The 461373-nt window shown below is 33.2% G+C and carries 383 protein-coding genes and 1 tRNA gene (2 of these 384 only partly in view); 178 read left to right on the top strand and 206 right to left on the bottom strand.

Going from position 1 to position 461373, the window contains the following annotated elements; translation table 11 throughout:
• Positions 1–855 carry the 3' portion of a membrane dipeptidase gene (locus tag P0R33_RS14305; protein ID WP_276171858.1) on the top strand. 216 nt of this gene lie to the left of the window's left edge, so only the last 855 of its 1071 coding nucleotides appear in the window; the start codon falls outside the window, past its left edge; it ends in the stop codon at positions 853–855.
• Here the strand turns inward: P0R33_RS14305 and P0R33_RS14300 are convergent.
• Positions 852–1628, bottom strand: coding sequence for a DeoR/GlpR family DNA-binding transcription regulator (locus tag P0R33_RS14300; protein ID WP_276171857.1), 777 nt, complete (start codon positions 1626–1628; stop codon positions 852–854). The genes P0R33_RS14305 and P0R33_RS14300 overlap by 4 nt on opposite strands.
• 157 nt (positions 1629–1785) lie before the next feature.
• On the opposite strand from P0R33_RS14300, the gene P0R33_RS14295 reads away from it, so the two are divergent.
• Complete coding sequence (locus P0R33_RS14295; protein WP_276171856.1) at positions 1786–4077, top strand: family 20 glycosylhydrolase; 2292 nt, start codon at positions 1786–1788, stop codon at positions 4075–4077.
• Between the two features lie 279 nt (positions 4078–4356).
• Here P0R33_RS14295 and P0R33_RS14290 read toward each other — a convergent pair whose 3' ends face one another.
• Genes P0R33_RS14290 through P0R33_RS14280 form a run of 3 tightly spaced genes read right to left on the bottom strand, consistent with a single transcriptional unit; the run spans position 4357 to position 7832 of the window.
• Positions 4357–5103: a succinate dehydrogenase/fumarate reductase iron-sulfur subunit gene (locus P0R33_RS14290; RefSeq protein WP_111287192.1), complete on the bottom strand. Its 747-nt coding sequence runs from the start codon at positions 5101–5103 to the stop codon at positions 4357–4359.
• A 51-nt stretch (positions 5104–5154) separates the two neighbouring features.
• Positions 5155–7155: a fumarate reductase/succinate dehydrogenase flavoprotein subunit gene (locus P0R33_RS14285; protein WP_276171855.1), complete on the bottom strand. Its 2001-nt coding sequence runs from the start codon at positions 7153–7155 to the stop codon at positions 5155–5157.
• A gap of 11 nt (positions 7156–7166) precedes the next feature.
• Positions 7167–7832, bottom strand: a complete 666-nt coding sequence (locus tag P0R33_RS14280) for a succinate dehydrogenase cytochrome b subunit (RefSeq protein WP_276171854.1) — start codon at positions 7830–7832, stop codon at positions 7167–7169.
• Between the two features lie 355 nt (positions 7833–8187).
• Here P0R33_RS14280 and P0R33_RS14275 point away from each other — a divergent pair, with 355 nt between their 5' ends.
• On the top strand, positions 8188–9549 hold the full coding sequence (locus P0R33_RS14275) for a hydroxymethylglutaryl-CoA synthase (RefSeq protein WP_276171853.1): 1362 nt from the start codon (positions 8188–8190) through the stop codon (positions 9547–9549).
• Between the two features lie 193 nt (positions 9550–9742).
• Here the strand turns inward: P0R33_RS14275 and P0R33_RS14270 are convergent, their stop codons facing one another.
• The 4 genes from P0R33_RS14270 to P0R33_RS14255 all read right to left on the bottom strand — a co-directional run bounded on the left by P0R33_RS14270 (position 9743) and on the right by P0R33_RS14255 (position 12330).
• Complete coding sequence (locus tag P0R33_RS14270; RefSeq protein ID WP_276171852.1) at positions 9743–10297, bottom strand: hypothetical protein; 555 nt, start codon at positions 10295–10297, stop codon at positions 9743–9745.
• Between the two features lie 101 nt (positions 10298–10398).
• Entirely contained in the window at positions 10399–11139 is a 741-nt protein-coding gene (locus tag P0R33_RS14265; protein ID WP_276171851.1) for a LytTR family DNA-binding domain-containing protein, read from the bottom strand.
• A 162-nt stretch (positions 11140–11301) separates the two neighbouring features.
• Positions 11302–11739: a GNAT family N-acetyltransferase gene (locus tag P0R33_RS14260; RefSeq protein WP_276171850.1), complete on the bottom strand. Its 438-nt coding sequence runs from the start codon at positions 11737–11739 to the stop codon at positions 11302–11304.
• Between the two features lie 21 nt (positions 11740–11760).
• On the bottom strand, positions 11761–12330 hold the full coding sequence (locus P0R33_RS14255; RefSeq protein ID WP_276171849.1) for a hypothetical protein: 570 nt from the start codon (positions 12328–12330) through the stop codon (positions 11761–11763).
• A gap of 431 nt (positions 12331–12761) precedes the next feature.
• Here P0R33_RS14255 and P0R33_RS14250 point away from each other — a divergent pair, with 431 nt between their 5' ends.
• On the top strand, positions 12762–14054 hold the full coding sequence (locus P0R33_RS14250) for an aminopeptidase P family protein (protein ID WP_276171848.1): 1293 nt from the start codon (positions 12762–12764) through the stop codon (positions 14052–14054).
• 289 nt (positions 14055–14343) lie between these two features.
• Here the strand turns inward: P0R33_RS14250 and P0R33_RS14245 are convergent, their stop codons facing one another.
• The gene (locus P0R33_RS14245) at positions 14344–14862 is read right to left on the bottom strand and encodes a ferritin (protein ID WP_276171846.1); all 519 of its coding nucleotides are present in this window, start codon (positions 14860–14862) and stop codon (positions 14344–14346) included.
• A gap of 89 nt (positions 14863–14951) precedes the next feature.
• Positions 14952–15305 carry a hypothetical protein gene (locus tag P0R33_RS14240; RefSeq protein ID WP_276171845.1) on the bottom strand — a complete coding sequence of 118 codons (354 nt, stop codon included), beginning with the start codon at positions 15303–15305 and terminating at the stop codon, positions 14952–14954.
• A 177-nt stretch (positions 15306–15482) separates the two neighbouring features.
• On the opposite strand from P0R33_RS14240, the gene P0R33_RS14235 reads away from it, so the two are divergent.
• On the top strand, positions 15483–16286 hold the full coding sequence (locus P0R33_RS14235; RefSeq protein ID WP_276171844.1) for a TIGR00266 family protein: 804 nt from the start codon (positions 15483–15485) through the stop codon (positions 16284–16286).
• Positions 16287–16346: 60 nt separating this feature from the next.
• Here P0R33_RS14235 and P0R33_RS14230 read toward each other — a convergent pair whose 3' ends face one another.
• The 3 genes from P0R33_RS14230 to P0R33_RS14220 form a co-directional block, all read right to left on the bottom strand.
• Positions 16347–18206: a RagB/SusD family nutrient uptake outer membrane protein gene (locus P0R33_RS14230; protein ID WP_276171843.1), complete on the bottom strand. Its 1860-nt coding sequence runs from the start codon at positions 18204–18206 to the stop codon at positions 16347–16349.
• 4 nt (positions 18207–18210) lie between these two features.
• On the bottom strand, positions 18211–21537 hold the full coding sequence (locus P0R33_RS14225; RefSeq protein WP_276171842.1) for a TonB-dependent receptor: 3327 nt from the start codon (positions 21535–21537) through the stop codon (positions 18211–18213).
• 226 nt (positions 21538–21763) lie between these two features.
• Positions 21764–22903, bottom strand: coding sequence for a FecR family protein (locus P0R33_RS14220; RefSeq protein ID WP_276171841.1), 1140 nt, complete (start codon positions 22901–22903; stop codon positions 21764–21766).
• 163 nt (positions 22904–23066) lie between these two features.
• Between P0R33_RS14220 and P0R33_RS14215 the strand changes: the two genes are divergently transcribed.
• Together P0R33_RS14215 and P0R33_RS14210 are read left to right on the top strand one after the other, a co-directional pair.
• Positions 23067–23609 (top strand): sigma-70 family RNA polymerase sigma factor, encoded by a 543-nt coding sequence (locus tag P0R33_RS14215; protein WP_276171840.1) that lies wholly within the window; start codon positions 23067–23069, stop codon positions 23607–23609.
• Positions 23610–23637: 28 nt separating this feature from the next.
• On the top strand, positions 23638–24414 hold the full coding sequence (locus P0R33_RS14210) for an alpha/beta hydrolase (RefSeq protein ID WP_276171839.1): 777 nt from the start codon (positions 23638–23640) through the stop codon (positions 24412–24414).
• A 78-nt stretch (positions 24415–24492) separates the two neighbouring features.
• Here P0R33_RS14210 and P0R33_RS14205 read toward each other — a convergent pair whose 3' ends face one another.
• Both P0R33_RS14205 and P0R33_RS14200 read right to left on the bottom strand, forming a co-directional pair.
• On the bottom strand, positions 24493–24867 hold the full coding sequence (locus tag P0R33_RS14205; protein WP_276171838.1) for a hypothetical protein: 375 nt from the start codon (positions 24865–24867) through the stop codon (positions 24493–24495).
• Positions 24868–24890: 23 nt separating this feature from the next.
• A complete protein-coding gene (locus P0R33_RS14200; RefSeq protein ID WP_229354062.1) occupies positions 24891–25211 on the bottom strand; it encodes a hypothetical protein in 321 nt (106 codons plus the stop codon).
• Positions 25212–25501: 290 nt separating this feature from the next.
• Between P0R33_RS14200 and P0R33_RS14195 the strand changes: the two genes are divergently transcribed.
• Complete coding sequence (locus P0R33_RS14195) at positions 25502–25645, top strand: hypothetical protein (RefSeq protein WP_276171837.1); 144 nt, start codon at positions 25502–25504, stop codon at positions 25643–25645.
• 6 nt (positions 25646–25651) lie between these two features.
• On the opposite strand, the gene P0R33_RS14190 is transcribed toward P0R33_RS14195, so the two are convergent.
• From P0R33_RS14190 to P0R33_RS14160, 7 genes are all read right to left on the bottom strand, one after another.
• Entirely contained in the window at positions 25652–26323 is a 672-nt protein-coding gene (locus P0R33_RS14190; RefSeq protein WP_276171836.1) for an ATP-binding cassette domain-containing protein, read from the bottom strand.
• A gap of 296 nt (positions 26324–26619) precedes the next feature.
• Positions 26620–29382: a PD-(D/E)XK nuclease family protein gene (locus P0R33_RS14185; RefSeq protein ID WP_276171835.1), complete on the bottom strand. Its 2763-nt coding sequence runs from the start codon at positions 29380–29382 to the stop codon at positions 26620–26622.
• 63 nt (positions 29383–29445) lie between these two features.
• Positions 29446–30909: an OmpA family protein gene (locus tag P0R33_RS14180; RefSeq protein ID WP_276171834.1), complete on the bottom strand. Its 1464-nt coding sequence runs from the start codon at positions 30907–30909 to the stop codon at positions 29446–29448.
• A gap of 113 nt (positions 30910–31022) precedes the next feature.
• Positions 31023–32216: a glycine C-acetyltransferase gene (gene kbl, locus P0R33_RS14175; protein WP_276171833.1), complete on the bottom strand. Its 1194-nt coding sequence runs from the start codon at positions 32214–32216 to the stop codon at positions 31023–31025.
• An 82-nt stretch (positions 32217–32298) separates the two neighbouring features.
• Entirely contained in the window at positions 32299–35457 is a 3159-nt protein-coding gene (locus P0R33_RS14170; protein ID WP_276171832.1) for a UvrD-helicase domain-containing protein, read from the bottom strand.
• A gap of 139 nt (positions 35458–35596) precedes the next feature.
• Positions 35597–36196, bottom strand: coding sequence for a lipoprotein signal peptidase (locus tag P0R33_RS14165; RefSeq protein WP_276171831.1), 600 nt, complete (start codon positions 36194–36196; stop codon positions 35597–35599).
• Between the two features lie 120 nt (positions 36197–36316).
• Positions 36317–36535 carry a hypothetical protein gene (locus P0R33_RS14160; RefSeq protein ID WP_223710523.1) on the bottom strand — a complete coding sequence of 73 codons (219 nt, stop codon included), beginning with the start codon at positions 36533–36535 and terminating at the stop codon, positions 36317–36319.
• Between the two features lie 182 nt (positions 36536–36717).
• On the opposite strand from P0R33_RS14160, the gene P0R33_RS14155 reads away from it, so the two are divergent.
• Together P0R33_RS14155 and P0R33_RS14150 are read left to right on the top strand one after the other, a co-directional pair.
• Positions 36718–37074 carry a roadblock/LC7 domain-containing protein gene (locus P0R33_RS14155; RefSeq protein ID WP_091494460.1) on the top strand — a complete coding sequence of 119 codons (357 nt, stop codon included), beginning with the start codon at positions 36718–36720 and terminating at the stop codon, positions 37072–37074.
• Between the two features lie 38 nt (positions 37075–37112).
• Positions 37113–37493 (top strand): hypothetical protein, encoded by a 381-nt coding sequence (locus tag P0R33_RS14150; protein ID WP_276171830.1) that lies wholly within the window; start codon positions 37113–37115, stop codon positions 37491–37493.
• A gap of 262 nt (positions 37494–37755) precedes the next feature.
• Here the strand turns inward: P0R33_RS14150 and P0R33_RS14145 are convergent, their stop codons facing one another.
• From P0R33_RS14145 to gdhA, 9 genes are all read right to left on the bottom strand, one after another.
• Positions 37756–38136, bottom strand: coding sequence for a TraR/DksA C4-type zinc finger protein (locus P0R33_RS14145; protein WP_012022792.1), 381 nt, complete (start codon positions 38134–38136; stop codon positions 37756–37758).
• Positions 38137–38143: 7 nt separating this feature from the next.
• Positions 38144–41545: an isoleucine--tRNA ligase gene (ileS, locus tag P0R33_RS14140; RefSeq protein WP_276171829.1), complete on the bottom strand. Its 3402-nt coding sequence runs from the start codon at positions 41543–41545 to the stop codon at positions 38144–38146.
• A gap of 203 nt (positions 41546–41748) precedes the next feature.
• Positions 41749–43668 (bottom strand): hypothetical protein, encoded by a 1920-nt coding sequence (locus P0R33_RS14135; RefSeq protein WP_276171828.1) that lies wholly within the window; start codon positions 43666–43668, stop codon positions 41749–41751.
• Between the two features lie 56 nt (positions 43669–43724).
• Entirely contained in the window at positions 43725–45614 is a 1890-nt protein-coding gene (locus P0R33_RS14130) for a PQQ-binding-like beta-propeller repeat protein (protein ID WP_276171827.1), read from the bottom strand.
• A gap of 119 nt (positions 45615–45733) precedes the next feature.
• Positions 45734–46447 (bottom strand): DNA repair protein RecO, encoded by a 714-nt coding sequence (gene recO / locus P0R33_RS14125; RefSeq protein WP_276171826.1) that lies wholly within the window; start codon positions 46445–46447, stop codon positions 45734–45736.
• Positions 46448–46554: 107 nt separating this feature from the next.
• Entirely contained in the window at positions 46555–47586 is a 1032-nt protein-coding gene (locus P0R33_RS14120; RefSeq protein ID WP_276171825.1) for a hypothetical protein, read from the bottom strand.
• Positions 47587–47589: 3 nt separating this feature from the next.
• Entirely contained in the window at positions 47590–49026 is a 1437-nt protein-coding gene (locus tag P0R33_RS14115; protein ID WP_276171824.1) for an MBOAT family O-acyltransferase, read from the bottom strand.
• A 49-nt stretch (positions 49027–49075) separates the two neighbouring features.
• Positions 49076–51358: a T9SS type A sorting domain-containing protein gene (locus P0R33_RS14110; RefSeq protein WP_276171823.1), complete on the bottom strand. Its 2283-nt coding sequence runs from the start codon at positions 51356–51358 to the stop codon at positions 49076–49078.
• A 129-nt stretch (positions 51359–51487) separates the two neighbouring features.
• Positions 51488–52831 (bottom strand): NADP-specific glutamate dehydrogenase, encoded by a 1344-nt coding sequence (gene gdhA / locus P0R33_RS14105; RefSeq protein WP_276171822.1) that lies wholly within the window; start codon positions 52829–52831, stop codon positions 51488–51490.
• A gap of 322 nt (positions 52832–53153) precedes the next feature.
• Here gdhA and P0R33_RS14100 point away from each other — a divergent pair, with 322 nt between their 5' ends.
• Positions 53154–53945, top strand: coding sequence for a glutamate dehydrogenase (locus tag P0R33_RS14100; protein ID WP_276171821.1), 792 nt, complete (start codon positions 53154–53156; stop codon positions 53943–53945).
• Positions 53946–54030: 85 nt separating this feature from the next.
• On the opposite strand, the gene P0R33_RS14095 is transcribed toward P0R33_RS14100, so the two are convergent.
• A complete protein-coding gene (locus P0R33_RS14095; RefSeq protein ID WP_276171820.1) occupies positions 54031–55173 on the bottom strand; it encodes a cystathionine gamma-synthase in 1143 nt (380 codons plus the stop codon).
• A 104-nt stretch (positions 55174–55277) separates the two neighbouring features.
• Here P0R33_RS14095 and P0R33_RS14090 point away from each other — a divergent pair, with 104 nt between their 5' ends.
• Entirely contained in the window at positions 55278–56021 is a 744-nt protein-coding gene (locus P0R33_RS14090; RefSeq protein ID WP_276171819.1) for a DUF3298 and DUF4163 domain-containing protein, read from the top strand.
• A gap of 105 nt (positions 56022–56126) precedes the next feature.
• Here the strand turns inward: P0R33_RS14090 and P0R33_RS14085 are convergent, their stop codons facing one another.
• From P0R33_RS14085 to P0R33_RS14075, 3 genes are all read right to left on the bottom strand, one after another.
• Positions 56127–57272 carry an ATP-binding protein gene (locus P0R33_RS14085; protein WP_276171818.1) on the bottom strand — a complete coding sequence of 382 codons (1146 nt, stop codon included), beginning with the start codon at positions 57270–57272 and terminating at the stop codon, positions 56127–56129.
• A 108-nt stretch (positions 57273–57380) separates the two neighbouring features.
• A complete protein-coding gene (locus P0R33_RS14080) occupies positions 57381–58136 on the bottom strand; it encodes an SDR family NAD(P)-dependent oxidoreductase (RefSeq protein WP_276171817.1) in 756 nt (251 codons plus the stop codon).
• A gap of 278 nt (positions 58137–58414) precedes the next feature.
• On the bottom strand, positions 58415–59290 hold the full coding sequence (locus P0R33_RS14075; protein WP_276171816.1) for an aldo/keto reductase: 876 nt from the start codon (positions 59288–59290) through the stop codon (positions 58415–58417).
• A 212-nt stretch (positions 59291–59502) separates the two neighbouring features.
• On the opposite strand from P0R33_RS14075, the gene P0R33_RS14070 reads away from it, so the two are divergent.
• From P0R33_RS14070 to P0R33_RS14035, 8 genes are all read left to right on the top strand, one after another.
• The gene (locus tag P0R33_RS14070; protein ID WP_017497457.1) at positions 59503–60507 is read left to right on the top strand and encodes a MoxR family ATPase; all 1005 of its coding nucleotides are present in this window, start codon (positions 59503–59505) and stop codon (positions 60505–60507) included.
• Between the two features lie 79 nt (positions 60508–60586).
• The gene (locus P0R33_RS14065; RefSeq protein WP_276171815.1) at positions 60587–61450 is read left to right on the top strand and encodes a DUF58 domain-containing protein; all 864 of its coding nucleotides are present in this window, start codon (positions 60587–60589) and stop codon (positions 61448–61450) included.
• A 64-nt stretch (positions 61451–61514) separates the two neighbouring features.
• Complete coding sequence (locus tag P0R33_RS14060) at positions 61515–63149, top strand: hypothetical protein (protein ID WP_276171814.1); 1635 nt, start codon at positions 61515–61517, stop codon at positions 63147–63149.
• Positions 63149–64150 carry a VWA domain-containing protein gene (locus P0R33_RS14055; RefSeq protein ID WP_276171813.1) on the top strand — a complete coding sequence of 334 codons (1002 nt, stop codon included), beginning with the start codon at positions 63149–63151 and terminating at the stop codon, positions 64148–64150. The genes P0R33_RS14060 and P0R33_RS14055 overlap by 1 nt, the downstream gene beginning before the upstream one ends.
• 50 nt (positions 64151–64200) lie before the next feature.
• Complete coding sequence (locus P0R33_RS14050; RefSeq protein WP_276171812.1) at positions 64201–65235, top strand: VWA domain-containing protein; 1035 nt, start codon at positions 64201–64203, stop codon at positions 65233–65235.
• A 38-nt stretch (positions 65236–65273) separates the two neighbouring features.
• Complete coding sequence (locus tag P0R33_RS14045; RefSeq protein ID WP_229354006.1) at positions 65274–66041, top strand: tetratricopeptide repeat protein; 768 nt, start codon at positions 65274–65276, stop codon at positions 66039–66041.
• Positions 66042–66149: 108 nt separating this feature from the next.
• Positions 66150–67895 (top strand): BatD family protein, encoded by a 1746-nt coding sequence (locus tag P0R33_RS14040; RefSeq protein WP_276171811.1) that lies wholly within the window; start codon positions 66150–66152, stop codon positions 67893–67895.
• 101 nt (positions 67896–67996) lie between these two features.
• Positions 67997–68743, top strand: a complete 747-nt coding sequence (locus P0R33_RS14035; protein ID WP_276171810.1) for a tetratricopeptide repeat protein — start codon at positions 67997–67999, stop codon at positions 68741–68743.
• A gap of 83 nt (positions 68744–68826) precedes the next feature.
• Here the strand turns inward: P0R33_RS14035 and P0R33_RS14030 are convergent, their stop codons facing one another.
• The 3 genes from P0R33_RS14030 to P0R33_RS14020 form a co-directional block, all read right to left on the bottom strand.
• Positions 68827–70377 (bottom strand): VWA domain-containing protein, encoded by a 1551-nt coding sequence (locus P0R33_RS14030; protein WP_343593415.1) that lies wholly within the window; start codon positions 70375–70377, stop codon positions 68827–68829.
• Between the two features lie 493 nt (positions 70378–70870).
• Positions 70871–71443 carry a 5-formyltetrahydrofolate cyclo-ligase gene (locus P0R33_RS14025; RefSeq protein WP_276171809.1) on the bottom strand — a complete coding sequence of 191 codons (573 nt, stop codon included), beginning with the start codon at positions 71441–71443 and terminating at the stop codon, positions 70871–70873.
• Positions 71430–72407: a succinylglutamate desuccinylase/aspartoacylase family protein gene (locus tag P0R33_RS14020; RefSeq protein WP_276171808.1), complete on the bottom strand. Its 978-nt coding sequence runs from the start codon at positions 72405–72407 to the stop codon at positions 71430–71432. The genes P0R33_RS14025 and P0R33_RS14020 overlap by 14 nt, the downstream gene beginning before the upstream one ends.
• Positions 72408–72541: 134 nt before the next feature.
• Between P0R33_RS14020 and uvrC the strand changes: the two genes are divergently transcribed.
• The 15 genes from uvrC (at position 72542) to P0R33_RS13945 (ending at position 91555) form a co-directional block, all read left to right on the top strand.
• Entirely contained in the window at positions 72542–74341 is a 1800-nt protein-coding gene (gene uvrC, locus P0R33_RS14015) for an excinuclease ABC subunit UvrC (RefSeq protein WP_276171807.1), read from the top strand.
• 6 nt (positions 74342–74347) lie between these two features.
• On the top strand, positions 74348–74884 hold the full coding sequence (locus tag P0R33_RS14010; RefSeq protein WP_276171806.1) for a hypothetical protein: 537 nt from the start codon (positions 74348–74350) through the stop codon (positions 74882–74884).
• Positions 74885–74936: 52 nt separating this feature from the next.
• Positions 74937–77219: a patatin-like phospholipase family protein gene (locus P0R33_RS14005; protein ID WP_276171805.1), complete on the top strand. Its 2283-nt coding sequence runs from the start codon at positions 74937–74939 to the stop codon at positions 77217–77219.
• Positions 77220–77534: 315 nt separating this feature from the next.
• The gene (locus tag P0R33_RS14000) at positions 77535–78692 is read left to right on the top strand and encodes a homogentisate 1,2-dioxygenase (protein WP_276171804.1); all 1158 of its coding nucleotides are present in this window, start codon (positions 77535–77537) and stop codon (positions 78690–78692) included.
• A 211-nt stretch (positions 78693–78903) separates the two neighbouring features.
• Positions 78904–80064 carry a 4-hydroxyphenylpyruvate dioxygenase gene (gene hppD, locus P0R33_RS13995; protein ID WP_276171803.1) on the top strand — a complete coding sequence of 387 codons (1161 nt, stop codon included), beginning with the start codon at positions 78904–78906 and terminating at the stop codon, positions 80062–80064.
• Between the two features lie 299 nt (positions 80065–80363).
• Positions 80364–81134, top strand: a complete 771-nt coding sequence (locus tag P0R33_RS13990; protein WP_276171802.1) for a DUF3108 domain-containing protein — start codon at positions 80364–80366, stop codon at positions 81132–81134.
• Positions 81134–82075: a tryptophan 2,3-dioxygenase family protein gene (locus P0R33_RS13985; protein ID WP_276171801.1), complete on the top strand. Its 942-nt coding sequence runs from the start codon at positions 81134–81136 to the stop codon at positions 82073–82075. Before P0R33_RS13990 ends, P0R33_RS13985 begins: the two co-directional genes overlap by 1 nt.
• 24 nt (positions 82076–82099) lie before the next feature.
• Positions 82100–83320 carry a peptidoglycan DD-metalloendopeptidase family protein gene (locus tag P0R33_RS13980; protein WP_276171800.1) on the top strand — a complete coding sequence of 407 codons (1221 nt, stop codon included), beginning with the start codon at positions 82100–82102 and terminating at the stop codon, positions 83318–83320.
• 40 nt (positions 83321–83360) lie between these two features.
• Entirely contained in the window at positions 83361–83981 is a 621-nt protein-coding gene (locus tag P0R33_RS13975) for a hypothetical protein (protein WP_276171799.1), read from the top strand.
• 98 nt (positions 83982–84079) lie between these two features.
• Positions 84080–84235 (top strand): hypothetical protein, encoded by a 156-nt coding sequence (locus P0R33_RS13970; RefSeq protein ID WP_205334627.1) that lies wholly within the window; start codon positions 84080–84082, stop codon positions 84233–84235.
• A gap of 3 nt (positions 84236–84238) precedes the next feature.
• Positions 84239–84775, top strand: a complete 537-nt coding sequence (locus P0R33_RS13965; protein WP_276171798.1) for a hypothetical protein — start codon at positions 84239–84241, stop codon at positions 84773–84775.
• Between the two features lie 423 nt (positions 84776–85198).
• Complete coding sequence (gene pgi / locus P0R33_RS13960; RefSeq protein WP_276171797.1) at positions 85199–86842, top strand: glucose-6-phosphate isomerase; 1644 nt, start codon at positions 85199–85201, stop codon at positions 86840–86842.
• Between the two features lie 318 nt (positions 86843–87160).
• Complete coding sequence (locus P0R33_RS13955; RefSeq protein ID WP_276171796.1) at positions 87161–90442, top strand: TonB-dependent receptor; 3282 nt, start codon at positions 87161–87163, stop codon at positions 90440–90442.
• 106 nt (positions 90443–90548) lie between these two features.
• Positions 90549–90971 carry a hypothetical protein gene (locus P0R33_RS13950; protein ID WP_095953867.1) on the top strand — a complete coding sequence of 141 codons (423 nt, stop codon included), beginning with the start codon at positions 90549–90551 and terminating at the stop codon, positions 90969–90971.
• Between the two features lie 92 nt (positions 90972–91063).
• Entirely contained in the window at positions 91064–91555 is a 492-nt protein-coding gene (locus P0R33_RS13945) for a septal ring lytic transglycosylase RlpA family protein (RefSeq protein ID WP_276171795.1), read from the top strand.
• 33 nt (positions 91556–91588) lie between these two features.
• Here the strand turns inward: P0R33_RS13945 and P0R33_RS13940 are convergent, their stop codons facing one another.
• The gene (locus tag P0R33_RS13940) at positions 91589–92044 is read right to left on the bottom strand and encodes a DinB family protein (RefSeq protein ID WP_276171794.1); all 456 of its coding nucleotides are present in this window, start codon (positions 92042–92044) and stop codon (positions 91589–91591) included.
• Positions 92045–92123: 79 nt separating this feature from the next.
• Between P0R33_RS13940 and P0R33_RS13935 the strand changes: the two genes are divergently transcribed.
• The 4 genes from P0R33_RS13935 (at position 92124) to nadD (ending at position 94825) form a co-directional block, all read left to right on the top strand.
• The gene (locus P0R33_RS13935; RefSeq protein ID WP_276171793.1) at positions 92124–92471 is read left to right on the top strand and encodes an ArsC/Spx/MgsR family protein; all 348 of its coding nucleotides are present in this window, start codon (positions 92124–92126) and stop codon (positions 92469–92471) included.
• Positions 92472–92565: 94 nt separating this feature from the next.
• A complete protein-coding gene (locus P0R33_RS13930) occupies positions 92566–93426 on the top strand; it encodes a YicC/YloC family endoribonuclease (protein ID WP_276171792.1) in 861 nt (286 codons plus the stop codon).
• A gap of 132 nt (positions 93427–93558) precedes the next feature.
• Positions 93559–94131 carry a guanylate kinase gene (gene gmk / locus P0R33_RS13925; RefSeq protein ID WP_276171791.1) on the top strand — a complete coding sequence of 191 codons (573 nt, stop codon included), beginning with the start codon at positions 93559–93561 and terminating at the stop codon, positions 94129–94131.
• A gap of 112 nt (positions 94132–94243) precedes the next feature.
• Positions 94244–94825: a nicotinate (nicotinamide) nucleotide adenylyltransferase gene (gene nadD, locus P0R33_RS13920; RefSeq protein ID WP_276171790.1), complete on the top strand. Its 582-nt coding sequence runs from the start codon at positions 94244–94246 to the stop codon at positions 94823–94825.
• A gap of 186 nt (positions 94826–95011) precedes the next feature.
• Here nadD and P0R33_RS13915 read toward each other — a convergent pair whose 3' ends face one another.
• The 5 genes from P0R33_RS13915 to P0R33_RS13895 form a co-directional block, all read right to left on the bottom strand.
• A complete protein-coding gene (locus P0R33_RS13915) occupies positions 95012–96481 on the bottom strand; it encodes a nicotinate phosphoribosyltransferase (RefSeq protein ID WP_276171789.1) in 1470 nt (489 codons plus the stop codon).
• Positions 96482–96487: 6 nt separating this feature from the next.
• A complete protein-coding gene (prs, locus tag P0R33_RS13910) occupies positions 96488–97321 on the bottom strand; it encodes a ribose-phosphate diphosphokinase (protein WP_276171788.1) in 834 nt (277 codons plus the stop codon).
• Between the two features lie 75 nt (positions 97322–97396).
• Positions 97397–98089, bottom strand: coding sequence for an NUDIX domain-containing protein (locus P0R33_RS13905; protein WP_276171787.1), 693 nt, complete (start codon positions 98087–98089; stop codon positions 97397–97399).
• A 111-nt stretch (positions 98090–98200) separates the two neighbouring features.
• On the bottom strand, positions 98201–98572 hold the full coding sequence (locus tag P0R33_RS13900; RefSeq protein ID WP_276171786.1) for a PKD domain-containing protein: 372 nt from the start codon (positions 98570–98572) through the stop codon (positions 98201–98203).
• Positions 98573–98655: 83 nt separating this feature from the next.
• On the bottom strand, positions 98656–99561 hold the full coding sequence (locus P0R33_RS13895; protein WP_276171785.1) for a LysR family transcriptional regulator: 906 nt from the start codon (positions 99559–99561) through the stop codon (positions 98656–98658).
• 85 nt (positions 99562–99646) lie between these two features.
• On the opposite strand from P0R33_RS13895, the gene P0R33_RS13890 reads away from it, so the two are divergent.
• The 3 genes from P0R33_RS13890 (at position 99647) to P0R33_RS13880 (ending at position 103041) form a co-directional block, all read left to right on the top strand.
• On the top strand, positions 99647–100408 hold the full coding sequence (locus P0R33_RS13890; RefSeq protein ID WP_276171784.1) for a type 1 glutamine amidotransferase domain-containing protein: 762 nt from the start codon (positions 99647–99649) through the stop codon (positions 100406–100408).
• Between the two features lie 147 nt (positions 100409–100555).
• A complete protein-coding gene (locus tag P0R33_RS13885; RefSeq protein ID WP_276171783.1) occupies positions 100556–101713 on the top strand; it encodes an iron-containing alcohol dehydrogenase in 1158 nt (385 codons plus the stop codon).
• A 332-nt stretch (positions 101714–102045) separates the two neighbouring features.
• Positions 102046–103041, top strand: a complete 996-nt coding sequence (locus tag P0R33_RS13880) for an NAD(P)H-dependent glycerol-3-phosphate dehydrogenase (protein ID WP_276171782.1) — start codon at positions 102046–102048, stop codon at positions 103039–103041.
• Between the two features lie 143 nt (positions 103042–103184).
• On the opposite strand, the gene P0R33_RS13875 is transcribed toward P0R33_RS13880, so the two are convergent.
• The 3 genes from P0R33_RS13875 to P0R33_RS13865 form a co-directional block, all read right to left on the bottom strand.
• Positions 103185–103592, bottom strand: a complete 408-nt coding sequence (locus P0R33_RS13875) for a hypothetical protein (protein ID WP_276171781.1) — start codon at positions 103590–103592, stop codon at positions 103185–103187.
• A 91-nt stretch (positions 103593–103683) separates the two neighbouring features.
• Entirely contained in the window at positions 103684–104703 is a 1020-nt protein-coding gene (gene pheS / locus P0R33_RS13870; protein ID WP_184159214.1) for a phenylalanine--tRNA ligase subunit alpha, read from the bottom strand.
• A 134-nt stretch (positions 104704–104837) separates the two neighbouring features.
• A complete protein-coding gene (locus tag P0R33_RS13865; protein WP_276171780.1) occupies positions 104838–105194 on the bottom strand; it encodes a hypothetical protein in 357 nt (118 codons plus the stop codon).
• 243 nt (positions 105195–105437) lie between these two features.
• Between P0R33_RS13865 and P0R33_RS13860 the strand changes: the two genes are divergently transcribed.
• The 4 genes from P0R33_RS13860 (at position 105438) to P0R33_RS13845 (ending at position 109365) form a co-directional block, all read left to right on the top strand.
• The gene (locus tag P0R33_RS13860) at positions 105438–105986 is read left to right on the top strand and encodes a CvpA family protein (protein WP_276171779.1); all 549 of its coding nucleotides are present in this window, start codon (positions 105438–105440) and stop codon (positions 105984–105986) included.
• A 384-nt stretch (positions 105987–106370) separates the two neighbouring features.
• Positions 106371–107465 (top strand): helix-turn-helix domain-containing protein, encoded by a 1095-nt coding sequence (locus tag P0R33_RS13855; protein WP_276171778.1) that lies wholly within the window; start codon positions 106371–106373, stop codon positions 107463–107465.
• 224 nt (positions 107466–107689) lie between these two features.
• Positions 107690–108673 (top strand): alpha/beta hydrolase, encoded by a 984-nt coding sequence (locus tag P0R33_RS13850; RefSeq protein ID WP_276171777.1) that lies wholly within the window; start codon positions 107690–107692, stop codon positions 108671–108673.
• Positions 108674–108690: 17 nt separating this feature from the next.
• Positions 108691–109365: a hypothetical protein gene (locus tag P0R33_RS13845; protein WP_276171776.1), complete on the top strand. Its 675-nt coding sequence runs from the start codon at positions 108691–108693 to the stop codon at positions 109363–109365.
• A gap of 172 nt (positions 109366–109537) precedes the next feature.
• On the opposite strand, the gene P0R33_RS13840 is transcribed toward P0R33_RS13845, so the two are convergent.
• The 11 genes from P0R33_RS13840 to P0R33_RS13790 all read right to left on the bottom strand — a co-directional run bounded on the left by P0R33_RS13840 (position 109538) and on the right by P0R33_RS13790 (position 132914).
• Positions 109538–111934, bottom strand: coding sequence for a glycoside hydrolase family 95 protein (locus tag P0R33_RS13840; RefSeq protein WP_276171775.1), 2397 nt, complete (start codon positions 111932–111934; stop codon positions 109538–109540).
• A gap of 266 nt (positions 111935–112200) precedes the next feature.
• Positions 112201–114147 carry a sialate O-acetylesterase gene (locus tag P0R33_RS13835; protein ID WP_276171774.1) on the bottom strand — a complete coding sequence of 649 codons (1947 nt, stop codon included), beginning with the start codon at positions 114145–114147 and terminating at the stop codon, positions 112201–112203.
• A 113-nt stretch (positions 114148–114260) separates the two neighbouring features.
• Positions 114261–115751, bottom strand: a complete 1491-nt coding sequence (locus P0R33_RS13830) for a cellulase family glycosylhydrolase (RefSeq protein ID WP_276171773.1) — start codon at positions 115749–115751, stop codon at positions 114261–114263.
• A 96-nt stretch (positions 115752–115847) separates the two neighbouring features.
• Positions 115848–118085 (bottom strand): glycoside hydrolase family 3 C-terminal domain-containing protein, encoded by a 2238-nt coding sequence (locus tag P0R33_RS13825; protein WP_276171772.1) that lies wholly within the window; start codon positions 118083–118085, stop codon positions 115848–115850.
• A gap of 96 nt (positions 118086–118181) precedes the next feature.
• Positions 118182–119747: a glycoside hydrolase gene (locus P0R33_RS13820; protein ID WP_276171771.1), complete on the bottom strand. Its 1566-nt coding sequence runs from the start codon at positions 119745–119747 to the stop codon at positions 118182–118184.
• A 144-nt stretch (positions 119748–119891) separates the two neighbouring features.
• Complete coding sequence (locus tag P0R33_RS13815; protein WP_276171770.1) at positions 119892–121898, bottom strand: glycoside hydrolase family 97 protein; 2007 nt, start codon at positions 121896–121898, stop codon at positions 119892–119894.
• Positions 121899–122170: 272 nt separating this feature from the next.
• A complete protein-coding gene (locus tag P0R33_RS13810; protein WP_276171769.1) occupies positions 122171–124570 on the bottom strand; it encodes an alpha-xylosidase in 2400 nt (799 codons plus the stop codon).
• Between the two features lie 152 nt (positions 124571–124722).
• Complete coding sequence (locus P0R33_RS13805) at positions 124723–127209, bottom strand: glycoside hydrolase family 2 TIM barrel-domain containing protein (protein ID WP_276171768.1); 2487 nt, start codon at positions 127207–127209, stop codon at positions 124723–124725.
• 137 nt (positions 127210–127346) lie between these two features.
• Positions 127347–128216, bottom strand: coding sequence for a hypothetical protein (locus tag P0R33_RS13800; RefSeq protein WP_276171767.1), 870 nt, complete (start codon positions 128214–128216; stop codon positions 127347–127349).
• A gap of 18 nt (positions 128217–128234) precedes the next feature.
• Entirely contained in the window at positions 128235–129812 is a 1578-nt protein-coding gene (locus tag P0R33_RS13795) for a RagB/SusD family nutrient uptake outer membrane protein (protein ID WP_276171766.1), read from the bottom strand.
• A gap of 12 nt (positions 129813–129824) precedes the next feature.
• On the bottom strand, positions 129825–132914 hold the full coding sequence (locus P0R33_RS13790) for a TonB-dependent receptor (RefSeq protein ID WP_276171764.1): 3090 nt from the start codon (positions 132912–132914) through the stop codon (positions 129825–129827).
• 577 nt (positions 132915–133491) lie between these two features.
• Between P0R33_RS13790 and P0R33_RS13785 the strand changes: the two genes are divergently transcribed.
• From P0R33_RS13785 to P0R33_RS13770, 4 genes are all read left to right on the top strand, one after another.
• Positions 133492–134208 carry an NUDIX domain-containing protein gene (locus tag P0R33_RS13785; protein WP_276171763.1) on the top strand — a complete coding sequence of 239 codons (717 nt, stop codon included), beginning with the start codon at positions 133492–133494 and terminating at the stop codon, positions 134206–134208.
• Between the two features lie 57 nt (positions 134209–134265).
• Positions 134266–134967 (top strand): NUDIX domain-containing protein, encoded by a 702-nt coding sequence (locus P0R33_RS13780; protein ID WP_276171761.1) that lies wholly within the window; start codon positions 134266–134268, stop codon positions 134965–134967.
• Between the two features lie 162 nt (positions 134968–135129).
• The gene (gene lepA, locus P0R33_RS13775; RefSeq protein ID WP_276171760.1) at positions 135130–136926 is read left to right on the top strand and encodes a translation elongation factor 4; all 1797 of its coding nucleotides are present in this window, start codon (positions 135130–135132) and stop codon (positions 136924–136926) included.
• Between the two features lie 228 nt (positions 136927–137154).
• Complete coding sequence (locus tag P0R33_RS13770; RefSeq protein ID WP_276171759.1) at positions 137155–137769, top strand: outer membrane beta-barrel protein; 615 nt, start codon at positions 137155–137157, stop codon at positions 137767–137769.
• A gap of 51 nt (positions 137770–137820) precedes the next feature.
• Here P0R33_RS13770 and P0R33_RS13765 read toward each other — a convergent pair whose 3' ends face one another.
• The 3 genes from P0R33_RS13765 to P0R33_RS13755 are packed head-to-tail and all read right to left on the bottom strand — an operon-like array spanning position 137821 to position 140148.
• Positions 137821–138018 (bottom strand): hypothetical protein, encoded by a 198-nt coding sequence (locus tag P0R33_RS13765; protein WP_229353918.1) that lies wholly within the window; start codon positions 138016–138018, stop codon positions 137821–137823.
• Between the two features lie 5 nt (positions 138019–138023).
• The gene (locus P0R33_RS13760; RefSeq protein WP_276171758.1) at positions 138024–139415 is read right to left on the bottom strand and encodes a radical SAM protein; all 1392 of its coding nucleotides are present in this window, start codon (positions 139413–139415) and stop codon (positions 138024–138026) included.
• Positions 139405–140148, bottom strand: a complete 744-nt coding sequence (locus P0R33_RS13755) for a prolipoprotein diacylglyceryl transferase family protein (protein WP_276171757.1) — start codon at positions 140146–140148, stop codon at positions 139405–139407. The genes P0R33_RS13760 and P0R33_RS13755 overlap by 11 nt, the downstream gene beginning before the upstream one ends.
• 204 nt (positions 140149–140352) lie before the next feature.
• Between P0R33_RS13755 and P0R33_RS13750 the strand changes: the two genes are divergently transcribed.
• Positions 140353–141312, top strand: coding sequence for a YafY family protein (locus P0R33_RS13750; RefSeq protein WP_276171756.1), 960 nt, complete (start codon positions 140353–140355; stop codon positions 141310–141312).
• Positions 141313–141376: 64 nt separating this feature from the next.
• On the opposite strand, the gene P0R33_RS13745 is transcribed toward P0R33_RS13750, so the two are convergent.
• Positions 141377–141856 (bottom strand): DinB family protein, encoded by a 480-nt coding sequence (locus tag P0R33_RS13745; protein WP_276171755.1) that lies wholly within the window; start codon positions 141854–141856, stop codon positions 141377–141379.
• Between the two features lie 281 nt (positions 141857–142137).
• On the opposite strand from P0R33_RS13745, the gene P0R33_RS13740 reads away from it, so the two are divergent.
• Positions 142138–146193 carry a choice-of-anchor L domain-containing protein gene (locus P0R33_RS13740; RefSeq protein ID WP_276171754.1) on the top strand — a complete coding sequence of 1352 codons (4056 nt, stop codon included), beginning with the start codon at positions 142138–142140 and terminating at the stop codon, positions 146191–146193.
• A 62-nt stretch (positions 146194–146255) separates the two neighbouring features.
• The gene (gene thiL / locus P0R33_RS13735; protein WP_276171753.1) at positions 146256–147302 is read left to right on the top strand and encodes a thiamine-phosphate kinase; all 1047 of its coding nucleotides are present in this window, start codon (positions 146256–146258) and stop codon (positions 147300–147302) included.
• Positions 147303–147379: 77 nt separating this feature from the next.
• On the opposite strand, the gene P0R33_RS13730 is transcribed toward thiL, so the two are convergent.
• The 5 genes from P0R33_RS13730 to P0R33_RS13710 form a co-directional block, all read right to left on the bottom strand.
• Entirely contained in the window at positions 147380–148078 is a 699-nt protein-coding gene (locus P0R33_RS13730; protein WP_276171752.1) for a response regulator, read from the bottom strand.
• Complete coding sequence (locus tag P0R33_RS13725; protein WP_276171751.1) at positions 148068–150125, bottom strand: tetratricopeptide repeat protein; 2058 nt, start codon at positions 150123–150125, stop codon at positions 148068–148070. The genes P0R33_RS13730 and P0R33_RS13725 overlap by 11 nt, the downstream gene beginning before the upstream one ends.
• Positions 150126–150222: 97 nt before the next feature.
• A complete protein-coding gene (locus P0R33_RS13720; protein WP_276171750.1) occupies positions 150223–150531 on the bottom strand; it encodes a hypothetical protein in 309 nt (102 codons plus the stop codon).
• A gap of 176 nt (positions 150532–150707) precedes the next feature.
• A complete protein-coding gene (locus P0R33_RS13715; RefSeq protein ID WP_276171749.1) occupies positions 150708–151523 on the bottom strand; it encodes a LytTR family transcriptional regulator DNA-binding domain-containing protein in 816 nt (271 codons plus the stop codon).
• 274 nt (positions 151524–151797) lie between these two features.
• Positions 151798–153336 (bottom strand): glycine--tRNA ligase, encoded by a 1539-nt coding sequence (locus P0R33_RS13710; protein ID WP_276171748.1) that lies wholly within the window; start codon positions 153334–153336, stop codon positions 151798–151800.
• Between the two features lie 98 nt (positions 153337–153434).
• Between P0R33_RS13710 and P0R33_RS13705 the strand changes: the two genes are divergently transcribed.
• Positions 153435–154115, top strand: a complete 681-nt coding sequence (locus P0R33_RS13705; RefSeq protein ID WP_276171747.1) for a ComF family protein — start codon at positions 153435–153437, stop codon at positions 154113–154115.
• A 200-nt stretch (positions 154116–154315) separates the two neighbouring features.
• On the opposite strand, the gene P0R33_RS13700 is transcribed toward P0R33_RS13705, so the two are convergent.
• Complete coding sequence (locus P0R33_RS13700; RefSeq protein WP_276171746.1) at positions 154316–156997, bottom strand: reprolysin-like metallopeptidase; 2682 nt, start codon at positions 156995–156997, stop codon at positions 154316–154318.
• A gap of 197 nt (positions 156998–157194) precedes the next feature.
• Here P0R33_RS13700 and P0R33_RS13695 point away from each other — a divergent pair, with 197 nt between their 5' ends.
• The 3 genes from P0R33_RS13695 (at position 157195) to P0R33_RS13685 (ending at position 159681) form a co-directional block, all read left to right on the top strand.
• Positions 157195–158124 carry a bifunctional riboflavin kinase/FAD synthetase gene (locus tag P0R33_RS13695; protein ID WP_276171745.1) on the top strand — a complete coding sequence of 310 codons (930 nt, stop codon included), beginning with the start codon at positions 157195–157197 and terminating at the stop codon, positions 158122–158124.
• A 114-nt stretch (positions 158125–158238) separates the two neighbouring features.
• Complete coding sequence (locus tag P0R33_RS13690) at positions 158239–158676, top strand: hypothetical protein (RefSeq protein WP_276171744.1); 438 nt, start codon at positions 158239–158241, stop codon at positions 158674–158676.
• A 138-nt stretch (positions 158677–158814) separates the two neighbouring features.
• Positions 158815–159681, top strand: coding sequence for a cupin-like domain-containing protein (locus P0R33_RS13685; RefSeq protein ID WP_276171743.1), 867 nt, complete (start codon positions 158815–158817; stop codon positions 159679–159681).
• A gap of 59 nt (positions 159682–159740) precedes the next feature.
• Here the strand turns inward: P0R33_RS13685 and P0R33_RS13680 are convergent, their stop codons facing one another.
• The 3 genes from P0R33_RS13680 to P0R33_RS13670 form a co-directional block, all read right to left on the bottom strand.
• Positions 159741–163052, bottom strand: coding sequence for a T9SS sorting signal type C domain-containing protein (locus tag P0R33_RS13680; RefSeq protein WP_276171742.1), 3312 nt, complete (start codon positions 163050–163052; stop codon positions 159741–159743).
• A 423-nt stretch (positions 163053–163475) separates the two neighbouring features.
• Positions 163476–167339, bottom strand: a complete 3864-nt coding sequence (locus P0R33_RS13675; protein ID WP_276171741.1) for a T9SS sorting signal type C domain-containing protein — start codon at positions 167337–167339, stop codon at positions 163476–163478.
• Positions 167340–167482: 143 nt separating this feature from the next.
• Positions 167483–172207 carry a GEVED domain-containing protein gene (locus tag P0R33_RS13670; protein ID WP_276171740.1) on the bottom strand — a complete coding sequence of 1575 codons (4725 nt, stop codon included), beginning with the start codon at positions 172205–172207 and terminating at the stop codon, positions 167483–167485.
• Between the two features lie 280 nt (positions 172208–172487).
• Here P0R33_RS13670 and P0R33_RS13665 point away from each other — a divergent pair, with 280 nt between their 5' ends.
• Positions 172488–172970, top strand: coding sequence for a regulatory protein RecX (locus tag P0R33_RS13665; protein ID WP_276171739.1), 483 nt, complete (start codon positions 172488–172490; stop codon positions 172968–172970).
• A gap of 426 nt (positions 172971–173396) precedes the next feature.
• Positions 173397–177485, top strand: coding sequence for a T9SS sorting signal type C domain-containing protein (locus P0R33_RS13660; RefSeq protein WP_276171738.1), 4089 nt, complete (start codon positions 173397–173399; stop codon positions 177483–177485).
• Positions 177486–177529: 44 nt separating this feature from the next.
• Here the strand turns inward: P0R33_RS13660 and P0R33_RS13655 are convergent, their stop codons facing one another.
• The 4 genes from P0R33_RS13655 to P0R33_RS13640 all read right to left on the bottom strand — a co-directional run bounded on the left by P0R33_RS13655 (position 177530) and on the right by P0R33_RS13640 (position 181089).
• Positions 177530–178144, bottom strand: coding sequence for a hypothetical protein (locus tag P0R33_RS13655; RefSeq protein ID WP_276171737.1), 615 nt, complete (start codon positions 178142–178144; stop codon positions 177530–177532).
• Positions 178134–178637 (bottom strand): RNA polymerase sigma factor, encoded by a 504-nt coding sequence (locus P0R33_RS13650; protein WP_184159136.1) that lies wholly within the window; start codon positions 178635–178637, stop codon positions 178134–178136. The genes P0R33_RS13655 and P0R33_RS13650 overlap by 11 nt, the downstream gene beginning before the upstream one ends.
• Before the next feature lie 7 nt (positions 178638–178644).
• Positions 178645–179508 (bottom strand): TraB/GumN family protein, encoded by an 864-nt coding sequence (locus P0R33_RS13645; RefSeq protein WP_276171736.1) that lies wholly within the window; start codon positions 179506–179508, stop codon positions 178645–178647.
• A gap of 444 nt (positions 179509–179952) precedes the next feature.
• Entirely contained in the window at positions 179953–181089 is a 1137-nt protein-coding gene (locus P0R33_RS13640) for an 8-amino-7-oxononanoate synthase (protein ID WP_276171735.1), read from the bottom strand.
• Between the two features lie 174 nt (positions 181090–181263).
• Between P0R33_RS13640 and P0R33_RS13635 the strand changes: the two genes are divergently transcribed.
• Positions 181264–182094 (top strand): DUF2975 domain-containing protein, encoded by an 831-nt coding sequence (locus P0R33_RS13635; protein ID WP_276171734.1) that lies wholly within the window; start codon positions 181264–181266, stop codon positions 182092–182094.
• 2 nt (positions 182095–182096) lie between these two features.
• Entirely contained in the window at positions 182097–182309 is a 213-nt protein-coding gene (locus P0R33_RS13630) for a helix-turn-helix transcriptional regulator (protein WP_184159126.1), read from the top strand.
• A gap of 57 nt (positions 182310–182366) precedes the next feature.
• Here P0R33_RS13630 and P0R33_RS13625 read toward each other — a convergent pair whose 3' ends face one another.
• The 8 genes from P0R33_RS13625 to P0R33_RS13590 all read right to left on the bottom strand — a co-directional run bounded on the left by P0R33_RS13625 (position 182367) and on the right by P0R33_RS13590 (position 194297).
• Positions 182367–183005, bottom strand: a complete 639-nt coding sequence (locus P0R33_RS13625) for an NAD(P)H-binding protein (RefSeq protein ID WP_276171733.1) — start codon at positions 183003–183005, stop codon at positions 182367–182369.
• Between the two features lie 189 nt (positions 183006–183194).
• Positions 183195–183476 carry a F0F1 ATP synthase subunit epsilon gene (locus P0R33_RS13620; protein WP_276171732.1) on the bottom strand — a complete coding sequence of 94 codons (282 nt, stop codon included), beginning with the start codon at positions 183474–183476 and terminating at the stop codon, positions 183195–183197.
• 83 nt (positions 183477–183559) lie between these two features.
• Positions 183560–185071, bottom strand: coding sequence for a F0F1 ATP synthase subunit beta (gene atpD / locus P0R33_RS13615; protein WP_057115305.1), 1512 nt, complete (start codon positions 185069–185071; stop codon positions 183560–183562).
• Between the two features lie 235 nt (positions 185072–185306).
• Complete coding sequence (locus P0R33_RS13610; RefSeq protein WP_276171731.1) at positions 185307–186878, bottom strand: G-D-S-L family lipolytic protein; 1572 nt, start codon at positions 186876–186878, stop codon at positions 185307–185309.
• A 51-nt stretch (positions 186879–186929) separates the two neighbouring features.
• Positions 186930–189701, bottom strand: a complete 2772-nt coding sequence (locus P0R33_RS13605) for a TonB-dependent receptor (protein WP_276171730.1) — start codon at positions 189699–189701, stop codon at positions 186930–186932.
• Between the two features lie 308 nt (positions 189702–190009).
• Entirely contained in the window at positions 190010–191860 is a 1851-nt protein-coding gene (glmS, locus tag P0R33_RS13600) for a glutamine--fructose-6-phosphate transaminase (isomerizing) (protein ID WP_276171729.1), read from the bottom strand.
• A gap of 9 nt (positions 191861–191869) precedes the next feature.
• Positions 191870–193468: a DUF4270 domain-containing protein gene (locus P0R33_RS13595; RefSeq protein ID WP_276171728.1), complete on the bottom strand. Its 1599-nt coding sequence runs from the start codon at positions 193466–193468 to the stop codon at positions 191870–191872.
• Positions 193469–193490: 22 nt separating this feature from the next.
• Positions 193491–194297 carry a glycogen/starch synthase gene (locus P0R33_RS13590; RefSeq protein WP_134138658.1) on the bottom strand — a complete coding sequence of 269 codons (807 nt, stop codon included), beginning with the start codon at positions 194295–194297 and terminating at the stop codon, positions 193491–193493.
• 77 nt (positions 194298–194374) lie between these two features.
• On the opposite strand from P0R33_RS13590, the gene panC reads away from it, so the two are divergent.
• From panC to P0R33_RS13565, 5 genes are all read left to right on the top strand, one after another.
• Positions 194375–195253, top strand: coding sequence for a pantoate--beta-alanine ligase (gene panC, locus P0R33_RS13585; protein WP_276171727.1), 879 nt, complete (start codon positions 194375–194377; stop codon positions 195251–195253).
• Between the two features lie 14 nt (positions 195254–195267).
• Positions 195268–195618 (top strand): aspartate 1-decarboxylase, encoded by a 351-nt coding sequence (gene panD / locus P0R33_RS13580; RefSeq protein ID WP_008465481.1) that lies wholly within the window; start codon positions 195268–195270, stop codon positions 195616–195618.
• Positions 195619–195821: 203 nt separating this feature from the next.
• Complete coding sequence (locus P0R33_RS13575; protein WP_276171726.1) at positions 195822–196973, top strand: alpha/beta hydrolase-fold protein; 1152 nt, start codon at positions 195822–195824, stop codon at positions 196971–196973.
• A gap of 3 nt (positions 196974–196976) precedes the next feature.
• Positions 196977–198338: a DNA repair protein RadA gene (gene radA / locus P0R33_RS13570; protein WP_276171725.1), complete on the top strand. Its 1362-nt coding sequence runs from the start codon at positions 196977–196979 to the stop codon at positions 198336–198338.
• 21 nt (positions 198339–198359) lie between these two features.
• Positions 198360–200324 (top strand): transglycosylase domain-containing protein, encoded by a 1965-nt coding sequence (locus P0R33_RS13565; protein ID WP_276171724.1) that lies wholly within the window; start codon positions 198360–198362, stop codon positions 200322–200324.
• 162 nt (positions 200325–200486) lie between these two features.
• Here P0R33_RS13565 and P0R33_RS13560 read toward each other — a convergent pair whose 3' ends face one another.
• The 5 genes from P0R33_RS13560 to P0R33_RS13540 all read right to left on the bottom strand — a co-directional run bounded on the left by P0R33_RS13560 (position 200487) and on the right by P0R33_RS13540 (position 204192).
• Positions 200487–201524 (bottom strand): aldo/keto reductase, encoded by a 1038-nt coding sequence (locus tag P0R33_RS13560; RefSeq protein ID WP_276171723.1) that lies wholly within the window; start codon positions 201522–201524, stop codon positions 200487–200489.
• Between the two features lie 199 nt (positions 201525–201723).
• Positions 201724–202017, bottom strand: coding sequence for a type II toxin-antitoxin system RelE/ParE family toxin (locus tag P0R33_RS13555; RefSeq protein ID WP_276171722.1), 294 nt, complete (start codon positions 202015–202017; stop codon positions 201724–201726).
• Entirely contained in the window at positions 202010–202261 is a 252-nt protein-coding gene (locus P0R33_RS13550; RefSeq protein ID WP_276171721.1) for a hypothetical protein, read from the bottom strand. Before P0R33_RS13550 ends, P0R33_RS13555 begins: the two co-directional genes overlap by 8 nt.
• Before the next feature lie 121 nt (positions 202262–202382).
• Complete coding sequence (locus P0R33_RS13545; protein WP_276171720.1) at positions 202383–203327, bottom strand: OmpA family protein; 945 nt, start codon at positions 203325–203327, stop codon at positions 202383–202385.
• Between the two features lie 103 nt (positions 203328–203430).
• Positions 203431–204192 carry an exodeoxyribonuclease III gene (locus tag P0R33_RS13540; protein ID WP_276171719.1) on the bottom strand — a complete coding sequence of 254 codons (762 nt, stop codon included), beginning with the start codon at positions 204190–204192 and terminating at the stop codon, positions 203431–203433.
• A 118-nt stretch (positions 204193–204310) separates the two neighbouring features.
• On the opposite strand from P0R33_RS13540, the gene P0R33_RS13535 reads away from it, so the two are divergent.
• On the top strand, positions 204311–206119 hold the full coding sequence (locus tag P0R33_RS13535) for a lysophospholipid acyltransferase family protein (protein WP_276171718.1): 1809 nt from the start codon (positions 204311–204313) through the stop codon (positions 206117–206119).
• A gap of 75 nt (positions 206120–206194) precedes the next feature.
• On the opposite strand, the gene P0R33_RS13530 is transcribed toward P0R33_RS13535, so the two are convergent.
• The 4 genes from P0R33_RS13530 to P0R33_RS13515 form a co-directional block, all read right to left on the bottom strand.
• Complete coding sequence (locus tag P0R33_RS13530; protein WP_276171717.1) at positions 206195–206455, bottom strand: TM2 domain-containing protein; 261 nt, start codon at positions 206453–206455, stop codon at positions 206195–206197.
• Positions 206456–206662: 207 nt separating this feature from the next.
• A complete protein-coding gene (locus tag P0R33_RS13525; RefSeq protein ID WP_276171716.1) occupies positions 206663–206935 on the bottom strand; it encodes a TM2 domain-containing protein in 273 nt (90 codons plus the stop codon).
• An 81-nt stretch (positions 206936–207016) separates the two neighbouring features.
• Positions 207017–207664: an RDD family protein gene (locus P0R33_RS13520; protein ID WP_276171715.1), complete on the bottom strand. Its 648-nt coding sequence runs from the start codon at positions 207662–207664 to the stop codon at positions 207017–207019.
• A 167-nt stretch (positions 207665–207831) separates the two neighbouring features.
• Positions 207832–208779: a 2-hydroxyacid dehydrogenase gene (locus P0R33_RS13515; protein ID WP_276171714.1), complete on the bottom strand. Its 948-nt coding sequence runs from the start codon at positions 208777–208779 to the stop codon at positions 207832–207834.
• Between the two features lie 257 nt (positions 208780–209036).
• On the opposite strand from P0R33_RS13515, the gene nhaA reads away from it, so the two are divergent.
• Both nhaA and P0R33_RS13505 read left to right on the top strand, forming a co-directional pair.
• Positions 209037–210194: a Na+/H+ antiporter NhaA gene (gene nhaA, locus P0R33_RS13510; protein WP_276171713.1), complete on the top strand. Its 1158-nt coding sequence runs from the start codon at positions 209037–209039 to the stop codon at positions 210192–210194.
• Complete coding sequence (locus tag P0R33_RS13505) at positions 210191–210664, top strand: hypothetical protein (RefSeq protein ID WP_276171712.1); 474 nt, start codon at positions 210191–210193, stop codon at positions 210662–210664. Before nhaA ends, P0R33_RS13505 begins: the two co-directional genes overlap by 4 nt.
• A 301-nt stretch (positions 210665–210965) precedes the next feature.
• Here the strand turns inward: P0R33_RS13505 and proC are convergent, their stop codons facing one another.
• The 11 genes from proC to P0R33_RS13450 all read right to left on the bottom strand — a co-directional run bounded on the left by proC (position 210966) and on the right by P0R33_RS13450 (position 220956).
• On the bottom strand, positions 210966–211742 hold the full coding sequence (gene proC, locus P0R33_RS13500) for a pyrroline-5-carboxylate reductase (protein ID WP_276171711.1): 777 nt from the start codon (positions 211740–211742) through the stop codon (positions 210966–210968).
• 111 nt (positions 211743–211853) lie between these two features.
• Positions 211854–213203, bottom strand: a complete 1350-nt coding sequence (mgtE, locus tag P0R33_RS13495; protein ID WP_276171710.1) for a magnesium transporter — start codon at positions 213201–213203, stop codon at positions 211854–211856.
• Positions 213187–213972: a 16S rRNA (adenine(1518)-N(6)/adenine(1519)-N(6))-dimethyltransferase RsmA gene (rsmA, locus tag P0R33_RS13490; protein ID WP_276171709.1), complete on the bottom strand. Its 786-nt coding sequence runs from the start codon at positions 213970–213972 to the stop codon at positions 213187–213189. Before rsmA ends, mgtE begins: the two co-directional genes overlap by 17 nt.
• Before the next feature lie 103 nt (positions 213973–214075).
• Positions 214076–214552, bottom strand: a complete 477-nt coding sequence (locus P0R33_RS13485) for a nucleotidyl transferase AbiEii/AbiGii toxin family protein (RefSeq protein WP_276171708.1) — start codon at positions 214550–214552, stop codon at positions 214076–214078.
• 1 nt (position 214553) lies between these two features.
• Positions 214554–214739 carry a hypothetical protein gene (locus tag P0R33_RS13480; RefSeq protein WP_276171707.1) on the bottom strand — a complete coding sequence of 62 codons (186 nt, stop codon included), beginning with the start codon at positions 214737–214739 and terminating at the stop codon, positions 214554–214556.
• Between the two features lie 37 nt (positions 214740–214776).
• The gene (locus P0R33_RS13475) at positions 214777–215088 is read right to left on the bottom strand and encodes a DUF4286 family protein (protein WP_135223888.1); all 312 of its coding nucleotides are present in this window, start codon (positions 215086–215088) and stop codon (positions 214777–214779) included.
• Between the two features lie 77 nt (positions 215089–215165).
• Positions 215166–216947 (bottom strand): tetratricopeptide repeat protein, encoded by a 1782-nt coding sequence (locus P0R33_RS13470; protein ID WP_276171706.1) that lies wholly within the window; start codon positions 216945–216947, stop codon positions 215166–215168.
• A gap of 47 nt (positions 216948–216994) precedes the next feature.
• Positions 216995–217834, bottom strand: a complete 840-nt coding sequence (lgt, locus tag P0R33_RS13465) for a prolipoprotein diacylglyceryl transferase (RefSeq protein ID WP_276171705.1) — start codon at positions 217832–217834, stop codon at positions 216995–216997.
• An 84-nt stretch (positions 217835–217918) separates the two neighbouring features.
• On the bottom strand, positions 217919–219190 hold the full coding sequence (gene serS / locus P0R33_RS13460; protein ID WP_276171704.1) for a serine--tRNA ligase: 1272 nt from the start codon (positions 219188–219190) through the stop codon (positions 217919–217921).
• 156 nt (positions 219191–219346) lie between these two features.
• The gene (locus P0R33_RS13455) at positions 219347–220267 is read right to left on the bottom strand and encodes a hypothetical protein (RefSeq protein ID WP_276171703.1); all 921 of its coding nucleotides are present in this window, start codon (positions 220265–220267) and stop codon (positions 219347–219349) included.
• A gap of 149 nt (positions 220268–220416) precedes the next feature.
• A complete protein-coding gene (locus P0R33_RS13450) occupies positions 220417–220956 on the bottom strand; it encodes a hypothetical protein (RefSeq protein ID WP_276171702.1) in 540 nt (179 codons plus the stop codon).
• A 254-nt stretch (positions 220957–221210) separates the two neighbouring features.
• Between P0R33_RS13450 and P0R33_RS13445 the strand changes: the two genes are divergently transcribed.
• Entirely contained in the window at positions 221211–221660 is a 450-nt protein-coding gene (locus P0R33_RS13445) for a hypothetical protein (protein WP_276171701.1), read from the top strand.
• 4 nt (positions 221661–221664) lie between these two features.
• Here the strand turns inward: P0R33_RS13445 and P0R33_RS13440 are convergent, their stop codons facing one another.
• The 3 genes from P0R33_RS13440 to P0R33_RS13430 all read right to left on the bottom strand — a co-directional run bounded on the left by P0R33_RS13440 (position 221665) and on the right by P0R33_RS13430 (position 225336).
• Entirely contained in the window at positions 221665–223221 is a 1557-nt protein-coding gene (locus tag P0R33_RS13440) for a patatin-like phospholipase family protein (protein WP_276171700.1), read from the bottom strand.
• A gap of 144 nt (positions 223222–223365) precedes the next feature.
• Entirely contained in the window at positions 223366–223593 is a 228-nt protein-coding gene (locus P0R33_RS13435) for a CDGSH iron-sulfur domain-containing protein (protein WP_109191044.1), read from the bottom strand.
• Between the two features lie 240 nt (positions 223594–223833).
• Positions 223834–225336, bottom strand: a complete 1503-nt coding sequence (locus P0R33_RS13430; RefSeq protein ID WP_276171699.1) for a family 43 glycosylhydrolase — start codon at positions 225334–225336, stop codon at positions 223834–223836.
• Positions 225337–225593: 257 nt separating this feature from the next.
• Between P0R33_RS13430 and P0R33_RS13425 the strand changes: the two genes are divergently transcribed.
• From P0R33_RS13425 to P0R33_RS13375, 11 genes are all read left to right on the top strand, one after another.
• Positions 225594–226481, top strand: a complete 888-nt coding sequence (locus P0R33_RS13425; RefSeq protein ID WP_276171698.1) for a DUF1080 domain-containing protein — start codon at positions 225594–225596, stop codon at positions 226479–226481.
• Positions 226482–226659: 178 nt separating this feature from the next.
• The gene (metG, locus tag P0R33_RS13420) at positions 226660–228795 is read left to right on the top strand and encodes a methionine--tRNA ligase (RefSeq protein WP_276171697.1); all 2136 of its coding nucleotides are present in this window, start codon (positions 226660–226662) and stop codon (positions 228793–228795) included.
• A 122-nt stretch (positions 228796–228917) separates the two neighbouring features.
• Positions 228918–229805 carry a DMT family transporter gene (locus P0R33_RS13415; RefSeq protein WP_276171696.1) on the top strand — a complete coding sequence of 296 codons (888 nt, stop codon included), beginning with the start codon at positions 228918–228920 and terminating at the stop codon, positions 229803–229805.
• A 154-nt stretch (positions 229806–229959) separates the two neighbouring features.
• On the top strand, positions 229960–230667 hold the full coding sequence (locus P0R33_RS13410) for an HAD family hydrolase (RefSeq protein WP_276171695.1): 708 nt from the start codon (positions 229960–229962) through the stop codon (positions 230665–230667).
• The gene (locus tag P0R33_RS13405) at positions 230667–231296 is read left to right on the top strand and encodes a chloramphenicol acetyltransferase (protein WP_276171694.1); all 630 of its coding nucleotides are present in this window, start codon (positions 230667–230669) and stop codon (positions 231294–231296) included. Before P0R33_RS13410 ends, P0R33_RS13405 begins: the two co-directional genes overlap by 1 nt.
• Before the next feature lie 35 nt (positions 231297–231331).
• Complete coding sequence (locus P0R33_RS13400) at positions 231332–232720, top strand: hypothetical protein (RefSeq protein ID WP_276171693.1); 1389 nt, start codon at positions 231332–231334, stop codon at positions 232718–232720.
• Between the two features lie 144 nt (positions 232721–232864).
• Positions 232865–233995 carry an OmpA family protein gene (locus P0R33_RS13395; protein WP_276171692.1) on the top strand — a complete coding sequence of 377 codons (1131 nt, stop codon included), beginning with the start codon at positions 232865–232867 and terminating at the stop codon, positions 233993–233995.
• A 124-nt stretch (positions 233996–234119) separates the two neighbouring features.
• On the top strand, positions 234120–235568 hold the full coding sequence (locus tag P0R33_RS13390; protein ID WP_276171691.1) for a hypothetical protein: 1449 nt from the start codon (positions 234120–234122) through the stop codon (positions 235566–235568).
• A gap of 84 nt (positions 235569–235652) precedes the next feature.
• Positions 235653–236171 carry a ferritin gene (locus tag P0R33_RS13385; RefSeq protein WP_276171690.1) on the top strand — a complete coding sequence of 173 codons (519 nt, stop codon included), beginning with the start codon at positions 235653–235655 and terminating at the stop codon, positions 236169–236171.
• A gap of 82 nt (positions 236172–236253) precedes the next feature.
• Positions 236254–236439: a hypothetical protein gene (locus P0R33_RS13380; protein ID WP_091489749.1), complete on the top strand. Its 186-nt coding sequence runs from the start codon at positions 236254–236256 to the stop codon at positions 236437–236439.
• A gap of 83 nt (positions 236440–236522) precedes the next feature.
• Positions 236523–237215, top strand: coding sequence for a DUF2461 domain-containing protein (locus P0R33_RS13375; protein ID WP_276171689.1), 693 nt, complete (start codon positions 236523–236525; stop codon positions 237213–237215).
• 98 nt (positions 237216–237313) lie between these two features.
• Here P0R33_RS13375 and ssb read toward each other — a convergent pair whose 3' ends face one another.
• Entirely contained in the window at positions 237314–237637 is a 324-nt protein-coding gene (gene ssb, locus P0R33_RS13370) for a single-stranded DNA-binding protein (RefSeq protein WP_276171687.1), read from the bottom strand.
• A 177-nt stretch (positions 237638–237814) separates the two neighbouring features.
• On the opposite strand from ssb, the gene P0R33_RS13365 reads away from it, so the two are divergent.
• The 5 genes from P0R33_RS13365 to P0R33_RS13345 are packed head-to-tail and all read left to right on the top strand — an operon-like array spanning position 237815 to position 243366.
• Entirely contained in the window at positions 237815–239344 is a 1530-nt protein-coding gene (locus P0R33_RS13365) for a bifunctional GNAT family N-acetyltransferase/carbon-nitrogen hydrolase family protein (RefSeq protein ID WP_276171686.1), read from the top strand.
• 19 nt (positions 239345–239363) lie between these two features.
• A complete protein-coding gene (locus P0R33_RS13360; protein ID WP_276171685.1) occupies positions 239364–239690 on the top strand; it encodes a hypothetical protein in 327 nt (108 codons plus the stop codon).
• A gap of 15 nt (positions 239691–239705) precedes the next feature.
• A complete protein-coding gene (locus P0R33_RS13355) occupies positions 239706–240053 on the top strand; it encodes a hypothetical protein (RefSeq protein WP_276171684.1) in 348 nt (115 codons plus the stop codon).
• A gap of 16 nt (positions 240054–240069) precedes the next feature.
• Positions 240070–242460: a M28 family peptidase gene (locus tag P0R33_RS13350; RefSeq protein ID WP_276171683.1), complete on the top strand. Its 2391-nt coding sequence runs from the start codon at positions 240070–240072 to the stop codon at positions 242458–242460.
• Between the two features lie 36 nt (positions 242461–242496).
• Positions 242497–243366, top strand: a complete 870-nt coding sequence (locus tag P0R33_RS13345; RefSeq protein ID WP_276171682.1) for a tetratricopeptide repeat protein — start codon at positions 242497–242499, stop codon at positions 243364–243366.
• A 62-nt stretch (positions 243367–243428) separates the two neighbouring features.
• Here P0R33_RS13345 and P0R33_RS13340 read toward each other — a convergent pair whose 3' ends face one another.
• A complete protein-coding gene (locus P0R33_RS13340; RefSeq protein ID WP_276171681.1) occupies positions 243429–243824 on the bottom strand; it encodes a rhodanese-like domain-containing protein in 396 nt (131 codons plus the stop codon).
• A 141-nt stretch (positions 243825–243965) separates the two neighbouring features.
• Here P0R33_RS13340 and P0R33_RS13335 point away from each other — a divergent pair, with 141 nt between their 5' ends.
• From P0R33_RS13335 to P0R33_RS13290, 10 genes are all read left to right on the top strand, one after another.
• Positions 243966–244868 carry a LysR family transcriptional regulator gene (locus tag P0R33_RS13335; protein ID WP_276171680.1) on the top strand — a complete coding sequence of 301 codons (903 nt, stop codon included), beginning with the start codon at positions 243966–243968 and terminating at the stop codon, positions 244866–244868.
• Positions 244853–245302 carry a GNAT family N-acetyltransferase gene (locus tag P0R33_RS13330; RefSeq protein ID WP_276171679.1) on the top strand — a complete coding sequence of 150 codons (450 nt, stop codon included), beginning with the start codon at positions 244853–244855 and terminating at the stop codon, positions 245300–245302. Before P0R33_RS13335 ends, P0R33_RS13330 begins: the two co-directional genes overlap by 16 nt.
• A gap of 169 nt (positions 245303–245471) precedes the next feature.
• Complete coding sequence (locus tag P0R33_RS13325) at positions 245472–246287, top strand: NAD(P)H-binding protein (protein ID WP_276171678.1); 816 nt, start codon at positions 245472–245474, stop codon at positions 246285–246287.
• Between the two features lie 157 nt (positions 246288–246444).
• On the top strand, positions 246445–246921 hold the full coding sequence (locus P0R33_RS13320) for a methylated-DNA--[protein]-cysteine S-methyltransferase (RefSeq protein WP_276171677.1): 477 nt from the start codon (positions 246445–246447) through the stop codon (positions 246919–246921).
• 160 nt (positions 246922–247081) lie between these two features.
• Complete coding sequence (locus P0R33_RS13315) at positions 247082–247795, top strand: 3'-5' exonuclease (protein WP_276171676.1); 714 nt, start codon at positions 247082–247084, stop codon at positions 247793–247795.
• Positions 247796–247885: 90 nt separating this feature from the next.
• Positions 247886–248956, top strand: coding sequence for a winged helix DNA-binding domain-containing protein (locus P0R33_RS13310; RefSeq protein ID WP_276171675.1), 1071 nt, complete (start codon positions 247886–247888; stop codon positions 248954–248956).
• A 341-nt stretch (positions 248957–249297) separates the two neighbouring features.
• Entirely contained in the window at positions 249298–250737 is a 1440-nt protein-coding gene (locus P0R33_RS13305) for a nucleoside recognition domain-containing protein (protein WP_276171674.1), read from the top strand.
• A 418-nt stretch (positions 250738–251155) separates the two neighbouring features.
• Entirely contained in the window at positions 251156–251506 is a 351-nt protein-coding gene (gene tnpA / locus P0R33_RS13300) for an IS200/IS605 family transposase (RefSeq protein ID WP_276171673.1), read from the top strand.
• A 37-nt stretch (positions 251507–251543) separates the two neighbouring features.
• On the top strand, positions 251544–252281 hold the full coding sequence (locus P0R33_RS13295; RefSeq protein WP_276171672.1) for a hypothetical protein: 738 nt from the start codon (positions 251544–251546) through the stop codon (positions 252279–252281).
• Positions 252282–252356: 75 nt separating this feature from the next.
• Positions 252357–253961: a fumarate hydratase gene (locus P0R33_RS13290; RefSeq protein ID WP_248728721.1), complete on the top strand. Its 1605-nt coding sequence runs from the start codon at positions 252357–252359 to the stop codon at positions 253959–253961.
• 143 nt (positions 253962–254104) lie between these two features.
• On the opposite strand, the gene P0R33_RS13285 is transcribed toward P0R33_RS13290, so the two are convergent.
• Together P0R33_RS13285 and dinB are read right to left on the bottom strand one after the other, a co-directional pair.
• The gene (locus tag P0R33_RS13285) at positions 254105–254605 is read right to left on the bottom strand and encodes a PAS domain-containing protein (RefSeq protein WP_276171671.1); all 501 of its coding nucleotides are present in this window, start codon (positions 254603–254605) and stop codon (positions 254105–254107) included.
• A gap of 99 nt (positions 254606–254704) precedes the next feature.
• Positions 254705–255787: a DNA polymerase IV gene (gene dinB, locus P0R33_RS13280; RefSeq protein WP_276171670.1), complete on the bottom strand. Its 1083-nt coding sequence runs from the start codon at positions 255785–255787 to the stop codon at positions 254705–254707.
• 139 nt (positions 255788–255926) lie between these two features.
• Between dinB and P0R33_RS13275 the strand changes: the two genes are divergently transcribed.
• Positions 255927–256661 carry a metallophosphoesterase family protein gene (locus tag P0R33_RS13275; RefSeq protein WP_276171669.1) on the top strand — a complete coding sequence of 245 codons (735 nt, stop codon included), beginning with the start codon at positions 255927–255929 and terminating at the stop codon, positions 256659–256661.
• Between the two features lie 50 nt (positions 256662–256711).
• Positions 256712–257242, top strand: coding sequence for a DUF6646 family protein (locus P0R33_RS13270; protein WP_276171668.1), 531 nt, complete (start codon positions 256712–256714; stop codon positions 257240–257242).
• Positions 257243–257323: 81 nt separating this feature from the next.
• Here P0R33_RS13270 and P0R33_RS13265 read toward each other — a convergent pair whose 3' ends face one another.
• From P0R33_RS13265 to ricT, 6 genes are all read right to left on the bottom strand, one after another.
• Positions 257324–257758: a hypothetical protein gene (locus tag P0R33_RS13265; protein ID WP_276171667.1), complete on the bottom strand. Its 435-nt coding sequence runs from the start codon at positions 257756–257758 to the stop codon at positions 257324–257326.
• Between the two features lie 157 nt (positions 257759–257915).
• Complete coding sequence (locus P0R33_RS13260) at positions 257916–258572, bottom strand: 3-oxoacid CoA-transferase subunit B (protein WP_276171666.1); 657 nt, start codon at positions 258570–258572, stop codon at positions 257916–257918.
• 103 nt (positions 258573–258675) lie between these two features.
• Positions 258676–259377: a CoA transferase subunit A gene (locus tag P0R33_RS13255; protein ID WP_276171665.1), complete on the bottom strand. Its 702-nt coding sequence runs from the start codon at positions 259375–259377 to the stop codon at positions 258676–258678.
• A gap of 169 nt (positions 259378–259546) precedes the next feature.
• Entirely contained in the window at positions 259547–261850 is a 2304-nt protein-coding gene (locus tag P0R33_RS13250; RefSeq protein ID WP_276171664.1) for a transglycosylase domain-containing protein, read from the bottom strand.
• A 10-nt stretch (positions 261851–261860) separates the two neighbouring features.
• Positions 261861–262340 (bottom strand): gliding motility lipoprotein GldH, encoded by a 480-nt coding sequence (locus P0R33_RS13245; protein ID WP_276171663.1) that lies wholly within the window; start codon positions 262338–262340, stop codon positions 261861–261863.
• Complete coding sequence (gene ricT / locus P0R33_RS13240) at positions 262324–263718, bottom strand: regulatory iron-sulfur-containing complex subunit RicT (RefSeq protein WP_276171662.1); 1395 nt, start codon at positions 263716–263718, stop codon at positions 262324–262326. Before ricT ends, P0R33_RS13245 begins: the two co-directional genes overlap by 17 nt.
• 377 nt (positions 263719–264095) lie before the next feature.
• On the opposite strand from ricT, the gene P0R33_RS13235 reads away from it, so the two are divergent.
• The 4 genes from P0R33_RS13235 (at position 264096) to P0R33_RS13220 (ending at position 268231) form a co-directional block, all read left to right on the top strand.
• Positions 264096–265277, top strand: coding sequence for an ankyrin repeat domain-containing protein (locus P0R33_RS13235; protein WP_276171661.1), 1182 nt, complete (start codon positions 264096–264098; stop codon positions 265275–265277).
• A gap of 185 nt (positions 265278–265462) precedes the next feature.
• Positions 265463–266815 carry an ankyrin repeat domain-containing protein gene (locus tag P0R33_RS13230; RefSeq protein ID WP_276171660.1) on the top strand — a complete coding sequence of 451 codons (1353 nt, stop codon included), beginning with the start codon at positions 265463–265465 and terminating at the stop codon, positions 266813–266815.
• Positions 266816–266827: 12 nt separating this feature from the next.
• Positions 266828–267370, top strand: coding sequence for a hypothetical protein (locus P0R33_RS13225; protein WP_276171659.1), 543 nt, complete (start codon positions 266828–266830; stop codon positions 267368–267370).
• Between the two features lie 108 nt (positions 267371–267478).
• On the top strand, positions 267479–268231 hold the full coding sequence (locus P0R33_RS13220) for a hypothetical protein (RefSeq protein ID WP_276171658.1): 753 nt from the start codon (positions 267479–267481) through the stop codon (positions 268229–268231).
• A gap of 42 nt (positions 268232–268273) precedes the next feature.
• On the opposite strand, the gene P0R33_RS13215 is transcribed toward P0R33_RS13220, so the two are convergent.
• The 4 genes from P0R33_RS13215 to P0R33_RS13200 form a co-directional block, all read right to left on the bottom strand.
• A complete protein-coding gene (locus tag P0R33_RS13215) occupies positions 268274–268504 on the bottom strand; it encodes a ferredoxin (protein ID WP_276171657.1) in 231 nt (76 codons plus the stop codon).
• On the bottom strand, positions 268504–269745 hold the full coding sequence (locus tag P0R33_RS13210; protein ID WP_276171656.1) for a peptidase U32 family protein: 1242 nt from the start codon (positions 269743–269745) through the stop codon (positions 268504–268506). Before P0R33_RS13210 ends, P0R33_RS13215 begins: the two co-directional genes overlap by 1 nt.
• 242 nt (positions 269746–269987) lie before the next feature.
• Positions 269988–270422, bottom strand: a complete 435-nt coding sequence (gene tnpA / locus P0R33_RS13205) for an IS200/IS605 family transposase (protein ID WP_276171655.1) — start codon at positions 270420–270422, stop codon at positions 269988–269990.
• A 24-nt stretch (positions 270423–270446) separates the two neighbouring features.
• Positions 270447–271805 (bottom strand): rhodanese-related sulfurtransferase, encoded by a 1359-nt coding sequence (locus P0R33_RS13200; RefSeq protein WP_276171654.1) that lies wholly within the window; start codon positions 271803–271805, stop codon positions 270447–270449.
• A gap of 274 nt (positions 271806–272079) precedes the next feature.
• Here P0R33_RS13200 and P0R33_RS13195 point away from each other — a divergent pair, with 274 nt between their 5' ends.
• From P0R33_RS13195 to P0R33_RS13185, 3 genes are read left to right on the top strand one after another with little or no spacing between them, the layout of a single operon-like run.
• A complete protein-coding gene (locus tag P0R33_RS13195) occupies positions 272080–273234 on the top strand; it encodes an efflux RND transporter periplasmic adaptor subunit (RefSeq protein ID WP_276171653.1) in 1155 nt (384 codons plus the stop codon).
• 3 nt (positions 273235–273237) lie between these two features.
• Positions 273238–276384, top strand: coding sequence for a multidrug efflux RND transporter permease subunit (locus tag P0R33_RS13190; RefSeq protein WP_276171652.1), 3147 nt, complete (start codon positions 273238–273240; stop codon positions 276382–276384).
• Entirely contained in the window at positions 276381–277748 is a 1368-nt protein-coding gene (locus P0R33_RS13185; RefSeq protein WP_276171651.1) for an efflux transporter outer membrane subunit, read from the top strand. Before P0R33_RS13190 ends, P0R33_RS13185 begins: the two co-directional genes overlap by 4 nt.
• Positions 277749–278145: 397 nt before the next feature.
• On the opposite strand, the gene P0R33_RS13180 is transcribed toward P0R33_RS13185, so the two are convergent.
• Together P0R33_RS13180 and P0R33_RS13175 are read right to left on the bottom strand one after the other, a co-directional pair.
• On the bottom strand, positions 278146–278556 hold the full coding sequence (locus P0R33_RS13180) for a BrxA/BrxB family bacilliredoxin (protein WP_276171650.1): 411 nt from the start codon (positions 278554–278556) through the stop codon (positions 278146–278148).
• A gap of 151 nt (positions 278557–278707) precedes the next feature.
• The gene (locus P0R33_RS13175) at positions 278708–279877 is read right to left on the bottom strand and encodes a lycopene cyclase family protein (protein ID WP_276175659.1); all 1170 of its coding nucleotides are present in this window, start codon (positions 279875–279877) and stop codon (positions 278708–278710) included.
• A gap of 210 nt (positions 279878–280087) precedes the next feature.
• On the opposite strand from P0R33_RS13175, the gene P0R33_RS13170 reads away from it, so the two are divergent.
• A complete protein-coding gene (locus P0R33_RS13170; RefSeq protein WP_276171649.1) occupies positions 280088–281494 on the top strand; it encodes an MAC/perforin domain-containing protein in 1407 nt (468 codons plus the stop codon).
• Between the two features lie 161 nt (positions 281495–281655).
• Here the strand turns inward: P0R33_RS13170 and P0R33_RS13165 are convergent, their stop codons facing one another.
• The 5 genes from P0R33_RS13165 to P0R33_RS13145 all read right to left on the bottom strand — a co-directional run bounded on the left by P0R33_RS13165 (position 281656) and on the right by P0R33_RS13145 (position 287617).
• Positions 281656–282720, bottom strand: coding sequence for a glycosyltransferase (locus P0R33_RS13165; protein WP_276171648.1), 1065 nt, complete (start codon positions 282718–282720; stop codon positions 281656–281658).
• A gap of 450 nt (positions 282721–283170) precedes the next feature.
• Positions 283171–283635: a thioredoxin fold domain-containing protein gene (locus P0R33_RS13160; protein ID WP_276171647.1), complete on the bottom strand. Its 465-nt coding sequence runs from the start codon at positions 283633–283635 to the stop codon at positions 283171–283173.
• Positions 283636–283843: 208 nt separating this feature from the next.
• Positions 283844–286096 (bottom strand): TonB-dependent receptor, encoded by a 2253-nt coding sequence (locus tag P0R33_RS13155; protein ID WP_276171646.1) that lies wholly within the window; start codon positions 286094–286096, stop codon positions 283844–283846.
• Positions 286097–286351: 255 nt separating this feature from the next.
• Complete coding sequence (locus P0R33_RS13150; RefSeq protein ID WP_276171645.1) at positions 286352–287260, bottom strand: NAD(P)/FAD-dependent oxidoreductase; 909 nt, start codon at positions 287258–287260, stop codon at positions 286352–286354.
• A gap of 3 nt (positions 287261–287263) precedes the next feature.
• Positions 287264–287617, bottom strand: a complete 354-nt coding sequence (locus P0R33_RS13145) for a MerC domain-containing protein (protein WP_276171644.1) — start codon at positions 287615–287617, stop codon at positions 287264–287266.
• 93 nt (positions 287618–287710) lie between these two features.
• On the opposite strand from P0R33_RS13145, the gene P0R33_RS13140 reads away from it, so the two are divergent.
• The 3 genes from P0R33_RS13140 (at position 287711) to P0R33_RS13130 (ending at position 290784) form a co-directional block, all read left to right on the top strand.
• Positions 287711–288103: a transcriptional repressor gene (locus tag P0R33_RS13140; protein ID WP_276171643.1), complete on the top strand. Its 393-nt coding sequence runs from the start codon at positions 287711–287713 to the stop codon at positions 288101–288103.
• A 74-nt stretch (positions 288104–288177) separates the two neighbouring features.
• Positions 288178–290046 (top strand): Nramp family divalent metal transporter, encoded by a 1869-nt coding sequence (locus tag P0R33_RS13135; protein WP_276171642.1) that lies wholly within the window; start codon positions 288178–288180, stop codon positions 290044–290046.
• 84 nt (positions 290047–290130) lie between these two features.
• Positions 290131–290784: a metal-dependent transcriptional regulator gene (locus P0R33_RS13130; protein ID WP_276171641.1), complete on the top strand. Its 654-nt coding sequence runs from the start codon at positions 290131–290133 to the stop codon at positions 290782–290784.
• 38 nt (positions 290785–290822) lie between these two features.
• Here the strand turns inward: P0R33_RS13130 and P0R33_RS13125 are convergent, their stop codons facing one another.
• The 7 genes from P0R33_RS13125 to P0R33_RS13095 form a co-directional block, all read right to left on the bottom strand.
• Complete coding sequence (locus P0R33_RS13125; protein WP_276171640.1) at positions 290823–291344, bottom strand: hypothetical protein; 522 nt, start codon at positions 291342–291344, stop codon at positions 290823–290825.
• Between the two features lie 33 nt (positions 291345–291377).
• A complete protein-coding gene (locus tag P0R33_RS13120; protein WP_276171639.1) occupies positions 291378–291779 on the bottom strand; it encodes a hypothetical protein in 402 nt (133 codons plus the stop codon).
• Positions 291780–291898: 119 nt separating this feature from the next.
• Positions 291899–292681 carry an enoyl-CoA hydratase-related protein gene (locus P0R33_RS13115; protein ID WP_276171638.1) on the bottom strand — a complete coding sequence of 261 codons (783 nt, stop codon included), beginning with the start codon at positions 292679–292681 and terminating at the stop codon, positions 291899–291901.
• Between the two features lie 10 nt (positions 292682–292691).
• Positions 292692–294107 carry a HAMP domain-containing sensor histidine kinase gene (locus P0R33_RS13110; RefSeq protein WP_276175658.1) on the bottom strand — a complete coding sequence of 472 codons (1416 nt, stop codon included), beginning with the start codon at positions 294105–294107 and terminating at the stop codon, positions 292692–292694.
• A gap of 224 nt (positions 294108–294331) precedes the next feature.
• Positions 294332–294880, bottom strand: a complete 549-nt coding sequence (locus P0R33_RS13105; protein WP_276171637.1) for a CopD family protein — start codon at positions 294878–294880, stop codon at positions 294332–294334.
• 85 nt (positions 294881–294965) lie between these two features.
• Positions 294966–295979 (bottom strand): ferrochelatase, encoded by a 1014-nt coding sequence (gene hemH, locus P0R33_RS13100; RefSeq protein WP_276171636.1) that lies wholly within the window; start codon positions 295977–295979, stop codon positions 294966–294968.
• A gap of 217 nt (positions 295980–296196) precedes the next feature.
• Positions 296197–297072, bottom strand: coding sequence for an AraC family transcriptional regulator (locus P0R33_RS13095; RefSeq protein WP_276171635.1), 876 nt, complete (start codon positions 297070–297072; stop codon positions 296197–296199).
• Between the two features lie 227 nt (positions 297073–297299).
• On the opposite strand from P0R33_RS13095, the gene hemA reads away from it, so the two are divergent.
• From hemA to P0R33_RS13040, 11 genes are all read left to right on the top strand, one after another.
• Complete coding sequence (gene hemA / locus P0R33_RS13090; RefSeq protein ID WP_276171634.1) at positions 297300–298550, top strand: glutamyl-tRNA reductase; 1251 nt, start codon at positions 297300–297302, stop codon at positions 298548–298550.
• A 187-nt stretch (positions 298551–298737) separates the two neighbouring features.
• A complete protein-coding gene (hemC, locus tag P0R33_RS13085; RefSeq protein ID WP_276171633.1) occupies positions 298738–299661 on the top strand; it encodes a hydroxymethylbilane synthase in 924 nt (307 codons plus the stop codon).
• Positions 299661–300326: a uroporphyrinogen-III synthase gene (locus tag P0R33_RS13080; protein WP_276171632.1), complete on the top strand. Its 666-nt coding sequence runs from the start codon at positions 299661–299663 to the stop codon at positions 300324–300326. The genes hemC and P0R33_RS13080 overlap by 1 nt, the downstream gene beginning before the upstream one ends.
• Before the next feature lie 128 nt (positions 300327–300454).
• Positions 300455–301480, top strand: coding sequence for a uroporphyrinogen decarboxylase (hemE, locus tag P0R33_RS13075; protein WP_276171631.1), 1026 nt, complete (start codon positions 300455–300457; stop codon positions 301478–301480).
• 85 nt (positions 301481–301565) lie between these two features.
• Positions 301566–301946: a hypothetical protein gene (locus P0R33_RS13070; protein WP_276171630.1), complete on the top strand. Its 381-nt coding sequence runs from the start codon at positions 301566–301568 to the stop codon at positions 301944–301946.
• Between the two features lie 5 nt (positions 301947–301951).
• Positions 301952–302854: an oxygen-dependent coproporphyrinogen oxidase gene (gene hemF / locus P0R33_RS13065; RefSeq protein WP_276171629.1), complete on the top strand. Its 903-nt coding sequence runs from the start codon at positions 301952–301954 to the stop codon at positions 302852–302854.
• 155 nt (positions 302855–303009) lie between these two features.
• Positions 303010–303948 carry a DUF4421 family protein gene (locus P0R33_RS13060; RefSeq protein WP_276171628.1) on the top strand — a complete coding sequence of 313 codons (939 nt, stop codon included), beginning with the start codon at positions 303010–303012 and terminating at the stop codon, positions 303946–303948.
• Positions 303949–304035: 87 nt separating this feature from the next.
• Complete coding sequence (locus tag P0R33_RS13055; protein ID WP_276175657.1) at positions 304036–304923, top strand: fructose bisphosphate aldolase; 888 nt, start codon at positions 304036–304038, stop codon at positions 304921–304923.
• A 309-nt stretch (positions 304924–305232) separates the two neighbouring features.
• Entirely contained in the window at positions 305233–306225 is a 993-nt protein-coding gene (hemB, locus tag P0R33_RS13050) for a porphobilinogen synthase (protein WP_276171627.1), read from the top strand.
• Positions 306226–306277: 52 nt separating this feature from the next.
• On the top strand, positions 306278–307192 hold the full coding sequence (locus tag P0R33_RS13045; protein WP_276171626.1) for a hypothetical protein: 915 nt from the start codon (positions 306278–306280) through the stop codon (positions 307190–307192).
• Between the two features lie 10 nt (positions 307193–307202).
• Positions 307203–307601 carry a c-type cytochrome gene (locus P0R33_RS13040; protein WP_276171625.1) on the top strand — a complete coding sequence of 133 codons (399 nt, stop codon included), beginning with the start codon at positions 307203–307205 and terminating at the stop codon, positions 307599–307601.
• A gap of 349 nt (positions 307602–307950) precedes the next feature.
• On the opposite strand, the gene P0R33_RS13035 is transcribed toward P0R33_RS13040, so the two are convergent.
• A complete protein-coding gene (locus P0R33_RS13035) occupies positions 307951–310011 on the bottom strand; it encodes a M13 family metallopeptidase (protein ID WP_276171624.1) in 2061 nt (686 codons plus the stop codon).
• Positions 310012–310178: 167 nt separating this feature from the next.
• The gene (locus tag P0R33_RS13030) at positions 310179–312236 is read right to left on the bottom strand and encodes a M13 family metallopeptidase (RefSeq protein ID WP_276171623.1); all 2058 of its coding nucleotides are present in this window, start codon (positions 312234–312236) and stop codon (positions 310179–310181) included.
• Between the two features lie 226 nt (positions 312237–312462).
• On the opposite strand from P0R33_RS13030, the gene P0R33_RS13025 reads away from it, so the two are divergent.
• The 4 genes from P0R33_RS13025 (at position 312463) to P0R33_RS13010 (ending at position 315702) form a co-directional block, all read left to right on the top strand.
• On the top strand, positions 312463–313128 hold the full coding sequence (locus tag P0R33_RS13025; RefSeq protein ID WP_276171622.1) for an SCO family protein: 666 nt from the start codon (positions 312463–312465) through the stop codon (positions 313126–313128).
• 103 nt (positions 313129–313231) lie between these two features.
• Positions 313232–313471, top strand: a complete 240-nt coding sequence (locus tag P0R33_RS13020) for a FeoA family protein (RefSeq protein WP_144216515.1) — start codon at positions 313232–313234, stop codon at positions 313469–313471.
• Positions 313471–315570, top strand: a complete 2100-nt coding sequence (gene feoB, locus P0R33_RS13015) for a ferrous iron transport protein B (RefSeq protein WP_276171621.1) — start codon at positions 313471–313473, stop codon at positions 315568–315570. The genes P0R33_RS13020 and feoB overlap by 1 nt, the downstream gene beginning before the upstream one ends.
• A 6-nt stretch (positions 315571–315576) precedes the next feature.
• A complete protein-coding gene (locus P0R33_RS13010; protein WP_115887728.1) occupies positions 315577–315702 on the top strand; it encodes a FeoB-associated Cys-rich membrane protein in 126 nt (41 codons plus the stop codon).
• A 317-nt stretch (positions 315703–316019) separates the two neighbouring features.
• On the opposite strand, the gene P0R33_RS13005 is transcribed toward P0R33_RS13010, so the two are convergent.
• The 3 genes from P0R33_RS13005 to P0R33_RS12995 form a co-directional block, all read right to left on the bottom strand.
• Positions 316020–316673: an HD domain-containing protein gene (locus P0R33_RS13005; protein WP_276171620.1), complete on the bottom strand. Its 654-nt coding sequence runs from the start codon at positions 316671–316673 to the stop codon at positions 316020–316022.
• A gap of 260 nt (positions 316674–316933) precedes the next feature.
• On the bottom strand, positions 316934–317926 hold the full coding sequence (locus tag P0R33_RS13000) for an acyl-ACP desaturase (protein ID WP_276171619.1): 993 nt from the start codon (positions 317924–317926) through the stop codon (positions 316934–316936).
• Positions 317927–317971: 45 nt separating this feature from the next.
• Positions 317972–318718 (bottom strand): lysophospholipid acyltransferase family protein, encoded by a 747-nt coding sequence (locus P0R33_RS12995; protein WP_276171618.1) that lies wholly within the window; start codon positions 318716–318718, stop codon positions 317972–317974.
• A 125-nt stretch (positions 318719–318843) separates the two neighbouring features.
• Between P0R33_RS12995 and rnpA the strand changes: the two genes are divergently transcribed.
• From rnpA to P0R33_RS12980, 3 genes are all read left to right on the top strand, one after another.
• Positions 318844–319248: a ribonuclease P protein component gene (gene rnpA, locus P0R33_RS12990; RefSeq protein ID WP_276171617.1), complete on the top strand. Its 405-nt coding sequence runs from the start codon at positions 318844–318846 to the stop codon at positions 319246–319248.
• Between the two features lie 70 nt (positions 319249–319318).
• Entirely contained in the window at positions 319319–320164 is an 846-nt protein-coding gene (locus P0R33_RS12985) for a DUF4349 domain-containing protein (RefSeq protein ID WP_276171616.1), read from the top strand.
• Positions 320165–320166: 2 nt separating this feature from the next.
• Positions 320167–321804: a S41 family peptidase gene (locus tag P0R33_RS12980; protein ID WP_276171615.1), complete on the top strand. Its 1638-nt coding sequence runs from the start codon at positions 320167–320169 to the stop codon at positions 321802–321804.
• 57 nt (positions 321805–321861) lie between these two features.
• On the opposite strand, the gene P0R33_RS12975 is transcribed toward P0R33_RS12980, so the two are convergent.
• The 17 genes from P0R33_RS12975 to P0R33_RS12895 form a co-directional block, all read right to left on the bottom strand.
• Positions 321862–322311, bottom strand: coding sequence for a GNAT family N-acetyltransferase (locus P0R33_RS12975; protein ID WP_276171614.1), 450 nt, complete (start codon positions 322309–322311; stop codon positions 321862–321864).
• A gap of 157 nt (positions 322312–322468) precedes the next feature.
• Positions 322469–323110: a DUF1579 domain-containing protein gene (locus P0R33_RS12970; RefSeq protein ID WP_276171613.1), complete on the bottom strand. Its 642-nt coding sequence runs from the start codon at positions 323108–323110 to the stop codon at positions 322469–322471.
• 191 nt (positions 323111–323301) lie between these two features.
• Positions 323302–324270, bottom strand: coding sequence for a DUF4837 family protein (locus P0R33_RS12965; protein ID WP_276171612.1), 969 nt, complete (start codon positions 324268–324270; stop codon positions 323302–323304).
• Between the two features lie 47 nt (positions 324271–324317).
• On the bottom strand, positions 324318–326138 hold the full coding sequence (locus P0R33_RS12960) for a LysM peptidoglycan-binding domain-containing protein (protein ID WP_276171611.1): 1821 nt from the start codon (positions 326136–326138) through the stop codon (positions 324318–324320).
• Between the two features lie 110 nt (positions 326139–326248).
• Positions 326249–327436 (bottom strand): phosphoglycerate kinase, encoded by a 1188-nt coding sequence (locus P0R33_RS12955; protein ID WP_276171610.1) that lies wholly within the window; start codon positions 327434–327436, stop codon positions 326249–326251.
• Positions 327437–327692: 256 nt separating this feature from the next.
• Positions 327693–328199, bottom strand: coding sequence for a hypothetical protein (locus P0R33_RS12950; protein ID WP_276171609.1), 507 nt, complete (start codon positions 328197–328199; stop codon positions 327693–327695).
• Positions 328196–328900: a hypothetical protein gene (locus tag P0R33_RS12945; protein ID WP_276171608.1), complete on the bottom strand. Its 705-nt coding sequence runs from the start codon at positions 328898–328900 to the stop codon at positions 328196–328198. Before P0R33_RS12945 ends, P0R33_RS12950 begins: the two co-directional genes overlap by 4 nt.
• Positions 328901–328921: 21 nt before the next feature.
• Positions 328922–329674 (bottom strand): intradiol ring-cleavage dioxygenase, encoded by a 753-nt coding sequence (locus P0R33_RS12940; RefSeq protein ID WP_276171607.1) that lies wholly within the window; start codon positions 329672–329674, stop codon positions 328922–328924.
• Positions 329675–330002: 328 nt separating this feature from the next.
• Positions 330003–330692 carry a LytTR family DNA-binding domain-containing protein gene (locus tag P0R33_RS12935; protein ID WP_276171606.1) on the bottom strand — a complete coding sequence of 230 codons (690 nt, stop codon included), beginning with the start codon at positions 330690–330692 and terminating at the stop codon, positions 330003–330005.
• Positions 330689–331555 carry a sensor histidine kinase gene (locus P0R33_RS12930; RefSeq protein WP_276171605.1) on the bottom strand — a complete coding sequence of 289 codons (867 nt, stop codon included), beginning with the start codon at positions 331553–331555 and terminating at the stop codon, positions 330689–330691. Before P0R33_RS12930 ends, P0R33_RS12935 begins: the two co-directional genes overlap by 4 nt.
• Positions 331556–331945: 390 nt before the next feature.
• Positions 331946–332926 (bottom strand): type IX secretion system membrane protein PorP/SprF, encoded by a 981-nt coding sequence (locus P0R33_RS12925; RefSeq protein WP_246453307.1) that lies wholly within the window; start codon positions 332924–332926, stop codon positions 331946–331948.
• Positions 332927–332970: 44 nt separating this feature from the next.
• Entirely contained in the window at positions 332971–349251 is a 16281-nt protein-coding gene (locus P0R33_RS12920) for a T9SS type B sorting domain-containing protein (RefSeq protein WP_276171604.1), read from the bottom strand.
• A 125-nt stretch (positions 349252–349376) separates the two neighbouring features.
• Positions 349377–353642: a PorP/SprF family type IX secretion system membrane protein gene (locus tag P0R33_RS12915; RefSeq protein ID WP_276171603.1), complete on the bottom strand. Its 4266-nt coding sequence runs from the start codon at positions 353640–353642 to the stop codon at positions 349377–349379.
• A 1-nt stretch (position 353643) separates the two neighbouring features.
• Complete coding sequence (gene sprC / locus P0R33_RS12910) at positions 353644–355110, bottom strand: gliding motility protein SprC (protein ID WP_276171602.1); 1467 nt, start codon at positions 355108–355110, stop codon at positions 353644–353646.
• On the bottom strand, positions 355107–355514 hold the full coding sequence (locus tag P0R33_RS12905; RefSeq protein ID WP_276171600.1) for a hypothetical protein: 408 nt from the start codon (positions 355512–355514) through the stop codon (positions 355107–355109). Before P0R33_RS12905 ends, sprC begins: the two co-directional genes overlap by 4 nt.
• A 102-nt stretch (positions 355515–355616) precedes the next feature.
• A complete protein-coding gene (locus P0R33_RS12900) occupies positions 355617–356906 on the bottom strand; it encodes a hypothetical protein (protein WP_276171598.1) in 1290 nt (429 codons plus the stop codon).
• A gap of 193 nt (positions 356907–357099) precedes the next feature.
• Positions 357100–357552 carry a hypothetical protein gene (locus tag P0R33_RS12895; RefSeq protein ID WP_184158860.1) on the bottom strand — a complete coding sequence of 151 codons (453 nt, stop codon included), beginning with the start codon at positions 357550–357552 and terminating at the stop codon, positions 357100–357102.
• 435 nt (positions 357553–357987) lie between these two features.
• Between P0R33_RS12895 and P0R33_RS12890 the strand changes: the two genes are divergently transcribed.
• The 4 genes from P0R33_RS12890 to recA all read left to right on the top strand — a co-directional run bounded on the left by P0R33_RS12890 (position 357988) and on the right by recA (position 361350).
• Positions 357988–359136, top strand: coding sequence for a DNA polymerase III subunit delta' (locus P0R33_RS12890; protein ID WP_276171596.1), 1149 nt, complete (start codon positions 357988–357990; stop codon positions 359134–359136).
• Between the two features lie 6 nt (positions 359137–359142).
• A complete protein-coding gene (locus tag P0R33_RS12885; RefSeq protein ID WP_276171594.1) occupies positions 359143–359526 on the top strand; it encodes a DoxX family protein in 384 nt (127 codons plus the stop codon).
• A gap of 149 nt (positions 359527–359675) precedes the next feature.
• Complete coding sequence (locus P0R33_RS12880; protein ID WP_111284243.1) at positions 359676–360185, top strand: acyl-CoA thioesterase; 510 nt, start codon at positions 359676–359678, stop codon at positions 360183–360185.
• Between the two features lie 157 nt (positions 360186–360342).
• Entirely contained in the window at positions 360343–361350 is a 1008-nt protein-coding gene (gene recA / locus P0R33_RS12875; RefSeq protein ID WP_223706460.1) for a recombinase RecA, read from the top strand.
• A 547-nt stretch (positions 361351–361897) separates the two neighbouring features.
• Here recA and P0R33_RS12870 read toward each other — a convergent pair.
• Both P0R33_RS12870 and P0R33_RS12865 read right to left on the bottom strand, forming a co-directional pair.
• On the bottom strand, positions 361898–362641 hold the full coding sequence (locus P0R33_RS12870) for a lysophospholipid acyltransferase family protein (protein ID WP_276171592.1): 744 nt from the start codon (positions 362639–362641) through the stop codon (positions 361898–361900).
• A gap of 149 nt (positions 362642–362790) precedes the next feature.
• Positions 362791–363168: a GxxExxY protein gene (locus tag P0R33_RS12865; protein ID WP_276171590.1), complete on the bottom strand. Its 378-nt coding sequence runs from the start codon at positions 363166–363168 to the stop codon at positions 362791–362793.
• A 210-nt stretch (positions 363169–363378) separates the two neighbouring features.
• Between P0R33_RS12865 and trpS the strand changes: the two genes are divergently transcribed.
• Positions 363379–364353 carry a tryptophan--tRNA ligase gene (gene trpS / locus P0R33_RS12860; protein WP_276171588.1) on the top strand — a complete coding sequence of 325 codons (975 nt, stop codon included), beginning with the start codon at positions 363379–363381 and terminating at the stop codon, positions 364351–364353.
• A gap of 251 nt (positions 364354–364604) precedes the next feature.
• Here trpS and dprA read toward each other — a convergent pair whose 3' ends face one another.
• Positions 364605–365705: a DNA-processing protein DprA gene (gene dprA, locus P0R33_RS12855; RefSeq protein WP_276171586.1), complete on the bottom strand. Its 1101-nt coding sequence runs from the start codon at positions 365703–365705 to the stop codon at positions 364605–364607.
• Between the two features lie 238 nt (positions 365706–365943).
• Between dprA and P0R33_RS12850 the strand changes: the two genes are divergently transcribed.
• On the top strand, positions 365944–366915 hold the full coding sequence (locus P0R33_RS12850; protein WP_276171584.1) for an SPOR domain-containing protein: 972 nt from the start codon (positions 365944–365946) through the stop codon (positions 366913–366915).
• Between the two features lie 125 nt (positions 366916–367040).
• Complete coding sequence (locus tag P0R33_RS12845; protein ID WP_276171582.1) at positions 367041–367478, top strand: hypothetical protein; 438 nt, start codon at positions 367041–367043, stop codon at positions 367476–367478.
• A gap of 259 nt (positions 367479–367737) precedes the next feature.
• Here P0R33_RS12845 and P0R33_RS12840 read toward each other — a convergent pair whose 3' ends face one another.
• The 8 genes from P0R33_RS12840 to P0R33_RS12805 form a co-directional block, all read right to left on the bottom strand.
• Positions 367738–368499: a hypothetical protein gene (locus P0R33_RS12840; protein ID WP_276171581.1), complete on the bottom strand. Its 762-nt coding sequence runs from the start codon at positions 368497–368499 to the stop codon at positions 367738–367740.
• A gap of 76 nt (positions 368500–368575) precedes the next feature.
• Positions 368576–370855 (bottom strand): helix-turn-helix domain-containing protein, encoded by a 2280-nt coding sequence (locus tag P0R33_RS12835; protein ID WP_276171579.1) that lies wholly within the window; start codon positions 370853–370855, stop codon positions 368576–368578.
• Between the two features lie 103 nt (positions 370856–370958).
• Positions 370959–371543, bottom strand: coding sequence for an OmpH family outer membrane protein (locus tag P0R33_RS12830; protein WP_111368309.1), 585 nt, complete (start codon positions 371541–371543; stop codon positions 370959–370961).
• Between the two features lie 234 nt (positions 371544–371777).
• Positions 371778–372626 carry a class I SAM-dependent methyltransferase gene (locus P0R33_RS12825; protein WP_276171577.1) on the bottom strand — a complete coding sequence of 283 codons (849 nt, stop codon included), beginning with the start codon at positions 372624–372626 and terminating at the stop codon, positions 371778–371780.
• Between the two features lie 78 nt (positions 372627–372704).
• Complete coding sequence (locus tag P0R33_RS12820; RefSeq protein ID WP_276171575.1) at positions 372705–373175, bottom strand: hypothetical protein; 471 nt, start codon at positions 373173–373175, stop codon at positions 372705–372707.
• Between the two features lie 107 nt (positions 373176–373282).
• Positions 373283–375154 (bottom strand): tRNA uridine-5-carboxymethylaminomethyl(34) synthesis enzyme MnmG, encoded by a 1872-nt coding sequence (mnmG, locus tag P0R33_RS12815; protein WP_276171573.1) that lies wholly within the window; start codon positions 375152–375154, stop codon positions 373283–373285.
• Positions 375155–375590: 436 nt separating this feature from the next.
• Entirely contained in the window at positions 375591–376010 is a 420-nt protein-coding gene (gene ybeY / locus P0R33_RS12810; RefSeq protein ID WP_276171572.1) for an rRNA maturation RNase YbeY, read from the bottom strand.
• Positions 376007–379408, bottom strand: a complete 3402-nt coding sequence (locus P0R33_RS12805; protein WP_276171570.1) for a DUF4175 family protein — start codon at positions 379406–379408, stop codon at positions 376007–376009. The genes ybeY and P0R33_RS12805 overlap by 4 nt, the downstream gene beginning before the upstream one ends.
• Positions 379409–379573: 165 nt before the next feature.
• Between P0R33_RS12805 and gltX the strand changes: the two genes are divergently transcribed.
• The gene (gltX, locus tag P0R33_RS12800) at positions 379574–381079 is read left to right on the top strand and encodes a glutamate--tRNA ligase (protein ID WP_276171568.1); all 1506 of its coding nucleotides are present in this window, start codon (positions 379574–379576) and stop codon (positions 381077–381079) included.
• A 134-nt stretch (positions 381080–381213) separates the two neighbouring features.
• Complete coding sequence (locus tag P0R33_RS12795; protein WP_276171566.1) at positions 381214–382197, top strand: SPFH domain-containing protein; 984 nt, start codon at positions 381214–381216, stop codon at positions 382195–382197.
• A gap of 20 nt (positions 382198–382217) precedes the next feature.
• Here P0R33_RS12795 and P0R33_RS12790 read toward each other — a convergent pair whose 3' ends face one another.
• The 5 genes from P0R33_RS12790 to P0R33_RS12770 all read right to left on the bottom strand — a co-directional run bounded on the left by P0R33_RS12790 (position 382218) and on the right by P0R33_RS12770 (position 386775).
• Positions 382218–382472 (bottom strand): DUF6327 family protein, encoded by a 255-nt coding sequence (locus tag P0R33_RS12790; RefSeq protein ID WP_276171564.1) that lies wholly within the window; start codon positions 382470–382472, stop codon positions 382218–382220.
• Positions 382473–382477: 5 nt separating this feature from the next.
• Positions 382478–382828, bottom strand: coding sequence for a competence protein (locus P0R33_RS12785; protein ID WP_276171562.1), 351 nt, complete (start codon positions 382826–382828; stop codon positions 382478–382480).
• 77 nt (positions 382829–382905) lie between these two features.
• Complete coding sequence (locus P0R33_RS12780) at positions 382906–383232, bottom strand: YtxH domain-containing protein (RefSeq protein WP_276171560.1); 327 nt, start codon at positions 383230–383232, stop codon at positions 382906–382908.
• Positions 383233–383326: 94 nt separating this feature from the next.
• The gene (locus P0R33_RS12775; RefSeq protein WP_276171558.1) at positions 383327–383806 is read right to left on the bottom strand and encodes a hypothetical protein; all 480 of its coding nucleotides are present in this window, start codon (positions 383804–383806) and stop codon (positions 383327–383329) included.
• Between the two features lie 851 nt (positions 383807–384657).
• Complete coding sequence (locus P0R33_RS12770) at positions 384658–386775, bottom strand: glutamine--tRNA ligase/YqeY domain fusion protein (protein WP_276171556.1); 2118 nt, start codon at positions 386773–386775, stop codon at positions 384658–384660.
• A 151-nt stretch (positions 386776–386926) separates the two neighbouring features.
• On the opposite strand from P0R33_RS12770, the gene P0R33_RS12765 reads away from it, so the two are divergent.
• From P0R33_RS12765 to P0R33_RS12750, 4 genes are all read left to right on the top strand, one after another.
• The gene (locus tag P0R33_RS12765; protein WP_276171554.1) at positions 386927–387148 is read left to right on the top strand and encodes a hypothetical protein; all 222 of its coding nucleotides are present in this window, start codon (positions 386927–386929) and stop codon (positions 387146–387148) included.
• The gene (locus P0R33_RS12760) at positions 387148–387444 is read left to right on the top strand and encodes a hypothetical protein (RefSeq protein WP_276171552.1); all 297 of its coding nucleotides are present in this window, start codon (positions 387148–387150) and stop codon (positions 387442–387444) included. The genes P0R33_RS12765 and P0R33_RS12760 overlap by 1 nt, the downstream gene beginning before the upstream one ends.
• A 2-nt stretch (positions 387445–387446) precedes the next feature.
• Positions 387447–387806, top strand: a complete 360-nt coding sequence (gene folB / locus P0R33_RS12755; RefSeq protein WP_057115457.1) for a dihydroneopterin aldolase — start codon at positions 387447–387449, stop codon at positions 387804–387806.
• A 94-nt stretch (positions 387807–387900) separates the two neighbouring features.
• Positions 387901–387971 (top strand) — tRNA-Cys (locus tag P0R33_RS12750).
• 430 nt (positions 387972–388401) lie between these two features.
• Here P0R33_RS12750 and P0R33_RS12745 read toward each other — a convergent pair.
• From P0R33_RS12745 to rnr, 3 genes are read right to left on the bottom strand one after another with little or no spacing between them, the layout of a single operon-like run.
• On the bottom strand, positions 388402–389082 hold the full coding sequence (locus P0R33_RS12745; RefSeq protein WP_276171549.1) for a LysE family transporter: 681 nt from the start codon (positions 389080–389082) through the stop codon (positions 388402–388404).
• A gap of 14 nt (positions 389083–389096) precedes the next feature.
• Positions 389097–389765, bottom strand: coding sequence for a head GIN domain-containing protein (locus tag P0R33_RS12740; protein WP_276171546.1), 669 nt, complete (start codon positions 389763–389765; stop codon positions 389097–389099).
• 25 nt (positions 389766–389790) lie between these two features.
• Positions 389791–391974 carry a ribonuclease R gene (gene rnr, locus P0R33_RS12735; protein ID WP_276171545.1) on the bottom strand — a complete coding sequence of 728 codons (2184 nt, stop codon included), beginning with the start codon at positions 391972–391974 and terminating at the stop codon, positions 389791–389793.
• Between the two features lie 110 nt (positions 391975–392084).
• On the opposite strand from rnr, the gene P0R33_RS12730 reads away from it, so the two are divergent.
• Together P0R33_RS12730 and rpiB are read left to right on the top strand one after the other, a co-directional pair.
• On the top strand, positions 392085–392318 hold the full coding sequence (locus tag P0R33_RS12730; protein ID WP_276171543.1) for a DUF2007 domain-containing protein: 234 nt from the start codon (positions 392085–392087) through the stop codon (positions 392316–392318).
• A 780-nt stretch (positions 392319–393098) separates the two neighbouring features.
• A complete protein-coding gene (gene rpiB, locus P0R33_RS12725) occupies positions 393099–393530 on the top strand; it encodes a ribose 5-phosphate isomerase B (RefSeq protein WP_213258659.1) in 432 nt (143 codons plus the stop codon).
• Between the two features lie 142 nt (positions 393531–393672).
• Here the strand turns inward: rpiB and P0R33_RS12720 are convergent, their stop codons facing one another.
• On the bottom strand, positions 393673–393942 hold the full coding sequence (locus P0R33_RS12720) for a DUF1294 domain-containing protein (RefSeq protein ID WP_276171540.1): 270 nt from the start codon (positions 393940–393942) through the stop codon (positions 393673–393675).
• Between the two features lie 115 nt (positions 393943–394057).
• Here P0R33_RS12720 and P0R33_RS12715 point away from each other — a divergent pair, with 115 nt between their 5' ends.
• Positions 394058–396181, top strand: a complete 2124-nt coding sequence (locus tag P0R33_RS12715; protein ID WP_276171538.1) for a Tex family protein — start codon at positions 394058–394060, stop codon at positions 396179–396181.
• A 228-nt stretch (positions 396182–396409) separates the two neighbouring features.
• Here the strand turns inward: P0R33_RS12715 and P0R33_RS12710 are convergent, their stop codons facing one another.
• A complete protein-coding gene (locus P0R33_RS12710) occupies positions 396410–396589 on the bottom strand; it encodes a twin-arginine translocase TatA/TatE family subunit (RefSeq protein WP_008465789.1) in 180 nt (59 codons plus the stop codon).
• 212 nt (positions 396590–396801) lie between these two features.
• On the opposite strand from P0R33_RS12710, the gene P0R33_RS12705 reads away from it, so the two are divergent.
• From P0R33_RS12705 to P0R33_RS12675, 7 genes are all read left to right on the top strand, one after another.
• Complete coding sequence (locus tag P0R33_RS12705) at positions 396802–397308, top strand: peptidase (RefSeq protein WP_229353625.1); 507 nt, start codon at positions 396802–396804, stop codon at positions 397306–397308.
• Positions 397309–397319: 11 nt separating this feature from the next.
• Positions 397320–398813, top strand: a complete 1494-nt coding sequence (locus P0R33_RS12700) for a GH3 auxin-responsive promoter family protein (RefSeq protein WP_276171531.1) — start codon at positions 397320–397322, stop codon at positions 398811–398813.
• Between the two features lie 62 nt (positions 398814–398875).
• Positions 398876–399472 carry a transposase gene (locus P0R33_RS12695; protein WP_276171529.1) on the top strand — a complete coding sequence of 199 codons (597 nt, stop codon included), beginning with the start codon at positions 398876–398878 and terminating at the stop codon, positions 399470–399472.
• 74 nt (positions 399473–399546) lie between these two features.
• A complete protein-coding gene (locus P0R33_RS12690) occupies positions 399547–401235 on the top strand; it encodes a hypothetical protein (protein ID WP_276171527.1) in 1689 nt (562 codons plus the stop codon).
• Positions 401236–402231, top strand: coding sequence for a hypothetical protein (locus P0R33_RS12685; protein ID WP_276171525.1), 996 nt, complete (start codon positions 401236–401238; stop codon positions 402229–402231).
• A gap of 14 nt (positions 402232–402245) precedes the next feature.
• Entirely contained in the window at positions 402246–402761 is a 516-nt protein-coding gene (locus tag P0R33_RS12680) for a hypothetical protein (RefSeq protein WP_276171522.1), read from the top strand.
• Positions 402762–402790: 29 nt separating this feature from the next.
• Positions 402791–404002 (top strand): hypothetical protein, encoded by a 1212-nt coding sequence (locus tag P0R33_RS12675; protein ID WP_276171520.1) that lies wholly within the window; start codon positions 402791–402793, stop codon positions 404000–404002.
• Here P0R33_RS12675 and P0R33_RS12670 read toward each other — a convergent pair.
• Positions 403933–405129 (bottom strand): O-antigen ligase family protein, encoded by a 1197-nt coding sequence (locus tag P0R33_RS12670; RefSeq protein ID WP_276171518.1) that lies wholly within the window; start codon positions 405127–405129, stop codon positions 403933–403935. The genes P0R33_RS12675 and P0R33_RS12670 overlap by 70 nt on opposite strands.
• Before the next feature lies 1 nt (position 405130).
• Positions 405131–406369: an oligosaccharide flippase family protein gene (locus tag P0R33_RS12665; RefSeq protein WP_276171516.1), complete on the bottom strand. Its 1239-nt coding sequence runs from the start codon at positions 406367–406369 to the stop codon at positions 405131–405133.
• Positions 406370–406483: 114 nt separating this feature from the next.
• Here P0R33_RS12665 and P0R33_RS12660 point away from each other — a divergent pair, with 114 nt between their 5' ends.
• The 3 genes from P0R33_RS12660 (at position 406484) to P0R33_RS12650 (ending at position 409669) form a co-directional block, all read left to right on the top strand.
• Complete coding sequence (locus tag P0R33_RS12660) at positions 406484–407494, top strand: glycosyltransferase (protein WP_276171514.1); 1011 nt, start codon at positions 406484–406486, stop codon at positions 407492–407494.
• Positions 407495–407496: 2 nt separating this feature from the next.
• A complete protein-coding gene (locus P0R33_RS12655; RefSeq protein WP_276171512.1) occupies positions 407497–408615 on the top strand; it encodes a glycosyltransferase in 1119 nt (372 codons plus the stop codon).
• 70 nt (positions 408616–408685) lie between these two features.
• A complete protein-coding gene (locus tag P0R33_RS12650; protein ID WP_276171510.1) occupies positions 408686–409669 on the top strand; it encodes a UDP-glucuronic acid decarboxylase family protein in 984 nt (327 codons plus the stop codon).
• A gap of 55 nt (positions 409670–409724) precedes the next feature.
• Here the strand turns inward: P0R33_RS12650 and P0R33_RS12645 are convergent, their stop codons facing one another.
• The 6 genes from P0R33_RS12645 to P0R33_RS12620 form a co-directional block, all read right to left on the bottom strand.
• Complete coding sequence (locus P0R33_RS12645; protein WP_276171508.1) at positions 409725–410912, bottom strand: glycosyltransferase family 4 protein; 1188 nt, start codon at positions 410910–410912, stop codon at positions 409725–409727.
• A complete protein-coding gene (gene wecB / locus P0R33_RS12640) occupies positions 410912–411997 on the bottom strand; it encodes a UDP-N-acetylglucosamine 2-epimerase (non-hydrolyzing) (protein ID WP_276171506.1) in 1086 nt (361 codons plus the stop codon). The genes P0R33_RS12645 and wecB overlap by 1 nt, the downstream gene beginning before the upstream one ends.
• Positions 411998–412235: 238 nt before the next feature.
• Complete coding sequence (locus P0R33_RS12635) at positions 412236–412766, bottom strand: ORF6N domain-containing protein (protein ID WP_276171505.1); 531 nt, start codon at positions 412764–412766, stop codon at positions 412236–412238.
• A gap of 42 nt (positions 412767–412808) precedes the next feature.
• Positions 412809–414119, bottom strand: a complete 1311-nt coding sequence (locus tag P0R33_RS12630) for a phenylacetate--CoA ligase family protein (RefSeq protein ID WP_276171503.1) — start codon at positions 414117–414119, stop codon at positions 412809–412811.
• The gene (locus tag P0R33_RS12625) at positions 414119–414421 is read right to left on the bottom strand and encodes a HigA family addiction module antitoxin (protein WP_229353605.1); all 303 of its coding nucleotides are present in this window, start codon (positions 414419–414421) and stop codon (positions 414119–414121) included. Before P0R33_RS12625 ends, P0R33_RS12630 begins: the two co-directional genes overlap by 1 nt.
• 13 nt (positions 414422–414434) lie before the next feature.
• Entirely contained in the window at positions 414435–414716 is a 282-nt protein-coding gene (locus tag P0R33_RS12620; RefSeq protein WP_276171501.1) for a type II toxin-antitoxin system RelE/ParE family toxin, read from the bottom strand.
• Between the two features lie 97 nt (positions 414717–414813).
• Between P0R33_RS12620 and purD the strand changes: the two genes are divergently transcribed.
• Positions 414814–416088 (top strand): phosphoribosylamine--glycine ligase, encoded by a 1275-nt coding sequence (gene purD / locus P0R33_RS12615; protein WP_276171499.1) that lies wholly within the window; start codon positions 414814–414816, stop codon positions 416086–416088.
• Between the two features lie 40 nt (positions 416089–416128).
• Here purD and P0R33_RS12610 read toward each other — a convergent pair whose 3' ends face one another.
• Positions 416129–416359: a uracil phosphoribosyltransferase gene (locus P0R33_RS12610; protein WP_276171497.1), complete on the bottom strand. Its 231-nt coding sequence runs from the start codon at positions 416357–416359 to the stop codon at positions 416129–416131.
• A 141-nt stretch (positions 416360–416500) separates the two neighbouring features.
• Between P0R33_RS12610 and P0R33_RS12605 the strand changes: the two genes are divergently transcribed.
• The gene (locus tag P0R33_RS12605) at positions 416501–417430 is read left to right on the top strand and encodes a DUF6427 family protein (protein ID WP_276171495.1); all 930 of its coding nucleotides are present in this window, start codon (positions 416501–416503) and stop codon (positions 417428–417430) included.
• Here P0R33_RS12605 and upp read toward each other — a convergent pair.
• Positions 417425–418078 (bottom strand): uracil phosphoribosyltransferase, encoded by a 654-nt coding sequence (upp, locus tag P0R33_RS12600; protein WP_276171493.1) that lies wholly within the window; start codon positions 418076–418078, stop codon positions 417425–417427. The genes P0R33_RS12605 and upp overlap by 6 nt on opposite strands.
• A gap of 111 nt (positions 418079–418189) precedes the next feature.
• Here upp and P0R33_RS12595 point away from each other — a divergent pair, with 111 nt between their 5' ends.
• Both P0R33_RS12595 and P0R33_RS12590 read left to right on the top strand, forming a co-directional pair.
• Positions 418190–418795, top strand: a complete 606-nt coding sequence (locus tag P0R33_RS12595) for a DUF4254 domain-containing protein (protein WP_184158772.1) — start codon at positions 418190–418192, stop codon at positions 418793–418795.
• Positions 418796–418838: 43 nt separating this feature from the next.
• A complete protein-coding gene (locus P0R33_RS12590; RefSeq protein WP_276171491.1) occupies positions 418839–419846 on the top strand; it encodes a glycosyltransferase family 9 protein in 1008 nt (335 codons plus the stop codon).
• Between the two features lie 191 nt (positions 419847–420037).
• On the opposite strand, the gene P0R33_RS12585 is transcribed toward P0R33_RS12590, so the two are convergent.
• The 3 genes from P0R33_RS12585 to P0R33_RS12575 all read right to left on the bottom strand — a co-directional run bounded on the left by P0R33_RS12585 (position 420038) and on the right by P0R33_RS12575 (position 422148).
• Positions 420038–420472 carry a hypothetical protein gene (locus P0R33_RS12585; RefSeq protein WP_276171489.1) on the bottom strand — a complete coding sequence of 145 codons (435 nt, stop codon included), beginning with the start codon at positions 420470–420472 and terminating at the stop codon, positions 420038–420040.
• A gap of 139 nt (positions 420473–420611) precedes the next feature.
• Positions 420612–420920: a hypothetical protein gene (locus P0R33_RS12580; RefSeq protein WP_276171487.1), complete on the bottom strand. Its 309-nt coding sequence runs from the start codon at positions 420918–420920 to the stop codon at positions 420612–420614.
• A gap of 175 nt (positions 420921–421095) precedes the next feature.
• Positions 421096–422148: a ferredoxin--NADP reductase gene (locus P0R33_RS12575; RefSeq protein ID WP_276171485.1), complete on the bottom strand. Its 1053-nt coding sequence runs from the start codon at positions 422146–422148 to the stop codon at positions 421096–421098.
• A 128-nt stretch (positions 422149–422276) separates the two neighbouring features.
• Between P0R33_RS12575 and P0R33_RS12570 the strand changes: the two genes are divergently transcribed.
• The 18 genes from P0R33_RS12570 (at position 422277) to P0R33_RS12485 (ending at position 441198) form a co-directional block, all read left to right on the top strand.
• A complete protein-coding gene (locus tag P0R33_RS12570) occupies positions 422277–423737 on the top strand; it encodes a DUF5687 family protein (protein ID WP_276171483.1) in 1461 nt (486 codons plus the stop codon).
• Between the two features lie 81 nt (positions 423738–423818).
• Positions 423819–424514, top strand: a complete 696-nt coding sequence (locus P0R33_RS12565; protein ID WP_276171481.1) for an ABC transporter ATP-binding protein — start codon at positions 423819–423821, stop codon at positions 424512–424514.
• 89 nt (positions 424515–424603) lie between these two features.
• Positions 424604–427216 carry a tetratricopeptide repeat protein gene (locus tag P0R33_RS12560; RefSeq protein WP_276171479.1) on the top strand — a complete coding sequence of 871 codons (2613 nt, stop codon included), beginning with the start codon at positions 424604–424606 and terminating at the stop codon, positions 427214–427216.
• Between the two features lie 12 nt (positions 427217–427228).
• Complete coding sequence (locus P0R33_RS12555) at positions 427229–427627, top strand: polymer-forming cytoskeletal protein (RefSeq protein ID WP_276171477.1); 399 nt, start codon at positions 427229–427231, stop codon at positions 427625–427627.
• Positions 427608–427835, top strand: a complete 228-nt coding sequence (locus tag P0R33_RS12550) for an AtpZ/AtpI family protein (protein WP_276171475.1) — start codon at positions 427608–427610, stop codon at positions 427833–427835. Before P0R33_RS12555 ends, P0R33_RS12550 begins: the two co-directional genes overlap by 20 nt.
• 567 nt (positions 427836–428402) lie before the next feature.
• On the top strand, positions 428403–429554 hold the full coding sequence (atpB, locus tag P0R33_RS12545) for a F0F1 ATP synthase subunit A (RefSeq protein WP_276171473.1): 1152 nt from the start codon (positions 428403–428405) through the stop codon (positions 429552–429554).
• A gap of 103 nt (positions 429555–429657) precedes the next feature.
• Positions 429658–429849, top strand: a complete 192-nt coding sequence (atpE, locus tag P0R33_RS12540; RefSeq protein ID WP_207298407.1) for an ATP synthase F0 subunit C — start codon at positions 429658–429660, stop codon at positions 429847–429849.
• A 127-nt stretch (positions 429850–429976) separates the two neighbouring features.
• Positions 429977–430477 carry a F0F1 ATP synthase subunit B gene (locus P0R33_RS12535; RefSeq protein WP_184158751.1) on the top strand — a complete coding sequence of 167 codons (501 nt, stop codon included), beginning with the start codon at positions 429977–429979 and terminating at the stop codon, positions 430475–430477.
• 4 nt (positions 430478–430481) lie between these two features.
• Complete coding sequence (atpH, locus tag P0R33_RS12530) at positions 430482–431015, top strand: ATP synthase F1 subunit delta (protein ID WP_276171471.1); 534 nt, start codon at positions 430482–430484, stop codon at positions 431013–431015.
• 38 nt (positions 431016–431053) lie between these two features.
• The gene (gene atpA / locus P0R33_RS12525) at positions 431054–432631 is read left to right on the top strand and encodes a F0F1 ATP synthase subunit alpha (RefSeq protein ID WP_057115505.1); all 1578 of its coding nucleotides are present in this window, start codon (positions 431054–431056) and stop codon (positions 432629–432631) included.
• A 90-nt stretch (positions 432632–432721) separates the two neighbouring features.
• Positions 432722–433582 carry an ATP synthase F1 subunit gamma gene (atpG, locus tag P0R33_RS12520; protein ID WP_276171469.1) on the top strand — a complete coding sequence of 287 codons (861 nt, stop codon included), beginning with the start codon at positions 432722–432724 and terminating at the stop codon, positions 433580–433582.
• A 569-nt stretch (positions 433583–434151) separates the two neighbouring features.
• Complete coding sequence (locus tag P0R33_RS12515) at positions 434152–434601, top strand: GNAT family N-acetyltransferase (protein WP_276171467.1); 450 nt, start codon at positions 434152–434154, stop codon at positions 434599–434601.
• 95 nt (positions 434602–434696) lie between these two features.
• Complete coding sequence (locus P0R33_RS12510; RefSeq protein ID WP_276175656.1) at positions 434697–436157, top strand: oligosaccharide flippase family protein; 1461 nt, start codon at positions 434697–434699, stop codon at positions 436155–436157.
• 28 nt (positions 436158–436185) lie between these two features.
• Positions 436186–436620, top strand: a complete 435-nt coding sequence (dut, locus tag P0R33_RS12505; RefSeq protein ID WP_276171465.1) for a dUTP diphosphatase — start codon at positions 436186–436188, stop codon at positions 436618–436620.
• A gap of 84 nt (positions 436621–436704) precedes the next feature.
• A complete protein-coding gene (locus tag P0R33_RS12500; protein WP_276171463.1) occupies positions 436705–437721 on the top strand; it encodes a sugar phosphate nucleotidyltransferase in 1017 nt (338 codons plus the stop codon).
• A 51-nt stretch (positions 437722–437772) separates the two neighbouring features.
• Positions 437773–439125, top strand: a complete 1353-nt coding sequence (locus P0R33_RS12495) for a tetratricopeptide repeat protein (protein ID WP_276171461.1) — start codon at positions 437773–437775, stop codon at positions 439123–439125.
• 13 nt (positions 439126–439138) lie between these two features.
• Entirely contained in the window at positions 439139–439921 is a 783-nt protein-coding gene (locus P0R33_RS12490) for a DUF4292 domain-containing protein (protein ID WP_276171459.1), read from the top strand.
• 23 nt (positions 439922–439944) lie between these two features.
• Positions 439945–441198, top strand: coding sequence for a peptidoglycan DD-metalloendopeptidase family protein (locus P0R33_RS12485; protein WP_276171457.1), 1254 nt, complete (start codon positions 439945–439947; stop codon positions 441196–441198).
• A 31-nt stretch (positions 441199–441229) separates the two neighbouring features.
• On the opposite strand, the gene P0R33_RS12480 is transcribed toward P0R33_RS12485, so the two are convergent.
• On the bottom strand, positions 441230–441649 hold the full coding sequence (locus tag P0R33_RS12480; protein WP_276171455.1) for a CBS domain-containing protein: 420 nt from the start codon (positions 441647–441649) through the stop codon (positions 441230–441232).
• Between the two features lie 123 nt (positions 441650–441772).
• Between P0R33_RS12480 and rbfA the strand changes: the two genes are divergently transcribed.
• From rbfA to P0R33_RS12465, 3 genes are all read left to right on the top strand, one after another.
• Positions 441773–442165, top strand: coding sequence for a 30S ribosome-binding factor RbfA (gene rbfA / locus P0R33_RS12475; protein WP_276171453.1), 393 nt, complete (start codon positions 441773–441775; stop codon positions 442163–442165).
• A 1-nt stretch (position 442166) separates the two neighbouring features.
• Entirely contained in the window at positions 442167–443366 is a 1200-nt protein-coding gene (locus tag P0R33_RS12470; protein WP_276171451.1) for an FtsX-like permease family protein, read from the top strand.
• 165 nt (positions 443367–443531) lie between these two features.
• Positions 443532–444959, top strand: coding sequence for an MATE family efflux transporter (locus tag P0R33_RS12465; protein WP_276171450.1), 1428 nt, complete (start codon positions 443532–443534; stop codon positions 444957–444959).
• A gap of 196 nt (positions 444960–445155) precedes the next feature.
• Here P0R33_RS12465 and dusB read toward each other — a convergent pair whose 3' ends face one another.
• From dusB to P0R33_RS12390, 15 genes are all read right to left on the bottom strand, one after another.
• The gene (gene dusB / locus P0R33_RS12460) at positions 445156–446148 is read right to left on the bottom strand and encodes a tRNA dihydrouridine synthase DusB (RefSeq protein ID WP_276171449.1); all 993 of its coding nucleotides are present in this window, start codon (positions 446146–446148) and stop codon (positions 445156–445158) included.
• Positions 446149–446297: 149 nt separating this feature from the next.
• On the bottom strand, positions 446298–447587 hold the full coding sequence (locus tag P0R33_RS12455) for an AMP-binding protein (protein ID WP_276171448.1): 1290 nt from the start codon (positions 447585–447587) through the stop codon (positions 446298–446300).
• Positions 447584–449248 carry a C45 family peptidase gene (locus P0R33_RS12450; RefSeq protein ID WP_276171447.1) on the bottom strand — a complete coding sequence of 555 codons (1665 nt, stop codon included), beginning with the start codon at positions 449246–449248 and terminating at the stop codon, positions 447584–447586. Before P0R33_RS12450 ends, P0R33_RS12455 begins: the two co-directional genes overlap by 4 nt.
• A gap of 7 nt (positions 449249–449255) precedes the next feature.
• Positions 449256–450773 carry an NAD(P)/FAD-dependent oxidoreductase gene (locus P0R33_RS12445; protein WP_276171446.1) on the bottom strand — a complete coding sequence of 506 codons (1518 nt, stop codon included), beginning with the start codon at positions 450771–450773 and terminating at the stop codon, positions 449256–449258.
• Entirely contained in the window at positions 450773–454447 is a 3675-nt protein-coding gene (locus tag P0R33_RS12440) for a 1-acyl-sn-glycerol-3-phosphate acyltransferase (protein ID WP_276171445.1), read from the bottom strand. The genes P0R33_RS12445 and P0R33_RS12440 overlap by 1 nt, the downstream gene beginning before the upstream one ends.
• A 167-nt stretch (positions 454448–454614) precedes the next feature.
• Entirely contained in the window at positions 454615–455790 is a 1176-nt protein-coding gene (locus P0R33_RS12435; RefSeq protein ID WP_276171444.1) for a DUF2062 domain-containing protein, read from the bottom strand.
• A 16-nt stretch (positions 455791–455806) separates the two neighbouring features.
• Positions 455807–456292 carry a hypothetical protein gene (locus P0R33_RS12430; protein WP_276171443.1) on the bottom strand — a complete coding sequence of 162 codons (486 nt, stop codon included), beginning with the start codon at positions 456290–456292 and terminating at the stop codon, positions 455807–455809.
• 2 nt (positions 456293–456294) lie between these two features.
• The gene (locus P0R33_RS12425; protein WP_276171442.1) at positions 456295–456666 is read right to left on the bottom strand and encodes a 3-hydroxyacyl-ACP dehydratase; all 372 of its coding nucleotides are present in this window, start codon (positions 456664–456666) and stop codon (positions 456295–456297) included.
• Between the two features lie 5 nt (positions 456667–456671).
• Complete coding sequence (locus P0R33_RS12420; protein WP_276171441.1) at positions 456672–457280, bottom strand: outer membrane beta-barrel protein; 609 nt, start codon at positions 457278–457280, stop codon at positions 456672–456674.
• 3 nt (positions 457281–457283) lie between these two features.
• On the bottom strand, positions 457284–457883 hold the full coding sequence (locus P0R33_RS12415) for a porin family protein (protein WP_276171440.1): 600 nt from the start codon (positions 457881–457883) through the stop codon (positions 457284–457286).
• Positions 457884–457920: 37 nt separating this feature from the next.
• Positions 457921–458556 (bottom strand): hypothetical protein, encoded by a 636-nt coding sequence (locus tag P0R33_RS12410; protein WP_276171439.1) that lies wholly within the window; start codon positions 458554–458556, stop codon positions 457921–457923.
• On the bottom strand, positions 458522–459148 hold the full coding sequence (locus P0R33_RS12405; RefSeq protein ID WP_276171438.1) for an outer membrane lipoprotein carrier protein LolA: 627 nt from the start codon (positions 459146–459148) through the stop codon (positions 458522–458524). The genes P0R33_RS12410 and P0R33_RS12405 overlap by 35 nt, the downstream gene beginning before the upstream one ends.
• Before the next feature lie 78 nt (positions 459149–459226).
• Positions 459227–460009, bottom strand: coding sequence for a polysaccharide deacetylase family protein (locus tag P0R33_RS12400; RefSeq protein ID WP_276171437.1), 783 nt, complete (start codon positions 460007–460009; stop codon positions 459227–459229).
• Complete coding sequence (locus P0R33_RS12395) at positions 460006–461067, bottom strand: beta-ketoacyl synthase N-terminal-like domain-containing protein (protein WP_276171436.1); 1062 nt, start codon at positions 461065–461067, stop codon at positions 460006–460008. Before P0R33_RS12395 ends, P0R33_RS12400 begins: the two co-directional genes overlap by 4 nt.
• Positions 461067–461373 carry the 3' portion of a beta-ketoacyl-[acyl-carrier-protein] synthase family protein gene (locus tag P0R33_RS12390; RefSeq protein ID WP_276171435.1) on the bottom strand. The gene runs 893 nt beyond the window's last position, so only the last 307 of its 1200 coding nucleotides appear in the window; its start codon lies off the right edge, out of view; its stop codon occupies positions 461067–461069. Before P0R33_RS12390 ends, P0R33_RS12395 begins: the two co-directional genes overlap by 1 nt.

Raw genomic sequence — 461373 nt, 5'->3', positions numbered from 1 at the left:
ATCATTCCGGGTTGGAATTCGCCAGAACAAGCTTGGGCACAAACACAAGGACAACTTTCGTGGTACAAAAGCATGGAAGAAGCCGGAGAAATGACGCAGATTACAGATAAAAAATCGCTTTTAAATCATTTTGATTTATGGAATGACGGAACTCCAAACGACAAAAAACCAATTGGATATATTTTAAGTTTGGAAGGAGCAGATTCAATAATCGATATTTCTTATTTAGAAAGAGCTTTTAATTACGGATTACGCGCAATTGGACCTGCACATTACGGACCAGGAAGATATGCCAACGGAACCGATGCAACTGGAAAAATGAATCAGAACGGAATTGATTTATTGAAAGAAATGGAGCGTTTGAATATTATTCTCGATGCCACACATTTGTGCGACGATGCTTTTTGGCAGGCTTTGGATCATTTTAACGGTGCAGTTTGGGCAAGTCATAACAATTGTAGAGCTTTAGTAGATCATAATCGTCAATATAGCGACGAGATGATTAAAGCTTTAGTTTCAAGAGGAGCTGTTATTGGTGGCGCTTTAGACGCATGGATGATGGTACCAAATTGGGAAAGAGGAATTTCTGATCCAAAAAAAATGAATTGCAGTTTGGAAACCGCTTTTCAGCACATGGATCATATTTGCCAGCTTGCAGGAAATGCAAATCATATCGGAATTGGTTCTGACTTGGATGGCGCTTTTGGAACAGAACAATGTCCTTACGATTTAGATACAATTGCTGATTTGCAGAAATTAGTTCTGATACTTAAAAATCATGGTTATTCTGAAGAAGATTTAAAGAAAATTTTTCATCAAAATTGGATTGATTTTTTAGTGAAACATTGGGATTAAATCACAATTAGACTTGGAACTGCATTTTTGTAAGGTTGCAATTTTTCGTGATTCGGTTCTTCTTCAGTAATTACATAATTCACTTCAGATAAACTAGCTATTTTCATTTTAAGAACGGTGTTTAATTTCTCCGTAATGGTTAAAACCGCTGTTTTTTTAGAAGCCTGAATCATTGCTTTTTTTACCTGAACAGTTTCCCAATCAGAATCAGAATAACCGCCATCTATATCTAAAGCATTTGTTCCTAAAACCAAAAGATCTGCTTTTATATTAGCCAATTGATGAAAAGCTTCGCCGCTCACACACATCTGACTGTAAGAAGAAATGCTGCCGCCAATCATGATCGTTTTGATATTTGGTTTATCTAAAAGCTGAACCGCAGTTAAAGCCGTAATAGTAAAAACAGTCAAATTAAGATCGTTTGGAATTAATCGGATGAACTCACGAATCGTTGTTCCACCGTCAACAATTAAAACCATTCCGTCATGAAGAAGACCGACTGCTTTTTGAGCAATAACCTGTTTTGCTTCGACAGCATAAGTCTGGTTAGATGAAGAATAGTGATATCCTTTGGTCATAGCGCCGCCTTTTACTTTAATTAAAAGTGCGTCTGCATCAAGTTCATTAATATCACGGCGAACAGTATCTTCAGAAACACCAAGTTTAGCCGAAAGAGTTTCGAAACTCACACGCGTGTGCAAATTGATTTCTTTTAGAATATGATTTTTACGTTCTTCTTTACTGTAATTTAAAACTTCATTTTCAGTGCTCATGCCGATTGTTTTTTTCTAATTACAAAAATAAACATTTCAGCAAATAATTCATCGAAACTAAAAGTCGTATTGACAATAAATATTTTCAAAATCCAGTTTTAAAAGCATTTATTTATCTTTAAAACTCCATTTTAATAAAATCTAAAGTTTTTCAATTATGAAAAAAATCCTTTTTCTAATTTTCGTCCTTTCTTTTTTAATTGTAAATGCTCAAAATTCCCAACAGAACAATTCTATAATTCCATCTCCTAATTTATATAAATTGACTGGAGACAGTATTCGCATAAATGGAAAAGTTCAAGTGAGTTTTGCGAATAAAAATCACAGCGAAAAAGAATCAAAAACGGCAAAAATTTTAGAATCGGCTTTTAATTCTCAAAACAATTCAAAGAAATCAAATATTAAAATTGAGTTTAATACAGATATAAATTTCAAATCGAAAGAAGGATATAAAATCGAAATTTATTCGAACAAAATTTCAGTTTCAGGAAAAGAAGAAGGACTTTTTTATGCCGTGCAAACTTTATTACAATTGCTTCCAAACAAAATTTCAGGTGAAATAAAATTACCATGCCTAATTATCGAAGATCAACCGAGATATTCTTACCGAGGCTTACATTTAGACGTCTGCCGCCATTTTTTCTCTGTTGCTGTTATAAAAGATTTTATTGCACAAATGTCTAGCTATAAATTAAATAATTTTCATTGGCATTTAACCGACGATCAAGGCTGGCGAATTGAAATCAAAAAATATCCAAAACTTACTGAAGTTGGTTCAAAAAGAGCGCAAACTTTAGTCGGAAATAAATTCGAAAGATCACCATTTTTTTTCGACGGAAATCCATACGGTGGATTTTATACTCAAGAAGATATTAAAGAAGTTGTAAAATTTGCCGAAGATAATTATGTGAATGTAATTCCAGAAATCGAAATGCCAGGTCATGCTTCTGCAGCAGTTACGGCTTATCCAAATCTAGCTTGTTTTCCAGATCGAAATTATAAAGTTGTAGAATCTTGGGGTGTTTTTGAAGATGTTTTTTGTGCTGGAAAAGAAGAAACTTTTTCTTTTTTAGAAGATGTTTTGACCGAAGTTATGGCGCTATTTCCAAGTAAAAACATTCATGTTGGCGGAGACGAATGTCCAAAAACCAGATGGAAAGTTTGCCCGAATTGCCAAAAACGAATCGCAGCTTTAGGTTTAAAAGACGAGCATGAACTGCAAAGTTATTTCATTAAACGAATTGAAAAATTCCTAAATGCAAATGGAAGACAGATTTTTGGCTGGGATGAAATTCTAGAAGGCGGACTCGCGCCAAATGCAGCTGTTATGTCTTGGCGCGGAGAATCGGGCGGAATTCACGCTGCTAAACTCAAACATCCGGTTGTAATGACTCCAGAACAAACAGTTTATTTTGATTACAATCAAGGTTATTCGCCAAACGAACCACTTACTGTGGGAAGATTAAGCACATTAGAAAAAGTTTACAATTATAATCCAACTCCAGTTGATAGTTTAAATATAGAAGAACACAAATATATTATTGGTGTTCAAGCAAATCTTTGGTCGGAATATTTAACGACTCCTGCAAAATTAAATTATATGCTTTATCCGAGAATTTTCGCTTTAGCAGAAATTGCCTGGACAGAAACTCCGAATAAAAATTACAATCATTTTATTCAAAATCAATTACCCTATCATTTAGAAAAATTAGAAGCAGAAAAAAGATTGTATAAAGTTCCAACTCCTTTTGGTTCAGAAGAAACAGCTTTAATTGCATCAAAATATATTTTAGATCTAAAGCCAACCATAAAAAACGGAAAAATATTTTATACAATTGACGGATATAATCCCGATGAAACAGCAAATTTGTATAAAAATCCTATAAGGATAAATATTCCGAAAGGAGAATATCGAATTATTAAAACCATTCAAATCAGCGAAAGCGGAAAAAGAAGTTCCATTAATAAAATTATTGTTCGAAATCCAGATTTAAAATCAGCTTTAGCCATTCAACCAAAGAAAAATGGTTTGAAATACGAATATTTTACGGGCACATTTAAGCAACTTCAGGATTTAGAACTTTCAAAGCCTGTTAATTCTGGTATTTTAGAAGGCAAAATCAGCGCTGAAAAATGGAAAACTAAATTAGAGCGTTATATCGGCTTAAAATTCAACGGATATATATTTATTCCAGAAACGGGAAATTATACTTTTTCGACACTTTCAGACGACGGATCAAAGCTTTTTATTGATGAAGAATTAATTGTAGACAACGATGGCATTCATTGGATGAATGAAGCTTTTGGAGCTGTAAAACTGGAAAAAGGATTTCATAAAATAAACATCAGTTATTTTGACTTAACTGGCGGTACAATTTTAAATTGTTTTATTCAGAAAGAAGGAAAAGAAAAACAGGAAATTAGTGCATCACAATTGTATTATGAATAGAAAACAAAAATAATAACTCTTTTTATTGGATAGAATTTATAAAAACCGCTTTATTCTCAAGACCCCAGCGGGGTAAAATATTTATAGAATATTAATTAAGAAATATAAAAAAAGCTCCAGCGGAGCGACATGTTTTTGTAACATAATATATGTCGCTCCGCTGGAGCTTTATGTTGTAAACGTTTATTCTTTGCTACAAATATTGAGCTTCTCCGAAGCTTATAACAAAAAGGAGTTGTCCTTTTGAGACAACTTCTTTTAATTTTATATAAAAAGCTATTAACCTTTTAAACTTGCCGCTAAATATTCACGGTTCATACGTGCGATATTTTCAAGTGAAATTCCTTTTGGACATTCGATTTCACAAGCTCCTGTATTTGTACAGTTACCAAAACCTTCTAAATCCATTTGGTGAACCATGTTCAATACACGATCCGTTGCTTCCACTTTACCTTGCGGTAATAATGCATATTGAGAAACTTTTGCAGAAACGAATAACATTGCTGAAGAGTTTTTACAAGTTGCAACACAAGCTCCACAACCAATACAAGCTGCAGCATCAAATGATTTGTCTGCATCGTCTTTTGGTACAGGAATCGTATTTGCGTCGATTGTATTTCCTGAAGTGTTTACAGAGATAAACCCTCCAGCGTGTTGAATTCTGTCAAAAGAACTTCTGTCAACAACTAAATCTTTAATTACTGGGAAAGCTTTTGCTCTAAATGGCTCGATAAAAATCGTATCACCATCTTTAAACATACGCATGTGCAACTGGCAAGTTGTAACACCTCTGTCTGGTCCGTGCGCTTCACCGTTGATAAATAAAGAACACATTCCGCAGATTCCCTCACGACAATCGTGGTCAAATGCTACAGGCTCTTCACCTTTGTTAATTAAACCTTCGTTAAGAACGTCTAACATTTCAAGGAAAGACATATCTGGTTCGATTCCATCAATAGGATATTCTACAATCCCTCCTTTATCTTGAGCGTTTTTTTGACGCCATATTTTTAATGTAAGTTTCATTTTGTATAAGTATTAAGTATTAAGAAAAAAGTATTAAGACTTTTCTAAATACTATTTATAGCTTCTTTGAACTAATTTAATGTTTTCGTAATTAAGAGGTTCTTTGTGTAATACTGCATCACTTGGTTTTCCTTTGTATTCCCAAGCTGCAACATATGCAAAGTTATCATCGTCACGAAGTGCTTCTCCTTCTTCTGTTTGGTATTCCTCACGGAAGTGACCTCCACAAGATTCGTTGCGGTGTAAAGCATCTTTCGCGAACAATTCTCCTAATTCTAAGAAATCGGCAACACGAGTCGCTTTTTCCAATTCCTGATTAAATTCGAAAGCGCTTCCAGGAACTTTTACATCTTTATAAAACTCTTCACGTAAAGCAGCAATTTCTTCGATAGCTTCAGTTAAACCTTTAGCATTACGAGCCATACCTACTTTATCCCACATGATTTTCCCTAATTTTTTGTGGAAATAATCTACAGAATGTTTACCGTTGTTGTTGATGAATTTATTGATTTGATCTACAACCGCTTTTTCAGCTTCAACGAATTCTGGTAAGTCTGTCGAAATTTCTCCCATTTTAATATCTGGAGCTAAATAATCTCCGATAGTATATGGCAATACAAAATATCCATCAGCTAAACCTTGCATTAAAGCAGAAGCTCCAAGTCTGTTTGCTCCGTGGTCAGAGAAGTTAGATTCTCCAATTGAGAAACATCCAGGAATTGTAGTCATTAAGTTATAATCAACCCAAGTTCCTCCCATTGTGTAGTGAACCGCTGGGTAAATCATCATTGGTGTAGTATAAGGATCTTCGTCAACGATTTTGTAATACATTTGGAATAAGTTTCCGTATTTACTTTTCACGATAGCAGCTCCTAATTTAGTTACAAGAGCAGTATCTTTATCATCTAAACCTTTTACATAAGCATCTTCAGTTCCGTAACGCTTGATAGCTGCCGCGAAATCTAAATAAACCGCTTCTCCAGTTTTGTTAACACCAAAACCAGCGTCACATCTTTCTTTAGCTGCACGAGACGCAACGTCACGAGGAACTAAGTTACCAAACGCAGGGTATCTTCTTTCTAAGAAATAATCTCTTTCGTCTTCAGATAAATCTGTTGCTTTTTTCTTTCCTTCACGGATAGCTTTTGCATCCTCAAGGTTTTTTGGCACCCAAATACGACCGTCATTACGCAAAGATTCAGACATCAAAGTCAATTTTGACTGGTGATCTCCTGAAACTGGAATACATGTTGGGTGAATTTGTGTGTAACAAGGATTCGCGAAAAACGCTCCTTTTTTATGAATTTTCCAAGCTGCTGTTGCGTTACTTCCCATAGCATTTGTAGAAAGGAAAAATACGTTTCCGTATCCTCCAGAACCAATTACTACCGCGTGAGCAGAATGTCTTTCTATTTTTCCTGTAATTAAGTCACGAGCGATAATACCTCTCGCTTTTCCGTTCACGATTACAATGTCAAGCATTTCGTGACGGTTGTACATTTTAATTTTTCCACGACCAATCTGACGGTTCATTGCAGAATAAGCTCCTAACAATAATTGCTGTCCAGTTTGTCCTTGTGCGTAAAATGTACGAGAAACTAAAGTTCCTCCAAAAGAACGATTATCTAAAAGTCCGCCATATTCACGAGCCAACGGTACACCTTGAGCCACACATTGGTCAATAATATTTGCAGAAACCTCAGCCAAACGGTGAACGTTTGCTTCACGTGCACGGTAGTCACCACCTTTTACAGTATCGTAGAACAATCTGTAAACTGAGTCACCGTCACCTTTATAGTTTTTTGCTGCGTTGATACCTCCTTGTGCCGCGATAGAGTGCGCACGACGTGGAGAATCTTGGAAGCAGAATGCTTTTACGTTATATCCTAACTCAGCCAAAGTAGCCGCAGCCGAACCTCCAGCCAAACCTGTACCAACTACGATAATATCAAGATTACGCTTGTTAGCAGGGTTTACTAAATTAATATGATCTTTATAATTTGTCCATTTGTCCGCTATAGGACCATTTGGAATTTTTGAATCTAATGCCATTATAATTTATATTAATTATTGAAATGATGAAATAATGCGATAATTACAAAAAGAGCCGGCACAACAACTGCGAACCAGTAACCTACTTTTGCTAAAAATCTTGAGTATTTGTTGTGCATCCCTACAGATTGAAGAGAAGATGCGAACCCATGCCATAAGTGAAATCCTAAAAGGATAAAGGACACGCAGTACAATGCTGTACGAATTGGGTCATGAAATTTGTGAACTAACTCACCATAATACCTTGTAGCATCTGGCGCTGTACCTGCTATGTATTTGTAGCTAACTTCAGGAAACCAGAAATCATAAAAATGCAATCCTAAGAAAGCTAAAATAACCAATCCAGAAATAATCATATTTCTAGAACTCCAAGAAGCGTTTGCAGCTCCGTTGTATTTAGCGTAAGCAATTGGTCTTGCCGCGCTGTTTTGTGCCGTAAGTACAAATCCCATTACGAAATGGAAAATTACTCCAAATGCCAAAACTGGCTGCATTACATACTGAATCAGCGGATTGTATCCCATAAAGTGAGAAGCTTCATTGAAAACGTCTTCACTAAGAATAGAAATAAAATTTAAGGAAACATGCAGCGCTAAAAACGTGATTAAGAATATTCCCGAAAGAGCCATAGCCACTTTCTTTAAGATGGAAGCATTCAACTGTGCAGATTGTGCCATAAGTGTTAAGTAGTTTGTTTTAAAAAATTAGACAAAAATAACTCAATTACAAAAGAACTACAACCATTTCGCTGTTATTTATAATGATTTTAAAATAGCGCATTACTAAGTATTTTTACGTACAAAAATTAAATTCATTAAAAATAATTTAGTATAAAATTTTTAAGAACCTGCTTCTTAAGCCTTAAAATCAAAATGGCACTCTAAGTAGATTAGGAAATTTTTATCATATTGTTATTTTATTCAAAGTTTTGATTTGTTTTCTTTAAAAGTTTCATCGCACATAAATTTTGTCTGAGTAAAAAATTGTCATTCCACAACATAGTTTTACCTTTAGCCGCTCAAAAAAATAAGAATGAAAACAGGAATTGATGCTATTTCTTTTGACGTAGCAAACATACATTTACCCATAAAAACTTTGGCTATTGCCAGAAATATAGAACCAGAAAAATTAGAAAAAGGTCTTGGCTTACTAAAAATGACTTTTCCAGACGTTCATCAGGATGCAGTTGTTTTTGGAGCAAACGCTTTGACAAAACTTATCATTGACAATAAAATTGACTTAAAAGAAATCAGCAGAATCTATGTTGGTACTGAAAGTGGAATTGACAGTTCTAAACCAATTGCTTCTTATTTAATAAGTCTAATAGAACAGAAATTTGGCGAAGATTCTTTAGCAGAATGTGATGTTGTAGATTTTACTTTTGCTTGTATTGGCGGAGTTGACGCGATGCAAAACTGTCTTGATTTCGTAAAATTAAATCCAACTAAAAAAGCAATTGTAGTTACTTCTGATTTTGCAAAATATGATTTAAACTCAGGTGGAGAATATACACAGGGCGCCGGAGCTGTCGCCATGTTAATTGCTGCAAACCCAAAAATTATTGCTTTTGATGACAATTGGGCAACAAGTACAAAAGGTGTTTTCGATTTCTTCAAACCTTACAGAACAATTTCTAAAGAAGAAATCACAAAAAACACAAACAACGATTCTTGGCTTGACAATTTAGAAGCCGAAATTGAAATCCACAAAGATCAGCCAGTTTTTGACGGACAATATTCGAACCAATGTTATATGGATCGTACGCGAAATGCTTACTTTTCATTTAAAAAATTAAAAAACACTACCGAAACTTTATACAACACTTGGCATAGTATCGTTATGCACTTGCCATATTCTTTTCAAGGAAGAAGAATGTTATCTGAAATTTATGCTTTAGATAGTGCTGAAAAAATCATTGCTGATGATATTGCACCTGCAGATTATCAGACAAAAATTAAAGAAGTGGCAAAATCTGACGATTATAGAAGTTTTGTAACTAAGAAATTGCAACCTGCAGAATTGGCTTCTTCTTTAATTGGAAACCTATATACAGGTTCCATTTTCATGGGATTATTATCGACTCTGGCTCATTTTTATGATACGGAAAAAGAAGTTTCTGGAACTAAATTTGGTTTCTTAGCTTATGGAAGCGGATCTAAATCGAAAGTTTTTGAAGGAACGATTCAGCCCGAATGGAAATCGGCTTTAGAAAACGTGAAGCTTTTTGAAAATTTAGAAGAAAGCGTAGAAATTAATTTCAATACTTACGAAAGTCTTCACAAAAAAGAACAAAAACAAAGCGTAAGAACTCCGAAAAACGAATGGGTTTTAGATCGAATTGAAAAAGAGATTCCGGTTTTGATTGGGGCTCGTTATTATAAATGGGTTGATTAAATTCCAATAAAGAAATTCCAAATTCCAATAAGAAAACCGAAGCTTGATGCTTCGGTTTTTTGTTTTATATACATATAGTTTGTCATCCTGAGCAAAGTCGAAGGATACATTAGTAGCTCTGCAAAGATTGTCAATTTTACATGCGGAGTTGCTCGTGAGTCCTTCGACTTCGCTCAGGATGACAAGATTGTGTTTAAAACTTTGACAAAGATCGTGGCACATAAAGCAACAATCCCAATCCAAAAACAAAAATAAAACAACTTAAAAACATCCAAATTCCATCCTTCAAAACAAAAAAAGAAATTCCCACAGCGATCGAACCAATAATCACCATTAAAGATTTTACCATTTCTTTCTTTATAAAAGAAAAAGCATGAATTGCTAAACCAACAAAAAGTAGAGACGGACCGACAGCCACAAATGGATAAAAAATTAATGGTGAAATTGTAATTTGATGGCTTAATGCCTCTTTTGCAATTTCGTTATTTCCGTAACTTGACATAATAAAATCGATTGTGCAAAGTCCGATGTGAGCAATGACGCCTAAAGTTGTCAGCGCAGAAGCGACAGCATTTATTCTGTTTTTAGGAAATGCATCATTAAACGAAAGTAAAAAACAAGCTCCAATTAAATTAAACCAATGCGCAAAATCTATTGATTCGCTAAGACTTGGTAAAAGGTTAGAAAAAAATAAATAACTGGTTAAAAAAAACAGCAATCCGATGAGGCAAAAATGTTTCGTTTTCATAGTTTGTTTTAAAAATTGATGAAGCAAAACTAAAATGAAAATTTTCCTAAAAGACCAATTTTATTGGCTTTGGTACGAAATGCATTGTTTTAGGTACGAAATTACAATGCCAATAAAACATCTTTATAATTTCTCGAAACTGGAAGTTCTATTTGAGTCAAAATAATTGTATTTGCATTTCTCCAAGATTTAAAATGCATCGGATTGATTAAATGTGAACGATGAATTTGTATTAAAAAATTGAAATCATCTTGTACTTTTTTGAGTGATGACCGAATGAGTTTTGCCTGAAGTTTATTATTTTCGAGATAAAAAATCTCAACATAATTCTGTGCATTCGAAATACAAACCAAATCCGTTTTATTGATTTTTAGAATATCTAATCTGTTTTCTCCTTTAAATACTAAAACATCGTCTTTTAATGGAATTAGTTTGATTAAATATCTTCTTGCTAGAATAATTACCGGAGTAACAATTAAAACGACTTTTATAAATATTACCGAAAAGAATTCAGAGAAAGCATAACCACCATTTAAAATTGGACTTTTATAAAAGGCAAAAACTCCAATTAGATATAGCAAATGAAAGAGCAAAATGGCTGTTATTTCTAAACTGATATTCCATTTTCTTATTTTTTGATAAAAGCTTTTTTGAATAATTGCCAAAAGACCATAGCATAAAAACGCCATAAAACTAAAGCTAAAACTTAGAAAAAACCAGGCTCTTAAATTTATTGTTCCGTCGTCAAAAGGTTTAATGATGAAAGCAAAAACAAAAAGCCATAAAGCAATCAGCAAACCTACTACAAGATTATGTTTTATGGAAATATTAAGCTGTTTCACTTTTTAGTATGGATTTTAAAGTTTCAGCTATAATCTTGTCATTTCGACCGAAGGGAGAAATCACACTAGAAACTCCGCAAGCTAAAACGCCAATCTTTGTCGAATTACTATTGTGATTTCTCCCTTCGATCGAAATGACAAACTACACTGAAAGCTCAATGATTATTTATAAATCGTAAACTTATTATGACTCAAAGTAAAACCAAGATTTTCATAAATCGCCACATTTTCAATTCTTTTTTTATTTGTCGTTACTTCGATACTTTTTAGATTATTCTGATGTGAAAAATTTAAAATTTCATTTATTAATACTCTTCCAACGCCTTGACCTCGATATTTTTGACGAATGAAAAACTCCTGAATTTCTCCTACCAATCCGCAATGATGCAACAAATTTTGTGTATGAAAGCTAATAAATCCTAAACCTTCTGTTTCGTTTTCTGCGATGAGATACAGATTTTTTGGGTTTGAAATATTTTCATTGAAGATTCCTTTGAAAACTTCGAAATCTAAAATTTCATTTTCTAGTTCGCAGATTGCTTTATAAACCAAGTCTAAATCTTGGTTTTGTATTTTTCTGATTTTGACTTTTGAGTTCATGAATTTTACATCAATTTAAGCTTACAGCCATTCTAAAGTTATAAATTTATCACAATCATCTTTCATATCAGAAGCCCAATCAATAAGTATAGCAGCGCCACCTTTTCTAATTTCATTTCTAACTATATTGTAGTTTTCTTTTGCATCAACAGGTCCTAATCCAGCTAACTCAAAAACTATATATTTTGTTTTAGAGAATGTTGCGTATAATGAAAGTAATCTTTTAGAATTCCAGTAAAGTTCTTTTATTTTAGTCTTTTTTTTAATCCATGGAATTTCATAAATTTTCTGGATAAATTCACTTTCTAGATTTGCTCTTTTCTTTAAATATTCACCAACTCTAATTGGAAAAAACAACCTTCTAAATTTTGATTCTTTAAAATAATCTACATAAGTCAAGGACTTAGTAACAATCACATTTTCATTTTTTATTTTTCCAGTAAAAACGTTAACCAATTCCGTTTTGATATCTTGAAAATGAGATCCTCCATATAAATACAAAATAACCAACTCTCCTTCTCTTAACTCAAAGGGCGGTATAAAATACTTATCCGTTCTTATTCCATTACTTTCAATTAACAATTCTTTCATTTTTATCCAAGTAATTCATCACAAGATACAAAATTGGATAATTAAACCTTATTTCAACCATTAAATTTCTTTTGAAACCGTAAGCGTGACGGATAGAGGCGGTATCCTTTTATGCAGCGGAGCGGAATAAAAGATATAGCCGAAAGCCCGATTCGCCACGGCGAACACGCCCAAATTAAGATTCTGAGATTCTAAGTTGCTAAGATTTTCCAATCTTTGTCGAGTTACTTCTGAAGATTTCTCGTTACTCGAAATGACAAGATTATGTAGAAGCTTTGCGAACCTTGCGTAAAACCTTAGCGCTCTTTGCGGTTAAATAAACACTGAAAAAATAGAACCAAAACAAATAAGAAAACTTTAATAAAATCAATTATACGTCATTACTTCAAATTCACTAATTTTGAAATTCGAAGTTCAAAAACGAAATAATTATGAAATATCATCAAATAAACAGCTCTCTTTTTGTAAAAAACCGCAGAAAGTTTATGGCTGAAATGAAACCTAATTCTGTTGCAGTATTCAACTCAAACGACATTTACCCAATTAGTGCCGACAGTACTTTGCCATTTGCTCAACACAGAGATATCTTTTATCTAAGCGGTGTAGATCAAGAAGAAAGCGTTTTGCTTTTGTTTCCAGATGCGCCTTATGAAAGTCAAAGAGAAATTCTTTTTTTGAGAGAAACTAATGATCATATTGCAGTTTGGGAAGGTGAAAAACTGACTAAAGAACGTGCTTTTCAGGTTTCGGGAATTAGAACGGTTTATTGGTTGCAAGATTTTCATAAAGTTTTGAACGAAATGATGACGTATGCTGAAACGATGTACATCAATACTAACGAACATTATCGTGCAACTGTTGAAACTGAAACACGTGAAGCTCGTTTTGTAAAATGGTGGAAAGAACGTTATCCAGCTCATAATGTTGCGAAAAGCAACCCAATTCTTCAAAGAATTCGTTCTGTAAAAGAAAGTGAAGAAATCGATTTGATTCAGCATGCTTGTGATATTACAGAAAAAGGTTTCCGCAGATTATTAGGTTTTGTAAAACCAAATGTTACAGAATATGAAATCGAAGCCGAATTGGCTCACGAATTCATCAGAAACCGTTCTAAAGGTTTTGCTTACACACCAATTATTGCTTCTGGAAATAATGCTAATGTTTTACATTATATCGAAAACAATCAGCAATGTAAAGCTGGAGATTTGATTTTATTGGATGTTGCGGCAGAATATGCTAATTATTCTAGCGACATGACAAGAACAATTCCAGTTTCTGGACGTTTTTCAGATCGTCAGAAAGCGGTTTACAATGCTGTTTTGAGAGTTAAAAACGAAGCAACTAAAATGCTTACTCCTGGAACACTTTGGAAACAATATCATATTGAAGTGGGTAAAATCATGACTTCTGAATTGCTTGGTTTAGGTTTATTAGACAAAGCAGATGTTCAGAACGAAAATCCAGAATGGCCTGCTTACAAAAAGTATTTCATGCACGGAACTTCTCACCACATGGGATTGGACACGCACGATTACGGTTTGCTTCACGAACCAATGAAACCAAATATGGTTTTCACGGTTGAACCTGGAATTTATATTCCGGCAGAAAAGTTCGGAATCCGTTTAGAAGATAATGTTGTGGTTCAGGAAAAAGGAGAACCTTTCAACTTAATGAGAAATATTCCAGTTGAAGTTGATGAAATTGAAACTTTGATGAATGAATAAAAAACAAAAGGCTGTCTACTAATTTTTAGACAGCCTTTGTTTTATCAACTTTTCTTTATTGCCCTAGCAGGGCAAATATTTATAGCTTAAATCACATACATGGCCACAGAAGAGCTCCAGCGGAGCGAAATATAATAGCATAAAAATATGTCGCTCCGCTGGAGCTTTATCCTTTATAATAAATAAAAATTTCTATAAATATTTAGCTTCTCCGAAGCTGATCTTCTAAAACAATAAAAAAGCCCTTAATAAATTATTAAGGGCTTTTTTAAATTTATAAATCGGTTAATTATCCGATTTTTGCTATTTGCACATCTAATTGGAATTTTCCGTCAGGTGCGTTTTCGTTGATCAATTCAAAAAGTTCTAAAGCTCTTCTTGCATTTTTCTCTTCTTCTCTTTGCTCAGCTACATACCACATCATAAAATCTTCTGTAGCATAATCATTTTCAGCTCTACATTTTGCGATTACTTTATTGATAGCTTGAGTAACTGCAATTTCGTTTTGTAAAGCGATTTCAAATACTTCTCTTAAAGAAGCAAATTCTTGCTGCACTTCTGGAATAGATGGCGTAATGGCAATCCCTCCCATATCTGTAATATATTTAAAAACTTTTAGAAAATGCTCTCTTTCTTCTTCGGCTTGTTTGTACAAATAAGATGCTGTATTAGCATAACCGTTTCTATCTAACCATGCAGCCATAGCTAAATATTTGTTAGAAGCATCGCTTTCTAATTTTGCTTGTAAGTTCAATATATTTTCTACACCTTCAACTAATGAAGTACGTGTTCTAAGTAAATCTTTCATAACCTTTAATTTTTATACGTGTAAAATTACTAAAATTAAAGGAGACAGCTCTAACTGCCTGAAAATTTGGATTTAATCTAAGTAAGAATCTAAATAAGCTCTACGTTTACAATATTGCAAAGCATTGAATGTAAGTTGAGTGTAAATTTAGTTCCGTTTAATAAATCTCTTAACTGCACTATTTCGCAAATGGTAAGATTTCTGGAAAAATTTCTTTTTGTAGTTTCAATCAGCTGTGCGTCTGAGTAGTCGGATAAGTCATAAAGCATATTAAGAATGTCAACGCTATTAACCTTTCTTTGAAAAATCAAAAAATCTTGAATCTTATAACTTGACACTGTATCAACAAAATTGATGATTATACTATTGGTCAAATCACATTGATAACTGTATCCTTTTTCGGTTTCAAATAATACTTTGGTGGTCAAATCACTAACTAACATTCTGATAAAATATGATAACGGTGCAAAAGTATATAATTTAATGCAATTAAACACGTAATTAAGACTAATTTAAAATAACAAAATTACTTAATGTTTTTAAAAACAGCTGAAACACACTAAACTCTGTAACATTTGACAGAATTATTAGTCTAATTTTAAAAACAAAATTTATAAATTATGCAAGCGCACGAAATAGATTATCAGATTTTTGGAGAAGAAATGCAGTATGTTGAAATAGAATTAGATCCACAAGAAATTGTAATTGCCGAAGCAGGCAGTTTTATGATGATGGAAAACAATATCCAAATGGAAACGATATTTGGAGACGGTTCTCAGCAACAAGGATCAGGTTTGTTTGGAAAACTTTTAAATGCGGGTAAAAGAGTTCTTACCGGAGAAAGTTTGTTTATGACCGCATTTTTAAACCAAGGCAACAGCAAAAGCAAAGTTTCATTTGCATCACCCTATCCTGGAAAAATCCTTCCAATTGATTTAACGGAATTTCAGGGTAAATTTATCTGTCAAAAAAGTTCCTTTTTATGTGCTGCGAAAGGTGTTTCTGTTGGAATTGAATTTTCTCAAAAACTCGGACGCGGTTTATTTGGCGGTGAAGGTTTCATTATGCAAAAAATTGAAGGAGACGGAATGGCATTTGTACATTCTGGAGGCACAATGGCTAAAAAAGTATTAGGTCATGGCGAAGTCTTAAAAGTAGATACAGGATGTATTATTGGTTTTACCAAAGATGTAGATTATGATATTGAATTTATTGGTGGCATCAAGAATTCTATTTTTGGTGGCGAAGGATTATTTTATGCTACTTTAAAAGGTCCAGGAACGGTTTACATTCAGTCACTTCCTTTCTCTAGATTGGCTGACCGTATTATTGCTTCTGCACCAAGATCTGGCGGAAACAGCCGTGACGAGGGAAGTCTTCTCGGCGGATTAGGAAATCTATTAGATGGAGATAATCGCTTTTAATTTATAAAAAAACAAGGGCAGATCTTTCGACCTGCCCTAAAACACCTAACCAAAAGTGTTCTAATATCCGTTATTACCAAATTCTTTAGAATTTGAAATGGCATCCAAAAATGATCTCGGAATTGGTCTTACTATATGTTTACCATCAACAAAATTTGTTCCCGCAATTGGATTTGTCTGATCTAAATATGTCTTCGTTAATTTTCCAGTACGTTTTAAGTCAATCCATCTTGTATGTTCGCCAGATAATTCTCTTGCTCTTTCTTTTAAAATAAAATCGATATTCATCTGTCCACTTGATACTAACATTTCGCTTTCTCTAGACGTTATCGCTGCTCTTTTTCTTAAAGTATTTACATAACCCAAAGCTTTCGTTTGATTATTATCGTTTAAAATAGCTGCTTCTGCTGCAATTAAATAAACTTCACCCAAACGAATAATCGGAATATCTCCCAGCCAATATTGGTTACTTTGACAATATAATGCGGCAGAAAATTTTCGCATGGCAGGAAACATATTGATAAGATTTGGATCGTTTGGATACATCGCTGGATCTTTATATTTATTTGTTCCGGGTTCGAAGATATCACTTGGATCTGCCACAAGTGCTGGCATTTTACTTTTCACAACTGGATCAATATTCCAGTTTGGAGTAAATACAGCCAAACCTTCATCATTATTCATATTAATTTGCTCTTCGATTCTTTGAGAATAAAAATTAACCGTTGGAAGTGCCTGAGCCAAAGTATTTTTAATCGTATACCCCACTACAGAAGCATCTTTCTTGTAAGCCGTCGCCATTGTTTGTGTAATTGTTTTATTGGCTGCGGCATAAAACTTAAAAGTAAAGGTTTCTGCAAAACGAGTATCTGCAGGTGATGGCACTGGCGAAAAGACCTCTGTCAACAAATATTTACTTGGTTTCAGCATTCGGCTGTTCGCTCTTCCATAGAGAATACTCGTTGCTCCGGCTCCCCATTCTGCTCCTCTGGTTGCTAAATCTGGCAAATAATATTGTCTTGTTCTTCCTCGGTTGAAACCTTCCGGATTAAGTCCCCCGGGATCAATTCCTTGCGTAAACAAAAATTCTGTGTTTTTCTTGTTGTTGTTGCCATCCCAAAGTTTCTTGAATCCTGAACTTGTGTTATCACTTAAATACAAAGCCGTATTGTATTTTCCAGCATTGTTAATTAATTCTTCAGCAGTTTCTAACGCTAGTCGGGCGTATTCAGAAACCTCTCCTAATCTTGTTCTTTGCAAATAAACTTTCGCTAATAATCCATAAGCCGCTTTTTTTGCAACTCGTCCCTGTAAAGTCTGCTGAACTGGCAGATGTGCACAAGCAAATTTTAAATCTTCTATAATTAGATCGTAAAATTCTTTCTCAGAACTGCGAACTGGCGCGTTATCTGCTCCTTCAATAATAGACGATTTTGTTCTTAAAACAACTCCTCCAAATTGCTCCACTAAAATAAAATTACTGAAAGCTCTTAGAAAATACGCTTCAGCCAATTTAGCATTCAATTCTTCTGGAGAAGCATAACCGTTAACGTCTTTTGAATAATAAATTGCCGTATTGCATAGATTTATTGTAGTATATGCCGTTCCCCAGATCACTTTTATATTTCCATCATCTGGATTTAACTGACTGGCGTATTGTGCATAACCAATTCCGCTAGTGCTTACATTTTCCCAAGAGTCTGTTCCTGCTTCTGTTGGCGCTATATAATCTACTTTTCCGTGAAGGAAATAAAGATTCTCGTAACAACTATTAATTAATCCTTCAAATCCTGGCCTTTCACTATAAGACTTATCTAAAGAAACAGTGGTCAGGTTTTTTTCGTCTAAGCTGCATGATTGTAATCCAACCATAAAAGACATTAAGACAATTGCTGATTTTAAATTTATATACTTTTTCATGATATTATAATGATAAATTAAGACCGAAAACAACTTGTTTAAATAATGGGAATGAATCCGATCCTCCACTTTCTGGATCTACATTTTTCAATAAATGACTGCGGCTAAAAACAAAAGGATTATAAGATGTAACGTAAAGCCTCATTGTATTCAAACCTGTTTTTTTAAGAAAATCTTCTGGCATAGTATACCCCAAAGTAATATTCTTGATTTTGATGTAAGATGCATCTACAAGCTCCAATCCCGACTGAAATTGTGTATTAAAACTACCTCCAGGTCTAGGAAAATCGTTCGTTGGATTATCTTGTGTCCAATAGCTGTAAGTTTCTGGCTGTGCTTCTTTGTTCCAATAACCAAGAACCTGAGCACGCATCATACCGCCGTATCTTCCGTTTACAAAAACAGTACAATCAAAATTTTTGTATTTGAAGGTATTCTGGAAACCAAAGAAAAAATCAGGAACATTGTTTCCTACAATCATTCTGTCTTTTGTAGAATAAACATGCACTCCATTATCAGATACACCGTTGGCATCAAACTGCGGAACCGTTTGTAGTTTTATATCTCCAGGTTTTGCTCCATACAAAGCTGCTTCGGTTTCTTGACCTAATTGCCAAATTCCTATTTTTTTATAATCATAAAAAACACCGCCAGAAGCTGGAGTTTGCCCTATAAATAGTCCTTCTGAAATTAATTCATTTACTGTTAAGTTTCCTAAATCAATATTGGTCAGCTTTTCTGTAGCGTGAGTGTAGGTGAAAGAAGTATTCCATTTGAAATTTTCAGTATCAATATTTTTAGTGTTTATAGAAAGTTCAAAACCTCTATTTTGAGAAGTGGCAATATTAGAAGTCTTTTTATAAGGGGTTTTAGCATCATAACCTCCTGAACTAGTAGGCAGACGGCGATCCCATAAAATACCATCAGTATTTGTCCAATAATATTCGGCCACAAGATCGATTCTATTTTTCAAAACAGAAACATCTAAACCTAAGTTCGTATTTGTAGAACGCTCCCAAGTTAAATCTGGATTTGAAATATGCTCCGTTGGCACGTACATTGGCAAAGCCGTACCGCCGCCAAGAGAAAGACTGCTCGTTTTGGTTGATGTACGAGTCAAACTAGAATACGGATCGATATTTGCAGATCCAGAAACACCATAACCTAATCTAAGTTTCAAGTTATTCAACCATGAACTCGTTCCTTGCATAAAACTTTCATCGCTTATACGCCAAGCCAAAGATGCCGATGGGAAAGATGACCACTTATTTCCTTCAGCTAAAGGAGAAACTCCATCCCAACGATTGGTTAATTGAAATAAATACTTTCCTTTAAAACTATAATTAAAACGCCCTGCAAATGACATTCTGTTAAACTGGCTGTAAGCATTCATTCTAGTAGTTAGATTTTTTACCGCTCCCATATTATAAAACTGAAAGTCGTCGTAATCGATACCGTTACCGCCTAAATAAGCTCCTTCAGATCTGCTGTCTGCCCATGAAGTAATACCTGTTAAACCAAAATCATGATCTTTGCCCAGTTTAAAATTATAGTTCAAAATATTTTCCCAGATATAACTATAAGCCAACTCATTATTATAAGTAGCTTCGCTTGCCGTTCTACCTTCTGTTAGTAAATTGTATGAATTTTTGTTTTGAAAAGTTCCTGCTCTACTTCCTGAAAATCGAGTTCCTAAATTAGATCTTAGCTTCAAATTTTTAGCAAATTCAAACTCCAGATAAGGATTGAATTGTACATTATAACTTAAAGATTCATTAGCAAAAGCGCCTGGATAATTGTTTGCCAAAATACTAATGTTGTTTGGATCTCCTTCAATTGGATAAAGATTTACAATACCATTTTCATCAAAAGGAACTCCAAGAGGATAAACGCTGTACGCTTTATTAATTCTACTATTTGTTGTGCTGTTTTTACGATAGTTTAAAATCAATTGAAAACCTGTTTTAAATTTATCGCTAAATTTAATATCAACTCCGCCTCTAGAATTAAAGCTATTTACTTTATCATTTTGATAAATTCCTTCTTCGCCTACATATCCTAAAGAAAAATAACCTTGCACTTTCTCAGATCCGCCTCTCATAAAAAGATTATGATTCTGCTGCGTTCCTACTTGTAAGGTTTCATCGATCCAATTTACATATTGTCCTTTTTCGATGGCAGCAACTGCCGAAGCATTCAGTCCTAAATCGGTTAAGTTTGTAGCTTCGTATCCATTGTCTAGAAAAAATCGGTCGCGTTTATAATTCAGCCATTTTTCTCCTGTAAGCGGAGCAGGAAAAGAAGAAAAACCATTCAAGCCGAAATAAGTGTTAAAGTCAATTTGTGTTTTTCCTGCTTTTGCTTTTTTAGTGGTCACAATAATAACTCCGTTGGCTCCTGAAGAACCATATATTGCAGTTGACGAAGCATCTTTTAAAACATCGATACTTTCAATGTCATTCGGATTCAAATTATCAATACTCGAAGGAATTCCATCCACGATATACAAAGGATTCTGACTTGCAGTCAAAGATCTGTTTCCTCTTAATAAAACTTTTGGAGACGTTCCTGCTTTTCCTGATCCGCGTTGAATATCTAAACCAGAAACTCTTCCTTGAAGTGCTTCCATCGGACTTAAAACGGGACTCAAAACAATATCAGTTGATTTTACTGTTGCTACAGCACCTGTCAAATCTTTTTTCTTTACTGCGCCATAACCTACAATTACAACTTCATTTAAAGCTGAATTTTGCTCTTGCAGAATGACGCTCAAAGATTTGCTTTGACCTACTTTTACTTCAGAATTCTCAAATCCAATAAAAGAAAAAACTAAAACACTATTTGTTCCGTTTACCCGAATTGTAAACTTTCCGTCTAAATCGGTTTGCACGCCATTTTTAGTTCCTTTTTCTATAACATTTGCTCCTGGTATTGGCATATTTCTAGAGTCGGTCAGCACTCCTGTAATTTCAATACCTTGCTCAACAATTATTTTCTGAACTGTGTTTTTTTCCTGAATATTTACTTGCAGTTTTTTCTTTACCAAAATAATCTGACGATCATTTACAGTATAAGAAATATCAGTTCCTTTAAATACTTCTTCCAGTATTTCAGTTATTCCTTTTTTCTTTACATTAATTGTCACCTTTCTGTTTAGGTCGATTATACTGCTTTCGAAAAGAAATCTGTATTCTGAAACAGACTCCACTTTGTTAAACAGTTTCTCTACCGGTGCATTCTTTATGTTTAAGGTCAATTTTGTATTTTGCGAATAGACACTTGCTTGAATTTTGATCAAAGAAAGCATCAGTAATAATGTGGTTAGTTTCATTCTTAGACTAATTTTAGGCAAATAAGGACTAAGCCAATTCCTCTTAATTATTTTTTTCATAATTTTGGATTGATTTTAAATGATTTAATTCGATACGTCGTTTAAAAACACATTACTGAATCGGGAAATATTGGTAGTATTTTCCGATTTTTTTCTTCTTGTGTTTTTCAAAAAAATAAGACTCTCACTTCATAAATTTGGTTTTGTTGGTTTGGTTAATAAATAGTTAGTTTATTTTTATAAGCTTTCCTTGTTTTGTATAAGTAAAGCTTTGAATTTTACTCATTGTTTCTAATACCTTTTCTATACTTTCGATATTCTTGTTGAAACTGGCATTAAATTTTTTATCTAAAATGTCGGTTCTGTTATTTTCTATAGTGACATCGTAAGTACGTTCCAGTTTTATTATGATATCTCTAAAAGCTGTTTTTCTAAAAACAATTTCTCCGTTAATCCATTCTGTGTAAAAACGAGTATCAACTTTATCAATCTTTATTTCAGTATTTTTACTATTCCAAGATCCTTTTTCGCCTGGAGTCAGCATTGCTTTTTTATCGGCATTTTCAAGACCAGACAAACTAACCGAACCTTCAACCAAAACCGTATTGATATCTAAATCTTCTTTATAAGAACTAACATTAAATTTGGTTCCTAAAACTTGAACATTGACACCTCTGGTTTTTACAATAAAAGGATGTATTTTGTCTTTTGCCACATCAAAAAAAGCCTCTCCTTCTAAAACAACTTCTCTATTATGTCCTTTAATAAATTGAACCGGATATTTTAAAGATGAACCCGCATTTAGATTTACTGAAGTACCATCAGACAACATCACTTTAAAAGTTTTACCGTAAGGAATTTGAATTTCATTATAAACCAATTTATTCGCGGAATTCACCGAACGATAATTAATTTCATTCTCTTTTTGAGAAGCAACCACTTCTCCATTTTTTTTGATAATCTGCTGTTCTCCATTTGGATTTAAAACCTGAATATCTCCATTTTCTAAAACCAACTGAATTGCATCTGATGGAATTTCAGTTTTATCTTGTTTTACATTCTTATATTGAAAAACATAAACCAAGCCCAACAAACAAACGACGATTGCCGCATATTGAAGCATTTTTTTCCAATTAATGACAACTGTCTTTTTGTTAATATTTAATTCTTCTTTTAATTCCTCCCAGCTTTCATCTACATCTATAGATTCTGCATACAATAATGCTTCTTCTAGCATACCATTACTTTGAAGGTTTTCTATTAATTCCTTCTCTTCAGGAGAAAGCGATGCCATTTTCGAAGCATCTAAGTGTCCATCAGAGGTTATTTTCCTCAGAACGTTAATCAATTTAAAATTTGGAGTCATTGTTTTTTATATAGTGGTTTTCTATATGTTAGAAAAAAAGTTTTTTAGGGTGACAACAAATCAAAAAATTTTGATTTTTTTTACACATAGTGAAAAAAAACTAACTTTTTATTTTACATTTGGCACTGTGTAATCCATTACAAAACAATAAATGCTATTTTAAATGTTAAATCATAAAGATTTTAAAATATTTGAAGCTTTATACAAAGAGCATTTTGTCTTTTTCTCTCTAGTGTCTTTTAATATCGTTAAAGACAAAGATGTAGCAAAAGACATTGTGCAAGATTTTTTTACTTATTTATGGGAAAAAGAGGAAGCCTTAAACGTAACCAGCACATTTAAAGCTTATGGCACAAAAGCAATAAAAAACTTAAGTCTGCAATATTTAGAAAAAAACAAAACAATAAGCCTGCAGCATAACAAAATAGCGGTTCCTAAATCAGAAGAACAAATTACTTTTGAGGGTACAGAAGAAAATAAGAAACCGAAAATTCAAACCTTAATAGAAAAAATTCCTCAAGCTAGAAGAGAAATTTTCATGCTTCATGTTGTTGAAGGTCTCAGTTATCAAGAAATTGCAGAAGACAATAATATCTCAATAAATACTGTAAAAACACAAATGAAAAGAGCTTATGCCTCTTTAAGAGAATCCCAAAATATCTCTCAGTTAAAATTCATTCTGTATTTCATATGGCTAATAAAATAGCGTATTTTTGCTATTTAAAATTTCCATTTTGAGTCAAATATTATACAAAAACACAAAAATATCCTATTCTGATAACGGAAAAGGAAATACGATAGTTTTACTTCACGGCTTTTTAGAAAACAAAAAAATGTGGACGGAGTATGTAGAACTTTTTTCGAAAAAATATCGCGTTATTACCATTGATTTATTAGGTCATGGCGAATCCGATTCTTTAGGTTACGTTCATGAAATGGAAGAAAATGCCAATGCCGTTAATGAAGTTTTGGAATTTCTAAAAATCGAAAAAGCAATAATTTTAGGACATTCAATGGGCGGTTATGTCGGTTTGGCTTTCGCCGAATTATATCCAAAAAAAATCGAAAAATTAGTTTTACAGAATTCAACTTCTAAAGAAGACAGCGAGGAAAAAAAGACAAACAGAACACGCGCCATTAAAGCCGTAAAACAAAATTATATCAGTTTTGTGAGTTTAGCCATTGCAAATTTATTTAGCGAAAATAACAGAACTAGATTAGCAGAAGAAATTGAAAAGGTAAAAACAGAAGCCTTAAAAACACCGTTACAAGGAATTGTAGCTTCTTTGGAAGGAATGAAAATACGAAAAGACAGAGAATGGCTTTTGCAAGAAAACAGATTTCCGGTCTTATTGATTTTAGGCAAAAAAGATCCTGTTTTAAATTATGAAGAAAGTCTTGCACAAATTGAAGACACAACTGCCGAACTTGTTTCGTTTGAAGATGGACACATGAGCCACATCGAAAATAAAGAAGAACTGAAAAACATTTTACTGGATTTCTTCGAATAAATGATTTATAAAATCAAAAAAGGCCATTTCTAACCTAGGTTGAAATAGCCTTTTTCTCATTTTTGGGGGCAAATGTTATTATAATTTAGATGTAATATCTTTTTTGTATTTAGACAAAGTCGCTCTTGTTAAACCAAGATTTGCTTTTGTAGAATCTACAGCTAAATAAATAAAATATCTTCCATCTTCAGATAAATCAATAATATGAATCTGATCTGTTAATGTGATCAAGATATCATTAATTTTTTGATCTAATCCCAAAGCTCTAATCGCGTTCAATTTAGCTTTTACAACTTCTAAATTGTAAGCCGAAGCCAATTCTGGATCAAAATCAGGTTTAACAGTTAAGGAGCAATAAGACATTCCTGTTTCAACTTCAGTTACCGAAACAGCAATAAATCCGTTTACATTATCTCTTAAATCGTTTTGAAAATTTTGTAAAAAGTCTGACATGTGTATTTTAATATTGGTTAAATTTAATTATTGAAAACAGAATCCATTCTACGAAGTAATAGTCCCATTTTACTTAGATCTTTAGAAAGCAGCGCAATGCAGTTATCATCTTGATTTTTTGTTGCTACCACAATCCCGTCGTTATTCTTAATCATAACTTGTTTAAGATCGCCATTGTTTACGTCTTCAGACATTTCTAAGCACATTTTCAAGATCATTCCGATCATTGCTGCAACATTTCCGTCGTATTCTAAATTAACAGACTCATTTAAGATTCCATCAATATTAAAACTCAAGCCAGATTCTGCCCCAGTTTCTTCTACTAGTGTTTGTAAATCAATCATATTCTATTATTTTGTCATGTTTTTGGAAGCGCCAAAGATATTTTTAATCTCAAGATTTATAAGCTAAACACTTGTTAAAAAAATAACAGATATAACCTCCTGTGTCACTTTTATTTATCACACAATTAAACCTATTTTTTTGCAAAAATTCTGCAATAAAAATTAACATAAAAAACATATTATATTAAAAACATAACTTTTCTTTTCATAAAGTTCATTTCTAAAATTAACATTTACAGAATGTTGCATTTACATAAAGTTTTTATATAGCTTTGCAAAAAATTGTACAAATGAAAACTGTTGACGAATTACGCTTTGACTTAAATGTAAAACTGCTGAAGTTTAGAAGATTTCGTATTGAAAACGGCCCAATAAACAATACGAGTTCTGAAGGAAGTTCTAAAAAAGGTTTCTTCAAAAAAATATTTAGCTAAAAGCACTCAAAAAATTGCCGGACTTATCAAATATTCTTTTTGAAAAAGTTCGGCTTTTTCATTGATTTTATGCAACTTTCCATCTTTTAACAATAACAAATCTGTTGCAATATCCATTACATTTCTATAGTTATGATCGGTAATAAAAATTCCTTTCTGTAGTGCATTTTCTTTAATTAATTCAACCACTATTTCTATCATTTTTGGAGATAAACCACTAAAAGGTTCATCGAGAAGCGCAAATTTTGAATTACTAAAGAGTATTAATTTGACCTCCAAATAACGTAATTCTCCAAAAGATAAGTCTCTAATTTTTTGATTTAAAAGCGGTTTCAAAAAATCATCTTCACAAAAAAGAGCCACATTTTGTTTATCGATTGATAATGATATTGTTTTAAAAATCGAAAAATGATTTGGAATAAATTGATTTTGACACAGATAACTAATTTGATTTAATACAGATGAATTATTCTTCGAAATTCTATCAATAAAAATACTTTTACCTGAAGCGGGAATAATTCCAAAGATAATTTTCAGCAATGTAGATTTCCCAGAACCATTTCGTCCAAGCAAACCAATTATTTCCCCAGTTTGAATTTTCAGATAAATATCTGAAAGCAACAATTTATTACTGAAGCTTTTCTGAATACCACCTATTTCTAAAATATGTTTATTCAAAATATTTTCGTGTCAAAAAGAATATAAACATTAGAAAAAGCACCAAAATAGAGTTCATCAAAAAACTCCAAAACAAAAGTCTTCTTTTTGAAATTCCGTTGTTATTATAAAACAAATATTCATTTTTACGGTACATTTCTTTAAATAAAATACTAGCCATGAAACCAATTGTAGCCATCGTAAATAAAAAGTGACCTATTCCTGCAAAAAAAAATGCAATTGTAGAAATAGGAAAATTTACAAGCAGAGTTGTTTTATAAAATTCAAATATGTTTAAAAGTTTTCTAATAGGTCTTTTACATTTTTTCCTCAAAAGGCATATTAACATCAAAGATTTCGCTTAACAAATTAGCAATTTCCTCCAAATAAGAAGCCAATATTTCTGATGTTACAATACTATCTAAATCTTTTTCTGGCTTAAAACCAAAAGGTAAAAAACCTGATTTTAAATTTTTAAAAGAAATAATTCCAACTTCGATCGGATAATTGCCAGCTTCTTTTTCAAACATAAAAGCATACGCTAAAACCTGAATAATTTTATCATTTTTAAGCTCTTGTGTCAAACCATTCCATGTTTTCAATACAACATTCGATTTCTCCACTTTTCCTGTCTTATAATCGATAATTCTTATTTTACCGTCGCGCTGCTCTATACGGTCGACATTTCCTTTAATTAAAATTGGAAAAGGCAATTTAGGATGAACAAATTCTCTCTGAAACGTTTGCTCTAAAGCAATAATTTTAATCGCTTCATCATTTTTTATCGACTCGAGCTCCATTCTTAAAAAATTCGAGATATTCCGTTTTGCAACTTCAAAAGCCAAAAGATTTCTTCCTTTCTTGATTTCACCTTCTTTGTAAACCAATTTAAATTGCTTCAACACTTCATCATCTAAGAGTTTAAAACAATTCAGAATATCATTTTCGGAAATAAATTTACCGATGAACGGTTCGTACAAAGCCTTTAAAGTTTCATGAATAATAGTTCCTAAAGTATTTAAAGCGATATTTTCTTCCACTTCCTCAACTTCGCGAATTCTTAATATTTTTTGAAAATAAAACTCAATCGGATTTCTAATGTAAGAAGTCAAAGCAGAAGGAGAAAAACCAACTTCGGCAATTTCCTTTAAACGTTCCATTACCGCTTCAGATTTCTCTACAGAAATAGGTTCATTAGCTGTATTTGGCAGCATTGGATTGTAAATATCAAAACTAATATTATGATTCGATTTTTTCTCTACTTCCAATTGTGTTACAAAACGGCTCCTCTCACCAGCATCTAATCCATCATTTTCTGTGTTATAAATCAAATAAATATTTTTTGCCCTTTGCAGTAAATGATAAAAATGATAGGTATAAATTGCATCTTTTTCTTTAAAAGTCGGAAGCCCTAATTCTTTCTTCACATCATACGGAATAAAAGAATTTTGCGATTTACCAGCAGGAAACTTACCTTCATTCATAGAAGTTATAATAACCGTTTCAAAATCAAGAACTCGACTTTCTAAAACTCCCATAATCTGCAAACCTCGCAATGGCTCTCCTTCGAAAGAAACTTCCGCCAAATCAATAATCTGCTTGTAAATAGCATGAAGCGTATCAATATTATCAATATGATTATGTTTCGAATAATAATTTATAAGCTTATTAATCACTTTAAAAACGCCATAAACAAATGCTTTTGCTATTTTTTCTTCTTCGTTATCATTATTGAAATGTTGCTTAATCAGAATTAATAGAGAAGAAATATTCTTCAAAACAGCAACAGAGCCACTCTCCCATTTTTCAAACAATAAATTAAAAAATGAAGAATAATCCGGATGAAGTTCTAGAATTTTCTGGTGAGTAATAAAAGTGTAATTATTCTCTTTAATAATTTTCACTAATTTTTCAGCATGAGCATACGGCTCAACCAATGGATGCGTTAAAATATCAAGCACATCTTTGTAATAAAAAACATAATTCGTACCCTTTCGCGAAAGCGCATTAGTATGCATTTTAAACAATTTAGCAACAAAAATCTGCGATGGATTATTCTTTCCTGAATATCCCATTGTAATATTTAAAGCTCCAACAGAAGAAGGTAATGAATATAAAACCGGAACCAATAAATTCTCTTCACCAAGCACAACCGCGACTTTATCTAAAGATGCATTGGGGTTTTGATCAATTAAATTTTCAATAATACTTCCCGCCAGTTTTGCCTGTCCGATTGTTTTTGGAGTTCCGATAATCTGAATGTTTTTTGACTGCGAAAAATCATCTACAATCCAATCAAAAACATTTGTTTTATAGTATTTCCAACTTTCCTTAAAACGTCTTAAAAAAAGTCCTGCATCATGATAAGGATCGTTTAAAAATGCGCGATCTGCATCCCAATAAATTTTTGCTTGATCTAAAGCCAATAAATGCTGCACTATTTTTTCCTCTGCGGCATTTAAGGCATTAAATCCTGCAAAAACAAAAATTCGATTACCAATTGTATTCGAAAAATGATTTAAATTATTAACCGCTTCTCTGTAAATTAATCCTTGGTAACCTATCGATTTAAACAATAAATGATTGTAAAACGAATCGTAATAAAGAGGAAGTAATTTCCAAAAATCAATATAATTTTCTAGAAGTTTGGTTTTCTGATCTACTTCTAAGCCCCATTTTTTTATATCCTCAATATCTTTAAGATAAGACAATACGTGAGAAGGATCTAAAAGATAGCGATCAATTTCGTTAAAATCCTGCAAAAGTGTTTTTGCCCAATTTGCAAATAACTCAAAAGATTGCTGATTCTTTTTTTCTGTAATTGATAAATAAACTTCATAAAATTCAAACAGCAATTCAATCGAATCAATAGATCGAATTGACGCAACATCTTGTACGAAATCTTCAATACTTGTAATTTCTGGAGCAATAATAGTTTTATTAATCTCTTTTTTAAGCGCTTCAATCAAAAAAACTTTCGCTCTTTTATTCGGAAGAATTATGGTTATTTCAGAAAGCTTATCTGCATAATCCTGAATTACAACACCAGCTAGTTTTTGAAGAAAAGAATCATTTATCATAGTATAAAAATAAAAAAAGCCATTCAATTAAGAATGGCTTTTCATATTTATTTAGAAACTAAATTATAGTTTTCCTTGGTATTTAGAACCAATGTGTCTAATTTCAGTTCTTCTGTTTTGTGCTTTACCTGCAGCAGTTTTGTTACTTGCAACTGGTTGGCTAGCTCCAAATCCTTTAGCTTCTAAGTTCTCTGGGTTAACACCTCTTTGAACTAAAGCATCTAATACAGCTTTCGCTCTATCTTCAGAAAGTTTTTGGTTGATTTTAGCAGAACCTGTACTATCTGTGTGTCCTTCGATAGAGAATTTCGCGTTTGGATAGTTTTTAAGGATTTCTTTAATAGCATCTAATCTAGCTGGAGTTTCTTTGTCACCAGTTTTGAAAGTAGCTTTTCCTGAGTTGAAGTAGATTGCTCTAGCTTGAACTTTAAGATCTTCTAATGCAGCAGAAGTAACTTCTGGACATCCTCTGTTGCTTGCAGGACCTGGAACTGTAGGACAGTCATCATCTTTATCAGCAACACCGTCTTTATCAGCGTCTAAGAATGGGCAACCACCGTTTTCTTTAGGACCAGCAACTGTAGGACATTTGTCATCTTTATCAGCGATTCCGTCACCGTCAGTATCAGGACAACCTTTTAAAGCAGCTAAACCAGCAACATCTGGACAAGCATCATCTTTATCAGCAATTCCGTCTCCGTCAGTATCAGGACATCCGTTTAATGCAGCTAAACCAAATACATCTGGACAAGCGTCAGAAGCGTCAACGATTCCGTCACCGTCAGTATCAGGACATCCGTTGAATTGTTTTAAACCAGCAACATCTGGACAAGCATCGTCTTTGTCATAGATTCCGTCTCCGTCAGTATCTTTACCTCCGAATTTGAAAACTAAACCTGCAGTGTGTTGGAAGTGAGATGGAGCATCTGGAGTTCCAGAAGCATCAACTCTATCTCCGCTAACAGCCCATTTGTATCTTGTAGCTAACTCAAGACCAATAGCATCAGTAAACCAGAAAGTTAAACCAGCACCTGGGTTAACAGTTCCGTAGCTGCTATCTCCAAAGAAAGTGTAACCTCCACCAACAGATAACGAAGGATCAATCACTTTAGATTTGATTAATTCTTGGAAGCTGTATTTGATAGTAGCATCAATCCCATAGTACATTAAGTCTCCAGGATTTGTTACAACATTACCTCTTGAATCGTGCCCTGGAGCTGTTGGAGAAAAAGAAACGAATTTATCTATTTTGTTTACAGATCCTTGTAAACCAACAGAGAAACCGCTACCTACATATCTATTTACACCAATGTAAGATAGAGAAGGAAGAATATTCCAGTTGTCTTTTACTGCGAATGGCTGAGAGAAGTGCTGATCAAAAAATCCACTACCCGCTCCAGAACTTGTTCTAGTATCCACAGCATTAACCCCGAAAGAGATCGCCCATGGATTGTTACTATCTTGCGCGTGAGCATTTAAACCCATCGCCATCAATACAGCAACTAAAAGTTTGTTAAGATGTTTCATACTTAATTTTTTTAATTACAATTTAGTTAATTACAAGCAAAAGTAACACCAAATTTTTTAAATACAAAATGAAATGTTAAAAAAAACCTACAAAAATTTGACCAAAGTGGTAATTATATAACTTTTAACATTTTACCGACAACTGTGAAAGCATTTATCGCTTTGTCTAAATGTTCTTTTTCATGCGCTGCAGATAGCTGTACACGTATTCTGGCCTTATCTTTTGGCACTACTGGAAAGAAAAACCCAATAACATAAATTCCTTGTTTTAACAATTCATTTGCCATAGTTTGTGACAATTTTGCATCATATAACATAACAGGAACGATTGCAGAATCTCCATCAATAATATCAAATCCTGCTTTTTTCATACCTTCTTTAAAATAATTGGTATTCCATTCCAATTTATCACGAAGCGCTGTATCTTTTTCAAGCAATTCAAACACTTTTATTGATGCACCCACAATAGCAGGCGCTAAAGAATTCGAAAACAAATAAGGTCTCGATCTTTGACGTAATAATTCTATTATTTCTTTTTTTGCAGTTGTATATCCACCCATAGCTCCACCTAAAGCTTTACCAAGAGTTCCTGTAATAATATCAACTCTTCCCATTACTCCTTTTGCCTCAAGAGTACCTTTTCCTGTCGCACCAATAAAACCTGCTGCATGGCATTCATCAACCATAACAAGTGCGTCGTATTTATCAGCTAGATCACAGATTTTATCTAGTGGCGCCACAAGACCATCCATAGAAAAAACACCGTCTGTAACAATCAATTTAAAACGAGCACCAGACTCATTTGCCTTAATTAATTGCTGTTCCAAATCTTCCATATTATTATTTTCATAACGATATCTTGCTGCCTTACAAAGACGAACTCCATCAATAATAGAAGCGTGGTTTAAACTGTCTGAAATAATAGCATCATTTTCACCTAACAAAGGCTCAAATACTCCTCCGTTTGCATCAAAGGCTGCCGCGTACAATATAGTATCTTCTGTACCATAAAAATCAGCAATCTTTTTTTCTAAAGTTTTATGAATATCTTGAGTTCCGCAAATAAAACGCACCGACGACATTCCAAAACCATGTGTATCTAATGCATCTTTAGCCGCTTGAACCACTTCTGGATGAGAAGAAAGCCCTAAATAATTATTAGCACAAAAATTTAAAACCTTTTCTCCAGTCGAAATAGTGATTTCTGCTCCTTGAGGAGAAGTAATAATTCTCTCCTTTTTAAAAATTCCATTTTCTTCGATTGTCTGCAGCTCACTTTGCAGATGTTCTTTTATTTTACCGTACATTTTTTATTTATTTAAAACATTAAAAATTAACAAGTTAACAATACTTAAGCTTCGTTATTTCTTTAACATCTGATTAATTTTTTCACAAATTTACTACTTCAATTTCCGCTCCTATATACACCAAAGCCTTTTTTAACACTTTGTACCCTAAATCTTCAATTGCATCTTGATATGCTTGAATTTGCTGCTGATATTTAGCATTTACAGCTCCCGTTTTATAATCCAGCAAAAAAGCTTCCTTATTTTCCAAGAAAACAACTCGATCTGGCTTTAAAATTCTTCCTTCTTTTTGAACAATTGTCTGCTCATTCAAAACAGTATCATCTCCATTAAAACAAATTGCCAGCTCTGGATGATTTACAATTTCTCTTAAAGTCTGCGATACTTGATCAATTTGATCATAAGTTATCAAACCATTTTCTAGCGACTTTGTAACCGCCAAATCAATATCTGATTTATCTTTTACAAAAGCCAAAATCTCGTGAACAATATTTCCGTAAGAAATCGCTTCTTGCTGATGCGTTCCCCACATTAAGGCCTCTCGCTGCGCTATTTTTATATTTTTAGGATTCAAAACTTCCCTTACAACAGGAATTGATTTTACAAGATCAACAGTCTTTGAAGCTTTAGAAAGCCTTGTTTTACTTCCAAATTCATAATTCAATTTTTCTTCATCATAAACTCCTTCATTAATTAAAAATTTAATAAAAAAAGAAGCCATATTATTTGGATATTCTCCGTCATTTTTTGCTTTTAAAGACTGAGAAATAACATATAATTGTTCTTCCGCACGGGTTAACGCCACATACAAAACATTAATATTATCTAAAAGCTCTTCTTGTTTTTTCAAATTGAAAACAGCCGATGCACTTTCTCCAAAACTCTCAACCGCACTACTATTATCAACCAATGCTTTCGGAACCCCTAAATCAATTTCTTCTGTATCGAGCCATAGCTTATCTTTTGGTTTTCTATTATAATCTTCATCTGCAAAAGGCATAATTACAACAGGAAATTCTAATCCTTTTGATTTATGAATGGTCATAATTCGAACAGCATTATTTCCTTCGGGAGACGGAATACTAAATTTTTCTGCGTTTTTATCCCAAAAAGACAAGAAATCTGAAACTCCTGCCTGATTCCGAATATCTCTTTCTAAAACTATATCCAAAAAGAATTGCACATAGGCATTTCCCTCAGAAGGAAGAATAAATTTAGAAATAATAATTTCAACAGCTTCGTAAAGTGATTTTTTACGAACATCTTCAAACGAAAAAGCAACATCAAAAGTTAAAAGCCAATTTTCAAATTCTTTTTCCAATTTATAACTCATCCCTAAAGCTATAAAATCATGAACCGGCATTGACAAATCTTTATTTGAAGCCAAATAATGCAAAAAATTAGCTTTCGATTCTAAATTGGCACTATTATTTAAATAACGAAGTAGATGAACAATAAAACGGACTTCTGCCGCATTTTGAATCATTAAGGTTTCTGACGATAAAAGCGGAATTCCTTGTTCTGTCAAATAATTAGCAATCGCAATTCCCTGATCTCTTTTTCGCGTTAGAATTACAATGTCTTTATATTCGAAACCTTGTTTTACAACCTCAAGAATTGTATTCAAAGTTGCCAAAACATATAAATCAGATTTCTCAACAACTTCATCTTCATCTCCAAATTCATTTTTATCGACCACAGGAAGAAAAGAAATATTTACATAACCGCCTTTTTTTGAATTGGTATTTTGAAAACTATGATTTTCATACAAATCTTTATAATCTTCATTTGAAAATTCTGCCGAAATAAGCTTAAAGAAAGCGTTATTAAATTCAATAACTCCACTATAACTTCGGTAATTGGTATTTAGATGTTTAAGCTGTTTATCTGGATTATTAAATGGATTTACATCTTTACTTAATTCGATAAATTGCTCTGCTTTTCCTCCGCGCCAGCGATAAATAGATTGTTTTGGATCGCCAACAATCATCAAAGTTCCTTTATTTCCAAAATCATCTAAACCAGAAAGCGAATTGTCGATTAGCGGAATCAAATTCTGCCATTGCATTTCTGAAGTATCCTGAAATTCGTCTATAAAAAAATTACGATAACGCTCTCCCAAACGCTCATAAATGAATGGCGCCGGCTGATTCTGAATTTCGCGATGAATTATGGCATTAAATTCTGAAATTGACAATACATTCTGTTCAGATTGAATTTTAGCCAATTCATTGCTTACCGTATTCAACAAAGAAAGCGGCGTTATGTTTTTCAGAAAGGCTTTATAAAAATCTCTTTTTTCAAAATTCTGATAAACCTCTTTTAAGATTTGAAGTAATTCTGGAATAATATTTTCAATTAAAGCGCGGTCTTTTGCCGTTTTGTTAATCGCAATATCATCGAACTCATGGAAAGTTTTATTTTTTGGATTGAATTTTCCGCCACGAATACTTTCTAAATGATTCGGAAAAGTTCCTCTAGAAAATGATTTAGAATCAATTCCGTTTTTATCAATTAATTCAATTGCTTTAACGGCAAGTTCTTCATTTGTCTTTTCTAATTCTTTACAAAGCGCTTGCATTTTCGCCTTAATCTCAACAAATTCTCCGATTGTTTTATCTTGAAAATGAAGAATTTCATTTCGATTATTTTCATTCAAAATCAATCTTCCAGTATCCAAAATTTCTCTTGAAACATCCCAGCTTTTATCGTCATCGGTTTTTTCCATTGTAAAATCGATGAGCAGTTTAGTCAATGTTTCATCTTCTCCCGCTTGCGCAATTATGGCATCGACGGCTTCGACTAATAAATTTTCGGTATCTAAAGTAACCTCAAAAGTCATCGGAAGATTCAAGTCATGTGCAAATGCACGAATAACTTTATGGGTAAATTTATCAATAGTAGAAATATCAAAAGCAGCATAATTATGAATTAAGTGCTTTATAATCTGTTGCGATTTTGTTTTGATTTTAATGACCGAAAGTCCCGTATCACGAGAAATATCTTCCATTAAATCATATGCTTTTGAAGAGGGTTCGTCTTTAGCAAATTCAGACAAATTTCCAACAATACGGCTTTTCATTTCATGAACCGCTTTGTTGGTAAAAGTTATCGCTAAAATATTTCGGTATGCATCATTTTTTGGAGAAGAAAGAATAATTTTCAAATATTCTTTTACCAATGTATACGTCTTTCCTGATCCTGCAGAAGCATCATAAATAGAAAAAGACGGACTTTGCATGGTTTTGATTTTTTATATCGTAAAAATAACATAAAATATTAAACCCTAAAAATGAAAAATTCCAAATTCCAATATCTTTTTGTTGCGAATGCCTCAAATATTGGAATTTGGAATTTTGAAAATTTTGAAACTTTTAAATTTATTCGTGTTTTGGAAAAGCTCTCTTATTGAAAACCAAAAGTATACCAACTCCAGTAGAAATTGCTACATCGGCAACATTAAAAATAGCATTGAAAAAAGCAAAATGATTTCCTCCAAAAATTGGCAACCAAGTCGGAAGATCTCCTTCCCATAGAGGAAAATAGAACATATCGACAACCAAACCATGAAACCAAGTTCCGTAAGGTTCGGGAGAAAAAATTGTTGCTAGATTATTAGTGCTGTCATCAAAAATAACTCCGTAGAAAACAGAATCGATGATATTTCCTGCAGCACCTGCAAAAATTAAAGCAATCGCTACTATTAAATAATTTGAATGGCGTTTTTTAACAGAGTCAGCAAGCCACCATCCAATTCCGAATACGGCAAAAATCCTAAAAACAGTCAAAATCAATTTTCCATATTCTCCAGGGATTTTTGTTCCCCAAGCCATTCCTTCATTTTCTATGAAATGAATCTTAAACCAACTAAAAACGGGATACTCACCTCCAAGAACAAAATTTGTTTTGACATAGATTTTAGAAAGTTGATCCACAATTAAAACTAAGAATATAAGGAAATACGCTTTTCGTAATGACATTTTATAATTTTTTGATGGGCAAAAATAACAATTTAAACAAAAAAAACGCTCCTAAGGGAGCGTTAATTGTTTTCTAATAAACTAAACTTAAGTTTAAGTGCTAATCCAAACCAGATAAGTTTATTTTTTCACAGGAGCTTTCGCAGCAGTTTTCGCTGGACTGTCGGAGAAAAAATCAGAAATTGATTTGAAGATTCCTTTGCTTTCTTTTCCGGCAGCCAATTTTTTAGCTTCTCCCTTTTTAACGTCGGCTTTAAACTTAACGCGCAGTTTTTCAAAATCTTTCATTCTACGCTCTACGTCAGAGTTTACTTCTTTGAATTTCAGTACTTTAGCCATAATGTAAGTTTTTTACAGTAAATAATTTAAATTATTAATGATTTGGTATTACAATGATACATAATTTAATTTATATTTGTTTACGAAAATTAACACTTGTTTAGGTTGATTCAATATTTAGTTTTCAAAAATAAATCCAAAACAAACTGAATTTAACAATTCTCCCAAAATCCTACAAAATCATGAATGAAATTACTACTACACTCAATGACTTTCTAGTCAGCACAAAATCAACTGCTGCTTTAATTTTAAATGGTAAAGGAAAGCTAATCACTTCTTTAAATTTAGACTACGGAGACAGCATTGCTGCCATGAGCGCAGCTATTTTATCTATGAGCGAAAAATTCTTAATTGACTTAGAAAAAGGCTCTCTTAAACAATTATACCTTAAAAGTGCCGAAGGCGTTATAGTTGGAAACAAAATTAGCGGTTCCAATTTTATTGTTGCTTTTTCTAAAGAAGGAAGCAATTTAGCGCTATTGATGCGTTCGACAGAAGAAGTATCTGCTGAGTTAAGCAAAAATTCCCTACTGAAATAAGAAAATAAATTCTATTAACAATCAAACCCAAATGAACTATGAGCAATGATTTTTTAAACGTGTTTTTAACTGAAATGAAAACAAACGTAAACGGCTTTATCGCTGTCGCTGTAACAGAAATTGAATCTGGACTAAGCTTTGGAAACTTAACTATCGATCCTTCTTTTGATCCAGAACTTGCTGCTGCTTACAATTTAGAAGTTGTAAAAGCCAAACTAAATGCCGTAAAAGCTTTAGGCTTGAATCAAGATATTGAAGATATTTTGATCACACTTTCTAATCAAATTCACATTATCGATATTTCACCAAACAAAAAATTTATGATCTACTTAGCTGCTGATGCAACAAAAGCTAATTTAGGTATGACTAGAGCTATTTTAAGAAAGCACAAAGCTGACGTTGAAAAAAACCTAGCGTAATCATAATCATTCGCAAATTTCACAAAATAAAAACCGCTTTAAAAAGCGGTTTTTTTATGCAATTATCGATCAAAAGTACAGTTAATCAGTTGCTTTTGTTTCTTACAAAATAAACTATCCAGAAATAAAAATTATTTTTAATAATTATAAATAATTTCTCTCAAAGTAAAAATATAACAATACGAATTCAAGCAGTTAAACCTTAAACAAAAAATGCGCCCTTAAAAGAGCGCATTTTTTATTTAGATATTTTTTTGTGAATTTATCTCTGCAAGTTTTTAGCTTCGATACTCATTGTTGCATGAGGAACGATTTTAAGCCTTTCTTTGCTAATTAATTTACCTGTTACTTTGCAAATACCATATGTTTTGTTTTCAACACGGAATAAAGCGTTTTTTAAGTCACGAATAAACTTCTCTTGTCTGATAGCCAATTGAGAGTTTGCTTCTTTAGACATTGTTTCACTTCCTTCTTCAAAAGCTTTGAATGTTGGAGATGTATCGTCTGTTCCGTTATTTAAATCATTCATATAGGCACTTTTGATCAAATCAAGATCTTCTTGTGCTTTTTTAATTTTTGCTTGTATTATTTCTTTGAACTCCGCTAAGTCAGCATCAGAGTATCTTGTAATTTCATCTATCATTTTCTAACTATTTTGAAATTAATATAATGGTTTTAATATCATCAAACTCAATTTCTGTGCCGTTTTCTAAAACGTCTACAAAAACCAGTTCATCTGTTAATGTTTCAGACTTAATATAGTCCTCATTTTTCGAAACAGCATTTTCTAAAACACCGTCTCTTTTTATTTGTACCTTAATCTTATCAGTAACTTCGAATCCTGAATCTTTACGGATATTCTGAATTCTGTTTACTAATTCTCTCGCGATACCTTCATTTTTTAATTCTTCAGATATTGTGATGTCAAGCGCAACTGTAATTCCGTTTGAATTTGCAACTAGCCATCCTTCGATATCTTGCGATGTTATTTCGACGTCTTCTAAGGATAAAGTTACATTATTTCCAGAAATAACAATATCTAGCGTTCCTTGCTTGTCCAACTGATTAATTTGATCTGGAGAAAAACCTTGTATCTCCTTAGAAATCAACCCCATATCTTTTCCAAAACGTGGTCCTAATGCTTTAAAATTAGGTTTAATTTGTTTTACTAAAATACCAGAAGCATCATCTAAAAGTTCGATTTCTTTCACGTTTACTTCGGCTTTCACAAGGTCAGAAATCGCTTCGATTTCGGCACGCTGATTCTCGTCAAGTACTGGAATCATTACCTTTTGCAGAGGCTGGCGAACTTTAATCATCTCTTTTTTACGTAGTGATAAAACTAGAGAAGAGATCGTTTGCGCCTTCTGCATTTTGCTTTCCAACGTTTTATTAACAAAGTTTTCGACAAATTTTGGGAATTCAGCCAAGTGAACACTAGCAAAATCCTCAGTTCCCGTAGAAGCTGTTAAATCTCTGTACAATTTATCCATAAAAAACGGAGCTACTGGAGCACTCAATTTACTGATTGTTAGCAAACAAGTATAAAGTGTTTGGTAAGCTGCAATTTTATCTTTTGCATATTCTCCTTTCCAGAAACGACGACGGCATAAACGAACGTACCAGTTACTTAAGTTTTCCTGAACGAAGTCAGAAATGGCTCTTGTCGCTTTTGTTGGTTCGTAATCTTCATAACATTCATCAACAAATTTGATTAATGTATGTAATTCAGAAATAATCCATTGATCGATTTCTGGTCTTTCGTTTAACGGAATTTCAGCTTCTTCGTATTTAAATCCGTCAATGTTTGCGTATAACGAAAAGAAAGAATACGTATTGTATAATGTTCCAAAGAATTTACGGCGAACCTCAGCAATTCCTTCAAGGTCAAACTTCAAGTTATCCCAAGGATTTGCATTCATAATCATATACCAACGTGTGGCATCAGGACCAAATTCTTCGATGGTTTTAAACGGGTCTATAGTATTTCCTTTACTCTTAGACATTTTAATTCCATTTTTATCTAAAACCAAACCGTTAGAAACCACGTTTTTATACGCTACTTTATCAAAAACCAAAGTTCCGATTGCATGCAAAGTATAAAACCATCCGCGAGTTTGATCTACTCCTTCTGCAATGAAATTTGCAGGGAAATCTTTATTCTCATCAATTTTGTCTTGATTTTCAAAAGGATAATGCCATTGTGCATAAGGCATCGCTCCAGAATCGAACCAAACGTCAATTAAATCACTTTCGCGTTTCATTGGCTGGCCTGAAGCCGAAACTAAAGTAATTTGATCAACAACATTTTTGTGCAAATCAATTAAATCATAATTTGATTCAGACATGTTTCCGATTTCAAAACCTTTAAACGGATTTTCTTTTTGAAAACCAGCTTCGATAGATTTCTCGATCGCATTGTATAATTCTTCAACAGAACCAATAAGAACTTCTTCTTTTTTATCTTCAGTTCTCCAAATTGGCAACGGAATTCCCCAATATCTAGAACGAGATAAGTTCCAGTCGTTGGCATTTTTAAGCCAGTTTCCAAAACGTCCTTCACCAGTAGATTTAGGTTTCCAATTGATAGTTTCGTTCAGGTCGAACATTCTATCTTTTACATCGGTTACTTTGATGAACCATGAATCTAGAGGATAATATAATAACGGCTCGTCTGTTCTCCAGCTGTGTGGATAACTGTGCACGTATTTTTCAACTTTAAATGCTTTATTTTCTTCTTTAAGGCGAATAGCGATTTCAACATCTACAGATTTCTCTGGAGCTTGTCCTGCATCGTAATATTCGTTTTTAACATATTTACCAGCTAAATCTCCTAAATGAGAAGTGAATTTTCCTTGTAAATCAACCAATGGAACTGCATTTCCTTCTTCATCTAAAACCAACATTGGCGGCACTTCTGGTTTTGCTTCTTTTGCCACTTTAGCATCATCTGCACCAAAAGTTGGAGCCGTATGTACGATTCCGGTTCCGTCTTCTGTAGTAACGAAATCTCCAGAAATTACTCTAAATGCATTTTCAGCATTTTGATATGGCAATACGTAAGGCAATAATTGCTCGTAACGAATTTCTACTAAATCTGCTCCTTTTGCTTCGGTTAAGATTTTGTATGGTAATTTTTTGTCGCCATTTTTCACATTGTTAAAATCAGCATCATCTTCGCTTAAGAAAAATCCTTTACCGAATTGTTTTCCAACTAAGTTTTTAGCCAAAACAACATTGATTGGCTCAAAAGTATACTGATTGAATGTTTTTACTAAAACATAATCGATTTTTGGTCCAACTGTCAACGCTGTATTCGATGGCAATGTCCAAGGAGTTGTAGTCCAAGCTAAAATGTGGATATCTCCAAAACCTTGTAAAAAGCTTGGAAGCGTTTCTGGCAAAGTTTTGAATTGCGCTACAATTGTAGTATCTGTAACATCACGATAAGCTCCAGGCTGATTTACTTCGTGAGAAGATAATCCTGTTCCTGCTTTTGGAGAATATGGCTGAATCGTGTATCCTTTGTACAACAAACCTTTATCGTAGATTTGTTTCAAAAGCCACCAAACAGATTCCATATATTTTGGTTTATAAGTCACATATGGATCTTCCATATCTACCCAATATCCCATTTTTTCGGTCAAATCATTCCATACGTCCGTATAACGCATAACGGTTCTTTTACACGCTTCGTTATATTCTTCGATAGAAATTGTTTTACCAATATCTTCTTTTGTAATTCCTAATTCTTTTTCGGTACCTAATTCAACAGGCAAACCGTGAGTATCCCATCCGGCTTTTCTTTTAACCTGAAAACCTTTTTGAGTTTTATATCTGCAAAAAATATCTTTAATCGCACGCGCCATTACGTGGTGAATTCCTGGTAATCCGTTTGCTGAAGGCGGACCTTCAAAAAATACGAAAGGCTCTGCACCTTCGCGAGTTGCAACACTCTTTTCAAATATATTTTCTTTCTTCCAAAAATCAAGAACTTCTGACGCTACTGTAGGCAAGTCAAGTCCTTTGTATTCAGTAAATTTTGTACTCATTTTATCCTTTTCTTAAACGAGGTGCGAAAGTAAGAAATTTTGAACTATTGACCACCAATTTCTTTAAATTTCACAAACTTTTGTTGAGATAATAGATACAAAAACAGAAGAATTGGTTACTTTCTGACATTATTCTCATTTTTTTGAGCTAATAAATCAAAAAATAACCAATTCTAAAAACAGCTTTTGATAAGCTTAAAATCTTATTTAAATCCTCCGAAATAGACTTCTTTCATAAAAATTCGATTTCCAAAAACAGGATTTATTTCTACTTTTTCACGAGTTTCCTGATAAAAAGTTTCTCCGTTAAAATCTTCAATTTCGTAATTAATCTTATGCGGAATTTTTCCAGAATTCAAACTCGTAACAGGACGATAATCGCCAAACAGTTTTCTTTCGAAAAAGCTTTTGTTACCGTTATCAAATTCTGTTTTTTCTGTAGAAACGATATTGAAATTTTCCTTATCGATAAAGACGTGATAATCTGTTTTCGGAATTGTTCTGTTTCCAGAACTTAGTGTTTTTTCAAAATAATTTAAATGATAACACATTTTTCCTTCATACATTTCATCAGCCAAAACCTCAAAATTATTCCACAAATCAAGCCTTAAATCAGTTAGAAAGTTTACCAAATCTACATTCTTAGACAAATTACTGTAATCGTAAGCCGTTAGCTTTGCCCATTTTGCATTTATGCCCGTTTCACGATCGTCATGACTCCAAGCTTCTGCTCCGTTTACGATTTCATAATAAGTTTCTGGCATTTTTTTCTTAAGAAGATAATGCGATGTTGTCGCCCATTTTTCTTCCGTTTGAGGAATATTAGTTCCTTCTATAGAAATTTTAGAAAACAAATGTACTTTTTCTACTTTTTTCAAAGCTTGACTTCCTCCGAGATTTTCGACAACTTTTGCCAAAAGATTAGCATTTAACTGATAAGGTATGGAATCGAGCAAATTAAATCTTTGCGTTTTAATTTTTTCTAAATATGCTTCACGATTCGTTTTTTCGGTTTCCCATTCTGCTTCTTGCTGCTGAATCTTTTCAAAAAACGCTAACCTTTTTTCTTCTTTTTCTTCTGCAATTTTAAGCCCTAACTTTTTAAGTTCAGCAAAACGTGGCGTATGAGCTCTTAATCTTTTATCTGCAAAATTGGTTTTATTTATTCGATCAATAATGGCAGTTCCGCGCGAATCCTGTTTGTCGTTTTCTACAAGTAAATTTGCGTACAGTAATGCTTTTTCTTTATTTTCTAGCAAAAGATACGTTTCAGCCAAATTATTTGTAACAATAAATCTAATGTTAACATTTGTTGGCGAAGCCGGATATTTTACTAATAAACTTTCAAGATATTGCAAATGTGGTGTCAGTAATTTTTCGTCTAGACCTTTTTCAAGTGTTATCTTCTGCATCTGAGCTGTAATTTCGTTCTCAAATGCCAACATTTGATTGTATTCAGAATGTCCTTTTGAGGTTACAAATTCGAATCTAATCTTTGCTTCACTGGTGGTATACCCCAATTTATAATTTAAAAACTCCTGAATTCTTAACGCTGTTTTATAAATAGCATTGTCAAATCCAAGTCCAACATCGCTGTAATCTGAATCCTTAACGGCTGTTCTAATTTTTTTGTCATGTTCTGAAGCAGCAACTTTCACAGCACCAAGACTGCTTCCAACAGTCATTGAATAGGATTCTGAACCTCCAAAATCTTTCGATAATATAATTTTATCTCCAACTTTAACATCTAGTTTTACATTTGTAATGTAATTAGAATGTGCACCATAACTCCACTTGTTTTCTTTTTTATCATAAACACTATCAATCTGTGTTTCAGTATATCTTGGCAGTGCAAATGTCAAATAAAGTTTTAATTTACCATTTTCAGGATCAGTTATATACCCGTCAATATTAAAAAAACGCTTCTTGAGATTAGATTCTTCTTCTTGCAACGATTTATCCATTTGATAAAAAGCTGTTTGCGTCAGCACATTATCAAGAGCAGGGAATTCTGAATATTTGATTACCGGTATATAAAACTTCTTTTTTTTCGAGCTTATTTTTTCTTGTGCTTGGATTGAACCAATTATAAGCAAAGCAATTAAGAGTAGTATTTTTTTCATAGGCAAAAAAAAGCCATCAGAATCAGATCCTGATGGCTTTGGATTTTGTTATATTCTTATTTCTTGTTGAAGATCTGAATTGACTTATCAGAAACATAAAAAATATTCTGAGTAGCCGGATCAATCTCATAAAGAGGTTTATTGTTGGTGAAGATGATTTTATCAATCTCTTTTCCTTCAGCTTTACTAACTTTAACTAAAACTTTTTCTCCTGTATCTGCTTTTGCAAAAATATAGGAGAAATCTCTGTTTTGTTTCATCGCATTAAAACGAGAATTAAATTTAGCCGCCACAATTCCTAAAGCTGCAGATCCTGCTGCATAAGCTTGCGCCTGATCCTTATTTGTTTGATCTCCTTTTGCAACTGCAGTTCTCATGTTACCTTCAGAATCACGATATGTCATAGTTAAATCAGCACCTTTAACTGAACTTGCTACAGAACCAACACCTAAACCGATACTTCCTACAATTGCAGCACTTTTAATTAAACGTCTTCCTGTTTCACCTGGTTGATTGTAAGTCAAATGGTATTTTACAGTTCCATCCATATTAACTCCCATTACTTCAAGTGGACCTGAAAGCACAACTCCCCAAGGAAACTGCTCGATACTGTTTAATTCCTTTTCTCTTTTGATATTTACTTTAGCAAAAGGTTCTGGTTTATCGTTGATGCTTGGATCGAATTTGTATAATTTCTCATCGTTATACACTAAGTAAGAATTTGTAGCTTCGTCATAAGTTGGTAAAACTGGACGGCTTTTTTCAAACTTAATATTACGTTTCCAAAGTTTAACTCCAGTTTTGTAATCTACCATATTTCCGTAAGTTCCTGTAAGATACATTACCTTTTCACCAACTTTTCCTAAGTAGTAAATTGGATCTTCTTTATCATCAGAAATTTCGATAAATTTTTTCCAAAGCTTTTCTCCATCTTTGTTGATCAACATCATTTCATTTTCTGCAACATATAAGAAATCTTGATCAATTGGAATTACTCTTTTCAAACCGCCTCCACGAGCATCTTTTTTCCAGATTTTTTCTCCTGTTTTTAAGTCAAAAAAGTTGAAACCGCTATCATGAGCAATTAATAATTTTGTTCCCCAATCTTCTAAATAAACAACATATTTAGTTTTAATAGATTCTTTCCAGATGCTTTTTCCATCTTCTGTACTCAAAACATTAATATATTCTTTTGTTGAAAGAAGTCCAGCAGAATTAACTACCACAATATTCTTATCATTTTGTGTTTCGTAAAATCTTGTGTAATCTTCGTCTGCTTTCCAGTTTAATTTTCCATTTTCTTTATTAAAAGAGTATAGTTTTCCATAAAGCAAATAATAAACTGTGTTACCATGAATCTTTGCTTTGTTTGTTAAACTTGAAGCTTTAGTTGAAAAACTTATTAACGATTTTGCTTTATCAACCGTTGTATTCCATTTAAGCTCACCAGTTGCCAAGTCTAGCAATGCAACTGCCATTTCTCCGTCTTTTTTAAGAGTAAGAAGATATTCGTTTGTTTCAGGAATAAAATCTGATTGAAAAACCCAAAAAGATTCTTTTGAAGAATTGTAAACAATTTTACCTGAATCGGTATTGATAATCAAATATTTTGAATTGATGTATGCCTCAACATAAGGGCTTCCTGGAACTGTAGACAAATCTCTTTTTTCTTTAAAAAGATTTCCAAAATCAGGATCACTTAAGACATCTTTTGAAGTAAGAGTTCCAAAATCATCTTTTGTTAAAGTCCAAATAACTTTTTTTGTTTCGGGATCTAAACCCTTTACTGTTCCGCCTTCTTTAAAGACAATAACTCCTGTAATTTCATTCTGAACCAAGTCCTGAACAGCATTTTCTGTTGTAACTATTTCATCATATTTTCTTTGGGCAATTGATGAAACCGTTACCGACAGAAGCAAAATAATCGAAAACGTAATTTTCTTCATGGTAGATTTTTTTTAATAATTGGTATTAGATATTAATGAGAATTTGCATTCCTAACCAAAAATACGGGGGACTTTTTAGTAAAAAAATACTGAGCAAATATATAAAAATAGAAATGTGATTATGAAAAAATTTCTTTCAAAATATCTAAAGATTTTGGTCTTTTAAAACCCTCTAAATGAGCATAATAAAAATCAATTAGAATTTTTAGCAGTATTTGCCTTTCGATTACATGGAAGATTTTTTGACTATTATCGAACTTCAAATCGATAAGTTTTTTAAACAAGGCTGTTTCGTGTTCGGATAGTGCTGTAGAAGTGTGGAAAACCGTAAAAATTCCTTCGTTCATTTCAAAAAAAGGAAGATCAATATCAGTAAGATCTGGATAGAAACCCAGATATTTTGTAATTTCTAAAAGTAAAATTAAATGAAAATTTGAAATTTCATTGTGATGATCCAGCCAAGTCAGCGCTGTTTCTAAAAACAGAAAAAGCTGTTCGTTTTTTTCTTCTTCTTGAATCGAATGATGAAGCATTTCAGATAAAAACATCACCATTGTACTTTTTACAATATCGGTATGAATACTTTGAAAAGGAACTGCGCTTTTAATTTCTTTAAAATTTTCTAAAGTGCCTTTGTTTTTATGAACCGCTTCTATTTCTAAAATAGAAAATGGCTGAAAATAGGCTATTTTTTGACTCGCTTTTCGGCTCGAAAAAGCATCACGAACGAAGTAAGATTTCAGCCCGCTAGAAAGCGTAAAGCATTTTACTATCAAGCTTTTTTCTTGAAATTTTAAAGATGAAATTACTATGGCCTTTGTTTTAACGAGCACGGAATAATTTTAGATTGAAGATTTTAGATCTTAGATCTTAGATTTTTTTGACTTTTGACTTTTGACTTTCGACTTTCAGACTATCGAATAATCATTACTTTTTTGACTTAATTTATTGCTTTTTTTATTTCATTAGAAATAATTTTAGAAGCAACTGGAGACCAATGGCTGTCATCATAAAAATAAATATCTTTTTCAACTTCTAAATGAGCAGATAAAATTTTCTTTGAATCTATATAAATGTAATCTTTTTTAAGAACACTTAGATGATTAAAAAATAATGGTCTAGGAAACTTTGTTTTATCAGCAATATAATCATAGTAAAGACCATATTTATCGGGTGCTGGTAAAACAATAAGCTTTACTTTTTTACTTTTCAACTTATTGGACAAATCATTTAAAATATTATTTAGTTTTTGAACGCTTGAAAAATCATTGTTTCCTTCAAGATTAGATAAATCTTTAAACAAAAACAACAAATTATTTTCATTAACACTAAACAAATTATCCTTTTTCAGAACAACATTATAAGCATATTTATTAGACAAATAGTTTTGACTTACATAATACCGAAGCATTGATAAAGGAAATTGGATCGTTTTTTTTGAAAAAAAAGGATCTACATTATCTATTTCTGAAGGCTTATGATTACGAACTAAATCATCTAATTGAGATGTCATCATTACTTTTGAAGTATCTATCTTTTTTGCATTTACAATAAAATATCTCTCTACATTTTCCAGTATCACATATTCAATATTGTGTTTTTCGAAAAAATCTCCATTTGACAATTCGTATAAGGTTTGAATTTGATTTCCAGAAAGAAATCTATCAATGTGTAAAATACTACTTTGCTCTGCAAGATAATTTTTATACCCATAATTATCCTGCTCAGAAAATGAATCTCCAATAGTGAGAATTTTTTCATTTCTATTTTTTCTTTCTGAATATTTATTAAAATAAATTTTACGATTAAATTCATCATGAAATACACCTCTATATTCTTTAAAAACATTCGGAAAACAGCCTAAACGAATTAAATCTGGCGATTCAGCATCACTATAAAATAGAACCGTAATCGCATAAAGAAATAGGAATGGAGCTATGAAAAAGGATGCTTTAAAGATAAATTTTTTCATAAATTAAAACTGAAAATAAATAAATTGCTGTTTCTCTCCACTAAATACAAAAATTGCAACTATAATAATATAATAAAATAGATATCTAAGTGGTGATTTCCATTTTACACTAAGTTTCGCCAAAGCAAATTCTTCCTCTCTTCCAAGCCATTCAATTAAAATAAATAATAAAATTATAACCAACAAAACTACAGGTGTAATTGTTGGCATTGAAAACAGTGAACTAGAAAATATTTGTGAAATATAACCCATTGCATGTTCTAAATTATTTGCCCTAAAAAATATCCATGCAAAAACCGTTAAACTAAATGTCGAAACTATTTGAAAAACTTCCTTAATACTTGGCAAATATTTGCCTTGAGCTACGACATCTAAATTTTTTCGATTTGTATTCAAAACAATAGAAGGCATTATGTAGAGTGCATTCAATAATCCCCAAACAATAAAGGTCCAATTTGCTCCATGCCAAAATCCACTTACCAAAAAAATAATAAAGGTATTTCTAATTTTTATCCATACACTTCCTTTGCTCCCTCCTAATGGAATGTATAAATAATCCCTAAACCATGTTGAAAGAGAAATATGCCATCTTCTCCAAAATTCTGCAATATCTCTTGAAAAGTAAGGAAAAGCAAAATTTTTCAGCAAATCTATACCTAAGAGACGTGCAGTTCCTATTGCAATGTCTGAATATCCTGAAAAATCGCCATAGATTTGAAATGAAAAAAATAGTGCTCCTAATAAAAGTGTGCTTCCTGATTGTTCTGAAGAATTATTAAAAATTGTATCAGCGTATTGAGCACATTGATCAGCTATTACAATCTTTTTAAATAATCCCCACAAAATTTGCCTTAAACCGTCTACTGCTTTTTCATAATCAAAAACTCTCTTTTTCTTAATTTGAGGCAATAAATGTGTAGCACGTTCTATTGGTCCAGCGACAAGCAAAGGAAAAAAACTAACAAACAAAGAATAATCAACGATATTCTTTTCGGCCGATATCCTCCCTTTATAAATATCAATTACATAAGACAGGCCGTGAAAAGTATAAAATGAAATCCCTACAGGTAATAACACATCTAATGTTAAAGGATTTACATTTAAACCAAAATTAGCAACACCTTCTACAAAAGATTTAACAAAGAAATTATAATACTTAAAAACACCTAGAAAACCAAGATTTATAGATGTACTAAGCCAAAACCAAAACTTTCGCATATTTTGATTGCTAGATTCAAATATTTTAATTCCAGAAAAATAATCTAAAGCTGTAGAAAACACTAATAGAAACAAAAACCTCCAATCCCAACAGGCATAAAAAAAATAACTTGATAAAAGCAGTAATATGTTTTGAGCTCTAAGTGATTTATTTACTACAAACCAATAAATAATAAAAACTAGTGGTAAAAAAACTGCAAAATTTAGGGAATTAAAGAGCATTAGTTATATTTATGATATTATAATTTGGATTGTTATTTATATATTTTCCCTATCGAATAATCATTACTTTTTTGACTTTGGTTTCGCCTCCATCTTGAGCAGAAATAAAAACCATGTATACGCCAGAAGCGACTTTATATTTGCCAAAAGCGGTTGTATCCCATTCTACAGTTCCTCCAGAAGAAGTTATTTCGTAAACTAAATTTCCTTCGATATCTGTTATTTTTACATTTGCTTTATCGATTAATCCGGCAACTTTTACCGTTCCAGAATAATTAGGACGAACAGGATTTGGATACACATAAGCATTACTTAAATCATCGTTTGCTGCTGTTGCAACTCCATTAAACGAAATCATTCCTTTATTGGTTGCGATAAATACTTCGCCAGTTTTGCTATTTATTTTAATATCGTTAATCACATTACTTGGCAGCGGCGAATTATTTATGGTAAAATGATATTTGGTTTCCTGACCGTTTGGAGAAACCATAAACACACCAGAATCTGCCGTTCCGATCCATTTATTATTGGCGCCGTCAACGACAATAGAAGTAATAAATTGCTCGTACATTAATTCCTGAGCCAAATTATCTTCCATTATAATAATCGGATTTGCCTTTAATTGGTTTTCTGATTGAAAATTTCCAATATTAGACAAAACCCTTAAACCTTTGATAGTTCCGATCCAAAGCTGGTTTTTCGTATCTAAAGCGATACTTCTAACATCTGCAACAGGAAGATTTCCTGCATCAGTACCGAAAGTCATTTTTTTGAAAGTATTAGTCGCTTCATTAAAACCTACAACGCCGTCTCTATAAGTTCCCATCCATTTTACATTATTACGGTCTACAACTATACTCGAAAAACTTCCTGCTTCTGCATTATCAAGAATCGAAGTCATAGCATAACTTCCCCATTGTCCATTAGTTTTTAGAACTTTCAAACCGTTTTTAACACGACTATTAGTAACCCAGAGATTTCCTGTTTTATCAAAAGCGGTTGCATTAATACGAACGTCAATGTAATTTGGACCTTCTGTTGTAATAGATTCTAATCCGCTATTTTTTTCATTATATAATAAAGTCGGAACATCGTTTTCAATCTTTAATAATCCTGAAAAGAAAGAACTAGCATAAACTTGTTTTTCATTACTTGGATTAACAGTAATTCGCGTAATTGATTTTGCATCAAAAACTTCAGAATATGGAATATTCAACCAACCAGAAGTACTAAATTTACTAATTCCATAACTATCTAAATCATACGGATTGTAAGATGCATCGTAATCTCCATAAACAGCCCATAAAGCATTTTGTGTTGCATCAAGAGAAAAAATATTATTTCGAGATGGTCCAGCTGGTGTAATATTTTCAAAAGTTGATGCATTGCTAAGTGACGAAACAAATAATCCTTTTTCTTTTGTTCCAATAAAAAACTGATCACCAACAGCCGTTGCACAACTAAAATTTAGCGTATTATCTAAAACCTGAGTGTTTGCAATTTGTCTGTTTAAAACCAGCTGATTATTATAAACATAAACCGTATTTGCAGTTGTAACAAACAAATTATGATTCTTAGCTCTCATATCTACAGCAGCTTGCGGCAATTGAGAAAAACCAACAAATGTATTAGCATTGAATCGGTGAATATAACCAGTATCATTTATTGCTATCAGTTCTGTATCTAAAGTTTCTACGCTAGACCAACTTCCAGAATTTACAACTATCCATTGGTTATAATCTATTAAGTTGCCATTTGTAATATCCGCTCTTCTTATTCCGCTTGAAGTTGCAGCAAAAATAAATCCGTTAAAAAGCACTGTTTGTTTTACACTAATTTCAGCACCGTTGTCTCCAATAAAATACGTATCACCAAATTTTGAAGTATTCAAATTAAACTGCACAATTCCAAAATCGCACGAAACATAAACCAAACCATTATATTCCATTAAATGATTGATTTTTTTAAGATTTGCAGGAAGCTGTTTATTGATAATATCAACGACCTTCAAAATACTTCCATCCGTTTCATTTACCAAAATCATCAATCCGTTTTCGTAACCAATTATTGTTTTCTTAAAAGCTTCACTATAATAAACCGCCGAAATAGTCTGACCTGATAAACCATCAACAGTTGTTGTTGTTTTAAGAACGTTTGTCGCTACATTTTTAGAAAACAAAGCATTTTCTGAAGCGGCAAAAACACTAGTCGATGATTCTGAAATATCTTTAATTTCGTTAAACGAAAAATATCCTTGCCATGACAATTTATTCTGCGCTTGACTAAATTGAAATAGTATTAAAAATAAAACGTAGAAAAATGTATTTTTCATCCTTTAAAGTATTCGAATAGACAAATATACTACAAACGGGATTATTTACTTTTTGATACCAATAAAAAAGCCTCCAAATTATCTTATAAAGATAAATAGAGGCTATTCTATTTTTAAAATCAATAAACTTTATACCACACCTTGTGCAAGCATAGCATCTGCTACCTTAACAAATCCGGCAATGTTTGCTCCTTTTACGTAGTTTACATACCCGTCTTCTTCGGCACCGTATTTTTTACATTGATTATGAATTCCGATCATGATTTCTTTCAATCTTAAATCTACTTCTTCGCTAGTCCAGTTTAAACGAATAGAGTTTTGTGTCATTTCTAATCCAGAAGCGGCAACACCACCAGCGTTTGCAGCTTTTCCTGGAGCGAACAATACTTTATTGTCTAAGAAAAGTTTAATAGCGTCTAATGTAGAAGGCATATTAGCAGCTTCAGTTACACATAAAACTCCATTATCAATAAGTTTTTGCGCATCTTCTCCATTCAATTCATTTTGCGTAGCACATGGAATTGCAATATCAACTTTTACTTCCCACGGACTTTTTCCTTTGTGGAAAATTGCATTTGGATATTTCTCTAAATATCTTTCTGCTCTATTATCACCTGTAGCTCTCATTTCTAACATGTGGTCGATTTTCTCTCCAGAAATTCCATCTTCATCATAAATATAACCATCAGGACCAGAAATGGTAACTACTTTTCCGCCTAATTCGTTTACTTTTAAAGCCACACCCCAAGCCACATTTCCGAATCCAGAAATAGCAACTCTTTTTCCTTTAATTTCATGACCAATAGTACGAAGCATTTGATCTGTAAAATACACAACTCCGTATCCTGTAGCTTCTGGTCTAATTAATGAACCACCGTAAGCCAAACCTTTTCCAGTTAAAACTCCAGTAAATTCATTTCTGATTCTTTTATATTGACCAAATAAATAACCAATTTCTCTTGCTCCAACACCGATGTCTCCAGCAGGAACGTCAAGATCTGGACCGATATGACGACACAATTCTGTCATGAATGACTGGCAGAAACGCATAATTTCTCCGTCTGATTTTCCTTCTGGATCAAAATCAGAACCTCCTTTTCCACCACCCATTGGAAGTGTTGTCAAACTGTTTTTGAAAACTTGTTCAAATGCCAAAAATTTCAAAACAGATAAGTTTACAGAATGGTGAAATCTAATTCCTCCTTTGTAAGGTCCGATTGCAGAGTTCATCTGGATTCTAAAACCTCTGTTTACAATAATTTCTCCTTTATCATCTACCCACGGAACTCTAAAGATTATAGATCTTTCTGGCTCAGCAATTCTTAAAAGAATATTCTTTCCATCATATTTTTTACGCTCAGATATAAACGGAATTACTGTTTCTGCAAATTCTCTAACAGCTTGAAGAAATTCTGGCTCGTTTGGATTTTTTGACTCAATAAGAGCCATAAATTCATTTATTTTTTGTTCCATATTTGAAATAAATTATTCAGATAAGTTGATTTATTTTCTGTTTTAAAATTAAGAAATCACGTTTAAGAAAACGTTTTCGTTTCAACAAGCAAAGATATATCAAATTCTTATTCGTTGTTATATTTTTCACTTTTTTGAATCGATTTATACATTTTTCAAACAATCCAAAAAATTACATTTTACATGTAGGGGTTTACACGCAAATAACTCCGTAAATGTTAGCAAATTAAGTATTTTGTTACTTATTTTTTAATAGAACGATTTAATATTTTGAATCGAATATGTTTTTTATATATTTGCCAAGATTTGTAAGCCCAACAAAATGTCTAAGCACCTCTTTATCACACTATTTGCCATCTTTGGTATATCAACTGCGGCATCTTCCCAGTCAAACCTTGCTCAAGAGATCGGAATCTACGCAGGACCAGTTACTTTACAGTCAGATTTTGGCCAAAGAAATAACTTTGATACAAATGCAGGAAACACAGGTTTTGGTATCGGAGTAATGCATTTCATCAACTTTTCTTCTGCTAGTAATAGAGAAACTTTTTTTTCAGAACACTTTAAAGTGAGATCTGACTTAACTTTTAGCAGAACAAACTTAAAACATTTTGGAGAATGGGTTGAAAGGAAACCTGATGGGGTATTCGCTCAACAGTTAAGAAATATGCATGGAAGTTCTACCATAGTAGGTATAGGTTCACAGTTATTATTTCATCCTATTAAAATTCACGATTTTGAAAATACTATTGGTAGTTTTAGCCCGTACGGAAGTGTAGGTTTTCAAGTAAGTTATTATTCCGCAAAAGTTGGATCACATTTAGGAGATATTACGCTTCCGAATGTTACTCCAGGAAAATATTTAACTCCTTCTGATGGACGAGCACATGGCTTTTCTACAGAAACTGGCGTAGTTTTGTCTGCAACCGCTGCTATCGGTGTTCAATATAAACTGACAAAAATGAGCGATTTAATGTTTGAAACTCGTTTTCAAATGTATAATTCGGATTGGATTGACGGTTTAAACCCAAACAAAAATCTTTATACAGAAAATAAATATAATGACTGGCAAGTTTGGTTTAACTTTGGTTATATCTATTACTTAGAGTTCTAAAATTAAAATTTACAATATAAAAAATCCCAAATTCCAATTTTACTTATTTTGGAATTTGGGATTTTTTATATTGTAAATTTTAATTTTAAGCTAAAGCCTGTTCTAAATCGGCAATTAAATCTTCTGCATCTTCAATACCAACACTTAGTCGAACTAAATCATCAGTAATTCCAACTTCCGCTCTTTTATCTGCAGGAATTGATGCATGTGTCATCAAAGCTGGATGATTTGCCAATGATTCTACTCCACCTAAAGATTCTGCCAAAGTAAATACTTTCAGCTTTTCTAAAAAAGCGATAGAATCTTCTTTTTTTCCTGATTTAAAATCGAAAGAAACCATTCCGCCAAAAGCTTTCATTTGCTTTTTGGCAATTTCATGAAATGGATGATTCTTTAAACCTGGATAATAAACTGTCTTAATCTTTGGATGTTTGCTTAAATATTCAACCACTTTTTCTCCGTTTTCACAATGTCTCTGAACTCTTAAAGCCAAAGTTTTGATTCCTCTTAAAACCAAGAAACTATCCATTGGTCCAAGAGTTGCTCCTGTTGCAAATTGCTGAAAGTGCAATTGATCGCCAAGTTCTTTGTCTTTTACAATTAATGCACCAGCAATAACATCAGAGTGCCCTCCTAAATATTTTGTTGCAGAGTGCATTACGATATCTGCGCCTAAATCTAAAGGTTTTTGCAAATAAGGCGTCGCAAAAGTATTGTCCACAGCCAAAAGAATATTTTTCTCTTTTGTGATTTTCGCGATTTCTTCAATATCAGCCAATTTCATCAACGGATTTGTTGGCGTTTCTACCCAAATTAATTTCGTGTTTTCATTGATCAAACTTTTCAATTTTTCGATATTCGTCATATCAACAAAATGGAATTTAATTCCAGAATCTTTATAAACGCGAGAAAACATTCTGTAAGTTCCGCCATATAAATCGTCCATTGCAATAATTTCATCTCCCGCTTTAAAAGATCTTAAAACGCAATCTGTCGCCGCAAGACCAGATGAAAATGCCAATCCACGAGTTCCGTTTTCAATACTAGCCAAAGCTTCTTCTAAAGCTGTACGAGTTGGATTCGAAGCTCTACTATATTCGTAATCTGCCAACGGTTTTCCTGGACTTGTCTGAATAAAAGTTGACGTTTGATACACTGGCGGCATAACGGCGCCTGTACTTGGATCATGATGCTGTCCACCGTGAATTACTTTTGTATTGAATTTCATATAGTTATAAATTTTAATTCTATAATTGTTTTACAAATTTACCGCTTAATTTATTTTATCGTGATACAACTACTTATCTTTGTAGATAATTAACACTTTTTGATATGAAAAATTACATATTTATAATCTTTTTGTGTTTGATTTTTACAAGTTGCAAAAAAGAGCTTTCATTTGAGAATGAAAGGTTTGAAGAAAAGTCTACTATTACGTGCAAAAATGATTGTCCGCAAATCACAATAGAAGTTCCAATTGCCAAAAATGGCCGAGTAATATCAGACAGCATTAATAAGAGAGTTTTTGCCGTTATAAAAGAAATTGTCTTTTTTGAAGAAGATTCAGTAAAAGTTGATGATTATAAATCATTGGCAAAATCTTTTATTGCTTCTTACGAAGAAATGCGTCAAAAATTTCCAGAAGACACTTTTGGCTGGGAAGCAAAAATAATCGGAGACGTTGAGTTTCAATCTGAAGATATTTTAAATCTAAAAATTGATCATTATACTTTTACTGGAGGCGCTCACGGTTATCAAGGTTATCGCTCCTTATTATTTAATGCAAAAACTGGAAAAGCTATAAACAATAATCAATTATTTAAAAACGAAAAAAAATTTAAGGCTTTCGCCGAAAAAACATTTCGAAACAAATACAAAATTCCTGAAAAAGCCAATATCAATGCAACAGGTTTGATGTTTGAAAATGATAAATTCCAGTTACCACAAAACATCTTTTACACCTCCGAAGGTTTACTTTTGTATTACAATTCATACGAAGCCGCTTCTTACGCAGACGGTCCAAAAGAAATTATATTTCCGTACGAAGAAGTAAAGAAGTATTTAAATTTTCAATAATTTTAAACACAATCTTTGTTAATATGCTGGATGTAGACGCACTGCGGTTGCGTCTCTACAGAAAAACCTTTGTTGCTTTGAACCTCTGAACCTTTGCAACTCTTTTCACTGAACATCATATTTCATCTTACGCAAAATCCTTAAAGCCTCTTTAAAAGAAGAATAAATATGTTTATAAGGTTTTAAAAGCAGTTTGGCATCAATTAATTTTTGTCGTGCATCTTCAAAACCATTCAAATAACAAATCATAAAAGTAGAAGGCAGATTTTCTAAATCTTTCATTTCACGTTCTGATAATGCAATTTCTTTTTGAAGCTTGCTCAGTAATGCCGTATTCGAATTATAAATATGATACAGCATTTTTCGGTTAAACTCTGGCGGCTGAAAAAGCATTTGGCGATCTATTTTATAATACCCATTATCAAAAAAATGAATCGTTTGCTCTTCTAACGGATAATAACTCGTTTTATCATTCAACCCCAAAGGAACATATTCTGTAATGGTAAAAGTATCATCGTTAAATTCGATAGTCACAACATCTTGAGCAGAATAAAAAAGTTTAATTTGTTCGTTGATTAATTCGATATCAACACGCGAAAGAAAAGTTTTATCGCGCATTGTTTTAGGAACTCCCGCCCAGCAAATCACAAACAATTCTTTAAAAACATAGTATTTCGGAGACATATCTTTATGCCTGAAATTCATAAAATCGATAACGCCGTCTAAAGTGTATTGAATACTGTTTCGAGAACTATTTTCTATACCAATAACGGTTTCTGTATTTTGATTGCTTTTTTCGATTTCTTCGTGTTCTTCAAGTGGAATCGAATTACTGCCGCGTCTTATAAAAACACTATTGGAAAGAATGGTGTGAATTCCTTTTTTAAAATAAGAGATTTTACTTTTAGGTTTAATGGTAACCAGACCGATTACTTTATCTTTTGGAAGGTTTGGAAATGGGACGTTTTCGTATTGAATTTTAGGTGGATTTTCTAAAAAAGCATTTACGAGATTCTGAATTCGGCTATCATCGAAGAAATCATCGCCGACAATTTCATTATCTTGGTCTTCTACTCCAACTACGATATAAGAATTATTGTTTGGATTGGAATTGGATAACGCACAAATGTGTTTCAAGAATTTTCCTTTTCCTTCTCGGGAATGAAGATTCAACTGCCTTTTTTTATCATAAAAACTGCTTTCATCATTATGAGCTAGAAGATTTTTAATTAAAAGGCGTTTATTAATCATGTCGATTTTATTTTGCCACGAATTGCACTAATTCGCACTAATTTAATTTATTAAAACTTAAAATTAAAAAAAAGACGCACTACTGTGCGTCTCTACAATCAATTTTATTTAAATATTTTTCTTTACAATTGTCGAAGAAGCTTGCGCAGTACTCATGACAACCAAATCTGCAATGTTTACATGATAAGGCCTTGAAACCACAAAATGAATAATATCGGCAATATCTTCTGCCTGAAGCGGATCAAATCCTTTGTAGACATTTGAAGCTCTTTCAACATCTCCCTTAAAACGAACTTCGCTGAATTCTGTTGCAACCATTCCTGGATGAATTCCGCCCACTCTAATTCCGAACGGATTTAAGTCAATTCGCATTCCTGCTGTAATCGCATCAACTGCATGTTTAGAACCGCAATACACATTTCCGTTTGGATACACTTCTTTTGCAGCCGTCGAACCAATATTAATAATATGTCCCGCTTGTCTTTCGACCATTTGTGGAATTATTGCTTTTGAAACATATAAAAGTCCTTTTACATTAATATCGATCATGGCGTCCCAATCGTCCAAATCTCCATTTTGAATTGGATCTAAACCATGCGCATTTCCAGCATTATTAATTAAAACGTCGATTGCAGCAAAATCATTGGGCAAAGAACTTATTTTTTCTAAGACATCTTGTTTATCACGAACATCAAAAGCCAAAGAATGCACTTCTGTAAAAGCTGAAAGTTCTTTTTCAAGTTCTTCCAAACGGTCTTTACGTCTTCCGCAAAGTACAACTTTATAATTGTTTTTTGCCAAAATCTGAGCGGTTGCTTTTCCAATTCCGCTTGTAGCACCAGTAATTAAAACTGTTTTTTTCATTGTTAACTATTTTGTTTTAACACATAGATATATAGTTCAACTTTGCTTTAAAAGGCATTTCATTTACATCAACACACATAGCTATGTGTAAGTGAAACGCTAAAATCTTCTTTAAAAAGCATAAAAGAATCTATGTTTCTATGTGTTTATTTCTTTGCCACAGATTAAAAGGATTTTCACAGATTTAAAAAATCCTTTTAATCATTATAATCTGTGGCAAATATTTTTTGATTTTGCATTTAACTGAATACTAAAAACTGCAAACTGAACACTAAAATTTAAGGCACATCATCGCCCATACTTTCTGTCCAGATCGCGAACCAATCTTCTGTATCCATTTCTAATTCAATTGCTTTTGACAGAGATTGAATTCTAGCAATATTTACAGTTCCTGCAATTGGAATTATTTTTGCCGGATGTTTTAAAATCCATGACAATAAAAGTGTATCTGCACCTAAATGGTATTTCTCTAATAAAGTAGAAAACAGTTTTTTCAAACGACGCGTTTGTTTTGTATCTTCTCTAAAAACAGTTCCAAGCGGATTCCAAGACAACGGACGAATTCCGTTAGTCTGCATATAATCTAAACTTCCGTCAGTCATTGCTTCATAATGCGTTGCCGAAAATTGTACTTGATTGTAACTAACTTCCGTTTTCTGACGAATTAATTCTGTTTGTGAGCTTGTAAAATTTGAAAGTCCAAAATCAATGATTTTTCCTTCTGCTTTTAATTTCTCCACCGCTTCTGCAATTTCGTCTGCCTGCATTAACGGGCTTGGTCTGTGCAGTAAAAAAACATCTACATAATCTGTTTTCAAATTCTTCAACGAACCTTCAACCGACTTAATAATATAGTCTTTAGAATAATCGTAATGTTTGATTTTGTTTTCTGGGCGTTTATCAGCAATCATCTGAATTCCGCACTTAGTAATTAATTGTAATTTTTCACGGTCAATTTTACTTGCGTGAAAGGCTTTTCCAAAATCGGCTTCGGTCGTATACGAACCGTAAATATCCGCGTGATCAAAAGTCGTAATTTTGTTTTCGATACTCACTTGTATCATGTTTTCCATTTCTTTGGTTGTAAGGTTTTTATCCCAAACTCCCCAATTCATAGTGCCCGAAATTATAGGCGATAAGACTGTTTTGCTCATAATTGTTATGCGTTATTTTTGGTAATAATTATGCTTTAAAAAAACATAATCATCAAAGTTCTTAAAAATATAAAAATAGATTCACAATTAGTCCTTAAAATTAGGTCATTGGTCGAAGTTTTAACCATTCTTTAACATCTTACTTCTTAAAAAATATTCAATTTGCACTCTCAAAAATAAGGCGTAAAAATCAAGGTTTTAAAAATATTTATATGGAAGAAAATACAACGACTTTAGACATTAGAGCGATAAATGAAAAAATTGAAAGAGAAAGTGCTTTTATAGACCTTCTTACAATGGAAATGAACAAAGTTATTGTGGGCCAGAAACATATGGTCGAGCGTTTATTAATCGGATTGCTTGGACAAGGACATATTTTACTGGAAGGAGTTCCAGGTCTTGCAAAAACTTTGGCTATTAATACGCTTTCTCAAGCGGTTCAAGGTTCGTTCAGCCGTATTCAGTTTACGCCCGATTTATTACCTGCCGATGTTATCGGAACCATGATTTACAACATTAAAGCAAACGAGTTCTCTATTAAAAAAGGACCAATTTTCGCCAATTTCGTACTTGCCGATGAGATTAACCGTGCTCCAGCAAAAGTTCAGTCAGCACTTTTGGAGGCGATGCAGGAAAAACAAGTTACTATTGGCGATACTACTTTCAAACTAGATCGTCCGTTTTTAGTATTAGCAACACAAAACCCAGTTGAACAAGAAGGAACATACCAACTTCCTGAAGCGCAAGTTGACCGTTTTATGTTGAAAACCGTAATCGACTATCCAAAAATTGATGAAGAACGTTTTGTAATTCGTCAAAACTTAAAAGGATCTTACGAAAAAGTAAATCCAGTTGTTTCTGTTGAACAGATTTTACGTGCTCAAGAAGCTGTTCGTGAAGTTTATATGGACGAAAAAATTGAAAAATACATCTTAGATATTATTTTCGCTACGCGTTACCCAGAAAAATACAAATTAGCCGATTTAAAACCGCTTATCAGTTTTGGAGCTTCTCCTCGTGGAAGTATCAACTTGGCTAATGCTGCAAAATGTTATGCTTTCATCAAACGTCGTGGTTATGTAATTCCAGAAGACGTTCGTGCCGTTGTTCACGATGTTTTACGTCACAGAGTTGGAATCACTTACGAAGCAGAAGCAGAAAACATTACTTCTGTAGACATTATCAACAAAATCGTTAACGAGATTGAAGTACCTTAAAAAGTTGATGGTTGATAGTTTTTTGTTGATGGTTTATACGCCATCAACCAACAACCATAAACCATAAACCAAACAAAAAATGGATACAAAAGAGCTTTTAAAAAAAGTACGGAAAATAGAAATCAAAACGAAAAGGCTGAGTAATCATATCTTTTCGGGAGAATACCACTCTTCATTTAAAGGACGAGGAATGACGTTTAGCGAGGTACGTCAATACCAATACGGAGATGATATTCGTAACATCGATTGGAATGTAACCGCACGCTACAACGAAGCTCACGTTAAAGTATTTGAAGAAGAACGCGAATTGACTATGGTTTTAATGGTTGATATTTCGGGTTCGGAATCTTTTGGTTCTAAAAATCAATTCAAAAAAGACATCGTAACCGAAATTGCGGCAACGATGGCTTTTTCGGCTACACAAAATAATGACAAAATTGGTTTAATCTTATTTTCTGATACTGTAGAATTATATATTCCGCCTAAAAAAGGACGTTCGCACGTACTTCGTATCATTCGTGAATTAATCGAATTTGAACCAAAGAGTCATAAAACAGATATTGCTCAAGCTTTGAGGTTTTTGTCTGGAACTCAAAAAAAGAAAGCCATCATTTTCATGATTTCAGATTTTATGTCTGATTCTTACGAGCATACTTTAAAAATTGCTTCTAAAAAACATGATATTACTGGAGTTCGCGTTTATGACATGCGCGAAGAAAAAATTCCAAATTTAGGAATGGTTTCTATGCTGGATTCTGAAACAGGAAAAATACAGTTGGTTGATACAAGTTCTAAAACAGTTCGATTGAATTATGAGAAACATTATCAAGAAAAATTGAATTATTTTAAAGATACATTCCGTAAATCTGGAGCAGGAATTGTCAACACCAGAGTTGACGAAAATTACGTTACTAAACTATTAGGCTATTTCAAATCACGATAAAAATTTGGCAATTTTGATTAACAAATCAAAAATCGTTAATCTAAAATCAACAATCGTTACTCAAATGAAATTTAAACTTTATATATTTTTATTGCTTTTTTCTACTATGATTTTTGCACAGCAGAAACAGGTAGAAACAAGTATTGACACCACCAAAAATAAGATTGGTGCTGAGTTCAAACTGACGCTTAAAACGGTTGTAACTTCAACATCGAAAGTTGAATTTCCGAAACTTAAAAATATTGGTCCGTTAGAGGTTATTCAATCTTATCCAATTGATACTGTTAAGAAAGACGGAACTTACGAACTTATAAAAAAATATGGTTTAACACAGTTTGATTCTGGTCGTTATACTATTCCGAGTGTCAAAATTTTAATCGACAAAAAACCTTTCTTTTCTGATTCTATTAAAGTTGAAGTTGCTAACGTAAAAGTCGATACTTTACAGCAGAAAATGTATGACATCAAAGACATTTCTTCTGTTGATGAAGGAATGGGAAATTGGTGGATTTACCTTTTAATTGTTTTAGCTATTCTAGGAATTGGCGCTTTCGTTTATTGGTATGTAAAAAAACGCCAGCTGAAAAAAATCGAAGAAGAAGTTTATAAAACTCCAATCGAAAAAGCAACAAGTTTATTGAATAATCTGGAACAAAAAGAACTGGTTCAAAAAGGAGAAATCAAAGAATATTATAGCGAATTAACCGATATTGCGAGAAATTATATTGAAGAAGCCATTCATATTCCTGCAATGGAAAGCACAACTTCTGAGTTAATTACAGCTATTAGAGAAGCATCAACCAAAAAGAAAATGACGCTGACTCCAGAAACTGTAGAAAACCTAGAGCGCGTTTTACGCCAAGCCGATTTGGTAAAATTTGCGAAATCGAAACCGCTTGAATTTGAAATTACTGAAGATAGAAATAAAATCCAGAAAGTCATTTTAACGCTTGATAACGCAATTCCGACGGAAGCTCCTGAAGATATCGAAGATCAGTTATTGAATGAGGCTCAAAGACAAAAGCAAATTAAGGAACAACTTCGCAAAAAACGTAATGCCAGAATTGGTTATTCTATTGCAGCTGTAATCTTATTGTTGTTTGTAACTACAACTTATTTTGTGGTTACCAAAGGTTTCACTTACGTCAAAGACAATTTAATCGGACATCCTTCTAAAGAATTATTAGAAGGAGAATGGGTAAAAAGTGCGTACGGAAGTCCAGCTGTTTTAATTGAAACACCTAAAGTTTTAAAAAGAATGGACACTGAAAAAGTCCTTCCAAAAGAAACAATGGCTTTAATTAAAGAAATGCAGCTTTTCACATACGGAAGTATGATTGATAATTTCTATATCACCGTTTCTACTGCCAAGTTTAAACAGCCAACTGATATCGATTTAGCAAAAGCGCTGGAAGGATCTTTAAAAGTAATGGAAGCTCAAGGAGCGCAAAATATTATTGTAAAACAAGAAGATTTTCAAACAAACGAAGGCATTCAGGGAGTTAAAGGTTACGGAACAATGACTATTCTAAATCCTGCAACTAAAACGAGTACAAAAGCATATTATGAATTGTTGCTTTTCAAACAAGATCAAGGTCTACAGCAAATTTTGATTTTACATGAAGAAGGCGACACTTATGCCAACGACATTACAGCCCGAGTATTAAATTCTGTTGAACTTCAAAGAGCAAGCAACTAATGAGTAAGATGAGTTTTTTAAATCCAGAATTTCTTTGGTTGTTTCTATTGATTCCAGTTGCGATAGGTTGGTATTTCTGGAAACGCAATCAGCAGTCGGCTACTTTAAAAATGAGTTCGACGGCAGGTTTCCAAAATAGTGAATCGTTTTGGACAAAGTTCAAACCTGCTTTATACGTTTTTAGAATACTTGCTTTATGTTCTTTGATTATTGCATTGGCTCGACCAAGAACGGTAGATATTAGCAATCAGACTAAAACAACAAAAGGAATAGATATTGTAATGGCAATTGACGTTTCTGGTTCTATGTTGGCAAAAGATTTAAAACCAAATCGTATGGAAGCTTTGAAAAGAGTTGCCGCCGATTTCGTTGAAGAAAGACCAAATGACAGAATTGGATTGGTTTTGTATGCATCTGAAGCGTACACAAAAACTCCAGTTACGAGCGATAAAGCGATTATTCTTGAAGCAATAAAAGGTATTAAATACGACACAACGCTACAAGACGGAACTGGAATCGGAATGGGATTGGCAACTGCTGTAAATCGATTAAAAGATAGTAAAGCAAAAAGTCGCGTTATTATTTTACTTACCGATGGTGTAAACAATGCTGGTTTTATTGAACCAGAAACTGCTTCTGACATTGCAAAACAATACGGAATTAAAGTTTACACAATCGGACTTGGATCGAATGGAATGGCAGAATCTCCATACGCATACGGGCCAAATGGTAATTTGTTATTCAAAATGCAAAAAGTTGAAATCGACGAAAAACTAATGAGAAGCATTGCTCAAAAAACAGATGGAACGTATTTTAGAGCAACAAGCAATGACAAGTTAGCGCAGATTTACAATTCAATCAATAAATTAGAAACAACAGAAATTCAAGAATTAAAATTCTATGATTATGATGAAAAGTACAGAATTTTTGTTTTGTTTGCAGCCTTTTTGTTATTGCTTGAAGTTGGATTAAGAAATACAGTTTACAGAAGCTTTATTTAATTTTAGATAACAAAAATCTAAAATCTAAATTCAGAAATCTAAAATTAAAAATGGAATTAGACGAAAAAAAATATTTATATCTCTTATTACTAATCCCGATTGTGGTGTGTATTTTTCTTTTCAATATGTATTGGAAAAGAAGAACACAACGTGAATTTGGTGATTTGGAAATGGTGAAAAGATTGAGTCCTGAGAAATCGGTTTTTAAACCTGTTTTAAAAATTGTGGTGATTCTCTTGGCGCTTACTTGCTTGATTATCGGTTTGGTAAATCCGAAAATCGGAACCAAAATGGAAACCGTAAAACGAGAAGGTATAGATATTGTTTTTGCTGTCGACGTTTCGAAAAGTATGCTTGCTGAAGATGTTGTACCAAGCCGTTTGGATAAAAGTAAACAATTGGTTTCTCAAATCATCAATAACTTAGGAAGCGACAGAATTGGTATTGTAGCTTATGCTGGAAGCGCTTTTCCTGTTTTACCTATTACATCAGATTATAGCGTTGCTAAAATGTTTTTGCAAAGTATGAGTCCTGGAATGGTTTCTTCTCAAGGAACATCTTTGGATGAAGCGATTAAATTGTCTTCAACTTATTTTGATGAAAAAAGCAAAACCAGCAAATTATTAATCCTTATTTCCGACGGAGAAGACCATTCTGAAGGCGCGGCTGCTGCGGCAGAAGAAGCCAATAAATTAGGAATGAAAATCATCACAATTGGTGTTGGAACTGAAAAAGGAGGAACAATTCCGTTGAAAGAAAATGGCGTTGTCAGAGGATATCAAAAAGATCAAAACGGAGAAACGGTAATCACAAAATTAAATCAAGAAGGTTTAAAAACGATTGCAAAAGCGACTAAAGGCGGTTACGTTTACGGCGGAAGCACCAAAGAAGTTTTAGAATATGTAAAAAATGCTTTGAACAACATTCAAAAAACAGAATTTGAAGCTACGCAAATGGCAGAATTTCAATCGCAATTTCAATGGTTTATCGGGTTTGCTTTTTTACTGTTGTTTATTGATATTTTCTTATTAGAAAGAAAAACAAACTGGATCAAAGAGTTGGATTTATTTAACGAAAAGAAATAAATGCTCAGATGAAATTCAGAACAGAAAACAAAATTAGAATGAAAAATTTACTTCTTTATATTTTACTAACGGTTTCTTTTGCAGTTTCTGCACAAGAGAAAGACAAAACATTGCCTGCTGCGAATGAAGAATATAAACAGAATAAATTTGTTGATGCTGAGGCAAACTATAGAATTTCGGAATCTAAATTTCCAAAACGATCTGCGGCGCCATACAATTTAGGAAACACCATTTATAGACAAAATCAAATTTCTGAAGCTAAATTCGCTTACGCGAAAGCAATAAAAAATGCCAAAACAAGACCCGAAAAACATAAAGCTTTTCACAATCTTGGAAACGTTTTCATGAAAGAGAAAGATTATACGCAGGCGGTTGAAGCATACAAACAAGCTTTACGTAACGATCCGACAGATGAGGAAACGCGCTATAATTACGCTTACGCAAAACAAAAATTAAAAGAAAATCCTCCGAAAAACGATAACAAAGACAAGAATAAGGATAAAGACAAAGACAAGGATAAAAATAAAGATAAAAACAAGGACAACAATAAAGACAAAGATAAAGACAAGGATAAAAAAGACGACAAAGGCGATAAAGATAAGGACAAAAAAGATGGTAAAAACGATCCGAAGAAAGATGATAAGTCTGATAATAAAGGAGAGCCAAAACCACAGCCTGGCGGAATATCGAAAGAGCGCGTTCAGAACTTGTTAGATGCTGTTAATAATGAAGAGAAGAAAATTCAGGATAAAGTTAACGCACAAAAAGTAAAAGGAAGTCCTAAAAAATCTGAAAAAGACTGGTAAAATTTTGGTTAATCGTTTAACCGTTAATTTGTTTATTTGATCCAAACAAAACGATTAAACAAAATGACGATTAAACGATTAAACATTAAAAAACGATTAAAAACTTAAATGAAAAGATATTTAATTCTATTTCTAATCACATTTCAAGGACTTATAGCTCAAGTACAATTTGAAGCCAGAGTCAGCAAAAATACACTTGGAGTAAACGAAAGACTTCGTATAGATTTCATTATGAATGTTGACGGAGATAACTTCGAACAGCCTTCTTTTGACGGATTTAGAATGGTCGCTGGGCCAAGCCAACAAATCAGTCAGTCTTGGGTAAACGGACGAAGCTCTTTTCAAAAAATATATTCTTATATCTTACAACCTGAAAGGAAAGGAGTTGTAATGATTAAACAGGCCGCTATAGAATATAATGGTCAAGTTTACAAAACAAATCCGATAAAAGTTACGGTTACCAATGCCGTTGCACAAGAAAGAGATCCAAACGACAGACCTCCAGGATCTCCTAATGAATTATTGACTTTAGTTGCAGAAATTTCTAAAACAAATCCGTATCTAAACGAACCGATTACAGTAGTTTACAAACTATACTTTAATAATATTGGGGTAAACCGTTTTAAAGAGCTTGCGAAACCTAAATACAATGATTTCTGGAATCAGAATATCGAAATTAAACAATTACAGATTGAAGAAGGAAGTTATCAAGGTCAGAGATGTTATTCTGTAATCTTGAAAAAAACCGTTTTATATCCGCAAAAGTCCGGAAGATTGACAATTGATCCTCTTTCGTTAGATATTGAAATAGAAATGGCTTCCAATCGTCGTGATATGTTTGGTCAAATGATTACGACACAAGGTAACAAAGTGGTTTCTGCTGGAGCAAAAACAATCAATGTAAAACCGCTTCCTGAAACTGGAAAACCAGAAGGTTTTACTGGAGCTGTTGGAAAATTGAATTTTACAGTTACTCCATCAAAAACTACACTTAAAAACGGTGAAGGACTTGACTTAATTGTGAGCGCGCAAGGAACTGGAAACATGAAGTTATTTACGCTTCCAAAACCAGTTGTTCCAAATGCATTAGAAATGTATGATCCTGTCCATGATGAAAGTGTAACCACTTCTTTGGCTGGAATGTCTGGAAGAATTACAGATAAATACACAATTGTTCCGCAATACAGGGGAAAATATGCGATTAAACCAATGCAGTTTTCTTATTTCGATTTAAGTACAGGTTCATACAAAACCATTACTTCAAAAGAAATTATGATTGACGTTTTAGATGGACCAACGCCTGCAGAAGCAAATACAGGATCGGCATCTAAAAATGCAGTTGCTCAAACAGATCATTTCAAAAACATTAAATCTAAAACAGTTTTAATTCCAATTACTAAAAAAGAGTTTTACGGTTCTAATTTGTATTTAGGATTATTATTTGCTCCGTTCATCATTATTCCGCTTATTATTTTAGCTAAGAAAAGAAAAGAAGCCATTGACAGTGATGTTACTGGAAATAGAATTAGAATGAACAATAAACTGGCGAAGAAATATTTATCGCAAGCGAAGAAACATCTTAACAACAAAGAGCCTTTCTATATTGCATTAGAAAAAGCGATGCATAATTTCTTAAAAGCCAAACTGCATATTGAAACTTCAGAAATGAGTAAAGACAATATCAGAGAATTATTATTGTCAAGAAATGCAAATGCAGAGACGGTTCAAGACTTTATAACTTTGACTGAAAACTGCGAATTTGCACGTTATGCACCAGCATCAAGCGCTTCGATTCAGCAAGATTATGACAAAGCCGTTTTGATTATTTCTGCATTAGAAAAACAAATTGTTTAATTTTTTTAACGCAATCCCGATAGCTATCTGGAGCTAAGAAATAATGATCTAGCTTTCGCTGAATTTTAAGTTCACAAAGTGAAAATTTATACATCATAAAAATGAAAAATATACTCTATCTCTTTTTATTAATCTCGCAGGTTTTCTTTGCGCAAGGACGCTTTGCATCGGCAAATGCGCTTTACCAAAAAGGGCAATATAAAGAAGCCGTTCAGGTTTACGAAAACATAGTGAAAGAAGATAAATTACATTCTGCCGAACTGTATTTTAATCTTGGTAATTGCTATTATAAATTAAATCAAGTAGCGCCTTCGATTTATAATTATGAAAAAGCTTTAGTGCTAAAACCAAACGATCCTGAGACTTTAAACAATTTAAAGTTTGCCAAAAAATTGACTATTGATGAAATTAAAGAAGTTCCAAAAGTTGGTTTTGCAAAACTGATTCAGAACTTTACTTCTATTTTTGACTATAACGAATGGGCAAAAATTGCAGTTGCTATCGGTTTTATCTTTTTACTGAGTTTTATTGGCTATTATTTTTCAAAAGCTACACTTGCCAAAAGAATTTACTTTGTCGCAATGTTTATTTTTTTAGTTGCTTTTGCTTTAAGCATATCTGCTGCTGTTTCTGAAAAACGTCATTTTGATAACGATCGTGTAGCCATTGTTTTTTCTGAAATGAGTCAAGTTCGGGCAAAACCAGAAAAATCTGCAAATGGCATTATTTTATTGCATGAAGGGGCAAAAGTATATGTTTTAGAAAGTGTTGCCGGTTGGAGAAAAGTAGAATTAACAGACGGAACTCAAGGCTGGATTGATTCTTTGACAATTAAAGAAGTGAAGTAAAAGTTCAAAATATTTAAATAAAGAAATCCCAAACTCCAAAACTTAAATTGGAATTTGGGATTTTCATTTTTTGGAATTTAAGATTAATTCACTGCATCAACTAATCTTATAAATTCAGATCGATAACCTTCTTCATCATTAGATAATCCTGATTTTGCCAAATTTTTAATATCAGAACTTGAGCTGTTTGCAATATATTTTGAATCACGCAATTTCAGTCCGAACCACGAAACAGCAGTTGTAAATTTGAAATCTGGCGAGCTGTTTTTCAGCTCTGTTTTCTTATCTGCAATAACATTTATTATTTCATTGCTTTTATTGCCATCAGGTTTTTTATATCTAAATTTCACTGTTGCCAATTCATCACTGTAATTTCCTTCGCTTTTCTTCGTTTTGGTATATTTCAAATCAGATGGAATATAATCACTTTCTACACCTGTCGGAATAACTTCATACAAAGCTGTAACCGAATGTCCGCTGCCCAATTCTCCTGCATCAATTTTATCATTTTTAAAATCTTCTGCATTTAATTTTCGGTTTTCATATCCAATCAATCGATACGCCTTAACATGTTTCGGATTAAATTCGATTTGAATTTTTACATCTTTCGCGATAGCAAACATTGAGCCTTTAAATTCTTTTCCAAGAAAACGATTTGCTTCTTGAATATTATCAATATAAGCGTAATTTCCGTTTCCTTTATCAGCTAGAATTTCCATTTTACTGTCTTTGTAATTTCCCATTCCAAATCCTAAAACGGTTAAGAAAACACCAGACTCTCTTTTTTGTTCAATTAATTTCAACATATCATCGTCGCTTGAAGCACCAACATTAAAATCACCATCAGTAGCTATCACTACTCTATTATTTCCTCCTTTGATAAAATTCTGCTGTGCTAATTTGTACGCTAATTCGATTCCTTCTCCTCCTGCCGTACTTCCGCCTGCATGCAAATCATCAAAAGCATCCATAATTTCATCTTTATTTTCTCCAGAAGTTGGCTCTAAAACTACACCAGCCGAACCTGCATAAACCACAATCGAAACTCGGTCTGTACTGCGAAGTTCTTTTACCAAAATTTTCATTGATTCTTTTAATAATGGTAATTTATTTGGTTCATCCATTGAACCCGAAACATCCACCAAAAAAACCAAATTAGTAGCCGGCAAATTTTCCATTGGAACGTCCTTTCCCTGCAAACCAATTTTTAACAATCGGCTGTTTTTATTCCACGGACAATCGCTATATTCTGTATTTATAGAAAATGGATGCGGACCATCTGGCTGCGGATATTTGTATTTAAAAAAGTTGATCATTTCTTCAACACGAACGGCATCTTTAGGAACTTTTTGCCCTTCGTTTATAAATCGGCGAATATTGGTATACGATGCATTATCGACATCAATAGAAAAAGTAGAAAGTGGCGCTTTAAGCGGAGATTCAAATGGGTTTTCTTCTAATCCTGCGTAGCTTTCTGAATTAGTATCAGGAATGTAATTTTCTTCTTCAACCAAATCGGTTGTTGTTACTGCGATTTCTGTCGAATCAGCAGCTTCGTCTGGTGCATACGCTTTCTTACAGCTGAAAATAGTAAGTACGAGGAATGCCATCATAAAGAAATTCAGATTTCTCATAAAGTAAATTTTTAAATATTAATAAATAGGTTATTAGCTTCAAATAAGGACTAGCATTCCGGATGTACTAGAAGCGATTATTTGCAATTTTCGAGTATGCAAAATCGTGCCAAAAACTTTACAAATATTTTTCTTACGAGAAAATAAAATTAGAACCCTTGATTTTAAAGGCATTTGATGCGGAAGATTTTTTTTTAAATGTTAAGATTTTTTTGCCTCTCCCGATAGCTATCGGGATAAAATGATTAAATGGATTAATCTTTTTGAATCCTTTAATCTGTGGCATTAATTTTTTATGCATTTAAATTGTAGAGACGCACTGCAGTGCGTCTACGTACAGCATATCGACAAAGATTGTGTTAGACGCACTGCAGTGCGTCTCTACAGAATATTGGAATGTAAAAATTAAATGTGTTTTTTGCCACAGATTAAAAGAATTAAATGGATTATTTTTTTGAAATCATTATAATCCTTTTAATCTGTGGCATTAATTTTATTCAAACTGATAAATTTTCTCCGGCGTAACGCAAAAATCTAATTTAATATCCGATTCAAAAACATCATCAATCTGATTTACAGCTTCAAAAAATGAAAGTCCGATTTTGATGGTTTCAGGTTTACATTCGGCAAGGAATTTATCGTAAAAACCTTTTCCATATCCAATTCGGTTTCCGAAAACATCAAAACCCAAAAGCGGTACAAAAACTACTTCAACTTTAGAAGAAGGAACTTCAATTCCGTCAACAGGTTCTGGAATATTATATTCATTTTTTTTGATTTTAGTATTATCTGTAAGAAGAAAATGAGTCATTTTTCTGGTGTCAAAATCACTTTTAGAAATTAAGATTTCTTTGTCTTTTCCTGAAAGCAAATGCAAAATAAATTCGGTATTAACTTCTTTTTGTTCTTCTATTGGAAGAAAAACATGATAATAAATTTTATCCCAAATTGGCATTTGGATTAATTGATTGGCGATCGCCAGACTTTTTTCTTCTATTTCATCAAAAGAAAGTGCTTTACGGAATTTTTTATATTCTATTCGAAGTTCTTTTTTATTCGTCGGCATTGTCGGGCGTTTTAGATAAATGATAAATAGCGTCGCCTTCATAAACAATTGGCGAATGGTTGGCATTAATTACATAGCCATCATGAGGCGCTTTGACTTTCTGTTCAAATTTCCCAAACGGATCTGTAATAATCGCTAAGATAGTGCCTTTGGTTACATATTTTCCAACCAAATTAAAATCATGCAGCAAACCCGAACACTTTGCACGAAGCCAAACCGATTGTTTTATATAAATAGAAGACGTCAAAGCTGGCTCAGCAATCTGTTTTGGATCGAGCATATCTAAATAACGAAGCAGACGTTTAGTTCCTAAAACACCTTGATTTGCTATTTCGTTATTAATGTCTAAAGATTTTCCGCCTTCAAAAAGAAGCATTTTTACATTCGCATTTTCAGAAGTTTTTCTGAATGAACCATTTATATTTTTAGAATAAAGTGTAAAAGGCGCATTAAAAATATCTGCCAAAACTTTTAATTCAGGGTTATTTTCGGTAATTCTAATTTGAGGCGCATTAAAACGACTCGCTCCACCTGCATGAAAATCGACAGCATAATCTAAAATTGGCAGAATTTCTTCAACAATATGATACGCAAATCGGCTGGCAAGCGAACCTTTTTTACTTCCTGGAAAAACGCGATTTAAATCGCGTCCGTCCGGAAACTCACGAGATTTATTGACAAAACCATACATATTGATGACAGGAATGCAGATTATGGTTCCGCGAGAAGGCCTATTTATTTTCTTGCTGATAATCTGACGAACAATTTCAACACCGTTTATTTCGTCGCCATGAATTCCGGCAGAAAATAAAATTGTCGGACCGTCATGCTTGGAACGGCGCACGATTACAGGAATATTCAACTTGGTTGTAGTATGCAGTCGAGCAATTTCGACGTTTATGGTTCTGTGTTCTCCCGGCAAAATCGATTCGCCAAAAATAACCAATGGAGTACTATTTTTCATGTAGAATTATAAAATCTAAATATAGAAATTATTCTTTTGATTTCGTAAATTTGAAACTAATTCAATGTTAAGCTTCATTTAGAAATCGGAATGGTTTTTGAAAAGCTTTACAAACATCTTCAGAAACAAAAAGAATGCAAAAACCGGCTTTAGATCTTCAAATTTTAACCTTGCCAGACAATCCAGGTGTTTATCAATATTACGATAAAGATGGAAAAATCTTGTACGTTGGAAAAGCAAAAAATCTAAAAAAAAGGGTTTCATCTTATTTTAATAAAATTCACGATACCGCTAAAACAAACGTTTTGGTCAAAAAAATCGTGACTATAAAACATATCGTTGTTCCCACAGAAACCGATGCGCTTTTATTAGAAAATAATTTAATTAAAACGCTTCAGCCAAGATATAATGTGCTGTTGCGCGATGACAAAAGTTATCCGTGGATCTGCATTAAAAAAGAACCTTTTTCGAGAATATTTTTAACTAGAAGAATGGTTAAAGATGGTTCTGAATATTTTGGACCTTATACCAATTTCAAAATGGTGCACACTATTTTGGATTTAATTAAAGAATTGTATCCGCTTCGAACTTGCAATTATGATTTAAGCGAATCGAATATCAATTCTGGAAAATTTAAAGTGTGTTTAGAATATCACATTGGAAATTGTAAAGGTCCGTGCGAAGGTTTAGAACCTTTGGAAGAATATCAAAGACAAGTCAATGCGATTCGTGAAATCTTGAAAGGAAATTTTAAAGAAAGTTTAAAAGATTTCAAGAAATTGATGAATACTTACGCGCAAAATTTACAATTTGAAGAAGCGCAAAAAATCAAAGAAAAGATTGAAGTTTTAGAAAATTACCAATCCAGATCAACCATCATCAATCCAAAAATCACCAACATTGACGTTTTCTCAATTGTTTCTGACGAAAGTGCCGCTTATGTCAACTTTTTGCAGATTTCTCATGGTTCGATTATTCGTTCGCATACTTTAGAAATAAAGAAAAAACTCGATGAAAGCGACGAAGAATTATTAGAATTAGCGATTGTAGAATTGCGTGAGCGTTTTCAATTGTTATCAAAAGAAATCATTGTTCCGTTTGAATTGGATTTAGGCGAAAATATTAAAGTAACTGTTCCGCAGCTTGGAGACAAAAAGCAGATTCTGGACTTATCGATTCGAAATGCCAAATTCTATCGCATTGAACAATTGAAACAATTGCAAATCGTAGATCCAGATCGTCATGTAAATCGAATTATGGCGCAAATGCAAAAAGATTTACGTCTTCCTGTTGAGCCTCGACATATAGAATGTTTTGATAACTCGAATATTCAGGGAACAAATCCGGTTGCGGCTTGTGTTGTTTTTAAAGACGGGAAACCAAGCAAAAAAGATTATCGCCATTTTAATGTGAAAACCGTTGAAGGCCCAGATGATTTTGCTTCGATGACTGAAATTGTAGGCCGACGCTATAAAAGATTGTTGGAAGAAAACGAACCTTTACCTCAATTAATTATCATTGACGGTGGAAAAGGACAGCTTTCTGCCGCATTAAAAAGTATTGACGAATTAGGCTTACGCGGAAAAGTGGCCATTATCGGAATTGCAAAACGTCTCGAAGAACTTTTTTATCCTGGAGATTCGATTCCGTTATATTTAGATAAAAAATCTGAGACTTTAAAAGTAATTCAGCAATTGCGAAACGAAGCGCATAGATTCGGAATCACTTTTCATAGAGATAAAAGAAGCAAATCGGCTCTTAATTCTTCGGTAGAAAGCATTCCTGGAATTGGCGAAAAAACAATGTTGGCTTTAATCCAACATTTTAAAAGTGTTAAAAGATTAAAACTGGCTACAGAAAAAGAAATTTCAGACGTTGTAGGTGTTTCGAGAGCCAAGAAAATTGTTGCATTTTATCATCCAAAAGAAAACTAATTCGTTTTGAAAAAAAGCCTTTTACATATTATTATCTGTTTATTTTTTTCTATTTCATATAGTCAAAACGATATTTCTTTTGTACAAAAAGACAAAAGCAAAATCGAGATTAGTTATAAAAATAAAATTGGAACGAGCGAAGAAGAGTACGAACAAGCGGTCAAAATAAAAAATATTCAAACAGGAAAAACTCAAATTATAAACAACATAGAAGTTTCGATAACTGGAAAACCATCCCATTTAGAAATAAACGATTATAATTTTGATGGTTACACCGATTTTTCCAGTTTTCATACCGATGACGGAATGGGAGTTTACACGATTTATCAGATTTTTATCTTTAATCCGAAAACTAAAAATTTTGAAAGTTTAGAATTTCCATCGAATTTTAATCCAAAATGTGATATGTTTTGCGACGTGAAAATCGATAAAATAAAAAAGACACTTACCTCAAGCTGTCGCGGCGGCGCTAAGACTCATAACGACATTTGGAAGTACGATCAAAATAAAAAATTAATACTTTTAAAAACAACATCATATTAGGAATAAACCCGAAAAAATTGCCGACTTTTACAAAACTAACTTGCAGATTTTTATGCGCCAAAATCTATTTTCAATTTTAAATATCAAATCAAAAGGGTTCTCTCCAAATACACTTTGGAAAGAAATTTCTATGATATTTGTATTGCTGATGCTTTTTTCGCAAAACTCTTTTTCGCAAGAAACAAAAAAAGACAGCATTAAAAGGCCAAAAATTGGTTTGGTTTTGAGTGGCGGCGGCGCGAAGGGTTTTGCACATATTGGTGTTCTGAAAGTTTTGGAAGAAGCTGGAATCAAAATTGATTATATTGGAGGAACAAGCATGGGATCTGTCATTGGCGGACTTTACGCATCTGGTTACAATGCCTCTCAAATTGATTCTATTTTTAAGAAAACCAATTTCGACGAATTAATAAACGATTATATACCAAGATCTTCTAAGAATTTTTACGGTAAAAAGAATGACGAATTGTATGCGATAGTTTTGCCTTTTAGCAATTTTAGAGTCGGTATCCCTGAAGCGCTTTCAAAAGGAATGTACAATTATAATTTATTGAGCAGTTTAACCAGAAATGTTCGTCACATTCGTGATTTCAACAAACTGCCAACTCCTTTTTTATGTATCGGAACTAATATTGAAACTGGAGAAGAAGTTTTATTGAATAAAGGAAATCTCGTTCAGGCTATGATGGCAAGTGCGGCTTTTCCTTCCTTATTTACTCCAGTAGAAATTGACGGGAATTTATTGGTCGACGGCGGAGTTGTAAACAATTATCCTATTGAAGAAGTACGAAAACTTGGAGCCGATATTATTATTGGAGTTGACGTTCAGGACGATTTAATGAAGAGAAAAAACCTGAAAAATGCTACTCGAATTTTGGTTCAGATTACCAATCTTCAGTCGATTGATAAAATGAAAAACAAAATAAAAAACACCGATGTCTACATTAAACCAGACATTCGTGACTTTGGTGTAATTTCATTTGATCGAGGTGAAGAAATTATTCGAAAAGGTGAAGAAGCTGCTTTTGCTGTTTATGAAAAAATTAAAGCATTAGCCGACGAAACTACTTTTTATAAAAAACCAAAATTAAAAGTTGCGTCAGACACGATTCAAATTCAAAAAATCAATACCGATAAACTAGATAATTATACCAAAGAATATATTCGCGGTAAACTTCGTTTTAAACCCGGAAGCACTATTACATATAATGGTCTTAAAACTGGAATTAACAATTTGAATGCCACACAAAACTTTAGCACTATTTCGTATTGTCTGCAGCCAGATGGCGAAAAAGATGATTTGGATTTGGTTTTAAAAGAAAATCCAACACAGACTTTTTTAAAGCTCGGACTTCATTACGACGGACTTTATAAAAGTGGTATTTTATTGAATTTGACTCATAAAAAAACATTCTTAAAAAACGATGTCACTTCGCTGGATATAATTTTAGGAGATAATTTCAGATATGATTTCAATTATTATGTCGAAAATGGTTTTAATATCAGTTTTGGTTTTCGTTCGAGGTTGAATCAATTTAATAGAAATGTAACCACGAGTTTAAGTAATTTGGTAACGCAAAATCCAAATGTCAACTTAATTAATGTTGATTTTATGGATGTGAATAATCAAGCTTATTTTCAGACTATTTTTGTTCAGAAATTTTTAATGGGCGGCGGTTTAGAATATAAATATTTAAAAATAAATTCGCCAACACTTGCCAATGAAGATAATATAATAGACAAAAGCAATTATTTTAGCGCTTTTGCCTATCTAAAATACGATTCGTTTGATGATAAATATTATCCAAGTTCAGGTTTGTATTTTTCTACAGATTTGCAAACCTATCTAGCATCTTCAGATTACACTAAAACTTTTAAACCTTTTTCTATTGCAAAAGCCGAAGTGTCTTTTGTGAATACTTTATTTAATAGAGCAACTTTTAAGATTGATGCCGATGCAGGATTTACTTTCGGAAACTCAAGTGTTCCTTTCTTTGATTTTATTTTGGGCGGTTACGGTTACAGCAAAATAAATAACTTCAATTATTTTTATGGCTATGATTTCTTGAGCATTGCAGGAAATAGCTACATCAAAACAGGAATTACGTTGGATTACGAAATTTTAAGAAAAAACCACATTAATCTTTCTGCCAATTTTGCCAATCTTGGAAACAATATTTTTTCTGATGTTGACTGGATTTCAATGCCAAAATATACCGGTTATGCTGTAGGTTATGGATTAGAAACCATTATTGGTCCAATCGAAATTAAGCAATCTTGGTCTCCAGAAATGTCTAGAAGCTTTACTTGGTTTAGCATTGGCTTCTTGTTTTAGTATTATATTAGTGAATAGTTCAATAAAATCGTATTATTTTTTTGCTTCGTGAAAATTATATCAAAAAACATTAAATTATTTTAGTTATAATTAATATAATTTTTATTTTTACTTCGAAAAAATTACGACATTTGTTATAATGAAAACAAAATGGACAGGTTTATTAGAGTATCTTCAATTCCTCATCAAGAGAAATCCTGAGTAAGCTTTCGAATTGAGATAATTAGGTCATTCAAAAAAAGAATGATCAGATTGTCTGTTCAAACAATTCAATTTTCGAATTATCTAATTTACAAATTATCTAATTGAAAAGCCATGCCATTATATCACAAACTCGGAGATTTTCCGCAAAAGCGACACACCCAATTTGAAAAACCAAACGGAGGTTTTTACTACGAACAATTGTTTGGAACAGAAGGTTTTCACGGACATTCTTCACTTTCATATCATGTTCACAGACCAACGCAGGTTAAAGAAATTTTAAACTCTTATTCGGTTGAACCAAAAATTGCAATCGGAAAAAACATAAAATCATTACTTTTTAAAGGTTTTGAATTAAAACCAGAAAACGACTTTTTGGATAGTAGAAAAGCAATGTTGGTCAATAAAGACTGTATTATTGGTTTGGCTGCGCCAAAAGAATCCCTTCGAAATTATTTCTACAAAAATGCCGATGCCGATGAAATGCTTTTCATCCATAAAGGAAAAGGAAAATTGAGAACCATGCTTGGGAATATTCCATTTGAGTATGGCGATTATTTGATTATTCCGCGCGGTATTATTTACCAAATAGAATTTGAAACGGAAGAAAACCGACTATTTTATGTAGAATCTTATTCTCCATTTTACACTCCAAAACGATATAAAAACCAATCAGGTCAGCATTTAGAACATTCTCCATTTTGCGAGCGTGATTTTATTTTGCCAAGCGAATTGGAAACTCACGACGAAAAAGGTGATTTTTTAATTAAAATCAAAAAAGAAGGCATGATTCACGAAGTGGTTTATGCAACACATCCATTTGATGTTGTGGGTTGGGACGGATATAATTTCCCATACGGATTTTCGATTCACAATTTTGAACCTATAACGGGGCGTGTTCACCAACCGCCTCCGGTACACCAAACTTTTGAAACGGCTACTTTTGTCGTTTGTTCTTTCTGCCCAAGACTTTACGATTATCATCCGAAAGCAATTCCGGCGCCATACAATCACAGTAATATAGATTCTGACGAAGTTCTATATTATGTAGATGGCGATTTTATGAGTCGTAATAATATCGAGCAAGGTCATATTACTTTACATCCAAAAGGAATTCCGCATGGACCAGCGCCAGGCGCAATGGAACGTAGCATTGGTCACAAAGAAACTCAGGAATTAGCCGTAATGGTTGATACTTTCCGTCCGCTTATGGTTACGGAAGAGGCTATGGGATTGGATGATGGAAAATATTACAAATCTTGGACGGAATAACTAAACTTATTTAAACGCAAAGTTCGCAAAGGATTTTTCGCAAAGTTTGCAAAGATTTTAATGAAGTTTTACTTCAATGAGTTCGCAAAGCTTTGCGTCCTTAGCGATTTTACAAAATCATTCTCAAAAAACTCTTTGCGCCCTTTGCGTTAAAACAAAATTAAACACAACATTCGGTTTTTCTAAATAACCGACAAAACAAATAAACATCATGTCAAAAGAAGTAAAATCAGTAGAATACGGATTAGAGAAAATATTTGAAGGAGCACAAGATTTCCTTCCACTATTAGGAACAGATTATGTAGAATTTTATGTAGGGAATGCAAAACAATCTGCACATTATTACAAAACTGCTTTCGGGTATCAGTCATTGGCTTATGCTGGATTGGAAACTGGAGTAAAAGACAAAGCGTCTTATGTTTTAAAGCAAGATAAAATCAGAATTGTTTTGACAACGCCTTTAACAGCAGATTCTCCAATAAACGAACACTTGAAAAAACACGGTGACGGAGTAAAAGTGGCAGCGCTTTGGGTTGAAGATGCTACAAAATCTTACGAAGAAACTATGAAACGTGGCGCGCGTTCTTTTATGGAACCAACTGTTGAAGAAGATGAATTTGGACAAGTTGTTCGTTCTGGAATTTATACTTACGGAGAAACCGTTCATATTTTTGTAGAAAGAAAAAACTATAACGGAGTTTTCTTGCCTGGATATAAAGAATGGAAATCAGATTACAACCCAGAACCAACGGGATTAAAATATATCGATCACATGGTTGGAAATGTGGGTTGGAACGAAATGAATACTTGGGTAAAATTCTATGAAGAAGTTATGGGATTTGTAAATTTCCTTTCTTTTGATGACAAGCAAATTACTACAGAATATTCTGCTTTAATGAGTAAAGTAATGTCTAACGGAAATGGAAGAATTAAATTCCCAATTAACGAACCAGCCGAAGGAAAGAAAAAATCGCAAATTGAAGAATATTTAGATTTTTATGGCGGACCTGGAATTCAGCATATCGCTATTGCAACTGATGATATTATTAAAACTGTATCACAATTAAGAGCTCGCGGTGTTGAATTTTTATCTGCTCCTCCTCATACTTATTATGAAGCAATTCCAGAAAGATTGGGTGTTCATATGGATATGATGAAAGAAGACATTAATGAAATTGAAAAACTAGCCATCATGGTAGATGCCGACGAAGACGGTTACCTTTTACAGATTTTTACTAAGCCAGTTCAAGACAGGCCGACGCTTTTCTTCGAAATTATCCAAAGAATGGGTGCAAAAGGATTCGGTGCAGGTAACTTTAAAGCTCTTTTTGAGTCAATTGAAAGAGAGCAAGAATTGAGAGGAACACTATAAAATGTTAATTTCCATGCACAAAACAGCATAATTCTCTAAAAAACGATGCTTTTTTTGCAAATGATATGTTAAACTTGACTTTGGCTATTTGTTTTTTGAACTTTCTATCTATCTTTGCACTCGCAAATAAGGAAGGGGTGGTTTCCTTCCGAATTGATATAAATTTCATAATTTATAGTTTTTTGGTTAGTTAATAGCATAAAAACTCAGTCATCTTTTGACTGAGTTTTTTTGTTTTGGTACATTTGGAATAGAATTTGCATTTATTTACCTTTATAATGAAATGTAAAAATTGTACTATGAAAAAGTATTTCCTCATCATATTAGCACTAACAACACTAGCGTTCGACACTCAAAAAGAGGACGCTTTTGATACTGGAGAATATTTCAAATTTAGAATTCATTACGGAATTGTAAATGCAGGTTACGCCACTCTCGAAGTAAAAGATGCTACAATTAACAATAAAAAGGTATATCACTCTGTTGGAAAAGGTTACACCACCGGAATGTCAAAATTTTTCTTCAAAGTAGAAGATTTGTACGAAAGTTATTTTGACAAAGAAACAGGAAAACCATATCGTTATGTCCGAAAAATTGACGAAGGTGGTTACACTAAAAACCAAGAGGGGTTTTTCAATCAAGGAGAAAATAGAGTTTTAGTAAAAGATTATAAAAGAAAATCAGAAAAAACAATTGTTGTCACAGAAGAAGTGCAAGATATTGTTTCGGCATTTTACTATTTAAGAAATCATCCAAATATTGACAAATTAAAATCTGGCGAAGCCATCACAATTGACATGTTTTTTGATGATGAAATCACAAAATTTAAGTTAAAATATGTAGGTCGTCAAGATATTACAACTAAATTTGGAACCGTTTCTACAATGGTCTTCAAACCATTGGTGCAAACAGGAAGAGTATTTAAAGAAAAAGAAAGTTTAACACTCTGGATAACAGACGATGTAAACAAAGTTCCGATAAGAATAAAAGCAGATTTGGCTGTAGGATCTCTTAAAGCCGATCTCGATGAATATAAAGGATTAAAAAGTCCACTAAAAGCAAAAAAATAATGAACCCTACAGATAATTCTGAAGCAATCTTAAAAGAAATTGATCTAAAATTTCAAGCCATAAATCAAAAAACTGATGTTCAATTAGAAGGATTGCTTTGGGCTAAACCAATCACATATTGGGATTATATTCAGACTGATGCACTTTTAAATTTACAAATTCAACGTACCACACTTCCTGACGAAATGGTTTTTATCATGTATCATCAGGTAAACGAATTAATTTTCAAAATGATTTTGTGGGAAATTGATCAAATCGCAGAGAAAGAAAACATTCAGGTAGATTTTTTTAGTGAAAGATTATCAAGAATTACTCGATATTTTGACATGCTTACCAATTCGTTCAGCATTATGGAAAATGGCATGGAAGTAGATCAATATATGAAATTTAGAAATACACTTACTCCGGCAAGCGGTTTTCAAAGTGCACAATATAGAATGATTGAATTTGCTTCTACAGATGTAATTAATTTAACAGACAGAAGATACAAAGCAAACTTTGATGAAAATACCGATTTGGAAACCAGTTTTGAACATTTGTATTGGCAAGCTGCTGGAAAAGATTATCACACAGGCGAAAAATCATATTTGCTTCAAGAATTTGAGAACAAATACAAAGTTCAATTTCTGAGACAAATGTCTACTTTTAAGACAAAAAACATCTGGCAGAAATTTTCTCAACTTCCAGAAAAAGATCAGCAAAATCCAGAATTAATTGCGGCAATGCGTCATTACGATAAAACGGTGAATATCACTTGGGTTATGCAGCATCTTAATACTGCAAGAAAGTATATTTTAGAAAGCGGAAAAGGTAACGGCGAAGCAACTGGCGGAAGCGACTGGCAAAAATATATGCATCCAAAATACCAAAGACGCATCTTTTTTCCTAAATTGTGGACCGAAGAAGAATTGTCCAATTGGGGAAATGAAACCGCAGAATAATTTCACCACAAAAAAACAAAAAGTTTGAAAAAAGCAGTCGTAATTTTAATTGTCTTGTTTTCTATTTTTTCATGTAAAAAAGCTGAAGAAAAAGTAGAAACAAAAATTACTAAACCAGCAACCAAAAAAATAGAATTCGGTTTTAATTACGCAGATTTCAATGTTGTTAACGATACAATTTCAAAAGGAGATTCTTTTGGCTCAATCGTTCAAAGTCAAAATATTGGAGACAAAAAAGTTTTTGACATTGTAGAGCAAGTAAAAGATTCTTTTAATGTAAGAAGTATTCGTTACGGCAAACCTTTCACCTTACTTCGTTCAAAAAACAAAACCAATAATTTACAGGTTTTCATTTACCAGCCCGACGCTTTAAGTTATTATGTTATTGATTTAAGAGACAGCATTGCAAAAGCTTACAAAAAAGTAAAACCCGTTACTTTAAAAAGAAAAATTATTGGAGGCGTTTTAAAAACTTCATTATCTGAAACTTTAGGAGGCGAAGATGTTGAAACGGCTTTGGCAAGCAGAATTACAAAAGTATTTTCTTGGTCTATTGACTTCTTCAAACTTAAAAAAGGAGATCGTTACGGATTAATTTTCACAGAACGTTTCATCAACGGAAAAACGTATGATGGCGTTGAAGATCTTGAAGCAGCATTTTTTGAATATAAAGGTAAAATCATTTATGCTTTTCCTTTCGAAAGAGATACGACTTCAGGAAAAATCGAATATTATGATGATGAAGGAAAAACACTTAAAAATTTCTTTCTGAAAACCCCAATCAAATTCAGCAGAATCACTTCTAGATTCACAATGAATAGATTTCACCCAGTTCAACACACTTGGAAAGCACACAAAGGAACCGATTATGCGGCTCCAACTGGAACTCCAATTTCTACTACAGCTTCAGGAGTTGTAGAAACGACAGGATACACCGCTGGAAACGGAAACTTTGTAAAAGTAAAACACAACGGAACCTACTCTACTCAATATTTACATATGTCCAAAATACTGGTTCGCCGCGGACAGCGCGTAACGCAAGGACAGACAATTGGTTTGGTTGGAAGTACCGGTTTAGCTTCTGGACCTCACGTTTGTTACCGTTTCTGGAAAAATGGCGTACAAGTTGATGCCCTTCGATTGAATCTTCCAACGGGAGAGTCTTTGACTGGAAATGACAGAACTCGTTTTATGAAACAGATTGAACCGTTGAAAAGAGAATTGGATAGCATTGGGAATTTGTAAATAATTCACTTTTAAAATTTTAGATTTTAAATCGAAAACCATGAAGAATACGCGTCTTAAAACCATGTATAATGAAACTTTTTCTGGTTTAAAATTGTTTTACAGAGACACCAATCTTTCAGAGAATTTAATTTCAAATTATAAAATTGGACAGATCATTCAGGAAAAGGGTTTTACCGATATGAGTTCGATTGGCGGCGGACTTTCTGGAAATTTCAGGTATTTAATTGCAAGTGCTCACGCCAAAGATTTGTCAAAGTTTAATCCTGATTCAGCAAAAATTGGGCATTTTCTATTAGATTCTATTTCATATTTTAAGGTCTTGGACATTCAGAAAATTGGTGATAAAACACAGGTTTTTCTTTTAAATATTCCAGACAATTCGATTTCACTTTTCAAAAATTCAACTTCAAATTTAGAGGAAGAAATTATAGAAAAAGCACAAAAACGCTTTCGCGAAAAAATCGATTCACCTTTAATTTCAGAATTACAAACCGAAAACTGGAAAGAGAGAACAAAATCTCCGCTTGGAATGAGTGATACTGGCGAATTATTTTTTGATGATTCGAAAATCAAAACAGAATCCTCAAAAAGAATTGATGTCGATATTACAAAGAAAGTTATTGAAATCAACAAAAAGCCTTGGTGGAAAATTTGGTAAAGAAAATTTCATCTTTTTATAAAAAAGTTAAAATTTGAAATTCAGTCAAAAAATACTTACATTTGCAACATAATTATTACTTTATTAAAATCTAAAAAATGGCAACAACAATTAAAATTACTCCAGTAGTAAAAGGTAAGGAATCTGAAAGATTCAATGCTGCCATTTCCACAAGTAAAACAAATAAGATTTCTGAAGAAAAAAAAGCTAGAATATTTTCTTTAGTAAGCAAAGTAATGTCGAAAAAGGCATGATGAATGGATTTATCTGATTTTGTTTTTTCAGCTTTAAATAATGATGACGTTTTAGAAAATTTTGATTGTGAAGACGACGAAATAAATGAATTTTTACTTGAAGATTCTAAAAATTTTCAAAACGAAAAAATCACAAATACTTACTTATTTAAGCAAAATAGTAGTGTTGCAGCTTTCTTCTCTATTTCAAATGATTGCTTAAATGATCTAGGTTACGAAAATTCTATTTGGAACAAACTTCATCGAAAAATAAAATTGCCAAACGAAAAAAGAATTAGACAATATCCTGCTGTAAAAATTGCAAGATTAGGAATTGATAAAAATTATAAAGGCAAAGGATTATCTCATCAACTTCTTGATTTTATAAAAGGATGGACATTTATTGAACACAAACCTGCATGTCGATTACTTATACTAGATGCGTACAACAAACCTGTACAACTTTCTACTTATCAAAAAAATGATTTTATCTTTTTATTAGATTCAGATAAAGAAGAAAAACATAGATTTATGTATTTTGATTTAATGAGGCTGGAATAAATTCCCTAATTCACTCTAATGATCAATTTCAAAAATAGCAAAAAAATATGATCTTATTATCTTGCGGACCAATACTACAACCTCTAATTGGTATGCTCTGTTCAGGGGCAATTTGCATTATTCTTTTTTTCTATTCCATAAAAAGAGTAAAACAAACCGATTTCTATCAGGAAATATATTCAGAATCTTCACCACTTAGTAAATTTGGCTATATCATTGCTTTTCTAATTGCCAGCTTATGTTTATTATACCTAATATTTATAATTCTAGCACTTTTTATTGCTGATATCGTTTTTAGTTTCATAAAATAAAATTCATAAAACGTTTTCGTAACTAATTGTTATATAATCGTGAACCGTTCTCCTTTTAAAAGTTATTTCAGTATTTTTGTGTTTCAAAGAACAAACTCAATTATAGATAAAAATGGCTTTAAACACAACAAACCCAACCGGGACTGAAGCGTGGAAAAATCTCCAAAACCACTATAACGCAATTCACGAAACCACCATACAAGAATTGTTTCAACAAGATAGTGCCCGCGCCGAAAAATTTAATTTGCAATGGAACGATTTCCTTGTAGATTATTCTAAAAATAATATTAGTCAGGAAACTATTTCGCTTTTATTAGAATTGGCAAATTCAATCGGATTAAAAGATGCAATTGCTGATTATTTTGGAGGGGAATTAATAAATAAAACAGAGAATCGTGCAGTTCTTCACACGGCTTTACGTGCTCCAGAATCGGCAGTTATTAAAGTGGATGGAGAAAATGTAATTCCAGAAGTTTACGAAGTAAAAAATAAAATCAAACAATTTACCGAAGAAATCATTTCTGGACAAAGAAAAGGTTACACAGGAAAAGCTTTTACCGATGTTGTAAATATCGGAATTGGTGGTTCTGACCTTGGTCCAGTTATGGCGGTTGAAGCTTTACAGTTTTACAAAAATCATTTAAATCTTCATTTCGTTTCAAATGTTGATGGCGATCACGTAAACGAAATCATTAAAAAATTAAATCCTGAAACTACTTTATTTGTAATTGTTTCTAAAACTTTTACAACTCAAGAAACGCTTTCAAATTCTGAAACTATTAAAGAATGGTTCTTGAAATCGGCTACTCAAGAAGATATTGCAAAACACTTTGCAGCGGTTTCTACAAACATTAAAAATGTAACAGAATTCGGAATTAATCCAGACAACGTTTTTCCGATGTGGGATTGGGTTGGAGGAAGATTTTCTCTTTGGAGCGCCGTTGGTTTAAGTATAGCTTTGGCAATTGGTTTTGAAAACTACAACCAATTATTAGTTGGAGCAAACGAAATGGATGAGCATTTTAAATCAACAGAACTAGATCAAAACATTCCAGTAATTTTAGCTTTATTAAGCGTTTGGTACAATAATTTTTATGGTGCAGAAAGTGAAGCTTTGATTCCGTACACACAATATTTATCAAAATTAGCTCCGTATTTGCAGCAAGCAACTATGGAAAGTAACGGAAAAAGTGTTGGACGCGATGGAAAACCTGTTAATTACCAAACTGGAACTATTATTTGGGGAGAACCAGGAACAAATTCGCAACATGCTTTCTTCCAATTAATTCACCAAGGAACAAAAAGAATTCCAACAGATTTTATTGGATTTGTAAAACCACTTTACGGAAACGAAGATCATCATGACAAATTGATGTCGAACTTTTTTGCTCAAACAGAAGCTTTAATGAACGGAAAAACTCCAGCGCAAGTTCAAGCAGAATTTGATAAACAAGGACTTTCTGCAGAAAAAGCCTCTTATTTATTGCCTTTTAAAGTTTTTACAGGAAACAAACCAACGAATACAATATTAATTCAAAAACTGACTCCAAAAAGTTTGGGTTCGTTAATTGCTTTATACGAACACAAAATTTTCACTCAAGGAATTATCTGGAATATCTTCAGTTTTGATCAATGGGGAGTTGAATTAGGAAAACAATTGGCTAATTCTATCTTAGATGAGATTAATTCTAAAACTGTTAAATCACATGACAGTTCGACTTCATTTTTGCTAAATCACTTTTTGAAAAATAAGTAAAAAGTAAAATTTAAAAATTTCATAACACTTTGGAACGTCTTAATTTAACCTAAATTAAGACGTTTTTTTCATAAAATACCGACAAAAGCGTGAAAAATATCGGCAATTTGCACGTTTAAGCTTACAACATAATTCAAATAATTACATAATTAACAAAAAAGCTTTGCATAAATTCAAAAAAACAACGTTTTTTTTATCTAAAAAAGAAAAATTCATTTTAATGCGCAACACAAAAGACAAAACTTATTTTTCTTAACATTTCGATAACATTATCTGAGTTAATTGTTATAATTTTGCCAAAAACAAATAACAAAACAGATGAAAAAATTGTCAAAGTTTCTCTTACTGCTTTTAGCGTTTATTTATGCAGGAGATATTTATGCGCAAGGTAATACAACTTCTTCTATCAATGGAGTTGTAAATGATTCGCAAAACAAGTCCCTTCCAGGAGCAACGATTCTTGCAGTTCATGAGGCTTCAGGTAGCCGTTACTCAACCACAACGGATTTTGATGGTCACTTTAGAATCTCTAACATGCGTGTTGGTGGTCCTTACAAAATTGAAGTAACCTTCATTGGTTTCACAACCTACACAGAATCAGGAGTTTATTTACAACTTGGTGATTCAAAAAATTTAAAAGTTGTTTTAAAAGACGAAACAAGCCAACTTAGCGAAGTTGTAGTTGTTGCTAAAAAAGATCCAACTTTTAACTCTAAAAAGACTGGAGCTCAAACAATTATTGATCACGACAAGATCAACGAATTGCCATCTTTATCAAGAAATATTGCTGACTTTGCAAGACTTACACCACAAGCACAATTACGTGGAGATGATGTAATCTCAATCGGCGGACAAAATAACAGATTCAACGCAATTTACATTGATGGAGCTGTAAACAATGACGTTTTCGGATTAGCTGCAAACGGAACAAACGGTGGACAAACAGGAGTTTCTCCAATTTCATTAGATGCGATTGAGCAATTTCAAGTGAGTGTTTCTCCTTACGACGTAAAATTATCAGGATTCGCTGGAGGAGCAATTAGTGCTATTACACGTTCTGGAACAAATAACTTTGATGGTTCTGCTTATTTCTTATACAGAGATCAATCTTTAGCTGGAAAAACTCCACAAAGATCAAGCAGTACTGCTGAAAGAAAAAAATTAGCTGACTTTACAGCTCAAACTTACGGTGTAAGAGCTGGAGGAGCAATTGTAAAAGATAAATTATTTTACTTCATCAATTACGAAAGACAAGACAACCAGACACCAGCTCCATTTGATATCAACAACTATACTGGAAACATTGGTGTAAATGGTTCAACTCCTTACAGTGGGGCACTTGCTCAACAAAGAATTGATGCATTAACTAACTACTTAGGAACTACTTACAACTATAACCCAGGTGGTTTTACTAACAACACAAGTAGTTTAGTATCTGACAAATTAATTGCAAAAGTTGACTGGAACATTAACGACAATCACAAGATTTCGGTTAAAAACAGTTATGTTAAAGCAGTAAACTTCTCTCCATACCGTTCAACTGCAACGGCAATTAACTTTACTAATGGAGCTCAAGAATTTACTTCTGTTACAAACTCTTCTTCACTTGAATGGAATGCTAGAATTAGCAATAAATTCTCAAACAACTTAGTAGTTGGTTATACTTCAGTAAATGACGATAGAGATCCTTCTGGAAACCCGTTCCCTACTGTAGAAATTAGAGATGGTTCTGGTACAATTTACTTTGGAGCAGAAACGAACTCAACTGCAAACTTATTGAACCAAAGAGTTCTTACAGTTACAGATAACTTTGAGATCAATACTGGTAGACACAATATTCTTATTGGTACTCACAACGAATTTTCTTACGCTAAAAACGTATTTATTTCAAGAAACTTCGGTTACTACCAATACAACAACTTAAATGACTTCATGAACAATGCTAAACCAATCAGATTCCGTTTAGGATACTCATTGTTTGGTGGTTCAGGAGATGATTCTCAAGGAGCTGCAGAATTCAACATGAACCAATATGGTTTATATGTTCAAGATAACATTAGAGTTACTGACAACTTTAGAGTTTCTGTAGGTGTACGTGCTGATATGCCAGTTTGGGAAGACGGAAACGTGAATGCTGATTTCAACAACAGAACTATTCCATTATTACAAGCTGCTGGAAAAGATTTAAAAGGAGCTAAAGTTGGACAAGCTATCGATAATACTGTTCATTTCTCTCCAAGAGTTGGATTCAACTATGATGTAAATGGAGATAAAGAAACTCAAGTACGTGGAGGTATTGGTGTATTTACATCAAGAGTACCTTTAGTATGGCCAGGTGGAGCTTACAACAACAATGGTGTTTCTCAAAATGCTATCGACATCAGAACTACTGCTGCTGCTCCATTCTTCAACCCAAATACTAATGTTGATAGCCAACTTTACAGTAATGGTGTTGCTTTAGGACCACTTCCAGGAAGCGGACAGACAGGTGGAAACATCGATTTATTTGCTAAAGATTTCAAATTACCACAAGTATTAAAAGCAAGTCTTGCTTTTGACCGTAAATTACCAGGTGGATTAGTATTAACTGCTGAGGCAATCTATAATGATAACCTTAATGCAATTCAATACCAAAACTTAAACGTAGCTGGTCCTCAATCTTACACTACAGGTGCTGATGTTAGACCAAGATACAATGGTGTACTTGTAGACAGCAAATACCAAGGTATCTACTTAGCTTCTAACAAGAAAGCTGGTAGCGCTTGGAACACGAATTTAACTTTGACTAAATACTTCACATCTGACTTTATTGATGCAAACATTTCTGCAACTTACTCTTACGGAGAATCTAATGTTTGGATGGATGCTACAAGTTCTCAAAACAGTTCACAATGGGCTTACATGGAAACAGTTAACGGTTCTAACGTAATTCCTGGTGTAACTAGATCAGATTTTGAACAAGGTTCTAGAGTTATGGCTAACTCTTCTATCAAATTCAAATGGAACAAAAACATGAAAACTACTCTTGGTTTATACTACGAAGGTGCTCAAGGAACTCCATTTAGCTATGTATACAATGACAACGGTAGAATCTTAGGTGATACATTCCAAAACTCTGCTTTAGCTTATATCCCAGCTAACAGAAGTGAAATTAACTTAGTAACTGTAACTGGTAACACTTTAACTCCAGATCAACAATGGGAAGCTCTTGACAAATTTATCTCAGGAAACAAATACTTAAACAGTAGAAGAGGTAAATATGCAGAACGTAACGGTGATCGTTTAGATTGGAGCCATGTTATTGACTTAAAATTAGCTCAAGAATTTAAAATTAATGTAGGTAACAAAAGCCATAAATTAGAGTTTACAGCTGATGTTTTCAACTTTACAAACATGCTAAACAAAAACTGGGGAAGAAGATACTTTGCTTCAAACGACCAAGCATTATTACTTCAACAAGTTGGTTTCTTAGCAAACGGAACTACTCCAACATTCAACTTCAACCCGAATGTTGCTAACAGTATTAACCAAATTGATGACGTAGGTTTACAATCAGCAAGATGGCAAATGCAAGTTGGAGCTAGATACTCTTTCAACTAATAAAGAAACATCCTAAATAACAAAAACGGCATTGACTTTTTAAAGTTTAATGCCGTTTTTTTATAGCCTTTTTTGTTATATTTGTTTCAAACAAAAAACACCGTTTATGTATAATTTTCTACAAAAATTTCACTCTGGATGGGCGTATTTAGCACTACTGCTTTTGCTCGTTGCGGTTGTTAACGCAATCATCGGAGTAACATCAAAAAAAGAGTTTACAGCTAAAGATCGAAAAATTGCTTTATTTGCTTTAATTGGAACTCATACTCAGTTATTAATTGGTTTAATACTATATTTTGTTTCTCCACTAGGAAAAGCTGCTTTTGGTCAAATGTCAAATGCAGAACTTAGATTAACATCATTAGAGCACCCTCTTATTAATCTTATTGCAATCGTCCTAATTACAATTGGATGGTCTAAACATAAAAAATTAATCAACAGCGAAGCTAAATTTAAAACCTTTGCTATATTTTACGGATTAGGATTATTACTTATTTTAAGTAGAATTCCATGGAACCTTTGGTTCTAGAAAAAACCAATTAAGAGCCCTTTCAACAGGGCTTTTTTTATCTCGGCATATTATTTGTACAAACTCCCCCCAAGTCTGAAAAAAAATAACCCATGAGAAATAAAAAAATTATTTTATTCGCCACAATCGCTTTCACTTTAATTAGTGGTTTCACCTATGTTATAAGTCAAACAAAACCTGCAACAGACCCAAAAATCACTCAAGACACTGTAAAAAATGCAAGACCAAATATTATTGCATTACCTATAGATTCGGTATTTACTGACAAAGGATTAAAACTTAGACCATACAAAAAAAACGCTCATGCCTCCTACTACGCAGATCGTTTTAATGGAAAAAGAACCGCTAACGGAAGCAGATTTAACAACAACAGTTATACCGCAGCTCACAAAAAACTTCCTTTTGGAACTAGAGTAAAAGTAACCAATGAAGCAAACGGAAAGTTTGTTATTGTAAAAATTACCGACCGCGGCCCATTTGTAAAAACCCGCGAGATCGATTTATCCAAAAGAGCTTTTATGGATATCACCAAAAATAAAGGTGCTGGAGCAATGAAAGTTACAATCGAAACTATAGTAGAATAAAAAAATCCCGCTTTAAAAAGCGGGATTTTTATTTTAAACCAATTTTCTTAACGTCATCACGATTCCAGTATGAATTCCTTCGTGGTAATTATTAAAATCTAATGCGTCTTGAACGTTGCTTAATGTAAATCCCATACTCGTGGTATATTCATTATAATCTACAAAAAGACCGCTTTCAAAATCATTTTTTGTTTTTTCAAATGTGTTTAAAAGCAAAGTTTTAATTTCATTCACTTCTTCTTGCGAAACATCTCCTTCTGGTTTTGTTCCTTTTCTGTATTTCAAAATAAATTCTTCTGAAACCATTGTTGGAAGTCCCGATAATTTGTAAATCAATGTCTGCTGTGCTGCGACACAATGCCCTACATTCCAGATAATATTATTATTAAAACCTTGCGGAATTTCGTTTAATTGTTCTAAAGAATGTCCATCTAAGATTTTTAAGAGAATTTCTCTGATTGTTTTTTGCGTTTCAAAAACCGAGCTCATATTATTATTTTTTTTCTAAAATTAATCATTTTTAAGTTCCAAATGATTTTTCTTTGTAGTCTAATACAATTCAAAAATCATGGACAAAATATATTATCTAGCTTCTTGCGATACGTGCAGAAAAATTATCAAAAGCTTACCAGAAAACAATTTAGTTTTTCAAGACATCAGACAAGATCCAATTACTGAAGATCAGCTTGAAGAAATGTACAAACTTTCAGGAAGTTACGAAGCTTTATTCAGCAAAAAAGCACAGCTATACAAATCAATGGATTTAAAAAACAAATCTTTGACCGAAGCTGATTTTAGAAAATACATTTTAGAACATTACACTTTCTTAAGCCGTCCAGTTTTTATTATTGACGGTAAGATTTACATCGGCAACAGCCAAAAAAATGTCGCAGAAGTTATAAAAGCGTTATCATAAGAATCGTATTGAAATATTTGTACGAAACTGATTTACAATTTACAACGCAAAGCAGCAAACTTTTAATTATCTTTGCGCCTTTATACTCAATTCTATGATACAATCTATGACAGGGTTTGGCAAAGCTTCTTTGCAATTGCCTACAAAAAAAATTACTGTTGAAGTAAAGTCCTTAAACAGCAAAGGTTTAGATCTAAATGTAAGAATGCCATCGCTTTACCGCGAAATGGAATTAGGATTACGCACCCAGATCTCGACTAAATTAGAGAGAGGAAAAATTGATTTTGCGATTTACGTCGAAAATACCGCAGAACAAACTACAACTAAAGTAAATGTGCCTGTTGTAAAATACTATATCGCGCAGTTAAAAGAAGTTAATCCTGATGCTGATGAAACTGAATTAATGAAAATGGCGGTTCGTATGCCAGATACATTAAAAACAGAACGTGAAGAAATTGACGAAGATGATTGGGATCAAATTCAGGTTATCATTGACGAAGCACTTCAAAATATCTTAAATTTCCGTAGAGACGAAGGTGAATCTTTAGAAAAAGAATTCAATCTAAGAATCGGAAATATTCGCCAATTTATGAATGATACTTTAGCGCTTGATCCAGAACGTGTTCAAGCTATTAAAGATCGTTTGCAAACGGCAATCTCAGAATTACAAGTAAATGTAGACGAAAACCGTTTTGAACAGGAATTAATCTATTATTTAGAAAAATTAGATATCACGGAAGAAAAAGTACGTTTAGGAAACCATTTAGATTACTTTTTAGAAACTTTAAACGGTTCTGAAGCTAATGGTAGAAAGCTTGGTTTTATCACTCAAGAAATGGGCCGTGAAATCAATACAATGGGTTCAAAATCTAACCATGCTCAAATGCAGAAATTGGTTGTGATGATGAAAGATGAATTGGAGAAGATTAAGGAACAAGTATTGAATGTTTTGTAAAAGCTATAGGCTTTACGCAATAAGCTGTAAGCAAAATAACTACATCAAAATAGAGCCTAAGGCTTATTGCCTAAAGCTTAAAGCATAAATAAAAGCTTAAAGCATATTGCTTGAAGCCTAAAGCATAAATTAATGAACAAAGGAAAATTAATTGTTTTTTCGGCACCTTCTGGCTCAGGAAAAACAACTATCGTAAAACATTTGTTAGGTCAAGAAGATTTAAATTTAGAATTTTCAATCTCAGCGGCTTCACGTGATCCGCGTGGAGAAGAAGTTCACGGAAAAGATTATTATTTTATTTCGCTGGAAGAATTCAAAAAACACATTAAAGCGGAAGATTTTCTTGAATGGGAAGAAGTTTACCGTGATAATTTCTACGGAACTTTAAAATCGGAAATTGAGAGAATCTGGGCTTTAGGAAAAAACGTCATTTTTGACATTGATGTTGCGGGTGGACTTCGTATTAAACATAAATTTCCTGAACAAACTTTAGCCGTTTTTGTAAAACCTCCAAGCGTAGACGAACTTAAACGTAGATTAAAAGAACGTTCTACCGAAAGCGAAGATAAAATCAATATGCGTATTGCTAAAGCTTCTGTTGAATTAGCTACTGCTCCACAATTTGATGTGATTATTAAAAATTATGATTTGGAAGTTGCTCTTGAAGAAGCACATCAATTGGTTAAGGATTTCGTAAATAAATAAATTCTATTCCGCAGAGAATCACAAAGAAAAATACACAAAGATTCGCAAAAGCTTTTTTTAATCTTTGCGAATCTTTGTGCTATCTTAGCGAATCTCTGTGAAACTAAAAAAAATGAAAGTAGGTCTTTATTTCGGAACATATAATCCTATTCATGTTGGTCATTTAATCATTGCCAATCATATGGCAGAATTTGCAGATTTAGATCAAATTTGGATGGTTGTTACGCCTCATAATCCATTAAAAAAGAAAGCGACTTTATTAGACGATCAGCAGCGTTTGCAAATGGTTTTTCTGGCTACAGAAGATTATCCAAAAATTAAACCTTCTGATATTGAATTTAAACTGCCTCAGCCGAGTTATACAGTAATTACATTGGCACATTTACAAGAAAAATATCCTACTCATGAATTTTCATTAATCATGGGCGAGGACAACCTGAAAACGCTTCATAAATGGAAAAATTATGAGGTGATTTTAGAAAACCATGATATTTATGTCTATCCGCGTATTTCTGATGAACCTGAAAATGTTCAGCTAAAATCGCATCCAAAAATTCATGTTATTGATGCCCCGATCGTAGAAATTTCTTCGACTTTTATTCGAAAGAGCATTAAAGAAGGAAAAAATATTCAGCCTTTATTGCCACCGAAAGTTTGGGAATATATTGATCATAATAATTTTTATAAGAAGTAAACAAACAAATTATACCCAATATTGTCATTTCGACGAAGGAGAAATCTTCGTTAGAAACTCTACAAAGATTGGACATTTGTTGCGGAGTTACTTACGAAGATTCCTCGTTCCTCAGAATGACAAACTGAATGGAAAAAACAATCATAAAAAAAGCCTGAATTTAAAATTCAGGCTTTTCTTTTATAATTATGCTTCGATACTTACTTCACTTTTTACTCTTGTTCTAATCTCACTAAGTGATTGATCTACTAAAAGTTTTCCATCTCTAAAAACCTCTTTCAATTCACCTTGTTTTTCTTCTTCCCAAGAAACATTGTCAGTCAAATGATACTTTCCGTCAATCAAATCAATTTTCATTAATCCCTTGGCAGATTTTTTAGTTCCGTCGTCAGTGATTGGATCTTTGAAGATAGCTCTTCCCTCTCCGTTTACTTCTCCGTAAGTTGCTTTCATCGCAAATCCGAAAGTATCTCTGGTATTGTATTGATAAGTAAAAGATCCAATTCCTAATACGACATTCGTAGAAGCAAATCCTTTAGCTTTTAATCGTTCGCAGATTTGAGTTGCACGTGCCACGGTAATACTATCTCCATAAATGGCACCAATTTGAGGCACTAATTCTTTAAACCCTTTTGTATTTGTAGAACCTCCAAAAACATCCCAAAGCAATTCAATAACACCTTTCTTTTCTTGTTCTGTTTTTCCGTTCGGATTTCCGCAGATGATATCAACTGGATCACCGCTATCAGGACGAATTACCACTTTTCCTTCTCTAGAAACAATTTCTTCTTTTAATCTTGGAAGATAATCGGTTAGTACTTTCCACAGATCCCAAGTATCAGAAACGATAGAAACAATTCCTTTTGGATAAACTTGCGTAATCAATCTTTTGAACGTTTCGTATTCGCCTTCTGTGGTTCCCATACACATTACAGAATGTTCTGTCGCCGCTACTGAACCCGCTACAAGTTCCAAATCTGAATTGGCATTGTAATATTCTTCTAAGAAATCGATAGCCGGAATAGTATCAGATCCTGTAAAACTTAATAAATGTCCCGCTGCAGAAGTCAAAGCTGCTTCAATTCCGCCCATTCCTCGCATTGAGAAATCGTGCGCTTGCCAATCTACGAATTCTGGTACAGAAGACGTTTCTGCTGCATATTTATCTAGTACTTTTCTGTATTGTTTTGCCAAAGTCGCAGAATTACACGGAAGCCAAACCACAGCAGAAAGTAAAGTCTCGAAATAATTTGTCAACCAGAAAAATTCAGGAATGGTGTTGTACATCGTAAACATCGGCACACGTAACGGAACACTTGCTCCTTCTGGCAACGCTTTGAAAACCATCGGAATATAACCTAAATCATGTAAATCTTCGATGTGTTTTGTTCCGACTAAATTTTCACCTAGATAGTTATTGATTCTTTTCGCGTATTTGTTAACGACTTCTTCTTTTGGTTTTTTGAAGAAATATTCTTCAAAATCATGAATGATATATTTTTTAATGAAATATTGCAATCCGAAAAACACAACTTCGTCTAGTTCTTCGATTCTAGATTTTCTTGGCGTCCAGTTAGAATAAACAATTGTTGTTCCGTCTGGGTATTGTCTTCTGTGGTCAACTTTGTAACCGTCGGTTAATAGTAGTGGGTTCATATATTTTTATATTAATTTTTCTAATTTTATTTGAATAACATCTTGATCCTCAAAATCTTTTACAGAATCCGTTGTGAAAATTCCGTCAAAGCAGTTTAAAACCTCAAAACCTTTATTGAAAATTCCGTGACTTACGGCTAAGTACAATTTTCCGGCGTTTTTCTTTTTCAATTCCTCAGCCAAACCAACAAAAGTTCCTCCTCCGTCACAAATATCATCTACAATTAAACAATCCATTCCGTTTAAATCGTCTTCATAAACTTTAAAACCAGATAATTTTCCTGTTTTCACATCACGACTTTTACTGCATTCTACCACTTCTACTCCGCCTAAAAATTCAGAAACTTTGTAGATTTTTTTAAGAGCTCCTCCATCTGGAGAAATCAATTTTACGTTTTCACCAATTCTATTTAAAACTTCTTTGATAAAAGTATAATTTGGAATAACGGTACTATTGTTCAATAAAGCTGGAGTAACTTCTGAGTGTGCATCAAAAACATAAACTTTGCTCAATTGCAAGGCATTAATAATATCAGCATATACTTTTACAGAAAGTGGTTCGCCTGGAATCATAACGCGATCTTGTCTTGCCGCTGGAAAATACGGAATAAAAAGATCGATAATTTTAACGTCCATTCTTCGTAAAGCATCAACTGTAACACACAATAAACCTAAATCGTTGAATGAATTTAATCGATGTGTGATCGTGATTTTTCTGTTTGGATCAAAATCTGGATTGATTTTAATATGTGGCTCTCCACCAGAAAATGTAAAACTTTGAAATTTGATTTCTTCCTGATTTTGAAAAGGAGCGAATTTTGTGTCAAGATTTAGTATCATAATTTTTTAGTTTGCGTTAATTATACGCAAATGTAGAATTTAATTTTGAATAAACAATTTTATTTTGTGTAAAATTTACGCAAACTTTATTTCGAAGTGAAAACCTTTTTCAACTAACTCTTTGTATTTTGACTTATTAAATCTAAAAATTTTAGCTGGACGCCCAGTTTTTACAGGAGAAATTTTCTCGGTTTGTTCTAAAATATCAAAGCTTAGTATTTTTTTGCGGAAGTTACGGCGGTCGATTTCTTTTTCTAAAATAGTACAATAAAGGTTTTCAAGATCTGAAAACAAGAAATCTTCTGGAAGTAAATCAAAACCAATTGGTTCGTAAGTTAATTTTGCTTTTAGTCTTTCTATTCCTTTTTTTAGAATCAAATTATGATCGAAAGCCAAAGACGGAATTTCGTTAATTTTAAACCATTGCACTCTTTCAGCATCTGTATTAGCTTTAATTTCTAGATTAGAAGCATCAACTAAAGCGTAATAAGCAACCGAAATAACGCGGTTTCTGGAATCTCTATGAATGTCATCGCCAAAAGTGTACAATTGTTCCATAAAAGTAAGCTGTACGCTTGTTTCTTCATGCAATTCGCGAATAACGGCATCGTTTAAAGATTCGTCATCTTTCACCAAACCTCCTGGTAAAGCCCAATATTTATCAGAAGAACCGAATTGCTGTTCAATCAATAACGCATACAAACCGCCGCTTTTATATCCAAAAACAATTGCATCGACAGCAATTCTAATATTTTGCAATTTTTCCATATTTAAAAATCATATCGAACAAATATAACGAATGAGGATCAACTTTGTAATCTATGCATACGCAATAAATTACAAAGTTGATCCTCATTATTATTTTTTACTTGTAGTGTTTTAGTTCACTGTTACACTTTTCTTTGGACTAACAGTACAGCTTCCGCCTCCTTTTTTAAGCGTTACATCTGCTTTAACTTCAAAAGTTCCTGCGGCACTGTAAGTATGAGAAACCGCACCGGTCGCACTATTTATTGTTTGAGCTGGAGTTCCGTCGCCAAAAGTCCATTTTACAGAGGTTACGGTATTCTCTCCGCTATATTGAATGGAGTAATTAATTATTTTTGAATTTGTTCCGTCAGCAGTGTGCTTTAGTTCGGTTAATATTGAATCACCAAAACAATCTACTATTGCTTCATCATCGCTTTTACTGCAAGAATTGCTCATAAAAAACACGATGGTAATCATCAAAACTGTCGCGATCTTTTTCATAATTTGTTTGTTTAGGAATTTACTTATCAAAGTTATTCTTTTTTCAATAAAAAAAAAACAAACTACTGAATTACAATAAGTTATTACAATCTATTACCGAAAAACAGTTTTAACTCTTTAGCAATGGTTTCGAAAAAAGAATTTGAATTGGTATTCTTTGCCGTTAATAAATACACAAATTCCTCTGGAACGTGAAAACTATTCCAAACCAATTGCAATTTATTTTCTTTAATTAATTTTCTGGCGTTACAATTCCATGTTGCCGCAACTCCTTCATTTTTAGCCAAAAGTCGCAACATTTCAGATTCTGAAGGAATAATATAATTGGGAACCATAGAAGGTCTTTTTTTATTAAAAGCGTGAAGCCAAAATACTTTTATGTGCGGAATACGAGCGTCATGACTATACCATTTTTGCCCGTTAAGCCATTGCTCTATTTCTGTATAATTATCAGCTTTTAGCCTTTGGCGAAATTCTGTTATATCCAAAGTTGTTGGCGCGACCAATATCAATTTGATTTTTCCAACAATTTCGTAAGTAGTATCAAAAGTATCGAACCTTTTTGTCGTAATGGCAAAATCGAGTTTTTTAGCGTCTACTAATGAAAAAAGTTCTTCATTTTCTGCGAAAGTGAAATCGATTAAATCAAATTTCGAAATAAGGAGATCGCCAACACAATCAAAAAGATGTTTTGAAATACCCACCGAAATTAATCGATTGGCATCTTCAGCTTTGGTTCGAAAGCTAGTTTCTACATTTTCAAGCCTTTCCAACGCGTCTATTATCAAATTATTCAGTAACTTAGCATATTCGGTTGGCTCAACTCCTTTCGATTTCCGGTTAAATAATTTATTTCCGACGTGCGCCTCAAGCATTGAAATCTGCTGACTAACCGCTGGCTGACTCATAAATAATTCCTTCGCAGCCACTGAAAAATTACCGTTTTTGTAAACTGCCTTAAAAGTTCTGTACCATTCTAGATTTACCATGATATAAATATATTTATAACAAACATAGTTTATTTTATTTTTACTGATATCACATAAGACGTAAATTTGTTGAAAATTTAATCTTATGAAGAAAATAGCATTACTCGCAATAATTGCATTTACAGCCGTAAGCATTTCTGCTGAGGCTCAAAAGTCTAATAAAAAAAGTATGAAAAAAGTCTTATTTGTTGTTACCAGTAATGATAAACTGGGCAATACAGGAGAAAAAACAGGATTTTGGTCAGAAGAATTTGCTGCACCATATTATGAATTACTGGATCAAGGCGTTGAAATAACAATTGCTTCTCCGCTTGGAGGACAACCGCCAATTGATCCAAAAAGTGCCGATCCGGCTTCGGCAACCGAAGACACCAAACGTTTTGATACTGACAAAGTTTTGCAAGAAAAATTAAAAAATACTTTAAAGCTTTATACAGTTGATCAAAAAGATTACGACGCAGTATTTTATCCAGGAGGTCACGGTCCGCTTTGGGATTTGGTTGAAGACAGAAGTTCGATTGCTTTAATTGAATCTTTCTACACGCACAAAAAACCAGTTGCTTTTGTTTGTCACGCTCCTGCCGTTCTGAAAAACGTAAAAGTTGATGGACAATATCTAGTAAAAGGTAAAAAAATAACTGGTTTTACTAACGAAGAAGAAGAAGCTGTAGGTTTGACAAAAGTAGTTCCGTTTTTATTGGAAGATGCTTTAGCATCAAACGGAGGAATTTTTTCTAAAGGTCCAAACTGGCAACCGCACGCTGTTGAAGACGGACTTTTAATTACAGGACAAAATCCAGCTTCATCGAAATTAGTGGCTGGAAAATTGCTTCACAAATTGAATTAAAAAAGATGCTAAGATTCTAAGTTGCTAAGAAACTAAGTTTTTCTTTTGGTAATTTAGATTTTATCAAAAAATTAAAATAATAAAATCACCCGATGCTAAAAAACTTACTAACTCAGTTTCTTAGCATCTTAGAAACTCTAAAAAAAAATGCTAAACTTTGAATTATATAATCCGACAAATTTAATCTTCGGAAAAGGACAAATTGAAAAACTTTCGACTTTAGTTCCAAAAAATGCTAAAATATTATTGGCTTATGGTGGTGGAAGTATTTTTAAAAACGGAATTTACGATCAAGTAATCCAAAATCTTAAAGGTTTTGAAATTGTAGAATTTGGCGGAATTGAACCAAATCCGAGATTCGAAACTTTGATGAAAGCTGTTGAAGTTATCAAAACAGAAAAAATTGATTTTATTCTGGCAGTCGGTGGCGGATCAGTAATTGACGGTGTGAAATTTATTTCTGGAGCCGTTAATTTTGAAGGAAATCCGATTGACATTCTACAAAAAAGAATTTTAATTAAAGAAAATGCATTGCCGTTTGGAACTATTTTGACACTTCCAGCAACAGGAAGCGAAATGAATTCTGGATATGTGGTAACAATTGAAGCGACTCAAGAAAAATTATCTTCTGGCGGAAGCGCTTTGTTTCCGCAATTCTCCATTTGCGATCCAACTGTAATTGCTTCTTTACCGAAAAGACAACTTGAAAATGGTGTTGTAGATGCATTTACTCACGTTATGGAACAATATTTAACATATCCAACAGATGCTTTTCTACAAGACAGAATTGCAGAGGGAATATTGCAGACTTTAATTGAAGTTGGTCCAGGCGTTGTACAAAATCCGACAGATTATACTTTGGCATCTAATTTTATGTGGAGCTGTACAATGGCGTTAAACGGATTAATTCAGAAAGGTGTTCCAAGCGATTGGGCAACTCACATGATTGGGCATGAATTGACGGCTCTTTACGAAATTGATCACGCTAGAACTTTGGCGATTATCGGTCCGAGTTTGTACACGGTAATGTTTGAAAGTAAAAAAGGAAAATTAGCACAATACGGAAGACGAATTTTCAACTTAACAGGTTCTGATGAAGAAGTTGCAAAAGAAGCAATCAACAAAACCGTAGCATTTTTCCATACAATGGGAATGGACACGAAACTTTCACAATATACAAACGACTATTCTAACACAGCAGATTTTATTGTAAATCGTTTTGAAGAAAGAGGTTGGAAAGGTTTAGGAGAAAAGCAATTAGTAACTTTAGATAAAGTGAAATCTATTGTTGAACTTAGTTATTAAAGGATAAATTCCAAATTTTTAAAATTCCAAATTCCAATCTCAGTATATTGGAATTTCATAAAAAAAGGCGTTCTTAATAAATTTAGGAACGCCTTTTTAAAATACTAAAACAAAACTAACTAACTCAATTCCTTCTAAATTCATTAAAATTCTAATTTATAAAGTATTACAACGTATGCTGCATAAATTTATTGCATGGTATTGAAAAAAAATATTTAAAAAGTAAAATATCTTGAAAGTCATTGTTATTAAAGGCTTTTTTCAAATTTCTTAAATGAGGTTTTGCTTTATTAGCACATTATTAAGTACTTTTGTTTTAAATTATTAAAATAATGAGCGAAAAATTAAAATTTGCAGTGATTGGTGGTGGAAGCTGGGCAACGGCAATTGCGAAAATGTTATGCGTTAATCTTTCAGAAATTGCATGGTATATGCGTAATGATTCGGCAATCGAGCATATACAGAAGTACAAACACAATCCGAACTATTTAAGTTCTGTTGAATTTGACACCAAAAAACTCAAATTAACCAATAATATAAACGAAGCGATAGAATATGCAGATTATATCATTTTTGCAATTCCGTCTGCTTTCTTAGATGCCGAATTAAAGAATATGACGGTTTCTTTAGCAGATAAAATTATTTTTTCTGCTATTAAAGGAATTGTTCCTGAAACTAGTTTAATTGTTGGTGAACATTTTCATATTCAATATGATATTCCATATTACAATATCGGAGTAATTACAGGTCCGTGTCACGCTGAGGAAGTGGCATTAGAAAGACTTTCTTATCTAACAATTGCCTGTGGAGATCCCGACAAAGCAAAAACGGTTGCTAAAACACTTTCTGGAAATTACATTAAAGCAAAAATTTCAGACGATATTATCGGAACTGAATATGCGGCAATGCTAAAGAATATTTACTCTATCGCTGCCGGAATTGCTCATGGTTTAGGTTATGGCGATAACTTTCAATCCGTTTTGATGAGTAATGCGATTCGCGAAATGAAGAAATTCATTAGAAAAGTACATAAAATGAAGCGTAACATTAATGATTCGGCTTATTTGGGCGATTTATTAGTGACAGGATATTCTGTTTTCTCTAGAAATAGAATGTTCGGAAATATGATCGGAAAAGGTTATACCGTAAAAAGTGCCATGATGGAAATGAGTATGGTTGCAGAAGGTTATTATGCTACCAAAAGTGCTTATAAATTAAATCAAGGTTACGGAGCTAAAACGCCAATTATCGACGCAGTTTATGCCGTTTTATATGAAGGAAAAGATGCAAAATCTGTTTTCAGAAAATTGACTGAATCTTTGGATTGATTTTTTTTAGTGAAAAGAATCAAGAACTAAGACTTATCTTAAAAATAAAAAAAAGAGCCAAACTGAATTTCAGCCTTGGCTCTTTCTTCTTTATTCTATTTAAGTCTAGTCTAGTCTTTTCTCTTTCTTCTTGCCTCTTTTCCCTACTTCACCATAACCCCATCCACAAACAAAATCGGCACTTCTTCCATTTTATTTTCGTCAAGCGAATTGGCTTTAAAAATGAACTTCTTATCGTACAAAGTATTTCCGATGAAAAACGTTACCATGAATTCGTTGTTAAGTACTAAAAGGCTTTTCTCGACCAATTCTATTTTTACAACAGAAACCGAAGGAACCTCAACAAATGCATGACGCAGAATTGAAGTCTTTTTCATTTCACCATCAATAGTTCCAAAAGCTTTAGAAACTACCATTACGCTGTCTAAATTAAAATCACTATCGTTTACTAAATAAGCGTACCACACTTTTTCCATAAAATCGTCGCTCCATTCCTGCACTGCGGCTAGAAATACATTTTCGACTTCTGGAATTACTATATCTTTTTTCATATGAGTCAAAAGTTTTAAAGTCGAAAGTCGAAAGTCAAAAACCATCACTCTGAGACTTTTGACTTTCGACTTTACAACTTTATGACTTAAATTAAATATTTGCTTTAAACTGCTCTAAGAAACGAACATCATTTTCATAAAACATACGGATATCGCCAATTTGGTATAAAAGCATTGCAATACGCTCTACTCCCATTCCGAAAGCAAATCCGTTGTATTCATCTGGATTGATGTCACAGTTTTTAAGAACATTTGGATCTACCATTCCGCAACCTCCAATTTCTAACCAGCCTGTTCCTTTAGTGATACGATAATCGGTTTCAGTTTTTAAACCCCAATAAATATCAATTTCAGCACTTGGTTCTGTAAATGGGAAATAAGACGGGCGGAGACGAATCTTAGATTTTCCGAACATTTCTTTTGTGAAATAAAGCAAAGTCTGCTTCAAATCGGCGAAAGAAACATCTTTATCAATGTACAATCCTTCCACTTGATGGAAAATACAGTGCGAACGAGATGAAATCGCTTCATTACGAAAAACACGTCCTGGAGAAATCGTACGAATTGGCGGTTTATGATTTTCCATATAACGCACCTGAACTGATGATGTATGCGTACGCAACAAAACATCAGGATTGGTCTGAATGAAAAACGTATCCTGCATGTCTCTTGCCGGATGATATTCTGGCAAATTCAATGCTGTAAAATTATGCCAATCGTCTTCGATTTCTGGTCCTTCAGAAACGTTGAATCCGATATTGGCAAAAATATCTATAATCTGATTTTTAACGATAGAAATTGGATGACGAGAACCAATAATTACAGGTTCTGCCGCACGAGTTAAGTCTCCAAAAATTCCTTTTGACTCTTCTTTGCTTTCTAAAGTTTCAACAATCGACTTAACTTTTTCTTCAGCTGCATTTTTCAATGCATTTATAACTTGTCCAAATTCTTTTTTCTGATCGTTTGGAACGTTTTTAAATTCTGCGAAAAAATCATTTAAAACACCTTTTTTTCCTAAGAATTTTATACGGAATGCTTCTAGTTCTTCTTTGTTTTCAGTTGAAAAAGATTGGGCTTCCCCAATATAATCTTTAATCTTATCTATCATTTTCATTCAGTTCTTGAGAATACAAATTTAAATAAAAAAGTGAGATGTTAGGAGTGAGAAGTCAGAAGTATTTTAAAAGAATACGATTATCTTCGATCCATAATCTAAAATCTGCACTCTAAAATCTAAAATTGCTATTCTATCAGTTTTCTTTCTAAAAAATAATTTACAATCGCTTCTTTCATTAAAACCGATTGTTCGCCCGCTTTTAAAGCTGGTAATTGTTCTTTTACTTTGTAATGTGGCCAACCTTCTGCGTCAAAAAAGTCGAATTCGTAAAACCCGTAAGGCTCTAATAATCGGCAGATTGCAATATGCATTAGGTTTAACTTTTCATCCTTTTTGAATTCGCGGTGTACTTTTCCAAGTTCCTGCACTCCGATTAGGTAAATTATGGCATCCAAATCTAGATCTTCGCCTTGCGAAAATTGATTGGAAAGTATATCAACGAGCTTTTCCCATCGCTCTTTTAATTGTGTATCTCTAGACATTATATGATTTTAGATTGTTGTTTTTAGATTTTAGATTGCCGAAAATACAATTCTGAAGGGGCAGAATCGCAATCTGAACTCTAAATTTTGATTTGCAAAGATACAGAGTTCAGATTCAATGTCCCTAAAAAATTTAAACACATAAAATTACATCTGCTATAAAACCTCAGAACCTTTGCCACTATGAGCCTTTGAACCTAAAAAAAGATATATATTTGCGCCTCATAAAACACCAAACTAAACATGAGTTTTTTTGATATTATTGTTGCCGCGCTTTTGGCTTTTAGTTTATACAAAGGCATTAAAAATGGACTTTTTGTAGAAGTCGCTTCTTTTGTTTCGTTGTTATTAGGAATTTATCTTGCTATTAAATTTTCTTCATTAATGACAGGGATGATTTCTAAACATGTTTCTTGGAACCCAACTAATATTCAGATTACGGCTTTTATATTGACTTTTATTTTAGTTGTAATTGGTGTTTATTTTTTAGCTAAAATATTGACAGGAATTGCAGATTTTGCTATGTTAGGCTGGATGAATAAACTTGGAGGCGGATTTTTCAGAGTTTTAAAAACCATTCTTATTCTGAGTATTTTTATCGCTTTGTTTGAGAAAATCAATTTCAATAATACTTTCGCTAAAAAGGAAACTTTAGATAGTTACATTTTTTATAATCCAGTAAAGAAAGTTGCTGCATTTGTATACCCGTCGATTGAAAAATGGTATGAGACTTTTAAAAAAGAACATTCTCAAAAGCCACAAGAAAAAGAAGAAACTACAAACAAAGAATAATTCATTTTGTCAGGCTGAGGGAAGTCGAAGTCTTTTTATAAACGAGAGGCTTCGACTTCGCTCAGCCTGACATTCGTTTTCAAATAATTAAACCCGACAGGTTTTAAAAACCTGTCGGGTTTGTTATTAAAAAGCTTCGGAGAAGCAATACATTTATAGAAATTAAATTATACGAATGTAAAAAAGCTCCAGCGGAGCGACATATATTTCGCTCCGATGGAGCTTTATATTGTAAATGTCTGTATTATTCTATAAATACATCGCTCTCCGAAACTCATTTTTTAATAATCTTTAGAAAACATTTCATTTTCAAATATTTGCAGGAAATAAATTATCTTGCCTCGTATTTTCAACAAACCGATTTAACCAAAAATCAAAACCAATATGTTGTATTTAACGGGCATTATAATCACCTTTTTCTTGGTTGTTATTCTCGCAAGCAAAAAAAACAAAAGTGAAGCCGATACAATTTTGGCATTTTGGTTGTTTTGCACCGGATTTCATTTGTTTTTGTATTATCTGCATTATAAAAACGATTTTGCCTCATTTCCTCTTTTATTAGGTTTAGAACTTCCAATGCCTTTAGTACAAGGTCCGTTTTTGTATTTGTACACTTCAGCTTTAACCAATCAAAATCAGAATAAAAAATATTCGTTTTTACATTTTTTACCTTTTGCAATTGCGGTTTTATCTTTAATTCCATTTTTCTCGCTTTCTTTTGAAGAAAAATTAAAAGTCTTCCAGAATGAAGGAAAAGGATACGAAAACCTAATTCTAATATTGTACAGCGCTATTTTAGTTTCTGGAATTGTGTATGCTTTGCTTTCGCTGACAAAGCTTTCAAAACACCAAAAAAACATTTCAGAAGCTTTTTCTTCTACCGAAAAAATTAATTTACGCTGGCTTCAGTATTTAATTTTGGGTTCGAGCATTATTTGGATCGTTGTCATTTTTTATGAAGACGAATACATTTTTTCAGTCGTTGTTTTTTATCTGATGTTTATCGGCTATTTCGGCATCAAACAGGTTGGTATTTTTACCAATCAAACAATTGCTGAGAATGTAGTTTTAAATATTCCTTCCAATCAAAATATCGAAAACTCATCAGAAAAAGTCAAATATGAAAAATCCAGTTTAAGTTCAGAGGAACTTCAATCCATTCATCAAAAATTAACTGAAATTATGGAAACTGAAAAACTCTATAAAAATCCTGATTTGACTTTGGCAGAATTATCTCAAAAACTAAATATTCATCCGAATGTTTTGTCTCAAGTTATTAATTCAGCGGAAGGAAAAAACTTTTACGATTACATCAATTTACAACGCGTAGAAGAATTTAAAAACCTGATTTCATTACCCGAAAATCAAAAATTCACTTTGCTTTCCATTGCATTTGAATGCGGATTTAATTCGAAAACCGCTTTCAACCGAAATTTCAAAAAAGCGACAGGACTTTCTCCTTCTGAATTTTTAAAATAAAGTCGTGGATTTTTTTTAATCTCGCAAAGACGCAGAGTCGCAAAGTCTTATTTTAAAAAAACTTTGCGACTTCGCGTCTTTGCGAGCAAATTTCCAAATAAAAAAAGCTTAGCCACTTAGAGTCTTAGTAACTTAGCCTCTTAAAAAAAGAACCACCTTACAAGTTGGGGCGACCAGCATAATACTGGAACACATCTTTGCAGAAATTTTAATCAATTCTTGCAATGAAAACCAAAACACTTTACTCAGCCGTAATCGCTGTTTCCATTTTCTTTTTTATGGGATGCGAAAACGAAAATGACATTAATGAATCTGGATATTTAGTTCCAAAAACGGTGGATGAAGATCCAACAATTCCTTCGATTTTTGTAAACGGAACACAATTACATTCTGAAACTTTTGGAAATCCTACCGATCCAATGTTAATCTTTTTGCATGGCGGTCCAGGCTCCGATTATCGAAACGGATTAAACGTGCAACAATTAGCAAAAGAAGGTTATTATGTCATTTTTTACGATCAACGCGGTTCGGGATTATCAAAAAGACATGACAAAAAAAGTTATTCAATTCAGTTAGTTTTAGATGATTTAAGCGAAGTCATTAAATACTACAAAACTTCCTCCAATCAAAAAGTATTTCTATTCGGGCATTCTTGGGGCGCCATGCTGGCATCTGCTTACGTCAATCAATATCCGAATTCTATAAACGGAGTAATTCTCGCAGAACCCGGCGGACTGAATAAAAAATTGCTTGATGAATATGGCGAAATGAGCCGAAAAATCAACATCTTTTCTGAAGTCACGAGTAACTTATTATACGTCGATCAGTTTTTGACGGGAAAAGAAAATCAGCACGCCATTTTAGATTATAAATACGGAATCTCTTCGAGTTTTACTTATGCGAAAGGAAATGATGAAGGCATTCCTGGACCTTCTCCTTTTTGGAGAATTGGCACAACGGTTTTAGAAAGTTTTATAGATATTTCTGAAAATGATGGTTTTGATTTCACCACAAATCTCGATCAATATAAAATCAAAGTTTTGTTTTTATACGGAGAATTGAATAAATCTTACGGATTGAGTTTTGCGCAAAAAGAAGCTTCTTATTTTCCCCTTTCTGAAATTGCAGAAGTAAAAGGAACGGGACACGAAATGATTTATTTCAAATGGGAAAATGTCGAGCCTTTGGTGTTGAATTATTTAAAATAATCTAAAATAATTCGGTCATGAAAGCAATAATAGCACTAATCGCATTTCTCATTTCGCTTCTTACTTCTCACATTTCACAAGCACAAACCATTAACTGGGAAAGTCTTCAAGAAAATCAAAAACATATTTTAAATGTAAATGCCGGCTGGGATTATAGTTTTGTTTACGGATTGAGTTATGGTTATCATTTAAAAACCAAAATGCCAATTATTCTGGAAAGTTCTATTTCTCTAGCATCAGGCGAAGTTATTTTTGATGATTTTAAAACCAAAATTGGAGGACAGCTAAATCTATATCAAATTGAAAATTTCCGTTTTAATGCTTCTCTTCACGGAATTTACAGGCGTTACGGAAATCCGTTAGTAACACTTCAGAATTTTGGTGTCGATGCTGGAATTGTTATTGGGTATTATAAATCAAAATGGTTTGTTGCAGGAGAATTTGGTTTTGATAAAGCAATCGTTACCCATTTTAAACATTCTGATATTTACAGAGAAGTTTATCCTGATGTAAAAAATGGTTGGTTTGAACCTACAACAGGAGGAAATTTCAACTTCGGAATTCAAGGCGGTTATTCTTTTAATAAAAGTGATTTGACTTTAAGAATTGGAAAAGCCATGAATGAAGATTTTAAAAGTACGCCACTAATTCCGTTTTATGTGCAATTTGGATATAATTATAAATTGGATTGATAATAAGAAAGCTCCAGAGGAGCAATATCTTTATAGAAATTAAATCGCACGAATGTAAAAGAGCTCCAGCGGAGCGACATATAATTTTCTCAATCAAATAATGTCGCTCCGCTGGAGCTTTATATTGTAAATGTCTATTTTTCTATAAATATTTCGCTTCTCCGAAGCTTTTCTAAAACTTGATTTCTATACTTTCTCCTTTTTTCAAAACAATTTCTTGTTTTTTATCGCCGAAAATCAACATTGTTTTTCCTCCATTTTTAGAAGAAACAATTACTTTTTCAGGTTTTTTATTATTCCACGTCATTTCAATTTCAAATCCACCTCTTGCACAGATTCCTTTTACCGAACCTTCTGACCAAGCGTCTGGTAAAGCTGGAAGTAATCGAATTTCATTTTCATTTGACTGAGCTAACATTTCAGCAACAGCTGCTGCGCCTCCAAAATTACCATCAATTTGAAATGGCGGATGCGCGTCGAATAAATTCGGATACGTTCCTCCTCCTCTTCTTGGTTTTTCTGTTTTCTTTCCGTCGGGATCAACATAGCGAAGTAATTCTCGGAACATTTTATAAGCGCGATTTCCGTCCCAAAGTCTTGCCCAAAGATTGATTCTCCAGCCTTTTGACCAGCCTGTAGTTTCATCTCCTTTTATTTCTAATGTTTTCTTTGAAGCTTCTGCTAAATCTGGAGTTTTTAATGGCGTAATATGATCGCCAGGGAAAAGTCCGAATAACTGTGATTGATGACGGTGTTTTGGATCATTATCATCCCAATCAAAATACCATTCCTGCAGATTTCCTTTTTTACCAATTTGATATGGATATAACTTTGAAAGCGCCGTTTCTATTTTTTTTCTAAAATCAGCATCAGTATTCAGCACTTTTGATGCCTTTATAGTTTTATCAAAACATTCGCGGATCATAGCCAAATCAGCAGTTCCGCCGTAAAGTGTTGCGCCAACAAAACCATCTGAAAGTTTATATTGATTTTCTGGTGAAGTCGAAGGCGATGTAATTAAATTACCATTTTTATCTGGAACAAGCCAGCCTAAACAAAATTCAGCCGCGCCTTTCATTAACGGATAACCTTCTTTTTTTAAATAATCTTTGTCTTGGCTAAAAATATAATGTTCCCAAATATGCGTGCTCAGCCAAGCGCCTGCCAACGGCCAACATGCCCACATTGGATCTTCTTTTCCAAACTGTCCAACCGGATTGGTCATTGCCCAAATATCCGAATTGTGCGCTGCCGCCCAGCCTTTATCAACTCCGTAAAAAGTCTTCGCTGTAACTTTTCCGGTTACCGAAAGATTTTTAATAAAGCTCAAAAGTGATGAATGCATTTCTGAAAGATTCGTGTTTTCTGCAAGCCAGTAATTTTCTTCCAGATTGATATTCATCGTATAATTACTGCTCCAAGGCGGACTTAAATGCGGATTCCACAATCCTTGCAAATTGGCAGGAACGCCCAAAGTTCTTGACGAACTGATTAACAAATAACGTCCAAAATTGAAATAAAGAATTTCGAGGTTTTTGTCTTCTTTTCCGTCAGCGTAGCGTAGTAATCGTTCGTCGGTTGGTAAATCTGGAGCGACTGTTTTTCCTAAATCCAAATCGACACGATTGAAGAATTTTTGATAATCTGAAATATGAGATTCTTTAAGTTTATCAAATGGTTTTGCATATGCATTGTTCAGATTTTGCAAAGCAATTGAAACATCGTCTAAACCTTCTGATGCTGGATTCTTATCAAAACCATTAAAACTTGTTGCAACAGAAACAAAAATAATCGCCTCGGTCGCATCTTTTAAAGTTAGCGTTTCTCTCGAACTGGTAATTTTTCCGTCCGTTTTTTTAATTTGAACTAAACCTGTAAATCGTGTTCCTCTATCTTTTAAATTTAGATATTTTGGCACAACATTATATCCTGCATTTTCATGAATTGGTGCAGAACCTTTTAAAACCAAAATATTGTTTCGCACTTCAACATTTGATTGTAAAAGGCTTTTTAGATTTATATCAAAATTTAAAGCTCCTTTTTGATCGGCTGTCAATTTGATAATCATAACCTTATCTGGAGCCGAAACGAAATATTCTCGTGTATATTTGATACCCGCCATTTCGTAACTTACTTTTGAAATGGCATTCGAAAGATCCAATTCTCTATGATAATTAACCGCTTTTCCTTTTTCGGAATTATTGATTTCTAATGTTCCTAAAGGCGCATAAGATTCGGAGTTTTTTCCCTGAACTTTTTTGTTGAGTTCTTCTGCCAGTTTGTAGTTTTCGTTCTGTAAAGCTTCGCGAATTGCGGGAATGTTTTTGTAGGCTTCCGGACTCATATTGGCATTTACAGGTTCGCCCGACCAAAGCGTAATGTCATTCAAATAAATTTTGTCTGAATTGGCTCCTCCAAAAACAGTTGCTCCCATTTTTCCGTTTCCTAAAACCAAGCTTTCTTCAAAGAATTCTGCGGGTTGTTTGTACCATAAAACATTCTTGGATTGCGCCGAAATGTTTGTATAATAAGATGTGAGAAGTAAAATGAGAAATGTTTTTTTTATCATATTGTGTTATCTTATCCTAACAGGTTTTTAAAACCTGTTAGGTATTTATTGAATATCTAAAACTAATAAAAATCTATGCTATACCTAACAGGTTTTAAAATCCTGTTAGGATAAAAAACGGTACCAAATCAGATGTTCCTACGGAACATTTTTTTGTTATATACATTTTATTCAACGCATTTCTGTTGCTACCGACGAAATGTTCCTAGCGGAACATCTATCGTTGTGTATTATCTAGCTCTTTACTAGGGACTAATTACTAATAACTATTTACTCACTTTATACTTCTCATTCGCTGTAATCATCTCCCAATTGTCCGTTCTAAATGGCGATGCAGGGAATTTTTCTTTATTGAAAAGATTAATTGCCGTATCATCATCTGCCCAGCCGTAATGCACTGCAACGGGATTTTGAACTTTATCGCTGGAAACGATTATTTTATTGTCTTTAATTATCGCTTTCGTGGAATGAAAAACTTTGTCTGCACCTGCAATTTCAAAACCTTTTAATTCATCGTTATTTGGCGTTGATAATCCGCTGCCGATGTTATCGAAAGTGAGGATAATTTGGTTTCCTTTTATTTGCTGAGATTTATACGTTGGTCCGCTGTGAACTTGTTTTTTACCATAAATATTGTTTAACGCTGTTGCTGCCAAACGCAAACCAATATCTTGTTTGTTGGTTGGGTGAATGTCTTTTGCGTTTCCAATATCTGTGGTTACGGCCATTCCAGTATTCTTTAATTTAAGCGTTTCAGATTGTGCTTCTCGAAGTTCTGCCCAACGGCTTCCTTTTTGGCTGTTGCCTCCAAATTCGTCGAAAGTCGATAATTGAACGAAATAAAAAGGAAAGTCTCCTTGTTTAAATTTGGTTCTCCAATCGTTGATCATTAATGGAAATGATTTTTTGTATTGATTGGCTCTCCAAACATTTGCTTCACCTTGATACCACAATACGCCTTGCATCGCATACGGAACCAACGGATTGACCATGGCATTGTACAATAATGATGGATAACTGTTTGGTGACAATGCTGTTTTTACAACGATAACTTTGAATTTCCATTTTCCGTCAAGCGGAATAATTTTGCTGCCAATAGTAAGTTTCAAATCTTCTGATTCTCCGTAAATTCCACCGCCACCGCTGTTATCGACAATTCTTACTGCGATTACATTTTTACCTATTTTTAAAACATTCGCTGGGACTGAATAAACTCTTTTAAAATCCCATTGCGTATTTCTTCCAACTTCAATTCCGTTGACGTAAGTAATGTCTTCGTCGTCGATTTTTGCCAGACTTAATGTTGCTTTATTTTTAATGTCTTCTGCCGAAAGTGTAATTGTTTTTCGCATCCAAACTATACCGTCTAAATCTCCGAGAGGTTGATTTTCCCATAAACTTGGCGTGTTTAAATCGCCCCAAGAAGTATCTTCAAATGATAAATCTTTAAAGCTATTTTCATTATCTATACTTACCGGAGTTCCCTGAATTTTTTCTACTCTTTCTTTCATTCTTGTGGCATACAATTTTGAAATAGAATCGACATTCATAACTGGAACATCAGCAATCATGGCTTTAAATTCTGGACTATTTTGAAATGCTTCACGGCTTGTCCAAGTTTCTACATTGGTTCCTCCCCAAGAAGTATTGATAATTCCGATTGGGATTTTTAATTCTGTATATAATTTTCTGGCGAAATAATATCCGACTGCTGTAAAGTTGCCTACATTTTCTTTATTGGCTACTTCCCATTTTCCTTGTTTTAAATCGTCTTTTGGTTTTCCGCTTAAATCTTGTGCGACACCAAAATGACGAATCATTGGATAATCAGAATTGGCAATTTCTTTTTCGGCATTCATGGTTTTGATAACCTGAAATTCCATATTCGATTGTCCGCTGCAAATCCAAACTTCACCAACCAAAACATTTTTGATGGTGATTTTATTTTTTCCGATAATTGTCAATTCGAAAGGTCCGCCGGCTTTTTCTGGACTTAAATTTATCGTCCATTTTCCATTTTTATCGGCTTGCGTTTTCTTAATTTGTTTGTTGAAATGAATTTCTACACTTTCATTCGCATCTGCAAAACCCCAAATCGGAATTTGTTTGTCTCTTTGGAGTACCATTCCGTCAGAGAATATTAAAGGCATTCTCACATTAGCATTAGATAAAATACTAATTATCAAAAAAATAAATACTAAACTTTTTTTCATTTTTTCTAATTTAAATATTTTAAAACCATATAAATGATATAAGTAAATATAAATTCTTAAATAGATCAAACTTAAATTATCTTATATCACTTATATGGTTTAACTTCATTTTTTTACTTTAATCCATCTATTAAAGCGTTTAAAGCTTGTGTATCGAAGACGGTATTATTGCTTCTATTTATGATTCCGAAACCGTTTTTTCCTAGACTTCCTTCGTCCCAATAAAAAGGTAATAATCCGTTTGCTTTTGCTGTTTTCACCACCGTTTTTAAATAATAGGCTCTTGAATTTAAATGTAAAGTTAAAGCATCCCCTGTTAAAGTCGTTCTTCGAATTGCTCCAAATTCGCCCAATAAAACTGGAATTCCTTTATCTACAAATTGGGTTTTCATCAATTTGAAATTCTTCTCTAAATCTGCTTCTTCGCCCCAAGTTGCATTACGTTCTGTATCGGTTGTCGAATGAAATCCTGCTCCCCAATAATAAAACATTTTACCCCAAGTTTCGTCTTTGGTTAAACCAGCAAAATTCCACGGAGAATAATAATGTACTTCGACCATCATTCTGCCTGCAAATTTATCTGTTGGCAATGTAGTCATTAATTTGTTTGTTTTTTCAATATCTGTCGTTGGACCTTGGACGACCAAAACACGAGACGCATTTTTTCCTCCTGTAGAACGAACCGCATCGATAAAAGTTTGATGATATGAAGTTAAAACTACCATTTGCGTTGCATCTTCAACTGCTGGTTCGTTGGCGCTTGCAAAAAGTAAATGCTCGTCGAAACCTCTTAAATGTGTAGCGATTTGTTCCCAAAAAGCTTTTTGTTTGGCGTTGTTTTCTACTTTTTTGGCTTCGGTAATATTGTTTTCCAGCCAGCCGCCGTCCCAGTGAATGTTTACTACAACGTACATATCATTATCAACGCAATATTGTACCACTTCTTTCACTCGGTTCAACCAATCGGTTTTGATTTTTGCTGTTGCTGTATTTTCTAAATTCTGATTCCAAGAACACGGAATTCTGATCGCATTAAAACCATTTGCTTTTACGGCATCAATTAAAGCTTTTGTTACTTCCGGATTTCCCCAAGCGGTTTCGCCTCCAGTTGCTTCTAATGTATTTCCGATATTCCATCCTAATTTAATTTTTGCTGCCAATTCAACAGCAGAACTTCCCATTCCGGAAGCATCGGCTGCAATTGGATTTGTGTTATAACTTGGATATAAACTTCCTGCTGCCTGAGAAACTGAAATTGCCTCAGAAGCAACTTCACCGCCAGTTAAATTAATCACGGCATTTCGCAACGCTGTAGTCGTGTTTTCTAACGCAGTAATTTTTACCACCGTTCTTCCCGATGTTCCAGTAGTCTGACTTAATTTTATCCAATTGTCAGAATTACTCAAAGTCCAAGTGACACCATTAGAATTAATCGTTATTTCAATTGTATTTTCTTTGCTTTCAAAATCAATTTTGTCCGTAGTAGAAGAGAGCGTTTTTATAGTTGGAGGAGTCTCTTCTTTATCTGAACTGCAAGCTGAAACTCCTAAAAAAGCAAAGCAGAGAATAAAAGATAAAAAATAATCTTTGATTGGTTTTTTCATTTGGTTTGGTTTAAGTTAAGTGTAAGTTTTTTAAAATCAACGCCAGCTTTTTATGGGCTGGCGTTGAGAGTTTGGTTATTTTATAGCAATAACAATTTATTTAACTGTTATCTGAATTTCTTTTTTGATGTCTCTAGAAGAAGTTCCTACTTTTAAAGTATATTTTCCTGGTTCAACTGCCCATTTTTTAGAAGCAACATCATAATATGCCAATTCTTTTACAGGAACTTTAATCGTTATTTTTTCTGAACTTCCAGCTTTAACAGCAACTTTTTTGAAACCTTTTAATTCTTGTGCTGCACGTGTAATCTTAGAATCTGATTTTGAAGTGTATAATTGAATTACTTCTTTTCCGTCTACTTTTCCTGTGTTTTTAACGTCAACTGTAACTTCGATTACATCGTTTTGAGCGTATGAATCTTTATTTGCTTTGGCATTATCAAGCGCAAATGTTGTGTATGATAATCCGTAACCGAAAGGATATAATGGCGCTACGTTTTTCGTGTCAAACCAACGGTATCCAATTAAGATTCCTTCAGCATAATTTACCGCTTTGTCTCCAGGAAAACTATTTGTTGCGTGTGCAGGAGAATCTTTCAACTGTTTAGGCATTGTCCAAGGTAATTTTCCTGACGGATTTACTTTTCCTAAAATAACATCAGCCAAAGCATTTCCACCTTCAGAACCGTTGAACCAGCTCCAAACTAAAGCAGAAGATTTTTGGCTTACTTCGTTAATATCAAACGGAGCGCCCGCAATCATAACTACAATTGTTTTAGGATTTGCAGCGGTTACTTTTCTAATTAATTCTTCTTGTCCAAAAGGCAAATGTAAATCTCTGCGGTCTGAAGCTTCTGTTTCATAATCACGGTTTGAACCTGCAAAAATGATGGCAACATCTGAGTTTTTAGCTGCATCAACAGCTTCTTGTACTTTTGCCGGATCTAATTCATCAATTGTAACTGGACCATTAGCCGTAATATTTCCTAAGTTTCCTCTGTTCTTTTTATCGTAACGTTCCAAATATCCTTCAGCATAATTGATTTTAACTGTTGAAGGAAGTCTGTTTTTAAGACCTTCAAGAGGCGTAACTTCTCTTTTTGTTTTTACTCCGGCTCCAAATCCGCCAAGAGCGTTTTTCTTTGTTGCGTTGTTTCCAATAACAGCGATAGATTTAACTCCGTCTAGTTTTAATGGCAATGCACTATTTTCGTTTTTCAACAATACAATTGCTTCTGCCGCAATTTTGTAAGCGTCTTGGTAATGTGCTTCGGTTGCGATGCTTCCTTTTGTACGTGTTCCGCCGCCCATTGCTTTTACCTGAAATAATGTTCTTAAAATGCGTTTTACATGCAGATCAATTTCTTTTTCTGAAACTTCTCCAGATTTAACGGCAGCGATTAATTTATCGGCTAAGAAAAATTCATTGAACGGTTTTGGTGTTCCCATTTCAATATCCAAACCATTTTTCAAAGATTTTGCTGTAGAATGAACCGCAGCCCAGTCAGAAACTACGATTCCTTTAAATCCCCATTCGTCACGAAGGATTTTATTCAGCATATAATCGTTTTCACATAAATATTCACCTCTAAATTTATTGTAAGCTCCCATGATACTGTATGCTTTTGCTTCTTTTACAGTAGCTTCAAAAGCTGGAAGATAAATTTCGCGAAGTGTACGTTCGTCAATTTGTACATCTACAAAATCACGATTCGTTTCCTGATTGTTTGCTGCGTAATGTTTTACGCATGCCATTACATCTTTTTCTTGTAAACCAACAACCAAAGGCACTGCGATTTTTTTGTTCAAAAACGGATCTTCCGACATGTATTCGTACGTTCTTCCTCCAAGCGGTGTTCTTACCATATTGATGGCTGGCGAAAGCAACATGTCTTTGTCTCTTGCACGTAACTCTTCTCCTAAACTGGTTCCGAAAGTATGTGCCATTTCTGCGTTCCAAGTTGCTGCCAAAGCGCCGCCTGCTGGATAATAAGTAGCAAAATCGTTTGTCCATCCTGCTGGAGCCCAATTGTCTCTTGAAATTTCTTCACGAACTCCCAACGGACCATCGGCCATTTTTAATTCTGGAATTCCTAAACGTTTAACGCCTGCATTGGCAAACATGCTGTTTCCGTGGAGCATTCCGATTTTTTCTTCTAATGTCATCTGCGAAATCAATTTGTCGATTTCGGCGTCATGATCTGTGCTTATTTCTTTTCCAACGTATTCTTCAGTTTCCGCCGAATTTGAAGCTAATGTCTGTGCATCGTTTTTACAAGAAGTAAACAATGCAAAAACAAGGGCTGCCGAAAGGAATATCATTTTGTTTTTCATAGATAGTTAGGTGTTTTTTGATTTAAAGATTCTGAGCCTCACAAATTCTCTTTAAATACCGTTAATACTATTTTTATGTTTGTGGTTTTCTCTCAATTATTGTTTGATTAAATTCAGCATAACAACGTCATTTTCGTTGATTTTGAATTCTCTGCTGAAAGTTCCTTTTGCGTCAATTGTAATTTTTTCTGTCGAAATTGGCGCGCCGTTATTTTTCTCTTTTATAGAATTGACTTGTTCACGTGTTAACTGACTCGGCTTTTTCATCGCAAGATAATCCGCGTAAGCGTCGTTCACTCTATAACCTACTTTGTAAATTTCTAAAAGGTATTTTCCTTTTTGAATTCCGTCAATCTCCACTTTTACTTTTCCTTTTTCTTTTGATGGAAGATCTTTTATGTAATACGTTTGATTCAATTCTTTATCGCCTGGATGTGTATTGGTAAAATCCCACAATAAAACTTGTACATCACCTTTTGCATTTTTGCAAGTCCAAGAAGCTTTATCGCTGTTTTGAAGTTCTGTTTCTCCTAATTTATTCATTAAATAATAAGAGAAATAAGCTGGCTTTTTAATTCCCTGTGTATTCAATAATCCGAAACCACCGTGAAAAGGCGTAAATCTTGGTCCTGCTTCTTCAAAAATATCCGTGAAAACCCAATATGACATAGAGTTTGCAGCATTGCCAACTTGTTTTATTTTTTGCAGAATATACGCTGCCGAATGATAACTGTCGTGAATTGGATCTGCTGGCGTATAAGATGTACTCCATTCCGTATAATGCAATTCTAAATTCGGTTTTGCTGAAGCTGCAATTTGTTTTCTTGAATTTAAAATATCGCCGCTTACGCCGAATTCATCCCGACTTAAGATAGTTCCCGAAGTTCCAAATTCGTCCAGATATCCGTGTTTCACTCCGTAAGTATGTGTCGAAACAAAATCCATTGGAACATTGTTTTTCACACAAAAATCAATTGTTTCAGGAACCCATGCTGCTCCTGCCGTTGCTGGACCGCCGACTTTGTATGTAGGATTTACGGCTTTTACGCCACGAGCTGCGTAATCGTATAATTTAAAATAATCTGCTTGCGTTCCTGTCCAAAAACCTGGTGATAAATTCGGTTCGTTCCAAACTTCAAAATACCACGTTTTTACTTCTTCGTCTCCGTAACGTTCCTTAAAATGCTGAGTCAAATTTCGAATTAAATCTTCCCATTTTTTATAATCTTTTGGAGGCGTTACGTTTCCTTTCCACCAAAAAATAGTTTCTTTTCCGCTTGCCAATGCATTCGGCATAAAACCTAATTCCACAAACGGCTTCATTTTCAGACTAACAATATAATCGAACAAAACATCTACATATTGATAATTGTATTCTGGATTTCCTTTTTCGTCTTCGCGATAAACGGCCATATCATCAGACAATAAACCGTGAAAACGGATGTATTTAAAATCGCATTCTTTTTTCACCAATGCCAATTGTTGCTGCCAGTCGGCTCTCAAACCTTCGTTTGCTCTTCCTGCGCCGATGCATTCTTTAAACATGGTGTTTAATTTTCCTGCTTCTTTTTTGAAATCTACTTTGATTATTCTGTTTTCAGCGGTTTGTCCAATGATTTGGATTGAATGAATTAAAACTAGGAGTATAAAAATTCTTTTCATCTGAAAATGTGTTTTTTGTTATCCTAACAGGTTTCCAAAACCTGTTAGGTATTTATTTTACTCAATCTAATAATTTGATTATTGTGACTTGATATTTGATACCTAACAGGTTTTGGAAACCTGTTAGGATATTAAAACCAATAATTATATTTTTTTGAATCTCACTGCTCCACCGCCAGCTCCGCCTAATTTCAGTTTTAATTTATCTGAAGCTTTTACGATTTTCTTCGAAATTGCCACTGCTTCTGGATTGTGCGTTTGATCTGTTCCTTCAGCATCTACATAAATCTGAGCTTCGTAAGTTGCACTTGGATCTAAGAATGATAATGAAACTTCTACGTTTCTTGGTTTTTCATTTGTCAAAGTTCCTAAATACCAGTCTGCGTTATTTCTGTCTTTTCTTGCTGTTGTGATATATTCGCCAATTTTTCCTTCTAAGATTTTAGTGTCTTCCCAATCTGTTGGAACATCTTTTAAGAATTGTAAAGCTGGTTTTCCTTCGTAATTTTCTGGGAGATCGGCCAACATCTGGATTGGAGAATAAATCGTAACATACAATGCCAATTGCTGTCCAACTGTTCCTTGAATTCTTTTTCCTGGATAACCTTGTTTTACTTCAACATCAAAAATTCCAGGCGTGAAATCCATTGGTCCAGAAAGCAATCTTGTAAACGGAATAATCGTTAAGTGATTTGGTGGATTTCCTTCGCTCCAAGCGTTATACTCTTGTCCGCGAGCTGCTTCTCTCGAAACCATGTTTGGGAAAGTTCTTCTTTCTCCCGTATCTTTTATTGATTCGTGGTATAAAACCGCTAAATCATATTGCGCTGCTTTTTCTAAAATGTATCTGAAATAATTTACTCCAAATTGCCCGAAGTGCATTTGTTTCATATTCAATTTAGAACCTACGTGACCGATTTTCACGGTATGAATTCCAAGTTTTTTATATAAAGCAAAACCTTCGTCAACTTCTTTTAAATAGTTGATTAAGTTTGAACCTGTTTCGTGGTAACCGATTAATTCGATGTTCTTTTTCTTTCCGTATTCCACTACTTTTTCTAAATCGAAATTGTCTGCGCTTTTTGTAAAACTGAACATGTGCATACGGTTTTCATACCAACCCGGTGTCCATCCTTTATTCCATCCTTCGATCAATAAATGGTTGAAACCTTCTTTTGCTGTAAAGTCGATATAGGTTTCAGCATTTTTGGTTGTTGCACCTTGTTTGTCGCTTTCCCAAAAAGTATATTTTCCAATGTGCATTCCCCACCAAATTCCTAAATATTTATACGGTTTGAAATAGCTGTTTGTATTTTTTAATTTGTTTGGTTCGTTTAAGTTTAAAACCAAGTAAGAAGTAATCAATTCACCTGGATTTTCTCCAATTTGAAGTGTTCTCCAAGAAGAAGTAAACGAGTCTTTTACACGAACTTTTACTCCATCAGGCCAAGGCACTAAATCTGATTTTAATTCTGTTCCTTTATTGTTCACCAAAGTCATACTTGCAAAATCGATCAAGTTTGCTTCGTGGAAACTTAAGGCTAATCCGCTTTTGCTTTCGATTGTTAATGGAGTCAAAACGGTATCCAAAGTGCTTACCGGCGCATCTTTGAAAAGATATTCGTCACGGTTTTCTCTGTTGGCTGGAATCCACCACGCTTTCCCGTCTTCTTTTAAATTGAAAGTCGTTTTTTCGTCTGTAATGAAAATACTGTCTTTTACATTTTGTTTTGGATAAACGTATCTAAAAGCAACTCCGTCATCGAAAGCACGAAACTGAATTTGTAATTTTCTTTTATTTCCAGTCTTTTGCTGTAAATCAACTACTAATTGATTGTAGTGATTTCTAATATTTTTCTTTTCTCCCCAAACTTGTTCCCAAGTTTCGTCAAAAGTTGAAGTTTTTGCTCCTTTTATTTCAAAGTTTGAACTTAAGTCTTCATTTCCTTTCAATACAAATCCCATTTCTGATGGCGAAATCACTTCTGTTTTTCCGTGAGAAACGGCATATTTTGGAGCATTTTTTACCAGCTCAAATTTGATTTTGTTTTTTCCGTTGGGCGATGCCAATTCGTAAGCGTTTTTCGTTTTTTGACTGTAGCCTATTGTCATCGAAAACAATATGGCTGGGAGAATTAGATAGTTTTTCATGTTTTTTGGAATTATATTTTTTGCCTAAATGCTGGCTATATTTTTTAAACACATAGAATCATAGTTCTTTGGAAGCTTCAAAAAAGGCGTTTCACTTGTTTAAATTCACATAGCTATGTGTGAGAAACTAGTTTCTTTCCATTTTCCTTTTATTCACAAACAAAAACCTATGTTTCTATGTGTTTAAATATTTTTTATTTTTTTGCCACGAATTCCACGAATTTCCACGAATTAAATTTGTGCTAATTCATGCAATTCTTGGCTAACTTTTTTTATTTAATCCACTCTGTTTTAAAAGTGGTTTTTCCGTTTAATGGGTTTGCAGCTACTTCAAAATTGTTTCCAGTTTTGTTCACTTTTATTTCTTGTACTGCATCACCGTTTGGTAAAAATACTTTGGCTGTTGCCGAAGTAGTTTTGTCGCTTGCATACACTTTTAATGTTAATTTGCTCCAATCCATATCTTTTGTAGACTGCGCCAAACCGATATGTGGAATTGCAGTTCCGTCTTTGATTAAAACGATAATCGGCACTTCGCCCGCTTTAATTTTATGCCAACCTGCTTGGTACACTTTTTTAGTTTGGTAATCAATCCAAGTTCCTTCTGGAAGATAAATATCTCTTTCTTCAACCTCTTCAAAAAGTGGTGCAACCAACATACTTGAACCAAATAAATATTGATTATCAACTAACCAAGCTCCCGGATCGTTTGGATATTCTACAAATAAAGCACGCATCATTGGTAAACCTTTTTGAGAACTTTCTTTTGCTTGAGCGTAGATGTATGGCATTAATTCGTAACGCATATTATCTGCTTTTCTAAATCCTTCCAAGAAATCTTTGCTGTACAACCAAGGTTCGCGAGGCGGTTCTCCGTGGCTTCTTACGTGTGAAGTCAACATTCCGAATGGTGTCCACCTTCTGTAAATATTCTCAGGAGATTTAGTTGCGAAACCTCCAACATCATGACTCCAGAAACTGAATCCGCTTAAACCTAATGAAAGTCCGCCGCGTAATTCTGCAGACATTGCTCCATTTGTAGTTTCAGAATCTCCTCCCCAATGTAAAGGATAACGCTGAGATCCTGCCCAAGTACTTCTTGCCCAGATTAAAGTATATCCTTTTTCTTTTTGAGTGATTTCTGCAACTGCTTTGTTGTATCGTAATGGATATAAATTATGCTCGTAGAAACCTGTTCTTCCCGAATGGTAAATTCCGTCTGGCGGAGCAGCTTCTCCAAAATCTACTTTGAAAACCGCAACGCCTTCATCAAATAATTTTTTCAATTTTCCTTGGTACCAAGTTACCGTTTCTGGGTTTGAGAAATCTAAAACAGCATCTTCGTATGGAAGATTTCCTTTCCTATCTCTTACCGCTAAATTTTTGTCCATGATTTCAGGGAACAATGTATTCTTTGGCGTGAAATAAGGCAATTGCCAAAGACAAACTTGGAAACCGTCTTTCTTTAAATCAGACATCATTTTTGTCGCGTCTGGGAAACGAGATTTTGCAAACTCATAATTGTTTCTCCAATCTACATCAAACCAACCTGTATCAAAGTGAATAACATCTGTTGGGATTTTGTATTTACGCAAATCCCTTGCTACTTCTCTTCCTTCTTTTTCAGAGAAATAAGTAATTCTGCTCATCCAAAAACCGAAAGACCAAAGTGGTGGCATTGCCGCTTTTCCAGTCAAATTCGTGTATTGATCTAAGATATCTTTTGGTTCTCCGATAAAGAAAAACAAATCGGCTTCGTCATCTCCAATGTACATTTCGTTGGCACTTGAAAAGTATTTTCCAAAGTCCACTGTAATTGGTGTTGAATGGTGCATGAAAACTCCGTAACCACGACTACTCATGTAAAACGGAATCGGTTTGTACATCGTTTCATTTTGAATTCCGTTGGCGTCATCCGTCCATAGAACTACTTTTTGTCCACGTTTGTTGAATTGTGTGAATGATTCTCCACAGCCAAATATTTTTTCATCTGGTTCTAAACTGAAAGCCGCGCCCATACTTCTTGAATAATCGCTGTTTCTGCGAACGTAAGAAAACGGAAGTGTCGGTGTGTATGTATTTTTAAAGTCGGTATCGTGAAGTGTACTTGTCAGTAATTTTCCTTTTTCATCGTAGATTTTTACGTGCCAAGGCTTTGTCAAAATTTCAACTCTTCCGTGTTTGCTTGTGTAACTATGACCGCCTTCGATTTTAGAGTATTTCCATAATTCAGGATGATTTGGCGCAACGCCATCGACTAACATTAAAGATTCTTTCTGCGGATGAAACTGCGGACCAGAAGTCGTTTTGATACGAACTGTTCTATCTGATACAAACTGAATTTCGAATGGCAAAACAGGAGATTCTGCGTATTCTGTTGTTGGAAATTCGTTTGCTTTTTCTACATCAGGTTTCATCATCATGTTGTTGAAAGCCTGACGCGTTTTATAATTGTATCTCAAATATTTAATGGTTCCTTTTCCCGTTGCAGGATCAAAAGAAGCCAGTTCGTCTGCGAAATAAAAAGTATTCAGATAGTTCTGAAAATCTTTGCTGATATCTATTGGTGCATTTAATACATCTGCATTTTGGATTTGCGCATTCGCATTTGGAACTGCCAAAAATCCAAACATAAGAGCAGAAAATAATGCGGTTAGTTTTGAGTTTTTCATTGGTTAATAATCTAGATGTTAGTTTATCCTAACAGGTTTCCAAAACCTGTTAGGTATTTTATTTTAATACTTTAATAAAAATATTTTAATACCTCAAAAATCTATTGATACCTAACAGGTTTTGGAAACCTGTTAGGATAGATCGTAACTTATTATTCTGTTGTAATTACAATTGTGGATTGTTTCAATCCGTTTGCACTTGCGGTTAATTCCAATCTTCCCGATTTATCTCCTGATTGTACAATAACCAAACATTTTCCAGCCAAAGCGGTATGTTTATTTCCTTTATACGATTCATGACTAACTGGATCTCCACTGCAAACGCCTACGATTTTTCCGTTTCCTTTTAAAGAGAAATTAATTTCGTTATTTGCATTTGGAGCCAAAGTTCCTTTATCATCTAAAATATCTACGGTTACAAAAGACAAATCATTTTTATCAGCTTTGATGGTACTTCTGTCAGCAGTTAATTTTAGTTGCGAAGGATTTCCAGCTGTTTTAATTTCTTTTTCTAAAACCACTTTTCCACCTTTACGAGAAATGGCTTTTAAAGTTCCTGCTTCAAAAGGAATTCTCCACATTACGTGTAAATCTTCGCCTTTTTTACTTCTTTTTCCAACAGATTTTCCGTTTACGAAAAGTTCCACCTCATCGGCTTTATTGTAGTATGCCCAAACATCAACTGTTTGTTCAGCTTTCCAATTCCAATGCGGAAAAATGTGAAGAACGGTTTTATCTGTCCATTCACTTTGGTACATATAATAAACGTCTTTCGGGAAACCGGCTAAATCTACAATTCCGAAATAAGAACTTACAGATGGCCATTCGTACGGAGTTGGTTCTCCGATATAATCGAAACCTGTCCAAATGTACATTCCTGAAAGGAAATCATGTTTTTTAATGACTTTCCAAGTCGCTTCGTGAGTTGAACCCCAAGGCGTTTGCACTTGATCGTAAGCTGAAACGGTATTTCCAGGATTGCCTCCATCAAATTTTTTATCCCAGCTAACTGGCCATTTTTTAATGGTGTCTGAAATGGCATCGTAATATCCTCTTGTTTGTAAACCTGAAGTCGTTTCGGTTGCAATAAATGGCGTATTCGGAAAGTTTTTTAAATGATGTTCATACGTTTGATGTGCATAATTGTATCCGATTAAATCTAAAACTCCAGATTTTGCAATGGCATTAAACTGAACATTTTTTTTCTCGAATTGTAAAGTCACTTCATCAATATTCATATTTACCGGCGGATTCATCGCTGCGGTTAACGGACGTGTTTTATCGTACTCACGTGTAATCGTCGCCAATTCTTTGGCAATTTCAACACCTTTTTCATTCCATTGTTCTGGGATTTCATTTCCGATACTCCAAACAAAAATACTTGGATGATTTCGGTCGCGAAGCAATTGATCAATTAGGTCTTTTTTGTGCCATTTGTCCCAATCATTAGCATAATCGTATTTCGTTTTGTTTTGTTTCCACATGTCGAAAGCTTCATCCATGACAATGAAACCCATTTTATCACAAAGATCTAAAAGTTCTGGAGCTGGAGGATTATGAGAAGTTCTGATTCCGTTTACGCCCATTTCTTTCATGATTTCCAATTGACGTTCGATTGCACGAGTATTAATCGCCGAACCTAACGGACCTAAATCATGATGCATACAAACTCCTTTTATTTTAACTTGTTTTCCATTCAAAATAAAACCTTTATTCAAATCGAATTTAAAATCTCTGATTCCGAAATTGGTTTTGTATTGATCGATGATTTTATCGTCAAGCGAAATTTCCGTAACTGCTGTGTACAATTCTGGTTTTTCAACCGACCATAAAATCGGCGTTTCAACTTCTGCCGATTGTTTTAGAGTTTGATTGGCATTGGCATCAATTGTTATATTTTGAGTAACTGATGTTACTTTAGTATCTTCTTTAAAAATAGTAGTGGTTACCGTTGCTTTCTTTTCTTCAGCATATTGGTTTTGAATAGTTGTTTCAAAATTAACAGAAGCTTTTTCGGCCGTAACTTTTGGAGTTGTAATATACGTCCCCCATTGTCCTACGTGGAGTTTATCTGTAGTTTCGATCCAAACATTTCTAAAAATTCCTGAACCCGAATACCAACGTGAATTAGGTTGTTTTGAATTGTCAACCTTAACAATGATTTCGTTGGTTTTATCTCCGTAATTTAAATAAGGCGACATGTCATATTGAAAACCAATATAGCCATTTGGACGTTTTCCTAAATGATGTCCGTTTATCCAAACTTCACTGTTTCTGTAAACGCCGTCAAAAGTGATTGAAGTTATTTTTGTACTGTCTTCATACTCAACTTTAAATGTTTTTTTGTACCAGCCCAGACCTCCGTTAAGCGATCCTCCGCCATAACCTGCTGGACTTTTTTCATCAAATTTTCCTTCGATACTCCAATCGTGCGGAACATCTAAAGTTCTCCATTTTGTTGAAGCTCCAATAGTATCTTTATCGATAATACTATCATTAAGATGAAAACTCCAATCTGTATTAAAAGAAACTTTTCGGTTTATAAATGCATCCTCCTTTTTTGAACAAGAATTCAAGAAAAAAACTCCAGCTACAACTGCCCATAAACTTATGTTTTTTATGTTTTTTTTAATTTGCATAGGTACTTTTTTTGTTTTTGGAATTTGAAGATAGAAATAAAAATCGATATCGTTTATTTCTGAATAAAATAATTTAAGTCTCAGTCTTAAAGAACATTACAAAATGCTTTTAGGACTGAGACTTCAAACTAACTAACTTATGATTTTGGAACTAAATGATAAATTAAATAATCGCCATCTGCTCTAATAGCGATAAAGCATAAACTTGTCTCTGTAAGTTCTACAATTTTTACATTTGTAAAACTGAAAGAAGGACTAAAATAACTTGGCTCGTTTGGATGCAGCATTTCTGTTCCTCCATTAAAAGAAATTCTATCATTTGTTTCGCCTGTTGTAAGGTTGAAATTGAATGTTCCTACTTTGGTTGTTTTTTGCGTACTTCCTAAAGTTGGGTTGGTTTGTGTTACCGAAACATTATAACCTCCATTAAGATTAAATGTAATTTCTCCCCAATCTTTGTTCTCTAAACCTGCCCAAGAAATGTCTGAAAGATTTGGCCACCATCCTGGACCGCTTACAGCTCTGTTCACATAGCTTGGCGTGTTTCCAATAAACTCTAATGGAGCAGTCATGTACAAAACCCAAGTTTTTCCTGCTTGTCCGTTGGTTAGTTTATTCCATCTCGGATCACTGAAAAAAGTATTATCATTTTGAGGAACATCTACTGTTACTGGGGCAGCTTCTACTGAACCTCCTCTAACGAAGGCCGTATAAAAGACTGTATATTTTCCAGCAAAAGGAAAAGTTATTTTGTCATCACTTTTATTAGAATGTCCAAGTTCGTTTCCGTTACTGTCAACATATCTCCAATATGGAATTACGGCAGGATCTTCATTTTTTAAAATTACTTCATTCTTTTTTGCTGCATTTTGAGTTATCGAAAACTCAAGTGTTTCTGGCGTAAGTGTTACTGCCGGTAAACTTTCACGGTCTTCAACAGGCTCGCAAGAGAATAAAAACGAACTGATTGTTACAGCCGCTAATACTATATATAATATACGTTTCATAATCAATTTGTTTTAGAGTTAATTCCAGCCTGGATTTTGAGTAATAGTTCCGTTTGAAAGTATTATTTGCGATTGTGGCAAAGCAAACCATCCTTGAGTTTCTGTTCTAAAAGTTACAGCAAACTGAGAATCTCCCGTGTTATCTATAGCTGCTTTCATTGCAGGCATTCCTTGTCTGATTAAATCAAAATAACGTAATCCTTCCAACGCAAATTCTAAACGACGTTCTTCCATAATACGAGCTTGAGTTATAGGAAGTCTGTGCAACGTATTTTTGAAAGCGCGATCACGAACTCTATCATAATCTGTTTGCGCCAACGCTGCATTTGTTGTTAAGTTTAGTTCGGCAGCCATTAATAATACATCTGAAAAACGAATAATAGCGTAATCCTGATAGTTATCAATTTGGAAATTTCCTCCGTTAGCTTCTACAACTGCTGTTCCTGCCTCATTTGTAATCGGACAATATTTTTTCCAAGAATAACCTGTGTATTGACGCTGCTCTCTCGCTTGAGCATCAAAATTTAAACCTTCGCCAACATAATCAATAAATGATGCAGCTTTTCTAGTATCGGCATTATCATAAGCTGCAACCAATTTAGGGTTTACAGTTGCTCCTCCCCATCCTGTTGCATATCTTCCGATAGAACCTCCACGTGGTGCAATGTTAACCTGAAAACGGTTTCCTTCGTGAAGATCCCAGTTTCCTTTTCCTGAACCGTTGAAACGAACTGCCCAAACCATTTCTGTATTATCTTCTCCTGCAAAATTCGCAAAAGAAGCTGCTAGCCAAAGATTAGCAAAATCAGCAACTAATCCGTGTCCACTATTGTTAACAGCATCATTGATGTAATTTACTGCCTGAGCTTTTGTAACTACTCCGGCTAAATCTGTTTTACCATAAGTTCCAGTGTAGAACAAAAATGTTCTAGCCAAATAAGCTTCTGCAGCCCATTTTGTAATACGTCCGTAGTTGGCATTTCCTGCTTGCGAATAGTTTTCTGGCCCTAAATTGTCTGCAGCAAATTTTAAATCGTTTGCAATTAATGCATACGTAACTTCTGGTGCTTGTCTTGGCAATTCAAATTCGCTTGTAGTCACAGTGTGATCTAACGGAATAATATCTCCAAACATTTTTGCTGCCTGAAAATGAAAGTGTGCTCTTAAGAAACGTGCCTCTGCTTCGTATCTCGTTTTTAAAGCAGTATCTGAACCCCAGTTTACTTTGTTTAAGTTTTCTAGTAAAATGTTAGCTCTGTAAATTCCAAGATAAGAGTTTGTCCAAGTTAAGGCATTCATATCTTTATCTGTAGTATACTGAAAGCGATCCCATTGTAAATCTACCGTTGGATCTGCAATACCAAATCCGCCAAAACAGTTATCAGAAGCTTGTTCACTCACAATCAATTGTGTTCCGTAAGCTTCTCTTTGCAATACGTCGTAAACGGCTACCAAACCTTCAAAAGCATCAGAAGGAGTTTTATAAAAATTCTCTGTTACTTTATCTGTGTAGGGTTCGTTTTCTAAAAAATCTTCCGAACAAGAACCTAAAACAAGTAAGCTTGAAAGGGCAAATAATTTTATATATGTTTTCATCGTTTTCAAAATTTAAAAGTTAACATTTAAACCCATCATGTAGGTTCTTGGCTGTGGGTAATATCCAACATCAATTCCTTTAGCCCAAGATTGATTTACGTTTCCGAAACCAATTTCCGGATCCATTCCTTTGTATTTAGTGAATGTGTAAATGTTATTTCCTGCAACGTAAACTCTGAATTTAGAGAAGAATTTTAATTTGTCTGTTAACTTCGTTAAATCACATCCGATTGTAGCATTTTTAATTCTGAAGAAATCTGAATCTTGAATGTACAAATCAGAGAATTTAGTGTAGTTACCATTATCATCTGTTCCGTAAGTTACTCTTGGAACTCTGTTTGAAGTTCCTTCACTTGTCCATCTGTTTAATACATCTGTTGTATTGTTTGTGTACGCACGAGTGTAATCGTGAATCCCGAAAACGTTTTGTCCGCCAGCAGTACCGTAAGTGTTAATTGTCAAATCAAAAGCTTTGTATGAAATATCCAAATTGATACCATAGTTAAAATCTGGATTCGGATCTCCTATTTGCGTTTTATCATTTGCATCAATTTGTCCGTCACCATTCAAGTCTACGAAACGAACATCTCCAGGTTGTGCATTTGGCTGAACTCCTGCAGCAACTTCAGCTGCATTTTGGAAAATTCCAGCAGTTTTTAATCCGTAGAAATAACCCATTGGTTTTCCAACCTCAACACGGTTCATCTCGTCTAAACCTTGGAATAAAACGTTAGATTCTCCGTGAATAATTCCTTCGTTGTTAGCAATTCTCAAGACTTCATTTTTGTTTTTAGAAAGGTTGGCATTAATACCAAAATTCCAGTCTTTTCCAAAATGAGTTCTGTATGCTAAACCAATTTCAAAACCTTTATTGCTTACGTCACCACCATTAATGTAAGGTGCAGTTGCTCCCGCATAAGTTGGGATTGAAGCTAATACTAACCAGTCTTTAGTTTTCTTATCGTAGTAATCAAAAGTCAAAGTAAAGTTGGTAAACAAAGTAGCATCAAAACCTAAATCTAACTGCTCAGAAGTTTCCCATTTTAAGTTGCGGTTTGCTAACTGATCTGGGCTTGAACCTACTAAAAGAGTTTCATCTCCAGTTCCGAAATGATAAGTTTTGTCTGTTGAATTTACAGTTGACAAATACGCAAACCTTCTGCCAAATTGGTCGTTACCGTTTTGTCCCCAGCTCGCTCTTATTTTAAAAGTATTTAAAACTTTATTTTCTTTAAAGAAAGCTTCTTTATCTAAATTCCAACCAGCAGAAAACGAAGGGAAAATAGCATATTTGTTGTCTGGACCAAATTCTGATGAACCATCACGACGAACTGTTGCAGAGAATAAATATTTGTTATTATAATCATACAACAAACGTCCGAAGTAAGACTGAATCGCATAATCTCTACGATTTCCTTTTACCACATTTGATGTTGGATCTTTTGCATTATCTAAATAAGCGTGTGCAAAATCATCAAAAATCAAGTTTCTTCCTTGTCCTTCCATATAATCAGAAGTATTCTTTTTAGCAGAAGTACCTACTAAAACATCGAAATTATGAGAAGAGGCTAAATTGAATTTGTATTGAAGTGTATTCTCAAAAATCCATCCTAAAGATTTTGTACCACTTTGTGTAACGCTCGAAACCGTATTATTATCATTTGAAGAAAGAGAATAAACTGGTCTAAAAGAACGATAGTTACTGTCTGTCATATCAACACCAAAACTAGTTCTGAAAGTCAGATCTTTTATAATTTTTAATTCGGCAAAAATGTTACCTACATAACGGTTTGTTTTTGTCTGATTGAAGTTGTTGTAGTATAAAGATCCAACAGGATTTGTTACGTCATTAGAAATAATTGAACGAGCAAAATCTCCATTTTCATCATAAGCAGCATCAATTGGAGCAGCATTTAAGAAAGCTCTAATAGCATTATTATAAATACCGTCGTCGGCAATACCGCTTGATTTTACATTTGAAAATGTAAAGTTTTCTCCAATTTTCAAATAGTCTTTAATCACTTCTGACGTAGAATTTACTGTAAAAGTCACACGATCATATTGAGACTGACTTGTAGAACCTCCAATCATACCTTCTTGTCCGTAGTAAGACAAACCAGTTGCAATAGTCGATTTTTGGTCACCGCCAGTAATCAATAAAGAATGATTCTGTTTCATTGCTCCTTCGTTGAATAAATCATTTTGCCAATCATGATTTGGAAATGTGGCAATTTGAGCTTTTGTATATAATGGAGAATATCCAGAATTTACACGAGCTTCATTGATAATAGTTGTATACTCTTGTGTATTCATCAAATCCAGTTTTTTAGCAATCTGCTGAAAACCTGTATACGAACTGAAAGACACATTCATTTTACCATCTTTTCCTTTTTTTGTTGTAACCAAGATAACTCCGTTTGCTGCTCTTGCTCCGTAGATAGAAGCTGCCGAAGCATCTTTTAAAACGTCAACCCTTTCAATAATAGAAGGATCAAGATATCCAATTCCGTTATCTACCACAACACCGTCTACAACATAAAGCGGATCACTGTTTCCTGCTGTACCTGCACCACGAATATTTACCACCATATTCGCACCCGGCTGACCAGAAGATGAGGTTACAGAAACTCCAGAAGCTTGACCTTGTAAAGCATTTGTAACATCAAGACTCGCAACTTGCTGAATGTCTTTTCCTGATACCAAAGAAGTTGCAGCGGTATTTACTTTCTTCTTCTGAGTACCGTAACCAATTACAACAATTTCCTTAAGTTCTGAAGTTTCTGGTTGTAAAACTACATTGACAACTTTTTCGGTGCCAACTTTAATATTTTGTGTTTTAAATCCCACGAAAGTGATTACTAAAACATCGCCTGTTTTGGCTTCCACTTTATATTTTCCATCAAAATCGGTAACAGTACTCGATTTTGTTCCCTGTACAAGTACAGTTGCTCCCGGAACTCCCAATCCGTCTTCAGACGAAGTGATTGTTCCACTTACAGTTTTAGATTCTTGTGCCAATCCAAACTGCATCATAAATACGCTAAGCAGCACCGTCATAAAGCATGACAGCTTTGTTGTTTTAATACAATTTTTGCTTTTCATAATAAGAAATGATTAAGTTTAAGTTATAGTTAGTAATTTTTACCCTAAGAGAAATCTGGAAAACTTCCCAAGCAGGTCATGCCAAAAATGAGGGCCTGAATCTCATTTCCAACATTTAGTACTTGCAGACTATAAGCAGTTCTTTCGAACATCAAAATCAATCCTAAAATCAATTTGTAAAAAAACAATTGTGGTAAGTTTAAGTTAAGTTGTAGCTTTGCCTTTTTTACTTATGGTCAATTTGAATTTATCTTATGGTAAATTTGACTACAAGTGTAAAACAAATTTTCTATATTAACAAAATATTAGGGTTAATTTTTTTCTATTCTAATAATTTCTATTTCATTTTTATGAATGCCATAAAATTTGAATTAGATTTGAAATAAAAAATAAAGAAAATTTAGTGTTTTATAAAATTGACAATCAACCACTTAAGAATCAGTCTAATTAAGAGCGTTTTTTTATCAGATTTTAACCCGTTGATTATCAATTTCTTGTTTCGTTAAAAAAAATATAAAGCTTTTAAGAAGCTTCTTAATCATTTTATTTATTTAATTTGTCAAAATTTATCTCGAGTATGATTGAAAATGTAGATGACAAACCTGCATCAAAAAACGAACACAGTGCCATGAATGCAATCACAATTGACTGCGTTATATTTGGTTTTGATAAAGGAAGTTTAGAAGTGCTTTTGGTACAGCATGGCGAGGGAATCAGTAAAGGAAAATGGGGGTTGCCTGGAGGATGGATTTACAAAAAAGAAAGCACAGATGCCGCTGCCCATCGTTTATTGCACGAACTTACAGGTCTTGAAGATATTTATCTAGAACAGTTGAAAGCATTTGGAGATCCAGATCGTTTTCCGCTACGTCGTGTTATTACCATTGGATATTATGCTCTGGTAAAAAGAGAAGATTACAACATTAAGGCTGGTTTTACAGCTTCTGATGCAAAATGGTATAAAATCAACGAAATTCCAGATTTGATTTATGATCATAATGAAATTTTAGATTACAGCATAAAACATCTTAGAAATAAAGTTCGCCAGACGCCAATTGGTTTTAATTTATTACCAGAAAAATTCACTTTATTGCAATTGATGCATTTGTATGGAGAAATTTTAGGAATTGAAATGGACAAACCAAACTTTAGACGAAAAATTCTTCATATGAAATTATTGGTTGCTTTAGACGAAAAACAGCAAGATGTATCGCACAGAGCGGCTCAATTGTACAAATTTGATCCAGAAATTTATACCAAATTAACTGAAAAAGGATTCAATTTTGAATTTTGATTTTCATCTAAAATGAATTAGAAAAATACTTTTTGCACTTCGAAACAACATAATACATTGACAGAAATAACTACTCAGCAACAAAAACCAGCCGTAGACGGAATCACGATTGACTGTGTTTTCTTCGGTTTTAACAAAGAGAGTCTCGAAGTTCTCTTAGTTCAGCACGCCCAAGGTGAAAGCATTGGAAAATGGGGACTTTTAGGTGGATGGCTTCAGCTTGATGAAAGTGCAGATGATGCCGCACAACGTATTTTACAGGAACTTACTGGTCTTGAAGATATTTATTTGGAGCAGTTAAAAGCATTTACAAATCCTAAACGTGTTCTAGAAAGACGCGTTGTAACTATTGGTTATTATACTTTAGTGAATCGCGAAGATTATAATATAAAAGCGAGTTTAAAAGTTATAGAAGCAAAATGGTATAAGATTAATGAAATTCCGGATTTGATTTTTGACCACAACGAGATTTTAAATTTCAGTTTATTGCAACTTCGAAATCGTGTACGTCAGGCTCCAATTGGTTTTAACCTTCTTCCCGAAAAATTTACTTTATTGCAATTAATGCATTTGTATGAAGAAATTCTAGGAATCGAATTGGATAAATCCAACTTTAGACGAAAAATTCTGCACATGAAACTTTTGACAGCATTGGATGAGAAACAACAAGACGTTTCACACAGAGCAGCCAAACTTTATAAATTTGATGACGAGATGTACAAAAAATTAACTGAAAAAGGGTTTAATTTTGAATATTAATCGCATTTTTAATTCACATCTCTCAACTATCTGAGATCAGGATTCCAGAATCCAAAACTTTGCGCTATCTTTGCGCCTTAATAACACGCTTTAAGGCAATTGTTTTGGCGTGAAATTATTCCCAAAAAAAGATTAAATCGATTAGAGAACCGATATATTAAAATGAAGAAGATACGTAATTTTTGCATTATTGCACACATTGACCACGGTAAAAGTACATTAGCGGACAGGTTACTTGCCGCAACACAAACCGTTACAGCACGTGAAGAAAAAGCGCAATTGCTTGACAACATGGATCTGGAGCGCGAGCGTGGAATTACCATTAAGAGTCATGCCATTCAGATGGAATACAAATACAAGGGAGAAGAATATATTTTAAACCTAATTGATACTCCAGGACACGTTGACTTTTCATACGAAGTTTCAAGATCTATTGCTGCCTGCGAAGGTGCTTTATTAATTGTTGACGCCGCCCAAAGTATTCAGGCACAAACAATTTCAAACTTATATTTAGCACTTGAAAACGACTTGGAAATTATTCCAGTTTTGAACAAAGTCGATTTGCCAAGTGCAAATCCAGAAGAAGTTAGCGACGATATTATCGATTTATTAGGATGTAAACTAGAAGATATTATTCATGCTTCTGGAAAAACTGGTTTTGGTGTTGAAAATATCTTAGCAGCCATTATCGAAAAAATTCCTGCTCCAAAAGGAAATCCAGAAGAACCATTACAAGCTTTAATTTTTGACTCGGTATATAATCCGTTTCGTGGAATTGAGGTAATCTTTAGAGTTGTAAATGGAGAAATCAAAAAAGGCCAGAAAATTAAATTCATGGCTACAGACAACGAATATTTTGCTGACGAAATTGGAACTTTAAAATTAAATCAAGTTCCTAAAACTGTAGTTTCGGCTGGAGATGTTGGATATTTGATTTCTGGAATTAAAGAAGCTCGCGAAGTAAAAGTTGGTGATACAATTACGGATGCAAAAGTTCCGACAACAAATATGATTACTGGTTTTGAGGATGTAAAACCAATGGTATTTGCCGGAATTTATCCTGTTGATACAGAAGATTACGAAGATTTACGTTCTTCGATGGAGAAACTACAATTAAATGATGCGTCATTAGTTTTTACTCCTGAAAGCTCTGCGGCATTAGGATTTGGTTTCCGTTGCGGATTCTTAGGAATGCTTCACATGGAAATTATCCAAGAACGTTTAGAGCGCGAGTTCGACATGACTGTAATTACAACTGTTCCTAACGTTTCGTATTTAGCTTACACTAAAAAAGAACCTGAAAAAGCCTTAATTGTAAACAATCCTTCAGATTTACCGGAACCTTCAAAACTAGACAGAGTTGAAGAGCCGTTTATTAAAGCTACTATCATTACAAAAGCTGATTTCGTTGGAAACGTAATGAGTTTATGTATCGAAAAACGTGGTTTAATTACCAACCAAACATATTTAACAACTGAACGTGTTGAATTAAATTTTGATATGCCTTTGGCGGAAATTGTATTCGATTTTTATGATCGTTTAAAAACAGTTTCTAAAGGTTATGCTTCTTTTGATTATTCTCCAATCGGAATGAGAACTTCGAAATTAGTTAAACTTGACGTTCTTTTAAATGCACAAACAGTTGATGCACTTTCTGCATTAATTCACGAAGACAACGCATATAATATCGGTAAAAAAATGACCGAAAAATTACGCGAATTGATTCCGAGACAACAATTTGACATTCCGATTCAAGCTGCAATTGGAGCAAAAATTATCGCTCGTGAAACGATTAAAGCACTTCGTAAAGACGTTACCGCAAAATGTTACGGTGGAGATATTTCGCGTAAGCGTAAACTTCTTGAAAAACAGAAAAAAGGTAAAAAACGTATGCGTCAGGTAGGAAACGTTGAGATTCCGCAAGAGGCGTTTATGGCTGTTTTGAAATTGAATGATTAATTCTTTTTAGAAAAAAGATACAAGATAGAAGAATAAAGACCAACCCAATGACATAAAAGTTGTTGGGTTTTTTATTGTTTTAAATCAAATAATTAAAAAGATAAAACCTACAAAATTATACAAATATTAACGTAATAAATTGAATTTTAACCCTTTTGACTAAAAACAATGCCTTTTAAAACAAGGAAATGTATTTTTAATCTTACAAACAATTAAATATGTAAGATTATGAAAACCAAATTTTCAGTTATTTTAGCCCTTTTTGCATTTTGTTTTGCAAATGCTCAGCAAGATCAAGCTGATGCAGAAATGAATTCTGCTAAAGGTGTAACTTTTTCACAAGGCGATATGTTTCTTGAAGGTTCTATAAAAATTAGCACTGGCGGCGAAGAGGATTATTACGGTTTTAGTCCAAAGTTTGGCTACTTCCTGAATGATAAATTTGCTGTTGGAGCAAAACTAAACTATGCGAGTATTAAACAAGAAACTCCGTATGAGAAAACAAATGTATTTGGAGCTGGGGCATTTGCACGTTACTATTTCTTAGAATTAGATAAAAAACGTTTTAAAACTTATGCTGAAGTAGGTTTAGGATTTGGAAGAAATAAATACGAAAGCGACCTTATAGACGATACTACAAATAGCATAACGGCAGACGTAAATGTCGGATTAAACTATTTTATTACCAAAAATGTTGCTGTGACTTTTGTTCTAGCCAATATGCTTTCTTATAACAGTGTCGCTCCAGAAAACGGTCCATCATCAGATACTTTTCAGTTAAATATCAATTTATTTGAAAATATCTTCGATCAGCCACAATTCGGATTATTATATAGATTTTAACCAACTAATAATTGTGCTTAAAAAACCCCAAATATTTATTTGGGGTTTTTCTTAAGACAATAATGTTCCGCATATTCCCAATCCGATAAGTAAATATAGTGCGCCTATAATAAAACAAACTTTTGCTCCATTAGGATGGTTTTTCTTCACTGCAAAACCAATGATTGTCATTAAAATTGGAGGTACGATCATAATCGCTACAAAAAAAGCGACTAAACCACCTAAATTACCTACTTCTAGCGCTGTCATATTCTTTATATGTTGGTTCTTAATTCTTCTAATCTTTTTACTTTATCATCTCTATAAAACAAATTCATAGTTTCAAAAGGAATTATTTTATTATCCTTATTGACAATATGCACACATGATTTTTTTATTGCTCTCACATCAAAATTATAAGCATCAATAAACTGCATTATAATAATTCTGAACAGATTATCATATCCTAATTCTGGCGCATCAATATTAGGAAGACAGCATAATATCGATTTCAAGTTTTCTTGTGCTACTTCTACAGAATTTCCTGTACTAAACAAATCTATCATTTTACCTCGAAGTACTTCGTCCTGCTCATAAATAATAGTGTTTTTGCTATTGTCCAATAGATCATTTGGATTTATATATCGAGTCAACGGAAAAACTTCGTCACCTAATTTCAATGCATAACCCATTACCAAAGCGTCAGGATTACAGGGAACTGGAAGTAAATCATCTGAATTGAAAACTGTAGTTTGCTCCAGAATTTTTCTTCTTACTTCTGTTAATGTCATCCGATCGGTTTCTAAGTTAAAATTCTCCAGTCGGCCTGCAATTTGAGTCGGTTGAAATGTAACGCCTCGAACGCATTTTTGCTTTAGTGCAAACTCAACAATTTTACCTATTTCATGATCGTTTAATCCTTTCTGAAGTGTAACAACCAAAGTGGTCGATAAATTAACTTCATTCAGATTTTCTAAAGCTTGTCTTCGTATTTCGCTTAAATCGGCTCCACGCAATTCCTGTAATACACTATCTTCAAAAGAATCAAACTGAAGATAAATTTCAAAATCTGGAGAATAGCTTTTTAGTCTCTGAACAAATTCTTTGTCTTTTGCAATTTTAATTCCGTTTGTATTCAGCATTAAGTGCTTTATTGGAGTTGATTTTGCGTAATCTAAAATTTCAAAAAATTGCGGGTGTATAGTTGGTTCGCCTCCGCTAATCTGCACCACATCAGGTTCTTTTTCGTTTTTAACAACCGTATCGAGCATTGCTTTTATTTCTTCAAGAGTTCTGTGTCGGCCATAATTAGGCGACGAACCTGCATAACAAGTCGGACATGTCAGATTACAGCGATCTGTAACCTCAATAACTGTCAAACAGGAATGCTGTTCATGGTCTGGACATAAACCACAATCGTAAGGACAACCATAATGCGTTTTTGTATTAAAAGTATACGGCATCTCAGATGGTTTATTATAGTTTCGGATATTCTTGTAATACTGAATATCATCGGCTATTAAAACCTTAGAATTTCCGTGTTCCGGACATCTTTTGAGCATGTAGACATTCTCATCTTCAAAAACAATTTTGGCGTCAATTCTCTTTAAGCATTCTGGACAAAGGCTTAATGTAAAGTCATAATATGTATATTTTCTAACCGGCATTTTTTACAAATAAATTTAAAATTGTTTTTTTATAATAGATCAGACAAATCAAGCATAAAATCTGAATTGAACTAATTCCTAAAATCAGGAAATAATTTGGTTTTAAAAACTCAACAAAAAAACGAAAACCAAAATAGGCAATCATAAAATACTGAAATAACAATCCATTTTTAAGATTTCTCTTTTTTAATTTCTTCAAAACAAAAAACAAAAAAATCAGAAATAGTAATTCGTATAAAGCAATTGGATGTCTTATAATGTTATCGCCAAGATTCATACCTAAAAAAAAGGTCGTTTGTTTTCCATAAGTAAACTCATTTGTGCCTGATAAAAAACAGCCAATTCTCCCTATAAAAATTCCTAGAATAATCGGAAAGGTAAATAAATCGCCAGATGATTCTTTTTCTCCAATAATCTTCTTCGAAATTTCAACCCCTAACAGTCCGCCAAACAATCCTCCCATAATTGTTTTTGCATTAAAGAGTTCTAAAATTGATTTTACATCAAGATGAAAAACAGGATTTTCGAGAAAACCCATAATTCTAGAACCCAAAAAAGCTCCAATTGCAGCTCCCAATATGATTGATAATCTGTTAGAAGAAACAATAATATCATTCGTTCTTTTTCTTAAAAAAACATAATATCGATATCCTAAAAAAAATGCCAGATATTCTAAAATTAAATGGATATTTATTTCATAACCATAAACAACTGGCTCAAAGGGAATCTTCATTCTTTACATTAGAATTTAATACTATAATTCTGTAAAGATGCAAAAAAATGTTTAAATTCATTCCACTTAATAAAGTAAAAGCTGTTTCAATTTGGAACAGCTTTTTTATTTCGAAAAACATTTAACCTTTGTAACTTTGGCTTTTTAAATCAAGAAAAAAACTTAGAACCTCAGCAACTTAGAACCTTAGAATCTTAAAAAAAAATGCTCGACGAAACACCTAAACGATTTGACCGAATTGTTGCAATCCTTATTCAATTGCAATCTAAAAAGATTGTAAAAGCACAAGAATTAGCCGATCGTTTTGATTGCAGTTTGCGAACTATTTACAGAGATATTAGAACTTTAGAAGCATCTGGAGTTCCTATTTACAGTGAAGCTGGAGTTGGTTATGCTTTAATGGAAGGCTATAGACTTCCGCCTGTTATGTTTACGCGCGAAGAAGTCAGCAGTTTTATTGCGGCAGAAAAATTGATTCAGAAATTTACCGATCCTGTTTTAGGAAATCATTATGCAAGCGCGATGTTCAAATTAAAATCGGTTTTGAAAAACAGCGACAAAGATTGGCTTTCGAACATAGAATCGAGAGTGATTATGCAAACTGCTGAACCGATGTTTCATGATAATTCTCCAAATACATTGACGGTTTTATTTGAAAGTATTGCCGAAAAAAAACAAATTTTACTTTCGTATAAAACTTTCGGAAAAGACGAATTAACAGAACGAAATTTAGAACCTGTAGGCGTTTTTCACGATAATAACAATTGGTATTTTCTTGGTTTTTGCCATTTGCGAAAAGATTACAGACAGTTTAGAACCGATAGAATTCAAAACCTAAAAAAAACCGATTTCGATTTTACAATCGAACACGATGCTTTAGAAACCTATTTGAATAAAACAGAAACCTGTCCGACAACAAAAGTTCGTCTTTTGGTAGAAAAGAAAATTGCTCGATATTTGGCTTTCGAAAGAAAATATCATGGTTTTGTTTCCGAAAAAGAAATTGGAGATCATTTAGAAATGACTTTTATGTGCCGTGATATCGAAAGCGGTTTTCCGAGATGGTTTCTTATGTTTGGAGATTATGCCACTATTTTAGAGCCAGAAATTCTGAAAACAAAAGTTTTAGATTTAATCGAAATCAATAAAAAAAGACTTTCATAAAAAAAACTCCCAAAGAGAATTTCGATTCGATCTTTGGGAGTTTTTTTGTTCCATTTTTAGAGAATTATCTTTCCCAGAAAAATGGAGGTTCAATATTTAATGCTCTTAAATATACATAACCTTGCCCGCGGTGATGCACTTCATTATCAATAAAATAAAGAATATTATGAATAATTGGAAATTCATATTGTCCAAATAAATTGAAAGTTTCGTTGAAATCTTCAATCGATAATTGTTCCCAATATTTATTAATTTCTTCTGTAGCTTGATCCCATTTTTCTAAATATTGCGCTTTGAAGATTAATTTTTCTGTTCCTTCTTGATAAGGCTGAGCGTCTCTATTTACAATTCCTTTCATTGCTGGAGCTCCAATCGCTAAAAGTTCGTCAACTAGTTTTGCAAAAGGTCGCATTCCTCCAATAGAAAATTCGAAGAAATCTTTCTCAGGAAAAATTTCAATTACACGACGCGTTAAAGCGCGGTGACCTTGCCAATGTTTCAATAAATCTTCTGAACTGATTACTTGTGCTTCTAATGTTTTCATGATTTTTAAGGTTTTAAATTTCTATACATCAAAGGTAAAATGGGCTGGTGACAACAGTTTGTCAGCAGGAAAAAATAATTTTTAAGAAAATTTATTTTTCTTTCTTCATCCTCAATTTCTAATTTAAGCACTGATTAAATCTTTTTAGAATTTAACACAATGCAACGTTTTATTCCTTTTTATTCAAACAACTTCAAAAAAATCATAAAATACTGACAATCATAATTTTAATAAGAAACAATTTCGTAATTTTAAGTAACCCAACTAATAAAATATGAAATATGAGATCTGCTCTACTTCTACTTTTATTATTTTATTCGGCCATATCTTCATCACAAGGAATTATAGTCGACACTACAACTTTGGGCATACCTGAACTGATCCGACAAGAATTAATGCAAAACGGCTGTTCGAACGAAACTAATTTCAAATTCTCTTCACATCAAGGAATCGGCAAATTCACAAACACAAATCCAAACTTTCCTATTTCAAGCGGAATTATTATAAGAAACGGAATTGCTAAATATACCGAAGGTTCTTATACTGGCAACAACGAAAGCAGCAGACTGAACAATGCTACAGATAGCGATCTGCAGGTTATTAGTGATAGCAACGGACAAATTGTACCTGTTACAGATGTTAGTTATCTACAATTTGATTTTACGCCTTTGTCTAGTAATTTCAGTTTTGATTTTCTTTTTGCTTCGAATGAATATGGCGAGTTTCAATGCGGATTTAGCGATGTTTTTGCCTTTATTTTAACTGATTTAACAACTGGAATTTCTATAAATCTCGCCGTTGTGCCTGGAACTACTACACCCGTTTCTGTTAAGAATATTAGAGATCAGCAATATAATTCGTCTTGTTTGTCTGCCAATGCTAATTTATTTGACCATTATAATGTTTCGAATCCTTCTCAATCGGCAATCAATATGAGAGGTGAAACCAAAGTTTTAACGGCTTCATCAACAGTAATTCCAAACCGAACTTATCGCATTAAATTGGCAATTGGAGATTATAATGACAGTAACTACGATTCGGCAGTTTTTATAAAAGGCGGCAGTTTTATGACCACTATGGATTTAGGTCCTGACAGAACCATTTGCCAAGGCGAAAAAATTACGCTTAAATCTGATCTAGTCGGTAATTACAGTTATGTTTGGACGCTAAATGGATCTACAATTCCAAATGAAACCAGTAATTCTTTGACAGTTGAAAAAGCGGGAACTTATGGCGTAACGGCAACACTTTCTGGCTGTGTGGTTAAAGATGAAGTTGTAATCCAAGATTTGATTATTAAAAACCCAAAAAACTTAACAGCTTGCTATAACGCAAGCGGGACTTATCAATATGACTTAACTCAAAATAATGTAACTGAATTAGGAATTGATCCCACCAAATTTGCCATTTATTATTTTGATTCCTTAACCTCAGCCAATGCAAATGGTCCGACGATACCCGAGGATCAATTAAAATCTTATGCAAGTTCTGGCAATCAGACCATTTATATAAAAGCGGTTCCTGTTGACGATAAAAGCTTTTTTTGCAATAATTTAGTTTCGTTTAATTTATTGACAACTCAGCCAATCAATGCTGCAAAGCCACCAGATTTAAATACTTGTGATACTGTTTCTAAAAACGTACTCGTCGATTTAACTGTTAATGAAGCTATTATCTTAAATGGATTAAATTCTTCAGAATATAAAATCACTTATTATAACAGCGAAACGGATGCTAATAATGGAAGAAACAACATTGCTGATCCAAAAAAATTCATTACATCTTTAGCACAATCACCGAAAACGATTTGGGTTCGCATTGAAAATAATCCCAACTCGGTTTGTTATACAACAGTCAATTTCAATATTAATATTAATTCGCTTCCCACAGTAGATAAGATTCCAAGTGTTATCGCTTGCAATAGTTACACTCTGCCTCCACTTACAAATGGAGAATACAATACGTCAGTAAATGGAACAGGAGCCAAACTAAATCCCGGAGATGTCATCACCAAAAGCGGCACCATATATATTTACAAAGCTTCAACCGAAAACAATTGTACAAATGAGAGCAGCTTTAATATAACACTGATTTACGAAATTGATTTTAAAAAAGAAGCTTGCGGTCAATATATTGTTCCGCGTGTTGCTGCGGGTGGTTTTTTCACCCAGCCTGGAGGACGAGGAGATTCAATTCCAGAAGGAACAGCATTTACAACCAGTCAAACTATTTATTATTACGCCGTTATCGACGGATCTGTTTGTCGTGATATTCCAGTATCTTTTACCGTTTATCCTTTGCCAGAAATAGACAAACCCGAAAATGTCGTGACTTGTGATTCTTATACATTACCTACTTTAGCAAATGGAAAATATTTTACTTCTCCTGGAGGTTTAGGAAATACTCTTAATGCGGGAGATAAAATAACTTCGAGCCAGACATTATATATTTTTGCAAATGATGGAAGATGTACCAATGAACATTCTTTCAAAATCGACATTGTTAATTCTCCCATTTTCGTTCCGATTTCGCAATGCGGAAGTTTTACTTTACCACCCATTTCCATTGGAGGTTATTATGAAAATCCGGGTGGTCAGGGTAAAAATATTCCAGCTGGAACTGTTATTACTAGCTCGCAAACTGTGTATTATTTCGCAGCAACTACAACTTCTCCAAATTGCACCGCAAATCTAAAATATGTCATAACTATAAAACCGTTGCCTTTGGTAGATAAGCCTGTTAATAGATTGGAATGTGCTCGTTATGTGTTACCGCCATTGACAAACGGTAATTATTTTACAAAAACCAATGGTGGAGGAACACCATTAAAAGCAGGCGACATTATTACCTCAACACAAACTCTTTATGTCTATTCTGTTGGTCCTGAATGTACAAACGAACATAGTTTTGTTGTTGAAATAAGACCTCTTCCGCCTGTTGACAGTTTTACAGATGTGGTAACTTGCACGGCTTTTCAACTTCCAAAACTAAAAAACGGAAAATATTATACCGCAACAGGAGGACCAAACGGTTTAGGAACTCAAATTGCCGAGGGAACGGCCATCAATACAACACAGACAATTTATATTTATAACGAATGGGCAGATTTTAAGTCTTGCAGTAATGAAACATTTTTCAAGGTAAATTACAACGGAATTGATGTTGGCGAGTTTAATAACATAAATGTTTGCGACAGTTATACTTTACCTCCATTAAAACTAGGCAATTATTATACACAGCCAGGCGGAAAAGGTGCTGTTATTTCTGCAGGAACGATTTTAAAAACATCACAAATCGTCTATGTTTATGCCGTTTCAGGTACACGTCTGACTTGTGTAAGCGAAAAAAGTTTTTCAGTCACCATTTCTCAAACTCCTGTGCTAACAAACACTCCAGATGTTGCTATTTGCGGAAGTTATACTTTGCCTCCTTTGGCTATTGGAAATTATTATAGCGGCCCTAACGCAACTGGAGTTCAATATACAGCAGGGCAGAAAATAAATAGCAGTCAACAAATGTATATTTATGCGACGGCGGCTACAAATTCAGCTTGTTTTACTCAAGATGATTTTTACATTACCATTTATCCGTTAAAAAATTTCACAGTTCAAGACGGAGCCATCTGTGTAGATTATCAAACGGGAATTTTGCAACATTCGGTCGTACTAAATTCAGGAATTAATTCTCCAGATTATACTATAGAATGGTATTTAAACAATACAAAAATGGGTACAGGATCAACTTATACTGCTACACAAGACGGAATTTATACTGTTGTACCCGTCAAAAATGTACCAGATGTTGGTAACGACTGCGGTTATAATCCAGCCAATGTCACTGTCGGAAAATCTAGTCCAGCAATTGCAACTGTAACCGTTTCTGGTGAATTTGAAGACATTGTAGATATTACTGTAAATCTAATTAATGGTTTCGGAAATTATGAATACCAACTCGACGATGGAGATTTTCAAACCAACAATGTATTTCAGAATGTTGATTCGGGAGAACATGCTATTACAATAAAAGATACAAAAGCCAATTGCGACAACCTTATTCTATTTGCCAAAGTGCTCAAATACCCTAAATTTTTCACTCCAAACAACGATGGTTACCACGACACTTGGAATATTCCAGATCTCGCTGATCAGCCTGATGCTGTCATTACTATTTTTGACCGTTACGGAAAATTCATAAAAATGATAAAACCTTCTGGTGCTGGTTGGGATGGTAATTTCAATGGCAATCCACTTCCTTCAACAGATTACTGGTTTCTGGTAACTTATACCCAAAATGGCGTAATTCAAGAATTCAAAGCTCATTTCAGTATGAAACGATAAGCATCAAAAAGAAAAAAAACCTTTGTACCTTTGCAACTTAATAACTTTGGAACTTTACAAAAATGATAGAAGATAAAAATCAGCAGAGAACTAGTATAGCACAGTTGGGAGAATTTGGTTTAATTGAGCATTTAACCAAAAATTTTGACGTTACGCAAGAATCGACTTTAAAAAGCATTGGCGATGACGCAGCTGTTCTTGATTTTGCAGCAAAAAAAGTAGTCGTTTCTACTGATTTATTGATTGAAGGAGTTCACTTTGATTTGGCTTATATGCCTTTAAAACATTTAGGATACAAAGCAGTTGTGGTAAATGTTTCTGACATTTGCGCCATGAATGCAAAACCTACTCAAATTACGGTTTCTGTAGCGGTTTCTAATCGTTTTCCGCTTGAGGCTTTAGAAGAATTATTTGCAGGAATTACACATGCAGCAAAAGAATATAAAGTAGATGTTATTGGCGGTGACACAACATCATCTCAAAAAGGTCTGATTATCAGCATAACTGCAATTGGAGAAGCTGATGAAAATGAATTAGTATACAGAAATGGTGCTAAACAAACTGATTTATTAGTAGTTACAGGAGATATTGGTGCGGCTTACATGGGCTTGCAGGTTTTAGAAAGAGAAAAGCAAGTTTTTCAGGTTAATCCAAACAATCAACCAGATTTAGATCCTTATACTTATTTGGTAGAACGTCAGCTAAAACCAGAAGCACGAAAAGATGTTCGTACTTTACTTCATGCATTAGACATAAAACCAACGGCTATGATTGATATTTCAGACGGATTATCTTCTGAGATTATTCATATCTGTAAACAATCTAAAGTTGGTTGTAATTTATATGAAGACAAACTGCCTTTAGATCCTCAATTTATTTCGACTTGTGAAGAATTTAATATAGACAGCACAACGGTTGCTATAAACGGCGGCGAAGATTATGAACTTTTATTTACAATTGATATTAATGATTTTGATAAAATAAAAGGAAATCCGAATTTCTCTGTTATTGGACATATGGCCGAAGAAAATGAAGGAATTCATCTAGTAACGCGTGCAAATACAAAAATCGCTTTAAAAGCGCGTGGTTGGGATGCATTGAGCGAGTAAATTTTAAAAAATTCCAAATTCCAACTGTTACTTTAGTGATTGGAATTTGGAATTTATTTTTTATTGGAATTTTCATTTTAAAATAGCCCCTTACTTTTTGCCTCTTTAAGCAAATCGTCATCAGAATTGTTTTTGATCTTCAGCAATTCTTTTAAATGTTTTTTCCTTTTTTCAATTGCATTTAAAGAAATGGGAATGTACTGCAACATATCTTGATTTGAAATTCCCTTAGATAAATGAATTAATATCTGCTTATCGTACTGATCAATTTCAATGGCATTATGAGTAGACTGATTCAGCATTTTAACGACAGACTGACTGTAATATTTTTCGTTTTTTATCACTTTATCAAATGCTAGAAGAAGCTCATCAAAAGTAAGATCGTTTTTTATAATTAATCCGTTTGGTTGGATAGTTCTGATAATTGTCTTGATTTTCAGCAATTCGGTATACATGGTTAAAAGAATAATCTTGCACGAGGGCATTCTCTTAAGCAAAAGTGTAGCCAAATCTTCACCAGAAAAAATTTCTTTTTCTTCATAAGGAGGCATGCTTATATCTAAAAAAGCAATATCAAATTGAGGTGAATTATGATTTTCAATTATTTCGTAACCCGATCTACAATCTTGTGCCTGAAAAATTGAAAATTCATATTGCTGGGGATTGTACCGCGTAATAGCATTCTTGTATCCTTCAATAATAAATGGATGATCATCTACTATTAAAATGTTCTTTTTAACTAGTTGTGAGGCTGAGGCTGTTAAATCAAATGTCATTATTATGCTGGTAAGTATTAGGAATTATGGGGATTTTTACGGTGAGCTTTGTTCCTTCTCCTTTAACAGATTTGATACTGACTGTTCCTTTACATTCTTTAGCTCTATATTCTATATTATGCAAACCGATTCCGTTTTTGGTCTTTTTGGTATTAAATCCTATTCCGTCATCTTCAACAATTAAGACCAAAACATTATTTACATTTTTAAGCTCCACTTTAATAATATCTGCGTTAGCATATTTATTACAATTCTGAAGACCTTCCTGAATAATTCGATATAAATTGATTTTGACCATATTACTTATTTGCTCCCATTTTATTTCGGAATCAAAATTGGTAATCAATTTAGAATTATACGTATTTATTTGATTTTCAAATAGTTTGTTTAAAATCGCAATAAAATTATTAATTAATTCTGATTTTTCTCTATTTAAATCATGAGAAATTTCTCGAATATCTTGTTCTATATTTTTTAGCTCTGCAAGATATTTTTTTCTTTTAGAAGCTGCCTCTGCTTCATCAAGTTTATCTAAACTATCCAAACTAATTCTAATTCCGAACATTCGGCCTAAAACCCCATCGTGCAATTCTTGGGCAACATTTTTCTTTTCCTTAATTCTCGTTAGTTCAATTTCATTTTGCTGAGAAATCATCAAATTATAAATATCTTCGTTTGCAATCTGCTGTTGCTGTTTAAATAAAAGCTCGCGATTTTTAGCCTGCTGTGTTTTATAAACATAAAAAAACAATCCGAGCAATGTACAAATACTAAAAACATAAACCAAAGTTTTGTTTTTTTCCTGAAGATTAGAGTTTTGATCTTTTATTTCGTTGGTTTCGTAGGCGATTCTAGAGAATTTTTCTCCCATTTTTCGCTCGTCTTTCAACATTTTATCGTTAAGCTTGATATATTCTCTAGAATAAATAGAAGCATTTCTCGGGTCAACAGCTGCCGTCTGTTTTAAAGCTTCTAAAGTATTTATAGATTTTGCCGTAGTTCGCGAAAGAGCCAGTGCTTGTTTGGATAATTCTAATGCTTTGGCCGTATCTCTATTAAAAGCGTAATATTGAGATAAATGAATTTTACTAGATACAATTCCAGAAACCAAATCAAGCTTCTCCCTAATCTCTAAAGATTGATAAAACAAATCTGGCAATTGGTATGAGTCATTCATTTTGAATCTAGAATATCCCAAATTATCTAATAAAATCGCATATAAAGTTGCTCTCTGTTCGAAAAGATTTTTTTGTTTAAGCCCTTCTTCAAAATATTTTTCTGCCTCTTTATACTCATTCATATTCATATATATGAAACCGATATTATTTAAAGAAGCCGCCTTATATTGAAATTCCGAAGCTATATCTTTATCTTGGAGAATTTGCAAAGCCTTGTTCTGAAACTCCAAAGCTTTTTTATATTCCTCTCTTTCATTGTATAAAACACCGAGTAAATTGTAGCTTTCATACAGAATTTCATTGACATTTTTTTCTTTTTTTAAGATACTCAAAGTCTTAAAAACATTTATTTCGCTTTCAAAAAAATCTCCTTCATTGTACTGTAAATTGGCTTTACTCAAAAATGTTTTCGCCAAATTTATTTGATCTTTTATTTTCAAATAGGTCTTTTCTGCTTTAAAATAATTCATAAAGGCACTATCAGAAACAGATTGAGAAACATAATAATCTCCTAAATAAGTATAAGCCTTGGCCATATTAACAGAATCTCTAGACTTCTCTGAGCGCTCTAAAATTAACTTTGTAGTGTTCAAATAAGATTTCCAGTTGCTCATGTTATAGTAACGATTGGCAACTTTAAAAAGATTTACTTTATTTATAGAGTCGTCTTTTTGGTTTAAAATGATGTTTAAAGCCTTAAGATTGTAATTCTGTCTGAATTTGAGAGGAATACTATCCTCGTTTGCAAGAGAAAGATAGACAGGAAGACTATCTACTGAAGAAATTGTATTAGTATCTAGCCCTGTTTTCTTGGTACAACCCAACAAAACCAAGAGTATAAGGAATACTATTTTGCTTGCGTCTTTCAATTATATTTTTGGAATTTTACCAAAAATACTAAAAAACTTGAGACACAAAAAAAAAGCTGTCATTTCTGACAGCTTAAATATATATTTCGATTGTAGATTAGTCTACTTTTTTATCATTTCCGATAGATTGATTAACACTAGCGAAGTTTAAATTTCTAGAGTTCATTTCAGATGCATTAACATCTTTTTTTCTGATAATTCCACCAGCAGCGCCACCATCAATTGGCAACATTGCAACATCTTTTTTTCTAATAATTCCACCAGCAGCACCACCATCAATTGGCATAAATGCAACATCTTTTTTTCTGATAATTCCACCTGCAGCACCACCATCAATTGGAGCGCTAAAAGAAGTTGCTAATACTACTAAAGAAAATAATCCGAATGTTAAAGCTGTTTTTTTCATGACCTGAGGTTTTAAAATGTTTGTTTACGTTTTTGGAAATTGACCGCTGTTTACCGCGAATCATGGTGTAAAACTAACACGAAGGCCGAAAAAAATTTATACGAAAAATTGAGTTTGTGGTAGATCATACCCAATTGATAGTCAATGGGTAGCAAATCCGAGTAAACGTCTACTTTTTAGATTTCTAGATAATTACCTGCTGCGAAATCAGCAATTATCTGATCTACATTTGCTTTATAAGTCTTAGAAAACGGGATTTTCTTTGAAGAGTTTTTAAGATAACAGATAGAATTTCCGCTATGAATTCTAGAAATGTAATTTCGATTGATTACATAACTATTATGAATACGGATAAATGGATAAGTTAAAACACTCTCAAAATGCTTTAACGTTTTAAATGCCGTAATCATTTCACCAGTATTCAAATAAATATCGGTAGAATTGTTATCTGCTTGAAAATAACAGATATCTTCAGCATTTAAATACCGATAATCTCCATAAGATTTTATACAGATTGTAAGTGGTCTTTCTACATTCTGAGGAATTTCTGCTCTATCATTATCAATAACGATAGAAACTGGTTCTTGTTGCAACGAAGTATTTTTTAACTCTAAATTGGCCTTATTCAGCTTTAAAATTGTCTTTCGAAGATCTATTGGCAAAACGGGTTTTAATAGATAATCGTAGACACCATACTGAATGGCATCAAAGGCTTTGTCTTTAAGTTTTGTGGTAACAATAATTTTAGGAATTTCTTGAAAAAATCGGTGCAATTCGCTTATAAAAGTCAAAGACAACTGACTTGAAGTATTTTTTGGATCGATTTCGAGAAAAACCAATTCGGGTTTATATTCTAAAACCAAATTCAAACCATCTTGAAAATTTGATGCCGATGCAATAAAAGATAATTCTGAAAATCCCGCCGCGGTTGTTTTGGTTTTCAAAATACTTTCAGCATCATCATCAACAATAATATACGAATATTTCTTCAATTTTTGGTTTCGTTGATTTCCTCCATACTCCGATCACAATCAAAAATTAAACTTCTTAATTTAATGTACTGGCGAAAAAATTGGTTTTGACATTTTACCCGAATTTAAAAATACGGATTTAAACATTTTAAGCCGTTCATTGTTAACACATTACATCCAAATGTTAATACAAAATGATGAAATGCAAAAAACATCGATAAAATGCGTGTTTTTTAAAATCAAAAATCCCAAACTCCTTAACGGAATTTGGGATCAATACTATAATTTGTAAATATTACATTTTCATTAACCAGTTTTTCATCGAAACTTCATTTTCGATAATCCCTCTTAATTCAGCAATTTTTACGCGATTTTGTTTCATGGTATCTCTATGACGAATTGTTACCGTTTCGTCTTCTAGAGTTTGATGATCTACTGTAATACAGAAAGGCGTTCCTAAAGCATCTTGTCTTCTGTAACGACGTCCTACAGCATCTTTTTCATCATAAGCTACATTGAAATCCCATTTCAAATCTTCAATGATTTTTCTTGAAATTTCAGGTAAACCATCTTTTTTAACTAATGGTAAAACCGCTGCTTTAGTTGGCGCTAAAACTGCTGGTAATTTTAAAACTGTTCTTGTAGAACCGTCTTCTAATGTTTCTTCTTGTAAAGAAGTAGCAAAAACTGCTAAGAACATACGATCTAAACCTACAGAAGTTTCTACTACGTAAGGAACATAGTTTTCATTTAATTCAGGATCAAAATATTGTAATTTTCTTCCAGAATATTCTTCGTGTGCTTTCAAATCGAAATCGGTACGAGAGTGAATTCCTTCCAATTCTTTAAATCCGAATGGGAAATTGAATTCGATATCTGCCGCCGCGTTTGCATAATGCGCTAATTTTTCGTGATCGTGAAAACGATAATTTTCTTTTCCTAATCCTAAAGACAAATGCCATTTAAGACGCGTTTCTTTCCAATGGTGGTACCATTTCATTTCTTCGCCTGGACGAACAAAAAATTGCATTTCCATTTGTTCGAATTCACGCATACGGAAAATAAACTGTCTTGCAACAATTTCATTTCTAAAAGCTTTACCCGTCTGAGCAATTCCAAAAGGAACTTTCATACGACCAGATTTCTGAACATTTAAGAAGTTTACGAAAATACCTTGCGCCGTTTCCGGACGTAAATATAAATCCATTGCAGATTCTGCAGAAGCTCCAAGTTTAGTTCCGAACATTAAGTTGAACTGTTTTACATCAGTCCAGTTTTTAGAACCTGTTTCAGGATCAGCAATTCCTAATTCTTCAATTAACGCTTTCACGTCTTGAAGATCATCAGTCATACCTTTTGCCAGCCTTTCAAGAATTTCTTTTCTCTTTGAAAGATATTCTACAACGCGTGCATTTGTTGTAATAAATTCTTCTTCATTAAAAGCATCACCAAAACGAGCTTTTGCTTTTTCGATTTCTTTTTGAGCTTTTTGATTAATCTTTTCAGCGAATTCTTCAACTAAAACGTCAGCTCTATATCTTTTTTTAGAATCTTTATTATCAATTAATGGATCATTGAACGCATCAACGTGGCCTGAAGCTTTCCAAGTTGTTGGATGCATTAATATTGCAGCATCAAGGCCGACAATATTTTCATTCATCTGAACCATTGATTTCCACCAATATTCACGGATATTCTTTTTTAACTCGACTCCATTTTGTGCATAATCGTAGACTGCACTTAATCCGTCGTAAACTTCGCTTGACGGAAAAATAAATCCGTACTCTTTTGCGTGCGAAACCACATTCTTAAATATATCTTCTTGTTTTGCCATAGTGATGCAAAAATATAAAAAGTACCTTTAAAAAAAAGAAAAATTATAAAGTTTGAAGCAATGATTTTGTTTTATTTGTAAATAAAATCTTTCTTTTTATGATTAATTATCTAATAAATCTGTTTTTCCCTAAAGTCTGCGACGGATGCCGCGGAATTTTACTTCAAAATGAAAATGTCTTTTGCACCGTCTGTCGACATGAAATGCCTCTTACTCAATATCATTTAGATGCAAAAAATGAAGCTGTAAAAAAGTTTTATGGCAAGATTGATATTCAATTTGCATCGGCATTTTTATATTTTAATAAAAAAGGAATGGTTCAGGAATTAATTCACAACTTAAAATATAAAGGTCACGAAGAAATTGGAACCGCTTTGGGAAATTGGTATGCCGAAGATTTAAAAGAAGTTTCTTTTGAAATTCCGTTTGATGTTGTTATTCCCGTTCCGCTTCACAAAAGAAAATTTAAAGAACGAGGTTATAATCAAATAACGACTTTCGGAAAAGCAATTGCAGAAGGTTTTAATATTCCATTTAATGAAAATCTTTTATTTCGAAAAGTATATTCTAAAACTCAATCTAAAAAAAATCTTTTAGGAAGATCCGAAAATATTGAAAATATCTTTGATGTAGAATTTACCGAAACAGATCACAACAAACATTTTTTAATTGTTGATGATGTTCTTACCACAGGCGCAACAATCGAAGCTTGTTCGCGCGCTTTGTTGAAAATTCCAGGCGCCAAAATAAGCACAATCTGTATTGCAATGGCGCACTAGAAATTTAGTTTAACCTGATGGATGAGATTTTTAAAAAAAAGTTTTAACACATAGAAACATAGATTTTGTTATTTAAAAAGAAATCAAAAGAAACCAGTTTCCACAGATAGCAAAACTATGAGCTTTTAAATTAGTGAAACGCCTTTTTAAATCATCTAGAAACTATGTTTCTATGTGTTGAAAATAACTAAAGCCATAAGTTAATTAACTATTATTTTTCTTACTGTTCTTTTCTCGCCATCAGTTATGGTCACAAAATAGACTCCAGATGGAATTCCTGGCAATTGAATATCTTGAATAAAATATCCAGAACCTGTAAATGTTTTATCGTACACGTATTTTCCTAAGATATCATGAACATAAACTTTAATATCTTTAACCGAATCACGTTGAAACTGAATTGTAAAGTTTCCTTTATTCGGATTTGGATATAAGGCAAAATCTACATTTTGAAAATCTCCTGTATCTAATGTAAAAGTCTTATTGCAAATATTTATTGAAGCCGAATTAATAGTTCCTAACATTCCCGTAACCGCATCACGAACTCCAAAAGTCCAGTTTCCTTGCGGATTTTCGCCATTAAAAGCGCTTAACGCACTGGCAGGAATTACAATTTGACTCGTTGTTGCATTACAATTTAAAGCTGCGCCACTATCATCAAACTGAAGCGTAAGTGTAGAATTGGTACTTGCACAGCTTTTATTAAATAAACTTACCACCGTACCGCTTGGACTAACAATTTGCATTTCGAGATCAGAAAATCTTGCGTGAGTCACATTCACAGTAACATTTACATCCGAAACCGTTCCTGTTGATGACGGTACTGAAACTGTTTTATTGATAAAAGTTGAACTATTTCCTGTTGAATAACCTCCTTCAAAATTATATGTCGCACAGCTTGTTGAAGCCGAATAGCCAATTGAAAATGGAGTTCTATTTACAGCATAATAAATATTATTTACTGGTTCAATCAGAATTCTGCAATTTGTAGCTGGGGTAATTCCAGACGGAATTAGAATTGTTTCTGATCCATCATTTAATGTATTTGAAGCTAGAATGGTAGGAAACGTCAAACCTCCATCTGAAGATAATCTGATATTAACATTTGACGATCCTGGAAGGCTATTCGTATTATTTACACTCCATGTAATGGTTTGAGCCGAACCTCTTTCCCATGAGACATTTTCTGTATTTTGCGATGTTACAGCAAATGTTCCAGCCGCAGCGCTCACGGTAACTACCATAGCATCTGTACTTGTTTGCGCGGTTCCTTCGGCTGCAATATCTCTTCCCGTCAAGGTAAAATTCATAGTTTTAGCAATAGACGAAACAGATTCCCAAGTCGTTGTTAGCTGATTATTTAAAACAGAATTTAAAGCTGGCATATAACGAACTGGAGAAGAAGTTGGTTTAAAAGATCTAAACATTGGCCCATCTGGCTTTGTTGCATAAGCAATACTATTTGCTCCGGTTGTAGTAACTGCACTGTCAAATTGTTCCCAAGTATATGTTATGGCATTTCCTTCAGGATCTGAACCTGTTCCAGTTAAGACAAATGGCGTGCTAATTGGAATTGTATAATCTAATCCAGCATTAATTACAGGAGGATTATTTGTTATAGCTGTCGTGACAGCACAAGTTTTACCTGCTAAATTATTTTGTATCTGATTAATACTTCCGTACGAAAAATAATCATCTGAATTATTCTGAATATCATAATCGTCTGTCACACCCGCATAAGCCATAATCGTAGAACCACTTCCCGGCTCATACTGTGTTCCAGTTCCTTCTGCTTTATAAGAAAAAGTATGAGTTCCTCCAAGCTGATGTCCCATTTCGTGAGCCACAAAATCAATATCAAAAGTATCTCCAAGCGGCCTTCTATCTGCTGGAGAAGTATAAGCGCTTCCTTTTCCTAACGGAACACTAGTCGTTGGATTTACACAAACACAACCAATACAGCCTGCATTTCCACCTCCGCCAGATGCTCCAAACAAATGTCCAATATCATAATTTGCATTTCCAATTACGGTTGTCAATGTCGTTTGCACTTCTTGCCCCCAAGTTCCTCCAGGATCTGCGGTTCCTTGAGCGGCGTTAGAATACGGATCTGTAGATGCATCTGTATAAATTACAGCATCATTATTGGCAATTAAAATTAATTTTACAGAAAGATCTTTGTCAAAAACTCCGTTTACTCTTGTCATTGTAGCATTCATTCCTGCCAATGCGCCCGCTTTAGTACCTCCAAAAAAGGTTGTATATTCTCCTGTACAAGATAATGCTAGACGGAATGTTTTATATTGTTTGGTACTTGAAGCTGTTTTTCCTGTAATTGAAGATTTATTTTCGGTAATTAAGTCGGTTGTTTTACAATCCAGGCGCATTTTAGAATCTGATTTATCTGCCGATTTAAATAATACATATTCGAAATTGTTATCAGGATTTTGCTCAATAAATTCAGTTTGTTTCTCTAAACGAAAAACCATCGTCTGCATTCCGATTGGAGCAACACTAAAATAGATTTTAGCATTTTTATCATCTATTCCTGTTCCTTGATAAGCTCTGATTTCTGGATATTTGGCCTGCAATTCTGGATCAAAATTAGAAGATTCCCAAACCGAAAAACGTTCTAAATTTCCTTCTGCATTTGGAATTGTTATCTCTGTGGAACTACTTTTTGCAGTTTTACTCGTTGCAGAAACTAATTTTGCACTTAAGAGTTCTGCATTTAATTTAAAATATAACACATTTGAATCTGAAGCGCTTACCTTTCGCGTAAGCGAAGAAGACGAATTTACTTTTTGCCACAAAACATCGCTTTGGGCGTTAACATTAGCACAGCAAAAAATAAAAAATATAAAGAGTAATTCTTTTTTCATATTCGATCGGGATATAATATCAAAATTAATCCAATTAATTTGAAATCATACAAGATATAAGACAATTAACGCATTTTAATCGACGAGTTGGCATGTTTTTACAAAAAGAAATTGTCAGAAATAGTTAAAATTCGATTTAGCCAGTATTAAATTTAAGACAGAATAGTATAAATTTGCAGCATCTTAAATAATTTGTTTTGAAGCTCTTTCATTCTATAAACGATTTTCAGTCAACCAAGAAAACTATTTTAACTCTTGGTACTTTTGACGGCGTGCATATTGGTCACAAAAAAATTCTGGAAAGAATTACCCAAAATACTGAAAATGGAAAATATGAAAGTCTGGTTCTTACCTTTTTCCCGCATCCGCGAATGGTGCTTCAGGAAAAATCAGAAATTAAATTATTAAACACCATCAACGAAAAAACAAAACTGCTGGAAGCAACCGGAATTCAAAATTTAGTTGTTCATCCGTTCAACGAAAGTTTCTCAAGACTAACCGCAGAAGAATTTGTTCATACTATTTTGGTCGACAAATTTCAGATTCAAAAAATAATTATCGGTCACGATCACCGTTTCGGACGCAATCGAACTGCCAATATTGATGATTTAATCGCTTTTGGAATTGAATATGGTTTTGAAGTTGAACAAATTTCAGCACAAGAAATTCAAGATGTTTCGGTTAGTTCTACAAAAATCAGAAAAGCCTTGAATGAAGGCAATATGGCTTTGGCAAATGAATATTTAGGTTATGATTATTTCTTAAATGGAACTGTTGTTAAAGGAAAACAATTAGGAAGAACCATTGGATTCCCGACGGCAAACATTCACATTGAAGAAGATTATAAACTGATTCCAAAAATTGGCGTTTATATTGTAAAAGCTGTCGTAAACGAAGAAACTGTTTTTGGAATGATGAATATTGGTTTTAATCCGACCGTAAATGGCGACAAACAAACCATCGAAGTGCATCTTTTTAATTTTGATAAAGACATTTACGATCAAAATATTGAAGTTTCGCTTTTGCATTATATTCGCGAAGAGCAAAAATTTGGTTCTGTTGACTCGCTAAAAGAGCAACTTAATAACGATAAGAAAGTTGCTGTGAATTATATAAATCTGCTGTAGAAAATCGCAATACAGTTTTTGCTCGTTTTTAAATCATCGTAGTTATTTTTTTAGTAAATTTGATAGAACACTGTTTTTCAAATATTTACTATTAACTTCTAAAAAATAACCACTATGAAAGTACCTAAGGAAATTACCAATGGTTTTTTGATTTTTCTCGGAATTGGCATTTATTTTTTATTGATGAATGTATTAGGTTTGGCAGATTTGTTTTATCTAAGGACGCTTAATGTTTTCTTTATTTTCTACGGAGTTAACAGAACAATGCAGATGAATCTTCATGAAGGAGAAACCAATTTTGTTACAAATGCCGTTTCTGCCATGACAACTTCTGTGGTCGGCGTATCGATGAGCGTTTTTGGTTTGTTGGTCTATAGTTATGCCCGAGGCGGAGATGCTTACGTAAAAACACTTTCTGAAACATTTATGTTTGGAGGAAATCCATCAGTGCCAACTTATTGCATTTGCTTATTATTTGAAGGGCTTGCTTCTTCGGTAATTGTTACTTTAATGATGATGCTGTACTGGAATAACAAATATGCTGCAGATTAATTTTTTATGAGTTTCGCAGATTACATCATTTTAAATTCGATTAAATCAAAAATTTAGTTAAAAGAGATCATTAATCTCGATAAATATTTTTAAATTGCTTATAGCTCAGAGCTATAAGCAATTTTTTTATTCAGCAAAATGAAATTAAAACAAATCGAAAGGGTAAAAAAAATCTCCAAGGCTGATTTTATTTCCCAATATGTAAAAAAACAAATTCCTGTTGTTATAGAAGAACTGACCGAAGATTGGCCAGCTTACAATAAGTGGAAATTATCTTATATGAAAGAAATAGCAGGTGATGCTATTGTACCTTTATACGATGACAGACCTGTCAATCACGAAGATGGCTTTAACGAAGCTCATACCAAAATGAAAATGAGCGACTATATTGATTTATTAGAAGAAAAACCTACCAACTATCGTATTTTTCTTTATAATTTGATGAAAGAAGTTCCTTCGTTAAAAGACGACTTTTTATGGCCTGATATAGGTTTAAAATTAGTCAAACAAATGCCAATGCTGTTTTTTGGAGGCGAAAATTCTAGAGTATTTATGCATTACGACATTGATTATTCTAATATTCTTCATTTTCATTTTCATGGAGAAAAACAATGTATGCTTTTTGCTCCAGACCAGTCAAAATATATGTACAAAGTGCCTCATGCATTGATTTCAAGAGAAGATATTGATTTTGATAATCCCGATTACGAAAAATTTCCAGCGCTCAAAAATGCGGAAGGTTATATTACTAACTTGAAACATGGCGAAATGCTTTACATGCCAGAAGGCTATTGGCATTATATGAAATATTTAACTCCTGGATTTTCAATGAGTTTGAGATCCTTCCCAAAAAACATTGTTAATTTATCAAAGGCTGCCTATAATGTTTTTATAATGCGCCATTTCGATATTATGATGCGAAAAATACAAGGTCAAAAATGGATTGATTATAAAAACGAAAAAGCAATAACTAAAACGAATGAAAATCTACAACGTACATTCTAAATAAAAAAAAGCGGTTGAATTAAAACTCAACCGCTTTTTTATTCTATTCAAAATCTAATCTAGAAGATTATTTTTTTAGTAACCGTATATCCATTGCTTAATGTTACTTTCACGAGTAAAACTTGATGCGTTGGCGGTAAATTTGTAATTAGTAATTCTTTATTATTAATATTCTCTTTTTGATATAGCAATTTCCCTCCAATATCATAAATCGTCGTTTCTTTAAGATTTTCGTTATCAGATATTGCTTGCAGTTTGATATTTTTATCTTTTACTGAAACAAATACATTTTCATCAAGACCAGCAAAATCATTCGTTCCTAAATTTTTATTGGTGTAGCGCAATACGAAACGTTCATTAAAAACACCTATAGCGGTAGTAAAGGTATAAGCCCCCGCTTTAAGATCATGAATCTTATTTGTCGTCTTATCTTCTAAATATATCGATTGTGTACTCAGATTGCCATCTGTACGTTCTATTGCAATACTAAAATCTCCCGCAATTGAAGATTTATATCCTAACGGAACTGTATCAGATTCTTCAAAAGGTAATGAGCGTCCTTGAATTGTCAACTTATTAATTCCATTGATACTATAAAAATCAAGCAATGGATTTGCGTCTAACGTTTCTGCATCATAATTGTCATCCCATAAATCTGTAGCACCTTCTATATAACCAACCAATAATTGTTTAAAAGCGGCTTGAGCGTTGGTCAAATTAAGCCAAACACGATGTCTTTCTAGTTCACCTTGAGATTTATAAAACTGACTATTATTGCTTGATACTCGCATTGAATTTGTAAAAACAGCTTTTTGTCCTGTTTTTGATGTTGCAAAAAAACCTTGTCCTGCTGCAATATATCTTGATGGGGCTTGTGTATTTCCTGGAGTAGTTGCTCCAGTTCCTGTCATTGAGCCAACTGTTGTGCTTCCAGAAAGGTTATAAATTGCAAAATCGTTATTATTATAATACGATTTTCCATCGACTGGATTGTATACTGGAGATGAATTATGAGTCCAAAAGTAAAGTGTTCCATAATAATTCGCCTGATTATCAACAATAAATCTATCAGCATAAATAGCAGAAGGATACGGATTTCCAAGCAAATTAGATCTTTCAGCTACTGCAACTGGACCTAAAATAGTTCCGTTATTGGGCACTCCTATAAATACCCCACCAAAAATTGCAGTATTATTTATATCGTAAGGTTGAGGAGCTCTAATATTATAACCGTTTCCTTTAACCATTTCTTCGGTTCCATTTAATATAGCAGCCCAACTCGTAATTGGATCATATTTATAATATTTATCTAAAAGAGTATTAGGAGAAAGATCGTGCAGCGTAAAAGCTGGCACACGAGTTACCGGCGAAGACCAATATGTCGCATCATATCTTCTTATTGGTTTTGAGTCTCTTTTGTAAGTAATATTTCCAGTATTAACAGCTTCTGAAATTTGGACTAAACTAGAATTATTCTCAAAAACAAGAGAACCAGTTCCTAACACATTTACTTCATTGGTAATCGTTAGAGTGTTGCTGCTTTGCACAATTAAAGAACCATTATTTTCTATAGTTATACGGTTTGCAAAAAAAACTCCATCTGTTCCTGAAATAATTGGACTTGTTGCTATTGCAGGAATATCTACACAGTCAGATGCTAAAGGAACTCCTGCTGGGGTCCAATTTGCCGATACAGCCCAACTTGCATTAATACTACCATTCCATGTTTTAACGACTACCGGATTTATAATTACCGTGGTTGATGGTGACTGACAAAGTGTGCTGTTATTTCTAACCCTTACGTTATAAGAACCTGTGGCCAAACCTGTAAATACTCCCGTCGTATTAAAATTCGTTCCATCAATAGTATAAGAAAAACCCGTTCCCGAAGCAGGAGATGTAACTGTTATAATTCCTGTATTATTAGCACAAGTTGGTTGTTGAGTGGCAGAAGCCGTTGGTGCAACAGGTGAAGCAATAACTGGTACTGTAAACGGATAATTTATCGATATACAACCTGCATTAGTTACCGTCAGTGTACCTGTATAATTTCCTGCCGCTGTTCCTGCTGGCACTGCAATACTTATTTGATTTGCTGGTAAAGCCACATTGGTAACTGCCACAAAACTATTTGCAGGAGTGGTATTCCATGTAATACTGTAATTTGTTGGCGCATTTGTAGTTGCTGTGTAAGGTAAATTGACATTTTGAGCACTCGCACTATTACATACTGAAGCAATAGAGCCAAGTGTTATTGTGGGACGATCAGTAATTGAAATAGTAACCGTATTATTAGTAGTAATTGCGGAAGTACAATCTACTGATTTTAGACTTGTAATTGTGATTGTGCTACTTCCAACAGAAGTAAATCCAGTTGCTGTAAAACTTCCTGTACCAGCAGTTGTTACTGTAAAATTAGTTGTTTGTCCTGTTGCTGAAGGACTGCTTCTATTGTAAGTAACCGTATAATTTCCTCTTGGTAAACTTGCAGCAGTACCTGTTATAGTAACTACTGATGAATTTCCAATAGCAGTACAAACATTTGCCGCATTTGTTATACTAAGACCATAGGTTTTACACGTATAAGTTGCCGTAAGATAACCTTGTGCTCCGCTTCCACCATTTTGCACAGCTCCTGAGCTTATTGCACCGCCGCCGCCGCCGCCGTAAGGGTTCCCATTATTTCCAGGAGAGATCGCTATAGCTAACGAACTAAGTGGTAGTCCACCTGTACCTCCCGCACCTGTTCCAAGATTAGCTGCATTACCTCCTCCTCCCGAAACGAGAAGTAATCCCGCAGCTGAACTTCCTCCAACTGTTCCGTTTTGTCCGTTAGTTGCTGTGATATTTCCAGTAGCGATTCCTCCATTTCCACCGCTAGGAACAGCAGTATCAGTAAGATTGGCATTACCTCCTGTGCCACCACCTGCATTAAAAGAACCTGTGAAACCAGTTGCATAAGATGCTCCTCCATTAGCTCCATTTCCAGATCCTCCAGCTGTAACTCCACCTACTACAAGAGTTAAACTTTGCACTGCAGATGTATTAATCGTTCCTTTTGCATAGGCTCCACCGCCGCCGCCGCCGCCACTTCTACCTATCAAAAAACCAGAAATTGCGGCTCCTCCAGCTCCTCCGGCTCCCCAGCCTTCTAAAGTTACTTGATCCATTCCCGCAGGAAGATTTAAAGTTCCTCCAGTCGTAAAGGGATGTGTTATCGTTTGCGCTTTTGAAGAACTATAGAATAATGATAGAATTAAAATCAGAAAAAATTTTGATTTAGAAATGGATCTAAATTGTAGTCGTTCTTTAAAAAAATTTAAAGTTGAAGAGCCGAAAAAGCTCGAGTGAATATGTAAAGTTCTTTTCATCTTGTGGTATTTTAGTAATTGAAAAATAAATTCGAACTCTAACAAGATTAATTGCAAAATTTAGATTGGGGGAGTCTATATAAATTTTACTTTTTACAATCAATTTTGAGGCAGATAAGAAATAATGACATTTTGTTCTTTTAAAAATTATTATTTTATAAAAAATACTTTTATCGATTATAACACGCATTTAATCGACAAAAAACAACAACAAGGTACGATTTTATTTACATACAAATATTGCTTGTAGTATTAAACTTTAATATTTAACACCAAAAATGGCTTTTTTATAAAAAATAAGAAAAAACTGTTAAAATGTAAATTCACAAAACATAATAACTTGTTATACTGATACTTAACTAACAAAAAAAAGCCTTTTGCATAATTTAGCAAAAGGCTTGAATAAGTTGTTAATACATACATTTAGAAGAGTATCTTTTTAGAACTATCACTTCCATTTTCTAAAATTGTTTTCACAAATAATACTTGATTTGAAATGCCTAAATTTTCAATAGATATTCTCTTGTTATCAATTCCATCTTTTTTATACAGTTGATTTCCTAAAACATCATAGATGCGAACTTCTTTAAGATTTTCATTTGATGATTCTATTGAAATAATACGCTCTTTTACAGAAACAAAAACTTTTTCTCGGTTTATTGACCATTCCTCATTTTTAAGCATTTCATTAGTATAAACAATAGTAAAACGTTCATTAGCTATTCCGCTTTCAGATTCAAATTGATAGGATTCTTCGCTTAGATTATGAAGTTTATTTAAGAGCCGATCTTTTAAGAAAATGCTTTTTCCATTAAAAAAATTATCTTGATGATCTATTTCTAGAATTAAAAAACTTTTGTCTGCTAATTTATATCCTAAAGCAATCGAATCGCTTTCGGTAAAAGGCAATTCTCGACCTTGGATTACAAGCTTTATATTCTCTTCAACAAGACTATAAAAATCCATCTTTGGATTGGAATCAAGAGATTCTGCATCGTAGGCAGCATCCAGATTATTGGAGGCTCCATCGACATAACCAAGCAAAATTTGCTTAAATACTTCTTCTCCTTGGCTTTTAAGATTTAACCAAAAACGATGTTTTTCAGGTTTGCTCTTGGTTACTTGTTCATCCTTGTAAGGTTTAAAAAAAGAACTGTTACTGCCCAAAATTCGCATACTGTTATTAAATTCGAGAGTGCCTGCTAAGTTCGTTCTTAAAAAGAAAGCTTGTCCTGAAGCAATAGTACCGTCTGGCGTCGAGGTGCTTACTCCCGAACTTAAAGCCGAACTTGTTCCTACTCCGCCTAAAAGATTATAAACCGCAAAATCATTTTTAGAATAATAGCCATTTAAAGGCGGTGTATTGTGTGTCCAAAAACACAAAACGCTATTAATCGTAGGCATATTAGTCTCTATAAAAATATCGGCATCAATAGCGCTTGGATACGGATTACCGATTAAATATGACTTATTTGCAAATGGAAGATCAACATTTATTTTTCCATTATTTGGAACACCCTTAAAAATCCCTTCAAATACAGATCTTTCGGTAATAGAATAATTCTGTGGTGCCCTGATACTGTAGCCTTGGCCAGGATTCATAGTCATTGTTCCATGCAAATCTGCATTCCAACTCGAAATCGGATCGTACCAATAATATTTATCTAAGAGTGTTTCTGGCGAAAAATCAAACATTTTCTGACCTTTAACTGGTGAAGACCAATAGGTAGCATCATATCTTATAACCTGATTTGTTTTTCTTTTCAAATGAACGATTCCAGTATTAATCATATCATCATCTGATTGGTAAAAGCTAGCCGAATCTTCCAAAACCAAAGTTCCAAAACCAGTGTAAGTAAACTCAATATTTAGCGTGTTTTTCTCGAGAAGAGTTACAATTTTATCTTTAGCGATATAGCATCCGCAAACATTAGCAGAAGTGAGATTTGGGAAGCTTTCGTTAAAATAAACATCTTTACCAGCAGAAGGAAAACCGGCTGACCACGAATTTCCATTCCAAATTGTAGTGTTTACGCAAAGTTTTAAACGCGCAATTCTATGTTTTGAAATTCTAGATACAGAGTTAAAAATTCCGCCTATCAACAATCTGTAGTTTTCTGTAAAATTCATTGCGTTAAGTGTATTATTTAACGATGCAGAAAAGGAATCATCAAAAGCTCCAGACGGCAATAATCTGATTAATCTTAACGCCGAAACATTTTTATAAGTTCCCGAAAATGCTCCTCCAACTAAAATTCTATCATCTGGCTGAATTAAAATCGTACGAACATCTCCTTTACTAAAACCTGCCCCAGAATTGAATGCAGTATCTAAACTTCCGTCTGCATTTAAACGAACAATTCTTTTTTGTGAGACTCCGTCAAAAGTTAAAAACGATCCTCCAACTATAATCTTTTGATCGCTTTGTAGTGCAATTGAATAAACATATTTATCAAAACCCTGTTTTATATTAAAACCTAAATCAATTGTTCCATCAGAATTTAAACGAACTAATCCCGCAAATGGCAATCCGTTAAATGTTTTAAAATGACCTCCAATAAGAATCTTTCCATCAGATTGCAATACTACTGCTTCAACAATACCATCGGCACCAGAGCCAATATTAAAACTAAAATCTTTTGAACCGTCTGGCAATAATCTTATAACTCTATTTGTATTAATTGTAGATCCATTGTATTTTGAAAATGCTCCAACAGCTATTATTTTTTGATCTGATTGAATGGCTAATGCGTAAACCTGACCATTAAAACCTTCTCCGCTAGAAAAAGAATAATCTATTTCTCCGTCTTGAAAAATCCTTACTATTCTATTATTGGCAATATCGTTGTATTTAGTAAAGCTTCCGCCAATAATTATCTTTTGATCTTCTTGCAATGCGGATGTTTTTACCAAATTATTTGCTCCAGATTTTCCAGTATTAAAAGAAATGTCATTAGCGCCATTTTCTAAAAGACAGTTAATCTTAGAAACTAAATTTCCATTAAACTTTTTAAAATTACCTCCAACAATAGTCTTCTTGTTTGGAAGAGGCAAAATTGTCAAAACAGCATTGTCAAAACCAATACCAGAAGACAAATAAGCCGCATCAAGTTCTCCATCATTATTAATTTTTGCTAATCTTCCTTGATTCTGTCCATTAAAAACCGCGAAAGAACCAGCAACATACCAAGAAGTTTCTTCATCAAATTCTATAGCCAGTACAGAAGCAGCAGGCCCAGAACCGATATCAAAATCTGTCTTTACAGTACCGTCTGAATTAAGATAAATTAATCGATTTGCTGGATTATTATTATAAAAACCCGTAAATGATCCTCCTACCATAATCTCGCCAGATTTGTTAATTTTGATTACCTCTACTGCTCCTTTACTAAAACCTGATCCAATTAAAAAACTTTCATCTCGAGTTCCATCTTCATTTAAACGGATAATTCGGTTGGCTGTATTAGAATTGTATGTTGTAAAATCACCTCCCAAAACGATTTTCCCGTCTGCTTGCAAAGCAATCGCATTTACATTGCTGTCAAAACCAGTACCTGTATTGAAACTTGCGTCATAACTTCCATCTCTATTTAATCGGATAATTTTATTTGCTTCAGTACTATTAAAAAGAGTGAAATTTCCAGCAAGTATTATTTTTTCGTTTGGTAAAATTTTTACTTGCGTAATATTTACAGAAGATCCGGAATTGGTAATAAAAGAAGTATCCAGTGCGCCATTTGGAAGTAAGCGTGCCACGCGATTTACCGTAGTCGAGTTGTATTTGGTAAAACTGCCGACAATAATAATTTTTCCATCTGATTGCAACGCAATATCGTGGACAATTCCTGTTGTTGCTCCTGTAGAAGTATTGAAACTACTATCGTAAGAGCCGTCTGGATTAAGGCGAATAATTCTTCCTGCATTAATTCCGTTGTAAGTTGTGAAATTTCCTCCAAGAATTATTTTACCATCTTCCTGTAAATAGGACGAGTAAATTTTTCCATTAAATCCAGTTCCAGTATCGAAACTTTCATCTATAGATCCATCTTGATTTAAACGAGTAAGATAAGAAACAGGAATTCCGTTTAGTGTTACATATTCTCCTCCAACAATTAAATTTCCATCTCTTTGAATTTGAAGCGTTTGAACCGTGGCATTAAATCCGTCGCCAAACTCTCCATTATCAATAGTGTTAAACGAATTGTCAACCTTCCCTTGCTGAGCAAGAAGCAATGTTTCTACAGGAAGAAAGAACAAGATTAGCAAATACAGTACTTTTTTAATCAAAACAATATAATTTAAGTTAAGTCATGAAAGAATTAACCTAAGTTATAAAGGCAAAATCAATAGCACAATACCTAGATTTAGGGATTTTTAAAATAAAAAAGCCCATCTTTTTCAAGATGGGCTTAAAATATATTTCTTGTCGATTATAAGTTAGAATAGACAACTTTTTTTGTTACAGTATGTCCGTTTTCTAAAGTTACTTTAACTAATAAAACTTGATCAGCTGAATTTAGATTCGAAATCTGTAATTCTGACGAATTGACATTGTCTTTATTGTATAACAACTGAGCTCCGATATTATAAATATTTACAGTTTTTATCGTTTCTTTTGAAGAAGCGATTTTTACAACTTTATTTCTCAAAGAAATCACGACACTATTCTCCAGATCTTCAAAATCTCCTGTACCTAAGGTTTTAGAAGTGTAACGAAGATTGAAACGATTTGCAAATGTTCCGATTGCTGAAGTAAATTTATAATTTTCAGTACGAAGGTTTACTGTTTTTTCCGTCACTAAATCTTCTAAATAAACTTCCTGAGTATCAAAGAATCCGTCTGCATGGTCAATTGCAATGGTGTATTCTCCTGCAGTTGCAACTTTGTAGCCTAAAGGAACGACTTCTTTATTATCAAAAGGAAGTGCACGCCCTTGAATAGTCAGATATTCAGATTCATTTATACTGTAAAAATCAGCGCTGCTATTAGATCCTAAAGTGCCGGCATCAAAGTTAATGTCAAAACTATTGGTAGCTCCTTCAATATAGCCAACTAAAACCTGTTTGAACGCTCCATAATCGTTAGAAAGATTAAGCCACAAACGGTTTCTTTCCAATTCACCTGATTCTTCTGATTCTCCAGTTTTGTAGAATTGAGAATTATTATTACTTCTACGCATTCCATTGGTAAAATTAAGCGTTGCTGTTTTTGGGTTAGCCATGAATCCCTGTCCTGCTGCTATATACCCCTGAAAAGGCTGACCATTTAGTAGCGCTCCCGAACTTGTTTCTGTAGATCCTGAAAGGTTAAATGCTGCAAAGTCGGCATTATTATAATAAGATTTGCCATCAACCGGATTGTATACCGGAGATGAATTGTGAGTCCAAAAATAAAGCGTACCTAAGTTTGTATTTCCATTGATCAAAGCAGTGGCACTAATTGCAGAAGGATAAGGATTCCCCACTAAATTGTATCTATTTGGCACTACAACAGGACTGATATTACCATTATTAGGAACACCCACAAATACTCCATTAAATGGAGCTGGCGTTGTAGGATCAAAAGGCTGTGGAGCTCTAATGCTGTAACCTTTTCCAACTTCCATTGGCATTATTCCATTTAGACTGGCAGCCCAACCTGTATTTGCATCATAATAAAGGTACTTATCAAGTAATGTATTTGGAGATAAACTAGCCATGGTAAAACTTGCATTTGTAACTGGCATTGACCAATATGTAGCATCATAACGTCTTACACTTGCTGTTCTTTCATAATTAATCTGCCCAGTGTTTGTAGCATCTGTTGTTTGCATCAAACTTGAACCACTTCTAAATGTTAACTGTCCGTCTGGAGTGCTTACTCCATTTGTGATTACTAATGTAACCCCACTTTGAACAATTGCGCTTGCGCCTGTATTTACTGTAAGTGAGCAACCATACACAATCGGAGTTCCCGTTGGGAAAGGTGTACCTAAACTTGAATTAATTATGATTCTTTTCGTACTATCTGGAGCACCGCCTACCCACATTGAACCATTCCAAGTTGCAGAAGGCGAAGGATCAATAACAACCGTCGCAGAAGAAGCCGAAACACAAGATGTTGCAGTTTCGACGGTAAAAGTATAAGATCCAGCGACTAAACCGGTTACTTGATATGAAGTTCCTGTGCCATTTATAGTTGCAGTTGCTTGCCCAGACTGATTAATTTGCCAGTTCCCAGAAGGAAGACTTCCGATAGTTACTTTTCCTAACTCTGCACAAGTAACATTAATTTTACCGCTTGTTGATGGAGTAGCCTCTATTGGGTTAACGGTAACCGTTACAGTAAATGGAATACCTGTACAACCTCCCGAAACTGGGGTAACTGTATAAGTAGCTGTTTGAGGTGTTGTTATTCCTGCATTTAAAGTTAGTACTCCCGTTGTGATACTGTTCGGATTTCCTGAACTTGCCGCTCCTCCAGACAATCCAGCTGTCCTAACTGGAACTGGCCAAGTATAGGTTGTGCCTGATGGAACTGAATTTCCTGTGATAGTTGCAGGATTTATAGTAAGTGATGCAGCTCCACTACAAGTTGTTCTCGTAATCGGACTAATTGTTGCCGATGTTACATCAACCATTACTGGTGCTGAATAATTAGTTGTTGAACCACAACTTACCATTACGCGATAAAATGTTTTAACTGTTTGTGTAGTTGTAAATGTCGGACCTGCCCCAACTGGATCAACATATCTAATTAATAGATTATCTATTAAATGTCTGTCATATGAAGCTCCTGTTCTCGCTGAAAACTTAAATCTCCAGTTTGATTTAGTTGCTGCAAGATATCCTGCTGGCAACTGTAAATCTGCGACTATAACCGAACCATTAACTGACAAACTAAGCCTTCCTCTAGCATCTACATTTAGAATTACAGGAGTATTTCCAGTAGTTGGTCTTAAAGATGGAGCATTAATTGCAGTATTGTAAATAGTATTACCTGCATATTTTATTCTAATACGGCTACCTGCTTGAACTCCTTCGTTATCATAAGTATCAAATTGCACAATTATTCCAGTCCCTGAACCATCTTCTCCTCCAGCAGCATCATTTGCAACATCACTAGCGTAACTTAAACTAAAACCATCTGCACCTCCTGTGGTTGGAATCTGATAATCAAAGTTTACATTAAAGGCGTCATAATTTACACCTGGCGTCTTCTGAATCACATACGCACCATACAAACTACTAACCGCTCTTGTTAACTGTAGTTGTCCACCAACCAAAACAGCATCTCCATATAGATTTGCCTGCGCATTTGCAGCATCGAAAGTTTCAAGTCCAAAAAAGTTACTAGTTGGAGTTGAAGCACTAGTCCAAGATCCTGGTGTTCCATCTGGTGAAGTTTGCCAAGTATAGGTTACTCCATCTTGCAATGTATTTTGTAATGACAATGTAAATGGACTGTAAGGACAAACAGTAGTTGCTGTACTAAAAGTATTCCCTGGAGTAAGATTACCTGTACAAGGATCTTGCAAGGTAATACTATGATCTTCTATTTGCCCTGTATTTCCTAAAGATGCACATGGTGAATTGTTATAATTACCTGTACGGCTCATAACTCTCACCTTTATCGTACCTGTAGAAGCACCCGCAGGCACTGTCACATATACTGATGCTGATTTACCATCTGCGGTAGTTCCTACTGAATTTCTGATTGTTCCTATTCGAACATATTCCGAAGTTTCAAATGTTCCATTATTATTCCAATCAAAATAAGCGTCATAATACACATTTTGATCGCCGCCTGTATTACCTCTTACAACCAAAGCATAACTTTGCCCTTTTACAACTGATGTTAAAACTGGCGTAGTAAGATCTTCATAACTTCCAGTTCCTGAACTTGTTCGCGCTTGGTTATTATAGGAAACACTTACAATTGGTACACCGGCATTAAAATTAGTACAAGTGCTTGATGCAACATTAACAATTCCGGTCGTTGCTGTAAAAAAAGTATCATCTTTACGCAAAGATGAAGAAATGGTATTCCCCCAAGAACTAGGAACAACTTGATTTGCCCCTAAAGTCAGTGTAGCTGCTGTATGAGTTAATCCTGTGCCTAAATTTGCATTTACGCTTGTATTTATGGTTAAGGCTCCGCTAATTGTTGTTGCAGCTGTAAAACTTTTTGTTCCAGTTCCAGCTAAAGTTAAGTTATTGAAAGTTAACACATTTAAAGATTGTGTATCTCCGTTTAATGTAACAGTTCCTGATCTTGGATTAAATGTTCCTGCACTTGTAAAATCACCTCCTATAGAAACTGCATAATTATTAGCATTTGTAACATCTAGCGTAGTCCCAGTTCCAATACTCACATTCCCTCCTGCGACTAAAGCTCCAGATAAAGATTTTGTTCCACTGCCTGAAGTTGTTAAATTAGTATATGCAGTATTATAAATTGTCTGATTTCCCCCTCTTTCGTAATTTACTGTAGCTCCAGTACCGTTGAATATAATATTATTTGTCCCGTTTCCAGATAAAGCGAAAGGATTTGCCCCTCCATTATAACCTAAAAATAAAGTTCCGGTTTGTGCTCCAGAAGCCATACTAAATGTAGAAGTACATGAAGTATTATTAGCATTTGAAGAGGAGATTTGCCCAGTTAAATCCAAATTACCACTTTCTAATATAAAGCTTGCATTATTATTTTGTCCACTATTTCTTGTACTATTTAAAGTTAAATTACCAGAGTTAAAATTTGCTACATTTGAAGTTAAAACTGTACTTAAAGCAATATTGGGGCTTGAGGACGTCTGACCAATTACAATAGATGTAGTAGTCAATGTTCCTGCTCCGAAAATATTTATACTTCTCGAGCTACTATTCGATGAATTTACTGTCAATGCTCCCGCTGTAAGTGTTACTGCTGAATTAACAGTTAGCGTCCCTGTATTGCCAGTAAAAGTAATTGATCCACAACTGGTTGTTGCCGTTACGATCGGATTCGTACTTACCGCTGGTATAATTACAGCAGTTGTAGGACCAGGAACACCACTAGTCCAATTCCCCGCAACGTTCCAAGTTGAGCTTGTATTTCCTGTCCAAGTTGTTTGTCCAAAACTGTTGAACTGCAAAAAAATGAAAAATAAAAACGAGTAAAGTAATTTTCTCATCATATCAATGTGGTATTTATTTTAAATTTGTTTTTGGTTGCTAAAAAAGCAAAAAGGGCATTCCTAATCTGAAAAAAGACATTCTTTTGTGAATTTTCAGTTCAATTTGAATGTTAAAATCTTGTTTTACAGCAAGATTACAAATCCGTTAAATTATCGTACAAAAATATTGAAATTCGGCACATACACAACATTTTACAATGTTTCTTTTCTGTTAATATTAACAAATTTTAGAAGTTTTTTGTAAGTAAATGCCCGTTTTTGAATTTAATCGTTAAAAAGCATGAAAAACCCGACGAAATGCACTTTCACTATAAAAGAAGCTTTACAAAAATTAGAACACTTTTGTGCTTATCAAGAACGATGTCATGAAGAAGTTGTGTCTAAATTATACAGCTTAAAAATGACTTCAGATGAGATTGACACTATCATTGTAAAACTTATTGAAGATAATTTTTTGAATGAAACTCGTTTTGCCTGCAGTTTTGCACGCGGTAAGCATCGCATTAAACATTGGGGGAAAATTAGAATTACAAACGAACTTAAAGCCAGACAAATTTCTTCGGCAAATATCAATTTGGCTTTAAAGGAAATTTCTACAGAAGAATATTTTGAAGCTTTCGAAAATCTAGCTGATAGATGCTGGAATAATTTATCAGAAAGCAACGCTTTAAAAAAACGTAAGAAATTTTGCGATTACATGCTTCGAAGAGGTTATGAAAGTAATTTAGTTTATGAAAAGGTAAAAGAACTAGAAGTAAACTAATTCTTAAAAATATAAAAATTACAATCCTTTCATAATCATCATTTCGATTCTAAGATTATACTAAATTCCGCACAAAACCATCTTACAACATCTGGTTGTAATTTATTCCCATTTTGATGATTTTATTGCTAAACTCGCGTTTTTTAGTCTAAAAAATCAAAACCAACTCTAAAAAAACGTGATTTTTTGCGATTATTCTTATAATATTTTTTCGCGTTTTATAAGAATATCCGCAAAATGCTATTTTTTTTCATGCATTTCGTCGAGTATTTTAACAATTCATCGAATATATAGGGGTATTGAAAACCCTACTTATTTCTAGCTCGTAGATGTATATATCTTTGCTTTGGCTAAAAAGTCCTATGCCAGCATAACAAACTGATAGAAAACATTTAAGCATGAAAAAAAACTCTACTTTTATTTTTATTGTTACCTTTTTTTGGATTTGCTCAAGCTGAATTGAGTGGTGATATTGTCATTAGCTCTGCAAATCCACTTACAAATTTTAGGACTCTTGCACTTGCACTTGACCAAATACATGCACGTGGAGTTAGTGGTCCAGTGAGATTTTTGCTTGATGAAGATCAGAATTTAACATCTTTGCTTTCAATCAATACCATACCATATTCAAGTGCAACTAACACGCTTACCATTAAACCAAATACTGGAAAGAACATTACTATAACCACTACAATGCCTAGTTCATCAACTGGTATTCCTGCAGTTATTAGATTTAATGGTACTAGCAACGTAATTATTGACGGAAGTAATTCGACTTTAAATACAAAAAATTTAACACTGATAAATACAGACAATTTAAACGGCACAGCAAGATCAGTCATTTGGGTTGCGAGTAATGGTTCAACCGGTTCAACAAATGTCACTGTTAAAAACACCAACTTACGTTTTACAAATCGAAATCAATTACTTACACTTTTAACTGGAGTTTATTCAGGAGGAAATGGTCTTGGAAATAATAATAGTATTGCAGAAAACTCAAATAATGGTGCTAATTCCAACATTTCGATTATTAACAACGAAACGTTCAATGTTAAAGATGTTGTTAATATTAATGGAAACGCTAATGCCACTCAATCTCCATCAGGTTGGAAAATTCAAGGAAACAAAATTGGTACTACAACCGCTTCAGAAAAACCTGTAAGAGGAATGTATATTAACAACGCTTTAAATTACGAAATCTCAGGAAATACAATATCTGGAGTTAACAATACTTTAAACCAGAGCAATCATACAGCTGCAATTATTTTGGAGGGAACGAGTAGTGGAACAATTTCAGGAAATAAAATCAATGATATTGTTAATACAGTATACAATAACGGTTACTGGACAGCCGCTATTTTAGTTAGGTCTAGCGGCGCTACTAATATTTACAATAACATTATCAATAATATTTACAATACAACAAGAGACAATTCCAACTGGGATTATTACAAAAAAGGAATGGGTATTTTTATCGCTTCCGGCTCTACAGTAAACATTTATTATAACACTGTTATTATGGATTATGCCAATGGAGGCTCTTACTCAGCATGTTTATATACAACTGGAGGTAATACCATTAATGTCAGAAACAATATCTTTGTCAATTCTCAACCTGTTGCTGCTTCACCTGATAATAAACAATATGCCATATTTAAAAATGGCGGAAATTTCGGTATAATAAGTAATAATGATTATTATGTTACAAATGTTTCGAATAACTTTCTAAATAGAATAGATGGTAATGAATACTCAGCGACAGTAGCAGGAACAGTACCTAACTGGAATACACCTGCAGGAGATTCAGGTTCTAAAACCTTCTTACCAACATTTGTTACACCAGGAACAGACTTCCATTTGCAGGATGTTACCATTAACAACGATTTAACTGGTGTAGCTTTATCAACACCTTACACAACAGATATTGATGGAGATGCAAGAGTAAAACCTTATATGGGTGCTGATGAAGTTGTGAAATGTGTACCTGCCGGAGATCAAACTTCTTTCGGTTCTGAATCTTGGATTGGATATGTTTACAGTTTTACAGGAAACACTGCTCCAAACCCAGCATACAATACTTTACCAACAGGAACAACCTATTTAGGAACTGTTACGGAAAGTACAAGAAATTTTGATAGAAATGTTGCAGATGGTGCTGTAAATGGTGTTACAAGAAATTTTTGCGACGCTGCGCCAACAGACCGATTCTTCGTTCGTTATAAAATGACAGCTAATCTTGCCGAAGCAGGACAATATAATTTTATGCTTGGAAGCGACGACGGAATTAGACTTTATATTGATGGCGTTAAAGTTTTTGAGCGTTGGAATCAGCACAGCTACACAGTTGATGCTTTACTACAAACCTTATCAGCTGGATCGCATCAATTTATTTTAGAATATTTTGAACTAGATGGTTCATCTCGTGCTGCGATTTCATTTGGGGCTATAAAAGGAGACCAAACGCTTCCTTACGGGATTAATTCTTGGAATGTTTATGGTTTAACCAAAAACGATTTAAACCTAAGCAATACAGTATATGCAGGATACTATGTAGATTCTAATGTGAATGTAAATTCAAGAACATACTGGGATACAGACAAATCTCCTTCTTCTGCAACAAATTGGCAAGGAGCCCCGTTACCTAATGATAATTTCACGGTTTCTTATAGACGTCAAGGTTTTCCTTGCGGAACTTATAGAATTGAGCTTGCAAATTCTGATGATGCCACTCAAATTTACATGAATGAAAGCACAACTCCACTATTTACTCAATCTGGATATACAAACACTGCTGCATACATAAACGGTGGAGCGACATATGTTTTAAACAGCACTTCTAAAATTGAAGTTCGTTTAAGAGAAGACGGAGGAAATGCTAACGTAGCAGTTAACTTTGTAAGAGTGCTAACACCTTATACAGGGAGCGAAACTATTGGACCAAATACTTCAATCGTAATTAGTTCACCAACTGTAACTTTGGGTTCAGACATTCAGGTTTGTTCATGTACAGTAAATTCAGGATCTACTTTTAATGTTCCAAGCGACAGAACTTTAACTGTTGATGAAGATATTAATGTACTTGGTACAGGAAAACTAGCAATATTAAGCGGAGGATCTCTTCTTCAGACTTCAACAAGTAAAACAATGTTTACTGGAAACGCAACAACATCATTTGAGGTTCAGAGAACAACAAATGTAAGACGTTATGATGCAACATACTGGTCAATGCCAGTTACAAATGCAAGTTTCACAATGGCTAGTTTATCTCCAAATACTTTACTTGATAAGTATCTTTATTATGATGCAAATACAGGTTGGGCTGCCAGTCTTAATGGAACAATGCCAATGGAAGTAGGAAAAGGTTACAGCATTAGAGCTCCACAGCCTTTTGATCCTACAACGCCAGCTCCATTTACTGGAATATTTAAAGGAATTCCAAATAATGGTAATATTGCTCCTGCTGTAGTGCCAAATAGATATAACTTAGTGGGGAATCCTTATCCATCTGCAATTAGTGCCACTGCTTTGATCAATGCAAATACAAACTTAGGTACGCTTTATTTTTGGACTCACAATTCATCTCCTGTATACAACCCAGCTGATGGCAAATCTTATTATAACAATGCCGATTTTGCGGCGTTTAACCTTTCAGGATCTACAGAAACAAGTTCGGGAGCGCTACTAAACGGTCAGTCTTTTCAAGGGTATATAGCAGCAGGACAGGGATTCATGGCTAACCCAAAAACAGCAACATTGATCTTCAATAATACGATGCGTGTTAGTGCCAAAAACAAACAATTCTACAAAACTAATGACTCTAGTAACTCAGGAGAATTAGAAAGAAATCGCTTGTGGCTTAATTTTTCTAACGACTATGGAGCATTCAAACAGGTTTTAGTTGGTTATATTGAAGGAGCAACAAATAGTTTTGACATTAACTTTGATGCCAATACTTTAGGATCTAATAGCAGCGCTGATTTTTACAGTATCAATGAATCAGACAACCTGACTATTCAAGGGCGTGAACTTCCTTTTGACAACAAAGATATTGTACCTCTAGGCTACAAGGTAGCAACTGCAGGAGAATATACCATTGCAATTGACCATGCTGACGGATTTTTCGATACCCAAGAAGTTTATTTAGAAGATTTGAAAACTGGCAAAATAGTAAGCTTACGTGCTGAAAATTATAAATTTACAACAGAAGCTGGTACTTTTACGAATCGTTTCAATCTTCGTTATACTTCTAAAACTTTAGGAACAGGAGATTTTGAAAATGTAGAAAACGCTGTTCTGGTTTCAGTAAAATCAAAAATTGTAAAAGTTACTGCAACTAAAGAAAACATCAAAGATGTACAGATTTACAATATTGGCGGTCAGTTAGTTTACAACAATAACAAAGTTGATTCAAACGAAGTACAAATTTCAAATTTACCATCTGGTAATCAAGTTTTATTAGTTAAAGTTGTTTTGGAAAACGGCTCAGAAGTTTCTAAGAAAATTATCTTTAATTAATATTTAAAACAAGAAACCCATCTTAATCGATGGGTTTCTTGTTTTTATTCTTCTTTCAATTCGTCAATTACTTTTCTTATTTCCTTGGCGTACTTTCCGTAAAAATATTGCACCCACCATTCTAATGCCAATCCCATAAATAAAATACTAAAAGTAACTACTGCAAAAACACTTATTAATTGTCCGTTAGTAAATTCTGCAAGTTGAAAATTAGGCGCTTTTGAAAACTCATGGTATAAAAACCCAAGTAAAAACAAAACTATAAAAGGCGTCAGAGCAAATCCGAATGTTTTATACAATTCCATATTAAGCTTTACGTCAAAATAAGTTTCGTATAAACTGTCTTTTGTTTTTAATGTAATGTTGTTCAGTCTCTTATAAAAAATATACAGTTTTATTAAATAGTATACACAAACTGCAACAAATATGCTGAACATTAAGTAAAACGGAACAATCCATTTTGTTGGAAAAGCATATGCATAAGGTGTTAAACCCATTAAAAAAACAGCTACTGACTGCATTATAAGCTCATTCTTTAGATTTTTTCTTATTTTATCTAGAGGCGTATTGGCCGAATTAATCTTTTCTAAGTTATCTGGAAGAACAACATTTTCATTCTTTTCGTTATTCCATGCATTTTGTATATCGTTAAAATCCATATCCCTGATTTTTAATTATTTCTTTTAATTTTTCTTTTGCTCGGTTTAATTTGACTCTCGCATTTCCTTCTGAAATCCCTAGATTTTCTCCGATTTCTTTATGAGAAAAACCTTCTAACTGATAAAAGATAATCGCTTTATCAATTTTTTCGAGTTTTTGTACCGCTTTATAAAAATGATCTAGTTGGCTTTCTTTGATGTGCGAATCTCCTTCTTCCTCTTTAATATTCTCCGATGCAATTTCATACTTATCAACCTTTCGCTTTTCTTTTCTAAGAAAAACAATCGCCGTATTTACCGCTACTCGATACATCCAAGTCGAAAACTGGCTTTCGTTTCGAAATGTTTCATACGATTTCCAAAGCTGACAAACAATTTCCTGAAACAAATCTTGCTGATCGTCATAATTATCCATATACATTTTCGAAACCTTGTACAGAATTCCTTTATGACTTTCTATCCGATTTAAAAACTCTTGTTCTTTTTCTTTCAAAATAGTTTTAGTTCATTACTGGTTTTACAATATATCCTGCCTTTCTTAATAAATTAATCACTCCAAACTCACCTCCTAAATGTCCTGCTCCTACTGCAAAAAACACACTTTCTGTCTTCATCATCTGTGGCATATCTTTTACCCAATTCAAATTTCTTTGATCCAGAATCATCTTTTTTGTTTTTTCAGTTGTAAACTTTTTATCGGTTACGTTATTATACAAATCATCGATGTTTTCACTTTTATATGCCGCCACTAATTTAGACGTTTCATTCTGATTTGATTCGCTTAACATTTTAATCATTTCATCATTTGTATATGCTTTTTCAAGAATATCAAGTTGTGAATTTACAGTTTCTAAACCTCCAATCTGAATATTTCTTTTTTTAGCCATTTCTATAAATTCCATTTCATAAAGCTTCATATCTGTGCAACCAAAAGTTTTCATCGAAATTAAACTCATTACCGTCATTAAACTAAAACTATCTACTTGTTGTACATTCATTCCGGTTGTAGTTTTTAAGATTTCGTCCAATTTTGACAATTGTTCCCCACTTAATAATTTACTTAATGGTTCTTTTCCCATTGCTCTTTTCTGCATATCTGTCATTTCTGTTGGATCTGCAAAATTGATTTCTAAAACTAGCTTGTTAGAAGCGTCAAATGCTTTTTTTGTTTTTTCTGAAAGAAAGTAATCAGGCGAACAAATCATATGAACCGTTCCGTATAAATAAGAAGGTTTTGTTAATCCGTTTCCTGAAACTTCCCATAAAAGTGTGTTTTCAAGTTTTGAAGATTTTGTCTGCGCCTGAACATAAGAACTAAATATAATTGCAATTACCGCGATTACTGATTTGATTAAATTTTTCATTTTGTTGATTGTTTTAAATTGATTATTTGATTGATTTTGATTGAAAATTTGATGATTGAAACTCCTTACTTATTTTATTTGCTATATTTTTTTCGTTGCCATGAAGCAATTGAAGCCAAGAAAAAGCAAATCGTTATTAAAAGGAATTCTTTATTAGGTTTTTCTAGCATAAACTGATTTGCAAATGCATATCCTAAACCTGCTGAACTTAAAAAGATAAATATAAAATTGAAAATTTTTTCGCTTTTTGATATTGACTGTGTTTTCATAATTGTTTCGGTTTATTTGATTACGACTCGTAAGTGACCAAAGATTCAAAACGTTACAAAAAAAATTCAACTTTTTTCAAAATATAAGGAAATACGGGCATTCACAGAAGAAAAAAAATTTCCAATTCATGAAAAGTTAGAAGCAAAAAGTGGAAAAAAGTAATCCAGAAGAATCCTAAAAAACAAAATCCCGAACCAATTCTAAAACAAGATTTATTTCTTCTTGCGAATTATAACTGTGAATACAAAAGCGCAAACGTTCCTGACCTTCTGGAACTCTTGGCGAAAGAATAGCCTGCACATCAAATCCTTTATCTTGAAGCAATTGAGCCAACTGTTTTATATTTTGATTTCCAGGAACAATAGGCGAATGTATTGCCGATTTACTATGCACAAACATTGGTTTCAAACCCAACAAATTCTTTTGCTGATTAAAAAAAACAATATTTTGACGAAGTTTTTCTATTGCAATATTTTCTGTTTCCAATTGTTGATACGCTATCAAAATAGTTGCAACCGCATAAGGCGACAAAGCGGTTGTATACAAAAAGCTATTTGCAAAATTGATCAAGTAATTTCTAAGTTCATTACTGCCTAAAATTGCGGCTCCTTGACAACCTAAAGCTTTTCCAAAAGTTACAATTCTTGCAAAAATTCTATTATGCAATTCAAAATACTGCGTAAGTCCTTCACCTTTATTTCCGAAAATACCAAAGCTGTGTGCTTCATCAACAATCAAATAGCAATTGTATTTTTCTGAAAGTGCAACCAATTCTTCCAAATTCGGACTATCGCCATCCATTGAAAAGACAGTTTCAGTTACAATATAAATTGTTTTATGGTGAAATTTAAGAATAAGACGCTCCAAATCTTCAAAATCATTGTGGATAAAAAGATGCGATTGGGCAGCAGATAGAGAAATCCCATCTTTTATAGAAGCATGGCACAATTCATCATACAAAACAACATCATTTTCTTGCGGCACAGCGCTAAAAAAACCAATATTGGCATCGTAACCCGAATTAAAAATTAAAGCCGCTTCTGAGTCATGAAATTCAGCTATATAATTTTCTGTAATTTGATAAAGAGAATGATTACCAGAAATTAATCTTGATCCAGTTGATCCGTTTTGAAAGATTTCATTTTCCACTAAATAAGCATGAACATGTTTAAAAATGTATTCTGATTTCGAAAATCCGATATAATCGTTTGAAGAAAAATCTACCAAATTATTAAAAATGGGCAGTTTTCTAAACAACTCTTTTTCTTTAGAATTTTCAATCTTTCTATTTAAATGTTCTGGTAATTCCATAAAAACAAAGTTAAACAACAAAAGTTTGTTACTTCAAATTTTCATTCATAAAGCTGACTTCATTTAATTTAAAAAAAACAGGAAAGCTTTTCGATAAATTTTTATCGTTTAAAATATTTTTATTATCGTTTATCGATAATTTTTATATATTTACACCAACTAAAAACAAATATTATGAAAACCAATAATAGATTGATTACTGTACTTTATGTTTTTTCTCGACTTAGTTTTAGATTTTCGCAACTTATACTATTGTTTGCTATTATCTTTGAATGCATTCCAAACGGTACTTTGGGCTCTTGGAATTCCACTATGCACCATTCAAAAGGATATAGTATAACTACTCAACTCCAGCTAAATGTTCCTGATACTTTAATTATATACAAAAACGAACAATCGAAAATCAGCGGCTCGGTTTCTAACTTCTATAGTAAAGAAAATGATAATTATTTCAATAGAGTAAAAAATGATTCAACACTTAAAAAGAAGTATCAGATAAACACTTTTGAAGTGCGAGATCAAAAATACCTTGATGTTAAAAATGAATTTAAAAATATTAAAATTCAGAACACAAACTCGACCGTCGATTTAATAATCAACCCTAAAGATTATTTTCTAAAAGTTGTTTTAATTATAAAAAGCTATTTGTATTTAATTCTAGCATTATTTGTAAGTTATCAATGCATGCGTTTATTTAAGCAATTAAGAGCTAATTTTGCATTTGACTTATTACTTAATGAAAGAATCAAAAAAATTGGATATTCTTTTATATTGTTTCAAGTTGCAAATCTGATTATAAGCTATATTATAATGCAATATTTTTCCAACATTGATTATTTTCATTATACAGATTCAATTAGTAACGGAAGATTTCATTTTATGAATTTAAAACCTGTTCTGGAATACAATTTGCAAATTATTTTTCTTGGATTATGTTTAGTAGTTTTAAGCAAATTATTAAATCACGGATACAATCTTCAGAACGAAAACGACTTAACAATATAATTATGCCAATCATTGTAAATCTCGATGTAATGCTTGCCAAAAGAAAGATGCGTTCAAATGAATTAGCAGAACGAATTGGCATTACAACAGCAAATCTTTCGATACTGAAAACTGGAAAGGCAAAAGCTATTCGATTTTCGACCTTAGAACTCATTTGTGAAATACTCGAATGTCAGCCAGGCGATATTATGGAGTTTGTAAAGGAAGAAGAATAAAAAACATACTTAGCAAAAGAGCAGATCGCATTGATCTGCTCTTCTTCATTTAATTTTTTATAAATTACTAATAAAAGGTGACTGTCTATTATATTTTGATTCAATCATTTCTCTAGCCATAAACTTTGAAATATCCAGAGCCGTAATTTTATCTCCCAAACAATCTTCGACATTTACTATTATTTCAGAACTATTATCTGTAAACTCAATAAGAGGAACGCGAACCTGTGTCCAATTTACATCACTTTCTTCTAAAAGTTTATAGGCCTTTTGGCGATCTTCCTGAATTAACGGAAAATTACTTTTCATCCAATCTGTCGCCATGAGTGTTTTTGAGCTTTTCTTGTCGAATGGAGTATCAATATTAAGTCCCGCCAATAGAACATAACGGTCAATTCCGTATTCATTCATTGCCTTTAAAACATGATTCGTCACCTGACTTGCAACTAAAGGCTCCCCTTTTCTTTGGCCAATTGTACTCAAAACAGCCTGACAATCTTTTAGTAATGTTTTTATAGATTTAAAATTAAGTGCGTCGCCTTCGACAATTTCAATATTATCACTTTGAATATTGAATTTTTTAGGATTTCGAAGCAGTAGTTTTAAATGAAATCCTTCTTTTAATAAGTGCTTTACAAGATAATTTCCTGTTTTACCGCCTCCGCCAATTACGGCGATTTTTGATATATTTTTCATAAGTATTCTTCATAAAATTTGACATAAATAAGTTGCACTTTATCAAACCAATAAAGCGAAAAAGACAAAAGCTTACTGAGCTTTTATCATTGTATCGATATTTTATAAAGAGATTTTAATACTTCAAAAGTAAAAAAATAAAAAAAGCCAGACAAATATGTCTGGCTTTTTACTTATTCTGAAATTGTCTTAGTCAACTAATACAATTATCTTATTGTCTTTCATCTCGATTGTTCCTGACTTAATCTCTAAAGTATAAGTTTGGTCATTTACTTTCGTGAATTTATCTGCAGCCTCTTTAGAAAAATTGAAGCTAGGAGCTGCAATTTTAATTGTTCCTTTTTCTAAAATAGAAACAATTGGCGCGTGATGATTTAAAATCTGAAAGCTTCCATCAACTCCTGGCAAAGTAACTGAAGTTACTTCTCCTGAAAATAATTTAGCTTCTGGTGATACTATTTCTAAAATCATATTTTTTTTAGTTAATAGTTGATGGTTGATGGTTGATGGTTGCTTTCTAACAACTGACAACTAACAACTAACAACCAATATTATTATGCTTCAGCTAACATTTTTTCTCCAGCTTCGATTGCATCTTGAATAGAACCTTTCAAGTTGAAAGCTGCTTCTGGAAGGTGATCTAGCTCACCATCGATAATCATGTTAAATCCTTTGATAGTATCTTTAATATCAACCAATACTCCTGGGATACCTGTAAATTGCTCTGCTACGTGGAATGGCTGAGACAAGAAACGTTGTACACGACGTGCTCTAGATACAGAAAGTTTATCTTCTTCAGATAACTCTTCCATACCAAGAATCGCGATGATATCTTGAAGTTGTTTGTATTTTTGAAGAATTTCTTTTACTCTTTGTGCACAGTTGTAGTGCTCATCTCCTAAGATATGTGGAGTTAAAATTCTTGAAGTAGAATCTAATGGATCAACCGCAGGATAGATACCTAACTCAGCAATTTTACGAGACAATACAGTTGTTGCATCTAAGTGCGCGAAAGTTGTAGCTGGCGCCGGGTCAGTTAAGTCATCCGCAGGAACGTAAACCGCTTGTACAGATGTAATAGATCCTTTATTTGTAGATGTAATACGCTCTTGCATCGCACCCATCTCAGTTGCCAATGTTGGTTGGTAACCTACCGCAGATGGCATACGTCCTAAAAGTGCTGATACCTCAGAACCTGCTTGTGTAAAACGGAAGATATTATCAACGAAGAATAATACGTCTTTTCCTTGATCTGATCCAGCTCCATCACGGAAATACTCAGCGATAGATAATCCTGAAAGTGCCACACGTGCACGAGCTCCAGGTGGCTCATTCATTTGTCCGAAAACGAAAGTAGCTTTAGACTCTCTCATTCCTGGCATATCTACTTTAGATAAATCCCATCCTCCATTTTCCATAGAGTGCATGAAATCATCACCGTATTTAATAATTCCTGACTCTAACATCTCACGAAGTAAGTCATTTCCTTCACGTGTTCTTTCTCCTACTCCTGCGAATACTGAAAGTCCACCGTGACCTTTTGCGATATTGTTGATCAACTCCTGAATCAATACTGTTTTACCTACTCCAGCACCACCAAACAATCCAATTTTACCTCCTTTTGCGTAAGGCTCGATCAAATCGATTACTTTAATACCTGTAAATAAAACTTCAGATGAAGTTGATAAATCTTCGAATTTTGGAGCTTGTCTGTGAATTGGCAAACCGTTTTCTCCAGTTTTTGGCAAATCACCTAAACCGTCAATGGCATCTCCAACAACATTAAATAAACGTCCATATACGTCTGGACCGATTGGCATTTGGATTGGATTTCCAGTTCCAACTACTTCATATCCTCTGCTTAAACCATCTGTTGAATCCATAGAAATGGTACGAACAGTGTTTTCACCAATATGAGATTGTACTTCTAGAACTAAGATTGTTCCATCTTTTTTTGTGATTTCTAGTGAATCATAAATTTTTGGAAGTTCAACATCTTTACCGTTGAAAACTACGTCTACTACTGGTCCAATGATTTGAGCAACTTTTCCTATTACTTTTGACATTACTTATGTATTTATTAAATAGCTATTTAGGTTTATCGAAAATACCTCTTTTTTCAGAGCGCAAAGATAATTTTTTAAAATATAAAATCAATTTTTTTTTCATAAAAAATAGCACGATTTTGTTTGATTCATAAAACTTGGCAAAAAAACAACCAAAACATTCATTTTTTAGTTAAAAGAAAAAGCCGCTCCATTCTAAAAATGAGCGGCTTTCTTTATAGTGTTTTTCAAAACATTATGGAAGTGTCTGCGGATACTGAATTGGATAAAGAGCCAAATCAACATGTCGTAAAGTTGAGCTGTATTTCGCATTTATGGCATCAATAAAAATATTAGCAATTAAGCCATACCCTCTTGCACTTGGATGAACTCCATCTAAAGAAAATGCTCCTCCTGTTGCAAAAGAAGAACTCATTGTAAAGTTCCCAAATCGGATTCCGCCACTTGCTAATTGCGTTAAAGTTGCTTTTGTATCAACAAAAGCCAATCCTTTTTCTGTAGCTACAGCTTGAATTGTTGCGTTATAAGCATCCGTAGCTTTTTTAATTTCTGCTATTTCAGTAGGAATCAACACGTGTTTATCTTGTAAAGGATAAGAAATTCCGAATGCGTTTAACGGAGCTGGCGGCGCAATTCCAATTCCAGAATTTGCTGCTGTTGGCGCAGCACCGATATCTGCTCTCGCCGTTAACACCACTAAATCTGTTGCTTTACTTTGTCTTGCCTGTCCGAAAACAGCACCGTAGAAAGCTGCAGTCTGCGCACCTAATGTAGGCGTAAATGCAGCAGTTAATTGAGCAGATAAGTTAGTTAAACTTTCATCTTTTATTAACAACGGACTTGCACCAGTTTCAGAAAGCAAATTAATTCTATCTCCTGCATTAAATGCTGTTAATGCTTGTTTTAACGGACCATACAATTGTGCATTTAGCGCTTTTATTGTAGCTACACCAACCGCTTCATTATTTTTTCCGATTACTTTAGCACTTAGCGGATTATAAGGAACAGTTGTAAAATGAGGCAAAGCTGTAATGTAAGGCAAATTTGCCACAACTCCTTTAGCCCCTTTAGCTGTTAAAGCTGTAACTAAATTAGTGTATACACTAGCAAAAACGGTCGGATCTGTAATATCATTTCCTCCATAAGTTGCTGGGTTTGCATTTCCTGTTTGATCTTTTCCTGTTCCTCCAGAAGTTGCGTACGCCAAAACATCATTTCCTCCTATAAATAAAGAGAAAAAAGTTGGGTTCTGAACAACGGCATCAGCAATAACAGTTGCAGAAGGCGTACTTGAAAATCTTGCAAAGTAAGGATTAGCTGCTCCAGTTGCCACACCTGCTACATTTCCGTAATTTGCAGCTAATAAATGATAACTTTTTGCTCCAGGAACTCCTAAATTATTAAATGTTCCCGAAAGATGTGCCGTAACTTCGGTAGTTGGATTTCCAACAACATTAGTTGGCGTCTGAGTTTGCCCAACAAAATATAAACGCGTGCCGGCAATTACATTTCCACCTAAAAGCAATCCGCCAATATTATCATTCATAAGCGGTTGTGTAAAAGCTCCACCACCAGCAGCAGCAAATTGCTGAGATAATATATTTGGATACGAGTTTTCTTGTCCTTTTTTAAACAAAGCGTTATCACTGTAACCTGCCGCAAAAGAATCTCCAAGTGCAATATATTTTGTAAAATCCGCCGTACCAGGAACTACTGGAACTTCAACTGGCGTATCATTATCATCACTATTACATGAGGCCATAATAGCTAAAGAAGCCAAAAACAACCATTTTATATTTTTTTTCATCTTACTACTTTTTTAAAATTATTACCACTTTCATCTGTCAATCAATTATCATTATGGATTAATTGTCCAAGAAGCAAACCACATTTGACCAATCATACCTGCTCCGATAACTTGAAGATAATCTGAACCAAAAAGGTTAGTAGCTCCTACTTTAATAACCGATTTCCATTTTGGAAGCGCATAATTTATCTGAGCATCAAGAACAGTGTTTTCTGGAATCATACCATCTCCAAAAGAAGATTCCCATAAATATTCTGAATTCCATCTAACATTTACATTAAAACCTAAGTTTTTAATCACTTTTGCATTTCCTAAAGAAGCTTTGATTCTATGTTTTGGAGTATTGAAACCAGCCACAAAATCTGGATCGTCTGATTGATCAAAATTAAATTGTGCGTAGTTATAGTTCACACCTACTTCAAAATCTTTATATACTTTTTTAGAAAGTCCAGCTCCAAAACCAAAAGAAGAAATTTGAGCGGTAGTATTAGTATACACTTGATACACTCTTCGGTCTCCAAATGCAAGAGCTTGATAAGATTCTGGCGTACCAACTGTTCCATAATAAGGAGAAATAACTCTCGCTGTATTCATGAAATCATTATAAATATTATAATAAGCATTCAAATCAACAGATAAGTCATTTTGAACTACAGTACGATATCCTGCCTCAAAAGCCTGAACTTGCTCTGGTTTTACCAATCCGATATTAGCTACTTGAAGATCAGCTGGATTTGCAGAAGCTGCGAAAGCTTGAACAGAAGCTACCGTGTAAGCATTACGATAAGCATTTTGTCCTGACATATTAACTGTTGCAGGCTGCCCTAAAGCCTGTCCAGCCGCACTAACATTTACCGTTTCTTGAAAACGATCTAAATTCTCAGGAGCTGATCCGATTAATGCAAAAGGCCCTAAATCTAAACCAATATATTGATCCTGTGTAGTTGGATTACGGAAACCTGTTTGATAAGATAATCTGAAATTGTGGTTTTTAGCAGCACCTGCAGAGTACACAAAAGAAACTCTAGGCGAAACGTTTCCATCAAAATTCTGGCTTTTATCGTAACGTAAAGATCCCGTAAACTTCAATCTGTCATCTAAGAATTTTTTCTGAAGCTGCGCATAAGCACCATATTCTTTATATTCGATAGGACCATCATAATCTGTAAAGATTGTTCCTTGAGAATCCATTACATATTTTCTCCAAGAACCTCCAACTTGAACTTCTGCCCATTTTATAATATCTCTAAAATTATAGTTCACATCTGAATGGTATAATTTAGAATGATCAATAAATTTAGCACCTTGAGTCAAATCTGGATTTGCAGTAACGTTTGCTAACGCTTGATTAAACTGCGGACTTCCTGGCTCAAATCTTGGAGATCCCGTTGGCTGAGGAATAAATGATATCTGAGCTGGCAACACATTATAATCTGCAAAGTTTCTTGCAATTGCAGCAGACTCATTAGCATTTGTTCCCATAACCGCACCTGCATACTGATAAGCTGTTGCGTAGTTTGTAAACCACTCTACATCAGATTTTGCCGCTCTGTTTACGTTCCATGCTGCAAATCTCATATCGTAAGAGTTTCCTGCATCTTCACTTGTAAAATAAACTCTTCCGAAAAAGTTTTTCCCTTTTACTTCAAATTTACCTTGTTGCATTAAGAAATCTTTTAAAGCATATCTATTTGCTCCTTGATAAATAGTGCTTCCCGTACCAATTTTATATTGTAAAATAAATTCTGTATCGTCTGCCCAAGGTTTAATATGCGCGCTGAAATCCGCTTTCATACTCTGAACCTTATTATCTGTCAAATCTTGTTCACGATAACCCGTTCTACTAACCTGCCCTACGTTCGGAATAAAAGTAGTAACCTCGTCACCGTAAATATTTAATCCGTCATAATTTTGATTCACTGCATGACTATCTCCTCCAGCTGTCATACTTCTTTTGTCATTTGCAATCCATTCGCTAGCTTCCATATAAGTGAAATTGGCTTTCATTGCAAAATGTTTAGTAAAAGCTTTTGCTGCTCTAATCCCAAAATCATTATAATCATTTGTTCCTGCAGCATTTTGACTAGTTTGTCCGTATTTGTAGTAAACACTAATTCCCTCATTTGTAAATGGACTTTTACTAGTCATAAACATGATTCCGTTGAAAGCATTTGCTCCGTAAAGAGCTGAAGATGCTCCTGGAAGCAACTCTACACTAGCAACATCAATATCTGAAACACCAATAAGATTTCCTAAAACAAAGTTCAAAGCTGGGGATGAATTATCCATTCCGTCTACTAATTGCATGAAACGAGTGTTGGCAACAGTAGCAAAACCTCTTGTATTTATAGATTTGAAAGAAATACTGCTTGTATTAAAATCTACTTCTTTCAAATTTTCTAAACCATCATAAAAAGTAGCCGCTGTAGTATTTTTAATTTCCTGAAGTCCCATACGCTCAATAGTTACTGGCGACTCAATAACTCTTTCAGGTGTTCTCGAAGCAGAAACTACAATTTCATCCAATTTAGTTTCTTCATCTTTTAAAACTACATTCAACTTTTGATTTGCGGTAGTAACATTAATTGTTTTCGATTCAAAACCAATAGCAGAAACCTTTACAGAAAAAGGCAGTTTGGTATTGGTTGTCAGCTTAAACGATCCGTCAAAATCTGTAGACGCACCGGTATTTTCGCCAACAATAACAACATTAGCACCTGGAATAGATTGTTTGTTACCATCTGTAACCGAACCTGTTATTGTATTCTGCGCAAAAGATATTCCGCTGAAGAACAACAACATAATTAGCAAGTAGACTCTCATTTGGGTTTAGTTTTTTCGTTAGTATATAGCCAAAATACATAAATATTTTAATATGCATAAAAAAACGTTAAATAAAATTCATATTTAGCATCATTTTTTACAATATTTTAACTATTTCTTAATTCAATTTATTAAACTAAAATCAAAGAAAACAAGAAGAAAAACCAATATACTATGCATACATATAAATTTTCACTAAAAAATTGAAAATTTCACAAAAATACATATGCTGAAAAAAATTTTTGACAATAAAAAAAAGCGAGACTTAAATCTCGCTTTTTTAACATATCTATATTTTAAAATAGAATCTATTCTACTGTAACTGATTTTGCCAAGTTACGAGGCTGGTCCACATTACAACCTCTCATAACTGCAATATAGTAAGAAAGTAATTGTAAAGGAATTGTTGTAACCAACGGAGACAACGCATCTGAAGTTTCAGGGATTTCAATTACATAATCCGCCAATTCGCGAACTTGAATATCTCCTTTTGTAACTACAGCAATAATTTTACCGCTTCTTGATTTAATTTCCTGAATATTACTTACAATTTTATCGTAATGACCTTGTTTTGGAGCAATAACAATAACTGGCATATGCTCATCAATTAAAGCAATAGGACCGTGTTTCATCTCAGCCGCTGGATAACCTTCTGCGTGAATGTATGAGATTTCTTTTAATTTCAAAGCTCCTTCTAAAGCAACAGGAAAATTATATCCTCTACCTAAATAAAGACAGTTTGCTGAATCTTTAAAAGCCGCAGCAATTTCTTTTGCTTTATCATTCGTTTCCAATGCTTCTGCTACTTTCTCAGGAATAATTTCTAATTCTTGAAGATAAGTATGGAAATCTGTATTTGATAACGTTCCTTTAGCTTTTCCTAATTTTAACGCAATCATTGTTAAAACTGTAATCTGAGTTGTAAAAGCTTTTGTAGAAGCCACTCCAATTTCTGGTCCAGCGTGCGTGTAAGCACCTGCATGACTTTCTCTTGAAATAGACGAACCAACCACATTACAAACACCAAATACAAAGGCACCGTTTTCTTTTGCTAATTTAATAGCTGCCATTGTATCAGCAGTTTCTCCAGATTGAGAAATAGCAATTACAACGTCATCTTTATTGATAATTGGGTTTCTGTATCTGAATTCTGAAGCATATTCTACTTCAACTGGAATACGTGTAAATTCTTCAAAAATGTATTCTGCTACCAAACCTGCGTGCCAAGAAGTACCGCAAGCTACAATTAGAATACGTTTTGCGTTTAAGAATTTCTCTAAATTATCTTCAACACCAGCCATTTGAACAATTCCTTCATTAGCATGAAGTCTTCCTCTGTATGTATCTTTAATAACACTTGGCTGTTCGTAGATTTCTTTTAGCATGAAATGATCATAACCACCTTTTTCAATCTGCTCCAAATTCATTTGAAGTTCTTGAATATAAGGATCTACCAAAGAGTCATCTTTAATTTTTCTAATTTTGATTGCTTTATGCAGTCTAATATTAGCCATTTCACCATCTTCTAAATAAACTGCATTAGAAGTATATTCAATAAATGGTGATGCATCAGAAGCAACAAAATACTCTCCCTCTCCAACTCCAATTGCTAATGGACTACCTAATCTTGCAGCAACAAGTTCGTTTGGATTTTTTTTATCGAAAACAGCAATTGCATAAGCTCCAACCACTTGGTTAAGTGCAATCTGAACAGCTTTTCCTAATTTAATATTTTCTTTCTTTTGAACTTCTTCTATTAAATTAACTAAAACTTCTGTATCTGTATCAGATTTAAAGGTATAGCCTCTTTTTACAAGTTCTTCTTTTAGCGGAGCGTAATTTTCTATAATTCCGTTGTGAATAATTACTAAATCTCCAGAATTTGAAACATGAGGATGAGAATTGACATCATTAGGCACACCATGCGTTGCCCAACGCGTATGTCCAATTCCAATTTTTCCATTTACTGTAAAACCTTCATTGGCTTTAGCTTCAAGATCCGAAACTTTACCTTTTGTTTTACAAACTTTTACGCCAGACTCTTCGTCATATAACATAACGCCGGCACTATCATATCCTCTGTACTCAAGACGCTTTAGTCCCTTAATTACGATAGGATAAGCGTCTCTATGACCGATGTATCCAACAATTCCACACATATATATTTATTAATTTGGTTTCGTGTAGTAGACTTCAAGTTTCAATTTTTTATCGCCTGCAGAAGATTTTCCGCCGTATAAAATTGTCCCTAAAGTACTCATAATAGATCCTCTCGGTAATTGAGAAAAATATTTTACCGGATTATCTTGAATCTGAACCTTATCCTTCAGCACATTTGACGTAACTGCAGCGGCTCCATTTGACTGTGAAACAACAAGTCCTAAATTAACATTTGTAGCCGTAGCATTTTTAATAAGATTACGGATATGGCTTGTAATTCTAAACTTATAAGTAGTTCCTCTTTTATCTGTTCCTTTAGTAATCACACCTCCATAAGCAGCACCAGCTTCTGTTGAATAATCTGCTAAAACTGTATTATTGTCTAAATCGTACAAATACAATCTTAATGGCTCATCTGCACCGGTCATTTTTTCGGCATCAATATAAAAGACAAGATTTGCTTCATTCACTTTCCAATTGGTTTTTCTAATTGTTTCCAATTGTGCTTCAAATCCAGTAAGACGAATTACCGCCATCGAACCTTGACCTCCTTTTAGATAAAGTCTTTCGTCTCCTTCTGTTTTATTTACTGTAGTCAAAGCTGTTTGATAATCTGACTTCCAAACATTTTGTAGAAAATTAGCCGTACTAGCAGGACTAGAAGTACTACCAGTAGTAAGATTTAAAACAATCTGTTTTTTTTCCGTTAAATTAGGATCATCTGTTGTAGAAGCTGTTTTTGCTCTATAATTAATTGTGATTTTCCCCTCGGCAAAATTTAAAAGTGCCATATTACTAGCATTTCCTCCTGATTTTGCCACATTAAAGTACAATCCTCTAAAATATTCTTGAAAAACATCATCAGAAGCTAATTTTGAAGCGGGTGCATTTAAGATTTTCTGTTGAAAAAATTCTTTATTAAGATGCAAAACCATCTGAGGTGCAGTTCTTGTAACAGTCTCTTTTTTTGGATCTGTAGCATCTACAGTCTTTGTTACAATTTCTTTAGGATCAAAAAAGAATGCTGTATTTTCTTCTGACTTTTCGGTAATAGTATCATTTAAAATACCACCTAGTTTTTTAGTTTCAAATTCATTATTTTGATCTGTATAATAAAATTGAGTCAATTGAGAACCTCCATTAAAATAACTGTTTCTCATCTGAATACCAGATTCATAAATCTTTAAATCTAGTTTTCCATTTTTATCACCGTAAATAGAATCTAATACATAAGTACTAGCACCATTCGGATCGGTTGTTTTACTTTTAACAAAATAAGGAATTGTAAGAACTGCATTTTCAATAACTGGTGATTCACCAATTGTTGGCGCATAAGATTGCATTACTAATTGCGTAACAAAATTTGCTGTTGTAGTTCCAAAAACAGGGTTATCATAAATACCCAACGCATTTGTAGGCAAAAAATTTGACTGAACAGGCGTTACTTCCTGATTAAAAGCTAAAACCTCATATGTTTCTGGCTCAAGTCCAAAATGATCATCTCCAATTAAACCATCACCAATTGCATTAAAATCTTTATCGCAAGAATATAAAAAAACCACAGTTAAAGCTAAAAGAAATTTCTTAATAAAAGAAGTATTAATCATTGTTTTATAATAAGTTAAAATTTTAAAGTCCAAATGTTCTATAGAAATTTGTATAAGCGTCAGCAAATGCATCTTTCGTGGCGAAAGGTAAAAAAGGTTTTCCTGAAGATTCTATAAATTTTGTTAAACTTGGAGAAACATTTTCAGATGCAATGATTACTCCATCAGAATGTAAAATACTAGCTTTTAAAACATTCTCGTAATTTGGAACTTCTAAATCTGAAACAGCTTCATGAGGAACACCGTCAAATTTAACTTTATTAATCATTTCTAAATCTAAATTTTCATCAAAAGACTGTCCGTAAACAGAAGTGATAATTTTAGTTTCAGAAAACAATGCTTCATGTTTATAATAATGTTTCATATAAATTGGAAGCATAGCCGCCAACCATCCATGAACATGAATAATATCCGGAACCCAGTTGAGTTTTTTTACTGTTTCTACGACACCTTTAGCAAAGAAAATTGCTCTTTCATCATTATCAGGATACAAAACACCTTCTTCATCTGCAAAAGTTGCTTTGCGTTTAAAGTATTCATCATTATCAATAAAGTAAACCTGAATTCTTTCCTTCGGAATCGATGCTACTTTAATAATCAAAGGCATATCTAAGTCGTTCACTACCAAATTCATTCCAGAAAGTCTAATCACTTCATGCAATTGATGTCTTCTTTCATTGATATTTCCATATCTTGGCATGAAAATTCTTATCTGACCGCCTTGATCATTAATCATTTTCGGAACGTCATAAGACATTAAAGAAACCTCATTTTCAGCCAAATAAGGCACGACTTCAGATGATACATACAATATCCTCTTATCTTTCATAATAGTATTTTACTTAATTTTGGTAATAAAAACGTCGCAAAATTACAAAATTTTATGCAGTTTATAACTAATATATTATGTTTGCACTAAATTTTAATAATACCTCAATGCATATTTTCTACAGTAAAGCAGCGTTGATAGCCTATCTTAAAACTATCAAAACCGCAAATTCAACTATCGGATTTGTGCCTACAATGGGCGCTTTACACCAAGGACATTTGGCTTTAATGCAACGATCGTTAAAAGAAAACGATGATACTGTTGTAAGCATTTTTGTCAATCCAACTCAATTTAATAATCCCGAAGATTTAGCAAAATACCCAAGAACTCTTGAAGAAGATGTTAAGAAAATGCGTACATTAAGTGATAAAATTATTTTATACGCACCTTCGGTTGAAGATATTTATGAAGGAAATACCATTTCTCAGGATTTTGATTTTGACGGATTAGAAAATCAGATGGAAGGAAAATTCAGGCCGGGACATTTTAACGGAGTTGGAACGATCGTGAAACGTCTATTCGAAATTGCAACTCCAACTAATGCTTATTTTGGAGAAAAAGATTTTCAGCAACTTCAAATTGTTAAAAAACTAGTCGAAAAAACCGATTTACCAGTAAATATTGTTGGATGTCCGATTTTTAGAGAAGAAAATCAGCTGGCAATGAGTTCGCGCAACGAACGATTAACGCCAGAAGAAAGAAAAGACGCTTCTATAATTTATAAAACCCTGATAGAAGCAAAAGAGATTTTTCAGAAAGGTTCTCCGCAAGAAACAATCGAATTTGTGGAAAATTCTTTCAAAGATAACAAAGAATTCGAACTCGAATATTTTGTTATTGCTGACGAATCGACACTTTTACCTATCAATCAGAAAGAGAACGACAAAAACTATCGTGCATTTATAGCAGTATTTGTTAATTCTATAAGACTGATAGACACCATTTCATTAAATTAATCTAACTTTGCAGCATGCAAATTCAAGTTATAAAATCAAAAATTCATCGCGTTAAAGTAACGGGTGCCGATTTAAATTATATTGGCAGCATTACTATTGATGAAACTCTACTAGAAGCTTCAAATATTATTGAAGGCGAAAAGGTATCTATTGTTAACATTAATAATGGCGAGCGTTTTGAAACTTACGCTATTAAAGGTGAAAAAAATTCGGGCGAAATTACTTTGAATGGTCCTGCAGCTAGAAAAGTACAGAAAGATGATATTATCATTATCATTTCTTACGCTACTTTGGATTTTGAAGAAGCTAAAACCTTCAAGCCATGGATTATTTTCCCTAATGAAAATGACAATTCTTTAACCTAAGATTTTCTTTTCCTTATCGAATTCCCTTATTTTGTCAAAAGTCAATTTTGAACAAAAAAATCTTCTTTTGCCTAATTTGAAAAGATTTTAGGCCCCAAAACTTTGCTTCAATTTTAAAAAATCAACTTCATAAAGAAGCAAATAAAATAGTATATTGCTACACTATTTTCAATACTTTTTAATTCACTGAAATCCCTCAAATCATGAAAAAAGTTTACCTACTAATTCTTTTTATTTCATTTTCGTCGATTGCGCAAAAAACGTTCGACAACATTAAATCGGAAAAACTAGGAGAAGAACGAAGAATAACAATCGGACTTCCTGCTTCTTATGAAGCTAACAAAGACAAAAAATATCCTGTTCTATATTTATTAGATGGAGATTATTTATTTGATCCATTTTCTGGAGCTGTAAGTTATGGTAATTATTGGGATGATATTCCAGAGATGATCATTATCGGAATTCACCAAAATAAAGATGGAGAACGTTTTGACGACACAACAATCGATCAAAATACTGGACTTCCTTTTGAGAAAGGCGCTAAATTTTTCGAATTTATCGGAGCAGAATTAATTCCATACATCGAAAAAAAATACAGAACTTCTCCGTTCAGAATTATTGCAGGACATGATTTAACAGCAGGTTTTGCTAATTTTTACTTGTATAAAGAAACTTCAATTTTTAATGCTTATATCTGTTTAAGCCCAGAATTAGCAAACAAAATGGAAGTTCGAATTCCAGAAAAGTTTGCAAAAGTAAAAGAGCCTATTTTCTTTTACTTATCGGCTGCTGATGGAGATATCAAAAAAATTAAAGAACCGATAGATAAATTGAACAGCAATATTAAAATCGCGAATAATCCGTTAGTAAATTATAAATACGAAGTTTTTAAAGGAACAACACATTATACAGAAGTATTGCATTCTATTCCGAGTGCGCTTTATCAGATTTTTGAAGTTTACAGACCAATAAATTCTGCAGAATATAATGATAAAATTGCCGTTCTTCAATCTGGATATGCAGAATATTTGGAGAATAAATACAATGCAATGTCACAAGTTCTAGGAGTTCAAATTCCTGTTAGAATGAGTGATTTTAAAGTAATTGAAAATATTATTTTAAGAAACAACGCTTATAGCGAATTAGGAAAAATGGCTGAAATAGGAAATGTAAATTATCCAAAAGCCATGTTGGGAGAATATGAATTAGGTTTAATGTACGAAAAGCAAGGCGATCCGAAACATGCTTCAAAGAAATATCAAAACGCTTCGCAAATGGAACCGATTGGCGATTTGAACAAAGATATGATGTATGAGAAGATTGACGAAATGAATACGCTTGCGAAAAAAAAATAAATAATGTCAAAAGTTAAAACTTCCTTTTTTTGTCAGAACTGCGGAACCCAATATGCCAAATGGCAAGGGCAATGCAATGCCTGCAAAGAATGGAATACGATTGCCGAAGAAATCATTCAAAAACAGGATAAAGTAGCTTGGAAAAGCGAATCTGCTCCAAGTGGAAAAGCGCCAAGACCTTTAAAAATTAACGAAATTGATTCTGCTCAGGAAGTTCGAATGGACACAACCGACAGCGAATTGAATCGTGTTTTAGGAGGCGGACTTGTTCCTGGATCTTTAACGCTTTTGGGTGGAGAACCCGGTATCGGAAAAAGTACACTTTTGCTGCAAGTTTCTTTAAAATTACCATACAAAACCTTGTATGTTTCTGGAGAAGAAAGTCAGAAACAAATTAAAATGCGTGCGGAAAGAATTACGCCAAACAGCGAAAACTGTTATATTCTAACCGAAACCAAAACGCAAAATATCTTTAAACAAATTGAGACCATTCAGCCTGAAGTTGTTATTATTGACTCGATTCAGACTTTGCATACCGATTATATTGAATCGACAGCGGGAAGTATTTCTCAAATTCGAGAAACCACAGCAGAATTGATCAAATTTGCCAAAGAAAGTAATATCCCAGTTATTTTAATCGGGCATATTACGAAAGATGGAAATATCGCAGGTCCAAAAATTTTGGAACACATGGTTGATACCGTTTTGCAATTTGAAGGCGATCGAAACCATGTTTATCGCATTTTGCGTTCCTTAAAAAACCGTTTCGGTTCGACTGCTGAATTGGGAATTTACGAAATGCTCGGAAGCGGTTTGCGTGAAGTAAATAATCCTTCTGAAATTCTAATTTCACACAAAGACGAAGAACTTTCTGGAACAGCAATTGCCACAACACTTGAAGGGATGCGTCCGCTGATGATTGAAATCCAATCTTTGGTAAGCACCGCAGTTTACGGAACTCCACAAAGAAGCACAACAGGTTACAACGCAAAAAGACTAAACATGATTTTGGCTGTTTTAGAAAAAAGAGCTGGTTTCCGTTTAGGCGCAAAAGATGTTTTTCTGAATGTTACTGGCGGAATTTCTGTTGATGATCCAGCAATTGACTTGGCCGTTGTTGCAGCCATTTTATCATCAAACGAAGATATTCCTGTTGGAAAAGGTTTCTGTTTTGCTGGCGAAGTCGGACTTTCTGGAGAAATTCGTCCTGTTAATCGTGTAGATCAGCGTATTCAAGAAGCCGAAAAATTAGGTTTTGATACTATCTTTGTTTCCAAATACAACAAAATTGCTTTAAAAAATACAGGAATCAAAATCGAATTGGTTGCTAAAATTGAAGATGTTGCCAGCATTCTTTTTGGTTGATTTTCTGATAAAAATACCACTATGAATTTTCCAAAACAAAAAATATACAAAGCACTAAAGATATTAGGAATAATATTGTTTTTGCTTTGCATTGCGCTTTACTACTTTCGTGATTCGCTTTTAAAACAGGCAATTGCAAAAGTAACTCACAAAATGGCAGTCGAATACAACAGTAATTTTTCTGTCAAATCGGCTTCATTTGACGGTTTATCCACCATACATTTGACCGATGTTGTTTTGGCGCCAATAAACGCTGACACACTTTGTAAAATCAAAAACGTAGAAACCAGTATAAGTTTAAGCAATTTATTAATTGGAGATGTTCAGATTGGGACTTTAAAAATTGATAACGGTTATATTCAATTAGTCAAAAAAGGCAAAAAACGAAATTTTGATGCCTTTCTAAAAAGAAATCGTGAAGAAACAGATTCGAATGAAAAGCGCAAATATGCTTCATTTGCTTACCGAATTATTTCTAAAGTACTGAATCTGGTTCCAACCGATATGGATTTGAAAAACTTTAAATTCAAAATCGATGACAACGGGAAACTAACTTCTATCGACGTAAACAAACTAGTTTTAAACAACAAACAATTAGAAACCAATCTTCATGTTCAGGCAAAAGATTTTGATCAGCGCTGGAACATTAAAGGTTTTGCAGATCCGAGAAATCAAAAAGCAGATATTCGCTTTTTCAATTTAGATACTGGTGCTATTCGCGTTCCTTATCTGGATCAGCGTTATAACTTAAAAGCAAGTTTTGATTCTATTCGTTTAAATGTTCAAAACATTGATAAAAGCGGCAGCGAATTGCATATCGATGGTTTTACTTCTATTGCTAATCTTACAATCAATCATCCAAAAATTGCCAGCAAAGATGTTGTTATAAAAAATGCCCGTTTTGATTACCGTTTTTTACTGGGAGACAATTTTATTTCGATCGACAGCACTTCAACAATGCAATTGAACAAAATTAAAGTGCGCCCTTACGTTTCTTACGATACCGAAAAAGATACTGTCTATACTTTAAAAGTTGATATTCCTAAAATGAAAGCGCAGGATTTTATCGTTTCGCTTCCTAATGGATTATTTACGCATTTTCAAGGCATGCAGGCAACTGGAAATTTTGATTATAAATTGAATTTCAAATTCAATAAAAACAAACCCAACACGCTTGTTTTTGATAGTAAATTAAACAAAGAAGATTTAAAAATCACCAAATATGGCGAAGCCGATTTAAATAAATTAAACGGCGAATTTGTTTATCGCGCCATTATTCAAAATATTTTGCAACGTCCAGTTTTAGTTGGAAATGCGAATCCAAATTATACGCCTTTAGACCAGATTTCTCCTTATTTAAGAAAATGTGTTTTAACGACAGAAGATCCTTCATTCTTTTCACATCGCGGATTTATAAATGAAGCTTTCAAACAATCGATTCTGAAAAACATTCGAACCAAGAAATTCTCTCGCGGCGCAAGTACAATTAGCATGCAGTTGATTAAGAATGTCTTTTTAACACGTGAAAAAACGCTTTCGCGAAAGCTTGAAGAAATTCTATTGGTTTATATTTTAGAAAACAATCGAATTGTAAGCAAAGAAAGAATGCTGGAAGTTTATTTCAACATTATTGAATGGGGACCAAATGTCTACGGAATTGGAGAAGCGAGTCATTTTTATTTCCAAAAAAGCCCAGCCGATTTAAATGTAGACGAATGTTTGTATTTGGCAACTATTATTCCGAAGCCAAGAAAATTCATGTATCAGTTTAATGATCAAGGTAATTTGAAAGATTATGCTCTTAAAAACCAGAAATTCTTAAAGAATTTAATGTTTAGAAGAGGTCTTTTGGTACCTGAAGATACAATTGGAATATTGCCAGTTTATATTTCTGGAAATGCTCGTTCTCTAATAAGAATTAAAGTTCCAGATTCTACAGCAATCAAAAAAGATTCTTTGGCTGTTGATGATGAGTTTGATTTGTAATTGAGAGACGTTTAACCGCAAGGTTCGCTAAGATTTACGCAAAGCACGCAAAGATTTTTTAACTTTTAAAAGGAAAATCTTTGCGTGCTTTTCTATTATTTTATTAATTAAAACATTGCGAACTTTGCGTAAATCTTTGCGCTCTTCGCGGTTAAATACACTTTAAGGTGCAGGATCAGGAATTATAGCCTGAACAGCATCAATTTCAGCTAAGATTTGTTTAGAAAGAACCACATGAATTGTGTCGATGTTTTCTTTTAATTGTTCTAGAGTTGTCGCGCCAATAATCGAACTTGTCAAAAATGGTTGTTGCAATACAAATCCCATTGCTAATTCGGTTAACGTTAAACCGTGTTTTTTAGCAATTTCTAGATACAATTTTGTCGCTTGAGTACATTGCTCACTATTGTAACGTTTGTATTGAGGAAAAAGATTAACTCTTGCATTTGGATGACTTTCTCCAGTTAAAAATTTACCAGTCAAAACACCAAATGCTAAAGGAGAATATCCAAGCAATCCAACATTTTCATACTTTGAAACTTCCGCAGAATTGACTTCAAACAAACGATTCAATAAAGAATACGGATTCTGAACCGTTTTGATTCGTGGAAGATTGTTGTATTTACTTTCTTCCAAAAGGCGCATCATTCCCCAAGCATTTTCATTAGAAACTCCAATGTGTTTGATTTTACCTTCTTTAATTAATCCGTCGAAAGTTTCTAAGATTTCTCTAAAGTTATCTTCCCAAGCATCATCGTGCCCGTGAAAAGCACGCTGTCCAAAATTGTTGGTTTTTCTTTCCGGCCAATGCATTTGATACAAATCGATATAATCGGTTTGAAGTCTTTTTAAACTGTTTTCAACAGCATATTTAATACTTGCTGGAGAAAAATCTAGTTTCTCACGCATGTATCCAAAATTCGGGTTTGGACCTGCAATTTTAGACGCTAAAACAACTTTATCTCTATTTCCTGATTTCTTAAACCAGGTTCCAATAATTTTTTCAGTATTTCCGTAAGTTTCCTCACTTGCAGGAACCGAATACATTTCGGCTGTATCAAAGAAATTTACGCCTCTTTCCAGCGCATAATCCATTTGTTCGTGTCCTTCGGCTTCTGTATTTTGTCGCCCGAAAGTCATTGTTCCAAGGCATATTTTACTAACTTTTATATCGGTATTGGGTAATGTAGTGTATTTCATTTTTTCTTTAAAGGTTCAAAGTTGCAAAGTCACAAAGGTACAAAGGGATTTTTCAAATTGAAATTTGATAAAGGTTAAAAAAAGTACAAGATTTTTAATTGATAAGCCGTCGTACTAAGTTTTAAAACCTTGCAGAAATAAAAAAAGCTCAGAGAAAAAACCTTTGAGCCTTTGTACCTTAGAACCTCTATTTCTAGATTTATTTTAAACTTTTTAATGGATTTTGAAATGTATTGAAAATCCTAACAATGAAAATAGAGTTTTCTTTAATTTGATATAAAATTTTAAAATTTCTGACCACAATTCGATGACAGTCGATTCTATATTCATCGAGTTGAAATTGCTCAGCAAAAATGATATTATTTGCATTATCAAATAACTCGTTTCTAATTTTTAGTGCTGTCTCTTTTGAATATTTGCTTTTAAACTCAAAATAAACTTCCTTCAAATCTAATTTTGCATTTTCCGACCAAAAAACTATTGGTTTATTCATTGTCCCAATCCTTCATTTCTTTAGACAAATCCTCACTTGAAATTATACGATTGTATTTAATATCTTCTAAACCCTCTTCTACTTTATTATGGTAATCAGTTAATGTTACAGGATTTCCTTTCGCATCATACGAAACCACTTCATTCAAATAATTATCAAAAACGGAAGAAACAATTCGCAGAACTCTTTCATCTGCCAAATCCAATTGATTTTTTATTTTCTCTTTTAATTCTGGAAGTCCCATAATTTTTGTTTTAGAAATTCAAAGTTACGAAAATAATAAGATTGAAGTTTTCAAAATCTGGTACGAAAAAAAGCTCAAAAGTAAAAACCTTTGAGCCTTTGCACCTCAGAACCTTTGTCCCTTAGTTTATGCTATTCAACATTTCCGCAATCTCGTCCAATCTTGGAGTCAAGATAATTTCGATTCTACGGTTTTTAGCTTTTCCTTCTGGAGTTGCGTTGCTTGCCAGAGGAGAAAATTCACTTCTTCCTGCTGCTGTTAGTTTTTGTTTATTGATTTTTGGGTTTTCACTTAAAATAGCTACGATTGCTGTTGCTCTTTTAGTTGATAAATCCCAGTTGTTTGCGATTGGTCCAGAACCAGCATACGGATCATCATCTGTGTGACCTTCAATAAGGACCGAAAGATCTGGATTATCTCCTAAAACTTTTCCAAGTTCTACGACTGCTCTTTTACCTTCAGTTCCAACAGCCCAGCTTCCTGAATTGAAAAGCAATTTGTTCTCCATAGAAACATATACTTTTCCATTTTTGTGCTCAACCGTTAAACCTTTACCTTCAAAACCAGTTAAGGCTTTCGATAAAGTTTCTTTTAGTTTACGCATTGCTTCTTCTTTAGCTGCAATCATATCTTCTAGTTCTTTCAAACGATTTGCTGTTTTATCTAAACGAGCTTGTTCGTCGGCAAGAGCTTTACCTTTCGCTTCTAACTGTGCCAATAATTCACGGTTTTTAGCCATATTTTTTTCTAATGCATCGTTGCTGTTTTTCTCCAATGCATTGTAAGAATCCTGCAATACTTTAAACTTTTTCTGTTCGGCAGCAAGATCTGCTTTTTGCTTTGCTAAGTCATCTTTTGTGCTTGCAAGATCTTTAGTCAATTTATCACGATCAAGTTCTAACTGATTTTTTGCTTTCTTCAAATTATCGTTTTCATCTGTAATAGAACGATTTTCTTTTTTCAAATCAGAGTATTTTGTTTCTAAATCATTATAAATTTTCTTAGAAACACATGACGTTGCGGAAAAAGCTAATACTAGCAATCCGATGGAGGCTTTTTTAATCATCTTCTTTAATTGGTTTATTTCTGGGCGTTTAATAATTTTCAAATATTAAAATTCAATATAAATTTTAAAACTTAAATTCTCTCAGCAAGAACAATACCAAACTTTAATCAATTTCGACTAAAACCGGACAATGATCCGAATGCATTGCGTCTGGAAGTATAACAGCTCTTTTTAATCTGTTTTCTAATGATTCGCTTACTAGATTGTAATCGATACGCCAGCCTTTATTATTTCCTCTTGCTCCAGCGCGGTAACTCCACCAAGAATAATGATGTGGATCTTTATTAAAATGACGGAAACTATCTATAAAACCAGATTTCATTAATCCATCTAACCAAGCGCGTTCTGCAGGAAGAAACCCAGAAACGGTTTTATTACGAACTGGATCGTGAATATCGATTGCTTCGTGACAAATATTATAATCGCCACAAATAATCAGATTCGGAATCGTGACTTTTAGTTCATCTACATATTTTTGAAAATCATCCATAAACATAAATTTATGATCCAATCTTTCAATATTTGTACCAGACGGAAGATATAAACTCATCACAGAAACATCATCAAAATCTGCACGAAGGTTTCTTCCTTCAAAATCCATATGATGAATTCCTGTTCCAAAAACGATATTATTTGGTTTTGTTTTAGAAAGAATAGCTACTCCACTATACCCTTTTTTAGTCGCAGGATAGTAATACTGAAACGGATAACCTGCGGCTGTAATATCATCTACCGGAATTTGGTCTTGTGTCGCTTTTATTTCCTGAAGACAGATTACATCAGGACTTGCTTGTTTCAGCCATTCGATAAAACCTTTGTTTATTGCGGCTCTAATTCCGTTTACATTATAAGAAATAATTTTCATCAGTGATTTTTTTAGGATTTCAAATGTAATAAAAAAGTGCAAAGTTTATCTTGGAAACAATGAAAAGTAGACTTTTTTGTTATCTTTGTTCGCTGTTCTAATAAATTAAAAGTACTACATGGGTTTAGTTACCGCGAAAGAAGTTGCAAAGGCAATAAATGTTGAAAAGTACGGAGTTTTCGGTACCTTTTCTGGCTGGATTCTTATGAAGGTTCTTAAGATCTCAACCCTTAATAAAATTTACGATCGTAATAAACATTTGGAAGACCTTGCGTTTTTGAACGGAATTTTGGACGAGATGGAAATCAAATTCGAAATCCCTGAAGAGGACTTGAAACGTTTGCCAAAAGATGGCGCCTATATTACTATTTCTAATCATCCTCTTGGAGGAATTGATGGAATTTTATTATTGAAATTAATGCTTGAAAGAGAGCCAAATTTCAAAATCATTGCGAACTTCCTGTTACACAGAATTGTTCCGATGAAAAAATACATTATGCCGGTTAATCCTTTTGAAAATCATAAAGATGCAAAATCGAGCGTAATCGGAATTAAAGAAACATTACGTCATTTAAGCGACGGAAAACCTTTGGGAATCTTCCCTGCAGGGGAAGTTTCTACGTATAAAGATGGCAAATTAGTAGTAGATAAACCTTGGGAGGAAGGTGCACTGAAATTAATCAGAAAAGCAAAAGTTCCGGTAGTTCCAATTTATTTTCACGCTAAAAACAGTAAATTATTTTACTGGCTTTCTAAAATCGACGATACTTTAAGAACTGCAAAACTACCTTCTGAGTTATTAACACAGAAAGATCGTGTAATTAAAGTTCGTATTGGAAAACCTATTTCTGTAAACGAGCAAAACGAAATAGAATCTTTCGAAGAATATTCAGAATTCTTGAGAAAGAAAACCTATATGTTGGCAAATCCTTTTGAAAAGGATACGAAGCTGATTGATACGGCAACTGCAAGTCTTAAAATTACAAAAGCACCAAAAAAAATCGTGACGCCTGCAAGCGAATCAAAATTGATTGATGAAGTTCAGGCTTTAAGAGACAGCGATTCTAGATTTTTACAAAGTAAAAACTACGAAGTTTTCTTTGCAAGCGCGAAACAGATTCCGAACATTTTACACGAAATTGGTCGTCTACGCGAAATCACTTTTCGAGAAGTAGGTGAAGGGACAAACGAATCTATTGACTTAGACGAATACGATCAATATTATCACCATATGTTTTTATGGGATGATGAAACCAAAAAAATTGCTGGAGCTTATCGCATGGGATTAGGTTCTGAAATTTACCCAAAATACGGAATTGAAGGATTCTATCTAACAGATCTTTTCAGATTTGAGCCAGAACTTCATGATATGATGCATAAATCTATCGAAATGGGACGTGCTTTTATCGTGAAAGAATATCAGCAAAAACCAATGCCTTTGTTCTTATTATGGAAAGGAATTATTCATACTACTCTACGTCATCCTGAACATAAATATTTGGTTGGCGGTGTAAGTATCAGTAATCAATTTTCTGATTTCTCTAAATCTCTGATGATTGAGTTTATGAAATCAAACTATTACGATCCGTATATCGCGCAATACATTCACCCGAAAAAGGCTTACAAAGTAAAACTGAAAGATGCTGACAAAGATTTTATCTTCGACGAAGCCGAATCTGACTTGAATAAGTTTGACAAAATCATTGATGAGTTAGAACCAGGAAATTTACGTCTGCCTGTTTTAATTAAAAAATACATTAAACAAAATGCACGTGTAGTAGCTTTTAATGTTGATCCATTATTCAATAATGCTATCGACGGTTTAATGTACATTAGAATTGCAGATATCCCAGAAAGCACAATGAAACCTGTTATTGAAGAGTTTCAAATTGAATTAGAGAAAAAATTATCGGAGAAAGAAGATTAATTTGCGTATTGTTGAATAAAAAAAATCGGATTTACTACTTAAGTAAATCCGATTTTTTTATTCGATTCTTTTTCTTTAGAACCATGGTTTTTTACCAACCTGATATGTTTGATAAAATTCATCATCCGATTTTGTTAAGTAGATAATTCCTTCTACAAAACCAACGACTCCTCCTAAACCACAAGTTACCAAAGTGACTACAAGCTGAATAATCCCTTCTTTTTGATAACCTAAGTAAAATTTATGCACACCAAATGAACCTAATACAATTCCTAAAATTCCAGCAGTTGTTTTTTTATTCTCCGTTTTTCCCGAATTCAATCCTGTGTTTTCCATATTTTAAACAATAAAATCTTTTTTAATTCCCTACTCTTAAGGATTTTCAGTTACTCCATTTATACTTTTTAACAGAGTGCAAGATTACTTACTTCAAAACCCGTCTACAGGAACTAAAAGTTTTTATTATATCAGAAAAAGACATTTTTAAGCATAAAAAAAACCCACTCATTTCTGAATGGGATTTTTGCATATTTTGTGTTTTTATTAAAACCAGCCTTTATAACCAACTTGATAAGTTTGATAAAATTCTTCGTCGGATTTTAATAGATATAGAATTCCTTCAATAATTCCTATTAAACCGCCAATTCCGCAGAATCCTAAAACTAGCTGAATTAAACCTTCTTTGGTATATCCCAGATAGAATTTATGAATTCCTAAAGAACCTAGTACAATGGCCAAAATTCCGGCTATTACTTTTTTATTTTCCTGCTGGTCGTATCGAGGATTATTCCAGTCTTCTCTTCTTGTATTCTCCATTTTTATTCCCTTTATAGTTAATAATATAGTTTTACAAAAGTTAATCTTCAGATTAAATCCCGCTACAGACAAATATGTTTTTTACTTGTCAACAACCATTGTTTTGGCAGCCAAATCATGAAGAGCTCTCTTATCGTCATTCAACAATGATGTCAAATAGATTAACGGAAAAACAGCACACATACCTTTAATCAAATTTCTCAAAATAACATTAAACGCAAGAATATCTCCATTTTGCTCATAGTCAACAGTTTTGATTGACAAAACTAATTTCCCTAATGAAGAGCCTTTCAATAAAAGATCACAAGCAATAAAATAAATAAAAGCAAACAAAATAATAAACAAAGTTGCTTCTGGCGAAATAAATGCTAACGCAAGATTTACAACATAGATAATAACAATATCCAAAATAAATGCACCTATTCTTTTTCCAAAATCACAAGGAACAAGACCAATGGCATGATTTTCTTCTTGCGATGTATTTCCTAATCTGTTTCTTGTATCATATTCATGTGATGACAATACAGATCCTGGAACATAAGTTGTATTACAAAAGAAACAGTTTAGTTCATCACCCAATTCTCTAATTTTTAATAATGGAATAAAGAAAACATGAAAATAAAGCTGATAGTTTTTTAAATGATAGCTTTCTTGTCTTCTGCAATTTGGGCAATCGAATTTTCCAGATTTAATTGTACTTTGAACTGTTTTTCTTCCGTAAATAATCATACGATTTTTAATTTTATAGGTTATATTTCTTCGTTTGGGGGAGCTTATTTCAACAATCAAAATATTTTGTTAAAAAAAGCAAAACAATATTATTAAAAATTACCATACAAAACTAACTCTCTATATAATTAAAACGAAAAGAATTCTTTTTTAAACTTTTCCAGAATCTAAACGTTGTAAACCGCTTTTATTTTATCTACAATCACTTGCGCCAATCTTTCATGGCTTTCGAAAGTCCATCCAGCAATATGTGGCGTTAACAAAACATTTTTAGATTCTAAAAGATATTGAAATGCCTCTGGCGTATTTTTATCCTGAAAAAGCGTTTCAAAAGAAAGTTCTTCGTACTCCAAAACATCCAAACCTGCACCTAAAACTTTTTTTGCTTTCATCGCTTCAACTAAATCTGCCGTAACTATATTTTTACCGCGAGAAGTATTAATGATCCAGAATGGCTTTTTAAATGCACTTATAAAGCTTTTATTGACCATTTTATCTGTTTCTGGTGTCCAAGGAAGGTGAAGACTTAAAACATCTGTTTTTTCTTGTAATTCTTCTAACGAAACTTGTTTGGCATTTTCGTCTCCAACATTATCCAAAATATCATAGCAAAGAACTTCTGTATCAAAACCTTTCAGTTTTTTAGCAAAAGCTTTTCCCATATTTCCATAACCAATAATTCCTACTGTTTTTAAATCTAATTCATGGCCACGATTGCTTTCTCGATTCCATTGACCTGATTTTACTTCAGCATCGGCTTGATTTAAATTATTAAACAAAGACAGAATTACGCCAAGCGAATGTTCTGCAACAGCGTTGCGATTACCTTCTGGAGCAGCAATTAGATGAATTCCTTTCGAAGTAGCATACTCACAATCAATACTTTCCAAACCTGCGCCAACTCTTGCAATAAATTGCAACTTTGTTGCTTTATCTAAAAATGTCTTATCAATCTTGAAACGGCTGCGAATTACGATTCCGTTATAACCTTTAATTTTAGCCTCAATTTCTTCTTTAGAAGATTTAAAATCAGCGTGATTTTCGAAACCAGCTTCTTCCAATTGATTCCATAAAATTGGATTATTGCTGTCGATATGAAGAATTTTTATGCTCATTATTTTTTTGATTTTTTACAAAAACAAAAATACGTTTAATTTAATCTCGCAAAGACGCAAAGTCGCAAACTTTTTTGATGCAGCAGTCTCAAATTTAAGCGGATTGCTTATTTAATAATTAAGTTGAACAACCAAAACAAAATTTCGTGTCTTCTGCCTTTGTGGCAAATCTTTTTTTATTGGGCAGATTTTTTCTAACTTTGAAAGTATTCGGATTTATCACATCCATTCTCTAAATCTTCAGAAAATCTTCCGCAATGAAATTAACCAAGACTTTTAAAGCCTTTTTTGAAAACGAAAAATCAGGAGGAATTATCTTGCTTGCTGTAACGCTTCTATCACTTTTCCTTGCCAATTCTTCCTTTCAGGTTCCATATGTGGCATTTTGGGAAAAAGAAATTGCAGGACATACTATAACAGATTGGATTAACGATGGATTAATGACGATTTTTTTCCTTTTGATTGGATTAGAATTGGAACGCGAAATTTATCATGGAGAATTATCTAACTTCAAAAATGCATCATTGCCTATAATGGCAGCTTTTGGCGGAATGCTGGTTCCTGCCGCAATCTTTCTGGTTTTAAACTACGGAACCACAACCCAAAACGGTGCTGGAATTCCTATGGCCACCGATATTGCTTTTGCAATTGGTATTTTATCGCTTTTAGGAAATCGAGTTCCCGCCTCACTAAAAGTATTTTTAACCGCTTTGGCCGTTATTGACGATTTAGGCGCCATCATTGTAATTGCCGTTTTTTATACAACTTCTATTTCGTTTTTAAATCTAGGAATTGCGCTTGGAATCTGGATTATTCTATTTGTTTTAAATCGAATGAAAATTCACAATCTCATTCCGTATCTCGTTGGCGGCACGATTATGTGGTATTTCATGCTTAATTCTGGCGTTCACGCCACAATAACCGGTGTAATTCTGGCTTTTGTTATTCCGTTTGGAGATGGAGGTGAAAAAACTTCCTCATACAAATTACAGCATTTTTTACATCAACCTGTTGCATTTTTTATATTGCCCTTGTTTGCAGTTGCAAACACAGCTCTTACAATCGAATCTAACTGGCACGAAGGCTTAAATCATTCAAATACATACGGAATTATCCTCGGACTTGTCGTTGGAAAACCGCTTGGAATACTACTTTTCTCTTCTGTCGGTGTAACTTCTGGCTTATGCATTTTACCAAAAAATTTAAAATGGGCTCATATTTTAGGCGCAGGAATGTTGGGTGGAATCGGTTTTACAATGTCGATTTTCATAACCGTTTTGGCTTTCAAAAATCCAGAAATCATTGTTTTTTCGAAGATTGCTATTCTTATTGCATCTTTCTTGGCCGGACTTTTAGGTTTTGTGTTTCTAAAATATGTTTTGAACAAAAAGCATAATGACTTATTTGAAATATGAAAAAAACACTAATCTTTCTATCTTTCTTTTATCTGATTTTGACGGCTTGCAATCAAAAAACAAAAACAATTCCTATCGCTGAAAGTTCAAAAAATGAAATTATTACTTCTGAAAAACATTCAAAAGATGAAATTGAAGGAACTTATAAAGCTGAAGGCTGCGATCTGTCTGTAATTATTTCAAAAATTAAAGATGATTATCAATATATTTTTAAGTCAAATCTTCGCACTTTAAAAGGAAAAGCGACATATTCTAAAAACAATTCTGGCGAACAATATATTACTTTAGAAGGAATTCAATGGGATGAATATGAAGGTGATATCAGCGACGAAAGTGATTCGGTCCCAGTAGGAATTGACGCTTTATATGCAAAAGATACTTTGACGATTCAGAATTATGGAAATTCGATGAATTCTTATACTAAGATTTCAGAATGTGGGTTAAAGTATATTCAGTTAATTAAAAAGTAAAATATTTATCCTCCTAAGCCTAGTCTAAGAACTTGTAAGCTAAAAAGGTCTTCGACTTCGCTCAGACTGACAATTGTTAAATCTCAAAATCCTTAAAAATCCCTGATTATCTACAATATTGTCATTCCGAGGAACGAGGAATCGCACTCGTAATTCCGAAATCAAAATCGTCAACCTTTGTCGAGTTACTAGTGTGATTCCTCCTTCCTCGGAATGACAAAAATGTACGCTAACTTTATAAAAAAAATCCAAACCCCAACAAAATTGGAATTTGGATTTTCTATATTGAAATTTTAATCAATTAACCTTTGATTTGCTTCAAAGAAGTCTTAATTCCTTTAATTAAAGACGAACTGAAACCATTGTGCTCCATTTCATTTAAACCGACAATTGTACAACCTTGTGGCGTTGTTACACGGTCGATTAATTGTTCTGGATGCACACGCTCTTCTAAAAGCATTTTAGCCGCTCCTTTAACAGTTTGAGCCGCAATTGCAAGTGCAGTATTAGAATCAAAACCAATTTCAATTCCCGCTTGCATAGACGCGCGAATATAACGCAACGCATACGCAGTTCCGCAAGCGCCTAAAACGGTTGCTGCATCCATTAATTTTTCATCGATTACTGGAGCTGTTCCTAAATCTTGGAATAAATCAACAATTGGAGAAGCATTTTCTTTGTATTTTTCAGGGAAAGAAATACAAGTTGCCGATTCTCCAAACTGCGCCGCAATATTTGGCATAATGCGAACAACTGGATATTCAAAATTTGTTTTGGTTTGAAGCACCTCCAAAGACAATCCGCTTACTGCAGAAGCAATTGTTTTGTTTTGAATAACTGGCAGAATTTCAGCCAAAACAGTATCGACCTGATATGGTTTTATGGTTAAAATTACAACATCCGCTTCTTGAATGTTATGTTTATTATCGTTAGAAACAGTGATTCCGTATTCCGTTAAATATTGAATACTTCCTGTATTTCTTCTTGTGACAGTAACTTGGTTGTTTTTCGAGAATTTGGCAATTCCCAAGGCAATAGAAACCCCAAGGTTTCCTCCTCCAATAATGTGTACTTTCATTTTGGTTTAGCTTTAATTTATTTCTGGTTGGCAAACAGCATTTTCCGCCTGCAAATTACGCAGATTTTAGAGATTTTAAATCACTGCAAACGGCTAATTTGTGGCAAAAATCTAGAATCCGAGAATCAAATTTGCTACTCCGAAGTATAACATGATTCCGAATACGTCATTGGTCGTTGTAATAAACGGACCTGTTGCAATTGCGGGATCAATTTTATTTTTGTTAAGGAAAAGCGGGACCAAAGTTCCTAAAGTTGCAGCAAAAAGAATCACGACAATCATCGAAATTGAAATAGCAAATCCTACTAAATATTGTTGGTACATAATCGAATGATAGCACAATAAAAGCAATGAAATGATACTTCCCGAAATCATAGAAACGGTAATTTCTTTTGTAAAATATCCACGGCTAAAATCTTTTAGCGTTCCGTTTGCTAGACCTTGAACCACAATTGCAGAAGCCTGCACACCAATATTTCCTGCTGTAGCAGAAAGTAAAGGCACAAAAATGATTAAAGTAGAATATTTTTGAAAAGTCGCTTCGTTACCTTTTAAAACAAAAGATGCCACAATTTCGATTACCATTCCAATTAAAAGCCAAGGCAAGCGTGCTTTTGTAAGTTCGTAAACGCTATCGTTTGATTCAACGTCTTGCGTAATACCGGCAGCTAATTGGTAATCCTTATCAGCTTCTTCTTTGATTACGTCTACGATATCGTCAATGGTAATTCTTCCTACCAAACGACCTAATTCGTCCACAACCGGAATTGCCTCTAAGTCGTATTTCTGCATAATACGGGCAACTTCAACGTCTTCCGTATCAACATTTACAAAATTTAATTTTCGGATATAAACTTCGCCAATTTGAGTTTTGGTTGAAGAAGTCAATAAATCTTTCAGAGAAAGTCTTCCTTTTAGTCGGTTTTCATCATCAACAACATAAATAGAATGTACTCTAGAAACGTTTTCGGCCTGAATGCGCATTTCTTTCACGCAGGTTAAAACGTTCCAGTTTTCATTCACTTTTACAAGCTCTTTTCCCATCAAACCACCAGCCGTATTTTCGTCGTAACGCAAAAGATCAACAATATCTTTAGCGTGTTCAACGTCTAATATTTCTGAGATTACTTCTGCTTTTATTTCTTGCGAAAGTTCGGCAATAATGTCGGCAGCATCATTAGTTTCAAGCTCATCAAGCTCTTCTGCAATTTCTTTTGGCGAAAGTCGGCTTAAGATGTTCTCACGCAAATCTTCTTCTAATTCTAGAAGAATTTCGGCTGTTTTATCACTATCTAAAACCTTAAAGATATAAGTTGCCTCGTCAAAATCTAATTCATCTAAGATTTCGGCAATATCGGCATGGTGCAGATCATTAAGTAAAACTTCAAGTTCGTTGTCGTTTTTCTTATTGATAAGTTCTTCTAACTGATGTATAAATTCTTTACTAACTTTGAACTCCATCGGCTTCTATTTTTTGAGTTAGTTCAATAAATTCATCGACACTTAACTGCTCGGGACGTTTATCAAAGATAGTGTCTTCTCGCAAATTGTCTGATAAATTTAATGTTTTCAAACTGTTACGTAATGTTTTTCGTCTCTGCTGAAAAGCCGTTTTTACAACCGTAAAAAATAACTTTTCACCACAAGGAAGACTATAATCTTCCTTTCGGGTCATTTTCATCACACCCGATTTCACCTTGGGCGGAGGAATAAAAACATTTTCGTCTACAGTAAACAAATACTCAGTATCATAGAAAGCCTGTGCTAGGACAGACAAAATTCCGTATGTTTTTGATCCTTTTTTCTCGCAGATTCGTTCTGCAACTTCCTTCTGAAACATTCCAGAAAATTCCGGAATCTGATCTCTAAATTCTAATGTTCTAAAAACAATTTGAGAAGAGATATTATAAGGAAAGTTACCAATAATTGCGAACTGCTTATTTTCGTAAACTTGATTTATATTGTATTTCAGGAAGTCTTCTGAAATAATTTTGTCTTTTAATTTTGGATAATTAGCATCCAGATACGCAACAGACTCGGTATCAATCTCGATTACTCGAGTAATAATGGGTTTGTCAAGTAAATATTTAGTAAGCACACCCATTCCTGGTCCTATTTCTAAAACCTCATCGTACCCTTTTAGACTTAAAGTATCTGCAATAGCTTTTGCAATGCTTTCGTCTTTAAGAAAGTGCTGTCCTAAATGTTTTTTTGCTTTTACTTTTTCCATTTCATTTCTTGTTTGCCACGAGGGCGCAAAAGTATTCTTTTTGCATTAAAGACTCAAAGCTTATTGGATTTATTTTGCAGCTAAGACTCGAAGACACAAAGTTTTATTTTTTATTTATTTCACGTAGTTGCTGAACATCGAATAAATCTTTTGCTCGATTTGCCTTAATTTTGCTTGTGATCAAATCTTCAAGCGATAAAACATTCCATTTCAAAAATGTTTTTCCGTTTACAGTAACTTCTTCACTATCATTATAAGCTTCTTCAAAACTTTTATTCACAGAAAACTTTGTTATAAGCTCTAAATCTAAATCAGCATGAGAAAACTTTATTGATATATTTTGCTGTTGCTGCTTTACATTGTTAGGAAAATCATCAATTTCATACCCCATTTCATTAAAGACCAATACTAATTTTTTAAAATTTTCTTCCGTTGTTTCGATCCAAAAATCAACATCAGCCGAATGTCTTTGATAACCATGAAAATTAACAGCTCCACCGCCAACCATAAGCATTCTTACATTATGCTTTGCTGACAATGCAATAAATTCATCAATATTTTGATCCCAAAGTTTTGACATATTACTTTGATTTAATAACAATAAGAAAATTGTCTTTATTTTTGTCAATTTTATTTTTTACAGGAAATGCACTTATGCGTTCGCTTAAACGTAAAAAACTATAAAATCTTTCAACTTTAGTTAAGTTTAAAAAATCTTCTTGCTGTTGTTTATTACTTTCCTCTTTTGTTTGAAATCGAATCTCCATAATATTTCTTTTAAAGAAAACTGAAAACCAAAAATTATTAATGCTCAGAAATAACTTCTAATTCTGTTCTAAACGAAAGCATTTTATCAGCAAATAAACCTAATGCTTCTCTGTGAAATTCCGGTTCATCTTCGATATAAAACTTCTCCAGCGTTTCTTTGCTGTCTGTCACATATTGTGTTGAATACGTAATTCCGCCCATTTCTTCTTCAACTAGAACTTTTACAATTCGTGCTGAAGAAAATTTATTAGTAGCCAGAATTTCTGGTATGTGTTTTTCCTGCATCCACTTTAACCATTGGTCGTGAACGCTTTCGTGTATGTTTGTGGTAACGTTGTAAATAATCATTTTTTTTTGATTTTAGATTGTAGATTTTAGATTTTAGACTCTTGTTGAAATCTAAAATTTAAAGTCTGAAATCTGAATTATAAGTTCTTATCTCCTCTTAATTCTCGGTATTTTTTTCTAGCATCGACAAAGTAAATACTGTCTTGATGGTTAAAAATTACCTTTTCATATAAAGATTTTGCCTTTTCTGTATCTTTTAATTCGTCGTTGTAAATTTCGGCTGAGAAAAACAGCGCTTCATCAACATAAATTCCGTCACTGTGATTGTCAATGATTTGCTGATATTGGCTTAAAGCCGAAGCAAAATCTTTCTGACTTTCGTACACTTTTCCCAAACGCAATAACGTTACTGCTTCTATTTCTTGACCTTTAAAGGTTTTTAAAATATTCTGAAACTGTGCAATTGCTTCTTGTTTTTTATTCTGATAAATTAAAAAATCCCCTTTTGCGAATTGCTTCAGCGCCATTTGAGTTGAATCTGCAGCAGTGTTATCATTAATTAAAAGAAAATATTCTAAAGCATCATTTGCAATTAACTGCGTATTGGCCGCTTTTAATTCTTTAAACTGTTTATTTGCCCATTCAAAATCGCCTTTGTAATAACTTGTTTTTGCGGCTTTCAAACTGGCTTCGTGCGCCATGACATCATTCTTTAAATCCAATTGAATCTGAGAATAATAAATCAACGCTTGATTGTATTTTTCTTCCAAAAGCAAAATATCTGCCAATTCCATTTTAGCATCGGCTTTTTGGTATTCGTTTAAATTTAATTGCAAAGCCTTTTTGACAACTTCCTTTCCTTCTTCTGTTTTTTTCAAATTAAAAGCCAGAAAATGAGCTTGAATAAGTTGCAAAGATAAAGTAAAAGGATTGATTTCGTAAGTTGTCAGCAATTGCTTTAATTCTTGATCAATCGCAGGATATTCTTTTTCTTCTGCTTTTTTGATTTTAATCTGTATTAAATTCGCATTCGATTGAATCAATAAATCTAAATCTTTTGTGTTTTGAAGAATGAAATTCAGAATTTCTGTAGCCGTTTCATCATCCTCTTCATTCATCGCAAACTGACTCAGATTGACAATACTTAACAACGATTCTGGTTCACGTTTGTAAATGGCTTTTTCTTGAATGAATGCTTTTCCAAATTCTTTTTGCTGTACATAAAACCAGCTTAAATAATGATTCCAGAAAACGTCTTGATCTTTTTGTGTTTTTAAAATTAATGCTTTTCGCATCGCATCTTTAAAAGCCGTATTATCGGTTTCGCCATTCATAAAGCGAGATAATTGCGTCTGAATCAAACTGGTGTTCTGCGGATTTGTAAAAGATTCTGTCAGCAGTAAATCAATCATTAAATCGGTCTTACCCAATTGTCCGTACAACATCCCGATTTGAAAATTGAAATTAAAAGTCGGCTGAATCTGCATTGCTGTTTGATAGGCTTTTAAAGCATATTCCAACAATACTTTTTTCTCAAAAGAATTGGCAATTCCGTAAACATCGTTTGGACTTATTTTTATTTTTTCGATTGCCTGTTCGTAGTAATTTTTGGCTTTCGAATCGTTCTTCTGTAACTGAAAATTATATCCTAATTCTACTAAAAAGACACCTTGTTTGTAGCGATTGTAACGATCTTGAATTGCTTTTTCTGCATTGGCAAACTGCTGTAACTGCTGATAACAATCAATCGTTCTTAAAAAATACTGCGTATTGGAAGGCGCATTTTTTAAAAGTTCTTCATAACTGATTTTTGCCTTTTCAAAATCTCCTTTGTCATAATAATATTGCGCCAACTGCTCGTTTTGCCCAAATGCAAAACCAGAAAATAATAAAACGATATATATTAATATGTTTTTCATATTTTTTAAGTTTTCAGTCGCAGTCGCAGTTTTCAGGCTAAGTTCAACTATAAACTGTCACTGTAAACTGTAACTTTTTTACTTTTCCAAAAAATCAATCCCAAACCAATTAAAATAAACGGAATACTTAAAATCTGTCCCATATTTATCAGCATATCATTCTCGAAAGCTTCTTGATTTTCTTTGAAAAATTCAATTATAAAACGAGCTGCGAATAATAAAGTTAAGAAAGTTCCAAAGATTAAACCTTGTGCATTTCTAATTTTTTCTGATTTGTACATGTAAAACAGAATTCCAAAAATCAATAAATAAGCAAAAGCTTCGTATAATTGTGTTGGATGTCTCGGAATTAAATCATCTCTTTGAAAAACTACACCCCAATTTCCGTTGGTTGGTTTTCCGTAAATTTCAGAATTCATAAAATTTCCCATTCTGATAAAAGCACCCGTTACAGGAACTGCAACCGACATTTTATCCAAAAGTCCCAAGAATTGCACTTTGTATTTGCGGCAATATAAAATCATTGCCGTAATTACTCCAATTGAACCTCCGTGACTTGCAAGACCTTGATACCCGACAAATTCGTAAGAGCCTTTAATTTTCTGAATTGGCAAAAGAATTTCTATTGGATGTTTTAGAAAATAATCTGCTTCATAAAAAAAACAATGTCCAAGTCTGGCTCCTAAAACGGTTCCAACAATAACATAAATTAGTAAGCTGTCGAGATTGTCTAAAGAAAGGTTTTCTTTTTTATAAATATTTCTAACAATATAAAAGCCTAGAAGAAGTCCGCAGGCAAAAAGAGCTCCGTAATATTTTAACGGAAAACTATCCGTGATCCAGAAAATGACAGGATCTACGTTCCAATTTAATATTCCGTTTTTCATGCTCCGTTTTTTAATTTCTATAAATTAAGAAAACCTAACAGGTTTTAAAAACCTGTTAGGTTTGTATCTTAAAAACTATTTTTTTTAGTTTATAATATCAAATCCACAGTAAGGACGTAAAACTTCTGGTATTACGATTCCTTCTGGAGTTTGGTAATTTTCAATAATTCCAGCTAAAACACGCGGAAGCGCTAATGAACTTCCGTTAAGTGTGTGAGCCAATTGATTTTTTCCATCTTTATCTTTGAAACGCAACTTCAAACGATTTGCTTGGAAAGTTTCAAAATTAGAAACAGAACTAATCTCCAACCAACGATCTTGTGCTGTAGAAAACACTTCAAAATCGTAAGTTAAAGCAGATGTGAATCCCATATCGCCACCGCAAAGACGTAAAACTCTGTACGGTAATTTTAATTCTTTTAGAATCTCTTTTACATGCTCCACCATTCCGTCAAGCGCAGCATAAGAATTATCTGGATGCTCCACACGTACAATTTCTACTTTATCAAATTGGTGTAAACGGTTTAATCCGCGAACGTGTGCTCCGTAAGAACCTGCTTCACGACGGAAACATGGCGTATACGCTGTATGCAAAACAGGCAATTCGCTTTCGTTTAAAATTACATCACGAAATAAATTCGTAACTGGAACCTCAGCAGTTGGAATCAAATATAAATCATCAATTGTAGAATGATACATTTGTCCTTCTTTATCCGGCAATTGTCCCGTTCCAAAACCTGAAGCTTCGTTTACCAAATGCGGTACCTGAACTTCATTGTATCCTGCGGCTGTATTTTTGTCTAAAAAGTAATTGATTAAAGCACGCTGTAAACGAGCGCCTTTTCCTTTATAAACAGGAAATCCTGCTCCAGTAATTTTTACACCCAATTCAAAATCGATAATATCGTATTTCTTTACCAATTCCCAATGCGGTTGTGCGCCTTCGTGTAAAGTAGGAATATCTCCTTCTTGGAAAACATTTAAATTATCGTCTGGCGTTTTTCCCTCAGGAACAATATCAGCCGGAAGGTTTGGTAAAGTGTATAATTTATTGGTTAACTCAACAGCCAAAGCTTCTGCTTTTTCGCTAAGTTCTTTGCTTTTTTCTTTTAGCGAAACTGTTTTTTCTTTTAAGATTGCCGCTTTAGCTTTCTCTCCAGATTTCATCAATTCACCAATATCTTTGGACAATTTATTAGATTCTGATAAAGTATTGTCTAATTCCACTTGTGCAGCACGACGATTTTCGTCTAATTGAACCACTTCTTCAACAACGCTTTTAGCATCGATATTTCGTTTTGCTAAAGCTTTGATTACTTTCTCTTGATTTTCTCTAATAAATGCAATTTGTAACATAGCTTGTTTTTTATAACTATTGTATTTTTTATAACGGAAGCAAATTTAATGAAATGTTTGTTAACAAAAGGACAAAGTTTAAAAGGAAAACTGAAATCTCTTATAAACAGCAAAAGCACTAAAAAAGTGCTTTTGAGATTGTTTTAAATTTATAGCTTATTCAAGAAAACGATGTCTGTCATCACGATGAAAAGCGTATTCTCTACCATTAAACTTCAGCTTCTCAGATTCCTTTTTGATTTTCAATTCCTTATTTTTTTCCATATCGTTTTCTAAACTATCTTCGATAGCTTCTTCATAAGAGAAATTTTTGGTCACAATTAAATCAAAATAGCCATTTGTTTTATTGTCTCCCAAACTCATACCCGTTTCTAAAGTTTCGATCTGGTAAGTACCGTTTCCGTTAGAATCTCCATTGGTAAGACGAATTGGATATTCGTATAAAAATTTCCTGATTTCATTATTTTCAAGAGTCAGTAAAGTAAATTTTTGTTCCGAATACAAAACTATTCTGCTACTTGCGATGGCTTCTGTATAAAAAGCAATTGCTGGAGTTGTTTCGTTGAGATATACCAGATTTTTCAAAATATGCGATTTAGAAAATCGAACTCCTTCGTTATGATAATATCCTAAATTGGCATCAAATTCTTCGGCAATTATATTTCCGCTTTCACGATCTACAAACAAATATTTACGCTGAAAATAATTTCCTAAATCATCAAAATCATCCGATTTTGGCTTTTTTTTGTTTTGCTCTACAATTGTGACAACAAAAAATGCCGTTTTTTGATCGAAATTGATAGAACTTGTCTCGTCAATTTTAATTTTCGAATATTTGATTTTAAGATTTGATGCCACTTTTGAAAGTAACGGAAGATCCAATTCATCTGAATTTTCTATATTATCCAGATTTTTAAAAATTAGCTTTTTAAACTCTTTCCTATTTATATTAGAATCTGTTTTTATCAGAGAAAGTAATTCCTGATTCTGAATTTCTGCTTCGTTTTTAGTTTTTTCATTTTTACCGCAAGCGAATAAAAAAAGCAAAACTCCACTAATTAGTATAGTTTTTTTCATAGGCATCAATTTAATGGTAGCATTTTTTTGGGTTCTCCAAATATATACTTTTCTTACAAAATCTGCCAGAAAAATTAAAATTTCAAAACTACTTTCTTAAAAATATAACTTATTTAAGCTCAAAGCACCTTTTTTGCTGCCAAAATAATTTAATCTCTTTTGATTTCGTGACCAACAAATTCTTCTAAAGCAGCAAACATTTCCTCGACCGAAAGCACTTCTGTATCAGGATGCGATTTTAAGAACGCCGCATTTAGTTCGACTATATTTTCATCCAATTCGAAATACGTATTGTTATTCAAAACATCGCGAAAAGCATTTGGTGTGTCTGCTTTTTCTTTTAGAAATTTTGCTAATTTGATATTGCTCTGCAAACGCAGTTTTCGAGATTGTTCTTTAAATAATTCCAAATGTTTTTCGGCACCAATTAAAGCTAAACCTTCTTCTATTAATTCGTTCAATTCTTTGTTCCAGCCAGAATCGTGTACAAATTGCGAAAAATTTCCTTCTGCATATTTCGAAGCGTAAAAATCTAAATAATAACTCATTAAAGCATCTTCGTGAATTAAATCATCGTCTATTTTTTCTTCACGCATTAAATTGATTACCGAAATATTCGAATTTACAACGTCTTGAGGATTTTCGCTATTTGCTGCTGTTTCTGAAATAATGATTTTACCGAATTCCATTTTGAATTTTATTTAAAAGATTGTTTTGCAAAGTTGAGGGAAAAAATTGAAATATACCCTTTTTACAATTTGAATTAAAACAAAAAATAGTAATTAGCCTCTTGAGAAATAACAGCGTTTTTAATCAATTGTTTTAAAGCAACAAATATTCTCGTAATTTTAAAAACAAAAAAAATAAACAGCTCTTACGCAACCATTTAAAAAAAACAGCATCTGTTAAATAGAAAGTATTTTCTAACTAAAACCAAAAAATTATGAAACAGATTTTCTTATTTTTTATTCTTCTATTTGTTTTTACAAGCTGTGAGAGTGAAGATTTACCAATTTCAGAGGTACAATATTCTGGAATAGCAAAAGGTGATTCTTTTCCTTATGACGAAAGTACTGCTTCAACATTTTTAGTCATTAAAAATACCAAAGCATGGAACAATTTAATGACAGAAATGAGTACTTCAAATGATTTAGTAAAAAATTTCAGTGAGACAAATATTGATTTCAATAAATATCAAATTATTGCGATTATAGATAAAACTCAATACAATGGCGGGCATTCTATTGATATTGTAAAAATCAGTCAAAACCGTAAAACCATAATTGTAAAAGTTGAAAAATTAAAAACTGGAGATCTAACATCTAGATTATCTAGACCTTATGAAATTGTAAAAATAGCAAAGACAGACAAAAGGGTTGTTTTTGAGCAGTAAACACCTAAAAACCTTTATTCTCTACCAATAATTCTTTCAATTCATTGGTCTTCAAATACGCCGCAAAACGTCCAGAAAGTAGTAACATTTCTTTTTCTTCGGGTGTAATTTTGAGTTTGGTTTCTACGTGCGAAGCATATTCATAAAGCATTAAAAGTTCGCTTGCGCCAAAATCTTTAAACTTTTCTCTATCTAAACTAGAAAGCAGTATTTCGCCATTTTTATCTTTTTTAAAACTATCCAAACCAAATTTCTCAATCAGTTTTGCTTTAAAATCATTGTGAAGCTGAAGCCAACTTGCCGCTTCGTCATCGGTATTTTTTAGCTGCGTAACTAAATCTTCATATTTTTCATCTTTCTTCAAAGTTGACAAATGATTTCTTAAAGTTGTAAAACCAATAATCTGATAATTTGAAGTTGGAATTTTATAGCGTTCCAAAGCATTTTCAACATCTCTTTCAAAAGTCATATATCGAGTTTGAACCGTATATAAAGACGCAGTTTCTAATAACGAAAGAAGTCTAATTTTGCCATCGTTTATAAAAGGCGATTTTTTTCCTTGTCCCAAACAATCAATAAAAAGCGATTTTTTGTTTTTGTCTTTCACTTTATTGTCGTTGTGGAGCAATTCAATCAAGGTTTCGTAACCCATATTGTCAGAAGCGCCACCGTCTATTACACATAAAATTTTATCTTGATTTTTGATTCCGAATTTGGTTTTTGGCAGAACGCCAGGAAAAGCAGAACTCGCCGTTATGGCATACGTAAGCGGAAAATCGTAACCATTATTAATTTGATTTTTGTCAAGCGGAAGTGACGCTTTATTTGGCGCTAAAGAAGAATTTATTTTTAAAGCCCGAATAATGTGCGGCATAAACGGAAAACGTTCTCCATTGTTATAAGCAGTTCCGTTGGCCACCATCATTGGCAGTTGTGGATTTTGTTTACTTTCTTTCGGAATAAAAAAATCAGACAAAAGCATTTGTGTTTTAAACTTATTCTGATTTTCTGGATTGGCGCTGTCGTATTGCAAAACTTCCAAATCTAATCTTTGAGCCATAGAGACTTTTTCTCCTTTTTCGTTTCGGCTATTATTTAAAAGAGAAAAAAGTGTAGCCGATTTATTGACATCAGATTTAAAGGCATCTGCTTTAGAAAAATAAAATTCGTTGAAAGTGCAATTGTCATATTGCAATTTATTTTTTAGAATAGTCAGATAATATCCAGCCGAATAACAGCCTCCAGAAACAGTCGAGAAATAATCGATTTCATTGAGAAAATTATGGTTTGAATTTTCTTCCTGAATTTCTTCTAAACCTAAAAGTACGCCCAGACTGAAAAACTGTGCTCTCGATCCGCCGCCAGAAATTCCAACTCCCAACGCAATATTAGGGTTTTGCAAACGAGAATCGCGATCCTGAACTGATTTATATTCGTTTAAATTTATCGCAGGAATCGAATTATAATTGATTTCTGAAAATAGATTTATTTTATTTTGAGCGATTCCTTCATTCATCAAAACCAAAAAAAAGAATCCTATTAAAAGTCTTTTAAATATCATAAACCGAAAACATTATTTGATGCAGATAAAATTAAAGGAATTAATTCAAAATGAAACACTTGTATTTTATTTTTTCAAAATAATGATATAAAAAAACCGCATCTTAAAAATGCGGTTTCGTTTATTTGAAAAACTAGAAAAATCTTAGTTCGTTTTCATTGGCGGTAAATCAAACGCAACAGAATCGTGTTCGAAGTTGTTTCGGTGTCCTCCGTCGCAAAAAGGTTTGTTATTAGATAATCCGCAACGGCAAAGTCCTAATGCAGATCTTCCTTGTAAACCGTAAAGCGCTCCTTCTGGATCCATGATTTCAAAATCGCCTTCAATTTTGATTGATCCATTTTTATTGATGATTAATTTAGTCTTGCTTATAAATTTTGTTTTTTTTCGGATGCAAAGATTGCGAAATATATCTTTATTTAGGAGCAATGAACGTAGTTTAAACTGGTTCTATTTTATGGAGAGTTCCGCAGAGAATCGCGAAGGTTTCACGCAGAGATTCACAAAGGTTAATGCTATTTTGAAATAATCTCGCAAAGACGCTAAGTCGCAAAGTTTTTTATTCTTTTGTCAGACTGAGCGAAGTCGAAGTCCCGCAAAGATTAGCTTAACTTACTCTAAAGTTTTATAAACAAAATTCTTAAACTTCACACTTCCTTTTCCAATCGAACAAAGACCAATTCTTAATCCCAAAAAACCGCTTAAAACATTATGATTGTATCCTGAAACTTCTACAGAGTTTTCAATTTTCTTCCAATCTTTTCCGTCAACGCTGTAAAACATATCGACTGTATTTTTGATGTTTTTAAGTCGAAGAAAGACTTTTCGCGTATGCGTATTTTTCTCCGTAGGAAATTGCCATCCTCTTAAATTCGCCAAAATGTTATTTTGATCTGCTAATATTCCTGAGTAATATTTGTTATCGTAAAAAAGTACCAAACCGCCTACTGCATCGCCTTCCATTTCAACTTCAACTTCAGCTGAATACGAATGTCCGCCAGGAACAATTACAAGAGGCGAACTGTTTCCTACGCCATCCCCTTTTCCTTCAATTATCAATGTATTATTCGCTATTTTAAATCTTGTTTTTTCTACTCCATTATAAAACTTCCATTGCGGTTTTAAAGCTGTTCCTTCAAAATTATCGCTCAAAGAAAATTCAGGAAGCGTTTTGCCTTCTGGTTTCGCAATTGGTTTGTCTGTTTGAATATTATCTGGAATTTTATACCAGCCGTCTTTTGTCCATTCAATTGGCTGAAGTAAAGTTTGGCGTCCTAAATTGTAATACTCTTTTTCATAACCGTGAAAAATCATCCACCATTTTCCGTTTGCATCTTCAAAAACGGTGCTGTGTCCTTTTGACCACCAAGTTTCAGAATTACTGTTTGTGCGCACAATCGGATTGTGAGGAGAGTTTTCCCAAGGTCCAAGCGGTGATTTTGATCTTGCGGAAATCACCATATGACTTGTGGCTGGCCCCGCAGTTCCGCCTTCTGCAACGGTTAAATAATAATATTCTCCTCGCTTAAACAATTTCGGACCTTCCATGCAAAAACATTCAATACTCCATTCTCGCGGAATTTTCCATCCATCGTAAACGTGTTTCAATTCGCTTGTTATCGAAAGTCCGTCTTTTGATAATGCTACATAACCGCCGTTGCTGAAATACAAAAATCGGTTTCCTTTATCGTCTGTAATATGTCCAGGATCTATGTTTCCTATTTTTAAATCTATCGGTTCGCTCCAAGGTCCGTTAATGGAATCGGCTGAAACTACGAAATTGGTATTATTCGCAGGAAAATAAATGTAATATTTATTGTTGTACTTAATTAGATCAGGCGCCCAAACTGCTCCAACATATTTAGAAAGTGCATTTGTAACAGGCTGCCAATTCATTAAATCAGTCGAATGCCAAATTAAAAGTCCAGGATAATAATCGAATGAAGAATGAACGACATAATAATCTTTTCCATCGCGAAGCAAACTCGGATCAGGATAATCTCCCGCAAAAATGGGATTTGAATATTGTCCTTGTTTTAAACTATTTTCTGGTTGTGATTGAGAAAACCCGCAATACGAAAACAAAACTAAAATGGTTAGATATATTTTATTCATGATGTATGTTTTGATATTTTTTTTCAAATATAGTCAAAAAGACCATAAGGTTTTAATTGAGCGAAATTTTGTTAAGTTTTTAGCAGAGATATAAAGTTTTTTAGGTCTAGTTCCTTGATTGGCTAAATTGAAAACATATTTTACAGGAAAACAAAATGCAGAAATGGTATCTGATTTTGAATTAATTACACAATAGTATTGAGACATTATTTTGTAGATTTGAGAAATCGTTTTTATCAAAATTATCAAAACCACTTATGAAAAAATATTCCATTCTTATAGCATTTGCTTTTCTGTTTACTTTGACTTCAGCAACTAATGACAAAAACGCTTTAGAAGATGGCTGGATAAATTTACTGGATAAAAACCTCAGCAAATGGGATATGTATTTAAGTTACAAACATCAGAACGGATATTCTGGCAAAATACCTACGGATGTTAATGGAAACGAAATAGCACCAATTGGCTACAACAAAAATGTAAACAATATGTTTACCGTAATTCAGGAAAACAATGAAAATGTCCTTAAAGTTTCTGGGGAATATTATGGTTGTGTCTTTACCAAAGAAACCTTTAAAAACTATCGTCTGAAGCTAAAAGTTAAATTTGGAAATAAAAAGTGGGAACCCAGAACCGACAAACTTATGGATGCAGGTGTGCTTTATCATTCGCAGGGAAAAGCGGGAGTAGATTACTGGCGTGCCTGGATGTTATCGCAAGAATTTCAAATAATGGAAGGCCATTTTGGCGACTATTGGAACATTGCAAATGCAGCAATTGACATCAAAGCTTATCTTCCTGAAGGAGGAATGAATGCCGTAGCCGATGAGGATCAGCAATTTATTCCGTTTGGAACACATACCGAAAACACTGGATTTTGCATGCGAAAAATGAGAGCTGAAACACCTAATAACGGTTGGACAGAAATAGAACTTGTTTGTATCGAAGGAAAAAGTCTTCATATTATTAATGGCAAAGTAGTCATGGTTTTGCAAAATTCCCGCTATTTTGATGGTGAAAAATTTATGCCTTTGATTGAAGGGAAAATACAATTGCAAAGCGAAGCTGCCGAAGTTTACTATAAAGACATCAAAATAAAACCGATAAGCAAAATTCCCACTGAGTTTGAAAATTATTTTAAATAAAGGAATCCTAGCCTAAAATATTTCACTTAAATCCTTCTAATTTGAGGCTAAAATTAAAAAAACTTTGCGCCTTCGCGTCTTTGCGAGATTAAAAACGCAATGAAAACTCTAGCGAATCTCCGCGTAATATTAAAATCTCAATTCTATTGCTTATTTTTGCACTCAATAAAATTGAATTATGATACAAGATCCAAAGAGATATACGATCACGGCGGCATTGCCTTACACCAATGGACCAATACATATTGGGCATTTGGCGGGGGTTTACGTACCTGCAGATATATATTCTAGATATTTAAGATTGCAAGGAAAAGATGTTGCATTTATCTGCGGAAGCGATGAACACGGCGTTGCAATTTCTATGAAAGCCAAAAAAGAAGGAATTACACCACAAGAAGTTATTGATAAATATGATGGAATTATCCGTAAATCGTTTGCAGATTTCGGAATTTCATTCAACAATTATTCTAGAACTTCGGCAAAAATTCATCATGATACGGCTTCGGAATTCTTTAGGACTTTATATGATAAAGGCGATTTTATTGAAGAAGTTACAGAACAATTGTACGATGCAAAGGCAAATCAGTTTTTAGCAGATCGTTTTGTTGTTGGAACTTGCCCAAAATGTGGCAATGAAGGCGCTTACGGAGATCAGTGTGAAAATTGTGGATCTACTTTGAACGCAACCGATTTGATCAATCCAAAATCGACAATTACTGGAGAAACTCCAATTTTAAAATCAACCAAACACTGGTTTTTACCTCTTGATCGTTACGATGCATTTTTACGCGAATGGATTTTAGAAGGTCATAAAAATGACTGGAAGACTAACGTTTACGGACAAGTAAAATCTTGGATTGATGCAGGATTAGAACCTCGTGCCGTAACGCGTGACTTAGATTGGGGAATTGATGTTCCTGTTGAAGGTGCTGAAGGCAAAAAATTATACGTTTGGTTTGATGCGCCAATTGGATATATTTCTTCTACAAAAGAATGGGCAGCGAGAGAAGGAAAAGATTGGGAACCGTATTGGAAAGATCAAGACACAAAACTGGTTCATTTTATCGGGAAAGACAATATCGTTTTTCACTGTATCATTTTCCCAGCGATGTTAAAAGCTGAAGGAAGTTATATTTTACCAGACAACGTTCCAGCAAATGAGTTTTTGAATCTAGAAGGAAACAAACTTTCTACTTCTAAAAACTGGGCAGTTTGGTTGCATGAATATTTAGAAGAATTTCCAGATAAGCAAGATGTTTTGCGTTATGCTTTAACATCAAACGCTCCGGAAACAAAAGATAACGATTTTACATGGAAAGATTTCCAAGCTAGAAATAACAACGAGTTGGTTGCTGTTTTCGGAAACTTTATTAATCGTGTGGTAGTTTTAACGAATAAATATTACGACGGAATTATTCCGACGCCAAACGAATTTACAGAAGTTGACGAACAGACTTTAGCAGAATTAAAAGCATATCCGGCAGTAATTTCAAGTTCGGTAGAACGTTACAGATTCCGCGAAGCTTTGGGCGAATTGATGAATGTAGCTCGTTTAGGAAATAAATATCTAGCAGACGAAGAACCTTGGAAAGTTATGAAAGACAATCCAGAGCGTGTAAAAACTCAAATGTATGTGGCGTTGCAAATTGCTGCGGCGTTGAGCGTTTTGGCTGAACCATTTTTACCTTTTACTGCAGCTAAACTTTCTAAAATATTGAATTTAGCTGATCTTAAAGAGCATTTTGCAGGATTCAGCAAATTCTTGAAAGAGAAAGATCGCGAAGCAAAAGACATCTTTATAGATAAAACTTTAGGTTGGAATGATATTTCTGAAAACTCAGATTTATTGCCTGCTGGACACAAAATTGGTGAAGCAGAATTGCTTTTCGCTAAAATTGAAGACGAAGAAATACAAAAACAAATAGATAAATTGGAAGCAACAAAAACAGCAAATCTTGCCGAAAACAAACAAGCTGAACCACAAAAAGATTTAATTCAGTTTGAAGATTTTGCGAAAATGGATATTCGTATCGGAACTATTTTAGAAGCTGAAAAAATGCCAAAAGCAAACAAGCTTTTAGTTCTTAAAGTTGATACAGGAATTGATATTCGTACAATTGTTTCGGGAATTGCTGAGAGTTTTTCTCCAGAAGAAATTATCGGAAAACGCGTTTCTGTATTAGCAAACCTTGCTCCAAGAGCTTTACGTGGTGTTGAAAGCCAAGGAATGATCTTAATGACAACAAATGCAGAAGGTAAATTGGTTTTTGTAAACCCAGATGCTGATGCGCCAAATGGAGCGACAGTAAACTAAGTTTAAACATTATATAAATGGCGTGAATTGGTTAATCTTTTAACTGATTCACGCTTTTTACTTTCAAAGTATTCACTTTCTAAAGTATCTTTGAAAAATTATACAAGATTAAAATTCATTAAATGAAACTCACCAAACCAAGATTAGCTTTAATCTGCGGTATCCTTTGCATCTCGATTTTCCCGATATTGGTAAAATTACGTTTAACACCAGGATTAATTTCGGCTTTTTACCGAATGTTTTTTGCGGTAATTCTGTTATTACCATATGTCATTTTTAGTGGCAACTTTAAGCTTCCGAGTTTAAAATTTACACTTTTGGCGACGCTTTGTGGCGTTTTATTTTCTTCTGATGTTGCTGTTTGGAATATTGCAATTCAAGATTCAAGCGCAACGCAGGCATCTCTGCTAACGAATTTATCTCCGGTTTGGGTTGGAATTGGTTCTTTTTTATTCTTAAAATCAAAACCTGCAACTAATTTCTGGATTGGTACAATCGTTTCATTATTCGGAATGGTAACTTTGGTTGGTTTTGAATTTTTTATTGATTTAAATTTCAATCAAGCATTTCTATTTGCGGTTTTATCTGGAATCTTATATTCAATTTATCTTTTAGTCAGTAAAAATGTGCTTTCAGAAGTTGATGTTCTTTCGTTTATGACGATAAGTTTAACCGCTTCTAGCATTTACTTAGGAATTCTGTGTTATTCATTAAACCAACCTTTTACAGGATTTTCAAATGCTGGCTGGTTTGTTCTCATCCTTCAAGCAGTTATTTGTCAATTGTGTGCTTGGCTTTCGATTAGTTATGCCACACAACACATGCGTGCAACTAGAGTTTCATTGAGTTTATTGAGTCAAGCTGTAATTACCTCAATTTTAGCTTGGTTGTTTTTGGAAGAACAAATAACTTTACAGATGGTTTTCGGCGGAATCGTTTTACTTTTCGGAATCCGAATTACGTTTTACGACAAAACGATTTCTTTGAAAGGGCTTTTTTATAAGAACTAAATTAAAGTTTCACGCAGATTCAGCAGATTTGAGCAGATTCTAAAAAATCATTTTAATCTTAATAATCTGTGGCAAAAAAATTAGTGCTAATTCGTGAAATTAGTGGCAAAAAAACTGAAACAAAAGAAAACCTGAAACTTTAAACAAAAAAACTATGTTACATAAAACTAAAATACCAAATCTAAAAGTAATCGCATTTGATGCCGATGATACTTTATTTGTAAACGAACCTTATTTTCAGGAAACAGAACATAAATTTTGTGCTTTGATGGAAGATTATCTTTCGCATCAAGGCATTTCGCAAGAATTATTCAAAATTGAAATTGCCAATCTGTCTTTGTACGGGTACGGAATCAAAGGTTATATTCTTTCTATGATTGAGGCGGCAATGAACATTTCGAACAAAACAATTCCAGTTGAAGTTATCGAAAAAATCATTCAATACGGAAAAGAATTACTTGAAAAACCAATCGAATTATTAGACGGAGTTGAAGAAACTCTTCAGTCTTTGCACGGAAAATACAAATTGGTTGTCGCAACAAAAGGCGATTTAAAAGATCAGCAAAGCAAATTGCATCGTTCTGGTTTAGGGCATTATTTTCATCATATCGAAGTGATGTCAGACAAACAGGAAATTGATTACGAAAAACTTATTGGTCGTTTAGATATTCAAGCACACGAGTTTCTGATGATTGGAAACTCATTAAAATCTGATGTTCTGCCTGTTTTAGGAATTGGCGGTTATGCCGTTCATATTCCGTTTCACACCACTTGGGAACACGAAAAAATTAATCATACCATAGAACACGAGCATTTTAGTTCATTTGAAACTATTGCAGAAGTGGTTCCGAATTTATTATAATGAAAACACTTTTAGATTTAGAAAATTGGAATAGAAAAGAGCATTTCGCCCATTTCAAACAAATGGAAGAGCCTTTTTTTGGCGTAACTGTAGAAATTGATTGCACTCAAGCGTATCAAACCGCCAAAAGTATAAATGCCTCTTTTTTTATTTTCTATTTGCATAAAACTTTAGTTGCTGTAAACACAATTGAAAACTTTAAGTATAGAATTTCTGAAAACCAAATTTACATTAACGATCGTGTTGATGCTTCGGCTACAATCGGGCGTGAAGATGGAACTTTCGGATTTTCATTAATCGAATATCATCCAGATTTTAAAACATTCGAAGAAATTGCAAAAACAGAAATCGAACGCATTCAAAACACAACGGGACTTTTTACAAGATCTTTTGATGATCATAATCTTATTCATTTTTCGGCAATTCCGTGGTTAAATTTTAGTTCCATTACTCATGCTCGCAGTTTTACATATCCAGACAGCTGTCCGAAAATTTCATTTGGAAAAATGATAACTTCCGAAACAGGAAAAAAAACCATGTCTATGGCGGTTTATGTACATCACGGTTTAATGAACGGAATGCATGTTGGTCAATTTGTAGATTATTTTCAAGAACTTATGAATCAATGATTTAAAAACGGAATGATTCTTGTGGCTGTAAAAACATGAAACAAATCTTACTTTTTTTATCTTTATTTTGTAGCACCGTTTTGTTAAGTCAAACGGTCCTGACTTCATATCCTTTAGATTTAAAAAATAGGAAACAACGAATTGATTTTGTAAATGCAGAAAATACCAGCACGCACGATGTGTTTGTATTTTTAGCTTCAGATAGTCTTTCTATACTAAAATACAATAGTGCTTTATTTTTAAAACAAAAAGTAGTAACGTCACGAAAATTTGTTGAAAACAGGTCTTTAATTGGCTATAGTTTTAGCGAAGATGGCAATCCTACATTATATTGGTTTTCTGCAACAGAAAAAAATATTATTTTGATTAAATATTATCTAGAAAACAATACAAATCGTGCTTTAAAATTTCAAATTCCGCTAGAAGACAAATCGCTTTTGACTTATTATCAGAAAGATAATAATTTTTATTTGCTGATGAAGGATAACACCAAACAAGGTTTAACCGCTTTTATTTTTAAGAACGGAATTGCTGAAGAAAAATATCTCGACTTTTCTCCTTTTGTATTTCGCGACCGAAAAACACAGCAAAAATCATTCAATCAGATTCTAAAAGAAAATCCTATCGAAAAGATGGATTCTGGAGAATACAATCCGCTTTTTAAAGTAACTTCGAAAAGCAAATTATATACGCTTCCCAATCGTTTAATTCTGACTTTAGACCAAAGTCTTAGAAAAACGCAATTGTTTGATATTAATTTGAATAACTTAGAAATAAAAGAGAAAACTTTTTTACAGCCTATTGGTCAAAAAAATCCAAAAAAATCAAATTCTTATTATCACGAGAACAAATTATATCAAATAAATGTTAATCCTGAACAGCTTTTACTAGATATTAAGGATTATGAATCAGAATCGTCTTTGAAAACATTTTCTGTTTCAAAAAAAGACACTATTCAATTTAAAAATTCTCCTTTATTGCTGCAAATCAATGACCGAAAGCCGCGAGAATTAAAAAACACAGGCAAATTTCTACAAGAATTAGCAACAACAGATGTTGGTATTTCTGTTTTCAAAAACAAACAAAATCTATTTTTGACTTTGGGCGGAACTGGAATGCAATCAAAATCAATTTCTGCCATAGATATGATGCCCGATTTTTATAGCGATTTCATACCTCCAAGTTATTATAATGTAGACACTTATTATTCTGTCTTTTTCGAAAGTGTTTGGACTAAAAAACTCGAAACAACCAATCAAAGTCAAGAACCTCTTGCTGGTGATAAAATTTTTGCTTTTATAGATAGCAATAAAGGAATTTTTCCTTCGAATATTCTAAAATTAAGCAATTACAGCATTTTAGGATATTATGATCCTAATTCTAAAGAATACGTCTTGCGTAAATTTACAGACGGATTTAACTAAAAACCTAAACACCAAACAGTTACAAAGACACAGGGTTTATTTAACACTCTTGTTACCTTATTTTAATACCTTTTTGACTTATAGAGGAAGTATTTACTTACAATAAATTGTTGTTTTGACCAAAATTTAAAATCTCAAATAACAATGAAAAAAATTGTAATGACTCTTGCATTTGCCCTTGCGTTAACAGGAGTGAATGCGCAAACAGAAAGCAATGGCGGATTTAACAAATGGTCGATAGAATTTGCTGGTGGTTTGACAAAACCTCAACGTCCTTTTACTGCAGGATATTCTACAGCCACTCCAAGTCCTTGGGTTGGTGATTTAGGAGTACGTTATATGTTTAACAACAAATTTGGTTTAAAAGCTGATTTTGGATACAACAGTTTTACAGCAAAAAACAATTCTTTAGATTTTGATTCAAAATACTATAGAGTAGATTTACAAGCTGTTGCAAACTTAGGCCGTATTATGAACTTTGAAACGTGGACTAATACATTTGGTTTATTAGGTCACGCAGGTTTTGGGTATGCTCAATTAAGAAGTGATAATTTTAAAGGCGCAGATGAAATGGGTAATTTCATTGCGGGTGTAACTGGACAAATTCGTTTATCAAACAGAGTGGCATTGACTGGTGATTTCTCAACTATTTTAAATGCATCGCAAGATCGTACTTTCGATGGAGCAAGTGTTGAAGGAAATAGAGGTTTTTCTGGATTGCTTTTTAATGGTACAATCGGGTTAAATGTTTACTTAGGCAAAAACACAAAACATGCTGATTGGACAGTAACTTCAAATGATATTATTGATACTTCAGCTCTAGAAAACAAAATAGCAGATCTTGAAGCACAAATCAAAAAAATTCCTGCTCAAAAAGAAGTAGTAATTGAAAAACAAGTTAGTAATCCACAGCCAACTGATAATGATTTGATTAAAAGAATGATCAATGACAAATATTACAGTGTTTATTTTGATTTCAATAAAACAACTCCTATTGAAAACTCAACTGCGGCAATCGATGTTGTTTTAAATTATCTAAGAAAAAATCCTTCTGCTTCTCTTGATTTAGTAGGTTACGCTGATCAAGTTGGAAAAGCAGATTATAATGAAAGACTTTCTAACACTAGAGCAAATAATGTAAAAACTATTTTTGAACAAGCTGGAATCGCTTCTTCTCGTTTGAATGTTATTGCAAATGGTGCAGATACATCAATTAAGAAAGATTCTGATGAAGCTAGAAGATTAGCTAGAAGAGTTACTTTTATTGTAAAGTAATTTCTTTTTAGAATTATAAACCACAAGTCCTTAAGAAAATATCTTAAGGACTTTTTTTATTGCTTAAATTTAATTCCGTAATAGCTTACAAAATTTTGGAATAAAATTTGATGATTTTCAATTTATGAAAAAACTACTACTCTTCTTCGTTTTGTTTTCAAAAACAGTTCTGTTTAGTCAAACAGTGCTAAATTATTTGCCTTTAAATCTAAATAGTTTAGATAAAACCCAAATTCTAAATATTGAAGATGAGGCAAACCATGATATTTACGCTTTTGCGTGGGACAATAAAAACATCAATATTTTAAAATATGACAAGTTTTTATTTCTAAAAAGTCGCTTTACAGATTCTATAAGACAGGAAATGAACAAGAATCTAATGGGCGCAACAATTAATGATGAAAAAAAGCCAACCTTGTATTGGATTTCTCCAAATTATAGGAATCTGTTGCTTAAAACTTATGACCTGGAAAAGAATACTTCAGAGTCTTTAAGTTTTACTTTTCCAGAAAATCACAATTATATTATCACTTCTTTTCAGCAAAAAGATACTTTTTATCTTCTAGCAAAAGAAAAAGAAACTGAACACTTACTTCTTTATAAATTTAAAGATGGGAAATGCGTAATAATGATGTTCGATTTTTCTAATTTCATTTTTAAGAATGAAAAAAATATATCCTTGTCTTTTAATGCGCTTATTAAACGTTTTCCTCTGAGAAAAATGGAATCAGACATTCTTAATCCGATAGATTTAGCTTCTAAAATAAATAAATTATATGTGCTTGAAGATCATATTATTTTGACATTTGATTATAGCACTACAAAAACTCAAGTTTTTGATCTTAACACGATTACTGGAGAAATTAATGAAAAAGAATTTAATCAGCCAATTTCAAAAAAAGCAGCCAAAAACTCAAATTCATTTTATAGCGAGAAAAAACTTTTTCAAATAACCTCAAACAAAGACGAATTTTTATTTGAGATAAAAGATTTTGAGACTGAAAAGACCATAAAGAATTATTCTTTTTTAAAAAATGATACTATTGTTTTTAAAAGATCTCCATTTTTTATGCAAATTGACAATAATAGACCGCAAGAATTAAAAACGACTGCAAAATTTCTAAAACATCTAGAGGGACTTTCTGCTGGTATTTCGGTCATAAAAAAAGAGAAAAACAGTTTTATCACATTTAGCGGTTTTGGAGAATACATTGATTACAGTTACTATGTGCCTATTAATTATGAAGGTTTCGTAGAATCATCACCATATTCTATAAGTAAAATAGTTTATTTTGATGGTCTTCTAAATGAAAATTGGGATCCTGCAACAGCTCTAAATGTACCAATGGCGATGGACAATCTATTTTATTTTTTAGGCACAAATAAAGAAATTTCCTTATATGACGCATTAAAATTAAAAGATTATACTATTTTGAGCTATTACGACAACGTTTCTAAACAGTTTGTTATGCGAAAATTTACTGATGGTTTTATACAAGACAGCGGAAATCCAATTATGAACAAAGCACAATTTTCCAGACCTGCCTCTTTTGGAAATATAAGATCTTACTAATCGATTCAAAATGCCTAATGTTTTCGGGCTTTCGAAAAAACGGAATGGATTATTTTTCTTAATTTTACAAAAAAGACACATATTATGCTATCAAAAAATATTGAATCGGCTTTAAATAAGCAAATTAGAATAGAAGCAGAATCTTCACAAACTTACCTTTCTATGGCTTGTTGGGCTGAAGTACACGGATTGGAGGGAATCGCTCAATTTATGTATACACAGTCAGACGAAGAGCGTGCACACATGCTTAAATTGGTAAAATTCGTAAACGAACGTGGAGGTCACGCTCAAATTACAGATTTAAAAGCGCCTAGAATAAGTTATTCTACCTTTAAAGAAATGTTTGAAGAGCTTTATAATCATGAACTTTTTGTTTCTAAATCTATTAACGAATTGGTACACATTACCTTTGAAGAAAAAGATTATGCAACACATAATTTCTTACAATGGTATGTTTCTGAGCAAATCGAAGAAGAAGCTACAGCTAAATCAATTTTGGATAAAATTAACCTGATTGGTGAAGATAAAGGCGGACTTTACTTGTTTGACCGTGATATTCAGCAATTAACGGTTACTAGTTCTATTGCAATTAATCCAAAATAAAAAAAGTTAAAGTTTATTTAGAATATTTAAAAATTACTTTTTTCCTTTATATTTGTCTCTGTTTTTATAATACAGAGGAAAATTGGGCAAGAAAGAAAAAGACAAGGAGAAAAAAAAGGATAAAAAGAAAAAGAAAAATTCTGAAATCCTTGATAAGATCAAGAAGATTGAAAACTGTAAATCTTCTTGCTGTGAGAAATACAAAAAAAGCGAAAAGAAGCGTTGCTCACGTTGTCCTATGTTTGATTTATTCAAAAAAACTGCTTAACAAAATATATAAAAACCCATCAGATTTCTCTGGTGGGTTTTTTAGTTTTAAATTGCAGTCTACTTCAGATTTTAAATTTAATTATGAAAAACGAAAATATAATACCTAAATCAAGTCTTGATTTTTTGGTTCAACTAAAAGAAAACAATAATAAACCTTGGTTCGAAGCCAACAAACCGCAATATTTAATCGAATTAAATCATATTGAGAATTTTGCTGGAGCTTTGTTAAAAGAACTTTCTAAAACGGACGTTTTAGAAAATACTTCGGGTAAAAAAAGCGTTTACAGAATATATCGTGATATTCGTTTTTCTAAAGACAAAACTCCTTTTAAACATTATTGGGGCGGAAGTTATACTCGTGCAACCGCTGCAAGACGTGGAGGTTATTATTTTCACTTAGAAAAAGGAAATAGCTTTTTTGCCGGAGGTTTCTGGGGACCAAATACTGCCGACTTAAAACGGATAAGAACAGAATTTGCTCAAGATCCTGAAACTTTCCAGAAAATTTTAAATTCGAAATCTTTCGTCAAGAATTTCGGAACTCTACAAGGCGAACAACTCAAAACAAAGCCGAAGGATTTCGATGCAAATCATCCAGCGATTGATTTGCTTCGATTCAAACAATTTTTGGTCATAAAACGTTTTACAGATGAAGAAGTTCTAAGTCCACAGTTTCTTGATCGAGCTTTGGATGCATTTGTAAACATGCGACCTTTTTTTGATTATATGAGCGAAGTTCTGACGACTGACAGTAATGGAGTTTCTATTTTATAAAACTCATTTTCTTAAAATATAAAAACCCGACAGTTTTTATCCCGAGGCTTCGGGACTGTCGGGCTACTTACGAGATATTCTTAACGGAATATTTAATATTATTTACTTAGAAGTAATATTTCATTTACCACAACTTCAGTTACATAACGTTTTTCTCCATTTTTATCATCGTAACTTCTGTGAGTTAACTTTCCATCAATAGCAACTTCTTTTCCTTTTACTACATATTTTTCAATAATCTCGGCCGTCTTGTCCCATGCCGTTACACGATGCCATTCTGTTTTTTCTACCCTTTCTCCTCTGTCATTTTTGTAATGCTCATTTGTGGCAATCGTTAAATGAGCCAATTTTTTCCCGCTTTCTAAAGTCTTAATTTCTGGGTTGTTACCTACATTTCCAATTAATTGCACTCTGTTTTTCATGGCGTATATTATTTTTAGGTTATTATAAGTTGAACATGTTCTTCAAATTCAACAGGGCAAAGATGAAACAACTCAACATTTATAGTCGGTTGCTAACTATTTACTACCGACTGTAACTATTTGTAAGCGTTTGTAATTGGAATTTGTTTTTTGTATATTTGAGATAAATCTTACTATATGCAGGCAAAAATTAATAAAGTCGAATTACGAAATTTAGAAATTGAAGACTATAAACAGCTGAAAAAATCAATGATTGAATCGTATCCTGAAATGGCCGATTCGTATTGGGGATCTGATGATATTGAAAGACTTCTTTCTATTTTCCCAGAAGGACAATTGGTTATTTTAGTGGATGGAAAAGTGGTCGGTTCTGCATTATCTCTCATTGTTGATGAAAAACTTGTAGAAAAAAGACATAATTACCAACAGATTAGTGGCGATTATACTTTCTCTACGCATAATCCAAATGCTGAAATCTTATACGGAATAGATGTTTTTATTCATCCAAACTATCGCGGTTTGCGTTTAGGACGTCGTTTATACGATGCTAGAAAAGAGCTTTGCGAACAATTGAATTTAAAAGCTATTGTTTTTGCAGGTCGAATTCCGAGTTATAGAGAGCATGCCAAAAAAATGACTCCAAAAAATTATATTGAAAAAGTACGAACCAAAGAATTATACGATCCGGTTCTTTCTTTTCAGTTGAGTAATGATTTTCACGTTTTGAGAGTCATCAAAAATTATTTGGAAGGTGATGAAGAATCAAAAGAATTTGCGGTTTTACTAGAATGGAATAATATCTATTATGAGGATAGTCCGAAACTTATTAATCTTAAAAAAAATATCATTCGTTTAGGATTAATACAATGGCAAATGCGTCCGCTGAATAATGTTGAAGCACTTTTCGAACAGGCAGAATTCTTTATCGATGCCGTTTCTGGTTATGGATCCGACTTTGCTTTATTTCCAGAATTGTTCATTGCGCCATTAATGGCAGATTACAATCATTTATCTGAAGCGGAAGCGATTCGCGAATTGGCTCGACACTCAGATCCAATTAGAAAGCGTTTTCAGGAATTTGCCATTTCTTACAATATCAATATTATTACCGGAAGTATGCCTTATCTGGAAGGTGGAAATTTGTACAATGTTGGTTTTTTATGCAAAAGAGATGGAACTTCAGAAATGTATACCAAAATTCATATTACGCCAAACGAAGTAATTCATTGGGGAATGAAAGGCGGATCTCAATTTAAAACCTTTGATACCGATTGTGGTAAAATTGGTATTTTAATTTGTTATGATGTCGAGTTTCCAGAACTTTCGAGACTTTTGGCAGATGAAGGAATGAATATTTTATTTGTTCCGTTTTTGACCGATACACAAAATGGATATACACGAGTAAAACACTGTTCGCAGGCGCGTGCCATCGAAAATGAGTGTTATGTAGCCATAGCAGGTTGCGTCGGAAATCTTCCAAAAGTAAATAATATGGATATTCAATACGCACAATCTTCTGTGTTTACTCCGTCTGATTTTGCTTTTCCTAGTAACGGAATAAAAGCAGAAGCAACTCCGAACACCGAAATGACCTTAATTGTTGATGTCGATTTGAACTTATTGAAAGAACTTCATGAACATGGTAGCGTTAAAACGTTAAAAGATCGTAGATCTGATTTGTATGAAATTAAAAAATTGAATTCATAAAAAATTCATACTAGCAAAAATGGCCATCATCAGAAAAAATCCTTTATTCGAAATTTATTTTGAAGATGGTCATTTAATAATAAATAATGCTGATTACAGGAAAGATAACAGCGTAATTGACATCGAAAATATTCAAATTTTAGAGCTTATAAGCAATTTATCATTCATTAATAAAATTATCGAAGTGATGTTTGGTCTGAATTTTCCAGCAAAATCTAACGAATTGAGAATAAATATGGAAAACGGTTTCAAAAATATTTTGCTAACCGACTGTGATATCAGCAAAGTTGAACTTTTGATCTCCGAGATTAATCAAATAATTATTAAAAAATCTGATTTTCAATAAATTAAAAATAATTTCATGAAAACATGTCCCGAATGTTCCGCAAAAATTGTAGGCCGTGAAGACAAAAAATTCTGTTCAGACAGTTGCCGCAATGCCTTTAATAACAAAATGAATAAAGATAGTACGAATTTCATGCGAAATATAAACAACAAGTTACGCAAAAATTACCGTATTTTGGCAGAGCTAAATGTAGATGGAAAATCAAAGGCTACTCGAGACAAAATGCTCAACAAAGGCTTTGATTTTGAATTCTTTACAAATGTATTACAAACCAAGACAGGAAATACTTATTATTTTTTGTACGATCAAGGCTATCGTTCCTTGGACAATGATTATTTTATGCTTGTTAAAAAAGAAATATAGATAGTATTTATTCACCATGAGAAAAAACCAAACCTCAATTCTAGCCATTGCCTGTGTTTTAGCTTTACTTGGCATTATATACGCCACGATGATGCCGCAAGGAATTTCAAAAGACGATGAAGCTCTTGCCGAATTCTCTACCGAAAGAGCCTTAAATCAGGTTGAGATTATGGCGCAGAAGCCTCATTACGTCGGATCAACAAATCACGAGCTGGTTGCTAATTATCTAAAACTAGAATTGAACAGAATTGGTCTAGAAACGAGTGTTCAGGAAGGTTTTACTCTAAACGACAGAGGTCTTTTAGTAAAGTCAAAAAACATTTTGGCGCGAATTAAAGGAACAAATAATACAAAAGCGCTTTTACTTCTTTCTCATTATGACAGCGCTCCGCATTCTTTCTCAAAAGGTGCAAGTGACGATGCTTCTGGAGTTGCCACAATTTTAGAAGGAGTTCGTGCTTTTTTATACTCAAAACATCCACAAAAAAATGACATCATTATTTTATTTTCTGATGCTGAAGAATTAGGTTTAAATGGTGCTGCTTTGTTTGTAAATCAGCATCCTTGGGCAAAAGACGTTGGTTTAGTTTTAAACTTTGAAGCTCGCGGAACTTCTGGTCCAAGTTATATGTTAATGGAAACCAATAAAGGAAATGAAGCTTTGGTTAAAGCATTCTCAGATGCTAAAACTTCTTATCCAGTTTCAAACTCCTTGATGTACAGCATTTATAAAATGCTTCCAAATGATACCGATTTGACTGTTTTTAGAGAACAAGGAAATATCCAGGGTTTTAATTTCGCTTTTATTGATGGTCATTTCAATTATCACACACAGCAAGATGACGTACAGCATTTAAACAAAACCACTTTGGCGCATCAAGGCACTTACATGATGCCTTTGCTAAAATACCTGACAAACATTGATTTAACTAAAACAGAATCTACAGAAGATAATGTTTATTTCAGTGCTCCATTTTCATTCATCAGTTATCCTTTTTCTTGGGTAATGCCAATGACTTTAATCGCTTTTGGACTTTTGGTTTTATTCCTTTTTGTTGGAAAAGTAAAAAGAATTATCTCTTTCAGAGAAGTTTTTAAAGGTTTTGTTCCGCTTTTAGGTTCTATTATTATTGCCGGTTTAGTTACCTTTTTAGGATGGAAACTGGTTTTAGAAATTTATCCGCAATATTCTGATCTTTTAAACGGATTTACTTATAATGGTCATGCTTACATTGGTGCTTTTGTGACTTTGAGTATTGCGATTTGTTTTGCTTTCTATCACCATTTTTCTGAGGCAAAAATCACAATGAACCATTTCGTAGCGCCTTTGCTACTTTGGATTATAATTAATGCTTATTTAGCGAATAGTTTAACGGGCGCAGGTTTCTTAATTATTCCTGTTTATTTCGGAATTCTATTATTCGGAATATTTGTCTTCACACAGCATTACAGTTTAGGAATGAATTTAATTTTCAGCATTCCTGCTTTGGCAATTATTGCGCCTTTTATCGTGATGTTTCCAATTGGTTTAGGTCTTAAAATTTTGTTTGGAAGCGCTGTTCTAACCGTTTTACTTTTCGGATTATTATTGCCAATCTTTGGAGCATTTGCCAGAAAAGGCGCTTGGATAGTAGTTTTCTTTCTAGCTTCTATTTCATTTTTTATTTATGCAGGTTATCATTCTGGTTATGAATACGGAAAAGCAAAATCTAATAGTTTATTATACATTTTAAATGGTGATAATAATTCTGCCTCTTGGGCAACTTACGACACCAATTTAGACGAATGGACTAAATCTTATTTAGGAGAAAAAAATCAAAAAGCGGTTGGTTTAAATACGCTTCCGCTTGCAAGCAAATACAATACAACTTTTACCTATAGCGCAATTGCACCTGTTGTTGATGTTCCAAAACCGACAGTTCAGTTTTTAAGAGACAGTGTTATTGGAAATAATAGGTATTTAAAAATCAAAATTACTCCAAACAGAAAAGTTAATCGATACGATATTTACGCAAATCCAAAAATGACGTTTTATAACTTCAAAGCAAATGGAGTTGCCACTTCTGGAGAAAAGGGAAATCGTCTACAAAGAGAAGACAGCAAAATTTTGTGCTATTATGTTGTGGGCAACGAACCGCTTGTAATGGATTTCTACATTCAAAAATCATCTCTTTTTGATATGGATTTAATTGAAAGTTCATTTGATTTGATGAGTAATTCGTTATTGAACGTAAAACCAAGAGAAAACTGGATGATGCCGACACCTTTTGTCTTAAATGATGCGATGTTAATACATCAAAAAATAAAAAGATATACAGCTCCTCCAAAACCGATTGAGCCAGTAGTTATTAAAGACAGTTTGAATGTATTAAATGACACCATAAAACCTGTTATAAAACCAGAATAGAAGTCCAGCATTTTAATCTTAATCTCTTAAAGTACAATGGAAAAAAAATTCATTCTTTTTTTTACTTTTGCTAGCTTTTCAATACTTCAAGCTCAGACTATTGAAGAAAAAATTGCTGCAAAAACATGCGAATGTTTGCAAAAAAGTTCAAATATTACCAATGATATTTTTAGAGATTGTTTGACAAAACCAATGGGTGAATTGGTTTTGACCGATAAAGACCCAAAAGTTCGAGAATCGATAAATACTGTAGAAGGAATTCAAACTATGATTCTTAGAGCAAAAGAATTAGTTTCTAAAAAATGTCCAGACTTAGTTCCCGCTATAATTGAGAATAAAGAAGACATTTACTACGGTAAATCAAAAAATAAAAGCGCTCAAAACTTTTATAAAATCGGACAAGATTTTATGGATCAAAAGAACTTTAAATTGGCAATTGAAAGTTTTCAGTTAGCTATAAAAGAAGATCCAAATTTTGTTCTTGCGCTCGATGACATGGGAGTTTCCTACAGACAATTAGACGATTATGATAATGCGATAAAATATTATAAAAAATCGCTGGAAATTTATCCCGAAGGCCATTTTGCTTTAATGAACATTGGAGTTGCCTATACTTTTAAATCTGATTATAAAACTGCTATCAGTTATTATCAAAAACTAATTGAATTCCATCCTGATAACGCCGAAGGTTATTTTGGAGCTGGAAAAAACTATTTTATGCTAAAAGACGACGAAAAAGCGTTGGATAATATGTTTATGGCTCACAGAATTTACACTAATTCAAAATCAGATTATGCAAAAGATTCTGAACAATTTATTGGAGCTATTTATCACAAAATGAAATCGGAGAACAAAGAAGATCTTTTTAAGAAAATTGCGGAGAAAAACAATATTCAGATAGATTAAAACAACAGAAAATATTTCTATTATAAAAAAGGCAGACTTTCCTAAGTCTGCCTTTTTCTATTTTAACATGCGCATTCAATGTTAAGTCCTTCTTTTACTCCTTTTGTGCCTTCAGTTGCAAAACCGTCAATCTTCCACCATTCTAAACCTCCGATTAACTCTTTTGCTTTGAATCCGAGTTTGGTCATATTCAAAGCTCCTTTTGTCGAAGCATTACAGCCAATTCCAGTACAATAGGTAACATATAAAACATCTTTATCTAAATGTTTTGTTGTTTCTAGATTCATTTCACGATGCGGGAGATTTATCGAATTTGGAATATGTTCTTCATTGTAACCAAATGCTTTGCGCGCATCTACAACTATTATTTTTTGCCCTTCGTTTAAGGCATCAAATAAGTCAGACGGATCCATTTCAAATGCTAGTTTGTTTTCGTAATGTTTAATTTGTGCTTCCATAATAATTTTTTAAGATTTTGTTTTTCAAAAGTATAATGGTTTAAACATTCATAAAAACGAAAAGAATTCATGAATTACATTAGTTTATTTCATGAAAAACCCAATGAAAATTTTGTTCCTTTGTGTGTAAATTTGAGAAAAATGGAAATACGCCACTTAAAATTGATAAAAGCAATTGTCGAAGAAGGAAGCATCACAAAAGCGATTGACAAACTTCATTTGACACAATCGGCTTTAAGTCATCAGCTTAAAGAAGCAGAATATCAATTGGGTACTGCTATTTTTTTAAGAGTGAATAAAAAGCTGGTTCTCACAAAAGCGGGCGAAAAAATCTATGAACTCGCCAATGAAATTCTAAACAAATTGAACGAAACGCAAAGCCAGATCAAACAAATGGTTTTTGGCGAATTTGGCGAAATCAGAATTAGTACCGAGTGCTTTTCGAGTTATCATTGGCTTCCATCAGTTTTAAAACAGTTTCATCTTTTGTATCCCAATGTTGAACTTAAGATTGTAACCGAAGCGACCCATATTCCGTTGCAGAAACTGTTAGAAAACACTATAGATATCGCCATTGTTAGCGACACTGTTAAAGACAATCATATAAAATATACCGAACTTTTTCAGGACGAAATGGTTATGGTAGTTTCTGAAAACCATTCTTGGGCCGATAAAAAGTATATTGTAGCCGAAGATTTCATTAATGAACATCTGATTATTCATTCTCTGCCAATGGAAACCGTTACGATTCATCAGTTTCTTTTGGCTCCAGCCAAAGTTTCTCCGAAGAAAATAACGCCAATGCCTTTAACAGAAGCTTCTCTAGAAATGGTAAAAGCCGATATGGGAGTAATGTCAATGGCAAAATGGGCATTGCAACCGCACTTAAAAAACACCCCTCTTAAAGCAGTGAAAATTGGAAAAAATGGTTTGAAGAGAAAACACTATGTCGCAACAAGAGCCAATGAAACCTATCCAGATTACTTTCAACATTTTATTAATTTTTTACAACACGAAATCAACCTGCAATGGAATATTCAATAAGAAACTGCGAAATTACCGATTTACCAAAACTCGTTGTCTTATGCCAAAAACACGCCGAATTTGAAAAAGCTGAATATGCTCCCGAAGGAAAAGAAGAAAGTTTGAAAAAAGCTCTTTTTGGCGAAAATCCGCAATTATTCTGCTTGGTTGTTGCCACAAAAGAAACTATTGTTGGTTATGCGTCTTACACGTTCGATTTTTCAACCTGGAATGCTTCAACATTTTTGTATATGGATTGTTTGTTTCTCGAAGAAGAAACCAGAGGTCTGGGAATTGGCGAAATTTTAATTGAAAAACTAAAAGAAATCGGCACACAAAAAAACTGTGTCAATATCCAGTGGCAAACGCCTCAATTTAATGAAAGAGCCATCAAATTCTATAACAGATTGGGCGCGAAAGGAAAAGACAAAGTTCGATTTACTTTGACCTTGTAAAAACTTAAGCTCAAACAACCGCATAATTTGTTTTACGCAGGTTTGACAGTTTTTTGCAACTTTAATCTGTAAATAATTATCTGCGGCAATCAGCTTCAATCTTTTTAAAATCTGCGTGAAACAAAAAACGCAGAACCTTTGTAACTTTGTCCCTCTGAACCTTAAAAAAATGACACAAATAAGCATACTTGGCTGCGGCTGGTTAGGATTTCCGTTGGCTAAAAAACTAATCGAAAAAGGAAATTCAATAAAAGGCTCGACAACCTCAGAAAACAAGCTTTCAATTTTAGAAAATGCCGGAATAAATCCGTTTTTGGTAACGCTTGACAGCGAAAGTATTTCTGAAAGTGTAAGTTCTTTTTTAGCAGAAAGCGAAATTTTAATTATCGACATTCCGCCAAAATTACGTTCAGAAAATCCTAATTCAGAAAAAAAGGTTTTTGTCGAAAAAATCAAAAATTTAATTCCTTTTATAGAAAAATCAACCGTCAAAAAGGTGCTTTTTGTAAGTTCAACTTCTGTTTACGGCGACGATAACGATTTTATTACTGAAGAAAGCATTCCAAATCCAGAAACTGAAAGTGGTAAACAATTAATTTTAGCTGAAAATCTTCTTCAAAAAAACAAAAATTTCGAAACCACAATTCTTAGATTCGGCGGACTTATTGGCGAAGATCGTCATCCTGTAAAGTTTCTAGCAGGAAAAGAAAATCTAGAAAATCCAGATGCTCCTATAAATTTAATTCATTTAAATGATTGTATTTCTGTTATTGAAGAAATCATAAATCTATCGAAATGGAATCAAGTTTTTAATGCCGTAGCGCCTTTTCATCCGACAAGAGCGGAATATTATACCCAAAAAGCAATTGAAAAAAGCTTGATTTTACCGAAATTCAGTTCTGAAAAATCGAATATCAAAAAGGTGATTTCTAGTAAAAAAATTGAAAACATTTTAAACTATCATTTTAAATTGGAGAATTATTAAACCATATAAGTCATAAGTTCATTTAATAAAGTTTACTAAACTTTTCGGACTTTAAAAAACAACAAAACTCAAATTACTTATATCGTTTAAAAAAACTTTGCTCCCGATCACTATCGGGATTGCGAAACCTTCCTATCTTTGTGATAACTCAAAAATCATGGAAACAGTTTACATCAATTCGCCTTTAGGAATCACCAAAATAATTGGAGATGAAAACGGTATTTCTGTAATTTCCGTTTCTGATGTTGGCTCAAATGAAGTTTCTAAAGAAATTCCAGAAATTTTACAAGATGCCGTTTTACAGTTAAATGAATATTTTGAGGGCAAAAGAAAAGATTTCGATTTAAAACTAAATCCAAAAGGAACCGAATTTCAGCAAAAAGTTTGGAAAGCTTTATTGGAAATTCCATACGGAAAAACGGTTAGTTATATGGATCAAACTAAGAAATTAGGCGATGTAAAAGCAATTCGTGCCGTCGCTTCTGCAAATGGCAAAAATCCATTATGGATTGTCGTGCCATGTCACCGAGTTATTGGCACAAATGGTTCGTTGACGGGCTACGCTGGCGGTTTATCTCGCAAAAAATGGCTTTTGGAACATGAAAATCCTTCTACACAACAAAGTTTGTTCTAGTTTTTGCCACCAATTTCACTAATTTGCACAAATTAAATTTTCATTTATAAAAATCCAAATGTAATTTTTGTATTAAAATTCTTACTTTAAAATCAAATGATGTACATTTATTCTAAATAAAAAATTAGAGTAAATTTGTGTAATTCGTGGCAAAAAACATATGATTGAAAAAATAAACCTCAATAACATTTTATTTCTCGATATAGAAACCGTTCCTGAAGAAGAAAATTTCAATTCGCTTGACGCGGAAATGCAATCTCTTTGGGATTTAAAAACGCAATATCAGCGAAAAGACGAATTTAGTCCTGAAGAATTTTACGAACGTGCCGGAATTTGGGCTGAGTTTGGAAAAATAATCTGTATTTCAGTTGGCTTTTTTACGATTAAAGGCGATGTCCGAAATTTTAGAGTTACTTCTTTTTTTGGTGAAGAAAAGAAAATCCTAAAAGACTTTTCTAATCTTGTAAATAATCATTTTAATCAGCCGCAGCATTTATTGTGTGGACATAATTCAAAAGAATTTGACATTCCGTTTATTGCCCGCCGAATGATTATCAATCAAATGCCAATTCCAGAAAAACTGAATTTATTTGGTAAAAAACCGTGGGAAATTCCACATTTAGATACTTTAGAATTATGGAAATTTGGCGATTATAAGCATTTTACATCTTTAAAATTATTGACTAAAATTCTGGGAGTTCCATCTCCAAAAGGCGATATTGATGGAAGTCAGGTCTCGCATGTTTTTTATGTCGAAAAAGATATTGATAGGATTGTAACGTATTGCGAAAAAGATACGATTGCCGTTGCTCAGATTTTCCTTCGCTTAAGAAGAGAAGATTTATTGATTGATGATGAGATCATTCATGTTTAGTTCTCTAGGGGCAAAGGCTCAGAGTTGCAGAGGTACAAAGGTTTATTAAATGAACTTATATAACTTATATGGTTTAAAATAATTCTCAATATGATTCATTCTGAAATTTCACATCATCGAATGGTTGCTCAAAAATTGTTTAAGGAAACTTCAGGTTCTCCGCAAGAAGTTGTAAAGCATTTTGCAGCGATGCAGGCGCAGGATTATGCAATGGCAAAATGGGCAATTGGCTCACGTTGCGACTCGACCGAAAAAGAAATTGAAGAAGCTATTAATTCTGGTAAAATTATTAGAACTCATATTCTACGACCAACCTGGCATTTTGTTTCTCCTGATGATATTTATTGGATGTTGGAACTTTCGGCGCCGCAAGTAAAACGTCTCTTTGCAACGATGGCTACACAACATGGCTTTGATGAAAAAAAATTTGATCAGGCTAATTCTAAAATTGAAAAACTTCTAGCGGGAAACAATCATTTAACTCGAGAGGAAATCATGAAAGAGCTCAATATTCAAAAAAGTGCAGGCGATTTATCTCCAGTTATTGTAATGATGAATGCCGAATTGGACGGCTTGGTCTGCAATGGAAGAATGAAAGGCAAACAAATTACTTATGCTTTACTTGAAGAAAGAGTTAAAAAACCGAATATCAGTTTGACCAAAGAAGAAGCATTGGCAAAACTTGCACTACGATATTTTGAAAGTCATGGTCCGGCAACTTTACAAGATTTTTCATGGTGGTCAGGTTTTCCTATTACAATCTGCAAGAAAACAATTAACGCAATTGAGTTGCAATTAAGCAATATAACTGTTGATAATCAGCAATATTGGTTTAAAAAACATCTTCTTAATGAAGAGGATCTCCGCGAAAGCGTACATTTTCTTCCCGCTTTTGATGAGATTTTAATTTCATATAAAACTCGTGAAGCTTCATTCTTAGCAGCAAATCAATCAAAAGTTTTTACTAATAATGGCATTTTCAAACCCATAATTTTAGAAAATGGAAAAGTAATCGGAATCTGGAAAAGAACTTTCAAAAAAGATCATGTCAAAATAGAAACAGAGTTTTTTAATGAAACTGAAAAACATAAAAAAGAAGTTTTGTTTGAAGGAATTAAAGCTTTCGAAACTTACTTGCAAACCAAAGTTGTGATTGGATAATCAATTTTCCAAAAACAGAGAATTAGATTTCGCCCCTCTGGGACTTTTAATTATAGTCTAATTGATTTCTATAGATATTTCGCTCTTCCAGAGCTTTTTCATTTACATATAATTTTGTTTTCTAAAGTTTAAAATAGCTCTGGAAGAGCGAGATATTTATAGCAAATTTAATTTCCCCAACATCCAAAAGCTCCAGCGGAGCGACATATGAACATTTTGAAACAGCTTAAAATATAAATGTGCAATAATTTTTATGATTTTTAACTACAAATTCCTTTTTCGCTACTTAAATCTTTATGCGTATTATTGCTAAATAATTACATTTACAAAAAATTAGAATTATGGTATTGAGCAGATTTTGGCTAACGATTTTTATTTCTTCGATTGTTTTTATTGTATTCAGCTTGTTTACTGCCAATACTTACACAATTGATTCTGTTTTGAATGGAAAGAAAGACGATCCTGTTTTAGTTTCAGAAAAATACATCGAAGAACTTCCCGCTTTCATCGAAGACAGCATAAAAAAAGCGCCAGATCAAACCATGATTATCAATCGCGATACGCTTAATGCTGACACAACTTACGTTTACAAAAACAAAACCGTAAAAGTTTTTAGCGGTCTTCAAAAATCTGATGGTTTACTGCCAACTTGTAAAAGTACTCTGGTTGATTTAATTCTGCCTTTAATTGCCTATTTAGCCTTTTTCTGCGGATTAATGGAACTTTTAATCGTTTCTGGCGCGTCTGGAAATTTAGCGAAAGCTTTGAGTCCAGTTTTTGTGAAAGTGTTTCCGAGTATTCCAAAAAACCATCCTTCGATTTCCTACATGACTTTAAATTTTGCTGCCAATTTCTTGGGATTAGATTCGGCTGCAACACCATTTGGATTGAAAGCAATGGAAAGTTTGCAGGAAATAAATCCAGATAAAGATAAAGCCAGTGACGCACAAATCATGTTTATGTGTCTTCATGCTTCTGGATTAACTTTGATTGCAACTTCAATTATTGGCTACCGAGCTGCTGCAAACGCAAGCAATCCAGCCGACGTAATGCTTCCGTGTATTATAACTTCGTTTATTGGTACAATCGCAGCTTTTTTAATTGTTGGAATTAAACAAAAAATAAATTTTAAAAGCGCTTCACTTTTAATTGGGCTTATGGGGTTAATTGCTGCAATTGTTGGTTTATTGATGTATGTAAATCATTTGGATTTAATTGGTAAAAACTATTTTACTTCTAATCTTTCAGGATTAATATTATTGACAATTATCGTTTTCACTTTGATATTTTCTTTCAGACACGAACAAAAATTTAAAGATGCCAACACAACTGTTTTTGACACTTTTGTGGTCGGCGCAAACAATGGTGTTAAAACTGGAGTAACGATTTTTCCTTATGTTTTAGGAATGTTAGTTGCCATTTCTTTATTCAGAAATAGTGGCTTATTTGAAATAATTAGTGACGGAATCGGATTTATCTTTTCGAATTTAGGCGTAAGCAAAGAAATTACAAACGCACTTCCAGTTGCGATGCTTCGTCCGTTTAGTTCTGCTGGATCAAGAGGTTTTTTAATTGATTCTATGAACACCTTTGGAGCCGATTCTTTAACAGCAAGATTAAGCAGTATTTTTCAATGTAGCGCAGAAAGTACATTTTATGTAATTGCGGTTTATTTTGGCTCTGTAAACATCAAGAATACGCGTTATGCTTTGGGCACGATGCTTTTGGTCGATTTGATTTGTGTAATTACAGCAATTTTTGTGGCGACTTGGTTTTTTTAATTTGAAGAGAAAATGGTCCGATCCTATGGATCTTTTTTTTCTAAGAACAATTTTATTATAACCGGATTGAAATCCGGCCCTACAATATTGTTCGAGCCAATGGCTCTTTTAAAATCGAATTGGAAATCAACCGTATAACATTTAAATTGGTTTCTCTTTTCGTAAAAATTCCGAAGGAATGATTCATTTTGTAGCAACGGATTTTTAATCCGTTGATTATAATCGTCATCATTTCATAAGTTCCGTAGGAACGAAACATATTCAATCATCGAAAAGAAAGTTAAATATTACAAAAAACAAACTAATGTTTATCAATATTCATTATTTTGCCAGAAAAATAAATGGCAAACACATATCATCAAATTTATGTTCAAGTAGTTTTTGCGGTTAAATATAGAAATGCTGTAATCGAAGAACAATGGAAATCAAAATATTGGGTGTAATTGGAAATCTCATTAATGAAAACGGGTGCAAAACAATAATTGTGAACGGTGTCGAAGATCATGTTCATTGTCTACTAGCATTAAAACCGACAATTACAATTTCAAAATTAATGAAAACTGTAAAAGAAAAATCATCTAAATACATCAATGACAACAGATTAACTAATCAAAAGTTTTCTTGGCAAGAAGGCTATGGAGTTTTTTCTTATAGTCAATCTCAAATAGATTCGGTTTACAAATACATCCAAAATCAAAAGGAACATCATAAAAAACAAAGCTTTAATGATGAATATTTAAATTTTCTAAATAAATTTAACGTTCAGTAAGATGAAAAATTTATTTTTGAAAATCTAAAATAATACCATGAAAACCCCAATTCTATTTTCCCTACTACTTTTAATCGGATGCCAAAAATCTAAACCTACAGATGCTCCTCCAATTGCAGAAATCATTGAACCACAAGAAACTTTAATTATTGCAGATGATGAAAAAATCATCAAAACCGATACAATAGGAATTTACACAGACGGAACAGAATCCAAAACAGATTATATTTTAGCTCATCTTGTGAACCAAGAAGCAGATCAGGACAGCATAGTAACAGTTAAATATCGATTAGATTTTTATCAAAATAAAACTAAAACTGCTTCTTCAGGAATTCTAATTAAAGGTTTTGAAAAAGGTTCAGAATGGGTTGCTTCTTACGGATTAAATGGAGAGAATGCTAAAGAATCCCCTTTTTTACAAATTTCGGTCGGATATCCTGCTTGTGGTTATTCACACGAAAATTATTTATATTATCTTAAAAATAAAGAACTTCAATTAGTGCATCAATGGAGTACAATGTCAGACAGTGGCTGGGGTAATTGGCTGGAAATCATTAATCCAGAAAAAAATTCAGAACCAAAATCTTTTTATTGCAAAACTGTTGCATTTGTACCCGCAGATGACGATAACAATCTAGATATGGGAGTTTTGACTTATTCAGATTCAATTGCTTTTGAATTAAAGGGCAAACAGTGGAAAAAGAATCTTCTTTCTATAAAAGACAAAGCATACTTCGAAAAAAAGATGACTTTTGATCAATTTAACAGTCAATAAATTAACAGTTTCAGAATCCTTATTCAAATTCTTTCTTAGGTAAATAATTTCTAAATTTGTAAAAAAAACAAAGCAATGATTGATTTTATATACCAAGATCCTTATCCGATCTTAAAGGATGACACGCAGTATCGCAAAATCACCTCAGATTTTGTGAAAGTAGAACAATTTGGAGAACGCGAAGTTTTAACCGTTGATCCAAAAGGTTTGGAATTATTAGCTGAAGAAGCTTTAACAGATGTTTCGTTTATGTTGAGAACGACACATTTGCAAAAACTAAGAAAAATTCTTGACGATCCAGAAGCGACAGACAATGATCGTTTTGTGGCTTATAATTTACTTCAAAATGCTTCAGTTGCTGCTGAAGGTCAGTTGCCTAGCTGCCAAGATACAGGAACGGCGATTGTAATGGCTAAAAAAGGAGAAAGCATTTTTACAGGTGTTGATGATGCTGAATGGTTAAGCCGAGGAATTTTTAATACTTACCAAAAAAGAAACTTACGTTATTCGCAGATTGTTCCGATTTCGATGTTTGAAGAAAAGAATTCAGGATCAAATCTTCCAGCGCAAATTGATATTTATGCTAAAAAAGGAACTTCTTATGACTTTTTGTTTATGGCAAAAGGCGGAGGATCTGCAAACAAAACTTACTTATACCAACAAACAAAATCTTTGTTGAATGAGAAATCTCTCGATGAGTTCATTCGTACAAAAATTAAAGATTTAGGAACTTCTGCCTGTCCTCCATATCACTTAGCTTTGGTTATTGGCGGAACTTCTGCGGAAGCAAACTTAAGTGCTGTTAAAAAAGCATCGGCAGGATATTATGATCATCTTCCAACTTCAGGAAACATGGCTGGTCAAGCTTTTCGTGATTTTGAATGGGAAGAACGTGTTCAGAAAATCTGTCAGGAAAGTGCAATTGGAGCGCAATTTGGAGGAAAATATTTTACGCACGATGTTCGCGTAATACGTTTGCCTCGTCATGCCGCTTCTTGCCCAGTTGGACTTGGGGTTTCTTGTTCTGCGGATAGAAATATTAAAGGAAAAATTACCAAAGACGGAATTTTCGTTGAGCAATTAGAAGTAAATCCAAAACAATTTTTACCAGAAACGGCTCCACATTTAGAAGCGCCTGTAGAAATTGATTTAGATCAGCCAATGGCAGATATTTTAGCAAAATTATCTCAATATCCAGTAAAAACACGTTTAAAACTAAACGGAACTGTAATTGTTGCCCGTGATATTGCTCACGCAAAAATCAAAGAATTATTAGACGCTGGAAAACCAATGCCTGACTATTTCAAAAATCACCCCGTTTATTATGCAGGTCCTGCAAAAACTCCAGACGGAATGGCTTCAGGAAGTTTCGGACCAACAACTGCTGGACGTATGGACGTTTATGTAGATGAATTCCAAAAGAATGGCGGAAGCATGATTATGCTTGCAAAAGGAAATCGTACCAAACAAGTTACGGACGCCTGCAACAAATACGGCGGATTCTACTTAGGTTCTATCGGAGGTCCTGCTGCTATCTTGGCACAAGACAATATCTTAAAAGTAGAAGTGGTTGACTTTGAAGAATTAGGAATGGAAGCTGTTCGTAAAATCACGGTTAAAGATTTCCCTGCATTCATTATTACGGATGATAAAGGAAATGATTTCTTTGCTAATTTGTAATTTTTCTTAACCGCAAAGAGCGCTAAGATTTACGCAAGGCTCGCCATATATTAAAAACAAAAAACCGCCCAAATAGGCGGTTTTACTTTTATATATCCTTTGCGAACTTAGGTAAATCTTAGCGCTCTTTGCGGTTAAATAAACTAAGCACTTAAATCTTCTTTTTCAAAAGCCATAAAATGCGATAACTCTCCTTTTAGGTTATAAACTGGAGAAGCATCTATTTTACATTTGTAAGTCTTTCCGTTTTTTCTATAATTTTCGAGTGTTTTTACAAAAGGAACTCTCTTTTTTAAAGCTTCTCTAATTTCTTTTAAATCTGTTTTAGAAGTTGCCGGTCCTTGAAACATTTTTGGTGTTTTACCCAAAATTTCATCTTCTTTGAAACCCGTCATTTTTTTTATTCCGCTTGACGCGAAAACTATTTTCAGCTCCAAATCAGTAATTACAATAACTTCTTCCTTAATCCTTTCTTTGATATTAAGTTTTTTTTCGTCCCAAGTAAATCGATTCGAAATTTCATTGAGTTTTTCCAAATCAACACTTAGTGCTTTCAATTCATTAATATAAACATAATGAAAATCCCAAGACATAATTGGAACTGAATTTCGTTGTAAAAAATCGTCAGAGTTAGTATTTTTCATAGTAAACTTTTTAGATAATCAACAAATCTTTACTCAAAGATAGAGGAAAAATCTTGTTATTACACATAGAAGCCATCATTTTAAATCTCAAATAGGTTATCAAAATGTAAATTTTAATTGAACTGCTACTGCTTTTTTAATCTCATTATTCAAATTACTTAATGAAATACCGAGTAATCTAACAGAATCTTTCATTTTTTCTTGATATAATAATTCTTGAATATTCTCCATAATCAAACTTTTATCTGATATAAAATACGGAAGTGTTTTACTTCTAGTTTGTTGAGAGAAATCACTATATTTTATTTTTAAAGTAATTGTTTTACCAGAAAGTTTGTGGCGTTCTAAACGTTTTTCTAAAGAAGCTGCAATTCTTTCTAATTGCTCTATCATAAAAATTTCAGATGATAAATTCACATCAAAAGTATGCTCTGCCGCAACAGATTTAGTAATTCTAGACGATTTTACTTCGCTATTATGAATACCGCGAACCACATTGTAATAAAAAGCGCCCGATTTTCCGAAATGTTTTTCAAGAAACTCAAGGGATTTACTTTTCAAATCGGTTCCTGTAAAAATTCCGAGCTGATACATTTTTTCTGTTGTCACTTTTCCAACGCCATAGAATTTACGAATTGGCAATTCTTCTAAAAATGCCTCAACCTCATCTGGGTTAACGGTTTTTTGTCCATTTGGTTTATTGTAATCGCTAGCTATTTTAGCAACAAATTTATTGATTGAAATTCCAGCAGAAGCAGTCAAACCAACTTCATTAAAAATTCTTAATCTAATTTCCTCCGCCAATAAACTTGCACTTGGATTTCCTCTTTTGTTTTGAGTAACATCCAAATAAGCTTCGTCAAGCGAAAGAGGCTCAACTAAATCGGTATAATCATTGAAGATTTTATGAATTTTGGATGAAATCTCTTTATAACGGTCAAATCGAGGTCTGACAAAAATAATTTCAGGACAATATTTTTTAGCCAAAACACCGCTGATGGCACTTCGAACTCCAAATTTCCTTGCCTCGTAACTTGCCGCAGAAACGACTCCTCTATTTTCTGAACCACCAACAGCAACAGGTTTTCCTTTCAATTCAGGATTATCCATCTGCTCTACCGACGCATAAAAAGCATCCATATCAATATGAATAATTTTGCGATATGTTGGTGTTTCAGACATTTTGCAAATTTACATCGGAAAGCAATAAAAAAGCGCTTCGAATAGTTATAAATAGTATCAATTTTTAAAGAATATAAATTAGGTGAGCGCAAACCAATAATTCTTTTTATTTTTGTTCTTCTACTCGAAAAATTAAATAATGCGAACATTTGTTATAGGTGACATTCATGGCGGATTACTTGCACTGCAACAAGTGTTAGAAAGAGCCGAAGTTACTACCGAAGATACTCTAATCTTTTTGGGCGATTACGTAGACGGCTGGAGTCAGTCTGTTGAAGTAATTGACTTTTTGATCGATTTAAAAAGTAAACAAAACTGCATCTGCATAAGAGGAAATCACGATCAGCTTGCGTTGGACTGGCTAGAAGAAAGAAATGACGATTTTGACGAAGAAATGTGGTATAAACATGGCGGAAAAGCTACTGTTGAAGGTTACGCAAAAATCTCCGAAGAAAAGAAGAAAAGTCATATAGAATTTTTAGAAAGTCTTCAGGATTATTATCTTGACGATCAAAATCGCTTATTTGTTCATGCTGGATTTACCAATTTAAATGGTGTAAAATGGGAATATTTTTCTAAACTATTTTATTGGGATAGAACGCTTTGGGAATCGGCACTTGCTTTAAACCCAAATTTAAAGGAAGACGATTTACACTATCCGAAAAGATTTACCGTTTATAAAGAAGTTTACATTGGTCATACGCCAGTTACCAGAATCGGAAAAACCATTCCCGTAAATAAAGCTTGTGTATGGAATGTAGATACTGGCGCTGCATTTAGAGGTCCGCTTACGATTTTGAACATCGACACCAAAGAATACTGGCAAAGCGAGCCTTTAAACGAATTGTATTTTAATGAAAAGGGTAGGAATTAATTTATAAAAAAATTACATTTGCCCTGCAAAATAATTAATATTTAAAGTTTATGAAAAAAGTTATTACACTCTTGTTTTTAGTATCATTTGGATTTGTTAATGCACAAAAAGCCTTTACAGGTAAAGGTGATACAAGAGTAAATGTTGGTGCTAACTTACAAGATGGTGGTTCTGGAATACAAGGTTCTATCGATTTTGGTTTGGGAGAAAATTTCTCTTTTGGTTTTGTTGCAAATTATTTATTAGGAGTTGACAATTTTACTGGTTTTTACCATGGAAACACAAATGCATATAATGATGCGAAGCCAGATTTCGGAGATCGTTTTGATGCTAAAGCCAGAATTAATGCCAATTTATCTAGTGTAATTGGAGTTGAACAATTAGACGTTTATCCTGGACTTAGTTTAGGTTTACATAATTTTGGTGCTCACGTTGGTGGTCGTTATTTCTTTACTGACGGATTTGGTGTTTTTACAGAAATCGGTTTTCCAATTGCAAAATACGGTTCAAACAACGATCCTTTTTATCATTTAAATAATCAAGCAACTTTTAGTTTAGGAGCTTCATTTAATTTACAATAGTTTTTGAGGTGCAAAGTTGCAAAGTATAAAAAGAAAAAACCGCTATAGAACGGTTTTTTCTTTTTATACTTGATTTGAAGTTTATGGTCTGCTAAACTTTCTTTTTAATGTGGCAATAAACTCATTGAGTGTAATTCCCCTATATTCGTTTGATTCATCTTTTATAAATAATTCTGGCAGATCTTCTTTAATAAAAGGATGCGAAATAAAAGAGTTAGAGCTATGTAATCTAGATTCTTCTATTACCCCAAAAAAGAGAAAGTAGACACCAATTATTCTAGTAAAAACAAAGAATTTTCGAAATCCTTTACTTAAACCGTATTTTTTGTTCTCTTTTAAAGCTTTAGTAGTAAAATATATTAATTGAACGATAAAAACTAGTATAAGAATATTTGACAAATATCTTAAACTATTATAGTCAACTAACAATATTAAAAGTGATATTACGATTGAAGCTGCCACATTTGTTATAAACAAATAACTTCCCCATTTAATATAGATTTCAAACTTTTCCAAAGGCGCGTATTTTTTTAAATCACAACAAATATAAAGAAAAAGATTACATTTTGATTATACGCTCTAACAGAAAACAAAAAAGAGAACTCCATTAATGAAGTTCTCTCTATCTAAATCACTGTAAAGCTTTGAACCTTTGCCCCTCTGCAATTAAAAATTAAATCGACATTTCTGGAATTTCTCCTTCAATAATCAAATCCGCTTCAGTCGAAGCGATGATGTGGTCAACTGAGACACCTGGCGCGCGTTCTAAGAGCTTAAAACCTTTTTCTGTCACTTCGAGCACTGCAAGCTCGGTTACAACCTTTTTAACGCATCCTACGCCTGTTAATGGCAAAGTACATCTTTTTAAGATTTTAGATTCTCCTGCTTTATTTACATGCATCATTGCCACGATGATATTTTCGGCGGAAGCCACCAAATCCATTGCGCCGCCCATTCCTTTTACCATTTTACCTGGAATTTTCCAGTTTGCGATATCTCCATTTTCTGAAACTTCCATTGCTCCGAGAATCGTCAAATCGACTTTTTGACTGCGGATCATTCCGAAACTAAAAGCCGAGTCAAAGAAACTTGCACCAGGAAGTGTCGTAATAGTTTGTTTTCCTGCGTTAATAATGTCGGCATCCTCTTCACCAGCGAAAGGAAAAGGTCCCATTCCGAGAACTCCGTTTTCACTCTGAAATTCAACCGCAATATCTTCTCTCACGTAATTCGCAACCAAAGTAGGAATTCCGATTCCAAGATTTACGAAATATCGGTCTTTTACTTCTTTTGCAATTCGTTTTGCTATATCTTCTTTACTAAGTGCCATAATTTTTTAATGTGTCTTTTTAATGTGTCAATTAGTCAATTTGATAATTAGATAATTACAAAGCGTCTTGTAAAATTATCTAATTGACAAATTATCTCATTATCTAATTCTTAGCTCTTACAGTTCGCTGTTCAATTCTCTTTTCAAACTTTTCTCCTTGAAAAATGCGTTGCACCATAATTCCTGGAATATGAATCTGATTTGGGTCTAAAGTCCCAACGGGAACCAGTTCTTCAACTTCTGCAATTGTAATTTTTCCAGCACCCGCCATACACGCATTAAAGTTTCTTGCCGTTCCTTTAAAAATCAGATTTCCGGCTTCGTCTCCTTTCCAAGCTTTTACGATTGCAAAATCAGCTTTGAAAGCTTCTTCCATAATGTGCATTTTTCCGTTAAATTCTCTTGCCTCTTTTCCAGCAGCCACTTCAGTTCCGTAACCTGCTGGCGTAAAGAAAGCCGGAATTCCAGCCTGAGCTGCACGACAGCGTTCTGCCAAAGTTCCTTGCGGAGTTAATTCGACTTCTAATTCACCCGAAAGCATTTGACGCTCGAACTCGGCATTTTCTCCCACGTAAGAAGAAATCATTTTTTTGATTTGTTTCTTCTGCAAAAGCAATCCCAAACCAAAATCATCGACTCCCGCATTGTTTGAAATACAAGTCAAATCGGAGATTGATGTATTTACTAAAGCTGCAATTGTATTTTCAGGAATTCCGCATAATCCAAAGCCCCCAAACATGATTGTCATTCCGCTTTCAATTCCTTGAATGGCTTCCTTAACATTATTAACTTTTTTTGTTATCATAACAAACTGTCTTTATTACTGTATAATTTTGATAAAAATAAGATTTTTAGATTAAATTATAACGATTTCGTAAAAAATAAAATCATTACCATCAAAAAAAATATCCTTTTGTTTTCTTCATTATTTCTGAAGTCACAAAAGGATATTTTTTTATTTTAAAGAAACAAAACTACAATTCGAATTCGTCTGTATTTTGTTCTGTTTGAGTAGTATCTTTTACGATTGTTGGTCTGACATAACAATCAACTTTAATCGAAAGATTTGCAGGACGCTCAAATTCACCTTTAGAAATTTGAAGATTTTTATCGGCATAACATTTTTTCATGAAATAACCCCAAACTGGTAAAGCAGCAGTTGCTCCTTGACCGTAAGTCAAACTTTTGAAACGAGCTGAACGATCTTCACATCCAACCCAAACACCAGTTACTAAGTTTGGAACCATTCCCATAAACCAACCATCAGATTGATTTTGCGTTGTACCCGTTTTACCTGCAATTGGATTTGTAAACATGTACGGATATCCTGTCCAACGATTATCTCCGCTTCCTCCTCCTTGTGTACGCAAACGAACACCAGAACCGCTTTCAGTAACTCCTTGAAGCAATTTGATTACAGCAAAAGCAATATCTTTATTTAAAACGTCGTGAGACTCTGGAATTGGTTCATAAATTACCTCGCCGCTTTTGTTTTCGATTCTGCTTAAAAACTGTGGTTTCACATAAACTCCTTGATTTGCAAATGTACTATATGCTGCAACCATATCCTCAACCGTAATATCTACAGCTCCTAAAGCAATTGAAGGCTGAACTGGAATTTCTGTTTTTACACCTAATTTTTTAGTCAATTCTACAACAGCTTCAGGGCTTGTTCTGTCAATTAATTTAGCCGAAACGGTATTAATCGACGCTGCTAAAGCTTGCTTAAGAGTTACCATTCCTCTGTATCTGTAATCAGAGTTTCTTGGCTCCCAATCTTCTGTTACGTGATGACGCCCTTTATGAATCATAAACGGACCATCTAAAATAGAATCGCAAGGCGACATATTTAATTCTTCAATAGCTGTTGCATAAACAAAAGGTTTGAAAGTCGAACCTACTTGTCTCGCTCCTTGCCCTACGTGATCGTATTGGAAGTATTTATAATTGATTCCACCAACCCACGCTTTAATTGCTCCAGTTTGTGGCTCCATAGACATTAAACCAGATTGCAAAAAGTGCTTGTAATAACGAATAGAATCTAGCGGTGTCATTGTTGTATCGCGCTCTCCTTTCCAAGTAAAGACGCGCATTTTTGTTTTTACTTTGAATGATGCAATAATATCATCTTCGCTTTTATCCATTTCTTTCATTTGCGCCCAACGAACAGAATTTTTCATTGCTTGCATCATGATTCGATCAGTTTCTGCTTGTGTAATATTTACGAAAGGAGCATTTTTGTTGGTTTTCTGTTCACTAAAAAACTGTTGCTGCAAGTTTTTCATGTGTTCAGAAACTGCCTCTTCTGCGTAAGATTGCATTCTAGAATCTATCGTAGTGTAGATTTTAAGTCCGTCTTTGTAAATATCATATTCAGAACCGTCTGGTTTTTTGTTTTCTGTAACCCATTTTTTCATGTAATCACGAAGATACTCTCTAAAATAAGTTGCTATACCTTCACGGTGGCTTTCTAATTTAAACTTCAATGTAATAGGAAGCGCTTGCAATCTTTCTTTTTCAGATTCTGAAATCATTTTTGCTTTTGCCATTTGTGACAAAACCACATTACGACGGTTTTTAACACCTTCTGGATTTCTTACTGGATTATATAATCCTGAGTTTTTGAACATTCCAACCAAAATAGCCGATTCGTCTACCGTTAAATCTTTAGGATCTTTAGAAAAATAGGTTTGAGCAGCAGAACTTACTCCGACAGAATAATTTCCGAAATCGTAAACGTTGCAATACATCGCCAAGATTTCATTTTTTGTGTATTGTCTTTCTAGACGAATGGCAATAATCCATTCTTTTATTTTTTGTACAATTCTAAAAGGCAAGAATTTAGATCCTTCACCATGAAATAATTGCTTTGCAAGCTGTTGTGTTAACGTACTCGCACCACCATTTGTTCCTAAACTGAAAACAGCTCTCAGTGTTCCGCGTCCGTCAATACCTGAATGCTCGTAAAAACGTGCGTCTTCGGTTGCGACAAGCGCTTCAACTAAGTTTTTAGGAAGATCTGAATATTTTAACTGAGAACGATTGGTTTTGAAATATTTACCAATTACAACTCCATCAGAAGAAATAATTTCTGTAGCAAGGTTAGAATCTGGATTTTCTAAATCTTCAAACGAAGGCATTGAGCCAAATAATCCCCATGAAGCAAATAAAAAGAAGGCTAAAATTCCTAGTAATGTGTAGGCAAAAACACGCCAGAATTTCTTTTTATAATAATTAATATCCTTGTTTGATTGATTGTTTTTTTTAGTAGCAGCCATAACTATTTATCTAATCTTTTTGTTCTATTCTAAAACCAACGTCTGTAATTCCTTCTAAAGCTTCAACTCCAGGAATTTTTCCTGATTGCCTAACGGCTTGCTTAATGTGAACTTTATATTTTCCTCTAAACTTCACATCTTCTTTGTAATACAATTTACTTTCTTTAATATCCGTAAATCCGTTTCCTAACAAAGTTCCGTCTGGAGCCGCCATTTGATATTGCAGGGTATCTACTTTTGTAAATCCGCTTGGTGCTTCGATAGCAACAATTAAAAACAAATTATTAAACGGATAATTGTTGTTGTCTCTAATGTTTACAAACAAATTGTATTTTTTTGTAGAATCTAAAACTGGCAGATCAAAGCTTACAATGCTGTCTTTGTGCCACGCACTTCCAACAGATTTATACTCATCGAATACCCTTTTTTTATCGCAAGAAAAAAGTAGTATTGCTACCAAAAGAAGAATTCCGCTATTTTTTATTCTCATTTTTAGTAATAATTATTGGTTTTCTAGGCTCAGCAGGTTTTTTCTCATTAGAATTTGGCTTGTTCGAATTATTGTTTTGTTTATTCGGATTCTGCTTGTTCTTATGATTTTGCTTATTTGGATTATTCTGTTTGTTCTGCTGATTCGGATTTCCTACTCCAGAAGGTTTATTATTTCCTGCTGGTTTCGGATTATTATTGTTTTTTTCCTGTTGTGGTTTCTGCGGGGTTGCAACACCAGCAGGTTCAGCATTTTTACGCTTGCGATTTGGTTTTTTCTTTCTTTTTGGCTGGTCAAAACGAGTTAAACTCTCTTGTCCCATGGCGTTGTTGAAGTCTTTTTCTGGTTCTGCAACTACCTCAACAGCAAAATCTTCTAAAGAAGAAACTTTATTTTTCTGTTTGTTTTCGGCAATAATTTCTTTTACCTGATCAATTTTCAAAACGTGCCAGTTTGCAAAGTTGTTTGTATAGGCAAACCACATCAATCCTTTAAAAATATCTTGTTTCTGGCAAACAGCATCACCTTTTTCCGTAATCAGTTTGGTATCGTAATCTGGAAAATCTTTTAATGCGTCCATGTACGTATCTAACTCGTAGTTTAGACAGCATTTCAATTTTCCGCATTGTCCCGCTAATTTCTGCGGATTCAATGATAACTGCTGGTAACGTGCTGCAGAAGTATTGACACTTCTAAAATCGGTAAGCCAAGTAGAACAACAAAGTTCACGCCCGCAAGAACCAACTCCACCCAAACGTGCCGCTTCCTGACGGAAACCAACTTGTTTCATTTCTACCCTAGTGCTAAATTCTTTAGCAAAATCTTTAATCAGCATTCTAAAATCGACACGATCGTTTGCTGTGTAATAAAATGTTGCTTTAGAGCCGTCACCTTGAAATTCGATATCAGAAATTTTCATTTCCAATTTGTGCTGAATTGCCAATTCACGTGCGCGAACTTTCATAGGTTCTTCGCGATCGCGGGCAACAGACCAAATATCAATATCTTTTTGTGATGCTTTTCTATAGATTTTAGGTACATCATTACTTTCGTAATTCACTCCTTTTTTCTTCATTTGAATTTTTACCAATTCTCCTGTAAGAGTAACAATACCAATATCATGACCTGGCGAAGCAACAGTTGCTACAATATCGCCAATACTTAAAGTTAATTTCTCTGAATTTCTAAAAAATTCCTTACGTCCGTTTTTAAAACGAACCTCAACACAATCAAAAATCGCCTCTCCAGTAGACGGGCTCATGTTAGAAAGCCAGTCAAAAACCGTCAATTTATTGCAGCTATCGGTGCCGCAAGTCCCATTATTTTTACAACCTTTTGGTGCGCCACCATCTGAGGTTGAACAACTTGTACATGCCATAATTATATATGTAGTGCTGCCAAAATACAGCTTAAGTTCATAAACGTTTGATCGGTAAAGATAGTATTTTTTTTATTTGGCTATTTATAGATTAATTGTAAAGGGTTGTTAAATAAAAAAATGCTGTTTGTTCTGGTAATTAATCCTATCAAAAAATATTTTTATTTTATTTTTTCATCTAAAAAAAACAGTGCAAATTTTTTACCAAAAATCTTAATCGTCCAATTTCATAACACAAATTGGCATTTTTAATTTCAATTCTGAAATATATTTCTCGTTTTTATGTTTTATCTTACAATCCCGTTTTTGTTTTTCAAAATTTTGAACGTTGGATTACAGAAAAAAATATTTTTTATACATCACTTTAACTTTTTTATATGCACACACAAAACATTATCGAACAGTACATTTTTCAAGGAAATCTTGACGCTGCCAGAGAAGCAATCAAAAATGGTGAACCTTTTTCTGAGCAATATCTTAAAAACAACTTTTCGCAAATAACTGCCAAAATTATAGATGAAAAGGCGATTGATCTTATCGATATTTTAATAAAGGCAGGCTTTATTGAAACCGATATCTACGAATTGGACAGTTTTGACAAATCAATCTTCAGTTCTCTTTCTCGAAATATAAAAAACGACGAAGCATCTCTTTCTTTTTTCAAAGAAATAATGTCTAAAGTCGACAATATAAATGATGAAATCAGTGATCAGACATTGTTGGGATATTTTATAGAAAAAGAAGCCGTTCCAGAAGTAATTAAAATTTTAATAGAAGATTTCGGTTGCAATGCGCAATACAAAAACAACGCTCAAGAAAATTTAATTCATAAAATCGTAAACAATTATTCTTTAAATGCCGAAAAAGGCAAAGAATATATTAAAACACTTCTTGAAAACGGAGTCGATATCAACGAGAAAAATGTAGTTGGTACAACGCCGCTGATGTATGCTGTAAAAAGAAACAAAAAAGAATATATTCCAACTTTGTTAGAAAACGGAGCAGATCCTAATGAAAAAGACAATCAAGAAAATAGTTCTTTTTATTATGCAGTTGGTGAGCAATTTTCTATTCCGATGTACGAACTTTTGGCCGAATCGTCTTCGGCTGATTTCAACAGCATCAATAAAGACGGGAGAACTTTACTTACCGAATTTATCCGAATGATGTCTGATTCTGAAAATGATCTAAATTCTTTGCAAAGATTATTATCTGATGGTGCCGACTTAAATCACGCTGCTTTATATTATGGAAATCCAAAATCGGGTATCGATTATATTTCTGAGAAAAAATCAGGAATTTTAAAATCGGCTCTAGAAAGTGGAGCAATTGATGTTAATGAACAAGATAACCAGGGAAATACCATTTTGCATAAAGTCTGCGCTTATAATGTGAATTATGATGCCGAAGCTGCAAAAGAAATTTACAGAAAAGTCAAACTTCTTCTGGAGAATGGCGCAGATAAAGAGATTACTAACGATAAAGACGAAACAGCTCTTACACTAGCTTCTAAAGACAATTTGAAAGTTAAAACTGTTGAACTTTTGATGAAAGCTTAAATTTTCATCGTTAAATAAAAAAAATCTAAACACATAGCAACATAGTTTCTAATCTTATAGGAACAAAAGAAACAAGTTTCCACACATAGCTAAACTATGTGCATTTAAATAAGTGAAACGCCTTTTTAATATTCAAAAAACTATGTTTCTATGTGTTTACAATAATGTATAAAAATCAAGATTCTATGTCAATGTCATTTATAATTGCCTGTGAAAACGGCAACCGAAAAATAGCTGAATTACTGCTTCAAAATAAAGAAGTCGATGTAAAATATACCGACGAAAAAGGAAGAACCGCTCTACATTATGCCGCGCACAGAGGATATCTCGATATTGTAAAACTATTAGCCGAAGATGGCGCCGATATCAATTATGAAGATCATGCGGGAGAAACTCCTTTATTCTTTGCTTGTCTTCAAAAACAAAAACAGACTGCGCTTTATCTTTTGGAAAACGGAGCGAAAATTGAAATCAACGATAAAAGTGGTAACAGCCTCTTACACTTGACAGTACAGAACGCACAAGTCGAAATTGCAACAAAGTTGCTTGAAGCAGGGATTGATGTTAATCTACTGAACAACAATGGCGAAACACCGATTTTACTGGCTTCAGCAAAATTAAACAGAGAAATTATCCAATTGCTTTTAGACAAAGGTGCCGAGATTAATACGACCGATAAACAAGGAAATACTCCCTTAATTTATGCTTGTTACACCAAATCTCTGCCAATGGTAACTTTACTTTTGGATAACGGCGCGGATGTAAATCACGCTAATCATTCTGGCGAAAATGCTCTTTTGATTGCTTGTTATGAAACCAACAGAATGCTTGCTAAATTATTAGTCGAAAGAGGCGCTGATGTTTTCACTTCAAACAACAACGGTTATTCTCCTATTTGGTACGCTTGCGCGAATAATCAAAAGGAAATTGTGTCTTTGTTTCTGGAAAATGGTGTTGATGTAAATTACAGCAAACCAGTCGCTGGAGAAACTTCCTCTATGAACGATTATCTGGATTGGATTGTGAGCGCTACAAATATTGCAAACGATTCTAGTTTTACACTAAATAACACTTACGCTTACGGCGGAGAAAGTCTTTTGCATGTTGCAACCAAAAAAGGCAATTTAAGTATGGTAAAATTGTTGATTGAAGCTGGAGCAAATATTAATATTCAAGATGAATCAGGAAATACTCCACTTCATTACAGTGCCGCTAACGGAAAAAAAGATGTAGTAAAATACCTTCTTGACAACAAAGCCGATGCCTCAATTGTAAATGTGAAAGAACAAAAAGCAATTGATTACTCGAACGTAAAAGGGTTTAATGAAATTACGGAACTTATCTTGAAGTATGCGCCTTCTGGAACGGTTGTAACACCAATTCAAACTTCAAAAATTGAAGAAGCAGTAAAATCTGACTCTGGAAATTCGATGGAAGCCAAAAAGAAAGCTTTATTAGACTTAAAAGAACTTTTGGATGCTGGCATTCTAACTTCTGAAGAATTTGAAACTGAAAAAACTAAAATTTTAAAAGGATAAATAATTAACAAAATGAAAAAAATCTTAAACAAATCCCTATTACTACTATTATTAATCGCAACAAGTGTAATTTCTACTTCTTGCAACGACCTTTCGCCAGAAAAGACTTTTGATGTAGCTGTTTTAAATTCGAATTTACTATCTCGATTTGGCGGAAAAGAAATCAGTGACAAACTGCAAGGTGAAGCTCAGGTTTATGATGAAAATCAAAAAAAGATGATTCCTTCTTCTTATCAGGATGCTATTAAATATGACATATCAAATTTAGAAATTAGATTGAAATCTATTACAGAAATACCCGAAGATGATGATAATAAAGAAATTCTTCAGGCCTCAAAAGATTTATTCTCTTATGTAATTACAAAACAAAAAGAAGGCTATTTACCAATCGCTAAAATGAAAGATGAAAATGCTTCTTCAGAACAAATACAAAAAGCAATAGTTGATTTTGACGCTTCAACTCAAACCGAGGTTGATGCGAAGTTTAACAAATTGATGGCTGCTGGAAAAGCGTATGCTGAAAAACATAATATCGACGCTAAATTCGGTATTTAGAAATGAATTAAATCTTATCAAAAAATCAGGCAGCTCTTGTCTGATTTTTTAACCTTAAATTGGTTCAATTGAGAAATTTCACAATGCAACCTTCTAAAAAACTAAATAATGGTAAAGAAATACTTTTCAATAATTGGAACAATTTTACTGCTCTCTATCATTTTAGGCTGTAAAGACTCTAAAACTATTGACAAAGAATCAAATGCAGAAGTTACAGAACTAAAAGATATTCCCGAAGTTGAGGAATCAAATGTTGTAATCAAAAAAGATCTCGCTGACTTTATACCTAAAAACTATGTTCCTTTTGATACCATTAAAGGTGATTTAAACAAAGATGGAAAAGAAGATATAATTCTGATTATTAAAGGAACAGACAAAAGCAAAATAATTCAGCATGAATATCGCGGCGAATTAGACCGAAATCGAAGAGGAATTATAGCATTATTAAACAAAAATGGCGGTTATGAATTAGCCCTTAAAAATTACGATTGCTTTTCTTCTGAAAATGAAGAAGGCGGAGTTTATTATGCACCAGAACTTGATTTTGAAATAAAAAGTGGAAATTTATACGTGAACTATGCTCACGGAAGATACGGATATTGGAATTATACTTTCAGATATCAAAATTCAAATTTTGAGCTAATTGGTTACGATGCGAGCAGTAATCGCGGACCAATTGTATTAACAGAAACCAGCATCAATTTCCTGACTGGAAAAAAGATTGTAAACCAAAACATCAACGAAAACACGTATGACGATGATGAAGTTTTTCAAAAAACAGAAAGCAAAATCAGTAAAAACAAACTAATTAAATTGTCTGAAATTAAAGATTTTGATGAGCTTGAGTTTTCGGAAGAATGAAATTAAAAAAACCTATTCTGTAGCAATACAAAATAGGTTTTTTTATATTTCCTTAACCGTAATAATCTTCACCGGACAAGCTTTTGCAGCTAATTCACAACTCTCAACAATCGTATGATTTGTAGATTTCAATGTAAAAAAGCCTTTTGCATTCTGCGAATGAATCAGAACCGATTTTCCATCTTTTTTTGACATTTGAAAATGTACAGGATCCATTTCGACACAGTAATTACAGCCGATACATTTATCCCTTTGTAAAGTAACAATAACCATTATGCATCAACAATTTTATACAGTTTATCAGACATTCTGATTCTAAATGGTAATTTGAAACTGCAATCATCGCCTTTTGTTGCTTTTTCTCCCGCGGCATCATTTACAAACATTTCACCAATTATCATTTCCTGAGCGCCTGTACTTGGCCCGGTAACTAAAATTTTATCTCCAATTTTAATATCGTAAGCTTCTATTTTAAACTGTCCAACCTCCGCTTTAGGGAAATAATGTGTTCCTTTTCCAACATACACTTTTTTCTGCGTAGCTGCTGAACCTGGAATATCGCTCCACTCGCCTAATTCTTGCCCAAGATAATATCCTGACCAAAATCCGCGATTGTAAACCGTTTCTAATGCTTTCATCCAAACTGTTGTTTTTTCTTTTGAGAAAGTTCCGTCATAGTATGAGTCGATAGCTTCACGATACGTTTTAGTTACCGTTGCCACATATTCTGGCGCACGTCCTCTTCCTTCGATTTTTAAAACTTTAATTCCAGAATCAATAACCTGATCTAAGAAATCCAAAGTACACAAATCTTTTGGCGACATCATGTATTCGTTGTCTAATTCAATTTCAAAACCAGTTTCCTGATCGATAACGGTATATTTTTTTCGGCAGTTTTGTTTGCATGCGCCGCGATTCGCAGATGAATTATTGGAGTGTAAACTCAAGTAACATTTCCCAGAAACCGCCATACACAAAGCTCCATGACCAAAAATTTCGATTTCTACCAAATTTCCGTTTGGACCTTTGATCTGTTCTTTCTCAATTTGATCGGTAATATTTTTTACTTGGCGTAAGCTTAATTCGCGGCTTAAAACCATTGTATCGGCAAATAAGCTGTAGAATTTTATAGTTTCAATATTCGTTACATTCAATTGCGTTGAAATATGAACTTCCATTCCAATTGATTTTGCCATCGCAATTACGGCTTGATCTGAAGCAATTACCGCTGTAATATTCGCTTCTTTGGCTTTGGTTAATAATGTTTTTACAACTGATAAATCGTGATCGTAAATAATGGTGTTTAACGTCAAATAACTTCGAACATTTTTTTTCTCGCATCGATTGGCGATTTCTTTCAAATCCTCAATCGTGAAATTAACTGTTGATCTTGCGCGCATGTTAAGCTGTTCCACACCAAAATATATAGAATCACAGCCATTATCTAAAGCAGCTTGAAGCGATTCAAAATCTCCAGCTGGAGACATGAGTTCAATTTTGTTTGTAATAGTCATTTTTGATTTATTATTCAAATGACAAAAATAATGTGGGTATAGATTAGATTCCTATGATTTATATCATAGTCTATATTTTTAAAAATTATTTGTAAAGCGTTACACGGTCTTTGTTAAACATAGCCCACGGTTTCAACCGTGGGTACACAATGCAAATCTTTAACGTTACGCAACAATACGTTTCCCACGGTTGAAACCGTGGGCTATGCTTATATATATTGTGGTATTTTTTGGGTGTATCTTTATGGTGTATTTAATCCATGTAATTTTACAAATTCATCAAACTCTTGCTGTCCGTTCTTTTTGAGATGATGTTGTTTTTGATTTTTGATGTAATTGTAAACAACATCTAATTGAGATTCGCTTACTGCAAAAGCTGCGTAACCCGTTTGCCACGCGAATTTTTCAGGAATTAGATTTACTCCATTTATACAATGAGAAGATCCTCCTTTCGCTTGACGAATTACATCTGATAGAGATTTTTTAGGATTTAATAAAAATAAAACATGTACATGGTCGGGCATTCCGTTAATGATTCTAACAGGGCAATCTAAATCAATTAATTTATTGTGAATATAATCATACACATTTTTCTCAATTGAAAAATCAATTAATTCCTTACGATTTTTTGTTGCCCAAATTGCGTGAATCCATAATTTGGTAAAAGAATGTGACATTGTAAATTAGAGTTTAAAAAACTGTTAATTTACAATTTTATACAATTTATCTGACAAACGAATACGAAAAGGAACTTCAAAAGTAACCTTATCCCCAATTTTAGCAGTTTGAGTTTCTGCTCCGTTAACAATGATTCTATTCAAAACCATTTCCTGATCGCCTGTAGTTGGACCAGAAATTAAGATTTTATCACCGCTGTTTAACTCTTGGTTTTCTATAGTAAATTGTCCAACCTGAGCTTTTACATAATAATGTTCTGCTTTTCCAAGAAGTACTTTTTTTACTTTTATTTTCTGACGAATATCCGCTGGCTTTTGAGCTGTTGCCAAAGCAGTTTCTGGCAATTCTCCTGAGTGTTTGAATTTTAGATTTTCAGATTTTCCTTTTCTGAATACTTTGTTTCCAACTTGTTTACCTGTTCTTAAACGAACCTGATCTACTAAAGGCATGTGAATTATTTCAAGACATTCTGTAGAACAGCAGTTTTCCATTGCTGCTTTACAATCATCGCACTGAATAAACAATAAATGACATCCATCATTTTCGCAGTTGGTGTGATTGTCGCAAGGTTTTCCGCATTGATGGCATTGTGAAATAATATCATCCGTAATTCTTTCGCCTAAGCGATTATCAAATACGAAGTTTTTACCAATGAATTTGCTTTCTAAACCTTCTTCTTTCAATTGTTTAGCGTAATTGATAATTCCACCTTCTAACTGATAAACGTTTTTGAAACCTTGGTGTTTGAAATATGCGCTCGCTTTTTCGCAACGAATACCTCCAGTACAATACATTACCAGATTTTTATCGTCTTTGTGATCTTTAAGCTGTTCGTTGATAATGGGCAAACTCTCTCTGAAAGTCTCAACATCTGGAGTAATTGCACCTTTAAAATGTCCAACTTCACTTTCGTAGTGATTTCTAAAATCTACTACAATTGTGTTTGGATCATCAAGGATTTCGTTGAATTCTTTGGCTTTTAAGTGAACGCCAATATTAGTTACATCAAAAGTATCATCGTTTAAACCGTCTGCAACGATTTTGTGTCGCACTTTGATAGTCAATTTTAAAAAGGAATGATCGTCTTGTTCTACGGCAACATTCAATCGTATGTCTTTCATAAAATCATAAGCTTCCAGCGTTTCTCTAAAAGCTTCAAAATTTTCTGCAGGAACACTCATCTGAGCATTAATTCCTTCATGGGCAACATAAATTCTTCCTAAAGCATCGAGTGCATTCCAGGCAATGAATAAATCGTTACGAAATTTTTGTGGATCTTGAATTTTGGCATACGCATAGAAAGACAACGTTAGTCGTTGTTTACCGGCATCATCGATTATGATGGCTCTTTCTTCTGCGCTTAAAGTGTTATACAGTTGCATGCTATAAACAATTTTAAGTTAAGAAATAAATTAATTAAGAATCTATAAATGGAATAAATTCGGGCGCAAAGGTAAGCCTTTCTTTTCAATTTTAAAAACAATAAAAACGCTTGATATTTGGAATCATAATCAAGAAAATGGACGATTATTTAAATCTATAGTCGCAGATAGTTTTTATATAAAATGAGTTGCATTAATAAAAAACATCTACTGTTTATCAATACATTATAAAATTTGATTAAATTTATATGGTACAATTTTAACATTTGTGATTATGAATGCTTTAAAACTACCAAAACCAATCCTTCCCCTCTTCTTCCTTTTAACCTTAACTACTTCATGCAAAAAAGAGCAACCCAAGGCTCCGCCTCCTATGCAGGCTCCATTTGTCACGGTCAAAAGTGAAGACGTCCCCATTTATAAAGATTTTGCGGGACAGACTTTTGGAGATTTAGACATTGAATTAATCGCAAGAGTTGATGGCATCTTGACCGGAATTCATTTTAAAGAAGGTCAAAGGGTGAAAAAAGGCCAGCTTTTATATACCATCGATCCGTTAGAATATGATACCAAAGTAGAACAAGTTCGCGGTCAAGTTGCAGGCGCTCAAAGTAATTTGGTAAATGCCGAAGAAGAACTAAAAAGAATCCGCCCGCTTGCAGATATGAACGCCGTTAGTAAACGTGAATTAGATGCCGCTGTCGCGAAAGACAAAGCGGCACGCTCCAACTTAAACAGCGTTCAGGCCAGTTTAAGAAATCAGCAGATTGAACGAAGCTATTGCGATATTAAATCTCCGATTGATGGCGTTATCGGACTCTCGAATGCCAGATTGGGCGATTATATTACCCGAATTGGAAATGATTCTAAACTAAATACGGTTTCCAAACTAGAAAAAGTTAGAGTTCAGTTTACCGTAAGTGAAGCTGATTATCTTCGTTATCAAAAACAAGTAAAAGCTGGAGAACGTATTACCGATCTTGCCTTAATTCTTTCTGACGGAAGTACCCATTCGGAAAAAGGAAGTCTCAATTTTTCTGACACTAAAATTGATCCCACAACAGGAACAGTTACTATTGAAGCGCAGTTTCCTAACCCAGACGGTACGTTACGATCTGGTCAATTCGCAAAAGTCCGTGTTTTATTAAGAACACAAAAAGATGCTATCGTAGTTCCGCAGAAAGCGGTAACTGAAATTCAGGGACTTTTTCAGGTTTCTATAATTGACGATAAAAATACCATTCAAACCCGAATGGTCGAAGTCGGACAAAAAATTGGTGTCGACTGGATTATCACAAAAGGCTTAAAACCCGACGAGAAAGTCGCCATAATTGGCAATCAGTTTATTCAGCCTGGATCAACCGTTGTTCCAGTTCCTTATGTTGCCGACAAAGATAAAAAGCAGATTGCATCATCTCTAAACAACTAGATTATGGATAATTTCTTTGTACGCAGACCAATCGTTGCTATTGTTCTCTCCATTTTCATTGTTTTAATTGGAGGTCTTTCTGTCCTTTCAACACCAATTGCTCAATATCCTGAAATTGCACCGCCTTTGGTACAAGTTTCAACGAGTTATCGTGGTGCAAATGCCTTAAACGTTGAGCAGGCCGTTGCTACGCCGATCGAGCAAAAAGTAAATGGAGTTGAAAACATGCTTTACATGCAATCCACCAATACAGGCGATGGAAGTATGACATTAAATATTACATTTGATATGGGAACCGATCTGGATAACGCTACCATGCTGACTCAGAACCGTGTTAATGAAGCAACCAACAAACTTCCAAACGACGTTAAAACGACGGGAGTGACCACAAAAAAATCACTCTCAATGCCGATGCTGATTTTGTCCTTGTATTCTCCCAACAAAACCTTCGACGGAAATTTTCTAACCAATTATGCCAATATCAACATTGTAGATGCTCTCGCGCGTATTAAAGGAGTTGGAGAAGTTACCCTTTACGGAGGAAGTAATTACGCGATGCGAATTTGGGTTAAACCCGATATCATGGCCAAATACAACTTGACTGTTCCTGATATTATACGATCAATCCAAGATCAAAATGCCATTGCGCCTGGTGGAAAATTTGGTGCTCCGCCTGCAACCGAAAACAATGAGTTTACTTACAATGTAATGCTAAAAGATCGTCTGGTAAATCCAGAAGATTTTGAAAATATCATTTTAAAATCGAATATAAGCAATCAGCAGGTTCGTTTGAAAGATATTGGAAGGGTAACTTTAGGAACAGAAAGTTATGCTTCGATTGCGAAATTGAATGGAAATCCAGCTGGAACTATCGGAATCAAACAAATGCCTGGTTCTAATGCATTAGAAGTGGCCGAAAACGTGAAAAACACGATCGAAAGACTCAGCAAAAGATTTCCGCAGGATTTAAAATACCGTGTTTCATTAGACACCACTCTCGCCATTTCCGAAGGAATTAACGAAATTATGCACACTTTGATCGAAGCCATTATTCTAGTAATCATCGTGGTTTTTATCTTTCTACAAAACTGGCGTGCGACTTTAATTCCGCTTTTAACGGTTCCTGTTTCGCTCATTGGGGTTTTTATGCTTTTTCCTTTACTCGGATTTTCCATAAATGTACTTTCGCTTTTAGGACTAGTTTTGGCGATTGGAATTGTCGTCGATGATGCCATTGTCGTTGTTGAAGCCGTGATGCATCATATCGAACACGGAATGTCTCCGCGAGAAGCTACCAATCAAGCCATGAAAGAAGTTTCGGGACCTGTAATTGCCATTGCGATTGTATTGACCGCCGTGTTTATTCCAGTTGCTTTAACACCGGGAATTACAGGAAGATTGTATCAACAATTTGCCATAACTATTGCTATATCTGTAATTTTTTCTGCATTAAGCGCTTTAACTTTAAGTCCAGCCTTATGTTCCCTTTTATTAAAACCCAATCAAGAAGCAAAAGGCTGGCTCGGAAAATTCTTCGGTTGGTTTAATGATAAATTTGGAAAATTCACTAATAAATACACTGGCTTTTCTGGTTTTCTAATTAAAAAAACGGCACGAAGCTTAATCTTTATCGGAATAGTTGTTGGAGCAATTATTCTCTTGGGAGGAAAAATTCCAGGCGGTTTTGTACCCGAAGAAGATCAAGGATACATGTTTGTGAATATTGAACTTCCTGGCGCATCTTCTTTAGAAAGAACAGGAAAAGTAATTCAAAAAGTAGAGCATATTCTTTCACAAAATCAAGGTGTTGAATATTATACTTCGGTTGCTGGATTTAGTTTAATCAAAAACTCGGTGGCAACCAACAACGGATTTTTCTTTGTTGCTTTAAAAGAATGGAAAGAACGGGAACAAGACGTTTTTCAAATTCTAAAAGAAGTCAATGGAAAAGTAGTTTTCGGAATTCCCGAAGCAACGGTTTTTGCCTTTGGTCCTCCGCCAATTACCGGAATCGGAAATGCGGCAGGATTCTCGATGATGCTTCAGGATCGGGAAGGAAATACACCGCAATATCTTTTTGAAAATGCACAACAATTCATGGCCGAAGCCAAAAAGAGACCAGAAATTGGAACAATTCGAACGACTTTTAATCCAAATGTGCCACAGATTAGTTTAGACATCGATCGAGAAAAAGTCACTGAATTGAATCTTTCTTTATCTGATGTTAATATCGCCATTGGTGCCAGTTTAGGAGGACAATACATTAATGAATTCAACAAATTTGGTCGACAATATATCGTATTGCTTCAGGCAGATCCGAGTTATACCGTAAATCCCGAGGACATTAATAAGATATTTGTTCGGAGCAAAGACAACAAAATGATTCCGATTTCGAGTATTGCCACAATCCGAAAAGTAAGCGGTCCCGAATTTACAACACGTTTCAATTTGTATCGTGCAGCCGAAATTGGAGGAACGCCCGCTCCCGGATTTACTTCGGCGCAAGCCATGAATGCTTTGCAGGAAACGGCAACAAAAGTTCTTCCCGCAGGAATGGGTTACGAATGGGCAAATATGAGTTATCAGGAAAAACAAGCCGAAGGAAAAGGAAATACCGTTTTTCTTATGGCGCTACTTTTCGTGTTTTTAATTCTCGCCGCGCAATACGAAAGCTGGAAACTCCCTTTCAGTGTTTTACTCGGAACGCCATTTGCCGTTTTTGGAGCTTTTCTTGGTTTATACATTTGTAGATTGCTAAGTCCTGATTATGTAAATAATGTTTTTGCTCAAATCGGATTGGTAATGTTAATCGGATTAGCAGCTAAAAATGCCATTCTGATTGTAGAATTTGCCAAAGAAGAATATGAAAAAGGAATGCCTGCAAAAGATGCTGCTTTGTACGCTGCAAAACTTCGCTTCCGCCCTATTTTGATGACGGCTTTTGCTTTTATTTTAGGAGTTGTTCCGCTGTTAACTGCAACTGGAGCTGGAGCACAAGCAAGAAAAGTTATGGGAATGACTGTTTTTAGCGGAATGCTCGTGGCGACCATTTTGGGAGTTTGTTTAATTCCGGTGTTATTTGTTTTTATTGAAACATTCGGAAAGAAAAAATCTAAAGAAACTGATCAACCTAAAACAGAAGAACAATGAAAACCCTAAAGATACTTTTAGCGCTCTTTTTGATAGCTGTTTTTCCTTACGGATGTATGGTCGGACCAAAATATGTTAAACCAGAACAGCCTCAGGCGCATTCTTTTCGATATAGCAATCAGCCTGCTGACACTACAAAATCGGTTACTACTATAAAATGGTCATCGATATTTAACGATGATGTTTTAATTGGTTTAATCGAAAAAGGAATCCAGAATAATTATGATCTTAAAATTGCTATTGCGCGTTTAGAACAAGTACAGGCCAATCTCGGAATGGCAAAAGCTGACTTATTTCCTTCTTTTCAATATTCTGGTCAGGTTAATAGCGCCCAAACATTCCAATGGCCTTCAACGGCATTGGCAAATATGTCTTGGGAATTGGATTTCTGGGGAAAATACCGCCATCAGAAAAAGGCTTTGCAAAATGAACTTTTAGCCACCGATGAGGCAAGAAAAGTAATTTTATCCACTATAGTAAGCAATATTGCCATTTCATACTTTGAATTACGTGATTTTGACAATCAATTGGAAATTACAATTCATACTTTAGAAACTAGACAAAAAGCTTACGACATCATCAACGAACGTTTTATGAGCGGTTATGTTGCGGAATTGGACAAAGTACAAATCGAACAGCAAGTTGCCATTGCCGAAGCGAATATTCCACTAATCAAAAGACAGATTACGGCTCTAGAAAATGCAATTTCTGTTTTAATTGGACAAGTTCCGCAAGCTATTCCGAGAGGAAAAACTAATAGCGAATTATTAATTCTAGCTGAATTTCCAACTTCGGTTCCATCCGCTTTATTAGAAAATAGGCCTGATGTGAAACGTCAGGAATATTTATATAAAGCTTCGTTTGAAAGAATTGGCGTTGCGCAAGCTATGCGATATCCATCCTTTAATATTTCGGCAATTGTTGGTTTTACCAACATTATGATTAGTGATTTATTTAATGATGGCTCTTATATTCAAAATGTTGGCGGCGGAATTACTGGACCAATTTTCAATTTCGGAAAAAACAAACGTCGAGTGGATTACAACAGAAAATTAGCCGAAGAAATGAAGTTCAACTTTCAGAAAACATATCTAACTGCCATTGCAGAAGTTGAAAACTCACTTCAAAATACAGCCATGTTCAAAGAAGAATGGACCGCGCGAAATAGACAAGTCGTTGCTGCACAGAAAAATTACGATTTATCTAATGCAAGATATTATAACGGTTATGTTTCGTACTTGGAAGTCCTAGATGCTCAAAGATCTTTATTTGAAGCGCAATTAAGTCTTTCACAATTAACTCAAAAACAATTAAGTTCTATGGTTCAGTTGTATAAAGCTTTGGGCGGAGGATGGAGTTTTTAATCTTGAGGTTCAAAGGGACAGAGAGGCAAAGGGATAAAGGTTTCTCTCAATTCTTAATAAAAGCATCCCTTTTGCACTTTTTCATCACATTCCGTAGGAATGTTTCGTCAGTAGCAAAAAAATAGCAAACAACCTAATTTTACGTTCCGTAGGAACGTTTGTGTGTCATTTTTTAATTATATAATGGTGTCAAACGTTCCTACGGAACGTAAAATATTCATAACAATACAAATTTTCTACCGACGAGATGTTCCTGCGGAACATATAAAAATGAAAAGAGGGTGTTTCAGAAATTGAAACACCCTCTTTTTTAATCTTTGTAACTCTGTACCTTTGTCACTTTGTATCTAAAACCTTAGAACCTCAGCAACTCAGAACCTTAGCTCCTTAAAAAAAATTAGCAAAACTCGTTAAACGCATCTTGCAAATTCTCAGCGATTAATTCAGCTGGACGACCTTCGATGTGGTGACGCTCTAACATGTGAACCAATTCTCCGTTTTTGAACAAAGCCATAGATGGCGAAGATGGAGGAAAAGGAAACATATGTTGTCTTGCAGCATCAACAGCTTCTTTGTCAACACCAGCAAAAACCGTAATAAGGTGATCTGGTTTTTTAGCTCCTTGTAAACTCATTTTTGCTCCTGGACGCGCATTTCTAGCAGCACAACCGCAAACAGAGTTCACAACAACTAAAGTGGTACCTTCAGCTTTGATAGCATTCTCAACAGCTTCAGCACTATGTAAATCTTGAAAACCTGCAGCTGTTAATTCAGCTTCCATTGGTTTTACCATGTCTAGTGGATACATATTCTTGTCTTTTAAATTTTACTTTTGAACTGCAAAGTTACAAAGTTTACTCGCAACTAGTTAATTTGAAGTATAAAGTTTTGTTATAGTTCGATTGATTTAGTCGAAAGTTGGAAAGTCGTAAAATCGAAAGTCTTAATCCCGTATGATTTTATTTGAAAATTACACGAAATAAAGCCTTTAAAAATGGTATTTTTGGACATTTCGAAATCACTTTTAAATCTTCAACAACAGTTGTTTCTTCATCTAAAAATTTAAAAATCAGAGTAGGATTTCCTTTTTTAAATAACGAAGAAAAAATACTGTTTCCTAATTCGTTATGACGATATAAAATATCCAGAAGCAACAAATCATAAACCCAAAATCGGCTTTTTTTATGAAATGTTTTCATGCTTAAGGAATTTGGCGCAACATTTTGAAGAAATTCAACCAATTGAGATGATTTCTTATCTGAATTTTTAAAAGTATAACCTGTGCTGGCTTTTGTCCATCCGCCGGCGGTTCCGATATTTAAAACTCGTTTTGTATTTTTTTTCCAAAAAGGATAACATGTCATTGGAATACTTCCTTGTTCTTTTTCTATTATTTTAAAATTTTCAATTTTCAGATTCTTCAAATAAATTTCGATTGCCTTTTCATATTCTTCTTTTGGAAGCAGTTTCTCCGAAAACAAGGTGTATTCCACTAAAGCTTCGGTTTTAGAAGTTGGCAGAACATACATAAATCGTGTGTTTCTTTTTTGTTCTACCGAAAAATCCATGAAAGTAGCCATTTCAGAATCAAAAACTTCTGTTTCTGTTTTTACAAACCAACCTATAAAATGCTGTTGCAAAACGGGAAATTTGGTTTGGCTTTCGGCGAAAGCCTTCGTATAAATACTATTGAAAAGATAATTTGCTGTGTATCTATTTTCTTCTGTTCCGACAAAAACGTGAGTTTCAAGTTCATTAATATCGGTTACTTTTTCGTTCAAAAAAGTAATGTTTGGATGTTTTGCAATTGCTTCAAAAACAAAATTATAAAAGTCAATTCCCCGAATTTGATTGTATTTATAAGGTTTCAACGCCATATAGCGTTTAAAACTTTCATTGGCAAATAAAGCAGAATCCCAATTTTTCGAAATTATAGAATTCCAAATCGATTCTTCTTTTTCCCAAAAACACCAAGTTCTGTCATTTGTTTTCTTAGCATTCTGATCTAGCAGCAAAATAGTCTTATCTGAGAATTTTCCAGACAGAATCATTTTGTAAACTGTCATTAAAGATGCCAGTCCGCTTCCAGTAAAAATATAGTCAAAGTGTTTAATTTGCGAAGAGTTCATTCTCAAAAATAAGGAATTTTATTTTACCTTTTTTTAAAAATAACATAGGAGTATATAGCAATATTTATCTTGATGTAAGTATTTTCAATATGATTTGATGTATCTATTGAAAGAAAAAAAACGTTAAATTAAAGTTAAAAAAAATAAATTTATACAAAATTGGAAACGAAAAAAGTTTCATTTGTAAGAAAATTAAAACCCCAAAGAAAAATGAAAAAAAATACTTTTCTATCTTCATTGATTTTAATGTTGATATTAATTGTCTCTTGCTCTGAGAATCCTGTAATTGAAGACCAAACAAATATTGTAGTTACAGATAAGTCATTAACATCCAAAAGTGGTGATGGTATGTACGATTTATTGGGAGCAGGTTATGATGTAACTAAAAAATTCGCAAACCCAGAATCTGCAGGATTTCAAGTCATTGACATTGAAAGATTCAAAACAGAACAAGCTGGAAGATTAGTACTAGAATCATTATACTCGTCAGAATTAAAAGAAGACTACGCAGAAAATGCTGAATCATACTCTAGAGGAATCTCTTCGAAAACTGATGCTACTGCAAAATTTAAAGTATATGGGGTAGACATTTCTGCTTCATTTAAATATAGTAAGCGTGATTCAACTCATTTTGATTCAAAGTACATTTATGGTAGTTGTAGCGTACTAATTAAGCAACGCAGATCTAGAATGAACACCTCTATTGATTTATTAAAGCAATATTTAACCCCAGAATTTGTCGCTGACTTACAATCAAAAACTGCTCAGCAAATTGTGAGAGACTATGGGACACATGTCCTTGTGGATATATATACTGGGGCTAAACTGGATATAATGTATCAATCCGAAACAACAAATGACAATAGAGTCGAAGCCTCTAAAGTTGGAGTTAAAGTAAATGTATCGAAATATTTTGATGTAAATACCAATACTGATGTAAATACTTCATCTGCATCAAAAAATATAAATGGAAAGCTTCATTATACCACAAGAGGCGGAGATCCATCGAAGTCTTTAGTTGGTGATATTAATGTAAATGAATCTACAACAAAGTTAAACATTTCAGGCTGGCAAAACAGCTCTACCCCATCTAATTCCGTTTTAGTTGATATAGCGCAATCTGGTTTGGTAAATATTTCCGATTTAATAGATAACCCTACTAAAAAAACAGAATTAATAAACTACAATACTCAGTATCTCGCTGACAATACTGTAGTTGGTATTGATATTCCAGAATATTTGTACAGTTATAAAAATGATGGAGCAAGTATGCATTACTTAGATTTTAGTACTAATTTACAACCAACAAATTATTGGATCAATGAAGGTCCTAATTTTAAGGCATTTAAATATAAAGCAGAAAATACTATTCCTATTTATGGATATAAAAGCACAGTAGGTTGGGAGCATTACTATGCAAAAGTTAGCACATTACAACCCACGTCATATTGGAATCAATACATGGGGGTTTGCTTTTATGCATATTCAGAACCTGGTCCAGGAAGAACTCCAGTATACTCATATAAAGCTAGTAGCGATCATTATTTTGCAATTTCTCCAAGTGCTGGCTCTAGTTATTGGACAAAAGAAGGTATAGCGTTTTATGCACCATTATAAAATAAAAACTACTGATATAAAATAACTTATATTTAGAAATTATTTTTAAACCTTTTCTAAAAATATACCACTATAAGAATTTCTTATAGTGGTATATTTTTTTAGATTAATAATATTCTCTTTAAAGTCAAAATTACAAATTGTTGGATACAGTATTTGGATTATAAAGCATCGATTCTTAAAAAAATAGGTTCTAAAACATGGATAGAGAATGGCTCCAAACTTTTCTCAGAATTTTGCTGCAATTCTGTCCACAGCGTTTTGTTATTGTACAAATCAATTATTGCCGATGCAAATTCTTCTTTCTTATCATAAACCAAAGCATTTTTTTGATGAACAAGTTGCATTCCTTCTGCTCCAACAGAAGAAGTTATAACTGGAAGAAAATACTCAAAAGCTTGTCCAATTTTTCCTTTTACGCCAGCGCCATATCGCAAAGGCACGACCATTATTTTGTTTTTGGTAAAAAGAGAATCAATATTTGAAACATATCCTCGAAATATAAATCTAGAATCTGTAATCTTTTTGATCTTATCCTTTACATTTCCAATTATATTAACTTTAATATTGGCATTTTTCTGCCAAACAATAGGCATTATTTCGTGATACAAATAAGTCACCGCATCAATGTTGGGTTCGTGTCCGGAACCAATAAAAAGAATGTCTTCGCGGTCTTCAAAAGCCAGCGTTTCTTCTTTTTTAATTTTTTGATAATGAATATTGGAAATCGTAATCAATTTATCTGGATCGATATATTTCAACATAATTTCCTTTTCAATATCAGAAATGGTTATAACAAAATCTACCGTTTGAGCTAATCTGGTTTCAACGAAAAAAAACTTGTTGTAATTTTTCTTGATAGAAATTCGTTTCGGATCAATTTCCATCGCTCTTTTGTAACGCAGAAAATGAATATCGACCATATCAAAAATTGATTTTGCATTTGGTACAATCTCTTTTACTTTTTTCAAATTATAAAGTAATGTTCGTGCACCATAATACCAGACAAAATCGACTTTGGGAATTGATTTTACAAAATCAAAGTAAGTTTTGTATTGATTCGTTTCAACGAACACAATTACTCCCATTTTGCTAAAATAACTTACATAACCATTGTCACGAAAAGTATCTTTTGAGCAAATAATACAGTTGTAGTTTTTACTTTTAAAAAACAAAATAATCTCTTTAAGTCTATTAGAACCAGAATCTTGGTCGGGAGACGGCATATTAATATTAAAAAAAACAATAGTTTTATTTGACGGATTATAAGTATTGTAGTTTGGTATTGATTGATCGGACTGGCTTTTAATTATTTTTTTTCTCTTGCAATAGAGTTCTAGATTCTTAAATATCCCCATACATTTTCTGTTACTTAGCTGTTTTTTTACAACACTGACTATAAATTATAGATAACCAAAAATGGATTTGGTTGCGTTTCTTTAAAAAAAAGCTCTTTCTTTTAAACTAAAAATCCATTTGTTTTTTCTTTATTATCTCAAAAACATTAAAAAATATAAAATCTAAATCCAAAAAATCACATCTATTTGATTTTCAACAACTTCAAGCTTTGAACAGTTTTTAACTAATTTACAAATTAATTCTGAAAGAGCTGATTAATAACTAATTATCTTAAAAAAATTTGATTTGAGTGAGTTTAGCAGTAAAAATAATTAGTTCTAATCTTCGAGTTTATTTAAAAGAAGTTTGAAATCTTTTGGAGCTAAATAATTAGAATATTGAAATATAATTTCATTTTTCTCATTCAAAACACACAAAACGGGATAAGTAATTTGATTGTTTTGAGTTCCTAATTGCAAAGCAAGTTCATGAACACCAACATTATTTCCAGAAGGCAAATATTTAAAAACGTGGTTATTGAATGTAATATCTTGTTTTTCTTCTGCATTAAAATCAACGAAATAAAAATCTGAATTTAGTTTTTCAATAATTTCCTGATTTTTAAAAGTTGTAGCTTTCATTCTTTGGCAAAACTGACACCAGTCGGTATGAATAAAAACAATGATTTTTCGCTTTCGAATTTGCTGTAAACTATCTATTTCTTGAAAAGAGTTAGTCTTCAGCTGACAGAAAGCTGTTGCTGAAATTCCGAAGAAGAAAATTGTTAGAAATAGCTTTTTCATTGTTTGTTGATTTTTGCCACTCCCGATAGCTATCGGGATAAAGGATTAAAAGGATTTTTTGTTTATCAGGCTGAGCGAAGTCGAAGCCCATTCCAATTGGAGTGCCCTTCGACTTCGCTCAGGGTGACAAACGAAGTAAAAAATCCTTTCTAATCCTTTCTAATCCTTTCTAATCCTTTCTAATCCTTTTAATCTGTGGCTCATAAATTTATCTAAACGTATATCGCAATCCTAAAAACCCACGAATCGTCTGGTTTTGTCCATAAACATAAGTTGTATCAAAAGTCAAACCGTACGGGTTATCTGGTGTAACCATCACTTTTCCAGCCGGATCGTATTGCACATTTTTATCAAACGGATCATTGGTTCTCGAAATCAAAAACGGATTATTTTGTTTGGGAGTAAAGTTCAAGAGGTTTTTGATTCCTCCATACAACTCAAAATCTTTCCAGCCCGAATACGTAAATTGAATGTTCTGAATACTATACCAAGGCGATTTTGGACTTCTTGGATCAGTTTCGCTCAGCAAAGGCAAATTCATCGGACTGTAAACATTTCCTGTATAATCCAATGACAAATTCCAAGGTTGAATTTTATATGAAATACTCCAAGTTCCTGTAAAATTCTCTGTTAGAAAAGGTCTCTGCGAAATTCCGTTTTCTACATTTTTATTATCCAAAACCGTTGCTCCGAGAATAAACTTCAATCCAGACGGAAAATTAAGATCAACATTGGTGCTAATTCCTTGGCTGATTGCATAACCATCGATATTATCATAAATGATTTTATTTGGATCGGTTTCGTAATCTGAAATAATTTTATTGCTAAATCTTGTGTAGAAAGCTGTAGTTTCAATTCCCATAAAAGTTCCATTTCCGAAATTGATTTTCTGAATGTAATTCAAATTGACATTTACAGATTGTTCAGGATTCAAATTATTCGCAATTACAACATCTCGCGAACCTGTTAAAGCAGCGTGATCTTCGGTAAACAAATTCACAACACGAAACCCAGTACCGGCATTTAATCTGAAAATCGTGTTTTCGTTTGCTTTAAAACGATAGGCAAATCTCGGCGTAAAAATAGAACCGTGAATAGAATTATAATCGTAACGCATTCCTAACAAAACCTGACTTTTAGGAGAAAATGTAATTTCGTCCTGAACAAAAATTCCTGGAAGCCAAGTATTTTCAGCTTCTTTGGTTGCGGGCGTATTGTCGTCGTAATAAGTGTAACGACTTGCAATTCCTGCTAATAAATCATTTCTTCCGATTTTTTTATCCCAAGTTAACTGCAAAAATCCAATTTTCTGATTGGCGATATAAGATGTTGTTCCGTAACGGCTGTCTTGATAATGAACATTTCCAGAGAAAGAAAGCATCAATTTTTCTTCAAAAGGCAATTGATAACTTCCGATTAATTCGGCTCTTTTCGTATAAATGCTTTCACCATAAATTTCATCGCCTCCTCTATATTTTTTCTCCCAACGAATGTCTCCGCCCCAGCGATCTTCGTACATTCCGCGCGCTGCGATTGTAAAAAGTCGATTCTGATTTCTTTTAAAACTCCATTTATTAAAAACCGAAATGCGTTCAGAAAGTGTTACATCGGTAAAATTATCGTTGTCTTTATCAATAACTTGATCATAATTGAAATAATTAATTCCGATAATAGACGTTGCTTTTTTACCAACATTAAACTTCGTTCCCAAATCGAAATTGCTTTCAAAATAAGAAGTCGTAAAATAATCGGCAGAAAAAGTCGGCGCGTTTGTTGGGTTTTTAGTAATAATATTAATCAGACCGCCAACTGCTTCACTTCCGTAAAGAGACGAAGCTGGGCCTTTTACAATCTCAATTCTTTCTACAAGAGAATTAGGAATTCCAGACAAACCATAAACCGTCGAAAGACTGCTTACAATAGGCATTCCATCAATCATTACTAAAGTATAAGGGCCTTCAAGACCATTGATATGAATATCTCCCGTGTTGCAAACCCCGCAATTTAACTGCGGACGAACGCCATTGATGTTTTGAAGCGCATCGTAAATACTAGGTGTTGGATTTTTCTTGAAGAAAGTTGGCGAATAAACCTCAACAGGAACAGCGCTTTCTAAACGTTTAACTGGTTTTAAAGTTCCTGAAACTACCACTTCATTCAATTCATTTTGATCTTCCTTTAATTCAAAATCAAGAATTAAATTTTCATTTTCTAAAACTGTAATTTTTTGAGTTATGGTTTTGAATCCGTTCGAATTTACCGAGATTTTATAAGAACCGCTTGGAACATTTTCTAGTTTATAAAAACCAAGCGAATCGATTTGCGTTTTAAAGTTTGTGTTTAATAAACGAACATTAATTTCTTGAATAGATGGAATATCTGTTTCCACTTTTCCAGAGATATTTTGTGAATAGAAGTTTTTAGTTGAAAGTATTAATATTGTCAAAAATAAATATTTCATTATTATAAAATTAAATTTAGACAAAACTAAAAATTAAATTTGACAAATAATTATTCCTGGTTTAAAATTTTTAAACTCATTTAATTCAAGATGTTAGATTTTTATTTAAACACATAGAATCATAGATTTTTATTGAACTTAAATTCAGATTACTAAAAAAGCAAGCTTTCACACATAGCACTATGTCTGTTAATGCAAAGTGAAATGCCTTTTTGACAACTTTTAAAACTATGTTTCTATGTGTTTAAATTAATATTAAAGAAAATCTTCTTCAATAAGTTCTTTGTTTATTACCGCTCCAGCGAAAGAACCGCTAGAAACCGCAATTGCTACAGAACGCATTTGAGTTGTTGCATCTCCACTAGCGTAAACGCCAACAATATTTGTTTTTTGCATTGCATCAACTTTCAATAAACCTTGTTCGTTGATTTCGCAACCCAAATTTTCAGGAATTAAACAATGCTGTTCAAATGGCGGTCTAGAATAAATGGCTTTTACTGCAATTTTATCCTGGTTCTTGAAGATAATATTTTGAATATATCCGTCTTGATGTTCAAAAGAATCAATTTCTTCTTCAAAAATTAAAACTCCGTGATTTTTTAAAATTTGGGTTTGTTCCAAAGTCAATTCTGATTTTCCGTTGGTGCATAATCTCAAATCTTTTGTCCAATTCGAAATTAGTTTTGCATATTCAAATCCCATTTCCCCATTTGCTATAATCGCCGTTTTTTCGCTTTTAACTTCATAACCATGACAATACGGACAATGCAAAACCGAAATTCCCCAACAATCTGAAAAACCTTTAATTTCTGGAAGCAAATCTTTAACGCCTGTCGCGAATAAAATTTTTCGAGAAGTAAAAACATCGCCAGATTGAGTTGAAACTTCAAATTTGCTTCCGTTTTTTATGGCTTTAATGGCAAGTCCGCTATAAAATTGAACCGTTTTATAAATTGCAACTTGGAGTTTGGCTTTTGCCGCAATTGCTGCTGGTTTCTCTCCGTCCTGTGTAATAAAATTATGAGAATGTGGCGTTTGCTTATTACAAGGCAAACCGCTATCAATAACCAAAACCTTACGCAGTGATCTTCCTAAACTCATTGCGGCAGAAAGACCGCTGTAACTTCCTCCAACAATAATCACATCAAAATTCTTCTGTTCCATATCTTAATGATTTAGTTTTTTATGTAATTTATAATTAATTAAATGTCCGATAATCATTCCGATACCTCCAAAATAAATTAAATCGAGATGAATTTCGAATATCAATTCACTCAAAATACTCATCCAGATTAAAGCCATTGAAACAATCAAAATGGAAGAGACCAAAAGAGATGATTTTTTTATAATTTTGAGAATTGCAAATAAACCTACTGAAGCAAACAGCAAATCTATAATCGGATTATGGCTTAATCCTAAAGGAAGGATCGTTAAGAGCGGAAAAATCAAACAGTGAACCAGACAAACGGTCGCACTTGAAATTCCTAAAATATCGTAAAAGGACGTGGTTATTTTCTTCATTTCGTGTACATTTGCTTATTGCAATTAAGTTGCAAATATAAACAATTTTATCAATTGCAACATTGTTGCATTAATTTTTTAACGCTGTAAATAATGAAAACTACACGTAATACCGCAGCAAAAACAGCTGTTTTAGAAGTTCTAGAAAAATCTAAGACCGCTTTATCTCACACAGAAATTCAGAAACAATTAAATGATCTGTGCGATCGCGTTACTATTTACAGAATTTTGGATCGTTTGATAAATGAAGATATTATACATAAAATATCAAATCTTGACGGAACAGTAAAATATGCCAAATGCCATCATTCGCATCAGCGTGTGCATATACATAATCATGCTCATTTTAGCTGTGAAAATTGTCATGAAATTACATGTCTAGAAAATGTAAAGCCAAGTTACATTATGCCTCATAATTACAAAGTAAACGAAATCAATTTTACTTTGTCTGGTTTGTGTCCGAATTGTTTAAATTCTAACATTTAACTTTTAGACTAGCCTAAAAATATTGTTTCGCGAATATAATTTTTATCTATATTTGTGAAAACAATACTTTTACAATGACTAAATCTTTAGAAGAAGTCCATGAATCGGTTTCTACCGACAACAAAAAAAAAGGTTTTAGAAAAATTTTAGCCTTCTTAGGCCCTGCATATTTAGTAAGTGTTGGCTACATGGATCCAGGAAACTGGGCAACAGATATTGCCGGCGGAAGCCAATTCGGATACACTTTGGTTTGGGTTTTATTAATGAGTAACTTGATGGCTTTGCTTTTACAAAGCTTAAGTGCCCGCCTCGGAATTGTAACGCAACGAGATCTCGCACAAGCTTCAAGAGAAACGTACTCAAAATATATCAACTATATTTTATATTTCTTAGCCGAAATTGCAATTGCCGCCTGCGATTTGGCAGAAGTACTCGGAATGGCAATTGGAATTAATCTTCTTTTTGGAATTCCTCTACTCGAAGCGGTTTTGATTACCGTTTTAGACACCTTTTTACTGCTTTTCTTGATCAATAAAGGAATTCGCAAGATGGAAGCCTTTATTATTGCTTTGGTGGCAATTATAGGCTTTTCTTTCATTTTTGAAATGATTTTTGCTGAACCTGAAATGCATAAAGTATTAGCTGGACTTATTCCTTCTATTCCAAACTCAGCGGCATTGTATATTGCGATTGGGATTATTGGAGCAACGGTAATGCCTCATAATTTATATCTGCATTCTTCTTTAGTGCAAACGAGAAAATTTGATAGAACTCCAGCCGGAATCAAACAAGCTTTAAAATATAACTTTATAGATTCTACCATTGCGTTAAATCTTGCATTTTTTGTAAATGCCGCGATCTTAATTCTTGCTGCCGCCACATTTCATAAAAACGGAATGTTTGAAGTTGCTGAAATTCAGGATGCGCACAAATTTTTAGAACCGCTTCTGGGAACAAAATGGGCGCCAGCTTTATTTGCAATTGCGCTAATTGCTGCTGGACAAAGTTCTACCGTAACTGGAACACTTGCCGGGCAAATCGTAATGGAAGGTTATCTACATTTTAGAATTCAACCTTGGGTTCGTAGAATTATTACGCGTCTGATTGCTATTATTCCTGCCGTAATCGTGATTTTAATTTATGGAGAAAGCGTAACAGGAAAACTTCTGATATTAAGTCAGGTAATTTTGAGTTTACAATTAGGCTTTGCTATTATTCCTTTGATTCATTTTGTGAGTGATAAATCGAAAATGAAAGGTTTTCATATTTCCAAAACCACTCAGATTGTTTCCTGGATTATTGCGGCTATCATTGTTTCTCTAAATGCGAAATTGGTTTATGACGAAATCACTTCTTGGTTAGCAAATTCAGATCATCCGATGATTCTCTGGCTTACTGTAGTTCCTTTGGCGTTTGGTTTTTTAGGTTTATTGCTTTACATTATTTTCAATCCTTTTATTGCAAAAGCAAAAAACAAAAACATCAATCATTCGCCTCACAATCTTAAATTGAAGTTTTCGCCAAAAGAAAGTCAGAGCATTCAAAACATTGCTGTTTCTGTAGATTTTTCAAATGCCGACGAAGCAGCTTTGAATAAAGCTTTCGAATTGGGTGGTATTGACACTGAATATACACTTATTCATATTGTAGAAACTGTTGGCGCTTTAATGTACGGGGTTCATGTACACGATCATGAAACTACTATTGATGAGAAATTATTATTGAAGTATAAAGAAATGCTTTCCGATAAAGGATTCAAGATCAAAACAGAACTCGGATTTGGAAAACCAAACAAAGTAATTCCGAAAATTATAAACGAAGGAAATTTTGATATTTTAGTTATGGGAACCCACGGCCACACTGGATTGAAAGATATTCTTTTCGGCACAACCGTAGACAAATTGAGACATAAAATTTCGATACCTTTGTTGATTGTTAAATAAAAGGTACAAAGGCTCAGAGGAACAAAGGGACAAAGGTTTTCCCTATGAACCTTTGTAACTTTGTAACTTTGAACCTTAAAAGAAATGACTTTTTCAGAAGAAAACTATCTAAAATCGATATATCATTTAACTGCTGCTTTAGAAACGGAAGTAAGCACAAATGCTATTGCGGAAATAATGGAAACGAAAGCTTCGTCGGTAACGGATATGCTTAAAAAACTGGCGGAAAAAGATTTGGTTAATTACAAAAAATACCAAGGTGTATCGTTGACCGAAAACGGGAAATTGGCTGCTAAAATGATTGTTAGAAAACACCGTTTATGGGAAGTGTTTTTGGTTGAAAAACTAAATTTCAGCTGGGATGAAGTTCATGATATTGCAGAACAATTGGAACACATTAAATCGGAACAATTAATAAACCGTTTGGATGATTTTCTTGGAAACCCGACCGAAGACCCGCACGGCGATCCAATTCCGGATGCTAATGGTCGAATTATTAAAATAGAAAAACAGCTTTTATCTGAATTAGAAGAAAATCAAATTGGAGTTTGCGTTGGAGTAAAAGACACTTCATCAGAATTTTTGAAATATCTAGATAAACAAGGAATTGCTTTGGGTTCTAAAATCGAGTTTATTTCTAAAGAATCTTTCGATTTATCGGTAAAAATTAAGGTTAACGAAAGAGAATTATCTATTTCGAATAAAATCGCTTCTAACTTGTTTGTGAAGCTGGTTTAAATAAAAAATCCCAAAACTTGAGTTTTGGGATTTTTTATTTAGTCTTTTATACTGTAGAGAATTTTTTGAAAATCTCCTTTAAATTTATCTTTATTCTCTTTTCCTGACCAAGAAAGAATTTTATAAAATGCTTTTTTAGTTTCTACTACGCCGATTAAATAATAGATTTCCATGTTGGCCTCTTTATCAAAAGCATCAACATCTGCTTCTATAAAATTAATGCCATTAACTGTTTTCGAAATTGGATTTGAAATAGTTTTTTTCTCCGTCTCTTTTAAAAAGTCTTTCATAAAACCATCGTAAAACTCTTTTGCCGAATTGAAATTTAATTCAACCAATTTCAAATCTTCTTTTAAATCATAAATAACAAAACCATAAAGTTCTTTTACTTCGCTTTGATATTCTATTGCAGAATCTTCGTTTAAACCAACCGTTTTATTCATATAATCGGGAATACTTATATCAAAAGTATGTCCTGCTTTATATTCTTTCATTTTGGTTTGAGCCGATGTTGCTATAGAAATTAATGCAACTGCAAGAAGTGTAATTATTTGTTTCATTTTACGATTTTTAGTTATTTAAATTTGCTTTTTTTAAACAATCCCTTTTTCAATCATTTCCAACATAACTGGTGAAGCATTTTTAAACGTCGGCGGCTGTTCGATAATACTTCCTGCGTTCTTTTTATTTACTTTGAAAGTAATATCATCGTTTGTTGTAAACAAAAGTGCCGTTAAAAAAGGTTTTTTAATATGAGAACCCAAAATCAATAAAGCTTCATCTAAAGTGTGAATGCTTTCAATTTCTTCTGTTTTGTATCGAAAAGTTAATGAAATCGAGAATGTATTATCTTCATTCAGAACTAGTCTAAAATAAACATTTTTAAGTTCTGTATCGCCCATTGTTTTGGCCAAAGTTAATTTAGCGAAAGTTCCGCTTTGAATACTTTCTTTAACTCGTTCACAAAAAAGGGCAAATATTGGTTCGTATGACATATTGTTATGTTTATTTAACCGCAAAGTTCGCAAAGATTTACGCAAAGAACACAAAGAATTTTAAAAAACTTGGCGAACCTAGCGTAGTTCTTAGCGAACTTTGCGGTTAATCAAAAAATTTATTTTCCTGTAAATTCAGCTTTACGTTTTTCTAAAAATGCTGTCGTTCCTTCTTTAAAATCTTGGGTTCCGAAACATTTTCCGAAAGATTTTATTTCGACATCAAAACCATTTTTACCGTCTGTAAAATTAGCATTGATTGCTTTTATTGCTTTTCCTATAGCGAAAGGAGCATTTTTAATGATTTTCTGTGCAATTACATTGGTAAATGAAAGCAATTCTTCTTGAGGCACAACATGATTTACCAAACCGTAATCTTTTGCTTGTTCTGCGGTAATCATTGCTGCGGTCATAATCAATTCCATTGCACGGCCTTTACCAATTAATTGTGGCAAACGTTGTGTTCCTCCATAACCTGGAATCAATCCTAAAGTTACTTCTGGAAGTCCCATTTTTGCATTATCAGAAGCAATTCTGAAATGACAAGCCATTGCCAATTCTAATCCGCCGCCAAGAGCAAAACCGTTAATTGCGGCAATAACTGGTTTTTTAAGTCCTTCAATAAAATCAAAAAGCGATTCTTGACCTTCTGCAGCCAATTGAGCGCCTTCCACAATAGTATAATTGGCAAATTCAGAAATATCAGCTCCTGCAACAAATGCTTTTTCGCCGCTTCCGGTCAAAATAATAACGCGGACATCATCATTTTTACCCAATAATTTGATCGCTTTACTCAAATCGCTAATTGTTGCTTTGTTCAAAGCATTCAATTTTGTCGGTCTGTTTATAGTAATGGTCGCGATATTTTCTTCAATTGCAATTAAAAGATTCTCGTAGTTCATGACACTTTTTTTAGGAGTTGGTGATAGGTAAAGAAACTCTAAAAGTGGTTCCTTTTCCGTAAGTTGACTCAAAGGTAATTGTTCCTTTGTAATTTTCGATAATGTTTTTAATAATTCCTAAACCAAGTCCCATTCCGCTAGTCTTAGTTGTAAATTTAGGTTCGAAAATTCTGCCGATATCTTGTTTCTGGATTCCGATTCCGTTGTCTTTTACGGCAATTTCAACATTGTTATTTCGTCTTTTTACAGAAACCATAATTGATTTCTGAAACTGACTTTCTGGAATTGCCTGAGTAGCGTTTTTAACCAAATTGGTAATAACGCGTATTAATTGCGTACGATCCATTTTGGAAATGATTTCTTCTTCTTCTTTTTCGAAAACAATATAATCTTCGTTGAAAATATCCAAAGCCAATTCGACAACCTCAACCACATTTAGTGTTTCATTTTGCTGTGCCGGCATCGAAGCAAAGTTCGAAAATGCCGAAGCAACAGCCGTCATCGTATCAATTTGCTGAATCAAAGTTTCGGAGTAATCATTCATTTTCTGTTTAACGTCTGGAGCTGAAGGATCAAACTTTCGTTGAAAACTCTGAACCGTCAAACGCATCGGCGTAAGCGGATTTTTAATCTCGTGAGCAACTTGTTTTGCCATTTCGCGCCAAGCCTCTTCTCGTTCACTTTGCGCTAATTTAATCGCGCTCGTTTCGAGTTTATCCACCATTCCGTTATAAGCTTTTATAAGGAAATTGACTTCTTTACTATTTGCCTCTAAAACAATTTTCTCATTTTTCTGATCCAAATTGGTTTCTTCCAAACGGTCTGAAATTGTTTTTAAGGATTTTGTGATATAAGTCGAAAGGAAATACGCTAAAGCAAAAGCCACAATCAGCATAAAAGAATAAACCTGACTTAACCGAATTAGGAAAGTATTTAGCTCATTGTCGTAATAACCGTCGTCTTCTAAATAAGGAAGATTCAGGATTCCAAGTGGTTTAAATTTTTCGTCTTTTATTAAACTGTAGGAAGATCGGTTTTTAACTCCATCAATCGTTTTAATATCCACAAAACGCTTTTCGATAGAAGAACGAACCAATTTCAAAATATATTCTGGAATTGGCGGCGGCGCTTTATCAACTGCAAAAGATTCTTTAGATGACTTTAGAAGCTTTCCATCTAGACTGTAAATATTAATTTCAATTTTATGAATCTGCGCTAATTCGTGGATTTTATCTTTAAAAATTAAATCCAAATTTGTCGTTTTCAGCGGATAAGTTGTAGTAGAAAGAACGTAGTTAATGTGTTCTTTTACCGCATTTTCTTTTCGTTCTAAACGTTCCTGATGATATTCTTTGGCCTCAGTCTTAAACTGAATAATCGAAATCGAAGCCAATAAAAAAGATGCCACAACAATCAATACAATCATCGATAGGAAAATCCTAGTTCGAAGTGAAAGCATTGTCATTTTGAAGTTGTTAAACATAGTTTTTGTTTTTTCTCCACGAATTTCACTAATTTACACTAATTCTTTTTTTGCCATAGATTAAAAGGATTTAAATGATTTTTTTTAATCCTCATAATCCTTTAATCTGTGGCAATAATTGCTTAAAATAAATTCGTGCTAATTAGTGCAATAGCGGCAAACTCTTTTTATTTTTTTTCTCGTATACGCTTGTAAAAACGAAATCCCAGCATAATTAAAACCGAGAATAAAATGATTCCGATTACGCCGAAAATCCAGTTGATGGCACTTTTTAAAACTACTAAAAAGACAACGGCAAATAAAATAATTGTTGCGCCTTCATTCCATAAACGCATAAAATTATTGGAATATTTTACCTCATCATTTTGCAATTGTTTGAATATTTGATGACATTTTCCGTGATATAAATACAAAAGGAAAACGAAACACAATTTTACGTGCATCCACGGCATTTTAATCCAAACGCTTCCAGCATCTGTAAAAAACAGCATCCAAAAAGCAAAAATACTTGCCAAAACCGCCGATGGCCATGTAATAATATACCACAAACGGTAGGCCATTATTTTGTATTGCGCCTGCAAAATTTCTTTTTCTGGCGAAGGTTTTTCATTGGCCTCAATTTGATACACAAACAAACGCACAATATAAAACAAACCTGCGAACCAAGTAATAACAAAAATAAGGTGTAGTGATTTTAAATAGTTATAATATTCCATTATTATTTTGTTTCAGGTTTCAGGTCTCAGGTTTCAGGTTAATCAACTTTGAGAAAAACTTGAAACTTTAAACCTGAAACAAATATTATTTCGCCCAATCATTAATCCAGTTACTCACCGTTTGGCACCATTCATCATCATCGTTTAAACATGGAATTGCCAAGAATTCTTCTCCTCCATTTGCTTCAAAATCTTCTTTGGCACGCATCGCGATTTCTTCCAAAGTTTCTAAACAATCTGAAACGAAAGCTGGTGTAACAACTGCTAATTTCTTGATTCCTTTTGCTGGCATGTTGTCAATTTCAACATCGGTATAAGGCTCTAACCATTTATCTCCCGCCAAACGCGATTGAAATGTCAAACTGTATTTGTCTTCTGGAAGTCCTAATAATTTTATGACTTGTTTTGTCGTTTCGTAACATTGGTGGCGATAACAAAATTCGTGCGCTGGTGAAGGCGTATTACAACATGAACCGTCAATTTTACAATGCGATTTTGTTACATCGGTTTTACGAATATGACGCTCTGGAATTCCGTGATAAGAGAACAACAAATGATCATAATCAAATCCAACTAAATGCTTTTGAATTGAATCTGCTAAATTCTTGATATAATCCGGTTTATTGTAAAATGCCGGAACATCTGTAAATTTCATGTGCGGGAATTTCTTCTTGCGAATTTCTTCTGCTTTCACTAAAATAGTCAAAGTCGAAGCCATTGCATATTGCGGATATAAAGGAAAAAGCATTACATCTGTAACTCCTTTATCGCTCAATTCTTGAAGTCCTTTTTCAATTGTCATGCTTCCGTAACGCATTGCCAAAGAAACTGGAACGTTTACAAGTGGCTGTACTTTTTTCTGCATTCTTTCTGACAGTACAACTAACGGTGAACCTTCTTCCCACCAGATTTTTGCGTAAGCGTGTGCTGATTCTTCTGGTCTTTTTCTTAAAATAATTCCGCGAACTAATAATGCTCTCAATAAATACGGAACATCGATCACGTATTTATCCATTAAAAATTCATCTAAATAAGGTTTTACGTCTTTTGGAGTTGGACTTTCTGGAGATCCAAGATTTACTAATAATACGCCTTTCATTATTGTTTTTTTGCATTAGGCTTTAAGCATTAGGCTTTAAGCTTTTATTTGTTTTTAAAAATTTCGTCAAAAGTAGAACTTGCTGCTTTTTAGAAATATGATAATTATTACTTTTTAATTATTGTTGAATATCGAAAATCAATATTGTAAAAAATTCTCACGCAGATCTTGCAGATTTTTTAATTCGTGCTAATTAGTGAAATTCGTGGCAAACAGATTAAACATTCGCATTAATCGACATCAAATACTTCTTTGGAGTTGTGGCAAACTTTTTCTTGAATGCCGCAATAAAATGACTTCCCGTGCTATAGCCAATTTTCAAACCAACTTCGTTTACATTATAAGAACCGCTGTCTAAAAGTTTTCTAGCAAAATCCATTTTGTAATCGAAAAGAAAACCATAAACGGTATCGCCATAAATCTGTTTGAAACCCATTTTGAGTTTCTTCACATTCAAACCAATTTCATCTGCCAATTCTTGCAGTCCTGGCGGTTCGGCCATATTTGCAATTACAATTTCTTTGGCTTTTCTGATTTTTAGAACATTGTCTTCGTCAATCAAAAACGGACATTGTTCTGCATTTGGATCTTCGGTTCTATTAAAGTACAAACTCAATAATTCGTATCCTTTTCCCTTATAATAAAGGTTTTTTATAGACGGATGAAGGTTATAATGAAACAACTGACTCAGCACAATTGCCATTGACGGACTGATGTTTCCTTCGTTATAATACTTTTTATCCTTGTTATCAGGGCTTAAAAAAGTAATATAATCGGCTTCGGCAGAAAACAACGCGTGAAATTTCTTGATGGAAACAATTACTGAAATCGCCCACGAGTTTGGAGCCAATTCTAAATTAAGCGGTAATTCTTTCTGCGGATTGTATAAAAGCAACGATTTTTCTTCTTTCAATTCTAAAGCGTAATTGCCTTGATTAAATAAAAATTTTGCGTTTCCTTTTATCCCGAAGTGAAACTGTATCAGGCCAGTACCGATTATTTCGTACTGTGCGTAGAAAGGTTCAGAACCATCATTTTGAAAACGGATCAGCGTAAAGTCGTCTTCAATTTTTATAACTTCTTGAGAACTCATAGCGATATTTTTTTGAAACAAAAATCAAAACAAACTCAAAATGTTATTTAGAATCACTCTAAACTAATCACTTCAAAGGAGTTGATTTTGCTACAAAAGTAGCCTTTTTTACTCAAAAACACCTATTTAGGTTCAAAAAAACATACAGCGACATAAAAAGTACTTTTAGCGTTACTTTTATAAACACTATAGTAATAATTTTGTTGCACTTTTATGAAAGTGAATTTATGGAAAACAATAACGTACCGAAACACCTTTATTTTTACTCAGTTGGTCTGAGTTACAAAAAAGCTGATGCTGAGGTCAGAGGTCAATTTAGTTTGGACGCCGTTGCGAAAACGCGATTGCTGGAGCAAGCTAAAAACGATGGAATAGAAAGTTTAATAGTTACTTCAACTTGCAACAGAACCGAAATCTACGGTTTTGCTGAACATCCATTTCAATTAATAAAACTTATTTGTGATAATAGTAACGGATCTGTAGATGCTTTTCAGAAAGTGGGTTTCGTTTACAAAAATCAAGAAGCAATCAATCACTTATTTCGCGTAGGAACTGGTTTAGACAGTCAGATTTTAGGTGATTTCGAAATTATATCTCAAATTAAAACTTCTTTTATTCATTCAAAATCAATGAATTTAGCCAATGCTTTTATGGAAAGATTGGTAAATGCAGTGATTCAGGCAAGTAAAAGAATTAAAACAGAAACAGAAATTAGTTCTGGCGCAACTTCGGTTTCTTTTGCTTCTGTACAATATATTTTAAAGAATGTTGAAGATATCAGCAACAAAAACATTTTACTTTTTGGAACTGGTAAAATCGGAAGAAATACTTGCGAAAATTTAGTAAAACATACTAAAAACGAGCACATCACTTTAATAAATAGAACTAAAGATAAAGCGGAGAAATTGGCTGGAAAACTAAATCTAATTGTTAAAGATTATTCTGAATTACATTTAGAACTTCAAAAAGCCGATGTTGTAGTTGTTGCAACTGGCGCACAAAACCCAACGGTTGACAAAGCCATTTTAAATCTTAAAAAACCTTTATTGATTCTGGATTTATCGATTCCAAAAAACGTGAATGAAAACGTTGAGGAATTAGAAGGTGTAACTTTAATTCACATGGATTATTTGTCTCAATTGACAGATGAAACTTTGGAAAACAGAAAATTACATATTCCAGCTGCAGAAGCAATCATTGAAGAAATCAAAGAAGAATTTGTTATTTGGATGAAAGGCAGAAAATTTGCACCTACAATCAATGCCTTAAAAGACAAATTAAATGCGATTAAAGCTTCTGAATTGGATTTTCAAAGCAAAAAAATCGCCGATTTTAATGAAGAGCAAGCTGAAATTATCAGTAACCGAATTATCCAGAAAATCACTACTCATTTTGCTAATCATTTAAAAGACGACGATACCATGGTTGATGAAAGCATCGAATGGATCGAAAAAGTCTTCAAAATAAAAGCATCTTAAATAAAATTTTAAACCATATAAGTCATATAAGTTCATTTAATAAAATGCTGTTTTATAACAAACTGCTTAAATTTACTTATATGACTTACATGGTTCAAAAACAAAGTTATATCAGATTATTTAAACTATGTTTTACCCAAACTACTTAAATTTACTTATATAACTTATATGGTTCAAAAAATAAAACATGGCTGAAAAAACAATCAGAATAGGAACGCGCGATAGCGAATTAGCACTTTGGCAAGCACACACTGTCGAGAAAAAACTAAACGATTTGGGTTATAAAACCTCAATTGTTGCGGTTAAATCTCAAGGCGATATTATTCTGGATAAGCCACTTTATGAACTTGGAATAACTGGAATTTTTACTAAAACCTTAGATATTGCCATGATTAATGACGATTGCGATATCGCCGTGCATTCTATGAAAGATGTTCCAACTGCATTGCCAAAAGGAATTGTTCAGGCGGCAGTTTTACCAAGAGCCAATGTTTTGGATATTTTAGTTCATAAAGGAAATCCTGATTTTACAAATCCAAGTACTATTGCAACAGGAAGTTTACGTCGTCAGGCGCAATGGTTCAATAAATACCCAAATCATACTGTGGTTGATTTACGTGGAAACGTGAATACGCGCATGCAGAAACTGCAGGACAATAATTGGGACGGAGCTGTTTTTGCTGCCGCAGGTTTGGAGCGTATTAACTTAAAACCTGAAAATTACATCAATTTAGATTGGATGATTCCCGCACCGGCGCAAGGAGCGATGCTTGTTGTAGCAATGGAAAATGACAATTATACTTTAGATGCGCTTTCTCAGTTAAATGATATCGAAACTGAAATTTGTACCTATATCGAACGTCAGTTTTTGAGAACACTTGAAGGCGGATGTACTGCGCCAATTGGATCTTTGGTTACTTATAATGAAGATGAAGACACTTTACATTTTCAAGGAGTTCTGCTTTCTATCGACGGAAAACAAAAACTGGAAATCAACAAAACAGTTGATATTTCAGAATGGAAAAAATTAGGTTTCAACTCTGCTCAGGAGATTTTGAATAATGGCGGAACGGAATTAATGCAGCAAATTAAAGAATCCCTAAAAAAATAATGGCAAAACCAGTTCAAATACTATCTACTAAAATATTATCTCCTCTTCACAAACAAGAGCTAATGAAATATGGCGTCGAGGTAATCGAAGCCGATTTTATTAAAACAGAAAACAAACCTTTCGAACTTAAAGACCTCAACGAAAGTTTAATTTTTACAAGTCAAAATGCCGTTCACAGCGTTTTATCTAATTCAAAATCAGAAGAATTAAAAAACAAAAATGTTTACTGCGTTGGACTTAAAACAAAAAATCTTTTAGAAGAAAACGGTTTTAATGTTATTGCTTATACAGGTTACGCCGCCGATTTAGCTGAAATTATCACTTTGATTTACGGAAATGAAAGTTATACTTTTTTCAGCGGAAATTTAAGAAGAGACACTTTGCCAGAAGCTTTAAAAGAAAACGGAATTAAATTCAATGAAATTCAAGTTTACGAAACGACGCTTCAACCGCAGAAAATAAAAGCAAATCCTGAAGCGATTTTGTTTTTTAGTCCTTCTGGAGTTAAAAGTTATTTGAAACATAATATCATCAATAAACAAATCTGTTTCTGTATTGGCGACACTACTGCAGAAGCGCTATCAAAAATCACAAAAAACATCATCGTCGCAGATCAGCCAACAATTGAAGATGTAATCGAAGATGTAATTCACGAATATAAGTAAGCAATACGCTTTAGGCTATAAGCCGTAAGCAAAAAAGCAAAGAAAATCAATGTGATGGCCTAAAGCCTAAAGCAAAAAAATAAAAACCGCTTAAAGCCTAAAGCTTAAAGCCTAAAGCAAAGAAAAAAATGTTAAAAAACGACCTATTTTTAAGAGCATTAAAAGGAGAAACCGTTCAGCGTCCGCCGGTATGGATGATGCGTCAAGCAGGAAGATATTTACCAGAATTTAGAGAACTTCGTGATAAATATGATTTCTTTACGCGTTGCGAAACTCCAGAATTAGCTGCTGAAATTACAGTTCAGCCGATCAGAAGAATCGCTCCAGATGCTGCAATTTTATTCTCAGATATTTTGGTAGTGCCTCGTGCTATGGGAATTCACGTAGAATTAAAAGACAATTTAGGTCCGATTATTCCAAATCCGATTCGTTCTTTGGCAGATGTTCACAAAGTGTATGTTCCAGATGTAAATGAAACTTTAGGTTACGTTTTTGACGCTGTGAAATTGACTAAAGAAATGTTGAACGACGAAGTGCCATTAATTGGTTTCGCTGGTTCGCCTTGGACAATTTTCTGTTATGCTGTTGAAGGAAAAGGTTCAAAAAGTTTTGATACTGCAAAAGGATTCTGTTTTTCAAACCCAGCTGCAGCGCATACTTTATTACAAAAAATCACCGATACGACTATTTTATACTTAAAAGAAAAAGTAAAATCGGGTGTAAATGCCGTTCAGATTTTTGATTCTTGGGGAGGAATGCTTTCTCCAGTTGATTATCAGGAATTTTCATGGAAATACATCAATCAGATCGTTGACGCTTTAGCAGATATTACGCCTGTTATTGTTTTCGGAAAAGGATGTTGGTTTGCTCTTGGTGATATGGGTAAAAGCCGTGCTTCTGCATTAGGAGTAGATTGGACTTGTTCGGCAAGAAATGCTCGTTATTTATCTGGCGGAAACATTACTTTACAAGGAAACTTTGATCCGTCAAGATTGCTTTCTCCAATTCCGACTATCAAGAAAATGGTTCACGAAATGATCGACGAATTCGGAAAAGATAAATATATCGTAAATTTAGGTCACGGAATTTTACCAAATATCCCTGTAGATCACGCAAAAGCGTTTATTGACGCGGTGAAGGAATACGGGCAATAATAGTTGATGGTTGATGGTTTTTGGTTGATAGTTAAACGCCAAGAACCATCAACCAAAAACCATCAACTACCAACTTAAAAAAAACATGCTCAACAAAGGTTTAAGAGACGAAGAAAAAATTAGAATTGATAACGTTCTCAAAACGTTACGAACCCTTATTTTCGTTCCTTATCCGTTGAGTCATTTACAAAAATCAGATATTGAAAGTCAATTAAAAGAATTTGGATTAAATGTTGAAACTTTAGTCAATTATTCAAATCAAGATTTAATCACATTATTAATGCGACTTCATTTTGATTGGGAACATTTAGAGCAATTTGGAGATATTTTAATCGAATTCTCAAAAGAAGAAAACTACAATTTTGAAGATAAAGCTTTGGCTATTTATCAATATATTCAGCAAGAAAGCAAGGTTTTTTCTTTCGGAATAAATTCGAAAATTGCTTCGGCGAAAGCCAAAAAATAATTACAATGAAAGACCAATTTTACGCCTACATACAAAATTTACAAGACCAGATCTGTGCAGGATTAGAAGCTGTTGACGGAACGGCAAAATTCCGTGAAGATCTTTGGAAACGTCCGGAAGGCGGTGGCGGTAGAACTCGCGTTATTGAAAACGGAGCAGTTTTTGAAAAAGGCGGCGTAAACATTTCTGCTGTTCACGGAAAATTGCCTGAAACGATGCAAAAAATGTTTAATGTTGGTGAAGCCGATTTCTTTGCCTGCGGATTAAGCTTGGTTATTCATCCGAAAAATCCAATGGTTCCGACTGTTCATGCTAATTGGCGTTATTTTGAAATGTATGACGAATCTGGAAAAGTAATCGAACAATGGTTTGGCGGCGGACAGGATTTAACGCCTTATTATTTGTTTGAAGAAGATGCAAAACACTTTCATCAAACTTGTAAAACGGCTTGCGACAAACACAATCCAGAGTTTTATCCGAAATATAAAAAACAATGTGATTCGTATTTCTGGAATGCACACAGAAATGAAGCTCGTGGACTTGGCGGTTTATTCTTTGATTATTGCAAAGCAAATGAGCAAATGTCAATGGAAAACTGGTATAATTTTGTAACTGAAGTCGGAAATAGTTTCCTTGAAGCTTATGTTCCGATTGTGGAAAGAAGAAAAAATCTAGAATATACTCCAGAAAACAGAAATTGGCAGGAAATCCGTCGTGGTCGCTATGTTGAATTTAATTTGGTTCATGATAAAGGAACTTTATTCGGCTTAAAAACCAACGGAAGAATTGAAAGCATTTTAATGAGTTTGCCTCCACATGTGCAATGGGTTTATGATCATCATCCAGAAACGGGAAGTGAAGAGGAAAAATTGATAAATGTATTGCAAAATCCGATTGATTGGGTTTAATTATAAATGATTAAAATTTTATTTAACACATAGAAACATAGATTTAATGACCTATCTTAGAGCTGATTTTAGAAAATCATGATTTTTTCACATACTTCTATGTGATTTATTTTGAGTGAAATGTCTTTTTCAAATTATCTAAAACCTATGTTTCTATGTGTTTAAAAAAAATTTATATCACATTCTTCACCAGCATTTTTGGATGTTTCGCCCAAAACGATTCTCTACGAAATCCGTATTTTAAATCTTATAATGATAAAATTACGGCAAGTATTTATTATTTAGACACTTCCAATAGTTTTCAGATTGCTTCGGATAATACAGATCCAAAAATGTATTTCAATTTGATTCCAAATCGAAGAGAGCAGATTGGTTTCAACTTAAATTATAAAATCATTGATGTCGGTATTGGTTTTGCTCCCAAATTTCTGAGTCAGAATAAAGGTGATTCGCATTCTAAACATTTTAATTTCAACACCCGTTTTTATTTCAAAAAATGGATGCAGTCGTTCACCTTCATCAATCAAAAAGGCTTTTATATCAGCGAAGATAGTTTTACGGCACAGCTACCCGATATGCGGACTATGAAAATCGGCGGATCAACAGCTTACGTTTTTAATGATAAATTTTCTTTTAAAACGCTGGTAAGTCAAAACGAATGGCAGACAAAAAGTTCTGGAAGTTTTATTCCGACCTTCTCATTTTATTACACGAATTTGGATGTAAATACAAAAGATTCGTCGCCTGGAGATATTTATGTGTTTACGCTCGCTCCTTCTTATTTCTATAATTTTGTAATTAGTGACCGTGTTTTAATTGGAGCAGGACTGGCTTTAGGTGCTGGCTTAAATGTTATTGACAAAGAAACTTCGGCACTCTATCAAGCCGATTTCAATTTAAAATTAGCTTACAACAAAGACCGTTTTTTCGTTTTTGCGACTTTAAATACCATTAGTTTTGCTCAAGACGATAAAGTTGATCCAAGATTAAATGATCATATCGCAACCTTAAAACTTTCTGCGGGTTATCGATTTGATCCTCCCAAAAAGGTAAAAGAAGTTTATGACAAAGTAAATGAGAAAATCGGACTTTAATAAATCTACAATCTCATAATCAATAAGTTGTAAAAATTGCTTAAATTACATGGATTTACAAAACTAAAATTCATTATTATGGCAAATGTGAACAAAGAGCAGTTAAATCTCATGCATTCTGGAAAAGGTTTTATTGCGGCACTAGACCAAAGCGGCGGAAGTACACCAAAAGCATTACTACAATATGGTGTACAAGAAAATCAATATTCGAACGAAGAAGAAATGTATACGATTGTGCATGAAATGAGAACTCGAATTATTAAAAGTCCTTCTTTTGACAGCACACATATTTTAGGTGCCATTTTGTTTGAAAACACAATGGATCGTAAAATTGACGGACAATGGACTGCTGATTATTTATGGGAGAAAAAGCATATTATTCCGTTTCTAAAAGTAGACAAAGGTCTTGCTGAACTTGCAAACGGAGTTCAATTAATGAAACCCATTTCAAATCTAAATGAATTATTAGATCGAGCTGTAGAACGAAATATCTTTGGAACCAAAATGCGTTCTGTAATAAAAGAAGCCAATCCAGAAGGAATTCGAGAAATAGTAAAACAGCAGTTTGAAGTTGGCAAACAAATTTTCGACAAAGGACTAATTCCGATTATTGAGCCTGAAATTGATATTTACAGTTCTGATAAAGAAAAATCAGAAGAAATTTTAAAGGAAGAAATCAAAAAACAGCTTGATTTATTGGATAAAGATGTAAAAGTGATGCTGAAACTTTCTATTCCAACGTTGCCAAATTTTTATAGCGATTTGATGTCCGATTCTCATGTGGTACGCGTAGTGGCGCTTTCTGGAGGATATTCTAGAGAAGAAGCCAATGAAAAACTCGCAGAAAACCACGGATTAATTGCTAGCTTTTCAAGAGCATTATCTGAAGGATTAACTGCAGACCAGTCAGATGCTGATTTTAATAATCAAATTGGGAAATCTATTCAAGAAATTTATGACGCTTCGATTTCGTAAAAACTTGTTTTTTGATAAAATTAAAAAGCCCACAAATAATTTTTTTGGGCTTTTTATCTTTCCATTTGTAATATTCAAGCTTATTTAAAAATAAGATTTTCACAATCTTTAAAAATCTACTTCAAATAAAAAAATTTTAGATAATATTAACTCATTCTACAATACCCTAAACGCCTTATTTTGTTCCTTTTTCTATAACTTTGCACCACTTATAAAAAAGTAATAAAACTTCAAAAAAGAAAAAACAAAACTTCATTTTAGAGACAAGAATTAATCATTCTAAAATCTAAAATCTAAATTTAAATCTATATGTTTCCATTACAAAGAAATCGCCGTTTGAGAACCAATGAATCTATTCGTTCTTTAGTTCGCGAAACCAGTTTGAGTCCACAAGATTTTATGCTTCCAATGTTTGTTGCAGAAGGAAAAGATGTAAAATCGGCTATTCCTTCGATGCCTGGAATCTACCGTCATTCTTTAGACAACACAATCAAAGAAGTAAAAGAAGCTTGGGATTTAGGAATCAGAGCGGTGAATATTTATGTAAAAGTATCGGAAAATTTAAAAGACAACAAAGGAACTGAAGCTTGGAATAAAGATGGTTTAATGCAACAAACTATCCGCGCTATAAAAGACGCTGTTCCGGAAATGATTGTAATGCCAGACGTTGCTTTAGATCCATATTCAATTTACGGCCACGACGGAATCATCGAAAATGGTCAATTATTGAACGATGCAACTGTTGATGCTCTAACAAGAATGAGTTTAAGCCATGCTGAAGCTGGTGCTGATTTCGTTGCTCCAAGCGATATGATGGACGGAAGAGTTCTGAAAATCAGACAAGCATTGGAAGAAAACGGACATCATAATGTTGGAATTATGAGTTACAGCGCTAAATATGCTTCTGCTTTTTACGGTCCTTTCCGCGATGCTTTGGATTCTGCACCAGTTGATTCTCAAGATATTCCAAAAGACAAAAAGACATATCAAATGGATTATGCTAATCGAATTGAAGGAATTCGCGAAGCTTTATTAGATGTTGAAGAAGGTGCAGATATTGTAATGGTAAAACCAGGAATTGCATATTTGGATATTGTTCGCGAAATTAAAGACAAAGTGCATGTTCCTGTTTCTGTTTACCAAGTTTCTGGCGAATATGCCATGGTAAAAGCGGCCGCAGAACGCGGATGGCTGGATCACGACAAAATCATGATAGAGCAATTATATTGCATTAAACGTGCAGGTGCAAGTATCATAACAACTTATTTTGCGAAAGAAGCGGCAATATTTTTAAATAAGTAATTAATTACAAAAAAAACATATATTTTAGCGCAACAAATCTAAACTATAATATATGAAAAATCTATTACTTACTGTTATGATGGCTGCTGGCTTAAGCTCTGTAGCACAAGAAATTAAATTTAAAAAAGACAAAATTAGCATTGATGGAACTGAGGTTGCCATTCTGGACAAAGTAAAAGTAAATTACAAAATCTTGTCTTTAGACAACAGACCGATCTTTTCTATAGAAAGAAAAAGTGCTTTAATGGCAGACGGATCAACATTCTATTGGTCAGTTCTTACTGATTTAAGTAACGGTAAAACAAATGAAGTAGCTGATTATGGTAAAGATCAAGGTTTAAGTTTTCAGAAAACGATTGTTGCCAGCGTTTGCAATGACAAATACAAATTTATCAGTTCGGCAGGAATTGATGAAAAAGGTGTTTTGGAATTCATAAATGGAACGCCAACTGATATTCAAAAAGTAATTGCAGATGCCAATCAAAAAACGAATGATCAGATAAAAACTGAAATGGATGCTATGGCTGCTTTACGTATAAAAGTTACAGACGGAATCATTTACCAAAAACAAGAAGTTTTAAAGGAAAACGGAATGGTTCAAGATTATGTAAAAATCGGTGATGTGGTAAAACAAAATATTACTTTCATGGCAAATTGGCCTCCTAGTTTAGTTTACAAGGTAAACTCAATCTACACTGAAGTTGATAATAACAACAGAGAACAAACAAGAGTTAGAGAAATTGGTGGTTGGTATGCTACTAAAACAGGTTATGCTAATCCGAAAACGGGTAAAAACATTAAAGACGAAATAATTACTGCCGACAATAAATATTTCCCTTTAAAAGGAACTCTTACTGATACAGAAAAAATTAATCTTTCTTTTTCTAAAGGAGATAAAGATTTACTTGAAAAACAAATTGTAGCAAAATTACTTTACAATGGCTACAAATTTGAAGCAATGAAATAATAATTAAAATATGAATAAAGCAGTATTTTTAGCTGCTGTTTTAGCTTTTGCCTCTTGTAAAAAAGAGGGTTCTGAAAAAACAGATCAGACAAACGAAACATATTCTGAAGGAGAATCGGCGAAAGCCAAAACACCAGAAGAATTAGGAAAACAACTTTTTGAAGGAACAGGAAATTGCTTTGCATGCCATCAGCCAGATCAAAAAGTGATTGGACCAAGCATTAAAGAAATTGCCCAAATCTATAAAGATAAAAATGGTAATATGGTTAATTTCTTAAAAGGAAATGCTGAACCAATTGTCGATCCGAGTCAGTTTGAGGTTATGAAAACCAATTTTGCAATCACTCAGGCAATGTCTGATGGAGAACTGAAAGCTATTGAAACTTACATTTATAGTCATTTAAAATAATTATTGTTTTTTTATAAATATTAAAAGTGCTATCTCAAAATTGAGATAGCACTTTTTGTTGTAATTAATATATTCTCGTTTTTCATTTTTCATATCTAAATATCATTCCGTAGGAATGTTTCGTCGGTAGAAAAAATGTTGACAAGCCGTATTTACGTTCCGTAGGAACGTTTGATAATCATATCGTTAAAATACAAAACCACAATCAAACGTTCCTACGGAACGTAAAACATCAAATATTATAAATTTTTCTACCGACCAGATGTTCCTACGGAACAGATTAATATTGCAGAAAAAAAGGGCTGTCTCAAAATTGAAACTGCCCTTTTTATATTATACAATAAAAAAATTACCAGATTTTAACCCTTTTTTCAGGTTCTAAATACATAGGATCTCCTTTTTTGATTCCGAAAGCTTCGTAAAAAGAGTCTAAGTTTTTAATTGGCACAACCGCTCTGTACATTCCTGGAGAGTGCGGATCTGTTTTAACTTGACTTTTAATAGCTTCATCACGAGATTTTGTTCTCCAAACCGTTGCCCAAGAAATAAAGAAACGCTGCTCTGGAGTAAATCCGTCGATTAAACCTGGATTTCCGTGTTTTTTCAAATACAACTGTAAACCGTCATAAGCAGCATTAGTTCCGCCTAAATCTCCAATGTTTTCTCCTAATGTAAATTTACCATCTACAAAGATTCCAGGAAGCGGTTCTAAAGCGCTGTATTGCGCAGCCAACTGTCCTCCAAGAGCTGTAAATTGTTTTAAGTCTTCTGGTGTCCACCAATCAACTAAATTTCCGTCAGCATTGTAACGAGCTCCAGAATCATCAAAACCGTGAGAGATTTCGTGTCCGATTACAGCTCCAATACCACCATAATTTACCGCTTCGTCAGCTTGATAATTATAGAAAGGCGGTTGTAAAATTGCTGCTGGGAATACAATTTCGTTGTATGAAGGATTAAAATAAGCGTTAACCGTTTGCGGAGACATTCCCCACTCTGTTTTATCAACTGGTTTTCCTAGTTTTGCTAAGTTTTCAGAATAAGCCCATTTTGATAAATTTTTCATGTTATCAAAATAAGTTCCGCCTTCATTTACATTTTTAAGTTCTAGTTTAGAATAATCTTTCCATTTATCCGGATAACCAATCTTAACGGTCAATTTTTTTAGCTTCTCAATTGCTTTTACTTTAGTCTCTTTTGACATCCAAGGCAAAGCGTTGATTCTGTTTTCATAAGCTAACATTACATTAGCAATCATATCTTTCGCTTTTTCTTTCGCTTCAGCTGGAAATAGTTTTTCTACATATAATTTCCCTAAAGCTTCTCCTGTTGCTCCGTTGATTACTTGTAATGCAACTTCTTCACGCGGACGCTGTTTTAAAGCTCCTGTTAAGGTTTTTCCGTAAAAATCGAAGTTTGCATTTTCAATATCTGTCGTTAAAGTTGAAGCCGTTTTGTTAAGCAACGACCATTTCAAATATTCTTTCCAAGCTTCTACTTTCTTTTCTGTAAACGTTTTTTCTAAAGCGATCATGTAGCGAGGCTGTGCAACGTTTACAGTATCTAATTTTGCCATTCCGATTCCTGCGAAATATTTCTCCCATTGAATAGAAGGCGTATTCTTTTTCAAATCTGCAACAGCTGTTGGATTGTATTGTTTTCTTCTGTCTCTTCTTTCTACACGATCTAATCGTGGTGAAGACATTTCAACTTCTAAAGCTAAAATTTGTTTTGCACTTTCTTTTGCTTTTGCTGGAGATTCTCCAATGTATTGTAACATTCTAGCAACGTGTACTTCATATTTCTCACGTTTTTCTTTAGAATCTTTGTCGTCTGAATTGTAGTAATCTTTATCAGATAATCCTAAACCACCTGGACTTAATGTTACCGAATTTTTATTACTGTTTTTAGCATCAGCTCCAACGTAAACTCCAAAAAAACCAGAGCCGCCTGCAAGTTGCATTTCAGTGATATAATTCTGAAGATCTGCAACATTTTTAATAGCGTCGATTTTCTTCAAATAAGGCTGAAGCGGTGTAACTCCTCTTTTGTTTCTTCCAACAGTATCTAAAATAGTATTGAATAAAGCAATTGCTTTACCCTGATCTGTGTTAGATTTATACTTCGGATCTTTAGAAGCGGCTTTTAAAATAGCAAGTGCGTCGTTATCTGTTTTTTGACGAAGTTCATTGAAACTTCCCCAAGAATTACGATCACTTGGAATTTCTGTTTTATCTAACCAGGCACCGTTTACATAACGGAAAAAATCTTGGCTAGCACTAACTTTAGGATCCATGTTAGAAACATTAATTCCTGGTTCCTTTGGCTTTGCATTTTGCGCCTGTACTGCTGTTAACGATAACATTGCAGAAACCACACAAAACATAGGTTTAGAAAGCTTTTTAATCATTTTTATTTAGTGTTTTAGTATATTTACAAACATATTGTTATTATTTCTAACTCTATGTTAAAATTTTCGAATAATTAATCTAAAAATATATCTAACGTATTTTTCTGTTTTTAGATGAATCAAAAAACGACGCTTATTTAGCGTCGTTTTTATATTTTATATTTTGATTACCAGATTTTAACTCGTTTGTCTGGTTCAACATACATTTTATCACCTTTTTTAATATTGAAAGCATTGTAAAAAGCATCAACATTTTGAATTGGCACATAAGCTCTGTACATTCCTGGAGAGTGAGGATCTGTTTTTACTTGATTTTTGATTGCTTCATCTCTAGTTTTGGTTCTCCAAACCGTTGCCCAAGAAATAAAGAAACGCTGTTCTGGCGTAAATCCGTCGATTAAACCTGGATTTCCTTTTTCTTTCAAGTATAATTGCAGACCGTCGTAAGCAGCATTAATTCCACCTAAATCTCCGATGTTTTCACCTAAAGTAAAATTACCGTCAACGTGTACTCCTGGCAATGGCTCAAGTGCACTGTATTGATTTGCTAAAGCAGTTCCTAAAGCTGTAAATTGTTTTAAGTCTTCTTCTGTCCACCAGTCAACTAAATTTCCGTCTGCATTGTAACGCGCTCCAGAATCGTCAAAACCGTGAGAGATTTCGTGCCCGATTACGGCTCCGATTCCACCATAATTAACCGCTTCGTCAGCTTGGTAATTGTAGAAAGGCGGTTGTAAGATTGCAGCTGGAAATACAATTTCGTTGTAAGACGGATTGTAATAAGCGTTTACCGTTTGAGGAGACATATGCCATTCTGTTTTATCAACTGGTTTAGGCAATTTATCCACGCTTTTCTTAAAGTTCCATTTTGCTAAGTTTTTAGTATTTTCAAAATAGCTTCCACCTTCTGCAACACTTTTAATCTCAAGAGCCGAATAGTCTTTCCATTTATCAGGATATCCCACTTTGATCGTAATTTTATTTAGCTTTTCAATAGCTTTTGCTTTTGTGTCTTTAGACATCCAGCTTAAATTGTTAATACGGTTTTGGTATGCCGTAATTACATTATGAATCATGTCAACAGCCTTAGTTTTTGCTTCAGCAGGAAAAACTTTCTCAACATAAAGTTTTCCTAAAGCTTCACCAACTGTTCCGTTAACCACATTTAATGCTCTTTCTTCAGCAGGAAGCTGTTTAATTGCACCTCTTAATGTTTTGCTGTAAAAATCAAAATTAGCTTGATCAATTTGTGTTGTCAATTTGCTCGCAGCGCCGTTTAAAAGATCCCATTTTAGATATTCTTTCCATTGCTCAACTTTGTTTTCTTTAAAAACAGTTTCAAGCGCAGTCATGTATTTAGGCTCAGAAACAATTACAGTATCTAATTTCGTAATTCCTAAACCTGCAAAATATTCATTCCATTTAATTGCCGGAGTCAATTTCTGAATATCAGCAACTGTCATCGGATTGTATTGCAAACGGCTGTCTCTCCTTTCTACTCTGTTTAATCTTGGTTTAGATAATTCTGTTTCTAAAGCTAAAATTGAAGCAGCACTTTGTTTTGCTTTTTCAGGAGATTCTCCAATAAACTGAAGCATTCTTGCTACGTGTAATTCATATTTAGCACGTTTTTCTTTAGAATCCTTATCATCAGAGATGTAATAATCTTTATCTGAAAGTCCAAGACTGCTTGGCGCAAGGTTTACAGAATTTTTAGAACTGTTTTTATCATCAGCACCAATGTAAATTCCGAAAAATCCAGAACCGCCTTCTTTTTCCATTTCTACTAAATATTTCTGAACATCAGCAACATTTTTGATAGCATCGATTTTTTTCAAATACGGTTTTAGAGGCTCAATTCCTCTTTTATTTCTTCCAACAGAATCTAAATAAGTATTGAATAAATTAACCGCTTTTCCCTGATCTGTATTCGATTTGTATTTTGGATTTTTGGAAGCTTCTTTTAAAACTGCCATTACATCTTTATCTGTTCTTTTGATCAGTTCATTAAAACTTCCCCAAGTTGTTCTGTCGCTAGGAATTTCAGTTTTATCCAACCAAGTTCCGTTTACATATTTAAAAAAGTCCTCACTTGGTTTTACTTTCGTATCCATATAAGATACATTGATACCTGGCTCTTTTGGAGCGTTTTGTGCCTGAACTGCTGTCAACGAAAACATTGCAGATAAAACACCAAACACAGGTTTAGCAAATTGTTTTTTCATAAAAATTTAGTGTTTAAGGGAAAATACAAACATATTGTTATTATCTTGAAAATTATGTTAAAATTCTAACTGAAAAGCCCAAATGGCGTTCAAATTTCACAATTAGAGTTTTAAAACTATTTTATTAGACAGCTAAATGTTGTAAATGTTACAAAAGGCTGTTAAAAAAATAAGACAGTAAAGTTTTTAAAATCTGCTTTTTGTATTTTTGCGCCAAATTATTTTTATGAAATCGCTTTTATACAAGTACCGTAAATTCTTTATTGTTTTAATAGTATTTTCGGTTGTTACGATATCTCTGTTTTATTCTGCATTAAAACCAAAAAAGACACTTCCTATTTACAATCCAGCAGATGTAAATCCTGAATTAGTTGATAGTACTATTCAATATAAAAGCAAATACCACACGATTGCCGATTTTTCTTTTGTAAATCAAAATGGCGATACGATTACACAAAAAAATTACGAAGGAAAAATCTATGTTGCCGATTTTTTCTTTACAACCTGCGGATCAATATGCCCAAAAATGTCAACCAATTTAGTTGATGTTCAAAAAGCGGTTTTAAATAATCCGAAAGTAATGTTGCTTTCCCATACCGTTTTTCCTGAAGTAGACAGCGTTTCTGTTTTAAAAGCATATGCCATTAAATATGGCGTTGTAGATAGCAAATGGAATTTGGTTACGGGAGATAAAAAAGAAATCTACAAAATGGCCAGAAAATCATATTTGGCAGTAAAAATGGGACGACCAGATCAGCTTTACGATATGGTTCATACGGAGAATTTTGTTTTAGTCGATCAAAAACGCCGCGTTCGAGGTTTTTATGACGGAACAAATAAAGAAGATATAAAACGCCTTTTAGAAGACATCGATTTCCTTTCTCAAGAGTAAAATCCCTTATTTTTAGAAAGTTTTAGCATTTGTGGAAGTGTTAAATGCCTTGAAATAAAGAATAATTGCCTACTTTTGCAATCTAAATTCAATCTAAATAAGCTTGCAAAATACAATACACACTCTGAAAAAAGGCGAAAAAGCCATTATCAAAGATTTTGATATCGATCTTATTCCACTTAAATTATTAGAAATGGGTTGTCTGCCGGGCAGCTTAGTTGAATTATTGCAAGTTGCTCCTTTTGGCGATCCTTTGTATTTAGATATAAATGGTTCGCATGTTGCAATTCGTATTGAAACAGCTCGTGAAATTGAAGTTGAACTTATCCAAAACAATTTATAATGAGCGTTCAAAATATCAATGTTGCCCTTATCGGAAATCCAAATACCGGAAAAACTTCTGTTTTTAATCAATTAACGGGTCTTAATCAGCAAGTTGGAAATTATCCTGGAATTACGGTTGAGAAGAAAATGGGTTTTTGCAAATTACCTAATAATGTCAAAGCTAACATTCTAGATTTACCCGGAACGTATAGTTTGAATGCCAGTTCGATGGACGAAAGTGTGGTTATCGAACTTTTATTAAATAAAAACGACAAACTTTATCCAGATGTTGCCGTTGTTGTTACTGATGTTGAAAATCTGAAAAGAAACTTACTGATCTACACTCAAATAAAAGACCTTGAAATTCCGACGATTTTGGTTATCAATATGTCAGATCGTATGGAAAGAAAAGGAATAACTTTGGATATTCCGTATTTAGAAGAAAAACTAAAAACCAAAATTGCTTTAGTAAGTTCAAGAAAAGGCTTAGGAATTGATGAATTGAAGGAACTTATTGTTTCTTATAAAACTATTCCGCACGAACCATGCTTAAATGCTTCTGTAATTGATCCTGAATATTTTGAAAAGTTACAGCATGCTTTTCCAAATCAATTGATGTATAAATTGTGGCTTGTTATTACGCAAGATGTCAATTTTTCAAATTTGGATCGAAATGAAGTTCGAAACACTTTTACCAAATCACATTCAGAACTAAAGCGTTTACAGCAAAAAGAAACAATCAAAAGATATCAATTTATAAATGATGTTTTAAAAGAAGGTTTAAAAGTTGATGCCTCAATGGCAAAAGACATGCGTGCTAAATTAGATCGCGTTTTAACGCATAAGGTTTTTGGTTACGTTATTTTCTTCGCCATTTTATTTTTGATTTTCCAATCGATTTTTAGTTGGTCAACTATTCCAATGGATTTCATCGACAGTACTTTTGCTTCATTAAGCAGTTGGGTTGCCGAAGAATTGCCAAGCGGAATTTTAACCGATTTACTTTCGCAGGGAATTATTCCAGGTATTGGCGGAGTCGTTATTTTTATTCCACAAATTGCCGTGTTATTCTTGTTTATTTCGATTTTGGAAGAAAGTGGTTATATGAGTCGTGTCGTATTTTTAATGGATAAAATCATGCGCCGATTCGGACTTTCTGGAAAAAGCGTCGTGCCTTTGATTTCAGGAACTGCATGTGCAATTCCGGCGATTATGGCGACAAGAAATATCGAAAACTGGAAAGAACGCCTTATTACGATCTTAGTAACACCATTCACGACTTGTTCGGCGAGATTGCCCGTGTATGCGATTATTATTTCTCTTGTTGTTCCTAGTAAACGCATTTTTGGATTTCTAAATGTTCAAGGTTTGACCTTAATGGCATTGTATGTTTTAGGCTTTTTTGCAGCAATTTTATCTGCTTATATTTTAAATAAAGTTTTAAAATTGGAATCTAAAACGTATTTCGTAGTCGAAATGCCAAGTTATAAAATGCCGCTTTTCAAAAACGTCGGAATCAATGTGGTGGAAAAAACGAAAGCATTTATTGCTGGAGCTGGAAAGATCATTCTTGCAATTTCGATTATTCTTTGGTTTTTAGCTTCTTACGGGCCTGGAAAAGAATTTAATGATGCAGAAAACATTGTAAAAGAAAGATTTGTAAATACAACTTTAGATGAAACTCAGTTTGAAAATGAAGTCAATTCTCAAAAATTAGAAAATTCATACATCGGTTTAATGGGAAGAGCGATCGAACCAGTTATTAAGCCTCTCGGTTACGATTGGAAAATTGGTATTGCACTAATCAGTTCGTTTGCAGCACGTGAAGTTTTTGTTGGAACTTTAGCAACTATTTATAGTGTCGGAGACTCTGATAATGAATCAACCATAAAAAGTAAAATGCAGGCAGAAGTTCACCCAGAAACAGGTAAGAAAGTCTTTGATTTTCCAACTGGAATTTCTCTTTTGTTATTTTATGCTTTTGCGATGCAATGTGCAAGTACATTAGCAATTACCAAAAAAGAAACCAATTCATGGAAATGGCCAGCAATGCAGTTAGTTTTCATGAGCGGATTGGCTTATTTTGCTGCATTAATTGCGTATCAACTTTTAAAATAAAAAGTTATGTTTCAAGAAATTATAGCCTTTACAATATTAGGATTAGCCGTTGCTTTTTTGATTAAAAAGTTTTTCTTTAAATCGAAAAAGAAAAAAGATTGCGGTAATGGAACTGATTGTGGATGTTCTTAATTATAAGGTGCTAAGGTGCAGAGATTCTGAGGTACTAAGGTTTAAAAATACCAATAAAAAAGCTTCACATGAATTTTGAATTCGTGTGAAGCTTTTTTTATTTTTTCAAAATGTCTTTTAATGTTGTTTTTTAGACCTAAATGGATTATTTGTATATTTTACGAAAGCTACTTTTGTTGCATAAAACTAATTGAAATGGCAAATACAAATAAAACAGAAATAATTCGAGACAATAGAGTTGCAAGATTATTATGGTTTACATTAGGTTTCACCTGTGCAACTTTGATAGTTTATTTTATAATGAAAAAACATTAATATTACTTCACTCCTTCCCATTCTGCATAAAACTGAGCAAGGAAAGATTCCATGAAACGGTGTCTTTCTGCTGCGATTTCTTTTCCTTTTTCTGTATTCATTTTATCTTTTAGAAGTAAAAGCTTTTCGTAAAAATGATTTATCGTTGGCGCATTGTTCTTTTTATACTCCTCTTTTGTCATATTCGTCACAGGCGCGATTTCAGGATTATACAAAGCTCTGTTCTTAAATCCGCCGTAATTAAAAGCTCTTGCAACTCCAATCGCTCCAATTGCATCTAGACGATCAGCATCTTGTACAATATCCAATTCGACAGAAGAGAACTTCTTTTCGAAATTTCCGCCTTTATAAGAGATATTTTCAATGATATTGACAACATGAACAATTATCTCTTCAGAAACATTTTGAGCCTCTAAAAACGCTCGTGCTGTTTTTGGACCGATTGTTTCATCTCCATTATGAAATTTACTATCTGCAATGTCGTGCAATAATGCGCCCAATTGCACAACTGTAATATCGCATTCAGTGTCTTTTGCAATTAAAAGTGCGTTTTTATAAACGCGTTCAATATGAAACCAATCGTGTCCACCTTCGGCATCGTTTAGTTTTTCTTTTACAAAAGAGATGGTCTTATTAATTAATTCTGAAGTGCTCATAAAAATGCCCTTTAATTATATTTTATAAAAAAATGTTGATTGTCAAAGATTTAAAGCCTTCAACAATCAACAAGTATATTTTAATTTAAACTAAAGCAACAAAGTTGCTTTTAATAAAACTCCAAATTCTAAATTCACATTTTATGTCTTCCTGAGCGAAGTCGAAGGACATATAGTATTGATTTAGCATGCGATCCTTCGACTTCGCTCAGGAGGACAAGCTTTGTAATCACTATACAGAAAATCTAAAATCTAAAATTTTACAATCTCGCAGGTTCAACCCATTTAAAGATATGCGATTCTTGCGGAATTACAATTCTTTCTGAAATTCTCGCCATACGAGCTGGTAACTTCATTAAGTAATCACGGGCTTTTTCTGCTTCGTCAGTCAAATTAGAGATTTTATCAATTTCCCATTTGTTCATTAATTTCTGCATAATTTCAACGTAATCATTTGCTGTATAAACACCAATACGTTGTGCAGAATCTGAAAATTGCTCAAAAGCTGTACTGATTTTTTGTCCAGATTCTCTCAAGAAATGCGCAGGCATAACGATTTTTTGTTTCATCATGTATTGAAACGCCAACATCATTTCGCTAGGATCAACTTGGAAAATTCTAGTTACAAATTCGCTATATGCGTGGTGATGACGCATCTCGTCACCCGCAATCATTTTACACATTTTAGACAACTTGTTATCGCCAAATTTCTTTGCGATTTGCGAAACTCTATTATGAGAAACGTAAGTTGCTAATTCCTGGAAACTAGTATATACAAAGTTTTTGTACGGATCAGAACCAGTCCCAATATCAAAACCGTCGTTGATCAAATGTTGCGTTGTCATTTCGATTTCACGCATATTGACACGACCAGACAAATACAAGTATTTATTTAAAAGATCTCCGTGACGGTTTTCTTCTCCGGTCCATTGACGGATCCATTTAGACCAACCGTTACCACCATCTTCTACCTGGTTTACACCTTCAACATCCATTAACCAAGACTCATATGTAGGCAAAGCTTCTTCGGTGATGGTGTCACCAACAAGCGTAACCCAGAAATCGTATGGAAGTTCTTTAGCAATTTCGCGTAATTCTTTTACCTCTTCAAAGAAATTTTCTCCTTCAGAATTTGGTAAAAAATCAGACGGCTGCCAAATTTTTTCCACTGGAATTAAATACTGTTCAACGAAGCTATCCACGTTTTTTTCCAAAAACTGCATTACTTCTAATCTAATGTTTTTTATAGACATTACTTATATTAAATTTGGGTTTTACGTTTTAGCTCGGACTAAAACTTAAACCTGTTTATACTCATTTATTCCTTCTTTAACCGCTTTTTCAGTAATCTCCATAAGCTCTTCAAACTTGTAATCTTTCACAGCCAAAGCTGGATGAGCCGTAAACTTCAGGTGATTTCCTAAACCAACAGGAAAAAAACCAAATTTTACCATTTTCCAAGAATTATTAATACTCACCGGTACAACATATGCAGAAGGCGCATATTTGCATAAAATTTTTAAACCGCTTTGAGCGAATTCTTTTGGTTTTCCTGTCTTGCTTCTTGTTCCTTCTGGAAAGATAACGGCAGATCTTGTGTTTTTTTCGATATATTCAGACAAGCCTTTGATAACTGGTATCGCTTGTTTAGGGTCTTTTCGGTCAATTAAGACAGATCCTCCGTATTTCAAATTAAAAGAAACACTCGGAATTCCGCTGCCTAATTCCTTCTTACTTACAAATTTACAATGAAAACGTCTAAAGTACCAAATCATTGCCACGATATCGTACATACTTTGATGATTTGCCACGAAAATGATTGGAACTCCCGTCGGAATTGTCTCTCTATTTTCAATTGTATATCTCGTTCCAACAAGATTAGTGCATCTTAAAAGGCAGAAATTTAAATAATCAACACTTTTTTTGTGAGCTTGGTAACCAAAAACATTTAAACAAATCCATTGTATTGGATGAAAAACAGCCAAACACAAACCAAATAATAAATAGTAAATTACCGATATTGGATAAGATATAATTTTTTCCATGCTTCAAAAATTAATGCGCAAAAGTAATAAATATATTTTTAGACTTATTAAAATTAAAAACAATAACCGTTTTTCTGGTTTAATTGTACCTTTGTACCAAAATTTGCAAATTTTTTCTGAATTAAATGAACTTTACTTATCCTAAAAACGAGCGTTTAAAAAGCAAGACCATAATCGGATTACTGTTTTCTGAAGGAAAATCGGTTTCTAAATATCCGCTTCGTTTGGTTTACCGTCAAGCGGAAGAAAATTCAGAAGAACAAACCAAGGTTGGAGTTTCGGTTTCTAAGAAATATTTCAAAAAAGCTGTTGATCGAAATTACTTCAAAAGAGTTTTGAGAGAAACGTATCGATTGAACAAACATTTGCTTTTGGATAATCTAAATGAAAAGTATTCTATTATGCTTTTTTATCAGACAAAAGACAGATTATCTTATGAAGAAATCAATACCAAAATGATTCAATTGTTTGAGAAATTTTCACTGCAAATCAACAAAACTCCAGATTCTGAGCAGAAAACCGAATCGTAAATTTCAAAACGTAAGATTAATAAGCAACTTAGACAAAAAAATCGTAGTTTTAGATTTAAATTGAAACTTTATGCGTCACATTTTCTTTTTATTATCTTTAGTTTTAATTCTTTCTGGCTGCAATAAAGCTGATGCTTCAGCTGATGAAAACATCGTTATTTCTGCTGTAAAAATGCCTGCAAAAGCAGAAAGCAACTCTTACGACAGAAGTCCGGATCCGGCTTCTCCACCACCAGCTCCAAAGGATAAAGAAAAAATTGAGCAAAAAATCATTAAAGAAGCGACTTTAAAATTTGAAACTGATAATTTAGAAAATTCTTTTGGGCAAATTCAAAAAGCTGTTGCTAATAGTAGAGCCAGAATAATAAACGATTCTGAGGGAAAAGATTTTGCAACTGTTTTCAGAAATCTTACTATAAAAGTACCAGGCCAGAATTTTGACCGTTTTATAAATGATATTTCTAAAGGTGTTTCGTATTTTGAAGTAAAAACTATTTCTGCTCAAGATGTTACAGAACAATATATTGATCTTACTTCGAGATTAAAAACCAAGAAAAAACTAGAAGAACGTTATCTTGAAATTTTAAAGAAAGCGAACAAAGTCAGTGAGATTTTAGAAATTGAAGAACAAATTTCTGCTATTCGCGAAGAAATTGAAGCCAAAGAAGGTCAGCTGAAATATTTAGAAAGTCGTGTTTCTGAAAGCACAGTTACAATTGAATTTTACAAAACAATACCTGAAAAAGAAGGTGTTAAAATATCTTACGGTTCCAAACTTTGGAGTGCAATTGAATCTGGATTCTATACTTTATCCGATTTATTGATTTCATTATTAAGTGCTTGGCCTTTTGTAATTTTGTTTGTTGTATTTGCCTATTTTATTAGAAAAAGATTAAAAAGAAGAAAAAAAGAATAATCATGTATCCGTATTTCAAAAAGAAATTTATTATACCAGTCGCTGCGGCGGGAATGTTGTTTGTTGGAACCAGTTTTAAAGAAGATTTTTTCGAAATTGCCAAGCAGATCGAAATTTTCACAACGTTGTTTAAAGCCGTAAACACCAATTATGTAGACGAAACGAATCCTGGCGATTTGATGGATAAAGCGATCAAAAGCATGTTGGGAAGTTTAGATCCGTATACGGTTTATTTTAACGAACAAGATGTGGTAAATTTCAAAATCAATAATACTGGCGAATATACAGGAATCGGCGCATTGATTTCTAGAAAAAAAGATCGCTTAATTGTTCGCGAACCTTATAAAAATTATCCAGCCGATAAAGCTGGTCTAAAAGCAGGCGACGAAATTATTCAAATTGGCGATGTCTTAATTGCCGATTTTAAAGACGATGCTTCTCAATTATTAAAGGGAACAAAAAACACTAAAATTAATATCAAATATCTGCGTCAGGGAAAACCTTTTACGACGGTTTTGGTTTTAGATGAAGTAGATATTAAGTCAGTTCCTTTCTACGGAAAAATTGATGAAAAAACGGGATATATTGTTTTGGCACATTTTAGCAGAAAAGCTTCAAACGAGGTAAAAGAAGCACTTGAAAAATTAAAAGCCGACGGCGCAACGCAAATTGTTTTAGATTTAAGAGGAAATCCTGGAGGTTTATTAAATGAAGCGATTGACATTTGTAATTTATTTGTTCCGAAGAATGAAGTAATTGTAACGACTAAATCGAGAATCGAAAAACACAACAATACGTATAAAACACAAAAAGAACCGGTTGACACTCAAATTCCACTGGCCATTTTAGTAAACGGAAGAAGTGCTTCGGCATCTGAAATTGTTTCGGGCGCATTACAAGATTTAGATCGTGCGGTTGTTTTAGGAAGCAGAAGTTTCGGAAAAGGTTTGGTGCAACGTTCTGTTGATTTAACATATGGAACTCAGCTAAAAGTAACGATTTCAAGATATTATACACCTTCAGGAAGATGTATTCAAGCGTTGGATTATGCGCATAAAGACAAAAATGGAATCGCTCAAAAAACGGATGCGAAGAATTTTAATGCTTTCAAAACCAGAAAAGGAAGAACGGTTTATGATGGCGGAGGTGTTTTACCAGATATTGAATTAGAAGAAACTAAAATTAGTCCGATTGCTACGGCTTTGATTAAAAACGATGGTGTTTTTGATTATGCAACGACTTATTATTACAAAAATCCGAATTTGGGAGATAAGATTCCAACTATTTCAGATGCAGATTATACGGCTTTCAAACAATATTTGAAAACCAACAAAATCTCTTTTGATACAGAAACCGAAGTTGCTTTGAGAAATACTTTAGCTGCAGCTAAAAATGAAAAAATAGACGAAACCATTGCTCCTGAATATCAGCAATTATTAGCCGCTTTGGAGAAAAGCGAAACTACTTTATTGGATAAAAACCAAAAGGAAATCAAAAATATGATTCAAGAAGAATTGATTAAAAGATATCAATATCAAGAAGGTTTGTATCAGTTTTATATTAAAAACAATTCTGAAATCAAAAGAGCTGTGAGTGTATTGAACAATCAAACTGAATATAAGACGATTTTAAAAATGTAAAAAGAAGCCCGCTAGAAAATAACTAGCGGGCTTCTTTTTAATAATAAATTTGAAAAATTATATATCTCGAATCATCTCAATATGCTCAATATCATCTTCTAAATACATTTCGCTCGTCTGCACAAAACCGTGGCTTTCGTAGAATTTCTTTAAATACAATTGCGCTCCAATTGTTATTTTATCTTTTCCGAAATTAGATTTAATTTCAGCAATTGCGACTTGCATTAATTCATGCCCCCATTTTCTGTCTCTATAATTGGCATCAACAGTTACTCTTCCGATTGAAGCATTATCGAATGAAATTCCGGCATCGAATAAACGAGAGTACGCCACAATTTTGCCTTCATATTCTCCCATTAGGTGTAAAGCTTTTTTGTCTTTGCCATCAAGATCCAAATAAACGCAATTTTGCTCCACTACAAAGATTTCACTTCTAAGTTTGAGCAAATCATATAGCTCATTTACATTTAATGCCTCAAAAGGCTTTATTTTCCATTTTAATTCCATTCTTTCTTTTTTTGCCACAAAGGCACGAAGGCGCTAAGTTAAATTATTTTTTAGCTGTGATAAAGTTTTTTATAAAAATCGAAAAGACACAAAGTCATATCTCATAGAATAAACCTTTGTGCCTTTGCAACTTTGTTCCTTTGTACCTAAAAAAAAACTACTTTTTAGTCATTACAATTTCCATGCTTTTATATTCTGAGCCGTTTTTGACATCGTACATTTCCATTTTTCTAGTTTTTGGATCCACAATCGTATACACTTCTCTGTACGGTGTTTTTTTACCATTAACAGGATTGACCATCTCGCCTTTTAGTTCCATACTTTTTTTGCTTTCATCGTATTTTCCCATGGCAACCATCATTCCAGTTCCCATATTATCAATAAAAGTTGTCGTATATTCTTGACTAGCATTATTGTAGGCTAAAGTACTTTTTCCTTCAAAAGGCTGTCCCATCATGGTTCCTTTATAATCTGATTCTTGATAACGTCCGCCCAAAATCATTCTAATAACGGCTACTGAATTTGCTTTTTCTGGTTTTCCATTTGGTTCATACCAGAAAGTCATATCGCAATTCCAAGTTCCAACTTCGTCTGCCATCATTTTATGAGGGTTTCCTGGTGTTGCATATTCTTGCCAGGCTTTCATTTGTGCTGCAGAATCTACTGGTTCTTCAATAAGTGGTTCTTCGGTTTTAACAGCAACAGAATCTGATGCTGTTGCAACTTCTGTTTTTACTTCTTTTTTGCAAGAAACAAAACACATTGTTATAATTGCTAATGCGGTGGTTACTTTTTTCATAACTATTTGTTTTTATGTTTGTTACGAATAAAGTTACGGAATTTTTTGTTTCAAGTTTGAAGTTTCAAGTTTCAGGTTTTATATACTTTGTCTTTTTAACCGAAAAGTTTGCTAAGGATTGCGCGAAGAGCGTAATTTTTTTCTTTTGCATGAACTTGAAACTTCAAACCTGAAACTTGAAACAAAACCTCTTACCGTTTGTCGATTTTGACTGTTTTGATTATAGCTTCTAGTTCTAACATTAAATCACGTTCTTGATGAGAAGGAGAATAGCAGAATCCTTCAATCACTAAAACTCTATTGAAGGTTTCGTCTAAAATGGCATAATTAATAAAAGGTCCCGTCATGAAATCATTTTTCAACTCCCAAGTTCCTTTTGTTTCGTAAGCGTCTTTGTTGTCAAGTTTTACTTTTGAAAAATATGGTGCGTACGCTTCGCTGGTGATCATTTGTGTATTTTGTTCACGTCCTTGAATGTATTTTCCAACAGAATCACGCATTTTTACAATAGCGTTTATAACATCTTTTTTCTTTTTAAAGTTGTTAAGAGGAATCTGATACAGCAATAAACTTGTGTTTCCACTAATGATTTCTTTCTTCAGCCAAATAAATTTCTTCTTGTGCGACATATATTCATAACCTGTTGGAATCTGAATATTTATGTGGAATTTATTCTTTATGATAGCTTTATTCAATAACGAAGTGCTGTTATCTTCTTGAATTTTTTTGATTTCTGCGTCGTGAATTTCTTTTATAATTTGAGCAGAATTTAATTCGATACTACAGATAAGATCATCTACAGATTTTCCGTAAATGCGAAAAGTGTTGTGAGGCAACGCTTTATTTCGAATGATTTCGAATTTATCGACTGGCGCTTTTTTTACCACAATAATGCTTCGGCTATCGGTAACAAAGCCTTCTAATAATCTGGCAGGATATTGATTGATGGTAAAAAGCGGTTCTTCTTGCGTAAGTCCAAGAACTGGCGAAGCAAATTTATTTCGAATACTATCACCAACTTCACCGTACCAAAGTTGGTCATCAATTATGACCGAAATGGTATTGGTTTTTCCTGAAGCAGTTTCATTTTGTTTTTCACCTTTGAAACATGAAATCAGAAAAAATGGAAGTAATAGCAATAAAAAATGGGTTTTATTCATTTTCTTAATTTATGAAATAAAACCCAAATTTAAATAAGATTTTGTATTTATCCGTTTATTTTAAGTTTCATTCCCGGTTTAATATCTTCATCTTTAATACCATTCCATTTTTTAATATCTGAAATTGTTACTCCAGGATATTTTTTAGAAATACTGTATAAAGAGTCTCCTTTTTTAACGTAATAATCTTCACCAACGTTTTTAGAAACTGCTTTTTTCTTAAATGAATCAACCGAGTTTGATGCAATTGCCGTTGTTGTTGCAGGTTCTTCAATAACTATTGCTGCTTTCGAAATAATAATTGTTTTTCCTAAACCAATATTATTTGAAGTCAAATTATTAAGTTCTTTTAACTCCGCAATAGTCGTACCGAATTTCTTTGCAATACTACCTAAATTATCACCCGCTACTACAACATAGTCCATATCAACACCTCCAGACTTTGATTTTTCGTCAGTAGCTGCGATAGCTTCTTCTCTTTTATCGTTAATTGGATTAGCTTTAACAGGTGTTTCTTCTTCAGATTTAATTTTTAAACTTCTTCCAATTGCAACTGAATTTGTTTTTAAGTTATTCCATTTCTTGATATCAGAAATACTTACATCGTATTTAGAGGCAATTGCTCCCAGATTATCTCCTTTTCTAACTTTATAAAACTCGAAATCGCTGTTATTCTTTTCAATTGCCGCTGGTTTAACCGTTGCAGGTTTTGCTTTTGGAGCATATTTTACAGCCAATCTAGATGAAGTCGATTTCATTTCAGAGTCATACTTTACGTAAGCATAAATCTGCGGTTCGTTAGACACAAAAGTTGCAATTTTATCTTTTGGAAGACGAATAAAATGTTGTTCTCCTTGATAAAACGGAACAACACCCATTTTATACGATGGATTTAAAAGCTGAATTTGAGATTGTGGCATATCTAATAAATCGGCAATCTGTTTGAAAGACATTTGATTTTTGATTGCTACAGTATCCGTTTCGAAGTTTTTAACTACTGCTCTTTCTGGATTAATTCCGTGTTCTTTGTGATATTCGAAAAGGTACATTGTTGCTAAGAAAGCTGGAACGTAACCTTGAGTTTCTCTTGGAAGATAATTGCGAATGTCCCAGTATTTTGTTTTTCCGCCAGAACGACGAATTGCTTTGGTAACATTTCCTGGACCTGAATTGTAAGAAGCTAAAACCAGTTCCCAGTCGCCAAAAATATTGTACATTTTGGTCATGTATTCTGAACATGCAGCTGTAGCTTTAAGAGGATCGCTTCTTTCATCGATATAAGAATCGATTTTTAAAGCGTATTGTTTTCCGGTTCCGTACATAAATTGCCAAAGTCCCGTAGCGCCCATTCTAGAAACTGCTTTAGGATTTAAAGCAGATTCTACAACAGCTAAATATTTTATTTCCAAAGGAACATTTTGTTTGGCAAAAGCTTCCTCAAAGATTGGGAAATAATATTCTGATAAAGCCATTAATCGAGAAAACGATTTTTTACGGTTCTTAAGAAATGACTTTATTATATTTTCTAAACCTTGATTGTATTCAATCTCAAAAGGTGATTTCTCATTCATTGCTGCCAAACGTTGTTTTAGCAATTCTGTTGGCAATTCTTCATCAACCGTAACGTCTTTGTTGATGGTTTGAATGTCTTTGGTCAGGTCTTCATATATATCTAGACTTACTAATTCGTTCATCCATAAACTATCTACTTTTGAAGCTAGTTCATTTTTTTTGAATGTACTTTTTATAGAGTCTAAATATGTTACCTTAACTTCGGGCTTACTTTCAAAATTCGATGCTGTTTCTTGTGAAAAGGCAGCCATCGTAAAGAAAGCAGAAACCACTAATGATATTTTCCTTACAATCATATAACATTTTTTTAAAATTCTGTAATTCAAATAATTACGAGAAGTGTACTTTTGCAAAAATAAGTTCTTTATCGAAGAAAACTAATTAAAAAAATGTTAATTGTGATATTTTAGTCTAAAATAGCAGCGATTCCAGGTAAAATTCTTCCTTCTAACATCTCAAGCATTGCCCCACCACCAGTAGAAACATAGCTCATTTTATCTTCGAATCCGAACTGTTTTACAGCCGCAACAGAATCTCCACCTCCAACTAATGAAAATGCTCCATTTGCGGTAGCTTCTGCGATATAATCTCCTAATGCAATTGTTCCTTTAGAGAAAGTTTCCATTTCAAAAACACCTAATGGACCGTTCCAAAGAATTGTTTTTGACTCTAAAATTACTTTTTTGAAGTTCTCTAAAGATTTTGGACCTGCGTCTAAACCTTGCCATCCATCAGGAATTGCAGTTACATCTACAATTTGAGTATTGGCTGTATTCGAAAAATCGTCAGCAGCAACAACATCAACAGGAATGTGAACTTGTACATTTTTCTCTTTTGCTAATCTTAAAATTTCTAAAGCTAAATCTAATTTGTCATCTTCGCAGATAGACTCACCGATTTTTCCGCCTTGTGCTTTAATGAAAGTAAAAGTCATTCCTCCACCAATAATCATGTGATCTACTTTATCTAAGATATTTTCGATAACCGTGATTTTAGAAGAAACTTTAGAACCACCAAGAACGGCAGTTACAGGTTTTTCGCTGTTTTTTAATACTTTATTTAAACTTTCAATTTCTTTTGCTAATAATGTTCCGAAAGTTTTATCGTTCGGGAAGAATTGTGCAATAATTGTAGTCGATGCGTGTGCTCTGTGAGCTGTACCAAATGCATCATTTACATAAACATCTCCAAGAGAAGCCAATTCTTTAGCGAAAGCTACATCTCCAGCTTCTTCTTCAGCATGAAAACGTAAATTTTCTAATAATAAAACTTCACCTGGTTTTAAATCTTTTGCTGCTGCTTGAGCTGCTTCTCCAACGCAATTCTCAGCAAATTTTACTGGAACCCCTAAAATATCAGAAGCTGTACTTAAAATATGTTTTAGAGAATATTTCTCTTCTGCTCCTTTTGGTCTTCCTAAATGCGACATTAAAATCACACTTCCGCCTTGCGCTAAAATAGCATCAATTGTAGGTTTAGCAGCTTCAATACGTGTTGTATCAGTTACATTAAAATTCTCATCCAAAGGCACGTTGAAGTCAACACGGATAATTGCTTTTTTATTTTTAAAATCGAAATCGTTTAAAGTTTTCATCTTGATAATTTTTAGTTTTTTTTAGAAAGAAAAACAAATATAGGACTTTTAGACTTCTAATAAATTCGAATAAACTAAAAAAGAAGCAATAAAAAGAACGAAAACGTTATAAATTTACAAAAAAATTGATTTATTTAAGAATAAAAACAATTTTAGACTGTAATTCATTACTACTAAAAATAAAAAAACCTTTCCTGTCAACAGAAAAACAGGAAAGGCAAAAAATGAAAATAGACAATTTTTTGTTTTTGGAGGTTTAATTTTCTGTCTGAATGTAACAAATAGATAAATTATTCTGAACAGGAAACATTATGGTTCCGAATTCGTTTTTGTTTTCAATGTCTTTAGACACAAGATAGTTTCCTTCGATAATTCCGAAATAATGTAATAAAGGCGAATAAAAAGTGATTCCGATTTTATGTTTTGATGAATCTGAAATATCTGTATTTATAATGTCTAATTGATAGTTTATAAAAGGAAAATAGTTGTTCCCTAAAACGTCTGCAACGCGGTGAAAGTTTCCTTTTAATTGTTCTACGTATCCACTTGCAGCAATTCCAGTTAAGAAATGCAACTGATTGGCTTTTTTATTCTCGCTCAGCAATTCTCTAAAAGTATTCTTTGGATTTTCCACCGAATTAAACTGCTGACTCTGCATTTGATATTCTTTGAAAGTATCTTCAAAAACATATTTATCCCAAAGAAATGAAGATGAATTATCGATTACAATGCGATACGCTAACTTTATTTTAGTAATCTTCATGAATTAAGTGTTTTTATTGGAACTTCGATAACCAATAGAATTGCATTTTCTGAAAGCGCTTCCCATTCAATTTTTTCTGTTTCTTTTAAAGCTAATCCGTCTTTGGCTTCTAAAAGTCGGTCTTCAACTTCAAAAGCTCCATTGACCACAAATACGAAAATTCCGTTTTTGGCATTTCGTAAAGTAAAAGATCCTTGCTTTCTTCCATCATAAAGTCCAATAAATCCTAGTGCTCTTTCGACCTCAAATAAAGAATGAAGTTTATTATGCATGCTAAAATCGAACTTATATTGTTGAAAATAGTTTTTGAAATATTGTTTTCCCATATCAAATTCAATTTCCAAATAACTCACATTTTCATCCTTATATGGATTAAAAATTTCAACCGTCAATTCATCATCTGCTGCGAGAACCCGAATTTGATCTACGCGCAGAAACTCCGTATTTCCCAAATTATCTTTGTATTCAATTCCGCCAAATAAAGGCAGAATAATAACATTTGTCCTTGATTTTATTTCTCTAATAATGCGCTGTTGCGGAGCAAGTATTACTTCGTTTAAAATCTTTAAAGATCCAAATGCGTTTCTCGATAAATCTTGATATTGTTCAAAATTAAAAGTTGCAAAACAATTGTGCTTATCTGAATTGAAAAAGCCTCTTGAATCTGACTTATAAATCTGTGCTGGAATCTGCGCTATCATGGTAAACTATTTTTAAGATAACTAACTCGCTACGTTAATGGTATGCGTTAAAACGTAACCTTCGCTTAAACTTCCTGTAACAGCTCCCAATTCGTTTGCTACAGAATCTGAAAACACATTATCTGAAGCATTATAAGTATAACCAGACATCCCTTTTGTATAACCATTTGCTGTAGATGCGTTTACTGTTGCAACTGCACTGCCTGTTCCTTCTGGAAAAGCAATTTGTGTTACCAATAATGAAGTTCCGCTAGAGTTGTAAATATGAACATGTATATGAGTTGCGCGTCCAGAATACCAACCTGGAAAAATAGACGTGAAAGTAACCAATCCGTTTTCATCTGTCGTTTGTCTTCCTCTTAAAAAGTGATAAGAAGTATAATTTACAGATTGCATACCAGTTCCGCCGTATTCTGAATAATAACCATCTTTATCGCAATGCCAAATATCAACGATTGCATCTTTTAGTGCGGCACAACTTGCTTTGGTGTTTTTAATTGTAATTTTAATCGTAAAAGCGACACCAGTTCTATCCATCACGATATTTGATTTTACCAAAGATGACGGCGTGATAGTTGGAAACGGTCCCGCTGTTTCTGATGGCGTAACTGAACAGCTTCCTGAAGATGATCCTGAACCAGAACTTGAACCAGAATCAGTTCCTGCTGAAGAATCTGATGAATCGTCATCTTTACTGCATGAGTTTATGATTGGAATTGCCAAAGTACCAATACCTACTAAACCCAAACCTCTTAAAAACTCTTTTCTTTCCATTTTTTTGCTTTTTTAAATGTTATTCAATTAAATGATTAACAGTTATTTTGAAGTAAAATTATTGGAATTTGAGGCGTTGTAAAAAGTTTGAGGTAAACGAGATTATTTATGCGGTAAATTGATAAAATATATTTTTTTGTAATAAAATTCAGTTGAAAAACATTCTCGTTTTTTTCATTGCCTAATTTGTAAAACGCTTTGGAGAAGCGAAATATTTATAGAAATTTTATTAGTCATTTATAATAAAGCTCCAGCGGAGCGACATCTACAAAGGCATTGTAAAAAAGATGTCGCTCCGCTGGAGCTTAATTGAATAATCGATATTATATCACTTTCCATCCAAAAGAGCAAAGAAACCTTCTTCGTAACTGGCGCTTATTGGAATTTCTGTCTGATCTATAAAAATGATTTTGTTTCTAATTTTCGAAACTTTTGAAACTGGAATTATAAACGAACGGTGCACACGCACAAATTCTGTTTCTGGCAGTTTTTGAAGAATTGCTTTTAATGTCATTCTTGCCACAACCGTTTTTTGGTTTTGGATGTGAATTTTTAGATAATCGTCTAATCCTTCGATAAACAAAATATCAGAAAATAGGATTTTAATTAGGCTATAATCGGCACGAATAAAAAGATATTGCTGTTCTATGTTTTGATTTTGAAGTTTCCATTGCGAATATGCTTTTTCAGTCGCTTGTTGGAATCTTGAAAGTGAAATTGGTTTGAGCAGATAATCTGTAGCGCTTAAAGTAAAACCTTCTACAGCAAATTCAGAATAAGCGGTTGTAAAAATCACCATCGTTTTGTGTGGCAGTTTTTTATAAAAATCTAATCCAGAAATTGACGGCATATTGATATCCAGAAACAATAAATCTACTGGATATTTCTTCAAATATTTGAATGCTTCATCTGACTTTGTGAAAGTTTTCTCAAGTTCAATGTACTCGATTGTATCGCATAAACTTTGGAGGATTTCTAAAGCCAAAGGCTCGTCATCTAATGCAATTGCTTTTATCATCGTATTTTAACGCTCAAATTGACAATATATTTTTCTGCTGAATCTTCAATCATTAAAGCATGTTTATTAGGATAAACTAGTTTTAATCTTTCGATAGTATTTTGAAGTCCGATTCCAGAATCTGATTGAACAGAAAATGTTTTTCTATTAGAAACGTATAAAGTTAGTATTTCTTCTTCAATATCAATCTTAATGTAAATTTCTGAAGTCTGGTCGGGATTGACTCCGTGTTTAAATGCATTTTCGATAAAAGAAATCAAAATTAGGGGCGTTATGACTTTACCAGAAGTAATTCCGATTACGGAATAATTAATGTTTACCGTGTTTCCTAAACGTGTTTTCTGCAATGAAATGTAATTATTAATATAATTAATTTCTTTGCTTAATTCGATTACCTCATCGTTTGAATTGGTCATGATGTAACGCATTAATTCTGATAACTGAACAACCGCGTCTGGAGTTCTGTCATCTTTTTTTAGCGCTAATGCATAAATGCTATTTAGCGTATTAAACAAAAAATGCGGATTGATTTGTGCTTTTAGAAAAGCCAATTCAGATTTTACCTTTTCTTTCTCTACGCCTTGAAGTCTTCCAGAAATGGCAAATAGTAAACTAGATATTACGCCTATTAAGTATACTAAAGTTGTATGTCCGTATTGTGTTGGTGGTCCGCCGTTAAATTCAAAAGACATTGGATTGCTACCATGTGGAGGAGGCGGAAATCTTGGATCGAATGGTTTTGGATGAACTGGAAATTTTCCGGAATGGTATTCAAAATCTAAAAAATTGCGGCTTGGATGATCTAAAACAGTCGAAATCCAAAGAAAAAATAAAAGGAAAACCAAAATTATTAAATAATACAAAAGCTTTTTATCTGAGAAATAAAGTTTTGGAATTAAATAATAATAGTTGAAATAAAAGAAACAAAGGAGTGTGAAATAAATGAATAAGTAAATTCGATCATGTGCGTTTGTATACAAATGCGGTAACGAAAAAACGTTATTTGTTGACGTAAATGCATACGGCAAAAATAAAAAAGCGAGGCACAAAACTACGTGTTTCGCATAGAGTGAAAATTTTGCTTTCATGAATCAAATTTGATTTATACCTTTTTGAAAAACAAAACGATATCATTTCAAATTTAATATTATTAAAAGTCTATTTCAAATTATTGCGGTAAAAACACCTAATGTTGCGGCTCGCTTTAAAATATTGTGGCTTTTCAGCTATTTAACATGATCGTCTTTTGGCGATTAATCGTGAACTGGACTCTGCGTACAAGGACAGTTACTGATAGATTGTAAGAAATCGAATCCGATTGTGATCGAATGTGTTCCTGAATTATAGCTTCCAAGTCCGTTAAACATCATTTGGTACGAATAAGCAAAATAGAACTTAGATTTCATAAAACCTGCCATTGGACCTGCTGCTAAAGGTTTTGGAAATTGGTCGTTTAAGAAACGGTATGAAACTCCAATCCAATAGTAATCTTCGTAACGATTGTAACGTCTGTATTTGAAGTTAAAATCGGTTGTAGAACGTCCATCACTTGCAAAATACTGCAAGAAAACCGATGGTTCGTATTCGATACGTCTATTTTCGCCGTCTTTGAAAGTAAATCCAGAGTAAACCTGAAAGTTAGAAAGCAAATCTGGTTCGTTTGTTCTTTCTTTAGTCAAGTTTTTCTTCAAAACGTTATTGGCATTAAAACTTAAATAAAAGCCTTTAAAACGATACAAAGCACTAATATCAAAGTTATTGTTTGATGTTTGGCGATTGTCTGTAACGGTTGGATCTATAGGGCCTCCTGGAGCATTTACATCTCCAATGAAATTTCCTGTTTCTAAACGAAAACTATTGAAGTTATACGAAATACCAAAAGATAAATATTGCTCAGAATAATAATCTAAAATAAGGTGATGCGCAAACGAAACCTTTGCTCCTGTTTGTCTTGTATTTCCGTTGCTATCATTATACAATGACAAACCAACACCCGAACGGTCTAAAACACGAAAATCGGCATACAATGATTGGTTATCTGGCGCATCTTTAATTCCAACCCATTGCGTAAGACCGTTGGCTCTAATACGAAGATTATCTCCAATTCCGGCATAAGCAGGGGAAAGAATAAAAGGGTTATCAGCCAAATACTGAGTAAACACTGGTAGGTTTAACTCTTGGCTGTAACTTGTTGTTACAGCCATGAGTACTAAGGATAGAATAAACTTTTTCATTGTATTAATTTTTTTAGATAACATCATTTGGGGCTATAATTTTGTTATCTGTATAAAGTGAAGTGTCCAACAAACTCTCTTGGATCTTTCGGGTCATTTAACTTAAGAACGTACCAGTAATCTCCGGTTGGCAATTCATTTCCATTGTATTTACCATCCCATTTCTGACCAACGCGGTATTTCGCTACTACTCTACCGTATCTGTCGAAAATATCGAATGTTAATTCTTTGTATGCTAGTGCACCACAATCAGGACCAATTGATGTATTTGAACCCGTTCCGTTTGGTGTGAAATAGTTTGGCATACAGAAATCATAGAAAATACCATGAACAATGATTGTTTTCTCACAACCGTTTTTATCTCTAACAGTTACCGGATAATCACCAGTTTTATAGATTCTATAAGTGTTAGATGATGAGAATGGTTCTCCGTTGAAACTATATTCATAAGGAGCAACACCGCCAGAAGCTTTCACTTCAAGAATGTTGATGTCTTTACTTGAATTTGTTACATCTACTAAGTCTAATTCTGCAACTGCATCAATTGTAAACGTTTCAGTTGGTACTTCACATCCATTTGTATGTCTTGCCACTATAAAGTGAGGTCCTGGTGCAACATTTGTAAAGATATTGCTTGGTTGATATGTACCATTATTATCTAATGAGTAATCAACATCTGCAGGGTTTGTGTTAGATGCATCAATAGTTACAATTACCATGTTTGATTGTAAATTGTTCACACAGTCATATTTCACCTCAGCTTTCGGATCCAGAACAACTGGCTCTGGCATATTAACTTGAACAGGAATACTACACAAGTTTGTATCTCTAACATAAACAGTATGAACTCCTCCTGAAAGTCCAGTGTAATCTACTGTTGTTCCATTTACAGGAACGAACGGACCTTTTTCGTTATCAAGACTTGCAAAATATGGTCCTGTACCTCCAGAAATTTCAATACTAAATGCTCCATCTTTATCTCCTTTACAAATCTCAGGAACCATAGAATTTGGCACTTCGTAAGCAATTAAAATTCCAGGCTGATCTACCGTAATCTCATGTGTATTAATACAACCCAAAATGTCTTGGATAAGAACAGTGTAAGTACCCGCAACTAATCCATCAAAAACTCCACTGTCCATGAATTGGTCTAAATGAGGTTCTATTGCATACTTAATAACTCCCGTTCCACCAGAAGCCGTAATGGTAATCTTACCAGTCTTATCTCCGTTACATTTAACTGGCTCAACAGTATAATTAGAAGTTAATGCCGTTAGCGTTTCAGTAACTACAAATTGTTCGTCTCTCTGGCAATCTTCACTCATAACATGAACGAAATAAGTTCCTGCATAAAGTTGCGTGAAAAGACCATCTGCTTGAGCAGGTCTAATTTCGTTTTTAGCACTATCCAATAGAGAATATTGATAATTTCCTAAACCTCCTTTTGCAACAGCATTAACAATTGCACTGTTTTCTCCTGTACAATTTACATGTGCATAATTCAAGTCTAATTCGACAGTTAATGGTTCAATTGGCGAAACTTTTACTTCACCAGATGCATCGCTCACACAACCTAAATTATCTGTTACAAAATAACGGTGTGCTCCAACCGAAACTGGGAATGTCACTGAACTATTGAAACTTCCTAATGGAGTAACCCCATCTTCGCTATAAGTATAAGGACCTGTACCACCTGTTGCAGTAAGCGTTAGAGTAGCATCCGTTAAACAAGTAACACGAGTTTCTTGAGCTAAACTTGCTTCTACTTTTACAGGATTATTGATTGTCACATTTGCTGATGTAGCTTGACAACCAAATGAATCTACTACGGTAACTGTATAATTTCCAGCAATTAATCCTGTAAATACATTTGAATCCTGAGGAATTGAAGTTATTACTTCACCATCAGCTGTTGTATGGTTTAATGTATAAGTGTAATTCGCACCTTCTCCTCCTGTTGGAATTGAAACTGTGATAATTCCATTATCATCTCCGTAACAAGTCAATACCGGAGTAGTCGCTACTGCAGTAAATTGAATTGGATCTGGTATAACTAAATCTACAACATCTGTAGCAATACATCCTTCACTGTCTTTTACATTTACAATGTAGTGTCCAGGAGTTAAATTCTCAAAGAAGTACTCTTCAGAATAGTCATGGCTAACAGGACCAACTAATTCAAAGAAGTGACCACCTGGCCATCCGCCATCTACAGCAACTGAGATTGTACCATCATTTCCACCTGCAGCACAAGTAATTCTTGTATGAGATACAGTAATAGTCAATGGAGTAACTGGCTGTGTAATTTCAAAAGCTCCATTAACCTCACATTCAGGGCTATTAACTAATCTCGCTACAATTGTGTATTTACCAGCAATTAAACCTGTTAATGGAAGCGTAACACCAGTTGTTCTTCCTGTCACATTACCGGTTGGACCAGTGATAGTATAATCAAATATTCCTGCTTCGTCTGAAGGAAGTGGTTGTGTATCTACCATTGTGATTTCTACATTTCCATCTGATGTTCCATAACAAATTTCAGTCTTAATAGCTTTCACATCAAGAACAAATGTGTTTGGATTAAATACGTGGTGGTAATCATAAATTACACATCCAGTCGCAGGATTTAAAACAGAAATTAAATAATCTCCAATTCCTAATCCTGAGAATAATCCGGTGTTGTTCATTACAGGTGTAATAACAGTTCCGTTTGTACCGCTAATAGTGTACTCTAGAGGAGCTGTTAACGTTCCTGTTACTGGAACATTTACCTGAATTGTTTCATTGTTAACACAAGTAATAGGTGTTATAACAGTGAAAGTAATATCATCTAAAGAAGTAAACGGTGCAATTTGAATTGGTGTTGCAGATGTTCCCACACAACCATTTTCATCAAATACTTTCACTGTATAAGTACCTCCTGTACGATCGTTTACAGTATATGTTGTTGAAGTACCACTTTGAAGGATATCTGTACCTTTAATGAATTGGTATAAGATATATTTACCAGAACCTCCTGTAACATTGTCAATCGAAATTGTAGCATTGTTTCTAGTGTTTCCTGTTGTACATGCAAATTCTGTATAGCTTGTTGTAGCTACAACTTCTGCAGGTTCATCAACTAGAATTGATTGTGCTAATTCACAACCTCTTCCAGATTTTACTGTCACTGTATAAGTACCGTAAGCTAAATCTTTAAATTCTGATGAAACCTGATCAACAATGTTAACACCAGGACCAGAAATACTGTATGTGTAAACTGGATTATCATTAGTATCTGAAATACTTACTGAGATTGCTCCGTCAGAGAATCCTTTACAAGAAACTTTTCTCGGTGTTAATACCATTCCTAAAATATCAGTAGGAACTGTAATTTCTTCTGTAATTTCTTTCTCACAGTTTGTACCTAAATCTCTAACTTTAAATGTATAAACTCCTGAAGACAATCCTGTAAAGTCTGAATTTACTTGAGAAGTCGCCCAGTTGTCTTTTGTATACACATAGTTATTTGCTGGTGTCAAAGATCCGCCAGTTGCGAACAGTGTAATTGTTCCGTTTGGATCTTTACAGATAGGAAGCGTTATCTCAGCTCTTAAAGTTAATGGTTCGAAAACCGTAACTGGAGTTGTCGCTTTTACTGCACATTGGTTTTTATCCCAAACCCAAACTGTATAATCTCCTGGATCTGTTACGATAAAGAAATTATCATCTTGATATTGTACTCCATCTAAGCTGTATTGTAATTTTGCTAATCCTGTTGCAGCAATATCAATTCTGTATCCTGCTGCACTAGCACATTGGCTTGCTACAGTTACATTATTAATCACTGGCATTGGATCTAGTGAAATGTGTACATTTTGGAATCTGTTACATCCATTTAGATCTTTTACATATACATCGTAAGAATCAAACAATGGTGATACTTGAGCTGTAATAATTGATTTAATATTAGAAGCTTGATAATCTGCATCAACTGGAGTTGTTCCTGCTGGTACAAATGCATACATATATCCTGGGGTTCCGCCAGAAATACTAGCTGGATCAACCGTAATTACTGCTCCAGTTGTACTCGTCTGACAGTTTTGATTTTTAACTGTAATAACAATTCCACTAATATCAACTGGTGTTGGTTGCGTAATTGTAACAGGGTTAGAAGCAACTACACATTGAGGGTAAGCATTTTGAGTAACCTCAACTGTATAATTTACTCCAGCTGATAATCCTGTAATTACATAAGGATTGTTCGCTGCTGCATCAATATTAGTTCCTGTTGCACCAGCAACTGGAGCTCCAGCTAAAAGAACTCTATAATTATATAATCCAGTGTAATTGTCAATATTAATTGTAATTGCACCATCATTGAATCCATCACAGCTAACCATTGTTGAAGGAGTCGCTGTAACCGTCATTAAGTTGTATAATTTAACTTCGTACGAGCTAGAAATAACAGTACAACCAGTAGTTACATCTGTAATTTTAAATTGGTACGTATGACCTGCTTGCGGTGCTACATAATTAAATGTGTTATTACCTGGATTTACTGCAGTTGCAGGAGTACTATATGATGCTCCATCTACAGAAACTTGATATTCGAAGTTATATGGAGTCGCTCCACCAACGATATCAACTCTAATTGTTTCTAATCCTCCATTTGGACAATCAGCTAAAGTTACCAACTGAGGTGTAGCTGAAACTAATTGAGGGAATGGATTAACATCTAAATCAAAAGAGTCAACGCAACCTTTTAAATCTTTAACATAGTACGTTAAATGTTGAACAGCGCCATTATCAAAGACTTTGAAAGTGTTTGTAGTGTACCAATCTGTTCCATTATCACTATAAGTAAAATTTGCAATTGGTTCAGTAGCTCCACCATGATTACCTGTAACCGTAACAACTGTTTCTCTAATAACATTTGCTGGAGTACAAGTGAATGCTGTTGCTGTTGCATCTGCCACAGCTAATGCTGGAGCAGCAATAATAATATTATTTTGAGTTACTGGACATGATCTTGCTGATGATACTGTAACACTATAAGTTCCTGCCGCTAATCCAGTGAATAAACCAATATTTTGTGTAACTGGTAATCCAACCGTTGGAGTTAACGTGAAAGTATATTGTTGGTTATCTGCAAGTGCAGCTCCTGTAAGTTCTACTAAAATTTGTCCGTTTGCTCCATTACCTTGTGTAGCATCACAACTTGGCGAAGTTGGTGTTGCATTATAAGTAATAAGAGTTGGATTAGTCATAATAACAGGATTAGTTGTTACAGGACATGAATGTGCATCTGTAATAGTAAATGTGTAATTACCAGCACCTGTTGCTCCATTTACAGTGTAATCTGCTGTAGTTGCAGTAGCACTTGGGAATGGGATAGGCGTTGGATCTAAAATTCCATCTTTAGTAACTGTATAGTTAAATGGTGCATAACCACCAATTACTTCTAATTTAATTGATCCGTCTACTGGTCCACAGAAAATTTCAGTTTGTTTTTTCGCGGAAGCAAAAATCTGACCTTTAATTTCAACTGGAATAGATGTTACTGCCTCACATCCAAACTGATCTTTAACCGTAATTTGGTATGTACCTGGTCCTAAATCTACAAATGTGTTAGTTCCAATCCAATTTACACCGTTATCAATGCTATATTGGTAAGCTGGTGTATATGCAGGTGTTCCCGGTGTAGTTGCATTTACAATAATTGTCGCACCTTGCCCAGCACCTGAACCTGTATAACAATAAACTGATGCCGCATCAATTGAAGCAACTGGTTCTATTGGCGTAGTCAAATCGAATGGTTTTGTTACAACGCAACCATTAGCATCTTTAACAGAAACTGAGTAAGTACCCGCTTTTGTAAGCCCAGTAAAGATTCCATCAGTGTTTGAAGGTAAAACTGTACTTGCTGGAGCAGGTTCTGTAACTGTATAGGTATACGTTCCCCATCCTCCAGTTGCTGTAACATTTACTGCACCTGTAGTTTTACAACCAAGTGGTGTAACAACCATATTGAAATCTAATGCAACTGTAATTGTAGCAATATTGAAATCAATAAAATCTGAACAATCCGTTTCAGTATCTGTTACTGTAATTCTATGTGGTCCTGGAGCCAATCCTGTTAAATCGATTGTTCCAGAAGTCATCGCTACAAGCGGATTTGTATCCACTACATAATTATAACCTGTAACTAGACCTGTTTCAAAACCAGTTACTAAGAAACTAGCTTTTCCATCATTTGCGCCTAAACAAGTTATATCAGTTATAGATTGACCTGTGATATCAATTTTAATGACATCTTCAACTTTATGTGACAATTGTTTAATACAGCCATTTGCATCGGTAACTTGAAAAACATAATCTCCTGGCAATAGATTTGTAAATACTGGATTTGCCAAATTATCTATAGCAGCTGAAAGAGGAGAAACAATTTGATATGACAATGGTCCGATACCGTTTGTAACATTTTGAATTTCTACGCTAGTTCTTGTTCTAGAACATGTAATTGGATCTGGCTGATTAAAATCAAAATTAGTTGGAGGGTTTAACCATAGAATATTTACTGATCCTGTTTTAGTACAATTGTTTGCATCTCTAATCGCATAAGTAATATTTTGACTTGCTCCATTTTCAGTTACATAATATGTTGTTTCAGTACTGAAAGCACTATTATTGAAACTGTATTCATAAGTACCCGTACCTCCTGTTGCAGATAAAACAACTTTGGCTTGTTGTGGTGCATTATTTGGACCACATTTTGGCTGGTCAATTGCTGGTGTACCTAAAACTAGGTCAGTTGGTTCACCAAGAACTGCAGGTCCTGTAACTTCACAACCTAAAACATCTTTGATTGAATAGGTGAAACTTCCAGCAGCTAAACCAGTAAACACTCCATTATTAGTTTGTACTATCGGAGCAGCTGGTGCTGGTAATGTACGTGTAAGCGTGTAAGTATAAGCTCCTTTTCCTCCCGTTGCAGATAATTCGATTGACCCATTACCACCATTACATAATGGCTGTACCGGTGTTACAGTTGGATCAATAGGCACATTAGGCTCAACTACTACAGAGTTTGTTTCTACAATACAGTTATTTACATCTCTAATTTGGAATGTATACGTACCTGCATTTGCAGAAGTTACAGAAAAATCAAATGCTGTTTGTCCTGTTCCTACTGGTACAAATGCTGTATATGGATTAGAATCTTTTTTGTATGAATATTCGAAATCTCCCGTTCCTTTTGTAATCGTAACGTGAATTGTCGCATCATTGACTGTTGTACCATTAGCAGCACAAGCAATTACTTGCGTTACGTCTGCTTTTGCGGCAGGTCTTTCGTTTATGTCAATCGTATGTGTGATTGGACAACCATTTTTGTCTTTAACAATGATTGTTTGAGTACCTGAATTTAGACCTGTTGCTGCATAACTTGTACCAGTAACAGGTACAAAACCTCTACCATTTACACTTACCGTATATGGTGCCATTGAAGGAGTTGGGTCTGTAATAGTAACATTTACAACAAAATTACCTTGAGCAACACATCTATTAGCAACAGCTAAACTAAAGTCTGGATCTGGATCTTTAGGCAACACAACTGTAGCTGTAGCTTGTTTGATACAATCATAAGAATCTTTAGCAAAAATATAATATGTTCCCGCTGCTAAATTGAATGTTCCACTTGTTTGCCAAGCTGAACTTACTGTTGGTAAAGTACCTGTCGTATTCACAAAATAAGAATAAGGCCCTGTACCATCTTTTGCTTCAGCAATGATAGTCCCTAAGGTGCTACAATTTTCATTTTTAAATACAGTAGCTTTTACTGATAATTCTACAGAAGATTCTTTAATATAGAAAGGATCAGATGCTTTTTTACACCCGTTATTTGGTCCTCCATTTTCAGTAAATGTAATGTAATAGTATCCTGGAACCATATTTCCTACCGCTGGAAGTGCTGGATAAGTTATTGGTTGAGAATCTCCAACATTATAAGTTAATACTCCAGTAACAGGAAGATTAGACTGATTCGTGAATATTTGATAACTAATAGAAGTAGCAGCTGCATCATAACCTGAAATATTAATTGACACACTTCCATCATTTGCTCCTTTACAACTAACATTTTTAGCTGTAACAACTGGTACTAATGTTGAGTTTCCTGGAATTGGAATATCAGCAGTATTAACAAAATCACAACCTGTATCACCATCATGAACCACAAATGTATATGTTACGCCTGGCGTTAAACCTGTAAAAGTTTTAGTATCACCTCCCGTAACATCTGGCGCAACGAAGCTAGTTGAGAATGGTGGCACATTAGTGGTAAGAATACCAAATGTATAGTTAGTTCCTAGAGGAGAAGCTTTTACCGTAACTACTGCCGTACCGCTTGAACAGTTAGGAGCAGAGGTATCAATAACAACCAATAAATCACTAGGTGGAGATGTAATTGAAATACTTTCAGAATGTTTACATCCGTTCGCATCTACAGCTGTTACAGTATAGATACCAAAGTTAATTAGATTATTAAATGTATGATTTTCTCTAGCTGTGGCAGCGTAAGGATTAAATGGAATTGTATCACCAAAATTATTAGTAATATAATATGTAAACGGTGCCGTACCTCCCATAACATTTTGTACAATTACGGAACCTAATGTATATGTTCCTCCTGTACATTGAATGTTTACTTTATCTAATGTGAAAGTTATCGCATTTGGTTGGTTAATTATAATATTACGAGTGCCCGTACAACCTTTAGAATCGGTAACTGTAATTCTATAAGTACCCGCAGCTAAACCTGTGGTTTGTGCTCCATAATCAAAAGTTGTTGGGCCAGTTCTTAAAACATTAAATACGTATGGACCAACTCCTTTACTGTTGTCAACTGTAATATCAATTGCAGCTGTTTCATCACCGTTACATTTGATAGATTGTGTTTCTGTAACTCCCGTAATTACAGGTGGTTCAGGAATAGTTACATTAACTGCAACAGTAGTTTCAATTGAACAACCACCTGAAGTTACTCTAAAGTAATAATCTCCATCAGCAGTTGGATTAAATGTTGTACCAGTAGAAGCATAAGTTCCTGCTGTTCCTAACTTATATTCATAAGTATAAATGTTGTTTCCTCCAGTCGCAGACAAATCAATTTGTGCCGCTGTAGCTGTTGGTGGTACAGTAGTACAAGTAAGATCTTTAATTAAATCTGCCTTAATTGTCAATATATTATTAACCGTTATTGATGTGGTTCTCTCGCAACCATGGTCATCTTTTATTCCTAAAGTATAGGTTCCTGGACCTGTAATTGTTTTTACAGGATTTGTACTATAAGTACCGTCAAGTCCATAAGTAATATTTAAGTTATTGTATGTAGAACCCGTAATTGTTACATCAAAGTTTGTTCCTGAATAACATTGTGCAGCCGTTATTGGATTAATTGTAGGAGGAGTATCTGTAATAATATTTACAGGGATATTTTGACGACAATTTCCATCTTTATTAATAACATAACCTGTGTAAGAAAGACCATCAACACTTGTATCTTTATTAAATACACCAGTAGTATTATAATCTGCAGGGAATGTAGGAGCTGGATCACCAGTTTTTACAAGTGCATAATATAATGTTATTCCTGTTGCTGTAGCACTAAGTTTAATATCAGTTTTTGCATTTGAACAATAAACGTGTGTAGCTGTAGCCCCGAATGCAGTAATAGCAACTGGCTCTGCAAGAGTCACTTCGCTTATAGCAAAACATTGAGTTGCTGTATTTGTAACTGTAAAGGTATATTTTTGACCACCTTGTAATCCTGAGTAAGTAATAACATCACCAGATACGGCAGGAGTTGAAGAAATTGTTCCAGTAACATCTCCAACTAAAGTGTAAGTGTAGCCTCCTGTTCTGTTTCCAGAAACTGTAAATTCAATAGAACCATTATTTGCTCCATTACAAGTTACATTGTTGATAATTTTACCAACTGACTGAATAGCTACAACGTCTAAAATTTCATAATCTCCTGTAATTGTACAATTGTTTGCATCGGTTACTTTAAAGTAATAATGACCTGGAGTTAAGTTATTAAATGTATGATTTCTATTCGTATCATTTACTGAAACTATACTTGCTGTTGGACTAGTAATTTCATATTTAAATGGTCCAACACCGTGTGTAAATGCTAAAGTTAAATTTGCATTTCCTGCAGCACAAGTAATAACATTTGATGGTGTTATTGTAAGTAATTGTGGAGGATCTAAAGCATCTATTGTAACTCCAGTTGGAACTACATATGAACATCCGCTTGCGTCAAATACTTCTACCGTTACATTACCTGAAGCAGTTGTACTGTATGTATTTGAAGTAACTGGTGTTTGACCGTTATAGCTATACCTGTAAAGATTTGGAGCTGGGAACGGAGTACCTCCAGAAGCCGTAACTTCAATTGTTGCTGCTTGAGGACCGTTTGAAGTATCACAAGACAATTTTACATCTACATCTGCTGTTGCATTTAATCCATTTACTGGCTCTATAATAGTAACTGTTTTAGGATCTGAAGCACATTTTTTAGCATCAATAACAACAACACTATAGCTTCCTGCTCCTAAGTTTTCAAATAAGTTTGTTGTCTGCGTAATTTTAGCTCCTGCTGGAGAAATTGGTGTTAACTCATAAGTATATGTACCTACAGGAGTAGCGCTTACTGTAATGCTTCCTGTTGAATTTCCTTTACATAAAACGTCAACTTTACTTGTTGTAAAATCTGGTTTTACAGTTGGGTTAACAGTTTGAGAAATCACAGTTGTACAGCCTCTACTATCAGTAATTTCAAAATAGTAAGTTCCTGCTAAACGAGGTACAGTAAATGTATTTGAACCTGCAGCTACATTAGTGTAAGGTCCTGTAAAAGAATTACTAGTATTTACTCTATATCTGTAATCTGGATATCCATCTTGAATTGTAACTCTAATGATAGCTTCTGGACTAGTTGGATCACAAGTTAAATCTGTATCAATTTTTGCACTTGCTGATAATGGTGCTGCAATTGTTTGCTCCGCTAAATCTGCTGTACAACCTGTTACAATATCTTTAACTGTTATAGTATATTTTCCTGGAGTTAATCCTGGGAATGATCCTGAAGCTTGATAATTTACACCATCTAAGCTATACTGATAGTTAGGATTTGGCTGTGGTGCTACAGATGGAGTTGCAATTAATGTTGCTCCAGTGCCTCCAGCACAATAAGAAGATGTAACACTTATAGTTGCTGATGGATTTACTGAACCATTAATTGTAAATGATTGTCCTGCAACTGTACAACCTGTTAAATCTGTTACAGAAACGCTGTATGTTCCTGCATCAAGATTAATAAATTTATTATCATTTGCCTGAACTTTTGGCGTTCCTGCTGGAGAAGTTGGTGTTACTGTGTAAGTATAAGATCCTGAACCATCAACAGCATTAATTGTTGCTGTTCCTTTAACTAAACAAGTAACGTGAGTTAAACTCGGTGCATTTAATTTTAATGCAGCCGTTGGTCCTCCCACAGTTACATTTTCAGTAATAGGACAGTTTGTAGTTAGATTTGTTACGACAATACTATGGTTTCCTACACTTAATCCAGAAATTGTAATATCAAAAGGACTAGCTGTTGATGTTCCATTAACTACTGGTAACGCATCAACTTTATAAGAATAATTTGTACCTGCTGCAATACCAGTTACAGTAAATGTAGCTGTACCATTGCTATCTCCAAAACATTTTACAGGAGTTGATTTACTTCCAACAGTAAAACTTGCTGGAGGAGCTATTGTATGTTTATCAGTAAATTTACATTGATTGGCATCTCTTACTTCAAATGTATATTCAACATTAGCATCTAGACCATTAAATATACCTGTAGTATTAGGGCCAGCTGTTATTGGAGCAATAATTCTATATTCTAATGCTCCTGTAATAACAACACCAGAAGAATTTCTAACATTAGTGATTGTAACACTTCCTTTGTTTGTAGGACAAGTCGCTGCCGTAGTAGTCGAAATTGTCATTGCAGCAGGGCGATTTAACGCATTGATTGTTCCTGCTGGTACTGTTTTAGAACAAGAATTTTTGTCTGTAATTCTAACTTCATAAACACCAGGTGTACTTAAGTTTGCAAAAGTAAGTCCCGCTTGTGGACCAACAATTGCTACACCGTCTCTTATTAAAGTGTATGAATATTGTGGTGTTCCTCCTCCTACATTTGAAACTGTAATTGTAGCCTGTGTATCACAAGTGTAAGGAGTTGTTATGCTTGCTTGTCCAGAAATATCTGCCGGCTGATAGATTGTGAAAGAATAACTTCTGATACAATCATTTGCATCTTTAACTCTAAAACTATAAGAAGTTCCTGCAACAGAACCTGTTAAATTTCCAAAATGAGTTTGATTAACAAAACCACCAGTACCATTAAATTCAAATGTATATGGTGCTACTCCTGTAAGACCTTCAAGATCTACTGAACCCATCCCGCCAAAGCAAGTTGCATTATGCGGATCTGATTTTGCAGTTACCTGTACTAAATCGTCTACTTTTTGTTTAATTGTAATCGGACATTTATTGAAATCTGAAATTTCGAAAGTATAAGTATCTGCAATTGTAGTGCTGTAATCAATTGTTGTTGTTGAAGTCGATCCGCTAGCAACTTGATTACCTAAGCTATTTTTAATCACATAGTTGTAAGGAATTGTTCCACCTTCAACTGTAACTTCAATAATTGCTGCTGTTGCACCAGCTTTACAGCTTAATGCTGCTTTGATAGCAGGTTTAGCACCCAATTGAGGATTAATTGTGGTACTAAGGGTTTTTACTTCACAATTATTTTTGTCAACAATTCTAAAAACATAATCTCCAATTGTTGTTACTGGATAAGTAAAGCCTGGAGCCGCAAATTCAGCACTTTTAGGACCAAAATTAAGTCCGCCATCACGGCTAACCTCGTATGTATAATTAGCTCTACCACCAGAAACATTTACTTTTATAGATGCTCCAGTAGTATTATTAAAACATAAATTTGATGATGAATCAATACTTGCTGAAGGTCCAGCTGTTCCTGAAATAGTAACATCTGTACTTATTGAAGCTGGACAGCCATTTGTATCTGTTCCAGCAACAGTATAAACACCAATTGGTGCAGTTACTTCATATTTATCTGTAGTACTATTATAAACAAAATTAGATGTTGTTCCATCTGATTTTTTTGTTAATGTAAAATTATACGGTCCAACACCTCCTGTTGCAGTTAAAATAACTTTACCGTCATTCGCACAAGTAGCCGCTTGTGTAGTAGCTGTTACAGAGAATTTAGCTGGAGAACCCACTACAGTTGGAATTGTAAAATTACATCCTGTAGCTGTTGAGTTGTAACGAATTCTTACATCGTAAGTTTTTGGCGATAATCCACTAATTGTAACTGGTGAAGTTGTAGATTTTTTCCATGTTCCCGCTGCACCGCCTTCTGTTGAATATTCAAAATCACCATTAAAGTTTTCAGCATAAATTTTGAAAGAACCATTAGTTTCACCATTACATTTTACATTATTAATATCATCAACCTTTGCTGTAAAGATTTTATCTGTATTAATTTTGAATGGGAAGTTTTCAGATGTTCCACAAGCTCTTGGCGTTTGGAAAACCTTAATATCATCAATAGCAACGTCATTACCATTGGTTTGTTTAATATTAGAACGAACAATTAATCGTAATGTAGTATTGTTTCCTGGATTCAGTGTAATTGCAGTTTGAGGGAACTTCTTCCAATCACTATTTGTATTCGATCTTGGAATATTTCCAGTAGCAAACCAAGAGATTTCAGTACCAGATGCATCTACTAAGGCAATTCTTAAATTAGGATCTGTTTTACCAGCTCCAGGCATCATCAAGTTCATTGCATAAAACTCAAACATGATAGGTTGGCCCGGAATAACATCATTAATCTGCTTTTCATACAAAATAGTGGTTTCTGGAATCTGATCTCCAATATTAACTGCCAAGAACCTTCCTTTTGGATCTGCACCATTTTTAGTATGATCAATAGGATATCTCCAACTCCAAGTTGAAGTTGAATTTTGGTCAATAGAACTAGTTACAGAGTAATCTCCATCATTAATTGCTTCAGATCCATTACACCATATTGCTGCATCTTTAATTTGTCTCTCAAAACAGTAATAGAAAGTGTTAATACCAGGAGACTGAGTATTTGCTCCACTACCAAAACTTTCATCTAATAATATACTATTTGTAGTAGCAGATAATACTTGATAATCTACTGTAATAATATGATCTCCTTGAGGTACATTTAAAAATACATTAGGCTGAGCTGTATTCGGATTTGGCATACCATCTAAATAATATTGGTAGCTAAATTTAGGATCTCCACTTCCTCCATTTATAGTAACAGTACTTGTTGCCGTTCCATCACAATTATAAACTGTAGTTCCAAGCTGAATGTTTGGTTTCGCCGGTTTAGGGTCAATAGTAATATTTGTCATTACATATTCACAACTACCGCCTGGAGCCGAATCTCTAATTTTTACAGTATGAGTTCCTGGATCAAGATATCCTTCATTTGAACTTGACCATCCCACTGTAGGATTAATATAATATTGATATGGAGGAGTTCCTCCTTGTGGATTTGTAATTCTAACAATCCCTTGAAGTTCATTTCCTGTCGGTCCACAACCAGATAAACCTGCAACACCAGCTGAGGCTGTTAATGCAGTTGTTGCACCAATATTTACAGTTTGGCCAGCATCGTTACACCAATCCCCACTATTAACACCAGACTTTGCATATCTAACAACAATCGTATATTGTCCAGGAGCTCGAGTCCAAGATTTAACACTAGAGAAGTTTCCACCATCGATACTATACTGAAGTGTATAGCTTTTAGCATCTATAATATTTACATCAATCTTTCCAGATTCCCCACATTTTCCATTTGTTACACCAATATTATATTCTGGTTTGTCTACAGCTCTTACTGTAATGGTTTTATCAACTGGACATCCATTAAGATCTGTAACACGCATCACATAAGATCCCGATTGTAATACTGTATATTTACCATTAGGAACAAGTTCAAAAGCACCGCCTGCATAGCTTATAGAATAAACATAAGGTCTAGTTCCGCCACTTGCGCTTCCGGTAATAACTCCATTTCTACAGCTTGTTAATGTTGTAGTCTGTGAAGAATTATTTACAACTGCACTAGCTGCCGTAAGAGTTGCTGTTTGTGAATCTGTAGCACACCCGCCTTCTATACTTGTAACAATTGTATAAGCACCTGCCGCAACATTTGAGAATGTATATTCTGAAATTGTTGAAGGTCCAAAAGAAGCTACTGGAGCCTTTGATGTATCAGTACCAGCGTAAAGTTTGTAATTATATTGATTATTAAGTGTATTAGCAACCACTTTAATGCTACCATTTTGGCCCGAGCATGATGGTTGTGTCGCTGTTACTGTAGAAGAAAAATTAATAGTAGTAACGACGATACCTTTTACATTAAAAACACAACTTTCTGGTACATCTTTTAATCTAATGAAAACATTGTAAGTTCCCGCAGTATTCACATCAAAAGTGTTACTGTCTTGCCAAACATTTGCAGCAGGATTTGGTGTAAAGCTATATTCGTATCTACTGCCAAAATTACTTGCAACTATTCTTCCTGGAATAGTACAATTGTTGGCGTCTTTAACGATATCACTTTTAACAATTCCACTTGGATCTACTTCATTTTTATAAACATTAAAATAAAATACAAATTCAGTAGCGTCCGCATATCTTATTTTTACACGAAATTCACCTGCGGCATTTGCGTTATAGTTTGGACCATTTGCTACATCTGCCCAAGTACAGGTGTTTCCTGTATTAGCACAATCAGAATTGGCCATTGGAGCACAACCACCAGTTCTTCTTTGCCATGTGATAAGAGTTGCATTAGTGATTCCAGTTTCTATTAATCTTGAATCATTAAGTCCGCATAAAAATAATTTAGGAAGTAGTTTACCATCATTCGGACATTCTGAAACAACTCCGGCATAATTACCTTGAGCGTATTTAATAACTGGATTTGGAATCTCTGGTACTGCTTCCGTTTTAAGGCTGCCACCAACGTCATTGAGATCAAGACTAAAAGGATTAGCAGACTGATCGGTTTTTACAAATAAATTCCCATTTGAACTTGAACCTAATTTTGAATTAAATGCAATTCCATTTTGTGCTTGGGAGACAAAATTGAATAACAGAACTAAAGCAAAAAACAACGTTCTTAAAGTAGTAGGTTTTTTCATAATCATTTTTTTGTTACTTCTATCTTTATAGCTAAGGGGCATTAGTCTACAAGACCATTTATTTTTGATAACATTTATTTAGACGTCCCTCTCCACATCGAAGAGAGACTATTTATTTTTCTTTATTAATTCTCCACTTTTACAATGGCCATTCTTCCGTTATAAGCTTTATTGCCTTTTGCTTCCAATGCTTTTGTAGCTTCTTGTAAACCATCAAACTTCTCGTAGTAGATGTAATATTTACTTGTTGTTACATTGTAGAAGAAATTAATATCTGTACGACCAGCAGCCACCGCTTTTGTTAAGAACTCATCACGTTTTTGAACACTGTTGTGAACTGCAAGAATTAAATAATAACCACTATCAGAATTTTTAATATTCTTAATAATCTGCATATTTGACTGCTCTTCTCCGAAATCAAAATCATTTGCTGTCAATGGTGTATTGCTAATTTTCGTTGTCTCTTTTATACGTTTAAGAGCCGCAACGTCTTGCGCATATCTTCCTTGATCATTTTCGTAAGCTGCACGTTTAATTCTACGTTTACGCTCAATTTCAGTTTCAGTTTTGATACGCTCCAAATCTGCTATTAAGGCAGCACCTTGCTGTTCCATTCTCAACTGAGCCGCTTTCAACTCGTTTATCTTCTCTAAATAAGCCTTGTTTAAAGGATCATTTTTAGGGAATTTTTTAAGCCTATCATTGTATAGATTAGTCATTTTCGCAATCTCATTTTTCATGCTGGTATTGGCATCAGCAATCTGTAATTTCAATGCTTCAATTTGACTATTTTCAGCCGCTACACTTTTGAATGGTTTTGGCTCTCTATAAATTCCTTTTTCACTTAAATCATTCTCCTCTTTTAAGTCATTTAAGTCTTTTTGCTTATTAGCAACTGTTGCAGTAAACTGTGCTAATAACTCATTCTGCATTTTACTTGTATTAGCAATTGATGCTGTCAATTCTTCGATCGCTTTTGCTGTTGCGTCTTTGTTTGCCGCTTCAGCTGCCAACCTAGCTTTTTCTGCCTCAGCATCTGCTTTTGCTTTTGCTTCAGCTGCTAATCTTTCTTGACGAGCTTGCTCCTCTAATCTTGCTTTTTCCTCCGCAGCTTGTTGTAATTTCAATGCTTCAGCATCTGCTTTGGCTTTTGCTTCTGCAGCTAATCTTGTTTTCTCAGCTTCAGCGTCAGCTTTTAATTTCGCATCTGCAGCCAATTTCGCTAAACGAGCTTCTTCAGCCAATCTTATTTTTTCTTCAGCAGCTTGTTTTACTTTCAATGCATCTGCATCGGCTTTTGCTTTAGCTTCTGCTGCCAATCTAGCTTTCTCTGCTTCGGCGTCTGCTTTTACTTTAGCGTCAGCTGCCAATTTAGCTTGACGTGCCTCTTCTGCTAATCTTGCTTTTTCATCCGCTGCTTGTTTCGCTTTCAATGCTTCAGCATCCGCTTTCGCTTTTGCGTCAGCAGCTAATTTCGCTTGACGAGCATTTTCCTCATCTTGTAATCTCTTAGTTTCAGCATCTGCTTTTGCTTTTGCAGTCGCTTCGGCATCCGCTTTTACTTTAGCATCCGCTAATAATTTTGCTTGTAAAGCTGCCATGTCTGCTCTCGCTTTTGCATCTGCTGCTAATTTTGCTTCTAATGCTTCTGCATCTGCCTTCGCTTTTGCATCTGCTGCCAATTTAGCTTGACGTGCTTCTTCTTCTTGTTTTGCTTTCAATGCTTCTGCATCTGCTTTTGCTTTGGCATCTGCTGCTAATTTCGCCTGACGAGCTTCTTCTGCTAATCTTGCTTTTTCTTCAGCTGCTTGTTTTACCTTCAATGCTTCTGCATCCGCTTTTGTTTTCGCTTCAGCGGCCAATCTTGCTTTTTCTGCTTCCGCATCTGCTTTTGCTTTGGCATCTGCTGCTAATTTCGCTTGACGAGCATCTTCGGCTTCTTGTAATTTTTTAGCTTCGGCATCTGCTTTTGCTTTTGCAGTTGCTTCGGCGTCTGCTTTAACTCTTGCGTCTGCTATTAGTTTAGCTTGTAAAGCTTCCATATCTGCTTTCGCTTTTGCATCTGCTGCTAATCTAGCTTTCTCTGCTTCGGCATCCGCTTTTGCTTTTGTTTCAGCAGCTAATCTTGCTTTTTCTGCTTCCGCATCTGCTTTTGCTTTGGCATCAGCTGCTAATTTTGCTTTTGCAGCAGCTTCTGCATCTGCTTTCGCTTTTGCATCTGCAACCAATTTTGCCTGAAGCGCTTCTGCATCTGCCTTCGCTTTTGCATCAGCTGCTAATTTCGCTTGACGTGCTTCTTCAGCTTGTTTTATTTTTAATGCTTCTGCATCCGCTTTTGCTTTTGCTTCAGCAGCAATAAGAGCTTGTCTTGCTTCTTCGTCGGCTTTAGCTTTTGCTTCTGCTGCTAATCTTTCTTTTTGTGCTGCTTCTTCAGCGGCTTTTGCTTTCGCGTCTGCCGCTAATTTTGCTTTGTTTGCTGCGTCAATAGATGCTTTAGTTTTTGCCTCTGAAGCCGCTTTCGCTTTTGCTTCTGCTGCTAATCTTGCTTGCAATGCATCTGAATCTGCTTTTGCTTTTGCATCGGCAGCTAAAATAGACTGCATATCTGCTTCTGCTGCTTTTGCTTTTGCATCTGCTTTACGTTTTGCTTCAGCAGCGTCTGCTTTTGCTTTATTATCTGCAATAAGTTTAATTCTTGCAGCTTCCGCATCCGCTTTTGCTTTTTCAGCGGCTGCCAATCTTGCTTGTCTTGCAGCTTCAGCATCAGCTTTGGCTTTATCTGCAGCTAATTGTGCTGCGGTTTTTTGCGGTGCTGGCGCTTGAGCTGGTTTTACAGTTTCAGCTTTCGCTTTTGCGGCAGCTTCCGCATCGGCTTTAGCTTTTGCATCTGCTGCTAATTTCAATTTCATAGCTTCTGCATCTGCTTTCGCTTTATCAGCAGCCAATTGTGCTTGTGTTTTTGGTGCAGCTGCAGCTGGTTTATTGGCTGCTGCTTGTGCTCTTGCAGCAGCGGCAGCATCTACTCTTGCTTTATTGTCTGCAGCCAATTTAATTCTACGCTCTTCTGCATCAGCTCTAGCTTTGTCTGCTGCTAATTGAGCTTGTGTTTTTTGAGTTGTAGCAACCGCTCTATTTGCTGTTGCTGTTTGTGCTCTGGCTGCTGCCGCGGCATCTGCTTTGGCTTTAGCTTCGGCAGCTAGTTTTATTTTAACAGCTTCAGCATCTGCTTTAGCTTTATTATCTGCTTCTAATTTTGCTTTCGCTGCAGCTTCGGCATCGGCCTTAACTTTTTCTGATGCAGCAAGTCTTGCTTGTCTTGCTTCTGCATCTGCTTTTGCTTTCGCTTCAGCGGCCAATCTTGTTTTTTCAGCAACATCTTCTCTTGCTACTTTTGCAGTTGTAGATGGTTTGGCCATTACTGCTTTCGGTTTTGCAGGATCTATCAATGATCCTTCATCTTCATCTGCGTAATAGTAATTTCTGTTTTTGAATCTGTAGGCAATGGCAAATTCATGAGAACCGCCTAGGTTAGAGAAATTGCCCATTCCTCTTTCGTAATTATATTCAATTGCAATGCTTGGAGAAATATTTACCCCAAGTCCTGCTGAAACTCCGTATAAAGTGTTATACCCTGCTTGTGCCCAAATTCCTTGTTGCAAGGTCAGCATAGCAAGACCAGAAATAACGGTTTTGTCTTTTTTAATTTCTGTTCTAACAATTCCAGAAAATTTACTTCTGTCAAAGAATCCGTAACTGTCAATATATCCTGTATACATGGCGTGCAATTGGATAGCTCTTTCTGGATCTTCTTTTACCATTCCAGCACCAAAATTGTACAGTATTAAATTATTAATCGCTAATCCGAAATCTAAAAATTCAGTTCCGTAATTAATTCCTGGATTAACCGTTAGCAAAGTGCTCGAAGGAAATTCTCCCATCAAGATATCAGAATCATCAGATATAATTTTTCCTTTGTTTAGACCACTTTGATAAGCACCTACATTTAAACCAAAAGTCAAGTTACTATCTTGATCGAGGGAAATATTGTGAGCAAAGTTGGCAATTCCGCCAAAAACGGTCATTAACCCATAATTTTGCTGAAATAAGCCAATTGCAAAAGCATCGTTTTCTCTAATACGTCCAGAATAATTGGCTAGATAAGTTTGCGGAGCATTATCAAATTGAACCCATTGTCTTTTGTTATAAAAACTTATATACGGATTTGCTTCACGAACAAAACTGAATGTTGGGTTGATTAAATATCTATTAAATTTTAAAGAATTTCTAATAGGTAATGAAAACGAAACAACTCCATCCTCATTTGCATTTTGAGAATAGAGTACATTTGAAAAGCCGTAAAATAAAGTGATGAATAGTAGGATTTTCTTCATATTATTTTATAACAGTTATTGATCCTTTTTTTTCACCGGTGTCTGATTGAATGACATAGTAATAAACAGGATTTACATTTTTAAAATCTATATTGTTTTGGGGCCAATCTCCTTGATAATTTACAACATCTAATACAATATCACCATTTGAACTGATGATCATAACTTTAGTTGTTGCATTTTTGTATTCGTCTGGAATATTCCAATACGGATTCATTCCGCTTAATTTTATAATGTTTGGAATAACGCTTGCTGGACCAGAATCACCATTAATTCTAAATGAAAACTCTTTGTTAGCAATACAACCCGATGCTTGAGAAATTTTTACTTTATAATTACCTTTTACAGAAACGGTGTATGAACTTCCTGTTGCTCCAGAAATTAAATTATCGTTTAAATACCACTCAAAAGTTGGACTTGTAGCATCTGTTGTAACGTTTACGCTTAAGGTTTCACCTTCATTTAACTTATATCCATCTTGAACATCAATACTTGCATCAAAGCCATTGCTTTGAAGGTTGATTGTTCCAGTAGCTTTACATCCTCCAAAATCGACTTCTACAGTATAAACACCAGATTCATTTGTTGAATAAGTTCTTCCTGTTGCTCCAGTTATAAGTACTCCGTCTTTTTTCCATACATAGCTGTTTCCAGAAGTTGCTGTCAATACAGTTCCTGTACCACTTGCGCAAAATGGGTTTCCTAGACTTGAATTTATTGTCGCACTAGATCCTGAACTTGCGCTTATAACCTTAACACGATTAGAACTGATATTTACTTCTGTACATGCACCATAATCTACTACGGCATAATATTCACCTTCAGCATTTACCAATAACGTCTTACCGCTTTGTCCTGCAATTAGAACATCATCTTTATACCATTTGTATTTAAGATTTGGATAATTTGCTGGTGACGAATTTGTCACATTTGGGGTATCATTATCTACTGAAAGGGTTAAACTTCCACCAGAACAAATCGCCGCGCTTGTGCTCTTGTTGTTTATAAAAAAAGCGGTTTCAAAGGCTTTATAATAAGCTGGAAAATCTGTTGAGTTATTAATTGAACTTCTGATTCTAGCGCTTGGAGCAGCAGTAGAAACAGAACTTCTAATTCTAAAACCATAAATTTCAGATCCTACTAAATTTGTTGGAAGTGCAAATTTTATAGATTGTTGGGTAGCATTGATGTCTGTAGGCGGCTGCACTTTTGGGGCATACGTAGGAGGAGTAGTAAAGTTTCCGGTAGCATCAGTAATTTCAACTTCGAATGTTGTTCCTGCTGGAAAATTAACGTAACTAAAAGTAACGTTGAATTCATTAAAAGAAGCTCCTGCGCAAAGTCTTTCTATTCCATCAAAAGGTTGAGGAACAATTACGGCCTGTGCATAGGAGCTTGATTCAGTACATAAAAATATACTAAATATAAATAAAACTCTAAATAAAGATAAAGTAGTTTTTTGAATCATATAGTGCGTGTTCTTGCTAGGTCGATACGCTCAAAAAACAAAATATCAATGAATGTTTCTGAAAAATCATATTTGTAGTTTTCAATAATATCTTTTGCTAAAATTGAAGTTGCTGCAAATGATGAATCCTCATTACAATCGTTAGATACCGTATTGGTTTCAGCTACTATAGTAAGGCTGTCCTTGGGGGTGGACATCCCTACTATAAACTGATTAAATTTGTCTGAATTGCTGTTTTCAATAACAGCTTTAGTACTTTTTTGGTTCACATTACCTAAAGTTAATCCACACTCAGAATCAGCAGCCTGTGTAGGTTTTCCTGCTGTATTCTGTGCATATAGAGTTAACGATATAGGCGAAACCAAAAATATTATATATAAAAAATATTTTTTCGTAGATACCATTATGTCTTGATCTTTATTTGGGGTCCTTTAACGATACATAAATTGTGTCTGGGGACTTTATTAATAAAATTTACGCGAGGGAATAAAAATCGAAACTATTATCTATTTACCGCTTGAAGCCGTGATTTTTCCTAATTGTAATCTGAAATCTGGTTTTTTAGGATTGAAGATATCAATGAAAGTTTCTTTGTTGTCACTTTGAGAGTAAACGTTAAAGAAAATACTATTTCCGTACCAGCTTTCTAAATCTTCATTGTTAGAATTATATTCCGTAAAGATGTTTCCATTACATAAATTGAAATACATTTCCTCAAATTTGATTTTTTTAAGGTTGGCGTCATTGATTTCTGTTTTGCTGTCTAATAATACCGCAGGGTTAAATCCAGAGATTACACTTCTTTTCATTTCAAGAGAAGCACCTTCTGCAACATAAACAGCTTCTTTTACTAAACCTGCTTGAATATCAGCTTTAATATTTTCACTGTCATTTACCATTGTAATATTACTTGCAACAACTAAAGTTTGTTTTTTAGTAAAGTCTGTTTCACTTTTCTTTTCAAAAGATCTAACTTCCATACAACGAGATCCGTCTTTAGTACTAGAGAAATAAGAAGATCTTACTGCTAAAGAGTTAAAGAAACGACATTGTACTCCTTGAGAAAATTTAAAGTCATCATTAACTGATTTAAAAGAAACAAATTTTGTAGCATTTAAGTCACCGCCTAAAACTCCGAAAGAATCTCCACCAGCGTAGCTAACCATGATATTTTCTAAAACTGTTTTGTTTCCAACACCAGCAAGAGTTAAACCGTTGAAAGTGTCTAAACCTTTAACTTTTTTACCAGCGAATTCAATTCTTACGAATCTTAAAATTCCAGAATTTGAAGCCACGTTATCTCCACCGTAGGTAGTAAGAGTTGGATCAAGGTCAAGGTTATAAGAACCTACATTTCCAAATTTGTTAATTGGAGCATCTCCAAGAACTACAATTCCACCCCAATCACCAGCTTTTTTCATGCTTCTGTTTGAAGTAAATACAATTGGATCTGTTTCTAAACCGTCAGCAACTAATTGTGCACCTTTTGTAATTACTAATGTTCCTTTAGTTTCAAAGTCACCAATAATTACTGTACCTGGCTCAATAGTCAAAACAGCATTGTTTGTAACGTATACGTTTCCTTGCAAAACGTAGATGTTTCTTTTCAGCAATTTAGTATTAACAGAAATGTTTCCTGCTAAAATTTGGTTTGCTTCTCCATAGTCTACTTTGTTAGGCTTAAATTCGGTCCAGTTGTTTAACCAATTAGTGTAGCCCATAATTCCTTTCTCTTGTTGAGCATTCATACTCGTAACTGTCAAAAGAACGCAGATTAATTGAGTAATTTTTTTCATGATAAGGGGGTATTACGGTTAATAATAAATTTGGGTATGCGTAAACGAAAAAACTCCTCTCGAATTTTCCAAAAATTTTAGAACCTTCGAGAATGAGTCTTTTTTTATTTTGTTTTTCGAAAGCATTCCACGTTAGATTTTTTGAATCTACGTAAACACTTCGAAAAAGGTTTTAAAAAAAATTAAGCATTTATTACATTTCGTTCAAATCGTTGAACTCGTGTAATGATTTCAATGTACTTTCGTAAAATAAAATTGCAGCGATAAGATTTCCTTTATCAGAATAAGGCATCATTTTTCTTTGAAACTCTACAGTAGTATCCAAAAATGTTGAAGTACCAACTGCCTGAGCATCTAAGATTTTTTTGTGATCACCATCGTCTGGAATACCTAAGTCCGCCATTGTAACTCCTGGCTTAGTAACCAAAGCAATGTAAGGGAGAGTTTTTACTAAAACTTTAATACGCTCAATGTATAATTCCAGAAGCTCACCTTTTTGCATACCACTCAATTCTTTTTGATCATGGTATTTACGGATAAGAGCCGTTGTACTGATAATACTTCTAGGAGCATTCTTTGCCTGTGCCGAAACAGCAGCCGTAGTTAAGATAAAAAAAGCACTTAATAGAGTAATTTTCCCTTTCATAGATTCTTATTTTATAATTGGTTGTTGATAAAAACAAAAATATAGAAATTAACTTAATTAACAACTCTAATGGATTTTTTTTTCAAAATATTTTCTTAAAAAAAGCTTAAAAACCAGCGTTATGTCGAGAAAATGTGCGTTTTAACGCTCTTTTTGTTAAAACTGTTAAGGCTTAAAAAGTAAGGTATTCGCCATAAAAAATAAAATTTCTCAACTTTAAATAATCAAAAAAACCTTACGTTTAGCGTTTTTTGAAAAAAAATATTAACAAAAACATCTTGATAAATGCTCAGGTTGAGATGTTTATTAACAAAATTGTATTCAAATCAAAAGAAAAAATTGGGCGTTTTAAGTTTGTAATTTGAAAATTATAGCTAAGCAAGAAACTTTATCTCGAAAATTTTTGACTACATCATTTTCTGCTATCTTTGCTCCATGCAATTTTCTCAAATTTTAGGTCAAGATTACATCAAAAGCCACTTGACAAAAAGTGCTGCATCTGGTAGAATTCCACATGCACAATTATTTGTTGGTCCAGAAGGAAGCGGAACATTAATTACCGCAATTGCTTATGCTCAGTACATTTTGTGCAGCAATACTGGCAACGAAAATTCGAACGGAAACGATTCCTGCAATCTAAAGTTCGACAACATTTCTCATCCAGATCTGCATTTTATTTACCCGACCGTTACCACCGAAGACGTAAAAACAAAACCCAAAAGTTTAGATTTTATTCAGGATTGGCGAAGCTTTATTCAAGAAATGCCTTACGGAGGTTTATTCGATTGGTACAAAATCCTTGGTGTGCAAAACAAACAGGGAGAAATTCGTGTAGAAGATGCGCAGGAAGTTCTAAAATCGCTTGCGCTAAAATCTTACGAAGGCGGTTACAAAATCATGATTATTTGGATGGCCGATAAAATGAATATCGCGGCATCAAACAAACTCCTGAAACTTTTAGAAGAACCGTCAGACAAAACGATGTTTATTCTGATTTCTGAAAATGAAGAAGATATTATTCAGACCATACGCTCTCGCTGTCAGGTTATTCACTTTAATGCTCTTCCTGAAAAAGTTATTGCCGAAGCTTTGGTTGCACAAGAAAATATAGATCTAAATTTAGCTAAAAAAATTGCACATCAAGCACAAGGAAATTTTAATAAAGCTTTGCATTTGCTAAAAGAAGATGACGACGAATTTCCGTTTGAACAATGGTTCGTAAATTGGGTTCGCGCCGCTTTTAGAGCAAAAGGAAACGCGGCAGCCATTCAGGATTTAATTTCGTGGAGCGAACAAATTGCTGCTCTGGGACGCGAAAGCCAGAAAAAATTTATTCAATATTGTATCGAAATGTTCCGACAAGCTTTGATGTTAAATTACCAAGCGCCAAGTTTGGTTTACATCGAACCAAAAGTAGATAAGTTTAAACTGGAAAATTTTGCTCCTTTCGTAAACGGAAATAACATTCATGAAATTTTCAAAGAACTTTCAGATGCTATGTATCACATTGAAAGAAACGGAAATGCAAAAATAATTTTGACCGATTTATCCATCAAATTAACTCGTTTAATTCATAAAAAATAATTCATAATGAACAATGTTGCCTCAATTTTGCTTTTGGCTTTTTTAGCTTTAACTTTCTTACAATCGGGTTACGAAAAAATTTTTTATTGGAAAGATAATGTCGCTTGGCTAAAAGAACATTTTGCTAAAACACCACTAAAAAATCAAGTTCCGCTTGCTCTATTGCATTTGTTGATTTTAGAATTAATTTCAGGAATTTTATGTGTTGTCGGAGGCATTCAGCTTTTAACAAATAACGGAAGAGAATTTGGTTTTTACGGAGCAATTTTTTCTTGCATTTGTTTGTTAATGATGCTTTTCGGACAAAGACTTGCTAAAGATTACGATGGTGCGAGAACTATTGTAATTTATTTTATTCCAGCTGTAATTGCTGTTTATTGGTTGAATTAATTCAACCGTAATTTTAAATAAAGTTAGCCACAGATTTCACAGATTCTCACAGATTTTTTTTAATCATTTTAATCTTTGATCCCGATAGCTATCGGGAGTGGCAAAAAAGCCTTTTAGAGGCGTTAAAACAAATTTTTATTATCAAAAAAATGAATCCAAAACATCCTTCAGAATCTTTAACTATTTTAACTGATTTAGTTTTACCGAGCGAAACAAATCCTTTAAACAATCTATTTGGTGGCGAATTATTAGCCAGAATGGATCGCGCTGCAAGTATTGCGGCTCGCAGACATTCGCGCCGAATTGTAGTGACTGCTTCTGTAAATCACGTTGCTTTTAATAGAGCTATTTCGCTTGGAAGCGTAGTAACAGTAGAAGCAAAAGTCTCAAGATCATTCAAAAGTTCTATGGAAGTTTTTATTGATGTTTGGGTAGAAGACCGCGAATCTGGAAACAGAACAAAAGCAAACGAAGCAATCTATACTTTCGTTGCCGTTGATGACACCGGAAGGCCAGTTGAAGTTCCAGCGATTGTACCAGAAACAGAACTTGAAATTCAGCGTTTTGATGCTGCTCTTCGTCGTAAACAGCTGAGTTTACTGCTTGCAGGAAAAATAAAACCGTCTGACGCAACAGAATTAAAAGCTTTGTTTTTATAGAAAATTTGTGACAATTTGGAACAATTTGTCGCAATCAAACTCGAAAAAAAAGAACTAATTTTACAATCTCTAAAGCTGTCTTAAATAAATAATAAAGTTTTTTCCTACATTTGTTTAAACGGCTAAAAAATAACAATTAAGATAATTAATATAAAAGATGAGTTCAGAAAAAGAAGCCAAATTAAAAGCGTTACAATTAACGCTTGATAAACTTGACAAAACCTACGGAAAAGGAACCGTAATGAAAATGGGCGACAGAGCCATTGTAGAAGTAGAAACGATTTCTTCTGGCTCACTTGGCGTTGATTTAGCACTTGGTGTAAACGGATATCCAAAAGGAAGAATTATAGAAATATATGGTCCAGAATCTTCTGGAAAAACTACTTTGACGCTTCATGCAATTGCTGAAGCTCAAAAAGCGGGCGGTATTGCTGCCTTTATCGATGCGGAACACGCATTTGATAGAAATTATGCAGAAAAATTAAATGTAGATATTGAGAATTTAATTATTTCTCAACCAGATAATGGAGAACAGGCTTTAGAAATTGCAGAAAACTTAATTCGTTCTGGCGCAATTGATATCGTGGTAATTGACTCTGTTGCCGCTTTGACTCCAAAAAGTGAAATTGAAGGAGAAATGGGAGATTCTAAAATGGGACTTCATGCTCGTTTAATGTCTCAAGCTTTAAGAAAACTTACTGGAACTATCAGTAAAACAAATTGTACAGTATTCTTTATCAATCAGCTTCGTGAAAAAATTGGTGTAATGTTCGGAAATCCAGAAACTACAACTGGAGGTAACGCACTTAAATTTTACGCTTCTGTACGTTTAGATATTCGTCGTTCTGCTCAAATTAAAGACGGTGAAAACGTAATCGGTAACAGAACAAAAGTAAAAATCGTTAAAAATAAAGTCGCTCCACCTTTTAAAACTGCCGAATTCGACATTATGTACGGTGAAGGAGTTTCTAAAACGGGTGAAATTTTAGATTTAGCTGTAGAATTTGACATCGTTAAAAAAGCAGGATCTTGGTTCAGTTATGGCGATACTAAATTAGGCCAAGGTCGTGATGCAGTTAAAACTTTAATTAAAGATAATCCAGAACTTGCTGACGAACTGGAAGTTAAAATTAAAGAACATATCAAAGAATTAGCAAACGCTTAATATTATAAAGTCAAAAAAGACTTATTTCATAAACCTCGGCAATTGTCGAGGTTTTTTATTAAAAAAAAAACAAATTTAGACGCAACCATTTCATTACTTCACCATCTTTTAAAAAAAGTGGTCTGCTTATTCGATACTGCCATATATCAATTTGCAGATTTTTTTTAGAATTTACATTGGTTGGTTATTTGAATTAAAATCCGTTAGTTGTTTGGTGCTAACGGATTTTTAATCAACACTTTATTTTTTTTTATTTTACACGCAACCTTTTTTATTTTTCTTCATCTATAATAATGTGACGTTAACTTGAGTTATAACTAAACTCTTTATTATCAACCATTAATATTTTTAACCATGAAAGAAAAAATAGAATTGTTGTACAATAAAAACCGAAGAAAAACCAGATTGAAATTTAAAAAAGTATTACGTTTTATTTCGGAAAAAATAATTCATAGATAAATTTTGAATAAAAATGGGGGTTTTTAATTCAAAATAAAAGCCGGTAGATTTAAGTAGATCTACCGGCTTTTCTGTTTTTACTTTCAAATTACTTTTTATCAAAAGCAATTAAAGCATCGTATATAATATTTCTAACTCTGTCTTTCAGTTCCTTTCTATGATCAATTGTTAAACCTTCTGTTTCAATAAATGGCAAAATTCTAGCGCGCATTTTCCCTGGACTTCCACTTAAAAAAGTATACGAAAAACGTTCTTTATTATCTGGAAAAACAATTGGCACAATCGGAATCTGGTGATCAATAGCTAATCTGAAAGCGCCGTCTTTAAATTCGTCAAGCAAGACACTTTCATCATCTGGAACACCGCCTTCTGGAAAAATACAAATACTTAAGCCTTGATTTAAACGACTTTGAGCTCTTTTAAAAACCTCATTTTTACTTCGAGATGAATTTCTGTCAACCAAAATACAAGTTCTTTTGTAGAAGAATCCAAAAAGCGGAATCTTCACTAATTCTTTCTTTCCAACAAAAACAAACGGATTTTTAATTAAAGCCAACATAAGCATAATATCGGTCATCGATGTATGATTTGCCACAATCATATAACTTTTGCCTTTAATTAGCTTCTGTTCGCGTTTTACGATATAATAGAAACCCATTCCGAAAAGAATAAATTTAGCCCAAACGCGAGCCATTTTGAAAAAATAAGGATAACCCTTCTCTGAAATAATAGAAATCAGTAAAAATGGCAGCATAATTATGATGGGAACCGCCATTACAACGTAGAACCAAACTCGCCAGAGAATCCAAAAAGAAATTTTTAATATTTTCATAGTTTCAAATGTAGTAAAACCGAAATGAATTTTGATAAAGATTTTTTAGCGTCTTTTTTTTTAACGCAAAGAGCGCAAAGGGTTTTCGCAAAGTTTTTTAAAGTGCTTCTTTTTAAGAATAGCATTGCTATAAGTTCGCAAAGCTTTGCTTATAAGTTATTTGCAACTCTTCTTATACCATTTTTTAAAAGGATTTCGCTAAAATTTATAAGTAAACCAAGTTTGTAATTTCCAAGTTTTAAGTATGTTAGTGTTTGTGCCAAATGGTTGGATGTTAATGATTCTACACTTTTTATTTCGATTAGAAATTTATTTTCTACAATTAAATCGACGCGATATCCGCAATCAAGTTTAACTTCTTCAAAAACTAATGGCAAAACTTTCTCTTTTTCAACAAGAAGTCCACGTTGTTTAATTTTATAAAACAGACATTCTTTATATACGTTTTCTAATAAACCTGGTCCAAGTTTTTTATGAATTTCAATAGCGAGTCCAATTACAATGTTTGATATTTCGTTTTCCGTCATAATTTAAAAAAAACATCAAATTTATAAATATTTTCTTATTTTTTTAATGCAATTAGAAGACATAGCTTTGAGAACTTATTGCAAAGCAATCCTCTAAAAAAGAAAACTTCTTTGCTTTGCGAAAAACCTTAGCGCACTTAGCGTTAAAAAACCACAGCCTTTTGTAGTTAAAAAAAACATCACGACATTTGCAATTCAGAAAAAACTAGAATGGCAAAAATACTTACTGGTGTTCAAAGTACAGGGACGCCGCATTTAGGAAATTTATTAGGAGCAATTATTCCAGCAATCGAATTATCAAACAATCCGGCAAACGAGTCCTATTTGTTTATTGCTGATTTGCATTCAATCACTCAAATTAAAGATGGAAAAACTTTAAGAGAAAACACCTATAGTACTGCTGCAGCTTGGCTTGCGTGCGGTTTAAATCCTGAAAAAGTTACTTTTTACAGACAATCTGATGTAGTTCAAACTACAGAATTGACTTGGTATTTGAGCTGTTTTTTTCCGTTTCAAAGATTGACTTTAGCGCATTCATTTAAAGATAAAGCAGATCGATTAGACGATGTAAATGCTGGTCTTTTTACTTATCCGATGTTAATGGCAGCAGATATTTTATTATATGATGCTGAATTTGTTCCTGTTGGAAAAGATCAATTGCAGCATTTAGAAATTACACGTGATGTTGCTGCACGTTTTAATCACCAAATGGGTGAAACATTTGTACTTCCAGAAGCAAAAATTCAGGAAAACATTATGTTGATTCCAGGAACAAATGGTGGTAAAATGAGTAAATCTGCCAACAACATCATCAATATTTTCTTGGACGACAAAACATTACGTAAACAAGTAATGAGCATAGAAACGGACTCAACTCCACTTGAGGATCCAAAAAATCCTGATACTTGTAATGCTTTTGCTATCTATTCTTTGTTAGCAAATGAAGAGCAAATTGCACAAATGAGAGCAAATTATTTAGGCGGAAATTATGGTTACGGCCATGCAAAACAAGCTTTGTTTGAATTGATCACTGAGAAATTCAAAACAGAAAGAGAAAAATATAATTACTACATCAATAATCTAGAAGAAGTTGATGCTTTGCTAAAAAAAGGTGCTGAAAAGGCTTCTGTAGTTGCAGATGGTGTTTTAGCAAAAGTAAGAGAGGTTTTAGGATTTCAGAAGTAGAAATAAAATCTACATTTTTAGAAAATATAACGTTGATCAAGTTAAAATTGGTCAACGTTTTTTTTAATTATTTTTCGTAACTTCATATATATTAATCTTTTAAAAAAGAAAAATATGAACAAATACATAGAAGATTACGACATTCCGCCATACTTATTTCAAATTATAAATATATTTTTTGGCTTACTCTTGATTTTTATTCTTTATAAAATATATAAGCATTTCAAAAACAAAAAATAAGATTTTCTGCGTTAAATTGACTCAAAAAGTTTTCCAGGTAAAGGTCTTATTAAGCCTTTTAATTCCATATTTAACAAAATGGCTGACATTTTATAAATTGGAAAATCACACTGAACAGCAATAACATCTAATAATTCTTTACCATTTTTTTGAAGAAAATCGTAGATCTTTTGCTCCTCAGGTTCAAGCTCAACAAAAAGTTGTTTCTGGATGTTTTTAGGATTTTCTTTGATATCCCAATTGAGCATATAAATTAAATCGGCAGCATTAGTTAATACATTCGCTTTCTGAGTTTTAATCAGATTATTGCAACCCTGACTATACTTATCTGTTACTCTTCCGGGAACTGCAAACACGTCCCGATTGTAGTCATTTGCCATATTTGCTGTAATTAAAGAACCGCCTTTATCAGCAGATTCAATTACTATGGTTGCCTCCGTCATTCCAGCTACAATCCGATTTCGGCGAACAAACTTTTCTTTATCTGGATTAGAATCACTCCAGAATTCTGTGATAAAACCACCATTTTCTTCCAATCTTGCCATGTACTTTTTATGCGAACTCGGATAAATACGATTCAATCCATGCGCCAAAACACCAATCGTTTGCAGATTATAATCCATTGCTGCTTGATGTGCAACGATATCAACTCCATACGCAAATCCGCTCACAATTATTGGATCTAAAGGAGCCAAATCTTCAATGAGTTTTCGGCAAAAATCTGTTCCATAAGAAGTTATTTGGCGTGTTCCGACAATACTGATCATTTTCTTTTTCTCAAAATCAATATTTCCTGCAGTGAAAATAAGAATCGGCGCATCAAAACAATGCTTTAATTTTTCGGGATATTTTTGATCCTGAAAATACGAAACATTGATTTTGTTTTTTTTAATAAATTCCAACTCGCTTTCAGCTTTTTGAAAAATGGTTTTATCTCTCAAATTTTTTAACAACACCGATCCAATTCCGTCAACTGCTGCTAATTGTGCATTTTTTGCTTTAAAAATATCCGATGCATTTCCAAAAGATTGAAGTAATTTTTTACCCATTATATCTCCTACTCCATCAACTCTTAGCAACGCTAATAAATTAAATAAATCTTGATCGTTCATATTTTTTAAACATTATGTAAAATAGAAAATAAAAATTCCTTTTTCTAAATTGCAAATATGAATAAAATCAAAGTAATTTCTTAATAAATTTTAAATTTAAAAATAAGAAGCCTTGCCACTACAGAGAGATTTAACATTTAAAATACTGATTCTGAATTGTCTAAAAATATATATCAATTGTTAATAAAAATTGTGAATAAAATTTTGATAACTATAAGCGTTGCATAACTTTGTCAATATGAAAATCGAAGTATATATCTCGCAGTTATTGTATCGTTATCAGTGTGTAACGGTTCCAGGATTTGGTGCATTTTTAACCGAAACTCATTCGGCTCAGCTTAATGAAAGCACTAATTCGTTTTTTCCTCCAAAAAAAACCATTTCTTTCAACAGTCGCATCAAAAATAACGATGGTTTGTTGGCAAATCATATTGCTCAAGCTGAAAAAACATCTTACGGATTTGCAGTTAGCGCCATTGCATTTGAAATTACGAATTGGAAAAAATCTTTGGAAGAAGACGGCGTAATCTCTTTGAAAAACATTGGTGAATTACGTTTAAATTCTGAAAACAATATTATTTTCACACCAAACGATCAAACTAATTATTTATCTACTTCTTTTGGATTAAGCCCGTTTGTTTCGCCAATGGTGAAAAAAGAGCTTTTCGAGAAAAAAATCGAAAAGATCACTTCAAAAGAAAAAGAACCAATTGCGTTGCATGAAACAGAAGAGCAAACTAAATCTTCTAACTCATTCTTGAGATATGCCGCAATTTTAGTTTTAGGACTTGGAATTTCTGGAAGTATCGGTTATCCGTTATATCAAAACCAAATTGAAAATCAGACACTTTTAGTAGAACAAGCCGTTCAGAAAAAAGTTCAGAATAAAATTCAGGAGGCAACATTTTTAATAAAAAATCCGCTTCCAGCAGTTACACTTACCGTAGATTCTGCAAGTGTTGAAACAGCAGAACCGACAATGCCTTATCACATTATGGCTGGTGCTTTTAGAAGCGAACAAAATGCAAAGAAAGCTTATAATCAATTGATTAAAGATGGATTTAAAGCTAAAATGCTAAAAGAAAACAAACACGGTTTATTTCCTGTTTTGTACGGAAGTTATGCTACAATGAGAGAAGCAGAACAAGCTCAAAAAGAAATACAAAAAGGCGAAAATCCGCAAGCTTGGATTCTGGTCGAAAACTTATAAATCTCTGAAAATCCCGTTCTTCTTGAATGGGATTTTTTTTGTCTTATTCTGTTGTTTTAAAAAATTTGTCGGGCATTATTTGAAAATTTCTTCAAATAAATTCGTTTCAAAAATTTAAAACAATCATGAACAAAATTTTCACAACATTAGTCTTCTTGTTATTACTGAGTTCTCAATCTTTTTTTGCACAACAAATTCAACCAAATGCACAGGAATTAGAGTTGAAGAAAAATGAAGCTGAAACTCAAAAAACGTTAAAAGAAAATCATAAAAAACTGGATGATAGAATTGATCAGCTGAAAAAAGAGCAGAAAGAACTGGAAAGCAAAAAGAAAACTCTTTCTAAATCTGAAAACAATTTAAAATCTACAAAAGAGAAAATCGAAAAGCTAGAAATCGCGAATAGGAAAATTGAAAACAAGATAACTACAACTTCTATTTCTGATGAAGAAATTCAAAAACAAAGAATTAAAACCAAAGAAAATGAGGTAAACATTCAGAAGTTAAAACTGACTCAGATTACTCAAGAAAAAGAACTTGAAAAAGTAATGTCGAACATTTAAAGAAATCGTTTTTCAAAGGGAAATCTCCAATTTTCCGAGCTTCGGAGAAGCAAAATATTTATAGAAAAGAAAAATCTATTACGATAAAAAGCTCCAGCGGAGCGGCATAAATACATGTCGCTCCGCTGGAGCTTTTTTCATTTGTCATTTTGAAATTCTATAAATATTTCACCCCGTTGGGGTTTTAGCAGATATTTTTATTATAAATAATAAATCTAACAAAAAGTCCAATTCGTTTTGAATTAGGCTTTTTTAATGTTTATCGTGAAACAATTTTTGCATTTTGTGAAAGAATCTCTTTCCCCGATTGGTAAACAGTTAAAGTTGCAGGCGGCGAATTTTTTTCGCCCAAAACGATGATGTAACATTCGTATTTGAAATCACCTTTTTTAAATTCATAATAATGATTTCCGCCAGTTCCATCAGCAACGAAAACGCCGTTTTCGATTATCAAATCAGGTTTGTCGGTCATTTTATTTTTGATTGACCACGAAGCATAACGAAATTTATTATTTCCTAAATCATCAATTCTGATTCTGAATTTTGAGGTTTCGAGAATTGCAACTGGTTCTTTAAATTTTGAAATTGAAGCGTTTACATTTTTCTTCTGATTTGCGATCAGTGAATTTTTCAATTTTTCTTCAGCTTTTGACTGATAATTTATTGCCGTAATTTTTCCATCAGTATCAATCCACAAATCGCCTTGATTTAGCATAATTCCGCGCCAACCCATTTCTGACCAATCTTTTGCTGGATTCGATTTTGCTATTTTCTCAATTAAAACAACATCAAAAATTTGATTGTATCTTTTTATAAAATCCGCTTTGTTCTTTACTGGCGGAATGGGAGAATCTCTTTTTAACGGAAATTGTACACGACTTGAAACCGCTGTTTTGTTGCCACTTTTTACTTCTAAAATAAATTTTGAAATAATTTTTTGGTATTCTGGTTTCAGATCTTGAGCGTTTGCAAATGACGTGTAAAAAATCAGAAACGTTAGAAAAAATTTCAATGTTTTCATATCAAAAAAGATTTAATGCGTTAGAAATTAGATTTTTGAAAAACTAAAAACATGTTTCACGTGGGACGTTAAAATCTTAATTGATGCTCGCTTTGAACATTTTCAATTCATCCCAAGTAAATTCATCTCCATGTTTTTCTTTCAAACCACTTAACGATTCTTCCTGATAAAACTGAAACGCTTCTCGCAAAGCCAAAATTTTATCATACGGCAAGACATCCGTAATTTCGATTTTCTTCGCTTGAATTAGTCTTATCAAATGTCCTTCGATAGTTTGAACATTCAATTTACGCATTCTTGCAATATCTTCCACAGAATTTTTCTCAATCCATAAATCGTACGTTTCTTCGACTGTTGTTTTTTTAGCCGTTTTAAGCTCGTTTTTCTCCGTCTTAGCTGATTTGTATCGAACAACAGGTTCTTCGGTCTTAAAAATGTCTGTATTGACCATTTTAAGCTCCGTTCGAATACGATCTGCTTTCTCAATTTTATAATTTTTAATAAATGGCGTTGATAATTTTTCTTTAGAAATTTCTTCGCCAGAAACCACAATTTCTAAAAGCAATTTGGCTTTTAGTAATTTCAAAACGGCTTTTGTCTGTAAATCTTCTAAAAAAGTAAGTTCTTCGTAAAACTCTTTAACTTTTTTAAATTTTTGAATTTCAGCCATTTTATAAATTAAATCATCAACCAATTTATCGATTGGCTTGAAAAAATAATCAAAGGCCGCTTCTACTCTTTCTTTTACAAAACACAGATCGACAGTTTCTTTACTGAAAATTTTATTGAGCTGAATTATGAATTTTTGCGAAGGATCTAAAAGTTGTTCAATCGTTTCTAAGCGTTTGTGCGCCCAAACAGAATGCTTAGATTTTTCTGAACCTGTTGCATTTTCGTTATAACTAAATCTGTGATTTCTCCATTCTTGCGCTAATTCTGTCCAATTAAAACTGTTAGTCAAATAGTTATGAATAAAATTTTTGGTTTCAAAGTGCAAAGAATTTTTGAGATCTTCTTCTGTCGCTCTGTTCAAAGCATAATCCATCACATCTTGATCGTTCGAAATACCATTCATCTGCATCGGAGAAAGCAAAATAAGCCCGTTTAACGAACGCAAACGCGAAAGTGCAACATAAGCTTGTCCAGGCAGAAAAACTTGCGATACATCGAGCGCAGCTTTGTCAAAAGTTAAACCTTGGCTTTTATGAACCGTAATTGCCCACGCAAGCTTGATCGGGTAATGCGCAAAAGTTCCTAAAACTTCTTCTTCGATGTCTTTGGTTTGTTCGTTGACTTTGTATCGGATATTTTTCCACTCGTACTTTTCGACTTCCAGCGTCATATTTTCTTCTGGAAAGTGAACAAAAATTTCTTCATCAGAAAGTGATTTGATTACGCCCATTTTTCCGTTGAAATATCTCTTTTCAAAAGATAAATCATTTTTGACGAACATGATTTGCGCTCCGACTTTCAATTTCAGTTCTTCTTCTACAGGAAATATCTTTTCTGGAAAATCTCCGACCACAAATGGTGTATAAACAAATTCTTTTCCAGTTAAATCATTGATTGACTGTAAGTTAATAGAATCTGCTTTCGCATTATGCGTAGTTAGTGTAATGTAACCTTTGTTTTCTTTAAAGTCAAAATCGGGCTTAACATATTGATTTAGAACAGAAATGTCCTCAGGCGTGATCTGATTATTTCTCAAATTATTTAAAACCGAAATAAAAGCGTCGTCTGTCTGGCGATAGATTTTCGATAATTCGATATAAATCGGCGGATAAGTTTGAAGCACGTGAGAATGGAAAAAGAACTTTCCACGATAATAATTTTTCAGCGTTCGCCATTCTTCATCACGAATTACCGGCGGCAATTGCAATAAATCTCCAATAAACAAAACTTGAACTCCACCAAAAGGCAGTGTGTTTCTGCGAACAGTTTGCATCATAAAATCGACCGCATCCAGCAAATCGGCACGCATCATACTCACTTCGTCAATAACCAAAAGTTCCATGTTCTTAATCACATTTCGCTTTACATTGTTCATTTTGAAATGACGTCGCAAAGTTTCTTTATTTTCAAACTTTACCGTTTCTGTAAACTGTGCATTCGCATCATAAGACGGAATAAAAGCAGAAAATGGCAATTGAAACATCGAATGTATGGTTACTCCTCCGGCATTCAAAGCAGCAATTCCAGTTGGCGCAACAACAACTGTATTTTTATGTGTCGTTGCAATAATTTCCCGCAAAAGCGTTGTTTTTCCTGTACCCGCTTTTCCGGTAAGGAAAATAGATTTTTGAGTTTGATTAATGAATTGTAAAGTATAAGCTGCCGCTTCTGAAACGTTTTGCATTGGGGTTGTATTAAAGAATAAAATTACCGCATTTTTATAAAAAGAAAAAACCTAAATCGTAGTGGATTTAGGTTTTCAGTAATTTAGTTAGTTTGGGTAGTTTTTATTTTTTTGCTTCACCTTCTTTAGTTTCAGCTGCTGGTTTTGCATCTGCTTTTGGAGAAGCTTTGTATTTATCATTTAATTCTTTAATGATTTCTTTTGTGATGTCGAATTTATCTTCAGCATACAAAATAGATGCTGCATCTCCAGTTCCGTAGATATAAGCGTAACCGTTTTTCTTTCCGTAATCTTTGATGAATTTTTTCACACCACTTACAAGAGAATCCATTTCTACTCCACTTTCTTGTTGTAATTGTTGTGCTAATGCTTGTTGTGCATAACCTAATTGCTGCTCTCTTTTTTGCAATTCAGCACCTCTTTGCTGTGCCCAAGCCTGACCGTTTGCTTGCGCCTGGCTTTGAAAATTAGCAGCGTCTTGTTTAAAACGTGAAATTTCAGCTTGTAATTGTCTTCCTTTTTCTTCCGCTTGAGCTTTGTACTTTGCCTCTAAATCTTTTGCCTCAGTGTATTCTTTCATCAAAACCGAAGTATCCACGTAAGCTGTTTTTACTTCCTTTACCTCTGCTGTTTTGTTACAAGAAACTGCGAAAACTGAAAGTGCGATAATAACTAATGCTTTTTTCATTTTTTTAAATTCTATTTTTTTAAGTATGAAAGACAAAAATATAAAAAATTCAATAGGATTAACATAAACTTTAAAAAATGCGTAAATTTTATGATATTGTTTTTATTTATAGAAAAAATAATAACAATAACCGGTCACTATTACTTTAAAAATGGCTTTTTTTCTATTTTTTTAACCGAAAAAAAGCCATTTTATCAGATTTTGACAAAATGGTTTTTGAATGCATTTTTTTGATTATTTATTTTTCAAAACGTAAATATGCGATGAATACTCCTTTGAACTTTTAGCTTTCCAATTTGATTTCAAACCAATGAAAAAAGCTTTGATATAATTCATTTTTCCCGTTTTATACTTTTCAGACAAAAGACTCACATAAAACGAATCAAATTTCATTGGAAGCACTTTTTCTAATTTCATATCGACTCTTTCAAAAAGCACTTGAATCGATTTTTTAGAAAAATGCCAAAAATGAATTGGCACATCATAAGCCGCCCAAAAAGTTTGATAATGATTTGCATCAAACGATTTATAGTTTGGAACCGCAATAATTAATGTTCCAGTTGGTTTTAATAAACGCTTTAATTCCTGAATCTGTTCTTCTAAGTTTGGAACGTGTTCTAAAACATGCCACATTGTAATTGCATCGAAAGAATGATTCTCTAAAGTGCCAATTTCTTCTACAAATGAAATTCCTTTTTGTTTTGCAATATTTTTAGCTCTGTCGCTTGGTTCTACTCCAATCGTTTCCCAACCATTATTTTTTGCTGTTAATAGAAAATCTCCTGTTCCAGCTCCAATATCCAAAAGTTTGCCTTTTTGAAGTTGTTCTGAATTAATCAAATTCAATTTATTTTGAAGCGCAATATTTTTTACAAAATGATATGCTTTTTCGAACAATGAACGTTTGTTATCTGTGTGCGAAATATAATCTTCACTTTCGTAATATTTTCCCAGATTTTGAAGTTCTGGTTGTGGCGAAGTAATTAGCATGTCTAATTCTTCATCATAATACAAATCGAAAATTTCTTTTGAAACAGAATGATCTTTTACCGTAAGAAAATGTTTTTTATTTAAAACGTTCATTTTTTTAATTGTAAATATTGGTTTAATTTATAGCAAATCCTAAAAATGAAAATTTCATTCTTAGGATTTTTAGTTTTTTTATTTATTATTTTTCCAGTTAATTTTCACCGCTGAAATCTTTTCATTTTCTAACCTGACATCTTCCAAAACAGAAAAGCCATTTGAAATATAAAATTTCAATGGCGATTTATATTTTTCTTTATTTGATTTGATATCATTTTCATGATCAATTACCCAACCGTTCAAATTCTGATTATTCTTTTTTATTTCTTCTAATAAAATCTTTCCGTAGCCTTTTCCTTGAATTTGATAATTCAACATTATTGCAAACCAAATTTCGTTATCGCGAAAAAAGGTATATACCCAACCTTGAATCTCTTTTTTAGCATCAATTAAAAGATAATTTTTCATTTCTGAAATTGCATCCACATACGCTTCAAATTCATGAAATGTTTCATGACCAAATTGAACTGGATATTCATTATTTCGAAGTTGCATTAATGCCTTTTTCTCTTCTAATGATAAATTTTCTTTTCTAACGACTTTCATCAAAATTTAATTCAATGTTTCACGTGGAACAATTAATTTTAGATTTCAGACTTAAGATTTCATATTCTTTAAAATCAGAAATCAACAATCTAAAACCTAAAATATTTTTATCTTCCCATATAAATCAAAAGCACGGAAATATCACTTGGTGATACCCCGCTTATTCTTGAAGCTTGTGAAATTGTTACAGGACGAATCTTGCTTAATTTTTGTTTTGCTTCAATCGACATCGACTTGATTTTGTTATAATCAAAATTGTCTGGAATTTTTACTTCTTCCAAACGATTCAGTTTATCCGCGTTATTTCTTTCCTTTTCGATATAACCAGAATATTTTACTTGAATTACTGCTTGCTCAACAATTTCTTCATCCAAATCATTTTCTTCAATATATGCTGAAACTTTTTCAAATTTCAACATATCTTCTAATTCAATTTGGGGACGTGAAAAAATCTTGAACATTTTATCTCCTTGAGAAATTGGCGCTGATTCTTTAGCTTCCAAAATCGGATTCGTTTCTGCAATCGTAACACTTGTTTCTTTGAAGAACTGAACCATCTTTTCAGATTCGTTCAATTTCTTTTCCATTCTTCTCAAACGAGCTTCAGAAGCTAAACCAATTTCGTATGACATTGGCGTCAATCTGAAATCGGCATTATCTTGACGCAACAATGTTCTATATTCTGCTCTCGATGTAAACATACGATATGGTTCTTCTGTTCCTTTCGTAATCAAATCATCAATTAGAACTCCAATATATGCTTCATCACGTTTTAAAATCAAAGGATCTTTTTCATGCACTTTTAAATGCGCATTAATTCCTGCCATCAATCCTTGTGATGCTGCTTCTTCATATCCGGTTGTTCCATTAATCTGTCCGGCAAAATATAAACCTTCAACTAACTTTGTTTCCAAAGTGTGTTTTAATTGCGTCGGTGGAAAGAAATCATATTCGATTGCATAACCAGGTCTAAAGAATTTTACATTTTCAAAACCTGCTACAGAACGAAGCGCTTTAAATTGAATATCTTCTGGAAGTGAAGTTGAAAATCCGTTTACGTAAACTTCGCAAGTATTCCATCCTTCTGGTTCAACAAAAAGTTGATGGCGTTCTTTGTCTGCAAAACGATTAATCTTATCTTCAATAGACGGACAATATCTTGGTCCCAAACTTTTGATTCTTCCGTTGAACATTGGAGAACGATCAAAACCTTCTCTCAAAATATCATGAACATCCAACGAAGTATATGTCATGTGACAAGAACGCTGATGCGTTAACGGAACAGTTACATCTGAATAAGAAAACTTATCTGGCTTAGCATCTCCTTTTTCTTCATTCATTTTAGAATAATCTAAAGAACGACCATCTACACGAGGTGGCGTTCCTGTTTTCATTCTTCCAGCTTCAAATCCTGCTTTGATCAAATCTTCGGTAATTCCGGTTGCAGCACTTTCTCCTGCTCTTCCTCCACCGAATTGTTTTTCTCCGATATGAATTAAACCATTCAAAAAAGTACCATTCGTCAAAACCACAGATTTGGAACGAATCTCCACACCAAGCGAAGTTCTAATTCCTTTTATCTTTCCGTCTTCGATTATCAACCCTTTTACCATCTCTTGATAAAAATCAAGATTTGGAGTTGCCTCCAACATCATTCTCCATTCTTCTGCAAAACGCATTCTATCACTTTGAACTCTCGGCGACCACATTGCAGGTCCTTTTGATTTATTCAGCATCTTGAACTGGATTGCTGTCTTATCTGAAACAATTCCTGAATATCCACCAAGTGCATCAATTTCTCGAACGATCTGTCCTTTTGCAATTCCGCCCATTGCGGGATTACATGACATCTGTGCTATGTTTTGCAAACTCATTGTAACCAACAAAGTTTTTGATCCCAAATTTGCAGCAGCAGCCGCAGCTTCAGAACCAGCATGGCCTGCACCAACCACAATAACATCGTATTCTTCTAAAAACATTTTGTTTTATTATTCTCCAAAAACCGCTAATGCGGTTTTCAGAATTACATTTATTTTTTTCTTGTTCCACGTGGAACTTTTTATTTTGTTTCAAGTTTCAGGTTTCAAGTTTCTACTACCACCTTTAAACTAGAACCTTTAAATTCCAAATTAAACTAAAAACGTTTCACGTGGAACATTTTTATTCTTTTCAAATCAGAACTTTCAAATTATTTTCCATATGAAACACACTCCGTTTCTTTTAAAAGAATTATTTAAAAAACGTTCCACGTGGAACGATTAATTTTACTCTTCACTTCTTTTGCTTCAATGTTCCGCATGGAACGCAATGACCTTTTTATCTTTTATACTTCTTTCACGTAGAACACATCTTAAAATATAAAACCTAATAGCGTTTCACGTGGAACATATACTTTTAAAAGACTAAGAAATTTAATTACTGTTCCACGTGGAACATCTTCATCTTTTCTTCTTCTTTTGCTCTCATTAATTTAGCATCTTCATCTGTTTTATCCTTGTATCCACAGTAATGAAGTATACCGTGAGAAAGTACTCTTTTTAATTCTTCAGCAAATGAAACATTAAAGTCTTTTGCATTATCTGCAACACGTTCTATAGAAACAAAAATATCGCCATTTAACTCGTTGCCAACAGTATAATCAAAACTGATGATATCTGTAAGAGTATCGTGATCTAAGTACTCAACATTAATCTTGTGAAGATATTCATCGTCACAAAATATATAGTTGATCTCTCCTTCATTTTTATTCTCAGAAACAATTACAGCACTAAGCCAGTCACTAAAAGCCTGCTCGTCTCCTAAAGTAAAATCTGTTTCGTAATTAAAATTTATCATTTTGTATTAAAGTATTCTTGAACTTTTTGATTAAAATTCGAGCGCAAAGGTAGTGATTGTCTGTTTAATATCTCTACACTGTTTAAATATTCCAATAGCGAACTTGGCAAAGCATTGGAACGATTACTAAATTCAGCCTTATTAGTTTCAGATTGTCTTTGTGTATCTTGCCCCTTTTGCTGAACTGCATTGTTTAATTTCCATAATTCTTGCTGGATATTTAATATACGTTGTAGGTTCTCATTCTTAAATCCTTTGTTCAATATCTGCTTTTCAGATTGTTTCATCTGATCAATTACAGATCTGCCTTGAGCATCTAAACCTTTCTTCGCTAACTCTTTTTGAAGCGCTTCTCTAAGCTTAACTTGCTCTTTGTAAATCTCCATTATAGCTTCAGCATCTCCTTCTCCATCTTCACTTTCATTACCGTTCTTCTCTCCTTTTCCATTCTTTCCATCTTTACCTGAAGAACCTTTATCTCCACTTTTGTTACCTTGTCCTTCTTTACCCTGACCATCTTTACCTTGACCATCTTTTCCTTGTCCAGACTTTCCATCTTTACCTTCTCCAGGTTTATCTCCCTGTTGCTGTCCTGAATTCATTCCTTCTTTCATTTTATCAGCAAGACCTTTTTGTTTCTGAATAATATCTGGCAATTGCATTCCTTGTCCGTCACCTGGTTTCGGTTTTCCAGCACCCGGTTTAGACATAGACATCTGCATGTTGTTCAATAAATCACTTAAGAAATCGGCTAACTTATTGGCAGAAGAAATGGCATATTGCTGATGCGAAACTCCTCTTGGAATCTGTACGTCGGTTAAAGTTTCTATTGCTTTGTCCATATTGTATTGTACGTTTCCAATTTCTTTAGTTACGTCTTCAGCAACCTTTGGGTTACGCAATGAAAGTGCAAACAAACTATCGTCAACATGTCTAAACTGCTGTTTCAAATTCTGCTGAATCTTGATGTTTTTTGTAAATGTAGAAGAACCCAATTTCATTGCTTTAAACTGTTTCATTACATCTTCTTGTGACAAAGAATAAGCTAAAAGATTATCCAGTATCTGACGAAGCATTGCTACATCTTCTTCTAATTGTTCTTGTTCTCCACCTTCCATTTCACTCTGCATTTCTTGAGCCATAGATTTCATTTTCTTTGCAGCACTTTTCTGTTTTGGTTTAGCCGAAGAAGTATTCTTTTTACTTAATTCTTCAGAAGCTTTTTTAAGATCATTATCTACATCTTTCTCTTTTGAAGCATCAGATGGAATATCCAGAGGTTTCTTTAAAGTCTTATTTTCCTCTTTCAAATCTTTTAAATCTTCCTGAATCTTATCAAAAGATTTATTGATTTCATCCTGCTTCTCTTTAGTATTTTCTTTCTCTTTATTAGATAACTGTTCCTCTTGTTCTGACAGTTTGTTTAGTTTCTCTGCAACCTGTTCTGCTTTCTTAGAAACATAAAAACGCTTGGTCAACTCAACCAATTGTTCTAAATTACGAGATTGATTTTTACTGATTTGCTTGAACTTTTCCATCTTATCAAACAGTTCTTCGCTGTTTAATTTATCATTCAAGTTCTTCAATTCATCTAATAATTTCTGATTCTTTTCTAAATCTTTCTGAGCATTATCTAAACGCTTTTGTAAATCATCGGCTGTTTGATCTTTCTTCTCAGACTTGAACTTGTCTAAGTTTTGATTCATTTTCTCAGAAAACTGTTTCATCATTTCGTCTTGTTGTTTCTGACGTTTGATAAAATCATTAATCTTCTGTTGATCTTTAAACTCTAAATTATCTTTTTCTTTTCCTGTATTTTGAAGCTTATCCATTTCTGAAATCTGCTTTGTTTGGTTCTTCAAAGACTTAGATAAACTATTAATATTTTGATTTTGCTGTTGTAATTCTTGATCCTGAATTTCGTCTGTTGTAGCTACACGATCTGAAAATGTAGAAGACTTTGTAGACTTAAATCCGTGTGGTGCATCGTTATCAAAAACTTCAAAATAGTATTCGTATGAAACTCCTTCTTCTACTGGAAGGTTACTTGGGAAATTAAAAACAAACTGATCAAATACTCCAGACTTCACAGGAATGTTTCCACGCTTGGCAGACTGTGGTTTGTTTCGTTCGTAATACACAATTTGTAATTTCGAAAGTCCGTAATCGTCACCCAATCTTCCTAAAATATAGTTCTTGTCTAGCTTCAAACTATCAGGTGCAGGACCAACATTGATCGTTGGAAACTGATCTTTAATAACAGATAACTGATAATCTAGTTTTTCGTAGTTTTTAACCTTATCATTTGACGTAAGAATTTGATATTCTGTATTTTGACTAATATTTTTACTCAATTTAAAGTCATTCTCAACCTTATTGAACTTAAATACTTCATTATCTCTTTTCCACACTACTTCTTGTGTAGATTTCGTATTCATTCTCCAAGTTACAGTCGTTCCTTCAGGTACAATTGCATTTCCAGTTCCTTGAATTGTCTCTGATTTTTTCTTTAGATAAGAAGGAAAATTCAAAACCATCTCGAAGTTTGCGATCGATGGAACTGTCACAACTTTCAATTCATATTCTTCTGAAACAACTGAATTTCCTTCAAATGAAAAATGAATGTCTTCTGCTGGTTTCTCCACTTTAAATTCGAACTTTCCAGGTTGAGAGGATTCCATAAAATAGCTTTCATCACCAATGTGAATCATTACATTTTCTGGAACAACATTTCCAATAGATTCCATTTTGATAACGAAATCTTTGTTTTGTTCTGCTTGTAAATTAGAATTCAAAACCACAAATTTGAATGGAGCCGGTGGTAAAAATGCAGAATTGAAATGCACTACTCTATTCAAACTTTGAGAAATTACATTGCTATTTCCAGAAATATAAAACACAGCAAAAAGCAAAATTGGAACTAAAGCTAATGGCAAATACTTTTTATTAGCTTTAAAATTGATGGCATTTCCAAAAGGAATTGGCTGCAGTGAATTTGCTTTTTGCTCAATCGATGCCAAAACCAATTCTGAACTTTCAGCATTATTCTCTGAAGACAATTGTAAAAAGTTAGTCAGCTTATCACTCACTTCTGTGAAATGGTTTCCAATAATTTTTGAAGCCTGAGTATAATCAATTCCCTTTTGAAGTTTAAATAATTTAAACAACGGAAAGATAATTAAACGAACTAAAAGGAAAACTTCAACTCCAATAAACAACCAAAATAGAAAAGTTCTTCCCAGAGGTTTCAACCAAAGAAAGTACTCTACAAAAAGCGTAAATAAAAAATACAATAAACCAAAACCGGTAAAAAGAAGTATTCCTTTTATCAATTCGTTGGTATAATATTTCTTAATGAAAGCCTCTAGCTTTTGATATATCGCAGATGTTGTTTTCAAAATAAAATCTCTTATGATTATAACCCATAAAAGTAGTAATTATAACAATAAGTCTGAAAGTCAAAAGTCGAAAGTCAAAAGTTTAGCACACAGCTAAAAAACTTTCAAACTTTCGACTTTTGGCTTTTGACTAATATCGTATCTTTGCAACAAAATTTTAAACAAATGTCAAAGCAAGTTCGTGTGCGTTTTGCACCAAGTCCGACTGGACCATTACATATTGGCGGAGTTCGTACTGCCCTATTTAATTATTTATTTGCAAAGAAACATAACGGTGTTTTTTATCTTAGAATTGAAGATACAGATCAGACTCGTTTTGTTCCAGGTGCAGAAGCTTACATTATGGAAGCGCTGGAATGGTTAGGAATTGCTCCTGAAGAAACGGTTGGAAAAAATGAAAAGTTTGGTCCGTACAGACAAAGCGAACGTAAAGATTTATACCAACAATATGCAAATCAACTGATCAATTCGGGTTGGGCTTATTATGCTTTTGATACTCCAGAATCTTTGGATGCTTTGAGAAAAGAACAAGAAGCCGAAGGAAAAACATTTATTTACAATCATACAAACCGTGAAAAATTAGATACATCTTTAGTAATTTCTGCGGAAGAAGTTGCTAAAAGAATTGCAAATGGAAAACATTATGTGATTCGTTTTAAAACTCCGGTTGATGAAACTTTACATTTGAAAGATATCATTCGTGGAGATGTGAAGTTTGAAACTAATCTTTTGGATGATAAAGTTTTATTCAAAAGTGACGGAATGCCGACTTACCATTTAGCAAATATTGTAGATGATCATTTGATGGAAACTTCACATGTAATTCGTGGGGAAGAATGGTTGCCATCTATGCCACTTCACGTTTTATTATACAAAGCATTTGGTTGGGAAGCTCCAGAATTTGCTCATTTACCTTTGATTTTAAAACCAATTGGAAATGGAAAATTATCTAAAAGAGATGGAGACAAAATGGGATTCCCAGTATTTCCATTAGAATGGAAAACTGAAGAAGGTGTTTCATCAGGATATAGAGAGAACGGATTTTTTCCCGAAGCAGTCGTAAACTTTTTAGCTTTACTTGGATGGAATGACGGAACTGAAAAAGAAATATTTTCTTTAGAAGAATTAGCAGCATCTTTTGACTTAAACCGAGTTCATAAAGCCGGAGCTAAATTTGATCCAGAGAAAAACAAATGGTTCAATCACCAATATTTAGTAAAACAAAATGATGTAGATTTAGCGAAAAGCTTCTCTCCTATTTTAGAAGAAAAAGGCTTCTCGACTCCGCTCGAAGTGACAACTCGCATTGTGTCACTTATCAAAGAAAGAGCAAATTTCGTTTCTGAATTTTGGGATTTGACTGATTTCTTTTTCCAAGCGCCAAAATCTTATGATGAAAAAGCAAGCAAAAACTGGAAAGAAGAAACTCCAACTTTAATGCAAGAACTAATTTCTGTTTTAGAAAATATCGAAGATTTTACTTCTGCAAATATTGAAGCAATTGTAAAAGATTGGTTAATGAAAAACGAAATCGGAATGGGTAAAGTAATGCAACCTTTCCGTTTAAGTTTGGTTGGAGCGCTTAAAGGTCCTCACCTATTTGACATTGTTGAAATCATTGGAAAAGAAGAAACTATCGCTAGAATTCAAAAAGCAATTTCAAGTTTATAATTAAAATTTAAATTAAATATATAAACGCTAAGAAACATCTACAAAATGTTCTTAGCGTTTTTTTAATGTTTAATAATTTTATTTTAGAAGAATTTTCGTAATTTACCAGAATCATAAATATAAACTATATAACCATGAGTACAGCATTTATTATCTTTTTAGTATTGGCATTCTTCATTTTCATGTCGTCTTTCTTTACTGTAAAACAACAATCATCTGTAATTATCGAACGATTTGGAAAATTTCAGAGTGTTAGAAATTCAGGATTGCAACTTAAAATTCCGTTGGTTGATAGATTGGCCGGACGTGTAAATCTTAAAATTCAACAGCTTGATGTTATCATCGAAACCAAAACAAGAGACAACGTTTTTATCAAAATGAAAGTTTCTGTTCAGTTTAAAGTTATTCAAGAAAAAGTATACGAAGCATTTTATAAACTAGAATATCCACACGATCAAATTACTTCTTATGTTTTTGACGTTGTTCGTGCCGAAGTTCCAAAACTAAAATTGGATGATGTTTTTGAAAGAAAAGATGATATTGCAGTTGCAGTAAAACGCGAATTGAACGAAGCAATGTCTACTTACGGATATGATATTATCAATACTTTGGTTACTGATATTGATCCAGATATCCAAGTAAAAAATGCGATGAATAGAATCAACGCTGCTGACAGAGAAAAAACGGCTGCTGAATTTGAAGCAGAAAGTTCAAGAATTAGAATTGTTGCAAAAGCAAAAGCCGAAGCAGAAAGTAAACGTTTACAAGGACAAGGTATTGCAGATCAGCGTCGTGAAATTGCAAGAGGTCTTGTAGAAAGTGTTGAAGTTTTAAACAATGTTGGAATTAATTCTCAAGAAGCTTCTGCCCTTATTGTGGTTACACAACATTATGATACTTTACAAGCAATTGGTTCTGATACAAATTCAAACCTAATTCTTTTACCAAACTCTCCACAAGCTGGAAGTGACATGTTAAACAATATGGTTGCTTCATTCTCAGCTTCTAATCAAGTTGGAGAAATGATGAAAAAGAACACTAAAAAGGTTGAAAAACCAAAACAGGCACCAAGACAATCTGGTTATGAAGATGACGTTCAACCAGATGTTCAACAATAATTACAAAATAAAAAAGAGGCTTAATTGCCTCTTTTTTTATTCATAAACCAATTGATTACAAATGGAATAATCGATTGTAAAATTTGTGGATAAGAATTTCTAAAGTAATCTGTATAAGAAGAAACAAATCCGTTTACAATATTTTGCGGTGTTATGCTTTCTTTAGTTTTCTGAAAACTCAAAACCAATTTCTGATAATTGATATCTTTTTCCAATTTTAAGATTTCTAAATCTCTGTCAATTTCAGCGTATGATGAGTATTTTTTCTTTTCCATAAGTCTTAATCATTAAAAAATATTTCTGAGAATTTCTCCAAAATTGGGCCTTCAACCATTTTGTCTTTTATAAAGAAAAGTAAAATTGTAAAGAAAAGATAGATTCCTCCTACTGTTAAAAATCCTAATGCATTGCTTCCGAACAAAGAACCAAAACCATAAGCTGCTGCAAAAGATCCGAAAATTAAAACCATTGTGAAACAAACCAAAATCAAAGTAAACTTAAAAATTAGCGTTGTAGATTTCATTGCCACTTTAAAACCCCAAAGTTTATAATAAGCCAAATGGCTGTCTATGTAAACTTTAGTTTGGTCCTGAATTTTTTCAGTATTTTCTTTTAACTCTTCAAAAGCCATAATTATAAATTTAAAATAAAAAAAAAGCACAAAACTTTCCTATAAAAATAAGCAAGTTATGTGCTTTTAAAAAATTATTATTTCTGAAGTTTAGCGTTTTGCGCTTTTAAATCAGCTAATTTAGATTCTAAAAAAGTGATTACTTCTTCCGTTTTATGGCTAACATTTGAAAGTAATTCAGTCAAAGTTCCATCAAGGTTTTGAGTAGCACTTGTAAATTTTTCACGTAAAACTTCTGAGCTGGCATCAAAAGAATCTTTGATATTACCTTTTGCATCATCGATACCTTCTTTAATTTTTGCTCTCGTTTTTGATCCTTTATCTGGAGCAAATAAAATTCCGATCGCTGCTCCTGCCGCTGCAGCCGCTAAGATTGCCGCTGCTGTATTTAAATTTTTAGACATGATATTACAATTTTTAAATTATTACTTAAAGATACTCATTTTTAAAATGATAAAACTTTGATTAATTGTTATTTACTAAAAATTAACAATATAATTAATACACATAAGTTGTAGCTTCATATTTACCATCACCTTTGTCTACAATACTAACAAACGGATATCCATTTGAAGCAGATTTGGATTTGATTCTCATCGCAGTCTGCTTTTGATTTGCAATTGGCGGTTCTCCTTTTGTCCTTGTCGAGACACCAGTAAAACTTGTAACTTGCTTCAGTCCTATTGTTTTTTCCTGTGGCAGAACAGTTACCATTTTGTAATCGTCTTTTGAATCTACTACTATTTTATCAGAAACTTTTTGAGTTGTTTTTGTCTGTTTGTTCGTTATAGACGAAACAGCATGTTTACTAATTTTTACTTCTTCAGAACTTCCGTTCAACGAATAGTAAATTAAACCATTTTCATTTTTTATGAAATTAACATCAAGTTGTTCACCATTGTGTTTTGTAATTTGATGTGTTTGAGAAATTGCAACATTTGCAAATAACATTGCTAGCGTAAAATATAAAATTTTCATGATTATTAGATTTAAATTAAAAATGATCAGATTTGAAATTTTAAACTAAAGCTTCACACAAATTCAATATTATGGAATTTTTTACATTATGATACAAATTGAAAAATACCTTTTACGCGAAATATTATCAAAATTACATCACAATAAAAATGAGAACATAAAATTGTCTTTTCAGGAAAATCAATTTTGAAAATCTACAGCAATAAAAATTACGAGTTTTTAAAAAAAGTAAAATTCAGTTTAGTTTCCGTCACGGCAAATTTTAATTTTGCAAAATCATCTCTGATTTTTGGTATTGAGTTAAAAATAGCAACTTTATAAACAATTGTGTGTTAACAAGCCGTTAAACTGACTAAAATAACAGTAAAAAGTTAAATAAAAGCTTTAAATAAACAATTATTTAAAAAATGAGTTATCTATCAAACAAGTTTTAAAAACGTCTTAAAATCAATTTATGAGGGTTAAAATTAATTTATAGAAACTATCAATTTTGATTTTATTATCATTTTTATGAATAATAATTAAAAACTAAATTATATAAAAAGAAAATAATTAAAATTTATAAGTATAAAATTGAAGTCAAAACCGTAGAAAATAAGAAAAAACCTAAATTTAAAAATTTTGAAAACAAAATTGGAATCCAAAAATCAAAAAAACGAAATAAGAAGTTTTATGAAACGAAAATCAAAAAAATGAATTCCTTATCCAACTAATTTTTATTTTCCTTTAAAATTAATTTATGAAAGTCAATTTTAATCTATAAAAATTATAATAATTAAAATTTCAATAGTAAATCTATATAATAAAAAAAGCGCTTTTATAAGCGCTTTTTCATAGATTATAATTATATATTACTTTTTTACCATTTCAGATAAAATTTCAATTTCTCTCTCCGATGCATTTTTTGGAGGATTTGAATATAATTTTAAAATTTCGTCATCAAACTGATTTTTGAAACTTTCACTTTCAATATCTCTTAAATTCAAAAGTGCTTTTGATCTTACATAAGTCGATTCACTTTTTAAAGACATTGAATATAATTTCTTAATATCTTCTTCTTCAAAATCTGTTGATTTCCAGTTTGAATATTTTAAAATAAACTGAGAAAACAACAGCGAAGCCTTGTTATTGTTGATATTTTTCTTTAATGAATTCTGCAAAAGTGAAAAACTAGAAATATTTTTGATGTTCTCTCCTATTGCACTTTCAATTGCAATTCTTTCTGGTTTAGACTCAACTTTAAAATATTTGTTGATATCTTTTAAAGAATTATTAATGCTATTTTCTTCTTTTTTACCCTTTTCTTCCCAAGCATCTTTTAATCCAACTGTTTTGTTAAATACTAATTTTGAAGGAGTTGAGTCTTTATCAACAGTAAAATAACCTAAACGTTGAAATTGAAATTTGTCTTCATTTTGAGATGTTGATAAACTTGGTTCAACATATCCAGTTACAATTTCTAATGAATTTGGATTCACAAAATCTAAGAAATTTTTATCTTTATAACTGTCTGGTGCTTCATCTGTAAACAAACGATCGTACAAACGAACTTCTGCTTCTAATGCATGTTGAATAGAAACCCAATGTAAGGTTCCAGATACTTTTCTTTGGCTTGCTTCAGTTCCGCTTCCGCTTAAAGAATCAGTATCATACGTTACATGAATTTCTGTAATATTTCCGTTTTCATCTTTTATAACAGATTCACCTTTAATGATATAAGCATTTTTAAGACGAACTTCTTTTCCTAAAGTTAAACGGAAAAATTTAGCTGGAGCTTCTTCTAAAAAGTCTTCTCTTTCAATGTATAATTCACGAGAAAAAGGAACTTTTCTAAATCCTGCATTTTCATCTTCCTGATTATTTTCAGCTTCTAACCACTCTTCTTTTCCTTCTGGATAATTGGTAATTACCAGTTTTACTGGATCTAAAACAGCCATTACACGAGGTGCAATTTTGTTCAAATCTTCACGAATACAGAATTCTAAAACCGAAACGTTGATCAAATTATCACGTTTTGCAATACCAATTGTGTTAGCAAAATTACGTAAAGATGCAGCTGTATAACCACGTCTTCTTAATCCAGAAATGGTTGACATTCTTGGATCATCCCAACCGTTAACATGCTTTTCTTTAACTAGTTGCTGTAATTTTCTTTTACTAACAACGGTGTGTGATAAGTTACGTCTAGCAAATTCTCTTTGCTTTGGACGCAGTTTGTTATCATCAAAAATCTGATCTAAAAACCAATCGTATAATTCACGGTGAGGCAAGAATTCTAGTGTACAAAATGAGTGAGAAATTTGCTCTAAATAATCACTTTGTCCGTGTGCCCAATCGTACATTGGATAGATTTTCCAAGCATCTCCAGTTCTATGGTGATGTTTGTGTAAAATTCTGTACATAATTGGATCACGCATTAACATGTTTGTTGATTTCATGTCAATTTTTGCACGAAGAATATGAGTACCAGCCTCAAATTCACCGTTTTTCATTCTTTCGAATAAATCTAAGTTTTCTTCAACAGAACGATTTCTGTATGGACTGTCAGTTCCTGGAGTTGTTGGAGTTCCCTTCTGGATCGCCATATCTTCAGAAGATTGACTATCAACATACGCTTTATCTTTCTTAATTAAGAAAACTGCCCAATCGTATAATTGTTGGAAATAATCTGATGCATAACATTCTTCTGCCCAAGTATAACCCAGCCATTCTACATCTTTTTTAATAGCATCAACAAATTCCTGTTCTTCTTTTTCAGGGTTTGTATCATCAAAACGTAAATTCACAGGAGATTGATAATCAATTCCTAAACCAAAATTTAACGCAATAGAACTCGCGTGTCCAATGTGTAAATAACCATTAGGTTCTGGTGGAAAACGAAAGCGAAGTTTAGTATTTGAAAGACCTGATTTTACGTCTTCCTCTATGATTTGTTCAATAAAATTGAGTGATTTCTCTTCTGATGCCATTATTTTATAGTAATTTTAGCAAAGATAAAAAAGTTTATAGTTTATAGTTTATGGTTTATGGTTTTCTTTGGAAACTTACTGAAAACATGAAACGTTAAACTCAAAATCTTTAATTAATTTATTTAGTATTTTTGTATAAATATTCAGAATTATGAGACAATTAACTGTTACAATTCCAGACGATTTTTACGAAACTTTTATTAGTTTTTTCAAACATGTTCCAGACGTTTCTATAGATGAAAATGTTGAGAATGAAATTCCTCTATGGCAACAAGAAATGGTTTTGGATCGTATAAAAAATGCTAAACCAGAGGATTTTATTAGTTGGGAAAAGTCTAAAAAAAGACTTAATGCTAAATGGAATAAGAAGTAATGTTCGAAATAAATATTCTCTTAAGAGCTGAATTAGAAGTAGATGAAATTGCTGAATATTATGAATCTATTTCTAATGGTTTAGGAACAAAATTTTTTAATGAATATCAAAAGTATGTAGATACTTTAAATACATTTCCATTTTTTGAAGAAAAGTATAATATAGTTAGAACCTTACCTTTGAAAAAATTCCCATACACTATTCATTTTACAGTTGATGAAATTAACAAAATAGTTACAGTATACGCTGTAACATCCAATTATCAAAATCCAAACACTACAAGAATAAAATTATAAAAATGGGAGTTATAAAATTGAAAAACATTCGTACTTTTTCTTACCACGGATGTTTAATTGAAGAAGGAAAAATTGGATCTGATTATACTGTCGATCTAAAAATTAAAACCAATTTACAAAAATCAGCAGAAACAGATCATCTTTTAGACACTGTTGACTATGTTCATTTGAACAAAATTGTTACTGAAGAAATGGCAATTCGTTCGCATTTATTAGAACATGTGGCTAAAAGAATCAATATTCGTGTCTTGGCAGAGATAGAAACTGTAGAAAAAACAACAGTTTGGGTTTCTAAAATAAATCCGCCTATTGGTGGTGATGTTGAGTCAGTTACTATAAAAATGACGGAAATTAGAAAGTAATTTTTAGAATTAAAACTTTAAAATTTTAAAATAGTTCATTCGAAACTTTTGAAATTTAAAGATTTTAGTTACTTTTGCCATCCGTTCAAGCAATGGCGTCGTGGCCGAGCGGCTAGGCTGGGCTCTGCAAAAGCTCCTACTCCGGTTCGAATCCGGACGATGCCTCTAAAAAGAGATACAGAAATGTGTCTCTTTTTTTTATGTTTAATTTTTAGAAAAAATTAGATAAAGATTTACGTTCGAATCCGGACGATGCCTCTAAAACCTTCAAAGCAATTTGAAGGTTTTTTTTATGTTTAATTTTTAGAAAAAATTAATTAAATTATACGTTTGAATCCGCACGATTCTTAAAAACCTTCAAAGTAATTCGGAGGTATTTTTGTTTAATTTTTCTACAATTTTGTCATTCTGAGGAACGAAGAATCTTCGCGAGAAGCTCTACAAAGATTGGACAATAGTTGCGGAGTTACTTGCGAAGATTCTTCGTTCCTCAGAATGACAAACTATACTCAAAAAACTTTAAACAAACATTTATAAACACAAAAAAACCTCTGAAATTCAGAGGTTTAATTTTATATTTTTGAGTTATTAACAATTACTTATTTTCTATCTTCTCAAAAGCATTTTTAACCATTTCTTTTTCTTTTGGAAACCAACCTTGAACCATTAAAGCAACTCCAAAAACCATTAAAACAATACTAATTCCTTTTTTGATTTTAAGGATATTGGTCGGTGTCATTTTAGACTTTAATTGTTTGGCTAATAATATTTTAAGGCAATCAACTAGTAAATAAGTTATGATTACTGCAGTAAAAAAAGTAATCATTCTGGAGTTTTGCATTTCTAATTTTGGTCCGACAGAAATAATTACAGCAAGCCAAAAACCAAGAACTCCAATGTTGATAACGTTCAGTAGAAAGCCTTTTACGAATAAACTCCCGTAGTTTCTTTTTATAATATCACGGTCGATTTCTTCATCATTTATTTTTTCTCCTTTTTTTAATCTCACAAAAGAAATTATACCATAAGCCAACATTATTATTCCGCCGAAAATAAACAATGCAGGTTTATCTTTTAAACTGGAAATCAATCTATAACTTCCTAAATAAGCGATCGCTATAAAAAATATATCACCTAAAACTACACCACAGTCAAAAACTATTGCAGCTCTAAATCCTTTTGTAATACTGGTTTCTAATAGTATAAAAAATACCGGACCTACCATAAAACTCAAAAAAAGTCCCCATGGCAGTCCAGCCAAAATATCATTTATCATCAAAATACGACTTGTTATTTTACTTCTTCGATTTTACCTCCAAAAACGGTTTTCTGGTTTATTTGTTTTGGTTTTCCATAAATGTAAATAGAGCCTCCTGCGCTTACTTTTGCATCGACTAGTGTCGAAGCATTAACATCGGCTTTTCCGCCCGCAGAAACGCTTACTTTGGTCTGAGAAGTGGCTAATTTACTTCCAAGGAAATATCCGCCTGCTCCTAAACCAGCATCAAGGTTATCTGCTTTACCAGTTACAGTGATTTCTCCACCAGAAACTGAACTTACTTTTAGTTTATCAACATTCAAATCTACATTAATTTTTCCACCTTCTTGTGCACTTACTTTAAATGAAGTCGCTTTTAGAGTTTCTTTGCTCGTAACTTCTGCACCTTCATTAACATCTATCAGTTCTAAATGTTTGTAATACAGAGTTACTTCAAGATCGTTTCCAGACAAAAGTTTAGGAAAAGGCATTCTCAATTTTAAAACTCCATTTTTATTAACAGCTTCCAACTCTGCTTCTCTTGTTCCTTTTACAACAACCTTATTTTCTGAAGATTGAACTAATTTTACACTTAATTTATCGTAAACTTTTACGGTATCAAAATCTCCTAATTCTTTGGTAACCTGACCAAAAGACATTTGTACAAATAAAATTGCTGCTCCAATTATTAGCTTTCTCATACTTTTATTTTTTTTAATTAATACTTTATTCTGCTCTTCTTAAAAAATGAAAATCAAGTTGTTTCTTCACTAAATCTGCATTTTTTACTTTAACATAAATCTCGTCTCCTAATTGCAATAAACGGTTTGAAGTTGCTCCAACCAATGCATATTGTCTTTCATCGAAAGTATAGTAATCCTCTTTTATTTCTCTGATTCTCACCATTCCTTCGCATTTATTAGAAACAATTTCAACATAAATTCCCCATTCTGTAACTCCAGAAATAACTCCCAAGAATTCTTCATCCTGATGATCCTGCATGTATTTAACCTGCATGTATTTGATACTGTCACGCTCCGCATTTGTTGCTAAATTTTCCATATTTGAACAATGCAGACATTTTGTTTCGTACGTTTCTTCGTCTACAGAAGCTCCTCCATCCAGATAATATTGTAACAAACGATGTACCATAACGTCTGGATAACGACGAATTGGCGATGTAAAATGGCTGTAATAATCAAAAGCTAAACCGTAATGTCCAATATTATCTGTCGAATATTTGGCTTTACTCATACTTCTAATCGCAAGAGTATCAATTAAGTTTTGCTCTTTTTTACCATTTACTTCTTCCATTAAAGCATTCAAAGACTTAGAAATATCGCCTTTGTTACGGAAATCAATTTTATAACCAAATTTAGCGATAACTGTCTGCATTGCAATTAGTTTATCTTCATTTGGTTCGTCGTGAATACGGTAAACAAAGGTTTTCTTTTGTTTTCCAATGTATTCTGCTACTTTTCTATTAGCCAAAAGCATAAATTCTTCAATCAAATGATTGGCATCTTTTGAAACTTTGAAGTAAACGCCTTCTGGTTCTCCTTCTGCATCTAAATTGAATTTTACCTCTACCTTATCAAAAGAAATAGCGCCTTGTTGCATTCTTTTCTTTCTTAAAATCTTCGCTAATTCATCCAATTTTAAAGTCGCTTCAACAATTTCATCTGAAACAACATAAGATTCTCCTGTAATAGAAATATCAACAGGAATTGTATTATTCCCTTTTGTTTCAATAATATGCTGAGCCTCTTCGTAAGCAAAACGCTGATCTGAATAAATTACAGTTCTTCCAAACCATTGGTTAATAACTTGAGCTGTCGGAGAAACTTCAAATACCGCAGAGAATGTATATTTTTCTTCATTTGGACGAAGTGAACAAGCAAAATTTGACAACACTTCAGGAAGCATTGGCACTACTCTATCTACCAAATAAACTGAAGTTGCTCTTTGGTAAGCTTCATCATCCAGAATTGTTCCTTCTTCCAAATAATACGAAACATCGGCAATATGAATTCCAATTTCGAAGTTTCCATTTTCTAATTTTTTGAAAGACAAAGCATCATCAAAATCTTTTGCATCTTTTGGATCTATCGTAAACGTAAGTGTATCACGCATATCACGACGTTTTGCAATCTCAGATTCCTGAATCGAAGTATCTAGTTTTTGTGCAAAGACCTCTACTTCTACCGGAAAATCTGCTGGCAAACCATATTCAGCTAAAATAGCGTGAATCTCAGTATTGTGTTCTCCAGGTTTTCCAAGAACTCGAATTACAGATCCAAACGGACTATCGGCTCTTTTTGGCCAATCTTCAATCTTAACTAAAACAACATCACCGTTTTCTGCTTCTCCAATTTTATCTTTTGGAATAAAAATATCGGTATACATTTTAGGATTTGCAGTAGAAACAAAAGCAAAATTTGGCTGCATATCAATTACACCAACAAATTCTGTTTTATCTCTTTCGATAACTTCAATTACTTCACCTTCAGGTCTTTTTCCTTTTCTTCTGTTATAAACATAAACCTTTACTTTATCTTTATCTAAAGCACGATTCAAATTATTGGTCGGAATAAAAACATCTTCTTCAAACTCATCACAAATAAAATATGCCGTTTTTCTGCTGGTCATATCTATCGTTCCTTCGTAATAATCCTGGCTGATTGCTTTAACTAAATATTTTCCAGGTTCTGTTTCTATAATTTTCTTTTGAGCCGCTAGAATTTTCAAATCTTTAATAATCTGATTTCTGCTTTGTGTATCGTCAAGTTCTAACTTTGCTCCTATCTGTTTGTAATTAAATGGCTTATTTGCGTTTTGCGATAAAATCTTCAGGATCTTCCCAGAGAAATCTTTCTCTTTTTTTATCGGCTTTCTAATTTTCTTACTCATATATCTTTTCTTATAAGGTTTAAAATTACAAATAAGAAATCAGATAATACTTTTTAACAAATAGAATTATTAAAAATATAACTTTTCGTACATTTACAAAAACACCTCATATGGAAAGCTTTAAGACGATCGCAGTATTCAATTATCAGCACGAAACAGTGGTTCTCAAACACTTACTGGAGCAAGAAGAAATCCCTTATTTTTTCGAGAACGAAATGACACTTTCGGTTGCACCAATGTACTCTGCAGCACTCGGCGGAATCAAACTTAAAGTTCATCCAAACGATTTCGAAGAAGTACAGCAAATTTTAGACAATCTCAACAATCCTCTCAAAATCGTTTAAACAGATTCTTTTTTTCAAACTAAATTCAATTTTTTTCTTTTTAAACTTTTTTAGTTTTCAACATATATTAAATACAACAAAAAAGATTTTTAAAAATTTAAAAAAATTTGTTGGTTATTATAGTGTGTTAATATGTCGAATAAATTTATTTTTAAAAGTATTGAAATGAAGTTTCTATTAGTTATTGCGAGTTATCAACATACTTATTTTTAGCTAAAAGATTAATTTATAAGACTTTTTGTATTTTAATTAACAACGGTTGACAACCAAAATTGAATTCATTTTGTAGATAAGTTCATATGTTGATTTCTGTTGAAAATGATGTTTTTGATATTGATAACTTTTCCAAAAATTCCTGAAACTTTATTAGGATTTTTAATTCCAGTTTTGGATTAGGTTTTTTTTCGACACAACCAAAAAAAACTTCTAATTTTCTATCCGAACTTATTAACATTTTCTGTTAATTTAAAGTTAACTGAATATCAACGAATTACGAATTCCTATTAACACTTCAAAATTTTAACAAATATTCTGATTATTATTTATTGATTATGAGATACTTATATACTTATTAAAATTGTTAATAACTGATAATGTTTTGACAGTAAAGTAGTTATAAATTAAGGGTTTTTGGCCATGAATTTCACGAAAGTAAACTAATTATAATTGCTTTGTTGAGAATGTAATTAAAAAGAAAAAAATTTGTGAAAATTGGTGTAATTCGTGCCAAACATTTATTAATTGAGTAAATTTGTACTACACAACTTAATAGTAGAAAAAATGAAAATTTCGATAGGAAACGACCACGCAGGCCCTGAATATAAAAAAGCAATTGTTGAAATGCTGCAGGCAAGAGGATATGAAGTAACAAATTATGGAACAGATACAGATGCGTCTGTAGATTATCCAGATTTTGGACATCCAGTTGCGAATGATGTATCTGAAGGAAAAGCTGATTTTGGAATCGTAATCTGCGGAAGCGGTAACGGAATTGCAATGACTGTTAATAAACACCCGAAAGTAAGAGCTGGTCTGTGCTGGACAAAAGAAATTGCTTATTTAACTCGTTTACACAATGATGCAAATATTGTGAGTATTCCAGCAAGATTTACTTCTATTCATCAAGCGGTTGAAATCGTTGAAACTTTCTTAGATACAGCTTTTGAAGGCGGAAGACATCAAAATAGAGTAAATAAAATTGCTTGCGCGTAAAACGTAAAAAAATTGGGTGCTTCGCACCATAAAAAATAAAAACACCGGGCGGATTTTAATAATTCATCCGGTTTTTATTTTATAAATATATATAAATCAATATTTTGAAACATAAAATTTAGGTTATTAACATTGTTAATATCTAAATATTATTCGTCATTTTTAAATAGATAACCACAATCTGAACGATAATAATATAGGAGAATTTCATAATAAAAGTGATTTTTCCCGTTTTATGTCTGAAGAAAAACATTCCTGTTAATAATCCAATTGTTCCGCCGATAAAAGCCAATAAAAAAAGTATAAATTCAGGAATTCGCCTTCTGTGTCTTCTAGCTTGAAATTTATCGTAGCCAGTAAGCAGAAAAGTAGTGAAGTTTATAAATAAAAAATATAGTAATAAAACTTTCATAGGCTAAAAATTAAAAACAAAGATATTATTTTAGCAAACTAATAGGTGTATAGATCTTGTTTTTAACAAGTAAAATATATCATTTTAACATTAAGAATTTATTTTCATTAAAAATATGACTAATATTCAATTCATTGCCAAGTCAGTACAGGCGCCTGCTGTAAGCATTCAAAACACAGTAAAATTATTAGAAGAAGATTGTACGATTCCGTTTATTTCTCGTTATCGAAAAGATGCGACGGGGAACTTGGATGAAACTGTTATTGAACAAATTGCAAAATTTCAAAAAGATTATGATACGCTTGTAAAACGTAAAGAAGCCATTTTAAAATCGATTGAAGAACAAAAAGCGCTTACGCCAGAATTGAAGAAAAAAATTGAAGAAAGTTTTGATCTGCAAGAAATTGAAGATTTTTACCTTCCATATAAAAAGAAGAAAAAAACAAAAGCTGATGTTGCACGCGAATTTGGTTTAGAACCTCTGGCAAAAATCATAATGTCTGAAAGTGATGTTGATGTTGATTTCATTTCTACACAATATCTAAATGAAAATGTTGTGAATGAAGAGGCGGCAATGCAAGGAGCAAGAGATATTGTTGCAGAATGGATTAACGAAAACATTTATGTTCGTAAACAGCTTCGTAGACTGTATCAGCGAAAAGCCACGATCGGAACAAAAGTTGTTAAAAAGAAAGCGGAAGAGGAAGGCGCACAAAAATTCAGTCAATATTTTGATTGGGAAGAACCTTTGACAAAAGCACCGGCACACCGTTTATTGGCGATGCTTCGTGCAGAAAATGAAGGTTTTATAAAAATGAAAATTGATGTTGATATCGATGACGCTTACGATGTTATTGACGAAATTATCATTAAAAAACAAAATAATACGACAGCTCATTTGCAATTAGCAATTGAAGACAGTTATAAACGTTTATTGAATCCGGCGATTGGAAACGAAACGTTACAGGAAGCAAAAGCAAAAGCTGATGCGAATTCGATTCAGGTTTTTGCTAATAATTTAGGACAACTTTTATTGGCTCCACCTTTGGGAGAGAAACGAATTCTGGCAATCGATCCTGGATTTAGAAGTGGATGTAAAGTAGTTTGTCTGGACGAAAAAGGAGATTTATTATACAACGAAACAATTTATCCGCACGCGCCGCAAAAAGAGGAAACAATGGCGATTAAAAAAATCCGTTCTATGGTTAATGCGTATCAAATTGATGCCATTTCTATTGGGAATGGAACGGCTTCAAGAGAAACGGAATTTTTCATCAAAAAAATCGCATTCGACAAACCGGTTCAAGTTTTTATTGTTTCTGAGGCTGGAGCTTCGGTTTATTCGGCTTCAAAAATTGCGAGAGAAGAATTTCCAAATTATGATGTAACGGTTCGTGGTTCGGTTTCTATTGGGAGACGACTTTCAGATCCGTTGGCCGAATTGGTAAAAATTGATCCAAAAGCGATTGGAGTAGGGCAATATCAACATGATGTTGATCAAACCAAATTAAAAGAAGAATTGGACAGCACGGTAATTCGCTGCGTAAACTCGGTTGGAATTAACATAAACACAGCAAGTAAACATTTACTAAGTTATGTGAGTGGAATAGGAGAGAAGCTGGCAGAAAACATCGTACAATACCGTTCTGAAAACGGACCTTTTGAAGACAGAAAACAGCTAAAAAAAGTGCCTCGTTTAGGAGATAAAGCTTATCAGCAAGGAGCAGCGTTTATCAGAATTACAAATGCTAAAAACCCGCTGGATAATTCGGCGGTGCATCCAGAGGCTTATCCGGTTGTTGAAAAGATGGCGAAGGATTTGAATATTTCTTTGAATGAATTGATTGCGAACAAAGAAAAAACAGCGCTTATTAAGCCCGAAAAGTATGTAACACCTGAAATTGGTTTACTAACATTAAAAGACATCATAAAAGAGCTTGAAAAGCCTGGATTAGATCCAAGAAAGTCGGCTAAGGTTTTTGAATTTGATGCCAATGTAAAATCAATCAAAGATTTGAAAACGGGAATGATTTTACCAGGAATTGTTAATAACATTACCAACTTTGGCTGTTTTGTTGACATCGGAATCAAAGAAAGTGGATTGGTCCATATTTCGCAATTGAAAGCTGGTTTTGTGAGTGATGTAAACGAAGTGGTAAAATTACATCAGCATGTTGAAGTGAAAGTTACTGAGGTTGATGAAGATAGAAAGAGAATTCAGTTGACGATGATACTTTAGAAAATTCTAATTTTTAAATTCCAAACTTATACAATCTTGTCATTTCGAGGAACGAGAAATCTCCGCGAGTAGCTCTACAAAGATTATCGATTTAGATAATGGAGTTTCTTGTGGAGATTTCTCGTTCTTCCAAATGACAATACTATGAGTAGAGTTTCATTATAAGCCAAAAAAAATCCCAAACTACAATTTGCAGTTTGGGATTTTTTAATAAGATTTTCGAATTTATTATTTCGTTTCTTCTTCTTGTTTTTTAGAAGCAGCAGGTTGATCGTCTTTAGCAGCGTTTTTAAATTCCTTAATTCCACTTCCTAAACCTTTCATTAATTCTGGAATTTTTTTACCTCCAAAAAGTAATATCACAATACCTACGATAACAAGGATTTCTGTAAGACCTAATCTTCCCATGACTATTATATTTAATGCCGAAGCAAATTGTTTTCTAAATTATCCCGCAAAGGTATATAGAAATATACGAAATAGAAGTATTTTTAGTTTAAAATATTTGTCTCCGACCACGTTAAATATTTTATAAAATCGTAAATTATAGCATTTCATAGTATTTTCCAGATCGTTATCATGATGATTAATTACTATATTTGCTAGCATAATGAAGTACAATGGCTAAAAAAAAGAAAAAGAATTTAAGAAAAAAATTATTCATTAAAAACAGATTGGTAATCTTAAATGAAGACACTTTTGAAGAAATTTTTTCTTTTAGGCTTACTTTAATGAATGTCTTTGTAACGTTTACATTAGGAGGTATTTTTTTAATTTTGGTCACTACTTTCATTATTGCCTTTACGCCGCTTCGCGAATTTATTCCAGGTTATTCTTCAACAGAATTGAAGAAAAATGCAACGCGATTGGCTATAAAATCAGATTCTTTAGAAACAGCTTTACGTCAAAATGAAGTGTATATAAAAGGAATTCAAAAAGTTTTAAAAGGAGAATTAGAATATTCAAAATTTAATAAAGATTCTATTTTATCAGAAACAGCCGAAAATCCTTCAGATTTAAATATGAAAGCTTCTGACGCTGAAATAAAATTAAGAGAAGAAGTCGCAAAAACTGAAAAAGAATTGCAGACAAAACCCCAGGACAAAAAGAAAAGGGACAAAAAATAATACCATAAAAAATGTCAATTAAAGCTTTAGCAGCAAAAATATTTGCCAGAAAAATATATAATAAAACACAGGCTTGGGTTCAAAAACCAATCGAAACGCAAGAAAAGGTCTTTCAGAAATTAATTAATAGCGCAACGCAAACCAGTTTTGGAAAAGATCATTATTTTAATCAAATAAAAACGGTTGAAGATTTTCAAAAAAACGTTCCTGTAAGAGATTACGAAGATTTGAAACCTTATATTGAAAAGGTGGTTAAAGGCGAAGAAAATATTCTTTGGAAAGGAAAACCACTTTATTTTGCGAAGACTTCTGGAACAACTTCTGGGGCAAAATTTATTCCATTGACCAAAGAATCAATGCCGTTTCATATTGAAGCTGCTAGAAATGCGATTTTGCATTATGTTCACGAAACAGGAAATGCGGAGTTTGTTGACGGAAAAATGATTTTTTTGCAAGGAAGCCCGATTCTAACTGAAAAATACGGAATCAAATTCGGAAGACTTTCTGGAATTGTAGCCCATTTTGTTCCTAAATATTTGCAGAAAAACAGAATGCCATCTTGGGAAACCAATTGTATTGAAGATTGGGAAACTAAAGTAGACGCAATTGTAGACGAAACTATAAAAGAAGATATGGCTGTTATCTCTGGAATTCCATCTTGGGTTCAGATGTATTTTGAACGTTTACAGCAAAAAAGCGGCGAAAAAAAGATTGGCGAGATATTTAAAAACTTCAATTTGTTTATTTACGGAGGTGTTAATTACGAACCGTATCGTGCCAAGTTCGAAAACATGATTGGCAGAAAAGTAGATAGTATCGAGTTGTTTCCTGCCTCAGAAGGCTTTTTTGCATATCAGGATTCTCAGAAAGAAAAAGGAATGCTTTTATTGTTGAATTCGGGAATTTTTTACGAGTTTATAAAAGCAGATGAATTCTTTAATGAAAACCCAAAAGCGCTGACAATTGGCGAAGTTGAAATTGGGGTAAACTACGTTTTAATCATTTCTACAAATGCTGGACTTTGGCGATATAATATTGGCGATACAGTTCAGTTTACGTCTTTATTTCCGCATCGTGTGATAGTTTCTGGGCGTATCAAACATTATATTTCGGCTTTTGGTGAACACGTAATTGCCAACGAAGTTGAAAATGCGATGAAAGAAGCTGTTGCATCAACCAATATTGTGATAAACGAATTTACAGTTGCGCCACAGATTAATCCGTCAAGCGGATTACCGTATCACGAATGGTTTGTAGAATTTGAAAACGAACCTGAAAATATGGATTTTTTTGCCGAAACAATCGACAATTCGATGAGAAAACAAAACATTTATTATGACGATTTGATTACCGGAAATGTGCTGCAGAAAGTTGTGGTAACTAAAGTTTCTAAAAACGGATTTCAAGATTATATGAAATCGCAAGGCAAATTAGGCGGACAGAATAAGATTCCGAGATTATCGAATGATAGAAATATTGCGGATAATCTTACAAAATTTATATAATATTTCCAACATTAAGAAGTTATTTATCCAATGAATTTAGATGGATAAGTAAATGAAAATTAATGAGTCAAGGAAAGTTTCAAAATAAATATCGCATTTCTTCCATAAGATCGCAATGGTGGGATTATGGTTGGAATGGAGCCTATTTTATAACAATTTGTACACAAAACAGAGAACATTATTTTGGGGAAATTCAAAATAGTAAAATGATTTTATCGCATGTCGGAATTATTGCCGATTTATTGTGGCATCAAATTCCAACGCACCACAAAAATGTTGAATTGGGCGATTTTGTGGTGATGCCAAATCATATTCATGGAATTTTGATTATTAATAAACCATTGGATAACGTTGATACAGATACAGGGCGTGTAGATACAGGGCATGCCCTGTATCTACCATCATCATCATCATCATCACCAGGTTCACAACGGTTTCAAAACATTGGAAAAAATACCATTTCGTCAATTGTTGGATCATATAAATCTGCCGTAACAAAACACGCCAATAGATTGGGATATCCACATCAATGGCAAAAATTATTTTATGATAATATAATTAGAAGCAATAATGATTATCAAAGAATATCTGATTACATTGTTTCAAATCCCGAAAATTGGGCAAAGGATAAATTTAAAACAGAAAATAAATCAAAATGATTAAAAAAAAATGATATTATAGATACAAGGCATGCCTTGTATTTCCCTAAATTTGATTTATAAAATAAAAAAGCATGAAAGAAACCAAACATATATCAAGATCTAGAGCGCAAGAATCTTCTGCGGCTATAGAAAAAATGTACATTACAATGCGCCATTTATTCAACCGTGGTTTTTATAAACCAATGGGAGTTTCTGGTGACAGCTTACGCGAATCATTATTGGCTTTACGTCCTGAAATCTACGGAAATATTGCCGAGGAAAAAGTAGAACTTAACGGACTTTTATACGTTATTGAACGTCTTCCAATCGGAATTGAACAATGTCGTTTTATCAATTTAACTTCAGACGAAGGTTATTCTAAATCACATTTTCAAGCAATTGTTCCTCCAAAAAGAAGAAGAAATTGCTACAGAATTGACGAAGAGCAAATGAATGTCGAAATTACGCGTGGACGTTCTGATATTTATGATATTCTAACGCATTTGACTTTCATTTTCATCGAATCTCACAAAATTAAAAATAGAGTTTTAATTGATGATGGAGGAGAAGTTTCTCGCGATTGGCAGAAATTGGAACAAGCAGTAATGCAAACCAAAAAGTTAACGCAGATTGAAAAAGAAAAAGCAATTTCGCATGTTGCCAATATTTTAGCAAGAACTTTTGAAGAAGTTTTAGATATTTATGACGCTTTTGGTTCAGAAAATGCACCAGATCGTTTCTTGCACGTAATTTATTGGTTAGGAAAATTAGCGATCGAAGAGATTGTTGAAAACAATAAAAGAACCATTACTTTTAGTCCAGTTTTACGTGAGCGTTTAGGACATCACATTCACGGAGAAATTTGGGCTACAAACATTAAAGAAGTTTTAAAAGCAAATGATTTGCTAAAAAGACCGATTCACGTTATCAGTGCAAACATGCATAGCGTAATGAATTCGATTTTTGCAACGCCTTTGCTAAAAACTAAATTTAAAGGAAAAACAGATTTCTTTATTTATGAAGAATTAAGCAGTTCGGGTTCAAAAGAAATTAGAGGTCAAGTTGAAGAGCTGGCGTTGAAAAGCGGAATGATTTCGTTACCAGATTGTTCTGGAACAAATATCGATGTTCAAATTTTTGATACCGCTCAAATTGACTGGTCAAAAACAGCTTTTTCCCATGCAAATGTGGGCGAAGATAAACCAGTAATTATTGTAATGGATTACGCTTTTGGTGAACAGGCTTACGAAACAATTGATGAGCTTTTGAAACCATTCAAAAAAGAAACTTTACTAAACGTAAAATCGGTTTCAATTATGGGTAAAGCTGGAATTTTGGAAGGCGGAAAAGGTGATATTATGATTCCGACAGCGCATATTAACGAAGGAACGGCGGATAATTATTTCTTCGAAAATGAATTGACAGGTGCCATGTTTGAAGGAAATGATATTGATATTTATGAAGGAGCAATGGTTACCGTTTTAGGAACTTCATTACAAAACAGAGATTTGTTGAAATTTTTCCACGAATCGACTTGGGGTGTAATTGGTTTGGAAATGGAAGGATCTTATTATCAGAAAGCGATTCAATCGGCATCAAAAATTAGAAAAAGTGTGCCACACGATATTAAAGTTCGTTACGCTTATTATGCTTCAGATAATCCGTTGGAAACAGGAAGCACTTTGGCTTCAGGCGGATTAGGAACAACAGGCGTTAAACCAACTTATTTGATTACAATTAAAATTTTAGAACAAATTTTTAATATAAAAGCAGCAGTATAAATGAGTACAAAAGTACCACAAAACCAAGAAGATCAGGAAATTGATTTGGTTCAGATTTCTAAAAAGATAAGTAATTTTTTTGAGAGATTGAATCGTTCTATTTTTGGCAGCATTCAATTCTTTCTGAGAAACTGGATTATAGTTTTAGTATTGATTGTGACTGGTTTTGCAATAGGCTGGTATTTAGACACTGTTAGAAAATCATACAGTAATCAGATTATTGTAGAGCCAAATTTTGAAAGTGTAGATTATTTGTATTCAAAAATTGATTTGCTGCAGTCTAAAGTAATTTCAAATGATACTGTTTTTCTAAAAAATGTTGTGGGAATTAAAAAACCAAAACTGATAAAGAGAATTCAAATCAGACCAATTGTTGAAGCGTATAAGTTTGTCGAAAACAAAGAGCGTAATTTTCAATTGTTGGAGCTTATGGCTGAAAACGGCGATATCAACAAAATTTTGGTAGATACTATAACAAGCAAAAATTACAGATATCATACGATTTCATTCACAACAAGTGAAGTAGCAATTGACAAAGAATTTGCTGCGCCGATTTTAAGTTTTTTAAATAACTCGGAATATTTTGATACTGTTCAGAAAATCGAATTAAAAAATTTACAGTCAAAGATTGTTCAAAACGACTCCATCATAAAACAGATCAATACAGTTTTAAGTAATTTTTCTAGTGTAACAAAAGGGGCTCAAAAGAATGATAAACTGGTTTATTATAATGAAAATACGCAGTTAAATGACCTTATAAAAACCAAACAGTATTTGATTGAAGATCAAGGAAGAAACAGGCTTAAATTAATCAGTTTCGATAAAACAATCAAAGAAATTAGCAGTACAATCAATGTAGAAAGTAAAAAATCTATTAATAGTAAACTCAAATTCTATCTGCCGCTTTTGTTTATTTTGTTTTTTGTGTTATTAAATTCATTTAAAGCATTTTACAAAAAGCAGCTTTTACTTGAAGAAAAAGAAAAGAACAACTAATATAATTTTTTAAAATGAAATTAAAAGTCATTTCAGCCTGCATTCTAATTGCTTTATTAGTATCATCTTGCGAAAAAAAGGAAGAAAATCAAGCCAAGAAAAAGGATATTTTTACAGTTACGATTGAAGGTATTTTTGCTAAAAATGATAAACTGCAGGTTTTTTATTTAGTTGAAGGCGGAGAATGGAAAGATGAAAACTCTGTTTTTAGACCTGTTTATGCATCAGACGAAATGCAAAAAATTGTAATCAATTTTCCAGAAAAAGTTTTTCCTGAAAATATTAGAGTAGATTTAGGTTATAATACTACACAACAGAATGTTACGATTAAAAATATCTCTATTCAACATAATTCAAAAGTTATAAACGGCGATTTTGATGCTTACAAAAAGTACTTTTATACTAACGAATTTGTGACTTGGGATCCGAATTATTACGGTTATAAATTAAGTGTTATCAACAATCAGTACGATCCTTTTTTAATGGGCAGTAATGAACTAAAGGATGAACTTCAAAGACTTAAATATTAAATAAATACCAAGAAAAAAGAATAAAAAAGATGCGTTTTAATTTTAAACTTATTTTGAATAACGAAAAAATTAGAGAGTATCTTTTTTTTATTGGACTGCTATTTTTGGTTTATCTTCCAAAGGGAGGATTCAAAATAGCAGGAATACCTTTTACTTGGGGTTATCTTTATTTAGGATTTCTTTTTCTGCTTTTAATTACCATATTACTCGAAAAAAAGACCTTTTTTGTACAGTCCAAACATCTTATTTGTTATTTAGCAACGCTGCCGTTTGTTTTGTATTTCTCTCTAAATCTGATTTTTAGAGGATATTCTGGTTCACTTGGAAATCTTGTGGCTTTCTATGTCAGTTTTGCATTTTTGCCACTATTTTTTTACTTGTTTCTAAGTCCTTTTTTAAAGAAAATAGAGTATGGATTTATCGAAAAAAAGATAGTTCAAGCAGTATTTCTGGTTTCTTTATACGGCGTTTTACTTTTTATTTTCAAACAAGTTACAGGTCATTATATTGAAATTCCGTATGTTACTGTAAACGCAGACGATTTAGGGACATTGGAAGGAAAATACAATATGAGAGGTTCGCTTTATAAGCTGATTTCTACCTATAATAACGGAAATATTTTTGGAGTCTGTATTTTAATGTTGTTTCCAATCTTTCATCAAAAAAACACTTCTAAGATAAAATTGATGATTGTAATTTTGGCGTTAATACTCACATTGTCAAGAACTGTTTGGCTTGGTTTGCTGTTTTATTTTATACTGATTTACAAAGACAGCATTTTCAGACTAATTAGAATTTACGCTTTGCTGGGATTAATTTTGATTGTTATTGGGACATTTTTCATGAATCGTTATTTTCAATACGGTTCATTATCTGGATTTATTTTAGATTCAAAACTGGGAGGAAGAATTGAGCAAATCAGACAATTGAGCGGATTAAGTTTTTTTGGAAGCCAAACTTTTAAATTTATTGAAGAAATTGTGTATATATCTATTTTTAAACAACTTGGCTTTGTCGGGATACTATTATTTTGCCTTTCCTTTTTTATGCCGGTTTATATTGCCATTACAACCAAGAACAATAATTTTCTATATTTAGTTGGCTGCATGACTTATTTATTTGTTTGCTGCAGCGATGGCTGTATGTTGTATATACCGACTTTAGTATTTTTCTACTTTGTTTCTACCATGATTTTTATTTCCAGAATAGAACCGAGAAACAAAACATCACATAAAAAATAACTGTACATTCCGTATTGTCTCACTAGAATGTTTTCTGTTATAAAAGAAATAACAAACAAGATTGTTAGTGATAAATACAAGTAATTTTGACTTTTAAGAGCATATTTAATTTTTACAAATAAGGTCGAAATAAAAGCTAAAAACATCAAAATTCCACCTTTTAATAAAAAATCAAGATATTGATTGTGCGAGTTTATTTTGAATTTTGTTAATTCCAAACTATGAAAAGGAACATAACATTCGTTTAATTTTTCCTGAATTAGATTAAAATCCATTCCTAAAAAATTAGAATCGTAAATTAATTGTGCGCTGCAAGACCAAGCCGCATACCGGGTTGAGTTTTTAAACGAATTTTCGAATAAAAAACGAATATCGTCTACATAACGTCTCGATAACAAAATAACGGCTATAACGGCAAATAAAACTAGAAAAAGTACCTTTTTTGAAATCGTTTTGTTTTGTTTTTTCAATAAGAAAAATCTAATTCCAGAAATTATAATAAGTCCAACAATAATATTTCTAGAATTGTAAATAATTAAGCCTGAAAATAAAAGGGCGAACATTACACCAAATAAAATCTTTTTCGGCAAAGAAAACTGTTTAAATCCAGAGGTAAGATCTGCAAGAAATAAAATAGCAATTGCAATCCATAAACAGATATACGTGCCATGTATTTTATTGTAAAATTCTAAATCATAGCGTGCTAAATACCAATCGAAATGATGATTTGGAATATCATAAATATAGAATCCCACAAAATACAAACACAATAAACTCAAAGAAATACTGTAGGCAAATTGTATTTTTTTTAGGTCTTTAGAAAATTCTTCGAATTGATATAAATAAACGCTTAAAAGCGGAATAATAAATAAAAGTAAACTTTCAGCAATTAGTTTTATACTTTTTGAACTAAAAAACAGCGTGTAATAAAAAGCTAAAATGACAAAAGAAAATAGAAATGGAGCATTTTTTTTTGAAATTTTAAAATCTTTTAATTTAGCAAAACTTAATAATAGTAAAGCTGTAGCAATCATCATAATAGATTGAAAAGCTTCAACAAAATAGATTAAAGTTGAAGCGACAAACAAATAAAATACGTTCTTAATAAGTTTTTTTGAAAAATTCATTTTAGCCAATTTTATTCTTGAAAAAATTTAATTCATCGTTTTTAACAATCGCAAAATTGAGATAAACAGTTATAAATATCTCGGTTAAAATTAAAGATATTATGATTCCATTTACTTTCATAAAATAACATAGCGTAAAAGAAAGAATGATATTGATAATCAATCCGTAAAGATGCGCATTAAAATAAATATCTTTTTTATGATGAAGCAATAACGACATATAAGCCGATTGATTTAAAGCACTAATAAGCGGAATTGGAGCAAGATAAATCAGGTAAATAGAAGAATTTAAAGTAAATTCAGAACTTAAAAGACTAATAATCAAATTTGGAAAAAAGACTAATAAAAGACCTCCAAAACCATACATTAAAAAATAAGCCCAAAAAACGGATTTCAGAAAATGGTTGAGCTGTTTAATTTTTGTGGCTCCAATTTCACAAGCTTTAAAATAAACACCTTGAAATAAAACACTAATCGATTGTTTGCAAAGCATGATGATTTTCTCAGCAACATTATAAATTCCAACGATAGTATTGTCAAAAAAGACACTTAGAATTATCGTGCTTGAATTCATCAGCGCACATATCGTAAGGTTGGTTAAAAACAATTTATAACCAAAAACAAGTTCCTCCCAAATTTCTGAAAAGGAAGAAATGCTATACTTAAAATCATTTTTTTGGATTAAATATAAAGTCGAAAAAATGAAAATTAGAATGTCAGATATTCCTAGATAGTAAAAAACAAACTGATAATCTGTTTTTTCAACAAGAGTGATAAAAATCAGTACGATACAGCCAACTTTTACAATCGAGTTGATAATAAAATAAGGAAAAACTTTATCCAATCCGATAAAAAAACAGAGGTTATTTTGAGATCTCGAAAACAGAAATACTAGTAGTGAAAAGGAAAAAATCAGATTGTATTTTATTTCAGAACATAAAATAAAAACCAGCAATAAAAGAATAGAAGGCACAAATACTGCAATCTTGCAATTAATGATTTTTGAAATATATTGATTGATTAAATTCGGCTCATTTTTAACTTTTTGAATTTCTATTGGCGCAAATGCATACCAGGAATAATCATATAAAACGGAGACGATATTGATAAATGCCATTGATACCGCAATTAAACCGTAAATATCAATTCCAAATGTTTTGATGTAAAACGGAATTAATAACAATGGAAACAATAAATTAATAAAATTTATTCCAAAGCTCAATGAGATGTTTTTAAGCACTATACAGTTTGTTGTTAAATTTAAAACAGAAACTTGATTGTTTATTTCAAGCAAATACAAATTAAAATTATATTTTTGATAAAATCAGAAAATGTAAGTTTTTTTAATATAAAAATGACACAAGGATATAGTATCGCAATTCCCGCTTACGGCAGACCAAATGAATTTGAAGATTTATTAAAATCTATTAATGAAATGGATATGTTGCCAAACGAAGTTATAATTTGCGAAGATTTTTCTAAAGAAAGAAACGAAATACGTGCGGTAGCAGAAAAATATCAAATCATTTTTAACACCCAAAATGTAATCGTTTCATACATAGAAAACGAAAAAAACTTAGGTTACGATGCTAATATCCGTAAATTGATTGATTTAGCTCTTTATAAATGGGTAATATTAATTGGAAATGACGATTTGTTTTTGAAAAGAGGCTTAAATGAAATTGACGATTTTTGTAAAAGAAATGAATCCATTGCAATGATTTCAAGACCTTTTATTCGGTTTGAAAAAGACATAAATAAACCACTCGGAATTTCTAGGTTTTTACCAAATGAAGCTATTGTCGGAAAAAACGATTCACCAAAAATGATTTTCAGAATTTGTGGTTTTGTTGGAGGATTGGTTATTAATAAAGAATGGGCAAAAAAACTAGCTACAGATAGATATGACGGAACTTTGTTTTATCAAATTTACTTGGCAGCAAATGCTTTCTGTACTACCGGAATTGGTTATTTAGCAAATCCGCCAGTAGGAGGAAGAGCAGGAAACCCGCCTTTATTTGGAAATTCTGAAAAGGATGGAAACCTTCACATTCCTGGATCTTATTCAGCAAAAGGAAGAGCCTCAATGTGGAAAGGAGTTCTAGATATTGGGAAAGATGTTGGTAATGAATATAATATTGAAATTCGAGAAGATTTGCGAAAAGAATTAATGATCAGGCAATCGTTTCATGTTTTTGAAATGAATGTAGGAGTTTCTAAAGAAACTTTAAAAGAACTAAAATCTGAATTAAAAAAATTAGATTTGTTCGATCATTGGATTCCAAAAACTTTATATTTTTTAAATATCACTTTTGGTAAAAACGCTTATTACGTTTATTATCTTACAAGAAAAATAATGCAATAAAAATGAAAAAAGCCCTAATTAGCGATTGGTATTATGTAAATGGAGGTGCTGAAAAAGTGATTCATTCAATAAATTCAATTTGGAATGATTTTGATCATTTTGCCCTTATTGATTTTTTGAATGATGAAGATCGCAAATTTATTTTAAACGGAAAAAAAGCAAAAACAAGCTTTATTCAAAAACTACCTACAGTAAAGAAAAATCATCGAAAATTTTTGCAGTTATTTCCAATTGCAATAGAACAATTTGATTTAAGCGATTTTGATTTAATAATTAGTTCTTCTTCTGCTGTTGCAAAAGGAATTAAGGTTGGCAAAAATCAGCTTCATATTTGTTATTGCCATTCGCCAATGCGTTACGCCTGGGATTTGAGAGAGCAATATTTAAAAGACGCCGGATTAACCAAAGGTTTAAAAGGCTTGTATGCAAAATCTGTTTTAGATAAAATTCAGAAATGGGATCTTTCCAATTCAGAAAATGTAGATTATTTTATAGCCAATTCTAAGCATATTGCACAAAGAATAAAAAAAACCTACAATAAAGAATCGGTTGTAATTTACCCTCCGGTTGATGTTGATTTTTTTACTTTAGAAGAAACAAAAGAAGAATATTTTTTAACAGCTTCTAGGTTGGTTCCATACAAAAAAACGCAATTAATTGTTGAGGTTTTTAATGAATTGCCAGATCTAAAACTAATTGTTGCAGGTGAAGGACCAGAGCTGGAAAAACTTCAAAAAATTGCCAAAAAAAATATTGAATTTGTTGGTTTTGTAGAGAATAAAAAATTGAGAGCTTTAATGCAAAAAGCAAAAGGATTTGTTTTTGCCGCCGAAGAAGATTTTGGAATTATTCCAGTCGAAGCACAAGCCTGCGGAACTCCTGTTATTGCTTTATCAAAAGGAGGAACTCTTGAAACTGTTATTGAAAATGAAACAGGAATTTTCTTTGCAGAACAATCGGTTGAAAAAATAAAAGACGCCGTACTTCATTTTCAAACCAAAACTTTCGATCCAAAAGTGATTCGCGAACACGCGGTTAAATTTTCAAAAGATCGATTTGAAAAAGAAATTAAGGAATTTGTTGAAACTAAGTTTAAAGCGCATAAACGCACTTTGATATAAAGACAAAGTTAGAATATATCAGAAAAATAGTTTTCAAATCAGCTAAATTTGCGTTGACTAAACAATTATCATGAAAAGAATACTTATTACCGGAGCAGCAGGATTTTTAGGATCACATTTATGTGACAGATTCATCAAAGAAGGTTACTTTGTAATCGGAATGGACAATCTTATTACTGGAGATCTTAAAAATATTGAACATTTATTCAAACTAGAAAACTTCGAATTTTATCATCATGATATTACCAAGTTTGTTCATGTTCCAGGCGATTTAGATTATATCTTGCATTTTGCTTCACCGGCAAGTCCGATAGATTATTTAAAAATTCCGATTCAAACCTTAAAAGTTGGATCTTTAGGAACGCACAATTTATTAGGATTAGCTAGAGTTAAAAAAGCAAGAATTTTAATTGCATCAACATCAGAAGTTTATGGAGATCCGTTAGTGCATCCGCAAACCGAAGAATATTACGGAAACGTAAATACAATTGGTCCGCGTGGTGTTTATGATGAAGCTAAGCGTTTTCAGGAATCCATAACAATGGCATATCATACTTTTCATGGTGTAGAAACTAGAATCGTTCGTATTTTTAATACCTACGGACCAAGAATGCGATTAAACGACGGACGCGTAATTCCTGCTTTTATCGGACAGGCTTTGCGTGGAGAAGATTTAACGATTTTCGGAGACGGAATGCAGACACGTTCTTTTTGTTATGTAGACGATCAAGTTGAAGGTATTTTCAGATTATTGCATTCAGATTATGTTTATCCGGTAAATATTGGAAATCCAGACGAAATCACGATTAAAGATTTTGCAGAAGAAATCATTAAACTGACAGGAACAAACCAAAAGGTAGTATATCATCCTTTACCAGTAAATGATCCTTTACAGCGCCAACCAGACACGAGAAAAGCAAAAAAATTGTTAGGTTGGGAAGCCAAAGTAAATCGAGCAGAAGGAATGAAAATTACGTATGAGTATTTTAAATCATTGTCTGCAGAAGAACTTGCTAAAGAAGAACACAAAGATTTTTCGAGTTATATAAAATAAAAAAAAGGGAAATGCTTAAAAAACATTTCCCCTTTTTCATTTAATTGAAATTGCTTCAAAAGGCATCATTTTCAATTAAATCTTTCATTTGTTTATCGAGATTAAAATTCTGTTTGGCATGAACAAAAATTCTGTTTTTCATGGCTTGAATTTCATTTTTATCTATTTCTGAAATCTGTTTTAAAGCAACATTTAAACCATTAAAATCTTCAACAGGAACAACCCAACCCAGATTATTTTCTTCTACAATATTTTCGCCTTCGCCACCGCCAAAATACAAAACAGGAAAACCTAAAGCGCTGTATTCAAATATTTTTGAAGGAACAGAACCGTAAATTCTTGTTTTTAAAGGAACAAGAGCGATATCCAAAGTCATTAATTTTTCATGCAGAATATTACGTTCTAACATTCCATGAAAAATAATTTTCTGCATCGGATTTTGATTCATATAATCCACAATTTGAGCTTTCTCTGCGCCGTCTCCAAAAATATGCAATTCGACATTTAAATGTTCTAAATCTAACTTTTGAATAAGTTCGAAAACTCCTTGTGCAACGCCTAATAATCCAGCGTAAAACAATTTTATTGGTTCGTTAGAATTTTTATTTTCATGGACATTATTTTCCACAAAATGATCAGGATAATTACGATATAAAAAGCATTTTTTTTTTGGAAATATAGAATGAATATGATCTATAATTTCATTGGATTGACCGAAAATATGCGTTGCTTTTTTGTAAATGAAACGTTCTATAAATAGTAGGAGTTTATGCGAAATACTGTTTTTCTTTAAAACGTCAAGTTCAATTGCTGCGGTTGGCCAAAGATCAGAGACGTTCACGATTATTTTTTTTCTTTTAATCCAAAGCGCAAAAACAGCTGTAAAAGACAACAATAAAGGCGGAGATTGCACAATTACTTTTTTAGGTGTTTTGGCAAATAATAAGTAGAGAAATAAAAAAGTTGAGAAAGAAAACGTTGAAATAATTCTTTTAAAAATATTAGAACTATTGCTCGCATAAATCCAAAGCCGTTTTAAAGTAATATTTTGAATTTTTTCTGTAACGGAGAATTTGCCCTTGTATTCTGGAAAAATCGCTCCTTTTGGATAATTTGGAAGCGGAGAAATTACCGAAACTTCATATCCGTTTTGGTTTAATTTCAGCGCCAATTGCTCAATTCTGTTTGCAGCGGCACCTTTTTCTGGCGGATAATAATTAGATATAATTAAAATGTCGTTCATTATTTATCCAATAAAATTGAAACAATTCTTTCCGATGCTTTTCCGTCCCACAATTCTGGAATACCGCTTTTTCTAGCGCCATTTTGTAAAAATGAACCAAAAACTTTTTTCAGATTTTCAAAAGAAGTTCCTACAATTGTGTTCGTTCCAATAGTTTCTGTTTCAGGTCTTTCTGTGTTATCACGCATCGTAAAACATGGAATTTCAAGAACAGTTGTTTCTTCAGAAATTCCGCCGCTGTCTGTAATAACCGCAAAACTATTTTTGATTAAATACATGAAATTTAAATAACCTTGAGGCGAAACAAAAAGGATGTTTTTAAATTCGATTTTGCTTTCGCTCAAAATTGCCTGCGTTCTTGGATGAATAGGAAAAATTATTTTTTTGTCATTGACTAAAGAATCAATTCCATGAAGCAAATCGATTAGAGATGAAACTTCATCAACATTTGCTGGACGATGTAAAGTCAGAATGATGTAATTTTTTTCTTTTAATTGGTGTTCATTCCAAAAACCCGGTGCCGAACTTCTATCGATATTCTGATATAAAGTATCAATCATAACATTGCCCACAAAATGAACATTTTCCGGATCAGAACCCAATTTCAGTAAATTTTCTGAAGCCGATGTAGATGTTGTAAAAAAGTAATCTGTGATGCTGTCCGTTAACATTCTGTTGATTTCTTCGGGCATTGTCAAGTCTCCAGAGCGAATTCCGGCTTCAACATGTGCCACTTTTGTATGGCACTTTTTGGCGACAATAGAGCATGCCATTGTTGAATTAACATCGCCGACAACCAAAACCAAATCGCACGGATTTTGAAGTAATTCTTTTTCAAAGGCAATCATAATTGCAGCAGTTTGTTCTGCCTGAGAACCACTTTTTACTTCCAAATTTACATCTGGTTGCGGAATATTTAATTCTTCAAAAAAAGTATCGCTTAAGTTTTTATCATAATGCTGACCTGTGTGCACCAAACGAAATGAAATATCAAAACCTTCATTTTGCTTGCTTTTTATAGCATTAATAATAGGCGCTATTTTTATAAAGTTTGGTCTTGCACCTGCAATTATGGTAATTTTCATAAATTCTTTCTAAAAACTTTCTTCAGCAAAAGTAAAGTTTAAATTGGAATCTCGATAAATTGGAAGATTTAGTTATGTTTAAAAATTTAAGTTTTGAAGAGGATTATGAAAGAAATCTTATTGGAGGTCACAACTTGTGACCTCCAATCTTTAAGGTCGCAATTTGCGACCTTAAAGATTTGCATCATTTTCAATAAGTTTCCAAGGTCACAATTTGTGACCTTGGAAATTTCGAAAGTTATTTTTTATAACCAATTTTCACTCTTTCAGATTCGTTTTCTTTTTTCTCCGTCAATTCATCTAAATAAGAAAAAACCAATTCAATGTTTTTATCATGATTTTCTAACTTCTTTTGAATCTGCAGTATATCCACTTTAATTTCTGTTGTGTCCAAAAGCATTTGTCTCACTTTCGTGAAAATCCTCATGATTTGAATATTGGTTTGTATTGCTTTGTCGCTTTTTAGAACGCTTGATAACATTAGAACTCCATATTCTGTAAAAGCAAAGGGTAAATATTTTTGATATTTACCTCTTCCTTTCTCTAAGGTCACAATTTGTGACCTTAGAGAATCGGATTCAATCTTAGTAAGTTCAAACATAAAATCATCGGGAAATCTTGATAAATTTCTTTTAACAGCTTGCTTTAATACTTTGGTCTCTATCCCATAAAGTAATGCCAAATCGCCATCAAGCATCACTTTTTGACCACGTATAAAATATATTTTATTAGAAATTGTTTCTTCAGAAAGTAGAGATATATCGGCCATAAGTTTTTATTAGAAAAAACAAATGTAAGATTTTATTTATATTTATAGATAAGATTGAAACTGTTTTAATTTTCCACGATTGGATCTTTCTAAAAAAATTTTTCGTGTAAAAGTGAAGTTTAAATTGGGTTCTAAATACAAATCTATCGCTTCTTTTATTTTTTGAATTTGTTCAGAAACTAATGCTGCATCAGAAACATACTCGATTTCAAAAGAATCTAATTTTGTTTGTTTAATGATGAATTCTTTTATGTTTCCATCGTCTTCAATAATACTTTTGGTTACATAATAAAAAGTCAATCCAGGCGATTTTTTTCCACTTGGAAGAATTGCAACATCATTGGTTCTTCCAATTAGTTTTTTGAGAATTGGTTTTTGAAGCGTACTTTTTTCGTCTAAAATTCCGATGTCGCCAATTTCATATCGTATAAAAGGATTTACCTTATTGAATAAAGAAGTAATCACAATTTTACCTTCTGTTCCATGTGGAACAGGATTATTATTCTCGTCTAAAATTTCAACAAATAGTGTTTCTGAGTTTATTTGCCATTCACCTTCAGGATTTTCAAAAGCAATCAAATCCAATTCAGACGCGCCATATTCTCTTATAATTGGAATTCCAATTTGTTTTTCTAGTAATATTTTATCCGTTTCAAAAAGCATTTCAGAAGTAACAAAACAAGCTTTTAAAGTCGGGCAAACGTCATTTAAGATTATATTTTTTTGTTCTAAATATTTAGCAAACAAAACGATAGAACTTGTATAACCATTGATGTAATCGAACTTTTTGGTTTTGAATTTCTGTAGAAATTTTTCTAAAACGGCATCAGATAAATCAAAAACAGGAAAACGAAAACGATGTGTCAGAAAATCTTTGAAACGTTCTTTTTGATATCCGATAAAATCTAATGGAATTCCGTAAAAACGCGCTTGGTATGAATTATTAAAATCAATTCCAAACCACCCAAAACGCATTATAATCGAAGACCAAGTTAAGGCATGAGAATATTTATCTTTTGCAAAAACAAAAGGAGTTCCGCTTGATCCGGAAGTTTTGTTGAGGTAAATGTTTTTCTTGGAATAACCTTTTGAAAGTCTTTCTTCAAGAGGTTTTTGTAAATTTTGTTTGTTTAGTATTGGAAGATTTTCCCAGTTTCCATCAGTTTTATCTCCAACTAAATCTTTGTAAAAGGAATTATGATTAAGATGAAAATCGACGATTTCTTTCTTTTTGTTTTCAAGAAAAGTGATAAATTCTTCTTCAGATAAATGGATAATTTTCTCCAATTCAGATTTGGCTTTCTTTAACGGAAAACCATTTAATTGAAGGGAAAGATCAAAAAGGGAAATCATTAAACAGCTTCTTTTAAATCGTAACGTTTTATTGATTTTAATTCTTGACCTTTATTTGACTCTTCTTCTTCAATATCAAAATCGTCTTGAAGCCCAAGCCAAAATTTTGCTGAATTTCCAAAATAATGACTCAATCGTAAAGCTGTATCGGCAGTAATTCTTCTATTTCCTTTAATAATTTCAGAAATTCTGGTCTGTGGAATTTTCAGATCTTTTGATAAACGGTACGGTGTAATATTAAGCGGAATTAAAAATTCTTCAGATAAAATTTCGCCGGGATGTATATTTTTTAATTTTTCCATTTTTTCATTCATTTTAATGATAATCAACAATTTCAACATTTGAAGCATTTCCATTTTCCCAAACAAAAATGATACGCCATTGATTATTAATTCTAATGCTATAAAAGTCTTTTAAATTTCCGCTTAATTTTTCCAAGCGATTAGAAGGCGGAATTTTTAAATCGGTTAAATTTTGAGAATTATGAAGCATTCTGAGTTTTCTCCTGCCAATTTGCTGTATTTCAATTGATGTTTTTTTGACAGCGATACCATTCCAAATTTTTTCAGTTTCTTTCGACCCAAATGATATTATCATACCTTTCGCGTTACTAACGTCAAAAGTAAGTAAAAAAAATTATTATTTAAGCTCAAAAGCGACTATTTTTGCACCACAACTAAAATACAACAACACCATGACAATTTTATTATTGGGATCAGGCGGAAGAGAGCATGCATTTGCATGGAAAATGACTCAAAGTCCGCTTTGCGAAAAACTTTTTGTAGTACCTGGAAATGCAGGAACTGCTGCAATTGCTGAAAATGTGGCAATATCTGCGACAGATTTTGAAGCCGTAAAAGCTTTAGTACTTAAAGAAAATATAAGTTTAGTAGTCGTAGGACCAGAAGATCCATTGGTAAAAGGTATTTACGATTTTTTTAAAAACGACGAAAGTTTAAAACATATTCCAGTTATCGGACCATCTAAATTAGGTGCTCAATTAGAAGGAAGTAAAGAATTTGCGAAAGAATTCTTGATGAAACATAATATTCCAACAGCAGCTTACGATAGTTTTACTGCCGAAACAGTGGAGAAAGGATGTGATTTCTTAGAAACTTTACAACCGCCTTACGTTTTAAAAGCAGACGGTTTAGCTGCAGGAAAAGGAGTTTTGATTATTCAAGATCTTGAAGAAGCAAAAACAGAATTAAGAAACATGTTGGTTCACGAGAAATTTGGAGCAGCAAGTTCTAAAGTTGTTATCGAAGAATTTTTGGACGGAATCGAATTAAGCTGTTTTGTTTTAACGGACGGAAAAAACTATAAAATTCTTCCAACGGCAAAAGATTACAAACGAATTGGAGAAGGTGATACAGGTTTAAATACAGGCGGAATGGGAGCAGTTTCTCCAGTTCCTTATGTTGATTCTGTTTTAATGGAAAAAATTGAAACACGTATCGTAAAACCAACAATCGAAGGTTTCCAAAAAGACGGAATCGAATATAAAGGTTTTGTATTTATTGGTTTAATCAACGTGAAAAACGAACCAATCGTAATTGAATACAACGTAAGAATGGGAGATCCTGAAACTGAAGTTGTGGTTCCGAGATTAAAATCAGATTTAGTTGAATTGTTTTTGTCTGTTGCAGATCAAAAATTAGGAGAATTTAATTTAGAAGTTGATCCAAGAAGCGCAACGACTGTAATGGTTGTTTCTGGCGGATATCCTGAAGATTTTGAAAAAGGAAAAGTAATTTCTGGATTAGAAAATATTACAGATTCAATTGTTTTTCATGCAGGAACAAAATTAGATAACGGAAATGTCGTTACAAATGGAGGGCGTGTAATTGCGGTAACATCTTATGGAGATAATTTCCAAGAGGCCATAAAAAAATCTTACCAAAACATAGATAAACTAAGCTTTGATAAGATGTATTTTAGAAAAGATATCGGTTTCGATTTAATTTAAAAATAAAAATGACCAACCCTTTTAATTAAGGGTTTGGTTTTTATTTTAAAAATGAATGAGCTGTTGTATCTTGGTTTTCTGTTCCAGCATCATCAAAAATACGTAATTGTTTGATCCAATAAACGATTGCAGCAGAGCAGATGATTATGAAAATCCAGTTAATAGTGTTTGCACCAAACCATGTAATTAATTCCAAACGACGTAAAAAGTCAAGAGGAGCAAACAAAATGTTAACGAATAAGTATTGAATTCCTTCGAAAAAAGCTTTCATAATTTAAAAAATTATATGTTATTTATTGTTGTGTAATGCTTTGAAGATAAAATTCGGCTAACCAAATCTTTTTTCAACTTGTTAGGTTTTTCCTTTTAAACAAGTATTATCTTTACAACCACAAAAGTATAAAATATCCTTATGATAACAAGTGTTTTTAAAAAATCTACGCCATTAAATTATTCGTTGGTTGTAATTTTGATACTGGTTTTCTTTTTTATGTTCCAAATTAAAGATCCTTCTTGGGTAAGTTCTTATTTTTTGGCATTTCAAAAAGTGAGTTTATTATGCTTTATTTTGGCTTCTTTTTTTATGATTAATTTTATCGTAAAAAAGAACGGACTCAGTAAAGACAATGGTTACGCGATACTTTTCTATTTATTATTTCTTTTATTTTTCCCGACAATATTTAACAATCCAAATGTTATTTATGCCAATTTCTTTATTTTACTGGCACTTCGAAGATTAGTTTCATTGCAATCTTTAAAAGCGTCAAAAGAAAAAATATTTGATGCTGCATTTTGGGTTTTTGTAGCTTCTTTATTTCAATTTTGGAGTATTTTATTCTTAATATTGGTTTATATATCCATTATTTTTCACGTTTCACGCGATTATAGAAACTGGGTTTTGCCATTTATTGCATTTTTGGCTGTGGCAATTTTATTTTATATGACTTCATTAATTTTCAATATTGATGTCGTAGCTTTTTTTAACGAAAGAGCCGTAATCGATTTTAAGATTGATTATTTCAAAAATAATTACGAAAACGCAGCACTTTCCATATACACGGCAGTTGCTTTGTTTTTTGTAACTTCTATGTTGATGACTTTATCAAATAGACCGCAGATTGTTCATTCATCATACAAAAAAGTGGTAGCATATTTTTTTATCGCTGTCTTGGTTTTCATTATTTCGCCAAACAAAAGCAATGATTTATTGTTATTTAGCATTGCGCCTTTAACTATTATGGCGGCTAGCCATGTTGAATATATGCAGCAAAAATTGAATAACGAAATTGTATATTATGTACTGATAGTGTGCAGTTTGTTTACTTTTTTCTCGCAATTATAATTTACTTCCGTAAGCCAAGTCACCAGCGTCGCCAAGTCCAGGAACAATGTAATTTTTCTCGTTTAGTTTTTCATCCAAAGAAGCAACCCACAAATGGCAATTTTCTGGAAGATGTTCTTCTAAATGCGCTACACCTTCTGGAGCAGCAATAACCACAACAATATGAAATTCTGTTGGAGTAGCGTTTTCCATTAACTTTTTATGAACAGCGACAATAGATTGTCCAGTTGCCAACATTGGATCTAGAAGTAAAACTGTTTTGTTATTTAAATTTGAAATCGCTTGATATTCTACTAAAATTTCAAATTCATCATCATTATTAGGGTGAAATCTGCAAGCAGAAACAAAGCTATTTTCGGCATGATCAAAGTAATTTAGAAAACCATTATGTAGCGGTAAACCAGCTCTTAAGATCGGACATAAAACCAAATCTGTTTCAATTTGTGTTGTTTTTTTGATGCCAAGCGGAGTTTGAATTTCAACCTCTTTGTAAGGTAAAATTTTGCTCAGTTCATAAGCCATAATTTCTCCAATGCGTTCAATATTTCTTCTAAAACGCATGCTATCATTTTGAACATCGACATTTCTAATTTGCCCTAGGAAATGATTTAAAACGCTATTTTTTTCAGATATATAATGAATTTTCATGATGAAATATTAATTTATTAATGATTAAAGCTAAGAAAAGGAAAAATAATTGCTTTTTTTCGCAGCATAAAAGTATAAAAAGTATCTTTGTAACTCTAAAAAAATAAATACATGTTTTCAAAATTAGCATATTCTGTTTTCGAGCAAAGTATCAAAGATTATCATCAATTTGATAATGTTGACCAGCCGATTAATAATCCTTATCCAAAAGATAAGTTCGAGCATTTGTTATATCTAAAAAATTGGATTGATACCGTTCAATGGCATTTTGAGGATATTATCCGTGATCCGCAAATTGATCCAGTTGCTGCCTTAACTTTAAAAAGAAGAATTGATGCATCAAATCAAGAGCGTACAGATATGGTAGAATATATCGACAGCTACTTTTTGCAAAAATATAGCAACATAAAAGCTAAAGATGGAGCAAAAATCAATTCTGAAAGTCCAGCTTGGGCATTTGACAGATTGTCTATTTTGGCATTAAAAATTTATCATATGCACGAAGAAGCAACTCGTCCAGAAGCTTCTCAAGAGCACAGAGATAAATGTCAAGAAAAATTAAATGTACTTTTAGAACAAAGAACAGATTTATCTACAGCAATTGAAGAATTATTGACAGATATTGAAAATGGAGATAAATTCATGAAAGTGTACAAACAAATGAAAATGTACAATGACGACGAATTGAACCCAGTTTTATATCAAAATAAAAAATAATTTGGCAGAGTTGTCCAACAACAAAATCAAACATATAGCCGTCATGAGACTATCCGCAATGGGAGATGTCGCCATGACGGTTCCTGTTTTACGAGCTTTTGTAAAACAATATCCGACGGTAAAACTGACCGTTATTTCACGCCCATTTTTCAAACCTTTTTTTGATGGAATTTCGAATCTAGAGTTTTTTGCTTTTGATGAAAAAGAAAGACATAAAGGATTTCCAGGACTTTTACGTTTATATAAAGATGTAAAAAAATTGAAAATCGATGCTTTTGCAGATCTTCATAATGTTTTAAGATCTAAGGTTGTGAGTTTGCTTTTCGCTTTAAGCGGAAAAAAAAGAGCAACTGTTGATAAAGGAAGAGAAGGAAAAAAAGAACTGACAAGAGCAGAAAATAAGATTTTTGCGCAATTGCCAACAATGTTCGAAAGACACGCAAAAGTATTTAAACAACTTGGTTTTCCTTTAAATTTGTCGAATCCGATTTTTCCAGAAAAAGCAGTTTTAAGTTCTGAAATTCTTGAAATTATAGGAAATGAAAATCAAAAATTGATCGGAATTGCGCCTTTTGCTCAATACGATTCGAAGGTTTATCCTTTAGATTTAATGAAAGGAGTAATCGCAAAATTGGCTGAGAATTCTTCATATAAAATTTTACTTTTTGGCGGAGGAAAAAAAGAAATAGAAATTTTAGATTCAGTTTCAGAACCATTTGAAAATGTCATTAATATGGCTGGAAAAATTAAGTTTCAGCAAGAATTGCAATTAATTAGCAATCTAGACGTAATGCTTTCTATGGATTCTGGAAATGCACATATTGCAGCAATGCTTGGAGTAAAAGTAGTTACGCTTTGGGGCGCAACGCATCCATACGCAGGATTTTTACCTTTCAATCAAACGTTAGAAAACGCATTGACTTCAGATAGAAATCAATATCCAAAATTACCAACTTCGGTTTATGGAAATAAAGTTGTGGAAGGTTATGAAGATGCGATGAGAACTATTTTGCCACAACAGGTTTTTGACAAAGTTGTTGAACAGCTTTAATAAAAGATTAAAAAGCTAAAAACAATAGTTTTTCTAAGCTTCGGAGAAGCGAAATATTTATAGCAAAGAATAACATCTACAATATTAAAGCTCCAGCGGAGCGATATATTTTTGCCGTCCGCTGGAGCTTTTTTCTTTTGTTTTATTGTATTCTATAAATATTTTACTGAGGTTATTCCCGATAATAATCTTTAAGCAATATTGCTTCTTAATTCATATTTTTCATCAGAATCGAGAATAGAATATCCTATTGTTTTTTTTCTTTTTTTGTTAACTATAATCGTAACAAAGTTGTTTTTGTCTTCGGTTGATAATAGAATATGTTCAAACTTTTCTGTTGAATCTCTGTAAATCTTGTAAACTAAGTCATTGTCTTTAACTTTTTTAGATAGAACTTTAGCCGATTTAAGTTTACTTACATAAGGCCAAATATTAAAGATATTCGAATCGGTATCTTTTACTTCTACCATTTTATCGGTTAGAGTCGAGTTGTATTTTTCCCTTTCAAGCAACTTAGGGCCTTTTCTGTTTTTCATTTTTATGATAACTGCCAGAACGCATAGCGAAGCAGTTACAGCCAGCATAATAAATAGATATAGGTGAAAGTGTTGTACGTGAGCTGTCATGATATTTAATGTTTAAATGTTTGACAAATTTGATTTAGCTCTACAAATTCTCAGATTACGAGATTGAGATTACCATAATTACACCTCTAATTTAATGAAAAATCAGCAATATTTCGACAAAATTTTGCTTTTATTTCAATTAGAGCCAAATCTTTTCATCACGGCAGCGACGGTATATATAACTTTTTAGATTTGAAATGGTTTCTTGGTAATTTGGTGCGTCATAACCGTAGCGTTCATGCTCCATTTGTTCTCTTTCAATGGCGTCACATCCTTTTATAACTTCTTTAATCATGTCGAGCAAAGCAAGTTCTTTATTGTCGGTTTTTTGAAATTTAAGTTCAACAATTTCATCCTGAAGTTCTTCACAGTAATCAACCAGTTTCATAACTTCAGGTTCATCCAGAAGATATTCTTTGTTTCTAAAAATTTCTCGTACAGATTTCATATTCAATTAAATTTCAATTTTTAAATGCCATCCCGAGACCTCGGGACCAAGCCAGATCTTTGTCAAAGTTTTAAACTTTGACAAAGATTAGAAATAACGCAATTAAACAAAAAAAAAATTCCAAATCCCAATTGTATAGTTGGAATTTGGAATTTTATATTTTAAAATTTAACGATTATACGTCGTCGTAATCAACATAAATAGTTTCAGATGTTGGATGTGCCTGACAAGTTAAAATTAAACCTTCTGCAATTTCGCTGTCTGTTAAAATTGAGTTTTTAGTCATTTCTGCGCTTCCTGCAGTTACACGTCCTAAACAGCTGCTACAGATTCCGCCTTGACAAGAATAAGGAGCGTCAACACCTTGTTTTAAAGCAGCATCAAGAATAGTTTGTTTTTTAGACATTTCAAAAGTAGTCTCTTCATCGTCTACCAAAACCGTAATTTTTGTGTGTCCTTCTTGAGAGCCTTGAATTGCGTGTTCTTCAGAAGAAGAAGTAAAAAGTTCAAACTTAATGGCTGATTCTTTTACATTTTTCTCTTTTAAAACATTAGAAACCGTGTTAATCATGTCTTCTGGTCCGCACAAGAAGAATTTATCAAACTGAAGTTCTTTGTGTTTGTTATTCAAAACAAAATTAACAGTCGATTTTTCGATTCTTCCAAACAAAGCATTTTCAGCTTTTGCCTGGCTGAATACGTAATGAACAAAAAATCTTCCTACGTATTGCAATTGCAGATCGTGAAGTTCTTGATGAAAAATAGTGTTTTCAGGAGTTTTATTTCCGTAAACTAATACAAATGAACTCTTTGGCTCATGTTTTAAAACCGATTTTATGATAGAAAGAACAGGCGTGATTCCGCTTCCTGCAACAAACGCTGCATAGTTTTTTTGTCTTTCTGCATCTGGTTCAAAAGTAAATTTACCTTCTGGTTGACCTACTTCAAGAACATCACCAGCTTTAAGTATTGTATTGGCAAACTGAGAAAAAAGACCATTTTTTACTGCTTTAACAGCAATTCTTAATTCGCCGCTGTCTGGAGCTGAGCAAATAGAATAAGCACGTCTAATTTCTTGGTTATCAAGTGTTAATTTTAAATTTATATATTGACCAGCTATAAATTTATAGTCAGGTTTTAGTTCTTCGGGAACATTAAAAAGTACAGAAACAGCTTCTGCAGTTTCACGTTTAACCTCTTTAATTATAAGTTTTAAGAATGAAGGCATGATAGAATTTTTATGCAAAAGTAGCAAACCACTATTAAAAGATTAGCACGAAATTATTTTTTTTAACTTTTTTTGTAACGTTTTCCTACATTTGATCTCTTACTACAAAAATACTAAAACCATAAACCATGATTAAGAAGTTTATTTACCTTGAATGGAAAGCTTTCATTCGATCGGCATCATTTGGTAAAAACCTGGCAATGAAAATTCTAATAGGTTTTTTCATGATCTATTTTTCAGTAATTTTTATCGGAATGGGAGTTGGAGCATTTTATGTTCTAAAGGATATGAAATTAGAACCTTTGGTAACAGTCAACAAATTTTTAGTTTATTATTTTTTGTTCGATCTCATAATCCGATTATTGTTGCAATCAATTCCTGTTTTAAATATTAAACCGTTATTGATATTGCCTTTTAAAAAACCGACAATTGTTCATTTCTCATTAGGAAAAACGATGCTGTCATTTTTTAATTGGGTTCATGCTTTATTTTTTATTCCGTTTTCGATTGTGTTAATTTTAAACGGATATGATGTTGTCGGAATTGTTTTCTGGCATTTAGGAATAATGGCATTCATTTACATCAATAATTTTTTGAATATTATTTTAAGCAATATTGACAAATTATTCGCTGTATTTGTTGTTTTGATTATGACTTTTGCTGGAGCACAATATTATAAATTGTTTGATATCACGCTGTTTACGACTCCGTTTTTCCAAAACTTTTACGATATAGAAGGTGTGTTTTTAATACCAATATTGGTATTAATCGGATTGCATATTTATACTTTTAAATATTTTAAAAACAATTTATATCTAGATGCAGGGCTTTCTGTAAAACAAGATGAGGCATCAACAGAAAATCTTACTTGGTTGAATCAGTTCGGAACTTTGGGAACATTTCTTAAAAACGACATTAAGCTTATTAAAAGAAATAAAAGATCGAAAACGACAATTATCATGAGCGTTGTCTTTTTATTTTACGGATTGATTTTTTTCGGAAACTCACATCAGCCAGCGATGATGCATATTTTTGCCGGAATATTTGTTTCTGGAGGATTTCTATTTGTCTTCGGTCAATTTGTTCCGAGTTGGGATAGTTCATATTACCAATTAATGATGACACAAAATATTCCGTATAGAAATTATATCACTTCAAAATGGTGGCTTATTGTTATTGCAACATTTATTTCTACGATATTGGCATCTTTTTATCTTTTTTATGGATGGGAAGTTTATCTTACTATTGTTGTTGGAGCAATTTATAATATAGGTGTAAATTCTCATTTGGTTCTTTTAGGTGGTGCTTTCACTAAAACACCAATTGATTTGAGTAATGCAGGTGGCGCTTTTGGAGATAAAAAAGCTTTTAATGTAAATGCCATGCTTTTGTCATTGCCAAAAATTTTATTGCCAGTAGGTTTATATGCTTTAGGAATTTATTTTGGAGACAAAATGATTGGTTTGGCTTTAGTCGCCGTTGCGGGTATTCTTGGATTTGTATTTAAGGAAAAGGTATTTTCTTTAATTGAAAAAAGATACAAAATTGAAAAATACAGTATGATAAGTGCTTACAAACAAAAGAATTAATTAGAAAATGTGTCAATTTGAGAATGAGATAATTTCATTCTTTGGAAATCTAAAATCAACAATCTAAAATCAACAATTATCATGATACAAGTAAATCAACTTTCAAAAACATATAACGGAACAACAGTTTTAAATATTAGCAATCTTGAAATTCCAAAAGGACAAAGTTTCGGATTAGTGGGAAATAATGGAGCAGGAAAAACAACTTTTTTCAGCTTACTTTTAGATCTTATTCAGCCTTCAACAGGATATATAAAAAGCAATGATATTCAAGTAAATACAAGCGAAAATTGGAAATCTTTTACAGGTTCATTTTTAGATGAAAATTTTCTTATCGGATATTTAACACCAGAAGAATATTTCTATTTTATTGGAGATTTGCGCAATCAGAACAAAGCAGATGTAGATGCTTTATTGGCAAAACATGAAGAGTTTTTTAACGGAGAGATTTTAAAAAACAAAAAATACCTTCGAGATTTGTCAAAAGGAAACCAGAAAAAAGTTGGAATTATTGCAACGCTAATTGGAAATCCAGAAGTTGTAATTTTAGACGAACCTTTTGCAAATTTAGACCCAACAACGGTTAGCCGATTGAAAAAAATTATTAAAGAACTGGCAGAAAACCCAAATGTAACAGTTTTAGTTTCAAGCCACGACTTACAACATACTGTTGAAGTTTGCGATCGAATAGTTGCGCTTAATAAAGGTGAAATTGTAAAAGATATTCAGACCTCAAGAGAAACCTTACAGGAACTAGAATTGTTTTTTGCGGTATAGCATTTCTATATTTCAAAAAGAAGCGTATTTTTACAAATGAATATACTAAAACTGATTTTTAGTAGTTATCTGTTTTAAACTCTTTTCTATTGAAAAAGAATACTCTTAAATATAGTTTTACTCTCGTTTTTTTATTGCTTTTGATAGCTTGTTCTACCAAAAAAAACACTTTTTTGGCTAGAAGTTCGCATTCTATCGGAACCAAATATAATATTCTGTATAATGGAGGAATTGGCTTAGATAAAGGTCTTCAGTCTATTCAAGCCAATAATGAAGATAATTTTTGGAAAATTCTGCCAATAGAAAAAATGCAGTTCGACGAAAATTTTTCTGAAGGAGAAAAAGCCAAAAATCCTGATTTCGAAAAAGCAGAAACAAAAGCTACAAAAGCGATTCAGAAACACTCCATGAATATTGGAGGAAGAGAGAGAAACTGGCAGATTGACGAAGCATATCTGATGTTAGGAAAAGCGAGATATTACGATCAACGCTTTATTCCTGCAATTGAGGCATTCAATTATATTCTGTACAAATACCCAGAAAGCAATAATATTTACATCGCAAAAATCTGGAGAGAAAAGACCAATATGCGTTTAGGAAACGATGCAATTGCTCTTAAAAACATTAAAATCTTACTTAAAAAAACAGATTTAGACAAACAGACTTTTGCCGATGCAAATGCGCTTTTGGCTGAAGCATTTCTGAATTTAGAACAAAAAGATAGTGCCGTTGCCAAACTAAGAATTGCAGAACAATTTACCAAAAAAAATGAGGAACGCGCTAGATATCGTTTTATTTTGGGACAAATGTACCAAGAAGAAGGAAAAAAAGACAGCGCTAATTATTTTTATGATGGTGTAATTGATTTAAACAGAAAAGCAGATCGTAAATACATGATGCATGCTTATGCAAAGAAAGCTCAGATGTATGATTATGAAAACGGAAACGATACAATTTTCTTAAAAATGTACAATAAGTTAGTTGCAGATCGTGAAAACCGTCCTTATTATGATGTGCTTTTTTATGAGATGGGTAATTTTTATGATAAAAGAAAAGACAATAAAAACGCTCTGGTTTTCTATAACAAATCATTAGCAAGAAAATCGAAAGATCCATATTTAATGGCTTCTGCTTATAGAAATATCGGAAACATGTATTTTAAAAATACAGAATATATAATGGCAGCAAAGTATTATGACAGTACTTTGGTTAAGCTAGATCCTAAAACTAGAGAATACGCCTTTATTGAAAAAAACAGAAAAAACCTTGACGAAGTAATAAAATACGAAGCAATCGCAAAACGTAATGACAGTATTATTAAGGTTTACAACTTGCCGGCAACAGAAAAGAAAATTTATTTTGAAAACTATATTGCAGAGCTAAAAAAGAAAGACGAAGCTAAAAAACTTTTAGAAGAAAAAGAAAGAGAGAGATTAGTAAATATTGATTTAAACTCTCAGGCAGAAGTTTCTGGAAACGGAGCAGTTAATCCGCAATCTTTAGGTAAATCTTCTGTTCCTGAATTAGTTGGTGTGCCGCCTGGTTCTAATGATAATGTGAGCACATTTTATTTTTATAACCCAACAACAGTTGCTTACGGAAAACTGCAATTTAAAAAAATGTGGGGAAGCCGAACTTTAGGCGGTAATTGGAGATTGGCAGGAGTAAAATCTGCAAATGATGCAGCACTAAACGATACAATTAAAAATCAAGAAATTGCAAATGCAATAGCAGATACGGTTGTTGTAGAAAAATATACAGTTGCTTATTATGTAAAACAGCTTCCAACAACGCAAGCAGCTATGGATAGCATAGGCAAAGAACGTAATTTTTCATACTATCAATTAGGACTTATATATAAGGAGAAGTTTAAAGAATATAAATTGGCCAGTGATAAATTGGAGCAGTTATTAAAAAACAATCCAGAAGAAAAGTTAGTATTGCCATCGATGTATAATTTGTATAAAATCTATCAAATTACAGATCCGGCAAAAGCAGAAGCAATGAAAACTGAAATCTCGTCTAAATACCCAGATTCCAGATATGCTCAGATTTTAAATAACAAATCAGACGATTCAAGTTCGAGTCCTGATAAAGAGTATTATAAATGGTATAAGCTTTTTGAAGAAGAAAAATTTGATGAAGTCTTAGCAAATATTGATAATTTAATCAATCAATATTCAGGAGATGATATTGTTTCTAAATACGAATTATTAAAAGCCAATACTTTAGGAAAAGTAAATGGTTTGGAAGCCTATAAAAAAGGTTTGGAAAATGTTGCCGATAATTATCCGAATAGTGAAGAAGGTAAAAGTGCTAGAGAAAATTTGGAGAAACAAGTTCCAATTTTAGAAAAACTAGCTTTTACAGATGTTGACAACAAAAATTGGAAGATCTTATATAAAGTTGCTAATACGGATACAAAAACGGTTAAAAAAATCGAAGAAGCAATTAGAGTCTTTTTGTTGGTAGAAAATTACGAGAGATTAACAACGTCTTTAGACAAATACAATAAAACGGAAAGTTTTGTAGTTATTCATGGTTTAAAGTCAGAAGCTTACGCTAAAGATGTTGCAGGCGTTTTTAGAGATGATAAAAAATATAAAATTGCAGATCCAGCAATAATTATATCAACGGATAATTATAAAATTGTACAGATTAAAAAAAATCTAGACGCATACTTGACCCCAAAAGCCCCTTAAATCTTAACCGCCATGTTTGAAAAAGTAAAAAAAAACGGAACTGAACAATTAGGAAAAACGAATAGAATTGTAGAAGGAACATCAATAATAGGAGACATAGTTTCTAAAGCCGATTTTAGACTAGACGGCGAATTGATTGGAAATTTTACTTCACAAGGCAAAATCGTAATTGGCGCTAAGGGATCTGTAAAAGGAGAAATAATCTGTAACAATGCCGATATAGAAGGAGAATTTCACGGAAAAATAAAAGTTCTTGAAATCCTTAATATCAAATCGACGGCTCAAATTCATGGAGAAGTAGCAGTAGGAAAACTTTCAATAGAACCAGGAGCTGACTTCACGGCAACCTGCACAATGCTTGCCCATTCAAATGAAGTAATAATGCTAGAAGATGGAAAAGGAACCGAATAAAAATAGAGGAAATAAATGGATAGCACTCATTAATATTCCCATTCAAATGGGTGTTATTATATTTTTGTTTTCTTATCTCGGTACCTGGTTAGACGAAAATCATCCAAGCGAAAAAGTTTACTATAATAAGATACTGGTTATGGTTGGCGTTGCATTGGCGCTATATAACGTTATTCGTCAGGTCAATGAGATTAATAAAACAAAGTAAATAAAGTTTAAAAACGGCTTTAAATAATATCGCATCTTTGCAAAAAAATATTCAAGATGTTTTTAAAGAAATATAAACTTGTTTTTCATTTAATTATTCTCGCTTTTGCTTCCTATATAATACATAAAGGAGTTTTCTTCATTTTTAAAATTAACGATCAGAACTTTTTTTACAGTTTAGAAGTGCTGTATCTTATCTTTTTATTTTTTTCTACCTTATTATTAATACTAACATTAAAATTCCTAACGGATAAATTTGATAGCATTGGAATGTTCTTTATGTTGGGAACTTTTGTGCAAATGTTTATTTACTACGGATTTTTACGACCGATTTTATCAAGCAACATTTCTCAAGGCTCTGTTGAAAAAACTAATTTTTTTATAACATTTCTTCTGTTTTTGTTATTTCAGACGCTTTTAACTGCCCGATTATTAAATGAAAAGCGTTAAAATAACAATTCTTTAAAACAAGGTTTAAAAATAATTTTTCATATCCTTTTGAATATTAATAAAAAATGTACCTTTGCACCAAATTTTAGAAACGTAAAAAATAAGATTTTCCACAGATATGGTGATTTCAAACAAACCACTCAGATTTATTCTTGCAGCTTTAGTAGCTTGTCTTCCACTAATGAGTTTTTCAAATACTGAAAAAGACTCAAAGCATGTTCAAACTGAAGTAGCCCATGAAGGTGCTGCAGAAGGCCATCATGCAGAGCCAACAGATGTTAAATCTAAGATTAAAGCATTTATTGGTCACCACGTATTAGACTCTCATGATTTTACTTTAACACAAGATGATGAGACAGGTACATATTATGGTTTTCCATTGCCAGTAATTCTTTGGGATAATGGTTTACATATTTTTTCTTCTTCTAAATTTCACCACGGACACGAAGTAGCTGAGTCAAACGGTAACTTTTATGTAATTAACCACCACGATGGTAAAATTTACAAAACTGATGCTAAAGGCACAATTACTGAAGACGAAAAAACAGGTCACCCAACAAATGTTCGTCCATTAGACTTCTCAATTACTAAAACAGTACTTTCTATTATAGTATCTGCTTTATTAATGTTCTGGTTATTTACAAGTTTAGCAAAATCGTATGCTAAAAACGGAGGAATTGCTTCTGGAGTTGGTAGAATTTTCGAACCTTTAGTACTTTTTATTCGTGATGACGTTGCGATTCCAAACATTGGAGAAAAGCACTATAAAAAATACATGAGTTATTTATTGACAATCTTTTTCTTTGTATTGTTCTTAAATATTTTCGGATTAACTCCACTAGGAATTAATGCTACTGGTAATTTAACAATTACATTCTCTTTAGCAATCCTTACTTTCTTAATTACAAATCTTACTGCAAATAAAAATTACTGGGGTCACATTTTCTGGATGCCAGGAGTGCCAAAACCAATGAGAATTATTTTGGCTCCAATTGAATTGTTAGGAGTTTTCATCAAACCATTTTCATTAATGATTCGTTTGTACGCTAACATTTTTGCAGGTCACATCGTATTAATGAGTATTATCGGTTTAATGTTTATCTTTAAAAGCTGGATTGGAAGCAGTCTTTCTTTCGGATTATCATTTGCACTTTCTATTCTAGAAATTTTAGTAGCATTTTTACAAGCCTATATTTTTACAATGCTGTCTGCACTTTATTTTGGTTCAGCAGTAGAAGAGCACCACCACGAAGAGGAGGGGCATCACTAAAATTTAGATTTCAGAATCTAGATTTCAGATTTGCAAAAATCTAAAGTCTATAATCTAAGATCTAAAATCAAAATTGAATGTTTAATTTTTAATATATACAAATATGAACGGTTTAAATTTCGTAGGAGCTGGATTAATCGTAATCGGAGCTGCATTAGGTATTGGTAGAATTGGTGGTTCAGCAATGGACGCTATCGCTCGTCAGCCAGAAGCTTCAGGAAAAATCCAAACAGCTATGCTTATCGCTGCTGCACTTATTGAAGGTATTGGTTTCGCTGCATTATTCGCTGCTTAATTAAAACACAAAAAACAATAGTTGCAACGGTTGGTTGTAACTATTGTTTTAAAAATAAAACATTAAAAATAAAATTGCTCTTCAAGACAATTTAAAAGATATAATTTAAAATTTATAATTCTATATAATGGAAAAGTTAATAAATCAGTTCGAGTTCGGTTTGTTCTTTTGGCAAGTATTAATATTTGTTGGATTAATTTTCTTGTTGAAAAAATTTGCATGGAAACCAATTCTTGATGCAGTAAATGATAGAGAGCAAGGAATTAAAGATGCGTTACTTTCTGCAGAAAATGCAAGACAAGAAATGCAAAATTTACAAGCTGATAACCAAAGAATTTTGAATGAAGCTCGTGCAGAACGTGATGCTATGTTAAAAGAAGCTCGCGAAATGAAAGAGAAAATGATTGCTGATTCTAAAAATGAAGCTCAAGCTCAAGGTCAAAAAATGATCGAGCAAGCTAAAGCTGCTATCGAAAGCGAAAAAAATGCTGCTATGGCAGAATTGAAATCTCAAGTTTCAACTTTATCGTTAAGCATTGCTGAAAAATTATTGAAAGAAGAATTATCTAACAAAGAATCTCAAACTAAATTAGTTGAGAAAATGTTAGGTGACGTAAAGTTAAACTAAGACTATGGCAAGTACAAGAGCAGCAATTCGTTATGCAAAAGCAATTTTGGACTTAGCAAACTCTAAAGGTGTTGCCGAAGCTGTAAATAACGATATGAAATCAATTGCAAATGCAATTGAAACTAATGTAGAATTGAGTACGTTTATTGAAAACCCAACAACAACTGTTGAAGTTAAACAAAGTGCTCTTTTAGAAGTTTTCGCAAATGTAAATGGTGTAACTAAAGGGTTATTTCAATTATTATTCGAAAACAAAAGATTTGAAATTTTAAATGCAATTGCTGTTGAATATAGTAAAGTATATGATGAGAGCAATGGTATTGAAGTTGCAAAAGTGACAACTGCAATTCCTATGGATGCAGAATTAGAAGCTAAAGTTTTAGCAAAAATCGCGACTTTATCTGATAAAAAAATTACAATTGAAAATATAGTAGATCCAGCTATTATCGGTGGATTTATTTTGAGAATAGGTGACAAGCAATACAATGCTTCTGTTGCAAACAGATTACAAGTATTAAAAAGAGAGTTAAGTAATTAGTTTTTATAACACAAAAAGTGTCTAAATTATAAATTAAGATGGCGGAAATCAAACCTGCTGAAATTTCAGCAATATTAAGAAAGCAAGTAGAAGGTTTTGAATCTGGTGCTACGCTAGAGGAAGTAGGAACAGTACTTCAAGTTGGAGACGGTATTGCTCGTGTTTACGGGCTATCTAATGTACAATATGGAGAGTTAGTAGAATTTGATAACGGTATGGAAGGTATCGTATTGAATCTTGAAGAGGATAATGTTGGGGTTGTACTTTTAGGACCATCAACTGGACTTAAAGAAGGATCTACTGCAAAAAGAACTCAACGTATTGCTTCTCTTAAAGTAGGTGAGCAAATGGTAGGACGTGTTGTTAACACACTTGGTTTTCCAATTGATGGAAAAGGACCAATCGGTGGAGACTTATACGAAATGCCTTTGGAAAGAAAAGCACCTGGTGTTATCTTCCGTCAGCCAGTAACTGAACCATTACAAACAGGAGTAAAAGCAGTTGATGCTATGATCCCAGTTGGTCGTGGACAGCGTGAGCTTGTAATCGGTGACCGTCAAACAGGTAAATCAACTGTTTGTATCGATACAATCTTAAATCAAAAAGAATTTTATGATGCAGGAAAACCTGTATTCTGTATATATGTTGCAATTGGACAAAAAGCTTCAACTGTAGCAGGAATCGCTAAAATGTTAGAAGAAAAAGGAGCAATGGCTTATACAGTTATCGTTGCTGCTAATGCTTCTGATCCTGCTCCAATGCAAGTTTATGCTCCATTCGCTGGTGCTGCAATTGGAGAGTATTTCAGAGATTCTGGTCGTCCAGCTCTTATCGTTTATGATGATTTATCTAAACAAGCTGTTGCTTACCGTGAGGTTTCTCTTTTATTAAGAAGACCACCGGGACGTGAGGCTTACCCTGGAGACGTTTTCTACTTACACTCTCGTTTATTAGAGCGTGCTTGTAAAGTAATTGCTGATGATGGTATCGCTAAAAACATGAACGATTTACCAGATTCTATCAAATCTATCGTAAAAGGTGGTGGTTCATTAACTGCTTTACCAATTATCGAAACTCAAGCTGGAGACGTTTCTGCATATATTCCAACAAACGTAATCTCGATTACAGATGGTCAGATTTTCCTTGATGGAGATTTGTTCAACTCTGGAGTTCGTCCTGCTATTAACGTAGGTATCTCTGTATCTCGTGTTGGAGGTAATGCTCAAATTAAATCTATGAAGAAAGTTTCTGGAACTTTAAAATTAGATCAAGCTCAATTCCGTGAATTAGAAGCTTTTGCTAAATTTGGTTCTGACTTAGATTCTGTTACTTTAAACGTAATTGAAAAAGGTAAAAGAAACGTTGAAATCTTGAAACAAGGTTTAAATGATCCTTATACAGTTGAAAACCAAGTAGCGATTATCTACGCTGGTTCTAAAAACTTATTAAGAAACGTTCCTGTAGAAAAAGTAAAAGAATTTGAAGCTGATTTCTTAGCTTACTTAAACAGTAAACATAAAGATACGCTTAACGCGTTGAAAGCTGGTAAATTAGATGACAGCATTACAGATGTTATCGAAAAAGCAGCAAAAGAAATCTCAGCAAAATATAACTAATTAGATAATTCGTTAATTAGATAATTAGAAAATGGTTTAACATTCTTCTGATTATCTAATTTTCAAATTGTCACATTTTCTAATTAATAGATGGCAAATTTAAAGGAAATCCGTAATAGAATTACTTCCGTTTCATCGACGATGCAGATTACATCGGCTATGAAAATGGTTTCTGCTGCAAAGCTGAAGAAAGCACAAGATGCAATCACTGCAATGCGTCCTTATGCCGAGAAATTAACGGAGTTATTGCAAGATCTTTCTTCTACACTTGAAGGTGAAGTTGGAGGAGATTACACTACACAACGTGAAGTAAAAAAAGTATTGTTAGTAGCTATAACTTCAAACAGAGGTTTATGCGGCGCTTTCAATTCAAATATTATTAAAGAGATTAAAAACCGTACACAGTTTTACGCTGGAAAGCAAGTTGATGTTTTTGCTATTGGTAAAAAAGGAAATGACGCTTTAAGCAAAACTCATAAAGTTCACGGTCATCATAATGCAATTTTTGATCATTTAACTTTTGAAAATGTTGCTGGAATTGCAGATAATTTGACGGAGAAATTTTTATCTGGAGATTATGACAGAATTGAGTTGGTTTATAATCAATTTAAAAATGCAGCAACACAGATTGTTCAAGTAGAGCAATTTTTACCATTGGCTCCTATCAATTCTGACAAAAATGTTTCTGCTGGAGATTATATTTTTGAACCTTCTAAAGAAGAAATTGTTTTGACTTTAATTCCTAAGTCTTTAAAAACACAATTATATAAAGGTATCCGCGATTCATTTGCTTCTGAGCACGGAGCGCGTATGACTGCTATGCACAAAGCAACAGATAATGCTACTGAATTAAGAAACCAATTGAAATTAACTTACAACAAAGCTCGTCAAGCTGCGATTACAAGTGAGATTTTGGAAATTGTTGGTGGAGCAGAAGCTTTAAATGGGTAATAAATTCCATTATATATAAAATAAAAAGCCAGCATTTGCTGGCTTTTTATTTATTGGAAGTTTTCTTTTTTAAAAATAATTTTATAAAATGGTGATTCTCAAATTATTCAAAAGTTGAGAATCACTACCATTTTATAAAAATAGACAGATAACTCTGTGTGCTTTGTCTTTCATGGGAACAAACTAGCTTTATTAATCCCAATGCTCTGTTTTTTTGAGGGTTACATTTCAGCAGAATCAATCCCTTTTGCTTTGTCTTTTATGGGAACAAACAAGCTTTATTAGTCCCAGTGCTCTGTTTTTATTAGGGTTACAATACAGCTGAATCAATCCCTTATGCTTTGTCTTTTATGGGAACAAACAAGCTTTATCAGTCCCAGTGCTTCCTTTTTTATAAGGGTTGTATTTAGCTTTCTCAATCCCTGTGAAACAAATTTAGGAAAAGACTGTCTAAAAAAAGTTACATAATTTTCATGTCTAATTTATATATTTCACATGTCTTTGATTTTTAATTATATAACTATTAACTAACAAATTAATTATTTTTGATTATATTACAGTAAAATTCTATGAAACAGCTACTTATAAAAGAACTTACTACCATTCCAGAAATGTTAGCTCAAATAGAAACAATCAAGTTTTTATATCCAAACATAACTTTAGAAAAATATGAATCTTTTCTTTCTGAAATGCTTCCTCATAATTATACTCAAATCGCTGTTTTTGAAAATGATATTTGTGTAGGACTTACAGGTTGCTGGTCTGCAACTAAATTATGGACGGGAAAATATTTAGAAATAGATAATTTTGTTGTAAATCCAAATCACCGTTCTAAAGGAATTGGAAAATTGCTTACCGATTATATAGAGGAAAAAGCAGTGGAATTAAATTGCAGCAGTATTGTTCTGGATGCTTTTACGGGAAATTTTGGAGCTCATAGATTTTACTACAATCAAGGTTACGCTCCAAGAGGGTTTCATTTTGTAAAAATTTTAGACGAAAAGAAAATGACTGTCTAAAAACAAACAGAACTTTATTTTATTGCATCAACAAAAACACCATTAAACAAAAGAAATGGTTATTTTTGTCTTACAAACACTATTATAATTATATTTTGGGATTATATAAAAATCTATTTAAGCAAACAGCAATTTACGGTCTGGCAACAGTTTTACCAAGAATGCTAAGTTTTTTATTAGTGAGATTATATACAGGAATTTTACCAACGGCAGAGTATGGCGAAGTTTCAATCGTATTGTCTTGGATGGTTTTCTTTAACGTAGTTCTTTCTTACGGAATGGAAACTGCCTTTTTTAGATTTTACAGTGCCGAAGATGACAAGAAAAATGTAATTGCAACTTCTACTATTTCAATATTTTGGACTTCAATTATCTTTCTTTTTGTTGCTTTAATTTTTAGAAATACCCTCGCCAATCTTGCAGAAGTAGACGTTCAATACATTACTTATACTGTTTGGATTTTGGTATTAGATGCATTGGTTTTAATTCCGTTTTCTAAATTAAGAGCCAATCAAAGACCAATGGTTTATGCTGCTATTAAGATTGGAAATGTAGTTATAAATCTTTTGCTTAATATCTTTTTCTTAATGTATCTGCCTACTTTGGCGGCAGAAAATCCGGGTTCTGTTTGGGATAATTTATATGTCGAAAACTTTCAAATCGCGTACATTTTCATTGCAAATCTTTTGGCAAGTTTGGCCACATTTATAGTTCTTTCTCCAAATTATCTTTCGCTTGGACGAAAATTCGATCCAGAACTTTGGAGAAGAATGATGAAATACGGTCTGCCAATTTTGGTTGCCGGATTAGCTTTTGCCGTAAATGAACATTTCGATAAAATCTTATTAGGTTATTTGCTTCCAGAAAACTTGGCAAAATCTGAGGTTGGAGCATATTCAGCCTGTTATAAGTTAGGATTGTTTATGGTTCTTTTTGCTACAGCTTTCAGATTAGGAATTGAGCCTTTCTTTTTCAGCCATGCTAAAAATGAAAATGCGCCACAAACTTATGCAGTAATTACCAAATATTTTGTGATATTGGGATCTCTAATTTTATTAGGCGTAATTGTTTTTGCTGATGTTCTAAAATACCTTTTATTAGACAATAAATCATATTGGGAAGCAATGAAAGTGGTGCCATTAATTATCTTGGCAAATTTCTTTCTAGGAATTTATAACAACTTATCGGTGTGGTATAAACTTACAGATAAAACAAAAATTGGAGCCTATATTTCTATAGTAGGCGCTATAGTAACTTTGGTTTTAAATTATCTTTTAATTCCAAAATACAGTTATTATGGTTCTGCAATTGCAACCATTTCGGCTTACGGAAGCATGATGCTTATTTCTTATGTTTTAGGAAATAAATATTATCCAATTCCTTATGACATGAATAAAATTGGCGCTTATTTAGGAGTTTCTATATTATTTTCGATTATCTCGTTTTACGGATTTAGAGAAAAATATTATGTTGGAATTCCGCTTCTTTTAGCCTTTATGTATTTGGTTTATCATTTTGAAAAAGATACTATAAAAGGAATAATGAAAAGAAAATAAGACACTTATAAAAAATATTTATTTAAAAATGAAAATACAAATAATCAATAAATCTCAGCACGATTTACCAAACTACGAAACAATTGCTTCTGCAGGAATGGATTTACGTGCCAATATTTCTGACGCAATTACGTTAAAACCTTTAGAAAGAGCGATTGTAAAAACAGGACTTTTTATCGAATTGCCAATTAGTTACGAAGCGCAAGTAAGACCAAGAAGTGGTCTGGCGGCAAAAAAAGGCGTAACAGTTTTAAATTCGCCTGGAACTATTGATGCAGATTACAGAGGAGAAATTGGTGTAATTTTAGTAAATTTATCTAATGACGATTTTGTAATTGAAAATGGAGAAAGAATTGCACAATTGATTATTGCAAAACACGAAAGAGCTGAATGGATCGAAGTTGAAACACTTTCTGAAACATCAAGAGGTGAAGGAGGATTCGGAAGCACTGGAGTAAAATAAATTTCTGTAATAAACAGAACAAAAAAAAGAAAGACCAAACCCCACGAAGATTTTTTCAAATCTTCTTATAAAATCAAATAAAGAATGAAAATAATTGTGCCAATGGCAGGCCGCGGATCGAGATTGAGGCCTCATACATTAACTGTTCCAAAACCATTAATTCCTGTTGCAGGTAAATCTATTGTACATCGTTTAGTTGAAGATATTGCCAAAATATTAAAAGAACCAATTGAAGAAGTGGCTTTTATTTTAGGAGACGAAGCTTTTTTTGGAGATGATGTTGTAAAAAGCTTAGAAGATTTGGCTAAAGGATTAGGAGCAAAAGCTGCTATATACCGTCAGGATCAACCTTTGGGAACTGGTCACGCAATTATGTGTGCAAAAGATTCTCTTTCTGGACCAGCGGTAATTGCTTATGCAGATACTTTAATTAGAGCAGATTTTGAATTAGATCCAGAAGCAGATGCTGTAATTTGGGTAAAGCAAGTTGAACAGCCAGAAGCATTTGGTGTTGTAAAACTAAACCAAAATAATGAAATTATTGAGTTGGTTGAAAAACCAAAAGAATTTGTTAGTGACTTAGCGGTTATCGGAATTTATTATTTTAAAGAAGTTGGAGTTTTAAGAAATGAACTTCAAAATGTTTTGGATAATAATATTCAAAATGGTGGAGAATACCAGATTAATGACGGTATCAAAGCGATGATGGCTAACGGAAAAGTTTTCAAAACCGGAAGCGTTGACGAATGGATGGATTGCGGAAACAAAGATGTTACTGTTGAAACAAATACAAGAATGTTAGGTTTTCTTCACAATGACGGAGAACATTTAGTAGACTATGGTGTAAAATTAGAAAATTCAACAATTATTCCGCCTTGTTATATCGGAGAAAATGTTGTTTTAAAAAACACAACTATTGGTCCAAATGTTTCTTTAGGAAACGGATGTCATGTTACAGATAGCACGATCAAAAACAGTTTAATTCAGACGTATTCTCAAATTAAAAATGCTGATTTAGATAACGCAATGATCGGAAATCATGTAAGTTATGATGGTAAATTTACTAGTATTAGTATTGGTGATTACGCTGTTTTAGAATAAAATAAAAAAGAAGAAAGTTTCGTTTTTTTGTTTAAGATGTAAATTTTAGAAATGATTAAAAAAGGAGTTTTTACAGTTTTGCTTGTTGCTTTATTTAGCACATCGTTTTCGGCTTTTGCACAGACAGAGCCCGAGGACATTGCTATGGCAACAGACGAATATCAAGACTCATTTTATGAATCATTAAAACAAAAAGGAATCGAAAATTATGATAAAGCAATTGTGTCATTGGAAAAATGTATCAAACTAAAACCCAATGACGCAGTAGCTTATTTTGAATTAGGGAAGAATTATCTAGCGCTTAAACAATATCAAAATGCGCAAGATGCTTTTGAAAAAGCAACACAGCTTGATCCTAAAAATAAATGGTTTTGGCTCGGAATTTACGATGTAAGTTATGAGACAAAAAACTATGCTTTGGCAATTGAAATCATTCAAAAAATTATTGTTTTTGATGAAGAATACAAAGACGATTTGATTTCGTTGTATATGATTACAAATCAGTATGACAAGGCATTGATTGCTATAAACGAAATGAATGATAAATTCGGAAAATCTTCAGATCGTGAAATTTATAAAGCGCAGATTCTCTCGCAAGGAAAATATCAAAATGCAGAAATTGACAATCTGATTCAGCAGATTAAAAAAGATCCGAAAGAAGAATCAAATTATTTGAATCTAATTCTTTTGTATTCAAAAAATAATGAAAATGAGAAGTCTTTAGAAGTGGCCAAACAATTGGCAAAAGAAATTCCGAATTCAGAATGGGCTCAAATAAGTTTGTTTAAAACTTATTTGGATGCTAATCAGGCAGATAAAGCTATAAAATCGATGAATGTAATTTTAGCAAGCTCAAAAATTGATTCAAAAATTAAACATAGAACTTTGAATGAATTTTTGATTTTTGTAAACAAAAATCCGCAATATTCAACAGATTTAGAAAAAGCCATTTCGTATTTTGATAACGATAAAGATGTTGATGTCGCTAAAGAAATTGGAAAATTTTATCACAGCAAAGGCCAGTTTGAAAATGCAATTAAATATTATGAAAAAGATTTAAAAGCACATTCAGATACAGATCTTGAAACCAATATGTTATTGTTAGAAGCGTATTCTCAGGTTAAGCAATACGATTTAATGACCAAAAGAGCCATGATGCTGATTGAAGTCTATCCAAGTCAGGCACAGTTTTATTATTATGCAGGTTTGGGAAGCAATCAGACGAAGCAGTTTAAAAATGCAAAAACTGTTTTAGAAATGGGGCTTGATTATGTAGTGGATGATGCAAAATTGGAAGCAAATTTTAATATTCAATTAGGAGAAGCGTATAATGGATTGGGAGATGCCAAGAAAAAAGAGGAATACTTTTTGAAGGCTAATGAATTATTAAAAAAGAAAAAATAAAAAGAAAATTCAAATGAAAAAATATATATCAGTTCTATTGCTATCTGTTGCCGTAATTTCATGTAAATCTAAAGCAGTTGCGGTACAAGGAAACAATACAAGCCAAACAGTTGCTCCAAAAGAGGATAAAAAAGTTGTAGAAAAGCATTATGAGAATAAATTAGATTTTTCTACCTTATACATAAAAGCCAGCGCAAAATATGTTGATGAAAAACAAAGCCAAAATGTTAGTGCTGAAATTAGAATCGAAAAAGACAAACAGATTTTGATAAGTGTACGCTTTTTAGGGATTACAATGGCAAAAGCTTTAATAACACCTTCTACAGTAAGTTATTACGAAAAAATAAACAGTACGTATTACGAAGGAGATTTTACAAGTCTAAGCAAATGGTTAGGAACAGATTTAGACTATACTAAAGTGCAGAACTTACTTGTAGGAGAAGCATTTGACGATTTAAGAAAAGGGAAATACACGCAAACCATTGTAGATAATCTTTTTAGATTGGATGAAGAAAAAGATGCAAATTTGAAAAAGACATTTTTCTTAGATGGCGAAAAATATTTGATTCAAAAGGAAGAGATTTCTCAGCCATCAGAAAATAGAAATTTACAGATTAATTACTCAGATAGTAAAGTTTTCAATCAAGGAACAATTCCAACTAGTATCGAAATAAATGCCGTTCAGCCAAAAGGCAAAACGAATATTAATTTAAATTATAACAATATTTCATTTAATGAAGAACTTTCTTTTCCATATAGCGTTCCAAGTGGCTATAAAAAAGTTACAATTCAGTAAATTTGCAAAATAAAAATAGAAACATGCCAAAATTTCTCCTAAGTCTAGTTTTAATATGTGCCACAACATTTGTGTGGGCGCAGGATTCACAGCAAGAAAAACTGGAACAGCGTAAAGCTCAAATTCAACAGGAAATTAGAGACAATGAAAAAATGCTTCAGTCTGTTCGAAAAAAAGAGAAATCTGCTGTAAATGAATATTTAATTCAAGCGAATAAAATTAAACTTAAAGAGAAATTAATCAATACAACAGCAAAGCAAGAAAAGCTGATTAGTAATGACATGTATATTAATCAAGTTCAGGTTAATAAGCTTAAAAAAGAATTAAAAGTTCTAAAAGAAGATTATGCCGAAATGATTTTGAAATCATACAAAAGCCGTTCTGAACAAAGTCGTGCAATGTTTATTTTATCTTCAGAAAGTTTTCTGCAAGCTTATAAAAGAGCACAATACTTAAAGCAATATACTGCCTTCAGAAAAAATCAAGGTCTTGAAATTCAATCCAAAACTGCACAATTAGTTGATTTTAATGCAAAATTAGATGGGCAGAGACAAGTAAAGAAGAAGATTATTTCAGAAAATCAAAAAGAAAAAGTTACTCTTGAAGCTGAGAAGAAAGAACAGCAAAAGTTAGTTAATTCACTTAAAAAAGATAAAAACAAAATTGCAGCCGATATTCGATCAAAACAAAGTGAATCAAAACGTATTGATAGACAAATTGATCGTTTAATTCGTGAAGCAATTGCCGAAGCCAATAGAAAAGCCGCGGCAGAAAGAGCAAAAGCAAATCCAGGTTCGAGCGAAGCTAAGGCTCCAGTTTCTTCTTCTAAAATTGCATTGACACCAGAAGATAAAGTTTTAGCAGCTGATTTTAAAGCGAATAGAGGAAGATTACCTTGGCCTGTAGAAAAAGGATTTATTTCTCTAGGTTACGGAGATCAGCCACACCCGTTGCACCCTTCAATTACGGTTCATAATTCTGGAGTTGAGATTACAACTGAAGATGGCGCGAGTGCAAGAGCTGTATTTGCGGGAGAAGTTTCTAAAGTTATCGTTTTATCTCCAGTAAATAAGGCAGTCGTAATTCAGCACGGAGATTATTTTACTGTATACCAAAACCTAAGTTCTGTTTCGGTTAGTCAAGGTGATAAAGTGACAATCAAACAAAACATCGGAAGAGTTAGAACAAGTGGCGATACAGGAAAGACAATTATAAAGTTCCTGATTATGCAAAATACTTCAAATAATAATCCTGAAGGATGGTTGCAAAGCAGATAATAAAAAGGGAGCAATTTTGCTCCCTTTTTTATTAATCATATTGTTCTAAAAAATATTTAACAACATCTGTGGTGGTAACAATCCCTTTAAGTTCACCTTTATCAACAACAGGGAGAGCATGAAAATCTTCTTTCACAAAAATTTCGGCTAAATCTCTAATTATGGTATCTGACGAAACTGTTTTTGGTTTAGAAGTCATTACCTGAGAAATAGTAAGCATTTCTAGAATAGCTTCATCAGCATTTTCCTGACCTTCAAACAAAGCTCCAAAAGTAAGTCGGTTAATATCTGTTCTGCTTATTATTCCAATTACTTCTTTGCCTTTAACAATTGGAATATGTCGAATTGTATTAGTTTTTAATTTTTCTACTACAGTTTTTAAATCATCTTTTTCGTTTGCAGTTACTACTGTTTTGGTCATTATATGACTAATTGGTTCCCTTTTTTTCATGATAGATTAGTTTTATATTTACATCAAATATGTAGAATAATTCTCTCAATTAGTATGATTTTTATCAGTTTCGAAACAAATAAAAGTGCTTAGAAAACCAGTAAAATTTAGTATTTTTGCACTATGGAAACAAATAGACAGAAAAAAATAGGCGGTGTCATTCAGAAAGATCTGGTTGAGATTTTGCAGGGTGAAGTGAGAAAAAACGGAATTACAAATTTGGTAATTTCAGTATCCAAAGTAAGCGTAACTACAGATTTATCTGTAGCAACAGTATATTTGAGTATTTTTCCGCAAGAAAAAGCGAAAGAAACTTTAGAAGCAATCAAAACAAATACAACTTTAATAAAACATGATTTATCACAGCGTGTGCGTTTGCAATTACGTCGCGTTCCGAATTTAGTTTTCTTTATAGATGATTCTCTAGATTATATTGAGAAAATTGACAATGCACTTGCAGGAAAAGAAAACCCAATAGAAAATCGTGATCTTTTAGAAAAAAGAAGAAAATCATAAATTGAATTTCCCCTTATACATAGCCAAACGATATATTTTTAGCAGTAGTAAAAACAATGCTATCAATATCATTAATCGTATTGCCAGCATGGGAATCATTGTTGGTACAATGGCTTTGTTTGTGGTTTTATCTGTCTTCAGCGGATTAAAAGTTTTTAGTCTTTCATTTACAAATGAAATAGATCCTGATTTAAAATTGACAAGCACTTACGGAAAGTCATTTTTTATTGCACCCAATCAGGAAAATGAAATCAAGAAAATAGAAGGAGTCGCTTCTTACACCAAAATTATTGAAGAACGTGTTTTGTTTTTATTTAAAGACAAGCAGCAAGTCACATATCTTAAAGGTGTTGATAGTTCTTACGCTGTTGTTAACGATATTAGAAAGAAACTTTTTAATGGTCAATGGCTGAAACCAGAAACTTTTCAGGTTGTTATAGGGTATGGTTTGGCTCAGAATTTTTCTTTGGGAATTATGGATTTCGAAAACCCGCTTCAGATTTTTGCACCAAAACCTGGAAAAGGAGCAATTGAAAATCCTGAAGAAGCATTTAATAAAACAGATGTCTTACCAGTTGGAATTTATTCCATAAGCGAAGATTTAGATTCTAAATATGTATTTGCCGATTTAGGTTTAACGCAGGAATTACTGATGTATAAACCTAATCAGATTTCTGGAATTGAATTTAAACTAAAGCCAAATGCAGATGAAAATGCTATAAAGTCTCAATTAAATAAGATCTTTAAAAATAAAATTACTTTAAAAAACAGAGCGCAGTTAAATGAGTCTTTGTATAAAATGCTCAACACAGAAAATATTGCCGTTTATCTAATTTTTACTTTAGTGATTATTGTAGCACTTTTCAATTTGATTGGAGCCTTGATTATGATGATTTTAGAAAAGAAAGGAAATCTAAAAACGCTTTTTAATCTAGGAACAGACATTAGCCATCTTCGCAAAATATTTTTACTTCAAGGAACTTTGTTAAGTGTTTTTGGCGGATTAATCGGATTGGCGCTGGGCATAATATTGGTAGTCTTACAGCAACAATTTGAGTTGATTATGATTACGCCAACACTTGCATATCCAGTTGTTTTTACAATGGAAAATGTGCTAATTGTAATGGCAACTATTATTTCTCTAGGTTTTGTTGCGTCTTTAATAGCAAGCAGCCGTGTGAGCAAAAAATTGCTTGATTAATTTTTGCTAAAAAATATTACTTATATTTACCGCCTTAAATAACTACAGCATATGATTGTTTCTGCCTAATCCTATTTTATTTTTTAGAATAATTAGGATACTTACGTTTACTTTTTAGTTCAGATTTATACATCTGAACCAATATTATTTTTATCCTAAAATATCATGACAGAAACAACTATAAAGAAAAGTTTATTCTCTAAAATTTTCACCACTCTAAAACAAGCCCTAAAAGGCGACGAATCTTTTGATTATACTTCTGGAAGTATAAAAAAAGCTGTAATTCTATTAGCCATTCCGATGGTTTTAGAAATGATGATGGAATCGGTTTTTGCATTAGTCGATTTGTATTTTGTTGGACATCTAGAACACAGTAGTTTTGCCATTCAAACCGTTGGCTTAACAGAATCTGTATTGACCGTTATATATTCTCTTGCAATCGGGATGAGCATGGCGGCAACGGCTGTTGTAGCACGACGTATTGGAGAAAAAGATCCAATTGCAGCCGCAAAAGCTGGAATGCAGGCGATTATTGTAGCATTTGCCGTTAATAGTGTATTGAGCATTTTCGGAATTATCTATGCAAAAGATATTTTGATTTTGATGGGTTCTTCTGTAGAATCAGCCGAGCATGGTTACAGATTTACTCAAATCATGATTGGTTCGAGTTTATGTATCATGCTTTTGTTTCTAATTAACGGAATTTTTCGTGGAGCCGGAAATGCAGCAATTGCAATGAAAAGTCTTTGGATTGCTAACATTTGCAATATCATTTTATGTCCGATTTTAATTAATGGTTTTGGACCCATTCCTGCTTTTGGATTAGTTGGCGCAGCATTAGCAACAACTGTTGGAAGAAGTATTGGAGTTTTGTATCAAGTTTATCATTTGTTTTTTGGAAACGGAATTTTAAAAATCAAAATTCCCTATTTCGCTCCAGATTTTACTCAAATAAGAGCTTTAGTAAAAATAGCGGCTCCAGGAATTTTGCAATTCGTAATTGCTTCTTGCAGTTGGATTTTCTTAGCACAATTAGTGGCAACAACTGGCGGTGATCATGGTTCTGCGGGTTATCAAACGGCTTTGAGAATTATGATGTTTTTTATACTTCCAGCGTGGGGATTAAGTAATGCTGCCGCGACTTTGGTCGGACAAAACTTAGGGGCTAAACAAATTGAACGGGCAGAAAAATCCGTAATGACAACAGCAAGATATAATGTAATTTTCATGGCTTCAATCATGATGATTACTTTGATCTTTGGAAAATATATTATTTCGTTTTTCACGAATGACGAACAGGTTAAAACTATAGCAATCGAAGCTTTACAGATTATGAGCGTCGGATTTATTTTCTACGGAATCGGAATGGTTTTGATAAATACTTTTAACGGAGCGGGAGATACCTGGACACCAACTGGAATTAACTTTTTCGGATTTTGGCTTTTCCAAATTCCGCTTGCTTTTGTTTTAGCCAAGCATTTTAATATGGGACCAACTGGAGTTTTTATTGCTATTCCTGTTGCTGAAACTGCGATTACTTTAGCTGGAATCTTTTTCTATAAAAGAGGAAAGTGGAAAAGAGTTCAAGTTTAATAAACAAAAAAGACCTTCAAATTTTGAAGGTCTTTTTTTTTATGAGCATTTTTGTCATTTCGACGAAGGAGAAATCTCCGCGAGAAGCTCGACAAAGATTGGATTTTCGTTACGGAGTTACTTGCGGAGATTTCTCCTTCGTCAAAATGACAATGATTATGTTTAATTTCGTTTAGAACTAAAGTTTTTTAAAATTCTAAACAAACTCATATCCAGCATAAACCTGTTCAATCTCTTTCATGATTGCGAATAAATCTTCAGGAGCATCTGTGGTAACCAGTTTTTGTTTGAATTCTTTAAACGAATGAATTCCTTTAAAATAGTTCGTATAATGACGACGCATTTCTACAATTCCCAAACGTTCGCCTTTCCAATCCATTGACCATTGCAAATGATTTCTCGCAGCTTCAACACGATCAATAACCGTTGGAGCAGGCAAGTGCTCGCCAGTTTTAAAGAAATGTTTGATTTCGTTAAAAATCCACGGATAACCAATCGCCGCACGGCCAATCATAATTCCGTCAATTCCGTATTCGTTTTTATAGTGTAATGCTTTTTCTGGACTGTCGATATCACCGTTTCCGAAAATAGGCATTGTAATTCTTGGGTTGTTTTTTACACGTGCAATGTGCGACCAATCAGAATGACCTTTATACATTTGAGCACGGGTTCTAGCGTGAATTGTCAAAGCTTGAACGCCAATATCTTGAAGCCTTTCTGCAACTTCATCAATATTGATTGAGTTTTCGTCCCAGCCTAAACGCGTTTTTACCGTAACAGGCAAATCAGTTCCTTTGATAACCGCTTTCGTTAAACGAACCATCAAATCTACATCTTTCAAAACTCCAGCTCCAGCACCACGGCAAACCACTTTTTTTACCGGACATCCAAAATTAATATCTACTAAATCAGGTTTTACAGTAGAAACAATTTTAGACGACATCTCCATTGCTTCTTCATCACCACCAAAAATCTGAATTCCGACAGGACGTTCGTAATCAAAAATATCCAGCTTCATGCGGCTTTTTATAGCGTCACGAATTAATCCTTCCGATGAAATAAATTCAGAATACATCATATCAGCGCCGTGCGTTTTGCATAATCTGCGAAACGGCGGATCACTAACATCTTCCATCGGAGCTAATAGTAAAGGAAATTCGGGTAATTCTATGTTGCCAATCTTGACCATCTTCATAATTTTTTGCAAAATTACAACTTTTTAATCGAATTTGTGCAATTCGAGGGACAAAGGCTCAAAGCAATAAAAGGACAAAGGTTTTTTATAGTGCTGATTAACAGCCTTTGAACCTTTGTCCCTTTGTTACTTTGTACCTAATATTAAGATCTGTAATCGAAAAATCGAATTGGTTTTCGACTCATCGGATTAAAAACCAAGGGATTTAAAACTTCTTTTGAAGCAAATTCTATTTTTGGAGTTACTCTAAGTTTGGCTCTAAAGTGATCTTTTATTTCTTGTAGAAATTCAGGAGTTTGATTTTTGGAAGCAATTTTTATTAAGATTTCGTCTGTTCCTAAATCGTTGGTTGAGATTTCAATCAAATGATTTTCAATAGTATCAAAACTGCTCAAAACATCGTTCATCGCAGGCGGATAAAGCGTTGTTCCTTTATACTTTATCATCTGTTTTTTACGGCCGACAACTGGTCCAACTCGCAAAGTATTTCTGCCACACGCACAAGGTTCGTTGTGAAGCTGTACAATATCGCCAGTTTTAAAACGTAATAAAGGCATTGCTTCGATTCCTAAAGTGCTAAATGTAAGTTCGCCTGTTTCGCCATTTTTAACAGGCTGATTATTTTCGTCCAAAACTTCAACTATTATTAATTCTGGATGATGATGTCCGCCTTTTCCGTGTTCGCATTCTGTAAAAGCGGTGCTCATTTCTGTTGAAGCATAAGTCGAAAACAACTTAATATTCCATTTATCGGTGATTTTTTTCGATAGAATATTCATAGAAAAATCCTGTTCTCTCAAAGATTCTCCAATACAAATTGCACCTTTTATGCTCGAATTATTATAATCAATTCCGTGAATTTCGGCGTATTCAATTAATTTTAAAAGGAAAGATGGAACCGTAATTAAATAACTCGGATTGTATTTTAAAATAGAATCCCATTGCATTTCTGGAATTCCCGCACCAACGCGAATAACACCAACTTTCAATTTTCGAAGTCCTAAAAAATAAGCCAAACCAGCCATAAATTTTCGGTCAATTGTCATCATTAATTGTACAACATCGCCCTCTGCAATTCCGGCACAAGCAAAAGAAATTGCTTCATTATAAGCCAATCTGTCTAAATCAGAATCGGTTAAACCAAAAGTTACAGGATCTCCTAAAGTTCCAGATGTTGAGGCATAATCGATAATTTTATGTTGCGGAACGCACAAAAAATCATCGTTATATTGTTGTAAATCTTCCTTTGTTGTAACAGGTAAATGTTGTAAATCTTCTAAAGTTTTAATTTTAGAAATATCAATATTTTGTCCTGCAAAAAGTCTTTTATAAAAAGGAGAATTCTCGCTTATGTATGCTAAAAGTTCAACTAATTTTTGTTCTTGAAAAATTTTAATTTCTTCTAAAGAATCTTTTTCTATTGCTGGAATCATTGTAATTTTCTTTTGACTTTTTTTAAATATTTTTCAATCTTTTCTTTTTCAGGAACCGTAGTAATTTCATGCTGTAGCGCTTTTTCAAAATTAAGTTTTGCCTGAAGAAATTCCTTTTTTTGGTAAAAGTACAATCCTGCTTTATAATACACAACCCAATAATCAGGGTTTAATGTTTGATAATGTTCCAGAAATTCTGAAGAAACATTTTCTTTCTTTTCGATTATCGAATCTAATTTAGAATCTTCAATTTTAAATTTTTTATAATTCTGAAAAGCAGTACTTTCCAGAAATGGATCTTTGGCAATATTCAAATTTTCTTTTTGAAAAGAAGCGAGATTATTTTTTCTTTCACCAAAAACCGTATTCAAATCATAACAAACAAATTCGCCTAATTGATACGGATTTGCCGAAACCCAAACTAATTTTTCTTTCGGTTTAAAGATAATTCCGTGATGCGCCATTAATTGATTTAAAGCTTTTTCGGAACCAAAACCCAATTCAATGTTTTTTAAACCTTCTTTATTTCGAAGAATTTCTGAGGCAATTTCAGGATTTACTTTCGGATTTTCATTCAGCAATTCTTGCATTCTTTCGAAACGATATTCCGAATGGCTGTTTGCAATTTGTTCTAGATTTCGTTTATCATCTTTAAAAGAGTCTCCTTGAAAATGATTCGAACAAATCAATTGATCGGTATTTGGAACATCGTAAACATCCATTTTATTTGGTGAAACTTCAATTAAAATGGCTTTGTTATCAATGGCGCTTCCAACCATAATCGATTCAGAAACAAATACTTTTCTGTTTTTTGCAATGGCAATTGCTTCATCCAGATTTTTGGCATGCTGTAAAATTTCGCGAGTTAAAATTGAAATCGGCGTTTTCGCGCTAAGCGGAATTTTAGATTTTGATGCATTTATGGTTACCGTCAAACCTTCGTAATTCATTCCAGAAACAGCGCCAATCATTCCAGGCCAAGTGACCATCATAAACGGATTTCCAGTTTTTGGTTTGATAAAAGCTACTATTTTATTTTCCGCGAAAGCGTCATTCACATAAAAATCAAAATTGCGGGCGAGAATTAAATTTCCATCTTCGGATTTTTCGTTCCAAGCCGCAAAAGAAGAACAGCCAACTAAAGCCAAATCTTGTAAAGCGTGTCCAATATCGTGCGCCGCGTGCAGATATAAACTGCGCTGATATCGCGGTGCGATATTATCAAATTCGTTAGAAGTGTATTGAGAAACACCGTAAATTTCAGTCTGATATTCATTTGGAACATTCAAATACAATTTACGATTGAACCATTTTAAAAACTGACGAAGTATTTTCTGTTGAAATTTTGACGGAACAAAATCGGTTATTTTGGAGAAAAAAATGCGTTGCTGTTTTTGTAAAAGTGAGTCTGTTAGAGCGCCAGTTGTTAAACCAATTTCCAACGGATCGCCTTCTACATACAATTCCCAAATGCCTTGTTTATTTTTTAAAAGTGAATTTTTTCCAGAGATAAAAATACTATCAGAAACTTTTGTAACGATAGGTTTAGAATTATTAAAAGCAGTAAGATCTGGTTTATGATGTTTTGATTTTGATGTACCGCAGGAAGTCAGCAAACTTAAAAAACCGATAAAAAAGAAATATAGAATTCGGTTTTTCATAATAAAACTATTCAGATGCTTTTTTAATTTTTTCTAGCAGATATTCTCTTCCTACAATTTCAGAACAAGTTACAACTGCTCCAACCGTTACACCCAAGACTCCGTGCATGTTAATACTTTGGCCTGTAAGATAAAGATTTTCTATCTTAGTTTTTGAAGGAATTAAAGTTTTCATCGGATTATTAGAATCTTTAACATATCCGTACATATTTCCGCCGTCGCCGCCAATATAATCGCGGTAAGAAAGTGGCGTAGAAGTGTGAACAGATTGTATGCAGTCTTTTATTCCTGGAAATTTCTTTTCTACTTCCTTTAAAAATTTCGCTGCTTTTCTGACTTTGAAATCCTCATAACTTTCGCCTCGATAATTTTCGTCAAAAGTGGTATTAAAAGTATCTTCCCAATCTTTGACTTCTTCATATTTCATGTAAGTTAAAAAGGTCATTCCGTCCGCCCATTCTTCGTCTTTTTTTGACGGACTCATAGAAGCCATAAAAGTTTTTGGCCACGAATTTTCGTCGTATTCATAAGAACTCCAAACATCGTTACTACTTTTAAAATGATAATAATTATGATTGATGTATTTGAAAGTTTTGGCTTTAAAAACAATATACAAACTGAATGCAGAAAGTACACTTTCGAGATTTTGAATTCTACTGAAAAATGGTTTTCTGAAATTTTCCTGACCGGCCAATTTCAGAGTCGTTTTGGGCTCGATATTAGAAATGAAATACGTTCCAGAAACTTCGGTTCCGTCTTTCATTTTTACCGAATTCACTTTATGATTTTCAACGTCAATTTTGGTAACTTCTTTGTGTTTAAAGAATTCGCCACCAAATTTTTTAAGTTGTTTTAAAAGCTGTTTGGTAATCTGGCTTCCGCCGTTTATGCAACGCCATGAACTTTCGATATAAGAATTTACAATTAAGGCATGAACATAAAAAGGCGATTTATCGGCAATTCCGGCGTAAAGAAAATTAGAACCCGCCAAAACCGCTTTTAATTTTTCATTTTGTGTGAAAGAATCGATCGTTTCTTTTGCGTTAAGCGTTAAAACTTCATCGTTATATCTGCCTTGCGATTCGAGATTATAAAGTGGAAAAGCTTTGCAGACTTCTTTTATTTTTTGACAATATTTGTCTAGATTTTCTTTTTCTTCAGGAAAAAAAGGAGTCAGTTTTTCAATGAAATTTTCAAAACCTTGCGCATGCGGATATTCGATTTTATCATCATCAAAAGAAATAATATCAAAACCATTTTCGTCTAATTGTTTCAGATTCAATTGATCCATTATTCCAATGTATTTGAAATATTGATGGAGATTCTGGCCTTCGCCTAAACCTCCGATATAATGAATTCCGGTATCAAAAATGGTTTTATCTCTAACGAAAGTTTGAAGGTTTCCTCCGTATTGATTGTTTTTTTCCAGCACACAAACGCTGTAGCCTTCTTTTGCCAGAATAACGGCAGAAACCAATCCGCCTAAACCGCTGCCAAAAATGACTACATCGTACTCTTTTTTCATTATTTTTTCTTTAAAACAAGTAAAGCTTTTTCTTCAGAAATAATTTCAAAATTCTCAAACTGATTTTTCAAATTCGAACAATTCACTAAAATTACAAAAGAAGAGTTTGAACTGTTTTTTTCTAAATCATCTTTATAATTTTCATCAGAAATTAGTAAAACATCAAACTCGTTTTCAAAAGCCGATTCTAATTTTTCAGCATAAACTATTTTTCTCTTTTTAAGGAAATAATTCGTTTTGGCAATCAATAATTTTTCTTCATCATTTATAAAAGAAACTATTTTTCGTTGTGGTTCTTGCAACGCTAACAAAACATCCAATTGCCCGTAATCATTTCCTAAATGCAAGATTTTTGCTTTTGGCAGAATGTGTTCGTTTAAATGATAATATGTTTCTAGATTTTGTTTCAAATCTTTTTTGACGCTATTTCCGATTTCAATTTCTTTATAATCGTAACTGTTGATCAACATTGATTTGAAATAATCTGGACCTTCGAGCTGTTCACGAATTTTACGATATTCTGCTTTAAAAAATACACTAATCTGTTTGGTTCTTTCGGCATAATTATTTCCGTACGAAAGATTTTCAGGTTTAATTCTTTCTAATATAGTAACGGTAAGCGCACTTTTATGAATGACAAAATCGCCTTTCGGAATTGCTTCAGACGCACCGTGAATGACAACAGGAAGAATATCCAATTTAAATTCTTCTGCCAAAAAGAAAGCTCCTTTATGAAATCTTTTAATCACATTATTTTCTGAGCGAGTTCCTTCTGGAAAAACCATTAGTGAATATCCTTCGTTTACTTTTTTACGCAAATGTTCAACGCCGCCTTCAATTCCTTCTGAAACAGGATAAAAACCTGCTTTTCTAACAATTCCACCAAAAATAGGAGAATTGTAAACCCAGTTACTTACCAGAAAAATAATTTTTGGACTCAGGCTTCCGATTGCCAAAATATCTATAAACGAAGAATGATTGGCAATAATTACGGCTGGTTTTTCGAAAGTTTCATTGTAAATATTGATGATTTTTTTACTTATAAAAGGATTTGAATACAAGACAGATTTCATCAATTTTGAAACTACATATCGAAACCCTTTCATTTTAGTTTTCGCGCTAAGCGGAATAATTGGCATTAATGTAAAGCTGAAAACTGACATTACAATACCGCTCAAACCATAATAAGCAAACGAAAGAACACCATGAATAAAAGTACGCAGTTGAAACGGCGGATTTCCTTTTTTAGAGCGATTGGACAAAAATAATTTGAACAAAATCGGATAGAAAATAAACGTAATAATCAACGCGGCAAAAACTCCGATCAACGAAACGGCTGATATAGATGTCAACGCTGGATGTTTGGCAAATATCATGGCGCCAATTCCTAAAATAGTGGTGATAACGGCTAGAATAATGGAAGTTCTGTAAACTGCAATTTCATTAACTCCAGTCGAATATTCTTTTTGCAATGCGCTTGTCATGAAAATACTAAAATCGACTCCGTGACCAAAAATTAAAGTGCAGACAATCATACTGAAAATATTCATTTGAATGCCAAAAATGCCCATAATTCCTGCCGTTACAATTCCTGTCAAGGCGATTGGAATACAACTGATGATGACCAATTCGATTCTTCTGAAGAAAAAAAATAGAATCAGAATTACGGCAACAAAAGAATAATTAACCAGCGAATTAAAATCGGTTTTTAAAGTGCTGAAAAACGTTTCGTTCATTTGCTGACGATCAATTGCAATTACATTTTCTTTTGCTGAAGCCGATTTTACAAAAGCATCACGTTGTTCCGGAGCCACTTTGACCAAAGTCGAAACGGTATAAAAACCATTTTTTTCGGTAATGAATTCTTGTAATTGTAATGCTTTTATTTTTAAATAATCATCGGCAGAAATAGGTTTGAAGTCAAAATCTAAATGATCAAAAAACAAATTGTAAGTTGTCGGTTTAAAACCAAGTTGTGAACCTTCAGAAATCAATTCAGATTTTATGAATTGTTTTTTCTGCGAAGTCCAAAATGAATTCCACTTTTCAATTTTTTGTTGTTGTGCTGCCTGAGAAAGAACAATTCCGCCAACCGAACTGAAATTCAGAATTTTATCCTGATTTTTTTCTTTTGATAAATCAGAAAAAAGGTTGCTATTATGTTGCAAAGCTTCTTCCATAGTTTTTCCGTAAGAAGCGACATAAATCGTTTTGGAAGTTAAACTTGTACTTTCTTCCAATTGTTTTTCGGCAGCTTTAATTTCTTTCGGAATAAAATTCAGTTGCGATAAATCATTATTAAAACCAACATCATTATAAGTAAAACAACAGATAATCGTGATGATAATACAAAGCCCGATTAAGATTTTATTGTTGTGAAAAGAAAAATGCGCCATTTTATCAATCACATTTTTCTTGTGTTCTGTTGGATTTTCTTTTGGTTTATATAAATGTGGAACGATTAAAAGTGAGAAAACTCCAGTCGCCATAACAATAACGGCAGCGAAAATTCCTAAGTCATTAAGCGCATCCGATTTTACAAAAAGCAGACATAAAAAGGCAACGGCAGTTGTAGAACTGCTCATAATTACAGGCATTGTAATGTCTTTGTACAAAGTTTTTACATCGCTATTATGTTTGTAATGCGTGAGAATATGAATCGAATAATCAATAGTAATTCCCAATAAAATTGAACCAATTCCTAATGAAATTGCCGAAATCTGTTCTCTAACAAAATATAAGAATGCAACGGCAAATAATCCTCCGAAAACTGTTGGAAGAAAAATAATCAGCGGAATTAAAATTTTACGATAAAATAAAATCAGAATTAGCATTAAAGTGAACATCGCGATTGATGTTGTCAAAATAATATCGCTCTTAATTTGATTGGCATTTGCAACCGCAATTAAAGCAGAACCAAAATAACTGATAGAAGTTTTTCCTTTAAATTTCTGATTTAGATTTTCTTGAATCGATTTCAGTTTTTCGGCAAAAATGGTGTTCTTTTCTGTTTCGCTCGACGGAATATTTGAAGTTATAAAAAGGAGTAATTTCTTTTTATCCTTCGTCATTACAAAACCGTTTTCTAGCGTAAAATCGTCACCAATGTTTAATTGCTGTAATTTTTTTAAAGCGATAAACGAAATCCCAAACGGATCTTGCAGAATAAAATCTTTTGTAATAAATCCTGAAGGAGAAATAATGGATTTGTAATTTCCCTGAACAGTCGCCACAATACTGTCTTTCTGCAATTTCTGTTCGATGTTTTTATAATCTTGATCATCTAGAAAAAAGGGAAGATTATTGTAAACAAAATCAATCGTTTCCTGAATGTTTTCTTCGTCAATTTTTCCTTGAATTCCTGTTATATAAGGTTTACAAGACTTAGAAACGCTGTCTGAAAAAACGGTTGCCATTTCTTTTAAATCTTCAGCAGATCCGTTTTTTTCGAGTTTAAAAATGACGGTTGTTTTATCGGCAAAATTTAACTGTTTTAAAACTTTTGCCGTAACATCGGTTTTGTCGTTTGTTGGAATAAGTTTGGTAATGTCTTCTTCAAACTTTAATCTCGAAGCAAAAAATCCGAAAACAAGAAGCATCAAAACAGCCAAAAAAACCGATAAAGATTTTCTTCGATTTACAAATAAATGAATGGCGTAGAAGTATTGATGCATGGTTTAGGTTTAAAATTTTTTTGCCACAGATTAAAAGATTAGCTTTAGTTTGTCACCCTGAGCGAAGTCGAAGGGCGTTCCAATTGGACGTGGGCTTTGACTTCGCTCAGCCTGACAAATTGGATGTAAAAATCATTTTAATCACTTTAATCTGTGGCAAACATAACTTAAATATTTATTTTGTTTTTAGAACTAAAAGCTGTTAAAAGCAAATAACTTATAAGGCCAACTGATAGCGCTGAAACGGTTGCTAAAATAAGACTTCCGACAATATATTGAGCAGCATTTTTTTGAATATCCTCAAACGTCATCGAACTGTCTAAAATTAGCGGCGCGTCTGAAGTGACAAAATAACTTCCTATTTTTAAAGAACCGAAAATTATAAACGGAATAAAAGGCGGAAAACTTACGTTAGAAGTCAAGAAAGCAATGACTTTGTTAAGTCTGAACAACGCAGCTAGAGAAAAAAGCAATATGGTTTGAAACCCCCAAAAAGGGGAAAGTCCAATAAAAATACCTAATGAAATTGCCGCCGATTTTTTAAAGTTAGAATCGGAACTTTCTAAAATATCTTCGAGAAAGAATTTTTTAAATCCTTTTTTTTTTGCGTTCCTAAAGAAATCTCTAGGTTTAATGTACAACAAAGCGTTAGTTACCAAAACGGTATTTAAAATACTAATTCGGGTAAAATCTTGAAATGGACGAAAATGCGAAACTCTTTCAGCTGGATCATATAAAACCTGAATCGGAATGTTTTTTACTGTAATTCCTTTCCATGCTGCACGAACAATTACTTCGATTTCAAATTCAAATTTATTGGTGTAAAATCGTTTTGGCAATAATCGAAGCGGATACAATCTAAATCCAGATTGCGTGTCGTCGAGTTTGATTCCAGTTTCAAACTTAAACCAAAAATTAGAGAATTTGTTTCCGAAACTGCTTTTTTTCGGCACATTTTCCTGCGTCATATTTCGGCTTCCGATTAAAAGCGAATTTGGATTACTTTGAATTTCTTCCAAAAAAACCGGAATATCAGAAGCAAAATGCTGTCCATCAGAATCGATGGTTATGGCGTATTCAAAATTCAATTCTAAAGCTTTTCTAAAACCATTTCGAAGTGCACGCCCTTTTCCTAAATTTTTAGGATGATGAATTTGTGTGAGCTGCGAATATTGTTTTAAAATTTCCGGAGTAGAATCGGTTGAACCGTCATTAATAATAATAATATCGGAAGTGAAATCTAAAATAGAATCCAATACTTTTTTCAGTGTTTTCGGGTTATTGTAAGTGGGTACAATAACGCAAAAGCTGATCGAATTAAGTAATTCCTGATGTGATTTCATGAGGTGTTTTTTGGGCTTACTTCACGAATTGTTTCTCTTTTTCAGAGAAACTTTTTGATTGTAAAACAAAGTCTTTAAGATATTCTTTCAAAGGCGCACCTTGTCCTGCATAGTACGTTGTGATGAACTTTTTGTCTTCTTTTATGTTTTTTTTGTATCCCGTAATGGCAGGAACATCTTCTTGAACGCTTAAACGGATCATTCGCATTTCAATATTACTTGGATCGCTTTTAATAGTTGCTTCAAGAAGTTTTGCGCCTTCTTTAAAACGTTCAATTTTTTCGCCTAACTTTTTTTCAAATTTAGAATCTACTAAAATCGAAGCTGCTTTGTAAGCCACTAAAATTTTATCATCATTATGAGAAACGGTGGCAAGTTTTGCTGCGAAATCTTTGGCATTTGCTTCTGATTTTGCAACATCAGAATACATTTTACGAATAGAAGCCAAATCTGGCGTTCCGACAAAACTAATCCATAAAACTAATGTCATTAATACTTTCATAATTATATTTTTTTGAATACTGTGCTCAATTTAAGAGCAGTAGTATCGTTAAAGTAAGTCGTGTTTTTCACTTTTACCAAATTATCTTCGGTAATTAATATGTCTAATTCTAAGCGTAATTCTGGCGTTGCCTCAGGATTAATGAGCGCCATAAATTTTACATTGGTCAATGTTTGAATCAATAAAGATTCGTTTGTAAATTTCTCTGTCAATTCTTTGATAATCTGAATCATGCAAACTCCAGGCATAATCGGATTTCCTGGAAAATGACCTTTAAAAACTTCATGCTTTTCATTAACCAAAATGGTAACATTATATTTTGAATCGGATACTTTTTCCTCCGATAGGACTTTGTAAAAATCGTTTAAAATCATATTTTTTATTTTCCGAATGAATAGGAAACTCCCAGCTGAAAATTAATATTGGTATTGTAATCTCCAAATAAATAATAATTATTCGAGTCGTTTTGATAATAATCGCTGCTCAAAATATCAAGCAAACCTTTCTTAAATCGTGCTTCAAAAGTTAAACCTGAAGGCAGAGCATAAGCAACTCCTAAAACTAAACCAAGATCATTCTGCGCTTTTCTAACTACCAGATTATCATTTAATAAAATATCTAATGTTGGTCCAGCTTGAAATTGAATTCCTTGCGGTAAAGTAAATTTATTCATTACCGAAAGAGACAAATAATTTATTTCAAGATCTAGATGTTCAATTCGATCGCTTTGCGTGTTTTCATCATAATAATTACGGGCAACATTATTAGAACCTTGTCTTGTGTAATTAAGTTCTGGCTGAAGCGCATAAATTTTTGTAATCTTAATTTCAGAAAAACCACCAACATAAAAATCAGTTTTATAATCGGCATGCATTTCAGAAATGGTCGAAAAACTAAATCCTCCTCTTAAACCTGGTTTAACACTTATTTGAGCTTGTAGATTTAAAACTGTAAAAACAGCAATAAAGAAAAATACTCTTTTTTTCATGCGTTATTTTGTTTTAAAAGTATAGCTAATTCCAATTTGAAAAACCTGATTTAATATCGCATCATTTGTATAATATCCATTGTTATCGTAATAATCGTAACCATAAATATCTACCAACCCTTGTTTAATTCTCGCTTCAAATGTCAAACCATTTGGCAATGTATAACCAATACCTCCAACTATTGCCAAGTCAAAATCTTCAGGATTTGAATTGATATAATTATCACCAACTTTTAAATCTAAAGAAGGTCCTGCCAATAGATGAAAACCACCGCCATTAAAGTTAAATTTAGCAACCGCTCCAAGTGTTATATAATTTAGTTCATATTTTACATAACGATAATTGTTGCCGTTTCCAAAATACTCTCTTCCTTCATCACCTTGTCTGGAGTATGTAATCTCTGGCTGTAACGAAAAGAATTTATTAAATTTAATGTTCACTAATCCACCAACATAAAAATCTGTTTTTGAATTATTGTCGTCTATATTCGTTAATGTTGAAATATTCAATCCGCCTCTAAGTCCTGGACTAACTCTTACTTGTGATTGAGAAGACTGAATTCCGATAAATAAAACGAATGCAATTAAAGTTATTTTTTTCATCTTGGGATTAGTTTAGTTTTATGGTTAGTTTAATTTTCTATTCTGATTTAAAATAATTCAGCTCGATTTTAAGCTTAATATTTTGATGAATAATCTGAATATTTTCAGCAAAAATATTGTTTTCTGAATTGAAAAGCAGTGTAAATTTTTCTTTTGTTTTAGAAGAATGAACGATCTTTTCTAGTTTTTGATCTTCTTTGGAGATAAAAATATAATTGTCACGTTTGCCGTCTTCCGATTTATAAATATCAGAAGATTCATTTTCAAATTGTTCCTGAATCAAATATTCCTTTTTTAAAAGCAATCTAAAATCTTCTTTTAAAGTATTAATCAAGATTTTTCGATCTAATTCTGAAACAATCGAATTGACTTTAAAATCGGTTTCAGAAATTTCAAAATCCATTAATTTATTTCCAAATTCAGTTGTAAAAACAATTCTGTGCGTGGTATCGTTTATTTTTTTGGCAATGAAAATTCCAGACAATTCATTTCCGTAAACTGAAATATTAGTTTTATAAACATAATCAGTTTTTGAGTCTGAGAAATACGGAACCGTATAAGACGTTTTGTCTAATTTTTTTGGCGTGTAGTTTTTTGTGACCGAGCCGCAAGAAACCAGTACAATTGCCAGAAAGCAATTAATTAGTAAAAACTGAATCGTCGATTTTTGCATTGATCACTTTATTTTTAAGTACAATTCTAGTATAATCTTCAGAAGATTCTAATAATTTTACTTGAACCACAGTTGCTTCTTCTTTATCAAAAGTCAGTTCAATTTGTTTGATGTATTTTTTCAGCGTCGCATCTTTCGGAATAAATTTCGCCAGATTCTGACCTTTCAATTTAAAATATGAAATTGTAAATTCTTTATCGTCAAACATATTTCCGCTTACGCTTCCAACTATTAATTTATTAATTCTTGCAAATATTTTGCTGTTTCCAATATCAACGGCGCTTTTCTTTCCTTCGTCGTTAATCAGGATTTTTCCATTTTTGAACGTGATGCTGTAATTATATGGTTTTTTATATTGCCATTGAAGTAAAGCAGGTTCTTTAAAAACCATTTTTCCAGAAGTTTCAATGTCTTTCGAAAGGAAATCTAAATGTTTGTATTGAACAAAATCGGTACTTAAAGTTTTAATTTTTTTCGCCACCACATTTACGTCTTGTTTGAAAGATGCAATTTCGGCATCGGTCATTTTTTGTTCCTGAGCGAACAAACTGCCTGAAATAAATAGAATTAGTATAGCTATTTTAGTTTTCATAGATTGTTAAAAGTTTTCTAGCGAGACCTAACAGGTTTTTAAAACCTGTTAGGTCTAACTTGACGTGTTACTGCTTAATCAGTGTTCAATTTCATAAGCATTAAGATTCAAAAGTTCTTCGGTCGAAACGACTTGATAATTATTTTGCTTTAAAAATTGCAAAAACTGTTCCAAGACCAAAACAGAATGTTTTCCCGTATCATGCAAAAGTACAATTCCGCCGGGAGAAACACGTTTAATAATTCGATTGAAAATTAATTCCTGATTTTTAGTTCCTCCATCAAGAGAACGAATATTCCAGCCAATTGTTTTATGTCCGGTAATTTTTAAAGCTCTTCGAATCGAAGGTGTAGTAACTCCATAAGGCGGACGAAAAAAGTTTATTTTTTTGGAAGTAAATTTTTCCAGCAATTCATCTGTTTTACGAAGTTCATCCGTTATTTTATCTTCATTGTAAAAATCGAATAATTTAGAGTGAGAATAAGAATGATTTCCAACCAAATGACCTTCGGTAATAATTTGTTTTAAAATTTTGGGATGTTTTTCGATGTTTTTCCCAATACAGAAAAAAGTGGCTTTAGCATTGTATTTTTTAAGAAGTGCTAAAACTTCTAAAGTAAATTCGCTTGGACCGTCATCAAAAGTAAGTGCGATTTTTTTTTCTTTTTCTAAAGGATTATTGCAATAAGCTTTTACATGATAATTGGAAGAAATTCTCGAAGAACCAACAGCATTTATTCCAATCCAAATTAAGATGATTCCTAAAAACCAAAGAAAATTTATCGTTATATAAAGATTCAGAAAGTTTAAAAGAATCAATAAAATGATAAAAAATATCGTAATGTTTTTATGCGTTATCATTTTGACAGTAACGTAAAACTATGATTTTTTCCGCTTAATTGATTGTACAATAAAATGGTTTTAAAAGTCGGTTTTGCAACCGAATTTACTTTTACAATTTCTGGAATTTCCTGTGTTTTTAAAATCTTCGAAGCCATCCAAAAAGCAAAAGCCGAAGCCGTATCGTATTCGCCGCTTAAATGTTTGTAATACAAAACAGGTGTTTTTGCAAAAGCATTTTCAGCCAGATTTCTATAATAATTTTCGAAAGAAGCATTTCCGTCAAAACCTAAAACCAAAGCATCAATATCTGAAATTTCTAAATTATTAGATTTCAAAAATGATTTAATTTCAGATTCTACTTCATTTACTTCCAAAGTGTTTACAATAGAAACATCCAAAAGTTCTGCGTAAGTATGGTCTTTTCTTTCGTTTTCTAAAACAAAAAAACTAGCGCCTTCTCCATAAACAGCTCCGCTTGTTGTAGAAGTTAAAACATCATAGGGAGCAGAATTGTCTTTTTTGATTCGTCCGTTTAATTTGAAAAGGGCAGTAGTATAATCGCCATTTTCATCGACTCCACCAACTAAAATAGAATTAGCTTCGTCTTCTTCAATTTGCATTTTAGCATCCAAAAGTGCCGATTCAAAAGAAACTGCACCATTCACGTAAGTAAAATTATAACCTTTACATTGCTGTAAAAGTGCAATTTGCGCACCAACCGTATTATGAGTAGATTGGATAAAAGAAGTCGGCGTTAAAAATTCTTCTTTATTATCTAAAATGCTTTTTAAGAATTTTTCAGAATCTTCAATACAGCCTAAACCAGTTCCGGTAATAATTGCATCTACCTTTTCGATATTAGCATCTTTCATTGCCAAAGCCGAAGCTACGATTCCGTTTTTTACGCCTTTTGCCATTCTGCGACTTGCAGCTGGCGAAATATATTCTTTGTACGCAGGCGAAACGATCGCGAGTACATTTTCGTCATGATTTACAACAGCTTCTTCCAAAAAAACAGTATCAAATGTTTTTTGAGTCGAAATACAGCCTACTCCATTTATATATGTTTTTTTCATTAGCTTTTTGAAAATATAAGTGTTGAACAATTTCCTCCAAACCCAAAAGAATTAGATAAAACGTGTTCGATGTTTTTATTTTTAATAGAAGTCTGCGGAGTCAAATCGAATTCTTCCATTTGGGTTTCAAAATTCAGATTTGGATAAACCACATTATTCTGAATTGCCAAAACACTGTAAACAGCTTCAATTGCCGCCGCTGCCGCTAAAGTGTGACCTGTAAATGGTTTTGTTGAACTAAAATCGGGAACTTTTTCCTCTTCGTAAATTCGTCTTAAAGCTCTTCCTTCTGATAAATCGTTATTT

This window comes from Flavobacterium sp. YJ01 (genome assembly GCF_029320955.1).
Taxonomy (GTDB): domain Bacteria; phylum Bacteroidota; class Bacteroidia; order Flavobacteriales; family Flavobacteriaceae; genus Flavobacterium.
This window is presented reverse-complemented; position numbering and strand designations above follow the sequence as displayed.

Bases quoted from the DNA above. Each gene is read 5' to 3' on its own strand.
- P0R33_RS14300 (WP_276171857.1), bottom strand. From the start codon at position 1,628: ATGAGCACTGAAAATGAAGTTTTAAATTACAGTAAAGAAGAACGTAAA.
- P0R33_RS14295 (WP_276171856.1), top strand. From the start codon at position 1,786: ATGAAAAAAATCCTTTTTCTAATTTTCGTCCTTTCTTTTTTAATTGTA.
- P0R33_RS14290 (WP_111287192.1), bottom strand. From the start codon at position 5,103: ATGAAACTTACATTAAAAATATGGCGTCAAAAAAACGCTCAAGATAAA.
- P0R33_RS14285 (WP_276171855.1), bottom strand. From the start codon at position 7,155: ATGGCATTAGATTCAAAAATTCCAAATGGTCCTATAGCGGACAAATGG.
- P0R33_RS14280 (WP_276171854.1), bottom strand. From the start codon at position 7,832: ATGGCACAATCTGCACAGTTGAATGCTTCCATCTTAAAGAAAGTGGCT.
- P0R33_RS14275 (WP_276171853.1), top strand. From the start codon at position 8,188: ATGAAAACAGGAATTGATGCTATTTCTTTTGACGTAGCAAACATACAT.
- P0R33_RS14270 (WP_276171852.1), bottom strand. From the start codon at position 10,297: ATGAAAACGAAACATTTTTGCCTCATCGGATTGCTGTTTTTTTTAACC.
- P0R33_RS14260 (WP_276171850.1), bottom strand. From the start codon at position 11,739: ATGAACTCAAAAGTCAAAATCAGAAAAATACAAAACCAAGATTTAGAC.
- P0R33_RS14255 (WP_276171849.1), bottom strand. From the start codon at position 12,330: ATGAAAGAATTGTTAATTGAAAGTAATGGAATAAGAACGGATAAGTAT.
- P0R33_RS14250 (WP_276171848.1), top strand. From the start codon at position 12,762: ATGAAATATCATCAAATAAACAGCTCTCTTTTTGTAAAAAACCGCAGA.
- P0R33_RS14245 (WP_276171846.1), bottom strand. From the start codon at position 14,862: ATGAAAGATTTACTTAGAACACGTACTTCATTAGTTGAAGGTGTAGAA.
- P0R33_RS14240 (WP_276171845.1), bottom strand. From the start codon at position 15,305: ATGTTAGTTAGTGATTTGACCACCAAAGTATTATTTGAAACCGAAAAA.
- P0R33_RS14235 (WP_276171844.1), top strand. From the start codon at position 15,483: ATGCAAGCGCACGAAATAGATTATCAGATTTTTGGAGAAGAAATGCAG.
- P0R33_RS14230 (WP_276171843.1), bottom strand. From the start codon at position 18,206: ATGAAAAAGTATATAAATTTAAAATCAGCAATTGTCTTAATGTCTTTT.
- P0R33_RS14225 (WP_276171842.1), bottom strand. From the start codon at position 21,537: ATGAAACTAACCACATTATTACTGATGCTTTCTTTGATCAAAATTCAA.
- P0R33_RS14220 (WP_276171841.1), bottom strand. From the start codon at position 22,903: ATGACTCCAAATTTTAAATTGATTAACGTTCTGAGGAAAATAACCTCT.
- P0R33_RS14215 (WP_276171840.1), top strand. From the start codon at position 23,067: ATGTTAAATCATAAAGATTTTAAAATATTTGAAGCTTTATACAAAGAG.
- P0R33_RS14205 (WP_276171838.1), bottom strand. From the start codon at position 24,867: ATGTCAGACTTTTTACAAAATTTTCAAAACGATTTAAGAGATAATGTA.
- P0R33_RS14200 (WP_229354062.1), bottom strand. From the start codon at position 25,211: ATGATTGATTTACAAACACTAGTAGAAGAAACTGGGGCAGAATCTGGC.
- P0R33_RS14195 (WP_276171837.1), top strand. From the start codon at position 25,502: ATGAAAACTGTTGACGAATTACGCTTTGACTTAAATGTAAAACTGCTG.
- P0R33_RS14185 (WP_276171835.1), bottom strand. From the start codon at position 29,382: ATGATAAATGATTCTTTTCTTCAAAAACTAGCTGGTGTTGTAATTCAG.
- P0R33_RS14180 (WP_276171834.1), bottom strand. From the start codon at position 30,909: ATGAAACATCTTAACAAACTTTTAGTTGCTGTATTGATGGCGATGGGT.
- kbl (WP_276171833.1), bottom strand. From the start codon at position 32,216: ATGTACGGTAAAATAAAAGAACATCTGCAAAGTGAGCTGCAGACAATC.
- P0R33_RS14170 (WP_276171832.1), bottom strand. From the start codon at position 35,457: ATGCAAAGTCCGTCTTTTTCTATTTATGATGCTTCTGCAGGATCAGGA.
- P0R33_RS14165 (WP_276171831.1), bottom strand. From the start codon at position 36,196: ATGTCATTACGAAAAGCGTATTTCCTTATATTCTTAGTTTTAATTGTG.
- P0R33_RS14160 (WP_223710523.1), bottom strand. From the start codon at position 36,535: ATGGCTAAAGTACTGAAATTCAAAGAAGTAAACTCTGACGTAGAGCGT.
- P0R33_RS14155 (WP_091494460.1), top strand. From the start codon at position 36,718: ATGAATGAAATTACTACTACACTCAATGACTTTCTAGTCAGCACAAAA.
- P0R33_RS14150 (WP_276171830.1), top strand. From the start codon at position 37,113: ATGAGCAATGATTTTTTAAACGTGTTTTTAACTGAAATGAAAACAAAC.
- P0R33_RS14145 (WP_012022792.1), bottom strand. From the start codon at position 38,136: ATGATAGATGAAATTACAAGATACTCTGATGCTGACTTAGCGGAGTTC.
- ileS (WP_276171829.1), bottom strand. From the start codon at position 41,545: ATGAGTACAAAATTTACTGAATACAAAGGACTTGACTTGCCTACAGTA.
- P0R33_RS14135 (WP_276171828.1), bottom strand. From the start codon at position 43,668: ATGAAAAAAATACTACTCTTAATTGCTTTGCTTATAATTGGTTCAATC.
- P0R33_RS14130 (WP_276171827.1), bottom strand. From the start codon at position 45,614: ATGAAGAAAATTACGTTTTCGATTATTTTGCTTCTGTCGGTAACGGTT.
- P0R33_RS14120 (WP_276171825.1), bottom strand. From the start codon at position 47,586: ATGAAAAAATTTATCTTTAAAGCATCCTTTTTCATAGCTCCATTCCTA.
- P0R33_RS14115 (WP_276171824.1), bottom strand. From the start codon at position 49,026: ATGCTCTTTAATTCCCTAAATTTTGCAGTTTTTTTACCACTAGTTTTT.
- P0R33_RS14110 (WP_276171823.1), bottom strand. From the start codon at position 51,358: ATGAAAAATACATTTTTCTACGTTTTATTTTTAATACTATTTCAATTT.
- gdhA (WP_276171822.1), bottom strand. From the start codon at position 52,831: ATGGAACAAAAAATAAATGAATTTATGGCTCTTATTGAGTCAAAAAAT.
- P0R33_RS14100 (WP_276171821.1), top strand. From the start codon at position 53,154: ATGTCTAAGCACCTCTTTATCACACTATTTGCCATCTTTGGTATATCA.
- P0R33_RS14095 (WP_276171820.1), bottom strand. From the start codon at position 55,173: ATGAAATTCAATACAAAAGTAATTCACGGTGGACAGCATCATGATCCA.
- P0R33_RS14090 (WP_276171819.1), top strand. From the start codon at position 55,278: ATGAAAAATTACATATTTATAATCTTTTTGTGTTTGATTTTTACAAGT.
- P0R33_RS14085 (WP_276171818.1), bottom strand. From the start codon at position 57,272: ATGATTAATAAACGCCTTTTAATTAAAAATCTTCTAGCTCATAATGAT.
- P0R33_RS14080 (WP_276171817.1), bottom strand. From the start codon at position 58,136: ATGAAAAAAACAGTTTTAATTACTGGTGCTACAAGCGGAATTGGAAAA.
- P0R33_RS14075 (WP_276171816.1), bottom strand. From the start codon at position 59,290: ATGAGCAAAACAGTCTTATCGCCTATAATTTCGGGCACTATGAATTGG.
- P0R33_RS14070 (WP_017497457.1), top strand. From the start codon at position 59,503: ATGGAAGAAAATACAACGACTTTAGACATTAGAGCGATAAATGAAAAA.
- P0R33_RS14065 (WP_276171815.1), top strand. From the start codon at position 60,587: ATGGATACAAAAGAGCTTTTAAAAAAAGTACGGAAAATAGAAATCAAA.
- P0R33_RS14060 (WP_276171814.1), top strand. From the start codon at position 61,515: ATGAAATTTAAACTTTATATATTTTTATTGCTTTTTTCTACTATGATT.
- P0R33_RS14055 (WP_276171813.1), top strand. From the start codon at position 63,149: ATGAGTAAGATGAGTTTTTTAAATCCAGAATTTCTTTGGTTGTTTCTA.
- P0R33_RS14050 (WP_276171812.1), top strand. From the start codon at position 64,201: ATGGAATTAGACGAAAAAAAATATTTATATCTCTTATTACTAATCCCG.
- P0R33_RS14045 (WP_229354006.1), top strand. From the start codon at position 65,274: ATGAAAAATTTACTTCTTTATATTTTACTAACGGTTTCTTTTGCAGTT.
- P0R33_RS14040 (WP_276171811.1), top strand. From the start codon at position 66,150: ATGAAAAGATATTTAATTCTATTTCTAATCACATTTCAAGGACTTATA.
- P0R33_RS14035 (WP_276171810.1), top strand. From the start codon at position 67,997: ATGAAAAATATACTCTATCTCTTTTTATTAATCTCGCAGGTTTTCTTT.
- P0R33_RS14030 (WP_343593415.1), bottom strand. From the start codon at position 70,377: ATGAGAAATCTGAATTTCTTTATGATGGCATTCCTCGTACTTACTATT.
- P0R33_RS14025 (WP_276171809.1), bottom strand. From the start codon at position 71,443: ATGCCGACGAATAAAAAAGAACTTCGAATAGAATATAAAAAATTCCGT.
- P0R33_RS14020 (WP_276171808.1), bottom strand. From the start codon at position 72,407: ATGAAAAATAGTACTCCATTGGTTATTTTTGGCGAATCGATTTTGCCG.
- uvrC (WP_276171807.1), top strand. From the start codon at position 72,542: ATGCAAAAACCGGCTTTAGATCTTCAAATTTTAACCTTGCCAGACAAT.
- P0R33_RS14005 (WP_276171805.1), top strand. From the start codon at position 74,937: ATGCGCCAAAATCTATTTTCAATTTTAAATATCAAATCAAAAGGGTTC.
- P0R33_RS14000 (WP_276171804.1), top strand. From the start codon at position 77,535: ATGCCATTATATCACAAACTCGGAGATTTTCCGCAAAAGCGACACACC.
- hppD (WP_276171803.1), top strand. From the start codon at position 78,904: ATGTCAAAAGAAGTAAAATCAGTAGAATACGGATTAGAGAAAATATTT.
- P0R33_RS13990 (WP_276171802.1), top strand. From the start codon at position 80,364: ATGAAAAAGTATTTCCTCATCATATTAGCACTAACAACACTAGCGTTC.
- P0R33_RS13985 (WP_276171801.1), top strand. From the start codon at position 81,134: ATGAACCCTACAGATAATTCTGAAGCAATCTTAAAAGAAATTGATCTA.
- P0R33_RS13975 (WP_276171799.1), top strand. From the start codon at position 83,361: ATGAAGAATACGCGTCTTAAAACCATGTATAATGAAACTTTTTCTGGT.
- P0R33_RS13970 (WP_205334627.1), top strand. From the start codon at position 84,080: ATGGCAACAACAATTAAAATTACTCCAGTAGTAAAAGGTAAGGAATCT.
- P0R33_RS13965 (WP_276171798.1), top strand. From the start codon at position 84,239: ATGGATTTATCTGATTTTGTTTTTTCAGCTTTAAATAATGATGACGTT.
- pgi (WP_276171797.1), top strand. From the start codon at position 85,199: ATGGCTTTAAACACAACAAACCCAACCGGGACTGAAGCGTGGAAAAAT.
- P0R33_RS13955 (WP_276171796.1), top strand. From the start codon at position 87,161: ATGAAAAAATTGTCAAAGTTTCTCTTACTGCTTTTAGCGTTTATTTAT.
- P0R33_RS13950 (WP_095953867.1), top strand. From the start codon at position 90,549: ATGTATAATTTTCTACAAAAATTTCACTCTGGATGGGCGTATTTAGCA.
- P0R33_RS13945 (WP_276171795.1), top strand. From the start codon at position 91,064: ATGAGAAATAAAAAAATTATTTTATTCGCCACAATCGCTTTCACTTTA.
- P0R33_RS13940 (WP_276171794.1), bottom strand. From the start codon at position 92,044: ATGAGCTCGGTTTTTGAAACGCAAAAAACAATCAGAGAAATTCTCTTA.
- P0R33_RS13935 (WP_276171793.1), top strand. From the start codon at position 92,124: ATGGACAAAATATATTATCTAGCTTCTTGCGATACGTGCAGAAAAATT.
- P0R33_RS13930 (WP_276171792.1), top strand. From the start codon at position 92,566: ATGATACAATCTATGACAGGGTTTGGCAAAGCTTCTTTGCAATTGCCT.
- gmk (WP_276171791.1), top strand. From the start codon at position 93,559: ATGAACAAAGGAAAATTAATTGTTTTTTCGGCACCTTCTGGCTCAGGA.
- nadD (WP_276171790.1), top strand. From the start codon at position 94,244: ATGAAAGTAGGTCTTTATTTCGGAACATATAATCCTATTCATGTTGGT.
- P0R33_RS13915 (WP_276171789.1), bottom strand. From the start codon at position 96,481: ATGAACCCACTACTATTAACCGACGGTTACAAAGTTGACCACAGAAGA.
- prs (WP_276171788.1), bottom strand. From the start codon at position 97,321: ATGATACTAAATCTTGACACAAAATTCGCTCCTTTTCAAAATCAGGAA.
- P0R33_RS13905 (WP_276171787.1), bottom strand. From the start codon at position 98,089: ATGGAAAAATTGCAAAATATTAGAATTGCTGTCGATGCAATTGTTTTT.
- P0R33_RS13900 (WP_276171786.1), bottom strand. From the start codon at position 98,572: ATGAAAAAGATCGCGACAGTTTTGATGATTACCATCGTGTTTTTTATG.
- P0R33_RS13895 (WP_276171785.1), bottom strand. From the start codon at position 99,561: ATGGTAAATCTAGAATGGTACAGAACTTTTAAGGCAGTTTACAAAAAC.
- P0R33_RS13890 (WP_276171784.1), top strand. From the start codon at position 99,647: ATGAAGAAAATAGCATTACTCGCAATAATTGCATTTACAGCCGTAAGC.
- P0R33_RS13885 (WP_276171783.1), top strand. From the start codon at position 100,556: ATGCTAAACTTTGAATTATATAATCCGACAAATTTAATCTTCGGAAAA.
- P0R33_RS13880 (WP_276171782.1), top strand. From the start codon at position 102,046: ATGAGCGAAAAATTAAAATTTGCAGTGATTGGTGGTGGAAGCTGGGCA.
- P0R33_RS13875 (WP_276171781.1), bottom strand. From the start codon at position 103,592: ATGAAAAAAGATATAGTAATTCCAGAAGTCGAAAATGTATTTCTAGCC.
- pheS (WP_184159214.1), bottom strand. From the start codon at position 104,703: ATGATAGATAAGATTAAAGATTATATTGGGGAAGCCCAATCTTTTTCA.
- P0R33_RS13865 (WP_276171780.1), bottom strand. From the start codon at position 105,194: ATGTCTAGAGATACACAATTAAAAGAGCGATGGGAAAAGCTCGTTGAT.
- P0R33_RS13860 (WP_276171779.1), top strand. From the start codon at position 105,438: ATGAGTTTTTTTGATATTATTGTTGCCGCGCTTTTGGCTTTTAGTTTA.
- P0R33_RS13855 (WP_276171778.1), top strand. From the start codon at position 106,371: ATGTTGTATTTAACGGGCATTATAATCACCTTTTTCTTGGTTGTTATT.
- P0R33_RS13850 (WP_276171777.1), top strand. From the start codon at position 107,690: ATGAAAACCAAAACACTTTACTCAGCCGTAATCGCTGTTTCCATTTTC.
- P0R33_RS13845 (WP_276171776.1), top strand. From the start codon at position 108,691: ATGAAAGCAATAATAGCACTAATCGCATTTCTCATTTCGCTTCTTACT.
- P0R33_RS13840 (WP_276171775.1), bottom strand. From the start codon at position 111,934: ATGATAAAAAAAACATTTCTCATTTTACTTCTCACATCTTATTATACA.
- P0R33_RS13835 (WP_276171774.1), bottom strand. From the start codon at position 114,147: ATGAAAAAAAGTTTAGTATTTATTTTTTTGATAATTAGTATTTTATCT.
- P0R33_RS13830 (WP_276171773.1), bottom strand. From the start codon at position 115,751: ATGAAAAAACCAATCAAAGATTATTTTTTATCTTTTATTCTCTGCTTT.
- P0R33_RS13825 (WP_276171772.1), bottom strand. From the start codon at position 118,085: ATGAAAAACAAAATGATATTCCTTTCGGCAGCCCTTGTTTTTGCATTG.
- P0R33_RS13820 (WP_276171771.1), bottom strand. From the start codon at position 119,747: ATGAAAAGAATTTTTATACTCCTAGTTTTAATTCATTCAATCCAAATC.
- P0R33_RS13815 (WP_276171770.1), bottom strand. From the start codon at position 121,898: ATGAAAAACTATCTAATTCTCCCAGCCATATTGTTTTCGATGACAATA.
- P0R33_RS13810 (WP_276171769.1), bottom strand. From the start codon at position 124,570: ATGAAAAACTCAAAACTAACCGCATTATTTTCTGCTCTTATGTTTGGA.
- P0R33_RS13805 (WP_276171768.1), bottom strand. From the start codon at position 127,209: ATGCAAATTAAAAAAAACATAAAAAACATAAGTTTATGGGCAGTTGTA.
- P0R33_RS13800 (WP_276171767.1), bottom strand. From the start codon at position 128,216: ATGAAACGTATATTATATATAGTATTAGCGGCTGTAACAATCAGTTCG.
- P0R33_RS13795 (WP_276171766.1), bottom strand. From the start codon at position 129,812: ATGAAAACATATATAAAATTATTTGCCCTTTCAAGCTTACTTGTTTTA.
- P0R33_RS13790 (WP_276171764.1), bottom strand. From the start codon at position 132,914: ATGAAAAGCAAAAATTGTATTAAAACAACAAAGCTGTCATGCTTTATG.
- P0R33_RS13785 (WP_276171763.1), top strand. From the start codon at position 133,492: ATGATTGAAAATGTAGATGACAAACCTGCATCAAAAAACGAACACAGT.
- lepA (WP_276171760.1), top strand. From the start codon at position 135,130: ATGAAGAAGATACGTAATTTTTGCATTATTGCACACATTGACCACGGT.
- P0R33_RS13770 (WP_276171759.1), top strand. From the start codon at position 137,155: ATGAAAACCAAATTTTCAGTTATTTTAGCCCTTTTTGCATTTTGTTTT.
- P0R33_RS13765 (WP_229353918.1), bottom strand. From the start codon at position 138,018: ATGACAGCGCTAGAAGTAGGTAATTTAGGTGGTTTAGTCGCTTTTTTT.
- P0R33_RS13760 (WP_276171758.1), bottom strand. From the start codon at position 139,415: ATGCCGGTTAGAAAATATACATATTATGACTTTACATTAAGCCTTTGT.
- P0R33_RS13755 (WP_276171757.1), bottom strand. From the start codon at position 140,148: ATGAAGATTCCCTTTGAGCCAGTTGTTTATGGTTATGAAATAAATATC.
- P0R33_RS13750 (WP_276171756.1), top strand. From the start codon at position 140,353: ATGCTCGACGAAACACCTAAACGATTTGACCGAATTGTTGCAATCCTT.
- P0R33_RS13745 (WP_276171755.1), bottom strand. From the start codon at position 141,856: ATGAAAACATTAGAAGCACAAGTAATCAGTTCAGAAGATTTATTGAAA.
- P0R33_RS13740 (WP_276171754.1), top strand. From the start codon at position 142,138: ATGAGATCTGCTCTACTTCTACTTTTATTATTTTATTCGGCCATATCT.
- thiL (WP_276171753.1), top strand. From the start codon at position 146,256: ATGATAGAAGATAAAAATCAGCAGAGAACTAGTATAGCACAGTTGGGA.
- P0R33_RS13730 (WP_276171752.1), bottom strand. From the start codon at position 148,078: ATGACATTTGATTTAACAGCCTCAGCCTCACAACTAGTTAAAAAGAAC.
- P0R33_RS13720 (WP_276171750.1), bottom strand. From the start codon at position 150,531: ATGAAAAAAACAGCTTTAACATTCGGATTATTTTCTTTAGTAGTATTA.
- P0R33_RS13710 (WP_276171748.1), bottom strand. From the start codon at position 153,336: ATGGCAAAACAAGAAGATATATTTAAGAATGTGGTTTCGCACGCAAAA.
- P0R33_RS13705 (WP_276171747.1), top strand. From the start codon at position 153,435: ATGATTAATTATCTAATAAATCTGTTTTTCCCTAAAGTCTGCGACGGA.
- P0R33_RS13700 (WP_276171746.1), bottom strand. From the start codon at position 156,997: ATGAAAAAAGAATTACTCTTTATATTTTTTATTTTTTGCTGTGCTAAT.
- P0R33_RS13690 (WP_276171744.1), top strand. From the start codon at position 158,239: ATGAAAGTACCTAAGGAAATTACCAATGGTTTTTTGATTTTTCTCGGA.
- P0R33_RS13685 (WP_276171743.1), top strand. From the start codon at position 158,815: ATGAAATTAAAACAAATCGAAAGGGTAAAAAAAATCTCCAAGGCTGAT.
- P0R33_RS13680 (WP_276171742.1), bottom strand. From the start codon at position 163,052: ATGAAAAGAACTTTACATATTCACTCGAGCTTTTTCGGCTCTTCAACT.
- P0R33_RS13670 (WP_276171740.1), bottom strand. From the start codon at position 172,207: ATGATGAGAAAATTACTTTACTCGTTTTTATTTTTCATTTTTTTGCAG.
- P0R33_RS13665 (WP_276171739.1), top strand. From the start codon at position 172,488: ATGAAAAACCCGACGAAATGCACTTTCACTATAAAAGAAGCTTTACAA.
- P0R33_RS13655 (WP_276171737.1), bottom strand. From the start codon at position 178,144: ATGGATTTTAACGATATACAAAATGCATGGAATAACGAAAAGAATGAA.
- P0R33_RS13645 (WP_276171736.1), bottom strand. From the start codon at position 179,508: ATGAAAAATTTAATCAAATCAGTAATCGCGGTAATTGCAATTATATTT.
- P0R33_RS13640 (WP_276171735.1), bottom strand. From the start codon at position 181,089: ATGGAATTACCAGAACATTTAAATAGAAAGATTGAAAATTCTAAAGAA.
- P0R33_RS13635 (WP_276171734.1), top strand. From the start codon at position 181,264: ATGAAAACCAATAATAGATTGATTACTGTACTTTATGTTTTTTCTCGA.
- P0R33_RS13630 (WP_184159126.1), top strand. From the start codon at position 182,097: ATGCCAATCATTGTAAATCTCGATGTAATGCTTGCCAAAAGAAAGATG.
- P0R33_RS13625 (WP_276171733.1), bottom strand. From the start codon at position 183,005: ATGAAAAATATATCAAAAATCGCCGTAATTGGCGGAGGCGGTAAAACA.
- P0R33_RS13620 (WP_276171732.1), bottom strand. From the start codon at position 183,476: ATGATTTTAGAAATAGTATCACCAGAAGCTAAATTATTTTCAGGAGAA.
- atpD (WP_057115305.1), bottom strand. From the start codon at position 185,071: ATGTCAAAAGTAATAGGAAAAGTTGCTCAAATCATTGGACCAGTAGTA.
- P0R33_RS13610 (WP_276171731.1), bottom strand. From the start codon at position 186,878: ATGAAAAAAAATATAAAATGGTTGTTTTTGGCTTCTTTAGCTATTATG.
- P0R33_RS13605 (WP_276171730.1), bottom strand. From the start codon at position 189,701: ATGAGAGTCTACTTGCTAATTATGTTGTTGTTCTTCAGCGGAATATCT.
- glmS (WP_276171729.1), bottom strand. From the start codon at position 191,860: ATGTGTGGAATTGTTGGATACATCGGTCATAGAGACGCTTATCCTATC.
- P0R33_RS13595 (WP_276171728.1), bottom strand. From the start codon at position 193,468: ATGATTAATACTTCTTTTATTAAGAAATTTCTTTTAGCTTTAACTGTG.
- P0R33_RS13590 (WP_134138658.1), bottom strand. From the start codon at position 194,297: ATGAAAGATAAGAGGATATTGTATGTATCATCTGAAGTCGTGCCTTAT.
- panC (WP_276171727.1), top strand. From the start codon at position 194,375: ATGTTTGCACTAAATTTTAATAATACCTCAATGCATATTTTCTACAGT.
- panD (WP_008465481.1), top strand. From the start codon at position 195,268: ATGCAAATTCAAGTTATAAAATCAAAAATTCATCGCGTTAAAGTAACG.
- P0R33_RS13575 (WP_276171726.1), top strand. From the start codon at position 195,822: ATGAAAAAAGTTTACCTACTAATTCTTTTTATTTCATTTTCGTCGATT.
- radA (WP_276171725.1), top strand. From the start codon at position 196,977: ATGTCAAAAGTTAAAACTTCCTTTTTTTGTCAGAACTGCGGAACCCAA.
- P0R33_RS13565 (WP_276171724.1), top strand. From the start codon at position 198,360: ATGAATTTTCCAAAACAAAAAATATACAAAGCACTAAAGATATTAGGA.
- P0R33_RS13560 (WP_276171723.1), bottom strand. From the start codon at position 201,524: ATGAAATACACTACATTACCCAATACCGATATAAAAGTTAGTAAAATA.
- P0R33_RS13555 (WP_276171722.1), bottom strand. From the start codon at position 202,017: ATGAATAAACCAATAGTTTTTTGGTCGGAAAATGCAAAATTAGATTTG.
- P0R33_RS13550 (WP_276171721.1), bottom strand. From the start codon at position 202,261: ATGGGACTTCCAGAATTAAAAGAGAAAATAAAAAATCAATTGGATTTG.
- P0R33_RS13545 (WP_276171720.1), bottom strand. From the start codon at position 203,327: ATGATTAAAAAAGCCTCCATCGGATTGCTAGTATTAGCTTTTTCCGCA.
- P0R33_RS13540 (WP_276171719.1), bottom strand. From the start codon at position 204,192: ATGAAAATTATTTCTTATAATGTAAACGGAATTAGAGCCGCAATAAAC.
- P0R33_RS13535 (WP_276171718.1), top strand. From the start codon at position 204,311: ATGGGTTTAGTTACCGCGAAAGAAGTTGCAAAGGCAATAAATGTTGAA.
- P0R33_RS13530 (WP_276171717.1), bottom strand. From the start codon at position 206,455: ATGGAAAACACAGGATTGAATTCGGGAAAAACGGAGAATAAAAAAACA.
- P0R33_RS13525 (WP_276171716.1), bottom strand. From the start codon at position 206,935: ATGGAGAATACAAGAAGAGAAGACTGGAATAATCCTCGATACGACCAG.
- P0R33_RS13520 (WP_276171715.1), bottom strand. From the start codon at position 207,664: ATGATTATTTACGGAAGAAAAACAGTTCAAAGTACAATTAAATCTGGA.
- P0R33_RS13515 (WP_276171714.1), bottom strand. From the start codon at position 208,779: ATGAGCATAAAAATTCTTCATATCGACAGCAATAATCCAATTTTATGG.
- nhaA (WP_276171713.1), top strand. From the start codon at position 209,037: ATGAAATTAACCAAGACTTTTAAAGCCTTTTTTGAAAACGAAAAATCA.
- P0R33_RS13505 (WP_276171712.1), top strand. From the start codon at position 210,191: ATGAAAAAAACACTAATCTTTCTATCTTTCTTTTATCTGATTTTGACG.
- proC (WP_276171711.1), bottom strand. From the start codon at position 211,742: ATGAAAGTACACATTATTGGAGGAGGAAACCTTGGGGTTTCTATTGCC.
- mgtE (WP_276171710.1), bottom strand. From the start codon at position 213,203: ATGGAGTTCAAAGTTAGTAAAGAATTTATACATCAGTTAGAAGAACTT.
- rsmA (WP_276171709.1), bottom strand. From the start codon at position 213,972: ATGGAAAAAGTAAAAGCAAAAAAACATTTAGGACAGCACTTTCTTAAA.
- P0R33_RS13485 (WP_276171708.1), bottom strand. From the start codon at position 214,552: ATGTCAAAACTTTGGGATCAAAATATTGATGAATTTATTGCATTGTCA.
- P0R33_RS13480 (WP_276171707.1), bottom strand. From the start codon at position 214,739: ATGGAGATTCGATTTCAAACAAAAGAGGAAAGTAATAAACAACAGCAA.
- P0R33_RS13475 (WP_135223888.1), bottom strand. From the start codon at position 215,088: ATGATTATTTACAACGTTACCACAAACATACACGAAAGCGTTCACGAC.
- P0R33_RS13470 (WP_276171706.1), bottom strand. From the start codon at position 216,947: ATGAAAAACATATTAATATATATCGTTTTATTATTTTCTGGTTTTGCA.
- lgt (WP_276171705.1), bottom strand. From the start codon at position 217,834: ATGAAAAACGGAATATTAAATTGGAACGTAGATCCTGTCATTTTCTGG.
- serS (WP_276171704.1), bottom strand. From the start codon at position 219,190: ATGTTACAAATTGCATTTATTAGAGAAAATCAAGAGAAAGTAATCAAA.
- P0R33_RS13455 (WP_276171703.1), bottom strand. From the start codon at position 220,267: ATGAAAAAAACTATACTAATTAGTGGAGTTTTGCTTTTTTTATTCGCT.
- P0R33_RS13450 (WP_276171702.1), bottom strand. From the start codon at position 220,956: ATGGAATTCGGTAAAATCATTATTTCAGAAACAGCAGCAAATAGCGAA.
- P0R33_RS13445 (WP_276171701.1), top strand. From the start codon at position 221,211: ATGAAACAGATTTTCTTATTTTTTATTCTTCTATTTGTTTTTACAAGC.
- P0R33_RS13440 (WP_276171700.1), bottom strand. From the start codon at position 223,221: ATGATATTTAAAAGACTTTTAATAGGATTCTTTTTTTTGGTTTTGATG.
- P0R33_RS13430 (WP_276171699.1), bottom strand. From the start codon at position 225,336: ATGAATAAAATATATCTAACCATTTTAGTTTTGTTTTCGTATTGCGGG.
- P0R33_RS13425 (WP_276171698.1), top strand. From the start codon at position 225,594: ATGAAAAAATATTCCATTCTTATAGCATTTGCTTTTCTGTTTACTTTG.
- metG (WP_276171697.1), top strand. From the start codon at position 226,660: ATGATACAAGATCCAAAGAGATATACGATCACGGCGGCATTGCCTTAC.
- P0R33_RS13415 (WP_276171696.1), top strand. From the start codon at position 228,918: ATGAAACTCACCAAACCAAGATTAGCTTTAATCTGCGGTATCCTTTGC.
- P0R33_RS13410 (WP_276171695.1), top strand. From the start codon at position 229,960: ATGTTACATAAAACTAAAATACCAAATCTAAAAGTAATCGCATTTGAT.
- P0R33_RS13405 (WP_276171694.1), top strand. From the start codon at position 230,667: ATGAAAACACTTTTAGATTTAGAAAATTGGAATAGAAAAGAGCATTTC.
- P0R33_RS13400 (WP_276171693.1), top strand. From the start codon at position 231,332: ATGAAACAAATCTTACTTTTTTTATCTTTATTTTGTAGCACCGTTTTG.
- P0R33_RS13395 (WP_276171692.1), top strand. From the start codon at position 232,865: ATGAAAAAAATTGTAATGACTCTTGCATTTGCCCTTGCGTTAACAGGA.
- P0R33_RS13390 (WP_276171691.1), top strand. From the start codon at position 234,120: ATGAAAAAACTACTACTCTTCTTCGTTTTGTTTTCAAAAACAGTTCTG.
- P0R33_RS13385 (WP_276171690.1), top strand. From the start codon at position 235,653: ATGCTATCAAAAAATATTGAATCGGCTTTAAATAAGCAAATTAGAATA.
- P0R33_RS13375 (WP_276171689.1), top strand. From the start codon at position 236,523: ATGAAAAACGAAAATATAATACCTAAATCAAGTCTTGATTTTTTGGTT.
- ssb (WP_276171687.1), bottom strand. From the start codon at position 237,637: ATGAAAAACAGAGTGCAATTAATTGGAAATGTAGGTAACAACCCAGAA.
- P0R33_RS13365 (WP_276171686.1), top strand. From the start codon at position 237,815: ATGCAGGCAAAAATTAATAAAGTCGAATTACGAAATTTAGAAATTGAA.
- P0R33_RS13360 (WP_276171685.1), top strand. From the start codon at position 239,364: ATGGCCATCATCAGAAAAAATCCTTTATTCGAAATTTATTTTGAAGAT.
- P0R33_RS13355 (WP_276171684.1), top strand. From the start codon at position 239,706: ATGAAAACATGTCCCGAATGTTCCGCAAAAATTGTAGGCCGTGAAGAC.
- P0R33_RS13350 (WP_276171683.1), top strand. From the start codon at position 240,070: ATGAGAAAAAACCAAACCTCAATTCTAGCCATTGCCTGTGTTTTAGCT.
- P0R33_RS13345 (WP_276171682.1), top strand. From the start codon at position 242,497: ATGGAAAAAAAATTCATTCTTTTTTTTACTTTTGCTAGCTTTTCAATA.
- P0R33_RS13340 (WP_276171681.1), bottom strand. From the start codon at position 243,824: ATGGAAGCACAAATTAAACATTACGAAAACAAACTAGCATTTGAAATG.
- P0R33_RS13335 (WP_276171680.1), top strand. From the start codon at position 243,966: ATGGAAATACGCCACTTAAAATTGATAAAAGCAATTGTCGAAGAAGGA.
- P0R33_RS13330 (WP_276171679.1), top strand. From the start codon at position 244,853: ATGGAATATTCAATAAGAAACTGCGAAATTACCGATTTACCAAAACTC.
- P0R33_RS13325 (WP_276171678.1), top strand. From the start codon at position 245,472: ATGACACAAATAAGCATACTTGGCTGCGGCTGGTTAGGATTTCCGTTG.
- P0R33_RS13320 (WP_276171677.1), top strand. From the start codon at position 246,445: ATGGAAACAGTTTACATCAATTCGCCTTTAGGAATCACCAAAATAATT.
- P0R33_RS13315 (WP_276171676.1), top strand. From the start codon at position 247,082: ATGATTGAAAAAATAAACCTCAATAACATTTTATTTCTCGATATAGAA.
- P0R33_RS13310 (WP_276171675.1), top strand. From the start codon at position 247,886: ATGATTCATTCTGAAATTTCACATCATCGAATGGTTGCTCAAAAATTG.
- P0R33_RS13305 (WP_276171674.1), top strand. From the start codon at position 249,298: ATGGTATTGAGCAGATTTTGGCTAACGATTTTTATTTCTTCGATTGTT.
- tnpA (WP_276171673.1), top strand. From the start codon at position 251,156: ATGGAAATCAAAATATTGGGTGTAATTGGAAATCTCATTAATGAAAAC.
- P0R33_RS13295 (WP_276171672.1), top strand. From the start codon at position 251,544: ATGAAAACCCCAATTCTATTTTCCCTACTACTTTTAATCGGATGCCAA.
- P0R33_RS13290 (WP_248728721.1), top strand. From the start codon at position 252,357: ATGATTGATTTTATATACCAAGATCCTTATCCGATCTTAAAGGATGAC.
- P0R33_RS13285 (WP_276171671.1), bottom strand. From the start codon at position 254,605: ATGAAAAATACTAACTCTGACGATTTTTTACAACGAAATTCAGTTCCA.
- dinB (WP_276171670.1), bottom strand. From the start codon at position 255,787: ATGTCTGAAACACCAACATATCGCAAAATTATTCATATTGATATGGAT.
- P0R33_RS13275 (WP_276171669.1), top strand. From the start codon at position 255,927: ATGCGAACATTTGTTATAGGTGACATTCATGGCGGATTACTTGCACTG.
- P0R33_RS13270 (WP_276171668.1), top strand. From the start codon at position 256,712: ATGAAAAAAGTTATTACACTCTTGTTTTTAGTATCATTTGGATTTGTT.
- P0R33_RS13260 (WP_276171666.1), bottom strand. From the start codon at position 258,572: ATGGCACTTAGTAAAGAAGATATAGCAAAACGAATTGCAAAAGAAGTA.
- P0R33_RS13255 (WP_276171665.1), bottom strand. From the start codon at position 259,377: ATGATAACAAAAAAAGTTAATAATGTTAAGGAAGCCATTCAAGGAATT.
- P0R33_RS13250 (WP_276171664.1), bottom strand. From the start codon at position 261,850: ATGGCTGCTACTAAAAAAAACAATCAATCAAACAAGGATATTAATTAT.
- P0R33_RS13245 (WP_276171663.1), bottom strand. From the start codon at position 262,340: ATGAGAATAAAAAATAGCGGAATTCTTCTTTTGGTAGCAATACTACTT.
- ricT (WP_276171662.1), bottom strand. From the start codon at position 263,718: ATGGCATGTACAAGTTGTTCAACCTCAGATGGTGGCGCACCAAAAGGT.
- P0R33_RS13235 (WP_276171661.1), top strand. From the start codon at position 264,096: ATGCACACACAAAACATTATCGAACAGTACATTTTTCAAGGAAATCTT.
- P0R33_RS13230 (WP_276171660.1), top strand. From the start codon at position 265,463: ATGTCAATGTCATTTATAATTGCCTGTGAAAACGGCAACCGAAAAATA.
- P0R33_RS13225 (WP_276171659.1), top strand. From the start codon at position 266,828: ATGAAAAAAATCTTAAACAAATCCCTATTACTACTATTATTAATCGCA.
- P0R33_RS13220 (WP_276171658.1), top strand. From the start codon at position 267,479: ATGGTAAAGAAATACTTTTCAATAATTGGAACAATTTTACTGCTCTCT.
- P0R33_RS13215 (WP_276171657.1), bottom strand. From the start codon at position 268,504: ATGGTTATTGTTACTTTACAAAGGGATAAATGTATCGGCTGTAATTAC.
- P0R33_RS13210 (WP_276171656.1), bottom strand. From the start codon at position 269,745: ATGACTATTACAAACAAAATTGAACTCATGTCTCCAGCTGGAGATTTT.
- tnpA (WP_276171655.1), bottom strand. From the start codon at position 270,422: ATGTCACATTCTTTTACCAAATTATGGATTCACGCAATTTGGGCAACA.
- P0R33_RS13200 (WP_276171654.1), bottom strand. From the start codon at position 271,805: ATGCAACTGTATAACACTTTAAGCGCAGAAGAAAGAGCCATCATAATC.
- P0R33_RS13195 (WP_276171653.1), top strand. From the start codon at position 272,080: ATGAATGCTTTAAAACTACCAAAACCAATCCTTCCCCTCTTCTTCCTT.
- P0R33_RS13190 (WP_276171652.1), top strand. From the start codon at position 273,238: ATGGATAATTTCTTTGTACGCAGACCAATCGTTGCTATTGTTCTCTCC.
- P0R33_RS13185 (WP_276171651.1), top strand. From the start codon at position 276,381: ATGAAAACCCTAAAGATACTTTTAGCGCTCTTTTTGATAGCTGTTTTT.
- P0R33_RS13180 (WP_276171650.1), bottom strand. From the start codon at position 278,556: ATGTATCCACTAGACATGGTAAAACCAATGGAAGCTGAATTAACAGCT.
- P0R33_RS13175 (WP_276175659.1), bottom strand. From the start codon at position 279,877: ATGAACTCTTCGCAAATTAAACACTTTGACTATATTTTTACTGGAAGC.
- P0R33_RS13170 (WP_276171649.1), top strand. From the start codon at position 280,088: ATGAAAAAAAATACTTTTCTATCTTCATTGATTTTAATGTTGATATTA.
- P0R33_RS13165 (WP_276171648.1), bottom strand. From the start codon at position 282,720: ATGCCGTCTCCCGACCAAGATTCTGGTTCTAATAGACTTAAAGAGATT.
- P0R33_RS13160 (WP_276171647.1), bottom strand. From the start codon at position 283,635: ATGAAAAAGCTATTTCTAACAATTTTCTTCTTCGGAATTTCAGCAACA.
- P0R33_RS13155 (WP_276171646.1), bottom strand. From the start codon at position 286,096: ATGAAATATTTATTTTTGACAATATTAATACTTTCAACTAAAAACTTC.
- P0R33_RS13150 (WP_276171645.1), bottom strand. From the start codon at position 287,260: ATGGAACAGAAGAATTTTGATGTGATTATTGTTGGAGGAAGTTACAGC.
- P0R33_RS13145 (WP_276171644.1), bottom strand. From the start codon at position 287,617: ATGAAGAAAATAACCACGTCCTTTTACGATATTTTAGGAATTTCAAGT.
- P0R33_RS13140 (WP_276171643.1), top strand. From the start codon at position 287,711: ATGAAAACTACACGTAATACCGCAGCAAAAACAGCTGTTTTAGAAGTT.
- P0R33_RS13135 (WP_276171642.1), top strand. From the start codon at position 288,178: ATGACTAAATCTTTAGAAGAAGTCCATGAATCGGTTTCTACCGACAAC.
- P0R33_RS13130 (WP_276171641.1), top strand. From the start codon at position 290,131: ATGACTTTTTCAGAAGAAAACTATCTAAAATCGATATATCATTTAACT.
- P0R33_RS13125 (WP_276171640.1), bottom strand. From the start codon at position 291,344: ATGAAACAAATAATTACACTTCTTGCAGTTGCATTAATTTCTATAGCA.
- P0R33_RS13120 (WP_276171639.1), bottom strand. From the start codon at position 291,779: ATGTCATACGAACCAATATTTGCCCTTTTTTGTGAACGAGTTAAAGAA.
- P0R33_RS13115 (WP_276171638.1), bottom strand. From the start codon at position 292,681: ATGAACTACGAGAATCTTTTAATTGCAATTGAAGAAAATATCGCGACC.
- P0R33_RS13110 (WP_276175658.1), bottom strand. From the start codon at position 294,107: ATGATTGTATTGATTGTTGTGGCATCTTTTTTATTGGCTTCGATTTCG.
- P0R33_RS13105 (WP_276171637.1), bottom strand. From the start codon at position 294,880: ATGGAATATTATAACTATTTAAAATCACTACACCTTATTTTTGTTATT.
- hemH (WP_276171636.1), bottom strand. From the start codon at position 295,979: ATGAAAGGCGTATTATTAGTAAATCTTGGATCTCCAGAAAGTCCAACT.
- P0R33_RS13095 (WP_276171635.1), bottom strand. From the start codon at position 297,072: ATGAGTTCTCAAGAAGTTATAAAAATTGAAGACGACTTTACGCTGATC.
- hemA (WP_276171634.1), top strand. From the start codon at position 297,300: ATGGAAAACAATAACGTACCGAAACACCTTTATTTTTACTCAGTTGGT.
- hemC (WP_276171633.1), top strand. From the start codon at position 298,738: ATGGCTGAAAAAACAATCAGAATAGGAACGCGCGATAGCGAATTAGCA.
- P0R33_RS13080 (WP_276171632.1), top strand. From the start codon at position 299,661: ATGGCAAAACCAGTTCAAATACTATCTACTAAAATATTATCTCCTCTT.
- hemE (WP_276171631.1), top strand. From the start codon at position 300,455: ATGTTAAAAAACGACCTATTTTTAAGAGCATTAAAAGGAGAAACCGTT.
- P0R33_RS13070 (WP_276171630.1), top strand. From the start codon at position 301,566: ATGCTCAACAAAGGTTTAAGAGACGAAGAAAAAATTAGAATTGATAAC.
- hemF (WP_276171629.1), top strand. From the start codon at position 301,952: ATGAAAGACCAATTTTACGCCTACATACAAAATTTACAAGACCAGATC.
- P0R33_RS13060 (WP_276171628.1), top strand. From the start codon at position 303,010: ATGTGTTTAAAAAAAATTTATATCACATTCTTCACCAGCATTTTTGGA.
- hemB (WP_276171627.1), top strand. From the start codon at position 305,233: ATGTTTCCATTACAAAGAAATCGCCGTTTGAGAACCAATGAATCTATT.
- P0R33_RS13045 (WP_276171626.1), top strand. From the start codon at position 306,278: ATGAAAAATCTATTACTTACTGTTATGATGGCTGCTGGCTTAAGCTCT.
- P0R33_RS13040 (WP_276171625.1), top strand. From the start codon at position 307,203: ATGAATAAAGCAGTATTTTTAGCTGCTGTTTTAGCTTTTGCCTCTTGT.
- P0R33_RS13035 (WP_276171624.1), bottom strand. From the start codon at position 310,011: ATGATTAAAAAGCTTTCTAAACCTATGTTTTGTGTGGTTTCTGCAATG.
- P0R33_RS13030 (WP_276171623.1), bottom strand. From the start codon at position 312,236: ATGAAAAAACAATTTGCTAAACCTGTGTTTGGTGTTTTATCTGCAATG.
- P0R33_RS13025 (WP_276171622.1), top strand. From the start codon at position 312,463: ATGAAATCGCTTTTATACAAGTACCGTAAATTCTTTATTGTTTTAATA.
- feoB (WP_276171621.1), top strand. From the start codon at position 313,471: ATGAGCGTTCAAAATATCAATGTTGCCCTTATCGGAAATCCAAATACC.
- P0R33_RS13010 (WP_115887728.1), top strand. From the start codon at position 315,577: ATGTTTCAAGAAATTATAGCCTTTACAATATTAGGATTAGCCGTTGCT.
- P0R33_RS13005 (WP_276171620.1), bottom strand. From the start codon at position 316,673: ATGAGCACTTCAGAATTAATTAATAAGACCATCTCTTTTGTAAAAGAA.
- P0R33_RS13000 (WP_276171619.1), bottom strand. From the start codon at position 317,926: ATGTCTATAAAAAACATTAGATTAGAAGTAATGCAGTTTTTGGAAAAA.
- P0R33_RS12995 (WP_276171618.1), bottom strand. From the start codon at position 318,718: ATGGAAAAAATTATATCTTATCCAATATCGGTAATTTACTATTTATTA.
- rnpA (WP_276171617.1), top strand. From the start codon at position 318,844: ATGAACTTTACTTATCCTAAAAACGAGCGTTTAAAAAGCAAGACCATA.
- P0R33_RS12985 (WP_276171616.1), top strand. From the start codon at position 319,319: ATGCGTCACATTTTCTTTTTATTATCTTTAGTTTTAATTCTTTCTGGC.
- P0R33_RS12980 (WP_276171615.1), top strand. From the start codon at position 320,167: ATGTATCCGTATTTCAAAAAGAAATTTATTATACCAGTCGCTGCGGCG.
- P0R33_RS12975 (WP_276171614.1), bottom strand. From the start codon at position 322,311: ATGGAATTAAAATGGAAAATAAAGCCTTTTGAGGCATTAAATGTAAAT.
- P0R33_RS12970 (WP_276171613.1), bottom strand. From the start codon at position 323,110: ATGAAAAAAGTAACCACCGCATTAGCAATTATAACAATGTGTTTTGTT.
- P0R33_RS12965 (WP_276171612.1), bottom strand. From the start codon at position 324,270: ATGAATAAAACCCATTTTTTATTGCTATTACTTCCATTTTTTCTGATT.
- P0R33_RS12960 (WP_276171611.1), bottom strand. From the start codon at position 326,138: ATGATTGTAAGGAAAATATCATTAGTGGTTTCTGCTTTCTTTACGATG.
- P0R33_RS12955 (WP_276171610.1), bottom strand. From the start codon at position 327,436: ATGAAAACTTTAAACGATTTCGATTTTAAAAATAAAAAAGCAATTATC.
- P0R33_RS12950 (WP_276171609.1), bottom strand. From the start codon at position 328,199: ATGAAGATTACTAAAATAAAGTTAGCGTATCGCATTGTAATCGATAAT.
- P0R33_RS12945 (WP_276171608.1), bottom strand. From the start codon at position 328,900: ATGATAGCGCAGATTCCAGCACAGATTTATAAGTCAGATTCAAGAGGC.
- P0R33_RS12940 (WP_276171607.1), bottom strand. From the start codon at position 329,674: ATGGAAAGAAAAGAGTTTTTAAGAGGTTTGGGTTTAGTAGGTATTGGT.
- P0R33_RS12935 (WP_276171606.1), bottom strand. From the start codon at position 330,692: ATGATAAAAGCAATTGCATTAGATGACGAGCCTTTGGCTTTAGAAATC.
- P0R33_RS12925 (WP_246453307.1), bottom strand. From the start codon at position 332,926: ATGAAAAAGTTTATTCTATCCTTAGTACTCATGGCTGTAACAACAAGT.
- P0R33_RS12920 (WP_276171604.1), bottom strand. From the start codon at position 349,251: ATGAAAAAACCTACTACTTTAAGAACGTTGTTTTTTGCTTTAGTTCTG.
- P0R33_RS12915 (WP_276171603.1), bottom strand. From the start codon at position 353,642: ATGAAGAAAATCCTACTATTCATCACTTTATTTTACGGCTTTTCAAAT.
- sprC (WP_276171602.1), bottom strand. From the start codon at position 355,110: ATGATTCAAAAAACTACTTTATCTTTATTTAGAGTTTTATTTATATTT.
- P0R33_RS12905 (WP_276171600.1), bottom strand. From the start codon at position 355,514: ATGGTATCTACGAAAAAATATTTTTTATATATAATATTTTTGGTTTCG.
- P0R33_RS12900 (WP_276171598.1), bottom strand. From the start codon at position 356,906: ATGAAAAAAATTACTCAATTAATCTGCGTTCTTTTGACAGTTACGAGT.
- P0R33_RS12895 (WP_184158860.1), bottom strand. From the start codon at position 357,552: ATGAAAGGGAAAATTACTCTATTAAGTGCTTTTTTTATCTTAACTACG.
- P0R33_RS12890 (WP_276171596.1), top strand. From the start codon at position 357,988: ATGCAATTTTCTCAAATTTTAGGTCAAGATTACATCAAAAGCCACTTG.
- P0R33_RS12885 (WP_276171594.1), top strand. From the start codon at position 359,143: ATGAACAATGTTGCCTCAATTTTGCTTTTGGCTTTTTTAGCTTTAACT.
- P0R33_RS12880 (WP_111284243.1), top strand. From the start codon at position 359,676: ATGAATCCAAAACATCCTTCAGAATCTTTAACTATTTTAACTGATTTA.
- recA (WP_223706460.1), top strand. From the start codon at position 360,343: ATGAGTTCAGAAAAAGAAGCCAAATTAAAAGCGTTACAATTAACGCTT.
- P0R33_RS12870 (WP_276171592.1), bottom strand. From the start codon at position 362,641: ATGAAAATATTAAAAATTTCTTTTTGGATTCTCTGGCGAGTTTGGTTC.
- P0R33_RS12865 (WP_276171590.1), bottom strand. From the start codon at position 363,168: ATGACGGAAAACGAAATATCAAACATTGTAATTGGACTCGCTATTGAA.
- trpS (WP_276171588.1), top strand. From the start codon at position 363,379: ATGGCAAAAATACTTACTGGTGTTCAAAGTACAGGGACGCCGCATTTA.
- dprA (WP_276171586.1), bottom strand. From the start codon at position 365,705: ATGAACGATCAAGATTTATTTAATTTATTAGCGTTGCTAAGAGTTGAT.
- P0R33_RS12850 (WP_276171584.1), top strand. From the start codon at position 365,944: ATGAAAATCGAAGTATATATCTCGCAGTTATTGTATCGTTATCAGTGT.
- P0R33_RS12845 (WP_276171582.1), top strand. From the start codon at position 367,041: ATGAACAAAATTTTCACAACATTAGTCTTCTTGTTATTACTGAGTTCT.
- P0R33_RS12840 (WP_276171581.1), bottom strand. From the start codon at position 368,499: ATGAAAACATTGAAATTTTTTCTAACGTTTCTGATTTTTTACACGTCA.
- P0R33_RS12835 (WP_276171579.1), bottom strand. From the start codon at position 370,855: ATGCAAAACGTTTCAGAAGCGGCAGCTTATACTTTACAATTCATTAAT.
- P0R33_RS12830 (WP_111368309.1), bottom strand. From the start codon at position 371,543: ATGAAAAAAGCATTAGTTATTATCGCACTTTCAGTTTTCGCAGTTTCT.
- P0R33_RS12825 (WP_276171577.1), bottom strand. From the start codon at position 372,626: ATGAACGTTTTAAATAAAAAACATTTTCTTACGGTAAAAGATCATTCT.
- P0R33_RS12820 (WP_276171575.1), bottom strand. From the start codon at position 373,175: ATGAAAGTCGTTAGAAAAGAAAATTTATCATTAGAAGAGAAAAAGGCA.
- mnmG (WP_276171573.1), bottom strand. From the start codon at position 375,154: ATGTTTTTAGAAGAATACGATGTTATTGTGGTTGGTGCAGGCCATGCT.
- ybeY (WP_276171572.1), bottom strand. From the start codon at position 376,010: ATGATAAATTTTAATTACGAAACAGATTTTACTTTAGGAGACGAGCAG.
- gltX (WP_276171568.1), top strand. From the start codon at position 379,574: ATGTCAAAGCAAGTTCGTGTGCGTTTTGCACCAAGTCCGACTGGACCA.
- P0R33_RS12795 (WP_276171566.1), top strand. From the start codon at position 381,214: ATGAGTACAGCATTTATTATCTTTTTAGTATTGGCATTCTTCATTTTC.
- P0R33_RS12790 (WP_276171564.1), bottom strand. From the start codon at position 382,472: ATGGAAAAGAAAAAATACTCATCATACGCTGAAATTGACAGAGATTTA.
- P0R33_RS12785 (WP_276171562.1), bottom strand. From the start codon at position 382,828: ATGGCTTTTGAAGAGTTAAAAGAAAATACTGAAAAAATTCAGGACCAA.
- P0R33_RS12780 (WP_276171560.1), bottom strand. From the start codon at position 383,232: ATGTCTAAAAATTTAAATACAGCAGCGGCAATCTTAGCGGCTGCAGCG.
- P0R33_RS12775 (WP_276171558.1), bottom strand. From the start codon at position 383,806: ATGAAAATTTTATATTTTACGCTAGCAATGTTATTTGCAAATGTTGCA.
- P0R33_RS12770 (WP_276171556.1), bottom strand. From the start codon at position 386,775: ATGGCATCAGAAGAGAAATCACTCAATTTTATTGAACAAATCATAGAG.
- P0R33_RS12765 (WP_276171554.1), top strand. From the start codon at position 386,927: ATGAGACAATTAACTGTTACAATTCCAGACGATTTTTACGAAACTTTT.
- P0R33_RS12760 (WP_276171552.1), top strand. From the start codon at position 387,148: ATGTTCGAAATAAATATTCTCTTAAGAGCTGAATTAGAAGTAGATGAA.
- folB (WP_057115457.1), top strand. From the start codon at position 387,447: ATGGGAGTTATAAAATTGAAAAACATTCGTACTTTTTCTTACCACGGA.
- P0R33_RS12745 (WP_276171549.1), bottom strand. From the start codon at position 389,082: ATGATAAATGATATTTTGGCTGGACTGCCATGGGGACTTTTTTTGAGT.
- P0R33_RS12740 (WP_276171546.1), bottom strand. From the start codon at position 389,765: ATGAGAAAGCTAATAATTGGAGCAGCAATTTTATTTGTACAAATGTCT.
- rnr (WP_276171545.1), bottom strand. From the start codon at position 391,974: ATGAGTAAGAAAATTAGAAAGCCGATAAAAAAAGAGAAAGATTTCTCT.
- P0R33_RS12730 (WP_276171543.1), top strand. From the start codon at position 392,085: ATGGAAAGCTTTAAGACGATCGCAGTATTCAATTATCAGCACGAAACA.
- rpiB (WP_213258659.1), top strand. From the start codon at position 393,099: ATGAAAATTTCGATAGGAAACGACCACGCAGGCCCTGAATATAAAAAA.
- P0R33_RS12720 (WP_276171540.1), bottom strand. From the start codon at position 393,942: ATGAAAGTTTTATTACTATATTTTTTATTTATAAACTTCACTACTTTT.
- P0R33_RS12715 (WP_276171538.1), top strand. From the start codon at position 394,058: ATGACTAATATTCAATTCATTGCCAAGTCAGTACAGGCGCCTGCTGTA.
- P0R33_RS12710 (WP_008465789.1), bottom strand. From the start codon at position 396,589: ATGGGAAGATTAGGTCTTACAGAAATCCTTGTTATCGTAGGTATTGTG.
- P0R33_RS12705 (WP_229353625.1), top strand. From the start codon at position 396,802: ATGGCTAAAAAAAAGAAAAAGAATTTAAGAAAAAAATTATTCATTAAA.
- P0R33_RS12700 (WP_276171531.1), top strand. From the start codon at position 397,320: ATGTCAATTAAAGCTTTAGCAGCAAAAATATTTGCCAGAAAAATATAT.
- P0R33_RS12695 (WP_276171529.1), top strand. From the start codon at position 398,876: ATGAGTCAAGGAAAGTTTCAAAATAAATATCGCATTTCTTCCATAAGA.
- P0R33_RS12690 (WP_276171527.1), top strand. From the start codon at position 399,547: ATGAAAGAAACCAAACATATATCAAGATCTAGAGCGCAAGAATCTTCT.
- P0R33_RS12685 (WP_276171525.1), top strand. From the start codon at position 401,236: ATGAGTACAAAAGTACCACAAAACCAAGAAGATCAGGAAATTGATTTG.
- P0R33_RS12680 (WP_276171522.1), top strand. From the start codon at position 402,246: ATGAAATTAAAAGTCATTTCAGCCTGCATTCTAATTGCTTTATTAGTA.
- P0R33_RS12675 (WP_276171520.1), top strand. From the start codon at position 402,791: ATGCGTTTTAATTTTAAACTTATTTTGAATAACGAAAAAATTAGAGAG.
- P0R33_RS12670 (WP_276171518.1), bottom strand. From the start codon at position 405,129: ATGAATTTTTCAAAAAAACTTATTAAGAACGTATTTTATTTGTTTGTC.
- P0R33_RS12660 (WP_276171514.1), top strand. From the start codon at position 406,484: ATGACACAAGGATATAGTATCGCAATTCCCGCTTACGGCAGACCAAAT.
- P0R33_RS12655 (WP_276171512.1), top strand. From the start codon at position 407,497: ATGAAAAAAGCCCTAATTAGCGATTGGTATTATGTAAATGGAGGTGCT.
- P0R33_RS12650 (WP_276171510.1), top strand. From the start codon at position 408,686: ATGAAAAGAATACTTATTACCGGAGCAGCAGGATTTTTAGGATCACAT.
- P0R33_RS12645 (WP_276171508.1), bottom strand. From the start codon at position 410,912: ATGAACGACATTTTAATTATATCTAATTATTATCCGCCAGAAAAAGGT.
- wecB (WP_276171506.1), bottom strand. From the start codon at position 411,997: ATGAAAATTACCATAATTGCAGGTGCAAGACCAAACTTTATAAAAATA.
- P0R33_RS12635 (WP_276171505.1), bottom strand. From the start codon at position 412,766: ATGGCCGATATATCTCTACTTTCTGAAGAAACAATTTCTAATAAAATA.
- P0R33_RS12630 (WP_276171503.1), bottom strand. From the start codon at position 414,119: ATGATTTCCCTTTTTGATCTTTCCCTTCAATTAAATGGTTTTCCGTTA.
- P0R33_RS12625 (WP_229353605.1), bottom strand. From the start codon at position 414,421: ATGGAAAAATTAAAAAATATACATCCCGGCGAAATTTTATCTGAAGAA.
- P0R33_RS12620 (WP_276171501.1), bottom strand. From the start codon at position 414,716: ATGATAATATCATTTGGGTCGAAAGAAACTGAAAAAATTTGGAATGGT.
- purD (WP_276171499.1), top strand. From the start codon at position 414,814: ATGACAATTTTATTATTGGGATCAGGCGGAAGAGAGCATGCATTTGCA.
- P0R33_RS12610 (WP_276171497.1), bottom strand. From the start codon at position 416,359: ATGAAAGCTTTTTTCGAAGGAATTCAATACTTATTCGTTAACATTTTG.
- P0R33_RS12605 (WP_276171495.1), top strand. From the start codon at position 416,501: ATGATAACAAGTGTTTTTAAAAAATCTACGCCATTAAATTATTCGTTG.
- upp (WP_276171493.1), bottom strand. From the start codon at position 418,078: ATGAAAATTCATTATATATCTGAAAAAAATAGCGTTTTAAATCATTTC.
- P0R33_RS12595 (WP_184158772.1), top strand. From the start codon at position 418,190: ATGTTTTCAAAATTAGCATATTCTGTTTTCGAGCAAAGTATCAAAGAT.
- P0R33_RS12590 (WP_276171491.1), top strand. From the start codon at position 418,839: ATGAGACTATCCGCAATGGGAGATGTCGCCATGACGGTTCCTGTTTTA.
- P0R33_RS12585 (WP_276171489.1), bottom strand. From the start codon at position 420,472: ATGACAGCTCACGTACAACACTTTCACCTATATCTATTTATTATGCTG.
- P0R33_RS12580 (WP_276171487.1), bottom strand. From the start codon at position 420,920: ATGAAATCTGTACGAGAAATTTTTAGAAACAAAGAATATCTTCTGGAT.
- P0R33_RS12575 (WP_276171485.1), bottom strand. From the start codon at position 422,148: ATGCCTTCATTCTTAAAACTTATAATTAAAGAGGTTAAACGTGAAACT.
- P0R33_RS12570 (WP_276171483.1), top strand. From the start codon at position 422,277: ATGATTAAGAAGTTTATTTACCTTGAATGGAAAGCTTTCATTCGATCG.
- P0R33_RS12565 (WP_276171481.1), top strand. From the start codon at position 423,819: ATGATACAAGTAAATCAACTTTCAAAAACATATAACGGAACAACAGTT.
- P0R33_RS12555 (WP_276171477.1), top strand. From the start codon at position 427,229: ATGTTTGAAAAAGTAAAAAAAAACGGAACTGAACAATTAGGAAAAACG.
- P0R33_RS12550 (WP_276171475.1), top strand. From the start codon at position 427,608: ATGGAAAAGGAACCGAATAAAAATAGAGGAAATAAATGGATAGCACTC.
- atpB (WP_276171473.1), top strand. From the start codon at position 428,403: ATGGTGATTTCAAACAAACCACTCAGATTTATTCTTGCAGCTTTAGTA.
- atpE (WP_207298407.1), top strand. From the start codon at position 429,658: ATGAACGGTTTAAATTTCGTAGGAGCTGGATTAATCGTAATCGGAGCT.
- P0R33_RS12535 (WP_184158751.1), top strand. From the start codon at position 429,977: ATGGAAAAGTTAATAAATCAGTTCGAGTTCGGTTTGTTCTTTTGGCAA.
- atpH (WP_276171471.1), top strand. From the start codon at position 430,482: ATGGCAAGTACAAGAGCAGCAATTCGTTATGCAAAAGCAATTTTGGAC.
- atpA (WP_057115505.1), top strand. From the start codon at position 431,054: ATGGCGGAAATCAAACCTGCTGAAATTTCAGCAATATTAAGAAAGCAA.
- atpG (WP_276171469.1), top strand. From the start codon at position 432,722: ATGGCAAATTTAAAGGAAATCCGTAATAGAATTACTTCCGTTTCATCG.
- P0R33_RS12515 (WP_276171467.1), top strand. From the start codon at position 434,152: ATGAAACAGCTACTTATAAAAGAACTTACTACCATTCCAGAAATGTTA.
- dut (WP_276171465.1), top strand. From the start codon at position 436,186: ATGAAAATACAAATAATCAATAAATCTCAGCACGATTTACCAAACTAC.
- P0R33_RS12500 (WP_276171463.1), top strand. From the start codon at position 436,705: ATGAAAATAATTGTGCCAATGGCAGGCCGCGGATCGAGATTGAGGCCT.
- P0R33_RS12495 (WP_276171461.1), top strand. From the start codon at position 437,773: ATGATTAAAAAAGGAGTTTTTACAGTTTTGCTTGTTGCTTTATTTAGC.
- P0R33_RS12490 (WP_276171459.1), top strand. From the start codon at position 439,139: ATGAAAAAATATATATCAGTTCTATTGCTATCTGTTGCCGTAATTTCA.
- P0R33_RS12485 (WP_276171457.1), top strand. From the start codon at position 439,945: ATGCCAAAATTTCTCCTAAGTCTAGTTTTAATATGTGCCACAACATTT.
- P0R33_RS12480 (WP_276171455.1), bottom strand. From the start codon at position 441,649: ATGAAAAAAAGGGAACCAATTAGTCATATAATGACCAAAACAGTAGTA.
- rbfA (WP_276171453.1), top strand. From the start codon at position 441,773: ATGGAAACAAATAGACAGAAAAAAATAGGCGGTGTCATTCAGAAAGAT.
- P0R33_RS12465 (WP_276171450.1), top strand. From the start codon at position 443,532: ATGACAGAAACAACTATAAAGAAAAGTTTATTCTCTAAAATTTTCACC.
- dusB (WP_276171449.1), bottom strand. From the start codon at position 446,148: ATGGTCAAGATTGGCAACATAGAATTACCCGAATTTCCTTTACTATTA.
- P0R33_RS12455 (WP_276171448.1), bottom strand. From the start codon at position 447,587: ATGATTCCAGCAATAGAAAAAGATTCTTTAGAAGAAATTAAAATTTTT.
- P0R33_RS12450 (WP_276171447.1), bottom strand. From the start codon at position 449,248: ATGAAAAACCGAATTCTATATTTCTTTTTTATCGGTTTTTTAAGTTTG.
- P0R33_RS12445 (WP_276171446.1), bottom strand. From the start codon at position 450,773: ATGAAAAAAGAGTACGATGTAGTCATTTTTGGCAGCGGTTTAGGCGGA.
- P0R33_RS12440 (WP_276171445.1), bottom strand. From the start codon at position 454,447: ATGCATCAATACTTCTACGCCATTCATTTATTTGTAAATCGAAGAAAA.
- P0R33_RS12435 (WP_276171444.1), bottom strand. From the start codon at position 455,790: ATGAAATCACATCAGGAATTACTTAATTCGATCAGCTTTTGCGTTATT.
- P0R33_RS12430 (WP_276171443.1), bottom strand. From the start codon at position 456,292: ATGAAAGTATTAATGACATTAGTTTTATGGATTAGTTTTGTCGGAACG.
- P0R33_RS12425 (WP_276171442.1), bottom strand. From the start codon at position 456,666: ATGATTTTAAACGATTTTTACAAAGTCCTATCGGAGGAAAAAGTATCC.
- P0R33_RS12420 (WP_276171441.1), bottom strand. From the start codon at position 457,280: ATGAAAAAAAGAGTATTTTTCTTTATTGCTGTTTTTACAGTTTTAAAT.
- P0R33_RS12415 (WP_276171440.1), bottom strand. From the start codon at position 457,883: ATGAAAAAAATAACTTTAATTGCATTCGTTTTATTTATCGGAATTCAG.
- P0R33_RS12410 (WP_276171439.1), bottom strand. From the start codon at position 458,556: ATGCAAAAATCGACGATTCAGTTTTTACTAATTAATTGCTTTCTGGCA.
- P0R33_RS12405 (WP_276171438.1), bottom strand. From the start codon at position 459,148: ATGAAAACTAAAATAGCTATACTAATTCTATTTATTTCAGGCAGTTTG.
- P0R33_RS12400 (WP_276171437.1), bottom strand. From the start codon at position 460,009: ATGATAACGCATAAAAACATTACGATATTTTTTATCATTTTATTGATT.
- P0R33_RS12395 (WP_276171436.1), bottom strand. From the start codon at position 461,067: ATGAAAAAAACATATATAAATGGAGTAGGCTGTATTTCGACTCAAAAA.